This is a genomic window from Oceaniferula marina (genome assembly GCF_013391475.1).
Lineage (GTDB): Bacteria > Verrucomicrobiota > Verrucomicrobiia > Verrucomicrobiales > Akkermansiaceae > Oceaniferula > Oceaniferula marina.
The window spans coordinates 229,055-690,427 of sequence record NZ_JACBAZ010000004.1 but is presented as its reverse complement, the minus strand read 5'-3'; the positions used below and the strand labels follow the sequence as shown (position 1 = coordinate 690,427).

The 461,373-nt window shown below is 52.9% G+C and carries 344 protein-coding genes and 6 tRNA genes (2 of these 350 only partly in view); 170 read left to right on the top strand and 180 right to left on the bottom strand.

Annotation, left to right across the window (positions count from 1 at the left end):
• Positions 1 to 205 carry the 5' end (the start) of a porin gene (locus HW115_RS12960; protein ID WP_178933293.1) on the bottom strand. Its footprint begins 1,049 nt before the window's first position, so the window shows 205 of its 1,254 coding nt (coding positions 1-205); its start codon is at positions 203 to 205; its stop codon lies off the left edge, out of view.
• Between the two features lie 282 nt (positions 206 to 487).
• On the bottom strand, positions 488 to 1,243 hold the full coding sequence (locus HW115_RS12955; protein WP_178933292.1) for an HAD family hydrolase: 756 nt from the start codon (positions 1,241 to 1,243) through the stop codon (positions 488 to 490).
• A gap of 104 nt (positions 1,244 to 1,347) precedes the next feature.
• Here HW115_RS12955 and HW115_RS12950 point away from each other — a divergent pair, with 104 nt between their 5' ends.
• Together HW115_RS12950 and HW115_RS12945 are read left to right on the top strand one after the other, a co-directional pair.
• Positions 1,348 to 2,727: a peptidylprolyl isomerase gene (locus HW115_RS12950; protein WP_227021481.1), complete on the top strand. Its 1,380-nt coding sequence runs from the start codon at positions 1,348 to 1,350 to the stop codon at positions 2,725 to 2,727.
• A gap of 17 nt (positions 2,728 to 2,744) precedes the next feature.
• Positions 2,745 to 4,025, top strand: coding sequence for a peptidylprolyl isomerase (locus tag HW115_RS12945; RefSeq protein ID WP_178933291.1), 1,281 nt, complete (start codon positions 2,745 to 2,747; stop codon positions 4,023 to 4,025).
• 27 nt (positions 4,026 to 4,052) lie between these two features.
• On the opposite strand, the gene ilvY is transcribed toward HW115_RS12945, so the two are convergent.
• Entirely contained in the window at positions 4,053 to 4,949 is an 897-nt protein-coding gene (gene ilvY, locus HW115_RS12940) for an HTH-type transcriptional activator IlvY (RefSeq protein ID WP_178933290.1), read from the bottom strand.
• A gap of 220 nt (positions 4,950 to 5,169) precedes the next feature.
• Between ilvY and ilvC the strand changes: the two genes are divergently transcribed.
• The 8 genes from ilvC to HW115_RS12900 all read left to right on the top strand — a co-directional run bounded on the left by ilvC (position 5,170) and on the right by HW115_RS12900 (position 37,359).
• Complete coding sequence (gene ilvC / locus HW115_RS12935; protein WP_178933289.1) at positions 5,170 to 6,639, top strand: ketol-acid reductoisomerase; 1,470 nt, start codon at positions 5,170 to 5,172, stop codon at positions 6,637 to 6,639.
• Between the two features lie 226 nt (positions 6,640 to 6,865).
• On the top strand, positions 6,866 to 11,398 hold the full coding sequence (locus tag HW115_RS12930; protein WP_178933288.1) for a beta strand repeat-containing protein: 4,533 nt from the start codon (positions 6,866 to 6,868) through the stop codon (positions 11,396 to 11,398).
• A gap of 75 nt (positions 11,399 to 11,473) precedes the next feature.
• The gene (locus HW115_RS12925) at positions 11,474 to 14,398 is read left to right on the top strand and encodes a PEP-CTERM sorting domain-containing protein (protein ID WP_178933287.1); all 2,925 of its coding nucleotides are present in this window, start codon (positions 11,474 to 11,476) and stop codon (positions 14,396 to 14,398) included.
• Between the two features lie 70 nt (positions 14,399 to 14,468).
• The gene (locus HW115_RS12920; protein ID WP_178933286.1) at positions 14,469 to 19,268 is read left to right on the top strand and encodes an autotransporter-associated beta strand repeat-containing protein; all 4,800 of its coding nucleotides are present in this window, start codon (positions 14,469 to 14,471) and stop codon (positions 19,266 to 19,268) included.
• Between the two features lie 206 nt (positions 19,269 to 19,474).
• Positions 19,475 to 23,509: an autotransporter-associated beta strand repeat-containing protein gene (locus HW115_RS12915; RefSeq protein WP_178933285.1), complete on the top strand. Its 4,035-nt coding sequence runs from the start codon at positions 19,475 to 19,477 to the stop codon at positions 23,507 to 23,509.
• A gap of 209 nt (positions 23,510 to 23,718) precedes the next feature.
• Positions 23,719 to 28,866, top strand: coding sequence for a beta strand repeat-containing protein (locus HW115_RS12910; protein ID WP_178933284.1), 5,148 nt, complete (start codon positions 23,719 to 23,721; stop codon positions 28,864 to 28,866).
• A gap of 224 nt (positions 28,867 to 29,090) precedes the next feature.
• Complete coding sequence (locus HW115_RS12905) at positions 29,091 to 34,097, top strand: autotransporter-associated beta strand repeat-containing protein (RefSeq protein WP_178933283.1); 5,007 nt, start codon at positions 29,091 to 29,093, stop codon at positions 34,095 to 34,097.
• Positions 34,098 to 34,320: 223 nt separating this feature from the next.
• A complete protein-coding gene (locus tag HW115_RS12900; protein WP_178933282.1) occupies positions 34,321 to 37,359 on the top strand; it encodes an autotransporter-associated beta strand repeat-containing protein in 3,039 nt (1,012 codons plus the stop codon).
• 387 nt (positions 37,360 to 37,746) lie between these two features.
• Here HW115_RS12900 and HW115_RS12895 read toward each other — a convergent pair whose 3' ends face one another.
• The 5 genes from HW115_RS12895 to HW115_RS12875 all read right to left on the bottom strand — a co-directional run bounded on the left by HW115_RS12895 (position 37,747) and on the right by HW115_RS12875 (position 43,527).
• A complete protein-coding gene (locus HW115_RS12895; RefSeq protein WP_178933281.1) occupies positions 37,747 to 38,592 on the bottom strand; it encodes a hypothetical protein in 846 nt (281 codons plus the stop codon).
• 118 nt (positions 38,593 to 38,710) lie between these two features.
• The gene (gene hisH, locus HW115_RS12890) at positions 38,711 to 39,328 is read right to left on the bottom strand and encodes an imidazole glycerol phosphate synthase subunit HisH (protein ID WP_178933280.1); all 618 of its coding nucleotides are present in this window, start codon (positions 39,326 to 39,328) and stop codon (positions 38,711 to 38,713) included.
• A 56-nt stretch (positions 39,329 to 39,384) separates the two neighbouring features.
• A complete protein-coding gene (gene hisB, locus HW115_RS12885; RefSeq protein WP_178933279.1) occupies positions 39,385 to 39,975 on the bottom strand; it encodes an imidazoleglycerol-phosphate dehydratase HisB in 591 nt (196 codons plus the stop codon).
• Positions 39,976 to 40,078: 103 nt separating this feature from the next.
• Positions 40,079 to 41,299 (bottom strand): PTPDL family protein, encoded by a 1,221-nt coding sequence (locus tag HW115_RS12880; RefSeq protein ID WP_178933278.1) that lies wholly within the window; start codon positions 41,297 to 41,299, stop codon positions 40,079 to 40,081.
• A gap of 17 nt (positions 41,300 to 41,316) precedes the next feature.
• The gene (locus HW115_RS12875) at positions 41,317 to 43,527 is read right to left on the bottom strand and encodes a DUF255 domain-containing protein (RefSeq protein ID WP_178933277.1); all 2,211 of its coding nucleotides are present in this window, start codon (positions 43,525 to 43,527) and stop codon (positions 41,317 to 41,319) included.
• Positions 43,528 to 43,713: 186 nt separating this feature from the next.
• On the opposite strand from HW115_RS12875, the gene HW115_RS12870 reads away from it, so the two are divergent.
• The 4 genes from HW115_RS12870 to HW115_RS12855 all read left to right on the top strand — a co-directional run bounded on the left by HW115_RS12870 (position 43,714) and on the right by HW115_RS12855 (position 47,309).
• On the top strand, positions 43,714 to 44,478 hold the full coding sequence (locus tag HW115_RS12870; RefSeq protein ID WP_178933276.1) for a ParA family protein: 765 nt from the start codon (positions 43,714 to 43,716) through the stop codon (positions 44,476 to 44,478).
• Between the two features lie 10 nt (positions 44,479 to 44,488).
• On the top strand, positions 44,489 to 45,175 hold the full coding sequence (locus tag HW115_RS12865; protein WP_178933275.1) for a hypothetical protein: 687 nt from the start codon (positions 44,489 to 44,491) through the stop codon (positions 45,173 to 45,175).
• Between the two features lie 233 nt (positions 45,176 to 45,408).
• The gene (locus HW115_RS12860) at positions 45,409 to 46,602 is read left to right on the top strand and encodes a glycine C-acetyltransferase (protein ID WP_178933274.1); all 1,194 of its coding nucleotides are present in this window, start codon (positions 45,409 to 45,411) and stop codon (positions 46,600 to 46,602) included.
• Between the two features lie 86 nt (positions 46,603 to 46,688).
• The gene (locus HW115_RS12855) at positions 46,689 to 47,309 is read left to right on the top strand and encodes a lipoate--protein ligase family protein (protein WP_178933273.1); all 621 of its coding nucleotides are present in this window, start codon (positions 46,689 to 46,691) and stop codon (positions 47,307 to 47,309) included.
• A gap of 183 nt (positions 47,310 to 47,492) precedes the next feature.
• Here the strand turns inward: HW115_RS12855 and HW115_RS12850 are convergent, their stop codons facing one another.
• A complete protein-coding gene (locus HW115_RS12850) occupies positions 47,493 to 47,759 on the bottom strand; it encodes a GIY-YIG nuclease family protein (RefSeq protein WP_178933272.1) in 267 nt (88 codons plus the stop codon).
• On the bottom strand, positions 47,756 to 50,080 hold the full coding sequence (locus HW115_RS12845) for an FdhF/YdeP family oxidoreductase (RefSeq protein ID WP_178933271.1): 2,325 nt from the start codon (positions 50,078 to 50,080) through the stop codon (positions 47,756 to 47,758). The genes HW115_RS12850 and HW115_RS12845 overlap by 4 nt, the downstream gene beginning before the upstream one ends.
• 165 nt (positions 50,081 to 50,245) lie before the next feature.
• Here HW115_RS12845 and HW115_RS12840 point away from each other — a divergent pair, with 165 nt between their 5' ends.
• Positions 50,246 to 51,919, top strand: coding sequence for a formate--tetrahydrofolate ligase (locus tag HW115_RS12840; protein ID WP_178933270.1), 1,674 nt, complete (start codon positions 50,246 to 50,248; stop codon positions 51,917 to 51,919).
• Position 51,920: 1 nt separating this feature from the next.
• Here the strand turns inward: HW115_RS12840 and HW115_RS12835 are convergent, their stop codons facing one another.
• Positions 51,921 to 53,621 (bottom strand): Na/Pi cotransporter family protein, encoded by a 1,701-nt coding sequence (locus HW115_RS12835; protein WP_178933269.1) that lies wholly within the window; start codon positions 53,619 to 53,621, stop codon positions 51,921 to 51,923.
• 518 nt (positions 53,622 to 54,139) lie between these two features.
• On the opposite strand from HW115_RS12835, the gene HW115_RS12830 reads away from it, so the two are divergent.
• The 12 genes from HW115_RS12830 (at position 54,140) to HW115_RS12775 (ending at position 69,458) form a co-directional block, all read left to right on the top strand.
• Positions 54,140 to 54,214 (top strand) — tRNA-Thr (locus tag HW115_RS12830).
• A 101-nt stretch (positions 54,215 to 54,315) separates the two neighbouring features.
• Positions 54,316 to 55,500 (top strand): elongation factor Tu, encoded by a 1,185-nt coding sequence (tuf, locus tag HW115_RS12825; protein ID WP_178933268.1) that lies wholly within the window; start codon positions 54,316 to 54,318, stop codon positions 55,498 to 55,500.
• Between the two features lie 182 nt (positions 55,501 to 55,682).
• Positions 55,683 to 55,758 (top strand) — tRNA-Trp (locus tag HW115_RS12820).
• A 90-nt stretch (positions 55,759 to 55,848) separates the two neighbouring features.
• Positions 55,849 to 56,076, top strand: coding sequence for a preprotein translocase subunit SecE (gene secE / locus HW115_RS12815; RefSeq protein ID WP_178933267.1), 228 nt, complete (start codon positions 55,849 to 55,851; stop codon positions 56,074 to 56,076).
• Positions 56,077 to 56,178: 102 nt separating this feature from the next.
• Positions 56,179 to 56,748 (top strand): transcription termination/antitermination protein NusG, encoded by a 570-nt coding sequence (gene nusG / locus HW115_RS12810; RefSeq protein ID WP_178933266.1) that lies wholly within the window; start codon positions 56,179 to 56,181, stop codon positions 56,746 to 56,748.
• Positions 56,749 to 56,824: 76 nt separating this feature from the next.
• Positions 56,825 to 57,253, top strand: a complete 429-nt coding sequence (gene rplK, locus HW115_RS12805; protein WP_178933265.1) for a 50S ribosomal protein L11 — start codon at positions 56,825 to 56,827, stop codon at positions 57,251 to 57,253.
• A 92-nt stretch (positions 57,254 to 57,345) separates the two neighbouring features.
• Entirely contained in the window at positions 57,346 to 58,044 is a 699-nt protein-coding gene (gene rplA / locus HW115_RS12800) for a 50S ribosomal protein L1 (RefSeq protein WP_178933385.1), read from the top strand.
• 21 nt (positions 58,045 to 58,065) lie between these two features.
• A complete protein-coding gene (gene rplJ, locus HW115_RS12795) occupies positions 58,066 to 58,578 on the top strand; it encodes a 50S ribosomal protein L10 (protein ID WP_178933264.1) in 513 nt (170 codons plus the stop codon).
• 184 nt (positions 58,579 to 58,762) lie between these two features.
• The gene (rplL, locus tag HW115_RS12790) at positions 58,763 to 59,143 is read left to right on the top strand and encodes a 50S ribosomal protein L7/L12 (RefSeq protein WP_178933263.1); all 381 of its coding nucleotides are present in this window, start codon (positions 58,763 to 58,765) and stop codon (positions 59,141 to 59,143) included.
• Between the two features lie 429 nt (positions 59,144 to 59,572).
• Positions 59,573 to 63,502: a DNA-directed RNA polymerase subunit beta gene (gene rpoB / locus HW115_RS12785; RefSeq protein WP_178933262.1), complete on the top strand. Its 3,930-nt coding sequence runs from the start codon at positions 59,573 to 59,575 to the stop codon at positions 63,500 to 63,502.
• An 82-nt stretch (positions 63,503 to 63,584) separates the two neighbouring features.
• Positions 63,585 to 67,823: a DNA-directed RNA polymerase subunit beta' gene (gene rpoC / locus HW115_RS12780; protein ID WP_178933261.1), complete on the top strand. Its 4,239-nt coding sequence runs from the start codon at positions 63,585 to 63,587 to the stop codon at positions 67,821 to 67,823.
• Positions 67,824 to 68,096: 273 nt separating this feature from the next.
• On the top strand, positions 68,097 to 69,458 hold the full coding sequence (locus HW115_RS12775; RefSeq protein WP_343219703.1) for a sulfatase family protein: 1,362 nt from the start codon (positions 68,097 to 68,099) through the stop codon (positions 69,456 to 69,458).
• 1,297 nt (positions 69,459 to 70,755) lie between these two features.
• Here HW115_RS12775 and HW115_RS12770 read toward each other — a convergent pair.
• The 7 genes from HW115_RS12770 to HW115_RS12740 all read right to left on the bottom strand — a co-directional run bounded on the left by HW115_RS12770 (position 70,756) and on the right by HW115_RS12740 (position 79,785).
• Positions 70,756 to 72,951 carry an NADP-dependent isocitrate dehydrogenase gene (locus tag HW115_RS12770; RefSeq protein ID WP_178933260.1) on the bottom strand — a complete coding sequence of 732 codons (2,196 nt, stop codon included), beginning with the start codon at positions 72,949 to 72,951 and terminating at the stop codon, positions 70,756 to 70,758.
• Between the two features lie 117 nt (positions 72,952 to 73,068).
• Complete coding sequence (locus tag HW115_RS12765; RefSeq protein WP_178933259.1) at positions 73,069 to 73,668, bottom strand: DUF4405 domain-containing protein; 600 nt, start codon at positions 73,666 to 73,668, stop codon at positions 73,069 to 73,071.
• A gap of 356 nt (positions 73,669 to 74,024) precedes the next feature.
• Positions 74,025 to 74,921, bottom strand: a complete 897-nt coding sequence (locus HW115_RS12760) for a transporter (protein ID WP_178933258.1) — start codon at positions 74,919 to 74,921, stop codon at positions 74,025 to 74,027.
• A gap of 70 nt (positions 74,922 to 74,991) precedes the next feature.
• Positions 74,992 to 75,897 carry a tyrosine-protein phosphatase gene (locus HW115_RS12755; protein ID WP_178933257.1) on the bottom strand — a complete coding sequence of 302 codons (906 nt, stop codon included), beginning with the start codon at positions 75,895 to 75,897 and terminating at the stop codon, positions 74,992 to 74,994.
• Positions 75,898 to 75,908: 11 nt separating this feature from the next.
• On the bottom strand, positions 75,909 to 77,018 hold the full coding sequence (locus HW115_RS12750; protein WP_178933256.1) for an ABC transporter substrate-binding protein: 1,110 nt from the start codon (positions 77,016 to 77,018) through the stop codon (positions 75,909 to 75,911).
• Positions 77,019 to 77,097: 79 nt separating this feature from the next.
• On the bottom strand, positions 77,098 to 78,762 hold the full coding sequence (locus HW115_RS12745; protein ID WP_178933255.1) for a sulfatase-like hydrolase/transferase: 1,665 nt from the start codon (positions 78,760 to 78,762) through the stop codon (positions 77,098 to 77,100).
• 156 nt (positions 78,763 to 78,918) lie between these two features.
• Positions 78,919 to 79,785 (bottom strand): transporter, encoded by an 867-nt coding sequence (locus HW115_RS12740; RefSeq protein ID WP_227021478.1) that lies wholly within the window; start codon positions 79,783 to 79,785, stop codon positions 78,919 to 78,921.
• Between the two features lie 161 nt (positions 79,786 to 79,946).
• Between HW115_RS12740 and HW115_RS12735 the strand changes: the two genes are divergently transcribed.
• Positions 79,947 to 80,948: a helix-turn-helix domain-containing protein gene (locus tag HW115_RS12735; protein ID WP_178933254.1), complete on the top strand. Its 1,002-nt coding sequence runs from the start codon at positions 79,947 to 79,949 to the stop codon at positions 80,946 to 80,948.
• A 6-nt stretch (positions 80,949 to 80,954) separates the two neighbouring features.
• Here the strand turns inward: HW115_RS12735 and HW115_RS12730 are convergent, their stop codons facing one another.
• The 9 genes from HW115_RS12730 to serA form a co-directional block, all read right to left on the bottom strand.
• Positions 80,955 to 82,820: a SulP family inorganic anion transporter gene (locus HW115_RS12730; RefSeq protein WP_178933253.1), complete on the bottom strand. Its 1,866-nt coding sequence runs from the start codon at positions 82,818 to 82,820 to the stop codon at positions 80,955 to 80,957.
• Positions 82,821 to 82,834: 14 nt separating this feature from the next.
• On the bottom strand, positions 82,835 to 84,688 hold the full coding sequence (locus HW115_RS12725) for a SulP family inorganic anion transporter (RefSeq protein ID WP_178933252.1): 1,854 nt from the start codon (positions 84,686 to 84,688) through the stop codon (positions 82,835 to 82,837).
• Positions 84,689 to 84,720: 32 nt separating this feature from the next.
• Positions 84,721 to 85,812: an LptF/LptG family permease gene (locus tag HW115_RS12720; protein ID WP_178933251.1), complete on the bottom strand. Its 1,092-nt coding sequence runs from the start codon at positions 85,810 to 85,812 to the stop codon at positions 84,721 to 84,723.
• Between the two features lie 152 nt (positions 85,813 to 85,964).
• Positions 85,965 to 86,438, bottom strand: a complete 474-nt coding sequence (locus HW115_RS12715; RefSeq protein ID WP_178933250.1) for a hypothetical protein — start codon at positions 86,436 to 86,438, stop codon at positions 85,965 to 85,967.
• 155 nt (positions 86,439 to 86,593) lie between these two features.
• Complete coding sequence (locus HW115_RS12710; RefSeq protein WP_178933249.1) at positions 86,594 to 87,211, bottom strand: NUDIX hydrolase; 618 nt, start codon at positions 87,209 to 87,211, stop codon at positions 86,594 to 86,596.
• The gene (locus tag HW115_RS12705; RefSeq protein ID WP_178933248.1) at positions 87,208 to 87,576 is read right to left on the bottom strand and encodes a hypothetical protein; all 369 of its coding nucleotides are present in this window, start codon (positions 87,574 to 87,576) and stop codon (positions 87,208 to 87,210) included. The genes HW115_RS12710 and HW115_RS12705 overlap by 4 nt, the downstream gene beginning before the upstream one ends.
• A gap of 7 nt (positions 87,577 to 87,583) precedes the next feature.
• Positions 87,584 to 87,898: a hypothetical protein gene (locus tag HW115_RS12700; RefSeq protein WP_178933247.1), complete on the bottom strand. Its 315-nt coding sequence runs from the start codon at positions 87,896 to 87,898 to the stop codon at positions 87,584 to 87,586.
• A gap of 613 nt (positions 87,899 to 88,511) precedes the next feature.
• A complete protein-coding gene (ykgO, locus tag HW115_RS12695) occupies positions 88,512 to 88,676 on the bottom strand; it encodes a type B 50S ribosomal protein L36 (RefSeq protein WP_178933246.1) in 165 nt (54 codons plus the stop codon).
• A gap of 115 nt (positions 88,677 to 88,791) precedes the next feature.
• Positions 88,792 to 90,399 (bottom strand): phosphoglycerate dehydrogenase, encoded by a 1,608-nt coding sequence (gene serA / locus HW115_RS12690; RefSeq protein WP_178933245.1) that lies wholly within the window; start codon positions 90,397 to 90,399, stop codon positions 88,792 to 88,794.
• Positions 90,400 to 90,568: 169 nt separating this feature from the next.
• Between serA and HW115_RS12685 the strand changes: the two genes are divergently transcribed.
• Together HW115_RS12685 and HW115_RS12680 are read left to right on the top strand one after the other, a co-directional pair.
• Positions 90,569 to 93,328, top strand: a complete 2,760-nt coding sequence (locus HW115_RS12685) for a purple acid phosphatase family protein (RefSeq protein WP_227021477.1) — start codon at positions 90,569 to 90,571, stop codon at positions 93,326 to 93,328.
• A 35-nt stretch (positions 93,329 to 93,363) separates the two neighbouring features.
• On the top strand, positions 93,364 to 96,210 hold the full coding sequence (locus HW115_RS12680; protein WP_178933243.1) for an outer membrane protein assembly factor BamB family protein: 2,847 nt from the start codon (positions 93,364 to 93,366) through the stop codon (positions 96,208 to 96,210).
• Positions 96,211 to 96,234: 24 nt separating this feature from the next.
• On the opposite strand, the gene HW115_RS12675 is transcribed toward HW115_RS12680, so the two are convergent.
• The 3 genes from HW115_RS12675 to HW115_RS12665 form a co-directional block, all read right to left on the bottom strand.
• Positions 96,235 to 96,657, bottom strand: a complete 423-nt coding sequence (locus HW115_RS12675; RefSeq protein ID WP_178933242.1) for an EamA family transporter — start codon at positions 96,655 to 96,657, stop codon at positions 96,235 to 96,237.
• 78 nt (positions 96,658 to 96,735) lie between these two features.
• Positions 96,736 to 98,250, bottom strand: a complete 1,515-nt coding sequence (locus HW115_RS12670) for a tetratricopeptide repeat-containing sulfotransferase family protein (RefSeq protein ID WP_178933241.1) — start codon at positions 98,248 to 98,250, stop codon at positions 96,736 to 96,738.
• Between the two features lie 110 nt (positions 98,251 to 98,360).
• A complete protein-coding gene (locus tag HW115_RS12665; protein ID WP_178933240.1) occupies positions 98,361 to 99,005 on the bottom strand; it encodes a PEP-CTERM sorting domain-containing protein in 645 nt (214 codons plus the stop codon).
• Positions 99,006 to 99,289: 284 nt separating this feature from the next.
• Between HW115_RS12665 and HW115_RS12660 the strand changes: the two genes are divergently transcribed.
• Positions 99,290 to 100,525 (top strand): substrate-binding domain-containing protein, encoded by a 1,236-nt coding sequence (locus tag HW115_RS12660; RefSeq protein WP_178933239.1) that lies wholly within the window; start codon positions 99,290 to 99,292, stop codon positions 100,523 to 100,525.
• A gap of 40 nt (positions 100,526 to 100,565) precedes the next feature.
• Here HW115_RS12660 and HW115_RS12655 read toward each other — a convergent pair whose 3' ends face one another.
• Positions 100,566 to 101,693, bottom strand: coding sequence for a class I SAM-dependent methyltransferase (locus HW115_RS12655; protein ID WP_178933238.1), 1,128 nt, complete (start codon positions 101,691 to 101,693; stop codon positions 100,566 to 100,568).
• A gap of 64 nt (positions 101,694 to 101,757) precedes the next feature.
• Here HW115_RS12655 and HW115_RS12650 point away from each other — a divergent pair, with 64 nt between their 5' ends.
• From HW115_RS12650 to HW115_RS12620, 6 genes are all read left to right on the top strand, one after another.
• Entirely contained in the window at positions 101,758 to 104,193 is a 2,436-nt protein-coding gene (locus HW115_RS12650; protein WP_178933237.1) for a transglycosylase domain-containing protein, read from the top strand.
• Positions 104,194 to 104,577: 384 nt separating this feature from the next.
• A complete protein-coding gene (locus tag HW115_RS12640) occupies positions 104,578 to 106,143 on the top strand; it encodes an RtcB family protein (RefSeq protein WP_178933235.1) in 1,566 nt (521 codons plus the stop codon).
• Positions 106,144 to 106,233: 90 nt separating this feature from the next.
• Positions 106,234 to 106,542: a hypothetical protein gene (locus tag HW115_RS12635; RefSeq protein ID WP_178933234.1), complete on the top strand. Its 309-nt coding sequence runs from the start codon at positions 106,234 to 106,236 to the stop codon at positions 106,540 to 106,542.
• A 29-nt stretch (positions 106,543 to 106,571) separates the two neighbouring features.
• Positions 106,572 to 107,465, top strand: a complete 894-nt coding sequence (locus HW115_RS12630; RefSeq protein ID WP_178933233.1) for an SDR family oxidoreductase — start codon at positions 106,572 to 106,574, stop codon at positions 107,463 to 107,465.
• Positions 107,466 to 107,498: 33 nt separating this feature from the next.
• Positions 107,499 to 107,990 carry a hypothetical protein gene (locus HW115_RS12625; RefSeq protein WP_178933232.1) on the top strand — a complete coding sequence of 164 codons (492 nt, stop codon included), beginning with the start codon at positions 107,499 to 107,501 and terminating at the stop codon, positions 107,988 to 107,990.
• 126 nt (positions 107,991 to 108,116) lie between these two features.
• Complete coding sequence (locus tag HW115_RS12620) at positions 108,117 to 109,391, top strand: valine--pyruvate transaminase (protein ID WP_178933231.1); 1,275 nt, start codon at positions 108,117 to 108,119, stop codon at positions 109,389 to 109,391.
• 151 nt (positions 109,392 to 109,542) lie between these two features.
• Here the strand turns inward: HW115_RS12620 and HW115_RS12615 are convergent, their stop codons facing one another.
• The gene (locus tag HW115_RS12615) at positions 109,543 to 110,409 is read right to left on the bottom strand and encodes a sigma-70 family RNA polymerase sigma factor (RefSeq protein ID WP_178933230.1); all 867 of its coding nucleotides are present in this window, start codon (positions 110,407 to 110,409) and stop codon (positions 109,543 to 109,545) included.
• A gap of 566 nt (positions 110,410 to 110,975) precedes the next feature.
• Here HW115_RS12615 and HW115_RS12610 point away from each other — a divergent pair.
• The gene (locus tag HW115_RS12610) at positions 110,976 to 112,514 is read left to right on the top strand and encodes a YifB family Mg chelatase-like AAA ATPase (RefSeq protein ID WP_178933229.1); all 1,539 of its coding nucleotides are present in this window, start codon (positions 110,976 to 110,978) and stop codon (positions 112,512 to 112,514) included.
• 66 nt (positions 112,515 to 112,580) lie between these two features.
• Here HW115_RS12610 and HW115_RS12605 read toward each other — a convergent pair whose 3' ends face one another.
• Positions 112,581 to 113,450: a DUF302 domain-containing protein gene (locus tag HW115_RS12605; protein ID WP_227021511.1), complete on the bottom strand. Its 870-nt coding sequence runs from the start codon at positions 113,448 to 113,450 to the stop codon at positions 112,581 to 112,583.
• Between the two features lie 185 nt (positions 113,451 to 113,635).
• Here HW115_RS12605 and HW115_RS12600 point away from each other — a divergent pair, with 185 nt between their 5' ends.
• Complete coding sequence (locus tag HW115_RS12600; RefSeq protein WP_425498140.1) at positions 113,636 to 115,159, top strand: arylsulfatase; 1,524 nt, start codon at positions 113,636 to 113,638, stop codon at positions 115,157 to 115,159.
• A 27-nt stretch (positions 115,160 to 115,186) separates the two neighbouring features.
• Positions 115,187 to 115,855 carry a Rossmann-fold NAD(P)-binding domain-containing protein gene (locus HW115_RS12595; RefSeq protein WP_178933227.1) on the top strand — a complete coding sequence of 223 codons (669 nt, stop codon included), beginning with the start codon at positions 115,187 to 115,189 and terminating at the stop codon, positions 115,853 to 115,855.
• A gap of 89 nt (positions 115,856 to 115,944) precedes the next feature.
• On the opposite strand, the gene HW115_RS12590 is transcribed toward HW115_RS12595, so the two are convergent.
• Complete coding sequence (locus tag HW115_RS12590; RefSeq protein WP_178933226.1) at positions 115,945 to 116,388, bottom strand: DUF4345 domain-containing protein; 444 nt, start codon at positions 116,386 to 116,388, stop codon at positions 115,945 to 115,947.
• Positions 116,389 to 116,593: 205 nt separating this feature from the next.
• Here HW115_RS12590 and HW115_RS12585 point away from each other — a divergent pair, with 205 nt between their 5' ends.
• Positions 116,594 to 117,622: a helix-turn-helix domain-containing protein gene (locus tag HW115_RS12585; protein WP_178933225.1), complete on the top strand. Its 1,029-nt coding sequence runs from the start codon at positions 116,594 to 116,596 to the stop codon at positions 117,620 to 117,622.
• A gap of 77 nt (positions 117,623 to 117,699) precedes the next feature.
• On the top strand, positions 117,700 to 118,038 hold the full coding sequence (locus HW115_RS12580) for a magnesium chelatase subunit ChlI family protein (RefSeq protein WP_227021475.1): 339 nt from the start codon (positions 117,700 to 117,702) through the stop codon (positions 118,036 to 118,038).
• Between the two features lie 75 nt (positions 118,039 to 118,113).
• On the opposite strand, the gene HW115_RS12575 is transcribed toward HW115_RS12580, so the two are convergent.
• From HW115_RS12575 to HW115_RS12550, 6 genes are all read right to left on the bottom strand, one after another.
• A complete protein-coding gene (locus HW115_RS12575; protein ID WP_178933224.1) occupies positions 118,114 to 118,755 on the bottom strand; it encodes a PEP-CTERM sorting domain-containing protein in 642 nt (213 codons plus the stop codon).
• Positions 118,756 to 119,023: 268 nt separating this feature from the next.
• Positions 119,024 to 120,253 carry an Nramp family divalent metal transporter gene (locus HW115_RS12570; protein ID WP_178933223.1) on the bottom strand — a complete coding sequence of 410 codons (1,230 nt, stop codon included), beginning with the start codon at positions 120,251 to 120,253 and terminating at the stop codon, positions 119,024 to 119,026.
• Positions 120,254 to 120,273: 20 nt separating this feature from the next.
• Positions 120,274 to 120,957: an RraA family protein gene (locus HW115_RS12565; protein WP_178933222.1), complete on the bottom strand. Its 684-nt coding sequence runs from the start codon at positions 120,955 to 120,957 to the stop codon at positions 120,274 to 120,276.
• Between the two features lie 3 nt (positions 120,958 to 120,960).
• A complete protein-coding gene (uxaC, locus tag HW115_RS12560) occupies positions 120,961 to 122,367 on the bottom strand; it encodes a glucuronate isomerase (protein ID WP_178933221.1) in 1,407 nt (468 codons plus the stop codon).
• Between the two features lies 1 nt (position 122,368).
• The gene (locus tag HW115_RS12555) at positions 122,369 to 123,466 is read right to left on the bottom strand and encodes a mannonate dehydratase (RefSeq protein ID WP_227021474.1); all 1,098 of its coding nucleotides are present in this window, start codon (positions 123,464 to 123,466) and stop codon (positions 122,369 to 122,371) included.
• 2 nt (positions 123,467 to 123,468) lie between these two features.
• Positions 123,469 to 124,227, bottom strand: a complete 759-nt coding sequence (locus tag HW115_RS12550; protein WP_178933220.1) for an SDR family NAD(P)-dependent oxidoreductase — start codon at positions 124,225 to 124,227, stop codon at positions 123,469 to 123,471.
• A gap of 69 nt (positions 124,228 to 124,296) precedes the next feature.
• On the opposite strand from HW115_RS12550, the gene HW115_RS12545 reads away from it, so the two are divergent.
• Positions 124,297 to 125,502 (top strand): AraC family transcriptional regulator, encoded by a 1,206-nt coding sequence (locus HW115_RS12545; protein ID WP_178933219.1) that lies wholly within the window; start codon positions 124,297 to 124,299, stop codon positions 125,500 to 125,502.
• Here the strand turns inward: HW115_RS12545 and asnS are convergent.
• Positions 125,499 to 126,866, bottom strand: coding sequence for an asparagine--tRNA ligase (gene asnS / locus HW115_RS12540; protein WP_178933218.1), 1,368 nt, complete (start codon positions 126,864 to 126,866; stop codon positions 125,499 to 125,501). The two genes, HW115_RS12545 and asnS, sit on opposite strands and share 4 nt — an antisense overlap.
• Before the next feature lie 292 nt (positions 126,867 to 127,158).
• On the bottom strand, positions 127,159 to 127,395 hold the full coding sequence (locus tag HW115_RS12535; protein WP_178933217.1) for a hypothetical protein: 237 nt from the start codon (positions 127,393 to 127,395) through the stop codon (positions 127,159 to 127,161).
• 267 nt (positions 127,396 to 127,662) lie between these two features.
• Between HW115_RS12535 and rpmI the strand changes: the two genes are divergently transcribed.
• The 5 genes from rpmI to pheS all read left to right on the top strand — a co-directional run bounded on the left by rpmI (position 127,663) and on the right by pheS (position 131,265).
• Entirely contained in the window at positions 127,663 to 127,872 is a 210-nt protein-coding gene (rpmI, locus tag HW115_RS12530; protein ID WP_178933216.1) for a 50S ribosomal protein L35, read from the top strand.
• A gap of 150 nt (positions 127,873 to 128,022) precedes the next feature.
• The gene (gene rplT, locus HW115_RS12525) at positions 128,023 to 128,391 is read left to right on the top strand and encodes a 50S ribosomal protein L20 (protein ID WP_178933215.1); all 369 of its coding nucleotides are present in this window, start codon (positions 128,023 to 128,025) and stop codon (positions 128,389 to 128,391) included.
• A gap of 273 nt (positions 128,392 to 128,664) precedes the next feature.
• Positions 128,665 to 129,072 (top strand): Hsp20/alpha crystallin family protein, encoded by a 408-nt coding sequence (locus HW115_RS12520; RefSeq protein ID WP_178933214.1) that lies wholly within the window; start codon positions 128,665 to 128,667, stop codon positions 129,070 to 129,072.
• A 272-nt stretch (positions 129,073 to 129,344) separates the two neighbouring features.
• Positions 129,345 to 130,142, top strand: coding sequence for an Hsp33 family molecular chaperone HslO (locus HW115_RS12515; RefSeq protein ID WP_227021473.1), 798 nt, complete (start codon positions 129,345 to 129,347; stop codon positions 130,140 to 130,142).
• A gap of 106 nt (positions 130,143 to 130,248) precedes the next feature.
• Entirely contained in the window at positions 130,249 to 131,265 is a 1,017-nt protein-coding gene (pheS, locus tag HW115_RS12510) for a phenylalanine--tRNA ligase subunit alpha (RefSeq protein ID WP_178933213.1), read from the top strand.
• A gap of 62 nt (positions 131,266 to 131,327) precedes the next feature.
• Here the strand turns inward: pheS and HW115_RS12505 are convergent, their stop codons facing one another.
• Positions 131,328 to 133,049, bottom strand: coding sequence for an ABC transporter ATP-binding protein (locus HW115_RS12505; RefSeq protein ID WP_178933212.1), 1,722 nt, complete (start codon positions 133,047 to 133,049; stop codon positions 131,328 to 131,330).
• Positions 133,050 to 133,211: 162 nt separating this feature from the next.
• Here HW115_RS12505 and HW115_RS12500 point away from each other — a divergent pair, with 162 nt between their 5' ends.
• Both HW115_RS12500 and HW115_RS12495 read left to right on the top strand, forming a co-directional pair.
• A complete protein-coding gene (locus tag HW115_RS12500; RefSeq protein WP_178933211.1) occupies positions 133,212 to 134,015 on the top strand; it encodes a hypothetical protein in 804 nt (267 codons plus the stop codon).
• Between the two features lie 73 nt (positions 134,016 to 134,088).
• Positions 134,089 to 134,898 carry a hypothetical protein gene (locus HW115_RS12495; RefSeq protein ID WP_178933210.1) on the top strand — a complete coding sequence of 270 codons (810 nt, stop codon included), beginning with the start codon at positions 134,089 to 134,091 and terminating at the stop codon, positions 134,896 to 134,898.
• Between the two features lie 506 nt (positions 134,899 to 135,404).
• Here the strand turns inward: HW115_RS12495 and fusA are convergent.
• Entirely contained in the window at positions 135,405 to 137,522 is a 2,118-nt protein-coding gene (fusA, locus tag HW115_RS12490; RefSeq protein WP_178933209.1) for an elongation factor G, read from the bottom strand.
• Positions 137,523 to 137,713: 191 nt separating this feature from the next.
• Between fusA and HW115_RS12485 the strand changes: the two genes are divergently transcribed.
• Positions 137,714 to 137,788: transfer RNA gene (locus HW115_RS12485), tRNA-Met, on the top strand.
• Between the two features lie 90 nt (positions 137,789 to 137,878).
• Here the strand turns inward: HW115_RS12485 and HW115_RS12480 are convergent.
• From HW115_RS12480 to trmD, 3 genes are all read right to left on the bottom strand, one after another.
• Complete coding sequence (locus tag HW115_RS12480; protein ID WP_178933208.1) at positions 137,879 to 140,023, bottom strand: BamA/OMP85 family outer membrane protein; 2,145 nt, start codon at positions 140,021 to 140,023, stop codon at positions 137,879 to 137,881.
• Complete coding sequence (locus tag HW115_RS12475) at positions 140,023 to 143,646, bottom strand: translocation/assembly module TamB domain-containing protein (RefSeq protein ID WP_178933207.1); 3,624 nt, start codon at positions 143,644 to 143,646, stop codon at positions 140,023 to 140,025. Before HW115_RS12475 ends, HW115_RS12480 begins: the two co-directional genes overlap by 1 nt.
• A 107-nt stretch (positions 143,647 to 143,753) precedes the next feature.
• Positions 143,754 to 144,461: a tRNA (guanosine(37)-N1)-methyltransferase TrmD gene (trmD, locus tag HW115_RS12470; RefSeq protein ID WP_227021472.1), complete on the bottom strand. Its 708-nt coding sequence runs from the start codon at positions 144,459 to 144,461 to the stop codon at positions 143,754 to 143,756.
• A 60-nt stretch (positions 144,462 to 144,521) separates the two neighbouring features.
• Here trmD and lpxB point away from each other — a divergent pair, with 60 nt between their 5' ends.
• From lpxB to HW115_RS12445, 5 genes are all read left to right on the top strand, one after another.
• On the top strand, positions 144,522 to 145,664 hold the full coding sequence (lpxB, locus tag HW115_RS12465) for a lipid-A-disaccharide synthase (RefSeq protein ID WP_319609290.1): 1,143 nt from the start codon (positions 144,522 to 144,524) through the stop codon (positions 145,662 to 145,664).
• 7 nt (positions 145,665 to 145,671) lie between these two features.
• Positions 145,672 to 146,538: a zinc-binding metallopeptidase family protein gene (locus HW115_RS12460; protein WP_227021471.1), complete on the top strand. Its 867-nt coding sequence runs from the start codon at positions 145,672 to 145,674 to the stop codon at positions 146,536 to 146,538.
• A gap of 122 nt (positions 146,539 to 146,660) precedes the next feature.
• Positions 146,661 to 146,733, top strand: a tRNA-Ala gene (locus HW115_RS12455).
• A gap of 160 nt (positions 146,734 to 146,893) precedes the next feature.
• Positions 146,894 to 147,268 carry a ribosome silencing factor gene (gene rsfS / locus HW115_RS12450; protein WP_178933203.1) on the top strand — a complete coding sequence of 125 codons (375 nt, stop codon included), beginning with the start codon at positions 146,894 to 146,896 and terminating at the stop codon, positions 147,266 to 147,268.
• Positions 147,269 to 147,502: 234 nt separating this feature from the next.
• Entirely contained in the window at positions 147,503 to 148,627 is a 1,125-nt protein-coding gene (locus HW115_RS12445; protein WP_178933202.1) for a M24 family metallopeptidase, read from the top strand.
• A gap of 180 nt (positions 148,628 to 148,807) precedes the next feature.
• Here the strand turns inward: HW115_RS12445 and HW115_RS12440 are convergent, their stop codons facing one another.
• From HW115_RS12440 to HW115_RS12430, 3 genes are all read right to left on the bottom strand, one after another.
• Entirely contained in the window at positions 148,808 to 149,473 is a 666-nt protein-coding gene (locus HW115_RS12440) for an HAD family hydrolase (RefSeq protein WP_178933201.1), read from the bottom strand.
• Positions 149,473 to 150,369, bottom strand: coding sequence for a D-hexose-6-phosphate mutarotase (locus tag HW115_RS12435; protein WP_178933200.1), 897 nt, complete (start codon positions 150,367 to 150,369; stop codon positions 149,473 to 149,475). Before HW115_RS12435 ends, HW115_RS12440 begins: the two co-directional genes overlap by 1 nt.
• A 71-nt stretch (positions 150,370 to 150,440) precedes the next feature.
• Positions 150,441 to 151,253: a hypothetical protein gene (locus HW115_RS12430; protein WP_178933199.1), complete on the bottom strand. Its 813-nt coding sequence runs from the start codon at positions 151,251 to 151,253 to the stop codon at positions 150,441 to 150,443.
• 146 nt (positions 151,254 to 151,399) lie between these two features.
• Here HW115_RS12430 and HW115_RS12425 point away from each other — a divergent pair, with 146 nt between their 5' ends.
• The 4 genes from HW115_RS12425 (at position 151,400) to queG (ending at position 158,233) form a co-directional block, all read left to right on the top strand.
• Positions 151,400 to 152,722 (top strand): 4Fe-4S dicluster domain-containing protein, encoded by a 1,323-nt coding sequence (locus HW115_RS12425; protein ID WP_178933198.1) that lies wholly within the window; start codon positions 151,400 to 151,402, stop codon positions 152,720 to 152,722.
• Positions 152,723 to 152,777: 55 nt separating this feature from the next.
• Complete coding sequence (locus tag HW115_RS12420) at positions 152,778 to 153,332, top strand: BMC domain-containing protein (RefSeq protein ID WP_178933197.1); 555 nt, start codon at positions 152,778 to 152,780, stop codon at positions 153,330 to 153,332.
• A 140-nt stretch (positions 153,333 to 153,472) separates the two neighbouring features.
• Positions 153,473 to 157,183 (top strand): ATP-dependent RNA helicase HrpA, encoded by a 3,711-nt coding sequence (gene hrpA / locus HW115_RS12415; protein ID WP_178933196.1) that lies wholly within the window; start codon positions 153,473 to 153,475, stop codon positions 157,181 to 157,183.
• A 30-nt stretch (positions 157,184 to 157,213) separates the two neighbouring features.
• Positions 157,214 to 158,233 carry a tRNA epoxyqueuosine(34) reductase QueG gene (queG, locus tag HW115_RS12410; RefSeq protein WP_178933195.1) on the top strand — a complete coding sequence of 340 codons (1,020 nt, stop codon included), beginning with the start codon at positions 157,214 to 157,216 and terminating at the stop codon, positions 158,231 to 158,233.
• 89 nt (positions 158,234 to 158,322) lie between these two features.
• Here the strand turns inward: queG and HW115_RS12405 are convergent, their stop codons facing one another.
• From HW115_RS12405 to HW115_RS12375, 7 genes are all read right to left on the bottom strand, one after another.
• Positions 158,323 to 159,480, bottom strand: coding sequence for a porin (locus HW115_RS12405; RefSeq protein ID WP_178933194.1), 1,158 nt, complete (start codon positions 159,478 to 159,480; stop codon positions 158,323 to 158,325).
• Between the two features lie 34 nt (positions 159,481 to 159,514).
• Entirely contained in the window at positions 159,515 to 160,786 is a 1,272-nt protein-coding gene (locus HW115_RS12400; protein ID WP_178933193.1) for a porin, read from the bottom strand.
• 143 nt (positions 160,787 to 160,929) lie between these two features.
• Positions 160,930 to 162,267 carry a porin gene (locus HW115_RS12395; RefSeq protein WP_178933192.1) on the bottom strand — a complete coding sequence of 446 codons (1,338 nt, stop codon included), beginning with the start codon at positions 162,265 to 162,267 and terminating at the stop codon, positions 160,930 to 160,932.
• 32 nt (positions 162,268 to 162,299) lie between these two features.
• Positions 162,300 to 163,625, bottom strand: a complete 1,326-nt coding sequence (locus HW115_RS12390) for a porin (RefSeq protein WP_178933191.1) — start codon at positions 163,623 to 163,625, stop codon at positions 162,300 to 162,302.
• Positions 163,626 to 163,732: 107 nt separating this feature from the next.
• On the bottom strand, positions 163,733 to 164,122 hold the full coding sequence (locus HW115_RS12385; RefSeq protein ID WP_178933190.1) for a hypothetical protein: 390 nt from the start codon (positions 164,120 to 164,122) through the stop codon (positions 163,733 to 163,735).
• A 197-nt stretch (positions 164,123 to 164,319) separates the two neighbouring features.
• The gene (gene thiD / locus HW115_RS12380) at positions 164,320 to 165,108 is read right to left on the bottom strand and encodes a bifunctional hydroxymethylpyrimidine kinase/phosphomethylpyrimidine kinase (protein ID WP_178933189.1); all 789 of its coding nucleotides are present in this window, start codon (positions 165,106 to 165,108) and stop codon (positions 164,320 to 164,322) included.
• Between the two features lie 74 nt (positions 165,109 to 165,182).
• On the bottom strand, positions 165,183 to 167,888 hold the full coding sequence (locus HW115_RS12375) for a vWA domain-containing protein (protein ID WP_178933188.1): 2,706 nt from the start codon (positions 167,886 to 167,888) through the stop codon (positions 165,183 to 165,185).
• A 290-nt stretch (positions 167,889 to 168,178) separates the two neighbouring features.
• On the opposite strand from HW115_RS12375, the gene HW115_RS12370 reads away from it, so the two are divergent.
• From HW115_RS12370 to HW115_RS12355, 4 genes are all read left to right on the top strand, one after another.
• Positions 168,179 to 169,909, top strand: coding sequence for a serine/threonine protein kinase (locus HW115_RS12370; RefSeq protein WP_178933187.1), 1,731 nt, complete (start codon positions 168,179 to 168,181; stop codon positions 169,907 to 169,909).
• A gap of 419 nt (positions 169,910 to 170,328) precedes the next feature.
• The gene (locus tag HW115_RS12365) at positions 170,329 to 172,029 is read left to right on the top strand and encodes a serine/threonine protein kinase (protein ID WP_178933186.1); all 1,701 of its coding nucleotides are present in this window, start codon (positions 170,329 to 170,331) and stop codon (positions 172,027 to 172,029) included.
• Positions 172,030 to 172,211: 182 nt separating this feature from the next.
• Positions 172,212 to 174,698, top strand: coding sequence for a DUF7133 domain-containing protein (locus HW115_RS12360; protein WP_227021470.1), 2,487 nt, complete (start codon positions 172,212 to 172,214; stop codon positions 174,696 to 174,698).
• 401 nt (positions 174,699 to 175,099) lie between these two features.
• Positions 175,100 to 175,669 carry a tetratricopeptide repeat protein gene (locus tag HW115_RS12355; protein ID WP_178933184.1) on the top strand — a complete coding sequence of 190 codons (570 nt, stop codon included), beginning with the start codon at positions 175,100 to 175,102 and terminating at the stop codon, positions 175,667 to 175,669.
• 4 nt (positions 175,670 to 175,673) lie between these two features.
• Here the strand turns inward: HW115_RS12355 and HW115_RS12350 are convergent, their stop codons facing one another.
• Together HW115_RS12350 and rdgB are read right to left on the bottom strand one after the other, a co-directional pair.
• Positions 175,674 to 176,951, bottom strand: coding sequence for a permease (locus HW115_RS12350; protein WP_178933183.1), 1,278 nt, complete (start codon positions 176,949 to 176,951; stop codon positions 175,674 to 175,676).
• 121 nt (positions 176,952 to 177,072) lie between these two features.
• Complete coding sequence (gene rdgB, locus HW115_RS12345) at positions 177,073 to 177,660, bottom strand: RdgB/HAM1 family non-canonical purine NTP pyrophosphatase (RefSeq protein WP_178933182.1); 588 nt, start codon at positions 177,658 to 177,660, stop codon at positions 177,073 to 177,075.
• A gap of 78 nt (positions 177,661 to 177,738) precedes the next feature.
• On the opposite strand from rdgB, the gene HW115_RS12340 reads away from it, so the two are divergent.
• The 3 genes from HW115_RS12340 (at position 177,739) to HW115_RS12330 (ending at position 181,285) form a co-directional block, all read left to right on the top strand.
• On the top strand, positions 177,739 to 178,194 hold the full coding sequence (locus HW115_RS12340; protein ID WP_227021469.1) for a thioredoxin family protein: 456 nt from the start codon (positions 177,739 to 177,741) through the stop codon (positions 178,192 to 178,194).
• Positions 178,195 to 178,358: 164 nt separating this feature from the next.
• Positions 178,359 to 179,480, top strand: a complete 1,122-nt coding sequence (locus tag HW115_RS12335) for a DUF58 domain-containing protein (protein ID WP_227021468.1) — start codon at positions 178,359 to 178,361, stop codon at positions 179,478 to 179,480.
• 11 nt (positions 179,481 to 179,491) lie between these two features.
• Entirely contained in the window at positions 179,492 to 181,285 is a 1,794-nt protein-coding gene (locus HW115_RS12330) for a transglutaminase-like domain-containing protein (protein WP_178933179.1), read from the top strand.
• Here the strand turns inward: HW115_RS12330 and HW115_RS12325 are convergent.
• The 8 genes from HW115_RS12325 to sppA form a co-directional block, all read right to left on the bottom strand.
• The gene (locus HW115_RS12325; RefSeq protein WP_227021467.1) at positions 181,242 to 182,306 is read right to left on the bottom strand and encodes a peptidylprolyl isomerase; all 1,065 of its coding nucleotides are present in this window, start codon (positions 182,304 to 182,306) and stop codon (positions 181,242 to 181,244) included. The genes HW115_RS12330 and HW115_RS12325 overlap by 44 nt on opposite strands.
• A gap of 36 nt (positions 182,307 to 182,342) precedes the next feature.
• Positions 182,343 to 184,958 (bottom strand): leucine--tRNA ligase, encoded by a 2,616-nt coding sequence (leuS, locus tag HW115_RS12320; RefSeq protein ID WP_178933378.1) that lies wholly within the window; start codon positions 184,956 to 184,958, stop codon positions 182,343 to 182,345.
• Positions 184,959 to 185,128: 170 nt separating this feature from the next.
• Complete coding sequence (locus HW115_RS12315; RefSeq protein ID WP_178933177.1) at positions 185,129 to 185,989, bottom strand: GYF domain-containing protein; 861 nt, start codon at positions 185,987 to 185,989, stop codon at positions 185,129 to 185,131.
• A 104-nt stretch (positions 185,990 to 186,093) separates the two neighbouring features.
• Positions 186,094 to 186,933, bottom strand: coding sequence for a DUF4339 domain-containing protein (locus HW115_RS12310; RefSeq protein ID WP_178933176.1), 840 nt, complete (start codon positions 186,931 to 186,933; stop codon positions 186,094 to 186,096).
• 99 nt (positions 186,934 to 187,032) lie between these two features.
• A complete protein-coding gene (locus tag HW115_RS12305) occupies positions 187,033 to 188,052 on the bottom strand; it encodes a DUF4339 domain-containing protein (RefSeq protein WP_178933175.1) in 1,020 nt (339 codons plus the stop codon).
• A 143-nt stretch (positions 188,053 to 188,195) separates the two neighbouring features.
• On the bottom strand, positions 188,196 to 189,575 hold the full coding sequence (gene lpdA, locus HW115_RS12300; protein WP_178933174.1) for a dihydrolipoyl dehydrogenase: 1,380 nt from the start codon (positions 189,573 to 189,575) through the stop codon (positions 188,196 to 188,198).
• Between the two features lie 129 nt (positions 189,576 to 189,704).
• A complete protein-coding gene (locus tag HW115_RS12295; protein WP_178933173.1) occupies positions 189,705 to 190,286 on the bottom strand; it encodes a hypothetical protein in 582 nt (193 codons plus the stop codon).
• Between the two features lie 30 nt (positions 190,287 to 190,316).
• Entirely contained in the window at positions 190,317 to 192,110 is a 1,794-nt protein-coding gene (gene sppA, locus HW115_RS12290) for a signal peptide peptidase SppA (RefSeq protein WP_178933172.1), read from the bottom strand.
• Positions 192,111 to 192,336: 226 nt separating this feature from the next.
• Here sppA and HW115_RS12285 point away from each other — a divergent pair, with 226 nt between their 5' ends.
• The 4 genes from HW115_RS12285 to HW115_RS12270 are packed head-to-tail and all read left to right on the top strand — an operon-like array spanning position 192,337 to position 195,913.
• Complete coding sequence (locus tag HW115_RS12285) at positions 192,337 to 193,080, top strand: MotA/TolQ/ExbB proton channel family protein (RefSeq protein ID WP_178933171.1); 744 nt, start codon at positions 192,337 to 192,339, stop codon at positions 193,078 to 193,080.
• Between the two features lie 41 nt (positions 193,081 to 193,121).
• Entirely contained in the window at positions 193,122 to 193,604 is a 483-nt protein-coding gene (locus HW115_RS12280) for an ExbD/TolR family protein (protein ID WP_178933170.1), read from the top strand.
• On the top strand, positions 193,594 to 194,016 hold the full coding sequence (locus HW115_RS12275) for an ExbD/TolR family protein (RefSeq protein WP_178933169.1): 423 nt from the start codon (positions 193,594 to 193,596) through the stop codon (positions 194,014 to 194,016). The genes HW115_RS12280 and HW115_RS12275 overlap by 11 nt, the downstream gene beginning before the upstream one ends.
• Complete coding sequence (locus tag HW115_RS12270) at positions 193,997 to 195,913, top strand: hypothetical protein (RefSeq protein WP_178933168.1); 1,917 nt, start codon at positions 193,997 to 193,999, stop codon at positions 195,911 to 195,913. The genes HW115_RS12275 and HW115_RS12270 overlap by 20 nt, the downstream gene beginning before the upstream one ends.
• Before the next feature lie 7 nt (positions 195,914 to 195,920).
• On the opposite strand, the gene HW115_RS12265 is transcribed toward HW115_RS12270, so the two are convergent.
• Entirely contained in the window at positions 195,921 to 197,159 is a 1,239-nt protein-coding gene (locus tag HW115_RS12265; RefSeq protein ID WP_178933167.1) for an OmpP1/FadL family transporter, read from the bottom strand.
• 372 nt (positions 197,160 to 197,531) lie between these two features.
• Between HW115_RS12265 and HW115_RS12260 the strand changes: the two genes are divergently transcribed.
• Positions 197,532 to 198,254, top strand: a complete 723-nt coding sequence (locus HW115_RS12260; RefSeq protein ID WP_227021465.1) for a 3-keto-disaccharide hydrolase — start codon at positions 197,532 to 197,534, stop codon at positions 198,252 to 198,254.
• 91 nt (positions 198,255 to 198,345) lie between these two features.
• Here HW115_RS12260 and HW115_RS12255 read toward each other — a convergent pair whose 3' ends face one another.
• From HW115_RS12255 to HW115_RS12225, 7 genes are all read right to left on the bottom strand, one after another.
• Complete coding sequence (locus tag HW115_RS12255) at positions 198,346 to 200,154, bottom strand: alpha-amylase family glycosyl hydrolase (protein WP_178933165.1); 1,809 nt, start codon at positions 200,152 to 200,154, stop codon at positions 198,346 to 198,348.
• Between the two features lie 172 nt (positions 200,155 to 200,326).
• Complete coding sequence (locus HW115_RS12250; protein WP_178933164.1) at positions 200,327 to 201,454, bottom strand: ABC transporter ATP-binding protein; 1,128 nt, start codon at positions 201,452 to 201,454, stop codon at positions 200,327 to 200,329.
• A gap of 39 nt (positions 201,455 to 201,493) precedes the next feature.
• On the bottom strand, positions 201,494 to 202,396 hold the full coding sequence (gene malG, locus HW115_RS12245) for a maltose ABC transporter permease MalG (protein WP_178933163.1): 903 nt from the start codon (positions 202,394 to 202,396) through the stop codon (positions 201,494 to 201,496).
• Between the two features lie 36 nt (positions 202,397 to 202,432).
• A complete protein-coding gene (gene malF, locus HW115_RS12240; protein ID WP_178933162.1) occupies positions 202,433 to 204,022 on the bottom strand; it encodes a maltose ABC transporter permease MalF in 1,590 nt (529 codons plus the stop codon).
• 36 nt (positions 204,023 to 204,058) lie between these two features.
• The gene (gene malE, locus HW115_RS12235; protein WP_178933161.1) at positions 204,059 to 205,282 is read right to left on the bottom strand and encodes a maltose/maltodextrin ABC transporter substrate-binding protein MalE; all 1,224 of its coding nucleotides are present in this window, start codon (positions 205,280 to 205,282) and stop codon (positions 204,059 to 204,061) included.
• A 146-nt stretch (positions 205,283 to 205,428) separates the two neighbouring features.
• Positions 205,429 to 205,854 carry a Holliday junction resolvase RuvX gene (gene ruvX, locus HW115_RS12230; protein ID WP_178933160.1) on the bottom strand — a complete coding sequence of 142 codons (426 nt, stop codon included), beginning with the start codon at positions 205,852 to 205,854 and terminating at the stop codon, positions 205,429 to 205,431.
• A gap of 23 nt (positions 205,855 to 205,877) precedes the next feature.
• Positions 205,878 to 206,954, bottom strand: a complete 1,077-nt coding sequence (locus HW115_RS12225) for a mannose-1-phosphate guanylyltransferase (RefSeq protein ID WP_178933159.1) — start codon at positions 206,952 to 206,954, stop codon at positions 205,878 to 205,880.
• 135 nt (positions 206,955 to 207,089) lie between these two features.
• Between HW115_RS12225 and HW115_RS12220 the strand changes: the two genes are divergently transcribed.
• From HW115_RS12220 to HW115_RS12210, 3 genes are read left to right on the top strand one after another with little or no spacing between them, the layout of a single operon-like run.
• The gene (locus HW115_RS12220) at positions 207,090 to 208,388 is read left to right on the top strand and encodes a hypothetical protein (RefSeq protein WP_178933158.1); all 1,299 of its coding nucleotides are present in this window, start codon (positions 207,090 to 207,092) and stop codon (positions 208,386 to 208,388) included.
• Complete coding sequence (locus HW115_RS12215) at positions 208,381 to 209,781, top strand: TonB-dependent receptor (protein ID WP_178933157.1); 1,401 nt, start codon at positions 208,381 to 208,383, stop codon at positions 209,779 to 209,781. Before HW115_RS12220 ends, HW115_RS12215 begins: the two co-directional genes overlap by 8 nt.
• A gap of 21 nt (positions 209,782 to 209,802) precedes the next feature.
• On the top strand, positions 209,803 to 210,849 hold the full coding sequence (locus HW115_RS12210; protein WP_178933156.1) for a GNAT family N-acetyltransferase: 1,047 nt from the start codon (positions 209,803 to 209,805) through the stop codon (positions 210,847 to 210,849).
• A gap of 519 nt (positions 210,850 to 211,368) precedes the next feature.
• Here the strand turns inward: HW115_RS12210 and ftsA are convergent.
• From ftsA to murG, 5 genes are read right to left on the bottom strand one after another with little or no spacing between them, the layout of a single operon-like run.
• The gene (gene ftsA / locus HW115_RS12205; protein WP_178933155.1) at positions 211,369 to 212,586 is read right to left on the bottom strand and encodes a cell division protein FtsA; all 1,218 of its coding nucleotides are present in this window, start codon (positions 212,584 to 212,586) and stop codon (positions 211,369 to 211,371) included.
• 49 nt (positions 212,587 to 212,635) lie between these two features.
• Positions 212,636 to 213,577, bottom strand: coding sequence for a cell division protein FtsQ/DivIB (locus tag HW115_RS12200; RefSeq protein ID WP_178933154.1), 942 nt, complete (start codon positions 213,575 to 213,577; stop codon positions 212,636 to 212,638).
• A gap of 15 nt (positions 213,578 to 213,592) precedes the next feature.
• Positions 213,593 to 214,519, bottom strand: a complete 927-nt coding sequence (locus HW115_RS12195; protein ID WP_178933153.1) for a D-alanine--D-alanine ligase — start codon at positions 214,517 to 214,519, stop codon at positions 213,593 to 213,595.
• Between the two features lie 25 nt (positions 214,520 to 214,544).
• On the bottom strand, positions 214,545 to 216,857 hold the full coding sequence (gene murC / locus HW115_RS12190) for a UDP-N-acetylmuramate--L-alanine ligase (protein WP_178933152.1): 2,313 nt from the start codon (positions 216,855 to 216,857) through the stop codon (positions 214,545 to 214,547).
• 35 nt (positions 216,858 to 216,892) lie between these two features.
• Entirely contained in the window at positions 216,893 to 218,128 is a 1,236-nt protein-coding gene (gene murG / locus HW115_RS12185) for an undecaprenyldiphospho-muramoylpentapeptide beta-N-acetylglucosaminyltransferase (RefSeq protein ID WP_178933151.1), read from the bottom strand.
• A 691-nt stretch (positions 218,129 to 218,819) separates the two neighbouring features.
• Here murG and HW115_RS12180 point away from each other — a divergent pair.
• Positions 218,820 to 219,626 (top strand): glycosyl hydrolase 2 galactose-binding domain-containing protein, encoded by an 807-nt coding sequence (locus HW115_RS12180; protein ID WP_227021508.1) that lies wholly within the window; start codon positions 218,820 to 218,822, stop codon positions 219,624 to 219,626.
• On the opposite strand, the gene HW115_RS12175 is transcribed toward HW115_RS12180, so the two are convergent.
• Positions 219,600 to 220,100 (bottom strand): hypothetical protein, encoded by a 501-nt coding sequence (locus HW115_RS12175; protein ID WP_178933149.1) that lies wholly within the window; start codon positions 220,098 to 220,100, stop codon positions 219,600 to 219,602. The genes HW115_RS12180 and HW115_RS12175 overlap by 27 nt on opposite strands.
• 349 nt (positions 220,101 to 220,449) lie before the next feature.
• Here HW115_RS12175 and HW115_RS12170 point away from each other — a divergent pair, with 349 nt between their 5' ends.
• The 4 genes from HW115_RS12170 (at position 220,450) to HW115_RS12155 (ending at position 224,183) form a co-directional block, all read left to right on the top strand.
• On the top strand, positions 220,450 to 221,061 hold the full coding sequence (locus tag HW115_RS12170) for a peptidylprolyl isomerase (RefSeq protein WP_178933148.1): 612 nt from the start codon (positions 220,450 to 220,452) through the stop codon (positions 221,059 to 221,061).
• Between the two features lie 132 nt (positions 221,062 to 221,193).
• The gene (locus HW115_RS12165; RefSeq protein ID WP_178933147.1) at positions 221,194 to 222,075 is read left to right on the top strand and encodes an HAD family hydrolase; all 882 of its coding nucleotides are present in this window, start codon (positions 221,194 to 221,196) and stop codon (positions 222,073 to 222,075) included.
• A gap of 33 nt (positions 222,076 to 222,108) precedes the next feature.
• Positions 222,109 to 223,491 carry a UDP-N-acetylmuramate:L-alanyl-gamma-D-glutamyl-meso-diaminopimelate ligase gene (mpl, locus tag HW115_RS12160; protein WP_178933146.1) on the top strand — a complete coding sequence of 461 codons (1,383 nt, stop codon included), beginning with the start codon at positions 222,109 to 222,111 and terminating at the stop codon, positions 223,489 to 223,491.
• Between the two features lie 38 nt (positions 223,492 to 223,529).
• Positions 223,530 to 224,183: a SprT family zinc-dependent metalloprotease gene (locus tag HW115_RS12155; RefSeq protein ID WP_178933145.1), complete on the top strand. Its 654-nt coding sequence runs from the start codon at positions 223,530 to 223,532 to the stop codon at positions 224,181 to 224,183.
• 61 nt (positions 224,184 to 224,244) lie between these two features.
• Here HW115_RS12155 and HW115_RS12150 read toward each other — a convergent pair whose 3' ends face one another.
• From HW115_RS12150 to HW115_RS12140, 3 genes are read right to left on the bottom strand one after another with little or no spacing between them, the layout of a single operon-like run.
• Positions 224,245 to 224,610 (bottom strand): DUF3817 domain-containing protein, encoded by a 366-nt coding sequence (locus HW115_RS12150; protein ID WP_178933144.1) that lies wholly within the window; start codon positions 224,608 to 224,610, stop codon positions 224,245 to 224,247.
• A 48-nt stretch (positions 224,611 to 224,658) separates the two neighbouring features.
• Positions 224,659 to 227,343, bottom strand: coding sequence for a DEAD/DEAH box helicase (locus HW115_RS12145; RefSeq protein WP_178933143.1), 2,685 nt, complete (start codon positions 227,341 to 227,343; stop codon positions 224,659 to 224,661).
• A 14-nt stretch (positions 227,344 to 227,357) separates the two neighbouring features.
• Positions 227,358 to 229,097, bottom strand: coding sequence for a protein kinase domain-containing protein (locus HW115_RS12140; RefSeq protein ID WP_178933142.1), 1,740 nt, complete (start codon positions 229,095 to 229,097; stop codon positions 227,358 to 227,360).
• A 292-nt stretch (positions 229,098 to 229,389) separates the two neighbouring features.
• Here HW115_RS12140 and HW115_RS12135 point away from each other — a divergent pair, with 292 nt between their 5' ends.
• From HW115_RS12135 to HW115_RS12120, 4 genes are all read left to right on the top strand, one after another.
• On the top strand, positions 229,390 to 230,835 hold the full coding sequence (locus tag HW115_RS12135; protein ID WP_227021464.1) for an arylsulfatase: 1,446 nt from the start codon (positions 229,390 to 229,392) through the stop codon (positions 230,833 to 230,835).
• 100 nt (positions 230,836 to 230,935) lie between these two features.
• Positions 230,936 to 231,898 (top strand): metal ABC transporter solute-binding protein, Zn/Mn family, encoded by a 963-nt coding sequence (locus tag HW115_RS12130; RefSeq protein ID WP_227021463.1) that lies wholly within the window; start codon positions 230,936 to 230,938, stop codon positions 231,896 to 231,898.
• Between the two features lie 89 nt (positions 231,899 to 231,987).
• The gene (locus HW115_RS12125; RefSeq protein ID WP_178933141.1) at positions 231,988 to 233,124 is read left to right on the top strand and encodes a phospholipase D-like domain-containing protein; all 1,137 of its coding nucleotides are present in this window, start codon (positions 231,988 to 231,990) and stop codon (positions 233,122 to 233,124) included.
• 150 nt (positions 233,125 to 233,274) lie between these two features.
• Complete coding sequence (locus HW115_RS12120) at positions 233,275 to 234,393, top strand: lysophospholipid acyltransferase family protein (RefSeq protein ID WP_178933140.1); 1,119 nt, start codon at positions 233,275 to 233,277, stop codon at positions 234,391 to 234,393.
• Positions 234,394 to 234,489: 96 nt separating this feature from the next.
• Here HW115_RS12120 and HW115_RS12115 read toward each other — a convergent pair whose 3' ends face one another.
• Entirely contained in the window at positions 234,490 to 235,155 is a 666-nt protein-coding gene (locus HW115_RS12115) for a PEP-CTERM sorting domain-containing protein (protein WP_178933139.1), read from the bottom strand.
• Between the two features lie 247 nt (positions 235,156 to 235,402).
• On the opposite strand from HW115_RS12115, the gene HW115_RS12110 reads away from it, so the two are divergent.
• From HW115_RS12110 to HW115_RS12095, 4 genes are all read left to right on the top strand, one after another.
• Complete coding sequence (locus HW115_RS12110) at positions 235,403 to 236,227, top strand: PPK2 family polyphosphate kinase (RefSeq protein WP_178933138.1); 825 nt, start codon at positions 235,403 to 235,405, stop codon at positions 236,225 to 236,227.
• 49 nt (positions 236,228 to 236,276) lie between these two features.
• Entirely contained in the window at positions 236,277 to 236,696 is a 420-nt protein-coding gene (locus tag HW115_RS12105) for a secondary thiamine-phosphate synthase enzyme YjbQ (protein WP_178933137.1), read from the top strand.
• Positions 236,697 to 236,838: 142 nt separating this feature from the next.
• Positions 236,839 to 237,333 carry a hypothetical protein gene (locus HW115_RS12100; protein WP_178933136.1) on the top strand — a complete coding sequence of 165 codons (495 nt, stop codon included), beginning with the start codon at positions 236,839 to 236,841 and terminating at the stop codon, positions 237,331 to 237,333.
• A 53-nt stretch (positions 237,334 to 237,386) separates the two neighbouring features.
• Complete coding sequence (locus tag HW115_RS12095; protein WP_227021461.1) at positions 237,387 to 237,728, top strand: hypothetical protein; 342 nt, start codon at positions 237,387 to 237,389, stop codon at positions 237,726 to 237,728.
• A gap of 43 nt (positions 237,729 to 237,771) precedes the next feature.
• On the opposite strand, the gene dnaG is transcribed toward HW115_RS12095, so the two are convergent.
• Positions 237,772 to 239,604, bottom strand: a complete 1,833-nt coding sequence (gene dnaG / locus HW115_RS12090; protein ID WP_178933135.1) for a DNA primase — start codon at positions 239,602 to 239,604, stop codon at positions 237,772 to 237,774.
• Positions 239,605 to 239,703: 99 nt separating this feature from the next.
• Here dnaG and HW115_RS12085 point away from each other — a divergent pair, with 99 nt between their 5' ends.
• The 7 genes from HW115_RS12085 (at position 239,704) to HW115_RS12055 (ending at position 248,761) form a co-directional block, all read left to right on the top strand.
• On the top strand, positions 239,704 to 240,729 hold the full coding sequence (locus HW115_RS12085) for a chorismate-binding protein (RefSeq protein ID WP_319609289.1): 1,026 nt from the start codon (positions 239,704 to 239,706) through the stop codon (positions 240,727 to 240,729).
• Positions 240,730 to 240,758: 29 nt separating this feature from the next.
• Positions 240,759 to 241,523: a M14 family metallopeptidase gene (locus HW115_RS12080; RefSeq protein WP_178933133.1), complete on the top strand. Its 765-nt coding sequence runs from the start codon at positions 240,759 to 240,761 to the stop codon at positions 241,521 to 241,523.
• An 87-nt stretch (positions 241,524 to 241,610) separates the two neighbouring features.
• Entirely contained in the window at positions 241,611 to 242,207 is a 597-nt protein-coding gene (gene ruvA / locus HW115_RS12075) for a Holliday junction branch migration protein RuvA (RefSeq protein WP_178933132.1), read from the top strand.
• Between the two features lie 226 nt (positions 242,208 to 242,433).
• Entirely contained in the window at positions 242,434 to 245,496 is a 3,063-nt protein-coding gene (locus HW115_RS19810) for a PEP-CTERM sorting domain-containing protein (RefSeq protein ID WP_227021460.1), read from the top strand.
• 15 nt (positions 245,497 to 245,511) lie between these two features.
• The gene (locus tag HW115_RS12065) at positions 245,512 to 246,513 is read left to right on the top strand and encodes a hypothetical protein (protein WP_178933131.1); all 1,002 of its coding nucleotides are present in this window, start codon (positions 245,512 to 245,514) and stop codon (positions 246,511 to 246,513) included.
• Positions 246,514 to 246,658: 145 nt separating this feature from the next.
• Positions 246,659 to 247,732, top strand: coding sequence for a pyruvate dehydrogenase (acetyl-transferring) E1 component subunit alpha (gene pdhA / locus HW115_RS12060; RefSeq protein WP_178933130.1), 1,074 nt, complete (start codon positions 246,659 to 246,661; stop codon positions 247,730 to 247,732).
• Between the two features lie 45 nt (positions 247,733 to 247,777).
• Entirely contained in the window at positions 247,778 to 248,761 is a 984-nt protein-coding gene (locus tag HW115_RS12055) for an alpha-ketoacid dehydrogenase subunit beta (RefSeq protein ID WP_178933129.1), read from the top strand.
• 194 nt (positions 248,762 to 248,955) lie between these two features.
• Here HW115_RS12055 and HW115_RS12050 read toward each other — a convergent pair whose 3' ends face one another.
• Positions 248,956 to 250,125, bottom strand: a complete 1,170-nt coding sequence (locus HW115_RS12050; RefSeq protein ID WP_178933128.1) for a hypothetical protein — start codon at positions 250,123 to 250,125, stop codon at positions 248,956 to 248,958.
• A 202-nt stretch (positions 250,126 to 250,327) separates the two neighbouring features.
• Here HW115_RS12050 and HW115_RS12045 point away from each other — a divergent pair, with 202 nt between their 5' ends.
• On the top strand, positions 250,328 to 251,092 hold the full coding sequence (locus HW115_RS12045; protein WP_178933127.1) for a PEP-CTERM sorting domain-containing protein: 765 nt from the start codon (positions 250,328 to 250,330) through the stop codon (positions 251,090 to 251,092).
• A gap of 716 nt (positions 251,093 to 251,808) precedes the next feature.
• On the opposite strand, the gene HW115_RS12040 is transcribed toward HW115_RS12045, so the two are convergent.
• The 4 genes from HW115_RS12040 to HW115_RS12025 form a co-directional block, all read right to left on the bottom strand.
• Positions 251,809 to 251,896, bottom strand: a tRNA-Leu gene (locus HW115_RS12040).
• 138 nt (positions 251,897 to 252,034) lie between these two features.
• Positions 252,035 to 252,895, bottom strand: coding sequence for a hypothetical protein (locus tag HW115_RS12035; RefSeq protein ID WP_227021459.1), 861 nt, complete (start codon positions 252,893 to 252,895; stop codon positions 252,035 to 252,037).
• Positions 252,896 to 252,943: 48 nt separating this feature from the next.
• Positions 252,944 to 254,557 (bottom strand): L-aspartate oxidase, encoded by a 1,614-nt coding sequence (gene nadB / locus HW115_RS12030; RefSeq protein WP_178933126.1) that lies wholly within the window; start codon positions 254,555 to 254,557, stop codon positions 252,944 to 252,946.
• Positions 254,558 to 254,662: 105 nt separating this feature from the next.
• Positions 254,663 to 255,349 carry a DUF4349 domain-containing protein gene (locus tag HW115_RS12025; protein ID WP_178933125.1) on the bottom strand — a complete coding sequence of 229 codons (687 nt, stop codon included), beginning with the start codon at positions 255,347 to 255,349 and terminating at the stop codon, positions 254,663 to 254,665.
• 225 nt (positions 255,350 to 255,574) lie between these two features.
• On the opposite strand from HW115_RS12025, the gene HW115_RS12020 reads away from it, so the two are divergent.
• From HW115_RS12020 to HW115_RS12010, 3 genes are read left to right on the top strand one after another with little or no spacing between them, the layout of a single operon-like run.
• Positions 255,575 to 257,881: a glycosyltransferase family 4 protein gene (locus HW115_RS12020; RefSeq protein ID WP_178933124.1), complete on the top strand. Its 2,307-nt coding sequence runs from the start codon at positions 255,575 to 255,577 to the stop codon at positions 257,879 to 257,881.
• Positions 257,835 to 259,292 (top strand): glycoside hydrolase family 130 protein, encoded by a 1,458-nt coding sequence (locus tag HW115_RS12015; protein WP_178933123.1) that lies wholly within the window; start codon positions 257,835 to 257,837, stop codon positions 259,290 to 259,292. Before HW115_RS12020 ends, HW115_RS12015 begins: the two co-directional genes overlap by 47 nt.
• Before the next feature lie 43 nt (positions 259,293 to 259,335).
• A complete protein-coding gene (locus HW115_RS12010; RefSeq protein WP_178933122.1) occupies positions 259,336 to 260,121 on the top strand; it encodes an N-acetylmuramoyl-L-alanine amidase family protein in 786 nt (261 codons plus the stop codon).
• A 147-nt stretch (positions 260,122 to 260,268) separates the two neighbouring features.
• Here the strand turns inward: HW115_RS12010 and HW115_RS12005 are convergent, their stop codons facing one another.
• The 3 genes from HW115_RS12005 to tsaD form a co-directional block, all read right to left on the bottom strand.
• Positions 260,269 to 260,640 carry a DUF3127 domain-containing protein gene (locus tag HW115_RS12005; RefSeq protein ID WP_178933121.1) on the bottom strand — a complete coding sequence of 124 codons (372 nt, stop codon included), beginning with the start codon at positions 260,638 to 260,640 and terminating at the stop codon, positions 260,269 to 260,271.
• Positions 260,641 to 260,721: 81 nt separating this feature from the next.
• Positions 260,722 to 261,702 (bottom strand): endonuclease/exonuclease/phosphatase family protein, encoded by a 981-nt coding sequence (locus HW115_RS12000; protein WP_178933120.1) that lies wholly within the window; start codon positions 261,700 to 261,702, stop codon positions 260,722 to 260,724.
• The gene (gene tsaD, locus HW115_RS11995; RefSeq protein ID WP_178933119.1) at positions 261,699 to 262,733 is read right to left on the bottom strand and encodes a tRNA (adenosine(37)-N6)-threonylcarbamoyltransferase complex transferase subunit TsaD; all 1,035 of its coding nucleotides are present in this window, start codon (positions 262,731 to 262,733) and stop codon (positions 261,699 to 261,701) included. The genes HW115_RS12000 and tsaD overlap by 4 nt, the downstream gene beginning before the upstream one ends.
• Before the next feature lie 198 nt (positions 262,734 to 262,931).
• Between tsaD and HW115_RS11990 the strand changes: the two genes are divergently transcribed.
• The gene (locus HW115_RS11990) at positions 262,932 to 265,613 is read left to right on the top strand and encodes a valine--tRNA ligase (protein WP_178933118.1); all 2,682 of its coding nucleotides are present in this window, start codon (positions 262,932 to 262,934) and stop codon (positions 265,611 to 265,613) included.
• A 77-nt stretch (positions 265,614 to 265,690) separates the two neighbouring features.
• Positions 265,691 to 266,809: a hypothetical protein gene (locus HW115_RS11985; RefSeq protein ID WP_178933117.1), complete on the top strand. Its 1,119-nt coding sequence runs from the start codon at positions 265,691 to 265,693 to the stop codon at positions 266,807 to 266,809.
• Between the two features lie 23 nt (positions 266,810 to 266,832).
• Here the strand turns inward: HW115_RS11985 and dtd are convergent, their stop codons facing one another.
• Both dtd and tilS read right to left on the bottom strand, forming a co-directional pair.
• On the bottom strand, positions 266,833 to 267,285 hold the full coding sequence (gene dtd, locus HW115_RS11980) for a D-aminoacyl-tRNA deacylase (RefSeq protein WP_178933116.1): 453 nt from the start codon (positions 267,283 to 267,285) through the stop codon (positions 266,833 to 266,835).
• 20 nt (positions 267,286 to 267,305) lie between these two features.
• Positions 267,306 to 268,256, bottom strand: coding sequence for a tRNA lysidine(34) synthetase TilS (gene tilS / locus HW115_RS11975; protein ID WP_178933115.1), 951 nt, complete (start codon positions 268,254 to 268,256; stop codon positions 267,306 to 267,308).
• Positions 268,257 to 268,436: 180 nt separating this feature from the next.
• Here tilS and purM point away from each other — a divergent pair, with 180 nt between their 5' ends.
• The 7 genes from purM to HW115_RS11940 all read left to right on the top strand — a co-directional run bounded on the left by purM (position 268,437) and on the right by HW115_RS11940 (position 277,038).
• The gene (purM, locus tag HW115_RS11970; RefSeq protein ID WP_178933114.1) at positions 268,437 to 269,429 is read left to right on the top strand and encodes a phosphoribosylformylglycinamidine cyclo-ligase; all 993 of its coding nucleotides are present in this window, start codon (positions 268,437 to 268,439) and stop codon (positions 269,427 to 269,429) included.
• Between the two features lie 46 nt (positions 269,430 to 269,475).
• A complete protein-coding gene (locus tag HW115_RS11965; RefSeq protein ID WP_178933113.1) occupies positions 269,476 to 271,401 on the top strand; it encodes an amidophosphoribosyltransferase in 1,926 nt (641 codons plus the stop codon).
• Between the two features lie 199 nt (positions 271,402 to 271,600).
• Entirely contained in the window at positions 271,601 to 272,413 is an 813-nt protein-coding gene (locus HW115_RS11960) for a MotA/TolQ/ExbB proton channel family protein (RefSeq protein WP_227021458.1), read from the top strand.
• 45 nt (positions 272,414 to 272,458) lie between these two features.
• Complete coding sequence (locus HW115_RS11955) at positions 272,459 to 272,878, top strand: ExbD/TolR family protein (RefSeq protein WP_178933112.1); 420 nt, start codon at positions 272,459 to 272,461, stop codon at positions 272,876 to 272,878.
• Between the two features lie 176 nt (positions 272,879 to 273,054).
• Positions 273,055 to 273,222: a hypothetical protein gene (locus HW115_RS11950; protein WP_178933111.1), complete on the top strand. Its 168-nt coding sequence runs from the start codon at positions 273,055 to 273,057 to the stop codon at positions 273,220 to 273,222.
• A 32-nt stretch (positions 273,223 to 273,254) separates the two neighbouring features.
• A complete protein-coding gene (locus HW115_RS11945; RefSeq protein WP_178933110.1) occupies positions 273,255 to 275,606 on the top strand; it encodes a tetratricopeptide repeat protein in 2,352 nt (783 codons plus the stop codon).
• A 241-nt stretch (positions 275,607 to 275,847) separates the two neighbouring features.
• The gene (locus HW115_RS11940; protein ID WP_227021457.1) at positions 275,848 to 277,038 is read left to right on the top strand and encodes a hypothetical protein; all 1,191 of its coding nucleotides are present in this window, start codon (positions 275,848 to 275,850) and stop codon (positions 277,036 to 277,038) included.
• Positions 277,039 to 277,158: 120 nt separating this feature from the next.
• On the opposite strand, the gene HW115_RS11935 is transcribed toward HW115_RS11940, so the two are convergent.
• Positions 277,159 to 277,770 carry a hypothetical protein gene (locus HW115_RS11935; protein ID WP_178933108.1) on the bottom strand — a complete coding sequence of 204 codons (612 nt, stop codon included), beginning with the start codon at positions 277,768 to 277,770 and terminating at the stop codon, positions 277,159 to 277,161.
• 51 nt (positions 277,771 to 277,821) lie between these two features.
• Between HW115_RS11935 and folP the strand changes: the two genes are divergently transcribed.
• Positions 277,822 to 278,679, top strand: coding sequence for a dihydropteroate synthase (gene folP / locus HW115_RS11930; protein ID WP_178933107.1), 858 nt, complete (start codon positions 277,822 to 277,824; stop codon positions 278,677 to 278,679).
• Between the two features lie 68 nt (positions 278,680 to 278,747).
• Here the strand turns inward: folP and HW115_RS11925 are convergent, their stop codons facing one another.
• The 9 genes from HW115_RS11925 to HW115_RS11885 form a co-directional block, all read right to left on the bottom strand.
• A complete protein-coding gene (locus tag HW115_RS11925) occupies positions 278,748 to 279,437 on the bottom strand; it encodes a L,D-transpeptidase (protein WP_227021456.1) in 690 nt (229 codons plus the stop codon).
• A gap of 78 nt (positions 279,438 to 279,515) precedes the next feature.
• Positions 279,516 to 280,148 carry an N-acetylmuramoyl-L-alanine amidase family protein gene (locus tag HW115_RS11920; RefSeq protein WP_178933106.1) on the bottom strand — a complete coding sequence of 211 codons (633 nt, stop codon included), beginning with the start codon at positions 280,146 to 280,148 and terminating at the stop codon, positions 279,516 to 279,518.
• Between the two features lie 97 nt (positions 280,149 to 280,245).
• Positions 280,246 to 281,064 carry a CDP-diacylglycerol--serine O-phosphatidyltransferase gene (gene pssA, locus HW115_RS11915; protein WP_178933105.1) on the bottom strand — a complete coding sequence of 273 codons (819 nt, stop codon included), beginning with the start codon at positions 281,062 to 281,064 and terminating at the stop codon, positions 280,246 to 280,248.
• A 33-nt stretch (positions 281,065 to 281,097) separates the two neighbouring features.
• Entirely contained in the window at positions 281,098 to 282,132 is a 1,035-nt protein-coding gene (locus HW115_RS11910) for an MlaD family protein (protein WP_178933104.1), read from the bottom strand.
• A gap of 110 nt (positions 282,133 to 282,242) precedes the next feature.
• A complete protein-coding gene (locus tag HW115_RS11905) occupies positions 282,243 to 283,043 on the bottom strand; it encodes an ABC transporter ATP-binding protein (RefSeq protein ID WP_178933103.1) in 801 nt (266 codons plus the stop codon).
• A 15-nt stretch (positions 283,044 to 283,058) separates the two neighbouring features.
• A complete protein-coding gene (locus HW115_RS11900) occupies positions 283,059 to 284,036 on the bottom strand; it encodes a tRNA dihydrouridine synthase (RefSeq protein WP_178933102.1) in 978 nt (325 codons plus the stop codon).
• A gap of 36 nt (positions 284,037 to 284,072) precedes the next feature.
• Positions 284,073 to 284,918 carry a DNA-methyltransferase gene (locus HW115_RS11895; RefSeq protein ID WP_178933101.1) on the bottom strand — a complete coding sequence of 282 codons (846 nt, stop codon included), beginning with the start codon at positions 284,916 to 284,918 and terminating at the stop codon, positions 284,073 to 284,075.
• A gap of 84 nt (positions 284,919 to 285,002) precedes the next feature.
• Positions 285,003 to 285,440, bottom strand: coding sequence for a hypothetical protein (locus HW115_RS11890; RefSeq protein WP_178933100.1), 438 nt, complete (start codon positions 285,438 to 285,440; stop codon positions 285,003 to 285,005).
• A gap of 133 nt (positions 285,441 to 285,573) precedes the next feature.
• Positions 285,574 to 285,942: a helix-turn-helix domain-containing protein gene (locus HW115_RS11885; RefSeq protein WP_178933099.1), complete on the bottom strand. Its 369-nt coding sequence runs from the start codon at positions 285,940 to 285,942 to the stop codon at positions 285,574 to 285,576.
• A gap of 228 nt (positions 285,943 to 286,170) precedes the next feature.
• On the opposite strand from HW115_RS11885, the gene HW115_RS11880 reads away from it, so the two are divergent.
• The 3 genes from HW115_RS11880 to HW115_RS11870 all read left to right on the top strand — a co-directional run bounded on the left by HW115_RS11880 (position 286,171) and on the right by HW115_RS11870 (position 291,931).
• Positions 286,171 to 288,813, top strand: coding sequence for an ATP-binding protein (locus HW115_RS11880; RefSeq protein WP_178933098.1), 2,643 nt, complete (start codon positions 286,171 to 286,173; stop codon positions 288,811 to 288,813).
• A gap of 93 nt (positions 288,814 to 288,906) precedes the next feature.
• Positions 288,907 to 290,094 (top strand): response regulator, encoded by a 1,188-nt coding sequence (locus HW115_RS11875; protein ID WP_178933097.1) that lies wholly within the window; start codon positions 288,907 to 288,909, stop codon positions 290,092 to 290,094.
• Between the two features lie 154 nt (positions 290,095 to 290,248).
• Complete coding sequence (locus tag HW115_RS11870) at positions 290,249 to 291,931, top strand: 4-alpha-glucanotransferase (protein WP_178933096.1); 1,683 nt, start codon at positions 290,249 to 290,251, stop codon at positions 291,929 to 291,931.
• Between the two features lie 50 nt (positions 291,932 to 291,981).
• Here the strand turns inward: HW115_RS11870 and coaBC are convergent, their stop codons facing one another.
• The 4 genes from coaBC to prfB all read right to left on the bottom strand — a co-directional run bounded on the left by coaBC (position 291,982) and on the right by prfB (position 295,107).
• A complete protein-coding gene (gene coaBC / locus HW115_RS11865) occupies positions 291,982 to 292,620 on the bottom strand; it encodes a bifunctional phosphopantothenoylcysteine decarboxylase/phosphopantothenate--cysteine ligase CoaBC (RefSeq protein ID WP_178933095.1) in 639 nt (212 codons plus the stop codon).
• Positions 292,621 to 292,774: 154 nt separating this feature from the next.
• Complete coding sequence (locus tag HW115_RS11860) at positions 292,775 to 293,323, bottom strand: flavoprotein (protein WP_178933094.1); 549 nt, start codon at positions 293,321 to 293,323, stop codon at positions 292,775 to 292,777.
• A 20-nt stretch (positions 293,324 to 293,343) separates the two neighbouring features.
• Positions 293,344 to 293,952 carry a guanylate kinase gene (gene gmk / locus HW115_RS11855; RefSeq protein ID WP_178933093.1) on the bottom strand — a complete coding sequence of 203 codons (609 nt, stop codon included), beginning with the start codon at positions 293,950 to 293,952 and terminating at the stop codon, positions 293,344 to 293,346.
• Between the two features lie 35 nt (positions 293,953 to 293,987).
• A protein-coding gene (gene prfB / locus HW115_RS11850; RefSeq protein WP_178933092.1) for a peptide chain release factor 2 occupies positions 293,988 to 295,107 on the bottom strand; the annotation gives its coding sequence in 2 pieces (ribosomal slippage) (positions 293,988 to 295,022 and positions 295,024 to 295,107; 1,119 coding nt in all).
• Positions 295,108 to 295,253: 146 nt separating this feature from the next.
• Here prfB and recO point away from each other — a divergent pair.
• Positions 295,254 to 295,793, top strand: coding sequence for a DNA repair protein RecO (recO, locus tag HW115_RS11845; protein WP_178933091.1), 540 nt, complete (start codon positions 295,254 to 295,256; stop codon positions 295,791 to 295,793).
• 262 nt (positions 295,794 to 296,055) lie between these two features.
• Here the strand turns inward: recO and HW115_RS11840 are convergent, their stop codons facing one another.
• Both HW115_RS11840 and HW115_RS11835 read right to left on the bottom strand, forming a co-directional pair.
• Positions 296,056 to 297,348, bottom strand: coding sequence for an aminopeptidase P family protein (locus tag HW115_RS11840; protein WP_178933090.1), 1,293 nt, complete (start codon positions 297,346 to 297,348; stop codon positions 296,056 to 296,058).
• Positions 297,349 to 297,477: 129 nt separating this feature from the next.
• Complete coding sequence (locus HW115_RS11835) at positions 297,478 to 298,326, bottom strand: NAD(+)/NADH kinase (protein ID WP_178933089.1); 849 nt, start codon at positions 298,324 to 298,326, stop codon at positions 297,478 to 297,480.
• Positions 298,327 to 298,419: 93 nt separating this feature from the next.
• On the opposite strand from HW115_RS11835, the gene HW115_RS11830 reads away from it, so the two are divergent.
• The 4 genes from HW115_RS11830 (at position 298,420) to HW115_RS11815 (ending at position 302,469) form a co-directional block, all read left to right on the top strand.
• A complete protein-coding gene (locus HW115_RS11830; protein WP_178933088.1) occupies positions 298,420 to 298,680 on the top strand; it encodes a hypothetical protein in 261 nt (86 codons plus the stop codon).
• A gap of 15 nt (positions 298,681 to 298,695) precedes the next feature.
• Positions 298,696 to 299,037 (top strand): thioredoxin family protein, encoded by a 342-nt coding sequence (locus HW115_RS11825; RefSeq protein ID WP_319609303.1) that lies wholly within the window; start codon positions 298,696 to 298,698, stop codon positions 299,035 to 299,037.
• A gap of 89 nt (positions 299,038 to 299,126) precedes the next feature.
• Positions 299,127 to 301,841 carry an isoleucine--tRNA ligase gene (gene ileS / locus HW115_RS11820; RefSeq protein WP_178933086.1) on the top strand — a complete coding sequence of 905 codons (2,715 nt, stop codon included), beginning with the start codon at positions 299,127 to 299,129 and terminating at the stop codon, positions 301,839 to 301,841.
• A 13-nt stretch (positions 301,842 to 301,854) separates the two neighbouring features.
• The gene (locus HW115_RS11815) at positions 301,855 to 302,469 is read left to right on the top strand and encodes a signal peptidase II (protein ID WP_178933085.1); all 615 of its coding nucleotides are present in this window, start codon (positions 301,855 to 301,857) and stop codon (positions 302,467 to 302,469) included.
• Positions 302,470 to 302,861: 392 nt separating this feature from the next.
• Here HW115_RS11815 and HW115_RS11810 read toward each other — a convergent pair whose 3' ends face one another.
• Positions 302,862 to 303,803 (bottom strand): alpha/beta hydrolase, encoded by a 942-nt coding sequence (locus tag HW115_RS11810; protein WP_178933084.1) that lies wholly within the window; start codon positions 303,801 to 303,803, stop codon positions 302,862 to 302,864.
• A gap of 232 nt (positions 303,804 to 304,035) precedes the next feature.
• Between HW115_RS11810 and HW115_RS11805 the strand changes: the two genes are divergently transcribed.
• The 11 genes from HW115_RS11805 to HW115_RS11755 all read left to right on the top strand — a co-directional run bounded on the left by HW115_RS11805 (position 304,036) and on the right by HW115_RS11755 (position 317,578).
• Positions 304,036 to 304,455, top strand: coding sequence for a division/cell wall cluster transcriptional repressor MraZ (locus HW115_RS11805; RefSeq protein ID WP_178933083.1), 420 nt, complete (start codon positions 304,036 to 304,038; stop codon positions 304,453 to 304,455).
• Positions 304,456 to 304,653: 198 nt separating this feature from the next.
• Positions 304,654 to 305,730: a 16S rRNA (cytosine(1402)-N(4))-methyltransferase RsmH gene (gene rsmH / locus HW115_RS11800; protein WP_227021452.1), complete on the top strand. Its 1,077-nt coding sequence runs from the start codon at positions 304,654 to 304,656 to the stop codon at positions 305,728 to 305,730.
• On the top strand, positions 305,727 to 306,107 hold the full coding sequence (locus HW115_RS11795; protein ID WP_178933082.1) for a hypothetical protein: 381 nt from the start codon (positions 305,727 to 305,729) through the stop codon (positions 306,105 to 306,107). The genes rsmH and HW115_RS11795 overlap by 4 nt, the downstream gene beginning before the upstream one ends.
• On the top strand, positions 306,107 to 308,020 hold the full coding sequence (locus tag HW115_RS11790; protein ID WP_178933081.1) for a peptidoglycan D,D-transpeptidase FtsI family protein: 1,914 nt from the start codon (positions 306,107 to 306,109) through the stop codon (positions 308,018 to 308,020). Before HW115_RS11795 ends, HW115_RS11790 begins: the two co-directional genes overlap by 1 nt.
• Positions 308,021 to 308,024: 4 nt before the next feature.
• Positions 308,025 to 309,506 (top strand): UDP-N-acetylmuramoyl-L-alanyl-D-glutamate--2,6-diaminopimelate ligase, encoded by a 1,482-nt coding sequence (locus tag HW115_RS11785; RefSeq protein ID WP_178933080.1) that lies wholly within the window; start codon positions 308,025 to 308,027, stop codon positions 309,504 to 309,506.
• A gap of 39 nt (positions 309,507 to 309,545) precedes the next feature.
• Positions 309,546 to 310,943 (top strand): UDP-N-acetylmuramoyl-tripeptide--D-alanyl-D-alanine ligase, encoded by a 1,398-nt coding sequence (locus HW115_RS11780; RefSeq protein WP_178933079.1) that lies wholly within the window; start codon positions 309,546 to 309,548, stop codon positions 310,941 to 310,943.
• 80 nt (positions 310,944 to 311,023) lie between these two features.
• Positions 311,024 to 312,100 (top strand): phospho-N-acetylmuramoyl-pentapeptide-transferase, encoded by a 1,077-nt coding sequence (mraY, locus tag HW115_RS11775; RefSeq protein WP_227021451.1) that lies wholly within the window; start codon positions 311,024 to 311,026, stop codon positions 312,098 to 312,100.
• A 1-nt stretch (position 312,101) separates the two neighbouring features.
• Positions 312,102 to 313,409 (top strand): UDP-N-acetylmuramoyl-L-alanine--D-glutamate ligase, encoded by a 1,308-nt coding sequence (gene murD / locus HW115_RS11770; protein ID WP_178933077.1) that lies wholly within the window; start codon positions 312,102 to 312,104, stop codon positions 313,407 to 313,409.
• Between the two features lie 73 nt (positions 313,410 to 313,482).
• A complete protein-coding gene (locus HW115_RS11765; RefSeq protein WP_178933076.1) occupies positions 313,483 to 314,400 on the top strand; it encodes a LysM peptidoglycan-binding domain-containing protein in 918 nt (305 codons plus the stop codon).
• A 47-nt stretch (positions 314,401 to 314,447) separates the two neighbouring features.
• Positions 314,448 to 315,593 (top strand): FtsW/RodA/SpoVE family cell cycle protein, encoded by a 1,146-nt coding sequence (locus HW115_RS11760; RefSeq protein ID WP_178933075.1) that lies wholly within the window; start codon positions 314,448 to 314,450, stop codon positions 315,591 to 315,593.
• Positions 315,594 to 315,706: 113 nt separating this feature from the next.
• On the top strand, positions 315,707 to 317,578 hold the full coding sequence (locus HW115_RS11755; RefSeq protein WP_227021450.1) for an alpha-L-fucosidase: 1,872 nt from the start codon (positions 315,707 to 315,709) through the stop codon (positions 317,576 to 317,578).
• A gap of 622 nt (positions 317,579 to 318,200) precedes the next feature.
• Here HW115_RS11755 and HW115_RS11750 read toward each other — a convergent pair.
• The 5 genes from HW115_RS11750 to HW115_RS11730 form a co-directional block, all read right to left on the bottom strand.
• Complete coding sequence (locus HW115_RS11750) at positions 318,201 to 318,917, bottom strand: hypothetical protein (protein WP_178933073.1); 717 nt, start codon at positions 318,915 to 318,917, stop codon at positions 318,201 to 318,203.
• 3 nt (positions 318,918 to 318,920) lie between these two features.
• Entirely contained in the window at positions 318,921 to 322,571 is a 3,651-nt protein-coding gene (locus HW115_RS11745; protein WP_178933072.1) for a hypothetical protein, read from the bottom strand.
• Between the two features lie 235 nt (positions 322,572 to 322,806).
• Entirely contained in the window at positions 322,807 to 323,544 is a 738-nt protein-coding gene (locus HW115_RS11740; RefSeq protein WP_178933071.1) for a hypothetical protein, read from the bottom strand.
• 124 nt (positions 323,545 to 323,668) lie between these two features.
• Positions 323,669 to 324,352 carry a PEP-CTERM sorting domain-containing protein gene (locus tag HW115_RS11735; RefSeq protein ID WP_178933070.1) on the bottom strand — a complete coding sequence of 228 codons (684 nt, stop codon included), beginning with the start codon at positions 324,350 to 324,352 and terminating at the stop codon, positions 323,669 to 323,671.
• A gap of 326 nt (positions 324,353 to 324,678) precedes the next feature.
• Positions 324,679 to 327,135, bottom strand: a complete 2,457-nt coding sequence (locus tag HW115_RS11730) for an alpha-L-fucosidase (protein ID WP_227021449.1) — start codon at positions 327,133 to 327,135, stop codon at positions 324,679 to 324,681.
• A 312-nt stretch (positions 327,136 to 327,447) separates the two neighbouring features.
• Between HW115_RS11730 and HW115_RS11725 the strand changes: the two genes are divergently transcribed.
• Positions 327,448 to 327,849, top strand: coding sequence for a BlaI/MecI/CopY family transcriptional regulator (locus HW115_RS11725; protein WP_178933068.1), 402 nt, complete (start codon positions 327,448 to 327,450; stop codon positions 327,847 to 327,849).
• Positions 327,850 to 327,918: 69 nt separating this feature from the next.
• Entirely contained in the window at positions 327,919 to 329,685 is a 1,767-nt protein-coding gene (locus HW115_RS11720; RefSeq protein ID WP_178933067.1) for a M56 family metallopeptidase, read from the top strand.
• A gap of 99 nt (positions 329,686 to 329,784) precedes the next feature.
• Here the strand turns inward: HW115_RS11720 and HW115_RS11715 are convergent, their stop codons facing one another.
• Complete coding sequence (locus HW115_RS11715; protein WP_178933066.1) at positions 329,785 to 331,071, bottom strand: metallophosphoesterase family protein; 1,287 nt, start codon at positions 331,069 to 331,071, stop codon at positions 329,785 to 329,787.
• Positions 331,072 to 331,278: 207 nt separating this feature from the next.
• Here HW115_RS11715 and HW115_RS11710 point away from each other — a divergent pair, with 207 nt between their 5' ends.
• The 3 genes from HW115_RS11710 to HW115_RS11700 all read left to right on the top strand — a co-directional run bounded on the left by HW115_RS11710 (position 331,279) and on the right by HW115_RS11700 (position 334,405).
• A complete protein-coding gene (locus HW115_RS11710; protein WP_178933065.1) occupies positions 331,279 to 332,568 on the top strand; it encodes an O-acetylhomoserine aminocarboxypropyltransferase/cysteine synthase family protein in 1,290 nt (429 codons plus the stop codon).
• A gap of 94 nt (positions 332,569 to 332,662) precedes the next feature.
• On the top strand, positions 332,663 to 333,079 hold the full coding sequence (locus HW115_RS11705; protein WP_178933064.1) for a hypothetical protein: 417 nt from the start codon (positions 332,663 to 332,665) through the stop codon (positions 333,077 to 333,079).
• A gap of 72 nt (positions 333,080 to 333,151) precedes the next feature.
• A complete protein-coding gene (locus tag HW115_RS11700) occupies positions 333,152 to 334,405 on the top strand; it encodes a C25 family cysteine peptidase (protein ID WP_227021448.1) in 1,254 nt (417 codons plus the stop codon).
• A gap of 102 nt (positions 334,406 to 334,507) precedes the next feature.
• Here the strand turns inward: HW115_RS11700 and HW115_RS11695 are convergent, their stop codons facing one another.
• The 4 genes from HW115_RS11695 to proS form a co-directional block, all read right to left on the bottom strand.
• Positions 334,508 to 335,863: an MBL fold metallo-hydrolase gene (locus HW115_RS11695; RefSeq protein WP_178933062.1), complete on the bottom strand. Its 1,356-nt coding sequence runs from the start codon at positions 335,861 to 335,863 to the stop codon at positions 334,508 to 334,510.
• 441 nt (positions 335,864 to 336,304) lie between these two features.
• Positions 336,305 to 337,546, bottom strand: a complete 1,242-nt coding sequence (locus HW115_RS11690; protein WP_178933061.1) for a bifunctional folylpolyglutamate synthase/dihydrofolate synthase — start codon at positions 337,544 to 337,546, stop codon at positions 336,305 to 336,307.
• Positions 337,547 to 337,630: 84 nt separating this feature from the next.
• On the bottom strand, positions 337,631 to 338,461 hold the full coding sequence (gene accD, locus HW115_RS11685) for an acetyl-CoA carboxylase, carboxyltransferase subunit beta (protein ID WP_178933060.1): 831 nt from the start codon (positions 338,459 to 338,461) through the stop codon (positions 337,631 to 337,633).
• Positions 338,462 to 338,506: 45 nt separating this feature from the next.
• Positions 338,507 to 340,042, bottom strand: a complete 1,536-nt coding sequence (gene proS / locus HW115_RS11680; protein ID WP_178933059.1) for a proline--tRNA ligase — start codon at positions 340,040 to 340,042, stop codon at positions 338,507 to 338,509.
• Positions 340,043 to 340,221: 179 nt separating this feature from the next.
• Between proS and HW115_RS11675 the strand changes: the two genes are divergently transcribed.
• The 7 genes from HW115_RS11675 to rho all read left to right on the top strand — a co-directional run bounded on the left by HW115_RS11675 (position 340,222) and on the right by rho (position 350,092).
• Positions 340,222 to 340,848: an Amuc_1102 family pilus-like protein gene (locus tag HW115_RS11675; RefSeq protein WP_178933058.1), complete on the top strand. Its 627-nt coding sequence runs from the start codon at positions 340,222 to 340,224 to the stop codon at positions 340,846 to 340,848.
• A gap of 87 nt (positions 340,849 to 340,935) precedes the next feature.
• Positions 340,936 to 342,783, top strand: a complete 1,848-nt coding sequence (mul2B, locus tag HW115_RS11670) for an Amuc_1101 family PilM-like pilus complex protein (protein WP_178933057.1) — start codon at positions 340,936 to 340,938, stop codon at positions 342,781 to 342,783.
• A 46-nt stretch (positions 342,784 to 342,829) separates the two neighbouring features.
• Positions 342,830 to 343,957 (top strand): Amuc_1100 family pilus-like protein, encoded by a 1,128-nt coding sequence (locus HW115_RS11665; protein ID WP_178933056.1) that lies wholly within the window; start codon positions 342,830 to 342,832, stop codon positions 343,955 to 343,957.
• 52 nt (positions 343,958 to 344,009) lie between these two features.
• Positions 344,010 to 345,056: an Amuc_1099 family pilus-like system protein gene (locus HW115_RS11660; RefSeq protein ID WP_178933055.1), complete on the top strand. Its 1,047-nt coding sequence runs from the start codon at positions 344,010 to 344,012 to the stop codon at positions 345,054 to 345,056.
• A gap of 127 nt (positions 345,057 to 345,183) precedes the next feature.
• A complete protein-coding gene (locus HW115_RS11655) occupies positions 345,184 to 347,847 on the top strand; it encodes an Amuc_1098 family type IV pilus outer membrane protein (protein WP_178933054.1) in 2,664 nt (887 codons plus the stop codon).
• A gap of 71 nt (positions 347,848 to 347,918) precedes the next feature.
• Positions 347,919 to 348,536 carry a dephospho-CoA kinase gene (coaE, locus tag HW115_RS11650; protein ID WP_178933053.1) on the top strand — a complete coding sequence of 206 codons (618 nt, stop codon included), beginning with the start codon at positions 347,919 to 347,921 and terminating at the stop codon, positions 348,534 to 348,536.
• A 107-nt stretch (positions 348,537 to 348,643) separates the two neighbouring features.
• Entirely contained in the window at positions 348,644 to 350,092 is a 1,449-nt protein-coding gene (gene rho, locus HW115_RS11645; protein WP_178933052.1) for a transcription termination factor Rho, read from the top strand.
• Between the two features lie 215 nt (positions 350,093 to 350,307).
• On the opposite strand, the gene HW115_RS11640 is transcribed toward rho, so the two are convergent.
• Complete coding sequence (locus tag HW115_RS11640; protein WP_178933051.1) at positions 350,308 to 351,144, bottom strand: hypothetical protein; 837 nt, start codon at positions 351,142 to 351,144, stop codon at positions 350,308 to 350,310.
• Between the two features lie 446 nt (positions 351,145 to 351,590).
• Here HW115_RS11640 and HW115_RS11635 point away from each other — a divergent pair, with 446 nt between their 5' ends.
• The 6 genes from HW115_RS11635 (at position 351,591) to HW115_RS20100 (ending at position 364,904) form a co-directional block, all read left to right on the top strand.
• On the top strand, positions 351,591 to 353,126 hold the full coding sequence (locus tag HW115_RS11635) for a hypothetical protein (protein ID WP_178933050.1): 1,536 nt from the start codon (positions 351,591 to 351,593) through the stop codon (positions 353,124 to 353,126).
• Positions 353,127 to 353,232: 106 nt separating this feature from the next.
• Entirely contained in the window at positions 353,233 to 356,745 is a 3,513-nt protein-coding gene (locus HW115_RS11630; RefSeq protein ID WP_178933049.1) for a S8 family serine peptidase, read from the top strand.
• 75 nt (positions 356,746 to 356,820) lie between these two features.
• A complete protein-coding gene (locus HW115_RS11625; protein WP_178933048.1) occupies positions 356,821 to 357,873 on the top strand; it encodes a ribonuclease D in 1,053 nt (350 codons plus the stop codon).
• Positions 357,874 to 358,001: 128 nt separating this feature from the next.
• Entirely contained in the window at positions 358,002 to 360,593 is a 2,592-nt protein-coding gene (gene gyrB, locus HW115_RS11620; protein ID WP_178933047.1) for a DNA topoisomerase (ATP-hydrolyzing) subunit B, read from the top strand.
• Positions 360,594 to 360,642: 49 nt separating this feature from the next.
• Positions 360,643 to 363,306 (top strand): DNA gyrase subunit A, encoded by a 2,664-nt coding sequence (gyrA, locus tag HW115_RS11615; protein WP_178933046.1) that lies wholly within the window; start codon positions 360,643 to 360,645, stop codon positions 363,304 to 363,306.
• Positions 363,307 to 363,311: 5 nt separating this feature from the next.
• A complete protein-coding gene (locus HW115_RS20100; protein WP_178933045.1) occupies positions 363,312 to 364,904 on the top strand; it encodes a glycoside hydrolase family 75 protein in 1,593 nt (530 codons plus the stop codon).
• Positions 364,905 to 364,929: 25 nt separating this feature from the next.
• Here the strand turns inward: HW115_RS20100 and HW115_RS11605 are convergent, their stop codons facing one another.
• Positions 364,930 to 365,838 carry a DMT family transporter gene (locus HW115_RS11605; protein WP_178933044.1) on the bottom strand — a complete coding sequence of 303 codons (909 nt, stop codon included), beginning with the start codon at positions 365,836 to 365,838 and terminating at the stop codon, positions 364,930 to 364,932.
• A 338-nt stretch (positions 365,839 to 366,176) separates the two neighbouring features.
• Between HW115_RS11605 and HW115_RS11600 the strand changes: the two genes are divergently transcribed.
• Positions 366,177 to 366,266 (top strand) — tRNA-Ser (locus tag HW115_RS11600).
• An 80-nt stretch (positions 366,267 to 366,346) separates the two neighbouring features.
• Here the strand turns inward: HW115_RS11600 and HW115_RS11595 are convergent.
• Both HW115_RS11595 and HW115_RS11590 read right to left on the bottom strand, forming a co-directional pair.
• Positions 366,347 to 372,157, bottom strand: coding sequence for a sulfatase-like hydrolase/transferase (locus HW115_RS11595; RefSeq protein WP_178933043.1), 5,811 nt, complete (start codon positions 372,155 to 372,157; stop codon positions 366,347 to 366,349).
• Between the two features lie 281 nt (positions 372,158 to 372,438).
• Positions 372,439 to 374,841: a hypothetical protein gene (locus HW115_RS11590; protein ID WP_178933042.1), complete on the bottom strand. Its 2,403-nt coding sequence runs from the start codon at positions 374,839 to 374,841 to the stop codon at positions 372,439 to 372,441.
• Positions 374,842 to 374,991: 150 nt separating this feature from the next.
• Here HW115_RS11590 and HW115_RS11585 point away from each other — a divergent pair, with 150 nt between their 5' ends.
• The 3 genes from HW115_RS11585 to HW115_RS11575 all read left to right on the top strand — a co-directional run bounded on the left by HW115_RS11585 (position 374,992) and on the right by HW115_RS11575 (position 380,282).
• The gene (locus tag HW115_RS11585; RefSeq protein ID WP_178933041.1) at positions 374,992 to 375,819 is read left to right on the top strand and encodes an AraC family transcriptional regulator; all 828 of its coding nucleotides are present in this window, start codon (positions 374,992 to 374,994) and stop codon (positions 375,817 to 375,819) included.
• A gap of 148 nt (positions 375,820 to 375,967) precedes the next feature.
• A complete protein-coding gene (locus HW115_RS11580; RefSeq protein WP_178933040.1) occupies positions 375,968 to 379,042 on the top strand; it encodes a sulfatase-like hydrolase/transferase in 3,075 nt (1,024 codons plus the stop codon).
• Between the two features lie 211 nt (positions 379,043 to 379,253).
• Positions 379,254 to 380,282 carry a lysylphosphatidylglycerol synthase transmembrane domain-containing protein gene (locus HW115_RS11575; RefSeq protein WP_178933039.1) on the top strand — a complete coding sequence of 343 codons (1,029 nt, stop codon included), beginning with the start codon at positions 379,254 to 379,256 and terminating at the stop codon, positions 380,280 to 380,282.
• On the opposite strand, the gene HW115_RS11570 is transcribed toward HW115_RS11575, so the two are convergent.
• Both HW115_RS11570 and HW115_RS11565 read right to left on the bottom strand, forming a co-directional pair.
• Positions 380,279 to 381,106 (bottom strand): FAD:protein FMN transferase, encoded by an 828-nt coding sequence (locus tag HW115_RS11570; protein WP_178933038.1) that lies wholly within the window; start codon positions 381,104 to 381,106, stop codon positions 380,279 to 380,281. The two genes, HW115_RS11575 and HW115_RS11570, sit on opposite strands and share 4 nt — an antisense overlap.
• Positions 381,107 to 381,213: 107 nt before the next feature.
• Positions 381,214 to 382,773, bottom strand: a complete 1,560-nt coding sequence (locus tag HW115_RS11565; protein ID WP_178933037.1) for a flippase activity-associated protein Agl23 — start codon at positions 382,771 to 382,773, stop codon at positions 381,214 to 381,216.
• A gap of 44 nt (positions 382,774 to 382,817) precedes the next feature.
• Here HW115_RS11565 and HW115_RS11560 point away from each other — a divergent pair, with 44 nt between their 5' ends.
• Entirely contained in the window at positions 382,818 to 383,591 is a 774-nt protein-coding gene (locus tag HW115_RS11560) for a glycosyltransferase (protein WP_227021447.1), read from the top strand.
• 143 nt (positions 383,592 to 383,734) lie between these two features.
• Here HW115_RS11560 and HW115_RS11555 read toward each other — a convergent pair whose 3' ends face one another.
• The 8 genes from HW115_RS11555 to HW115_RS20095 form a co-directional block, all read right to left on the bottom strand.
• Positions 383,735 to 384,451 (bottom strand): discoidin/SUN/FTP domain-containing protein, encoded by a 717-nt coding sequence (locus HW115_RS11555; protein ID WP_178933035.1) that lies wholly within the window; start codon positions 384,449 to 384,451, stop codon positions 383,735 to 383,737.
• Complete coding sequence (locus HW115_RS11550) at positions 384,448 to 385,770, bottom strand: Gfo/Idh/MocA family protein (protein ID WP_178933034.1); 1,323 nt, start codon at positions 385,768 to 385,770, stop codon at positions 384,448 to 384,450. The genes HW115_RS11555 and HW115_RS11550 overlap by 4 nt, the downstream gene beginning before the upstream one ends.
• 38 nt (positions 385,771 to 385,808) lie before the next feature.
• Entirely contained in the window at positions 385,809 to 386,330 is a 522-nt protein-coding gene (locus HW115_RS11545; RefSeq protein ID WP_178933033.1) for a hypothetical protein, read from the bottom strand.
• A 128-nt stretch (positions 386,331 to 386,458) separates the two neighbouring features.
• On the bottom strand, positions 386,459 to 387,802 hold the full coding sequence (locus HW115_RS11540; RefSeq protein WP_178933032.1) for a Gfo/Idh/MocA family protein: 1,344 nt from the start codon (positions 387,800 to 387,802) through the stop codon (positions 386,459 to 386,461).
• 227 nt (positions 387,803 to 388,029) lie between these two features.
• Positions 388,030 to 388,797 (bottom strand): FadR/GntR family transcriptional regulator, encoded by a 768-nt coding sequence (locus HW115_RS11535; RefSeq protein WP_178933031.1) that lies wholly within the window; start codon positions 388,795 to 388,797, stop codon positions 388,030 to 388,032.
• Positions 388,798 to 388,989: 192 nt separating this feature from the next.
• Complete coding sequence (locus tag HW115_RS11530; RefSeq protein ID WP_178933030.1) at positions 388,990 to 390,936, bottom strand: hypothetical protein; 1,947 nt, start codon at positions 390,934 to 390,936, stop codon at positions 388,990 to 388,992.
• A gap of 87 nt (positions 390,937 to 391,023) precedes the next feature.
• Positions 391,024 to 391,443, bottom strand: coding sequence for a hypothetical protein (locus HW115_RS11525; RefSeq protein ID WP_178933029.1), 420 nt, complete (start codon positions 391,441 to 391,443; stop codon positions 391,024 to 391,026).
• A 55-nt stretch (positions 391,444 to 391,498) separates the two neighbouring features.
• The gene (locus HW115_RS20095; RefSeq protein WP_178933028.1) at positions 391,499 to 393,313 is read right to left on the bottom strand and encodes an ATP-binding cassette domain-containing protein; all 1,815 of its coding nucleotides are present in this window, start codon (positions 393,311 to 393,313) and stop codon (positions 391,499 to 391,501) included.
• A gap of 154 nt (positions 393,314 to 393,467) precedes the next feature.
• On the opposite strand from HW115_RS20095, the gene HW115_RS11515 reads away from it, so the two are divergent.
• A complete protein-coding gene (locus HW115_RS11515) occupies positions 393,468 to 395,030 on the top strand; it encodes a hypothetical protein (RefSeq protein WP_178933027.1) in 1,563 nt (520 codons plus the stop codon).
• A gap of 267 nt (positions 395,031 to 395,297) precedes the next feature.
• Here HW115_RS11515 and HW115_RS11510 read toward each other — a convergent pair whose 3' ends face one another.
• The gene (locus HW115_RS11510; RefSeq protein WP_178933026.1) at positions 395,298 to 395,861 is read right to left on the bottom strand and encodes a hypothetical protein; all 564 of its coding nucleotides are present in this window, start codon (positions 395,859 to 395,861) and stop codon (positions 395,298 to 395,300) included.
• 54 nt (positions 395,862 to 395,915) lie between these two features.
• Between HW115_RS11510 and HW115_RS11505 the strand changes: the two genes are divergently transcribed.
• Complete coding sequence (locus HW115_RS11505; RefSeq protein WP_227021446.1) at positions 395,916 to 396,404, top strand: RNA pyrophosphohydrolase; 489 nt, start codon at positions 395,916 to 395,918, stop codon at positions 396,402 to 396,404.
• Here HW115_RS11505 and HW115_RS11500 read toward each other — a convergent pair.
• Positions 396,375 to 397,232 (bottom strand): alpha/beta hydrolase, encoded by an 858-nt coding sequence (locus HW115_RS11500; RefSeq protein ID WP_178933025.1) that lies wholly within the window; start codon positions 397,230 to 397,232, stop codon positions 396,375 to 396,377. The genes HW115_RS11505 and HW115_RS11500 overlap by 30 nt on opposite strands.
• A gap of 156 nt (positions 397,233 to 397,388) precedes the next feature.
• Between HW115_RS11500 and glgP the strand changes: the two genes are divergently transcribed.
• Positions 397,389 to 399,044, top strand: coding sequence for an alpha-glucan family phosphorylase (gene glgP, locus HW115_RS11495; RefSeq protein ID WP_178933024.1), 1,656 nt, complete (start codon positions 397,389 to 397,391; stop codon positions 399,042 to 399,044).
• A 370-nt stretch (positions 399,045 to 399,414) separates the two neighbouring features.
• Here the strand turns inward: glgP and HW115_RS11490 are convergent, their stop codons facing one another.
• On the bottom strand, positions 399,415 to 400,314 hold the full coding sequence (locus tag HW115_RS11490; RefSeq protein ID WP_178933023.1) for a helix-turn-helix domain-containing protein: 900 nt from the start codon (positions 400,312 to 400,314) through the stop codon (positions 399,415 to 399,417).
• 339 nt (positions 400,315 to 400,653) lie between these two features.
• Here HW115_RS11490 and HW115_RS11485 point away from each other — a divergent pair, with 339 nt between their 5' ends.
• Positions 400,654 to 402,042 (top strand): sulfatase, encoded by a 1,389-nt coding sequence (locus HW115_RS11485; RefSeq protein ID WP_227021445.1) that lies wholly within the window; start codon positions 400,654 to 400,656, stop codon positions 402,040 to 402,042.
• Here HW115_RS11485 and HW115_RS11480 read toward each other — a convergent pair.
• From HW115_RS11480 to HW115_RS11450, 7 genes are all read right to left on the bottom strand, one after another.
• Complete coding sequence (locus tag HW115_RS11480; protein ID WP_178933019.1) at positions 402,030 to 404,507, bottom strand: DUF4838 domain-containing protein; 2,478 nt, start codon at positions 404,505 to 404,507, stop codon at positions 402,030 to 402,032. The two genes, HW115_RS11485 and HW115_RS11480, sit on opposite strands and share 13 nt — an antisense overlap.
• A gap of 1 nt (position 404,508) precedes the next feature.
• Complete coding sequence (locus tag HW115_RS11475) at positions 404,509 to 406,956, bottom strand: sulfatase-like hydrolase/transferase (protein ID WP_178933017.1); 2,448 nt, start codon at positions 406,954 to 406,956, stop codon at positions 404,509 to 404,511.
• Positions 406,957 to 407,178: 222 nt separating this feature from the next.
• Positions 407,179 to 408,702, bottom strand: a complete 1,524-nt coding sequence (locus tag HW115_RS11470; RefSeq protein WP_178933015.1) for a sulfatase family protein — start codon at positions 408,700 to 408,702, stop codon at positions 407,179 to 407,181.
• Positions 408,703 to 409,057: 355 nt separating this feature from the next.
• Complete coding sequence (locus tag HW115_RS11465) at positions 409,058 to 409,702, bottom strand: DUF642 domain-containing protein (RefSeq protein WP_178933368.1); 645 nt, start codon at positions 409,700 to 409,702, stop codon at positions 409,058 to 409,060.
• A gap of 51 nt (positions 409,703 to 409,753) precedes the next feature.
• Positions 409,754 to 411,328, bottom strand: coding sequence for a LamG-like jellyroll fold domain-containing protein (locus tag HW115_RS11460; protein ID WP_178933013.1), 1,575 nt, complete (start codon positions 411,326 to 411,328; stop codon positions 409,754 to 409,756).
• 3 nt (positions 411,329 to 411,331) lie between these two features.
• Entirely contained in the window at positions 411,332 to 411,895 is a 564-nt protein-coding gene (locus HW115_RS11455) for a sigma-70 family RNA polymerase sigma factor (RefSeq protein ID WP_178933011.1), read from the bottom strand.
• 350 nt (positions 411,896 to 412,245) lie between these two features.
• On the bottom strand, positions 412,246 to 413,172 hold the full coding sequence (locus HW115_RS11450) for a hypothetical protein (protein ID WP_178933009.1): 927 nt from the start codon (positions 413,170 to 413,172) through the stop codon (positions 412,246 to 412,248).
• A gap of 218 nt (positions 413,173 to 413,390) precedes the next feature.
• Between HW115_RS11450 and HW115_RS11445 the strand changes: the two genes are divergently transcribed.
• Together HW115_RS11445 and HW115_RS11440 are read left to right on the top strand one after the other, a co-directional pair.
• On the top strand, positions 413,391 to 413,918 hold the full coding sequence (locus tag HW115_RS11445) for a gamma carbonic anhydrase family protein (RefSeq protein ID WP_178933007.1): 528 nt from the start codon (positions 413,391 to 413,393) through the stop codon (positions 413,916 to 413,918).
• Positions 413,919 to 413,960: 42 nt separating this feature from the next.
• Positions 413,961 to 414,407, top strand: coding sequence for a bifunctional nuclease family protein (locus HW115_RS11440; protein WP_178933005.1), 447 nt, complete (start codon positions 413,961 to 413,963; stop codon positions 414,405 to 414,407).
• Between the two features lie 138 nt (positions 414,408 to 414,545).
• Here the strand turns inward: HW115_RS11440 and HW115_RS11435 are convergent, their stop codons facing one another.
• On the bottom strand, positions 414,546 to 415,874 hold the full coding sequence (locus tag HW115_RS11435; protein ID WP_178933003.1) for a CCA tRNA nucleotidyltransferase: 1,329 nt from the start codon (positions 415,872 to 415,874) through the stop codon (positions 414,546 to 414,548).
• Between the two features lie 359 nt (positions 415,875 to 416,233).
• On the opposite strand from HW115_RS11435, the gene HW115_RS11430 reads away from it, so the two are divergent.
• Entirely contained in the window at positions 416,234 to 417,382 is a 1,149-nt protein-coding gene (locus tag HW115_RS11430; RefSeq protein ID WP_178933001.1) for a prepilin peptidase, read from the top strand.
• Between the two features lie 194 nt (positions 417,383 to 417,576).
• Here the strand turns inward: HW115_RS11430 and HW115_RS11425 are convergent, their stop codons facing one another.
• The 8 genes from HW115_RS11425 to HW115_RS11390 all read right to left on the bottom strand — a co-directional run bounded on the left by HW115_RS11425 (position 417,577) and on the right by HW115_RS11390 (position 426,344).
• The gene (locus HW115_RS11425) at positions 417,577 to 418,239 is read right to left on the bottom strand and encodes a PEP-CTERM sorting domain-containing protein (protein ID WP_178932999.1); all 663 of its coding nucleotides are present in this window, start codon (positions 418,237 to 418,239) and stop codon (positions 417,577 to 417,579) included.
• Positions 418,240 to 418,289: 50 nt separating this feature from the next.
• Entirely contained in the window at positions 418,290 to 419,330 is a 1,041-nt protein-coding gene (locus HW115_RS11420) for a TIGR02597 family protein (RefSeq protein ID WP_178932997.1), read from the bottom strand.
• A gap of 189 nt (positions 419,331 to 419,519) precedes the next feature.
• Positions 419,520 to 420,401 carry an acetylglutamate kinase gene (argB, locus tag HW115_RS11415; RefSeq protein WP_178932995.1) on the bottom strand — a complete coding sequence of 294 codons (882 nt, stop codon included), beginning with the start codon at positions 420,399 to 420,401 and terminating at the stop codon, positions 419,520 to 419,522.
• Positions 420,402 to 420,577: 176 nt separating this feature from the next.
• Positions 420,578 to 421,957, bottom strand: coding sequence for a hypothetical protein (locus HW115_RS11410; protein WP_178932993.1), 1,380 nt, complete (start codon positions 421,955 to 421,957; stop codon positions 420,578 to 420,580).
• Between the two features lie 69 nt (positions 421,958 to 422,026).
• Positions 422,027 to 422,998, bottom strand: coding sequence for a phosphotransferase (locus HW115_RS11405; RefSeq protein ID WP_178932991.1), 972 nt, complete (start codon positions 422,996 to 422,998; stop codon positions 422,027 to 422,029).
• Positions 422,999 to 423,045: 47 nt separating this feature from the next.
• Positions 423,046 to 423,981, bottom strand: a complete 936-nt coding sequence (locus tag HW115_RS11400; protein ID WP_178932989.1) for a sugar phosphate nucleotidyltransferase — start codon at positions 423,979 to 423,981, stop codon at positions 423,046 to 423,048.
• The gene (trpB, locus tag HW115_RS11395; protein ID WP_178932987.1) at positions 423,956 to 425,170 is read right to left on the bottom strand and encodes a tryptophan synthase subunit beta; all 1,215 of its coding nucleotides are present in this window, start codon (positions 425,168 to 425,170) and stop codon (positions 423,956 to 423,958) included. The genes HW115_RS11400 and trpB overlap by 26 nt, the downstream gene beginning before the upstream one ends.
• A gap of 97 nt (positions 425,171 to 425,267) precedes the next feature.
• Positions 425,268 to 426,344 (bottom strand): A/G-specific adenine glycosylase, encoded by a 1,077-nt coding sequence (locus HW115_RS11390; RefSeq protein ID WP_178932985.1) that lies wholly within the window; start codon positions 426,342 to 426,344, stop codon positions 425,268 to 425,270.
• Positions 426,345 to 426,435: 91 nt separating this feature from the next.
• Between HW115_RS11390 and HW115_RS11385 the strand changes: the two genes are divergently transcribed.
• On the top strand, positions 426,436 to 426,735 hold the full coding sequence (locus HW115_RS11385) for a hypothetical protein (protein WP_227021444.1): 300 nt from the start codon (positions 426,436 to 426,438) through the stop codon (positions 426,733 to 426,735).
• 30 nt (positions 426,736 to 426,765) lie between these two features.
• The gene (locus HW115_RS11380) at positions 426,766 to 427,023 is read left to right on the top strand and encodes a GlsB/YeaQ/YmgE family stress response membrane protein (protein ID WP_178932981.1); all 258 of its coding nucleotides are present in this window, start codon (positions 426,766 to 426,768) and stop codon (positions 427,021 to 427,023) included.
• Between the two features lie 30 nt (positions 427,024 to 427,053).
• Here the strand turns inward: HW115_RS11380 and serS are convergent, their stop codons facing one another.
• On the bottom strand, positions 427,054 to 428,328 hold the full coding sequence (gene serS, locus HW115_RS11375; protein ID WP_178932979.1) for a serine--tRNA ligase: 1,275 nt from the start codon (positions 428,326 to 428,328) through the stop codon (positions 427,054 to 427,056).
• A gap of 92 nt (positions 428,329 to 428,420) precedes the next feature.
• On the opposite strand from serS, the gene HW115_RS11370 reads away from it, so the two are divergent.
• The gene (locus HW115_RS11370; protein WP_178932976.1) at positions 428,421 to 428,819 is read left to right on the top strand and encodes a hypothetical protein; all 399 of its coding nucleotides are present in this window, start codon (positions 428,421 to 428,423) and stop codon (positions 428,817 to 428,819) included.
• Between the two features lie 2 nt (positions 428,820 to 428,821).
• Here the strand turns inward: HW115_RS11370 and HW115_RS11365 are convergent, their stop codons facing one another.
• The 6 genes from HW115_RS11365 to HW115_RS11340 form a co-directional block, all read right to left on the bottom strand.
• Positions 428,822 to 429,469 (bottom strand): ankyrin repeat domain-containing protein, encoded by a 648-nt coding sequence (locus HW115_RS11365; RefSeq protein ID WP_178932974.1) that lies wholly within the window; start codon positions 429,467 to 429,469, stop codon positions 428,822 to 428,824.
• Positions 429,462 to 430,976: an MFS transporter gene (locus tag HW115_RS11360; RefSeq protein ID WP_178932972.1), complete on the bottom strand. Its 1,515-nt coding sequence runs from the start codon at positions 430,974 to 430,976 to the stop codon at positions 429,462 to 429,464. The genes HW115_RS11365 and HW115_RS11360 overlap by 8 nt, the downstream gene beginning before the upstream one ends.
• Before the next feature lie 211 nt (positions 430,977 to 431,187).
• A complete protein-coding gene (gene fucP, locus HW115_RS11355; protein ID WP_178932970.1) occupies positions 431,188 to 432,558 on the bottom strand; it encodes an L-fucose:H+ symporter permease in 1,371 nt (456 codons plus the stop codon).
• Between the two features lie 45 nt (positions 432,559 to 432,603).
• Complete coding sequence (gene fucU, locus HW115_RS11350) at positions 432,604 to 433,041, bottom strand: L-fucose mutarotase (protein ID WP_178932968.1); 438 nt, start codon at positions 433,039 to 433,041, stop codon at positions 432,604 to 432,606.
• A 77-nt stretch (positions 433,042 to 433,118) separates the two neighbouring features.
• Entirely contained in the window at positions 433,119 to 434,087 is a 969-nt protein-coding gene (locus tag HW115_RS11345; RefSeq protein ID WP_178932966.1) for a glycyl-radical enzyme activating protein, read from the bottom strand.
• A 14-nt stretch (positions 434,088 to 434,101) separates the two neighbouring features.
• On the bottom strand, positions 434,102 to 436,393 hold the full coding sequence (locus HW115_RS11340; RefSeq protein ID WP_178932964.1) for a pyruvate formate lyase family protein: 2,292 nt from the start codon (positions 436,391 to 436,393) through the stop codon (positions 434,102 to 434,104).
• Between the two features lie 74 nt (positions 436,394 to 436,467).
• Between HW115_RS11340 and HW115_RS11335 the strand changes: the two genes are divergently transcribed.
• Complete coding sequence (locus tag HW115_RS11335; protein ID WP_178932962.1) at positions 436,468 to 437,316, top strand: AraC family transcriptional regulator; 849 nt, start codon at positions 436,468 to 436,470, stop codon at positions 437,314 to 437,316.
• 4 nt (positions 437,317 to 437,320) lie between these two features.
• Here the strand turns inward: HW115_RS11335 and fucP (HW115_RS11330) are convergent, their stop codons facing one another.
• The 12 genes from fucP (HW115_RS11330) to pduL all read right to left on the bottom strand — a co-directional run bounded on the left by fucP (HW115_RS11330) (position 437,321) and on the right by pduL (position 446,612).
• Positions 437,321 to 438,703: an L-fucose:H+ symporter permease gene (fucP, locus tag HW115_RS11330; RefSeq protein WP_178932960.1), complete on the bottom strand. Its 1,383-nt coding sequence runs from the start codon at positions 438,701 to 438,703 to the stop codon at positions 437,321 to 437,323.
• A 142-nt stretch (positions 438,704 to 438,845) separates the two neighbouring features.
• Positions 438,846 to 439,769 carry a lactate/malate dehydrogenase family protein gene (locus HW115_RS11325; RefSeq protein WP_178932958.1) on the bottom strand — a complete coding sequence of 308 codons (924 nt, stop codon included), beginning with the start codon at positions 439,767 to 439,769 and terminating at the stop codon, positions 438,846 to 438,848.
• Positions 439,770 to 439,891: 122 nt separating this feature from the next.
• Positions 439,892 to 441,028, bottom strand: a complete 1,137-nt coding sequence (locus HW115_RS11320) for a class II aldolase/adducin family protein (RefSeq protein WP_178932956.1) — start codon at positions 441,026 to 441,028, stop codon at positions 439,892 to 439,894.
• 26 nt (positions 441,029 to 441,054) lie between these two features.
• Positions 441,055 to 441,360 carry a EutN/CcmL family microcompartment protein gene (locus tag HW115_RS11315; protein ID WP_178932953.1) on the bottom strand — a complete coding sequence of 102 codons (306 nt, stop codon included), beginning with the start codon at positions 441,358 to 441,360 and terminating at the stop codon, positions 441,055 to 441,057.
• A gap of 65 nt (positions 441,361 to 441,425) precedes the next feature.
• A complete protein-coding gene (locus tag HW115_RS11310; RefSeq protein WP_178932951.1) occupies positions 441,426 to 441,683 on the bottom strand; it encodes a EutN/CcmL family microcompartment protein in 258 nt (85 codons plus the stop codon).
• Positions 441,684 to 441,755: 72 nt separating this feature from the next.
• A complete protein-coding gene (locus HW115_RS11305; protein WP_178932949.1) occupies positions 441,756 to 443,273 on the bottom strand; it encodes an aldehyde dehydrogenase family protein in 1,518 nt (505 codons plus the stop codon).
• An 18-nt stretch (positions 443,274 to 443,291) separates the two neighbouring features.
• On the bottom strand, positions 443,292 to 443,600 hold the full coding sequence (locus HW115_RS11300; RefSeq protein ID WP_178932947.1) for a EutN/CcmL family microcompartment protein: 309 nt from the start codon (positions 443,598 to 443,600) through the stop codon (positions 443,292 to 443,294).
• 86 nt (positions 443,601 to 443,686) lie between these two features.
• A complete protein-coding gene (locus tag HW115_RS11295) occupies positions 443,687 to 443,992 on the bottom strand; it encodes a BMC domain-containing protein (RefSeq protein WP_178932945.1) in 306 nt (101 codons plus the stop codon).
• Between the two features lie 25 nt (positions 443,993 to 444,017).
• Positions 444,018 to 445,193, bottom strand: coding sequence for an acetate/propionate family kinase (locus HW115_RS11290; RefSeq protein ID WP_178932943.1), 1,176 nt, complete (start codon positions 445,191 to 445,193; stop codon positions 444,018 to 444,020).
• Positions 445,194 to 445,291: 98 nt separating this feature from the next.
• The gene (locus tag HW115_RS11285; RefSeq protein ID WP_178932941.1) at positions 445,292 to 445,570 is read right to left on the bottom strand and encodes a BMC domain-containing protein; all 279 of its coding nucleotides are present in this window, start codon (positions 445,568 to 445,570) and stop codon (positions 445,292 to 445,294) included.
• A gap of 36 nt (positions 445,571 to 445,606) precedes the next feature.
• Positions 445,607 to 445,876, bottom strand: coding sequence for a BMC domain-containing protein (locus tag HW115_RS11280; RefSeq protein ID WP_178932939.1), 270 nt, complete (start codon positions 445,874 to 445,876; stop codon positions 445,607 to 445,609).
• Between the two features lie 55 nt (positions 445,877 to 445,931).
• A complete protein-coding gene (gene pduL, locus HW115_RS11275; protein ID WP_178932937.1) occupies positions 445,932 to 446,612 on the bottom strand; it encodes a phosphate propanoyltransferase in 681 nt (226 codons plus the stop codon).
• 98 nt (positions 446,613 to 446,710) lie between these two features.
• Between pduL and HW115_RS11270 the strand changes: the two genes are divergently transcribed.
• The 4 genes from HW115_RS11270 (at position 446,711) to HW115_RS11255 (ending at position 453,190) form a co-directional block, all read left to right on the top strand.
• Positions 446,711 to 447,469, top strand: a complete 759-nt coding sequence (locus HW115_RS11270; protein WP_178932935.1) for a DeoR/GlpR family DNA-binding transcription regulator — start codon at positions 446,711 to 446,713, stop codon at positions 447,467 to 447,469.
• 45 nt (positions 447,470 to 447,514) lie between these two features.
• Positions 447,515 to 448,990: a rhamnulokinase gene (locus tag HW115_RS11265; RefSeq protein ID WP_178932933.1), complete on the top strand. Its 1,476-nt coding sequence runs from the start codon at positions 447,515 to 447,517 to the stop codon at positions 448,988 to 448,990.
• Positions 448,991 to 449,046: 56 nt separating this feature from the next.
• Positions 449,047 to 450,831, top strand: coding sequence for an L-fucose isomerase (locus HW115_RS11260; protein ID WP_178932931.1), 1,785 nt, complete (start codon positions 449,047 to 449,049; stop codon positions 450,829 to 450,831).
• 169 nt (positions 450,832 to 451,000) lie between these two features.
• Positions 451,001 to 453,190: an alpha-L-fucosidase gene (locus HW115_RS11255; protein ID WP_178932929.1), complete on the top strand. Its 2,190-nt coding sequence runs from the start codon at positions 451,001 to 451,003 to the stop codon at positions 453,188 to 453,190.
• Between the two features lie 62 nt (positions 453,191 to 453,252).
• On the opposite strand, the gene HW115_RS11250 is transcribed toward HW115_RS11255, so the two are convergent.
• Positions 453,253 to 454,095 (bottom strand): SHD1 domain-containing protein, encoded by an 843-nt coding sequence (locus HW115_RS11250; RefSeq protein ID WP_178932927.1) that lies wholly within the window; start codon positions 454,093 to 454,095, stop codon positions 453,253 to 453,255.
• A 168-nt stretch (positions 454,096 to 454,263) separates the two neighbouring features.
• Between HW115_RS11250 and HW115_RS11245 the strand changes: the two genes are divergently transcribed.
• Positions 454,264 to 455,310: a 3'-5' exoribonuclease YhaM family protein gene (locus tag HW115_RS11245; protein ID WP_178932925.1), complete on the top strand. Its 1,047-nt coding sequence runs from the start codon at positions 454,264 to 454,266 to the stop codon at positions 455,308 to 455,310.
• 50 nt (positions 455,311 to 455,360) lie between these two features.
• Here HW115_RS11245 and HW115_RS11240 read toward each other — a convergent pair whose 3' ends face one another.
• On the bottom strand, positions 455,361 to 456,188 hold the full coding sequence (locus HW115_RS11240; protein ID WP_178932923.1) for an ExbD/TolR family protein: 828 nt from the start codon (positions 456,186 to 456,188) through the stop codon (positions 455,361 to 455,363).
• Between the two features lie 159 nt (positions 456,189 to 456,347).
• On the opposite strand from HW115_RS11240, the gene leuC reads away from it, so the two are divergent.
• From leuC to leuD, 3 genes are read left to right on the top strand one after another with little or no spacing between them, the layout of a single operon-like run.
• The gene (gene leuC / locus HW115_RS11235; RefSeq protein ID WP_178932921.1) at positions 456,348 to 457,766 is read left to right on the top strand and encodes a 3-isopropylmalate dehydratase large subunit; all 1,419 of its coding nucleotides are present in this window, start codon (positions 456,348 to 456,350) and stop codon (positions 457,764 to 457,766) included.
• A 16-nt stretch (positions 457,767 to 457,782) separates the two neighbouring features.
• The gene (locus HW115_RS11230; protein ID WP_178932919.1) at positions 457,783 to 458,736 is read left to right on the top strand and encodes a TraB/GumN family protein; all 954 of its coding nucleotides are present in this window, start codon (positions 457,783 to 457,785) and stop codon (positions 458,734 to 458,736) included.
• 21 nt (positions 458,737 to 458,757) lie between these two features.
• On the top strand, positions 458,758 to 459,354 hold the full coding sequence (gene leuD / locus HW115_RS11225; protein WP_178932917.1) for a 3-isopropylmalate dehydratase small subunit: 597 nt from the start codon (positions 458,758 to 458,760) through the stop codon (positions 459,352 to 459,354).
• 17 nt (positions 459,355 to 459,371) lie between these two features.
• Here the strand turns inward: leuD and HW115_RS20090 are convergent, their stop codons facing one another.
• The 3 genes in view from HW115_RS20090 to HW115_RS19800 are tightly spaced (at most 32 nt apart) and all read right to left on the bottom strand, a layout consistent with a single transcriptional unit that may run on beyond the window.
• Positions 459,372 to 460,019: a BMC-T shell protein gene (locus tag HW115_RS20090; RefSeq protein WP_178932915.1), complete on the bottom strand. Its 648-nt coding sequence runs from the start codon at positions 460,017 to 460,019 to the stop codon at positions 459,372 to 459,374.
• Positions 460,020 to 460,031: 12 nt separating this feature from the next.
• A complete protein-coding gene (locus HW115_RS11215; protein ID WP_178932913.1) occupies positions 460,032 to 461,090 on the bottom strand; it encodes a dihydrodipicolinate synthase family protein in 1,059 nt (352 codons plus the stop codon).
• Positions 461,091 to 461,122: 32 nt separating this feature from the next.
• Positions 461,123 to 461,373, bottom strand: partial view of an L-rhamnose mutarotase gene (locus HW115_RS19800; RefSeq protein WP_227021443.1) — the final stretch only. The gene runs 535 nt beyond the window's last position; 251 of the gene's 786 nt are visible here — the last part of the coding sequence; its start codon lies beyond the right edge, outside the window; the stop codon is at positions 461,123 to 461,125.

The window sequence follows — 461,373 nt, the reverse complement described above, 5'->3', positions numbered from 1 at the left end:
AGCGGCCGAAGAATTTCAGCTCCTGGACGTATGGGTTGTCGCCGTTTTTATAGACAGTGCCGATGCCTTTGAGGGTATCACACCAGTCACCGCATGGGTTGCTTTCCGGGGCTTCAACAGGTGTCGTGGAACCAGCGAGTGCCGGCAGGGCGGAACCGAGAACAGCCACGGTGGCGGCTGTTGCAAGTTTATTGGTTTGAGTCATGAATTGATTTGGTTGTAGTTGAACGTGCCAGTCATCGTGTAGGGGGGCACGAATCCTGACGGCGCAGAATACAACACATCCGGGTCGCTGTGACGGAATGGAATGGTGTAACAAAGTTGTCACATAGGATCCTGATTTCAAAATACAGGCTGTAGGGGATGGGGGAGTGCTTGCCCACGGTTGCGCGAGGGCAAAACCGGGGCCCGGTTCACGCGGCAAGATGATCCGGGGTAACAAAAAATGCCGGAGTGTGGTATCCCGGAGGATTGAGGCCAATCCTCCCTACCGTTGGTGGTAGATCCCAAGCGCCTGGCGGATACAGGCAAAGGCAAATTCGCGTTTGCCGGTGGTGGGTCGTTCCGGGGTGTAGGTTTTCCATCCGCGTGGTTCGCCTGCGGCGCGCAGTTTGTCCGTCGGATGAACCATGCTGGCGGATTCGCAGATGTTGAGCATCGGGAGATCGACGTGGCTGTCGGAAAACCCATGGCTGTCGGGGAGGGGGGTGCCGGCTTCGGGGGCGAACCCTTCAGGAAGGATCGAGCGCATTTTGACAATTTTATTTTCGCTCTTGTTGTTGCCTCCGATGATGTCGGGGAACAATCGGACCCGGGGGGCTGTTTCCAGAGTGGTGCCGAAGTAGAAATCGAAACCAAGTCGTTTGGCGATGGGTTTGACCCAGATCTCGGGGCTGGCAGAGCTGAGTACGGTGATCCGGCCTTGTTGTTTTTGCTGCTCCAGAACTTCGAGCATTTCAGGGTAGAAGCTGTCGGGGTAGTGTTGGTCGACAAATTCCTCGGCGAGTTGATCCAGTTCCGCTGGTGTCATTCCCCAGAGGTAATTGAGAAAAACGCGCTTCATGCCTTCACTGCCCAGGATTTTATGCAGGGAGAGGAAGGGGAGGAAGATGAGCAGGTAAAAGCGTCTCCACGGCATGCGTTTCAGGATGAAATCGCAGAACAGCAACTGGGTGTCCCATGGGATCAGGGTTTGATCGAGGTCAAAGAGCGCGTAGCCCCGGTCCGGCGTCTCCATTGTCATCTCTTGAATTGCTTGATGTTGAACGGCTTCCTGCACGGGCGGGAGGTTGATCTGTGAATTTCCGGATTGCAAGTCTGCATATGATGGTGCATCAGTCTCGCGACATGAAAGCCCTTATTTGTGCCCTTACATGGATGGTGCTCGCCTTGGCGAGCAATGTACATGCCCAGATCTATGCGGATTTCACCGTATCCCACGGTGGCTCCTCGCTGGGGACCTTCCGAGTCCAGTTGCATTATGACAAGGCTCCGAGGACTTGTGCAAATTTCATCGGTTTGGCGACCGGTCAAAGGGCATGGTTGGATACCACGACCGGTAAGGTGGTGACCGGCAAAAAGTACTATGACGGGCTGACGTTCCACCGCTTGATCCACAATTTTATGATCCAGGGAGGAGATCCCCGGGGGACGGGCTCGGGTGGTCCGGGATATGCTTTCCAGGACGAGTTTCACCCTGATTTGAGGCATGACGGGCGTTATATGTTATCGATGGCGAACTCGGGTCCTCATTCGAATGGTTCCCAGTTTTTTATTACTTTCGGGGAAACTTCACACTTGGATGATAAGCACTCGGTGTTTGGTGAGGTCATCAATGATGCGACATACCCAGATGGCCGTGCAATTATCGATGATTTTACCAACAGCAATGTTTTTTCGACAGGGGTGAATGATCTTCCGAATGCTCCGATTGTGATTGAATCCGTTGTGATATCAGGTGCTGGCTTGGCTGGATTTAATATCCATGACCCAGCCTTAGCTCTACCCGTGGTGACGGCGGTTCAACCTGAAGTGAAATACGATTTGGCTTCGCAGGAATACACGATGACTTTTGATCGTCAGGCTTTGGGCGAATATTACCTGACTGAGTCCAAGGATTTTTCCACTTGGACGTCTCTGAAGGAGACCGTTGATGAGCAGGAATCATCGATACCTTACTTATTCAGTGCGGATCACGCTGATGATACGAGTGAAGTGTTTCGAGGTATTCAGGGTGAGCGCTACTTCACTAGAATGGTGCAAACCCAGTATAGTTCCCTCCTGCGAGCCCCTCAAGATATGACCACGGCAGGAAGTGTGTTTTCATTGCCCATGGGTGACTCAGAAACGGTTGATGTAACATTCGACGGGAGCGGTGGAGGGACGTGGGCCCATTCCGGAGGAGGCTCCGGAGCGTTAACACTGCTGTATTATGAACAGCCATTACATCAGGCGTCCGGAATAGAACGGAAAACCTATAGTTTGGCTCGGTGGATGCCGATAGCCCGACTGGCGGTTGTTTTTGATGTCCCTGTAGGGTCTGAAAAATGGACGACGTTGAATTTTTGGAATTTAAATAATGGACAGCTGCAATGGTATATCAATTTCCATTCCCCGACATCTGGATGGTGTGACGGGGCCATTGTTTATCAAATCCCCGGACCCGGGGGGGTAGGTACTGCGGAAGACGTTAAGTTTGTACGTTTACCCTTCACCTACACACCTTGATTGATCAAATGATGTTCATGTTGAAACGCAGCCTATGCTTGGTCGGGGGGCTGGCCATGGCGACGGGTTCGGTATCCGCACAGATCTATGCGGATGTCAAAACCACGAAGGGGACGTTTACGATGCAGCTGTATTACCAGACAGCGCCGCGTGCCGTTGCCAATTTTATTCGATTGGCTGAGGGGTCGAGTTACTGGTTGGATCCTTCGAACGGCCTGTTGAAAAAGGAGCCATACTACAACGGTCTAAAATTTCACCGTGTGTTGCAAGGTGTGGTCAGCCAGGCGGGAGCCCGGGTCGATGAACCCACGGATGACGGTCCAGGCTACACCTTCCGTGATGAGATGGGTATCCCGGGGGCGGTGGATCGCTTCTGGTTGGTTTATATGGATAATATCGGCCCCAATACCAACAGGGCCCGTTTTTTTATGACGGCTTCCTCAGCGCCAGTCACCTACAGTGCGCATACCTTGTTTGCCCAAGTGAACAATGACCCGCAGGCGTCGGACCCTTATGCGTCGAGAAAAGTCTGTTATGACATCAATCAGGTAGCGGTTGATGACGAATGGAAACCTGTGGACGATGTGATCATCGAAGAAGTTTCGATCAGGCGTGTTGGAGCTTCAGCCCAGGCTTTTGATGAGCACGGTCAGGATCTGCCGCAGATGGCGCCATTAGCTTTCAGTTTGCTCGATCCCAAGGGGGATGCGAGCTTGGAAATGGAGATGCCGCCGGGGAGTCTGACTCGCCTGAGTTACAGCGGTGATCTGAATGATTGGCAGCAAGAACCTTCCCGATTGTTAAGTGGTGCCTCGGAGGCTGAATCAGCCTGGGATGTATCTTCCCTGATCGGAGATGCATCGAACATGTTTTTCCATGTTTCGCAGGTGAAATTTCCGGCAAACTCAGTCTATTGGCCCGATCAGTTGAAGGGAAGGGATATGCAAATTGCCACCAACGTTGTCCCCGAGGTTTCAGGTCAGATTGGAACCAGCACGGTTTACCGTTTTAGTTCTGAAAGCGGGGGGACGGCATACAATGCCGTGGGTGCGGGTGCTTTCAATGTGAAGGTGCAGTCCAGGCACTGGCTGGGATCTGCGATGGAATTTGAGACACCCTATAGCTGCATATACAATGGGAAGGTGCATACGATGAAATACCGCCTGCATTTGGGAGTTGATAGCATGAGTTTATCGAATTATTCGGGCCGAATCCGGGGATCGTTGGTTTTGTTTCGTGGTGGCGAGGAACGGGCATCCTTCGGGGTGACTGGAACCTTGTCGATTACTTCGACTTGAGAAGGCGTCCGCCCATGCTGCCGGCCTCTACTTGGCTCCTGTCCGACGGGAACGAGAGGGCTCTTGCAGCTGGTGCTGTTCCGCCAGGTGCCACAAGGCATGGATGTTGTTTCGCTTTAAGTTGGCCGGTGTGGTGCAGAGTCCGACGACGTAGGGTTTGAGTTTTGGCGTTTGGCGGATGATTTTAACTTCATATCGGAACGGGCTCCGTTCGAGCACCAGCTCGGGGACGATACCGATGCCGCAGCCTAGCCGGACCATGGCCAGCAGTCCTTCGTTGCCTGAGACCTCGGTGCTGATGCGGGGGCGGATGTTTTGTTGCTTCATCCATCGGTCGAGTCGATTTCTGGACAAGCCGGTGCGGGGAATGACGAGGGGGGTGCGCGCGGGATCGAAGTCCTGGTCAAAATCTTTGGGTCCGATAAAAACGAGCTTGGTTTTGGTGAGCGGCATAAACGCCAAATCTTTGAGTGGGTGATCCGGCAGCGCGGCTACGGACAAGTCAATGTCTCCAGAGATGACTTGCTGCAGGGATTGTTCCGCAGATCCGGTTCGAAGTTCGAGGTGCACATCCGGGTATTGAGTGCGGTAGGCCTCCAGTAATTCAGGCAGAAGACTGTAAACGGCCGTTACCGATGCATAGATGGAAACGAGGCCTCCGACGGTGTCAGGCAGCTGCAGCTCCCCTTGCAGGCGTTGCCAGTCACGGATGGTTTTTTTTGCATACTGCTGGAAAGTGATACCTGCTGAAGTCAGGGTGACACTGCGGTTGTTTCGCTCGAACAGTTCTTGTCCTACAGAGTTTTCCAGACGCTGGATGCTGCGAGTCAGTGCGGAGGCGCTGAGGTTGCAGAGTTGACTGGCTTTCCCAAAATGGAGCTGTTCGGCGAGAACCAGAAAATGTTGTAGTTCGTGAAGGTTCATCGATCAGGGGAGGTTTTGCTTATCAACTGGTGAGGAGAATTGTGCGAAAGGTGCAATGTGGAGATGTCTATTGTTGCGAAAAATGAAATGTAATGTGGCTGATAAATCAATTTACGCAAGGCTGAATCTAGGGTTCAATGCGCGCACCTTTTGCTGACATCGAGTCAGACGTCGACAGGCGGGAGGTATCCAAACCCCGAACACTCAAACCATCATTATTATGAGCAAGAATTATTTTAACACTCTGCCGCTGCGTCGTCAGCTACAGGAACTCGGAACCTGCCGCTTCATGGATGCTGCAGAATTTGCCAATGGCACGGAAGCAGCCAAAGGAAAGAAAATCGTTATCGTTGGCTGTGGAGCCCAGGGACTGAACCAGGGACTGAACATGCGCGACAGCGGATTGGACGTGGCATACACCTTGCGTGATGCTGCAATCGCTGAAAAGCGCCAGTCGTATTTGAACGCCACGGAGAACGATTTCGCGGTGGGAACTTATGAAGAAATGTTGCCGACGGCTGACATTGTGATGAACCTCGCTCCAGACAAACAGCACACGTCCGTTGTGGAGAGTGTGGTTCCTCACATGAAAGAGGGTGCATGTTTCACCTATGCGCACGGATTTAACATCGTTGAAGAAGGAACAGAAATCCGCAAGGACCTGACCGTGATCATGGTGGCCCCCAAGTCTCCGGGATCCGAGGTTCGTGAAGAATACAAACGAGGATTCGGCGTTCCTACGCTGATTGCCTGCCACGGGGAAAACGACCCGAACGGTAATGGTCTGGAAATTGCCAAGGCACTTTGTGTTGCCCAGGGTGGACACCATGCAGGAGTCCTTGAGTCCTCTTTTGTGGCCGAAGTGAAGTCTGACCTCATGGGTGAGCAAACGATCCTTTGTGGTATGCTGCAGGCTGGATCATTGCTTTGTTTCGACAAGATGAAAGCCGAGGGTGTTGAGCCCGGTTTTGCTGTGAAGCTGCTTCAGGAAGGTTGGGAAATCATCACGGAGGCTCTCAAGCAAGGTGGTATCACCAACATGATGGATCGTCTTTCCAACCCCGCCAAGATCAAGGCCTTCCAATTGTCTGAGGAGCTGAAAGTGATCATGCGTCCGTTGTTTGAGAAACACATGGATGATATTATTTCCGGTGAGTTTTCAAGTACCATGATGGCTGATTGGGCCAATGGCGATGCCAACCTCCTGGGATGGCGTGAGGCAACCGGTCAGTCAGAATTCGAGAAGACCGAAGCAAGCGGTGAGATTTCCGAGCAGGAGTTCTTTGACAAGGGCATTCTGATGATTGCCATGGTGCGCGCCGGCGTTGAGCTGGCCTTCGAAGCCATGGTGGAAGCCGGGATTGAAGATGAGTCCGCATATTATGAGTCGCTGCACGAAGTGCCGCTGATCGCCAACACGATCGCCCGTAAGAAACTTTATGAAATGAACCGGATCATTTCCGACACCGCAGAGTATGGATGTTACCTCTTCGCTCACGCTGCCGTGCCGCTGCTGGAAGACTTCATGAAGACCGTCGGAACGGACGTGATTGGTGAAGGATTCGGCTGCTGCTCCACCGCTGTGGACAACCGCACCTTGGTGGATGTGAATTTCACGATTCGCAACCATCCTGTGGAAGAGATTGGTGAATACCTTCGTGATGCCATGGGCAACATGAAAGCCCTTTAATCCATTTTTTTCATTTTTTATCACACAGCCCGACGCCTTTGGTGTCGGGCTGTTTTGCTATCGAGGACTATGTATTCGGCAAAATTGACGATAGGGGGATAAATCTGTGGTTGACTTGAGTGGGCTTATTCTCCTATATCTTAGGCTAGTCTATCGTAGTGGTTTTTCCATGGGGCTATATGGAAAAATAACTTGATGCGATGGTTCACCCCACAACATGAATCCGATGAAAAAGAATATAGATATCAAGAAGGACCGTAATGCAGCCTTTGTGACAGAGTCAGGTATGGCAAATGAGAGACACTCGATGGTGACTCGATTGATGAAATCTTGCATGCTGATGGGTATGGCGGGAATCGTGATGACGAGTCAGACATCAGCTCAAAGCATCAGTGTAAACTTTGGAGCAGACCGAGGTGGTCCCATTAATGAAGCCGGGAAGACATCCGGAGCGGTTCTTGTTCAAGGTGATTATTGGAACAATACTACGGTGAACGGCGGGGGGACCTTAGGTAGTTTGGTCGATAGTACGGGGGTGGTGACTGGAGCCAGTGTGACCTGGACCGCGAATAACAGTTATTTGTCAGGTTCCACGGGGGCGACCGCAACATCGGAGAATGGAGATTTGACCACTGGTTATTTGGATGATGGTGGTGCAGGTTGGTCCGTGACGTTGGATTCACCGTATTTGTTGAATGATATTTATATGATTCAGGCAACGGACCAAGGTGGAGGGACATCGCAGGCTGCCAATTATGCTGCGGTTTCTGTGAATGGAACTTATTACAAAGGAGATGGCGCAGGGTCTACGGTTTTGGCCTCAGGTAGTGCGGATACGTGGTCTGGAGTGAACTGGACCAATGCGGATGCCTTGCTGGAAAGTGATCATTATTTAAAAGTGGAGGATCAGGTGTCCGTGGTGTTGGCTGCCGATCGGAACTCGGCGCGCGCTGCCATTGCGGGGGTTCAAGTAGTAAATGCCTACACGGGAACGTTGAGTTATTGGGATACCAATGGCGCGACAGCCGGTGCAGGTGGAGCGACTCCGAGTGGCAATTGGTCGGATGCTAATTGGTCGGCCAGTGAGACGGGCGAGGCTGCGACGTCGAACTGGACAGGTGGGCATGCCGCTGTCTTTGCTGCTGGGGGTGATGCTACCGGAGCATACACCGTGACCCTTGGTGGGTCTGAGAGCGTGGATGCGGTTTGGGTGCAAGAGGGTGATGTGACTCTGACAGGGGGTACGGTCGCGCTGGGAGGGACGGGTCTGCTGCGGGCCGACGGGGCCAGTACATTGACCATTGATTCGGGTTTGACTGCCACAGATTTAAATACACTGGGAGCCATTACCTTGAACAGTGCCAACACCGTGAGTGGACGGGCAACGATCACCGGAACCACAACCTTGGGTGCTGACCATAGTCTCGGGAGTTTGGCCGGCACAGGGGCCTTGGCCATCGGAGCCAACGCATTGACCGTGGGGAGCGATAATACGGACAGCTCGTATTTGGGTGCCTTGACCGGTAGTGGAAATCTCATCAAGAACGGGACAGGCACTTTGACTGTTCGCAATAACGTTGGCTACACCGGTGCAGCAACCGTGAATGCTGGAACGCTGAATGTAGATGGGGGAGGTAACCTGAACTGGAATGTCTCAGGCTCGGGTAACTTCTCTAAAACGGGAGGTGGCCAGTTGACCGTTCTCAGTGACATTTCAGTCACAGGGACGTTGACTGTGGAAGATGATATCCTCCAGGTCGGCGATGTGGGAACTGCGGGCTCGATCGGAAGCCCTTCAAGTATTGCTCTGAACCGGAACGGTCTGGCTTTGCGTTATCGCCTCAGCGGGAAGGATGTGGTTTTGGATTCTTCGAGTGTAACTTTCGGAGATGTGAATAGTCATTTGCGCCAACATGGAGGAACAGCCGTTGATAAGCTGACCATCACCAATACCACCCTTGCTGGAACGACGACGGATGCCAACGGCAGTGGCGTCCAAGGCCTTATGAGTTCCTATGGAGGTGAGCTGATTTATGGTACAGGAACGACAGCTACATTCAGAGAATTGCAGTTAGCTAACGGTAATGTGATTATCGAAGATGGTGCCGATGTGACAGCCCGTTATCTCAATATTGGTAATGGTGGCGGAACCTCGGGAACCATTACCCAGACTGGTGGCTCCGTCACGATGGAGGCAGGAAGTGCCGGGATTCGTATCGGGCACTGGTCCGGAACAGGAAGAGCTTACAATATCAGCGGTGGAACCCTTGATGCAACTGCCCTCTCTTCAAACGGTGGCGCCGCTCGTTATATTATGATGGGTTGGGATGGTGAAGGTGACATGACCGTAGGTGGTGGATCCGGAATCGCGACCGTCAAAGCCGCGGGTCTCCAGTTTGACCGCAATCGCGCAGGGAATGGATCATCGGCATCCACTCTGACTCTGCTGAGCCAGGGAGTCGTTGAAGTTGGAAGCTTGGGGATTGTCGGGCAGGGGGATAATGATGGAGTTGCTCTCAGTGGCGGTGTGTTAAAAGGTGTTGCCAATTCTAATTGGGGATCCAGAGTTGAGGCTGTTACATCGACGACGAGCACGATTGACGTGGATAATGGAGTTGCGGTCAATCAGACCGGTGTCTTGTTTGGCGATGGTACGATCAATAAAGCCGGTGATGGTTCCTTGGTTCTGAGCAATGCTGCAAATACTCACACGGGAACGATTAACGTGAATGCTGGCACATTGAATGTATCTGGCAATGTAAGCTCGAGTGTTGTTGTTAATAATGGAGGAGCCATTCAAGGAGGGACCGACACTGTTCCTGGAGCGGCCACCTTGACAACCTTGACCACAAATGGCGGCTCTGTTGCCAATTTCCGTGTTGGAGGTGGAACTGCTGATCAAATCAACGTCACAGGAGATGGCGAATTTACGATCAATGGCTCACATACTGTGAATATTATTCCTGCCGGGCAACTTGCGATCAACGATTCATTTATTTTGTATGATTATGAAGGCTTCATCAATGGTGATGGAGGTGATGGAATCAGTGCCGTCTTACCTAACCCTCACTACGGAGTGAGTGTAGTGAATGATTTCTTCAATACCTGGGTTACCCTCACCGTGGATTCGATCGATTCGGTCATTTGGACTGGAGCCGGTGGAAACGTATGGGACGTGGATACCACCGAAAGTTGGAAAACTGAGACCGGAGACACGGCCACGAATTTTTACGATTACGATATTGTGAAGTTCGACGATGCCAATAGCAGTGGTGGAACCATTAACCTGACGGGTGATATTCTCACTGCCAGCACATCGTTTGACCATAGCACCAATGATTTCACCCTGACCGGATCCGGAATTGGTGGCGCTGGCGGACTGACAAAGGCCGGCACCGGAACCTTGACCCTGCTGAATGACAATACTTATAGCGGAGCCACTGATATTCAGGCAGGATCCGTGGTTGTGGGTAATGGTGGGACAAGCGGAGCCATCGGAGGATCCGGTGATATCACGTTGGCGACAGGGGCTAGCCTAAGTTATAACCGCAGCGATGCTGTCAATCTGGGACGCCGTGTGGTCGGTGGTGGTGAGTTGATTTACAACGGTAGCTCGACATTCCGCACCGGACAGGCTGGGAATAACATGGACATCACCATCAACTCCGGAACCTATGAAGCGCTTGAAGGGGGGTGGGCTACTGGATATTTTTCCACTGCTAACAAAGTGATCACCATCAATGACGGTGGAACCCTGCTTACTGGAACGCACAGTTTGGGTGGCCTCGGTGGAGGATACCAGAGACCTGACCTTGTGATCAATCAAGGTGGAACGTGGACAGTGAATGGTGGTCACTATATGAGCGCCGGTGATATCACCTTGAACGGCGGAACGATCAACGTCACGAACACGGACCTACGTCTGCAAGGTGGAACCATGGCTGTGAATGAGTCGACCGGAGGATCCACAATCAGTGGCCTGAAAATGACGCTGCATGCCACTCCGACATTTAATGTTGCGGATGGTGCTGCCGACAATGATCTGACAGTTTCCGCTGTCATAGGAGAAAGCGGAACCCGTGGCTTCAATAAATCTGGCGCAGGTAAAATGCTTCTCGAAGCAGTGAATACATTCACTGGAAAAATAACAGTGAATGAGGGAACACTGGAACTGGGAACCAACGCGTCTGTTGCCAATAGCTCGGAGATCTCAGTGCAAAGCGGGGCCTCGTTTAACGTTTCTGCGGTGGACGGAGGTTTTGTCCTTCAGGATGCCCAGAAGCTCAGTGGTAGCGGAGCTTTCCTCGGGCCTATCCAATTGGCATCCGGATCGGTGATTGCCCCGGGTAACAGTGCCGGCACGATGACCTTCGATTCTGCCATGATTCTTGGCGTCGGATCGACCTTGGACTTTGAGCTCAGTGGATCAGATCAAACCACTGGCTCGGGTATCAACGATTTGATGACCGGTATCACGGATCTCACACTGGACGGCACCTTAAACGTGGCCGAACTGGTGGCGGATGATTTCCTCAATGCCGAGGCTGGCGACCGTTGGGTGCTGCTGGAATACTCAGGCACGCTGACCGATAACGGATTGGATCTGGGAACACTGCCTACTTTGACCGCAGGTCTTGACTTCGAATTGGACCTCTCTGGAGGAGGTGAGGTTGGCCTGGTCGTTATCCCTGAGCCCTCAACCTTCACCTTGTTTGGGCTGGGTGCCTTGGCTCTGATCATGCGCCGCCGTAAAAGCTAAGAGCGCTTCATATTTGAGCATTTGCATATTTCTACTTCGTGAATAATACCCCCGTGTTTTCACCCTAAAATATAAATGAAAAAAATAACCATTCCCTTGAGCATGGGGGTATCCATGGCTCTTACCGTCGCGCAAGCGAATGCACAAACTGATGTTGTTAAAGATGATAATGGAACCAGCCTGGTGACCGGTAGTTCTTGGGTCGGAGGCTCTGTTCCTGCGGATACCGACACCGCCGTATTCAATGATACTTATACGCAGACTGGAAATTTGGGCACCGGAGCAGGTCTGACCTATTACGGGATTCGTCTCGATGGTGTAAGCGTGACGACGGATGTCGTGGTGAATAACACGACGTATAATAACTTTGTGTCTACGAAAGAGGGCGGGATTGATATGTCAGCTGCAGTTCGCGACCTCAAGATTGTCGGTTATGTGGCAGCGGGCGACCAAGAGTGGAGCTTGGCCTCTGGCCGGACTTTGACCTTGGGAGGGACTCGCTTCACCGGAACAGGTGATGTCAACATTACAGGTGACGGAACCACAGTGATCAATACGAACGGAAGTGGTGCGTATTCAGGAACCATGACGCTGTCCGGAGGCTTGCTGACCTTGAATGACCTCGATGGCGGAAATGTGGTGGTCAATGACGCAGGAACGCTGAGTGGTGAGGCGCAGTTGGCTGGAGATTTAACTTTAGGTTCATCTGCGGGAGCCACTTTGTTTGCGGACGTTTCGACTAGTGCTGCGATGGGAGTTGGGAACCTCAATCTTGTGGGGACGAACACCGTTAGTTTTTCATCAGGTAGTACGGGGAGTGTCGATGTTCTCACTTATGCTAACCTTGCGACCGGAAGTGTGGCTAATTTACAAGTCGATGCCGCCAGTGCTTCGATGTACCGTAACGCCCCGGTGCTGGCTGATACGGGTAGTGCCATCACATTGACTTTTGCGGCAGGTGATCATGTCACATGGACGGGGGCTAATGATGCCAATTGGGATGTGAATACAACCAGCAACTGGGATAATGGAGCAGCAACTAACTTTTATAATCTTGATTCAGTGATTTTTGATGACTCCGCCAGTGTATTTGAGATTGATTTGGTTTCAGAGGTGTCTGTTGGATCAATGACTTTTAATAATACGACAGCCTATACGATTGGAGGAGGAAGTATTGCTATTGGCTCTGGAATCACAGCGAGTGGAGATGTTGTGATTGTTAGTAATTTAACTCTGAGTGGTGACCGCACCTTTAGCGCCGCCTCGGGAACGACGCTCAGATTGGGTGGCGTTATTAGTGGCGCGGGAGGTATGGAATACAATGGGGAGGGGACGATGAATCTTTCCGGAAGAAATACCTTTGCAGGAGGGGTAACCGTGAACAGTGGCGAAGTAATTTTGTCTGGTGGCGGATGGTATCAAAACCCAGCACAAGGGTCAGGCATGCTGACGGTGAATGAAGGGGCCGTGGTGGTAAACTGGAATGCACATTCATTTGGTGGAAGAGACAGCACTTCGGCGGATATGACTTTGAATGGAGGATCTTTCCAACTCCGCTCTTCAACCTACGTTGATGATGTTTGGATGACGGGAGGTAAGGTTGAGGATTATTTATCCAATAATGCTGATTTCCGGACAAGAGGAGGAGGGGGCACGGTGATTACGGTTGAGGATTCAGCGGTCCAGTCGGTAATTTCAACGAAATATAATACGGTTGGAAACTCAACCATTACGGTGAATGACCCTGATACTGACTTTTTATTGAGTGGTCAAATTACAGGAAATAAAAAGATCACTAAAAATGGGGTGGGAACCTTGTTGCTGACAGGGAATAACTCAGCTTATTCGGGGGCTGTCGAGATTGGTTCAGGAACTTTAAAATCGGGTGATGGTGGCACTTCCGGAGGTTTGGGCTCAGGTGCCGTTACTAACAATGGCACACTCATCTACAATAGATCAGATGATGTCACTTTAAATGGTATTACCGGTGGCGGTGTGATCACCAAACTGGGTGCTGGGCTTTTAGAAGTGACGGGCGATGTGAAGTCGAACGGAGACGCTGATTATATCACATGGAATTTTAATGAGGGAACTGTTGCTGTGAGTAAGCGGGATCAATTGCATGATGATGGCATTGGCGACTTTGGAACCGTATTCTCCTTTGATGGTGGAACACTCTTGTACCGCAATGGCTGGAATGATGTTGGCAATCAGGACAATATTGGTTCCTACAAGGAGTTTCAACTCAATGACGGAGGTGGCACCATGTCCACCGAGTCTGCGGTCAATGTGAATATTGATAGTGTGGTTAAGGGAACGGGAGCTCTCACTAAAACGGGAACCGGAACCTTAACCTTATCCAAAGTTAATACTTACACTGGGAATACGACGGTTGCAGAGGGAATACTCAGTTTGGCGGGAAGTGGTTCGATTGCGGCCTCTTCTGAGATCGAAGTGAAAGCTGGAGCCTCCTTCGATGTCTCGGCCATGAGTTCGACCTTCGAGCTTCAGAATGGACAAACGCTTGGTGGCGCTGGTGCAGTGATTGGGCCTATCCAATTGGCATCCGGATCGGTGATTGCCCCGGGTAACAGTGCCGGCACGATGACCTTCGATTCTGCCATGATTCTTGGCGTCGGATCGACCTTGGACTTTGAGCTCAGTGGCTCCGATCAAACCACGGGCTCCGGTATCAATGATTTGATGACCGGTGTCACGGATCTCACACTGGACGGCACCTTGAACGTGGCCGAACTGGTGGCGGATGACTTCCTCAATGCCGAGGCTGGCGATCGCTGGGTGCTGCTGGAATACTCAGGCACGCTGACCGATAACGGATTGGATCTGGGCACACTGCCTACCTTGACCGCAGGTCTGGACTTTGAGTTGGATCTTTCTGGTGGAGGAGAGGTTGGTCTAGTCGTCATCCCTGAGCCCTCAACCTTCACCTTGTTTGGCCTGGGTGCCTTCGCCCTGATCATGCGCCGCAGCAAAAATTAGGGAGGCATATTTGCGAACTTAGGGTTTTCTAACCATAAATATTTTTTTACCCTTACTGTAATTAATCATAATGATGAATAAATTGACCTTTCCCTTGAGCATGGGTGTTTCCATGGCCCTCTCCGTTGCACATGCCGATGTTGTAGTAAAAGCTGATAACGGAACAAGTCTCGTGACTGGAAGTTCCTGGGTAGACGGATCTGCTCCTACCGATGCTGATATTGCCGTATTTAATGACACGTATAAGCAAACAGGAAGCCTGGGAACGGGGGCTGGTTTGACCTACTACGGAATTCGACTGGACGGTGTAAGCGTGGCGACGGATGTGGTCGTGAATAACACGACGTATAATAATTTTGTTTCCTCCAAAGAGGGTGGGATTGATATGTCAGCTGCAGTTCGTGACCTCAAGATTGTCGGTTATGTGGCAGCGGGCGACCAAGAGTGGAGTCTGGCCTCTGGCCGGACCTTGACCTTGGGAGGGACTCGCTTCACCGGAACAGGTGATGTCAACATTACAGGTGACGGAACCACAGTGATCAATACGAACGGTAGTGGTGCGTATTCAGGAACCATGACGCTGTCCGGAGGCTTGCTGACCTTGAATGACCTCGACGGCGGGGATGTGATGGTTAATGATGCGGGCACTTTGAGCGGAGAGGCCCAGATGGGCGGTGATCTGACCCTGGGTTCTAGCGCGGGAGCTTCCTTTATGATGAATGCGTCAACGAGTGGCGCCTTGGGGGTGGCTAATTTAAACCTTGTTGGGACAAATAATGTTGTGATTTCCGGAGCTGTAACGGCGCCTGGGACACACGATGTGCTAACCTATTCCAATCTTGCAAGTGGTAGCTTGGCAAATTTACAGGTGGATACAGCGAGTTCCGCCAAGTTTCGAAATACACCGACTCTTGCTGACACGGGATCAGCCATCACGATGACCTTTGCTGCAGGTGATAACGTCACCTGGACGGGGGCAAATAGTAACGCTTGGGACGTGGCCACGACACAGAACTGGAACAATGGAGCTGCGACAGAGTTTTATCAGCTGGATTCAGTGACCTTCAATGATTCCGCGAGTGAGTTTACAGTGGATGTGACCGAAGATGTGTCAGTTGGGTCGATCACCTTTGATAATATGACGGCTTATACGCTCAATGGGGCAGGGGGAATCACTCTGAGTTCCGGGATTACAGCCAATGGTGATGCTACGGTCAACAATACCTTGGCGATTGAAGGAACCCAAAATTTCAGTGCCGGTGCGGGAGCAAGGCTCACTCTTGAAGGGAATATCAGCGGAACGGGAGGTATTGTATTCAGTGGTCCAGGAACAATGGACCTTTCCGGGCGCAGCACCTTCAGCGGAGGTGTGACCGTGAATAGTGGTGAAGTGATTCTTTCCGGAGGTGGATGGTATCAAAATACGGCACAGGGCAGTGGTATGCTCACAGTCAATGCTGGGGCAACGGCAGTGAACTGGGGATCACATTCTTTTGGTGGCGGTTCTAATCCCAACAGACATATGACCTTGAACGGAGGAACGTTCCAATTCAGGTCGACAAGCTATGTCGGTGATATTTGGATGACTGGGGGGACGATTGAGAATTACACCGGCAGCTCTGGGGAATTGCGCACCCGCAATGGAGGAGGTGGAACAACTGTGACTGTGGAGGACTCTGCGATTCAGTCGGTTATTTCTGTCAAATATAACACCTATGCAAATTCGATAATCACCGTCAATGATCCGGATACCGATTTTTTGATGAGCGGGCAGATTCTCGGCTCGAAAAAAATCACCAAGAACGGGGTTGGCTCTCTGTTGTTGACGGCCAACAGCACGGGATATACGGGTGTGGTTGAGGTTCAATCAGGAACGCTCAAAATTGGTGATGGTGGTAACACCGGCTCCTTGGGCTCGGGTGGAATAACGAACAATGCAGCATTGATCATCAATCGCAGTGATGCCTTGACGATGGTCAATGACATCAGTGGGACAGGAACGCTCGAAAAAACAGGGGCAGGAACGCTGACCTTGACTGGTGCTAACACCTACACCGGGGTGACAACTATTAGTCAGGGAGTGCTGAGTGTTGGTGATGGTGGAACAACTGGAACCTTGGGAAGTGGTGCGGTAACGAACAATGCAGCCTTGGTGGTGAACCGAAGTGATGCCTTAAGCATGGGGAATCTGATCAGTGGTTCGGGAACCCTTGAGAAAAAGGGTGCGGGCACCTTAACCCTGACGGCAGCCAACGATTACACCGGAGCCACTACCGTGACCGAGGGGGTGCTTGCTTTGACCGGCGCTGGAGCCATTGGTAGTTCTTCCTCTGTGACGATCCAATCCGGAGCAACGTTGGATGTTTCGGCATTAGCTGGAGGTTTGGTGGTGAACAGTGGTCAGACGCTTGCTGGTGAAGGATCCATTACAGGCAATGTTGTTTTGGCAACAGGTAGTGGTTTGAATGTCGATACAGCTTCAGCTGAAATGCTCGGAATTTCAGGTAACTTGGATAGCAGTGCTGGTGGGGTGGTTGTCACCCTTAGCGAGCTGTCGAATGGCACGATTTCCGTGATGTCTTATGGTGGAACATACACTGGTACCGCTGCCTCGGATTTCAGCCTGACCAACACAACACGTGCTGCCAATTTTTCCAGCACGGCAGCATCCAATGGTGAAATCCAGGTGGATATCGGTAGCGAGAGCAAAATTTGGAGCAATGCCACGGCGAATGGACAGTGGGATGTCAACGCCTCGACCAACTGGACGGGCGGGTCAGACTTGTTGTTCTTTGAACTGGACTCGGTAACCTTCGGTGATACCGGAGCTGGCACGGTGACTCTTCAGTCTGATCTTGCTGCTAACGACGTGACCTTTGCCAATACGGCGGGAAATGATTACGTTCTGGAAGATCTGACGGATGGAGCGGAGTCGCTCGAAGTTACTGGAACTCTTTCCGTTACCGGGTCGGGAAATGTAACCTTGAATGCCAGTTTGTCGAATTTAGGAGGGCTGAGTCATACAGGAACAGGCACCCTGACCTTTGCCAGCTCAACGGATCAAAGTTATTCGACGGCTTTTTCCGGGTCAGGAGCGATGGTGAAAAGCGGGCCCTCTACAATGACGCTTACAGGAAACGGCGACACGACGGGCTCGTTTACGATCGACGGTGGAACCTTGAGTCTCGGAGATGGAGGAAACTCTGGATCTCTGGGAAGTGGTTCGATAGTGAATAATGCTGCCTTGGTGATCAACCGGGGCAATGGGTTCACACTGGAAAATGCGATCAGCGGATCGGGAACTTTGGATTTCATCGGTAATGGGACCAACAGTTCGAATTTTGTGATCGGTGGGGACAGTTCGGGTTTCACGGGTGCGGTTTCGATTGAAGGTGCAAGAGTGAATGTGGATGGCGGTGAACTTGGCACGGGAGCCATGACGGTGAAAGATACAGGTCAATTATGGCTGCGCACCGGAACTCTCAGCAATGCCCTGAACTTGAATGGCAATGGTGTGACCGAGGCTGCAGGTCAGTTAGGAGCCGTTCGCTTCGATGATGGCACAGAGCTTGCCGGCTCTGTCACTCTGCAATCGGATGCCCGCTTGACAACCTGGATAGGGGCAAGCGCCACAGTCAGCGGATCGATTGGAGGCGTTGGGAACTTGGAAAAAACGGGGACCGGATCATTGACTCTGACGGCAGACAATAGCTACACCGGAAGTACCACGATCAGCCAAGGCACCTTGAAGGTGGGTAACGGAGGAACGACAGGAAGTCTTGGAACAGGGGCTGTAATCAATAACGGAACGCTTGTGTTTGATCGTTCTGATACCGTGACACTGAATGGCATCACGGGAGGTGGCACGATTACCAAACAGGGAACCGGGCTCCTAGAGGTGACCGGTGATGTGAAAGCGAACACAACCTCCGATTATATCACGTGGAACTTCAATGAGGGAACAGTAGCGGTGAGTAAACGTGATCAGTTACATGATGATGGGATTAGTGGTCCAGCAGCAACGGTGTTTACCTTCGACGGTGGCACGCTTCTGTATCGCGACGGATGGAATGACGGTGGCAATCAGGACAATATCGGATCCTATAAGCAGTTTCAGATCAATGCGGGCGGTGCCACCATGTCCACTGAGTCCAACGTGAATGTCAATATCGACAGTGTGATCAAAGGTAGCGGGACACTCACGAAAACGGGAACCGGAACATTAACCTTGTCGACTGCAAATACCTACACCGGTAAAACAACGATCGATGAAGGCTTGCTCTCGCTTGGCGTGAGCGGATCGATAGCGGCCTCTTCGGAGATCGAAGTGAAAGCAGGAGCTTCGTTTGATGTTTTAGATGTGGGCTCGACCTTCGAGCTTCAGGATGGCCAGAAGCTGGGAGGTGCTGGGCAAGTGCTCGGACCGATCGAGCTAGCTCAAGGGTCCGTATTGGCACCCGGAAGCAGCGCTGGAACCTTAACTATGAATTCCAGTCTGATGCTGGGCACAGGGTCCTTCCTCGATTTCGAACTCAGTGGCAGTGACCAGACGACCGGAAGCAATATCAACGACCTGGTTGCCGGCATTACCGATCTGACACTCGACGGCACGCTCAATGTGACCGAGCTGGTGACAAATGATTTTCTCAATGCACAATCCGGCGATCGCTGGGTGCTGATGGAATACAGCGGAACGCTGACCGACAACGGATTGGATCTGGGAACGCTGCCGACCTTGACCGCAGGTTTGGATTTCGAACTGGATATCACTACTGGTGGTCAGGTTGCCTTGACGGTGATTCCCGAGCCCTCAACCTTTACCTTGTTTGGTCTGGGTGCTTTTGCTCTGATCTTGCGCAGAAAGCGTTAATTGTTCTTTAGCCTCGCTGAGTCATGCTTCCCCTTGTCCGTCTCGGGGAAGAATGACTAATAATAGATCAATCACTACCGATTGAGTAAAATTTTGTGCATTATATCATTGATGCGAGAGGGTGCTGTGATTTAATTGATTAGTGCTATCTGAACGGTTAAGGGGTTTGATCGTTTTTGGCATTTGTTTTTTCACCCTTTATTTTTATGAAAAAAAATCAATTTTCGACACAGCTGAGCCTGTGTTTTTCTCTCGCGGTAACACCGGTTTTTGCGGCAGATCTCACATGGGACAATGGCAGTGCCGATGGTCTCTGGAATACCACTTCGGAGAACTGGAGCGGGGCTGGCATTGTGTGGAACAACACAACGCCGGACAATGCCATTTTTGGAGGGGTTGGTGCAGGAACGGTGACGTTGAGTGAACCAATTACAGTTGGCAATATCACGATTACATCGGCCTATACGATTACGGGGGATACCTTAACGATCAACGGGGGCACGATTGACACTTCAGGGACCTCCGATGGTTCGGTGGTCAATATTGATTCGATCATTGATGGGACCGGTGAGTTAACCATTGCTTCAAATGGAAGTACGGCCGATTCGGGTGGCGGTGTTGGAGGTAGCACCCGACTTGGGGGGGCGAATACCTTTGTCGGCGCTGTACGTATTACCTCGGGTGTGGTTGATATGAATTCCAATTTTGGGGACGCTGGTAATGTTGTGATCCTCGATGGTGGTGGTTTGGTGGATAAAAATTTGAATGTGAACTTTACGAGGGATATTCAGGTAGGTGCGGGCGGAGGAGTTCTTCGTAACTATGGCGGGGTGAGTAATAATATCATTGCGGGTTCCATTTCCAATGAGTCTGGAGTGGCATCGACTTCGTTGAAGCACACCGATGGCGGCACGATTAAGTTGGCTGGTGATGGCTCAGGTTTCACCGGAGATTTTAACAATGTGCGTGGTAATGTGCATGTCACAGGACTTGATGCCGATTGGTCTGGTACACATTTTAACATTACCAGTGGATCGATGCGTGTGAATGGTGGAGGCGTGACCACCATCAACGAACTGACCACTGGGCGTGATGTTCATGTCGAGGCGAACAACACGCTTGATGTTGCGGGAGGCACGGTGAATTTCATGACCGGGCGGAACTTCTGGGTGCAGAACAGCGGTGAAATCACCTCGTCGTCGGGCACGCTGACGATCAATAGCGGCGGAGCGGCAAGCGGAAATTTAACCACGAATGATCAGCAATTGAAGTTGGACATCGTTGATTTCGATGGATCGACACCACTGGCGGTAGTGAAAAACAATGTCAATCAGCTGGTGTTGGATCAGCCGAACACCTATTCGGGCGGTACCACAATCAATGCAGGACGGATTAATGCCAATCATGTTTCAGCGTTCGGAACTGGGGAGGTGACGGTCAATGATGGCGGCCAAGCATTTTTGACTCAAGGCGGGACGTACAATAATGATTTTTCGATCAATGGACTGGGCGCAACGGAAGGAGCCGGAACCTTGGGTGCAATTCGGTTTGGGAACAACACGATTGCCAATCTTGAAGTGGCGAGCGCTTCACGAGTTGTCGGTTACACCGGTGCCAGTGGCACGATTTCAGGTGATTTGACCGGATCCGGTGATCTTGAAATTAACTTTGCTGGAAATGCCAATGCCAATGGAACCATCACCCTTCAGGGGACTGGTGCGACCTACACCGGGACGGTTACCGTTTCCGGTGGACGCTTTAATATGGGCACCGCTTTGGGCGGCTCTCTTGTTGTGGCGGACGGAGCGACTCTGGGCGACGAAGGCAGTGTTGCTGGCAGTCTGACCTTGGGCGCTACGACCGGAGCTAATCTTATCGTCGATCCCGGAACCGCTTCCGTGTTGGCTGTCGGAGGCGATGTCACACTGAACGGAGTGACCAACCTGAGTTTTGCGACCGTTCCTCAGTCTGGAACCGTCGATCTGCTCAGTTATGTGGGAACCTTGACCGATGGTAATGGGGGGGATCTTACGGATAGCTTTTCGGTTACTAACAGCAGTGATTACCGCAGTGTTGCTGTTACGGATAATTCAAAGACCTTGGTCCTTGATCTTGGTGCTGAGAGTTCAACATGGACAGGAGCAACCAGTGATGTTTGGGAGCAGGCGGGGACGACAGCAACGAACTGGACGAGTTCGGATAATTTATTTTACCGCGGTGACGCAGTGACCTTCGATGATACCGCGACAGGTACTACAGCGATCAATGTTGCCAGTGATGTTGCCCCAGCCTCGATGACATTCAATAACTCGAGCAAAAACTACAGCCTGAGTGGCACGGGGATTAGTGGCGACGGGGTGTTGACCAAAGGGGGCACGGGTGAGTTAACGATTTCCAACGACAATACTTTCTCTGGAGGCGTCGTGCTGAACGCAGGAACGCTGAATCTGAATAGCGCTGGAGCCTTGGGTTCGGGAACGTTCACCGTGAATGGCGGTTCGATTGATAATACCTCAGGATCTGTTCTTACCCTGAACACAGGGAATGCTCACGCCTGGGATGCCGATGTTACTTTTGTCGGTAGTAACGATCTGAATACGGGTTCTGGCACGATTACTCTGAACGGGGACCGTCAAATCAATGTCATGTCAGGAACGCTTACTGTGGGTGGTAATTTGACCGGGGGCTCAAGTCTGACAAAGACCGGTGACGGCACGCTTGTTCTCGCAGGTGGAGGTTCATGGTCTGGCGCGACGACTGTAGCGGCCGGAACGATGGAAATTACAGCCAACCCTGGGGCTCACAAATACACCCTCGATCCAGGGGCCGCACTTAAATTGGGTTATTCTCGGACCAACGCATGGGGTGGCGATTATGGTGTTGCTGTCCATGGTAATGGTGTAGCGGATGCTTCTGGGCTGTATTTAAAAGGAGGAACGTCACACCGTCTGGCCGGTAGCGGGGGATTGAATTTTCAAACGGCCGCAAGCACGGTGCGGACCTATGATGCGGGGACCGCTACACTGATGGGGGGTGATATTAATGGTGTGCACTTGACTCTGGCTTCTGCCGCTTCGGGCTCAGTCATCGACTCTAATGTTACCTTGAATGCTGCAAATTATGGTTACCGCATGGAGGTTGCATCCGGAGCGAACAATGCGACGGGGGATTTGGTCATTAATGGTGATATGAATGGGAGTGGCAGCGTAGCCAGAGCTGGCATTGATGTGAATTTTCATAAGCGGGGGGCTGGTTCTATCCTGATTAATGGTGCCACTAGTTATGCGGAAGGCATGTGGATCCGACAAGGTGCCGTGATCCTTGGTGGTCATGATAGATTGCCGATCACGACGGGTCTAGCATTTGGCGATGGAGGGACATCTGGAAAATTGGTGATGAATGGTTACAACCAGACGTTGTCCGATATCGGAAACCACAACAACAACACTGGAAGTAGTATTGTTAATGGTTCGGCGACGGCATCGACCCTTACGGTAAACTACACGGGGGACGGTCGCACTTTTGCTGGCATTCTTGGAGGGGCTGGGAGTAATGAAAACAATCTGTCATTGGTTAAGTCAGGTTCGGGAGACCTGACACTCAGTGGAACCAATACTTACACAGGGAAAACGAGTATCGATGAAGGCTTGCTCTCGCTTGGCGTGAGCGGATCGATAGCGGCCTCCTCCGAGATTGAGGTAAGCGCCGGGGCTACATTCGATGTGTCGGCAATGGGCACAACCTTCGAACTTCAGAATGGACAGACGCTGGGAGGTGCGGGTCAAGTGCTCGGGCCGATCCAGTTGGCCAGCGGTTCGGTGCTGGCACCCGGAAGCAGTGCTGGAACCTTAACTATGAATTCCAGTCTGATGCTTGGAACTGGCTCCTTCCTCGATTTCGAACTCAGTGGTAGTGACCAGACGAACGGAAGCAATATCAACGACCTGGTTGCCGGCATTACCGATCTGACACTCGACGGCACGCTCAATGTGACCGAGCTGGTGACAAATGATTTTCTCAATGCACAATCCGGTGATCGCTGGGTGCTGATGGAATACAGCGGAACGCTGACCGACAACGGATTGGATCTGGGAACGCTGCCGACCTTGACCGCAGGTTTGGATTTCGAACTGGATATCACTACTGGTGGTCAGGTTGCCTTGACGGTGATTCCCGAGCCCTCAACCTTTACCTTGTTTGGTCTGGGTGCCTTCGCTCTGATTTTGCGTAGAAAACGCTAATTGTTCTTTAGCCTCGCTGAGTCATGCTTCCCCTTGTCCGTCTCGGGGGAGAATTGCAAATAATTAACTAATCCTTATGTTTGGGATGTTTTTTATGTTTTTTTTGATTGATGGCTAGGCATACCATGATTTGATGATGCGCAGCGCATATTGGGTTATGATTAGGGGCTGATCATCAATGGTGCGCCTTTGCTTTACCCATGAAACACATGAATACACGAAAATCGGTAATTCGTTGGTCTGTTTTTTCTTTGTTAGGATCTGCGGTGGCTTATGCTGCTCCCTTGTATTGGGATGGCACGGATACCTCTGCTGATGCAGATGGAGGTGATGGAACTTGGGACAATGTGACTTTGAACTGGGATGATGCCGCAGCCGGAGGAAACTCAGTGGTCTGGACGGATGGCGAGGATGCTGTCTTCGGGGGTGCCGCAGGCACAGTAACAGTGTCGGGAGTCCATCAAGTGAACCAGATTACAATTAGTGCCGGGTATTCCTTCACCGGTGGTGTGACAGATAGTTTGAATGTGGGTGGTGCGACCATTGATTCGTCAGCTCTCGGGACGGGAGGATCGACGGATGTGTCGATGAATACGGTGCTCTCAGGAACAGGCGGTTTGATTATAAATGCGCACGGTAACTTGACTGCTGGTGGTGGTGGAAGTGGGGCAGAGTTTATTTTAGGCAATGGGAATGGAAACGGGAATACCTTCAGCGGGGGCCTGCAGATTACTAGCGGCATCGTCTCATGGATCGATGATTCTTCTTTTGGCAATGCTGCCAATACCATCACCTTGAAAAACGATGGAGGTTTGTTGGCTACTACATCCAGTAAGTCACTTGACCGGGATGTGATCGTAGATAGCACAGGAGGAACGATTCGGACCTACGGCAGCACAACTCTGACCTTGAACGGCAAGTTGTCCGGGATTGGGGATTTGAACCGGACCGACGGAGGTTTATTGGTCTTGACCAATTCGAGCAATGATATTTCAGGAGACATCAACTTGCAGGGCGGTAACTTGCGGGTCACCGGTGCGGGTTCGATGGGGACGGCAACGATTAATAACGGAACCGCGCTTGAGTTTTTTAATGATGGAACTGCGGGAACGTATTCCAATACGATTACGGGAAGTGGAACGGTGCGGTTTGAGTCAGCAACTGGTACAACCTATGATGGTAGTTTAACAACGACAGGTACTGTCCAGGTCGGCGATGTTACCGATGGAGCGAAAGTGACCTTTGCGGATGGCGCTGTTTTGAATGTGGCAAATCTTTGGTTGGGTGAATCCTATTACAAAGATGCTACGGTAACCCAGCAGGACGGAAGTGATGTCACGGTGACCAATGAACTGCGTGTGGCTCATTGGCCAGGTGAGACATCCACTTATAATATGGAAGGTGGGACGCTGACCTTAACCGGAACGCCTCACGCTACGAACACAATTACTGCAGGAGTGGTGATGCTAGGTAAGGATGGTACCGGAATTTTTAACCAGACAGGAGGAACCGTCTCAGCTTCGGGTGTCGGACTCGATACCAGTGGAAACACAACGGGAACCGATCAGTATAACTTGAATGGCGGCACCTTGATTTTGAAAGGTAGGGGGATTTACGGTCAAAGTTCTTCGGAGTTCAACATGGGCGGTGGCACTCTTCAAGCATCCGGAGATTTTGGCTCAACCAAAGACTGGAATATCACCGCCAATTCCAGTTTTAACAGTGATGGTCATACTGTAACTCAAAAAGAGAATATTATCGGAAGCTCTAACCTCGACCTTACGGGAACCCTGACCTTGGATACGACAGGAGCAAAAACGGTAAGCGCCAATTTGACAGGAACCGGAGGTGTGACGAAATCCAATACGGGAACATATGAGTTTTCAGGTGCCAATACCTATACTGGAGCAACGGCGGTGAGTGCCGGGACCTTGGTTGTTTCTGGTTCCTTGGGGAACACGGCGGTCAGTGTCGCTGACGGTGCTGGAATTGGCGGTGATGGCAGCATTGGCGGAAGCTTGACTTTAGGTGTGACCACCGGATCCCAACTACTGGTGGACCCCACAGCATCCAGTCAATTGGACGTTGCCGGAGACGTCACGTTGAATGGTGTGACCACTTTGGTGCTGTCAGAAGCTCCAAGTGCTGGCTCAACCACGAATGTGTTGAGTTATGGTGGCACACTGAATGATAGCAACGGAGGGACATTGACAGATAGTTTTACCATTGCGAATCAGGCAAATTACCGAACCTTTGATGTCACTGACTCAGCCCAAACGTTGATTTTAGATCTTGGGATCGAAGATCACAAGTGGGTCGGAGGCTCTTCCGCGAACTGGTCTCCTGCGGGAGACACCAACTGGAGCAGCTCGGATAACCAGTTTTTTGATGGTGACTACGTGACGTTTGACGATACGGCGTCCGGTAATTTTAACGTGCAGATCACCGGAGACGTGGCACCGGCTGCGGTGACTTTCAATAACTCGGCGAATGATTACACCTTGACCAGTAATGGCGGGGTGATCACGGGTGAGACCGGACTAGTGAAAGACGGCAGCGGAATGCTGACGATTAATTCTCAGAATACTTTTACCGGGGATACAGTCATCAATCAGGGGACGGTTAAATTCGCTTCAGGAAGGGCATTTGGTTCTTACCGTGCAGGTCGTCCGGTTGACCAAGTCACGATCAATGCGGGAGGTGCGGTTGATTTGAATGGCGTCGGAGACGCAACCTATGGATATACGATTGCGGGAACAGGAGTGGGAGGAACGGGAGCGATTACTAATACCGGTGGAAACATCGGCAACGGCTTGGCGCAAACATCGAACATCACCTTGGCTGCTGACGCCAGCATCGGTGGCACCGGCAACTGGGCATTGCTGACGAACGGATATGGAGCCACAACTTTGGACTTGGATGGGCACACCTTGACCAAAACTGGGAGTAATGAGTTCACTATAGCGAATACTACGGTGACCGCAGGTAACATTCAGGTAGACTCAGGATCGATGCGAGTTTTTCGGACATCCAATGCCTCTGCCGCTTCATTAAATTTGGCGGATACTTCAGGTGTTGCTTTGAATTTATCAAATAATTTCTCGGTGGGTTCTTTATCTGGAGGCGGAGCCAATGGTGGGAACGTGAACCTTGGTAGTCAAACATTGACAGTAGGAGCGTTAAATACCTCGACAACATTTTCGGGACTATTAACTGGAACGGGTAAATTGACTAAAACCGGTACAGGAACTCTTACCTTGGCTGGAAACAATACTCATACAGGGACACTGACGATTAATGAGGGAACATTAAGCCTATCAGGCGTTAATAACTACGGTAGGGTAAGCTCGGCAGGGACATCCATGCCAACAAGGCTACTTGATGGTTCTGGAACCTTACGTGCTGATAACGGCTCGGATGTCACACTGCGCCGATCCAGTGCTGACTTTACCGGAGCTGTAGAAGTTGCATCGGGTGGAACATTGACTTTGGGACACACTGATGCAACGGGAACCGCAGCGGTAAGCTTGCAAGGAGGAACGCTCGCATTTGATAACTCGGGCTCCTATTTTACCGCACTCAGTGGTGAAACTTTAACTGGTGGCAGTTTGACAACAGATGTTACGACGAATGATTATTCCACGATGCATAATACTTCGGGGGACGTTGTTCCCGGTAGCACGACGCATGCCTATCATGGTCAGATCTATCTTACTGCAGGTGATTGGTCATTTTCAAAGAACTTTGATGATGGTGGTTCCGTCACGATTGATGGCACAGAAGTTATTAATAACAATACTTGGAACGCCGTCGCTACAGGAACCTTCACTGCAGCAACGGACGGTTGGTATACTATCGATGCCCGCGTTGCTCAGGGTGGTGGTGGTGTTGGTCCAGTTTCGTGGACGAAGGGAATCGGCATCAAGCAAGGATCCGCCACTACCAATAATGCAGATTACGAAGCTTTCGGTGATGGCGTGTTGGGAACTCGGTTGGTTACCAATAATGATGTAACTTTTACCCAAACGATCAACCTCACGGGAACGTCAACGATTGATACCTCTGGGATGGTAGGGGACACCACTACATCCGGTGCGGATGGGAATGGTGATGGTGGTGACGTGATTCTTTCGGGAGGTCTTTCAGGAACCGGTGGGTTTGCAAAAGCTGGGGCTGGAACTTTATCGCTTACCTCGAATAGCTCCTATGAAGGTCACACAACCGTTAACGGCGGCATGCTTAAAGTGAGTGCGACCCTGCGTAACACGTCGGGTATTACGGTCAATGCCGGAGTAACTTTGGAAACCGGAGCGACTAACATGTTCGTAGGTGGGCATGGGGTAGCCGTTGCTGATTCTCGGGTGATTACTGTGAATAATGGGACTTGGCTCATGAATAGCTCGATGAATTCCCGGATTGGTAATGTTACCCTAAACGATGGGGCAACTTGGACATCGAATCGCGCTGTGAGCGGGTATGATGTTTTGCTGGCCAACACATCTGCTGGTGCAGCGACGGTGACCGTTTCTGGTTCCGGAGCTTCGACCATGAATGGTTCAGGGGGGATTCACCTACAAGGGGTGCAGAACTTTTCCGTTGCTGACACAACGGGTGATGCTGGAGCTGACTTGAACGTATCAATGGTTCTGGCTAATCCTGGAATCTCCGGAGGTGCAGCCGGAGGTATTAATAAAACAGGAGCTGGAACCATGGAGCTCAATTCTATTAATAGCTACACAGGTAAAACGACAGTGGCAGAAGGGATGTTGAGTTTGGGTGTCAGTGGCTCGATTGCCCATTCGGTTGAAATCGAAGTGGCCTCCGGTGCGCAATTTGATGTTTCCGGCTTATCGACCACCTTCGAACTTCAGGATGGCCAGACGCTGGGCGGTGCGGGGCAAGTGCTCGGACCGATCGAGCTAGCTCAAGGGTCCGTGCTGGCACCGGGAAGCAGTGCCGGAACCTTAACTATGAATTCCAGTCTGATGCTTGGAACTGGCTCCTTCCTCGATTTCGAACTCAGTGGTAGTGACCAGACGACCGGAAGCAATATCAACGATCTGGTTGTCGGCATTACCGATCTGACACTCGACGGTACCTTGAACGTGACCGAACTGGTGACAAATGATTTTCTCAATGCGCAATCCGGTGACCGCTGGGTGCTGATGGAATACAGTGGGGGGCTTACCGACAACGGACTGGATCTGGGAACGCTGCCGACCTTGACTGCGGGTCTGGATTTCGAACTGGATATCACTACTGGTGGTCAGGTTGCCTTGACGGTGATTCCCGAGCCCTCAACCTTTACCTTGTTTGGTCTGGGTGCCTTCGCTCTGATTTTGCGTAGAAAACGCTAATTGTTCTTTAGCTTCGCTGAGTCATTCTTCCCCTTGTCCGTCTCGGGGAAGAATTACAAATAATCAACTGATCTTTAATAATTGGGTGTAGTTTTGTGCACTTTTGAATTGGCGACGCATCTTCGACGTGTTTAGCTTCAGTCGGTATCAGATGTTTGACTAGGGGCTAGTCGGATTTGACATGCTGATACAGCGCCCATGAAATGAATAACCTGAGTCCTCACATGAATCATCAACTATTGAAAAAAAATCAGTCGGCCAAATGGCCAGCAGTTACCGCATTACTCATTTCAAGTATTTCTCTCGTGACGAGCCTTGGCGTAGCGGCGCAGGACAGCATCAGTGTTAATTTTGGTTCGGACCGGCGGGCTGTGAATAACAGTTCGTTGTATGCGGGTGCAGTGGATGTGCTGGGCAGCAACTGGAATAACGCATCGGGTGGCTCCGGAACCTTAACAGGTTTGGTGGACGCCAATGGCAATGCGACTACGGCCAGCGTCATTTGGTCGTCGAATAATACGTATTTGTCGGGTTCATCGGGTGAGACGGCGACTTCTGAGAACGGGGACTTGACCAAAGGTTATCTGGATGACGGTGGTGCTGGCTGGGCAGTGACCCTGAACAGCCCGTTTTTGCTGAATGACATTTATATTATTCACGGCACAGATCAAGGTGGCTCGACGTCCCAGAGTGTCAATTTGGCGGCGGTGTCGGTGAACGGCACGTATTACGAGGGGGATGGAATCGGCGGCACGGTGCTGGCTAGCGGAGCCTCGGACACATGGTCGGCGATCAACTGGACGAATGCGGATACTTTGGTCGAGAGTGACAATTATTTGAAAATCGAGGGGCAGGGGCCGGTGGTGTTGGCGGCGGACCGTAATGGGGCGCGTGCGGCGATTTCCGGTGTGCAGGTGGTCAATGCTTATTCCGGCACGCTGAGCTACTGGGATACCAATGGGGCGACCGCGGGCTCAGGCGATGCGGGCGGCACTTGGGGCACGGACAATTTTTGGACGGCATCGGAAACCGGGGAAACGGCCACGGGTTCGTGGACATCCGGCAATGCGGCGGTTTTTTCAGCCGGTGATGACGGCACGGGCATGCACACGATCACCCTGAGCGCGGATCAGACGGCCGACGCGGTGTGGGCGAAAGACGGCAACATTACTCTGACTGGTTCGGTTTTAAATCTGACGGGCAATGCTATTTTGCGCGGCGACCAGTCGCTGACGGTGGACTCGCAGTTGAGCTCGACGGATCTGCAGACGCACGGCAACGTGACTTTGAACAACTCGAGCAACAGCATCACTGGCACGGCCTCGGTTTACGGCGTCACCACCCTCGGCAGCGACCAGAGTTTCGGAGGATTGGCGGGAGCCGGCGAACTCGCGCTCGGTGTAAACCAACTGACGCTTGGTGGCTCAGATGCTGACACTACCTTTGGCGGCCGATTTTCCGGAACAGGTACCTTGGTGAAATCCGGTACCGGCAAGCTGAGCCTGACAGGTGACAGTTCTGGATATGCCGGTACGACGACGATTTCTTCAGGCACTCTGAATATCGGAGGCGGCGGTAAAACAGGAAATCTGGCAGGTAATATAACTAACAACTCTGTGTTGGAGGTCCACCGGACGAATACGATCGGCTTTGGGAGCAATGTTAGCGGCACAGGTGATTTTAAGTTGCTTGGCGATGGAACGTCTAATTCCCAGATCAACCTGACTGGGGACAATAGTGGGTTTTCGGGGGCTGTTAGTGTTGATGGTGCACGTGTCAATGTAAACATGTCCGGTGGTAACCGGCTCGGCACCGGCGCGGTCACCGTCAAGGACGGTGGCCAACTGTGGATCACGGGAGGAACAGTGGCTAACAATCTTTTCCTCAATGGCAACGGCACGACGGAAGGGTCCGGGCAGCTTGGTGCGGTGCGTTTGGAAAATGGCACAACGGTCAGCGGTACGGTGACCTTACAGAGTGACAGCCGGATGACGACCTGGAGTGGATCAACCGCCAAGGTGACGGGTGCGATCACCGGTGCTTATGACTTTGAGAAAACCGGAGCCGGTACTTTAATTATTGAAAGCACGGGCAACACGGGCTTGAGCGGTAAAACTCTTGTGAGTGGAGGCATATTGCGCATTGCGGATCAGACGAGCCTGGGCGCAACGCCCGGCACTGCCCAGGCGGATGACATCGTGCTCAGCGGCGGTGGCAAGCTGATGGGCGGGACTTCGTCCGGATCGAATATAACCTTGGATGCCAACCGGGGTGTTACCATTTCCGGCGGAGAAAGCGGGTTTCATGTTTGGACGGGTTTTGACATGACTGTGCAAGGTGATATCACGGGAGCTGGCAGCTTAGCAAAAAGTGATGGTGGTGCATTGATTGTGAATGGTGATGTGGATGTGGACGGTCGTTTTACGATTTCAGGGGGCACGGCCACGTTCAATGGTGATGCGGATTTTGGAAACGATCTCTACGTTCAAAATGGCAGTACGGTGCGCTACAACGGTTCAGTTTTAAATGCTGCTGGTGGTATCAACGGTCGCCGCGGAACGACATATATCAACTTGGGCAATGGTGCCGGTGGCTCGGGTGTGTTGGAGGATATTGAGTTAGGTAATGCGAGCGGGCAAGGCCACACGGTGCATCACTCGGCGGGGGACCTGACGGTGACCAATGACATTCGGATCGGTCACTATGGAAGTGAAACTTCCGTTTATAATCAGAGCGGCGGCACGGTGACGCAAGCGGACACGGTGACCAGCCCTACCAATGAAGGCCAGGCGAACCTCTTTCTTGGTATTGATGGCACGGGCGAATACCACCTATCCGGTGGCACGCTTAATACGACATCACTGGTGATGGATGGTCGTGGCAACACCAGCGGAACCGACACGTTTACTCTCACGGGTGGCAACCTCAATATCGGCAAGTGGGGCATTCGTTCAGGTAACACCGGTGGAACTTATTTAATCCAGCTGGGTGGTGGAACGGTAGGAACAACCTCTTCGGATGCGACACATGACTGGTCGGCGGGTTGGTCGTCCAATCTCAACATGGAGCTGACGGGAACCAATGGGGATGTGACGTTTGACACTGGAGGCAACGATGTCGCTCTCACGGGTGTGTTGAGCGGTTCGGGCGGTTTGATCAAAACCGGGGCCGGTTCTCTGGTGCTGGGTGGCACGAATACCTACACCGGAACGACGGATGTCAATGCTGGCAAGCTGCATGTGGCAGGCAATGCCTCGAAGGTGACGGTTAACAGCGGGGCGGTGCTGCAGGGCGGCACGGTGGCCGCAGGCGGAGTCGGCACCATGGACACGCTGACTTTGACGGACGGCTCGTTGTCCACTTTCCGTGTAGGCGGCAGCAGTGTGGACCGGATCGATATCACAGGAACGGACGGGTTTACGGTGGCTGCTGGCGGCACGCATACAGCGACGATTGCTCCGGCTGGTCAGCTTTCTATCAACGATGAGTTCGTCTTGTTTGATTATGAAGGTAGCATTCAAGGTGCCGGGGTCGCTGGTATTTCGGCGCAACTCCCGAATCCGCATTATGGATTCACGGTGAGCGATGATGCGGTCAACACCCAGGTGAAGCTGACGGTTAACTCGGTTGACGCCGTGATTTGGACCGGTGCAGGTGGCCAGACCTGGGATGAAAACAACACCACCAGCTGGAAAACTGAATCCGACGGACTGGCATCGAATTTCTACGAATACGACGTAGTGAAATTCAACAACGACAGCCCCTCGGGCACGGTGTCATTGACTGGCACGATCACCCCTGCCTCGGTTGAAGTGGCCTCGGCTAACAATCACACCTTTGCTGGCAGCGGCATCGAGGGGGCTGGCTCGCTGACCAAGTCGGGCACGGGCACGCTGACTTTGCTCAATGACAACAGCTTCACGGGATCGGTGGATATCCAGGAGGGCTCGGTCGTCGTCGGCGACGGCGGCACGACGGGGACGCTGGGTGGTAGTGGTGCGATTGCACTTGAGGGAAGCCTGACCTTTAATCGCTCTGATCAAACTGATATGGGACGCGCTATTACCGGCAACGGCACCTTGGTTGTGGACGGAGGCGGTACGCTGCGTACTACTGCAGGCGGCACCTCGATGCCTAATCAAGTGACGGTGCAAGGTGGAAGTGTTCTTCAATTCGCGAGTGGTGCGTTTGGTGGCAACCGGATGACGGGCGCCGGCGTGGTGACTGTAGAAAACGGCTCGACGATGCGTATTACCGCTGCGCATGGTTTTGGCGGTTACCCGGGTAACAGCGATTCGATTGTCTTGAATGGCGGCGTGCTCGAGTTTGCCAGTGAGAACTATATTGGCAAGTTGACGATGAACGGCGGCCAGGTCACGGGAACGAATGAGCTGAGGGCAGGCAACAACAATGACATTCAAGTGACCGGCAGCACGGCGAGTAGCATTGCTTCCGCCCGTATGAATTTAGTTTATAACGCCAATGTTACGGTGGAGGATGTGACGAGTGACGCAGGGGTTGATTTGACGGTTTCCGCAGTAGTTAACGGTAGCGGTGCCCTGGTTAAATCCGGTGCTGGAACAATGCTGCTTGAGGCAACGAACGGGTATAGCGGCACGACCAACATCAACGCGGGCATGCTAGCTCTCGGGGTGAGCGGCTCGATCCATCAGTCGAGCTCGATCAACGTCGCGGCCGGAGCGCAGTTTGATGTTTCCGCTGTCAGCGGTGGCTTTGAGCTTCAGGACGGCCAGAAGCTGGGAGGTGCAGGCCAAGTGCTCGGGCCGATCGAGCTTGCGCAAGGGTCCGTGTTGGCACCTGGAAGCAGTGCCGGCACCCTGACCCTGAATTCCAGTCTGATGCTTGGAACTGGTTCTTTCCTCGATTTCGAACTCAGTGGCAGTGACCAGACGACCGGAAGCAATATCAACGACCTGGTTGCCGGCATTACCGATCTGACACTCGATGGCACGCTCAATGTGACCGAACTGGTGACAAATGATTTCCTCAATGCGCAATCCGGTGATCGCTGGGTGCTGATGGAATACACTGGGGTGCTTACCGACAACGGATTGGATCTGGGAACGCTGCCGACCTTGACCGCGGGTCTGGATTTCGAACTGGATATCACCACCGGTGGCCAGGTTGCCTTGACCGTGATTCCCGAGCCCTCAACCTTCACCTTGTTTGGTCTGGGTGCCTTTGCTCTGATCCTACGCAGAAAACGATAAGGTAGAACTCAGGTCTTGCCTTGTCGGGTAAAGTAGAGCGTGGTTTTTGAATTACAAATAATCAATAGAACCGAATGATTTCGGGTTCTTTTTTCTTTTTTTTGATTGATGGTCCGGCTGAATCTGGTTTGTTGAGCAGAGGTGTAATTGGATGCTGGTCAGGGGGCTGACCGTCAATTCCAAGTCGAAGTTTACCCATGAAGTGAATAGATATCGTCCTCAAATGAATCATCAATACGTGAAAAAAAATGGCTCTGCCTTGCTGATTTTCGGAGCTTCCCTGGTGGCAAGTCTAGGGGTTTCCGCTCAGGACAGCATCAGTGTAAATTTTGGGGCGGATCGCAATTCTAGCGTTGTTGAAGAAGCCTCTAAAAAGACGGGGGCAGTCTTAATTGACGGTGATAAGTGGAATAATACGGCGGTCAACGGCAGTGGTTCTTTGGCTGGTTTAATTGATAGCAACGGAGCGGCCACTTTTGCCACTGTTAATTGGACTGCCAGAAATACTTACAGATCGGGATCTACTGGAGCGACGGACACTTCCGAAAATGGAGATCTTACCACGGGCTACTTGGATGATGGCGATGGCGGCTGGAACGTTGATTTTTCTTCGCCGTATTTGTTGAACGATATCTATGTGATTCACGCGACGGACCAAGGAAATCCGGCGAACATGTCGGTTGTTTCGGTGAATGGAACCTATTATAAGGGAGATGGTTCCGGGGGGACCATTCTGGCGTCAGGGAGCAATGATTCCTGGTCGGCTGTGAACTGGACCAATGCGGACACATTGACCGAGAGTGATCATTATTTGAAGATCGAAGATCAAGTGACTGTGAGTTTGTCTGCGTTGAACTCGAGTCCAGGTCGGGCTGCGATTGCGGGTCTTCAGGTGGTGGACGCTTACTCAGGCACACTTAGTTATTGGGATACCAATGGGACGACTACTGGTTCTGGTGATACTGGCGGCACCTGGGGCACGGACAACTTTTGGTCGGCATCTGAAACCGGGGAAGCGGCCACGGGTTCGTGGGCATCCGGCAATGCGGCTGTGTTTTCAGCAGGAACCGATGGAACAGGAACTCACACCATTACCCTGAGTGGTGCTCAGACGGCCGATGCGGTGTGGGCGAAGGATGGTGACATCACTCTGGCCGGCGATGCGCTTAACCTGACGGGTTCGGGCATTGTGCGGGCTGATGCAGCAAGTTCTTTAACGGTGAATTCTGCGATTACAGGTTCTGACGGGTTGCGCAAAATTGGTGAGGGCACCGTGTCGATAGGAACACGCGCTACTTATACTGGCGGCACCGTGATCGATGGGGGTACGCTTAATTTGACAGGCGGAGGTGGCAGTGTTGGAACGCTTCGCGGAGCGGTGACGATCAATGACGGAGCAACCTTGCAGTTGAGCACAGGTGACGCAACCGGATACGGTACCGGCAACCGGATTGATTCGATCACGATCAATGGTGGAACCTTGCATATTGATGATGGTGGCGGAAACCAAACCTTTTCTAATATGGCACTGACGATGAAAGGCGGGACCATATCATCGGCCGGCGATAGTTTTGATTATTTCAACGGCAGTACCTCTTTGACCACTCTGGCATCTGATGAAACATCGACGGTGAGCACAGCCAGCCGGCTGAGACAGACCAACACCACATTCACAGTGGCGGACGGCGCTGCGGAGGTGGATCTGCTGGTCAGCGGCGCGTTGAGGCAGGACGGAGGAACGAGAAACATGATCAAAGAAGGCGACGGTCTCATGCAGATGACCGGGTCGGGAACCTATGCGGGAACCACCACGGTTAACGGCGGCACGCTTAAGATCAGTTCGGAAATGCGCAGCAGTTCCAGCTTCACGGTGAATTCCGGAGCAACGCTTGAGTTGGGTGCGACCAACGTCTTTACCGCAGGTCATGGCTCAGCTATGGGTGACGGGCGGGTGATTACCGTCAATGGAGGGACTTTGCAGATGAACAGCTCGTTTGACAGCCGTTTTGGTAATGTGACACTCAACGACGGAGCGACTTGGACGTCGGATCGCGGAGTGGGCAGCTACGATGCCTTGCTTGCCAATACCGATGCCGGCGCGGCGACAGTGACGGTGGGCGGCAGCGGAGCTTCCACGATGAACGGCACTGGCGGCATTCATTTGCAAGGGGTGCAGAACTTTGACGTTGCAGACACTACCGGCGACAGCGCCGCGGATCTGACGGTAAGCATGACGCTTGCCAATAAAGGTTCGGCAGGGGGCGCTGACGGGGGTATTTTCAAGTCGGGTGCGGGCACGATGAGGGTGGAGAAAGCGGCAACCTTTGCAGGAGCTTTGACGGTGGATGAGGGTGTTTACGAAGCGGCCGCAGGCACGAGCGGCTCGGCCTCGGCCTTGGGAGCCGGCTCTGCCACCAACACGGTGACGGTGAATAGCGGGGCGCAGCTCCTGTTCAGCCAAAACCGGGGGGCCGGTTACCATGCGGCGGATGTTACGATCAATGGCGGCACGATCACCTTTAACAGTGGGGATAATAGCCTCGCTTCCGGTAAAACCCTGAGGTTTGACACTGAGGCCGGTCTGATTGACGGCACTGGCCAATGGAGGCTTCGCGATACTGGAAACAAGGTGGTGGTTACGGCTGCCGCATCCGGATCACAGATCAATGTCAGCAACTTGACTATGACAACTAGTGGGGGTGGCTTGCATACTTTTGATGTCGAAGATGGATTAGGCACCTTGGACCTCGTGGTGAACTCCGCCATTGGTGCTCACTTTGGAGGGGAGCAGTTGGTGAAAGATGGTGCCGGCACCATGCGCTTGAACGGAGTGAATACGTACAGTGGCGATACGACGATCAACGATGGCCGGTTCGAATTGGGTAATTTGGCAGAGCTTCGGTTCGATATTGGGAACAGCGGTGTGAACAACCAGCTCTTAGGTGCTGTGGGTGGAACGGAGAGCTTGTTTCTTGATGGGGTGCTGACATTTGATTTGGCGGCAGCCGGAACCAACTTGGGTGATAGCTGGCAGATTGTGGATGTTGCCAATCTCGATGAAAGTTATGGATCCAATTTTGGAGTAAAGAGTCTAACCGGTGGGACATTTGCCGATAATAGTGGACTGTGGCAACTGGATGAAAACGGAGTGACTTACCAGTATTCCGAATTAACCGGTAGCCTGAGCGTTGTTCCCGAACCTGGTTCTCTCGCACTGCTTGGATTGGGGGCTGTCAGCCTGCTGTTCCGGCGGAGGCTGTGATTTGGAAGGCCTCGATCTTATGCCATTCTTCCGATTATTGTATTGGAATGGACAAATAGTGAAGAGCTTGAGATGGAAGCTAGTCAGCGTAGCCGATGGGAATGAAAAGCGGTATTTCTTTGGCTTGATTTCGGTGCTTTTCCTCAGTTATGTAGCTCGCTACATTTCTTTATTACGCCTTGAACTCAAGGCCAAACGAACACCGCCATTCCGACAAACGAACCACTCAAATGGTATTAGAGCCCGCTGAGTAGGACCTGTAAAAGAGCACCTGCGAAGCGAAGGTAAGCGACTCAAAATTTCCCTCCTTATCGCCAAAAGAAAAACCCGGGTGAGTGCCCGGGTTTGATGAGAGTGGTTTCCTTGGAAAAAGTAGTTGCTGTGAGCTTAGCGGGCGGGTCTTGCGTAGATGGCCGTCTTTTTAAAGTGAACCTGGTAATTTTGATCCGGATCACAGTTGAAATCCTTCATCAGCTTTTCCTTTAGCTCTACCATTTCAGGGCTGGGTGTGATCGTGGGGCTTGCTGGGGATTCAGAGGCTTCGGTATTCCCGTTGGTCGCTTGCTCTTGCTTGAGTTTTTCCTGTTTGAGCTTGAGGTATTGTTCGCGCAGTTTTTGGCAGGACTCGTAAGTAGCTGCATCTTTGAATTCGTAGGCGACGTCGGCTTGTGCCTTGCCGTCTTCCCCCTGGCGAACTCTCATCATGGTCGCAAGATGAGGGACAAGCACATAGTTGTAGCTCAAGCTGTAGGCAAAGTTTTGAGACATGAACCTGAGGTTGGTTTCCAGTGTCTTTCGGATTTGGTTGATTTGCCCGGCTAGAAGTTCTTTTTGTTGGGCTGAATCCGCTGGCGTTTGTTCGTATTGCTTGCTGAGTTGTGTTAGGCGCTGCCGTTGGGCTCCGACGACTTTCAGGCTTTGGCTTAGTTTTTGATTTGCTTCTGCACCTTCGACTACGGCGACCAGTGTGAAGTCTCCTTGCGGGTTCTCCAGTTTGGCCGGCACATTTTTTGCTTTAGCGAGGTCGTCCGGACTGATGCTTTGCTGAGGTGTTTGTGGCTGGCCTTGGTTATTCGGGGCTTGAGATGGGGGTGTTGTTGCATTTTTGGAATCATCTACAATGGAGCTTTGAGACTTGTCCGCCTCCTTGCTTTGGGAGCCGAGCTTGTAGCCGATGACAGTGCAGAGGCAGCAGGAAATAACAATCGTTGGAATGAATACAATAGGTTTCATGGAAGGGATAAATGATAATCAGACGTATGCTACACAAGTTCCTTCAGCCCTCCAGCATAATTATAACTGGATTCTAAGAATGGCGGGAGCTCGCCAAGGGGGCTGTTCAGGGGGCTGTTTATGCCACTGACAACGCCAGGAAGTTTTTCAGCAACTGGAGTCCGTTGTGTTGGCTTTTCTCAGGGTGGAATTGAGTGGCTACTAGATTGCCACGGGTGACTGCTGCTGCAAATGGCAGCACGTAATCACAGACTGCGGCCACGTTGCCGGGGTTGTCCGGCTCGGGGTAGTAAGAGTGGACAAAATAGAAAAAGGGCTCTTCTGGCATATCGGCCCAAATCGGATGGTCGGGGTCATTGGGGATGACCGAGTTCCACCCCATGTGTGGTATTTTGAGGCCTTTGTCAGGGAAGCGTTTGACGGATCCCTTCATGATGGCAAGCCCTTCGGCGTCGGGAGACTCTTCCCCTTGCTCAAAGATCAGCTGGTATCCAACACAGATGCCGAGATACGGTTTGTCGTCGGCCGCCCATTGTTGGATGGGTGCGAACATCCCCTGCTTTTTGAGGTTGGCAGCACAGTCACCAAATTCACCCTGACCGGGGACCACCAAGTGGGTGATGTCATCCAGTTCATCCGGGCGGGTGATGAGCACGGCGTCAGCGCCAATGGCAAGAAATGCATTTTCCACGCTGCGCAGGTTACCGCGGCCGTAATCGACGATGCCAACTTTCATAGGGGACGTTTGTGAGTGTTCGGATTTCAGAGTGTGAACGGGTGCTGCGCTTGAAATTAGAGCGCTTCTTTTGTGCTGGGGATTCCGGTTTCACGCGGATCCAATTCTATCGCTTGGCGAAGGGCTCGGGCGAGAGCCTTGAACAGAGACTCGGAGATGTGGTGGCCGTCACGCCCGTATAGGAGCTCAGCGTGGATATTGGCGCGCAGGTTGTTGGTGATCGCACGGAAAAACTCCTCGGTTAGGGTGAATGGGAAGTTTGGAGCATCCGGGGTGGAGACGGGTGCCCGAAATTCGAGGTGTGGGCGGTTGCTTAGGTCGATAACACAGCGGCTCAAGGTTTCGTCCATTGGAAGGTAAGCCATTCCATAGCGACGTATCCCCCGCTTGTCGCCGAGCGCTTTGCGAATGCAGTCACCAAGGACAATACCAGTGTCTTCAACGGTGTGGTGTGCATCGACTTCAATGTCACCGACGGCTTTGACGGTGAGGTCCATGAGGCTGTGTTTGCAAAGCAGAGTCAGCATGTGATCGAAAAAGGGGACGCCCGTTGATATGTCTGAGGTTCCTGAACCATCCAGATTGAGGGAAATACTGATGGATGTTTCCGCAGTTTTGCGGTCCTGGCTTGCTGTTCGGGTGTTCATGGCGATTAAGTATTGAGGTGAAAGGCAATCGGTCCGCCAGTGTTTAAGGCACAGGCGGACCGATTGGGCAATGATTTTCGATGAGGAATGGAGGGCTCGGTGTTTATGCTTCTTCGTTGGGAGGAGTCTTTTTGGTTTTCTTTTTCTTCCCTTTTTTTCCCTTGTTCTTTTCTTCGGCTTCTTGGGCTGCTTTTTCCTTGGCTGCTAGCTCTTCTGCTTCGCGTTGAGCTTGTTCCTCGGCAGCTTTCGCTTCTGCTTGTTCAGCTTTTTTTTGTTCCAACTCGGCTTTGATCGGGTCCGTGTATTGCTTATCGATTTTCAGGCTTAGCGCGGCTTGAAGGTGGCGTTCGGCATCACTGAGTTTTCCTCCGGCGAGTGCGGTCCATGCACTGCGTAGGTCGGGGCCAGCCAAGCGGATGGATGACGCAGGTTTGCTTTCCAAGCTGCGTAGTTCGCTTTCAACGCTGCGCAGGTTGTATTGCAGCGCCTGTTCATGAAATGGATTGATCGTCAACCACTGGCTTTTGAGTTCGTTTTGCTCCCGGTCGATGGTGGCCTCATATCGGTTTTTTTTCTCCGTGATGAGTTTCTCTGCCCGGTCGCGGTCGCTATCCGCCAGGCTTTCCAGCACCTTTTGTTGTTTTTTAAGACGGGCGTCTAGGGTGTCGAGGTGTTGTTGCAGCTCTGATTGATGAGCCCTGAGAACGCGAGGGATCCAGCTGATACCATCTTGGTAGGCCGCTGAGTGGGCGTATTGGTTTTGTAGTTTTTCCCATAGGCGGAGCGCCTGCGGGTACTGGCCGGATTTTGCCCGTTTTTTAATTTTTTCGGAGAGGATACGAGCTTGGATGTCGTAGGCGTTGGTTTTGATGTCCTCAGCGGAAATCAGGTGCCCACTGAGTTTGATCCCTCCGGAAGAGATAAGCTGCTGCTCTTTTTTGAGGGTTTCCAAAATAGTTTGAACCTCTTTTTTGTGGCTGGATTTTGGGTGTTTCTTTAAGAATGTCTCGGCTCGCTCAATGCGCTTGGCGTATGCTGGGCCCTCTAAGAGATCCGGGACCGGGATCATGGACTTGATGGATTGAAAATCCTTGTTGTCTTTGCTGTCTTTCGTGATTTCAAGGATTTGGTCCTTGGGGATTCGTCGTTCATCTTTGATGGATGCGGAATGCTTTATTTCAATCAGGTAGCTGGTATCATCCTCAGAGAGGATTTTCCCTTTGTACTCGGTTCCCGATTTGAGTTTGATGGTGTCGGCGGCAAGCGGTAAAGACAGCATGCCGAATACGCACCACATCGTGTAGCGTAGCTTGTGTGTAGTCATGTGTGTAGGTAGATGAATTACTGTAGAAGTTGAATGAGTTCCTCGTTTTCTGTCGTCATTCCCCGGGATTGGCCGCGCTGGATGACAAGAGCCCCTTGCGGTGGGATGGGTTGGTTTAGGTTTTCGAGTCCGGGGAATTGCCCTGAACTGTCTGGCTTTTTTGGGAGAGCGATGATTTGGCACGGTTTGGAGCTTGCAGTTTTCAGGAGCTCGGGAGAGATCGGTTGGCTCAGAAAGACGCTGGGGTGCTCCAATTTCGCATTTTCAGTTAGGAAGTCAATGCTGACGATGGATGACATCTGGGCGGTGGCAAGTAGGATGCTTTTGAGTTCTGTTGCTTGGGCTTCGATTGATGGGTCGGGGAGGTGCGTGGCGAGTCGTGTGGTATTGGCATAAGCAAGTGCCCATGTGTTGGTGTTATTGAGTGTTCTGAAGCTGAGGAACTGATAGGGGGTGAACGGGTAGGGGTATTGCTTGCCATCGCTCTCCGTGAGGTGGTGGTTAAGTGAGTTCCCCAGAGCTTCGTTCATTTCCTCGTGTACTTGTTTTGCCAACGCTAGCAATGATGCGTCGAGGGTGACTTCGTAGAGGTCGAGGGCGGCCTTGGTGATGAGTGTGTAGTCGGTTCCTACCGCCGTGCGTGGAATGAGGTTTCCGTTGAATCGAGCATGGCACAGTGCCCCCTTTTCGTTGCGGAATTGTTTTTGGATACGGGTGAGGTATTGGCGTGCATCCTCGAGGGTGCTTGTATTTCCTGTGGCCCGGTAGGCTGTCGTCAGGCAGCTGGCAAGCTGAGCCATGGTGCCGGCGGTGGAGAGTTTTTCTTGAATCAGGTTGGTGGTTTTTTCCGTCCGGAGTTTTGCCAGTTTTTTGGTGATTGATTGGAGGTGTTCTTTGAGTTCTTTCTCAGGGATGTTGTTGCGCTTACTGAGTTCTGCCGGGCTGGTTTTCCATGTCAGAGTGTTTTGTCTGAAGTGGGTTCGGTTGCGGTCATCTACCAGTGGGATGTTGCCGAGTCCTTTGATGTCAAATGCTTGTTTGCAGATCGGAAGTTCTTCCGGACTAAGGGCGGCTTCGATTTCCTCGAGTGTCCACATGCATGGGTTTTCGTGTTGGTGGACCCCAGCCTGAATGATACCCAGAGAGAAGGTTCCATCTGGTAGGGCGAGCGTTTTGTTGGTGAAAGCCCGGATGGATTCAGCGGCTTCCAGATAACGAGGTTTTCCGCTTGCCCGATAAAGGTTATAGAGTGCCTCCATAGAGTAGATTTGAGAAGGCAGATCCTTGGCGAAGACCGGGAGAGCACTGGTCGTGCTTTGGATGCCAAGGTAAATCCCTCCGTCGAGAGGGTCGAGCAGTCCGTTGAGCATCACCGTATCTGCCGTTTGACAGGCAATTTGAGCGTAGTGCTCACGTTGGGTGGCAGAGACATCCGGGTGCTGCAGAGCATTGACGAGGAGGTTGATATGGCGGGCCACACTCATGCCAATCAAGCCGTCGACGGTCGAAGAGGTAGGGTCATAAAGCGATGCCGCCTGACGGATGGCCCGGACTGGAATGAGATTGTCGTTGTCTTCGATCGGGTCGGGAAGGGAAGAAGACATGCGGCGAGTGAAGTCTTCCCGGCTGTTTTGCAGGACGTACTCAGGGGAGTCTTGCCATAGCTTTGAAACCGTGTGGCTGGTGCGCGCGATAAATTCAGCTATATTGTTTTTGCTGTTATGGCTGATGGGGATCCAGGAGATAGGAATGCCTTCGTAGGAAAACCATACCAGTAGAGGAGTGGAGACCGGAGTCCCTGATTTCAGACAGAGCGACGCGGTAAAGTATTCGAGATCGGGATCCTGATGGCCGTCGACCAAGATGTTGATGTGGTGAGTGTTGAGGATTTGGCAGGTTTGTTCGGAGGTATTAAGCTGCTTGAGCATTTCCACCGAGTAGGTGTCCGTTCCTTTTGCGATAAAGGCAAAGACCGTTTTTTTCTCTTTGGCGGCATCTTTAAAAACTTGCTTCGACCATGTTTGCCAGTGGATCGGGGAGTTTGCTTGGCTTCTGAGCAATGAACTGTGGGCGTCAGCCAGATTGTTTTGGTGCAAATAGGGGACGACTTGCGCTTGTTCTTTTCCGTTGACTGAGTCGTCTGGAGAAGTTCGACAGGCATTGATCAGCAAGGTGGCGAGGATGGCTGCAGTGATACTTGCAAATCTGGCTGGTCGGAAAATGCGCATGGCGAGGTTGGTCTGATTGAGGAACTGAAATCCGTGCTAGTCGTGATGATAGGGTGATCGGATTAGGATGCACCAAAAAAATCGAATAGTTATTGCGGGCATTTGCACGGTGATGTACCACTCTTTCCGAGATCGTTGATCTTGGTGGCTGTGGCTACCATGTTTCTCGTTGAGCCCTATACTATCGTGATTACTATCGTCGTATCCAGCCAAAAAGGAGGAGTGGGGAAAACCACTGTTTCGATTAATTTAGCCTATGCTTTTGCTCGTAGTGGAAAGCGCACCTTACTTGTCGATGCTGACCCCCAGGGGTCGGTGGGTCTGTCGTTAACCAGGCAATCGAGAATGCTGAAGGGGTTTTACGATGCGATTGACAATCCTGATCTTGGTTTGGACCAGATGGTTGTGCCGACCCGGTTGCGGACGATGAGTATGGTCCCTGCCGGGCAGCGTAGTGAGTATGACTTGGCCGAAGAGGTCTTGTCGGGCTCGTCCTCCGGTGTGCGTCGCTTTCTGAAGTTGGTTGAGGAGGCAGGCTATGACATGTGTATTATCGACTCGGCTGCCGGGTTATTTGGGGTGACCGCGGATGTGCTGTCTGCCAGTGATGCCGTGTGTATTCCCCAGCAGGCGGAACCGCTCGGAGTTCGCTCGGTGCCCAAGATGCTTGAGGCCTTGACCAAGCGGCGTGAAGTGAACCCGGATTTGAAAGTGCTTGGCGTCATTATGACGATGGTTCAGGAGCAATTGCCTGAGAGTGTTGATTCGGTGAAGGCATTACGAAACTTGCTGCCTTCCACCTTGGTGATGGAGGATGTGGTGCCGCGGGACGATTTGTTTATCCGGGCAAGTGCCAAAGGATTGCCGGTGGGTGTGATGCAGGACGGAGCGGGAGTGCTGGCTGTATTCGACGGCCTCCGTAGGGAAATTGAACAAAAGCTTGGAATCTAGCCCTGAAACAATGAAAACGAAAAAGACAATCGATACTGTCCAGTCTTGGGTGGATGCGGATGAAGTTCGCCGTTTAGCCGAGGGTTTTATGAACTCACCGGGGGGGGATGGAAAGAAACCTTCAGAGGTGGAGCTGGCTGAGACTCAGAAGGAAGAGAAACCTGCTGCCGTGCCCGAAAAATCGCCACATCCTGTCGTGAGCAAGGCATTGGCTACGGCTCGTAAACTGGCAGAAGGCAGTGGTATGTTGAAGTCCGGGACTGCACCTTCGGAAACGGCAAACAAAGAAAAGGCACCTTCGCCGGTCAGTGTGAGTGTTTCTGAGCCATCCACGCCAGAGAAGGGTGGGGCTCCAGCTCACAATGCAGAATCGCTTGATGCATCCGCATTATTACCTCTCTCTCAGAAATGGTCTGAGTCATTCGCAATTCGAGCAATGATCGTATTGGCTGACAACGATGAGGTTCTTTTGGATGTGCTCGATCAGGGGATGTTGACCCGGATGGCCATGCGCATGGCCAAGTCGGTTCCAGTTGATGGGCATCTGGTGGTTAAAGTAGGTGCCGGTGCCAATATGCAGATGTTGTCGCTGGACGGGGGACGTATTTCCTTAGGCTTATTATTGGCGTCTCCGTTATCCACGACGCAGATCAAGTCCTTGTCCCGTATGGTGCTCGCTGATTTGGCCGCTGGCTAGGTTCTGGGTTCGACCTGCATTAGGCGTGCGCATGAGTAGAGCGACCTGAGAACATGCTGTCTGGATTGGATGGTCCGATGACCGATGCATGATTTTATGGTGAAAAATGCGTCATATTGACGAAATTAAGCCCCATCTTCTCGCTCGCCAAGCTGGGTCGACTGTGGTTTGTATGGCTGCGACTGACGGCTTGAGCCTGTCGTTTTTTTGAACACTCACCCATCACACAGATTATGTATCCAAAATCATTCCAGCAGCAACTTCAGGGGGTATTGACCGATATCGAGGAAGCAGGCCTGTATAAGCACGAGCGCAAATTGGCATCGACCCAGAACTCAGCGGTAACGCTCGATGACGGCCGAGAGGTGGTTATCATGTGCGCCAATAATTATCTGGGCTTGGCAGATCACCCCGAAGTCATGGCGGCTGCGGAAGAGGCGATCAAAACCTGGGGGTTTGGAATGGCCTCGGTGCGCTTTATTTGTGGCACCCAGACGCTGCATCGCGAGCTCGAACAGCGTATTGCCGGGTTCCTTGGCACCGAGGATACCATTTTGTATACATCTTGTTTTGATGCCAATGGCGGTCTGTTTGAAGTGCTGTTGGGGCCGGATGATGCCATTATTTCAGATCAGCTGAACCATGCTTCGATCATTGACGGGGTTCGTCTGTGCAAGGCTCGGCGTTACCGATATGCCAACAACGACATGGAGGCTCTCGAGGAGCAGTTGAAGCTGGCGGATGCCGAAGGAAAAGGTCAGAAGTTGATTGCCACCGATGGTGTGTTTTCAATGGATGGTGTGATTGCCAACCTGAAGGGGGTGTGTGACCTCGCCGAAAAATACAATGCCATGGTGATGGTGGACGACTCCCATGCTTCCGGTTTCATGGGTAAAACCGGGCGGGGAACTCCGGAATACCACCAGGTGATGGACCGGGTGGACATCGTGACTTCTACCTTTGGGAAGGCCCTGGGCGGTGCGTCCGGAGGTTTTACTTCGGGGAAAAGGGAGATTATCGATTTGCTTCGTCAGCGGAGCCGCCCGTATCTCTTTTCCAATAGTGTGGCTCCGGCGATTGTCGCGGCAACGATCAAAGTGCTCGATATGCTGGAAGCTTCTACTGAATTGCGCGACCGTTTGGAGGGCAATGCTTCTTATTTCCGCAGTGGTATGGAGCAGCTTGGATTTGATTTGGCAGGAAAGGACCACCCGATTGTGCCCGTGATGCTGGGTGACGCTGCTTTGTCCCAGGTCTTTGCCAATAAGTTGTTGGAGCGAGGCGTCTACGCGGTTGGTTTCTTCTTCCCGGTGGTTCCTCGTGATGCTGCCAGGATTCGGACCCAGATATCCGCTGCGCATACCCGTGAGCAACTCGACATGGCGATTGAAGCCTTTGGTGCGGTCAAGCAGGAGCTTGGCTTGTAGGTGCTAACGACCAGTAGGACTTCGTGTCTGTCTTCGAGTCACTTGATGTTTGGTGCGATCCGACCCCCAGGACGGGTGCGGAGAACATGGCCGTGGATCAGTTGATGATGGAGCAGGTCAATGACCGGCCGATCCTCCGGGTCTATCATTGGGTGGAGCCGACGGTGACCTTTGGTTATTTTTTACCCTTGAGTGAAGCTACAGACGCGTTTCCTGATGATGAACTGACCTATGTCAGGCGATGGACTGGCGGTGGGGTGGTGGATCATCGGATTGACCTGACCTACACGCTGGCTGTTCCGAGGTCGCATGAACTGGCCTCGGCGAGGGGGGCGGAAAGTTACCGGGTGATTCATCAGGCGGTAGCCAATGTGATGAATGCCCTGGGGGAATCCGTTCGTCTAACGGTGGTGGATGAAGGTGACGGCGGCGCAGCTTGTTTTACTAATCCGGTGGCTTATGATCTGACCAATATGTCCGGTGAAAAAGTCGCTGGCGCGGGGCAGCGCCGCAGTCGGTATGGTTTGCTGCACCAAGGGAGCGTGATCACGAAGATTACGGCTGAGGCATTCACCCAACAATTGGTCTCCGAGCTTTGTCCGGGCACCCCCCATGACTGGGATCCGGGGGCCGACATGTTGGAGGCTTCGCTCGAGCTTGCTCAGGCAAGATATGCCACCGAATCCTGGCTGAAGAAGCTAGGTTGAGGTGTTTAGCTGGCTGGCCAAGTTGCAGGTTGAAATGTTCAGAGTTGGTAGGGCTGATTGGCCTCAATCAGCTGCAGATACATCTATCTAACATTATTCTTTATATTCAGAAGGATAGGGGGCTGCTAAAGGATGATCTGACGGAGGATTGGGCCCATCCTCCCTACCGGCTATGGTTGTTTATTAAAACTTGGGTTTTGGGAATTCGTGTTCATTCATAATCTGCTGGAGCATCGGCGCATTGGTTTTGTGATGCCTCAGTTTGGTTTCCAGGCGGGCCGCTTCATTGACGCTGATGGGGTTGCTTTCCCATTCGAGCCGCCAGGGTTTGAATGCCTTGGTACCTTTGAACTCTCCCTTGTTGTGGGAACGGACTTCGGCTTCGACATCTTCGGTGGTGCCGATGAACCGGCGATTCATCCTGTTGACGAGGATATAGACAATTTTCATGGTGTGGGTGTGATACTGATTTCGATCGATTTGCTGGTGGGGGTGTTGCTTTCCCTGGCGGTTGCGTGGACTGGAACCAGTTCGTTGGCTTCAGGAAAATACGCTGCCGCGGTGCCTCGCGGCATGTCATAGGGGATGGCGTAAAATCCGCTGAGTTGTCTGGTTTCAGCCGTAGCTTGATTCGGAGCGCTAGCACCGTCCTGATTATCATACCAATAGCTGGTGATGTCAACGCGGCTAATGGGTTTGATGCCTTTGGATTGCATATCATCGGGGTTGAGGAAAATGATCTCCCTGCCCATACCGATACCACGGTATCGGTCGTTGAGCCCGTAGATGGTGGTGTTGTATTGATCGTGGCTTCGCAGGGTTTGAAGAATCAGATTTCCCGGTGCAACTTCAAATTGTTCCAGTGGGCTGCTGCTGAATTCCGCTTTACCTGACGCGGTTTTCCACACCCGCTGTTTGACTGGATTGGGGAGGTAGAAGCCTCCTGGTTTGCGGACCCGGCGGTTGTAAGGGGCAAAGCCAGGAATGCATTGCTCGATGAGGAGTCGGATCCGATCGTAGTCCTGGGTCAACCATCGCCAGCGGATACGCTCCGTGTCACCGAGGGTGGCCTCCGCGAGGCGGGCGATGATTTCAGGTTCACTCAGGAGGTCTCGTGACGCCGGATTGAGCGTTCCTTTGGATTGGTGGACGATACCCATCGAGTTTTCACAGCTAACGAATTGCTCTTCACCGTGCTGGATATCTCGCTCGCTGCGACCCAAACATGGGAGGATCAGGGCGGTGGTGCCCCCAACCAAATGGGAGCGGTTGAGTTTGGTGGAAACGTGGCAGGTTAGGCTGCAATTCCTGAGTGCTTGTGCTGTGAAAGAGGTATCGGGCGATGCTTGAAGAAAATTGCCTCCCAAGGCAAAAAAGACTTTTCCTGCATCCCTGTGCATGGCGTGGATCGCATCCACGGTGTCGAGTCCGTGTTTGCGTGGGGCATTGATGCCGAAGGTTGCGTCCAGTCGCTTGAGAAAGGACTCAGGCATTTTTTCATAAATACCAACGGTCCGGTCGCCTTGGACGTTGCTGTGGCCCCGAACCGGGCAGAGCCCGGCTCCGGTGCGGCCAAGCGCTCCCAATAGAAAGTGAAGATTTGCGATTTCCCGGATCGTGGCAACCGCGTTGCGATGCTGGGTGAGACCCATTGCCCAGCAGGTGATGAGTTTGCGCTCTCCTCGCAGTAGGGTGTCTGCTAGGGTGTTGATGCTGTCTTTGTCGATTCCGGATAATGTGCAAAGCTCATCCCAGTTGGCTTCTTCGCAGCGTTGTTGGTAGGCTTCAATGCCTTGGGTGTGTTGTTGGATGAAGTCGTGATCGATGACGCTTCCGGGAGTTGCTGCTTCCCGCTCGAACAAGGCCTTGCCCAAGGCTCGTAAGAGGGCCAGGTCGCCGTTGACCTTCACTTGGAGGTATTGGGATGCCAGCGGGGTGGACTGGCCAAGCATTCCGGAGATTTTTTGCGGGTGGGCAAAGCCGATGAGTCCCGCCTCTTTCAGAGGGTTGATGGCAATGATGCGGGCGCCATTTTGAACGGCTGTCTCTAAGGTGGATAACATCCTCGGGTGGTTGGTGCCCGGGTTTTGGCCGATGCAGAGGATGGTGTCCGCCTGATGGATGTCATCCAGGCTAACGGTGCCCTTTCCAACGCCAACCGATTGTTTCATTGCCGTGCCGCTGGACTCATGGCACATGTTGGAGCAGTCAGGCAGGTTGTTGGTGCCAAAATGCCGGGCAAACAATTGATAGAGGAATGCCGCTTCGTTACTGGTGCGACCCGAGGTGTAGAAAATGGCATCGTCCGGTGTCGGTAAATTATGCAGTTCGGAAGAGATTAAAGCAAAGGCCTCGTCCCAGGAGATCGGGTGGTAATGGGTATCTCCCTGACGAAGGATCATGGGTTCGGTGAGCCGCCCTTGTTGGTCGTGCCAGTAATCGCTTTGGCTCGCGAGCTCTTCAATGCTGTGTTTGCGGAAAAAGCTTCTTTCGATCCGGCGGGTTGTGGCTTCGGAGGCGATGGCCTTGGCTCCATTTTCACAGAACTCGGCATGGCTGCGTTCATCGTCCGGGTCCGGCCAGGCACAGCTCGGGCAGTCGAACCCATCGATTTGGTTGAGTTCGAGTAATGCCTTGGTGCCACGGACGGGGCCGGCGGATTTGAGCACATGCCGCATAGCGGAGGCAACGGCCGGGTTGCCTCCAGCGTAGTTTTTGGGTTTGCCGATTTTAGGGGCAGGCTTTTGCAGGTTCTTGTCGGGGTTTGGCATAAGCACCCAACATAGCGTTTTTGCCGGTGCGTGGAAAGCGATCAACGTGGCAGTCGAAGATTTTTTCCGAGGGGTATGACGGATTGGGTGATATTCGCATAGGAATTGGCAAAAATGACGAGAGATTTCCCTTTTTTTCTGAGAGCAAATCCGTAGCTTCGCAGCATGACTGATATTGAGATTGCGCAAAAGGCGGAGATGCAACGCATCGCTACATTGGCCGAAGAAAAACTGGGGATAGCAGATGAGCACCTCGACCCTTATGGCCATTATAAGGCGAAGCTTTCGCTTGAGTATCTCGACAGTTTGAAAGACCGGCCTGATGGTAAGTTGATTCTCGTGGCGGCTGTCAGCCCGACCCCGGCGGGAGAGGGGAAGACCACGACCAGCGTGGGTCTGACGGATGCTTTGAACCGCTTGGGTAAAAAGGCGGTCGTTTGTTTGCGGGAGCCGTCACTTGGGCCTTGTTTCGGAATGAAAGGTGGTGCTGCCGGTGGCGGATATTCCCAGGTGCTGCCAATGGAAGACATCAACTTGCATTTTACCGGTGATTTTCACGCCATTGGCTTGGCGAACAACTTGCTGGCTGCGATGGTGGATAACCATATCCATCACGGCAACCTGTTGCAGATCGACCAGCGCCGCGTGACTTGGAAGCGGGTGGTGGATATGAATGACCGATCCTTGCGCGAAATCACGGTTGCCTTGGGTGGATTGAACAATGGTTACCCCCGGACCGACGGATTTGACATCGTCGTGGCCAGCGAAGTCATGGCGATTTTCTGTTTGGCGACATCCATCAAGGAGCTCAAGGAAAAACTTGGGAATATCATTGTGGGTTATACGCGTGAGCGGAAGCCGATTCGTGCCCGTGATCTGGATGCACATGGCGCGATGACCGTTCTTTTGAAGGATGCGTTTAAGCCGAACCTGGTGCAAACGCTGGAGGGGAATATGGCGATTATTCACGGTGGTCCGTTTGCGAATATTGCACACGGTTGTAACTCGGTGATCGCTACGAAATCGGCTCTGAAATTGGCTGACTATGTGGTGACAGAGGCTGGCTTCGGGGCGGACCTTGGAGCGGAGAAATTCATCGATATCAAATGCCGAAAGTCCGGGATCCGTCCGGATGCTTCGGTTTTGGTCGCGACCATTAAGGCCTTGAAATACCACGGGGGAGTTGCCGTCAAAGATTTGGCGGAAGAAAACCTGGTGGCTCTTGAGAAGGGGATTAAAAACCTGGAGAGGCACGTTCGCAACCTGCGTGAGAACTTCGGACTTCCCTGCGTGGTGGCGATCAACCGCTTCACCGCAGATACCGAGGCCGAGATCGACTTGCTTCGTAAAAAGTTGGCACACCTTCAGGTCGATGTGGTGTTATCCGAGCACTGGGCCAAGGGTGGTGAGGGGGCTGAGGATATGGCGAAGGCCGTGCTTAACGTTCTCGAACATTGCCCCGCAGATTTTAAGTTTGTTTACGAAGACGATACACCTTTGTGGGGGAAAATGGAGGCTGTGGCGAAAAAAATCTACGGTGCAAGCGAGGTGGTGGCAGATACCAAGGTGCGCAACCAGATTAAGCGTCTTCAGGATGAGGGTTTCGGCCACTATCCGATCTGTGTGGCCAAAACTCAGTTTTCATTTTCCACCGATCCCAAATTGCTCGGAGCTCCCGAGGGACATGTGGTCAAAATCCGGGAAGTTCGCCTCGCAGCAGGTGCTGAATTCGTCATTATTCTCTGTGGTGATGTGATGACGATGCCGGGGCTGCCCAAAGTGCCGGCCGCAAACCGGATTGACCTCGATGACGATGGTAAGGTGATAGGTTTGTTTTAACCTATTCCGTATCTACAAGCTTGGCGATGCGTTTGGCGAAATAATACATCCGCTTTAGATGCTCGATAATCTCGGACTCGAGATGGAAGGCGACGACGCGTTGGGGTTCCTTTGCTGTAAGCCGGCGGGAGAGGTGTTTTTCCGCCTCGTTGGCCAAGTGTGATATATGGGGTTTGGCGTGAATCACTTCGCTCGCGATGTGGTGGTCGTTATCGACCAGGGCATCAATGGCCTGTTTGACGGATTCGCTGACTTCGGTATGGAAATGGGCCAGCACGTCCTGAGTCGCCTGGCTGATTTGTAGTCCGGTTTCGAGTCGGTCGTAGCCGGCCTCGACCAGATTGGTTTCGACCATGTCGCCGATGTTTTCGAGGTAATTGGCTGCCGAGAGGTAGCGATGCATCGCGGCAGCTTGTTTTTCATCGAGTGCTTGGGATGAGAGTTTGCCGAGGTAGCTCAGAATGGCGGCATGGAGGCTATCGACGATATTGTCCATATCCCGCAGGTTCTTCATTGCCTGTTCATCTCCCCGGATCACGGTGTCGATTGCCTTGTGGGTGATATTCAGGGTGGAACTCCCCATGCGGATGAGCTCGAGTCGGATGGATTCCAGAGCAAGGGCGGGGGTTTGTAGCTGGCTTTCATCGAGATACTTGGGTTCATAGGTTTTATCTTGCTTATCGGGCGAGGCCGGGGCGTCAGGGATCAGGCGCAGGATGAAGCGGGCGAGGGGGTGGACGAGCCAAATGAAGACGAAGGTGTTGGTTACATTGAAAATCGTGTGGGCGTTGGCAATTTGACGTGGTGTCTCTGCGGCGAGGCGAGCGGTTTTTTCCAGTGCTGCGGCCTGGGGTGAGATGTTTCGCACGACTTCGGCCAGTTGGGGGATGAAGAAGAACCAGAGGACGACGCCTGCGATGTTGAAGATGATGTGGACGGCGACTGCCCGTTTGGCTTCTATGGACTTACCGAGAGAGGCAAGCCAGGCGGTGAAGCAGGTCCCGATATTGGCACCGAAAATCAGAGCTATGCCGGCATCCAGGGATAAGAACCCTTGTGTCGCGAGAACGATGACAATACCGGTCGTTGCTGAAGAGCTTTGGACCAAGGCTGTGAACAGGGCTCCAAATGCGATACCCATCAAGGGCGAGTCCATGTTCTTCATAAAATCAATGAAGGGGGCGAAGGTTTGCAGGGGGGCTGTGCTGTCACCCATGAGCTGCATACCATAAAAGATCAGGCCCAGCCCCATGATCATATTCCCGTAATGTTTGAGGCGTTCATTTTTGAAGAAAAAGGAAAGGGAGAATCCGGTGCCAATCAGAAGAAGTGCATACTTGGTTACTTTAAAGGCGATGATTTGAGCCGTCATCGTTGTGCCCACATTGGCTCCCATGATGATGCCGATGGATTGGCTGAAGTTCATCAACCCGGCTGAAATAAAGCCGACGACCAGCACCGTGGTAACTGAAGATGACTGGATGATTGAAGTGACAATCGCTCCTGCCGCGGCTCCCGTGAATCGGTTCGTGGTGAGCTTGGCCAGGATTTTACGCAGCCCGTCTCCGGCGATGGCTTTCAAAGCCGTCGACATTTGCTCCATTCCAAAGAGGAAGAGTGCGAGCCCTCCGAGCATGCCGATTAGGATGGGTAAAAGGTCGAGTTCTGTATTGGTTGTGATATCAGCAAGAATCAAGGCCATGAGCTCACTCAAGCAGAAAGCCCGGGAGATGGCAAAAATAGAACGGTTGTTTTTGAAATCTTAGTCTGCTGGCTCGATCCTCGCGCGGATGGGTAAACCTCTCGACGCCCCGGGGCAATTGGGCTCTGAATTTAGGGCTCTGAATTCGATTGTACGGTAATGATGTCACAGAAAACGGCGGGGGTGGGCGGGTGAGGCCAGCGGTGGTGCGGATCTGCTAGGTGTTGGAATCAACGGCTCGATCTAACTTGGTATAAACAAGGTCTCCCGGCCCTTTGTTAATTAATACTAATTATTAGCATCTCTTTACTGATAGGTTGGGCTTCACGATATTTCGAATATTTGGCAAAAAAAAATGAAATAGGGAGAGTTTTTTTTTGACAGACGTGCGTTCTCTGCTAGTTTGCCGCCCGCTTTCCCACGGTAAGTCGTGCGAGCTCCTTGATTTTCCATGCGTTTCGGCGTGTGGGTCGCGAGGGGATCGAATGGGTTTCGAGGGGAAGAGAGTCGAGCGTAAAGCTCTTGTAGCTCAGGGGTAGAGCGCGTCCTTGGTAAGGACGAGGTCGGCGGTTCAAATCCGCTCAAGAGCTCCAGCCCGGAGAATAAACAACCTCAGGTTTCAGCTTTCATAAAGCCGGGGCCGCCCAACAAGAAAAACCAGCAACCCGTAAGGGAATCAACCAAACACAAAATCATGGCTAAAGAAGCATTTGAAAGGAATAAGCCGCACGTAAACGTCGGCACCATTGGTCACGTTGACCACGGTAAAACTACTCTGACTGCAGTTATCACCAATGTTCTTGCTGAGCAGCAAGGAGGTGAAGCAAAAGCATACGACGAAATCGACGCTGCACCTGAAGAGCGTGAGCGTGGTATTACAATTTCTACAGCACACGTTGAGTATGAGACGGCAAACCGTCACTACGCACACGTGGACTGCCCTGGTCACGCCGACTATGTGAAGAACATGATCACCGGTGCTGCTCAGATGGACGGAGCCATTCTTGTGTGTTCCGCTGCTGACGGCCCGATGCCTCAGACTCGTGAGCACATCCTGCTTGCTCGTCAGGTGGGTGTTCCTGCGCTGGTTGTTTTCATGAACAAAACCGACCAGGTTGACGACGAAGAGCTTCTTGAGCTCGTTGAGATGGAGATTCGTGAGCTTCTTAGCGACTACGAATTCCCTGGTGATGAAATTCCAATCATCGCTGGTTCCGCTCTTAAGGCTGCTGAAGGTGACGAAGACCAGAAAGCAAACATCCTTAAGCTCATGGAAGCTGTTGACAGCTACATTCCTGAGCCAGAGCGCCCAGTCGACCAAGACTTCCTCATGCCTATCGAGGACGTGTTCTCGATCGAAGGTCGTGGAACCGTTGCTACCGGACGTGTTGAGCGTGGTATCGTTAAGAAGATGGAAGAGGTTGAGATCGTGGGTATCCGCCCAACTCAAACCACCACCGTTACCGACATCGAAATGTTCCGTAAGCTTCTCGACGAAGGTCGTGCAGGTGACAACGTTGGTCTCCTCATGCGTGGTCTTAAGAAAGACGACCTTGAGCGTGGTCAGGTGATCGCCAAGAAGGGTTCTGTGACCCCACACACCAAGTTCACTGGTGAAATCTACGTCCTGAGCAAGGATGAAGGTGGCCGCCACACACCATTCTTCAGCAACTACCGTCCTCAGTTCTATTTCCGTACGACAGACGTGACTGGTAGCATCAAGCTTCCTGAAGGCGTTGAGATGGTGATGCCTGGTGACAACATTTCTCTTGAAGTCGAGCTCATCACTCCGATCGCTATGGAAAAAGCCATGCGCTTCGCTATCCGCGAAGGTGGCCGCACCGTTGGTGCTGGTCGTGTGGCCGACATCCTCGACTAATTCAATTTAGTCCAAACGGCGAACTCTTCATCGAGATTGCCGTGAGGCTGGTTTTCAGGGGCACTCGGTCTGAGACCGGGTGCCCTTCAATCGCCTCAAAAAGAAAGTGTCGATACGTTTAAGATAGAGTTTCTACAGAGGCGAAATCGAAAACGGCAGACACAGCAAAAGCAAAGCACCACAGGGAAGTAGTTCAATTGGTAGAGCGTCGGTTTCCAAAACCGAAAGTTGCAGGTTCGAGTCCTGTCTTCCCTGCCAGCTTTTTACATCACATCAGAATCCCCAAAAATTCAGCAGCCGAACCGGCAAAGGATCAAACTTGCCGGCAAAAGCATCCATCAGAGTAGCATGTTCAGGAAAATCGCCACCTTTATTCACGAAGTGAAAGCCGAACTCCGCAAGGCATCCTGGCCTTGGGATAATGACCCGAAGGCAAAAGGGTTCCAAAAGTACAAGGAGTTGGTTGACTCAACCATCGTGGTGCTCGTAGCCATGATCTTGCTCGCCGGATACGTTTCCTTGTTTGACGTTATCTCGACCAAGCTTCTCGGCCTCCTGACCAGCATCGGCCAGTAACACGGATTCGTCCCCAAGCCCTTACCTGTTTGTGCATCGAGAATGCACCTGACAGGCACGGTTTTAAAATCCTTAGATTCACTTTTACCACCCATTTAATTCATGCCAGCCTTTCCCGAAGCCCGCAAACAATGGTTTGTCGTTCACGTTCTCTCCGGACAGGAGCAGAAAGTGCGAGATCGTATTCAACGCCAAGTCGAGGCGGAAGAGATGGGCGACTTGATCTTCGAAGTGCTTGTTCCCCAGGAGCGAGTTGAAGAAAACCGTAAAGGTAAAAAAATCGAAACCAAACGCAAGTTCTTCCCCGGATACATCATCGTCAACATGAAGCTCTTCCAAGAAGACGGAAGTCTGGTGGATCGTTCATGGTATTTTATCAAGGAGATGGACGGCGTGATTGGTTTTGCCGGCACCAAGGACAAGCCACTCCCCATGCGTCAACGTGAGGTGGACGGCATGCTCAACCAGATCAAAGAGCGCGAAGAAAGCATCCGCCCAGCCATCAGCTTTGAAATCGGCGATACCGTCAGTGTCAACGACGGACCATTTGAGGGTCAGACAGGTGTCATCGAAGAAATCGACCACGATACCGGTAAGTTGCTCGTCTCGGTGACCATTTTCGGTCGGGCCACTCCCGTGGAACTCGAAGCCTGGCAAGTTGAAAAAGGCTAAGCCAACAATCTCTAATGTTGCCGCGAAATAGCGGAATCATTTAACCATACCAACTAATTAACCAAGTAACACCACCATGGCCAAGGAAGTTAAATCCGTCCTCAAACTGCAAATTCAGGCAGGACAAGCAAACCCATCACCACCCGTTGGACCGGCACTCGGTCAGGCAGGAGTGAACATCATGCAGTTCTGTAAGGACTTTAATGCCGCGACTCAAAAACAAGCTGGTGACCTCCTTCCCACGGTCATCACGGTCTACAAAGACGCTTCGTTCACCTTTATCACCAAGCAGCCACCGGCAGCCGTTCTTTTGAAGAAAGCAGCCAAGATCGCTTCGGGATCCGGAGAGCCAAACAAAACCAAGTGCGGCACCATCTCCAAAGAACAACTGATGGAAGTTGTGAACATCAAAATTTCCGACCTCAACACCAACGACCCCGAGCAAGCAGCTAAGATTTTGGCTGGCACCGCTCGCCAGATGGGACTTGAAGTCACCGGAATGTAATTTGTAGTAACGGTTTCTACCGGAACTACCAAAACCAAACCCGCAGGAGGAGCCGGATCATGATCCGCTCCGCCCGCACTGCAACCAAAACCATGAGCAAGAAAAGCAAACGCTACCAAAAGGCGGCCGAGCTTGTCGATTCCGACAAGCAATACGGCCTCGAAGACGCGGTGGGAGTCATCAAGAGCTTCCCCGCACCTAAGTTTGACGCCACTGTCACGCTTTCATTCAAACTCGGGGTCGACCCCCGCAAGAGCGACCAGATGGTCCGTGGCTCTGTGGCCCTGCCACACGGCACCGGTAAGCAAGTCAAGGTCGTTGTGTTCGCCCAGGGCGACGCCGCCAAAGCAGCCCAGGATGCTGGAGCTGACGAAGTCGGACTTGAGGACTTGATTAAGAAAGTGCAAGGTGGATTCACCGATTTCGATGCTGCCGTCGCCACTCCTGATGCGATGCTCGAAGTTCGTAAGATCGCCCGTGTGCTCGGACCACGCGGTCTGATGCCTAACCCGAAGACCGGGACTGTCACCGAAGACACTGCCGCGGCTGTGCAAGCTGTGAAAGCTGGTCGGATCGACTACAAACTCGACAAAAATGGCAACGTTTCTGCTGCTATTGGCAAGGCATCCTTCGACAATGACAAGATCATCGAGAATGCCAACGCCCTGATCGAAAGTTTGGTCAAAGCCAAGCCTGCATCCGCCAAAGGGAACTATATTCAGAACGTCACCATCGCGGCATGTATGTCCCCTGGAGTTGCTCTTGAGTCATCCCTTTACGCTATCAACTAACCAACCAAGGAGAAAGAGACCATGAATCCTGATAAGAAGTACATCATCGACGAGCTTTTTGAGCGCGTTAACTCATCGCCTTTCGTTCTGGTGGTTGATTACACCGGTATGACCGTGCCCGAGTTCAATGAACTCCGCGGTAACCTGAGCGAAAACGGAGCCGAGTGCCACGTTGCCAAGAACACTTACATGCGCAAAGCGCTTGAAAATGCAGAATTACCCGACATCAGCGATCAGCTGCTCGGACAAACCGCATTCGTCACCGGCGAATCCGATGTTTGCGCCGCAGCCAAGGCTGTGAAGGAGTTCGCTAAGAAATCCAAGAAGCTGGACGTCAAAGTCGGTATCCTCGACGGCGATGTGATCGACTCTGACCAAGTCAAGGCTCTGGCCGACCTTCCGTCTCGCGAAGTTCTGCTCGCCCAGTTGCTCGGTGTCATCAACGCTCCTGCCTCCAAGCTGGTGCGCACGATCAACGAGCCAGCTGCATCTCTTGCTCGCGTCATCAAGGCGAAGCACGGAGACGAAGCTTAATCATTTCCATGCTCAGTTGGCTCAAGCCGGCTGAGCATGTTTACAACAACAATCTGAACGGATGGTGTTACTCCCTCCAGAGTAGCACCTGATACAAATAAGGTTCCATCGTCGGATCTTAGGCATAAGAGCTGAAATGTCCGGAAGCTCCGGGCGCGACGAAACCAACTAGGAGAATAAAACAATGGCTGATATTACTAAAATCGCTGAAGAACTGGGCAAACTCACCGTGCTTGAAGCCGCTGAGCTTGTAAAATCCCTCGAAGAAGAGTGGGGCGTTTCCGCCGCCGCTCCTGCTGCTGCTGTTGCAGTTGCTGCACCTGGTGCCGCTGCTGAAGCTGCCGAGGAAAAAACCGAATTCGACGTCGTCCTTACTGACGCCGGAGCCGGTAAGATCGCTGTCATTAAGGCCGTCCGTGGCATCGCTACCGGACTTGGACTTGCTGACGCTAAGAAGCTGGTCGAGAGTGCACCTGCACCCGTCCTTGAAGGCGCTTCCAAGGAAGACGCTGAAAAAGCCAAGGCTGCGCTTGAAGAAGCTGGTGCCAAGGTTGAGCTTAAGTAGATCCCAATTCTACACATCAAAGGCTTTCTTTGTGTGTGGTGGCCCTGGATTACCATCCACCACACACAGGTCAGCCATCGATCCAGCTCATTACCATTCAAACAAGTCTGCAAGCCATCACAAAAAACCGAAAGGTCAAACGTAGGCACTGACGACTTTTTCAAAACAAGCAAAGCACACCGTTCTATGAGCGGCCTTCAGACATAACCACCCAGTCGACAGGATGGATATGTTTGAAATCCGCTCAAGAACCCGGGAAAGACGTTTCCTGGAAACCACCCAATAAAATATTACTGAAAGACATCGCGTCATGAGAATCGCCCGGACTGGTAACAGTGCGGGCAAATCTGCCTCTCGGCAGTTCTCTAAAAAACACGCGTGTTTTTCCGTGTATACACAGCCCAACCAAGCTCATACCCACTATTTATTATGGCCGAACGACGCTACTACGGAACGATTGAGGAAGTTATCGAACCCCCGAATTTGATCGAGGTTCAAAGCAAGTCCTACGAGGACTTTTTGCAAAAATCCATCCCCGCTTCGCAGCGTGAGGACTATGGACTTCAGGCAGTATTCCGTGAAATTTTCCCCATCAAAAGCTATGATGAGGCAATTACTTTGGAATTCATTTCTTATGAGATTCAAGAGCCCAAATCCACAGCTCTGGAATCCTTGCAAACGGGGGAGACCTTCAGTGCCGCCCTCTATGTGACGTTCAAGCTCAAGGATGAGTCTGGAAATAAAAAAGAAAAAGTCTACATGGGCGAAATGCCGATGATGACCCGCCGTGGAACCTTTGTGATTAACGGCGCTGAGCGCGTGATCGTTTCCCAGCTTCACCGTTCGCCTGGTATTTGCTTCGAAACATCGCAGCACTTGAATGGCAAGACACTGCATTCGTTCCGGATCATTCCTGACCGCGGATCCTGGCTTGAGACCCAGTTTGACACCAACGACCTGCTCTACGTCTACCTTGACCGCCGCCGCCGCCGCCGGAAGTTCCTCGCTACGACCTTCTTGCGTGCCATGGGATGGCCAACGGACCGCGACCTTTGCGAGCAGTTCTACAACATTGAAAAGCTCAAGCTCAGCGAGAAACTCGACGAAGAGGAACTCGCCAACAAGCTTCCATTCGAAGACATTCTCGACGATGAGATTGTCATTGCCAAGGCCTATGAGCCACTGACCATTGGTGTGGTTCGCACCCTGATGGAACTCGGGCACAAGCACATCGAGGTGATTGACGGACGCGAAGACGAAGTGCTGCTGAAATCCCTCAAAAAAGACCCCGCGCATGATGAAGAGTCCGCCCTGAAGGACATTTATCGTAAGTTACGCCCTGGTGATCCTCCAACCAGCACCAACTCGAAGGCCCTGCTTCACCGCCTGTTCTTCGACGAGAAACGTTACGACCTCACACGCGTCGGTCGTTATAAAATTAACCAGAAGCTCAAACTCAACATCGATTCGAACGCTCGGATCATGGTGCCTGAAGACTTCCTCGGTGCTGTCAAATACTTGCTTGGCCTGAAGAAAGGCGACGGCATGCTCGACGATATCGACCACCTTGGATCACGCCGTGTGCGTGCCGTGGGTGAATTGCTCGGTAACCAGTGCCGCGTGGGTCTTGCCCGCACCGAGCGCTTGGTCAAAGAGCGTATGACTCTGTTTGATGTCAACCTTGAGGGCATGACACCTCAGAAGCTGATCAACCCGAAAGCCCTGAGTGCTGTGATTCGCGATTTCTTTGGTCGCAGTCAGTTGTCTCAGTTCATGGACCAGACGAACCCACTGGCTGAGCTGACTCACAAACGTCGTCTTTCCGCTCTCGGACCTGGTGGTCTGAACCGAGACCGCGCCGGATTCGAGGTGCGTGACGTTCACACCTCGCACTACGGTCGTATTTGCCCGATTGAGACTCCTGAGGGCCCCAACATTGGTCTGATCAACTCACTCTGCACCTACGCACGCATCAACGAGTTTGGATTTATCGAGACTCCCTACCGCCGGGTGAAGGATGGTAAGGTGACCAACCAGATCGAGTATGTAACTGCTGACCAGGAGGAAGACTTCCTGATTGCCCAGGCAAACAACCCGATCGACAAGGATGGGAACTTCCTGACCGAAAAAATCACCGCCCGTGAGCGTGGTGAGTTTATCGAAGTGGATCCCAACACGGTGGAATACATGGATGTGTCACCGAAACAGCTCGTTTCCGTGGCCGCCGGTATTATTCCTTTCCTTGAGCACGATGACGCCAACCGCGCATTGATGGGTGCAAACATGCAACGCCAGGGGGTGCCATTGTTGATCTCTGATGCCCCACTGGTCGGAACCGGACTCGAAGCCAAGGCTGCGGAAGACTCCCGCGCTGTGGTTGTGGCCGAAGCCGACGGCATCGTGGCAGCTGCCACCGCCGAGGTGATCATCACCACCAAAGATGGTGAATTACCGCTTTCCGATGAGAAATTCCTCAGCGACATGACCGCGGTGAAGAGCAATCCTGCCAAAGGGATCTTCGCTTATCCGATGCGTAAGTTCATGCGTTCCAACTCCGGAACCTGCATGAACCAGAAGCCGATCATCAACCGAGGAGACAAGGTGAAGACTGGTGATGTGCTCGCCGACGGACCAAACACCGAAGGTGGTGAGTTGGCCCTCGGACGCAACGTGCTGGTGGCCTTCATGCCATGGAATGGATACAACTTTGAGGATGCCATCGTGATTTCCGAAAAAGTGGTGAAGGAAGATGTCTTTACCTCCATCCACATTTCTGAGTTCGAGTGTGTCGCCCGTGACACCAAGCTCGGACCTGAAGAAATTACCCGTGATATCCCGAACGTCGGTGATGAAGCTTTGAGAAACCTCGACCACGACGGCATCATCCGCATCGGTGCGGAGGTGAAGCCTGGCGACATTCTCGTTGGTAAAATCACTCCGAAGTCCGAAACCGAGCTTGCCCCTGAAGAGCGCCTGTTGCGTGCCATCTTCGGTGAAAAAGCCGCAGATGTGAAGGACACCTCACTGCGTGTTCCTTCCGGATGTGTCGGTATCGTTCAGGATATTCGGATCGTGACCCACGGACTTGCGCGTAAGCGTGAGAATGAGCTCGACCCCACCAAGCTCAAGAAGCAGGTCAAGAAAATCAACGATGACTACAAGAAGAAGAAAGACCGCCTGACCGAACAGTTGACGGAGAAGCTTTCCGACATCCTGCTGGGTGAGAAGATTCCTCTGGATGTGGTGAACGCCCAAAGTGGTGAGATCATCATTCCTGCCAACCGTAAGATCACCAAGACGCTTCTGCGCAAGCTTGCCGCGATCTTTGATCACATCGAAATCGATCCTTCCCCAATCCGGAACAAGATCCTTGAGATCATTTCCTCCTTTGAGGGACGTTTCTCCGAGTTGGACACCGACCGTGAGCGTCGTCTTGACCAGCTTGAGAGCGGTGAGGAAGTCGATCCCGGCGCTGTCAAGGAAGTCAAAGTCTTCATCGCTGCCAAGCGTAAGCTCAGCGTTGGTGACAAGATGGCCGGACGTCACGGAAACAAAGGGGTGGTTGCGACCATCGTTCCCGAAGCCGATATGCCATTCCTCGAGGATGGAACGCCGGTCGAGATCTGTTTGAACCCACTTGGTGTGCCGTCCCGGATGAACGTTGGACAGCTGCTGGAAACCCACCTCGGTGTTGCAGCCAAGGCGCTTGGATTTACCGTAGCGACTCCGATTTTCGACGGTATCCCCGAGGATGAAATCTGGAAGTTCATGGGCGAAGCCAAAAAAGTCGACGGATTTGAAATGGTCGGCGAAAACGGTAAAGCCCGTAAGCGTAAGAAGGATGAGAAACCAACCGATGGCTTCACCTGGATTGGTGACGGCAAGGATGGTTCCACCGCTGGTAAGTCGACTCTCTATGATGGTCGCACAGGGGAAGCCTTCCAGAACCCGGTTGTGGTTGGCATGATTTACATGCTCAAACTCGGTCACCTGGTTGCCGACAAGATTCACGCCCGTGCCGTTGGTCCCTACAGTCTGGTCACCCAGCAGCCGCTTGGTGGTAAGGCCCAGTATGGTGGTCAGCGATTCGGTGAGATGGAGGTCTGGGCACTCGAAGCTTACGGTGCCGCTTACACCCTCCAGGAGATTCTTACGGTTAAGTCCGATGACGTCCAAGGGCGCACGCGGATTTACGAAGCCATCGTCAAAGGGGACAACACCTTGGAGGCCGGCACGCCGGAATCCTTCAACGTCCTGATGAAGGAAATGCAGTCACTCTGTCTGGATGTCCGCCCTGGAACGGGTGGCGCTCCAAAGCAGGGCGGTTCCGAATTCAGCCTCGACGACCTTACACTCTAATCGCAGTAACCAACAACACTCGCCGCTCCCCAAAGCGGCGCGACCAATTAACTAATAACAATTAACTGATAACTTATTTCTCATGAGCGTTGAAACTAACCTGCGTGAACTCTTCGGGGTCAATGATAAGCCCGAACAGTTTGATCATGTCGCCATTACTGTAGCAGCACCGGAAACCATCCGGAGCTGGTCCAGCGGTGAGGTGCTCAACCCTGAAACCATCAACTACCGGACCTTTAAACCTGAAAAAGGAGGTCTGTTCTGTGAGCGAATTTTCGGACCCACCCGGGACTGGGAGTGTGCTTGCGGAAAATACAAGCGCATCAAACATAAAGGCGTCGTCTGTGACCGCTGCGGTGTGGAGGTGACTCTTTCCCGTGTTCGTCGCGAGCGTATGGGCCACATCGAACTGGCCGTGCCGGTTTCCCACATCTGGTTCTACAAGTGTATGCCCAGCCGGATCGGCCTGATCCTTGATCTCGCCGCCCGTCAACTCGAGCGTATCATTTACTACGAAGACTACGTTGTTACCGATATCGGATCGTCCGAGCTCCAACTCGGTCAGCTGCTGAGCGAAAACGACCTCTATGACGCGGAAGATGCCTACGGTGAAGGAAACTTCAAAGCCGAGATGGGCGCCGAAGCCCTCCAGTCATTGCTTTCCCAAGTGAAGCTGGATGAACTGACCGTGCAATTGGAGGAGGAAATCCTCAACACCCGCTCGAAGCAAACCAAGAAGAAGCTCGCCAAGCGGATTAAGCTGGCCCGCGGATTCTCGCAGTCGCATTCCCGTCCCGAGTGGATGATCATGAATGTGCTACCTGTGATCCCACCGGACCTGCGTCCGCTGGTGCCGCTCGAAGGTGGTCGCTTTGCCACATCCGACCTCAACGACCTCTACCGTCGTGTGATCAACCGGAACAACCGACTCAAGAACCTGCTCAAGCTCAAGACCCCGGACGTGATTATCCGGAACGAGAAGCGGATGTTGCAGGAAGCTGTGGACGCCTTGTTTGACAATGGTCGTCACGGTCGTGCCGTAACTGGTGCTGGTAACCGCGCGCTGAAGTCTCTGTCCGACATGCTCAAGGGTAAGGGTGGACGTTTCCGTCAGAACCTGCTCGGTAAGCGCGTCGATTATTCCGGCCGTTCTGTGATTGTGGTTGGACCTGACCTGAAGCTCGGCCAGTGTGGTCTTCCCAAGAAGATGGCGCTTACCTTGTTTGAGCCCTTCATCATCCGTCGCCTTAAGGACCTTGGCTACTGCCACACTGTCCGGAGCGCCAAGAAGATGATTGACCGCAAAACCACCGAAGTCTGGGATATCCTTGAAGAAGTGATTAAGGGACATCCGGTTCTTCTGAACCGTGCCCCCACCTTGCACCGTCTTTCGATCCAGGCATTCGAGCCTGTTCTTATCGAAGGTTCTGCGATCCGTGTTCACCCGCTCGTTTGTACCGCCTTCAACGCCGACTTTGACGGTGACCAGATGGCTGTGCACGTTCCACTTTCCGTGGAAGCTCAGATGGAAGCTCGTCAGCTGATGTTGGCCCCGAACAACTTGTTCTCTCCAGCCAGTGGTAAGCCCATTACGGTGCCATCCCAGGATATCATTCTGGGAACCTACTACCTCACCTACGCACGTCAGTTGACTGCCAAGGAACTTGAGGACCGTAAGGACGTGCACCTTCCCTTGTTCGAGAGCACAACCGAGGTTGAGTTTGCCATTGCATCCCGCAAGGTGAATTACCACGACTGGATCCGTCTCCGCAACCCGGACTACGGCAGCGAAGGTAAGTTCTTCGGTGACAATGAGAAGAAGATCATCGAGACCACTCCTGGTCGTGTCCGATTCAATGAAATCTGGCCATCAGGTCTTGGTTTTGTGAACTTCAACGTCGGTAAAGGCCAGATTGGTGAGATTATCCGTCGCTGTCACCAGGTGGCAGGGCAGACCACAACCGTTCAGGTGCTTGACGATCTCAAGACACTCGGATTCAAGGAGGCATCCCGCTCCGGTATCTCGATTGGTATCATTGACATGGATATCCCCGAGGAGAAGAAGCAGGAACTCAAAAATGCCTACGCCGAGGTGGAAAAAGTCACCAAGCAGTACCGTAACGGTGTGATCACCGATAACGAGCGCTACCAGCAGGTGATCGACATTTGGACCCACGCATCCGATAACATCGCCGATGCGCTCTACCGTAAGTTGGAGCACAATGCAGGTGATGTCCGCGCTAACCCGCTCTTCCTGATGGTTGACTCCGGCGCCCGGGGTAACAAGCAGCAGATTAAGCAGCTTTCGGGAATGCGAGGTCTGATGGCCAAGCCGTCCGGTGACATTATCGAACGTCCGATTACTTCAAACTTCCGTGAAGGTCTGTCGGTGCTGGAATACTTCATTTCCACCCACGGTGCCCGTAAGGGATTGGCCGATACCGCTCTGAAGACGGCTGACTCCGGGTACATGACCCGTAAGCTGGTCGATGTCTCCCAGGACGTGATCGTCTTTGAAGAAGACTGCGGAACGGTCAACACGATCACCGCCACTCCGATCATTGAGAACGACGAGGAAGCAGCTTCGCTGTCTTCCCGTATCCTCGGCCGTGTTTCCGGTGAGAAAGTCACCGACCCAGTAAGTGGGGAAGTGATCGTTGCCGTCGGTCAAATCATTGGTGAGAAGGAAGCGAACAAGATTGAAGACCTCGGTGTTGAGCGTTTGAAGATCCGTTCGGCCCTGACTTGTGAAGCTGACCGCGGATGCTGTCAAAAGTGTTACGGCTTGAACCTTGCCACAGGTAAGGTTGCCAAGATCGGTGAGGCTGTCGGTATTATTGCCGCTCAGTCGATCGGTGAGCCAGGAACCCAGCTGACCATGCGGACATTCCACGTTGGTGGTGTGGCTTCATCCTCCTTCAAGCAGCCGATTATCAAGGCTAAGCACAGCGGAACCGTTGTTTACAAGGACGTGCGTGCAGTGAAGGACGCTGATGGTAACTTTGTTGCTCTGAACAAGAAGGGCTCCATCCTGATCCGCGATAAGAACGGTCTCGAGCTTGAGTCCTACAACCTTGTGATCGGATCCGTTATCACCATCCCTGATGGTGAGCAGGTGAAGAAAGGCACTGCCTTTGTGACCTGGGATCCATACAACGTGCCGATTCTTACCGAGAAAGCCGGTAAGATCGAATTCCGCGATATGATCAAGGGCATTACCATTCAGTCGGAGACCGACAAACAAACCGGTAAAAAAGGTATGTTGGTTACCGAGCACAAGGAAGATCTGCACCCGCAGATTGTGATCGTTGATCCGAAGACCTCCGATGTGTTGGCCAGTTACTCCATTCCAGTTGGGGCCCACCTTTCCGTTAAGGAGGGATCCAAGGTCAAGGGAGGTGCCCAACTTGCCCGGACACCGCGTAAGATTGCCAAGACCGGTGACATCACCGGTGGTCTTCCACGGATTGCCGAGCTCTTTGAAGCCCGTCGTCCGAAGGATGCCTGCACCATTGCCAAGATCACGGGTGAAGTCTCTTATGGACCGAACGTGCGTGGTAAGAAGAAGGTGATTGTCACGGATATGGAAACCGGCGAACACGCCGATCACCTCGTCCCGATGGGTAAACACATCATTGTGGGTGAAGGCGACATCCTCCAGCGCGGTGATCAAATTACCGAAGGTCCGGTTTCCCCGGATGACTTGCTCGAGGCATGTGGTGCCCAGGCTCTTCAGGAACACCTCACGGATGAAGTGCAGCGGGTTTACCGTCTGCAGGGTGTGGAAATTAACGATAAACACATCGAGATCGTGATTCGTCAGATGCTGCGCAAGGTGAAGATCACCGAACCCGGCGATACTGAATTCCTCTGGGGTGACCAGGTGGACCGAGTCACCTTCAAGAAGGCCAACGAGGATGTGCTCGCCCAGGGTGGCGCGCCAGCCGAGTCAGAGCCTGTGTTGCTTGGTATCACCAAGGCATCACTTGAGACTGAGTCGTTTATCTCCGCCGCATCGTTCCAGGACACCACCCGTGTGCTGACCGACGCCTCTACCGTGGGTCGTGTGGACCACCTCCGTGGCTTCAAGGAAAACGTGATCATGGGTCACCTCATTCCTGCCGGAACTGGCTTCCACCAGCACCGCGACACCCAGATCGAGTTTACGGTCGAAGAACCCGAGCCCATCCAACCGGAGCCAGAGGAAAAAGACCTCGTTGATGGCGAAGGCACGGAAACGCCAGAGGATCTTCCGATCACCCCGACGGTCGATCAGGCAGGTGAAGACGACACACCTCCTTCCGAGGAAGTGAGTGCTTAACGGCTTTGCTTCATTACTTTTCAACCCGGCACGCCCTCATAGGCGCTGCCGGGTTTTTTTTGGAGTGCGCTGGCTCGACAGCGCTTGATGGATTGCGTGGCCTGACACGTGTGGGCGAAGTGATGCTGAGTCTGAAATGAGGACGGCTTCGCTCATCGCAGTTTCAGATTCTGGGTTCTGCTGAAGAAAGTCTCAGATGAGGTGAAACTCAGCATGAAACGCCAACGTATCGGCTATACTATGAAACGACTGCTGAGCTGTTTGATATTCGGGATGTTGGTGTGCTCATCGAATGCACGGGACCCCAATGTGATTATTATTTTTACGGATGATCAAGGTTATGGTGATCTCGGCTGTTATGGTTCAACCAGTATCAAGACACCTCATCTTGACCAGTTGGCAATCGAGGGCATGAAACTAACCGACTTCCATGTTCCTTCGCCGGTCTGTTCTCCATCTCGTGCCGGCTTGTTGACGGGCTGCTACCCAAAACGTGTAGGTATGCATCGGCATGTTGTCTTTCCCTTCCACCGTTATGGGCTTCATCCGGATGAACTGACCTTGGCAGATCATTTGAAAGCGAACGGATACGCAACCGCTTGTGTCGGGAAATGGCACCTAGGTCATATGCCGGAGACGCTACCGACAGCTCAAGGGTTTGATTCCTATTTTGGTATTCCTTATTCCAATGACATGAGTCATCCGGATAATAAGAAAAAACCACGCATGAATCAGGATGAGAGTTGGCGCCGTCAGGATCATTTTTCGAAGCTCTGGAATACCCCGCTGATGAAGGATGAGAAAATCATCGAGCTTCCGGTTAATCAGCGAACGATAACCCGACGTTATACCGATGAGGCGATCCGCTTTATTACAACAAACAAGGACCGGCCGTTTTTCCTCTATCTTCCACATAGCATGCCTCATATCCCACTCTATGTTCCGGATGATGTACTCGACCCGGACCCGAAACACGCCTACCGATGCGTGATCGAACATATTGATGCTGAGTGTGGGCGTTTGATTCAAACCGTGAAGGATCTCGGTTTGGAAAAAGAGACATACATTATTTTTACCAGTGATAACGGACCGTGGTTATCGTACAAACATCACGGTGGCAGTGCCGGACCACTGCGTAGTGGTAAAGGGACAACCTTTGAAGGCGGACAGCGTGTGCCGTGTATCATCTGGGGGCCGGGGCGTGTTCCTGCAGGCTCTCGTTCAGATGCCTTGACCAGTAGTATCGATTTGTTGCCAACCCTGGCAAACTTGTCTGGGTATCCATTGAAAGCCAAAGCCCCCATTGATGGGCTCGACCTCTCAGGCGTCTTTCTTGAGCAGAAACCATCCCCCCGCAGTGAGTTTCTGCATTACAGTTCAAATGGAAAGCTGGAGGGGATTCGGCAAGGGGCTTGGAAATTGTTAGTGAAAGAAGTGCGGGCGAAGAAAGTCAAGGGGAAGGCCCAACCACCAAGAAAACAAGTGATGCTGTATAATCTGTCCAAGGATCTTGGAGAGCAGGTGAATGTGGCAGAGACATTCCCTGAAAAGGTGGCAACGATGCAAAAGCGGATGATCGAGTTGGATACAGAGATCGAGAAAAATGCGCGCCCTGTGTTTGGCCAGAAACGATAAGATGGCATTCAATGGAATTGTGGTATCCGGTGTGGCTGTCTCCGAAAACGAAAAAAAAGCGGCGTCAAGCCGCCGCAGTCCAAAAGCATCTTGCCATTGCTCAAGCAATACAACCGACAATAGATACTTGTGCAATACGCATATGGGGCTTCGTGCAACCTTCGGGTAAGGTGGTTGTCTGGTTCTCGTGCCATCGCCGGCGTGGCTAGCTTATGGAGTGCGCTGGCTTGACAGCGCTTTGTGGATTGCCTGATCCGTGTCTGAATGAAAAGAAGTAATGTTCTTTGTTTGTTAGTTTGTTTCTGCTAGATGTGGTTTTGTTATGTCTAGTAAGGCTATACCATTCTCCCAGTTAAATTGGCAGAATGGTTTGAGTTTAAGATGATGAATCAGTCAGCAAGCTGAATGGCAAGGGGGCACTGAATCTTTTAGATTTTACCGTTGTTGCGCGTCAGTTGCATAGCCCGCTATGCGCCTTCCTTGCGCCTAGTTAAAATCAAAAAACCTTCAGTGCCATTCAGCCAATTTAACTGATCAAATGGTATTAGTTGGCCACATGCCCCTCCTCATTTTACACGTGAGTCGGGAGTATATATGGTGACGGCAGGAACATATCATAAATCGCACTTCTTTAGAGGGCCTGATCGATTGCGAATGCTTCATTCTTCTTTACTTGATCTGGCTTGTGATTACGGCTGGGGCCTTCAGGCGTGGGCGGTGTTTTCCAACCACTATCATTTTATAGCAGCATCCCCGGGTGGTGGGGGCGCTAATCTGGCCCGTATGCTGAGTCATTTACACACACATACAGCAAGAGAGGTGAATTGTTTGGATCAAGAGCCAGGCAGGAAGGTTTGGCACAATTTTCGAGAGACTCACTTGACCTATCAAAAATCGTATTATGCACGCTTACACTATGTCATAGAAAACCCTGTCAAGCATGGGCTTGTGCAGGTCGCTGATCAATACCCTTGGTGTTCGGCTCGTTGGTTTTCTCAAATGGCGGGGCCAGCATTTCAGAGCACTGTAAAATCGTTTCCTTGTGATCGAGTCAAGGTAGAGGATGACTATGATGTTTATGGAGCGAGTAGGTAGTGTGGAGTGCGCTGGCTCGACAGCGCTTTGTGGATAGCGTGGCTTGAAGCGCGTGGTCGGGGTTGGGCTCGTTTGAGGGGATATTTTGATACCCTTGCCCGAACAAAAAAGCGGCGTCAAGCCGCCGCACTCCAAAGAAAATGCCCTCCGGGTGTTGGTGACACACCAGAGGGCATGGAGAGAAGGAATTTGTCGCTCGTGCTTACAAACTTGCCAGGATGTTGTTGAATGTTTCACTCGGACGCATGGCGGCGCTGCTGAGAGAATCATCAGGGCTGTAGTAACCACCCATGTCGACCGTGCAGCCTTGGGCGTCGTTGAGTTCCTTGACGATGGCTTCTTCGTTGTCGCTGAGTGTTTGTGCCACCGGAGCAAAGCTAGCTGCAAGTTCGGCATCATCTGATTGTCCCGCCAGTTCCTGGGCCCAGTAAAGTGCCAGGTAGAAGTGGGATCCACGGTTGTCGAGTTCGCCGACTTTACGTGATGGTGCTTTGTTGTTGAGCAGCAGCTTGGACGTAGCATCATCCAAGGTGGTGCCGAGCACTTGGGCCTTGCTGTTGCCGGTTGTATTCGAGAGATGCTCGAAAGAAACGGCGAGGGCAAGAAACTCACCGAGAGAGTCCCAGCGGAGGTGGTTTTCTGCGGTGAACTGCTGGACGTGTTTGGGGGCGGATCCTCCAGCCCCGGTTTCAAACAAACCGCCACCATTCATCAGGGGAACGATGGAGAGCATCTTGGCAGAAGTTCCGACTTCGAGAATTGGGAACAAATCGGTGAGGTAATCGCGCAGGACGTTGCCGGTGACGGAGATGGTGTCTTCTCCCTTTTTCAGTCGCTCGAGGGTGTAGGCGGTGGCTTCCACCGGGGACATGATAAGGATTTCCAAACCGTCGGTGTCGTGGTCCCCGAGGTACTGGCCAACCTTGGCAATCAGCTCGGCATCGTGGCCGCGGGATTCGTCGAGCCAGAATACGGCAGGGGTGTTGGTGGCGCGGGCACGGGTGACGGCGAGTTTGACCCAGTCTTGGATCGGAGCGTCTTTGGTTTGGCAGGCGCGCCAGATGTCACCCGTCTCGACCTGATGTTCGATCAAGGTCTCGCCACTGGCATTGAGGACGCGGACCGTTCCATCTGCAGGAATTTGGAAGGTTTTGTCGTGCGACCCGTATTCTTCGGCTTTTTGAGCCATCAGGCCGACGTTGGGGACCGTACCCATTGTGGTGGGGTCGAAGGCTCCGTTTTTCTTGCAGAAGTCGATGGTCGCCTGATAGACGCCGGCGTAGGATGAGTCAGGGATGACTGCCAGAGCGTCCTGGGTTTTACCTTCGGCATCCCACATTTGTCCAGAGGTTCGGATCATGGCAGGCATGGAGGCGTCAATGATGACATCGGACGGCACATGCAGGTTGGTGATGCCTTTGTCGGAATCGACCATGGCTAGATCGGGCTGGGATGCATAGACCGCTTGGAGGTCGGCTTCGATAGCCGCTTGTTGCTCAGCGGGAAGGGATGCGAGTTTGTTGACCAGGTCGCCGAAACCATTGGTGAAATCGACGCCAAGAGAGTCGAGCACCTCGCTGTGTTTTTCGATCAGCTCTTTGAAAAACACTTCAACGGCGTGACCGAAAATGATGGGGTCGGAAACCTTCATCATGGTGGCCTTCATGTGCAGTGAAAACAGGATGCCTTTTTCTTTGGCCACAGCGACTTGTTGTTCAAGGAAGGCAAGCAGCGCTTTTTTACTCATCACCGTGGCATCCAAAATTTCGTCGGCCAGCAAGGGAGTGCTTTCCTTGAGGACGGTTTCGGTTCCGTCTGCAGCGGTGTGTACAATCTTGACTTCCGTGGTTTGCTCTACCGTGACGGACTTTTCGTTGGAACGAAAATCTCCGGATTCCATGGTCGCGACATCGGTCTGGGAGTCCGCGGACCATGCACCCATGCGGTGAGGGTTGGCTTTGGCATATTCCTTGACGGCTTTCGGGGCGCGCCGATCGGAGTTTCCTTCGCGCAGCACGGGGTTGACCGCTGAGCCTTTGACTTTGGCGTAGCGCTCTTCGGCGTCGGCGTAGTCGGGGATGTTGTAGCCTTTGGCCTGAAGTTCCGCAATGGCGGCTTCCATCTGTGGCACTGAGGCTGAGATGTTTGGCAGTTTGATGATGTTGGCCTCGGGAGTTTTGGCCAGTTCGCCGAGTTCCGCCAACGCATCGGGAATTCGTTGGTCGTCGCTCAGGTTTTCAGGGAAATTGGCGAGGATACGTCCTGCGAGTGAGATGTCCTTGGTGACGACATCGATACCAGATGACTGGGTGAATGCCTGGACGATGGGCAAAAAGGAATAGGTGGCGAGGGCAGGGGCCTCGTCCGTTTTGGTGTAAATGATGGTGTTCTGGCTCATAGGATTGACCTTTTGGAAGGCGCATGGTGTAGAGTATCCAGCGCAGAGGTCAATGCAATTCGTGGTCGTATGACAGGGGAGGAGACGTGAAAGAAACGGGCCGAATGTAGTCAGGGCTTAGCTTTGAGGGCTGCTTTTGCCGGTGATCGGGCAAGTGTCGATCGTTTCCTGAAGCTCTTTGGCCTCGGTATCGCCGGTTTTGTGTTCGGAACCACATTTGCCGGAGGAACAAGCTCCGCCTTCTTTTTTGTCGGAGCATTTGCCGTTCCCTTTTTTGTCCTTGCATGAACCTGAGGAACAAGCACCGGATGAACAGGAGGATTTGCTGTCCGAGCACGAGTCTTTACTTGAGCATGAGCCACAACCACCGCTTTGGCAGCCACCGTGACCGCTGGGGAGTTTGCCTATGGGGCTGGCAGCGATGGCCACGACAACGGCGAGAGGGATGAGTAGCCCGGCAAGCATTTTCCCCGAGCTTTTTTTACAAGCGACATTCATCAGCCACTTGCGGTGGTCGTAGAGATGCCAGAGGGTCAGCGCCGTGAAGGCGATTCCGGTCCAAAGGTGGATGTCTTTCCACGTGCCTTTAGCCATCGCCCAGAGGCTGGCTTCCCGGCCTGCCGAGCCGTGAGGCATTTTCCATTCAAGGATGAACCCTGTGCCGGCAATGAAGATTCCCAAGGCGTAGAGGACGTAGTTGATGATTCGAGCTTTCATGATCGTGCAGTGTGTTAAACCCATGGTTAGACCTTTGGGTTGCATGAGTGAATCAGAATCGATAAACAAGTGTATGAATGGCAGGAAATGGTATCCGTTGGATGAGCTTGTAGATGTAAGATGCCAAGCTTACCCGTTCTTAAACGGGAGCAGGGCGCTCGGGACTAACAGCCTGCGGCGTTGACAGGATTGTCAGGATTTTTAATTTTCAAAGATCAAGGTTTGCCCAAAATCTAGCGCTTACTTCTAAAAAAATCCTGTAAATCCTCTTTAATCATGTGAATCCTGTCAGCGCCGCAGGCATCACCTCAAATCTCCCTAATGTAGGAGCCCTGTAAACGGGAGCCGATTTTACCTTAGCGCTTGAAAGGTGAGGGGATGACCGGGGTAATTTGCAGGCGAAAATTCCAGTGGGAGCCGACATCATCCGGCTTGATCAGGGAATACTGGGGCTCGAACCTGAGTTTGACCGGGAGTTTGCCAATGCGGACGGTTTTGGTGATGCCGAGGCCGATGGGTAAGGTGATTTGGTTGCCGCTATCCGCATTCCAGTCGATGGATACGGTAGGTCCCATACCGATGGACATCGCTCCCGGGAGCTTGCGCCGCATGATGTACTGGAAATCGGTATGGTTTTGGGAGGGGCGGTCGTTGTCGCCGGCAAAGGACCACCAGTGCTGCAGGACGAAGCCGGTGGTCCATTTTTCGCCGAGATTGAGAACCATGGCTGCGGGGCCCGCCTGCCATTTTCCCGAACCAAGCAAATCGTTGTTAGCAGTGGGGAAAATGAAGGTGCCTCCGAGCCCCCAGGTGAGCCCCTCTGATTTGTCTGGTCCGATGAGGGCGAACATTTGAATGTCGCCCAAACCGCTGGTGTGGCTTTTGGTGCTGCCGTCACTCCGGAGGATGGGACTGGTGACAAGCGGAAAGACCGGTCGGGCGATGAAGGTCATATCTTCTCCGAGAGGGAGAGGAAACGCAGGTTGAAAAAAGAGGTTGTTGGATTGTGTGGTGCCGTCGATGTTATCGCCTTTGAGAATGGTGTAGTTTTCCTGCAGGGTGAGAGACCAGAGGCTGGTAAGCGGGTTGTTGAGCTTCTGGTCGACATCGGCGAGCGACATCTCAGCCAGAGTTTCGGTGGATTCCTGAAGTGCAACTTCAGGACGGGTGATGTCCGGGATGAGCTCACTTTCGGATGCATGGGTGAGAGGGTAGAGCAGGACGATGGTTGTTGCTGGAAGTAGAGCTTTCATGGGTGAAAGGTGGAGAGGGCGAAATGTGGCGGCGTCATGAGGCCATGCCGCCCTACCGATGGGGGAAAGGTTATGGTGAGCTTTCCAGTAGGTTGCGGCGAAGCTTGGCTACTTCTTCGTCACTGATCCCCAACCCTTCGCGGATGTAGTTTTCCATGGAGCCGAACTCCTTGACCGCTTCTTTGAGAGAGGCATCGATATATGACCCTTCCAGGATGTAGAAGGCATTGATGTTGGCCATATCCACTTCCTCCGGGCTGACGCCGGTGTTTTTTGCATGGAGTTGTTTGAGTTGTTCCGTGCGTTTGTTGATCTCTTCTTTTCGGTAGGTATTTGAGAGTAGGTAGTCTTTACGCACGGTTTCCCAGGGAACTCCGAGTGCGGAGAGGATGATAGCGGTTGCGGTGCCAGTGCGGTGAACGCCATGTGAGCAGTGGTAGACCGTTGCTTGCTCTGAGTTGATCAGGTGGCGTAATAGTTTGCTGTAGGGCGCTCTGGCACTGTTGATGAGAATACGGTGGATGTCAGGGTTGATTTCTGCCGGAATCTGGGAGAAGTCTCCAGTTTTCCGCGCTGTGATTAATCCGTCGATGGAGGTGCCTTCTCCCATATCCACATCGATAGGGAAGTAGAGACGTTCAACGCCATCGGGTAGTTTGTCTTCGCCTCTGGATTTGATTTCATTGGTGGTGAGAAAACTGACAACGGAATTGATGTTGAGGTCGGCCAGTTTTTGAACATCGCTATCACTGAGTTTGGGGAGTTCGCCGGATCGGTAAATCAGGCCGGATTTAACGACCTGACCATCCGATGTTTGGTAGCCGCCGATATCGCGAAAGTTGGACTGGCCGTCGAGTGGGATATGGCGGGGGGGTGATTCTTTTTGAACGGAAGCTGTGTCGCCTGTTTCTTGTTTTTTGTTGCATCCGGTTAGGGGGAGCAGGACGGCGGCCAAAATGAGAGCTGTTTTATACATCGTAAGTAGAGTTAGGATTCTAAAAACTCGAGCGTCGACGGGTGGAAAAGCTCCTCAATGGTGAGTTGTTTTTTAGCAAGCCCTTGCTCGTGAGAATATTGGAACAGGGCGTTGAGCGTTTTTCGGTTCGGCTCGATGCCGTAGGGCCAGAAATTGTCTCCCATCAGTTTTCTGGTTTCTTCGACATCCTTGGCTACCCACGGGAGTGAGATGTCGGCCCAGGCCATTTTGACGATGTGTGCCAGTGCCTTGTTTTTTGCCTCGGAATAGGCGTGGCACAGAGCCATGGGCAGTTCAGGGAACTGTTTGGCAACATCGTTGTGGATGGCGACGGCGTGCATGATCGGGAAGATACCGGTCTTTTTATAGTAGGCCTGTTCCGTGCTACGGAAATCCGGGAAGAGTCGGCCAACGATGGGGTTTCCTTCGATGAAGGCCTTCGGCTCTGCGGCGTGGAAGAGGGCGTCGACCTCGCCGTCGACGAGTAACTGGGATTCATCCTTGCCTGCCGTTCCGGTGCTGACGGACAGGCCCGTGGGCACGACACTCTCTTGTTTTGATAGTTTGCCTGCAGAATCTGCCGAGGAATCTTTTGCGGAGACGACCCACTCGACATCTGTGGGTTTGACACCGTATTCATGCTGAAGAATACCGCGGATCCAGGTCAGGGACGTGGATGAGAATCCCGGGGTGCCGATACGTCGACCTTTGAGGTCTTCCGGCTTGGTGATGCCTCGATCAGTGCGGATGAAAATACTCTTATGACGGAAAACCCGGATGGGAAAAATGGGCAGTAGGCTATACTTACGAAAATTTTCATTGGCATAGGCCAACATAAATGGGTGCAGCCCAATTTCTGTCACCTCGCGGGTTGCGGGGCCGCTGAAAACATGGGTGTTGGCGTCTCCGATGGCCGCTTCTTCGAAGATATGCTCGAACCCTTTGACCGCAACGCTTCCATCCGTGAGTCTGAGCGTGCGATCTAATTTGTAGCCGGCAATGGTGATCGGTTTCTTGGCTGGGTTTGGCTTGTCTGCTGCCAGAGACTGTTGGGTCAAGCCTATTGAAGAGGCTGCGGCCGAGGACTGGGCGATAATGGAAAGGGCTTTGCGTCGGTTCATGGTGATGGGTTGGTTAGTGGGTGAGAAAAAAACGGGGCCACGGTAAGTCCGTGACCCCGTGAGAGGGAAGTGTTTTGGCTTATTTGCCAGTGTTCATCGTTTTACGAACAGTCTCTTGGTAAACTTTGCTTTCAGGACGAAGGTTCTCGATTCCTGTGAAAGGAACTCCGTGACGGGTTGGAGTGAACGGGTATTTTTTGTTCATGGCGTCATGACGTTTCTTGACCATATCAAATGGTCCCCATGCCCAAAGCATTTGAGCCATCATTCCGCGCATTTCGCGTGGATCTTGATAGAGGTTGTAGAAATCATTCTTAACCAATCCAGGACGTCCACCAATCCAGACGCGCTTATACTGCTGTTTGATGGAGGCGGCGTGAACGGGACCCGTGTAAACATGGTAGTAGTCACGGCGGCTCTGTCCGTCTCCTTCGAGGAAGACCGCTGTCTGGTCGATTCCGTCGATGATACGGTCAGTAGGAATGTGCTCCATGGCATTGCCAAGACGGGCAAAGGTGGTGTAGAGATCGTGCACAGCGAATATGTCACCAACGACAGTTCCTGGCTCGATAACACCTTTCCACTGGGCAAACGCAGCAACGCGGATACCACCTTCACGGTAATCGCCTTTACCGCCATTGAAGACGTTTTGATACATGGCACCCACGACTTCGGTCATAGGTCCATTGTCCGCCATGGCAATCACAAGTGTATTTTCGGCGATTCCTTGTTTTTCAAGTTCTGCAAGGATCTCACCGATGTGGCGGTCCAGTCGCTCTATGTTTTGAGCAAATGGGGAGCTGTTGCTGGTTGTTATTTCCTGTCCCCTTCTGTTGAGGTCATAGACGTTAGGCCAGTAGGCAAGGTAAAATGGATTCTTGTCTTTGGCTTTGCGCTTGATGAAATCCACCGCTTTCTCTTGATGCATATCTATCAGTTTACGGTAGTTCTCAAGTGTTGCATCGAGTGTTGGCGGGAGAGTTTCGCGAGCTTTTCCACCTTTTTTACCTTCAATATCCATGATGTAGCCGTAAGGGCGCCATGTGCTGTCAACGAGGTAGTTTTTTTCAGTCATTTCCGGAGTGTAACCATTGGTCATCATTCCCGCTTCTCCATCTGCGTGCCAAAAAATGGGTGGGAACTGGTTGTAGAGGGAGAATTGAGCTTCGTCGAATCCTTGGTTGTGCATGTAGCTTTCCTCGATGTCTCCCTGGTGAGCTTTGGCGAAAAACGCGGTGTTATAACCAGCGGCTGAGAGGACTTCCGCAATGGTGACTTCTTCACCAGGGAGTCCGGAACCTTCAGGTGGGAAGGCGACGGTGTACATGCCGCTGCGAACAGCGAGACGACCTGTAAGCGCGGCAGCACGGGTTGGGGTGCAGGATGGCTCTGTGTACATTCGGGTGAAGGTGATGCCTTCGTCTCCCATCTTGTTGAGAACAGGGGTGTCAAAACCACGGATTTTATTGAAGGCTTTGATTCCGACTTCACCAAAACTGTTATCATCCCACATGATGTGGACGATGTTCGGGCGTTTCCCGTGTTTTTTATAGAGTGCGTCGAGTCTTTTCTGTAGCTCGCCGTCTTGTTTTGCCCATTTTTCTCCGAATTGCTCTTGGAGGAGGTTTTGTTCGGCATCATGAATCAGCTTGGCGGATGTGGCTGCTGATGCTGACCCTGTCAGTGCCACTGCCAGCGCGGGGGCCGCCAGTTTGGCTAGTGTGTTGTGTTTGTAGTGTCTCATTGTTTTATGTTTAGGATTAGAACGTGGGATTAGTACATGATAGATGTTGATGGAAAAATCGCTCAATATTGATTGCGGTTTGCGTGAATAAGAGCGATCGCTATAGCTGGACGTGGATACGTTGTTTGTCAAATGGCAGTGTGAGGTATGTCAGAATTATCCTTTGGGGAAGAGTAGGGTGACGGCGAGGCGCAGTCCCCATTCTCCCTCCTGATCATCGTGAGGAGACGCGGCCCAGTAACGGGCGCCGGCTTGGACTTGGAATGGTTGGTCACCGATTTTGAGCATCTGGGCGACCATGAAATTGATCGGAATATTCCACTGGCTGTCGGTCCAATCGAAGGTGGATTCGGAGTTGATGGTGAAGGTGGTTTTGGTTGGGGTGATATAGGCACAAAAGGGTTGGATAAAGGTGGCGTTGACTTCACCCCGGTCATCATCTCCTGCGTAGGACCAGATGTGGTTGGACAGGGCTCCAAAGGTCCATGGGCCGGTTTGTTTGAGTGCGACAAAGGTTGGGCCTGCACCCCATTTTTCGGCACCGAGGAACTCGTCGCTGGCGGTGGGAAAGAGAAAGGCTCCACCGAGGCCCCAGATCCACCCACGGGAGTTGGGGTCTGCGGGTGAAAACCAGACGGATTGGAGCACGTCTCCCAGCCCGGATTCGTTGAATCGGGAATCGGTGTAATTGCTTTGGTCGATGATCGGTACGATGGTTCGTGAGATGATGTTCCATTCGTCGTTCAGCTTGAATGGGATGACGGGTTGGACGTTGATCAGCCAGCGCTCACCTTCGCCGTCGAATCCGAAGCCGTCATCATAGTTGGCCTGGATCGGCATGCTGATCAGGGCGGCCAGTGGGTTGGCCAGTTGTTTCGAAAGGTCGGGTGCAGCTCCGGTGTCTGTCTGGACGCTATCTCCTGTGCCGTTGCCCAGCAGGGCATTGTCTTTGGCGAGGGCTGAGGGAGTTAGGGTGGCCAGGGTTAAGGTGGCGAGGCTTGTAGATAGGAGACAGTTTTTCATAGTTGGTAATGATTATCGCATTAATGCAGTGGTGGAAAGTGAAAAATGGTGTCGATTTTTTGAGTTGATTGATTAGGGTTCCTGATCATCAGATCAGGTTACCCTCGATCCCTATTCTTTATTTTCGATAGGTTTGATTTTGAATTATAATGCCTCATAAAATGAAAAAACATCAAAAATCCGCAAAAAACGAAGCAGAGATGAATTTGGATGTCGGACGTTTTTTTCAGCAGTCTGCCTATGATGATTTTGACGCTTTTGCAGAATCTGCGATTGCCTGGAATCTGGATTTTATGCAGTTGGATCGAGGTGGTTTTACTGGTGCCTTGCAGCAGTGTGGTCATTCGGAAGTTCTGCTCGGACGTGCGGTTTTTAATCGTAAGCTGGAGCAACAAGGGGAGTCTCCGCCAGGAATGAAGACCTTTGTGATTCCGGTGAATCGTCAACTTCACATGAACTGGAGACGTCAGGATGTAGGAGGAAACGATTTACTGGTGTTTCCTGATGGGCGTGACTTGAAATCGGTATCAAACGAATCCTTTGATATCATGACGTATTCCTTGAATTCAGATAGATGGCAGGAGCTGGTTGAATTCCACGGTGCCGAGCGTTTGATGCGTCGGCTGCATGATCATGAAGTGATAAGTCTGCGGCCTGACTGCTGCCTGAGGTTGCGTCAGATGGCGTTTGGAGTTTTGCAACATGTGGGCGAGTGTTCAGATGCCTTTGATCAAGGCGGATATGACAACGTGCTTGAAGAGGGAATTGCTGGAGAGCTGATTCGTGCTATTCTTACGTCGGAAGGTCATGATGCTCCAAAACCTGAACCTCGCGTGAGGACCAGGGCTTTGAAGAAAGCCCGGGAGGTCATTGAGGAATATGCGCATATGCCGATTTCAATCCGGCAATTGTCTCAGATGGCCGCTGTCAGCGAGCGAACTCTTCAGTATGCGTTTCAAGATAAGTTCGGAGTGACCCCTAAGTCCTACTTGCAGTCATACAGAATGAACCAGGTTCGGAAGGCACTTCGTATGGCCGACCCTGACGCTGCCAGAGTGGTGGATGTCGCCAATGTCTGGGGTTTCTGGCATATGGGGCAATTTGCCAAAGACTACAGGCTAACATTTTCAGAGCTACCCAGAGAGACTTTGAAAAGCCGATGATGTCTGTTAGTTTTGTGGCTCCTTGTTGGGGTCGTAGAAGATCTTGATGTCGGCTTGTTTGGTGCCGAGTAATTCCTGGGCGCGGATCAGGGCGTCACGGGTGGAGATGTTGGGGTTGGGTTGGAAGTACATGAAGAGGTTGGTTTCTCCAGCCTTGCGGTTGCATCCTTTTTGTAGGGTTTTGAGAACCCCGGATTGTTTGAGGATGGTGTAGACTTCCCGGGTGGCTCCGGAGATGAGAATATGCACACCTTTCTTGCGGGTGTCTTTGATCAGGTCCTCGAGGGCGAGCACGCTGGTCGCATCGAGGTGACGTGCATTTTTGAGTCGGAGGATAATGACCTTGAGGTTGGGGTCGGCCGTGGTTCGTTGGACCTGGGTGCGGAATAGGTCGGCGGCTCCAAAGAAGAGATCGCCCTCGACGTGGACGATGGAGATCGCCGGAATCGGACGTTTGCGTTTTTCTCCGAGTTCGAGGAGGTGCCCGGCATCGGTTAGCTCATACTCGATCAGGTGGGGGACAGAGGCTTTACGCAGGAAGAGGCAAAGTGAGACGCCGACGCCGATGAAGATGGCGTAGTCGAGACGTGGGAGTAGCAGGGTGGCGCAAAGGGTGGTGATGATGACGATGGCGTCGTCCCGCGTGGAACGCAGACAGATCCGGATGCTTTTCTTATTGATCAAGGAGATGGCGATGGCGATGACCAGGGCGGCGAGGGAGGATTTGGGGATGTTTTCGACAAGCGGGACTTGTAATAGGATGAAGAAGCCTGCGAGGCCGAGTAGGCCCGTGAAGATGGAGGCGAAGCGGGTCATGGCTCCGGATTCGTAGTTCAGGGCGGAGCGGGTGAGTGAGCCTGAGGCAGCCATGGGGGCAACCAGAGAGGTGGCAATATTGGTCATACCGAGGGAGAGCATGTCCTGATTGGTATTGGGGCGGTCGCCGGACTTGCTGGCGATGGATTTGCTCATCACGGTGTTTTCGAGGGAGGCGAGGAAGGCGATGGCAAAGGCGATGCCGAGTAGGGCTGAGACGTCGCCGGAGTTGACGTTGGGGATCGTGATTTTGAGGTGATTGACGTGTAGCGGGTCGAAGGTCCGGAGGTCGGCGAAAGCTTCGGTGTTGTGTCGCAGGGCGTAAGCGATGATGGACGAGAGGGTCAGGCTGATAGCGAAATTGGGAAGCTTGGGAGCTTTTTTTTGCAGGATGAAGTAGAGCAAAAGGGTGGCGGCCCCGATGCTTACCGGTTGCCAATTGATACTGTCGGCGCATTGAATGGTTTTTTCAATGATGGCAAAAAAGGTTTTGGGGACGGTGCCTTCCGCCATGGGGGTGGCGATGCCGAGCAGGTGGCGTGTTTGGTTGGTCAGGATTAATAGGGCGGCCCCCGTGATGTAGCCGACGAGCACACTGCGACTGACGTATTGCAGGAGGTCGGCCACTTTAAGGAGGGCTCCGATCACCGAAAGCACGCCCACCATGCAAATCAGCAAGGGCATGTAGCTTACCGGGTCCTTGTCCAGGGTGCCGTGGGATGCGGCAAAAAAGCTGAAAACCATAAACGCCGTGGCATTGGTCGGGCCGAGGATGGTGTGGCGTGAGTGAGAGAAAAAGGGCGCGACGATGGGTGCAAAGGAGGCGCAGAGGATGCCGTAATAGATTGGCAGGTCCGCAATGGCGGCAAAGGCAATACCTTGTGAGAGGCAGAGGATGGCGACATTGATGGATGCCCGGGAATCGTGCTGGAGCTTGTCGCGTGAGTAGCTGCGGAGTTCATGCCGAATCGGAAACCAGTCGAGTCCATTACCGGAGAGGATCCTCAGGACTGTGCTGAAGAATGCTCTGAATACGGCTTTGGCGTGGCGGTGCATGGAAAAGAAGGAATCTACTCCTTGTTGGGGTCGAAGAAAATCTTAATATCTGCCTTTTGGTCGCCGATGAGCTCTTGGGCGCGGATCAGGGCATCGCGGGTCGAGAGGTTTGGGTTGGAGGGAGATTGGAGGAAGAGGTTGGTTTGGCCTTCGGCCCGGATGCACCCCTGCTGAAGCACTTTGAGGGCTCCGGATTTTTTAAGAATCTGGTAAACCTCGCGGCTGGCGCCGGAGACGAGAATGTGGATTCCACGTTTGCGGGTGTGTTTGATCAGGTCTTCGAGGGCAAGCACGCTGGTGGCATCGAGGTGGCGAGCATTTTTTAGGCGCAGGACAATGACTTTGAGATTGGGGTCGGCGGTGGTGCGTTGGACCTGGGTGCGAAACAGATCGGCAGCTCCGAAAAAGAGATCACCTTCGACGTGGACGATGGAGATTGCCGGGTTGGGTCGTTTGCGCTTTTCTCCGAGTTCGGCGAGGTTGCCTGCATCGTTCATTTCGTATTCGACCAAATGGGGGGTGGAGGCTTTACGTAGGAAGAGGCTGATCGAGAAGGCCACGCCGATGAAGATGGCGTAATCGAGGCGGGTCAGCAGCGTGGCTGCAAAGGTGACAATAATGACCAGGGCATCATCGCGAGTGGTTCGCAGGCAGATGCGGATGCTGTTCAGGTTGATCAGGGAGCAAGCGATACCGATGACCAGTGCAGAGAGGGAGGTTTTGGGGATGTTTTCGACGATGGGGAGTTTGATGAGGGCTGCAAATCCGAGTAGGCAGAGCAGGCCGGCAAAGATGGAGGCAAAGCGGGTCTTGGCTTTCGACCCGTAGTTAAGTGCGGAACGGGTTAATGAGCCGGATGCGGGCATGGCGGCCAGCAGGGAGGTTCCGAGGTTGGCCATACCGACGGAGAGCATGTCCTGGTTGACGTCACTGCGTTCGCCGGTGCGACTGGCGAGGGATTTGGCCATGACTGAGTTTTCCAGGGATGCGAGGAAGGCGATGGCGAATGCCACGCCGGTCAGGGCGGAAAAATCGTCCAGGTTGAAATCGGGAAGGCTCGGGGTGAGTCGATCGATCTCAAAGGCGGAAAAGGTGTCGAGATGGGCAAAGGCCGGGACGTAGTGGCGCAGCAGGGTGCCGGCAAGGGTGGAGAGGGTCAGGCTGATGGCGAAATTAGGCAGCGTGGGCAGTTTTTTCTGGAGCCAGAAGTAGAGCCCCAAGGTGGCGGCGCCCAGAGTGACCGGTTGCCATTGGTATGCGTGCCAGAGGCCACTCATTTTTTCGACGATGGTAAAGAAGGTTTTTGCGGACTCTCCATTGGCCATCGGTTCGGCAATACCGAGTAAATGTTTGAACTGGTTGGTGAGAATCAGTAGAGCGGCTCCGGTGATGTAGCCGACGAGCACACTGCGGCTGACATACTGGAGCAGGTCGGCGACTTTAAAGATGGCTCCCAGAACCGAGAGAATACCCACCATAAAAACAAGCAGGGGCATGTATTCGACCGGTGATTTGCTCAGGGTGGCTCCAGCCGCGGCAAAAAAGCTGAACACCATGAAGGAGGTGGCATTGGTTGGGCCAAGGATGGTGTGGCGGGAGCTGGAAAAAATGGGTGCGATGATTGCGGCGATGGCCGAGCAGACGATCCCGTAATAGATCGGTAGCTCGGCAATGGCGGCATATGCCATTCCCTGGGGCAGCGCGAGGAGGGCAACGTTGAGTGCCGCTTTGGAATCGTAGCGGAATTTTTCGCGATTGTAGCGGCTCAGCGGGCCGCGGATGGGAAACCAGTCGAGACCGTTACCTGAAAGAATCCTGCGGGTTTCCCTCAGGATTTTCCGGGAGACGGACTTGGTTTGACGTTTCATGGGCGTTTCATCAGCGAATCATTTCCCGGAGGTTATTTTCTACGAGCTCTATAAAACAGCCAGATGCCGAGCATCAGGCAGAGAACATTGGGGATCCAGTAGAGAATCAAGGCGGTGTTACCACTGCTTTTTTCATGTTGTTGGGCAATGGCAAAAAAGAGGAAGTAGCCGAGGGCAACCAGAATACTCAAGGCGAGCCCTGTGGAAGTCTCCCTGCGCCGGGCATTGATGCCAAGGGGGATGCCCACCAGGCAGAGGGCGACGCAGGCGAGAGAGAAGGAGTAGCGGCGGTGGATTTCGTTGCCCAAGCGATAGCGGAGTTTTTTATTGATAGGCTCTCCGCTGGCGAGAAGCGATTGAATTTCTGCGTTGGTCATGGTGCTGGCCTTACGCTTTTTTTTGCGTTCCACAGAGAAGTCAAACAGGAGAGGCTCTTGTTCGCCGATGAAGGCAAGTTCGTGGGTGCCGTTTTTATTTTCAGCCTCTAGAAAGGCATCGGTGAGGTGTAGACGCAGTTGTTTCTTTTCCTGGATGACTTTCAGTTTGGCTTCCCGGGCGTAGACGCTCACGGTTGGGAATCCGGTGTCCTTGTTATCTTTGAGCTGATAGAGGTGAAGGCCGTAGAGGTTGTCGTCCTCACGGCTCTCGATAAAGACCTTTTGCCCTTTGAATCGAGTCTGAACGACTCCCGGGTCGAGCAGGGCATTGGGGTTTTCTTTTACCGCTTCGTAGAGCACGAATTTAATCGTATCTTTGGCTTTTGGAGCCAAGTTGGTATTGAGCCAAAGGCAAAAGCCGGAGAGCGCCAGGGCGATCACAATGACGGGTGCGGCGATACGTGACAAGCCGATGCCCGACATGCGCATGCTGACCAGTTCGTTTTCTGCCGAGAGCCGACCGAAGACTAACAGGACGGCGACAAGAAACCCCCATGGAACGGTGTAGATGAGAGAGAAAGGAAGGACACTGAGGATAAATTGTCCAATCAAGGCCGGGGATGCCCGCTCCTCGACCATCAGCGGACGGAGTTCTTTGAAGAGGTTGCCCAGAACGAGCAAGACGCTGAGTACGACGACCCCAAAAATCGTGGCAGCAATGATTTGCTTGCCAATATAGCGATCCATGAGGCGTAACATAGACGCAATTCTGTGCGAGGATTCCTCTGCTGTCGAGTATGGATGGCGTCAGATGTGTTTTTTGTCAGGCTCTCAGCAGGGGGGATTCCACTCACCTGTTGCCATGTGCTGAGCCTTGCCCCGAATGCACGAGGGTGCGTTTACTTGTTTTTGTTGTTTTTGATCTTACGCTTCTTATTTTCCTCTGCGGCTTTTTTAGCCAGTTCGTTATCGGAGCGAGCCACGACACGGGTGGCGGTGAAGGTATTGCTTTCTCCTCGTCTGCCGTAGGTTTTGACCCGGGCGGCTATGGAGACTTGCATGCCTTTTTTAATTTGGCCCAGTGTGGCTTCGTCGCCATTGACCACGATATCGGTGGTCCCCTGAATGAAATAAATGGATCCTCCCACGACGATGTGGTCGTTACCCACGGAATCGATGGTTTTGAGTTCAGAGGCTTTACCTTTTTTTGATAGAGGCTTTTTTTTGTTTTTCTTGTTGTTGGCCGCATCGGCATAGGGGCAGGCGACGAGTGCGATGATGAGAGCAAGGCCGAGACTGATTATCTTGAGTAGTCGTTTGGTCAAACGGGAGTGCATGGCTGTAGAAATGGGAGACGTGGTGGGGTCCATCATCGTTGATTGGTTGCTGGGGCGTGTGTGCTGAACCTCTGTGGTCCAGATGCTGCAGACACTGCAGACTGTGCTTGTAAACCTGATACGTTACCGATCGAGGGAATATATCGCCGGAGTGTGTCCATTTAAATCTATCAACTGGAGCGGTCGGGGAGTTAGTCGAACCAGGTCTGGAGAGTGTCCAAAAGGGACATCTGGTAGAGACGTTGAATTTGTTCGGGAAGCACTCGGCTGATGGATAGCTCCGGCAGGTCGTTTGGGTCAAAATAACCGGACTCGGAGGATTCCATGGTGGGTTTTGCCTCGCCGCCGATCAGTTGGCACTCAAAGAAGAGTTTATAAATATGATAGGGGTATGGTGGCTGGTGCCCATGTTTCTCGCGGTCGAGCACTGCAAGTAAGCGTTTGGTTCGGACTTGGTATCCGGACTCTTCCTCGACTTCTCTGGTGATGGCTTCAGAGGGGGTGTCATTGACGTCCGCCCATCCCCCGGGAAGGGTCCAGCGACCCATGTCGGCATTTTCCCGGACCAGCAGCACCTGATGGTTGTGGATGATCAGGGCCCGGACATCCACTTTGGGTGTGGCATAGCCAAAATCATTTTTTTGCCACTCGAAGATGTCAGCAACCGCCTGATTGGATTGATCGGCAAGCATCTCGCAGGCAATCGTTTGCAGGCGCTCATAGCGCTCCCGGTCATAGACATCCTCGGTGAAGTGGAGGCCGGATTGGGCAAGAGCCTGAAGTTCTCGAGCAATTTCAAGGGTATTCATTCGGGAGTGGGGAGAGCTTCCGGCAATCTGGATGGGTTGGGCAGCTTCGTGAGCATCATGTAGCCAGCGCCAATGGGTGCGATGGAGAAGACATAGTAGTCGAGTTTGGCAATATACATGGCAACGGGAGCGAGAATGCCTGCGGTGATGAGAAGCCATGCGAGGCAGCGTTCCAAGCGTTGAGACTTGAGGAGTTTTATTTTTGCCTGATCGAAGATGTCAAAGGAAGTTCGTTTTGCCATGTCGGTGCTCATGCCGGAGGCGCGAAGCATGTTGATAACGCCGAGGTGTCCTTTGCCCATGCCGAGCAGGACTTCGGCTTCGCGGATCCATTGATCCCGCAGTATTTGGGTGTCCGGGTGCATGCTTTGATCAGGGTGACGGGAGGTGGCGGGCTTTCCATTCTCGCAGCTCGGGGTAGCGTTGCATGCGCATGGTGCTCATTTTGGCGGCATCTTTGAAGTATTGCCTGAGAATCAAGTGGCCGACCACTCCGGCGGCAATGCCAAGCAAGATGGTATCCACTAGGTAGGGGCCGACCAGAAGTAGGATTCCCAGTGCCGGGGCGGTGCAGAGGAAGAAGGTGATTCCCCAGAGTAGATAGTTCTGGCTCTTGGCCCGGCGGTATTCTTCTTCGGTGACATCCTTGGCAACGGCAAGGCTAAGGGGAAGGGCTGGTTCGCTCATGCTGCCGCATCTGATATCAAATAGCATACGGGCTGACAATCATACAATTCCCGAGGCTTTCCAGGGCGAATACACCAGGGGGGAAGAGCCTGCGGCGCTGACAGGATTCACATGATTGAAGAGGATTGACAGGTTTTTTTAGAAGTAATACCACTCCGCAAAACAGACGAGACGATTGATCGTTGTTGAGGTATGTGGAAAAGTACTGCGTGATCCATGAGAGTTCCGGATGAATGACTCCTTTGGTTGTGTTTCTCCTTAGTCATGGTGCCCGCACCATTCCTTCGTCGCGCCTTACCAAAGAACTCATTCATCTCGGCTATCGTCCCGTCTGTTTACTACTTGGTATTAGCGATAGATTTTGGGTAAACCTTGATCTTTGAGATTACAAATCCTGTAAACACTTGAAAAAATCCTGACAATCCTGTCAGCGCCGCAGGCATCACCCAGATCATCTCCCTCATATAGGAGCCCTGGGAGGCTTTCCCAGAGTTGGTCGTTGCTGCAAGGCGGGGGGCAAAAAGAAAAAACCCTCCACCGTCGCAGACGGAGAAGGGTTGGAAATGTGATTTGAGTAAAAGGTTCAAACGGAATTGAAGCCGTTTGAACGGGATTACTTGACGCCTTTTTTGCTCAAGCGGGTTCCCTTGGTTGCTCCCTGGCGGGCTTTGAACTTCGGGTTGCTTTTGCAGATGACGTAGAGGGTGCCCTTGCGTTTGACGACCTGGCAGTCTTCGTGACGCTTCTTCATGGACATGAGTGAGGAAAGAACTTTCATGGTTACTCTTGGTTGAAAATTGGTTACAGTTGGTCTGTCGGCGGTGCCGGGCGACTTGTCGGGGCGGGGAAAATACCCGGATCCGGCACCGTGTAAAGTCTATTTCTGGGAAATTTTACTCTATTTCAATAGCGGTTACCGAAAGGATTCCGGCGGCTTTGCTCAAATCATCGATGATTTCGGCTCCGGGAGCCGTGTCGAGCTCGATGACATTCAGGGCGTTGCCCTCCGATTTGTTGCGGGCCAGCGAAAGGTTCGCGATGTTCAGTCCAGCGGTGCCGAGGGCGGATCCGACGAGGCCGACAATGCCAGGGCGGTCATCGTTGTTTACGATGAGGAAATGCCCCTTGATGTTGGTATCAACAAACAGGCGGTCAATTTCCACGATGCGTGGTGATTGGCCGATGATGGTGCCGGCGATCCGGTAGCGGACGTCGCCCTTGCGAAGTTCGGCAATGATGAGTTCCGAGTATTCGGTTTGGGCATTGACGGTGGATTCGATGATTTCGAGCCCCATGTCCCTGGCCACGGCGGGTGAGTTGACAATATTGACCTGTCCGTCCGGGCGGGCGGCTTCGAGGTAGCCAGTGAGCACGGTGCGAGAGACCAGCGAGGTATCTTTTTCTGCGATGTCACCATGGAATGAGACCCGCAGGGCATCCGGGTTGACGGGGCCAAGTTTGGCGAGGAATTTGCCCAACGAGCTTGCCAGATCGAGGTAGCCGCCGATTTCGGCCAATGCGGAGGCGTCGAGCGATGGCATGTTGATGGCATTGCGTATTTCGCCGGTGGTCAGGAAATCCCGAAGTTGTTCCGCCACTTGAATGCCGACATTTTCCTGGGCTTCATTGGTTGAGGCTCCGAGGTGTGGCGTGAAAGAGGTGTGTTTTGGCTGGTCGAAGAGAATGTGGTCGGATGCCGGAGGCTCGTCTTCATAGACGTCCAATCCGCAACCGGCGATATGGCCGGAGTCGATGGCCGCTTTGAGCGCACTTTCATCAATCAGGCCACCACGGGCGCAGTTTACGACCAAGGCTCCAGAGTTCATCAGCGCAAGGCGCTCGGCGTTGATGATGTGGCGGGTGTCGTCGGTCAGCGGGACGTGCAGGGTGACCACATCCGCACCTGTCAGGGCGGCATCGGGGCTGTCGGCAAGTTCCACTTTGAGTTGGTCGGCGCGTGCCTGGGTGAGGAAGGGGTCGTAGGCAACGACGGTCATGCCGAATGCCTGGGCCCGCTTCGCGAATTCCGCTCCAATGCGGCCCATACCGATGACGGCGAGGCGTTTGTCGTTGAGCTCGATGCCGGCGTAGGCTTTACGGGCAGCTTTGAAGTCGCCTTCGAGCACGGCCTTGTGGGCTGGTCCGATGTTACGGGCGGCCGAGAGCATCAGGGTGAATGCGAGCTCTGCGGTGGAAATGGTGTTGCCCGTAGGAGTGTTCATCACGATCACCCCGTGGTTGGTGGCAGCGTCGCGGTCGACGTTGTCGACGCCGACACCGGCGCGACCGACGGCTTTCAGGTTGGTTGCGGCTGCGAGGACTTCAGCGGTGACCTTGGTCTGGGATCGGATAATCAGACCGTTGTAATTTGGAATGATTTTGATGAGTTCCTCTGGAGACAGTCCGGTGTTGACGTCCACGTCAAGAGCCGGATGGCTGCTGAGAAGCTCTACCCCTTTGTCTGAAATAGGGTCCGATACAAGGATGCGCTGTGTGTCCATGCGCGTGCTGTAGTGGAGGCTTGATTAATTGTCAAAGCCCGGATGCGTCATTTGTGTTTGCGAGGAGCTGATTTTCGCTGAGGATGCGGGTGAGTTTGACGGTTCTGCACAGCTATTGACGATATTGTATCTACCGGGGTGTGTCACTTCACAGTATGGTGAAAGCGATATGCACCGTTCGACCTTTCTTCGACTGTTATCGGCTACCGCTGTGAGCGCTTTTACCATGCGCGGGCAATGGATCTTTGCTGCTCCTCTTCCTTTTATCGGGGCCCCATCAGGATTGCGTCCCTATTTACATTTGCCGCGGCCCGATTCGATCTGGGTGTCGTGGTGGAGTGATGCGGACTCCCAGACCTACGTGGATTTTGGAACCAGCGAATCAGATCTGGCAACGACCGTGACAGGCAGCAGGGATGTGTTTGCGAGCCATTATGTTTACCATTCTGCCAAGTTAAGCGACTTGCAGCCGAACACCTATTACTATTACCGGGTCCGGACGGAGTCGACAAGTTCGGCGGTCTTTCGTTTTCGCACCGCCAAGGCATTGGGGAGCAAGGATCATGATTTCAAGGCGCTGATCATCGGGGATAATCAGATTGTGGAGAAAGAGTCGGCTGGTGACACCTTGCACCGCTATGAAAAACTGATGGAGCGCGCGGTGACAAAGATTCGGGCTCTACATGGAAACAAGCCAATCGAGGAAATCATCGATGTGATTGTGATGCCCGGGGACCAGGTGGATTACGGCAACAATCAGCAGTGGAGGCATTTGCATTTTTATTGTGCGCGTATTGTTAGTGCGCATGTGGCGATCATGACCACGGTGGGAAACCATGAGACCTACGGGGATTCGGGCTTGGACCGTTACCGGCGCTTGTTCCGCTATGAAGAGGTTGATTATGGTGGGATTGCAGGGCCGGATGGCGACACGTATTACTCGCATCAGATGTCGAATGTGGTGTTTGTTCACACCAACAGCGAAATAGGGAGCAATGCAACCCAGACCCAGTGGGTAAGGGATATCACCAACCAGGTAAAAACGGATAGTAAGGTCGATTGGGTCGTCAGTATCTGCCACCGACCCTATCAGGCGGAACAGTACCTCGGTGATATTTCTTCCTGGTTACGTAATACGGCGGTGCCGATCCTGAACGAATCCGAAAAACATTTTCTTAACATCGGGGCGCACCACCATATCTACCATCGTGGACAGGTTCGGGATCATCCGAACTACCATATCATTTCGGGAGGCTCCGCATGGGATCAGTACTGGGGGCAATCGGGAAGAGAGGCCGATTACGATGATGTCCAGAAAAGCATCAACCAGTGGGCGTGGCAGTTGCTGGAAATTGACCAGGCGGCAGAAAAAGCAGAGGTGGTTTGTTATGGAGAGGCGAATTGCCGGCTGCCCGCCGATCAACGGTGGATTTACAACAGCCGGGAGATTGACCGCTTCCACCGGATTAAAGGAAAAGAGGGGCCGTTGCAACCGACCGTCATCAATAACTTTGATACACCCCAAACTCAGCCGGTGACGATCCGTTCCTCGGCTTATCGAAGCGACACCGATGAGTTGCTCAATAGCGTTCATTACCAAATATCGAGTACCAATGCCTTCACGGACTTTGAGATCGATGAAATCGTGGATTACGAAAATTACTACGGAGACACCGGAGCTCCGGATTACACACCGGTGGATATCCATGCTGGTCGCAATATTCTGGAATACCATCTGACTGAAAACCGGCTCAGTAATGGGGAGTATTATCTCAGAATCCGGCATCGGGATCGGAATGCGACCTGGTCGGCCTGGTCGCCGGTGGAGAGTGTTGAGATCACAGGCAGTGCCAGTTCGTCACCTCGGATTTCCATGGCTAGTCAGGTGGTCAGTGCGGGCGCGGATGTCAGTGTGCAATACACACATGGACCGGGGAATGCCAAAGACTGGATTGGGATCTACAAACCGGGTGACACCCCGGGTGGACCCGCATCCACAATCTGGGTGTATGTCAATGGCCCTGCGGGAACGGCCGTATTGGCCAACAGCGGTAAGCTTGAAGCGGGCAGGGAGTACTTCGCGGCATTTTTTGAAAACGATGGCTACACTGAGATGGCCCCCCGCATTTCTTTTTATCATGGAAACCGTCCGGTGCTTGCTCTTGCTCAGAATACCTACGACGAGGGCGACTCTGTGGAGGTGGATTACTCGAATGTCGATCAAAGCGGAAATAGGATTCAGCTTTTCCGTGCGGGGTCGGTTCCCGGTAGGGATCAGCCTGTGCAAAACCAGGTGTTAAGCGACGCCAGTGGAACCTGGAATTTGATTGGCCTGGAAAAAGGGTATTATTTTGCCGTGGTGATGAGCTCCTCTGGTTCGATCGAGATCAGTGAGCGGGTGTCGTTTCAGCTGGGTGAGCGTATCGCCAGTCTGAGTTTGGCAAAAAGCCATTTTCCTCATGGTGATGACATCACAGCCACTTTTGCCAATGGGCCGGCCCATCCGAAGGATTGGCTGGGCATTTACCGCAAAGGGGATGACCCGGGAACCGGCGAGCTGATCCTCTACCATTATGTCGACGGAAGGGCCGGCGGCAATGCCACCATTGTTGAAGATGTTCCGGTGGGCGATTATTTTATGGCGCTCTTTACGAATGATTCCTACACCGAGGTGTCCAATCGGGTGGAGTTCAGTGTCAGTCCGAAAAACTTCAAACTCGATGCCTTCAACTATGACGGCCAAAGCGGAGAGGCTAGGATGGTTTGGAAAACGCAAAGCCATGTTAACTATACTCTCCAAAAAAGCTATGATTTGAAAACATGGAAGGATGTGGATACGTATCCTGGTAACGGCGGGAATGTGGATATCACGACGATGGTCAGCGAGCAGGATACTCGATCCTTTTTCCGGATCGTGATGAGCGACTGAACCGAAGTCTTCATATTGTTTGCCCGGCTTCAACGATGATGAATAAACCTAAGCTATCTTGTGTTTCTGTCCGACGTGGGGCCGGGTTTTACTTCGTTGCGGTCCTCCTCGGTTTAGTATTGCCGTATTTTCCTTCTTCATTGGAAGGGGCGCTCGATGAGCGTGACTGGCCGACATACCGCCACGACAACCATCGGTCGGGGCGTTCATTGAGCCTGCTTCCGGCCAAGCTGCAGCTGAAGTGGTCTTATCAAGTAGCACATCCACCGAAAGAGGCATGGCCGGGCCGGGCGCAATCCGATTGGTGGCGGAAGCGGGGAACTCCGGAGCGAAAACGGGTGACCTATGATCAAGCGTTCGAAGTGGTGTCCGGACACGGACGGGTCTATTTTGGTTCATCTGCGGATGACCAGATGCGTTGCCTGGATTTGCATAGCGGAACCTTGCTGTGGCGTTTTTTTGCTGACGCCCCGATTCGCTTGGCCCCGTCGCTGACGGAGGAACGTTTGCTTTTTGGTGCGGATGACGGTCAGGTTTACTGCCTGAATGCCATTTCAGGGAAACAGCTCTGGAAGTCTGGAATTGAGGAGTCCGGTCAAAGGTGGCTTCCCGGAAATGGGAGGTTGATGTCTCGCTTTCCCGTTCGAACGGGCGTGATGGTCGTTGGTGATACCGCCTACTTCGGGTCGGGTTTGTTTCCTAAAAATATGGGGATGTGGTACTGCTCGTTAGATCAAAAGACGGGAAAGATTCTGGACCAACGGCAGTTGAAGAATTCCTTGCAGGGATATTTGGAATTTCGTCAGGGGAAAATGTTTGCCCCCACCGGGAGGGATCCAAGGGGGGAAACCTTGGAATCGAAGGTCGATGGGGGACAGGCTGCGGTGAAAGGCTTACCCAAAGGTGTGTCCACACCCGGGCCGGTGGTGACTACCGTTTCGACATCGCGCCACTGGGTTGCAGGGGGAGATGGCTGGGTGGCTCTCGTTGATAAAGAAACTCAACAAGTGGTTTGGAAATACACGATCGATGGCGTTGCTCGTTCTCTGGCGGTGGCTCGCGGCTGTTTGTTGGTATCAACGGATACAGGACACGTGTATAGCTTTGCCGAGAGTGGTGAAGCTACGAGGCATGTGGAAAAAAGTGATCGAAGCCCTCTTCCTTCGACACGTTACGATGTTGCTAAAATGCTCGGCAGCTTGCCGACCGATCAAGGGTATGCGGTGGTGCTGGATGCCGGGGCTGACGACGGTGAGCTGCTAGAAGCGATTGCCAGACAGTCCCGGATGCAGGTCCATGGTCTGATGGCTGACCGTGCAAAGATGGATGGCTTGCGAAGGCGTCTCGCAGATAAAGGCCTCTATGGTTCTCGGATCACCTTACGGATGAGCGATCCAGAGGCATTGTATACATCCCGTATTTTTAATTTGCTGGTATCAGCAGATGGCGAGCTTTCCTCTTATGATCGTTCTTTGTTATGTCCTCAGTCGGGAGTGGCTTGGAATGCCAAACTGAAGAAAATGATTGCTCGTGCTCCGGCGTTGCCAGGGGTGGGGGAGTGGACGCACATGTATGCTGATGCCGGGAATACGGCATGCTCGGAGGACACTCGGGTAGCTTCGACATTGGGGATGCAGTGGTTTGGTCGACCAGGCCCCCAGCATATTGTGGACAGGCATTTGAGAGCCGCTCCTCCCTTGGTGAAAAACGGCTTGTTGCTGATTCCCGGTAATAACTACTTGTTTTGTCTGGATGCGTGGAACGGAACGATTCTGTGGGAGAAAGCATTACCTGATTTTCGCCGAATCGGTGTGTTGAGAGATTCCGGCAATATGGTGTTGGCTGATGATCTGGTTTACTGCGCAACGGCATCTCGCTGCCAGGCATTGGACGTTTACAGCGGAGAACTTCGATTGTCTTTGGAGCTGCCCGCGCCTTACCGAGAATCCGGTTACCATTGGGGGTGCAGTGCGTTGAGTGATGGTGTTTTGTTAGGTTCGGCGGTGAAACAAGGTGGCGTATACCGCAAGATGAATTATCAAGCGATCTATGAGAGTAATTATGGGGACAAGGTGAAGGTGGCCACGTCGGATGTTGTGTTTGCAATGGACCGTAAGAGTGGGCAATTGCGCTGGCAGTATCAACCCGGAGGCAGCGTGATCAACCCATCGATCTCGGTGGCGGATGGACGGGTGTATTTAATCGAATCCGGGGATCCGCTGAGTCTGAAGCGCAAGCAGTCGCGGATGTCTTACCCCGAGCTTGTCGGGCAGGCTGGCGTTCGCCTGGTTTGTTTGGATCTTCAAACCGGGGCTAAAATTTGGACTCAGGAACATCGCCCTGCCGACGGCATGCACACGCCATTTACTTTGGCAAAAGATGGTCGTCTCGTCTTGGTGTATTCTTGTAACCGATTAGCTGAAGGGGCGAAAAAGCCGACGATGCATTATGAGGTGTATGTATTTTCCGGAGAAAATGGAGCGTTGGTTTGGAAGGATCGTAAAAACTATCACCAACGCCCGAACTTGGACCATGGGGAGCAGGACAGGCACCCTGCAATGGTCGGTGAGCAATTGGTAATGGAACCCTACATTTATGACCTGGCGACGGGTAAGGTGTCGGGGCAATTCAAGCGCGTGGGTGGTGGAGGTTGTGGAACCATTTCAGCTTCCGGCAATGCTCTGTATTTTAGAGCAAAAAATCTAGCCAGTTATGATTTGAATAAGTCCAAGGGTGACCGCATCACAAGTGTCAGTCGGTCGGGTTGCTGGATCAATATGATCCCTGCGGGTGGCTTATTGTTGGTTCCAGAAGGTTCGTCTGGATGTATCTGTAACTTCGCCGTTCAGGGGTCGATGGCTTTTGCTCCACTGGACGAATGATCTTCCCCTGGCCGCAGACAAGGGTTACTTGCCCATCGTAACCAAGTACACCCCCAGAATGCAGAGCAGCATGCCAGCACCTTGGGTGAGGGTGATTTTTTCTTTGAGGAAAAAAACAGCCAGTAGCACCGTGACCACCGGGAAAATGGATGTGGCCGGGATAACAATCGATGCCGGTTGCTTGTTTAGGGCGTAGTTGAAGATCAGTTTGGCCGAGACTCCAACGATGCCGGTAAGCAGAATCCAAGAGAGCGCTGAAAAACTCCAATTGATTGGTTCTCCCTCATTTTTTAGCTTGAATAGTAATGGCAGGGAAAGCAAAGCGTAGAGGACGTTGGATGCCAAGGTGACAAAGACCGGGGCGTTATGCACATTGCTTAATTTGCTGGAAATTCCCCAGATGCCCCAGAGGACAATGCAGAGGGCGATAAGCAGGTTGGGGTGCATGACTTGAGTCAATCACGCAGGCCCTCTTGTCGTCAATGATGATTGCATGGGCCGTGAGTGATCGTGGTGAAACCGCCCTTAATGAGTTGTATCGTAGCCGAACGCTTCGATGTAGGGTTGCAGATGGTGGAGGTGTGGTGCTAGATATTGTTCGTAATGTTTCCAGCGACCTTTGGCGCGAGTGTAAAGTGGTTTCGAGACATCATCGTAGGTGGGGGTGGAGATCGAGCGATTGGTTTTGTTTTGGTGATGTTGGAGCATGGTCGGTGACCATTCGATGGCTAGGAACTCAGCCAGTTGTTTGGTTTGGGTTTCCGGATCGGCCAACAGATCCTCATAGCGGGACTCGAACCACTGCTCGCGCGGAAGGTGTTGTTTGAGATGGAGCCAGTGGCGCATGACATCAGCGTAGTAGCGGCAGGTGTCTCCGAGATCAATGGCGGGGGCGGAGTTGGCAGCCAGCGGAACGATGGTAAAAAAATAACTGACGACCACATCACGGGGGTCACGCAGGGGGATTAAAATTTTGGCATCCGGGAACAGACGCAGGGGAATGACCAGCGAACTCGTCAGCAGAGGTTCTTTTTCGATCAGCCATTGCTCCTTGGTATCGGTGTCAATGTAGCTCCGGGTGCAGCGCAGGTACTCGGCCCTGCCTGCGGAAAGATCATCCGCGCTGAATGATTGCAGTTCATTCATGGTGTCTGTGGCTGTGGTGGCGTCATGCAGCAGAGCTTGCTCGAAAAGGGAAAATAAAATCCCGGTTTCATCGGTGCCAATGCAGTCTTGGTGGCTTGTTAGTATTTGTTCCAGTAGGGTGGTTCCGGAGCGGGGGAAGCCACCCATCAGGCAGATGTTTTGCTGGGGGGTGAGTTGTTTGGAGTTTTTGAACCAATGGTTCAGATGCTCGGCGGTGAACATATTCGTTAACTGCCATTGGCGTTGACTGAGTGATTGATAGGCATCAAGGGGTGTGTTTGTTTCTAGCGAAGCTTTGGCTGAGAGCAGGCATTGCATTGCTTGCGGATATTGGCCAAGTCGGTCGAGCACGCTGGCAAGCTCATACTGTAGTCGCCAGTCGTCATGTGACGGATATTGGTGCAAGTGGGTGGCGAGCCGTCGTTTCGCTTGTTCGAATTTTTTTTCTCGGCGTTCGATATGTGCCAGTAAGCGGCTTGCCCGGGCGTGGGAGGGGTTAGACACGAGCGCTTTGCTTGCAAGTTGAGTGGCCTCGCTGATCAGGTTCTGGCGCTCGAGGCAGGATGCGAGTAAGACCAAGGTGTCGGTGTCCTCTGGCGATATGGCATGAGCTCTCTCTGTAAGCCTGGCAGCAGTGTCGAACCGTCCTGTCTGAAAGAATAGCTTGGCGGCGGCGAGGAGCTGTTCGCTTGTTGCGTCCGGGTGGCGGATCAGTGGAGTACTAAGTTCCGTGGCTTCCTTGAAATAGTAAAGTTGGTGCAGGAGGTGGAGCCACTCGAGCAAGCTGCCGGGCTGAATCGGGCCTAGGCTCGCTTTTTGAATCGACGTGATGGCGGACTCGATGTCTCCCGCCTGCAGGGCCTGTGTCGCGTGGGTGAGATCCGGGTGGTTCATGGTGTGAAGCGTTCTTATTAAATCACGATGGCTAAAAAAATCCCCCGGGGCAAGCCTCCGAGGGATTAGGGTGAATGGTTTGTTGTAATCTTCCGGTATGACCCGTCAGCTTACTTGCGGCGGCGCATGGCGGCGGCACCGAGGCCCAGACCAAGAAGGGCGGCACTGGATGGTTCCGGGACAGTCCCTGCAGCTACCTGATCAAAGGCGAGGTTGTCCATGGCGAGGTAAGAGCCATTGGGGGCACCCGGGTTGCTCAAGGTCAGCGTCACCACTTCATTGTTTGCCCCCGTAAGACCTAGGTTGAGAGTTGTTTTTTGTCCCTCGACGCCATTGAAGCCTGTACCTGATCCCAAAACCCCCGAAGATGAGCCCGTGACGGTCCAATCAATGGCTCGACTTCCCGTGCCCGACCAGACATCGATATCCAAGGCTGTGAGCGATACATTCCAGCCGGTATCAGGAGTGAAGGCGATGGTGAATGTTCCATCATTGGATTTGTCCAGTTGGTAGACCTCCCCTCTGCCGTTCCAGTTGGCGTAGCCATCCCATTTGGGAGTATCTGTACCGGCCGCTGACCAGTTCAGGTTGATGTTCGGGGTGCCAGTTGCGGCAGATCCGTGGTTTGTGGGGATGATATTATTCGTATTCGGGTCCCCTGTGAGGATGGTTGCTGCATGCACCGCTTGGGCCATGGCAAGCCCTGTGGCGCCGGTCATAGCAAGTCGGTAAAGTTTGTTGTGTTGTATTTTCATAATCAATAATGGTTTTTGCTATGCAGGCTGGTGAACAAGATAAGTGTATTATTTGATGTCAGCTTGCATTCCATCGCATCATCAGGGGGAAGAGGCTGGTTTGTCTATGGGCATTGCGGGTAATGCATGGGCAAAATCGACAAAGAGGTGTAGGTAATATTCCTTTGTTCGAGTCCGAAGACATGCTGGGATTGGGCTTGCAAGCTGGTGCAAGCGATGGATTATGTTGGTTGAAATGGATAGGGAAATCATTCATGGTGATGAAGGAACTTAGAAGTTAGAGTATGTCGACAAAGGATGGAAGTAAGGGAAGCCCAGTAGTGGGCGTGAGGCTGCCGGTTTGGGCCGGCTCTACTTTTCCGGTGCTCGGGGGTGTGGTTGATTACATGCGCTTGAATGGTCCTTGGCGCCTGGTGACGGAGAATGATTCCTATGGCGAGATGGAATCGGTTCAGATTGGTGAAGGGTGGCAGGGAGATGGTTTGTTGCTGTATCGTGCCACGGAGGCAGAGCTCAAAGATTTCCGTGAACGAGGGGTGGCTGTGGTCTTGTTGAGTACCGAGGGACCGGATATGGGGTTTCCGCGGGTGGTTCCAGATAATGAGCTGGTGGGACGTCATGCTGCCGAGCATCTCATGGGGGTCGGGTTGCAGTCCTTTGCCTATGTGGGACGTGGAGAAACGATGTACTTGGAAGAAGAGTTTGCACCGGGGCAGCGAGTGTATCCAAGGGAACGCTTGGCGGGTTTTTCTGCCACCTTGGCAACGGCTGGGCATGAAGCGATGACCCATTATTTGCCGGGGGTTCCGTTATGGAAAAAGGGCTCATGGAGGAAGGTTGAGGATCAGGTTGCTGGTTTTTTATCAGAACTTCCATTACCGTTTGGTTTGTTTGCTGTGGATGATGCTTTGGGGGCGGTGAGTATTCGTGCCGCAAGGCGTCTGGGTCTGAGAGTTCCGGAGGATATTGCGGTCTTGGGCTTCGGGGATGATTTGAATTATTGCCATATCACGGAGCCTGCGATGACGAGTATCCCGTATCCGGCGAGAAAAGCGGGCTTGTTGGCTGCAGAGTATTTGGCCCGACAGATGCGGGGTGAGGTTTTGGATGGGGAGGTGCGCCGTGTGGCGGTAGACCACGCGATTGCCCGTGAATCAACCGGCTTTCTAGCAATTGAAGATGAAGAAACCGCCAAGCTGGTCCGTTGGATCCGCCTCCGTGCAAAGTACGAAAATATTCAGGTGACCGATCTCGAGCAGCAAACAAACTACTCGTTGAGTTCAATCAAGTCCCGCTTCAAAAAATACTTGGGCCATAGTCCGAAAGAGGAAATCACCCGAGTGAGGTTGGGGCATTTGAAACACCTGTTGAGCGATGAATCGTTAAGCTTGAATGAAATCGCCTACGCCATGCGCTTTTCATCACCGCATGAGATGAGCAGGTTTTTTGTCAGGGGGACAGGAGTCCGCCCATCGGCGTTCCGGGATCAATTGGTCGGCCCGTCCAGGGGGCGAAAGTAATGGTCGGCTGGATGCCCCGAGCGTGTGTGGGTTTATTCTGTCAGCGGGACATTTCCAGGACCGAGAACTTGGTTCCCAGCATGGCCGGGTGAATCAAGGTTTGGAATTGGCGCAGAAGTTTCGGGGTGTCCGGGTGGTTCGTGCTGTCCGGGTTTTCGATATCCAGCAACCATTCACGAGCCTGTTCGGTCAGATAACTTGCCTGGGTTCGGAGGCTTGCGGAATGGAACCCCCGGGCCTCGGCACCGTGCTGCAAGCGGGTGAAATCGACGTGAGTGGTGATGTCAATTTCGCCGGGGTGGAGCAGTGGGTTGTCCGACTTTTGGTGTCGGTAATAGGTTTGCAGGGTTCCGCTGGTGCGGTCCGGGTGATAATAATCGTCCTGGGCGTGACCGTAATCGATGGTAATCATCAGTCCGGATTTGAGGAGCTCAGCGGCATCGTTGACAAAGCGATCGATCCCTGAATTATACTCACTGGTGTATCCGTCAGGGTAGTGGCGCCCCAGCGATTGGCAGAATGCGATGAGTTCGGCTGAGGATAATGGGTGGGCCGCCAGGGTCAGAGTTTCCCCATCCACGGATTCGACCATGAGTTCCTGCCATTCCCCATTGTTGGATTGAATCAGGTGGACTGGGAAGGCATCGATCAGTTCGTTGGAAAGTATCGTGCCTATCACCGGACCGATGCTTTGTTTGATTTCGCCTAGGCTGGTATGCGTGTGATACTTGTCCGGATGCCGAGAGGCGAGGCGTTTTTCCTGAGCTGCACGCAGTGCGGGAGTGGTTTCAACCAAGTGGTATCTGACGGAGTGGTAGCAATCCGGTGAGAGCTTGGCGAGGGTGTCGAGGATGTCGCAGCAGAGTTCGCCGTGATGGGCGCCCGGTTCGATGATATGATAGCTTTCAGGGTTTTGAGATTCTTGCCAGTGAGTCAGAATCCGTCGTGCCAGCAACATGCCAAAACAGGGGCCAACGCTCACCGATGTGATAAAGTCGGCGTCGGTTCCCACGCGTTGGCGATGGCCGGAATAATACCCCCATTGAGGGTGGTAGAGGGCCATCGCCATGTAGGCTTTAAAGTTGAGAGGGCCCGCTTGCTGGATGCTGTGGAGAATTTCCTCCATCAGTGGTGAGGGGGTGCGGTCAAAAGCCGGGGTTGCGTTCATGGTGGTCTGAGGGTATGGATAGCTCTGTGCAGGGCCGTGTGGTCCGGCTGATTTTCTGAAACCCATGGCAAAAAAACGTTCCAGCACAGGCAACAAGCGGCGAAAAAAGCGGTTTTTCAAGCTCAAATGGTTGCTCTATCTCATGATTCTTGGTTTAGGGGCGGCCGGGGCCGGTTGGGTGGTATTCGATGTGAAAACCAAGCCATACCGCGAAAGAGCGGAAACCTACGATCTGAGTAAGATTGATGATGTGGAGGTGGTGAGCCTGATCTTGGACCGCAAAGGGCGCGAGTTGGGTCGTATTTTTGTCGAAAACCGAGATAAGATCAGCATCAAGGATGTTCCCGAGATTATGATCCAGGCCTTGATTTCCGGTGAGGATCAGCGGTTTTTTGAGCACGATGGTGTTGACCGGGCCGGGGTGATTCGGGCGGCATACTTGAACTACAAGGCCGGGCGTCAGACCCAGGGGGCCAGTACCATTACCCAGCAGTTGGCCCGAAATGCCTTCCACCTCAAAGAGGAATCAGACAAGCGTGGAGAAAGCGGCTTGGAGCGTAAGGCCGTGGAGGCGTTTCTTGCCCTGCGCATCGAAGAACGTTATGGGAAATACGAAATTCTCGAGTTTTACCTCAACCGGATTCCTTTCGGCAGTGGCTATTACGGGATTCGCTCAGCGGCACTTGGCTATTTTGGCAAAGAGCCTCGCGACCTGACGGCGTCCGAGTGCGCTTCCTTGGTTGCCTGTATTCGGAACCCGACCAGAATTTCACCGCTCAATGATCTGGAGGAGAATAAGAAGAACCGGGATCAGGTTCTGGGTCGAATGGCGGATGATGGTTACATTTCCAGCTCGAAAAGTAAGGAGCTGCAGGCTTTGCCCGTGGAGGTGAATCCCCAGCCGATTCGCCGGGGAGCATCTCATTTGTATGATCGGATTGCGGGTTTTGTGCGTGGGCACTTGGGTGAAGATGCCATGACCGAAGGTGGGTTTAAAATTTACACGACCATTGATTTGGATGCGCAGCGAGCCATGGAGCGAGGTCTCAAGCGCCAGTTGGATTCGGTTGAACTCAAAGAAGGCTACAAGCACCCGCTGTATAAAGATTACAAAATGGGCAGCGGGAAACCCAAGTACGTGCAAGGGGCAGGTTTGATGATTGAAAGTCGGACCGGGGCTTTGATCGCCTACGTCGGGGGGCGTGATTTTGCCCATTCCCAGTATGATTTCATTCAATCCGGAAAAAAGCCTCTGGGCACCGCCTTTTTGCCCTTCATCTATACTGCGGCGTTGGAAAACAAGATGTCTCTGTCCAATCTCGTTTTGGATAAGCCGATGGATAACCGCAATGTGATGCTCGATGGCAGGGAAGGAGTCCTCGGTGAGTGGGGCGAAGAGTCGTTTACTCCTAGTTATGAAGGTGACATCACCTTGAGGCATGCGATGGAGGTTTCCAAAATTGCCGCTTCGATTCGACTGGGGAAAAAGTTGGGGCTTGATAAGGTGGCCAATACCGCCCGTCGTTTCGGCCTGATGATTCCCAACTCGGATTTGTTGGCCCGGATGTTGGTTGGCACGGATGACGTATCATTACCCGAGTTAGTGCGTGCTTATGCCGTATTTCCCAATGGTGGAGTGACGCCCCAACAGGTGTATGCCATCGATAAAATCGAGGATGCTTCCGGGGTGGTTCGTTACACCGCCGAAAAGCCGACCGCGCCGAAACGGGTGATCACTGCCCAGAATGCGTTTTTGATGCATAGTATGTTGCAGAGTTCGCTTCGCAAGGGGACTGGAGCAGATGGGATCAAGACGCTGAAGCCGGACCCCTCCACAGCGGGAAAAACCGGGACAACCTATGATTTTGCCGACAACTGGTTTGTTGGATACAACAGCCGCGTGACCTGCGCTGTGTGGTCAGGTTTTCTCGACGGGGGGCGGGATGAAATCTACCCTGCGGCATTCAGTCGGGAAACGGTATTGCCTGTCTGGATCGATGCAATGAATGCGGCGGACTCCGAGTTCCCCGGCACGCTGATTCCGGCGCCTGAGGGTATTGTGAAACTGGAGATTTGTAAGGACTCCGGTAGGCGAAAGACGCGATACTGCCAGAATTACATTCGCAATGTTCGCACTGGTGAGGAATCCTATACAAGCACAGCGTATACGGAATATTTTGTCAAAGGTCGCGCACCTTCTGGGTTTTGTGAAGTGCATGGGGTGTCTGACCCGTCACTTGCCAAAACAACCGACTTCGGAGGTGGAAACCAACAGAATATGACCACCCATGCCATCCCTGTACAACCTCAGGCTCCTGTTTTGTTAGGTGTGGATCCCTATGGAACGGAACAACCCGATTTTGCTCCGAGGGATGAGTTGGCGATGCGGCAAGCTCGGCAGACAGGTGCGAGCGTGAACTTTGACCAACTTGAAGATCTGGACCGGGCTGCTGCGATTCTTCTCGATAAACCCGGACGTGTGGAGATCAGGGAGGACTGATTGTATTTTCTTCGGTGGCAAACATCCGTAGAGCAATGATGCGATCGTAAAAATCCATGGCTGAGATGGATGCTTGACAAGCCTGCCAGGGGGGGCTTAGTTCTTTGGTCATGCTTCTCCAGCGCTAATCATATTCGATTGGACTGCGCCCGACCGCTTGTTGCGGTGATTGATGGGCGTTGTGTGGATTTTTGTTTGTAGCTTCTGCTTGATTGATTACAACAGCCGACTCCTCGGCTTGATTGATCCGAGGGGCAAGTAACCCGTCGTCAATCAGCATGGTTGTTCGATAGCGGAACGTGAAAAACAGAATTCGATCGATGGTGGGATGATGTCTGTCAGGTGATCCCTCTGAATTTTTTACTGATAGAGGAAGAAAAGAAAATGAAACTGAATCGATTGGATTTTATCGAGGCCGGCTGGGCGAATGACCACAGGCTCGATTTGATTATGAACCGAGCCTCCCTGATCATGCAGGAAAAAGGAATTTCGGATGTTAAGTATGTAATGAAACTGTTACGCAGGGAGTTTCCCGATGCGTATGCATCACTCTCGATGCGTGGGGCGGGGGATGCTCCTGTTGTTTTGTCTGAGGCCATTGTGGCCGATACGGAGAGTGAACATAAGAATTTACAAAAGGTAAGAAGCCAAATGCAGGAGCTGATGAGATGTCCGGTGGTTGTCAGAGGGTCGTTGATGCCAGACGCCTGTCCGGTGGGTGGTGGTGCTGCAAGTATGCCCGTAGGAGGCGTGGTTGTTGCTGAAAATGCTATTATCCCCGCTGCACACAGTTCCGATATTTGTTGTTCCATGTTTGTTAGTTTTTATCGTCAGGGCCAGGATATTGATAGTGAATTAAATGTTTTGGAGCAGGCGACGCGTTTTGGTCCCGGTGTTAGGAGTGAACCTGTGTTCCACGAGGTGTTGGATGAGCCTGTGTGGTCGAATCCTTTTTTGCGTGGCCTGGAGGCCAAAGCACTCGGGCATATGGCGGATCAGGGAGACGGAAATCATTTTGCTTATTTGGGGTGTATGGAGGTAACCCAAACCTTGCTGAGCAGGTTGAATGAGGCTGGGTATGCAGAGATGGCGACTGCTTTGCTTGAGGATGTCGGTAGTTCGTTGAACGTTTTGGTTACGCATCATGGTTCACGGGGATTAGGTTCGGTCGTGTATGGTCGCGGGTTGGAAGCAGCTGTAAAAATGACGGCTCGTTACGCTCGGGGGATTCCTGAGGAGGCGGCATGGATTTATGCTGATAGCTCGCAGGGACAGGATTATTGGCAGGCGTTACAGTATCTATCTCGCTGGACACGGGCCAATCACGCGAGCATTCACCAGCGGTTTTTAGACGGGCTGGGGCAAGCGTCTTTGTGGCAGTTGGGCAATCAGCATAACTTTGTCTGGCAACGTGGCCGTGAGTATGTGCATGGCAAAGGGGCTACCCCCGCATGGAAGGATGATTCCGGACGTCCAAGGTTAGGACTGATTCCGTTGAATATGGCTGAGCCTGTGTTGCTTGTTTTGGGTGGTGATCAACAGGAGTTCAACTCGTTTGCCCCTCATGGAGCTGGGCGGAATCTTTCCCGCAGGGGAATCTTGAAGCAATACAAACGAAGAGGTCAGCTCGATTTGAAGGCAATGGACGACGAGATGAAACGCACAACACAGGGTATCAAAGTTCGCTGGTACCAGGGGCAGGCAGATATCACGGAGACTCCGGTGGGATACAAACCCGCGGCAAAAGTGATGGAACAGATTGAAACATTTGCTTTGGCCTCTGTGTTGGCCAAAATAGAGCCCCGCGGATGTATGATGGCGGGACGTAAACCAGCCCCAGGGGAGAAACCTCTGAGCCCGAAACAGATTCGTCAAAGGCAGCACCGGGCAGAGAGGCGGAGAAACAACCAGCGCAATTGGATGGATGATCATCAGGAAGACCAATGGTGAGTGGTGTGATGAAATCAGAATCTTGTTTTGGTGTCGCGGATAGTGAACTTTGCGCTTTTCTCATCCGTAGTCTGGCAGTAGGGTAAGGGCATGTCGCAAGATCAGTCAGATAAAAATTGGGTTGATACCAGTGCTTCCTTTGCCCCAGCCGTGATTGGGGCCGCAGCGGGTGTTGTTGTCGGGGATTTAATGCATCGTGATGCCAGACGGCCGGTGGCATTTGCTTTGGCTGCGATTGGCCTTTGTGCCTTGGTTCCCTCTGTTGTTGAAATTGTGGTGGACAAGGTGAACGGTCCGCAGTCCCGCCGGGGGTCCCAGCGGACACTGAGGAGTATTCGTGATGCTGGGGTTTCCGGTAATGAATTTCCGGATCTCGAGGATGAGATGTTCATTGGATAATCACTGTATTCACCGGACTCTCTGAGTTGATGCATGTTTTGCTTACAGGCTCCACCGGAAGACTCGGTGGAGCTTTTCGTTTGTTGTGGGGGCAGGACCCGGAGTGCCGCCACAGCCTTCGCTATTTGACCCGACAGGATGTGGACCTTTCGGATACACTGGCCCTGCGTTCCTGCCTGGAACGGCTTTGGTCAGAGCAGGCGTATGATGTGATCATTAACCCCGCTGCCATTTCTGGCTTGGAAGCTTGTTTGGATGATGACTCATTGGCTTGGAAAGTGAATGTGGATGCTCCCCGGGTGATGGCAGAATTCGCAGCAGAAAAGGGGATACGGATGGTGCACTTTAGCACGGATTATGTTTTTGGTGGAGAAGAACCCGGGCGCAGAAGGGAAGAGGATGCTGCTGTTCCAGTCAATGTGTATGGTCAAACAAAACTAGCAGGAGAGCGTGCGGTGTTAGGTGCTTGCGCCTCATCCTTGGTTGGCCGCGTTTCCTGGCTGTTTGGCCCGGTCGGATCAAATCGGGGCTCGCATTTTGATTCGGTGTTAGAGCGGGCTCGATCCGGGCAGGTGCAGCACCTGATTGGTGATAAGTATTCTGTTCCCACCTATACCCATGATATTGTAGAATGGGTGGATCACTTGCTTCAGGCTAATGCCAGTGGCTTATATCATTTGTGTAATTCGGGCCCTCCTGAAAGTTGGTTTTCTTATGCGAAGGAGGTGTGCCGTTTGGCTCAACAGCATGATGACATTTCTTTGACAGGAGAGTTCGTAGAGTCCTCCATCCACAAGGTGGATTTTTTCAGAGAGCGTCGACCGGTACACACGGCGATGCTACCTGCTAGGCTGATAGAAGAGCATGATGTCATCCCGCGTCATTGGCTCGAGGCTGCCGAGGAATATTTGAAATTACGTTGACCTTTTTCGTATTCAGGTGCATCATAAGTGCCTATGAAACAAACGGTTCTTTTTTCTCTATCTTCACTGGCTCTGGTGCTGGCGAGCTGTGATTTTAACCAGCCCTTACCTGGAGGGGACGCCTACAATCCATTGTATCCTCCTGGCGGTGCTGCCATGCCGGGGGATCAAAGCCCTGCAGGTCCATCCTACGCGACCGGATCGTTTTTACAGACCCTTTCTGACAATACAGCATTTTTTTCCCGTTACCCTACCGGGGACGATCAGCCGAACAAGATGCTGAAAAATTTTACAGATGTGAAGGTGATTTCGACCAAGGGCGCCTATGTGAAAGTTGAAGTGGTCAACAATGGGGATGTGGGTTTTGTCCCATCAGTCATGTTGGGTGAGAAGCGTTCTCCCAATGAAGTTCAGGTAACGGGTGGTCCGGGTGCGGCTCCGCTGACACCTGATGTGCCACCCCCAGCCGAGGTTCCTGATATTCAACCGCCGGAGGTAGGTGACCCAAGTCGTCCGGCTGAGTAAGGTAGCTTGGATTTGTGTATTTTTTAAAAGGCGGTATCCGAAAGGGACCGCTTTTTTGCGCTTATTAGGGTGGTCATAAGACAGCTTTATTGCTAGCTCTGCAGCGTAACGCATGCCAGATAAACGATGAGCGAGCAATTTTCAAACTTTGGGCAGCGCCTTTGTGGCGGTAGTGGAATCGAGGAATTGATGGATGACTTGGGGACCGCCATGGCCTTGGGTGGCCCTGATACAAAGATGCTGGGCGGCGGGCAGCCTGCTCACATTCCCGAAGTGAATGCTTTGTGGCGCAGAAGAATGCAGGAAATCATGGGCTCTGACGGAGCTTTTGAAAAAATGCTGTCCAACTATGATCCTCCCCGCGGGAACCCTCATTTTTTGGAAGCTCTGGCTAACTTATTCCGGGAGAGTTTTGGCTGGGATATCAGCGCTAAAAATATTGCGGTGACCTCCGGTGGGCAGACTGCTTTTTTCTTTTTGTTTAACGCTCTGGCCGGAGCCTTCCAGGATGGGCGCCGTAAAAAGATTTTGCTGCCACTCGTTCCTGAATACATTGGTTATGCCAACCAGTCGGTTGGAGAGGATATTTTTCGAGCCGTCAAACCCTGCATCGAAAAGCTCGGTGAGCACGACTTTAAGTACCGGGTGGATTTCGATCATCTGAAAGTAGATGATGACGTCGCCGCAATTTGTGTATCCCGTCCAACCAACCCGACCGGGAATGTGTTGACGGACAACGAAATTGCCAAGTTGGCGGAGCTGGCTAAAACAAACGGGATTCCTCTTATCATTGATAACGCTTATGGCGCACCCTTCCCGAATATTATTTTTACCGAGGCTGAACCTGTGTGGGATGAGAACATTGTGTTGACCCTGAGCTTATCCAAGATCGGACTGCCAGGAACCCGTACCGGGATCGTTGTTGCCAACGAGGAGGTGGCCGCAGCCGTGGCGTCGATGAGTGCCATTGTGGGCCTCGCCAATGGGAATGTCGGTCAGGCACTGATGGAACCCTTGGTGCGAAGCGGGGAGATCCTGTCTTTGAGCAACGAGGTGGTTCGCCCATACTACATTGATAAGTCCAAAGCCGCCAGACAGTGGGTCGCGGAAGCTTTTGATGATGCCTTGCCCTACCGGGTGCATTTGAGTGAAGGGGCTCTCTTCCTCTGGCTCTGGTTTGAAGGGCTCCCGATCAGTTCCCGTGAGCTGTATGAGCGCTTAAAAGCCCGGGGCGTGCTGATTGTTTCCGGCCACTATTTCTTTTTTGGTTTGGATGACTCTGATTGGCAGCACCGAAACGAGTGCATTCGTATGACCTACACGATGGACGAAGCCACCGTTAAAGGTGGGATTGAAATCATCGCCGAAGAGGTTGCCAGGGCTTATTCCGAAGCCTCTTGATTCAGAGCGGCTCCCGCATCTTCGGCGCAGTTCCTGCTGAAAAGGTGGTGGAATCAAGTACAGAAAAAGAGCGGCAGGTTTGACCCTACCGCTCTTCACACCTACGATCCCAATCCTAGTGCCAAACGAGGCACCGGATTGATTTTTTATTTTAAGAAGCCTCAGCCAAAGACCCGTGAACGGGCTCGGGCATCGGTTCCTCTTTTCTATGCAATGCTTTTCGCATTTTTGCAAGAGCAATATTCTGTAATTGTCGAATTCTTTCTCGAGTGACACCAAATTCGACTCCTACTTCCTCCAAAGTCATGGGTTTTTTACCATCCAGGCCGAAGCGAGCTCCGATGATCCGGCTCTCACGTTCGTCAAGAATCTCGAGTAACTCATCGAGTTCTCCGTGCATGGTTTTGGTATCCAGGGCTTCGAATGGGTCCACGGCGCGTTCATCACCGATCAGGTCACTGTATTCTCCGCTGTCATCTTCATAGACAGGGGCATTCAGTGAGGTCGGGCGTTTGGAAGCCCGCTTCAGCAAAGCCAGCTTGCGGCGTGGGATGCCAAGCTCTTCAGCCAGTTCGCTGTCGGTCGGTTCGCGGCCCATGGATTCGGCCATCATACTGGAAATCCGGCGCATCCGGGCGATTTTGTCCACCATGTGGACTGGTAGCCGAATCGTTTTGCTTTGATTGGCGAGGGCCCGTTTGATGGACTGTTTGATCCACCAGGATCCGTATGTGCTGAGTTTTCCCCCTTTGTTGGGGTCGAAGCGTTCTACGGCTTTCATCAGTCCGATGTTGCCTTCGGAGATAAGGTCTGCGAGCGGCAGTCCGTAGCCACTGTAGTCCTGGGCGATTTTCACGACCAGACGCAGGTTGGCCCGGATCATGTGGGTCCGTGCTTTTTTGTCGCCTTTTTTAATGCGCTCCGCGAGTTCGACTTCTTGCTCAGGTGTGAGTAAGTCGGTCTTGGCGATCTCTCTTAAGTAGAGGCGCAGGCTGGTATCTGATTCAAATCTAGACATTGGTTTATTTGGTTTGATGTTAATTCGAACAATGGGGGGGAGAAAGGGAGAGTGAGGTTTTGTTTCATTAATGAGTGTGTTTAGGCGGGGCTTTTTGGGGTTTTGCAGGAGCTCTTTGATGGATCTTCATGCATTTGTTTCATCGGCCTTGGTAAAACACTCGTTTCGTCATCTTTCTGCTATGTTATCATTTCCATAGGGTTAAACGCCGTAACATGAGTTATTTTTGTGTAAAAATGTCATCACTATGTAATTTTCGTTTCCCACAAGTATTGGATGCCTGAGCAGGGAATTTATTCATTATTTTTTTAGAATGATTCTAAATTGTTGGTTTTAAGTGACTTGAGAGGATGCAAAAATGGAGTAGTTTATTGCTTTTGGGATTGAAATTGGGTCCTTGTCGGTGAATCGGGCCGAAAAAGAGGGGGGGAGGACGGAAGGGACTGCTGATGGGGTGGCCCATTTTTGGGGTGCGGACGTGCTCATTTTTTTGGATGCTTATTTTTGACCTGGAGGACGGAATTGGCGCTTTACCTTGTTAGTCTGGTTTTGTTAGTTTGCCGGGTATGGTTATCCGCTTGTATTCATCTGCCATTTTAGGGGTCGACGGCATTGAGGTGGAAGTTGAAGTCGGTGCGTTTCGGGCAGAAAAACCTCAAATCAATGTGGTGGGATTACCGGATGCGGCGGTGCGCGAGAGTTCGCAGCGGGTGACTGCAGCTTTGGCAAATTCCGCCTTATCCTGGGCGGATGGGGTGAAAACCGTTAATTTAGCCCCGGCGGATCTAAAAAAAGAAGGCCCTCGTTTTGATTTGCCGATTGCCTTGGCTCTGGCCTTGACCTCAGAGAACGAGAGGGTGCTTCACCCGGAGCTGTACAGTATTGCTGGCGAGTTGGCATTGGATGGTATGGTCAGGCCGATTCGAGGTGTGTTGCCGATGGTGATCGAGGCCAAGCGGCGGGGCCGCACTCGCGTGATTGTCCCATTGGCGAATGCGCGTGAGGCTGCCATCGTTGAAGGTGTGGAGGTGTATGGCGTGGAGAACTTGCGCGAAGCATGGGATTTGTTAACCGGGCAGCGGCTGATGAAGCCCTTTTTCCTTGATCAGCGCGAGTTATTTGCTGCGAGTCGGCATGCTGAAATCGGTTTGGAGGACGTCAAGGGGCAGTATCAGGTGAAACGGGCGCTGGAAGTAGCGGCGGCGGGCTTTCATAATTTGCTTATGATCGGACCTCCGGGAACCGGTAAATCGATGATCGCCAAACGCTTGCCGACGATTTTGCCGGATCCTACCGAGGAGGAAGCGATTGAGGCGACAAAGATTCATTCCATCGCTGGAATGTTAAGCAAGGAGGACGCCTTGCTGGTGACCAGGCCGTTCAGGGCCCCTCACCATACGATATCGGATGTTGGATTGTTAGGGGGTGGAACGATGCCTGGTCCTGGGGAAGTGTCTTTGGCTCACCATGGGGTTCTTTTTCTGGATGAGTTGCCTGAATTCAGGCGCCAGACGCTGGAGGTGATGAGGCAGCCAATCGAAGATGGGAAAGTGACCATTTCAAGAGCCGCCGGGAGTTTGACTTTCCCTTGCCAGTGCATGGTGGTGGCCGCGATGAATCCATGTCCTTGTGGTTATTATGGAGATCCGAAAAGGGAGTGTCGATGTTCTCCTCCCCAGGTTGAACGTTACCGGCAGCGAATCAGTGGCCCGCTGTTGGACCGCCTGGACATCCACGTTGAAGTCCCCATCGTTGAATACAAAGATCTTTCATCTCAACAAACAGGGGAATCATCCGCAACGGTCCGCAAGCGCGTGCAAGCTGCGCGCACGATTCAAGAAACGCGATTTGTGGCTCACCCTAACATCAGGACTAATGCCGATATGCCCAGTAAACTCATGCACCGGCATTGCCAGATTGATGCCACTGCATCGGGCTATCTAGAACACGCCATGACCAACCTCAATTTCTCAGCACGTGCATACGACCGCATTCTCAAAGTTGCCAGAACACTGGCCGATCTGGAAGCGTCTGAAAATATTCAGCCTCAGCATATCTTGGAAGCGATCCAATACCGGACCTTGGACCGAAAGCTCATGATGTGAGTTAGCCGATTCATGCATTTAATGCGTTAGTCGATTGTGAGGTTCCGCTTATCGATCAACTATAACTTACTTGGAGGGTTTTGAGAGTGCTTTTTTAAACGTTGCTTCGAGGCGCGTGTTGATCACCTCTTGTGGCTTGCTGCTTACATCATAATGAAGTTTTGCGAACTCGGTAATGCTGTTGTAGTGGATGCTCACCTTGCCGTCTCCGTCCTCTAGGACCAAGAGTTTTTGGCAGAAGGCATCGAGTCCTAGCTTGGGAGCTTTGGCCATGGCCATAGCGCCAGGGCGCGGACCACCGAAGAGCAGAAGGGTTGCGGGCCTGATAGTGATTCCGAGTTGTGCTGCATCGGCTTGGTAATTGAGATCAGCAAACCAAACAGTGTCACCTTGGGAAAGCACGACTTTTTTAATGCGCTGAATAGATTCCGCAAAATTAAAATTGGAGTTAATGGTAATGATTCCAAAACCTTGCTTCACCGTTTCAAGCTGAATGGGAGCAAAAGAGGAAGGCGGAACACCATCGAGAATCTTTTTAAGATTCGTATCGTATTGTAGAAGTGGTTTAACAGCTTTTTGATCTGCAAGGTGATGCCTTTTTTTGAGAAAAGCGGCCCGCGGAGTTGCTATTTTGGCTTTGGATGTGTCTCCTTCTGAAAACACAAGTATTTTATGGGGCAAATCGATGCCGACCATGGGGTTAATTTGCATGAGAATCGAGTTAACCTTGGTGTCTGAAAAAATGGCAACTTTCGCAGGAGGCATCGTAGCTCCTGCTTTTTCAGCTAGTCGGGAATGGTCGATTTCCGTGATAAGCTTGAATGCTTTCCAATGTGGCGAGATCGATTCATAGAGTTGATCAACTTTCGCGTATTTGTGACTCGGTTGGTTTTCTTGAGCGGCTAAATGTGAGCATAGTATGAGTGACGATGCCATTAGCATGGTGAGGGGCTGTGATGTTAGTTTCATTATTTGAGGGAGAAATTGTTAAAATACTGAATGAGGGTCTGAAACTATAGATTCAAAAACATCTGAGTCAAGATGACAAATTTACAAGTTGATGTATTCACATCGTTAGTGTAATCTTCCGACCAGTAACCATTTTATAAACCATGAAAACAATAAACACGATGTTCAGTCTTTGCGCTGGCTTGTTCTTAGCTGGGGAAACGGTGATAGCAGAATCTGCACCACCCAACATCCTGATCATACTAACTGATGATGTAGGTATGTTGAATGTTGGAGCCTATCATCGAGGATTAATGAGCAGTCGCACACCCAATATTGACCGTTTAGCCAAGGAGGGCGCACTTTTTACGGATTATTATGCCCAGCCAACTTGCACCGCTGGAAGATCAGCCATGATTACCGGCCAATTCCCCGTTAGAACTGGACTACATACTGTCGGTCTACCCGGTGATCCTATCGGCCTTAATCCTGACACCCCCACGTTGCCTGAACTACTCAAGATACAGGGATACCGGACAGGTCAATTTGGCAAAAACCATTTAGGTGATCGTGATGAATTTCTCCCTACAATGCATGGGTTCGATGAATTTTGGGGGTGGTTATATCATCTCAATGCAATGGAGTATACGTCTGATCCTGAATTTCCGAAAGGAGAGGAAGCCAAGCAGTTTGCACCTCGCAATGTGATTCATGCATGGTCGACTGGACCGGGCAAACAGCGTATTGAAGACGACGGCCCGCTACCTCCCGAACGCATGAAGACTTTAGATGATGAGGTGAATAAACATACGTTAAAATTCATCAGGGACTCGGTGGCTAAAAAAGAGCCGTTTTTCGTCTGGCATTGTCCATCCCGCGCGCATGTATGGACTCACCTTTCACCCAAGTATAAAGCGCAGCTCGGTGTTGATGGGCAAGGGCTTCAAGAGGTGGTGATGAAAGACTTGGATGATCATGTTGGCGAAGTATTGGATGAACTGGATAAACTTGGTGTGGCAAACAATACGATTGTTATTTTTTCAGCTGATAACGGCCCTGAAATCCTAACTTGGCCTGACGGAGGAATGACCCCGTTTCATGGCGAGAAAGGGACGACGTGGGAAGGAGGAGTGAGGGTTCCTTTGTTAGTTCGTTGGCCAGGAAAAATTGAGTCTGGATCTGTTAATAATGGTATTATTGATGCTATGGATCTTCTTCCTACCTTGGTTGCAGCTGCAGGAGGACCTGCAGATCTTCAAGAAAAGTTGTTAACTGGCTATAAGGGGCACAAGGCTCATCTAGACGGATACAATCAAATGGAAATGATAGCTGGTAAAGGCCAGTCAAAGCGTAAGGAGATTCTCTACTATGAGAGAACAACGTTACAGGCAGTGCGCTATGGTGATTGGAAGGCTCATTTCATTGTGCAGAACCACGGTTGGTCAGGAGCAAAAGAAGCTCTCACCGCTCCGTTGTTGTTCAATTTACGACAAGACCCTCTCGAAAGGGCTGCTGAAGAATCAGGAATGTATGTCGAATGGATGGGTAAAAAAATGTGGGCGTTTGGGCCAGCTCAACGCGTGGTTCAAAGACATCTATTGACTTTCAAGAAGTGGCCTGCGGCGTCTAAAAGAGCAGAGAAAAATGCGGGTACACTTGAGGAAGCTCTAGAAGGAGGAGCTGGTGTTGGCCAATGATCCACACGCACCAATCTAATTATATCTATGTTTGCTCATAATACACGTGTCGTGCTGTTTGGAGCAGGAGGTGTAATCGGAGGTTTAGTCGCGGATCAATTGTGTGAGCTTAAGGCTGATTTGCATTTAGTGCTAAGACGACGCATTGATAGTTTTCAGAGCAGAGCAACTATGTTTGTTACTGATGATATTAGTGGTCTTGGCACTGAGGTTGATCATTGCCACATAGGTATCATTTGTTTGGGAACGACCTTAAAGCAGGCGGGATCAAAAGATGCTTTTTATCAAGTCGATGTGGAACTCGTTGACCGAGTAGCCAAGAGTTTGAAGGTTGCTGGAACAAAAGAGTTACATGTCGTCAGCTCATTGGGGGCTGATGCGAAAGCTGGGAGCTATTATCTGCGGTCCAAGGCTGAAATGGAAAGCAGGTTAACAGACCATGGGTTTGAGACATTGGTTATTTACCGACCTTCTCTTTTTTACGGAGCTAAACGGCAGGACTTCCGCCTTGCCGAAATGATCGCGGTGCCATTATTAAAAGGTGCGGCACTGTTGATTCCTGCATTGAGAAAGTGGAAGCCCATGCATGTAGAAAATGTCGCCGCATTTATTGTCAGTCAACTTGGTAGTAGTGGCCCAGGGGTGCGAATTATTGAGTCCCTCGAAATTGGGGCTATGCAACTTAATCGAGATTGATGGCTTATAATCGAGGAGATAAAGAAAAAGCCCTGCGAGTATTTCTCGACAGGGCTTCTGAGCTTCAACTTGAAATTTGTCAGGTATAGTTAGCTGTTTGGTTGCGTTGTTTTTAAACCGCATTTGCCATTTTGTTGAAGGAGCTTGATACCGATAAAGCCGAAAGCCAGCTCAGTTAGCATATAGCCAGTAAGTAACCAATGCCCTGGTCCATCCAGAGCTAGACTGAGAACCCTTCCTCCAGCCAGACCCAGCATGAATACAATCAAACTTAATAATGCGGGACGAGTAAAATGATCATTTTTAGCTCCCATGAGCCAGAATGTAACCATGGCAAGGTAAAGCCCCATGACAGCACGGAAGATATGTGTTCCGTTGGTCGACTCTATTGTAAGATCAAACATAGCGGATAGAGAAGTGCTCGGATTAACTCCATAGGATAAAGCAATTGGAGTAAGACCGACTGCAGCAGCGATAAGGAAAACCTTTTGGCATTTCGTAACTTTGTTATGGGGTGTTTGGTTGAGTTGCATTGTTCGTTATGTTGGTTGTTATATGATGTCACTGGGGGCCTTGTGCTTCCGTTGACGAGTTCAAGCTATCTCATAAAAGAAGTCGTAAGCGATGCCATCGTCTCAATTTTCATTCATATCGTCTCATTGGAGCTGGCCTGATCAGGTGAATTGAGCTAGTTTTCATGTGACCCCATCAAGGATGAACACAGACTTATAATATCCCATGTCTAACGTATTGCAAGCAGAGCATATTGACCGCCAAGTGCTTCATATGATTCGCACTTTATTGCGATCGGCACCCGTGAATTGGGATGATTGCTACCAATGGGCTGGGATCGGACTTCGAGATAAAGGCCCGAGCGAGTTTATCCCCCAGGTGAAAATACTGGATATTTTCCTACGAGTGGCCGATTTACTAGATGATCCTTTTTTTGTGATGCGGTATTTTGATGCTGAAGCCTTCTATTTTTACCCCAATTTATATGGCAGTGTGATGGCTCTGTCTGAGAACATGAGAGAATTTGAGCAGCATTATGAGAAGTATAACCAGCTTTATAAAATGGGCGGCTTTACGCTGACTCAAGGTGAACAGCGGGGCTTCTTTGAAGTGGGCGTTCAAGTACACAGCCAGCATCAAGGAAAGGTCCATTTTGCCGATTTTGTATTGTTATTTTATAATGCCAGCTTGATTCGGCTTAGTGGAAAGCCGCTACAGGTCATCAAACATGATACCATGCGTAAGCAGGTGGATAAAGACCTCTATTGGCATCATTATGGAACGAAAAAGTTGACCCTAGGCATGCCGAGCTCCGTGCTCTATAATGATTTAGAAATTTATCAGCGACCATTTCGCCAACGTGATCCTCAAGTGTTGGAACTGATCCGTAAAAGTGCTGACCAACAAATTCAACAGCGACCTAGTACCGAGGATTTGGAGCAAACCGTAAAAGGAATTCTGGTCAATCGAATTGGATCCAAGGAAATATCGGCGGAATCGGTCGCCTCTGCGCTTAGTATGAGCAGGGCAACACTATTCAGAAAATTGAAAAAGAAAGGGCTTACATTTCAAAAAATTTACGATGACCTGAGGCGTGATCATGCTTTGCGGTTGTTACTGGAGACTCGGCTTGAGACATGGAAAGTCGCCGAGGTGCTTGGCTTTTCTAGTGACAATAATTTCCGCCGCTTTTTTAAAAGTTACGAAAATATAACACCATATCAATATCGCAAAAAGCATCAACCTTCGAGCTGACTAGCGACTTACAAAATCGACTTTTATTAGATCGGATCGATCTGCATGTCGAGGTCCCCGCGGTGGATTATAAGGATTTGAGCTCAAGAGATGAGGGTGAGAGCTCTGGACTTGTGCGTGAGCGTGTGGTGGCAGCGCGGCAGAGGCAGATTGAGCGATTTGCAAAATATGATGGGGTGACTTGCAATGCGGCGATGCCGAGTAACGTAATGCGTGAGGTGTGCCAGATTGATGCGACCGCATCCGGGTATCTCGAACATGCGATGAACGAGTTGAATTTTTCAGCCCGGGCACATGATCGGATTCTTAAAGTGGCACGCACACTGGCGGATTTGGCAGGGCGCGAAGCCATTGATGCTGCCGATGTGCTGGAAGCGATCCAATATCGGACGTTGGATCGAAAGTTGATGATGTAAATGAAAGGGGGAAATCAACAAGCCCGCCCCTGGCATTGGGGGGGCTTGCGAGAAGAGGCAGGGCTGACGGATGATTTAGCCACGACGGCGGATTAGCAGCGCCAAACTGCCGAGGCCGAAAAGGGCTGTTGATGAGGGTTCTGGCACGGGAACCCATTCGGCAAAGGCGGCGCCATTGGCGGTCACTCCTGAGGGGGCTGCGGTGCTGGCGTCGTCGAAGACAAGGCGCGTGATTGTTATTTTGTAATTTCCAGAGCTTGCTGATGCATGCGTTTCCATCCAGGCTGTGGTAGGGGTTCCACCATTGATTCGGGCGTCTGTAATAGGAATCGACATAAGGTAATATTGTTGTGCCAGACTTCTACTGGATGCTTCAGAGTTAGATCCTGCCGCTTGTGCTCCGTAGAAATAGCCAACACCAGAGATGAAGGTCTGGTCAGCTACAGCTTGTCTGCCCGCGATCGAGCGTTGAATGCCATTTGTGCTGAAAGGAGGTTTGGAAACCGCCCCCAGAACAATGTCATCGATGTTGTCTCCTGTTAAGTCTGCAAACATGAGATCCCCTACATTATTGTTAATCACATGGTTGTTGGTGAATGTGATTTGGACAGTGGCAGCATGTGTTGCTGCTGTGACGGTGATTACCGCCGCTCCGATGGCAGACAGAGTCTTGGTTAAGCCATGGGAGTTATGTTTCGCCTTGTTTGAAGTAGCCATGAGGGCTCCATTTCTAATTTTGATGAATGAATAATGTTAGCTCTATCATTAGAGCACAGAAGTGGCAGAATTAGAATAGCCATCAATGTTCGTAAATTGCTCGATAGTGTGCATATTTTGCTTTCCCCCGTTGGGGGGAATCAGGTGGGCATCGCCACGAACGAGCAGGTGGGGTGGGCTCAGGTTTGCCGGTGAACTCGATCTTCGAGCGCCTGTTCATCAAGGCTCGGTTGCTGTTCCTCGGTTGCGGTGATGGTCGGGCCGAGGATCAGAAGAGATCTGAGATGAGCCCTTGAATTCCCTGAAGTCCCATAAACAATGAGAATAAGGCGATCAGCGTCAGGCTTACCCACTCGGCTTTTGACGGACGGTGGGATGTGAGAATGTCTTTTCTCGCTGAGAGGTAAATCAGCCCCAGCAGAGCCATGGGCATGACGATGGAAATGCCAGCTTGGGACAGGAGAAGTAAAAAGACGGGACGGGCCATCAGGACACCAAGGATGCTGATGATGGTTAACCCCACAAAAAGAACTCGTTTTTGAGTGGTTTGCGTATTCCGAGCTTTGCCATGGATGTCGTCACAGAGCCACGGGATGACCATCATGTTAGGAAGATGGGAGGAGATTCCGGCTGCCATAATACCAATCACAAAGACAAACAGGGCTGCCGAACCGAAAATAGGTTTGAGCATGGGGATCATTTCTTTGATGTGATTCATTTTATGTCCTCCGGCGTGTAGGGTGCTGGTTGCTGTCATCATGACGGCTGCACTTAGGATAAACATCATTGAAGCACTGACCGCGGCATCTCGTTTTTGGGTTTTCCAGTCGTCCATGGTCCAGCCGTGGTCTTTGACTTGTCCGCTGCGAATCAACAGGGCGAAAACTGAAACGGTGGTGCCCACCATGCCGGCGAGAATCACCATAGCGCTGTTATCGCTGCCTTCGGCTACGTCAGGCAATTTGGGAATTAATCCTGCCAGCACGGTTTCGGCTCCCGGGAAAAACCAAATGGCGGAGCCGATGAAGGCGATGCCCATGAGCGCGACGAGGATACTGAGGATGATTTCAAACCGTTTGCTGTTTCCTATCAGAATCAGGCTTAAGACCAAGAGGGCGATGAGGCTGCCGACCAGTGCCCGGCTCGGGTTGCCGACGCCAACTTCGTTGCTCCAGACGGTGATGACATCCGTTAAGAGTCCGATCATAGCCATCAGGGCGGATAGGATGATGACGGACAGGGCGGCCCAAAGTGTCCATGCGTAGGCGGGGTGGATATGGCGCCGAAAGGCCTCCATGGCGGTCAGGCCAGTCACCATGGTGAAGCGGCTGAAAAAGCTGATCAGATACCAGGTGATCAGGCAGCTGAGTAGAACGGCCCAGAGAAGGTCACAGCCAAAGTTGGCTCCGGCTTTGCTCATGGCGGTCAGGCTGCCGGTTCCAATGTTGTAGCCGATGAGGAAGATCCCCGGCATGACCGATAGAAGAAACTTTTTCATACTTCTCGCTGGTTGTAGGATTACATGATCCCGTATTCATCCCAGACCTGACGTGTGGGCATACCTTCTTCGATGAGTTTACGCACCATGTTTTCACCCCGGACCTTTTCCAAAGCGGCATCAATGACCTCTGTTTCAATTTCGCGTGGAATGATGACGACGCCATCAATATCACCGAAGACAATATCGCCTGGGTTCACGAGGACCTTGTTGCTGAACTCGATCGGGCAGTCGTAATCGATGACCCGGCCACGCATGCCCTGATCTTGCCCGTAAAACCCCATCGAAAAAGAAGGGAAGTCGAGGGATCGGATTCCGCTGGTGTCGCGTGAGTAACCTTCCACCACCGCTCCAGCGGCACCCCGGTGCATGGCGGCTGTGCTCATCAGTTCTCCCCAGCAGGCATAGTTGGGTGAGGAACCGGTGCAAATGTAGACTTCGTTTTCCTTCAGGCTGTCGAGGGCGTCAAACATCACACCAAAGGCGTGGTCGCGGTCCTCGTGGTGGACGCGGCGCCCGGAGCAGTCGGCTTCCAGAACAGTTTTGGCCCGGCCGACAATGCGCATGTGTTCGGATACCGGCCGGATCTGTGGTGGCAGGTATTGGTGCAGGTGGCCCATCGCATCCATGACATCGCCCACCACGCAGGTGAACAATTCTTCCCGGATGGTGTCTAGCAAGGTTTGGTCGTTTGTTGTGCTCATGGTTTATTGTTCATGATGGTTGAAGCCGAAGTATGCATTGGCATTGTTGTAACAGATATCTTGGATCATCGCGCCGATGAAATCGAAATCCGGTGGAAGCAGGCCCTTTTGTATGTCCTTTCCGAGGAGGTTGCAGAGCACCCTACGGAAATATTCGTGGCGGGTGTAGGACAGAAACGAGCGGCTGTCGGTCACCATGCCGACGAAGCGTCTGAGCAGCCCCATCTGGGAGAGGGCTTCCATTTGGCGCTCCATGCCATCCTTTTGATCCATGAACCACCACCCGCTGCCGAGTTGGATTTTTCCGGCTGTGGATCCGTCTTGGAAATTGCCGATCATGGTGGCCATCATTTCGTTGTCTCGCGGGTTGAGGTTATAGAGAATGGTTTTGGGTAGTTTTTGTTCCCGGTCCAAGGTGTCGAGGTAGCGGGAAAGCGGGGCTGCGTAGCCTCGGTCATCGATGGAGTCGAATCCCAGAGTCTTGCCCATCCGCGAGTTATTAAACCGTAGGGCTCCGATGTGGAGTTGTTTGGTCCATCCTTTTTCCGCATCCATACGAGCGAACTCCAACAACATGGCACTGCGGAAGCGGCAGCGGTCCGGAGCTTCAATAGGTTCCCCATTTCTGATACGGGAAAAAATCGATCTAGCTTGTGATTCTGAGGTGTCGGTGAAGGTGAAAACATCAAGCCCGTGGTCGGATAGGCGGCAGCCCATTTGGTGGAAAACCTTGTGTCGACATCGCAGTGCCGAGATCAAGTCATCATAATCCGAAATCGTGCAGCCTGCAGACGAAGCAAGCGGGTTGATGTAGGCGTTGAATGTTTCAGCTGACTCGAGATCAAAACACTGGTCGGGTCTCCAGGTTGGTAGCACGCTTGTTGTGATGGTTGGATCTTCGGCCATGCGGTGGTGATGCTCCAGTGGATCTGCCGGATCGTCTGTGGTGCAGACAACCTCTACGCGGCTTTGTTGCATCAGTTGGCGAACCGAGAGCCCTTGTTGGAGGACTTCAGAAGTTCGATCCCAAACTTCATCTGCGGTTTCTGGCGATAGTAAGAGGTCATCGATTCCAAAATATCGAGCCAACTCCAAATGTGACCAATGATAGAGAGGGTTACGCAGCAGGTAGGGCATGGTCGCTGCGAAGGCATTGAATTTTTCACGGTCACTGGCAGCTCCCGTAATGAAGTGTTCATCGATGCCATTGCTGCGCATCGCCCGCCATTTGTAGTGATCTCCATCGAGCCAAACTTGGGAGAGGTTGCTCCACTGTTTGTTTTCTGCGATTTCTTCCGGAGGAAGGTGGCAATGGAAGTCGATGATGGGTAAGGATGCCGCGAACTCATGATAGAGTTTGGACGCTGCATCATTTTCCAAGAGGAAGTCCTTATGGATGAAGGCTGCCATTCTAACGCTTATTGTTGAGCATGGATTTCATGTATCCCATGGCGAACGCCATACCGGCATGCCAAGGGGCATCACAACTCATTTTCGGGGTGTGATCCGGAATGAGGACACCGTTGAATTCATTTTTCTTGAGGATATCAATGATGCGGTGCATGTCGATCTGACCCTCGTCGATGAAGGTCTCTTTGTAGTAAGGGACTTTTCCCTGGACGTTACGGAAATGAATGTAAGCGACGTTTCCTTGGCGAGTGTAGCGATCACAGATTTCGTAGATGTCGCCATCGGTCATTTCGGATAGGGTGCCCAGGCAGAATTCGAGGGCGTTGTGGTGGCTGGGTGCGATGTCGAGCAGCCGTTGATACATGTCTGGTTGATACACCAGGCGAGGTTGTCCACGGACATGGGAGAGGGGTGGGTCGTCAGGGTGGGCTGCCAGCCGGACTCCGGCTTCTTCGGCAACGGGGACCAGCTCTTTGAGGAACAGGTCCAGGCGTCGCCAGAGCTCTTCATGTTCAATGGGGGGGAGAACTCCATCCGGGGCATTCCGATCATAGATCATATTCCAGACCATGCCATTGGGGACCGGAGTGGTATTGATTTCATCAATGCCTCGCATGCCCAGTGTTTCAGCATTGCCACGTGAGTCGTTGAAACTGTGCCGGCCTGACACGCCAGCCAGGCTGAAATTGTAACCAAAGATGGGGATGCCAGCGGCTCCGACATTGCGGATGATTTGTTTCAGGTGCTCGAGTTGGGCCTCGCGTTTGGGGCCATCGAGCAGAACGTCATGCCAGTGGGCGGGGTCAAAGTTTTCGATCGCTTCGAATTCGAGCCCATGTTCGTTGAGTTCTTTTTTTAGGACGATCAATGACTCCACCGACCAGTCTTGTTCTGGTGTTCCGCCGGCAAATCCCCAACCTCCGTGAAGGTCCCCGACCGGTTGATGGTTGTCTCCGGCTTGCACACCGGTGTTGAAATAATCGACGAGATGAACGACCGCATGGGTCGCTCCACATTGAACGGCAAAGTCATAATGCTCCTTGTTGAGCATGTGACGATACAATCCAAATCCGAGTTTGATCTGACTATGTTCACTCATGATTAAAATCCAATAGAGGCTCCGCCGTCGACAGGAAGGCAGGTGCCGGTGATAAACCGGGAGGCGTCCGACGCGAGAAAGGCGGCTGCGTGGCCGATTTCATCTGCGGTCCCTACGCGGGCCATCGGAGTGCGTCCAAGAATTTTTTGCTCCCGGGCGGGATCCGCATCCATGATGGCGCGGAACATTTGTGATTCGATAAACCCCGGGGCGATACAATTAAAACGGACTCCGCTGTGGGAATACTCGGCGGCCAACGTGCGGGTCAGTCCGAGTAGCGCCGTTTTGGAGCTGCTGTAGGCCGCAACTTCCGGCAGCCCAAAGAGGGCAGACATCGAGCTGATGTTGATGACGGAGCCTTCACCGCGTGCAATCATGCCGGGCAGTGCCGCCTTGGTTAGTGAAAAAATGCTGTGCAGGTTGGTGTCCAAAATGGCTGCAAACTCCTCATTGCTGCAATCAAAACTCGGCTTCTTTCCATGGCGTCCGGCATTGTTGACCAAAACGCTGACTGGCCCTACTTCCTCTTCCACCTGCTGGATAAAGGCTTCGTGACGGTCTTTATCTGTCACGTCGTTGACGTAGGTGTGGCATTGATCCCCCAATTCGGTTTTGGCTTCCATCAAAGCTTCTTCGGTCAAGTCGGTGATGACGACCTGGGCACCGGCATCGACGAATGACTTTGCGATCCCGAAGCCGATCCCTCTTGCCGCCCCGGTGACAATGGCGACTCTGTTTTTAAGTGAATGGATATCTTGCATGATGTTGATGAGTTCCTTGTTTCTAGAGGCAGTATGGCATGATTTGTAATGTGAATATCATGTATTTAATTGATTAATTTTATATACAATTGCGTCATTATTGGTGAGGGTGAGCGCATGCAGCAGGCTGGGTTTCAGAAGCAGGTGTTGTTGGTCATGGGGAAGCGTTATATTGACCGTGTGCACCGAGGGGTGGCGGAATACGCCCGCGAGAAGGGCTGGCATTTGACGAATCTATTTGGTTATGACGCCGGTTTGATCCGATCACGCCAGTGTGATGGAGTGATTGCATCCTTGGAACCAAATGATCCGTTGACCGAGGATGTGCTCAGTATGCGGAGGCCCACGGTGGACTTGTCGATTGCCCGGGAAGATTCGGATTTGGTTCATCTGACTGGCGACAATCGGGCGATGGGGCGGGCGGCCGCCCGACATTTTATGGATCGGGGGTTTCGGAACTATGTCTGGTTTTCAGAGGGAAATCATACTGCTGCGCAACTGCGGCGAGAGGGTTATGAGAACGAGTTGGGGAAACATGGATTTGCCTGCCAGTCTTTGGTGGTCACAGACCGCTTTTCGGCGGAAAAGCCTACTTGGGCTTCTCTCAACCAGTGGCTTGTGGAAAACTTGCGAGAGATGCCAGAACCTTGTGCTGTCTATGCCTACAATGATGTTCAGGCCGCGGATTTGTTGTCGGTTTGTGCCGCTGGCGGGATTCGGGTTCCAGATGAAGTGGCTGTGCTAGGGACGGATAACCACCCTTTGATTTGCCCTACGGCAGCCATCCCTTTGTCGAGCATCAACCACGACCTTGAGGCTTTGGGGAGAAGGGCGGCTGAAGAGTTGGACCGGATGATGACAGGCGTGTTGGTTGAGGCCAGAGTGATCGAGGTGCCTCACAGGGGGATCACGATCCGTCAAAGCTCGGATGTGTATGCAATCAATGACCCCCATTTGGTGCGGGCCTTGCGCTTTATTCAAACCCATTACTCATTGAACATTGGCGTTCGGGATGTGGTGGCCGCCGTGGAGATCTCCCGGCGGCCATTGGAGCGTCGATTTCAACAACACCTGCAACGATCCATTCATGGGCAATTGAATCACCTTCGGTTAGGTAGCGTTTGCCGTTTGTTGCGGGAGACAAGCTCTTCCATAGCCGTTATTGCCGCAGCCTCCGGGTTTTCCACGCCCGAGTATCTTCACCGTGTGTTTTTGAAGCATATGCAGACAACGCCCCGGCGCTATCGCCTGGAGCATGCCGAGTATCACGATTAGAAATCGCAGCTCCCCGGAGTGCGGGCGAAAGGAATGACGTCGCGGATGTTTTTCATGCCGGTGACAAACATCAAGAGGCGTTCGAACCCAGCTCCGAACCCTGCATGTGGACAGGTTCCGTATTTCCGAAGGTCGAGGTACCACCAGTAGTCTTCCTCGCTGAGCTGGTGATGGGCCATGTTGGCTTTGAGCACGTCGAGGCGCTCTTCACGCTGGGCACCCCCGACGATTTCGCCGATCCCCGGAACCAATACATCCATGGCCGTGACGGTTTTTTCGTCGTCGTTGAGACGCATGTAGAAGGGTTTGACCTCCTTCGGGTAGTTGTAAACGGTGGTCGGGCATTGGAAGTGTTCCTCGGTGAGGAAGCGTTCGTGCTCGGATTGCAGGTTGACTCCATACTCAACCGGGTAGTCGAATTTCTTGCCGCTCTTGACCAGGATCTCGACGGCCTCGGTGTAGGAAACCCGTTGGAAGGGTTTTTCGGAGACAAACTGAAGCCGTTCAATCAAGCCTTTGTCGACGAAGCGGTTAAAGATGTCGAGGTCTCCTTCGTTGTTCTGGAGGGCGTCGTCGACCAGATACTTGGTGAATTCTTCGGCGAGATCCATGTCGCCTTCCAGATCGCAGAAGGCCATTTCGGGTTCGATCATCCAGAACTCGGAGGCGTGCCGGGTGGTGTTCGAGTTTTCAGCACGGAAGGTTGGGCCGAAGGTGTAGATGTTGGAGAGGGCGGTAGCGAAGGTTTCTCCTTCGAGTTGGCCACTGACGGTGAGGTAGGCGGATTTCCCGAAAAAATCATTTTCGTAGGACTGAGCCTCGGGTTTTGAGGCGTCCAGTGTGCTGACGCGGAACATTTCACCCGCGCCTTCGCAGTCGGAGGCGGTGATGATGGGGGTGTGAACGTAGGTGAAGTCGCGTTCGTCAAAAAAGCGGTGTACGGCTTGGGCCATACGGGAGCGCATGCGGAAGGTGGCACCGTAGAGATTGGCGCGGGGGCGCAGATGGGCGATGGAACGTAGGAATTCAGGTGTGTGGCCTTTTTTCTGAAGTGGGTAGTCGGCGGGAGCTTCTCCAATGAGTTCAACGGATGTGGCGTGAATTTCCCATTTCTGTCCTTTGCCAGGAGACTCGACCAATTGGCCTGTGATGCCGATTGCGGCTCCGGTGGTCATTTTGGTGATATCATCGTAGCCAGGAATCCCGGCATCGGCGATACACTGGATGTTTGCCAGACAAGAGCCATCGTTGATTTCGAGGAAGGAAAAATCTTTGGAGTCACGCCGGGTGCGGACCCAACCTTTCACGGTGATGGGGGCTTGGGCTTGTTCGCTGCACAAGGCTTTTTTGATGAGTGTTCGCATGCCTCGGATAACAGGCAATTGAAGCGCAGACGTCAAGAATTAGAGTCGAGATTAGCGGGAATTTGAGTGTTGTCTGAAGATGCCGGGGATGAACGGGTGCCGAGAGCGCGCTTGGAGGACCCGGACTTGGTCCCCGGGGCCGCGTTGCAAAAAAGGAATGGCCCCCTTAAGTACGGCTTCGCACTTGAGGGGGCCAATCATGCAAGGAGCATGTAAGGGCTTTTTCTGTTGTTATGAAGTAAGGGTGTCCTCCTGGAGGATCGGGTGAAAGTGATGGTTTTTTTGTCCGTCGCTATTTCTTGACGGTTCCTCTGCCGCTGCAGGTGGTGCATGAGGAACTACCTGTGCCGCTACAGTGGGCGCATTTCATACGTGCATTGTTGAGGCCTGATCCTTTGCAGAACCAGCAGGTTTTCCCTTTGCCTGATCCCTTGCAGTCGGGGCAGGTGGCGGCATAGATGAGACCTGCCGTGGCAATGGCCATGAGGGTGATGATGAAATAAGTGATGTTGTTGCTTTTTTTATTCATGGGAGGAGTGGGTTAATGGTGGATGGAATGCCCTATTGTCGACGGTAGGATTGCCTCAATAAAGCTTAGTTCACATCATACCAAGGAAGAGAGGAGGGGGTCAAAACCATTCAGGACGCATATTCTGGCAAAAAATGTGCAGCATTTGCCCTCAGGCCCTTTGAGCCCTTTGATTCTTGCTTGCTTGCGGGTAAGATGGGTCTGATTTATTCAAAAGTGCAAAAAACCCCTTGCAATCCTGATATTCGCCGCTAGCTTCGCCGCCCCATGGCCAAATCAAAAGGTACAGCAAAGACCCGGAAGGCCGTCGCTAAACGATTCAAAGTGACGGGCACAGGGAAGATTCTGCGCCGGAAGCAGGGAAAACGCCACATTCTTACCAAGAAAAACCAGAAGCGTAAGCGCAATCTGGGTAAGGCGACCCTCGTTTCCGAAGCAGATTTGAAAGCCGTTCGCGCTTCTCTTCCATTTGCCTAAACAACGAGAATCGGCGTCGACCGCGCCAACCACCCGCATCACGGGTGGCCCTTACGCAGCCTTCCCGGCAATCTGATTCAGAAAACCGGGACCGAATGGACGAGACTGCGGAGGGAATGAAAATAACCGTCCGTTCTAGAAAACAAAGACATGCCAAGAGCAACCAATAGCCCAGCCAGTCGCAAGCGCCGGAAACGCGTCCTTAGACGTGCCAAAGGCTTCCGCGGCTTCCGCTCGAAACTCTACAAGTATGCCAAGGACGCCGTCCGTAAGGCACGCCAGTATGAGTATCGTGACCGTAAAAAGCGTAAGGGACAGTTCCGTCGTCTGTGGATCCAGCGTATCAGCGCTGCCACTCGCGCCCAGGACATCACCTATTCTCGCTTTATCGAAGGCCTTAAGGCCGCAAACATCGAGGTAGACCGCAAGATTCTTGCAGACCTCGCTGTTCACGACATCGATGCATTTAACGGTATCGTTGACCAGTCCAAGGCCGCGCTTGCTGCCAAGGCTGCTTAAGTCAGAGCGAAATAACCAATATTCAACGGCCATGAGGGTGATCCTCATGGCCGTTTTCTTTGCTCCGGTGTGACATCTTGACGTGACATTCTGGCCGAGTGAGTCAAAAATTGTACCTTTTAATCGATATGATTTTTACTTTAGATTGGTTTAAGTTGTTTGTTGTGAATGGGTTGTGTGTATTTTCTATTTTGGTATTCAAGTTGCATATATGAAGATCAACATAGCAAAGGTCATGAGGACCTTGCTGATTCAAATAGAAATAGAAAAACGATGAATATGATAAATCATTACCCGCTGAACAATGGATTACTCTCTGATTTTGATCGGATGATTAACCGCGCTTTTGGTGCTGAATCGAACCCCTGTTGTGATTCGGATACCTCTTGCTCGAAGTCGATTGAATCCCAGAGTCAGGATGAGGATGGTTGGAAACTACGACTTGAGTTGCCAGGTTTTCGTAAGGGAGAGGTGAAAGTGAGTGCCGACGAGGAATACTTGACGGTCAGAGCCGAAACCGAGGATGAAGCCCGCTCATTTCTTACGACGCAAGAGCGACGGATTCGGATCTCGGAGGAGGTGAATACCTCGGGTATTCAGGCCAAGCTTGAGGATGGCATTCTTTTTTTAGAAATTCCGCGTCGGGTGAAAGAAAAACCGGTCGATATCGTAATTAGCTAGGCAAGAGCGATTCGACCATGTCGTCGCAATTGTTTTTTCATTGTGTAGGTGTTTCAGGCTCGTCGTCTTTTTGTGTATGGGGCGGCGAGCCTGATCATTTTTTACCGGTAAAACCTACCGAATTCATTGATTGGGTGTTGTTCGTTTTTACCTGTCGCCTGCATTCACCTGCATTACTGTGCTTGGCAATTTTGATTGAGCGGTTTATGGCTCATGTCCGAGAAGATCCCAGTCGTGTGAACTCGGAAAACTGAATACTGAAAAACTGACCTATGAGTGAGGAAAATACGCAATCTGACAATATGCAACCTGTGGAAGACTTTACCAAGGTGGAGTCGATCTTTGTCCGCGAGCGCAACTGCCTCATGGTGAGGGCTCAGTTCACGCCTATTTACACAGGTTATTATCTTCATTTGATGGAGCATCAGTTGCGATATGCCAATGAGTTGGATGCGGCTTTGAAGGATTTGATGGCGGTGTTGACGCTGCATTTGACGGCGCGTCCGTGGGCTGAAACCATTGCCTGGACTGCCAATTTACGGGCGCCGCGAGTGAATTATTTTGTAACGGGCAGCAGCACTGGTGAAAACATCACCGGTCGGCTCTTTACTGAGGATGTCCGTGAGCCCGATCGCAATTTGCTGTATAGTCAGACATTGGTTGCCGGCCATGAGCCGCGAACAACGACCGTGCACGTTGAGAGTAATGATCCGATCGATTGGATTGAGCATTATTACCAGCAGAGCGAACAGCGGCCGGCCAAGTGTTTCCGGCTCGATGACGAAAATTATGTGTTGGTGGCCGCTCAGCCTGACTACGATGAAGAGTGGTTTGCCGCTTTGGATGCTGAGTCCGTAGCGAAGATAAGCGAGCAGGAGCAAACCAAATTGCTCGAAACGCGCAAATTCCAATTCAATTGCGGTTGTAGTCTGGAGCGAATTTTGCCGAGTCTGAGTTCCTGGAAGGGGAAGTTGGATGAGCTCTTTCAAGGGGAGGATGTCATCAGGGTGAATTGTCCGCGCTGTGGTGCCCGCTACGAGGTGTCTCGTGAGATGCTCGAAGATGCCTAGTTAGGGAATGGGTGCTGTTCCAAGCTCTCCTGTCAGGGTGCCCGTGCCAGCGTGTCGGGCATGACGGCTTGACTTCCCTGATTCTTCACCTAAGAAGTGCGCGCCCATGAAGCAGGAAATTGAAACCATCCAATCCGATGCCCTGGCTGCCATTGCTGCAGCGAGTGATGAAAAAACGCTCGATGATGCCCGAGTGGCCTTTCTCGGTAAGAAGGGGCGCCTGACCGCTGCGGCGGCAGGTATGCGTCATCTTTCCAGTGAGGAAAAGCCGGTGATGGGACAGCTGTTGAATGTCGCGCGGCAGGCGATTACTTCCGCTATCGAAGAAAAACAAACCGCACTCAGCGAGTTGGCGGATCAAAAATCGGTTGAAGGCATTGATTTGACTCTTCCCGGTCGCGCACTTTCCGGTGGCGGGCTGCATCCGCTGACCCAGGTTAAGGACGACGCGATCCAGACCTTGCGACGTATGGGGTTTGCTTTGGCTGATGGCCCGGAAATTGAGACTGAGTTTCATTGTTTTGATGCCTTGAACACGCCGGCAGATCACCCGGCCCGGAATGAAAAAGACACCTTTTACTTTGATAGTGGCAAGTTATTGCGCACCCACACTTCAAGTGTGCAGATCCGGACGATGGAAAAGGCGGCTCCTCCGGTGCGTATCATTGCTCCGGGCTCGGCTTACCGGCGCGACGAGATCGATGCAACCCACCTCTCTGTGTTCAACCAGTTAGAGGGTTTGTATGTTGATACGGATGTAAAATTGAGCGACCTCAAGGGAACCTTGGAGTTTTTCCTGCGTTCCATGTTTGGTGATGATACCGAGGTGCGCTTCCGCCCTCACTTCTTCCCCTTCACCGAGCCCAGTTTTGAGATTGATATCAAGCTGCATGCAAAAGGGCAGGAACCGAAATGGATTGAGATTGCCGGTTGCGGCATGGTTGATCCTGCGGTCTTTGCCTCTCTTTGTGAAACGCGGGGCGATGATGTGTTTGATCCCGACAAGGTGACAGGTTTTGCCTTTGGCATGGGGATTGACCGACTGGCAATGATCAAGTGGGGGATCAAGGACATCCGCTTGTTGATTGAAAACGACGTTCGCTTCTTACAGCAGTTCGCGTAGCCTGGCTTTTGCGCCGGGACACGTGTGTTTCAGAGGTTTTCCGTGTGCTTCTTGAACGCGGGCTATTCTTCCAGGAATGCTTGCTTTGAGAGGCTCGCATACTTGCCGTTGCTGGCGAGGAGAGCCTCGTGGGTGCCGCTTTCAATCACCCGACCATGATCCAGCACGTAGATGCGGTCAGCATTCCGGATGGTCGATAAACGGTGGGCGATCACAAAAGCCGTGCGGTTTTCCATCAGTCGATCCAGAGCCTGTTGGATTAAAAGTTCGGTTTCGCTATCGACGGATGCTGTTGCTTCGTCGAGTAAAAGAATGGGTGGGTTCTTGAGTAGGGCTCTGGCGATGGACAGGCGTTGTTTTTCTCCACCGGATAGTTTGATGCCTCGTTCTCCGACAACGCTGTCGAGTCCTTCGGGCAGGGCTTCAACAAACCCATTGGCGTTGGCGGCCTGGAGAGCGATCCACATTTCTTCATCCGTGGCATCACGTTTGGCGAGCTGGAGGTTTTCCCGGACGGGGCCATTGAACAAAAAGGCCTCCTGGGTGACGTAGCCGATCGCCGATCGCAAGGAGGGTTTGGCGATGGTGTTGAGTTCGGTGCCATCAATGGTGATCGACCCTTGGTCATATTCGTAAAAGCGGCAAAGCAGATTGACGATGGTGGATTTTCCCGCACCGGTGGACCCTACCAGCGCGATGGTTTGCCCAGGTTGGGCCTCCAGGGAAATCTGGTGCAGTGTCGGTTGTTCACTGTAGGAAAAATCGAGTTGCTTGAGCTGGACGTGGCCGCGGACCGGTGTCGGCAGTTCGGCTCCTTCGGTGGCATGGATCTCATTTTCCTCATCGAGGATCGTGAAGACGCGCTCAGCAGCCGCTTTGGACGACTGGCTCATCTGGTTGAGTTGGTGAAGGCGGCCGAGTGGTTCATAGAGTGCCCAGATAATGGTGAAGAACTGGAGTAGAACGGCGCGGTCAAGATGGCCGTTGTGGATTTGCCAGGCTCCGACACCGAGAACCAAGGCGTAGCCAATGGAGTTGAAAAAACTCATACTCGGTGAATAAACCGCCCAGGCTTTCATTACCTGCATGTTCGCATCACTGACCTTGGCTGACGCCTGGTTGAAACTGGTGTGTTCTTCGTCTTCCGCTGCGTAGGATTTGATTTGGCGGATGCCGGCGATGTTATCGTGGAGCATGGCGTTCATGGCGCCCGTTGCCTTGCGGGCCATACGGTAGCGATTAGCGGCATGGCGGGTGTAGAGCCAGGCCCCTAACATTAGTAAGGGAAGTGGGGAAAGGGCGGCGAGGGCCAATAGGGGGGAGCAGGTGAAGAGAAACGCACTGACAATCAGGATCTGGAGGAAGGCGACGAGCCCCTGTTCAATGCCGTCGATGAGGATGCGTTCCATCTGCGGGACATCTTCAGCGACCCGGGTCATGACGTCACCAGTGCGCCGCTCATCGAACCATTTAAGCCGTAGGCGCTGTAATTTATCGTAAAGCTCGGAGCGGAGGTCGAAAACCGCTTTTTGTTCGAAGGTGTTATTGATGAGGATGCGGAGAAAATTGAAAAAATCGCGGGTGAAAAAGGCGGCGATGACGATCAGGATGTATTGCGGTAGCTTTTCGATATTGCCACGGTCGATGACTTCGTTGGAAACCACACCGGTCATAATCGGAAATGCGAGTAGCATCAAAGTCATGATCACAGCACAGAATAACTGGGCTGTGGCTAATTTGGGGTATTTTCCAAGATAGGAAAAGATACGTAAAACGGTCTTCATGGTAAATCTCCCAGAATGTTGCCAGTAGGCATGCCATTGTAAAGACAAGGATAAAGAAACCTAAAATATATGAATTTTGGAGTTGCCGACCCCCCACAATATTCATTAGGTTGCGCGTAACACACCGATACCCCTACGATCCTAACACAATAAAAAACGACTATGTCAAAAATATTTGGAACTCTGGCAGCTGTCTTTCTGGCCGTTGCTGCATTTGTCGCCTTTAAAAATAAAGAAGCCAAAGAGGTTGAAATTGGCGACTTCAAAAAGGCCTTACAGGTTGAAAAGACAACCACCAATGACCTTAACGCTCAGATCAAACGTCGTAAAGATGCAGAAGATTTGAGGGATCAGCACAAAGATGCTGCCGTCGCGCTCAACAAAGAGCTTGAAAAAGAGCAGGCTGACTATGATACCGCTAAAAAGGACATTGTGAAGCTTGAGGCTGAGTTTAATGCCAAAAAGCAAGAGCTTGCCCAAGCTGCTGATGCGCTCAAGGATCTTCCCGACCCCGAGGAGTTGATTCCTAAGATCAAGCGCATGCGTGCCCAGCTTACCGAGGCTACCGACGCGATTGCGTCTGCGGAAGCTCGCAAGGCCAATCTGATTGACTTGGACACCAATGGCAAAGCCCGCATCAAAACGACGCGTGAGCTGATTGAGCTGCAGAGCAGTGGGAAGTCCTTCCCTACGCTGAAGACTCGCATCAGTTCGGTTTACCGCAACTGGGGTTTTGTGATTCTGGCTGCCGGAGATCGCCAGGGTGTGGTTTCGGGCTCTACGCTGGATGTTCTCCGCGGTGGAGATGTGATTGCCAAGCTGAAGGTCACCGCTGTGGAAGCCGGCCGGGCATCAGCTGACGTTGTTCTCGATTCCGTCGCCGAGGGAGTCACCCTGCGCGCCGGTGATACCGTGATGGCCGAGCGCGAAGAAGCTAAGCCAAACCCAGCCACAGCCGCCAATTAAGTATCCGATTGGCTGAATTGACTGTGATCGAAATTTTCAGGATATACGACCCACACACCTACACCTACTTATCATGAAATCCATATTATACATTGTTGCTATTATCGCCATTTTGGCGGGTGGCTGGTTCTCCTACCAAAGTAAGGACGATTTCCAACAGCTTCGTGACAAGCGGACAACCTTGGACGGTGAAAATGAAAACCGCAAGGCGAGCATCAAAACCACGAAAGAAGAAGCCAAAGAGCGTGAAGATGAACGCGACGCGGCTTTAAGTGATAAAATCAAAGCTGAGTCTGAGCTGGACAACGTGAAGAGCAACTTGAAGCTTGCGCGTCGTCGAGTCAACGAGGAGAAGAACAAGATTGCGGCACAAGACGAAGAGCTTGGCCGGGTCAAGGATCTCATCGAGCAGATCAAGAAGCAGTTCAAGGACCTTGGTGACAATGTGGAGCTTGAGCAAGTTCCCGCATTGGTCAAGCAGCTGGAAGATGAGTTGAAGAAAGCCAACCGTGATCTTGAAGAGCTTGAGCTCTTGAATGAAAAAATGGACGGAATGGTGAATGCAAACACCAAGACGATCCAAGAGCTGGATACGCGTATCTCCAAGCGTGCTGCTCGTATCAAGGGTAACTCTGCCGAAGGTCGTGTGACCGCAGTCAACCACGATTGGGGTTTTGTGACTCTCGAGATTCCAAGCAATATGCCAGTGACGGCAGAAGCCAAGCTGATGATCAAGCGAGGCATGAGCTACATCGGCAACTTGAATGTCAATGCCATCGAAGGCCGCCGTATCGTGGCTGATATTGATTACCGTAGCATGACCCCCGGAATGGTGGTTCAGCCTGGCGATCATGTGATTTTGGCCAAGCCTGTGACCAACTGATCTCTCGATCAATTACACCTTTTGCCAATGCGAAACCTTTACAGGTTTCGCATTGTTGCGTACGGGGGAGTCATTTGGTCTGACTGGATCCATCAATAGGTGGGAAGGGGGAGAGTTCAGGATTGGACGCGTTCTGGACGGTGTGAGTGATGCGTGGGCGCGGGATGCTCAAGCGACGCTCTGGAGTTCTGGGTTTGCCCTTCTTGGTTTGTTGTGCGGGGGGGGATGATAATAAGCTGGAGCGATTGGGTGGCTCATACCATTTAGCAAAACAGACGAGACGATTGAACATGGTTACGCTTTGAGGGAAAATACTTCGTGCTCAACGAGTATTCCGGATGAGTTTCTGTTCTGGGTATGTTCCACCGCAGTCATGCTGCCCGTCAACCGAGGTCAGCTGTGTATCGTTGTCGTGCGGTTTTGAGGCATATACCTTGCTGCCACAAAAAAGCGCCGGCTCATATGAGCCGGCGCTTGGTTGATTGGGTAAATGCTTGGAGTCGAACTTACTTGTTCTTCTCAGCTTCGCGCTTTTTCACGTCCGCGATCACCTCCTCGGAGACGTTCTTTGGACATGGGGCGTAGTGGGAGAACTCCATGGAGAACTGGCCACGACCGGAGGTCATGGTGCGCAGGTCACCGATGTAGCCGAACATGTCGCTCAGAGGAGCATCGGCTTTGACGCGGATACCTGTTGGGGTGCGCTCCTGCTCTTTGATCATGCCGCGGCGGCGGTTGAGGTCGCCGATCACGTCACCAACGTTGTCTTCAGGTGTGAAGACGTCCAGTTTCATGATGGGCTCAAGCAGCTGAGGTCCGGCTTTCGGAATCGACTGACGGTAGGCTGCCTTGGCGGCAATTTCGAATGCGATGGCGGAGGAGTCCACGGCGTGGAATCCACCGTCAACCAAGGTGACTTTGAAGTTCAAGCATGGGAAACCAGCGAGAACACCCTTGTCCTTGGACCTTTTGAAGCCTTTTTCAATGGCTGGCCAGTATTCCTTAGGCACGTTACCACCAACGACTTTGGACTCGAATTCGAACTCTTCACCTTCCTCGGCGTCGGTCGGCTCGATGATGTAGTCGATCTTACCATACTGACCGGATCCACCGGACTGCTTCTTGTGGGTGTAGCTGTCTTCGATGCGCTTGCTGATGGTTTCGCGGTAGGCCACCTGAGGCTTGCCAACTTCCACTTCAACGTTGTGCGTCCGTTTGAGGATATCCACTTTGATGTCGAGGTGAAGCTCGCCCATTCCCTTGAGGATGGTTTCACCGGAGTCCTGGTCGGTTTCAACGATGAATGTCGGGTCTTCTTTGACCATCTTACCGATGGCGACACCGAGTTTTTCGGCATTCGCTTTGTCCTTGGGGGCGACGGCAATCGAGATCACAGGATCGGGGAAGACCATGGGCTCGAGAGTTGCAGGGTCGTTTTGGTCACAAAGTGTGTGGCCGGTCTGGACGTTCTTGAGTCCAACGAGGGCTACAATGTCACCAGCTTGTGCGCTGTCGAGTTCGATGCGTTCGTCAGCCTGCATTTCGACGATCCGGCCGACACGCTCGGTTTTACCTGTGAAGGTGTTGAGGATGGTCATACCCTTTTCAAGCTTACCTGAGTAAATACGGGTGAAGGTCAGGGCTCCATACTGGTCGTCCATGATCTTGAATGCGAGTGCGCGGAGTGGGCTGTCAGGAGTGACTTCAGCGAAACGTCCGGTCTCGTTACCTTCTGGATCAACTTCTGGCTGGGCTGGCACTTCGGTAGGTGATGGGAGGAAGTCCACAACAGCATCGAGGAGAAGCTGCACACCCTTGTTCTTGAAGGCGGTTCCGCAGTAGGTTGGGAAGAAGTCGAGAGCGATGGTTCCTTTACGGATGCACTTTTTGATGTCCTCGATGCTAGGCTCTTCGCCTTCGAGATACTGTTCCATCAGGTCGTCATCCTGCTCAACGGCAGTTTCGATGAGTGCCTCGCGGTATTCCTCGACTTTGTCCACCATGTCGGCTGGAACGTCTTCGAGGGTGTAGTCTTCGGCTTCCGCACCATCTTTCCAGACCCAGGCTTTGCGGGTGAGAAGATCCACGACTCCGGTCATTTGGTCTTCGATGCCGATCGGCAGCACCATGACGAGTGGCTTGGCTCCGAGCACGTTTTTCACTTGGTCAACGACGCGGTAGAAGTCGGCTCCGATACGGTCGAGCTTGTTGACGAAAATGATACGGGAAACGGCTGACTCGTTGGCGTAGCGCCAGTTGGTCTCGGATTGTGGCTCAACACCACCGGATCCACAGAACACGCCGATACCGCCGTCGAGCACTTTGAGGGAACGATAAACTTCCACGGTGAAGTCAACGTGACCGGGTGTGTCAATGACGTTGAAGCGGTGGGGCTTGTACTGGTTGTTGGTACCTGGCCAGAAGCAGCTGACAGCCGCTGACTGGATGGTAATGCCGCGCTCAGCTTCCTGATCCATGAAATCGGTCGTGGATTCGCCGTCGTGCACCTCACCGGTTTTGTGAATTTTGCCGGTAAGTTTTAGGATGCGCTCAGTGGTAGTGGTCTTGCCCGCATCCACGTGGGCGAAGATTCCGATGTTTCTGTAAAGAGAAAGGTCACTCATAACTTTGGTTGCTTGGATTACTGATGCCGAATCAAATAAGTCGGAGGCGTGTAACTAGCGTATTATGAGCATTTGGCAACCTTAGAGTGATCTTTCTTTAATTTTTATTCGACAAAAGTCGGTTTTCGCATTACCTCACGCCTGCCGGAGCGAAATTCCCCACAATTTGCAGCCGGCACCGATCAATGAAAGGCAGGGTAGCTCAGGGGTAGAGCAGAGGACTCATAAGCCTTTTGTCGGGAGTTCAAATCTCCCCCCTGCTACCATTGATACTTTCCACGAAAACCCTTGAAAACTACGAGTTTTCAAGGGTTTTTCGCGTTTTGAGGTTTTGTCGGTTTTCGCGGTTTCCTGGTTTAGAAATTCACACCGATGGTGAAGTGGAAGGTTCCTGCCGGTTCGCCGTCGCGGCGGTTCATATTGTAGCCATATTCAGCACGGACGGGGCCGATCGGGAGGTCCAGCCAGAAGCCAAGCCCGGCTGCCAGATGGACGTCCGCGGTGTCCAGACCACTTGTGTCACGGGCTAAAGCCCCAGCATCAGCAAAGACATTCATGTAGACCGGGCCTTTGATTTTGCGGTTGTATTCGGCGCTGGCGATCCAATAAGCCTCACCCCCGACCGCGTCACCGCGGACGCTGGGTCCCATCTCCCGTTCCGGGAAACTGCGAACGCTGTCGCTGCCACCGAGAAAAAAGCGTAAATCAATCGGGTAATTGGTTTGGTCATCGTTGAAGTTGAATCCGGCCCGTCCAGTGAGAGTGAGAAAATCACTCTCGAAAAAGGGTTGGCGATAGCTACTCCGGAGTTCGAATTTGTAATAGGGGATGGGTGACCCCCCTGTGACAACTCCGGCTTCGGTCAGCAGTTCCGCGTAAAACCCTTTGTGTGGATTGAGGGCATTGTCCCTGAAGTCCAACCTCTGGGTGATGCCAAGACGCCACACTTCGTATTCGGTGTAGCCAAGCTCCTCGTCAGGTAAACCCGCACTGTCGGTCCGGGCCGTGATGCTTTCACCGTAAAAACGCATCCCGTAGTTGTCATTGATAATCCATACCAGCTCGGCTCCCAGGCCCGCTTCGAATTTTTTATAGCCATCGAACTCATGTGACAGCAGGAACACGCGCAAGGTACCGTTGAGGTCGGATCCGAAGAGCATTGGGTCGTTGATGCTGGCCTGTCCGAGGAGGCCCAACCCTGAAAATTCTCCAGACACCGAGAGTGTTTGTAGTTTTCCCCGGAAATTGCGGTCGAGGTAGGAGAGTCCGAAAATGCCACCTTCGTAGCTGCCCGCTCCCAGGTGGGTTCCCACGGCCCGAGCTCGACCTTCCTGAACTCGGAGTGTGATGTCAATGTAGCCGTCATTGCGCGGGGAGGTATCGATGAGCATCGATGAAAAAGCTCCGGTGGAGATGAATTTTCGGCGGTTTTCTTCAACTTTTTCCGGGTTGTAAAGTGTTCCGACGCTGCGATTCAAGCGGCGTTGCAGGATGCTGGGGTCGGTCCGCTCCAAGCCGGTAATGTTGATCTTGCCAATCTTGTAGCGGTTTCCGGTTTGGACGGTGAAAATCAGGCGCAGGCGATGGCCGACGGTTTCTTTATCCATTTGCACTTCGGTAAATGCATACCCCAGTTTGAGGAAATAACTGAGTGTGGTTTTGCGTGAGGCATTGATGTTTTGTGTATTGGCAGGTAATCCGAGATAGGCGCTCAACTGTTGCCGCAGCGGGATGAGGTCGACCGGGATAGGGCCTCTGAGTTCGGGGGGAGCCAAGAGAAAGAGGGGGCCTGGTTTGACCGCTACATGCAGGTTGACGAGCCCCTGTTCGACTTGAATCGAGGTTTTGACGAGTGAGGTTTCGGCATTCCAGTAGCCTTCGGATTGCATGTGGACTGTCACATTCGCCACGGCCTCTTCCACCGAGGACGGAATGTATGGAATTTGGCCTTTTCCGAGGAGGTTGAAGCCGATGGTTTCTTGTTTGAAGTAAGTAACCAGCTCTTCTTGCATGGCAGGCTCGACACCGCTGATGATTACTTCGCCCAGATGACGTGAGGGGCCTTGAACGACGTTCAGGATGATGTTGCGGTTTCTTTTTCCGATTCTCCAATCAACCTGGGCTTCAGGAAGCCCTTGTTGCCGCAGCGTGTGTTCCAGCAGGAAGGCCGCATCATCGGCTCGGGAGGGGCTGGGTGCGTGGCCAACAATATGGTCGATCATGTTTCCCAACAATCCGAGTGCCTGCTCTTCGGACATAAAGGTAAGCCCGTGGATTTTGATCTTTGTTTGTCGTTTGGGGGTAGCGGTCGGCTGTAGTTGTTTGGGAGACAGTTTTTTTTGCACCCCTTGCGCGAGTTCTTTTGCCGGAGCCCCGGGGATGACTTCATTGGCTGCATGTAATGCAGAAAACAAAAAGAGGAAGACCGACAGCATGCGTGCACCCGTGCCGACAAGGCATCGGCTGGTGATGAACTTGATGCTGTGATGTGCAGGCTTCATTATTTAAATTGAATGGCGTAAACCACCATTCCGCGGGTGTTGTTATCGAGATCGATCGAGGCAACGACATGCCAGCGGTCGGTGATGTCGACACGCGCGGAATTGTATTTTCTTCCCGTGAATGGATCGGATGCGCCGATGTTGATGTCGACCTTCTCATTGAGTTCGGCGAGGGTGTTCATGATTTTTTTAAACCGGCCCGGGGATGAGCGGATGACGCTATCGACTAACAATTGATAGGCTTTGCCTGTTGCGGATGCCCCGTCACTGAGTTGTTCTGATGTGCTACCGGTGGCGAGGAGGAGGATGATCTCACTTTCAGGGAGTGGCGGGCGAGAGGTCATCAGGGTTTTGGGGTTGGATGCCAGACCGTAGAGGTTGATCTCGACATCGTAGGATCCAATTCTGGAGGTTGCTTTTAAACTGAGCTGGGGGTCGAATCCATGTTTGGGGGTAAGGAACACCTTACCTTCTTTGACGTGGAGTCGGCTGAAGGGAAGGCTGGCTTGTGCGTCCTTGAGAACAAGCTCTCCTTTGGGTTGAGGATTGCCAAGGGTGCCCGTGACGACGAGGTTTCCTTTGATGTTCCCCTTTGCGATGTTTCCCCTGATCAGGAAGTCTTCCTTGGTTTTTGCTGTTAGGTTGAGGGTCCACGCGTTGAATGGTTCTGGGATATTCAAGCGGTCTCCTTTCTTTTTATCGGGCTGGACGAAGGCCGGGAGTTCAGCCTTGGATCTCTGGCTGGCGCCCCGGTTGGCTCCGGAGCCAATCGGGATGATTTGCACATCTTTATAGAACAGGCTTTGAACGATGCCGATATCGCCCGATAGGTTGGCCTTTTCCAGAGGGCCGTTGAGTTTGAGTGAGGCATCGGAGCGGGCGATGATGGCATCATCCCGCCAGAGTAGTGCTTTATCCGCCTGTAGTGTGATATCGAATACCGGGTTGCTGAACTCTTGAAAATCGACATTGCCGCTCAGGTTGTATTTGCCCCCGGCGACGAGACATGAGGATGGGGCGATGATCAGTTTATTCTGGTCATAGTTCAGGCGAATGTCGATGTCGCGCAGGTTCGGAATGGATTCGCGAGTTGAGTTGACCCGGGAAATTTGTAGGCGGGCGTCACCTTGGACTTCTGGTGCTGCGATGGTGCCGGTGAGTTTGACGATGGAGCTGAAGGTGCCGTTGATCTCGGAAATGTGCGGGAGCATGGACGTGAAGGCGGAAAGATCGATGGAACGGGTGTCGAGCGACAGGTTGATCGCTTCATTGCCAAGTGACTCGGGGTCGTCGATCCATTGTTTTGGGTGGAATGGCATGTTTCCCGCCAGTTCGAGTGCCTTATGTCCGTCCGGGACGGCGGAGCCATCCAGATGAATGGCATCCTCCTTGGTTGAGATCTCCAGGTTGATGTCGGTGACCGGGATTTTATCATTGCCAATCAATTGGAGTCGCTTGGCCTTGGTTGATAGTTGGATCGAAGGTGTTAGTAATGTCCCTCCAAGGGTGAAATCCACAGAGAGTTTGCCTTTGACGAGTGGTTCTGAGTTTTGCGGGAGTTGTTCGTATATTTCCGCGAGTGGCATCTCATCAATTTTGAGCTGGAGCTCGAGCTTGCCCGGCTGACGGAGAAACGCTTCGATGCCTGACCATTCGCGGGCCAGAGGAAGTTGGGCGGAGCCTTGAACCAGAAGAGCATCCTGGTCGTGGAGTTCCAGAGTGGTGAGTTGGAGAGTTTCGTTTTTCCAGTTCGCTGCAGTCTTGATCTTGAGTTTGTCACGTGTGACGAGGAGCTTGCTGAGTTCAATCTGCATCCCGGGAGCGTATTGACCATTGAGTTGTATGTCGGTAGCCGGTTGTCCCTCGGCTTCAATTTCAAGGCCCTCGATGTCGGCTGTGATGGTTCCCTGATAGGAGTCGAGATCGCTCACCTTGCCTTCTCCTGACCAGTTGATCTGAATGAGTCCGGCCCGGGGGACGGATTGATTGAAGCGTTCCAGAGTCGATCGGAATTTGGAGAGGTCGAGCGACTGGATCGAAAGCTTGCCATCGTAGTGCTCGTCATCCAGCGAATAATTTGCGGATGCCTGAATATGGCTCCCCATGAGGTTCGGGATGTTGAGCGAGCCCTCTGCTCGTTGTGTTTCCGGATTCCATGAGGCGTGCATGAGGATCTGATCGGCCTGGATGTCACTCCATGCCGGAGCGTGGTAGAGGAGTGATGCTTTGGCTTGTTCGAGCTCTTGATCCTTGACTGTGGCATTGCCTTGCAGGGTGATGGCTCCGGTGGGCCATCCTCCGGGTGGAGCTTGGAGCGACGATTGATCTTCGAACCACCCTGTGATACTGGCTGCAATGTGCTCGGGCTCAGGGATCTGCAATTCCACCTTGGCTGAGCTGTTGTGCCAGCAGTTGAGCCATGCCGCGGCGGGCTCATTGGTTTCCTCCATTGGGGGTGAGATATTCACTGTGGCGGTGAGTTGGCTTGCCTGTTCACGATCGATTCGAGTGCTGGCGTTGATCGTGGCCGAGCCCTCTTTTGTAGAGATGTCGCTTGCGAAATTGCGGATCATTTTTTTCTGCCATTGTAGGTGTTCGGCTTCGATCCGGAGTCGGCTCTCGAACTGGTTCGGGGGAGCCATGATGTCTTTGATGGATAGATCGAGGCTGGTGATATCACCTGCTACATCATCGGAGGTTTCAATCCATTGGGCCAGCTTGTCCAGATGAATAGCTCCCTTATTCAGGGAAATGCGGACCGCTTCAAGTTTGTCCAGATTGACTCTGAATAGGCCACCTTCCCATGTGATGTCGGCTTGGAGAAATTGGGGGATGTAAGGGTGCCATTCGTCATTCCAGCTGCTAATCACTTGGTCTAACATGGTGTCTTGCCGGATGGGGAAATTCTGGAGTTCCAGTTTTCGTTTTGACCAGGTGAGTGAGACTTCCTTGTGGCTGAGGATGCGGTAATCCATGTCGGTGAACTCGCCGAGGTTCAGGTGGAATATCTCGTCCCCAGTCCGATGGGTTAATGCCACGTCTTGTGCCTGCCAGATGAGATCCGGGCCTCGACTGATTCGGACGGCAGAACGATTGATGAAGCATTCGACTGGAAGGACGTAGCTTCGAATGGTTTCGAGGTTGATGGGGGTGGCTGGGTCCGAAGAAGAGGCCGTTGTGGTTTCGTCCGTAGAGGGAGTTGTTGTGCTTGAGTCCGCTGTGGCGGCGAGGTCGATCCAGATTTCAATACGGTCCCCACGAATGCCTGTTAGCACCTTGTCATAATTTCCACGGATGGCCTCGGTGAGTCGGTAGTCGACGGTGAGGGATGCGACGTTGAGTTCCCGGATGATCCCCTTGCTGGTTAGTCTGACATCTCTTAACTCAATGCCGGAAAAGAGGCTGCCCTCGACGCGGAAACTTCCTTCAATACCTGCTGTTCGAAGCTGTTGTTGGATTTCTTTTTCCAGATAGGATCTCAATAATGGTCCCTGGGCAACACCAATAAACAGAGTGAGGAGAAGGAGTAGGAAAAGCAACACCTTCGGCCACCGGCGAGGTCTGCGCTGAGCCTTTTTTGCTTTGTGCTTGGCTTTGTTTTTCTTGGAGGGGGAGTCGGGCATGGAGGCAAGGGCGGGAGTATTCTACATATCGTAATGACATGTTATGCTCCCCCTTGAAAAAACACAATCAGTCAGTGTGATCTTTTTTTGGGAATTGTTGGGTGAGGCTAGGGGAGTAGATCCGGACGATTTTTACGGGTGCGGATCATGGCTTGCTCTTTTTTCCAAGTGTTGATTGCTGCGTGATTTCCGCTCAGCAGGACCGATGGGACATCCATACCTCGGAAGCTGTTGGGTTTTGTGTAGGCGGGAGCTTCGAGCATGTTGGGGTCGGTAAAGGATTCTTCTTCTGACGAGCGCGCATCACCGAGCGCTCCAGGCAGAAGGCGGATGATGGCATCGCTGACAACGGCAGCGGCAATCGCCCCGTTGGTGAGGACGTAATCGCCGATGGAAATTTCCTCGTCGACCAGTGTGTCGATCACGCGGTGGTCAACCCCTTCATAGTGGCCGCAGAGAATGATCAGGTGCTCGTGCTTACTGAGTCGTCGGGCGTCGGCTTGCTTGAAGGGGGATCCTTGAGGGGTCATGAGCAGGACGCGTGAGTGTTCTTGGCGAAGTTCTTCGACGGCCGCAAAGAGCGGTTCGGGTTTGAGCAGCATGCCTTGGCCTCCTCCGCAGAGATACTCGTCAGTTTTCCGGTGTTTTCCTTCAGCCCAATCACGCAGTTGATGGGCTCGGATATCGATGAGTTGTTGACCTCTGGCCCGTCCGATGATGCTCTCGCTGAGTGGGGCCAGGGCCGTTTCGGGGAAGAGGGTGACGATATCGATGCGCATGTAAAAGAGTTTCAAGTTTTCGGATTCAAGTTTCAAGCTAATGATTGCAGGAAGTTCGGGTTTGCAGTTTTTGGGGGCTGGGGTAGAAAGGCTCGAGTGAGTCATTCAATTTACATCATTGCCGGAGAGGTCAGTGGGGATACCCATGGGGCGCATCTGATGGACGCGATGAGTCGGCAGCTTCCGGAGCTTGAGTTCCGCGGTGCTGGAGGTCCTGCGATGAGGGATGCGGGAGGGGATGGTGTGACGGATTGGGTCGAGGATGCCGCTGTGATGGGGTTTTGGGAGGTGTTGAAGCATTACCGGTGGTTCAAGTGTCGCTTTTATGAGATGTTGGATGAAGTGGTGGCTTGGAAGCCAGAGGCCTTGGTGTTGATCGATTATCCGGGTTTCAATCTAAGGTTTGCTGCAGCGGTGCGGGAGCGTTTGCCGGAAACCAAGATTATTTATTATATCAGTCCTCAGGTCTGGGCCTGGAACAAAGGCCGTATCCCCAAAATGGCCGAAGTGCTCGATCTGATGTTGTGTATTTTCCCATTCGAAAAACCGATTTTTGAATCGGCTGGCCTGGAAACGCAATTTGTCGGTCACCCTTTGGTGGATGAATTGGAAGATCAACGTGAGCAGGTGACCCGAGCGGAGGATTTGGTCGGGCTCTTTCCCGGGAGCCGTGAGCGCGAGGTGAATCGTCTCTTTCCGATGATGGTGGAGGCGGCCCGCAGGATGCATTCGCATTACCCGGATTGGCGGTATGAGGCTGCGGCGGCGTCGAAGAAACTTGAGGGCCAGATGCAGGTGATGATTGAGGAGGCGAAACTCCCTGAGAGTTGTGAAATTCGGTTGAAAACGGGCAATAGCCATTCATTGATGCAACGGGCGACGTGTGGAGTGGTCGCCAGCGGAACCGCGACGCTGGAGGCGGCGGCTCTCGGTCTGCCCTATTGCCTAGTCTATAAGCTCGCTTGGCCGACCTATGCTTTGGGGAAACTGTTGGTGAAAGTTGAGTATATTGGGCTGGTCAATATTCTGGCTGGTGAGGGGGTGGTTGAGGAATTGGTGCAATCGGATGCAGATCCCGGCCACGTGGAGCGTATTTTGAGTCGTCTGATGACTGACCGGGAGGAGCGTGAGGCCTTGTGTCAACGATTAGAACGAACGGCCAGCCGGCTGGGTGACCCCGGGGCCCACGAACGGGCGGCCCAGGCGATTGTCGATGTGTTGGAACTCACAAACAAATAACGAAGTGATGTCGGAGCATTCTCCTCGCAAATATAAAATCATGCTGATGATCCTTCCCGTGGGGGTGGTGATCGGGACGATTGTGTTTATGGTGGCCTATTTCAAGATGGAACGGGACGAGGAGCGGCAGCGTGCCGTGATCGCGTCTTATGGCCTGCGTGTTGAAGACCTTTCAGATATGGTGGGCAAGCTCACGGATCGGATTGGCCCGCGCGACCACGGAAGTGAGTCGGGACGCAGGGGCATGAAGCAGGCGTCTGCGATGATCGAAGGGCGGCTCGGGCCTCAGAATGTCGGCTATAAAGTGGAAAAGGGGGGCGGGGAAGCCATCGGAGAATGGCAGTGGAAGAGCCTGTGGGTGGACATCGAGGGGCGGAGTGCCCCCGAAGAAGTGATTATTGTCGCAGCTTCTTACGCTGGCGAGGGGCAGGATGCGGATGCTACCTGTCTTTCGACGGTGGTGATGCTGGCCTCCGCCATGGCGAGGAAGGAGCCGGCTAGAACCTTACGGTTTGTCTTTTTGCCGATTGCACAATCGCCGAACCTGCAGAATCAATGGATTCTAAAACATTGCCTGGGGGCTGATGAGCAATGTGTCGGGATTCTCGGCTTGCAGACGATGGATGAGGCTCCCACTGCCGGTGGAGATGAGTGGCAATTGTGGGCTCCGGATGATCGGGACCGTGTGTGGTGGGATGTCCTGCGAGGTCGATCTTCGGGCGCACCCGAAATTTCCGGGGCGAGTGTTTGGCTTGGGGCGTCGGTTTTTTCCCCTCAAGCATGGCAAGACCGCCGCCATGATCGTTTGCAGCGGACCGTATCGTTGGCATCCGAGCTTCAGTCTTGGTTGCTTTCGGTGGCATCGGCCGAATGAAGATTCTCGGAGGTTTCCTTAAAAAAAATCGAGGTTTTTAGTAAAAAGATCTTGCCAGCGGTCGATTGCTGGGATAACTCCGCCCCGCACCACGAATGATTTTGTGGTGTTCAAAGGATTAAGGGGCATTAGCTCAGTTGGTAGAGCACCTGCATGGCATGCAGGGGGTCAGCGGTTCAAATCCGCTATGCTCCATTTCCTTCCTCCTTTGTTGATGGGTCGCATATCAGATAAAATCAGATAAGCTCTCAACAAGCTGGAGCTAAGACCAGCCAACAAAGACCGTAAATTCAAGACTCCCGGAATTCCTGCTGGTTACTGACACCGCAGGATTTTTTATATAGACTCTCCAGCCATGGCCATTGAAGGAAAAGAACTCGCTATCGCATGTGCGCGGGCCGCCGAGGAAATTCAAGCCGAAGATATTCGGGTCATGGATTTGACCGGTGTGTCGTCGCTGACAGATTTTATGGTGGTTTGCTCGGGAACATCTCTGCCCCACCTCAAGGCGGTGATGCGCGATGTGGATAAACACGTTGCCGAAGCCTATGACGCGCACCCGGTAAACGCCGAGGGAGATGCTCATTCTCGTTGGGTGGTGCTCGATTACATTGATGTGATGGTTCATGTCATGCACGCTGATCTACGCGATCTTTATGGCCTGGAAGACCTCTGGGCCGATGGCAAGGAGGTCGAGTGGCAGGAGCCGGCAGCAGAAGATTCCGAGTAGTTCGGAACTCGGGGTGATACGGAATCGAGAGCGGCCCTACGCTCTGCTGTGAGCTGATTGCTTAGGCCACCCTTTTTGACGATGAGGTGCCTTCGTTTTTATGAGGCGAAAGCACATCTGCCGAATGTGCATATTGCCAAGGACATACTGGCCAATGCGCAGAGTGCTGGTGGTGGGCATTGACAGCATAGGGCGAGGTTCGCTAGGCAGTCCGCACGCATCATATTACGTATCATGGCAACTTATCTCATTGAATCCGTCACCGAAACCGAGTCCGACGGCTATTATTTTGGAAGATTTAAATCGATGGACCCCATTTGTATGTTGGGGCCGATGGACGCTCCGGTGTGTTTGATCCATCGGATGGAGATCGAACGAGCCAAGTCGGAAGGTCGTTTTGCCGAGGTCTATGATCTGGTGGAGTTCCTGGACCGGGGCGAGCAACTTTTTGGGGTGAGAAGCAAACCCGCCGCCATTGCGGCACTGGTTCGTGAGCTTGGCTATGAGGAACTGACCGTGCCCCATCATTACCCATCAGGTTATTATGCGGCCCTTTGTGAGATGGGGGTGAAGGTTAAGATTGAGCATGGCACGTTGTTTCCGCAGCGAGAGATCAAAACTCCGGAGGAAATTGAAGGATTGCGCGAGGGAGCTAGGATTTCCGAGGCTGGATTTTCCCGGGTGCGTGAAATTTTAAAGCAAAGTGAAATCGGTGAGGATGATGTCCTGATGTTTGAGGGCAAGGTGCTCACTTGTGAGCAGCTACGGCGCGAAATCCGGACTGCCACCTCTGCTGTTGGCGGGGGTAGTAACAATCCGATCGCGGCGTCTGGCCTCCAGGCCGCCGATTGCCATTGTATTGGTTTTGGGCCGGTAAAGGCCCACGAAATGATTGTGGTGGATATTTTCCCCCGGGATGACGATAGCTACTATTACGGCGATCTGAGTCGCACCTACGTCAAGGGTGAGCCAACAGCAAAGCAGCGCGATATTTACGAGACCGTTTACGAATCGTTCCAGGCAGCTTTGGCCGAGTTTGGCCCCGGCAAAAAAATGGCGGACGTGGATCGTGCTGCTCGTGAGGTGTTAGATCGACGAGGGTACCCGACCCGGCAGCGTGAAGATGGCAAGTGGGAAGGATGTTATTGCGGGATTGGCCATGGCCTAGGATTGGACATTCACGAGCCTCCGTCCTTGGGAGACAAGGAGGGGATTCTTCAGGTTGGGCATGTGATCACGGTAGAGCCCGGTCTGTATATTCCGGAGGTCGGGGGGTGCCGTATCGAGGACACGGTTCTCGTTACCGAAGACGGCTATGAATTTATCAACACGCCGGACTACGAGTGGATTATTGAGTAAAAGTAAATAAATATTAAATTCGGGGCGCGGTGCCTACGTGGCTTGAATCTAATATTTCGATGTGCCGGGGTGTTCCTGTATAGTGGTTGGAAATATAGGTAGGGAGGATTGGCCTCAATCCTCCGTGAATATTGATTGGCCTCAATCCTCCGTGAATATTAGCTCCTGATAGGAGTTGGTTCAAGCAAGCCCCTTGAGCGATTTGGCCCGCCAGTCGGCTGCGCTGAAGTCGAGGATGTGGGTGAGCCGGTTTGGGACGGCAAGGACTTTCATTGTTGCTTGGTGCGCTGCGAGCAGGCCGTTGATGGAGTCTTCGATGACAAGGCATTCACTCGGGGCGGTGTCGAGTTGTCGGGCACCTTCGAGAAACAGGTCGGGGGCAGGCTTGATTTTGGGTGCGTCACCACGGCACACGGTGGTGTTGAAGTGGGGCATGAGATCTAGCTTTTCCAACCAGCCATCGACCCAGCGATGGGAGGAGCTGGAGACGACGGCAGTGGGTTTTTCGCTGAGAGCGATTACCAAGTCGCGGACGCCGGGCATGGGTTCCGCGGATTCGAGGTCCCGCATGATTTCGACCTGACGGGCTGCATTTTCCTTTTCCCAGTCGAAGTGTTTACCGGTGAGTTCTTCGAGGTAGTTTGGGGGAGACCAGGTTTCAAAATCGCTGCCGATACAATTGACATACATCTTTTGTTCCAGCGTGTGACCTTCGCGTTTGAACAGGCGTTTCCATGACTGATAGATCGGCCATTCGCTGTCGAGGATGATGCCGTCGAAGTCGAACAGGACAGCCTTGGCATTGTGGATGACCTCTTGAATTTCTTGCTGTTGGTGATGGAACATTAGGCTTGGGTAGAGATGTTAAAGGTGAGTGTGTGTGACGCTCCCGCAGCAAGTTCGATGCTCTGTTCGCGAACATTAGCGGATTCGGCACAGATGAAGCGGGTGATTTCGTCATTGGCCAGATCGCCCATGGCGCTTCCTTTTTCTTCGCCCGGATTCCAGATGATGGAACTCTGGCTGTTGTCTTTGTTGATGGTGATGGCCCTCGGTTTGGTTTGCTCGCGGACCGTGAGCGTGCTGGAGCTGTGGTAGATACGATCGATCTCTCCGGGAAAGCCGACCGGACCAGATTGGGTTTTCCTAGTTTCCTTGTCTCCGGTGGTGTCGATGTAATGATCGCCATCGAGGCCTGAAACCTCGGTGTGGCGGCTATCGTCAACGGCAAAGTAGGTATGCAGGGCTTCGCTGAATCGTTGGGTGTTTTGGCTGATATTGTTACTGGTGAGTTTGAGCGTCAGGGTTTGGCCGATGGAAAACTCGAGCGTGGCGCTTAATTTCGTCCCTTGTTCTTTGTCTGCTTGTGGTGGAAGTGAGAAAAGGAGGTGGGTGCCGGAGGCATCGTTTTTTACCGATACCAGATGCCAGAACGTGGTGCGGGCGTAGCCGTGGGCGGGAAGATTTTTTTTGCCGTCGGGGTGGGCTCCAAACCACGGCCAACAAACCGGGATGCCACCACGAATGGCTTTACCTTCACGGTAGACCGCGTCCTGACTGGTGAAGATAACCGGTTCTTCACCTTGTGGGGCAAAGTGGGTGAGATGGGCGCCGTGAAGAGCGATACAAGCGTCGGCGAACGGGTTGCTGATCCGGATGACCGGGTAGCCGGGACTCGGTTCTTCCAGACTCAGAATGTCCGGGAGGCCAAAGGAAGAGAGGTCAAGATGAGGAACTGGCATAAGTCGCGCGTATTGACGTGCAGGATGCCGGATTTGTCAACAGGAGATGGGTATCAGCAAGCGGAGTGGAATTACACACTCACGCCGTAGAGTTTGCTGATTTTTTTGACGAAAGATTTATGTTTGTGAGGAACGGAGTCGTGCCATTTTTTGAGATAGCGTGCGAAGCTCATGCCCTTGGTGGCCGGCTTGGTATTGAGCCAGCGAATCGCTTCCCAGTGTTCTGGTTTTTCTTCGAAGAGTGGTAGTAAAGCCGCAGCCATGGCCCCATTGAGGTGGCGCTGGGTTGAGTCTTTCCGGAGTGAGGTGGCGTGTTTCCGGTAGAAATTATCCAGTTGGAATGGGGTGATTTTTTCGCGTTTGGCGATGACATTATCTGCGTATGTTTGCAGCGAGTGACGGTAGTTTTTCCAGTTCGGGTATGGTGGCTTGGATTCCCAGGTTTTGGCCATGCTTCGCATCACGTAGAGGGAGGCAAGTTCGCAGAGGGTTTCTTCAAACCATTTGTTTTCACGTCCGTCCGGTCGGAACCCGCAGAGGATATGACAGAATTCATGTGCCCATTGATAGCTGTACTGGGACCAGTAGGAGCCTGAGGTGTCGAGCCGGACCACGATTTCATCTTTACTGTTGCGCTTGTAAAGAACGATGGGACCGTCGTTGCCACGCGTGATGACGATGGGGTCGAGTGGGTAGTTTGGGAAATGTTTCCAGAGTTCGAGTGTGGCGCTGTCGAGCAAGTTTTTGATATCGGCTTCGGATGCCTTGAAGCCTTTGGTTTCGACGCGGAACCTTGGTAGCGGGGCGGCGGCTTCCGCCGAATGGGGAAGCTCCGCTAGGATGAGAAAGCAGGAAAGGAGGATGAGTGACAGACTCTGTATCATAGCTATACATGTGGTTTGGCCTTTGGTTTAGGTCAAGGAAAGATGAGCAGGATGACAGATGATCAGAGGTCGGAGCTTTGCAAATTCTTTGTTTTTCTTTGATTTTTTTTGCTTGTCATGTGTGGTGGTCTTTTTACGGTCTGTGTGTGACCAATCAATTTGCAGATCAAGTTCGTGATGCCGGCGTCGTAGGTGCTGGTGGGGGAGGCTTTCCGGCTCATGTGAAACTTGCGGCGTCTGCCGACACGGTGATTGTGAATGGTGCGGAGTGTGAACCTTTACTGCACAAGGATGCGGCGATGATGGAACAGCGTGCGGACGAGTTGGTGCGTGGCTTGTTGCTCGTGGTGGAAGCGGTGGGTGCGAAAGAAGCGGTCATCGGCATTAAGGAAAAAAATGCGGAGGCGGTGAAGGCTTGTGAAGCTGCCTGTGAGGGAACGATGGCCCGGGTGCATTTACTCGGAGACTTTTACCCGGCCGGAGATGAGTTTGATTTGGTATATGAAGTGACTGGGAAGTTGATTCCTGCAGCGGGGCTGCCGAAAGATGTCGGTTGTCTGGTGAGCAATGTGGAATCATTGATCAACATGGCGCTCGCCGTGGACGGCAAGCCTGTGATTCGCAAGACCTTGACGATTGCCGGCGCGGTGGCTGAGCCGTTTACCGCAGAAGTCCCTGTTGGGGTGAGTTACCGTGATCTGATTGCGATGGCTGGAGGCGTGACCGTTCCCGATCCTGTGCTGATGCACGGAGGGATGATGATGGGTCGCCTGGGGGAAGATTTGGATGAACCCGTTACCAAAACCTCAAGCGGGATCATTGTGCTGGATCGGACGCATCCGATTATGGTGCGTAAGATGCAACCGTTGAAATACATGGATGCCATTGGGAAGTCGGCCTGTGACCAGTGCCGGTATTGCACCGAGTTGTGTCCACGCTACCTGCTTGGTTATGATATCGAGCCGCACCAAGTGATGCGCAGCCTGTCCTTTACAAGTTCTGGTGACGAGCGGTACAGCGAATGGGCGGCATTGTGTTGTGCCTGTGGCCTTTGTACCTTGTTTGCCTGTCCTGAAGCCTTGTTCCCGAAAGAAGCGTGTGATTCGGCCAAGGATCGACTCAGGGAGAAGGGCTTCCAATGGACCGGAGCGAGCCCGACCGAGCCGCACCCGATGCGCGAAGGCCGGAAAACGCCGACCAAGCGCTTGATGGCCAAGTTGGATATCCTTGAATACGATCGTCCGGCTCCGGTGCGGACGGTGGACTTTGTGCCGAAGCAGTTGGTGTTGCCTCTTAAACAGCATGCCGGGGCACCCGCCGAGGCGAAGGTATCTGTCGGGCAGAAGGTTTCCGAGGGAGAGCTTATTGCCGCTCCCGCGCCTAAAAATCTTGGCGCTATTATCCACGCGCCACTAGCCGGGGTGATCGAAGCCGTATCCGATAGCTCATTGGTTCTTTCTGTCGGTTAACCGGCCTCTCCGTATTTATTTTCACCCTATTGATTCACTTTTATTTTTAACGATTATGTCCAACCATCAAGCCATTGGTCTTATTGAAGTCAGCAGTATTGTCGCCGGGTTTACGGTGACCGATACCATGTTGAAAGCGGCGAACGTCAAACTCATTTTGGCGCGGTCGATCTGTTCTGGAAAGTACATGGTTTTGGTCAGTGGCGATGTGTCATCGGTCAAGTCCGCGGTGCATGTCGGTTGTTTGACTGCGCGTGGTTTTCTGATTGATCACACGGTATTGCCCCGGATTCATCCGGATGTGTTTGCTGCGATCGGGCGCAGTCAGCCTGTTGAACCCAGTGGTGCTCTCGGGATTTTTGAGGCCTTTAATGTGGTGACCATGATTGAAGCGGCGGATGCCGCGGTGAAGGCCGCGGATGTCAAGATCATGGAAGTGAGATTGGCGATGGCTCTCGGAGGGAAGGCGTTTGCGACCTTTACCGGGGATGTTTCATCGGTGCAGGCCGCCGTGGATGCAGGCAAGAAGGTGATCAGTGAGGCCGGGGTCCTGGTGAATGCCGTGGTCATACCGCGACCGCACAAGGATGTGTATCGTGAGGTCCTGTAGCCTGGGCTTCTCGTGGGATGGGGTTATCGTGGGGGAGCTGCTGACTGGCTTGATTGCAGCTTGGAGCTTAGCTCTACTTTTCTTGGCTTGTCGGGTTCAACACCCTTGACTCTTGTGTCGGGACTTATGAGGCTTTGCGAATGCCGAAGGCTCCTGAGATTCCTACGATCAATTACCCGGATCTTCCCGTGGCAAAACGCCGCGATGAGATCATGGAGGCGATGCGCTCGCACCAGGTGGTGATTGTTGTCGGAGAAACGGGCAGCGGAAAAACCACGCAGCTACCGAAGATGGCCTACCAGTTGGCCTGTGAGGAAGGTAAGAATGGACGGGTCGGGTGTACTCAGCCACGTCGCTTGGCCGCGGCCACGGTGGCCCGGAGGGTGGCAGAAGAAATGGGAACCGGGCTTGGCGATCGGGTCGGCTATCAGGTTCGTTTTGTTGAAAAGGTGCAGGAGGAGACGTCGATCAAATTTATGACCGATGGGATCTTGCTTGCTGAAACCCAACGGGATCGAAATCTCCGGCAGTACGATACCCTGATCATTGATGAGGCCCATGAGCGTAGCCTGAATATTGATTTTGTTCTCGGGTATCTAAAAAATCTTTTACGCAGAAGGAAGGATTTGCGGGTGGTGGTCAGTTCAGCCACATTGGATGCGGGGAAGTTTTCCGAATACTTTGATGGGGCTCCTGTGGTGAATGTCGAAGGAAGGACGTTTCCGGTGGAAGACCACTATTTGCCGGCCTTGACCGATGGCGAGGATTTGTCACGGCATGTGGCGCGGGCTGTGGAATGGGTGACGGATCTGGATGCCGGTGGCGATGTGCTGATCTTTCTCCCCGGTGAGCGTGAAATCAGGGAATGCACCGAGGCCTTGGATGGTCGCCAATTTCCCCAGACCGATATTTTACCTTTGTTTGCCCGACTGGGGCTCGATGAACAGGAGCGTGTCTTCAAGACCGGAGGTCCGAGACGAAGGGTGGTGCTGGCGACCAATGTGGCGGAAACCTCGGTAACCATCCCTGGGATTGTCTATGTCATTGACAGCGGCTTAGCCCGGGTGAGCCGCTGGAACCCGGTGCGCCAAATCCAACGATTACAGGTGGAGCAAATCAGTCAGGCAAGTGCGCGTCAGCGGCGCGGTCGCTGTGGCCGGGTTCGCGAGGGTGTCTGCATTCGTCTGTATAGTGAAGAGATTCATGATGCTGCGGATGAGTATACCGATCCTGAGATTAGGCGGAGTGCTTTATCAGGCGTCATTCTCAGGATGAAATCATTGAAGCTTCCCGATGTCAGGGAGTTTCCCTTCCTCAGCCCTCCTTCGACACGTGCCATCAGCGAAGGACACCGAACCTTGGAGGAAATCGGGGCGATGGAAAAAGAAGGGCCCTTGTCGGTGATCGGGCGAAAGTTAGCGAACCTTCCTCTCGACCCCAGATTGGGGCGCATGCTGATCGAGGCTGAACAGCGCAAGGTGCTGGAGGGGGTGTTGGTGATGGTCGGGGGGATGTCCGTGATGGATGTGCGTGAACGGCCACAGGAAAAGCAGTCCGAAGCGGATACGGCACATAAAAAGTTCAATGATGAGGACTCGGATTTTCTAACACTTTTGCATATTTGGTCAGCGGTGGGTGCGTTTCGAGATCCATCGAGCAAGCGGAGGCGTTTCAAGCGTAATCAGCTTCGGAAGTATTGTAAGCAGCACTTTTTGAGTTTTCGCCGGGTGATGGAGTGGGATCAGGTGGTGGCTGAGTTGAAGCGTTTGGTTGGCCAGACATTGAAAGTTCGGGTAGGGGAGTTGGCTGCAGAGCGAAGTCAGTGGGGGGACGAAGATGAAATGCACAAGTCTTTGTTAGTAGGTATTCCGAAGCAATTTGGCTTTTGGGACAAGGAGAAGCGGGTCTACCGGAGTACCGGGGGTCGGGAGTTTGCCATCTTCCCTGGTTCTGGATTGTTTGGGAAAAAGAAACCGGAGTGGTTACTGGCATATGAGTTGGTGGAAACCGCCCGGGTCTGGGCGCGTAAGGTGGCCAAGCTGGATGCCCGCTGGCTGGAAGAGGTGGTTCCCCATTTGTGCAAAAGCCGATATCATTCACCGAAGTGGGATGAACGCCAGGGGGCGGTGTATGGGAAAGAGACGGTGATCTGTGGCGGCTTGAAACTGGTGGATGGGCGGTCTGTTTTTTATGGTCGGGTGCACCCGCAAGAAGCGCATGAAGTCTTTGTTCGTGAAGCTGTGTTAGGTGGAGGCTTGCGAACCAAGGGGCGGTTCCTGAAGCGCTTGCAGCAAGTGCGCCAAGAGGTGGAAGCTGCGGAGCATAAATTGCGCCGATCCGGAGGTCTGTGGTCGGAGGAGGCGGTGTATGATTTTTTCCTGGAGCGTATTCCTGAGCGGATTTGCACCGCCAAGGCGTTTCAGAAGTGGAGAACGACCGGGGCGAATGAAGAGGGTTTGATGGTATCGATCCAAGATTGCATTTGGGGGGATCTCGAGGATCTGGAAGATTTTCCCGATGTGGTGTGGCATGCTGAACACAGCTATGATGTTAGCTACATGCAAGCTCCAGGTGAGCGTGCGGATGGGGTTGTGTTTGAGTTGGGGATGGATGAGATTGTTCACTTCCCGGATTTTCTTCCGAGCTGGGGGGTTCCCGGACTGTTGGAAGAGCGGGTCTATCTGTTGATTCGGTCTTTACCCAAAAGCCAGAGGCAGGCGTGTTCGCCAGGTAGGGAGGCGGCGCGTCAATTTGTGGATGATTGGCGGGGGTGGGAGCCATCGAGGGGGCTTCTGGAAGAGTTGGCTGCATTTTTGGCAGAACGAACCGGGCATCGAATCGATTCCGGGATGTTTGATCCTGGGAGGTTGCCTGGCGAGTTACGACCGAAGCTCCGGGTCTGGAGTGAAGATGAAAAAGAACTCGCACTGGGGGAAGATGTGGAGGAACTGCGGCAGAGCCTCACGGGTTTGATGCGGGAGCGGCGGGAGTTGCAGGTCAATCAGGAATGGGAAATGACCGGAGGTTATGCCTGGGATTTTGAAACCATCCCGGTAGAGGCTGAAGCAGGTGTGTATCCCGCTCTTGTGGATGAAGGGGAGTCGGTGGGGATGCGGGCGTTTTTGAACCGGGAGGAGGCGGCCGAAAGCCACCGAGCCGGCTGCGTGCGCTTGTTCCAAATTGTGGAAGCGGGACAGGTGGATTATGTGCGGCGCAAGTTTCCCTTCGGAATGATGGGGAAAATGATGCTGCCGGTGATGGATTCAGGGAGGGGCGAATTGTTAGTCGATATGTTGCGGCTGGCATGCGAAGGAGCGATGGGCAGTGATCTCCCTCGTGACGCGGAGAGCTTTTCTCTGGCGGCATCCCGGGGCAAGGGAGAGTTATTTGCCTGCGCTGACCGGCTGGCGGTTGAATTCGAAGCCATGCTTGAGAGTTACCGCTGGGTGAGTGATTGGATCGAAGACCATCGCGGAGACCGGCATTTGCATGTGGTTGCCGAGGATTTGGCTGAAGAATTGGATTGGTTGTTAGGGGGTGGTTTTGCCTGGCGTGCCGGCTATGTCCGCATGGCGAACTATGCACGCTATTTCCTAGCTATGGAGGAGCGTATTAAACGTTTGAAGAGTTTGCCTTTGTTTAAGGATGATGAAAAGAGGGAGAGGGTTCAGCGCCTTTGGGATATGTGGTTCCCGAGATGGAAGGATGATCCGGAGGATCGGTCTTTATGGGCCTGTGGTTGGTTGATGATGGAGTGGCGTGTGGCGGAGTTTGCCCCCAGTCAACCTCGGCGGGTCAAGGTTTCGGAAAAACGGGTAGAGGAGCAGCTGGAGCAACTGTCGTTTTACTGAAGGGCGAATTCATGCTAAGAATCTGGAAAGGTGAATGGGAAGATCATAAAAGGCAACATCCAGCAGGTTGCCAAGCAGCTTGGATTTGACGATTGTCGGGTGTCACGTGCCCGTGTGGCGGGGCATGCAGATCAATACCTTCAGTGGGTTCAGGACGGTTGTGCCGGGGATATGAAGTGGCTGGAGCGCAATGTCGAGCGCCGTTGTGACCCTCGCTTGGTGGTTGATGGTGCCTGTTCGGTGGTGAGTCTGGCATTGAATTATTATCCAGGAGAGCAGGATCCGGACGTTGGCTATAGGATTGCTAAATATGCCTGGAATGAAGATTACCACGATATCATGGAGGGGAAGCTTCGGGATTTGAACGAAGCCATGGTGGAGATGGGTGGGGTGCAGCGGTTTTACTCGGATACCGGTCCTGTCTTGGAGAGGGATTTTGCCACGGCCTCCGGGCTCGGTTGGAATGGTAAATCCTGTGTGCAGATTCACCGAGGCATCGGAACCTGGTTTTTTCTGGCTGAGATGATTACGACCTTGGATTTGCCCGCGGATGATCCATTCGGGGACCATTGCGGGAAGTGCACCCGGTGTATGGTGGCGTGTCCAACCGAGGCTATTACCGAGGCCCACCGAGTGGATGCACGGAGATGTATTTCCTATCTCACGATTGAGCACATGGGGTCGATTCCGGTGGAGTTTAGAAAGCTGATAGGGGATCGGATTTACGGCTGTGATACTTGCCTGGATGTCTGTCCCTGGAATCGCTTTGCGAGTATGAGTCGGGAGAGTAAGTTTCATGCTCGTCAGGCGGTGTTTCAACATCGCTTGCGTGATTTTTTAGATCTGGATGACGAGGGGTTCAGGGGATTGTTTGCCAAGTCTCCGATCAAGCGGATCAAGCGAAACCGTTTTCTTCGGAACGTGTGTGTTGCCCTCGGGAATGTGGGAACGAAAGAGGATTTGGCAGCTTTACGAAAGGCAGCTGAAGATGAGGATTCCTTGATCTCGGAGCATGCCCAGTGGGCAGTGAAAGAGCTTGAGGCAAAGTAGGACCGATTGTTATGCAGGGTGCATGCCAAGATTCTTTGCTCGATAGGCAGATGACCGATTAAAAATCGGTCCTACTTTAGAGATGCCGTTTAAAAATACATCCGGAAGGCGGAGGTGAGGCCCCACCCCGAATACTCGCCACCATCGTCGGCCCGATCATTGGTGTGGATGTATTCGATCCCGTTTTGCCATTTGAGTTTGTGTCCGTAGAAATAGGTGTTGATCCCGAGAAACCATTCATGGGCGGCGTTACAGCGACCGGTAACCACTTGGCTTTCGTAGCGGTTGAGGCGCACGCCGTTGTCATCCGGGCTGTAAACATAAGTGTAGCGGAAGACCAACTGCCATGTGTCATTGATGGTATAGTAGGGCATGATTTCCAAGCCATACAGGTCGCTTTGTCCTTCGATACCATCACCGAAGGATAAACCTGTGGCGATGCCAGCGCGTTGGTTTTCCCACCACGCGCTCAGGCTGACGACCTGTCTGAGGTCCCGGGTTCCCACATTGCCATCGTAGTCGGGGTCGTTGTAAACATAATCGATCCTGGCTTCGCTTCGGTCACAGCCGGTGAGGTGCTTGAAATCGTATCCGAGCGAAATGAGTCCGAAATAGCCGCTGTCAAAGGTGCCGAATTCCTCGTCGTCGCTGGATGAAAAGGCGCCGGTTTGATAGCTCCAGTGGTCGATTCTTCCCTTGGTGGAGATGCCGGTGAAATACTCGGTGGGAAACCAGAGGTTGGTCGCCACAGTGCTACGTTCCGGGGTGAGCAGTTTTTTGGATGAGGTGGCACCATCCAGGGTGAAGCCGGCGGATTGTTTGCCGAGTTTGATTGCCAACGCTTTGCTGCGTGACCAGCCGATGTATGCATCGGTGAGCCGGTTGTAGCTGTCGTCGAGCTCGTCGGAATCCATGTCGTTGAGATCGATATCCGCCTCAAGTTGTAGGGTGAAGTGATCGAACCAGGAGGATTTGAATCCGAACCGGAATCGTCGCCAGAGCATGTCTTCGAAATTTCCCGGGTCTTCATCGAACCGGATGGCATCCGCATGCAATCTTCCACTCAGGACGAATTTTTGGATCACCGGATTGTTCTCGTTTTGATAGAGCGTGGCATAGCCCCAGAGGCGATCCAAAGACGATGGGGTGTCTGCCGGAGGCTTAGACAAAATCACCTGCTCTCCGGCACTGAGCGGAAAGCAGGTGATGAAGGTAAAAAAAAGGGAGTAGAGGGTTGGGTATTTCATCGTTACGGGTGATGTGAGAATCACCTATGAAATACTAAAAATACATACGGTAGGCAAGGAAGTAGGTGAATCCATGGTAGATATCGTCGCCGTCGGATTCCAGATCGTCGTATTCTACGCCAGCCATCACTTTCGAATGGTTACCGCAGAAGTAGTAGTTGAGTCCGAGATAGGCACTGTGGTGTTGGTCTCCCCGGCCACCTCTCAAGAGGGAGATGTCCTCTTGCTCAACGGCCCCTGCTGTACGGGCATAGCGGCTGTTGATGCGAATGCCTTTGTCTTCGCTTGCAGCTTGGTATTGGTAGCGGAAGACCGCCTCAAGGTCGTTGTCGATGAGCCAGTAGCTGGGCATGAAAACAACCCCCCAAAAGCTTCCGCCGCGATCATCGAGGGCATCGTCACGGTTCTCTCCGAAGATCAGGTTGGCCATGTAGTTGGCCCGGCCTTGTTCGGCTGTAAATGCAAGCGCTCCCGCCCATTCGTAATTCAAGCTGATGCCGTCGAAATCATCGTTGTCAGCATAGGCAAAAGCGGCGCTGAGTTCGGATTGTTCCAGTGAAAGGCAATCGCTGGTGTCGTAGGCGAGTCGGGCGTGATAGAGTTCGCCAGCATTCCAAGATGCGATTTCTTCGTCCCAGGCCGTGCTAAAAACGCCACCGTAGTAGGACCAGTTGCCAGCACAAGCATCAAGCCACGCTCCGGTTAGGGTCGTTTGGAATATCTTGTTGGAGATGGCGGAACGCTCAACCGTTTTGATTTTCTTGGATGAGGTTTGGGATTCGTAGGCGGTTTTGACCTCGGACTTTCCGTAGCCAAGGGTGAAGCGGCTGTGGTTGTCGATGTCGAAGGCTTTTTGGGCATCGAAGAGGAACTTGGCTTCGTAGAGGTTGTGGTAATCCCAATCGGCGTCGCCCCCGGCTGGGCGGGTATCGCGGACCATGTCGGCATTGGCCCAGATGTGGAAGTAGTTCAGGAATTTGGCACGGGCTCCGAGGCGGGCTCGACGGAAGTCACCTTCGTTGTCATACCAGAAGTCTTTGCCGTCGGAGGATCCGTCTATCCACGCATGTTGGTAGTGGAAGCGGCCAAAAATACCGAGTTCCTGGATGTAGGGGTTCTCTTTGTTTTTGTAGAGGGTTCCGGGTTTATTGCTGAGCCAGTCACAGAACCCCTTTTCAGGTTCCGGTGATTCGACGATGGTCGATTTTGCAGAGGTTCCTGCAAGAGCAGAAGCGGATGTGATCGCAAGGGCCAGAGCGACACCACGGAGTGGGCGGATACTGGCAACGTTGGTTTCGTTGTTCATAATCATAGGTTACTTGTTGGAGCGGGGAAAAAATGCCCGCGTGGAGGCTGAAGTAGCAGAATTGAGTGCGATGAAAAGAAGAAACCCCGAACCTGCGTTGGCAGATTCAGGGTTCGGGTGGTTTGAAACGGGTCGGATGGACGTTAGAAATACATGCGGAAGGCCGTCCAGATGGTGGTGCCCTCGTAGACGTCCTGGGAGCCAGAGTCCAAATCATCGTATTCGACCCCAGCCATGATCTTTGCGTTGTCGCCGCAGAGGTAGTAGTTTAATCCGAGATAAGCGCTGTGGTGGCTGTCACCGCGACCGTTGGACATGTCGTTGGGTCCGGTGAAGTCGTAAGCATTGCCAGCGGTGCGTGAGTAGCGGCTGGAAATACGGAAGCCTTCTTCTTCACTGGCAGAGGCATACTGGTAACGGAAGACGGCTTCCAGTTGGTCGTCGAGGATCCAGTAAGTCGGTAGAAGGACAAAGCCCCAGAAGGTGCCTTCCCGTTCCGGGTTGTTTTCAGGGCGGCCTTTGTTGTCGATATCGTAGTTGGTTCCGTTGTCACCGTAAACCAGGTCGGTGAGCAGACGCAATTTGCCCCATTTGGATTTGGAACTCAGGGAGGCGACCCATTTTTGGTTGAACGAGCCGATGCTCTCCAGGTTTTTGACGGCATTTTCCTCTTCGTCACCATTGAGGATGAAGCGGAAATCAATTCGGGATTTATCCGCGAAACGAGGGTCCTCAAATTTGTAGCCGGTGTGCAGGGTGTAAAAGTAGTCGTTATCGAATTTGGAGAACTCCTGTTCCAGATCACCGGAATACATACCCAGGCTGATGTTCCAGGCGTCGAAGGCTGTGGAAAGTGAGACGCCTGTGGATGTCGGGACGGTGACGTAGTTACTCAGGGATGATCGTTCGACGGTTTTGATGTAGCGTGATGAAATATACTTTTCGGCGCTGTTGGAAACCTTCTGTTTGCCGATTGAGATTTCCAATTCTTCGAGAGTGTCTAAATCGAAGGCTTTCTGGAGGTCAATATCGAGGGTCGAAGTGTAGAGGTTGAAGTATTCGATGTCTCGTGAGCCGCCGATGGGAGAAAGGTCGTTTTCAAAGTTGGCCCGGGCGTGGACACTGAAGTAATCGAGAAATTTCATTTTTGCCCCGACACGGAAACGGCGGATTTCTTCGGTGTCGTAGTTAAAATCGCGGGTTCCACCCTCGAAGGAACCTTCACCGTCGACGTAAGCATATTGCCATTGGAATCGGCCGTAGATTTTAAGTTCCTGGACGTAGGGGTTGCTCTTATTTTTGTAGAGTGTGCCAGGGTCGTCTTGGAGCCAGGTGCACCAGTTCCAGGGAGCGGGTTCTTCGAGAACGGACTTGGCTTCGGTTCCTGCAAAACTGGACGAAGGAGATAGTCCGAGGGTTGCTAGGGTTGTTAGGGTGATGAGGGTGGGGGCTGAATGTTTACGGATCGGTCTAGGTATCATGGATTCATGTATGGGTTCGGATTTGAGCGGGGTTAAAAATAGAGCCGGACGGCGAACCAGGTGCTCAGGCCTTCGAATACCTGTTTGTTTCTGGACGTTAGGTCGTCCCATTGCACGCCGGCCATGATTTTTGTGTTATCACCACAGATGTAGTAATTGAGTCCTGCGTAGAGGCTTTGGTGCTTGTCGCCATAGCCATCGTTGATGAACGCTCCCTCCTGATCCGCGATGCGCCGGATCGAGTGAGAGGAAACTCGAAAGCCGTTCCGTCGATCGGCCTCGACGTATTGGTAGCGGAAGATGGCCTCAAGCCGGTCCTCGAGCAGCCAGACACTGGGCATGATATTGATTCCCCAGTAGGTGCCATTTTGCGAGGGGGTGTTGTGGTCCCCGTTCTCGCCGATAATGAAGTCGCTCATCATCCGCCAGTGCTGGCGACGCATGACGGTGCTCCATGAGACAACCCAGTCTTGCTGGAAGGTTTCTCCTTTTTCGGGGGCGTTACTCACCAGCACCCGGAGGTCGGTTCGCAGACTGTCGAGGCGTTCCCGTTTTCCAAACATATAGCCGATGTGGCCGAGCCAGAAGCTACCTCGTTCAGAATCGAATCCATTATCAATTTCATCTCCTGAAAAGATTCCGAGATCGAAGTCCCAGCGTCCTCGTCGTGCCGAAATCATCGCTCCCAGAGAGTCGGACGGGCTTGAGTAGTTGGATAGGGACGCTCGTTCGATGGCTCGCATGGAGTTGGACGATGTGGCCCACCCTGCATTGGAGGGGACTTTAAAATAGCCGAGTCGAAGTTGGAATTGATCGTAACATTCCCAGTTGAAGGCATCTTGGGCATCAAAGATGATATCGGATGAGTAAAGAGCGTAGTCAAGGGAGTCGTAGCTGTTGTCGTCCTTAGCTTTGCCGTCGTCTTCCACATCTGTTGAGATCGATGCGGTGAAATAGTTTAAGAAGTGGAGGCGAACACCGAGCTCGAAGCGGCGCAGGATGGATTCATGACCGTTGAAGTCGTTTCCCAGTGCGTCGGTTCCGCTGACATGGGCGTATTGCCAGTGTGGGTTACCATAGATGACAGCACCTTGGAAGATGGGGTTTTCTGAGCTGTCGAAGAGGGTTCCAGGGTCGTTGGAAATCCATGCGCACCCTCTGCCTTCTCCAAAGCGTGGCAGCACCTCAATGGGGGAAAAGTCCTTGAGGTTTTTTTGATGTTTTGCCTCGATTTCCGTGATTTGTCCCTGCAGCGTCGAGGATGTGATCAGGAGGACTCCAATCAGGGCAAGCCATTGCCACAAAAAACGTTGGCAGTGGGGCGTTTTTGGAAGGGTATGTCCATCCTTGGTTTGCATATGGCTCGAGGCACACTAGCAGAGAGGGTAGGATGGATACAGGACAAAAATGCCAAGCTAGGAATTCCTTCTCGTGCTAGGATGGCGAGCCGTTTCGATGGGGTGGATTATTCTGCCGGCAGTTGCCCTTGGCCGTCGAGTGTGCTCTCGAGCCCCGGTTGCAGTGGCGGAAGCAATCCGGCATCGATGGGCATGGTCGGGTCATCAGGCAGGGTGGGCGGTTTGTAATCGACCGGGACATAGACCCATTGGTTTAGGCTTCGGTCCCATGCAAGTGCCAAGTCTTTGCCGCTGGGCATTTTTTTTAATTCCTTGTGGCGGACGTCGACGACGTCGACGCGTCTGGGCCAGAGGCCCGTGACTTTGTCGATGGACTTACTGGCCAGGTTGGAGCTGGATGAGTTTCCACAAGCTGAGATTAAGGCGCAGGCAAGAACCAGTGGTATGCTACGACCCAAAGCCAGAGATGCGGTCAGGGGGATGGGGGAGGTTCTCATGGTGATGGTCTATATAACGCGAATGAAGAGAGGATGCACGCCAGAAGTGTTGTTTGGATTGCAAAAGCGTTTGAAGCATTGGCTTTGCAGGGATCTTGTTCACAGATTGAAATTGTCACGAAACCTTCACAAAGGTGTTGGAGATCTTGTGTTTTACAGCGAATACAGACCTCGCTTGGAGAGTTAACTTCCGTAAGTTACCATCCCAGACAAAGGATGGTGTCTTCTCCGGAGGGCCAGCTATGGGCGGATTGGATGAGTGTTTGGACTTGGTCAATTCCGCCACGAACGGCCTCTTCTATGCTCAGATTCAATGCGAGTCCTGCAGTGATGGCCGCGGAAAGGGTGCAGCCTGTCCCGTGGATGCCTCCTTCCGGCAGGTCGGCTGCGGGATGGCTGTAGTGGTGGGCTTGCCCCTGATGCCAAAGGACGTCGAGTCGGTCACCGGTGCCGGGAAGGTGTCCACCTTTTACCAGACAGGATGTTTGGTGCTTTTCTGCGATGTCCTTGGCTGCAGGTTCCAAATCGTTTTCATGTTCAACCGGGCGACCGAGAATGGCTGAAGCTTCGGCCATATTCGGGGTCACCAATGTGGTGATGGGGAGGATCCGACTGGTGAGGACCGCTAGGGTGGTGCTGTCGACGAGCTGAGCTCCGGTGGATGCGACCATGACCGGATCAACGACGAGAGGGATTTGGGTCTCTTTGAGAATTTCGTAGACTCCGATGGTGGTTGCTCTGGTAGGGAGTAGGCCGGTTTTGATGGCCGATATGGGGTAGGAATCGAGCAGCAGATTGATTTGGTCTTGGAGCAAGGGCATGGAAACAGGTTCGACGTGCCTTACTGTCAGAGGGGTTTCGGAAACAATACTGGTAATCGCAGTGAGTCCGTGGACGCCCCGCTGTTGGAACGTTTTTAAATCAGCTTGAATGCCTGCGCCTCCGGAGCAATCGGAGCCGGCAATGGAAAGTGCGATAGGGTGCATGGGTGATGAGAGGATGATGAATGTTTAAACTAACACTAATTGGCGGGAATGCATGGATAAAATCGAGAGCTGTGTCATTTCCGTTGTTTGGCACGGGTGAAGCGAGAGCTTCGCGAGCTTTCTGAAGGCGAAACCGGGGGTGGGCTTGACGGAGGGGAGCTTGACGGAGGGGAGGGTGCCTGATTTGTCGGCTGCTTTTGAACGGTTTGGGGTGTTGGCGTACGTTTGGTCACTGGAATTTGGCGAGGTTGGCGCGAGGGCAGGGGGAGTTGCCAACCGGTCCGGGTGACCAAGGCGTCGAGTATGAGCAGGATCAGAGCGGTGATGCCCAGGGGGAGTCGGAAGTCGGCGCTGTGGGTGGAGGGTGGACGTTGCCACGCTTCAGAAAGGTCAAGTAATTCGCGGCCGCCGCTTTGTGCTGAGAGTGAGCGAAGTTCGGCGAGCCGGTTAGGGTCGAACGCCCATTCCGTGCTGGAGCCAACCACCATCGGGCCGAAAGGGATCGCGTGTTTGCCAACCTGAATGGCACCGCGGATCATGCTGCCCTCTTCCAGCTCACGGCTGAGCGAGAAACGTCCGGGGGAAATCCGCTTCCAAGCCACTTCGTAGGGGGTGTCCGGTTGGCTGCTTTCGAGCAGGCGGATGCGGGGGGCTTGTAGTGAGAAGGATTTGGCCCACGCTTCGGTATCGTAGAGGAGGTCGATGGTGAGTCGGTTTCCTTCGAGCCTGTGGCGGATGCCTATGCCTGGCGGGAGTTGGTCGCCCATCAGCCATTGGCTCAGCGTTTGGATGAAGTCTCCGTATTGGGGCCATGCCCGGACGAGCTCCGACGATGAACCTCCCAGGGGGAACGATACGGCGGCCGTGCGGCCGATTCCACGGTGTGCGTGGGCGACGAGGGGTGCCAGATATTCGTCGGTGGTGGCCAGCGAGGTGGTGGCATCAGGACGGGCGTAGGATAGGTTGTAGCCGTCTGCCTGAGGCAGCCATTGGAATGGTTTGGCTGAAATTTCAGACCACTTGCCGGTGGCCCGGGTGCCCACGGGGTCGGTAACGAAGGAGGACCGGGCGACGGTAACGGTTTCCTGGGCGAAGAGTCGGGGGATATCTGCAGGCCGGTTGGTAAAAAAACAACGGCCTTTCCCTCGTTTGGCAATATCCTCGAGAAAGGCCGCGTCGCTATCTTTGCGAGAGCCCAAGCCAATGACCGAAACGCTGGCGCCCTCGCGGACCATTTCGTCCAGCAACGATTGGTAATTGCCCGGTTCTTCAGAGTCCGCGGCGTCTGAGAACAGAATGATGTGGCGCGTGCCGGCCGATGATTTTTTGAGTTCCTGCCATGCGGCTTTCAGCCCGGTGTAGACGTAGATGCCACCACCTTGGGATCGAATTTTTCGAACCTGGCCGATGACTTTTTGTTTTTGTTGGTGGAGATCAACGAGTGGGACGATCCGGTGAGCTGAGCTGTCGACGGCAAAAACGCAAACTTGGTCGAGTTCGCCGAGAAGTTCAACCGCGCGGGCGGCCCCGGTGTTGGCGAGACTCATCTTTGTTTTTCCTCCACCTGCGGTGACGGCCATGGAGCCTGATCGATCCATGACGATGGCCATGGCGCAGGAGAGTTTGCGGTGCTCATTTTTGAGCTCCATGGAGACCGGCAGCAACGGATCAATGGCGGATTGGAAATAGCCGCCCGAGCCGAAAGATTGTTTGCCTCCGACCATCAGAAATCCGCCTCCTTGTTCTCTGACAAAGAAATTCAGGGCGTCTTGAAATGCGGGGGGAACTTCAAATGCGGGGATGTTGTTGAAAATAACCGAACGGGCTCCTGCGAGTTGTCCCACTCGCAGAGATTCCGGGTGGTTGACGATTTGGACGTCGTAATCCTGGCTCCGCAGGGCGGCCGCCAGAGGATCGTTGGTGTATTTGCTGATCAATAGCACCCGGGGGCCGCCAATAACCTCGATCCATCGCTCTTGTCGGTTGTTTCCGGGGTGCGCATCATGTTCCGGTAAGATTTCGGCGGAGTAGGCATAGGATCCTGACTGCGGGATTCGGTCGGTGAACTCGACCCGACCGCTTCCTTGAATTAATTCGACGGAGGTTTCGCTCAGTAGCTGTCCATTGCGTTTGATGTGAAGCGGAATCTTGCCGTCGGTGTGACCGCGGACAGTGACCTCGATCGCGAATGGTTCTCCGATTTGAGTCCGGACCGGCATATGGAGGCGGGAGACCCGAAAATCGTTGCTGGATTCTTCACGGACCAGTCGGAAGTCGACCGGGATGCCGAGGTTGGCAAGTTTGCTTACGGAGTCGGTGAGTGGCTCGGTGGAGTAGCCGTCGGTGAAGATCAGGATGCGAGAAGGTCTGTCTTCCGGGGAGAGAGCCAGAGCATTTTGGATGGCGAGGTTGGTTCGCGTGAGTTTACGGTTGCCTGTAAAAACGGAGGTTTCCGTGCCTGGTTTTTGCTCGGAAACTTCGGCTGCGTAATCGAGTATGTGGAGCTGGTCCCGGCTGGTGGTTTTGGATGAGAGGAGGAGTTTTTTCCACTCCGGCAATCCTTTATCAACGAGATCTTCGGTGGATTCTGAGCGGTCGAGCAGCACCCAGAGGTCTAGGGCGTCCTGCTGCCTGTCGATCCGCGGATCGGTGAGTAGAACGGAGAGGGTGGCGAGCAGTAAAAGTCGCAGTGGCCGCTTGATGTTGAGTGCAGGAAAGAGAAGCCCGAGGACAAGGCACGCCGGGATGAGAAAGAACCATTCTGGCTGGGTGAAGGTCATATGTAATGGAGGGCGGGACGTCGGTAGAAGAGCTTGGCCGTTAGATCTACCATGGCGATTTTGCAGAAAAATGCAATCGCTGGCTTGAGAAAGTTTGCCGGTGTGGGGGCTTTGCTTCAACGGTCGGCATTGGGATTGGTTCGACGTGCTTGGTCGTGTTACGCGCTTTATTTTATGGAAAAATGACATCGCATTATGAAAATCATTAATTCGGGCGTGCTATTTCCTTTGCAGTTTGTTAATCGGGAGGTGCCTGCAGGGAGTGATCACTGCAGATTCCCACCTAGATCATGTCCAATCGTTACGAAATCACCAGTCTTCTCGAGAAAGATCGTCTCGGAGATGTTTATATGGCCCTTGATGTGACCTTGCAGCGCAAGGTGGTTTTTAGGAAATTTGAGAGCCAGTCCGCTGAGAGCTTGCCTGAACATTTTGCTTCTTTTACCGGCAAGTTGTGTGCCCTGCAGCACCCGAATCTATTGACGATTTATGATATCGATCACAATGATGAAGGGTATTACATGGTGACTCAATATGTGGATTCTGAGGCTTTGGTGGATCGCCTGAAGCGGGGGAGTTTGAGTGTGACGGGCGTTTTTAATATGGCATCGGATTTATTGGATGCCTTGCATGCGATTCATTCTGTAGGTCTCATTCACGGAGCCTTGCGTTCGGACTCTGTGAGCAGAATTGACCGGGTTCGTGGTGGGCATCGCTATTTGGTTGGGGACTTGGGGTTGGATACCCTATCGGCGATGTTGGGTGGCCGGGATGATGTATCGTCCGATTTGGAATTGAGCGCGCCGGAACTTTTGGAAGGCGCCAAGCCGAACGAGCAAGGTGATTTATTTGCTCTTGGGCAGTTGTGTTATATCGCGGTTGCCGGGGGGCACCCCATGTCTGGGAATACAGTGGATGAATACATCCAGGCGTATCAGCAAGGAGGTATGCCCGACGTGAAACAGTATGCTCCCGAACTCCAACAGGATTTTGCCGATTGGATTATGCGGATGGTAGCCGCAGATCCTGCCGACCGACCAGAATCGGCAGAGGCCGCCATGATCGGCTTGCATGAGATCACCGTCAACGCTCCTGCATCGACGATTCCGGGAATGACTCAGGCGGTTGCCGAGGTTGCGCCTCCCGCAGTCGTTCCCCAGTCCGGAATTCAGGCTCAAGCGGTGGCTGCAAACCAGACTCAGGCCATGGCTTCAGAAGTTCCACCTGAGCCATCACCCGGGCAGGCCATTTCACCCAAGAGTGGAGGGATAAAAGAGAAATTGATGGCGATGCCTAAGCAGACCCGTGTGATGATGGGAGCAGGGGCGGCATTGCTTTGTCTGATTCTCGTGATTGGGGTGAGTATGCTGACCCGGGGAAATGGGGATGCGTCGGACGGAGGCGACGGTCGTGAGCGGGTGATGGGTGATGGCCCGGTCTTTTTGTTGGACGCGTCTCGTTTATGTGGTTTGAAGCCGGATGATACTTTACCGAAAGTGGTGCTGGATGGTGGCGAGGTATTGGATTGGACGCTGGTGACCGGCGCGCCTGTTTCGTCTGAGCGTCTGGATCATCAGGATGGAACGTTCCTGGCTAGTTTGTTTACCAGTGGAGATTATGATCAATTTCAGATGCCGTCGGCGTTGGTTCGGTATGAAGGGAATGGCATGGAGCATCAGCCGCAGGGCGCGATGACGGACTCGGTGCGGGGCTTGGCTAACTACGGGCATGGGTGGCAGACGATGTTGAGGGTGCCCAAAAAGCATCAGGGGCCAGTGCTCGTCACTTTTTATTTAATCCAAGACCGTTGTGATTATGAGTTTGAGGTAAAATTACCGGGGCAGGATGCACCTGAAAAACTGAGAATGACCGCTGGGACGCCCGGGGTGTTTAAGGTTCCGATGGTGATTCGTTCGCCTCAGGCCGGAGGTTTTTATGCCATTAAGGTGTCGGCCAAATCCGAGGATTCCAGTCGGGACTTCAGTATGGGCTTACAGGCGATTCAAATACAGAAGTACTAGTCGTTTTTTGCGACTTGGGGGGGAGGCAGTGTGCATACACCACGGGCTAACAGCCTGCGGCGCTGACAGGATTCACATGATTGAAGAGGATTTACAGAATTTTTTAGAAGGTAGCGATAGATTTTGAGCAAACTTTGATCATTTGAAAATGAAAATCCTGGCAATCCTGTCAGCGCCGCAGGCGTCACCGAGATAATCTCTCTAATGTAGGAACCCTGGGGAGGGAGGACATTTTCTTTCTCGCTGGTCTGGAAATTGCTTGGTTTGCTTGGTGGTGAGGGATTGCGAGATGCCTGGTCGTCAAGGCTGGATGGATGTGAGAATTCTTTATTTTCGAGCGTGCTATCCTATAGGATGTTTGCTAGCGTTCGCAGGTATTCGCTGAAAAAATCATCCTCACGGGTACACACCATTGAATTATGACTGAGCGCTATCAGACCATCGATTTACTTGAAAAAGACCAACTTGGCTCAGTGTATTTGGCGCAGGATACGACCTTGCAGCGTAGGGTTGTGTATCGTGATTTTGAGCAGGTTGAAGGGAAAGAGCGCCCGGAGGAGTTTTCGCAATACACGGGAAAACTATGTGCCTTGCAGCATCCGAATCTACTGACGATTTACGATATCGCCAAAAATGAGGATGGATACTACATGGTGACCCAGTTTATTGAGGGGGAGTCATTGGCTGACCGCCTTGCGCAGGGGGCGCTGAATCAGGTCGGGGTGCATAACATGGCGGTTGATTTGCTGGATGCCTTGCATGCGGCGCATTCATCCGGGCTGTTTCACGGGGCGTTACGCACGGATTCGGTAAAGCGTCTGGCCCGGGTTCGCGGCGGGCACCGGTACTTGATTGTCGATTTTGGTTTGGATCGCATATCGGCGATGATTTGTGGAACGCATGTCATCATGGCTGATCCGGTATTGATGGCTCCCGAATTGGGGGATGGAAAAAGTCAGCCGGACGGGCAGTCGGATCTCTTCACCCTTGGGCAGCTTTGTTACATTGCACTCGTGGGTGGCCACCCATACGCGGGTAAGACCCACGAGGAGTGTGCCCAGGCATACCAAGATGGTGGATTGCCGCATCTGAGCACTTATGTGCAAGGTGTTCAGCAGGATTTTGCCGATTGGGTGATGTGGCTGGTAGCAGGCCCCAAGGATCAGCGGCCGGCATCCAGTAAGGAGGCGATGGAGGCCTTGCATGCGATTACTCTGAAGGCCCCGGCACCGAATGTGCCTGGTGTCACTCAGGCGGTCGATGTGCCCGAGCAGCCGGATCCGATGCAGCCAAAGATATCCGAGCCGGTGACCGTGTCGGCTGAGTCATCAAAAAAATCGAAAAAGAAAGCCAAGAAACCAAAGAAGGCTCTGGGCGCTTCAAAGCCGATGAACAAAGAGGGCAAGATGTTGCTGGCTGCGGTGGGAGTGGTGATTGTTCTTTTATTGGTCTTGATCTTGATTTTGATTTTCCGCCCGGATGAACCTGAAGAGGCAGATTTAGGTCGTGGAAAAGCGGACCCCACATTAGTGCAACTTCAACCAACGCATTTGATTGGCGAACTACTGACAAAGAGCAAGCCGGTAAAGATTCAGTTTGATGGTTCGAATACCCTGGACTGGACAGTTGTCACAGGAATACCGGCGTCGTCTGCCCGTATGTTGAAAGATGGAGGATCCTATATTCGAAACATTCTCGCCATAGGCGAATTCTCTGAGTTCATCCGTTCGGAAACATCGGTGATTTATCAGGCCGGTGGAACCACCATTACTCCTCAGCGGGCGGTTATGGGTTCGAAGGTGGGTGGAGCTAAAGAGGGTGAGGGATGGAGAGTGGATTTGCGCATCCCTGAAGGCCACAGCGGGAGCTTGTTGGTGACCTTGTACATGATCCAAAACCATTGTGACCTGGCCCTTGAAATTCGTGCGACGCACAAGGATCTGGAGGATCAGGTTGATCGTTATCAAGTGGATAAACGGTCATTGGGGGTGGTGAAAATTCCGTTGAAAATTGATGAGCCCAAACCCGGCTATTATTCGATCCAAATTTTGGCCAAAGGCGTGGAGGTGAGCCAGGATTTTGAAATGGGATTGAGCGCTGTTCTCTTGGAGCGGGTTTGATCATGGGCGTGTCAGTATCGAGGATGATTGAAAGATTGAGGGAGGTGGCGATGTAGAATCGAAATCATTTGGCGCAATGTATTGTATTGTGCCTCAACCCTCAGTGTTTTATGTCTTCTTTGCGTTTTTCCCTTCTATGTTCAGTCGTTTTTGGATCGGTTCTTCCCGGAATACTTTCGGCCATGCCGGAAGGGTTTCAATCGACTCGTTTTGCTGACCACCGTTTGACTCCCAGCCCGTCCTGTTTAAGTGCGGCCCCGAATGGAGACGTTTACGTTGGGGTGGATATGAATGGGTCATTGGGGAAAGGTGCAGGCAAAGGCAGGGTGGTGAAGCTGGTGGATACCAATGGTGATGGTCAGGCAGACACATCGTCGGTTTTTGTTGAGCTTGGGAATCCAAGGGGTTTGATGGCCGTTGGGCGCCGGCTTTTTGTGCTGCACACCGAGATTCCTGAGTCGACCGGGGTGGTCAGTGGAATGCATTTAAGTGTGTTTGAGGACCTTGATCAGGATGGTGTCGCTGATGGCCCGGGTAAGCGATTGATTAAAAATGTATCTACTTTGAAGCATAACCAATCACGCGGTGCGGACCATACCACCAATGGGATTCGGATGGGGATCGATGGTTGGATTTACATTGCGGTGGGCGATTATGGTTTTGTTGATGCTGAGGGGGCGGATGGTAAAAAGCTGACCCAACTGGGAGGCGGAGTGTTACGTGTCCGGCCCGATGGTACGGAGATGGAGATGTATACGCATGGCCTGCGGAATATTTATGATGTGGCGATTGATCCGTTTATGAATATCTACACCCGTGGTAATACCAATGATGGTGGTGGCTGGAATGTCCGCTTTATTCATCATATCCAGTCGGGGCAGTATGGTTATCCGGTCCTATACAAGCATTTCACCGACGAAATCATCCCGGCTCTCGCCGACCTCGGAGGTGGATCGGGAACCGGGAGTTTGTTTTTGCAGGAGCCGGGGTGGCCAAAGGCATACAATAATGTGCCGATGATGGGGGACTGGGGCCGCAACCAACTGTTTATCCACCGTCTCCAAAAAGATGGAGCTTCCTTTACCCAGCAGCAGGAAAAGTTCATTTCCTGTTCCCAGCTGACCGATGTGGATGTGGATGGTTCCGGTCGGCTATACCTCGCGGCCTGGGAAGGTGCGGGATACAAGGGTAATGCCCGTAAGGGATACATCCAACGTGTGGTGCCGAAAGCTTGGAAGTATGTTGCTTTTCCCCACTTGGAAAAATTGTCCGACACGGCCTTGATGAAAGGTCTGAAGTCTGAAAGTGCGACGGTCAGATTGCATGTTCAACAGGAGTTGTTAGCACGCTCAAAAAGTCTGGCTCCCCAGATTTTGAAAATAGCGGGCGACGCATCCTGCTCATTGGAATCCCGCGTGGCGGCACTCTTTACTTACGCGCAAATGTTAGGAGATGATGCGCAAGCTGGTCTGCTTGGTTTGGCCGAGACGCCTGAGCTTCGTGAGTGGGCTCTGAGAGCCGCTGCAGATCGATTGCCTTATGTGTCCGGCTTGCCTCTTGATCCCTTTTTCGCGGGGCTGAAGGATCAGAACCCACGGGTTCAGCTGGCGTCTGCAGTTGCCTTGGGTCGCATCGGTCAACCGTCGGTAGCGCATCAGCTTTTGGCAGTGGCCGTCCCTCCAGCACCTGCTCCACCATCGAAACAAAAAGGTCACCAAGGAGGCCCTCACGCAACGCCTCATGCGGCAGTTCTTGTTCCCCACGTTGCTGTGCAGGCTTTGATTCGACTTCAAGCCGTGGATGCTTGTTTGCAAGCCTTGGATGGAACAAGCCGAGGTGGTGCTTTGTGGGCATTGCGCTGGATGCACGAACCCGAGGTCGTCAGCGGGCTTTTGAAAAAATTAGATCAAACAAAAGACGCTGGTCTGCGGCGTGATTTATTGACGTCTCTCGGGCGCCTTTATCACAAGGAGGCGGATTACGACGGCTCCTGGTGGTGGGGAACCCGACCCGATACACGAGGGCCGTATTATGTGCCGGTTCAATGGAGTGAATCGGAAAAAATCGAGCAGGTGTTCCGTAAGGAATGGGCTGCCGCGGATGCTGGTCAGAATTCGTTTTTAACTGCTGTGGCGAACCGACACCGTATGAATTTGGAAGGAATTGGAAAAGTAGAGGTGGCCAAGAAGTCCGGAAAAGGATCGAAAGGGGAGGTCGGAAGAACATCGATCGAGGACGTGATGCTCGCTCTGGGTAAGCACAAGGGAAACAAGAAGCGGGGGCAGAAAGTATTGTCGTCTCTGAGTTGTGTGGCTTGCCATAACATCAAAGCGGGAGATGTAATCAAGGGGCCTGATTTGTTGAGCCTTGGAAAGGTCATGAACCGGGAGCAGATAGCCGAGTCGATTCTCAAACCCGATGCTACGATTGCGGAATCCTGGGTGAGCGTGACGATGAACAATGGAGCGCAACATCTGGGGACGCTCGTTGAGAAAACCTCGGAGAAGGTGGTGGTTCACAACATCGCTGGGATTGCCACGACCCTCAAGGCCTCGGAGGTGAAAAGCATTCAAAAGCAAACCTCTACGTTGATGGGGCCAGGCTTGGTCAATGATCTGACGCTTAAACAATTCAGTGATTTGGTCGAATACCTTGCTTCGATGAAATAGTAAACGCCCGGCTCAGGCTTGATGTGTTTGTTTAGGTTAGGGATGGGCTGAAAAGTTTTTAACTGGAATTTCTTCCTTGCAGGATAATACCAAGTAGTAAAACAGACGGGACGATAGCCGAGATGAATGAGTTCTTTGGTAAGGCACGACGAAGGAATGGTGCGGGCACCATGACTAAGGAGAAACAAAGCCAAAGGAGTCATTCATCCGGAACTCTCATGGATCACGCAGTGCTTTTCCAAATACCTCAACAACGATCAATCGTCTCGTCTGTTTTGCGGAGTGGTATAAGATGCTCTTCTTTCTTGACTCTCTTTATCTGATGGATATTTTGTAGGTAGTCTTATCGGTTTATCTTTTTTAGATGCCTGATAAGTTCACACCTAACCACGATCCAAAAAATGAAAAAGAGAACCACAAGTATAGTTGTGGCATTGACGCTTGGCGTCTGTGCCTCGGTTGTTTCCACTTCACATGCTGCTGATGAGCGGGCCGACAAGGCCAGGGCATATTACCAGCAAGGAGTGGTCGCTATGAATGAAGGGAAATACAATTTGGCAAAAACGAGTTTTCGCGAAGTGCTCAAGCTGTACCCCAGTCACCCACAAGCCAGAAGGCAGTTGGTGTATATTCAATCCAACATGAGCACTCTGGAGACCAATCAACGCAAGAAGCTGTTGAAGCAGGTGATTATTCCTGAAGTGAATTTGGAAAAAGCCACCGTGCAGGAGTCCGTGGAGGTTTTGTCTTCCCATATTAAGACGAACTCCAAGGATAAAAAGAGCCCCAATATTATCGTTCAGGACAGTAAAAGTCTCTTCAAAGGCAAGACGGTGACCCTGCGATTGAGTAAAGTTCCAGCTGAAACATTACTGAAATACATTACCGATCAAGTGGATGGGCAAACGCGATACGATACCCACGCCATCGTGATTCGTCCCCGGCCAAGGGATGTCCAACCCGAGCAATAACCCATCACGCGAAGGCGTTCAAAATCCATGCTACCACCACCACTTGTGGCAGGGTGAGGATGGGTAAAATGAATGTGGCCTTCCAGGAGCGCGTGGTTTCACGCAGCGCCATGATCTCAGTGTAGTCAGTAGCGGCACCGGCCATCAGAAAAGCGAAACCGTTACCCGGTGCATTAGCCCGGGTGACGAGGTCGGCTGCGATCGGGCTGGACCCTTCCGAGCAGACTTCGATGATGGTCGCTGCTAGCAGCGTGAGTAGCACACCGACCCAGGTCGGGCCAAACCAGTCTGCGAAGAGGTCATGGGGGACAAAGGCACGGATCGCTGCGGCGAGGACCGTTCCGAAGAAAATCCAGCGTAGGATCATGGTGGAACCACTGAGCCCGGCTGATAGCATTTTGGCGGCCAGAGTGTGGTTCATTTTTGAAATACGGACCGTTTTTCGGATTTCCTTCCATAGCTGGAAGTTATCCGGCAGATCGACATGATTCGGGTTTTTGGGGAGTTTTCCAAGCCTGACCAGCGCCTCGACAATGAGTCCGGTGATGACCGCGATGATGCCGGAGAGCAGAATGAAAAGGAGCGTCCACTTGAGCCCGATGAGGGCGACGAGGATCAATGTCAGAGACAGGGAGTTCCATGGGCTGGCAATCAGGAAGGCGAGTGTCTGCCCGAGTGAGGCGCCTCGTTCGTAGAGTTTCATCGCCACGAGTAGGATGCCGTGGTTGCAGAGGTCCAGGAGCAAACCGGCAGCCATGGCTCGGATAATGCCTTGTGGAGTTCCAGGTTTGCCGAGCACGGCGGCAACCCATTCACGAGGCACCCAGCCCAGAACACCGACGGCGACAATGCCGAGTGCCAGTCCCCACCACATGCTATTCATCAGTTCGAAAACTCCGGCAGAAAAATGAGCGGCTTGGTGGGGGAGGCTATCCGAAAAGAAGAGGTGACAAAGGTAGGCGAAAAAGACCACGGTCAAGGATCCCCAGAGCAGCCAATCAAAGGTTTGCTTACCACTTGCACCACAGCAGGAAGCACTTGCTGGCTTGGACTTGGCCTCACTTGTTGGAGCACAGCAGCAGCTTTTGCCCTTAGCGGGCAGATCTTGTTTCTCACTGCCGCTCGAGGTGTTTAATCCCGCATTGAGGTCAAACGAAGGCTTGCCGGCTGGCTTGGCTCCGAGCTCAATACCGGGAATGCGCCTGCTTGTTTTTGGCGTGTCGGTTGCTGCAGCGCTTGGTTTTTCGGGATCGTTGGGACCGGATGAGCAGCAAGATGACATGATGAGGGGGTAGAGAGAGTAAGGGGGATGAGGGGGGATGAGGGGGGATGAGGGGGGAATGGTTGGAGGACTAAGCCATCCTCCCTACTGGTTTGCAGGGGATAGATCGGCTGGCGGCTGATCAAAGTTTGGCATGTGCCAACCATTGGATGACCTGTTCCAAGGCCCTGGCGCGGTGGCTCATGCCATTTTTCACCTCGTTCCCCAGTTCTGCAAATGATTTTTTATGGCCGTCGGGCACAAAGAGAGGATCGTAACCAAAGCCCCCATCACCTTGACGCTCCCGCAGGATGCTTCCTTCCACCTTGCCATCAAAATGGGCGAGGGTGCGGCCGGCTTCGGCCAGGACCATCACACAGCGGAAGCGGGCAGTGCGTTGGTCGCTCGTCGATAGTTCGCGCAGCAACTTTTCATTGTTGGCTGTATCGTTTCCGTCTTCGCCGGCGTAGCGGGCGGAATAGACGCCAGGTGCTCCATTGAGTGCATCCACTTCAAGACCGGAATCGTCCGAAAGCACCAAACCGGGGACGGCTTCGCTGATTTCTTCGGCTTTGAGGGTCGCATTTTCGAGAAAGGTGCTGCCGGTTTCCTCTACGGTCGGGAGCTCTGGATGACTGGACAGGTCGCGAACCTCCCATTCTTCGCCCAGCATCGATCTGATTTCCTCGGTTTTATGGCTGTTGCCCGTAGCAATAAGCAGTTGTCTCATGCGCTTGAATTAGCAGACCCCGAATCTTTTTTCGAGAAATTTGGAATAATTCTCCCGGTTTCATCGCTTATGATCACGATGAAAGAATTCAAACAATGGATGACAGCAGCCGTGGCGATGATCGCAATTTCAGCTTCCGCCGTTGCGGGAGGAAAAGATTGGATGACCAACGTCGATGACGCCCTGGCCAAGGCCAAGACGGATAAAAAGCCAGTGATGGTGGAATTCACCGGATCCGATTGGTGCCCACCTTGCATCATGATGGATAAAAAGGTGTTTTCGAAGAAATCCTTCGTGTCAAAGGCCTCGGAAAAGTTCATCTTGGTCAAAATCGACATTCCTCGCGCTGACAAGGAGCTGAGTAAGAAAAATCAGAAGGTCTTGAAGAAATACAAGGTCCAGGGTGTGCCCACCGTTGTGTTGTTTGATGAAGAAGGGAAGGAGTTCAATCGCTTTACCGCTTCGCAGTATCCGGACGTTTCCAAGTTCCTGGCTCATTTGGACCAGGCGCTGGAGAAAAAGGATATGGATTAATGATTTATTTGGGTTGTATTGTTCAATACAGAATGCGGGTCGCATGGGAAACCATGCGGCCCGTTTTTCCTTATTGTGGGGGAATTCATGGGAGTGCGTAAAAAACGGGATTCCCATTTGTATCGATTGTTGGCAGAGTGTGGCGGAGCATGAGCTGCAAGGGAATGAGGATTCAACAACGAGGAGCCGCCGCTCTGGGGGTCGTCGTTGTGATGGTGATTGCCGGAGCGGTGTTGGGTGACGGTTGGGTGATGCTGTTGGGCGCCTGTGGCCTATTGTTTTTTTTGTTAGCCGGGGTGATGGCCTGGTTCAATCTGAGCAAGCTGGATTGCCGGATTCGCACTCCGAAACGCGTGTCGGCCGGCGAGAGCTTTGATATGGAATTGTGGTTACAGAACGGACGGAGGGTGATGGATGCTTTTCAAGTCGAGGTCCGATTGCGATTGCCCGGGGAAACGAAACTAGCAGTGGTGGCCCCGTGGACGGCCGCTGGATCATGCTCCTACCGTCAGCAGGGGCATGTGCTGCCACGTCGTGCATTTGCGGAGCAGCATTCGGTTGATTTCCTATCCTCGTTTCCTTTGGGCTTATTCCGTGTCCGGCGTGAGACGGTGGTGCGATTCGAGGTGACGGTCACGCCGAGAGCGATTACACCGGTGGAGCTCAACCGCGATGGGTCGATGTTTGATGCCCAACCCCGTGGAGGGGTGACCGCTGGGCAGACATTTGGCGAACCCCGTGGGATACGACCATGGCAGCCGGGCGATTCGGCCAGGCGCATCCACTGGCCGGCCTCCGCCCGGGCGATGGCCCGTGGGCATGACCTTCGCGTGCGCGAGTTTGACCCGCCCGGTTTTCACCCTGACCACTGCCACCTGGTCTACCATTCCTATGCCAGTGGTGGTGAAATGTTGAGGGAGGATCGTTTTGAGCGCTCGATCTCTCTCTTATGTGGAGCCCTGCAGTTGATGCAAGCGAATGGGATTCCGGTGGTGTTAACCGCGGACTTCAACGATTGGCAACCTGTGATGGTAGATTCCAGAGCGAAGATGGTCGAGGAATTGATGTCATTGGCGAAAGTCGAACGAAGTCGGGGGACCGAAGCGCATGATTTGGAGCGGGCACTCCAGGCGGTTGCCCAAGACCATGGACTGGTTATGATTTCAGATATGGCTCCCGATTCATGGGCTCATTTGTTAGTTCCTCATCCCCACTCCTTGGTGATTGATATTCGTCAAATCCGCTACCGTCATAAGACGCTGCATGCGGAGGCCGCAAGCGCGTGAGACCAAAGACCATGGCTATTTCTTTTTTTATACGCAATGTGCCAATGATGCTGGCTGTGATCGGGGCCTATCTCTTGCTCAGAGGTTGGCCCGGTGGGCCCGGCTTGCTGATGCGCTCGTGCCTGGCTGTGGCGACCTTGGTAGCGGGGCTGGCTTGGTGGGGAGCCCGACGGGAAGCGAAGGTGCCCATCATGCAAAGCCTGAAGCGGGCAACATGGTATGATTACCTTTCGTTAGGTGTTGCCGTTGTGTTAGCTGAGGCCTTGTTTGTTTTGTTTACCATTACCGTTGCCGGTCCCAGCTTGAGGTTTGCGGGTGAAATGGAAGAGGTGGTTGAGGGGATCGCCAGTGTCGATGAGGAGACGGCTGGATCAGGCGCGGATGAGGGTGAATTATCTGACGCCATCTCGGGTAGGACCTTGTTTAGAAATAAGCTTCAGCGGCAACTGCCGAAGCGAAGTAATCTCAAACCAAGTAATAAACCCGAAGTGTTTTTGCAGTTGGAGAACGAAGAGGATGCTCTCGAGTTGCTCAATTCACGGATTTACCTGCATTCATTTTCGTTTTCTCGTTTCAACGGTGTCTCCTGGTCGGCTGCGAGGTCGGCTCCCCGGGAGCTTCGGTCTCCGATCCGGTTTCCTCTTGTCCGGGGTCTACCTGGAACCAAGGATCTGCCCTCATTTCGTTACCGGGTGTTTCATGCGGCAAACCCATCGAGTCAGAATGTATTTATATCCTTACATGGAGCCCAAGGAACGGATTTATCACGCCTGACCCGCTTGGCGGATTCCATTTACCGTTTGCCTGAACTCGAGAGCGCACTGGATGGATACAACTATGAAGTGCGCTCGACTCCGATCGATTTTACCGATTTGATTGGTCTGCCACTGCAAGCAGCGAAGGCTGCGCCAGGTGAGTTGGATTTGCCTACTGAATTGTCGACCCAGCTCAACAACACAGCGGATATTTTCAATGATCACGACCAGCTGTTTGATAAGCTGATTGAAATGCGGCGCTTTCTCCAGGATCGATATGATTATTCGTTAGAAGTTTCCAATATGCAGGAGTTAAACCCCCTGGAAAATTTTCTTTATGAAGAGCGGCGGGGTTATTGTGAACACTTTGCCACGGCGGCAGCCATGTTGTGTCGTGCTCTCGGAGTTCCGAGCCGGGTGGCCTATGGTTGGTCGGGAGGGCGCTTGTATCGCTCTCAAAATATGTTTGTTTTCCGCGCCAAGGACGCACACGCATGGACCGAGATCAAACTTGATGGTTACGGCTGGGTGATCTTCGACACCACGCCACCTGATGATGAAGCCACCCCGGAAAGTCATGCGGCACCGGAAAGCGAACCGGCCCCCGACCCCGAAAAAGTGATTGCCGAGCAATCGAATCAAACGAAAGCGGTGGACGATCCGTCGGTTCAATTGGCTCTCGGCGCTGATCTCTGGAAGCTATTGGTTGTGGTTTTCCTGGTTGTGGCTTCCTGGGTTGTCGTGTTGTTTGTCCGCAGATGGAGACTTCCATTAACGGATGTGGACGGTCGACCTCTGCATCGCCCTCCGTCAGCTTATTTACAGGCCTTTAAGTTGGCCTGTGGGATGGCCGGGTGCCCGATGCCATCCGGCAGGACATTGCGGCAGCAAGTGTCATGGATGGAGTCGCAGGGGATTGCTCCTGACTTTTTAAACGAGCTGCTGGCTTACCATTATGGGCGACTGTATGCGGACCGCTCAGAGGATAAGGAGCTCGAGAAACAACTCATTCATTCGATTCGCCTGTGGCGTCAGGAACTGGTTGATTGACGACTTGGCCAAAGATCTGAAAATGGTCCTGACTGAGTTGGCGAAGGTTGTGCCGGTACTGGCGGATGGCTTCAGAGCGGCGGGTGTCAGCGATGGCAGAGTTGATTTCACTCTTCACGGTGTCGAAGGGCACAGTGGCGGGAGCTTTGATGTCGGTGACCTCGACGATGTGCCAGCCGAGCTTGGTTCGGATAAGCGTGGGCTGGTTTTTAGCGAGGGTGAAGGTCGCGCTGGCAAAATCCCCGGGTAGCCTGTTTTTGCTCATCCAGCCCAACTGGCCGCCCTTGTTTTTGCTGCGTTCATCTTCGCTGATCTCAGCGGCAGCGCTGGCGAAGTCGGCTTCTTTGGCCTGGATCTTTGCGAGCTGGGTTTTGAGGGTGGCCTCGGCGTCTTCGGACGGCCGATCGAGTGTTGCAAGAAAGATGTGCCGGAGCTGACGCCGTTCGGGCATCTCGAAGGTTTGTTTATGCTGATCGTACCATTGTTTGCTTTCTTCGTCGCTGATGGTGAGCGATTTTTTGATTCGGTTGTGGAGGTAGGCTTCTTGTTCGAGTCGAGCGGCAAGCCGGAACCGGAGCTCCTTTTCGCTTTCGATCCCCTGAGCAGCCATGGCTTCATGCATGGCCTTTTTATCAGGGAAGAGTTTTTCAAAGCGTTGGACCTCGGCATCGATAGCCTGCTCGCTGATGGATACCTGTTCGTTGTTTACCTTCGTTTTAGTGCGCAGCAATTGTTCATCGATCAGGTCATTGAGTGCGGCCCAGCGAAGCAGCGTCCACTCCTTGGCCCTGACCTTTTCAGGTGAGCGCCCGGTGCGAAACAGGTTTTCCTGAACTCGGCGGTCGACTTGGCTGAGATAAATGTAGTGTTCGTAGACCTTGGCGCAGATGCCTTTGTCGATGGCCATTTGAATGCGTTCCTCATCGGTGACATTCAGTTCATCGATTTTTTTCCGAACCGGCCCGTTAAAGAGAAACATATCGCATAGCAGATAGAGAATGAGCAGCGACCAAACGCTCATTCTAACTGCAAACGATTTGTTCATTTTTAACATAGGCTAATTGGCGACGATGTTGACCAGGCGCCCTGGGACGACGATGATTTTCCGAATGGTTTTACCCTCGGTGTGTGCCTGGACGTTTTCGTCCTCTTGGGCGAGGGTTTCGATGTCCTCTTTGGCTGCATCTTTGGCCACGGTGATACGACCCCGCAGCTTGCCGTTGACCTGGACCACGATTTCGACCTCATCTTCGACGAGATACTTTTCGTTATAGCTTGGCCAGGCGCGGTCGGCGAGGATACGTGCACGTGAGCACTTCGCACTTGGGAAGGCCTCACCGACTTGGGCATGGATTTCCTCGGTGAGGTGCGGGGCAAAGGGGTTGAGGCACTTCAGAAGATCGCGTAGCAGAACAGCAGGCAATTGTTTGGCCTTACCAAAGGCATTGGTGCAGATCATCATTTGGGAGATGGCCGTGTTGAAGGACATTTTTTCGATGTCCTCGCTGACCTTCTTGATGGTTTCGTGCAGCACCTTGAGCAGTGCTTTGTCGGTGTCGGCCGATGGTTTGTCGTCGCTGAGTTTTTGGCTCAGCACCCAGTTGCCTTCCTGGTTTTGTTCGAAGGCGAGGCGCCAGACTTTGCCGAGGAAGCGGTAGACGCCTTCGACGCCGCTCATCTGCCAAGGTTTGACTTGTTCGAGTGGCCCCATAAACATCTCGTAGAGGCGCAGGGCGTCGGCACCATACTCGTGGACGACATCGTCCGGGTTGACGACGTTGCCGAGAGATTTTGACATCTTTTGTCCGTCTTCACCGAGGATCAACCCTTGGTTGACCAGCTTCTGGAACGGCTCGATGGTGGAGACGTGGCCGAGGTCGTGCAGCACCTTGTGCCAGAATCGGGCGTAGAGCAGGTGGAGCACGGCGTGTTCGGTGCCGCCGACATACAAATCCACCATTCCATGGGGATTTGATTCGTGATTGGTAATTGGTGATTCGTGATCAGTTCCACTCCAGTAGGCTTCGGCTTCTTTGGAAATGAAGCGCTCGTTGTTGTTTGGATCGCAGTAGCGCATGTAGTACCAGCATGACCCGGCCCACTGCGGCATGGTGTTGGTTTCGCGTTTGGCGCTTTCCGAGTAGTTGATCCAGTCGGTCGCTTTTGCCAGTGGTCCTTCAGGGGAGCCGGTCGGTTTGAAGTCGTCCATTTCCGGCTGCAGCACGGGGAGTTCAGACTCAGGCACAGGCATGTGCTGACCGCTTTCTTTGTCCCAGAGAATGGGGAAGGGTTCACCCCAGTAGCGTTGGCGGGAGAAGAGCCAGTCGCGCAACTTGAAGTTTACCTTGAAGGTTCCCTTGTTGTTGTCGCGCAGCCATTGGATGATCGCTTTTTTGGCATCCTTGGTTTTCATGCCGTCGAGGAAGCCGGAGTTGATGGACTTGCCGTTGCCAGTGAACCCTTGCCAGTCTGAATGATCGTTAGGCTCAACGACCTGAAGGATGGGCAGTTCAAACTTGGTGGCAAACTCGAAGTCGCGGGTGTCGTGGGCGGGCACGGCCATGATGGCGCCGGTGCCGTATCCCATCATCACGTAGTCGGCGATCCAGACCGGGATTTGTTCATTGTTCACCGGGTTGATGGCGTAGGCCCCGGTGAAGATTCCGGATTTATCTTTATTTAAATCTCCGCGTTCGAGGTCTGACTTCGAGGCGCATGCTGAGATGTAGGCATCTACAGCTTCCTGTTGGTCGGCGGTGGTGATTTTCTGGACCAGCGGGTGCTCGGGAGCGAGCACCATATAGGTCGCTCCAAACAAGGTGTCGGGGCGGGTGGTGAACACCTCAACCTCGTTACCTTCGATCTCAAAAGTGACTTCCGCACCGGTGGATTTGCCGATCCAGTTTTTCTGGAGGAGTTTGATGGATTCCGGCCAGTCGAGCGGTTCGAGTTCGTCGATCAGCCGCTGGGAGTACTTGGTAATCCGCAGCATCCACTGTCGCAGTGGGCGTCGTTCGACGGTGTGGCCTTTGGATTTCCATTCCTCGACTTCTTCGTTGGCGAGCACGGTGCCGAGGTCTGGGGACCAGTTGACAGGTGCTTCGTGGATGAAGGCGAGTCGGACGTCATCGATTTGTTCACGGGTCCATCCTTTGGCTTCCAGTTCGGTGATGGGTGCTGCCTTCTGGGTTTCTTCGTTGAAATAGGAATTGTAGAGCTGGAGGAAAATCCACTGGGTCCAGCGCACGTAGTTTGGGTCGGTGGTGTTGACTTCGCGTGACCAATCGTAGCCGAACCCGAGTGACTGAAGCTGCCGGCGGAAGTTGTCGACATTTTGTTCGGTGGTGATCCGTGGGTGTTGACCGGTTTTGATCGCATACTGCTCGGCGGGCAGGCCGAAGGCGTCCCAGCCCATCGGGTGCAGCACGTTGTGGTCGTTCATTTTTTTATACCGACCGAGAATGTCGGTGGCGGTGTAGCCCTCCGGGTGGCCGACGTGCAGACCGGCGCCGGACGGGTAGGGGAACATATCGAGGATGAAGTATTTTGGCTTGGAGCCATCGAAGTCTTCATCACCCGGGTTCGGGGTACGGAATGTCTTTTGTTCGGCCCAGTGTTGTTGCCACTTGGGTTCGAAGGTGTCGAATGGAAATGCTTTGCGTTGATCGGACATGGTGGTGGTGAGTCGGGAAGTCGGGAAGTCGGGGAAGTCGGGGAAGTCGGGGAAGTCGGGGAAGTCGGGAAGTCGGGAAGTCGGGGAAGTCGGGAAGTCGGGAAGTCGGGAAGTCGGGGAAGTCGGGGAGTCGGGGAGTCGGGAAAATGCCTTTGTGATATGGTGTTTGCTCAGTTGGCAGGAGTCGGTGGGCCCGCAATGGCCCCCATGGCGAGAGCTACGACAAAGAGGAGAATGGGTGCGAGGACAAAGAGGCAAAATAGGATGATGCCGGCGGTATCCAGTTTTTTGGTGTCGGAATACCCGGGAGGGGCACAAATGCAGCGGATGCTAACCCAGATATTGGCGAGAGGGATGAAGCTCAGGAGGGCGAGCCATGCACTGCAGCCGGTATTTTTAAGCCGCTTTCCAGCCAGAATGAGGGTGATGAGGATATAGGCTCCATAGAGTCCGAAGATTCCGAGGTAGGACATGGCCGCGGCTCCTTCGGTTCCGGCAACGGCACCGAACAGACCGAGAGACATAAACGCAAATACAAAGCCTGCACCAAAGAGGAAGTTGAGTAGAAAATAGGCAAGCCTTCCAATGCCACCGTAATCCGGGGTGTAGCCATGGATTTCGTCGTAGCTGAGTGGTCGGTCAGGGACGTCGTGAAAGGGGTTGTGTGGGGTGTTGGGCGTTTCGTAGGGGTCGACGGCCGCCGGCTCGGGGGACGTTTGGGGAGACGCCTGTGTTGGTGAGACGCTTGAGGCGGTTGTGCCCAGTGTGCTTGCAGCCTGTGGGGCCTGGGGAGTCGGGGCCGCGGCTCCGCTTGTCGGAGGCTGTGGGGTGTTCGCTACCTGGGGGGCGACCTGAGTGTGTAGCTCCTCGATCTGACTGACGGGTTTCCACTGGGGCATGCCATCTTTCCAGGCCATCGCGCTCATGGGCACCTCCTTGGCTGCAATCAGCGCAAGCAGTTCACGGGTAGGGATGGGACCGGATTGTTTGCCGGTCTTATCGGTGTAGTGCCATTGGTCGGAATCGGACATGAAAGGTGGGGAATGTGGTGCGCTGTATGTAGACCACTCAGCGGGAATGAAAAGAAAAACCCCAGTGGAAATCCATCCACTGGGGGCTAGTGGAGAAGTGGGGATTAGTAAAAGCTGAGGCCTCCACCTCCGGCGGCAGGCTGGGTGTTCTGCACGGGCATCATGCGAGCGTTCACCATAAAGTTGATGGCTTTGGATATTTCCGCGACCCAAAGGATGGATCCGATGACGGGGATGAAAATCAGGCAAAAGACGGTGCCGATCCCGAGTTTGGGGGCGGATTGCGTGTTGCTGTAACGGGAAGTGATTTCGTTCCATTCACCTGGCAGCTTGAAGAGGACGATAAAGGCCCAGATAGCACCAAAGATGGGAATGAAGAGAAAGCCTACGGCTTTACCCGGTGAGATGCTGGCCCCTCCGGGTTGGATCAAGGCCCAGATGCGGTAGAGGAAAACATAGTTCAAAATGGCTGGCCAGATCATCATCAGGCCGCCGATGAAAAACAGGGCAACCCCGAGACCTGCTGTGGACTCTGAGCCTGCGAGAGCAGCCCCGCCAATAAAGAGAGCGATGCCTCCAAGCAGGAGACTCACGTAGAGTTTGAAGTTGGCTTTTCCGACAACGGGGATGGGGTAGTCACCTCCAGCCTGGGGAGCTGCTTGCGCTCCGTAGCCTGGGCTGGCATAGGGGTTGCTTGCAAGCGCTTGAGCCGGGGCTGCTGCTTGCATGGGAGCTTGGGCCGGTACGGCTGCTGCCATTGGGGCAGCGGGGATCAAGCCTTCGACCTGGGTGGCTGGGAGCCACTCGGCGAGGCCTTCGGTCCAGACGTTGGTTTCGGCGGTGATCTGGCCGCTGGCGGCCAGTTGTTGCAGTTGTTCCGGGGTGATTGGCCCGGTTTGTTGACCGGCAGCATCGGTAAAATACCATTCTTGAGGATTGCTCATAAATAAGGGTGGGTTGACTTGGCCTTATTGAAGGAAAGTGAGGGCTTCAGGAAAAGCAAAAAACGATGGTTTTGGTGAATCGTTTCAGGGAGAGCCGGTCTATTGTTTTTCAATAAAAAATGGAGGAAGCTTTAGCTCGGCATCCTTGCCTTTCCAGGTTTTGGCAAGGCCCTCACGGGGTTGTTTTTCCGGCGCTTGGGTCATGGCCGGGACTCCGCTCATCAGGCAGTCGTAGCTGGTCAGGCCACGCAGCGCAACCAGCAGTTTGGTTTGATCGTTGCCATAGGGGGTATTGGCGAGGGAAAGCCTGGCGCTTGCCCAGAGCCTGTCCAGCAGGGCCTGCTTTGCTGCCGGGTCGAGATTGTGGAGGTTTGGAATCTTGATGAGTAGGGCGACCGCCTTCTCACCGTCGACTTCGGATGTCTGGCAATGGAGCGCCAATTCGATTTTCTCTGGTGCAGATGGTTTTTTCTCGGCGTCGTCGGAAGCATTGGCTTCTGAGCTCTTTTTGTCGTTGTTGCTGGCTTCCTTCATGGTGGCCGCGGCGGCGTCGCTTTCAGCTTTTGCTTTGGGTGGGTTGATGGTCGCGAGGAATTGTTTGCCGATGGTTCCGGCATGACTGCTGTTGCCGAAGGCGGATCCGGTTTTACAAGCGCTGAGACGTTCGTTGGCTTTGGTGTAGGTTTCGAGACCGAGGGTGGTTTTGGGTTCGTCATCACCTCCGGAATTGGCGAGGTAGATGCCACCTGCGATGGCGAGAGCAAGGATGACGGCTGAGACAATCCATTTGGCCGGGCTTTTTTTCGGTTGGCTGTATTGGGTGGTGAGTGATTGTCCCATGGGTTTTGCCTGAATACTCGGCCCGAGATTGATGCCTGATGCTTGGGGGCTGAGGTTGATTTGGGGTTCGTGGGCGTGGGTGTCGGGAGCGGGGGCTTGCTCGGAAATCAGGCCTTCGACTTGGCTGGCTGGTGCCCATTCATCCATGCCTTCGGTCCAGACCTGGGTTTCGGTGGTGATGCTGCCGTTGATCGCCAGCTGTTGGAGCGCGTCTGCGCTGATTGGACCTTGTTGTTGTCCGGACGAATCGGTGTAATGCCATTCTTGGGTGTTACTCATGGGTAGGATCGGTTAAGTGTGTAGGCTAACATCCAACAAATCGGGGTCTCTGTGAAGCAAAAAAGCGGAACCCCAGCCCGGGGTCCCGCTTGAAAATGTTGGACGATGAGTCCGTGAGCTTAACGCATTGAGAGCTTGTCCGATTAGAAGTGAATCGCGTGTCCGTCAGCGTCGAGCGTGGCCTCATGGATGGCTTCGGCCAGCGTTGGGTGCGCGTGGATGGTGGAGTGGATTTCCTCGGAGGTGAGTTCCATCTCCAGGGCCAGTCCCATTTCAGCGATCAGTTCGGTGGCATTTTCTCCGATGATGTGAGCACCGAGCAGTTCGCCGTGTTCCTTACCGAAGAGTAGTTTGACAAAGCCTTCTGCATTGGCAGATGCCTGCGCTTTACCGATGGCGGCGTAGGGGAACTTGCCGACTTTGTAGTCAATGCCTTCTTCCTTGAGTGCGCGCTCGGTTTTACCCACGGAGGCAACCTGAGGGTTGCAGTAGGTGCAGCCTGGGAAGTTGCCCACATGACGGGGTGTGTGCCCCTCGACAAACATACCTTCAACCGCCTGAATGGCTTCGAAGCTGGCGGTGTGAGCAAGCCATGGTGGGCCGGAGATGTCGCCGCAGGCGTAAACGTTTGGCAGTGAGGTTTCGTAACGGTCGCCCACTTTGATGAAGCCTCGCTCGCAGAGCTCTGGCTGCTGTCCTCCGGGAAGAACCGGCTGGACGCCGATCGCGACGAGGCAGGTATCGGCGGTGATGGTTTCGTTGCCCTTGGGGCCTTCGACATCGATAGAGACGGAGGTTCCGTTGTCCTTGAAGTTGACACACTTGGTGTCGGTCAGGCAGCGGACGCCTTGTTTGGTAAAGGATTTCTGCAGCTCTTTGCCTACTTCGTCGTCTTCAACCGGGAGCAGGGTTGGCAGCATTTCGATGATGGTGACCTTGGTGCCAAAAGCATTGTAAATATAGGCGAACTCAACTCCGATGGCGCCGGCTCCGATGATGATCATTTCCTTCGGCTGCTCAGCAAGCACCATGGCTTCTTTGGAGCTGATGACCGATTTTCCATTGTGTGGAAGTGGTGGCAGCTCACGGCTTTTACAGCCTGTGGCAACCAGAATGTTCTTCCCTTCGATGACTTGTTTGCTGCCATCGGCTGCAGTGACTTCAACTTTGTTACTGCCGAGAAGTGATCCGTAACCGGGAACGTAGTCGACCTTGTTCTTTTTGAACAGGAAGCCAATACCACCCGCAAGCCGTTCGGAGACTTTGCGTGAACGACCGACCACTTTCGACCAGTCGTAGCTCAGGTTATCAAACGAGAGACCGAAAGCTGATGCTTTTTTGGTCATCGTCTGGTAAACCTCGGCATTTTTGAGGAGTGCTTTGGTGGGAATACAGCCCCAGTTCAGGCAGGTTCCACCTGGTTTGTCGGCTTCGACGACGGCTACTTTTTTTCCGAGTTGGGCTCCGCGAATGGCTCCGACGTATCCGGCAGGGCCGCCTCCGATGACAATAAGATCATACATGGTGAGTTGACTGGTGGGTTGGTGGTTTGAGAATTTGAAGAAATGGTAGCTGACTGCTGATGGTGCCAGCCGCGGGGAAGTTGTCAGAGCTGGGCGAAATGTCAATCGTCAGCGACGAAAAAGCCCGTCTTACACCAGCGGTGGTATGGGCTGGGTCTGCTCGTCGGCAGGTTTGCTGCTAAAGTAGAGAATCGCTCCGATGATTCCCAGAACCAGACCGAGAAAGGCAATGGCTCCTCCGCCGAAGACCGCCCCCAAAATTCTGCCCACCAGGCCCAGGACCCCGTTGGGGTCGACGTTTGCAAGGATCAAGGTGTGGCCATCGGGAAGCTTGTTTTCTGCTACCTGATAGAAGTGGCCTTTTTCGACCGGGAAGGTGGCGATCAGATGGTGGTTGAATGCTGTGGTTGACCCTTTGGACGGGTGTACTTCGACGCTTTGACCACTGGCGGTGTCCCTGACCAGGAGCTGCGTCGGCAGGGGGGACTCACTGTTTCCGCCTTCGATCCATACGCTGATGCTGGTATGTTCCTCCGCCTTGTATTGCAGGTGCTCGGGGGTAGTGAACCGGGTGCCTTCCGAGAGTTGGGCGTTGAACTTTTTCCCCGAGTTATAGGCACCGTAACCGAGGTAGGCGGCGAGCCCTCCGGAGAGGAGGAAGAGAACGAGTGCGCTGATGAGCAATCCGCACCCTTTGCGTTGTTTGGCCATGGGGTGGTCTGGTGGTTGTGAGGAGTGGGATTAGAGCGTGGGGATGGTGAAATCTTGCCCGATGAGGAGGATGTGATGCTCTGAGTAGGCTTGAATCCGCTTGATGAATTGCTCAAGCGACTGCCGTTGGTCCACCGTCAGCATTTGCAGGCTGGGAGAGTTCATGATTTGTTGCTGGAGAAGGTTGGCCGGACGCTGTGCATGGCCTGCCTGAATGAACTCTCCATCTTTGTCCGGTTTTTCCGGTCCGGCAAACATGCCCTCAATCCCGCTTTTCGGAGCCGGGGTGAGGTGGACGTCGTAGCTGTCTGGTTCGAGTTCAGCCAAGGTTGCCACATGGGCGATGGCTTCATTGAGCCCTCCGATCTTATCGATCAGACCGATTTTCAGTGCGTCCTGGCCTGAATAAACTCTCCCGCCGGCGAGTTGTTCCAGGTCTCCGACGATGCGGTCACCCCGGCCGTCGGTGATCCGTTTTTTAAAGGTGGCGTAGACGTCGAGCATGGATTTGCGGATGATGGTGGTTTCTTCGGGTGTGTAGGGGCGGTGCATGTTCATCAGCCCCGCATTCTTTCCGCGTTGGCTGGTATGCACGGTGATACCCAGTTTTTCCATCGCGCCTCCGAGCACGAATTTCATGCCGACCACGCCGATGGATCCGGTGATGGTTCCCGTTTCGGCGAATATGTGGTCGGCTCCGGCACTGACGTAGTAGCCTCCGGATGCGGCCACGGCTCCCATGGAAACGACGAAGGGTTTGTTGCTGGCTTTAAACTCATCGGTGGCCTCCCAGAGCACGTCGCTGGCGAGGGCGGACCCTCCGGGGGAATTGACCCGGAGAACCAGTCCGAGGCATTTGTCATCTTTGGCGAGTTTGAGAACCTCCTTGCGGACGGGAGCGACCGAAGCGTCGGTGATGTTGCCTTCCAGGGCAACGACGGCGAGGTAGTCTTTGCGGCGCTTTTTGGACTTGCCGGATTGGAAGGCGAGTTTCATGACATCCATAAAGCTGTTGATGTCCGGTCCATCGAGATCGGGGAGGGCGTATGTGCGGTCGAAGCTGGTGCCTTCACCATAGTGGGCACGGATGCCACTAACAAAATCGGTCCGGTACTTCAACGCATCGACGAGGCCCACTTCTTTCGCTTGTTGCGGGCTAATGAGCCCTTGGTCGATGAGTTGTTGAAGCTCCTTCGCTTTGATTTTTCGGCCTTGGCTCAGGGTGCCGAGGATTTGACCGTAGATGGAATCGAAGAGAAGGTCGGATTGTTTTTGGGCATACTCGCTGGGGCCGGTCCGGTAGAAAGTTTCGCCAGCACTTTTAAAGTCACCGATGTGGATGACCTCGGCTTTGACTCCCACTTTGTCGAGTAGGCCTTTGAAATACATCGATTCGGAATACATACCGGTGAGCATGACGTTGCCTTCCGGTAGCAGGGTGAAGTGGTTGGCTGCCGCGCCGATGAGGGCGGTGCCGTTGTTTAAGCTTTCGGTGTAGAACCAGACGTCTTTACCAGCTTTTCGGATGCTCTGCAGGCAGCGGTGTATTTCCTGAAGCTGTGCCAGGCTGAGTCCGGCACCTCCGAGGTCGAGCACAACGCCTTTGACGCGTTCGTCTTCTGCGGCTTGTTTCATGCTGCGGACAAGGTCGAAATGGGTCAGTGGTCGGCGGCCGTCGCCTCCCAGCCCGAACAGTCCGCCACTTCCCTGGCCGCTTTCGGTGATGTTTCCTTCCAGATCATAGACGGCGACGATTGCTTTTTTCTCATCCGCATGGGCAAGCAGCAAGCTGAGAGAAAAAATAAAAGTAATGAACGACTTCATGCAGGCAAGATGCGTTATATTCGGGTGGGAGTCGAAGAGAAAAAATGATTTTCCATGTGGGGCACTCGGCCGTCCAGGGGTTAAATCTTGTGGAATTAATTAAACAAATGCCAGGACGGGTGTCGGTCATTCCGGTAAATCCGGATGAAGGGTCGTCTCCGAGTTTCGAGGAGAGCTTTCTAAATGGTCAGTAGCTTATCCTCTTGTCCGGTTGTTTACCAATGTTATGAAAAATTCACGTTCGATTCTGATGGGGGTGCTCACGTTTGCAGGGTTACTTGTTCTTCGCCAACAATGTTATGCCGGAAATGATGATCTTGCCTCTGATCAGATGCAGGCATCCATCGACTGGATGGCTGAGTTACAAAAGGGTGGCGGGACCGGGATTGCTTTGCTGGTGTTGGCTCTGGCTGCAGTGCTTTTTGTCATTGAGCGTTTGATCAATATGCGTTCATCCAATGTGCTTGCTTCTCCCGAGGTGGTCAATGTGGCGATGGCGGTTGACCCCATCGAGGGGGAGGATGCCGCTAAAACACTCTATCAGGAAAAACCATCATCTTTCACCAAGGTGGTGAATCACATGGCGGAACATAACGAATATGAGTCATCGGAAATAGTGGAGATGGCCGGCGATCTTGCCGGTCGCGATATCGAAAGCCACCGCCGAAGAGTTTACAGCCTCGGGGTGGTTGCAACCTTGGCTCCATTGTTAGGTCTACTCGGGACCATGATCGGAATGATTGAAGCTTTTGCCAAGTTTTCCAAACTCACCGACAGCAGTGAGGCTGCCCTGGTATTGGGTGACTCGATTGGCAAGGCCCTGATCACCACGGCAGTGGGTTTGATTATCGCGATTCCTTCCTTGGCGGCGTTTCATTATTTCAAAGTGCGTTTGGGGAGTCTGTCTGACAAGTTGGAGGCTGATTTGGATCGGGTCCAGCGTGCATGGTTTGGGAAGAAAGTGCGTTAGCTTGCACTTGGGAAGATGATGAGCTGAACCAGGATTGCGTTGTGCAGATTAAACGGTCCAAAGAACTCGATGACGATGTGGACGTCTCAATGTCCCCATTGATCGACTGTGTATTTTTGCTGCTGATCTTTTTTCTGGTGACCACGATGTTGAAGAAGACCGAGCGGCGTATCCCGATCCGCCAGCCGGATGCTGTGCTGAGCGTGGCGGATACGGTGAAGTCCGATACCATGTACATCGGCCTGACCAAGCAGGGGACCATCAAACGTCCTTTGAAACAACGTGATGCCTTTGGCAGGATCACTTATGTGGATGTTCCGGATTTACCAGCTTATCTGAAAATCTTGGTGGCGGAAGGAAAAAAGAATCGTCCCTTGGTAATCCAGGTGCAGAAAGATGTGGAGTTTCAGGATGTCTTGCGGGTCTTTGACGTTTGTACGATCCAAGGGTTTTCCAACGTGAAGACCTATTCGGACTCCGATAATTTTCAATCGATTTACCGAAAGGAGAAAGATGAAAATTAAGAACAAGCATCGGGATGAAGATAACGTCGAGGTGTCGATGTCGCCATTGATCGACTGTGTGTTTTTGCTGCTGATCTTTTTTTTGGTGACCACGATGCTGAAAAAAAAGAATGCAGACATCGATATCTCATTGCCGGTATCCAATGCGGCGATCGAGATCGAACCCAACGATGACACCGTCATCGGCATCGACCGCAAAGGCCGGTTTTATTTTGACGGTGTGATGAGTTCACGGATGCAACTGCGAAAGAGCCTGGAGCAGATCGCGATGGTGAATAAGGATCAGGGGATCCGTCTCGATTGCGACAAACGGACAAAGTTCATTCACGTAGCCGAAGTGCTCGATCTTTGTAATTTCTATCAAATCAATAACGTGGGTGTGCGCACATACGATGAAGCTTACAACCAGTAAAGAACTCGACCCGATCGAACGGCGGATGCAGCGCGGGCGCCGGGTCGCCCGGGTGGTGACCTGCATCGTTTTACTTGCTGTTGGCGTGACCGCATTGCTGAAGCCGGATTTGTTCAGTGCTCAGTTGTCGATGCCGAGCGAGCAGGAACGAGCAGAGGCAAAAAAGCAGAGGCAAAAAAAACAGAGCCAGAAACCGAGGCGTCGATTGTCTAAGTTAGATGTTGAGCGGCTAGCCAAGTTGCGAGAAGAACGCGCACGGAAGCAAATGATGGAGATGCTTCGACGTTTGGAGCAACGGATTGTTCTTGCGGAAAAAGAAGAGGCTGCGGTTACCGCGAGGTTTAGAAAAGATCCGGCATTGTTTGACTCCCTGCTTCCTTTACTGGTCGAGCACTCGGATAAGGTGTATGGCGCGATCCGTAAATCAAGGATGCAGGCGTATGGGGAAAAGACATCGGTTCTTCATCAGAAATTAAAGCAATTGGAGCCTGTTGCGCGGGAAGTCCAGATCGTTTGGCAATTCGCTCGCCGGTATCAGAGCCATGCGACGGAAGATGCGTTCAAGCCGCTTGCTGCGGCGGTGGATCGGCTGACCAGAGTGTTGGCTGAGTCAGATTATACTGAGCTGTTGGGGCAGCAGGCGCTTCGTTATGGCTTGAGTATCCAATCCAATGTGGATGCGATCCGGAATCAGGATCGGGATATGGCCGTGCGTGGCTTTGCCCAACCGGAGGACCATCCGTTGTCGGCCTCGCAGCGCGCTCAGTTTGACCGGACGATTCGTCCGATGACCATGGCAGAGCTTCATCAGTTATCGCAGCTGATGGCAGAGCACTACAAGAACCTGATGGGGGATGTGGCCGCTGGTGAGCTGGCTGACGCAGCCGAGATTCCCTTTCCTGTGGCTTTGGATAAATTGGCTCACGAACCCTACGCCAAGGATGATATGCAGGAGGAGCTGCAGCAAGAAATGCCCGAGAATGTGGATCAGCTGGATCAATTTACCGAGGCATTGACGGAGGCTCAGATGAGTGCGGCCCGAGCTTTGATGGAGTCTGGGGGTGAAATGCCTGGGCAAGGTGAGGGTGAGCAAGCCGATGGTGGTGAAGGGCAGGGCGGTGATAAAAGTGGGGACGCCAAATTTGGGGATGGCCCGTTCGGCAGCGGCGGAGGTAATGGGACGGAAAATTCCAACCAGCAAGGAGACCCCTCGGGGCCGGGACAGCGCAGCCGTGAGGCCGTTTGGCGCTCGTTGGCCCTGCGATCGGATCTTGCGGCAAGTCAGGATAGAAGCCGGCAGATCACGGTGAACAAAAAGAAAGTGCTGGCTAATGTGCTTCCGGGACGTCGTTTTAGTTCGCAAAGCGAACGGAAAGGGTACCTGTTTATTGATACATGGCATATCATCGGCCCCTGGGACGCGCAGGCTACGCGTGGGCGACAGATCGATTTTTCCAAAATCTACCCACTGGAAAAAAAGGTTGATTTGGACGCCATCTACACCACGGGAAAAAGACATTTCCTCTATGATGATGAACGTGGCTATGCCGGAAAAGATGAACGATCGGGGCGTTTAAGGTGGCAGTTCTATCAGAGTCCGACGGTGGAAGTGCGGATTCCCCGCGAACAGCTGTCCAATGACGCCCTGTATTTTGCCTACACCGAAGTGTATTTCGAACAGGAGACCACGATGAACCTTGCGATTGCTTCCGATGACGCTGCTCGCATTCGGGTGAACGGGAAGATCGTTTTCGAAGATGCCGGATTGTCACCCTACGAAATCAGTGAGCAAGTCAGGGTGGTGAAGTTTAAACGAGGGGTGAACAAAATCCTTGTGAGGCTTGTCAACGGTCCGGGGCCGTGCCGATTCTCGCTATTGTTGATCCCGAAGACATAAACTGTTTTTACAGTTTCCAGTTTACGCTAAAGCTAAGGAAATGAAGTGCATGGTCTTCGAAGGTGCCTGAAACATTTCCTGCCAGACCTCGGTTCGCACTGATGTCGATATCGCCATACCAAACGATTTCATAGCCCGCACTGAATTCCAAATTTTCTGAGCAGGTGTAAGTAGCTCCGATACCGTATCGCCACGATTCAGCTGTCGGCAGGTCGAAGGTGACATTCTTTTCGTCAACCATCTCGGAGTCGTAAGCGATGCCGGTGTTGATCCGCCATTGGTCGTTGACTTGATATTGCGCGCCAAGCGAAACATTCCATGTATCTTTGTAGCGGCGATTGGCAGTGATCGATCTGCTTGTGTTGGCGGCTGATGCGTCGATGTCAACCTTGCCAAATTTGGACCATTCTTGCCAGCCAACGTTGCCCATGACGGCCCAGCAGTCGTTGATTTGATGGTAAGCACTGAAGATCACGGACTGCGGCATGGTCATGCCGAGATCCAATTTGTCGATTCGGCGAAGAGCATCGGAAACCAGACCGTTGCCTTTGACATCTGGCCGAGTCTTCAGGTCGATATTGGATTCTGACAAATATTGGAGGCCGAAGCGGGTGTGGTCGTTTGGCTCATAAAGAAATCCAACGTTGGCTTGTAGTGAGGTAACTTCGTCGTCTAGATCCAATCTGCCATCGCTCGCTGGTCCCGGGTTGTTAACTGACATCTTCTGTTCAAAGACAGTGTAGATGAGGGTGATGCCGGCTCCGACCGAGAATTGGTCGTTTACTTTGTAGGACACGGTGGGCTGGAATCCGATACTCTGTAAGGTGATTTCGTCGAGGTAGTAGCGTCCCTCCCATCCTGAATCATAATCGAGCCCGAGTCCAAAAAATCCGGCCATTGAAAAACCAATGGTCCATTCCTGGTTGAGCTGGTGGGTTGCAAAAAAACTTCCCCCGGGGAGCACTGAGTCGAGGCTGGATCCTCCACCGAGGTCCGAGCTGAAGTCGGAGTCAATCGCAAGTGGTTGAAGGGTAAATTGGAGTTGCGTACCCTCGAGGCGGGACATGCCAGCCGGGTTCGTGACGACAGTGGTGGGGTCCTGTGCGCGGGCAGCCCATCCGGCGCCGGCTAGAGATGTCTCCGTAGTACTAAGCTCGTAGAGGTAGAGTCCTCCTGCGTGCAACGAAGGGGTGAATAAGGTGGCGGCGCATAGAAGGGGCAGGGTGGTTCGTTTTTTGCCAGTCATGTTTTTTCAAGGGCGAGGTTGCTTGATCCTATCACGGTATGATGGATAGAGAGTGATAATACACAAATTGAGATCAATGCAAACTCAAGAATGAGGGGGAGTTTCGAACAGGTCAGAGGGTCCGCAGCCCTGAAACATCTGAGACGTATGGCGATCATCAACGATTCGTGCTTGTGCCGGTGGTGGGACTCAGTTGATTGGCAGAAGAGCCAATCAGACATAGGGTTGCCCTAGCTGTATGAAAGCGGATGGGTGAAAGGCGTGGGATGATCGACAAATCAGAGCAGGGTGAAAGATGGGGGCTTGCTGGGCTGTATATCGTGTGTTACTGATTTCACCTGATTTATTATGATATTACGTCGAATTTCACTCATGTCCGCCCTCTTTTTCACCGCATGTTCCGGTTTTGCCGCAGCTGAAGTGAAGGCTCCCGAGGGTTTCACCGCTTTGTTTAATGGCAAGGACCTCACCGGATGGTGGGGGCTGAAGACCGAAAACCCTGCCAAATGGATGGCCCTGTCCAAGGAGGACTTTGCCAAAAAGAAAAAGAATAGCATCGCCAATATCAACAAACATTGGTCGGTCGAAGGTGACGAGTTGGTCAACGACGGCCACGGGATGTATCTGACAACCGACAAGAATTACGCTGATTTCGAACTTTTGCTCGAATATAAAACCGTGGCCAAGGCCGACAGCGGCGTTTATTTACGTGGTCTGCCTCAGGTTCAGATCTGGGACTACACCAAAGAAGGTGGGAAGTGGAAAATCGGAGCCGACAAGGGGTCCGGTGGCCTGTGGAACAACAGCAAGGGCGCTCCCGGTAAGGATCCTCTGGTTCTCGCTGACAAACCCTTTGGCGAGTGGAACAGCATGCGCATCATCATGGTGGGCGACAAGGTGACCGTCTACCTCAACGATAAGCTGGTGGTGGATCATGCAACGATGGAGAACTATTTCGACCGTAAGGGAGGAGCTCCAGAAAAAGGCCCTATCCAGCTGCAGACCCACGGTGGAGAGATCCGCTGGCGCAACGTCTTCGTTCGTGAAATCGGAGCCGAGGAGGCGAAAAAGATCAAGGCCAAGAAACAAGGGTAGTTTTCTAGCGAGGTTGAGGACTTCAATCTGCAAACTTGAAACTTTTTTCCCTTCTCCCCTTTCCGGGAGAGGGGATTTTTATGTTAGCCGTTCATGCGTCTGCCCCGATCTCGAGATACAGCGGGGTGTGTGGTGGCAGCGGTGGTAGTTGCAGGCCGTTGTTCGGGAGCTCGGATCGATTGGCTGTGACGTGGATGCCGGAGCCGAGCCGGTCGTTAAAGGTGATCGTTTCCGGAAGGTCCCCCAGCCAATTCAAGGCGTCGTCCGGGATATGGACCGCGACGTTATTTAACGTTTGGCTCGTGTGGTTGTTGACGACGACGAGGAAGGCCTGATTGCTGTCTGCGTCGTAGCGCAGGAAGGCGTAAAGCCAGTGACCGGAGACGGGATCGTTGTCGAGACGGCCGAACAGAGGGTTGGATTTGTTGGCGTGGTTGAGTCCGTAAAATTCACCGTTGGTGAAAGCGGGCTCGGCACAGAGTTTGAGTAGCCGGCCGTAGAAGGAGCGTAAATCTTTTTGTTTGTCGGTGAGCTTGCCGCCGTCGTATTGGTGGTCATTACACCAAGCAACGAGGGTAGGCATCGACCAGTAATCAAAAATGGAAGTGCGGGCGTCATCACCGCCGAATCCTTCGGTCCCCTCCGCGGCCTCTCCGACGGTTTGACCGTTGTAGATCATGTTCGGGCCGCGACCGAGTCCGAAGAGGATGGCCGAGGCCGAGCGACCGACGTTCATGTCGGCACCTCCCCAGGTTTTGGGAGAGGCGATGCGGACCTCGTCGTGGTTAGCGGCATAGCGGACAACGCGGTGAAAGTGTGGGCTGAACGGGTTGGCGGCCTCATCGATATCATTCGACCATTTCCCCTGGTCGTGGATGTGCATGATGGTCTCGTAGGTCGGGCCGTCGTAGACGGCGTCGAAGCCGGAGTTGAGTAAGGCGTCGAGCACATTGCCTTCGCTCATCTTGGCGGGATCGCCGTCGTAGGCTTCGGCCATGAAGTAGGTTTCCGGGTCGCGTTGGTGGCAGCGGCGGAGTTGCCATCTCCAGTATTCCATTGGGATGAGATGGGCCATATCGACCCGGAATCCGTCGACCCCCAGGTGTTGCCAGTAGCCGAGGATGGCATCCATTTTTTGCCAGGTATCCGGGGTGTTCTCGAGAATGGTATCGGCGCCTGGAAGTTTCGATGTTTGTTCATTAGGGGGACCGACCGTGAAATCGTGACCGTAGTTGAGTTTGATGGTTTCATACCAATCGTGGATCGAGGGTGCCCAAGTGATGGCATTGTTGCCGGTCACCCGGCCGAAGTCGCTTTCCGCTTGGTAGGGGGTGTGTCCGCCGTCTGGTGTGGGAAGTTTGAGTGGCGGGCCTCCCCCGGGGTGTAGGTGTCCGAGGTAGTAGAAATTGTTATTCGGGTTGAAAAAATGGGAGGTGTCATCGTTGTTGCCGAAGCTGAGCTCGGGGCGGACGTCACTTGCGTAGGAGCGGGCGACGTGGTTGGGGACAAAGTCGATGATGATTTTTAGTCCGTAGGAATGGGTGCGTTTGAGTAGGGCCTGAAATTCTTCGAGTCGATTGTCCGGGTTCTCGGCGTAATCCGGGCTGACGTCGAAGTAGTCCCGGATGGCGTAGGGACTGCCGGCCAGGCCTTTGAGGATCGCCGGGTCGTCCGCCGGTCGGTTTGGGTAGGCGGTTCCCGATGCTTGTTCGAGCACACCGGTAAACCAGATGTGGGTGATGCCGAGGTCTTTGATGGAGCGCAGGGCGGCATCATTGATGTCGTTGAACTTACCGCAACCATTTTCCTCGATGGTGCCATGAGTCTTGCGGGTTTCATTGGTGTTACCAAAGTGGCGCACCATGAGCTGGTAGATGAGTGGGCGTTGTTGACTGGCCATGCGTCGGTTGAATGGATCTGGGGGGGCTGAGACGCTTTATAAACCGATCGGGCAGGGAACGCACTCCCTTTCTTGTCATCACCTGCCGAGATTTCCTTGACGTGGGGTTGACCACGGAAAACACGGAAGGCACGGAAAGGATGCTGGGCCGGCAAGCTTCGGTGGCTAAGGGTCAGAGGACTTGCTCGGTGGCAGGGTCGAAGAGTTTGGCTTTGTCGAGGTTGAGGTGGATGTTGAGCTGCTGAGTGGTTTCGCGGTAACTTTCGGTGTTGACCCGGGCGATGAGCAGGTGCTTGGAGAGCTGCAGGTGGACGTAGGTTTCCTCACCCATGATCTCGGCGATTTCGACCGGGGCTGAGATTTGAGTGCTGTGTGTTGCGGAGGGGTGCTCACTGCAGTGTTCCGGTCGGATGCCGAAGACCGTGGCTTGACCGATGCGCTGTTCGGCTTTTTGGGCAACGTCTCCATGGAGTGTGATCCGGGCCGCCTCACCCTCTCCGCTTTCTTCGACAAAGGTGATGCCAGATTCGGATGACTCGATGGTTCCGTGAAGCAGGTTCATGGGCGGGCTGCCGATGAAGCCGGCGACAAACATATTGGCTGGGTTTTGGTAGAGGTTGAGTGGGTCATCCACCTGCATGATGTCGCCGTCTTTCATCACGGTGATCCGGTCGCCCATCGTCATGGCTTCGACCTGATCGTGGGTGACGTAGACCATGGTGCTGCCGAGTTTTTTGTGCAGCTTGGAGATCTCGGCTCGGGTGGAGACCCGCATTTTGGCATCCAGGTTCGACAAGGGTTCGTCGAAGAGGAAGACCTTGGGATGGCGGACGATGGCCCGGCCAACCGCGACCCGTTGGCGCTGTCCTCCGGAGAGGGCTTTGGGTTTTCTTTGCAGCATGGGAGTGAGACCAAGAATCTCAGAGGCTTCCTGGATGCGTTCATCGATCTCAGCTTTACTGAATTTTTTGAGTTTCAGTCCAAAGGCCATGTTGTCGTAGAGCGTCATGTGCGGGTAGAGCGCGTAGTTCTGAAAAACCATGGCGATGTCGCGGTCTTTCGGGCTGAGGTCGTTGACCACGGCATTGCCAATCGAGATGGTTCCGCCGGAGATGGACTCCAACCCGGCAATCATGCGCAGAGTGGTGCTTTTCCCACATCCGGACGGCCCGACCAGGACCATGAACTCGCCGTCATGGATTTCAAGATCGATGGCTTTGACGGCATGGAACGAGGGTTTTCCTTTGTCGTCGAGATAGACTTTGTCTAGGGATTTGATAGATACGCTGGCGTCTTCCATGGCTTTCGAAGTTTGATGGGTTGTTTCGGTGGTGAGTTGTTAGTCTTTGACTCCTCCGGAGGTCATGCCGCTGATCAGGAAGCGTTGGCAGACCATGAAGATGAGGGTGATGGGGATGCCGCTGAGCACGGCAAGTGCGGAGAAGCGGCCCCAGAGTTTTTCTTGTTCATAGAGAAAGGAATTGGCCCCGACGGCGAGTGTCCACTGATCGCTTGTCTGCAGGATCACGGATGCGACCGGATACTCCGACATGAAGGCGATGAAGGAGAGGATAAAGACGACGGCGAAGATCGGAGCACTCATGGGCAGTAGGATGTGGATGAATGTCTGAAAGGGGGAAGCTCCGTCAATCTTTCCCGATTCCTCCATGCTGGCAGGTACGGTGTCAAAGTAGCCTTTGATCATCCAGATATACATTGAGATGCCGCCGAGGTAGATCAGGATGAGCCCGGCGTGGGTGTTGAGTCCTGAGGCGGGGACGTAGTCGCCGAGGAACTCGAGGATGACCCGGTAGGCGATCAGGGCGAGCACCATGGGGAACATCTGGAGGATGAGGAGGTTGTTGAGCAGTTGGTGTTTGAAGCGGAAATGCATCCGGGCAAAAGCGTAGGCGCATGAGGCTGAGAGCAAGAGGATGCCTGCGGAGGCCAGGAGGGATACTTTGAGGGAGTTCCAGAACCAGACCAAGGGAGGAGTGGCAGCCTTGATGGTTCGGGTTTCCCCGGTTTCGGCATTGATGACTTCTTCATATTCGATACCGAGAACAAACTTCCAGTGTTCCATGGACACCTCTTCCGGCCACAGTTGGTTCGGGGCCAGATTGCCTTTGGTAAAAGATGCGGAGATGACCATGAGGAAGGGGATGATCACGATCAGGATGAAGCCGATCAGAAAGGCGTGAGCCATTCCGTGTTGCCATTTTCTGCGGGTGTGAACATTCATGATATTTGGATGTGAGGTTGGGTTGCGGTGCCTGAATTAACGTAGGGCGGCATTTTTGTTGGTCATTTTCAGGTTGATCCATGCCAAGGTTCCCACGATGGCGAAAAGGATCGTGGCAATCGCGCAGGCGAGGCCGTAGTTGTTTCCGCTGTCCATGAAGGCGAGATTGAACGTGTAGGTGACGAGGATGTCGGTTTCTCCTGCGACTCCTGTGCTGTTGACCATTTTGGGGCCTCCCTGGGTGAGCAGGAAGATGAGGTTGAAATTGTTAAAATTGAAGGCAAAGCTGGCGATTAAAAGTGGAGCTAAGGGGGTGATGATGAGGGGGAGCGTGAGTTTGAAGAAGTCGTGGATGGTGTTGGATCCGTCGATCGAGCTGGCTTCGTAGATTTGTTTGGGGATCGACTGAAGGACTCCTGTACTGATCAGCATCATGTAGGGGTAGCCGAGCCAGACGTTGACGATCAGGACCATGGCCTTGGCAAATTTGGGGTCGGTGACCCATTCAGGTTTGATGTTGAAGAGTGAGGAAAGCACCTCGTTGATGGCGCCGGCTTCCTGATTGAACATGCCTTTGAAGACGAGGATGGAGAGGAAGGCGGGAACCGCGTAGGGGAGAATGAGCAGGGTGCGGTAGATCTTTCTTCCCTTCAGGGATTCCCATTCAAGGAGCACCGCGAGAACCATACCCAGGGCAAAGGTCAGGAGGACGGAGGCCGCCGAAAAAACAATGGTCCAGATGAAGATTTTGATGAACGGGCCTTTGACCCGCTCGTCTTTGACAATCCGTTTGTAGTTGTCCATGCCGGTCCAGGTGCGGAACCCGAACCCGACTTGCTCCCCGTCCTCGTTCTCGTATCGGCCGGCTTCGTTGTTCGCAGTGATGATTTCACCCGACTGCAGGTTTTTGAGTTGTTCGTTTTGGCCTTCATCGAGTTCTGTCCAGAGTGGAAGCAGAGTGGTGAAACTACGAAGGCTTTCGAGTTTGAGTCCGGGGCCATCCGGGGTGGTGAAGGTGTGGGTTTTAAGTGGAATGTAGAGCTTGGGTCTGGTGATGTCAGCGAGCTGGAGTGGGGTTCCCGTCGGGTGCTCAGGTGCTGCTACCAGTGGGATGGGATCGCTTGAATCATTCGATCCAAGTTTGATTTCGCCGGGTGGGTAAAGCGGGAAGGGCTCGGAGATGAAGCGGGTTTTGGTGGTGCCTTCGGGTAGATCCTCGGATTCCAACCACAGCCGGTAGCTGTCCGGTTTGCCATCCTGGCGGTAGAGAACATAGCGGTAACTGACGGCGTCTTCCGGGATGTAGTTTTGGGTGAGGAAATCGGATTTGACCCGCTGGTGAGAGAGCAGGTGATTGGCGTCATACTTGGTGAAGCCGATGACAAAGGTGTAGATCAGGGGGAAGATGACAAAAAGACCGAAGCCAATCAATCCGGGGAAGAGGTAGCGGTAAGTGTAGGCTTTCGAATTGAGGTAAACGTAATTGAACAGGAGTGTCAGGCAGAGAAGGATGAGAGCAATGGTGAACTGTCCGCTCTGGTAGATGAGGAACGACAGATAGAGTGCCGGCAGGGTGATAGCGGCGGTAAGCACATACTGAAGTTTGGTGCGGTGATGGTCAGCCATGGATGAGAGATGGTTCGGGTTGTTGGGGCCGGGGTGTTATTTCATGTTTTCCGCTGCGTCCTTGAGCGCCTTGTCGGGTGTCGCCTGGCCATTGGTGGCAATTTGCAAGGCTGTGGTTGATGCCGACCAGAATTTACCCATCTCGGGAACATTGGGCATGAGCACGCCATTGGTCACGTTTTGCATGGTAGCGGCAATGAGTGGATTTTCGGCTGCAAGGTCCTGGTAGGTTGTGGTTCTGGCCGGAACACCCAAGGGCACATCGCGGTCGATGGTTTTCAGCCCTTCGTCGGTGAGTACGTAGTGTTCGATAAATTCCCGGGCTAGTTCCTTGTTGGGGGATGAGCGGTTGATCATCGCTCCGAGCACTCCGACAAAGGGTCTGCCGGGTTTACCGTTGATGCCTGGCACAGGCGCGACCCCGAAGTTGATACCGCTTTTGCGTAGGTTGGCCCAGGCCCAGGGACCGCTGATCATCATCGCGACCTCACTGGAGTTCATTCTGGCTTCCATCACAGAGTAGGATGCGCCCTTGGGCATCACGCCGTCATCGATGAGTTGGACGATGGCATTCAAGCCGTCGATCGATCCGCGGTTGGCGATACCAATATCGGCCACGTCATACTCACCGTTTTTTGAGTTGCCGAAGACATAGCCGCCGTCGCTGGCCATGATACCCCAACTGAAAAAGGTGTTTTGGTAGTCCCATAGAATGGCAGACGCCTGGTGCTCGCGTTGCAGTCGGGCGTTGAGCGCTTTTATTTCCGAAAGTTGAGCCGGGGGGGACTTTACGAGATCTTTGTTATAGATCAAGCCGACCGCTTCGAGTGCGACCGGGTATCCCCAGATTTTGCCTCCGTGTTTGAATCCATCCCAGCCTTTGGCTTCAAACTTGGCTTTGAATGTCTCCTTGGGACGGACCGGACTGAGTAGGCCGGCGCTGGCCCATTCGCCTGCCCGGTCATGAGCCCAGAAAATGATGTCGGGACCTTTGCCTGACTGGGCCGCCTGTTGGAATTTGTCGGTGACGCCTTCGGGTGCTTCGACTTTCACCGGGCGACCGAGTTCACGTTCGAAGCGTTTGCCAATTTCCGCCAGGCCGCGGTATCCTTTGTCTCCGCCAATCCAGACGAGCAGTTCACCTTCTTTGCCTGCAAAACTGTAGCCAGTGGTGGCGATTAGCGCCAAGCATGCCAATGTGCAGATGGGCTTGGTGCAGGGGGATGATGTTAGAGATGGAGATTTGGAGTTTGAGAACATGGCATGCAGAGTGGAACCGTCGCAAATACGATGGTAGCCAATCTAGCATGATCGGGGGAGGCTGTCTAATCAGATCTGAAATACTATGTTTTTTGATTTCAGTGGGCTGAAATCAAATGAGGCAAGGGGGGGATGGGCTTGTCCGCTTATGCTTGTTCCATCCAGTTGTTGAGTATTTCAACGGCGGCAGCTTGGTCGATGATGGCCCGCTGCTGTTTGGCTTTGCGTTTTTTACTGAAGCCAGCTTCGTGCAGTTTGTCGTAAGCGGTCACGGTGGTGAAGGTCTCATCCATGTAATGCAGCGGCAGGTCCGGAAGCCGTTCGCGGATTTGCTTGCCAAATTTGCGAACTTTGATTGCCGCCGGGCCTTCATGGCCGTCGAGTTTGATCGGCAGGCCAAGAACGAGTTGTTGGATTTGCCGTTCGGCGACAATTTCAACAATTCGGCCGATGGGGTCCGGAGAGTCCATTTGGATGGTTTCCACGGGGTGCGCGAGGATGCCTGCCGGGTCGGTGGCGGCGATGCCGATGCGGGCGTCTCCGTGATCAATACCTAAAATGGGGTGCTCCATGGGAAATAACGAAGTAAGAATGGTTAGTGGAGTTCTTCGGGCAACTGAGGTGTCAGGTTTTTGATGGCATCCGCTTGATGGCGGTTGGCGATAAGCAGGGCGTCGTCAGTTTGGACGACAATCAGGTCATCGACTCCCAATAGCGCCACTTTGGAGTCTTTGCGGGCGTTGAAAACGATGTTGTTTTCGCTGTCGATTTCAGCAAGTTCACAGTTGGTTTGGTTGTTGTCCCCCTGGGTTCCGAGGTACTTTGCGATGGAGATCCAGGACCCGACATCATCCCAGTCGAAGGACGCTTCGATGTTGAGGACACGGGTGGCTTTTTCCATCAGGGCGTAGTCGATGGAGATGGGTGTAAGTTTGGGGAAGCGTTGTTTGACGGTTTCCGCGAGGTCGGTTGACTGGCTGATTTCTTGAATGAAGTCGGCGAGCTCCGGTGTGTGTTGGGCAAGTTCGTTGGTCACCGTGGGCACGGACCAGATGAACATACCGGCATTCCAAGCGAAATTCCCCTGACGGAGGAAGGTTTCGGCAAGTTCCGGGTTGGGTTTTTCGCGGAAGCGGCTGACTTCGTTTGGGGTGTGTGTGAGAGGTGGGCCATCGAGTTGTGCGGGTTCTCCCCGTTCGATGTAGCCGAATGACGGGCACGGCCAGGTGGGCTTGATGCCGATGGTGACGAGGGCTGTGTTGTTTTCGGCGGTGCTGAGGGCGTCAGCCATGACCGATTGATAGGCCTCGACGTCGGTGATTAATTGGTCGGATGGCAGGACCATCATGGTGGCCCCAGGGTTTCTGGCGGCGATCAGGGCGGTGCCGAGGGCGACTGCGGGCGCGGTGTCCCGTTTGGCGGGTTCGGCAAAGATGTTCTCGGGTGGGAGTTCGGATGCGACTTCTCTGACGGCTTGTTCTTGCAGGGTGTTGGTCAGGATCAGGATGTTTTCGCGAGGGATCAATCCTTCGAGGCGTGCGATGGTTTGGTTGAGCAGCGTGGTGTCATCGAACAGATTGAGGAGCTGTTTTGGACGGGCGTTACGGGAGAGGGGCCAGAAGCGGGTGCCGCTGCCACCGGCGAGAATGAGGGCAAAATGGTTGGTGTTCATTGTGTGTGGATGAAAGGTGGGTGTGATGAGTGTTCGGGCTCAGCATGCGAAAGGAAGGTGTGCAGGTCAATGGTGAATGACGAATTCGCGAACTGCTGACTTGCACTTTTTGTGCCGCTGGAACATCGTCATTTCGTGACGCATTCTACTCAACAAAAACGGACATGGGCTGGGTATGCTTGTCCGGTCTGTCGTTTTGTATTCCGGGTCCCGAAGGGGCATGCCGGGAAGGGAGTGATTTGCCCGGCTTGCCGTCATTTGCTGAATTTGCCCCGTGGGGGTGAGCTGAGTCAGCCTGCGGATCCGATATCGCCGGAAATGGCAGCGCCAGTGGCGGCGGAGCCGAGAAACAAAAAGGAGAATTTGCCGATTGCCGCCCGATCCTTTGCGGATGTGGATGCGGCTCCGGCGGTAAAACCGGAGAAGAGACGGCACAGCTCTTCGGCACACCGGAAAGTCCGGAGGAAAAAGGCAACATCAGAGCGGGAGCCCTCCTGGGATCAGGCGCGTTCATCCTCTTCTTCAGCAGGAGCGAGTTCGCTGCTCTGGGTGGTCGGGGGCTCGGTGCTTGGTCTGGGGGTTGTCGCAATCGGAGCTTGGTTGGTGATGGCTAATCTGTCTGTCAGAAAGGAAAAGAGTGGGGGGGGCATTACGCAAGTGGATCAGGGGAACATGGAGACTCCGGATAATGAGATCAATGTGACCATGACCCCGGATGAGTTGAAGGCTCAAAGAGAAATCGAAGAGTCCGTCAATACCGGGATGGATGTGATGGAGGCTGCCGAGAAGGTCGTACGGGATTTTCTGACCGCTGAGTCATCTGCCGAACTGGAAAAACTGGTAAGAACTCCCGGTGTGACCGTACCAAGAATGCGCGCATGGTATGCCCAGCATGCTTGGCAAAGTCCGGGAGTGAAGGATGTTGGTTATGGTGGTGGCGTTACCGTCAAGGGGGTGATGGCCTCAATGTCCGTTCGACTTGGCGATTATTCGATCCGGCACATCGCGGTAGAGCGGACCCCGGATGGCTATTTGGTCGACTGGGAAAGTTGGGTAGCCTGGACGGAAGTCCGCTGGCCGGACGTCTTCAAGCAAAAACCGGTCAGCCCGATTGAGTTACGGGTCACTTGTTACCCTGATAGTTATTACAACCGGATGTTTCGCGATGACCAAAAATGGTTGGTTGTTCGGATGGAATACCCGGACGCAGACCGGGCATTGTATGGCTACATTGATCGGCAGACATCGACGCTTACGAGTTTACTCGGGGACCTGAAGAGTGGTCGGGCGCTTCCGGCCACCCTCAAGGTGAAGTTCCCCGAAGGCAGCGTCGCTGATAATCAGGTGGAAATTGTGGATTACATACAAAATGGGTGGGTTCGTCCACCTAAGGAGCTGACCATTCCAAGCGAAGAGACAAACCCCCATGAGTAAACAAACCAAGTTGTCGACTTACGACAAAGCACTTCAGTTCAACCTCGACCGCTCCACTTACGGAACCTTTGCTGAAATTGGAGCCGGCCAGGAGGTGGCAAATTGGTTTTTCCGTGTGTCTGCTACCGCCGGGACGGTGGCCAAGGCGATTTCGGCCTACGACATGACGGTGAGTGACGCCATTTACGGGAAGTCACAACGCTACGTGTCACGGCAGCGCTTGAGTGCCATGCTTGCTTACGAGTATGACTTGTTGGAACAGCGCCTGGCGGGAGGTCGTGGTGACGATACCACCTTCTTTAGTTTTTGTAATACGGTTCGGGCCAGGGGGTATCAGGATACAGCCGAGTGCCATGGGTGGTTAGGGATTCGATTGCAGCTCAGGCCCAGGGAAGAACCTTGCGAAATATTAATCCATGTCCGCTTGTTGGATCAGGAAAATGTGGATCAGATGGAAGCTCTGGGAATCATCGGGGTGAACCTTATTTTTGCCGCTTTTTATCATCGCGATGATTTACCTGTATTTGTGGAATCCTTGATGGACGGCCTGACCAATGACCAGGTTGAGGTCGATATGCTGAAGTTCAGCGGCAAGGGGTTTGAGATGGTGGATAACCGGCTGTGCCATTTGCAGTTGGTGAAAAGCGGCTTGACGGATGCTGCTATGTTTTTACCGAACGGTGAAGTTGTGCAGCCGGCGGAAGTTCTTTATAAAAAGCCGATCATTCTGTTGCGGGGAAGTTTTGATCCGGTGATGAACTTGCATTTGGATATGTTGCGTCAGACCCGTGAGGTGTTTCAGCAGTTGGAACCGGGCGAGCAGGCGATTGAACTATGCGAAATTTCGATGAATAACCTGCTGCGCGGCGGGGAGGTGGATCATTTGGCCTTTTTGGAGCGGGCGGATGCGCTACAGGCACTGGGTAAGACGGTGCTGGTGTCACGTTGTCCCGAGTTTCACCGGATTGCGAGCTATCTGAGTTTGTATACGACACGTCCGATCGGGATCGTATTGAGTATTGGGCTTCTCAATGAGTTGTTTAAAGAGAAATGGTCGGAGAATCTGGCTGGAGGCATTTTGGAGTCGTTCGGGCGTTTGTTCAAAAATGAATTGTCGCTTTATGTCTATCCGTGGGAGAACCGCAAATCGAATGAATTGGTGACGGCGGAAAATTTCAAGGTGGCGAGTCATCTGGAGCACTTGTACCGCTATTTTTGTGACAACGACAGAATTCATGCCATTCCCTGCGGTGATTCCACATTACTGAAATTTACCGGTCGGGATGTTCAGGGGATGATTTCCCGGAGGGATGACGCTTGGCGGCAGTTGGTTCCCGAGCAGGCGCATCAGGCGGCCGTTTCCAGAGGGATGGAGGTGCCCGAATCTGAATAAGCAACCACCGATACGATTGATATGTCCCAGATAGATGTCAGAGGCCTGCTGCAATATGTCCCTCAATTTAAGGGGAAGACCTTTGTGATTGTGATCGATGTTCCGCATGCCAATTTGGCGGAAACGATGCTGGACTTGTTAGCACTACAAAATATCGGGGTGAAACTGGTCCTGGGGAGTTCCCTGCACGGGATTGATGAAATTTTCGACCGGGCAGCCGAAGTGGAACTGAAGTATGCTCAAGAACCGTTTGTCCTTAAGCCTGACGCCAGCATGAGTGATGATCTGGCCTTAGTTCTCGGGCGGGGCCAAGCAGCGCTTGTTGACTTTTCCGGTCAAGAGCCGTTGTCCACATCTCAGGCAGCGTTGGCTGTTGAATTGGGGGCGTCCAAGTTCATTCTGTTGCAAGCGGGGAGCGGGGCGGCAGAACAAGGAGCAATCCGTGCGGCGGATTTAGGGAAACGGGAGTCATTGGACCCTTTATTGTCCAGAGCCGAAGCCGCCTGTCAGTTAGGTGTGGATCGTGTTCATTTGTTGAACGGTTCGTTCCCCGCGGTGCTCTTGAATGAGCTGTTTTCAAACGAAGGTGTGGGAACCATGGTGTACGCTGATAGCTACCGTGGTATTCGTCCGATCCGTGAGGAGGATATTGTCGAATTGTTAGGGATGATCGGTCGGTCGGTCCGCAACTCTCGATTGGTTCCAAGAACCTATGCTGATATTGAGCAGCATCTGGAGGATTACTCGGTCATGGATATCGACGGCAATGTTGTTGGGTGTGTGGCCTTGTTGCGTTATGCAGGAGCGGATACGGCGGAAGTTGCCTGTCTGTATGTGAAGCAAGCGCACGAGGGGTTGGGATACGGTGCGGAACTGGTGACCTATGCTGAGCAGCAGGCCCGGGAGCTTGGTTTGGCTTCTGTCTTTTCGCTGACCAACCGAGCAGCTCATTTCTTCCAGGACAGGATGGGTTACGAGGAATGGGATGCTGCTGCGATCCCGCAAGTGAGGAGTCAGCAGTTGTTAGCGAGTGGGCGTGATTCTCGCGTGTTTGGGAAGTTGCTTTGAGATGTGAGGTGGAAGGCTGTTGGCGCGAACAAGCTCAACGGTCATCTATCGAAGGTAGGACAGGATTCCATCCTGTCGGCATGCTTGGGAACGCGGAGCTTTTGCTTTGGGCTGACTGGCCTCAATCAACCGCTGTGAATTCGTTTGAGCGGGTGCCATTCTCCTTGGGCTGATCATACCTCGGGTTGTCGACAGGATGGAATCCTGTCCTCATCATCCGTGAACGCTGGAAAGTGTTTCCTGCCTTATCCCAGTGGGTGCTTGGGGGTAGGGTTTTCTCGTGTATCCACGCGTTATACCATTTGATCAGTTAAATTGGCTGAATGGCACTGAAGGTTTTCGATTTTAACTAGGCGCAAGGAAGGCGCATAGCGGGCTATGCAACCGACGCGCAACAACGGTAAAATCTAAAAGATTCAGTGTCCTCTTACCATTCAGCTTGCTGACTGACTCATCATCTTAAACTCAAACCATTCTGCCAATTTAACTGGGAGAATGGTATTAGTGCCTCACGGTGCTTTAACCAAAGGGCCAGAGGGATTTAAAGAACTTGCCAATTTTTCCGCGCCCTGTGGCGGCGTCCCGTTCGGCGTCGAGTATTTGGGCGTAGCGAATGAGTCCGACGGCGGTGGTGTATTGCGGGTCGCGGAAGTTGGCGTGTACGCCGCTGATGTTGGATTGCTCAGCCTGATAGATAGGTAATCCAGGGAAGACTTTTTCAGCAAGGTCGGTGAAGCCTCGCATGCGGCTGGTGCCTCCGGTGATGTAAACACCAGCTCCTATATTGCGTAGAGCGTTGTTTGGAAGTCGTTCAAGGATCAGGTGCAGGGTTTCCTCGAGGCGTCCGTGGATGATGTCATTGAGCAGAGAACGTTTGATCTCTCCTTCTTCGTATCCTTGGTCATCGAGCACCTTGACGTTCCCGACTCCCCGGGCCGGATCGCCGGAGGCATCCCCTTCGTTTTTCTTGAGCTCTTCGGCACGCGAAAATGGGATGTGGGTCACGAGGTGGATGTCGTTGGTGATGTGGTCTCCGCCCACGGGGATGCAGCCGGATGCCGCAATGGCTCCATTTAGGTAGAGCACGTAGTCGGTCGTGCCTCCTCCGATATCAATAACGAGGGCTCCACTGTCTTTATCCTCCCGATCCAAGGCAACCTGAGCTGTGGCGATGGGGGCGAATACGACGTCATCGACTTCGAGTGGGATTTCACGAACGCACTTGATGCAGTTTTGAATCCGGGTACGGATGCCGTGAACGATATGAAAATCGACATCCAGGGTTCGTCCTAACAGTCCAATCGGGCTGACGCTATGTTCCTGTCCATCGAGTCGGTAGTGGCTGATAAAGTTATGCAGGTAGACGTGATCGCCTGGAATGGCGAGGTCGCGCCCGAGTTCGGTGGCTTCTTCTATGTGGCCGAGGTGGATTTCTTCTTCATCGTCTCGGAGTCGGAAGGTTCCTCGGTTATTGGCACCTTTGATATGGGATCCGGTGACGGCGAGCAGGACGCTGCTGATATCGACATCGCAGATATCTTCGGCTTTGAGTAAGGCGTCCTTGAGGCCGGTTTTGGCCTGTGCCATATCGGTGATTTCTCCTTTGCGCACACCGGCGCTGCGTGTTTCTCCGACGCCGAGGATTTTGACGGATCCGTCTGTCTTGACTTCGCCGACCACCATGCAGGTCTTTGAGGTGCCTACTTCAAGTCCGACGTAAATTTTAGATTTGGCCATGGTTTGGGGAGAGAGGAAAGGGTGTGAGCTGGTGGTATGGTGGAGCAGGTCAGGGTGTGTTGGGCTGAACGAGCTGGGGGGTGGCGGCAAAGCGCACGGGGATGTTTTTCTTGGGAATCAGGTTGATGTGTTGAATGTTACGCTGGGTTTTGCGTGTATGTTCACTGATTTTAATAAAGTCCCGCATTTGGCGTTCGTGCTCATACATACCGAAGGTTGCTCTGGTTCCATCGTTGCACACGGCATCCATCGAGTAGTTGTTGACGAGGATCACGCGCTCGGGAAGCCAATCGTTTCTGATCCCGGTATTGCTGAAGCGTTGGATCAGCCGCAGGGCTCTCATGGCATCGCGGTGTTGCATGGGTTTTCCCAGTTCAAAATCGTCGACCGTGGACTCTTTGAGCACGATCACTGGAAGGTCGCGTGCGGTTTGCCAGAGAGCACCTTCGCAGGGGAAGGTGATGCCATCCTTGTCGGCCAGGATGCCTCCATCCTTGCGCCCGGGGTAACCGAGCTGGTCGCACTCGAGCCAAACGACGGGGACACGTTCGGTGATTTTAATTTTGAGCGTGCCGGGTAAGCGTCGGTTGACGGAACTATCAATCACTTCGGGGAGGGCGTTGAGACGTTTGCGGGCATCTTCTGCGTTGACCGCAAAGATGCTGTCATTGAGGTTGATCCCGGCAACTTCCACGACCCGTTGATGGTCGAGGTGGCCATTGGTTTGAAGTTTGATCTCTTGAAGTTTGTATTTTTCGTTATCGATGAAGGCGTGTCGCATTCCTTTGTAGCCACCCCATGCGGCGAGCCCAATCAGGGCGAACACGATGGAGAGCTTCAGCCCCTTGCCAATCCCATTCATGATCTGGATCATGACGATCCTCGGGGAGCTGACCTTGATGTGCAGCTTTTGAATATCACCACCGCGTCTGACGGTCCGGTGGGAGCGCAGGCTGCGGGATGTTTTTTTTCGGAATTTGATCAGGGGCATGGCGGGGTGGGGCTGTTAGTGAGACGGTGCACGTAAGGCTAACGAGAGATCGGCAATTTTTTCGCACAGAGGGCCGAAGCCATAACCAACAGCTTGGGCTGCTTTGGGCAGCAGGCTGCTGGCGGTCATGCCAGGGATGGTGTTGGCCTCGAGAACGTAGGGGCGATTATCGGCATCCAGCAGGACATCGACTCGTGAGTAGATTTCAATACCCAGTGATTGGTGGGCTGCGGCTGCGGCTTCTTGCACGCGGCGGGTGGTTGTTTCATCAAGATCGGCGGGGCAGTAGTAGTCGGTTCCGCCCTCCTCACTCATCCACGGATACTTGTTTTTCATGTCGTAGAAGCCGCTTCGTGGTGCGATGTGCACGACTGGTAAGGCTTCTCCGTCGAGGATGCCAACGGTGAGTTCCTTGCCCTCGATAAAGGCTTCGACCAGAACTTCGTTCCCGTAGCTGGCTGCGTCTTCGATGGCGGCCAGCGCCTCGGATTCACTGCGGACGATGTGCACCCCGACGCTGGATCCTTCGCGGGGAGGTTTGACCACGTATGGCAGTGGCATCTCGGGGAGTTTGACGCCCGCTGAACAATCAACAATTTCCGAGCCTGGGGTGGGCACGTCGTGGGCGATGAATGCTTCTTTACTTGCCACCTTGTCAAAGGCGAGTTGGCTGCTTTGTTGGCCCGCGCCGGTGTAGGGGATGTTGAGTTCCTCGAGTTGGCTCTGCATGGTGCCATCTTCTCCGAAGGTTCCATGGATGACGTTGAAGCAGAGTTTGGTTCCCTCGGGGAGCTCAAGGTTCGTGCTGGTGACATCCACGCCCACAGCGTTCAAGCCTTGTGCGAGCAGCGCTTCCAGCACTGCATTACCGGAGGCTAGTGATACCTGGCGTTCGGAGCCTGGGCCGCCCATGAGAACGGCGATGAGTGAGTCTTTGTCCATGAGTGGGTGTTAGATTAGTCTTAAGTTAGAATGTGATTTCATCTTCGCCAATGATTTGGACTTCGGTTTCGAGGTCGATGTTGTATTCTGATTTGGCTTTGTGGCGGATGGTATCGATCAGGGAGAGTACATCGCCGGCGCTGGCTTTGCCGTCGTTGACGATGAAGTTTCCGTGGATTGATGAGACCCGGGCTTTGCCGTGGCTCGCATTTTTCATGCCGAGTTGTTCCACCAATTGGCCGGCGGGTATTTCCTCCGGGTTTTTGAAGACGCATCCGGCGCTTGCGGCGATCGGTTGTGAATTTTTGCGTTTGGCTTTGGATGTTTCCATGCGCTCAGCGATTTTTACCGGGGAGGATGGCTTGGCCTGGAACTTGGCTGAGAGGGCGAAGTTTCTGCGGAGCTCGGGGACGTTGCGGTAGTAAGCGATGATTTCCTCACGTGTGCGTTCGCGGATTTCCCCGTCTTCATCGAGGAAGCGTACGCTGATGACTTGGTCGAAGGTTTCGATACCCATGGCACCCGCATTCATTCGCAGGCCTCCGCCGACGTTGCCAGGGATGCCTTCCATCCATTCCATCCCTGTCAGGTTCTGGCTGGCCGCCACGCTGGCTACTTTTTTGAAACGGGCACCGGCTCCGGCTGTGATGATATCGCCATCGATATGCACATCTGAAAATTCTCCGCCGGTGGGGTGGATCACCGCACCGCGGATGCCGCCGTCCCGGACCAGGAGGTTGGATCCTCTGCCGATGACTCGCTGGGGGATTCCCCGTTCGCGGCAATAGGCAACGATGAAGGCGAAGGCTTCGGAGGTGTTGGGTTCGATCCAGAATTGTGCCGGGCCGCCGCAGAGGATGGTGGTGTGGCGGTTCATCGGTTCGTAGAGTTTCGCCTGAACCTGGCGGGCGCTGTCGTTACGGCAGTAGCGGAGCATTTCTTCGAGCACGGCCATGTCACGTGCGATACGGGTGCCGATGGTGTGGACGTTGCCTGCTCCCAGAGTGATCAGCATGTCGCCTTCTTTTAAAGCGTTCCCCACTTGGTAGTGGGCGGTTGGGATGTCTCCCACGACGGACGCCTTGGTGTCGCCATGGGCTTGGATGGCGTCGACGATGGTTTGGGCGGTGACACCTTCGATCGGTAGTTCGCTGGCCGGATAGATGTCAGTGACAAAGACTTGGTCGGCAGCTTGCAGGGCTTGGCCGAATTCGGCGGCCAGTTTTTGGGTTCGGCTGTAGCGGTGTGGCTGGAAGACCACGACCAGACGGTTGGGGTTGAGCGAACGGGCGGTTTGCAGGGTGGCGGCCACTTCGGTCGGGTGGTGGCCGTAGTCGTCAATGATCCTGAGCTTTGGAGAAAAATACTTGTTTTCGAATCGGCGTTTTGCCCCGGCAAAGGTGGAGAGCGCTCGGGAAACCAGTTGGAAATCGACACCGGCGGCATCGGCAACAGCGATGGCGGCAAGGGCGTTGAGCACGTTGTGTCTGCCGGGGATACCGAGTTCGACACGCCCGAGCAGATCGCCATGTTTGTTGACATCGAAGGTGACGGTTCCCCCGGACTCTCCAATATCGGTTGCGATGTAGTCGGCGTTTTCCCAGCCGTAGGAAATGGCGCCTGGGCGGTTTTTGCAGAGTTCACTGGCTACCGGGCAGCCTGAGAAGTAAATCTTATGCTCTTTAGTTTGGTCGAGCACCTGGGTGAAAACTTCTTTGATGTGGTTGATATCCCGATAGAAGTCGAGGTGCTCTTCCTCGATGTTGAGGACGACCGTGTGTCTCGGTTGGTAGAGTGCGAGGGTGCCATCACTTTCATCACCTTCGGCGATCATAAGTTCGGCCTCTTCTTGCCAGTGGGCGTTGGTTCCAAGCACCGGGATTTCGGCTCCGACATAGTGGCAGGGGACGATACCACCGCGACGGAGGACGTGAGCGCACATCGCGGAGGTGGTGGTTTTCCCATGGGTGCCGGCAATGATCACGCCTTCGCGGGTGTGCAGGATGGCGGCAAGGCACTCGGCGCGTCGGATGCAGGGGATGCCGAGCTTGCGGGCTTCGGCCCGGGCGACATTGTCTTCACGGATTGCTGATGAGTAAACGACGACGTCCGCATCGTGGACTTCGTCGGCGTGGTGCGGGCTTGAAAAGCGCAGCCCGAGCCCTTGCATGCGATCGGTCTCGGAGGTGGTTACCCGGTCTGAACCGCTGACACGGTGCCCCATGCCGAGCAGAAGCAAGGCCAAACCACTCATTCCTGAACCCGCAACACCAATCAGGTGGACGGAAATGGGGTTTTCGTTGTTGGTGAGGCGTCGGCTGAGTTCGTTGATGCTCATGGGGATGGAAGATGAGGGGATGGGAGGATGGACGTTTAGTTTGTTGAAGTAACGACCTTGCAAATTTGCTCGGCGGCATCGCTGACGTCGAGGCTTTTGGATTGTTCGGACATGTGTGCAAGCGCGTTGTCATCGCTGATCAGCTTGGTGATGTCCCGGATCAGTGTCTGGCTATCGAGATCGGCTTCCTGGCGTAAAATACAAGCTCCGGCATCCTCGACGACTTTGGCATTGAATGTCTGGTGGTCGTCGGCCGCGTAGGGATAGGGGACAAGGATGGAGGGTAAGCCAACGTGGCAGAGCTCAGTAATGCTGGATGCTCCGGCGCGGCAGAGCGCGAAGTCGCATGCGGCGTAGGCGGCAGCCATGTTGTCGCAGAAGGATAAGACGTGGTATCCTTCTATATCCTTGGACAGTTCCTTGACCCGTTGGTAGTCGGCTTCGCCAGTGATGTGTAAAAAGCGGACTTTGGGCGGGCCGGATTTTTTTTTCGCGGTGGTGGCCCGTTGTTGGGCGCTGGTGCTTGAAGCCTCGGTTGGCGCCGTCATGGATTGGGCGGCCTCCACGGCTTTGGTTTTGCGCTCGGCAACATCATCGGCCAGACTCTTGGGTTTCGTGGGTGGATCGATTTGACCCAAGGCTTTGGCGGCTTCGACGACGAGCGTGTTGAGTTTTTGGGCTCCCTGACTACCGCCCATGATCAAGACAGCCTTGCCGTCGGAGGGGAGTTTGAATAGAGCCCGTGACCGGTCTTGGCGGAGGGGGGCGCGTAGTTCCTGTCTGACCGGAGTGCCTGTGATGACGACTTTTTTAGCCTTGAAGTAGGGGCTGGCGGCTTGCAGTCCGAGCAGGACGTTCCGGCACCAGCGTGAGGTGAGGCGGTTGGCTTTGCCTGGCAGGGCATTCGAGTCGTGGATGTAGGTGGCCAGTTTCATGCGTTTTCCGGCGTAGACCGGAGGCAGGGAGGTGAAGCCTCCCATGCCGAGCACCACATCGATTTGGTGTTCGGTGAGGATGGTTTTGCACTGGCGGATTGACTGGCGCAGCCGGAGAAGAAAGGGAATCATCTTCGGCGAGAGGGTGGCCGGTTTGGCAATGGCGGGGACAGTTTTAAATTTGAGGATTCCGTATTTTTGTGATGCCTGGGCATCGACTTTTTTCTCGGAAATGAGGAGTAAAACCTGATGGCCTTGTTTTTCCAAAACCTCGGCGACAGCAATCCCCGGGAACAGGTGTCCACCTGTGCCCCCACATGCAATTAACACATTCATTTTCTTTGACATACCCGGATACGGTTCATTTCAAAAATTGAGTCAGAAACGCGCCCGCTCATCTTAGGGAAAAGGCTCGCAGGCATCAATCATTAATCTTAGTTAAATAAGTGATCTACAAGCACCGTATTTCCTTTGAAATTGGCGCGTTTGATGACAATCAGTCATGCCAGTTGCTGGCAATGTTGGCTGGAGGGGATGTCCGGGGGGAGTTCGCCAGTGGTCATAGGTATTTTTCGAAGCTTAGGGAACTCTTTTTTTTGAGGGATTCGGGACAGGGGTCCTAGATCAAGGAGATTATCTCGGTGATGCCTGCGGCGCTGACAGGATTGTCAGGATTTTTCCAGGTTTTTACATGATTTGTAATTTTCAAAGATCGAGGTTTGCCCAAAACGCTTATCGTTTACTTCTAAAAAAATCCTGTAAATCCTCTTCAATTATGTGAATCCTGTCAGCGCCGCAGGCTATTGGCCCCTGGTGTATTCGCTCTGGGATGCGGGATTTGTTTTTTATTCGGTGAAGCGGGGAAGGTGGACCTGTCCGATAGCTGTGCATGGCATTGGGGTTGCATCGCATTGCGTATCGAGCTATGAGTGGGTTTGATTCTTGGATTCTGACCTATTTTTGACCAATGATTTGTAAGCAACGAGCGAATTTCTTCAGAGCGATTTTATGCGCTTGCTTGTGGGTGATGATTCAGAGTGCGGATGCCTCAACACGCCGGACCGCCTTTGATGACGGGTGGTCGTATGCACCAGCGCAGGCGAGTGCCAAGGCGATCGCTGATGGCGGCGTGGCATGGCATGGTCGGCTGACAAAGGAATTCCGGATGCCTGAATCTGCGAGTGAACGGAAAATTTACCTCGAGTTTGAGGATGTGCGGGATGCGGCCAGGGTGAGCTTGAATGGGCAAGTTGTCGGGGAATGGACACATGGGTACCGTGCATTCCGGATGGATGTGACGCCTTATTTGCGTTTTGGGGCTGCCAATGTGTTGCAGATGGACCTTGGTCAAGGAGCGGTATCCGATGAGGACCGATTGCAGGGGCGGGTGTGGTTGATCAATTCACCGATGATTCACATTGCGCATTGGGGGACGTATATTACCACTCCTGAGGTTGACGATCAGCAAGCGACTGTGGAAGTGGAAACGACGATTGATAATGGTTCGGGAAAAGAGTCGCAATTGGTGGTGAGGACTGAGATTTTGGATCAGGGACAGGTGGTGGCTTCTCGTGATTCCAGGGTGCGAGCCAAGCAAACAGGCATGGCGAGGGCACAGCTTACCGTGCTGAACCCCAAACGCTGGGATGGTGACAATCAACATCTTTACACCTTGAGAACGACCCTTTTCCTGGCCGGTAAGATGCTCGATCGTAAGGAAACGGCCTTTGGGATCCGGCGGACGGAATGGAACGTTCACCACCGGGTGGAGCCGAATGGCATGCGGGGGTTGATCTTAGCCGACGACTTACTTGGCGGGCAGAGCCAATGGTGAGGTCTCCAGTTTGGTGATCACTCTTCTGGGAAATTTGGCAGAGGTGCCATCCGAGTAGGTTCGGGAGATGTAGCGGTGCTCCCAGTTTAATGTCAGCGCGGTGCCAGGAGCCAGTTTGCCGATCCGTTCGATGGTTTTTTGATCCATGTCCGGCTTTTTGAGCATGGTGGTGAAAAGTTTGGTTTTTGGGTCTCCGTATTTCCCCGGTTTGTCGTAGCGCAGGTAGCGGGTGATGGTAAATTCCGCTACGGTGCCGCCATGGTTGCAGCGGTCCGGGCAGAGGGCGGTCATGTGACGGCACTTGCGTTCGCTCGTTCCTTTGAAAACGGCCTGGGTTTCGTGGGTGGACAGAACCTGGTAGCTTTCTTTGCTTTCCTTGTCCGAGTCGAAAGCCTCTGCAGGCTGCACGATGAACAGAAGGCAGGAGAGGATTGTGAATGTTTGCAGGATGTTGAGTGGACTGAAATGAGGCATGGTGGACAAGTTGCTCCGATCTGACGAATCTGCAAGTCGCAATCCATCATCCAGATTCCGATTCAAGGGGGGGACAGGGCTCTGACATTAGGGAGATTATCTTGGTGATGCCTGCGGCGCTGACAGGATGGTCAGGATTTCTAAATTTCAAAGATCAAGGTTTGTCCAAAATCTAGCGCTTACTTCTTAAAAAATCCTGTAAATCCTCTTCCATCATGTAAATCCTGTCTGCGCCGCAGGCTGTTAGCCCCTCGTGTATTCGCCCTGAGGGGGGGATATCTGTAAGGTGGCTTGAATTCCGGTTTTCCTCGCTTGCAGTCGGGGCCAACAGAGGCTAATGAATTCCCCGATGAAAAATTATGCGATTACATTGATGACGATGTTGGCGGCCAGTGTGCTGGCCACCGCGGACGAAGCCAAAAAAGAAGCGGCTCCGGTTGCCAAGCCAGCGGCTATTGAGGATGTTAAGATTGTCTTGAGCACCAGCAAGGGGGACATTTCGGCCACCTTGTATGCGTCCAAGGCTCCGATGACCGTGGCGAACTTCCTCAACCTGGCCAAGCGCGGGTATTATAACGGACTGACCTTTCACCGGGTGATTCCCAACTTTATGATTCAGGGTGGTGATCCACGCGGCACGGGAACCGGAGGTCCGGGGTACCGTTTTGCGGATGAGATTCACCCCCAGTTGGTTCACGATGGCCCAGGTGTCTTTTCCATGGCCAATGCTGGTCCTGGAACCAACGGCTCCCAGTTTTTTGTTACCCACAAGGATACTCCTTGGTTGAATGGCAAGCACACCGTGTTTGGCAAGGTGAGCAAAGGTCAGGATGTGGTGAATAAGATTGCCAAAGGTGACACGATCAAAGGGATCAAAATTCTGGGGTCGACGGATGCCTTGTTTGCTGCGCAGAAGCAGAACATTGACAAGTGGAATGCGGTGCTTGATGCCAAGAAGTAAGATTCCCGCCGATTGAATTGTTTTCCAAGCATCCTTTCCGTTCAGGGAAGGGTGCTTTTTTTCGCGCTTGCGGATCTTGCAGAGGCTTGGTTGTATGGCGCGGGTGAGTTTTTCCCTCGCTCAGAATAACCCATGGCCATTGCTCAAAATACCATTGCCCTTGTTTTTGATTACGATCAAACCTTGAGTCCCAGCTACATGCAGGATGATGTGGTGTTCCCTGAGTTTGGAATCAACCCGGAATCGTTTTGGAAAAAGTGCAATGCTCTCGTAACCGAGCAGGAGTGGGATGGTGAGTTGGCCTACATGCAGTGTTTGTTGGATTACCTGGAAATGGACCAGGTGAACAATGAACAACTTCAGAAGCTCGGGGCCAACCTGACGTTTTTTCCCGGTGTCGAAACCGTCTTTGACGAGTTGCGTGAGTCCTGCCTGACCTCGGCTCATTTGGCTCAGGATATCAGCATTGAGTATTACATCGTTTCGTCCGGGTTGAAGGCGTTGTTGGAAGGCAGCAGTATCCGGGATAAGTTTGAAGCTATTTATGGATGTGAGTTCGGTGAGGATACGCAAGGACGGATCCGGTATTCCAAAAGGACGATCTCCCATACGACCAAGACGCAGTTTTTGTTCCGGATCAACAAAGGCTTGTTGGATCTGTCCGAAGATGTGAATGATCATTTGTCGCCGGAGTTGAGGCCGGTGCCCTTCGAGAATATGATCTATGTCGGGGACGGACCTACGGATGTCCCTTGTTTTACCGTGATGCGCAAAGCCGGGGGGAATGCCATTGCGGTGTATAACCCGGACGACCCCAGCCGCCGCAGCTTTCGTAAGTGTTACCAACTTTGTGCCAAGGCCAATCGGGTGAAACACATCGCGCCAGCGGATTACCGTGCGGGGAGTCATCTCAGACTCTTGATGGAGGAGATGGTGAGTGAGGTGGCGGACCGCATTTTACGTCAGCGGACAGATGAAATCCAGGGAGGGACAGTGGCTGCACCGCAGTTCTAACCGGTTTTCATCCTCTATTTTTTGTTAATTGTTATGCAGCATATTCATTTTATTGGTATTTGTGGGACGGCCATGGGCTCGGTAGCGGCGGCGATGCACGCCAAAGGCTTTACGGTGACGGGTTCGGACCAGAACGTGTATCCTCCGATGTCGACTTTTCTCGAGCAACAGGGGATTCAAATTTTTTCAGGATACAAAGCGGAGAATATTCCCGAGGCCGCGGAAGTCATCGTGATTGGGAATGCCGTCAGCCGGGGCAACCCGGAGGCAGAAGCCGCACTTGATCGGAAGTTGCTTTATGTTTCTTTGCCCGAGGTCCTGAAAGAGCACTTTCTGCGTGGGCACCGGAATCTGGTGGTGAGTGGCACCCATGGGAAAACAACAACGAGCTCCATGCTTGCCTGGTTGTTGAAGTCGGCCGGCGAGGACCCTAGCCATATGATCGGAGGGATTCCACGGAACCTTGGCAAGGGAGCCTCTTTTACCGATTCCGATTTTGTTGTGTTAGAAGGGGACGAGTATGATACGGCCTTCTTTGACAAGCGGTCGAAATTTTTGCACTACCTCCCCGAGGTTGTGATCATCAATAACATCGAATTTGATCATGCGGATATTTACGATTCCTTGGACGAGATTAAGCTGACGTTCAAGCGCTTGCTCAATATTGTTCCTCGTAATGGGGTGGCTTTTGTCAATGGCGACTGCGCAAACAGCATGGAGGTGGCTGCAGGAGCTCCTGCACCCATCCAAACGGTTGGCATGGGTGAGCATTGTGATCTCAGGATCTCAGCGGTGGATTACCGATCTGATGGGACGGCTTTTTCTTTGGACGGTGAGGTGTATACCATTCCGATGGCGGGTGAGTTCAATGTTCGCAATGCGGCTATGGCGGTGTGTGCCGCGCGCTTTTCCGGCTTCACGCCTGATCAGATTCGGAGTGGCCTATTAAGTTTTGAAGGTATTGCCCGGCGGCAGGAAGTCCGTGGGGAGGTCGGAGGTGTCAAGGTGATCGATGATTTTGCCCACCACCCGACGGCGATCGGCCTGGCAGTTGACAGTTTGCGGCAGCAATACCCCGGTTCTCGCTTGTGGGTATTATTCGAGCCTCGATCGAATACGACCCGCCGCAATGTGTTTCAAACGGAGTTGGCGGAGGCCCTTGCCAAAGCTGATCTTGCGGTGGTGCCGATGGTGCCTGATGCGGACAAGGTGGCGGAGTCAGACCGTCTGGATCCGGAGCGCTTGATCTCGGATGTGACGAGTCGGGGAACCTCAGCCTGGCACTGTGAGGACGTGGAGCAGATCGTCGATCTTGTTGGGGAAAAATCCAAACCCGGCGATACCGTGGCGGTGCTTAGCAATGGTGGCTTTGGTGGGATTCACCAGAAGTTGCTCGATAGGCTTGCACTGAAATAGGCGGGGCTTGAGAGTTGTCTGGCTCGCGGCGATGTGTCATGCTTCCGCTTGTGCAGCAATTGGAGTTTGGTTTTACGGATGGCCAGAAACGGGAAGCCGATGAGGCCTCCGGTGAAGGGTTCACATCCGGGGCCGATGTGTGCGAGACCTTTTCTTCGATCGAGCCACAGGTTTTGAAGTCCGGATTTGACCGGGGCTTGACCGCGCAGTGTGCGGAATCACTGCTGTGTTTGGGCTTGGATGGCGTGGCTGCCGTGGTTGAAGTTCAATGGAACTCTCGTATGCGGACGACGGCGGGGCGTGCATTTTGGCCGGATGCCCGGATTGAACTCAACCCGAAGCTTGAGCAGCTTGCTCCGGATGAGGTGCAGCGAACCTTGTTGCATGAATTGGCACACCTCGTGGCTTATGCCCGTGCCGGTCGCAAGCGGATCAGCGCTCACGGAGTGGAGTGGCAGCTTGCTTGTGCGCAGTTAGGGATTCCGGGGGAGCGGGCGACGCACAGTCTGCCTTTGCCGGGAAGGACGATGGCACGAAAATGGCGCTACGAGTGCCCGGCCTGTGGTGAGGGTTTCGACCGGGTTCGGAGGTTGAAACGCTGGGCCGGTTGCTATGCTTGTTGCAAGCAGCACAATGGTGGCTATTACCACCGAAAGTTCCGGTTGCTTGAGAGCCAGCTTGATGTGGATTAGGCTGGAAGCCTCCTACTGAGGGTGGCGCTGGCTGATTGATGCGAATCAACCCTGCCAAGGATCAGCTTTCCTTTCCTTGTGTTTCTTGTGGTGGTTTGACCTTGTGCCACAGGGTTTCCAGCCATGATGGCTGTTCGGCTTGCTGGGTTTTCAGCCAGCGTTCAACCCATAATGGCGCGAAGGGGATCAAGGAGGCGAGAAAGATCAGAGCGGGAGGTTTGATGTTCCATTTCTGGGTGAGCATGGCATCGAGCAGGGCGACGCAAAAGACGCAGAAAAGAAAGCCGTGGAGCGAGCCGACGATGCGGACCGCCAGTGGTTCCTCCCACAAGTATTTCATGGGCATCGCAATAAAAAGAAGGATGAGGTAGGAGAGCGCCTCAACCAGGCTGATGATGCGGAGTCTTCCGGTGGCCGTGTTGAACATGACAGGGGAAATAGGAAGATTGGGTTCCCTTGCCTAGGGCAATCTTTGTCATGCATCGATCGGGGAGAGCAGGCTGGCCAGGATGTCGTCGTCGAGTTTGAGCTGATTGAGCGAGGATGTCAGGATGGAGTCGGCGACCGTATTTTTTTTGTCCTGCATTGTCTGGATCCGCTCCTCGACGGTGCCTTTGCAGATCAGTTTGTGCACAAAAACGGGCTTGTCTTGACCGATGCGGTAGGCTCGGTCGGTCGCCTGGTTTTCGGCAGCCGGGTTCCACCACGGGTCGTAGTGGATGACGGTGTCGGCAGCGGTGAGGGTCAGGCCGGTTCCTCCGGCTTTGAGTGAGATCAGGAAGACATCGGTATTTCCCTGCTGGAAGATATCGACCAGTTCGTGACGGTTTTTACTCGCACCGGTGAGCTTGAGATAGCTTGACCCTTGTTCGATCAAGTGGGCTTCGATGAGATCGAGCATGGAAGTAAACTGGGAGAAGAGCAGGACACTTCGCTTTTCCTGCTTCAAGGTGCTGAGAAGATCGATGAGGTACTGGAATTTTGAGGAAGTTGATGGCGTCTCGTTTTTTTGGGTGAGTGAGGAATCGACGAGGCCGGGGTGACAACAGATCTGGCGCAATTTGAGCAGGGCGTCGAGAAAGACCATCTGGGCCTCCTGGCCCCGCATGGCAAGGGCCTTGCGGACGTGTTTATCCATGGTGGAGCGGACGGTTTCGTAGAGGTCTTTTTCGTCGGTGCCGAGCTTGATGGTGTGGGGGATGATGGTCTTTGGTGGCAGTTCTTTGGCGACCTGGTTTTTGGTCCGGCGGAGAATGAGAGGGCCGACTTTTTGTGCCAGGGCATCTGCGCGGGCCTGGTTCTGATTTTTTTCGATCGGGGTGCGGAAGGTTTCGCGGAAGCTTTCTGCGGTTCCCAATAGCCCGGGCATGAGGAAGTCGAATTGGCTCCAGAGTTCGCCGAGGTGGTTTTCGATGGGGGTTCCTGAAAGGCAAATTCTGTGGTGCGACTGGATTTGGCGCACGGCTCGTGATACCTGGGCGTCCGGGTTTTTGATGTGTTGGGCTTCGTCTAGAATCAGAAGGTGGAAATCCTGATGGCTGAAGTGTTCCAGATCCCGGTGCAGCAGTGCGTAGGACGTCATGGCGATGTCGCAGTGTGGCAATGACTTAAACCGGCGGTGGCGGTTGTGCCCTTGGAGGATGAGCACCTTGAGATCCGGGGTGAATTTGGCGGCTTCACGTTGCCAGTTTTCTACCACACTGGTGGGTGCGATAATCAGATTGGGGAGTGGCTGTCCCTTTTCTTTTTCGGCGAGGATGTGGGTGAGTGATTGCATGGTTTTCCCCAGTCCCATGTCGTCGGCGAGGATGCCGTGTAGGTTGTTTTTAGCGAGGAACTGCATCCACTGGTACCCTTCGAGCTGGTAGGGGCGCAAGGTGGCTTTCAATCCTGACGGGACATCCACCGCTTCGTGAGGCACTCCCGACGATCTGGGCATGAGCTGCTCAATCGCCTGCGGAATCTGTAATGATGTGTCCTCTTGAGTCAACATCTCGCAGACAACGGCGGCTTCCACTTTGTGCAGTTGGATTTTTTTGCCCGTGAACTGAAAATGAACCAGCTCCCCGAGTTGGGTCAGGATGCGTCGAAAGCGGCCGACTGGCAGGCTCAGTCCGCGCCCGGCATGTTCGCCATCGGGAAGAAAGATCAGGAAATGTTCTTTTTCCGGGGTGTTTTTTGTGAGTTCAAGGAAGTCGTATTCCACCAAGGTCGCCAGAATAGGCTGGAGGTCGAAGTGTTGGCCGTCGATTTCAAAACCGGCGGAGAGGTTGAACCAGCCGCGGCCTTCTTCGACGATTTCGGTTTTCCAGGTGGAGGCGTTGAAAATCAACGGTTGGTGGCCGGCTCGTTCGGCGATGCTGATGGTCCAGCCACGTTTTTCCAATGCTGGGATCGCTTCGTGTCTGAACCGTTGCCAATAGATGCCCGGATTCCATTCGCTGGTGTTGGGAGCCCAGAGGATTTCCTTGATTTTGGGGAGTTTGCGCAGTGACGGCGGGGCTTGCTCGGCTCCGGGTAAGAGTCCGAGGGCGTACAGTGTGTTGAGAGCTTCCATTTCCGCTGCCCGGCTCCGTGACGGGTCGATGTTGCCGTTTGGTTGGAGGCTGAAACTTTGCTGGCCGTAGATGGCGTGGGCCGTGGCGTAGAGTTCCGGAAGCCAACTGACGCGTGGATCGTCCGGTCGCTTTCGGATGTCCAGATGGAAACGGACACGTGCTTTGGCGGGCTGGGTGTTCTCGGTCGGGCTAGGAAGAGGTGCGGAGTCGAGCGGGTTTTGAGCGTTTTTCCCTTGGCTTGCACCTGGCTGGTCACGGCCAAAGGCCTTATCCAATCGGCCGGGACGGGTGAGATGCTCAAAGAGGGCCGCAGCATGTTCGCAACAGTTGGCTACCGGGCAGGAGCAGGATGTTTCGAAGTGGAACTTTTGGCTCTCTTGCCAGATGATGATTTCCGGGGTCTGGATTTCCCCGTGGGCATCGACGACTTGGCTGGTGATTTCGATATCTCCGGTTTCAAGCGGTGTGCCATGAACGTGGATGACGCGTTTGGCTCGTGCCGTTTTGTGGCCTGATTTGAGAACGGCGTCAGAGAACAAGGGCTCCCAAGTTCTTTCGCTCAAAAACGGGCGCAGATCGTCCATGTCAGGGGGCTGGCTCATGGATGGGTGCTCTTCTACTTCAGGTTTTCAACTTGGATGCCATTGAGTCCGAGGCAGAGTCCTTCTTTCGGGTGCTTGGAGGCCGCGGTGATTTTGATGCTGTAAAACTCGTTGGCTTTGGCTCCGGTGATTTTGATGGGAATACGGAACACCCCCGGGGTGGTTGCCGGGACTTTCAGTGTGGTGGTTTGATCCGCATTTTTGATTTCGATGTTCAAGTCACAATGCCACTGGGTGATGAAGTAATGGACAAGCAAATTTCCTTCATGATTTGGTGGAGTACGCAACATGGTGACCCACCCTTGGCCGATATCGGCGTGGTGTTGCTTATCGGTGGCGGCACGGGGAATGATTTTTTTACCTCCAACGAGAAAGCGGATGGGATTGTAGGGAAAATCAAATTCCTGGATGCCACCTGTTTCCATGATGTTTTGCAGGTAGTGTCCTCCGGTTTTTTGGCGCCGTTTTTGAGAGGCCGGGGAGCCGGTGGTGATGACCCAGTCGACGGTTCGAGGGGTTTCGATCGGGACCGCCACGGGCTTTCTGCGCTTGGCAATGGAGTTGACCATGGAGCGCTTCATCAAGGTGATGCTTTTGGGCTCGGGATGGGTGTTGGCGTTTGCCTCCTTCTCGCTTTCTTGAGCCATCACAGGCTCTTCGGGGGCTTCTTTGTTGTTTTTCTCCGTTCCTGAACGCCATTGGAATGGGTCCTGCCAGAAGATCAGTCCCCCGGCAATGATCAGCATCGCGATGGTGGCAACAGACCAGCGGAGCCTGTTGTTGCGCACAGGTTTTGGGGTGCTGATTTTGATGGTGTGGGTAATGGCCGCTTCTGCCGTGTCCGGTGCGGCGACATGGGTGTTGGGCTCATGCGGAAGGATGAGAGGCGTGTCGTCCAAATCGATTTCCGGGGCGATTTCCGTATCCTTTTTAGGTTGGGCGATCTCAATGGCATTCAGTGCGTTGAGTGCTTCTTCGGCTGATTGGAATCGCTTTTCAACGTTGCCGTGGATCATTTGCATGAGCCAGGTGGTGAGATCGGCCGGAACTTTGGAATTAAATTTTTTCAGGGGCGGAATCTTATTTGACCGGTAGGCTTTGGCGCATTGCTCGGCAGAATATTCGGCAAAGGGGTGACCACCGGCAAGGACCGTATAGCACAGCTGGCCGATCATAAAGATATCGGATGGAGCGTCGGGCTCGAATCCACGTTTTGCTAATTCCGGAGCGACCAACAGCGGGTCCTCAAGGTGAGTTTCCTCGGCTTTGACAAGGGAGGACAAGTACTTGAGTCCGAAATCGGCGACCAGGTAGTGGTGGCCACCGTGGGAAATGGGGATGCGCTTGATGGACCCGGTGTGCATCGCTCCATGGTAGAGGCCAATCTCATGAGCGGCTTGCATGGCGCTGAGTAGGTCGATGGCCATGTTGACGGTTTCGACTACGCTGAACCTACCATGTTCAATGATGGCTTCGGCCAGCGTTTCAGTTTCGAGGACTCGGTTGATGATGATCGCATCACCATCGTCGACTGCGGCATCAAAGGTGGGGACCACATTCGGGTGTTGCAGGGCTTTCAGGCGTTCGGTGTAGAGGGTGAATGCCTGCTCCCAGTCCTTGATTTCAAACTCGCCACTTCCCGGGCTGAAGTTTCGGAATGCAACTTCCCGCTCCAGTTCTGTGTCTTTTGCCAGATACACTCCACCCAGTTGATCTTTGGTGATTAGGCGAATGATTTGATAGCGATTCGTCATGGGTGGCAGTGTGGAAGAAAATGCGTTGGTCCGGTGGAGGGGCGCAGAGGCAGGCTAACGAAGAACAGCTCATTTGGCACGCATGAAAGTGGAGAAATCTTGAACCCGATTTTTTGTGTGAGGAACCTGGGTCCAGTCGATGACAGAGTCAGTGGCGGTCGGAGCCGTGAGCTTCTACATGACCGATAGAAATGTTTTCGGGTGACGTATTCTGATTGTTCTGGAGTGTGATGGCGGGATTGCAGCTGTGGTCTCTGCCGTAATGGCGTAACTCGTGTGTAAAAAAAGGAAGATGAAAAAGTCTAAGTGTTTGATGTCCAGAGGTTTAAAGTGTTTGTTGGTTTTTGCTTATGTGTTTGCAGGCATGTCGGTCGTGTTTGCTAAGCAGCCAAATGTGATTTATATCAACACGGACGATTGGGGTATTGGTAAAGTGCCGTTCATGAAGATGGATCCAGCCAGTGAAAAGATCATCCGGACGCCGGAGCTTGACCGTTTACGGGCGGATGGCGTCTTGTTTACCGATGCCTATGCTGGGAATGCGGTTTGTGGGCCGTCCCGTTGTTCATTGATTTCGGGGCGTCATCCGGGGAATGCGGTATGGAGGGCCAATCGTAAATCCATGCCAGCGGATATTTGGCCACCTAAGCACCCCTTATTGGGGGATGTGGCCCGCTCCGCAGGCTACGCAACGGCGGCTTTTGGAAAAATCAGTGCCGGGGGCACGATGACTCCGGAGCAAATTACTGCCTGTGGTTGGGACTATTGGCTTGGCTTTCTAGGGCATATCGATTGCCGGGATTTTTATGCCGACTCCATATGGGAGAATGGGAAACAAATCCCTCTGGCTGCCAATACTCCCGAAGTGCTTCAGGGGACTTCGTTGTTAAAAAATAAAGGATCGGGAGTGGTCGGCGAAGGCAAAGGGGTGTTTATTGAAGACCTGTACACCGACAAGATTATCGAGTTCATCGGCAAAAATAAAGATCGCCCGTTTTTTATCTATTTTGCCAGCACGGTTCCTCATGGAGGTCCTCCTGGCGGGATGCGTGTTCCATCACTCGGACCTTACGCTGATATGGAGAAATTGAGTCAGCGCGAAAAGGTGTATTGCGCCCTCCTGACGGCTCATGACCGGAATGTCGGGCGAATACGCAGGGCGCTCGAAGAGCTGGGTCTGGCTGAGCATACGATCCTCATCTGGACATCCGATAATGGTGATGAAGACAGCTACTATCATCGGACCAAAACATTCGATGGCAACGGCCCGTTCAGAAAGAAAAAGCGTTCTCTCTACGAGGGGGGGATTCGGGTGCCGATGATTGCATATTGGCCCGGAACGATTGAAGCGGGTTCGGAGTCGAACCTGCCGACGACACAGTGGGACCTGATGCCTACACTTGCGGATGCCGGAGGGAAGCCTCTTGCTGAACATATGGATGGGATTTCGATTCTTCCCACCTTGAGTGGTCAGCCGGAGCAACAAACACAGCGGGAATACCTTTATTTTGAATTTTATGAAGGAGGTAAGCAGCAATCGGTTCGCAAGGGGCACTGGAAAGCATACCGCAAAGGCGGGTGGGAGGCTCCAATTGAGCTTTATGACCTGCGCAAGGATATTGGTGAGGAGGATAATCTCGCTGCCAAGCACCCCGAGATCGTAGAATCCATGCGCAAAATCATGCGCAAGGAGCATTCGCCGCACCCGATCTGGAACCTTGACAAAGGAAAAAAATAGGCCGCATGTGCCTGGTACTGTATTCGTATGACATAATAAAATTAGCTTAGGCTAATTTAGAGGGTTGACCACATCCTTTGGCTTGGTTATGCGAGTGGGCATGTTGAAAAAACTCTGCGTGATTGTGTTGGTGTTGGCCGGGATGCTGGCTGGCTTGTTTATTTTGTTGCCCGAAGGGGGGGCGGAAGAGGAGATGCCGGAGGGCGCGGTGCTCAGAGTCGTCTGCACCTCAACGATGGTAACCGATATGGTGAAGGTGATTGGTGCTGAACGGGTGTATGTGTATGGCATGATGGGACCGGGGGTGGATCCTCACAGTTATCAGGTGGTATCGCGTGATACCCTTGCTCTGAAAAAGGCGGATTTGGTGTTTTACAGTGGTCTTCATTTGGAGGGAAAAATGCAGAGTTCCCTGGAGCGGCGGGCTGAACGTGAGGGCGATACCTTTGCGGTGACGGATGCTATTGATAAGGGAAAATTATTGCAGCCGCAGGATGATTTTGCCGGTTATCATGATCCACATGTTTGGGGTGATCCTACGGTTTGGGCGGATACGGTGGATGTGGTTGTGCAAGCGCTGACTCGTGCTGACCCCGAGGGCAAGGATGGCTATCAGACGCGGGGTGAGGCCTACCGCAAGGAGTTGGAATCATTGGATCGTTGGGTCAAGCGTCGGGTTGCTGAGTTACCCTTATCCCAGCGGGTGGTGGTGACCAGTCACGATGCGTTCTATTATTTTGGGAAGGCTTACGGTTTGGAAGTGCGCGGATTGCAAGGGGTATCGACCAATGCCGAATCAGGTATTAAAGACCGTGAGGAGTTGGTCGCCTTTATCAAACAGCGTGGACTGAAGATGATTTTCCCGGAATCCAGTGTGAATGCCAAGGGCATCAAGGCGGTGGCCAGTGAGGCCAAGGTGAAGGTGAGTGAACATGAACTTTTTTCCGACGCCATGGGAACGCCCGGAGATGTGGTGGATTTACACGGTGAACGCTACGACAAAGGCACGTATCTCGGTATGATCAAACATAACGTGAATACGATTGTGGACGGTTTGAAGTAGTTTGCTCAAATTGAACCATCAATTGAATAGATGATGCTTCATGTATAATCGATTATGAGGATGTCTCGTGGCCGTTGTATCCTGCGGCCATGGATGACGAATCAACAGAGCAAGGTATTCGGCTGCTTTCCCAATCGGGGTACCAGTCCGGGGATGCCGCCGATTTCGCTTATCGTCGGATTGAAAGATGTTTGGACGCTGCCCGGCATTCCATAGAGATCCACATGTATGTGTGGCGGGCTGACGATGTCGGGCATCAGATTGGCAGAGCTGTGTTGAGGGCTGCTGACCGTGGTGTCCGGGTGAAGATCATGAAGGATCGCGGGGCTGTGCTTTACGAGAGTCAGGAGTCAAACCGGAAGCCTTTTTTTCCGACTCCGAGGTCGTGGGGCAAGCGCTTGTACCAGCGTGGTCTGGGGATGACGTTTCCCCGAACTTGGGTGCAGGATGATTGGGATCAGTCACTGGGCTTGCGCCTGATGCAGCACCCGAAGGTTGATTTTGTTTGGGTTTCTCCAACCCATACCAAGTATTATTGTATCGATGAGCGTTGTTTGATCACCGGTAGTTTGAATTTGGAGGACAGGCATCGCAACTATCATGATGTGATGATGGAGATCAGGGGCGAGAGACGGGTGGAGCAATTTCGCCATGCGCAACAATGTTCCGGTCAGGATCAGGCAAGTGTTGGATTCACTGTGTTGATGAATGATCCTGACCGGGGCAGGTTTGAAATCAAAGCCAAGCTTCTGGAATTGGTCAGGCTGGCTAAGCGTTCCTTGCATATTGAGATGGCCTATCTGGGAGACCCTGACGTGACCGAGGTTTTGGTGGCTGCTGCGCAACGCGGGGTTCACGTCACAATCTTATTTTCAGAAAAAGCCAATATTGGAAATGACGGCAACTACCATGTGTTGAACCAGTTGATGAAGTCTGCTCTTGTGGAGGTCAGGATGTCATCGAAGATGATTCATTCAAAGGTGATGGTCATTGACGGTAAGAGGGCCTTGTTTGGCTCTGCTAATTTCTCTGTGTTTTCGTTGCAGCGTGCCGGGGAGCTGTCCTTTTTGCTGGATGGGAGCGATGCGGTTGATTCGCTCAATGAAGTGTTGATGGAGCGGTGGAGTCTTGGGCGCCCAGTGGTTCGTCGGAGTGAGGTCTCAGGTTACTGGAAGGGAATGGCTTGTTTGCAGCACTGGTATCAGCAGTTAGGTCGGCACCGTTGATGAGAATTGAGGAAGCATTAAACAGAAGAAGACATGTTGAGATATTCCACAGAACCCTACGTGTTCAGGCCCTCTTTACCTAGAGTTTGGGTTCACCGTTTGGCCTCCTTGTTGAACCGGGTTTGGATCCTGCCGGGAAAAACACACCGCGTGCGGTCAGTTTCTGTCACCGGCGGTGAGCGCTTGCGGGCTTTGGCCCAGGACCCGAATGTAAGGCTGGTGATGGTTGCTAACCACTCAACCCATAGTGATGTGGAGGTTCTGGCCGAGTCTCAAAGGCTGTGTGGTGTCTGGGGAGCCTACATGGCAGCTCACGAGGTGTTTGCCCGTAGCCGTTTTCAGGCTTGGGTGATGCAGCGCACGGGTGCCTTTTCGGTGAACCGGGAGAATGTCGACCGGCAATCGATTCAAGAAGCTGTTCGTGTGATTGAGGGGGGGCGATGCTGCCTGACATTGTTTCCGGAGGGGAATGTGGCTTTTTCTAACGAGAAGGTAATGCCTTTTCTGGATGGGGCTTCCTTTATTGCGGTCAAGGCTCAGAAAAAGTTAGGTAGGTCAGTGCGTGTGTTAGTGGTGCCGACATCGATTCGTATGACCCACACCCGTGATGTTAGGATGTTGTTGCAGCAGCAAATCCAGGATTTGCTGGATGTTTTGGCTGGAGAAGGCGTGCAGGTTCATTGGCGTGAAGACGACCCTTTTTACGTTCAGATAGAGATGTTGGGCTATGCCATTCTTCGTCGTGGGCTACAACGCAGGGGGTATGATTTTTCATGTGGAGTGGATGCCTGGAGGACGGACCCGGCAGGGGCCATGGAGAAGGTAGTGGCGCACTTGCTCGATCAATTGGAGAGCTCTTTGGAAATTCAGGCTGCTGGAGGGGCGCTGGAGAGAGCCAGAATGGTCCGTTCGCAGTTGGCTAAAAAGAGGCTGGGGGGAGAAGGCTCGCAGGTCGAGCGTCTGGACGATCTGAGTATCCTTTTGATGCGGGTATTGAGCTATGACGCCTCCTACCTTAGGGAGTGTCCGAGCGTCGACCGCTGCAGCGAGACTTTGGAGAAACTGCGTGAGGATTATGCTGAGGTTCTCGTGCGCCCCGTGTCAGCCCGTCATGCCGAAGTCCGCTTCGGCGAGCCGGTTGAGGTGTCGGGAAAATCGATCAAGGCTTTGACTGATGAATTGGAAATGGCAGTGGGTGAGGGCTTGGGTTATTACCAGAGTTCGTATCCAGGCGGGGAGATGATGGCCTCGGATTGCTTTGAAGCATAGAGTATGGGTGGGCTTTGATCGCTGATTGCAGAGACAAAAAAATCCCCAACCTCTCATGAGAGGTTGGGGAGGTGTATTCTGTATGAGGGATTCGGCTTACTTCCGGCGACGGAATATCAAGGCGAAGGCTCCAAGTCCGAGCAGTGCCGAGGATGAGGGTTCAGGTACGGGATCTGTTATCGTTGTTAAGACGAATTCATTATCCCAGTCGGCGTTTGATCCATTAGCACGTAATGTTTGACCTCCTGAGTAGGGGTCGCCGGTGGTTAATCTAAACCCTTGGGTTGTTAGGTTTGACGAGTTTCCAACCGTAGCCGCATTTTGATCTGTGGCGAGCACGTAATAGTATTCGGTTCCTTTGAGGATCGCGTCAGCAGCGTCACCGGTAAAACTCCAGGTTAATAAGTCGCCTGCACCCGTCGTCGTAAAATTGACCGTTGTCGAGGAAACTGTGATTAAATTGCCAATGGCTGTCGGGGAGGATGTTCCATCGACTGTGAAAGCGTCATAGACGTGAATCCATGCTGTATCCGTGGTGTTGATGCCAGTGGTTGAATTGGTCTGCCTGAAACTCAATTCTTGTAAATAGACGGTTCCGGGAATCGAACCATCCGGGGTGTCAGCACCGATATTGACTGTGATGCTTTGCCCAAAATTAGGTCCAGCCTGGTTATTGGCGGGGCCTTCGGAGGTCACGATCGTTGCCGCATGGGCGGTCAGCGACGTAGTGGCGATCGCCATTAGTGTGAGTTTTACGTTCATCTGTGTTCTGGATTGAGGTTATATTCGCAATCTATAGGTATTGATTCGCGGTCAATTTCTATAGAGTAAAGTTCATTAAAGGGTAAAACTGCGGATGCCGTCAACCATAAATGATTAGATGATGGATTTTTGCCGTGGGATGAGCTGCGCCTTCAATGCAAGAATTCAGCAAACTGATGTGATCGTAGGAAAAATTAGTCTGTATTCTATCTTGCCATGACCTTGGGCAGTCTGCGAGAATGGTTCCATGCCAGTTCAAGGATCGATTGAAAAATACCGCGTGAATAAGAAGGGGAAAATTAACCTTTCTGATTACTCAACCAATGATAAGTCGCTGTTTGGTCATGGAGGTAAGGAGGACTCTTATCCTTTTCTCGACCAATTGCGGGATGAGTTACAAGCTTTGCAGACTTTGTTATATGCGGAGAGCAAGCGGCGGGTGCTGGTGGTGATTCAGGCGATGGACACCGGAGGAAAGGACGGGACGGTCAAGAGTGTGTTTTCCCGGGTCGACCCTCAGGGGATTCATGTGGAGTCATTTAAAAAGCCGTCCGAGGAGGAATTGGCGCATGATTTTTTATGGAGAATGCATCAAAAGGTTCCACGCAATGGTCAGATCGTGGTGTTCAACCGGAGTTACTATGAAGACATTGTGGCGGTCCGGGTAAAGAAGTTGTTTCCTGAATCGGTTTGGCGCCCTCGTTACCGGCACATTGTCGAGTTTGAGCGGATGTTGGTTGAAGAAGGGACGACGATTATCAAGTTGTTCCTGCATATTTCCAAGGATGAGCAGAAGATGCGTTTGCAGTCGCGGCTCGATAACCCGGCAAAGCATTGGAAATTCAACCCGGACGACCTCAAGGATCGGGCGAAGTGGGAGGAATTTGAAAAAGTCTACGAAGATGTGATTGAAAAAACCGGAAGCAAGTATGCGCCGTGGCATATCATTCCCGCTGACCGGAAGTGGTATCGCAATTTGGTGGTTGCCCGGATCATGGTCGACACCCTGAAGGGGCTGGATATGAAATTCCCGATTTCCGATTGGCTGGCCGAAGATATTGTCATCGACTAGCCTTGGACCCTCCCCGAACTTGGTGGACCACCCTCGATCTTGATATACAATGGCAGCCTATTCCGAATCATTTACCTTGGCAACCCGTGGCAAGGGAACCTATGAAATTACCGAACAGGTGGCGCGGGCCGTCGGAGAATCGGGTATTCAGACCGGGACCGTGACGGTCTTTGTCCGGCATACCAGTGCCAGTCTGGTGATGATGGAAAATGCGGATCCCAGCGCCCGCACCGACATGGAGGCGTATTTTGACCGATTGGTTCCGGAGGATGAGCCATACTTTACCCATACCTATGAAGGGGCGGATGACATGCCGTCCCACATCCGGATGGTCTTGACCCGGAGTAGTGAGGTGATTCCGGTGGTCGCTGGCAGCATGACCTTGGGAACCTGGCAGGGGATCTTTCTCTTCGAACACCGGAAGGCTCCGCACCAGAGGTCAATCAGTGTGGTGCTTGTTGGTGAGTAATGGAGCATGATGCTGGATTGACAGAAATGGCGTCGTGAGGTAATCCTTTGGCGCATTCCTTACCTCTGTCATGGTGTCCTCGATCCGAAAGTTTTTTGCGTATATACTGGGCTTATTCTGCTGTCTGGTTGTGGCGGGGTGTGTGAATTCATCCAAGCCGAATCCATGGATCCCGACATTGCGTCAAGAACTCGGGTATCTTGGAGCGAGAAACTGGGTGGTGATTGCCGAGGCTGCTTTCCCGGTTCAGAGCCGCCGAGGCTTGCGGGTGATCCAACTGGATGCAGATATCCCGGAGGTGCTTGAGGGGGTGGAGGACGTCATCGAGGAAAAACATCATGTCAAGCCGAGGGTGTTTGTGACCGCTGAGTTGGAAAATGTGCCCTATGACTATGCTCCCGGGGTCAATGCATACCGCAAGAATCTGGAGGCAGCGTTGCATGGTCGGGAAACTGTCCAGTTAGATAATGATATGCTGATGCGTTTGCTTGGTGATACGAGCAAGTCTTACCGGGTGCTGGTGATCAAAACCCGTACAGCCGTGCCTTACTCGTCTGTGTTTGTTGAACTGGGGAGTGGTTACTGGGATGCGGAGTCCGAGGCAGCGATGAGAACGAGTATGGAGAAAAAACGTTAGGTTTTCTCCTCTGAGGAAGTTTTAAATTTTTTGATAGAAAAGAGAGTATACAAATGGCGGCACCAAAAAAAGTCGATGAGGTAGTGATGCGCGAGCGGGAGGAGGCCTGGGTAGGAGATGCGGTGTTGGCACTTTACATGCGGGAGTTGATTCTCAAAGAACAGGGGTGCATGGACGGTGAAATGTTTGTTCGCTGTACCTCGAATGATTTTCTGCGCAATAAAGGGAACCCCACATCCGTCGAAGCGGAGATCGGTCGCATCTATCAAGATGAGGGCTTGCAGTCAGCCTTCGACTGGATGGAGCGGGAGCTTTTGCCTGTTTTGCGGATGCAGGAAAAAAACCATCAGAACCGGATGGCTCAGCGTCCGGGGAAGCGCCGGAAGAAAAAGTGAGTTCAGCCCGTCGATCGGAGGGGGCGTGTGATCTAACTAAATGTTAGCGAATGAACCGTTGCTGAAGGTTTTGCAGGATGCTTTGCAGATCCTTGATTTCGTTCATCAATGCGATCATGTCATCCGGTGGTAGATTCGGTTGTCGGAGCTGCGCGCGCAAGGCCGCTTCCTTTTGCTGGAAGTGGGTGTTGACCAGCATGGCGGTGGCTTCTTCCGCAGCTCGGACGGGGTCCCCGGGGGCGGAGTGGGTGAGAACCTTTCGAAGTGCCAGTTGATCCTGCTGGGCGAGGGAGGTGATGTAGGCCTGGATGGCAGCAGGTTTGGATGGGTCGGGTCGACGGCTGAGGATGTTGCGTAGGATGGAGCCTCCGGCTGTGGATGCGAGAGGTTCGATGAGGGACTCGAGCTGTTCCCCTAGCCAATTTTGGGCCTCTTGTGAGCAGAGGGCGTAGTGGCAGAGGTGGGCGACCGGGGTGCTGATTTCAGCAGCCAGATTGGGTGGGGGTGGCTCTTCATCTTTGGCTTCCCGGCGTTGCTGGAAGAAGGCTTCTTTCGATTGTTGGCGTTCGGCCTGGACGACGCCGCCGCGTAATTCTTCAGCACCAAGGCCGAGTTGGGTGGCGATTTGATTGATCAAGGCGTCCTTGGTGAGTTTGTCGCTGACGCAGGCAACGAGGTCGGCGAGATCGTTGGCGAGGCTGGCTCTTTCCCGGACGGACGTGAGATCGCGGGAGGCCATTTCATGTTTTAATTTAACTTCAAAATAGTCGCGTGCTCCTTGGACACGTTCTCGGAAGGCGTCGGCTCCAAACTGCTTGATTAAGGAGTCGGGGTCCTCGCCTTCAGGCATGCTGACCATACGGACGTTGAGGTCTTCGGCGGCTAAAATGCGGAAGGCCTTGTCGGCAGCTTTGATGCCAGCGGCATCGGCATCGAAACAGAGCACGGCATCTTTGGTGTAGCGTTTGAGGATGCGGGCGTGTTCGGGGGTGAATGCGGTGCCGAGGCCTGCGATGGTATTGGTGATACCGCTTTCGTGGCAGGCAATGACATCGATTTGTCCTTCGCAGATCAGGGCGAATTTCTCTTTGGGCATGCTGCGGCGTGCTTTATCGAGGGCGAAGAAGGTTTTGGATTTTTTAAACAGCTGGGTTTCCCGGGAGTTGATGTACTTTCCGCCGGGTGCGTCTTCCCGGAGATTTCTTCCGCTGAAGGCGATGATGTCCCCGTAGTCGTTGTGGATGGGGAACATGAGTCTTCCTCGGAAGCGGACGTAGATCCCAGCCCGGGGGTTGTTTTCATCTTTGCGGCCGGCGAGGTCGGAGTTGATGAGTTCGGCTCCGGTGAATTGTTGTTCTCTGGCCCAATCGAGGAAGGTATTGGTATTTTCCGGCATCCAGCCGACTTTCCAGCGTTCGGCCATGCCGCGTCCGTAGCCGCGAGATTTGAGGTAGTCCCGTGCATGTTGGGCGTCCGGTGAGGTCATCAGTTGTTGATGAAGGAATTCGGCGGTGCGGTTGTGGACTTCTTTGAGGCGGGAGAGTTTTTTCCGGCGTTGGTCGGCTTCCGGGTCGTAGGCTTCTTCAAGGATGGGTATGCCGGCTCGGGTGGCGAGTTTTTTGACTGCATCGGGAAAGGGGAGGTTTTCGTACTGCATGACGAATCCGATGGCGCTGCCTCCTTCGCCGCAGCCGAAGCAGTGGTATGACTGGCGGACCGGGTTGACTACAAACGAGGGGGTTTTTTCGTTGTGGAACGGGCAATTGCACTTGAATGCAGAGCCCGCCCGTTTCAAGGGAAGGTAGGAACCCACCAGATCCACGATATCTGTGGCGGCAAGAACTTGTTCGATGGTTTCCTCCGGGATGCGACCCATGCCCGTTTCTAATTTCCCGCTGGGGAAAAACCAAATACCAAATTGAGTTGAGGAGAAAATAATCTTGGATGGGACGCTGGGAGCTTGTTGATTGGGGGCGTGCAAAGCAAGGGATCGAAACAGTTGGCCTTCATGAAGGACGGAGACGGACGTTACCTCGTCGGTTTGGGACCCTTTCGTTCATGTGCCGAGGCGCCTGAGTCCGGGACGGCCTTCTATTGCAATGACTTTACGCTTAGCGACCCCGAACCCTGGAAAATCCCGGCAGAGGTGCTCGAAGTGGATAGCCTGAAGGAGCTTGGTTTTGAAGGTGGTGCCGCGGAAGTTGACTGGAGTGAGCTTCAGCCGGATGGCTTTGCGAAAGTCTTTGCCGAGATCAACGAGGCGATTGGGCGAGGGGTGATTGAGAAGTCCGTGCCAGTGGCTGCCGAGTGTGGAATGTTGACGGGGGCGGCTGATGTTGGGGTTGAAATTATCGGGCGGATGGCCTGTCTCGGGGCCCCATTTTATAGCTATGGTTGGTGTGATGGTGCGCGCGGGTTTTGTGGTGGCACGCCGGAGTTGTTGTTTGCCTTGGATGCTTGCCGGCTCAAGACGATGGCCTTGGCTGGAACGGCCAAGGCGGATGAGCGGGATGTGTTTGCCGTTGATGGCAAGGAGATCAGGGAGCATGAATTTGTAGCCCAGACACTGGTGGCGAAGCTGTCTGATATCGGGGATGTGACCCGTGGTGGGCGAGAGATGATGGACCTCGGCCAACTGGTGCACTTTCACACTGCGATTGACGTCGAGTTATTCGCACCCCGTGGAATGGATGATTTGATTCGGCGCCTGCATCCGACGCCTGCGCTGGGGCCTTTGCCGCGCACGGTGGACACCTTGCGGAGTTTGGCGGAGTGGCGTGATCGATTGCATTGTCCGTCTCATTTCGGAGCACCCTTTGGTTTGTTACATGATGGTGTGTTTTGTTCTGTGGTGGCGATTCGCGGGGTTCATTGGGATGGGCTAAATATTTCGGTTCCTGCCGGTTGTGGAGTGATTGAGGCGTCGCGCTTGGTGAATGAATGGCGGGAGCTTCGGCTGAAGAGGGAAGCGGTAAAGTCTGTGTTCGGATGGATGGGATAAGGTGAGAAAATAAAGCAGTGAGAAAAACGATGACATTCAATATCGAGGCCTTTTCGGAGAGGTTTGATCATTCGGCGATGCTTGCCGGGTTCCGGCGCGAGTTGATTACGAGTGTTCAGGGGATGGCGGTTGCCGGGTTTACCAAGTGTGTCGAGTCTGGCGATGAGGGGGGCGGACGTCCCTGGGTGTATATCTCGGCCGGTGTTCATGGTGATGAGCCCGCAGGTCCGATGGCAATGCTGGCTTTGCTGAAAGAGGGGGTGTTTGATGAGCGGGCGAACTGGTTGATGTGTCCATTTGTCAATCCGCTTGGCTTGGCTGCAGGCACGAGGGAAAATGCCAGCGGGATCGATCTGAACCGTGACTACCTGGAGCGGTCGTCCGAGGAGGTTCAGGCACATGCCGCTTGGTTGGAGTCCAAACCAGTGCCGGATTTGTTTGTTTCTTTACACGAAGACTGGGAGAGCTCTGGGTTTTACCTGTATGAGATTAATGTCGCAGGGGTCACCAGCGGTGCCCATGCCATTTTGGATGCAGCCTCCTCTGAAATTCCGCCCGAGCCCGAACCGGTGATCGACGATCACGAGGTGAGGGAGCCAGGGTGGATTGACCATTCCCCCAAGGCGGATTTGCCGAAACACTGGCCTGAGGCTATTTTTCTTGCCGAGCGTGGAGCGGGAGTGTCCTACACCTTGGAAACTCCGAGCTCACTGGACCTGATCCGCAGAATTCGTTGTCATCAACTGGCGGCGGGGCAGGCACTGGACGGTTTTCTTGCTTCGGTTACGGCCTGAGAGCTCTCACTGCTGACAGAATCCTGACGGGCTGCGGAGTGATTGCGATTGACCTCACCGTGGATGCTGACCTGTAATGCGCTTGTCATGATTGCTCGGATAAGAGGAAAGGTATGGGAGGCGTTGCCAGGTCGACTGGTTGTGGATGTTCAGGGGGTTGGGTATCAGGTGATCGTGGCCATGAGCACCTATGATGCGCTTAATCCGGTTCTTGGAGCTGAGATTGAGCTGCGCACGTATCTACATATTCGGGAAAATGCACATACTCTCTATGGTTTTGCCACGGATGCGGAAAAGGATTTGTTTCTTCTCTTGATTGAGCGGGTGACTGGGATTGGACCCGCCATTGGTATGGCGGTTTTGAGCGGGATGCCCGTTGACCATTTCAAGGCCTGTGTGGTTGGTGGTGATGCCGCGGCCTTGACCCGGATCAAGGGGCTTGGAAAGAAAACGGCAGAGCGGATCATTCTCGAATTGAAAGATAAGGTCGGAGTGGCTGAGTCCTGGCAAGCTGCCGCTGAATCCTCGGTGTCGCACGCGGCAGTTGATGCCGAATCGGCACTGATCGGATTGGGCTATAAGCAGGCAGAGGCACGCAAGGCCGTTGCTGCCGTGGCCAAGTTAAATACTTCCGCCGCTACCGAAGACCTCTTGCGTGATGCCTTGAGGATGTTGAATTCATAAGCCGAGTGCCCGAAACGTGTGCCGAAACGTGTGCCGGAAGGTTTGTTGTTGAGGCCTTGCGACGAATGAGGATGGTCATGAATTAGACGTTCGTTTAAAAAAATCAAAAACAAGCTGGACGGATGATGTAAAATAGCTAGCGTTCTGGCTTCGCCCGCTTCTTCGGAATTGGGTGGAGATGTTAAACCTCCATAAAACAACCCCAGCTACGCCCCTTATTCAGTTCATGAATTCATCCACCCCTTTTTCCGGGTCTTTGAAGAGACCATTGATTTCTGTTGCCTTTTCTTCGACTTTGGTGAGTTTACTTGCCGCTGTTGAGCCTCCTGTTGCACCTGCGGCCTCGCTTTCCGAGCCTGCGGATTTTCGGATTGTCGAGGGGACGTCACCTGATGTTTTAACTTACAATGTCGCGGATATTGGTGCGATGGATCAGGACCTTGACTTTGCGGTTTTGCCATACGTTTTTGGAGCTCATCCTGCAAAGGAATATGGTTCCCTGGTTTCCTTGTCGCAGCCGTCCCTGGTGCCTGAGGATCCCGATGTGCTGACTTCTTTGTCGGGAGTGTCCACCGTTGGTTATACTCTGAACTCCGGTAGTTCGGCCAGCTTGTCAGTGCTGCCTGATATCACAGGTTTGGTAGCCGGAGATGTCGTGAATCTGGGGGTGCAAATGGATGGGGCTAATTGGACGGCTCCGGTGGTTTCCAATACTAGCATCAATGTGGTGCAGAACCGTCTGTTGACCGGATCCACTACGATTAATGCAGGACGACATATGCTCGGCCAGATCCCTGGAGGCACCTTGACGCTTGATGGCGGGTCTTTGAGTGGGATCGAGGGAACCAACATTCAGGTTCACTCCGGTGGGTTTGCCCAGTATGGCAATGGTGTGCGTCTGACAAGTGCTTCCGATTTTACTTTTAATGCTGCGGGGCAGACCCATGACTTACAGATTGGTTACTACGGGAATGCCGGAAACTATAACCAGAGTATCACCCTTTCCGGTGTGAATGGCGCGGACAATTACACCGATGCTTCTGGAGTGAAACACAACGAGTTCGGTGGCTACTGGCGGACAGAAGTGGAAGTCGGCAGCCTCTTGGGCAATACGGAAACCCGAGTGACCGGACAGCAACTTAGCCCGTATCAAGTGACCGGACTTTCCGGGATCTCAGGGTCTGCCATCCCCGAGGGCTCGACAGCTGCGATTGAGCGCAACTCGAACAAGGTGGAATTTTCACAGCCAAGCCCACAACTTGAATTCGATAACGGCCTGCTGCGGGCGTCACGCGCGGGAGGTGTCCAGGTGAACCAGCGGATGAATAGCCTGCTTTCCGGTGAAGTCATTCAAGGAAGTTCATTGGACCTTTCCGGTGTCAACCTCACGGTGAGTGGCACGGCATTGTATAATCGGCAACTTTCCGCAAGCAGTACAAGCGGGAATTTACAAACCTATCTTGGTCGGCAGATGGTCTCTGCCACTACCCAGTCGGTGAGTCAGGCTGGTAATATCACCTACAAATCACTGGGAGCGGATGATCAATACACCCGTGTGCGCCTATCGGACTTCTCATCCAACAGTGGCGATGGCATCACGGCTGTCTACTCTGGTGGTGATCAGGACTTTACCGGCGTGGCCGGACAAGAGGCTGTGGTCGGGGTGACTGCGAACTTTACGGTGGACCGCAGTGCTACCGGAACTTTTAACAAAACCTTGAATGCCGGAGCCGGAAGTATCACGACCTTGGAAAACGGAGGTGCCGGCCTGGCCAATGAGTCGGTTCAAGGAGGACTCAACCTGACCTATACTTGGGCGAATGTTGAAAACAACCAGATCGATATCAAGGATCAGCATGTGTATCTCTTTGACGATGTTAATCTTAGCTCGGTTGCGCTTTCTGCGGATGAGGCATATAACCATGGTTACGGTGGTTTGAATAATGGTCCGACCCACCGTGTGAACAGCACGAACACACACACGGCCATTGGTGTAAATGATGCCTTTCAGCTTCATGGGTCTCGAGCAGTGGGAGACGTTTTTGAGGGCACGATTGCAGTCAACCTCGGTAATGGCCGAGTGTCCGGTGAGGGCTTAAGCGGTGAAAGTGTCATTGCGAGCGACACCTTCGGTGTGTATACGCACACGATTGGACGGGCTGATCTCGACGTTACTGCACCCGCGGGCAATCTGCTGGATGATGGTGATGCCATTACGGTCAGCAACGTGGACCGGGCCTTGGCTGGCGAACAGGCCTCCGTTCGGGTTACCCCGCAATCGTTCGAGGGCAGTGACCGTTGGACGGTTAGCCGTGTGGGTAATGAGGTGCTTGCCCCAGGCGAAGCTTCGACCATGACGGCCGTGTTTGACGGTTCGGGTGTCGGTGGAGCAGGTGAACTTGGTGGAACCTTTGAGTCGGTTTTCACTTTTGAAACCGAAGATCAGTTTGATATCGGCAGCCATTTTGCCAATCTTGGAGTAAGTGATGACCGGATTGCGGATGGCGGCGGATTGAATACGTATGCAACCCGGCAACAGCACGTTTACACCTTCGAGAGGGTGGTCGAGCAGGTCAGTGCATCCGGAAGCCAGAGCTATGGTGCCGGGACTGAATTTGGGTCGGTCTCACCAAGCCTGACCAACACAGGTGACAACTCCAGCACCGGCTTTGCTGCAACTTCTGCTGCTATTTTGGGTTCGGAGACCTTGGAGTCAGGAACGACGGTCTCGATGTCCTTTACCAAAATCGAGGACGCAGCTAGCACCGATTTGTATGGGGACAAGGGTGGAGTGAGTGATTTTGCCACCGATATCCTCGATCTGACCGGCCTGGATGGCGTCATGCATGTGGTTGAACTCACTTATGACGACACGGTTCTCACGGAAGGTGAAGGCGCGATGCAGGTAGTCTGGTTGACTGAATACGACACCGACCCCGGTGCGGGTGAATCTTTACAGGACATCTGGGTGAATGCCGTGCTCGGTAACTCGGATGTGGTGGCTCTGGATATCCTTGGAGGCACCGTGACAACTGCAGAAGGAACCACCGGCATTCAGGCCTACCTCCAGGATAAACGATTCTCCGGTAGTTATGAAAGTTATCTCGCCTCGCTTGGCGGTTCTGATTCAGATCCTGAGCTGGGTGCCTGGGGTGTTCACACCGGAAGCAACAAAGTCTGGGCGGTGATCGACCACAATTCGAGTTTTGCCGGGGCGGTTCCCGAGCCTTCCTCGATTGCTTTGCTCGGTCTCGGTGGTATCTCCTTATTGCTTCGCCGCCGCCGCTAAGCTACACTTGTTGCCATGGCAGAGAACGGTGACGGCGGACGCATCGATCGTCACTACGATGATTTGGTTTTAGAGCGTCCACGTCGCTCCAACTTCGTCGAGTGCACCAAGTGCGGGCATTTGTTTGAGGTGTCACGCAAAAGCAAGGTTGCCAAGGAAGCGGCGCAGCGGGCAGAGGGAGCTCTTCCCTTGTCTTGGAAGGTCTTGTTGGCTTCCGGATCGTTGTTGGTCTTATCGATTGCGCTCTTGTTGTGGAATTTTCTATTGTCTGGAAATGAGAAACAGCTCGTGGCTTCGGCTGGGCCGGGGGTGGAGGTTCCGGGTGGTGAGGGTTCGACGGAGGGAGAGGATGCTTCATCCGCGGTGCCTGGTGCAGGCCCCAATCTCGAACTGGCCTTAAGCACTGCGGATGTGACGGTTTTTTTACGCGAGTTCTTTAAAGCAGGCAATTGGCGGGAGAGATATCCCATGGTGCGTCAGACGCCCCAGATTGAAGAGAAAATGCAGAGATGGTATCGCTGGAACAGAGACGGCCCAATGGTTCAAGTGGCTGCCGATCCCAGAGCCACGGACCTTGGGGATTTTATGGTGGTCAAACTTCACGGTGTGGGACTGGCTTCTGAACATATCGTGCTCGAAAAAACGTTGGCGGGGTTCCGGGTGGACTGGGAAAGCTTTGTGATCTACCAAGATCAGGCGTGGCTCGGCATCCAGAAGGAGCAGCCGCGCGGCGCCCGATTGATCCGTTGTGTCTTGGAGCCCACTCAAAATACGCACCCGGAGTGGTCTGCGGAGAAGGGATACCGCTGTTACCGTTTGACTCACCCGGTGAGTGGCGAGGTCTTTTTTGCCTACAGCCGCACGTTAAATGAGAACGAGCAGGATCCGGCGGCACGGGCTTTGTTGTCACAGCCCAAGGGGCGTTTTACCCTCGAAGTTTACTATCCAGAGAAAAGTAAGCGCGCTCAGGATGTCATGATTTCCCGCGTGGTGGAAAAGGGCTGGGTGATCAAATAAGCTGTAAATTCGTGGGTTTGAGGGCGATTTTGGCGCAAAAATCGTCATGAGCCTTGCGGATTTTGCTTGTCAGTCATTCGGATTCAGCTTGATCGTCGCCGCGTCAGCCATTAAGTGAATGACGCCAATCCCGATCATTTGAACGATGCCACCAACTCCAGCACTTAAAGATTACGCCCAGGCCGATGTGAACCGGTCTTTGACTCCCGAAGATAAAATTCATTTTTTCCGGGAGATGGCGAGAATTCGCCGATTCGAACAAACCGCATTGAAGCATTACAACGGAGGTAAAATGGGGGGCTTCCTTCACCTCTACATCGGTCAGGAATCGGTGGCCGTGGGAACCGTGTCGCTGTGTGGTGAGCACGACCACGTGATTACCGCCTACCGCTGCCACGGCCACGCTCTCGCCGTTGGCATGGAAATGAACCCCTGCATGGCCGAGCTGTTTGGTAAGGCGACGGGTGCTTCCAAAGGTAAAGGTGGCTCAATGCACCTCTTTGATCCCGAAAACAATTTTTGGGGTGGACACGGCATCGTCGGGGGGCAGACCCCGCTCGGCCTTGGTCTTGCCTATGGGGTGAAATATAAAAATCAGGAAGGGTGCTGCCTTTGCTATCTCGGTGATGGAGCTGTCAACCAGGGAGCATTTCACGAATCGCTCAACATCGCCGCATTGTTTGAATTGCCGGTGGTCTATGTGATTGAGAATAACGGATATTCGATGGGAACCAGCCAGACTCGTTCGAGCGCCTATAAACATTGCCTCGCCCAACGAGCCGAGGCCTATGATATGGAGTGGGATGTGGTGAATGGCGAGGACCTCTACGAGGTGCGGGCCAAAACCCAGATCGCCATGGAACGGGCGAAAAAAGAGTCTAAGCCAACCGTGCTCGAGATCGATACCTATCGCTATTACGGGCACTCGGTGGCGGATGCCAATGCCAAGAAATACCGGACACCGGAGGAGATTAACCAATATCGCGCCCACCATGACCCGCTTCGCCTCTGGCGCCGCCGACTGGTCGAAGAGGGCGTGCTCACCGAGGAACAAGCGGATGCCATCGATAAAGAGGCTAAGCAAGAAGCGAATGCATCGGCCACTTTTGCCATTGAATCTCCCGCTCCTGAGGTGGCTGAGATTTTCGACGATGTGTATTGGGAGACCGACAATAATACGGAGGCCGCAAACACCGGACGCCATTTCTTTAACGACTAATGGGCGTGGATCCGAAATTTGAAACCATCTAACTGAATAAAGATTATGAGAGAACTCCTCTACCGCCACGCGATCCGCGAAGCTCTGGACGAAGAACTGGCCCGTGATGAAAATGTTGTTGTCATGGGTGAAGAAGTGGCTGAATACAACGGTGCCTACAAGGTGACTGAAGGGCTTTGGGATAAATGGGGTGACAAGCGTATTGTTGACACTCCGATTTCCGAGGCCGGTTTCATCGGCATGGGCATCGGCGCCTCAATGCTGGGTGTTCGCCCGGTGATGGAGCTGATGTTTTGGTCCTTCCACTCCGTCGCTTTTGACCAGTTGGTCAACAACGCCGCCAATGTGCGTTATATGTCCGGTGGCTTGTGCCATTGCCCGATTGTCATGCGAGGGCCTGCCAATGGTGGAACGGCCGTTGGTGCGACTCACTCGCACTGTCCGGAAGGATTGTTTGCAGCCTTTCCCGGATTGAAAGTTTGCTCACCAGCCACTCCGGCCGATGTCAAGGGACTGATGAAAACCGCGATTCGTGACAACGATCCGGTCTATGTCATGGAGAACACCTTGCTTTACGGAACCAAAGGTCCGGTGCCCGATCCTGAAGATGGTGACCATCTGGTGCCGCTTGGTAAGGCCGACATCAAACGTGAAGGTTCTGACATTTCGCTGATTGCCCACGGACGTTCCGTCCTGCGCGCGCTGGAAGCAGCCGAGACCTTGCAGTCTGAACATGGGATCAATGCCGAGGTGCTCGATCTACGTTCGATCCGTCCGCTCGACCAGCAGGCGATTATCGACACCGTGATGAAAACCAACCGGGTGGTGCTTGTCGATGAGAGTAAGCCGTTCTGCGGTGTTTCTGCTCAGATTACCACCTTGATCCAAGAGCATGCCTTTGATCATTTGGATGCACCCGTGAAGCGCGTCTGCGCTTTGGATGCTCCGGCGATTTATTCGCCTCACATCGAGGATGAGCAGTTGCCGAACCCCAAACGGATCATCGAAAAGGTCCTGACATTGGCTTAATCATCTGACGCTTTACGGATAGTATATTTCAAAGCAATCAAAAAGCGGAAGGGTGAACTCCTTCCGCTTTTTTATGGTGCTAATACCACTCCGCAAAACAGACGAGACGATTGATCGTTGTTAAGGTATGTGGAAAAGCACAGCGTGATCCATGAGAGTTCCGGATGTTTTACTACTTGGTATTATTCGTGTGCCTAATCCCTGGCTTTAAAGACCGGGACATCGACAAATTCCCACTCCCAGCCTGGAAATTTCTCCAAATTGTCCAGATCCTCCGGTGAAAGAGGCCCCATGGTGAAGGGGGGGAGGATTTTTCTGCCCTCGGCAGTTTCCCGGTAATGGGCTCCCTTTTCTTCAAGCATGAGCATAAACCCGACCTTGCCTCCAGGACGTTCTCCCAGAGTGATGCCGATATCCAGCTCCTGTCCCTTGCGAACGGTGAACCATGAGCCGTAGGTAAGGGGAGCGGCCCCGATGGCACTGCGGTGGACAGGGGCGTCCGAAGCGTTGGCTCCTCGGACAGTCACGGATCCCTGAATATCCGACCAAGCGGCCACCAGTCGAAATTTCCGGTCGACATGCACCGAGAGATAGTCGTCTCCGGCTCCGACAAAGCGGAAGGTTCCGCTTTTGGGGGCGGTGACCCGGCCGTTGTAGTGGGCAATCCATCCGCTGGGTTTGACTTCCTCTTCAGCCTGGAAAAACCGAGGTCCGTCACTGGCATTGGAGAAAGGAATGGCGACGTAGCGTAGATACAGGTTTTGATCGGCTTTGTAGAACTTAGCCAAGGATGGTTGGCTGAACCTTGACCGGTGCAGGCGGTTGATTGGATCGGTAAAATGCGAGCGGGTTTGAATATTGTAACCACTGACAGCTTTGCCATGGCGGTCCTGTTTGAAGTCATACAGGTAGCCGGAAATGCTGCCGTCAATTTTACTGGCGGATCCGAAACCACCACCACTGCCAGAGCCGAAGCCGTCACCCCAGCCTTCGCCAAAGTCGTCACCATCTCCGAAATCCAGAGATGGAATGAAATTGACGTTGTCCGGGATGGGGATGGCTGTGACAGCCTCCACCTTAGCGGCGATGACTTTAGCTATGGATGAGGATGGGCTTGAGGGTTTTCGCTCCACATTACGCGTCATTTCCCGTTTCTGGACGGGGTCAGGTTCTTCGCTGTTTGCATGATAGGAAACAATTTCCGGAGTGAAATTTTCAATCGGTGGCAGCAGAACCCAAAGCAGGATGATGCCGACGAGGAGTAAGCTGAGTATTGATATCAGGATACTGGCAATGGTTGAGTTTCGCTGCTGGCTTTCCAGGCGGCGAAGGACTTCTGGTGATAATCGGGCATGTAGGCTCATCGTGTGTTGATCGGTTAAGGGTGAGTAAGCAAGAAGGTGAGCGGGTTTCACTGTCTACAACGCCTTGGCAGGGTTGTTTCTTAGGCCCGGTTGTGAGAGCCGGAAAGGGAACCTTTATTCCAGCGAGAGCACGAGCCAAGGAGGGGGCAACTCTTAGCTTGGTGCCAGTTGTGGTGTGGTCATAGCGGGGGGCGATTCATTGATGATGGAGAAGACAGTGAAACCTTTTGGCCAGCAGGTGAGTCGATCGTGGCTAATTCATTTGACATCTCATGGCATGATTGAATACAAAGTAAGTATGAAAGTTCTGGTTTTTCTATTTACTTCTGTTGCGATTGTTAGGGCGGCCACGACCTATTCCATCGATATTAATGATGCGGATAATGTGCTTACGGCTCCAGGATGGACAGGTTTGAATGCGGTGCATAGTGGAAATGGTGGCTCTGTTGATGTGGGAGGGGTGGTATTTGGAATTGCCAGTTCTGATGGTGCCAGGTTGCGGGGCAGTACGGCATCCCCCAATCCTGATGCATTGGTAGGTGATTTTGCTTTTGATGATGGTGGTAATGAGGCCATTATTCTGCTTTTTGGCGCTGCGGGTGATCTTGCCGCAGGTACATGGCAGGTCGAGGTTTGGTCATATGATAGCTCATTCATTACCTTAGGTGATCAGATCCTGGGTCTGCGGACCAATGGGAGCGAAAATGCGGATGCCACGATTGACGGTATGTTGCAGGGAAACGGTATTGTGACCAATAACATGGCAAGTTCGTCATCAGGTCCAGCGGCAAGCTTTACCTTTTTATCTGACGGCGCGTCTTCCTATGATATCTTCCTCAGAGAAAATAATGCAAATAACCGCACGCGTTTGAATGCAGTGCGTCTCACTCAGATTCCCGAGCCATCCTCTGCATTGTTGCTTGGTCTGGGGGCTACAGGTTGGATCTTTCGCAGAAGAAGATCTTAGAGCATTTTGATCAATGGTTCGACTCACCTTTCAGGAGGTGAAAAGATCAGCGGGAATGCCATCGCTCCGCTCTGGCTGTACTGATGTGAGGAAATCCTCCTCCGGATTTCCTGCGGGAGGGAGGGCCCGTGATGCACGGGCTTTGTGCGCTCGAACTTCAGTCCTTCGTTCGCTGCGCTCACTTTCGGAGGGTTCTCATACCAAGTAGTAAAACAGACGGGGCGATAGCCGAGATGAATGAGTTCTTTGGTAAGGCGCGACGAAGGAATGGTGCGGGCACCATGACTAAGGAGAAACAAAGCCAAAGGGGTCATTCATCCGGAACTCTCATGGATCACGCAGTGCTTTTCCACATACCTCAACAACGATCAATCGTCTCGTCTGTTTTGCGGAGTGGTATCATCCCACCTCGCTTGGGTGAATGAGATGGAGGCACAAAAAAGCCCTCGATCCGTGATGGAAGGAGAGCTTTTTATAAGTGGTGCGCGAGGCGGGAATGCCATCGCTCCGCTCTGGCTGTGCTGATGTGAGGAAATCCTCCTCCGGATTTCCTGCGGGAGGGAGGGCCCGTGATGCACGGGCTTTGTGCGCTCGAACTTCAGTCCTTCGTTCGCTGCGCTCACTTTCGGAAGGTTCTCATCCCACCTCGCTTGGGTGAATGAGATGGAGGCACAAAAAAGCCCTCGATCCGTGATGGAAGGAGAGCTTTTTATAAGTGGTGCGCGAGGCGGGAATCGAACCCGCACCCGATTAACTCGGACTAGATCCTTAGTCTAGCGCGTCTACCAATTCCGCCACCCGCGCACAGGTGACAACGTCGTAGAACGTGTGCGGGGACGAATTAGGGTGAGCGAGCGAAAAAGGCAAGACAAGTTTTACAAAAAACGACATTTTTTTTACCTGGTCGACTTCGGGTATTGCCAGATCATATCCGCTTGGCACTTATCTCCGGCTATTTTTCTTCCTGTATGACTCGTCGCGGAGGCGTTTAAGATACTCCATGTATTCTTTTTTCGCCTGCCGGTCCGGGTCAAGGTGGGCATGGATAAACGGGTTGTTGCTGCCGTATTGGGACCAGGCACCGCGTGGAACCTGTGAGAAGTCGATAAAACGCCAGTGCACTTTGGCCGACCACCCCATGCCGAGAAAGTCGCGGACCGCTGGGGAGACGTCGATGCCGGCTCCATTGTTGTGCTCGTTTTTTGGTCGTTTGCCACCGAAAACGTATTGCCAGTCGTTGGTGGTGAAGGGACCGCAATCTTCCCATTGTGCGTAGCATACCCGCCGACCATGAACAATCTGGACCCAGCGCCCCTTGCAGGCGGTTTTTCCCGGACGTTTATCAGCCCGTTTGTGCCACCAGGGAATGACCCGGTGGGCGACCGGGTGGTGGGTCCGGTGGTTGAGGCAATCGTTGAATGGCAGGGCGATGTAGAAGGGGTTGAGGCGGGGAGTGAAGGCTTTGGGCCGGTAGCCGATACGGGCGGCCTTGTCCGGGTTGTCATAGCCACCGTAGTTTTGTTGCCACTTGGTGTCCCATGAGCTGGCATGATTGGGGGTTGGGTTTCGAGCGGTGGGTTTTTCCCCGATCCAGAACACCGTGGCAGTGATGTTCTTTCGCCAAGGGTATTGAATGGCTTGAAAAGGATTTTTGGGGGCTCTCGGGGTGTGGATTCGCGGCCCCGTACTGGTGGTGGTGCGATGGCTGGTCTGGCTCTGAGGCTTGGCCGAGCTCACCTGGGCCTCGGCAGAGAGGCAACAAAGGATCAGGCTGAGGGTGTAGATGGTCCGTATCACTGACATAACGCGTTGCTTGGATGCTTGGGTAAATGTGGGTGTTCGGGGGGAGGTTTAGAATCGACGCAGGGTGGTGGGCTGGCACTGCCGAGGGTCTTTATCGGGGAAGTCGAGGGTGTAGTGGATTCCGCGGGACTCCTTCCGGCGCAGGGCGCAATCCACAACCATGGAAGCGGAGGCTACCAAGTTGCGGAGTTCGAGGATATCAGAAGTGACCCGATGTCCCCAGTAAAAACTTCGCACTTCCCGGCGTAAGTTGCTTAGTCTGTTGGCGGCGCGTTCGAGTCGGTTGCTGGTGCGGACGATGGAAACGTAGTCCCACATCAGGCGGCGAATTTCATCCCAGTTGTGGTAAATGATCACTTGTTCATCGTGTGGGGCGGTATCGCCGTGCTCCCAGGCTGGGATGTCAGGGACTTGGCTGGCCTGTTTGTTTAAAGGGTGAACCCTGATGACTTTGTTGAGCGCCCGACGGGCCATAACGTGGGCCTCGAGCAGGGAGTTCGAAGCGAGGCGGTTGGCTCCGTGCAGTCCGGTGCAAGCGACTTCTCCAATGGCAAACAGGCCTCGGATGTCGGTTCTGCCGTCGACGTCGGTCAGCACGCCGCCACATTGGTAGTGGGCTGCGGGAACGACCGGAATCGGTTCTTTTTCACAATCCAGACCGAAGTCGAGTAACGTTTGATGAATATGGGGGAAGCGCTCCCGCATGAAGCCGGTGGGTTTGTGGGTGACGTCGAGATAGACGCATTGGGCACCGGTGCGTTTGATTTCGTGGTCGATGGCTCGGGCGACGATGTCGCGCGGGGCGAGTGATTTGCGGCGGTCATACCGGTGCATGAATTCTTTGCCATCTTCACCTCGCAGGATTCCGCCTTCGCCCCGAACGGCCTCGGAGACAAGGAATGATCGAGCCGCTGCCCCCGTGGCGGCAGGGTTGAAGAAACAGGTCGGATGGAACTGGACAAATTCCATATTCGCGACCGTGGCTCCAGCTCGCCATGCCATGGCCAGCCCATCTCCGGTTGAGCTGTCCGGGTTGGTCGTGTAAAGGTAGACTTTACCGCATCCTCCGGTGGCGAGCACTACGCGGTCCGAGCGGAAGATATGTACGTCACCGCTCTGTTTTTCGAGAACATAGGCACCGAGCACTCGGTCTTCTGAGGCGGCTCCGAGTTTGCTACTGGTGATTAAATCGATGGCGAAGTGGTGTTCCAGGATCGTGATGTTCGGGTGGACGCTGGCGGTTGCCAGCAGCGACTGCATGATCTCCTTACCCGTGGTATCCTTGGCGTGCAGGATACGTCGGTGACTGTGTCCTCCTTCCTTTCCCAGTGAGTAATGATCTCCGTCACGATCAAAATCGACTCCACAGGTAATCAGCTCGTCGATGGTTTCGGCCCCTTCGGTGAGGATGGTTCGGACCGCTTGCTCATCGCAGAGTCCGGCTCCGGCATCGAGCGTGTCCTCGACGTGGCTTTCCACCTGATCCCCTTGCTCGCGAAACCCTTCAGGGAGTACGCTGGCAATACCACCCTGGGCCCGCCAGGTGTTGGTTTCGGTTGCCTGGCCTTTCGAAATGAGGATGACCTGACCGTGCTCTGCTGCCCGAATGGCAAAAGAAAGTCCGGCAATCCCGCTGCCGATGACAAGAAAGTCGCAATTCATGGGCGGACATCCTAGTGGCTTGCGGCACCATGTCCAGCTTGGGTTTAGGCAGTGGAAAGTGTGTGTGAATGTTGAAAATCGAGGTTTGGGCCGTTGAGCTTGTCCTTACTGGATGACAAAGAGTTTTTTCACCCCCCACCAAGTGCCTTTAACGGCGAAGCCGACCGGGCCGGGGATCGATTTTTTTGTGATGCTCACACTCAGCTTGCTGTAGGCCTTGTGATTGGTTATGGCCTTTATTGTGCCTTCGAGGGTGTCGAGTTCGGCTTGCACACGTGCAAGCTCACGTTCCACCTTCAAGGTGTCCTCAACCGAGGTCGAAGCTTGAAGCAGTTCCCTCAGCCGGTTGCGCAATGCCCGGGTGTTGTTGATCTTTGCCTGAAGGTCGATCCACTGATCTGTGACATCTCTCGTGTGGACACGCCGGGAGGTGATTTTTCCGAGTTTACCAATCTGATCCATGGTTTTTTCTAGTTGGTCGCTGGGGATCGTCAGTTCAAGATGGGTGGCTCCACGGTCGTTTTTGTCGCTGTCCATCGTGAGTACTTGCCCGCGACCTTGCTTCACCAGGTTGGTGACTTGCCGGGTGCCTGCGGCTACATCCTCGACCTCCAAACTCATGCTTCCTGATTTTAGTAGCACCCGACGACTGGATGGATTCGATTTGCTGGATGGGCTGGAGCCAGCTTCACGAGCGGAGGCGTATGCAAGGTCAGAGGGTAACAAGTGGCTGCTGCAGGAGCAGAGACCGAGGGTTAAAGGAATCAGATACAAAAGGAAAGATGAATTCATGGTGCTGGAAAAACAGCATTTAAAGCGTGGGTGGTCAAGTTTAAATGCTGTAATTTTAGCACTCGAGTAAATAGTTAGCTTAAGTTAGGGAATGAGAAAGCTCTTGACGGTGGTGTTGGTTTGGGCAGGATGTTAATGGAATAATGCGTTATTTGTTTCCGGCGTGTGGCTTGTTCTGGGTTCTGAGTCCGTGTCGTATCCTGATGAATCCGGGATCGATGAACGATGATTAAGGAGCCGCGAATTCGAAACATAGCATGGATAGGAGGGCATGTGCCCAGGCAGTGTGGGATTGCAACATTTACGACGGATTTGCGCAGGGCGCTAGCGACGGAGTACCCGGAGGCGGCGTGTCAGGTTGTGGCAATGACGGACCCCGGGCAGTCACACGCGTATCCGAATTGTGTGATGTATGAGATCGATCAGGAGGATGAAGCGGCCTATGCACAGGCCGCTGATTTTTTGAATTTGAGAGGGGTTGAAGTGCTGTCGGTGCAGCACGAGTTTGGTATTTTTGGTGGTGATTGCGGGGTGTATTTATTGGAGCTATTGGAGCGGGTGACAATGCCGGTTGTCGCTACCCTGCATACGATTTTGCGGGAGCCTAATGAACAACAACGTCGAGTGATGATGGGGCTTCATCGCTTGTGTGATCGGTTTGTGGTGATGGCGGACCATGGGCGGGAGATGTTGGCTGAAGTATACGGAGTGCCAGAACAAAAAGTGGATGTGGTTCATCATGGAGTGATTGATGTGCCTTTCCTTGACCCGGAATATAACAAGGAACGGTTTGGTGTGTTAGGAAATACCGTATTGTTAACCTTTGGTTTATTATCTCCTAACAAAGGGTTGGAGTGTGCGATTCGGGCATTGCCTGGAATTATAAGAGAGAACCCGGAAGTGGTGTATGTGATTGCCGGCGTGACGCACCCTCATTTGCGGGCGCACGAGGGGGAGGCTTACCGGGGGATGTTACAAAAGCTGGCAGAAGATCTTGGAGTAGCCGAACATGTGAAGTTTGAAAATCGGTTTATGGATTTGGATGAACTGACCGCGATGATTGAAGCTGCAGACATCTATGTGACGCCCTACTTGAATGAGGCCCAGATTACATCGGGTGCTTTATCCTATGCGTTTGGTGCGGGGAAGGCGGTGGTTTCAACTCCTTATTGGCATGCACAGGAGTTGCTCAGTGATGAGCGGGGGATTTTGGTTCCGTTTTCTGATCATGAAGCGATCACGGAAGCTGTGAACCGTTACCTTGGGGATCCATGTTTGATGACCGCAGTAAGGAAGCGCGCCTATGAAATGGGGAGGACGATGACCTGGCCTCACGCCGCCCGGAATTACATGGCGAGTTTTGAGCGGGCACGGGCACAGCGGAGTGGCAGAGTGGTGAATCGGGTGCCTGTGCAGCGGGATCTTCCTCCATTGAACTTTCAGCATATGGTGGAGATGACGAGTCATTTGGGCATGTTTCAGCATGCGGTTCACAATGTGCCGAACAATGCCGAAGGATGCTGTTCGGACGATAATGCACGGGCGTATATTTTGACTGTGTTGGCTGGTCAGTTAGAATGTGACGGTAAGGGAAAGGATGCGTTTTGTTCTTTGGCCGGAACCTATCTTGCTTTTTTGTGGGACGCGTTTGAACCCCGGACCAGAAAGTTCCGCAACTTTATGAGTCGTGGCTTGGAGTGGATGGAGTTGGAGGGGTCAGATGACAGTCATGCCCGGGCGATGTGGGCGGTCGGTGTCGGGGTGGCGTGGACCGGTGATTTGGGACACCGTGAAGTGTGTGCGATGCTTTTTCACAGGGGATTGGCCCAATTGGCTAAAGTGACATCACCACGGGCGTGGGCTTTTGGTTTGTTGGCGATCAATGCGTATTTGGAGAGCTGCCCCGGAGACCGGGAAGTTCTTCGGATGCGGCAGCTTCTGGTGGACCGCCTTCTGGATTTGTATCAACACCATACGGGGGATACTTGGGCTTGGTTTGAATCTGTTGTAGCATATGACAACGCTCGTTTATCCCAGGCCTTGATTCAAAGTGGGCAGCGGATGGGCAGTGAGCGGTGTCTGCAAGTGGGTCTGGATAGTTTGCGCTGGCTAGTGGAGGTTCAGACGGCGGAAGGTGGATGGTTTTCTCCAGTGGGTTGTTATGGATTCTGGCAAAAGGGTGGGGAAAGAGCGCAGTTCGACCAACAACCGCTCGAGGCCAGTGCGATGGTGTCGGCTTGCCTTCAGGCGGAAGCTGCAACCGGGGATCCGTTTTGGCAGGCCCAGGCTGATTTTTGTCTGGCGTGGTTTACCGGCCATAATGATCTCGGTTTGAAACTTTACGATGAAACGACCGGTGGCTGCCATGATGCCTTGCAAGCAGACCGCCTCAATTCAAATCAAGGAGCTGAATCAACGATCGTGTTCCATCTGGCTCTGGTAGAGCTTATGCTGGCGCGGCAACAAAGACAGAAAGGAAATAGGCATGCACCCCCCCCATATACATCCGACGGGCATCGAGTTGTTACCTGATGACACCCGGGTCCTCGTGAGACCCTTTAACCCCGATCCCGCTCGCTGGGAACATATTATCAAACGGACATTGGCGATGTCCGAGCAAGAAGTGTCTGACGATCTGGCCCGAACCCGGGAGGATTTTGGAACACGTCACAAAGGTATCCGAAAGGTGTGGGCCAAGCGTTATGAGCAAATAGTCGATCATATTCCAGATCCCGAATCCTTGTCAGAGAATAGGAAGCTCTACATCGGAGCTTTGTTTTCACATGAATACTCGTTAGAGGCTGCCGCGCTCTTCAATCCTTCGATTGTAGCCCATCCTGATCAGAGTGGCTTGAGCCCGGGAGAAGTTCGCTTCATCATGAGTTTAAGGGCGACCGGGGAAGGACATATTTCCTCGATCGCATTCAGGACTGGAGTGGTAGGTGCGGATTACGAGGTGAAACTTGATGATGCCTCGGAGTTTGTGACCACTCCGGAACGTGTGACGAATCCAGTGTTTCGCAAGGCGATGTTCATGCATAAGCTCCGTGCCTTAAAGATGGACGAATCCTGCTTGCAGCCGGTATTGGATAAATTGGGCCCGTTGATTACCATCGATGACCTTCGAGAGGCAATCAAGTCGACGCTAACCTGTCATGGAGATGTTGCTGACGATGAAGATCATGTGATTAACCGGATTCATTGGTTGGCTGAGGCGAACTATGATATTGAATTTTCCGAAGAGATTCCGATTTCCGAGCGTATTGTCTTTCCTGTTTCGGTGAATGAAAGCAATGGTATCGAAGACGCCCGCTTTGTGCGTTTTGTCGACGATGATGGAACGGTGACCTACTTTGGCACTTATACTGCGTATAATGGGCGAATGATTTTGCCCCAGTTGATGGAAACCCAGGATTTTCTTTATTTCAGAGCCAGAGTGCTTCACGGGCCTGCGGTGAAAAACAAAGGTATGGCACTGTTCCCTCGTAAAATCTGCAATTGTTACGCGATGTTGTCGCGCTTGGACGATGAAAATTTGTTTTTAATGTATGCCGATGATTTACATTACTGGTCGGATCCGATTTTGATCCGTGAGCCAGTATATCCTTGGGAGTTTATTAAAATTGGCAATTGTGGATCCCCCTTGGAAACGCCCGAAGGATGGCTTGTCATTACGCATGGGGTTGGGCCGATGCGGCAGTATTGTCTGGGGGCCTTGTTGCTTGATTTGAACAACCCGACAAAAGTGATCGGTGCCTTGAAGGAGCCATTGCTCAAACCTGAAGGTGATGGAAGGGAGGGCTATGTTCCCAATGTCGTGTATAGTTGCGGAGCGATGATTCATGGCGACCGCTTGATTTTGCCATACGCAAAAAGTGACACCTTGACGACCGTCTGCACGGTTGATTTACGGGAGTTGCTAGATGCCATGGTGGCGGAATGATCTTTTTATGTGCAAATCTGCAATCTTGTGACTAATGTTCGGGATGCCATTATTGATTCACCGGGTGGGCGTTTGTCGCTGCAAGAGATTTGCTGCGGGATCGCTTGTGTGTATCTCGATTTTTTTGGCGGCATGTGCGCACTCCGGAGGTGGGGACACCCCATCTGCTGGCAAACAAAGTTTGAAGCGGGATTATTGGGGGCACCGTCCGGGTCCGAAAGGGTTTCGGACCGTGATCATTGATGCCGGACATGGAGGCAAGGATTCGGGGGCTCGTGGGCATGGGGCGGTGGAGAAGGATTTGGCTCTGGATACGGCCAAGAGACTCAAACGGAAGCTGGCGGGCAAGTTCAAGGTGGTGATGATACGCAGCTCGGATCAATTTGTGGATTTGGATGACCGGGTAGCTAAAGCGAATCGCTATGATTCGGCAATCTTGGTCAGTTTGCACTACAACTCATCGAGGTCACGAAGCACACGTGGACCGGAAACGTATTATTGGCGGGTGGATAGTTATAGTCTTGCGTGGCGTATTCAGCGCGAGTTGGCCAAAGTCAGCCCTTCGGAATATCGAAGCCGGGGTTTGGTTAGGCGTCGATTGCGGCTTACCCGCAATACCCGGATTCCATCGGTTCTTGTCGAGCTTGGGTATTTGACCCATGCGAGTGAGGCCCGCTTGTGCCGGAGTGCGGGATACAGGGATCGTCTTGCCTCAGCCCTTGCGAAGGCCATCTCCGAGCAGCGTGCTCACGGCGATACTGGGACGGGACGTTTACCGCGCCCTATTTATAAGCCGCTATCCAAAGCTTCGGATCCTCCGGGGTCTTGATCTTTTTGTGGATCGGGTTTGTTTCGCGAGGCTTTGATGATGAATGCTCATACCACTCCGCCAAATGCCTCATTGGTATAACAAAAAAACCTCGCGTAGTTGAATACGCGAGGTTTGAGATAATTGAAGGTCTAGAACTGTGTTTGGTTAGAACGGAATGTCGTCGCTCCGTAGGTCGTCTGCCGAGGGTTCCCCCGAGCTGGCCACATTGCCTGCCGGTGTTTGTTGGGGGGGGGCTTGGGTGCCGCCTCCTGCATTGGCCCCGACGATTTTCCAGCAGTTGAGGTTGACGTAGTACTTGCCTTTGTATTCGTTGCCCCGGATATCGAAGCTGATGGTGACTTCCTGGTCTTGTTGAAAATTATCCAACCATGAGCACTTGTCTTTAATGAGTTCGAATTTGACATCCTGCGGGTAGTTTTGGTCACCGATGGTGACGACAAATTCACGTTTGGTGAATCCGCTTGGGAAGGTTTGGGTGTCGAAAATGACTTTGAGTTTTCCTGTAGCTTCGTACATGTTAGTAAGTAATGATGATGATGAGGGGGATATTACGTGGATTGGTCCGTTTGTCAAAACGTGTGTTCGCAAATTCAGGTCTTATTTTTTTGTGGTGGCGGGTTGCCATTCAAATTCGATGAGCACGGCAGCGTGGTCGCTCGGGAAGAGTCGTTTTTTGATCGGGGTGGCATTGTCTTCGAGTTGTTCAGGGAAGACAGTGGCGCGAATCGGTTTGAGTAAGGGCCGGGTGGCGTTGGATTTGTAGTAGAGTCGATCGATGCGGTTCATGGGCAGCGGGTTGCCTTCTTTGTCCTGTCGAAACAATGGGGACCAGGTATTTCCCGGGTGGCTGACGGGGTTGGGGTGAACGCTACGGTAAGTGTCAGAAAAACCGGCCTCATGCATGGCGATGCTAACGGGGAGTTGCAATGGACGTCTGGTCTTGAATGCGGCGGTTGTCTGTGTTGTCCAGTCGAGGTGGGACGGGCAATTCCAGTCACCACCGACGAGCAGCGGGGTGTTGAGCTTGGTCAAGGATGAGGACTCCAGGAATTTGATGATCTCCTGACATTGCTTGAGCCGTTTCGACCGTGAGGACTCCGAGAGAAGGAGGTCTTTGTCGGAGGCGTCGGGGTGGTCTTTGAGGTAGGTTGCGATATTGCTGCGGTAATCGAGCCAGATACTTAAGGCATGGAGTGTTCGGCCGTGATCGTCTTCGAGTTCCGTGCCGACGGCGTGCCACGGGTGGTGGAAGAAAGTTTTTTTGATGGTAAACCGGGTGAGCACACAGAGGTGGGGGCTTTTGCTTTGCCAGTGGTTCCATTTGAGCTGGGAGGCCGCCCAAGGCCCGAAGCGTGGGCGCTCGCCGTTGATGTCATAGCTTTCCTGAAGTAGGCAGATATCGGCTTTGCTTTGTTTGATCAGTGCCAGGGCTTTTTCAGGGCCTTGTTCGACATCGTTGGTTCCGTGCCAGACGTTCCAGACCAGAACCCGGAGAGGATCGTTGTTTTCTGCAAGGGCCCGGTGGAAGCTACAGACAAGAAAAAGGCCGAGGGCGAGGATGCAGGAACGGGTGATCACGTGAGTTTGAGGTTCGGGTTGATATCGAGGTGTAGGCTTGACGATTGCCCCTGAAGATGATGGTGCAGGGCGACAAAGGCGATCATGGCGGCATTGTCTGTGGATAGCGCGGGCGGGGCGATCAGAAGGGTGATGCCATGCTGATCGCAGGCTCGTTGCATCGCTTCACGTAAGGCAAGATTGCAGGAGACGCCTCCGGAGAGAGAAATGGTGGTTTCTCCGCATGCCCGGGCGGCTCGGATGGTTTTGCTGACCAGAACATCGATGACGGCAGCTTGGAAAGAGGCACAGAGGTCGGGGATGGAGTCGGCGGGTGCCCGTCCGCTTTCGGGGTCGAGTTTTTCCAGCTGGTAAAGCACGGCGGTTTTGAGCCCGGAGAAAGAAAAATCGAGACCATCTTTCATCATGGATCGAGGAAATTGAAAGGCTTCGGCTGACCCTGATCGGGCCTGTTTTTCGATTTCGGGGCCGCCGGGGTAGGGGAGGCCGAGCATTTTACCGACCTTGTCGTAGGCTTCGCCCGCGGCATCATCCCGTGTGCTTCCGAGCCGTTGGTAGTTGCCGAATGCCTTCATCTGGATGAGCAGGGTGTGGCCTCCTGAGACGATCAGGGCGAGGTTGGAGCGTAGTGCGGGTTCGTGAAGAAAGGGGGACAGCAGGTGGCCCTCCATGTGGTTGACTGAGATGAAGGGTTTGCCGGTGGCCAGAGCCAGCGATTTGGCGGTGGTGTTGCCGACCAGCAATGAGGATGCCAGACCTGGTCCGGCGGTGGCTCCAAAGGCGTCGATCTCTTCGATGTTCACCCCGGCATCTTCCATGGCGCATTCGATCAGTGGCCGTAGATGGAGTGAGTGGTTACGGCTGGCGAGCTCCGGGACAACTCCTCCGAACTCGCGGTGGATATCGATCTGGGAGGAAATCTCGGATGCCAGAACCTCGACCTGCGAGCCTTCCTTGGTGTCGGTGTGTCGGAGGACCGCTACGGCAGTTTCATCGCAGCTTGACTCGATGGCGAGGATGGTTGTTGGCATGGACTGACGTTAAGATTCAAGATTAAAGATTCAAGTTTCAAGTGGGATAAGAAGATGGAAGATGGGAGATGGGAGATGGGAGATGGGAGATGGGAGATGGGAGATGGGAGATGGTGGTGAATTGCCCTTGGGGGGGATCTCGGATGGTGTGCGGGTTCATCCTTTACAAATCCGGGGGACTTTGGCAGAAACCGCGCCATGTCCGAGCTGCCCAAAGCCTATGAACCTCAAGCCGTGGAAAAAAATTGGTATTCCGCGTGGCTTGAGCACGGTTGTTTCCATGCTGATGAATCTTCCGAGAAAGAGGGATATTCGATCGTGATTCCTCCTCCGAATGTGACAGGTATTCTGCACCTTGGGCACGTTCTTAATAATACCATGCAGGATATCCTGGCTCGCCGAGCTCGGCAACAGGGGAAGGAGGTGCTATGGTTGCCAGGTACGGACCACGCGGGTATCGCCACCCAGACCAAGGTGGAGAGGCAGTTGCGAGATGAGGAAGGAAAAAGCCGACGAGACCTTGGTCGCGAGGCCTTTTTGGATCGAGTGTGGGATTGGAAGGAAAAGCATGGCGGCATTATCATTCAGCAGTTGAAGCGGCTTGGCTGCTCTTGTGATTGGGAGCGGGAGCGCTTTACCATGGATGATGACTACTCGGCTTGGGTTGCGAAGGTTTTTACCGAGCTTTTCAACGATGGTTTGATTTACCGCGGGAAACGGATGGTGAACTGGTGCCCGGTTTCCCTGACGGCACTTTCGGATGAAGAGGTGATCATGAAGCCTCAGAAGTCGAAACTTTACTACATGAAATACGAGCTGGTGGATTCCCCGGGCGAATATCTCGAGATTTCGACCACCCGACCAGAAACGTTGATGGGGGACACCGCGGTGGCTGTGAACCCGAAGGATGAGCGATATGGCCAATACATCGGCCGCAAGGTGCGCCGACCATTCCCCGAGGCTGAGATCGAAATCATCGCTGACGAGCACGTGGACATTGAGTTTGGAACCGGAGCATTAAAAATCACTCCTGCCCACGACAAGGCTGACTTCGAAATCGGAGAGCGCCACGATTTGGAAATCATCGATGTGCTGCATCCGGATGGTACCGTCAATTGCCCGGGGTGCCCGGATCTGGACGGATTGGATCGCTTTGTCGCCCGTAAGAAGGCAGCGGCCAAGCTTGAGGAACTGGGACTGCTGATCCGGGTTGAAGAATACGACAATAACGTCGGTTTTTCCGAACGTGCCGATGTGCCGATCGAACCGCGGATTTCGATGCAGTGGTTTTTGAAATACCCCTGCGTGCAGGAGGCTGCGGATGCGGTTGCTCAGGGAGATATCAGTTTCCGTCCGGCACGCTGGAGTAAAACCTACGCCCACTGGCTCGAAAACATTCAGGACTGGTGCATCAGCCGACAACTCTGGTGGGGGCACCAGATTCCGGTGTGGTATAAAAAGGAAAAGGTTCAGGATTTGCAGTCTGCGGAGTCGCTCGACGTGAGTGACATGCAGGCCGGTGATATCTATGTGGGTGCCGAGCCTCCATCCGACCCGGACAACTGGGTGCGTGATGAGGATGTGATGGACACTTGGTTCAGTTCCTGGCTCTGGCCTTTTGCCACGATGCAGGATGATGAACGTGCTAAATTCTACCCGACCTCTGATTTGGTGACCGGGCCGGATATTCTCTTTTTCTGGGTCGCTCGCATGATCATGGCGGGCTACCGCTTTGCAGATGGTCTGCCGTTTAAGAATGTCTTTTTCACCTCCATCATTCGCGATATCAAGGGACGGAAGATGAGCAAGTCGCTCGGCAACTCTCCTGATCCAATCGATTTGATGGACGAATATGGTGCAGATGGCTTGCGCTTCGGTCTGTTGCGTACCGCTCCGGTTGGATCGGATGTACGATTTGATGTCGCGCTGGTGGCCGAAGGTCGGAACTTTGCCAACAAGTTATATAACGCCTGCCGGTTCCGCCAGATGAGCGGAGGGCGATCCGAGCTGTCCACGAATGGCTTTGAGGTTTCTGCCGATTTGCCAGCGTATCATTTGGATATTTTGGCGAAGCTCGACACCTTGGCTGTTAACTTGGAAAAAGCATACGCTGATTACCGCTTCAATGAGGTTGGGCAATTGCTTTATGATTTTTTCTGGAGTGAATACTGTGACAAGTTCCTGGAAGCCGTAAAAGGAGATATGCGCTCCGATGATGAACAGGTGAAATCCCGCACCTTGGCGGTGATGGATACGGTGATGCAGCGCTATTTGGCCTATTTGCACCCGTACATGCCTCATATCACCGAGGAACTGTCGCATCGTCTCGGATTTGTTCCCGAGGGTGAGTTTTTGATGAACCAGGAGGTTCCATCCGAGCCGGTATTGGCTTCGCTCAGCGAAGATGAATCGACCCGCGCAGCGGCCATTGCGGCAGCTGTTTATGAGTCGGCTGGACGCTTGCGCAATCTCAAGGCGGAATACAACGTCGCCAACCGTAAGGATGTGCGTTTTGTGATCAAGCCAGCTGCTGACTGGGTTGCAGGGGAAACGGAAACCTTGGCCTTGCTTGCCGGGGCCGGAGTGATTGATCTCCAGTCCGATTATGAGGCACCGAAGGGGACGCCGGCAGCGGTGTCTGATCTGGGTGAAGTTTACATGCCACTTGAAGGCTTGATCGATGTTGAGGCTGAGAAATCACGTCTCGACAAGGAGATTGCCAAAGTGGGTAAGGAAGTGCAGAAATGCGCATCCAAGCTCGGTAATGCGGCTTTTGTTGACAAGGCCCCTCCGGCCTTGGTTGAGCGCGAAAAAGAACGTTTAGCCGAGTGGCAACAAAAGCTTGATCAGCTAGAGGAAATGCGTGCGGCATTGGTCTAGGTTATTGCCTTACTTGAAGCTTGCCACCATCGACTTGTTGGTTAGTTTAGCCAACGTCTTTTTCTATTCTGATCCTTATGCCTCGATTACAATCTATTGCATCCCTGCCCGCTGATGAGCTCGATTTACTGGAGGCGGTGGGCTATCTGGATGCTCAGGAGTTGTGTGAGGCCAACCCGGTTGAGCTGCTTGATGAGTTGATCAAGGCGAACCGAACGCTTGAGTTGATCCCACATGAACCGACGGCTGAATTGTTGGATCACTGGAAGGGAGAAGCGAAAAAGGCGCTTGGTGATGCTTATGTCGCAGGAGCGCAAGCGGGTGCAGCGAGGGTCGCTCCCTCTGTTGATTCGGGAGAACAACCTGATGAACGAGAGGCCTTTTTGGCTGCCGTGGCCGAGGTGCCAGTTGACCTGAATCGCCGAAAATCCGAATCGCCGGTGAACTTTGAAGATGATCTTGAGGTGCAATCGATGCTGGACGTTTCTCCCGAGGCCGAGCCGGTTCCGGCGGAATTAATCAAACGACACAATTTGGCAGTGAGTGATATTGCAGAAGGGGTGTTGTTGACGGATTGTCAAGGGGATGTGGAGATGAAGGTGGTGACGCCTAAAGTGCGAAAACAGCAACAACGGCGCATTAACGAGGTCAAACGAACGGGCTTGATGACCTCGAGGATACGGGATTTTAACCAGGCGGAAAGTGATGATCACCATGTGAAGCCCTTGGACAAAGGGGCTCAGCGGGATGTGGTGTCCGTCAGTGCCGGGTTGAATGCCGGGATTAGTCCGGAATCGAGACGGTTTGTTCGCGGCGTCTTGCACCCTGAACCCTGGCGGGTTCGAACAGCGGCTTTTTTCTCGGTCTTGGTCCAGTTGCTTCTCGTGCTCACCGTGTTTGGTGTCCCGGTGATGATTTTTGTGGATCAGATGTATGACTGGCCTCAGGCGGTGTGGTGGACCATCGGTCTGGTTTCAGCTCTTGCCCTGTCAGCTCTTTGTTACCTGTTCTGGGGGATTGTCGCTCGTTGCCGTGTGTGTGGACAGCGTCAGTTTGCTCCGAAAAAGTGCCTTAAAAACCGTAAGGCTCATCACATTCCTTTGATTGGGTATATTTTCCCGACTGCCTTGCATGCTATGTTCTACAAGTGGTTTTATTGCACGTATTGTGGTACGGCGGTGCGTTTGAAGCGATAGGCCAGAGGTCGTCTTTGCAGAGCTTACTCCCGGTTTTTGGAGTCAATGATGATGGTTACCGGGCCATCGTTGGTGAGGGAGACCTGCATATCAGCTCCAAATTCACCACTGGCACAAGGTTTGTGGTTGTATTGGGTGCAGGTATCCAGGAAGGCTTCGTAGAGAGGGATGGCGGTTTCCGGTCGGGCGGCTTGAATAAACGAGGGTCGATTGCCTTTTTTGGTGCTGGCGTGCAGGGTGAACTGACTTACCACGAGGAGTTCACCATCGATGTCCAGCAAGCTGCGGTTCATTTTACCATGCTCGTCTGGAAAAATACGCATTTTGCAGATTTTGCCAACCAGCCAATCGATGTCTTCCTTACTGTCGCCTTCGACGATTCCGAGCAGGATGAGCAGCCCTTGCCCAATGGTTCCGGAGGTCGCATGATTGATGCTGACACTTGCTTGGGAAACTCGCTGAATGATGACGCGCATGAGTGGGGTGGGTTGGTTGATCAGTGGCTTGGCTGGGAGGGGGTGACAAAGAGCCGTTTTTCTTTGCGTTGGAAGTGGTAGCCTCCTGGCAGGTTGACCTTGGCTGTGTTTGGATCGTTGATGAGACTGTGGCAGCGGGCGATGACGTCTTGGCTGAGGTCCGGGACTTTTTTATTTTTAAGATACTGATGAATGGCGCTCAGTTGGAGGGCCTCTGGGAGTTGTCTCAGTTTGGGTAAAAAGATCCGTCCTTGGGGGTCGAATAGGTTTTGTTCGTTGAGGATGGCGTGGATGGCCTGTTGCTGCGCGTTCGAAATTTCGTGGGCTCTGAGGATGGAAACCGCAATGTCGCGGTCCATGATATCGTTGAGCATGGGGATGGCCTTGAGTCGCAGGCGGTTTCGAGTTGTGATGGCTTCGCGATTGCTGGAATCTTCACGGTAGTTCAGCTTGTGGTGGTCGAGGTAGAGGTTGATTTCGCTGCGTCTGATGTGGAGCAGGGGTCTGAGTAATTGCAGCGGCTGTTCTGGTGCGCCGGGGGCGGGTGGGATTTGGAGTTGGTTTGAAAATGGCATGCCGCTGAGCCCGGCGGATCCTCTTAGTAGATTGTGGAGGATGGTTTCGGCCTGATCGTCGGCATGATGTGCGAGTAGGACCCTGGAGCAGTTGTGGATGTTGGAGCACTTGGCAAAAAAGGTGTGCCGTGACCTTCGAGCGGCCAGCTCCATCGATTCTTTTTTCTCTTTCATCCGCGCAGGAACATCGGTATGCCCGAGCTCGAATGGGAGATCAAAGGCCTCGGCGAGTTGGCGAACAAGGTGTGCATCATCATCTGATTCGTCACCCCTCAGGCCGTGATTGAGGTGGCAGAGCACCAGCTTGTGGTAGCCTGCATGCCATATGGCGTGAAGCATGGCTACGGAGTCCCGACCTCCGGAAATCGCCAGCAGGTAGCGTTGGTCTCGTGGCATGCTGAGAAATTCGGGGTGGAGGGTGAGAGGCACGGAGAGAGATTAGAAGGGCTGGCGTGGTTTGTCGAGGGAGTAGGGGATGGAGAATAAAGAATGAAAAAAAGTGTCGATAAGTGTTGATCGAATCAGAAAACCATTGCCTCTTGGCGGCGGGCTGCTAAAAAGCCTCTCTCACCAGCTATGTCCGGAAAACTTACCTACAAGGAATCAGGTGTGGATACTCGGGAAGCCGCTGCCCTCGTTGGCGATATCGGCACCCATGTCCGCAGAACGCAGGCTCAACGTCAACTATTCGGTGCTTTTGGCTTATTTGCCGCAGCCTATGATTTGAGCGATTACAAGGAACCGGTAATGGTGACAGGCTGTGACGGTGTCGGCACCAAGCTGGAGCTTTTGCTCGAGCACGATTTGCTTGAGGCTGCGGGAAAGGACTTGGTCGCCATGAGCGTCAACGACATCCTGACCACGGGGGGCGACCCATTGCTTTTCCTGGATTACATCGGGATTGCAGCCTTGGATAAGCCTTTGATCACTCGTCTGATTGCAGGCATGTGCGATTATTTGGAATCTTGCGGCTGTATTTTGGCCGGAGGTGAAACCGCCGAAATGCCAGGGATCGTGCCTGAGGATGTGGTGGAGCTTTCCGGGTTTTGCATCGGCTGCTGTGAAAAACCAGACTTGATCGATCCCACCCAGATTCAGACCGGTGATGTATTGATTGGTTATGAATCGGACGGTCCTCATGCCAACGGTTGGAGTTTGATTCGCAGGGTGCTTGCCGAGCATGGTGACGCCTTTAGCCGTGAAGAGATTGTGGAACTGCTTGCACCTACCCGTCTATATGATGACGTGGTCAGGGACATCAAGCTTGCCGGGGTTAAGCCCAAGGCGATGGCTCATATCACCGGTGGTGGCCTTCCTGAGAATTTGGAGCGCTTGCTGCCAAACCATGGTGCGGACATTCAGATCCCCAACTGGGAGAATGCAGCGATGCAGAAAGTTTTTGAATTCGTAGACGCTGACGATAAATTCCATACCTTCAATATGGGCTTTGGCTGGGTTGTGATTGTTTCCCCTGATCAGGTGGACGCTGTTCTGGGTTCCGGACCTGGCGGGGTGAAGATCGGAACGATCACGGATGCCTCAGGTGTGCGTGTTGCCATGGACGCCTGATTTGACAAGATCCTAATCTGTATTATTAACTGGAGAACCATCATCCATGAGTGACTTTCTCAAGCATGAGTGTGGCATTGCCGTGGTCCGTCTGCGCAAGCCCCTTTCTTATTATCAGGATAAGTATGGCACTCCTTTGTGGGGCCTGAACAAGCTATTCCTATTGATGGAAAAGCAGCACAACCGGGGCCAGGACGGAATCGGAATTGGGTGCTGTAAGTTGGATATGCCCCTGGGGCAGCCGTATATTTTCCGCAAACGTGATGCGACCCGTGATTCCATGGGTTCTGTGTTTCGCGGTGAAATGAAGAAATTCAATAAGTTGGTGCGTAAGGGTATCATCGACCCGGAAGTCCCGAGCGAAGTGAAAAACCGCTTCGATTTCGGTGGCGAGGTGTTGATGGGGCACCTGAGGTACGGAACGTCCGGACAGTTTGATTCCGGTTCCTGCCACCCGTATCTGCGGCGGAGCAACTGGCCGACCCGCACCTTGATGGTGATGGGCAATTTTAACATGACCAATGCCGGGGCGCTCAACCAGAAGTTGATCGAGCGTGGTCAGCATCCGGTTTTTGGAACAGACACCCAGACGGTTCTGGAGGAGATGGGATTTCATCTCGATGAACACCACACCAACCTGTATCATGAAATGCGTGACCAGGGGATCGATGGTCGTGAAATTCCCAAGTTGATTTCAGAACAGATCGATCTGCACTCCATCATCAGTGAGTCTGCAGAACCATGGGACGGAGGCTACGCCATTAGTGGTGTGGTGGGTAACGGTGATATGTTTGTCATGCGTGATCCGAGGGGCATTCGCCCCTGCCATGTATACCAGGATGATGAGGTGATTGCCTTTGCCTCTGAGAGAGTCCCATTGATGACCGTCTTTGAAGTGGAAAAAGACCAGGTGGAGGAAATGGAGCCGGGTTCGGTCACTATCGTTCGCCGGGATGGCAGCCAAAGCACATCCAGTTTCCACGATCCACGCGAGCACAAGCCGTGCTCGTTTGAGCGTATTTATTTCTCGCGCGGAAATGATCCTGTTATTTACCGCGAGCGGAAGGCAATGGGCGCGGCACTGGCCGACCAGGTGTATCGTTCGATCGGAGAAACCTTTGATAAAACCGTCTTTTCTTTCATCCCCAACACGGCGGAAACGGCGTATTATGGCTTGATGGACGGGTTGCGGTTGTTGCGGCGCCAGCAAGTCAGGGCGAGCATCATGAGTGCTTGTGAAGAAGGCTTGCTGACCGAAGAGGTGCTGGATAATCTGATCATGCGCAATTGGCCGCGAGGTGAAAAGGCCGTGCACAAAGACATCAAGATGCGGACCTTCATTGCCCAGGAAAAAGGTCGCGCCCAGTTGGTGTCCCACGTCTACGATATTACCTATGACCTGGTCAATCCGGGGGATGCTCTGGTCGCATTGGACGACTCGATTGTCCGAGGGACCACCTTGAAGGAATCGATCCTTAAGATTCTGGCTAGAACCAACCCGCGCAAGATTGTCGTTTGTTCTACAGCTCCCCAGATTCGATACCCTGATTGTTATGGTATTGATATGTCTGAGCTAGGAAAGTTCATCGCTTTCCAAGCTGCGGTGAATTTGTTGAAACGCAGTGGCCGTAGATCCGTGCTGGATGAAGTGTATGACGCCTGTAAGGCCGAACTGAAAAAACCGGGTGAAGAACGGGTGAATCAGGTGAAGCGTATCTATGAAGGTTTTACCGATGATGAAATTTCAGCTGAGATCAGCCGCATGGTCTACCCCGAGGATCTGGAGTGGTCCGGGGAGGTGGATGTGATGTTTCAGACTATTGAGAACCTGCACGCCTGTATCAAAGGTCCCTGCGGGGATTGGTATTTTACCGGTGACTATCCGACCCCTGGTGGCTTTGCCACGGTGAACCTTGCCTACGTCAAGTGGTTTGAGGGTGCCGACGGCCGGAGCTACGATCTTCCTTTGTAGGTCGGAATTTCCGTGATGACAGAGTGGGTAGGAAAGATTTCCCCGGCTGTTGTCGTAGATAAAAGGGTACAGAAGCAGAACTTGTTTGAAGGAAGGCGTCACCGCCTTGTTTTGGGAAGGGGTGACTCATTCCGATCCTTTGTTTCCTGCACTTGCACCTCTGGAAAATCAGGCTATGCTGCCCGCGCCCTTATCATTTATGAAATCAAAGATTCTCACACTTGGCCTGTTGATGGCCATGGCTTCTGGTCTGATTGCAGCGCCTGCTGACACGGCGACCGAGTCGAAGGATGTGTTGGAAATCCTCTCGATGGGAGGGTTTATGATGTATCCTCTGGCTGTTTTATCAGTGATCGCAGTGGTGTTGATTTTATTCTACACTTTTACGATTCGCCGGAATTCTGTGGTCAGCGATAAATTTATGAATGCTGCCGAGGCGTTGATTCGCAAGCGGGATTATCTGGGTCTTATTGCTCATTGTAACCGGCAGAACCAGAGTGTTGCCAGAATTACGGAAAAAACCTTGGATTTTATGACCAAAAATACCGGGGTCACCTTTAAGGAGGTGCGCGAGGTTGCCGAAGCTGAAGGCTCGCGTCAGGCTGGAATTTTGACTCAGCGGATCAGCTACCTTTCGGATGTTGGAACGATTGCTCCGATGGGAGGGCTGCTGGGAACTGTGATTGGTATGATTCGGGCGTTTATGGAGATTTCCAGCGGTAACTACGAGGGGGTGCATGCCAATAAATTGGCAGAGGGCGTGTACCAAGCCTTGGTGACGACGGCTGCCGGGCTTGTGATTGGCATTACGGCCGTGATTTTTTATTCCCTGTTCCGTGGAAGGGTGCAGAAATACATTGCCGAGTTGGAGGCCGCCAGCACCCATTTGATGGCACTCTTGGCCGCCCAGTATAACCGCCGCGGAGGGGCAGCACCCAAGCCGGTCTATGCCGAGACGGAGGAGGAGTTTTCCCATGCCGCCAACGATCAGCCGGATACCTACGGAATTTAGCAGTAACGTGCGCTCCATTTGTGGGGCCCCAGCTCATCAAGACCTATGAAATTTCAAACCCGACAACCTGAAAAAGCCGATTTTCCGTTGGCTCCGATGGTCGATGTTGTGTTTTTGTTGCTGATCTTTTTTATTGCGACAATGCAATACAGCCAGAGTGAGCGGGAGCTGAACGTTTCGGTTCCTGTCGCTGAAGAAGGGGCTGATGCGCGCCAGACGGTGGGGGAGATTATTGTGAATGTCCGCGAAAATGGTGAAGTGGTCATTGATAAAATGGTGATGAATAAAGCGCAGCTCTTTGATAAATTGCAGAGAATTGCCGCCGTTCATAAGAATCAGGCGATTCGCATCCGGGGTGATGGCAAGGTGGAATACCAGAAAATTGTCGAGGTGATCGATGTTTGTCAAAAGGCTGGCATTCCCAATATCTCCTTCGCCACGCAAGTGCAGCGTAAGAAACCGTAAGATCCGGAACCCTCCTTGGCTGCTCTCCATCGCTTTATTGAAGTGGCTGGATTTCGGGATAGCTTGTTGATGGTTTCCGTTGTAGTATCCTGACCCAGCCGGCATGCCGGAATCCATTTTTCATCAACCCAAGCTGTATACGAATGATGCTCTCGACTTCTTTTTTTCTGCCTATTATGCTGATGTTGCCCGCGCCAGTAAAAGTGGGATTCCTTTTGATCGGAGGATTGTTTTTTACCGCAAAAGTGGAGGTTCATGAACAGCCGGTTGCCATTGAGGTCCAGGGGGAGCTACTCGAGGTCGCCCCCGAAGATGAAGCCGAAGAGCCTGGTAATGAGGAGTAATCCACCTTTTTCAGTTATCCTTTTTTGATTTTATGCGATTTTTATCACTGTTGTTGGCACTGATTGCCACAGTTACTTTGGCTTCAGCCCAGGATGCCCCCTTGGTTGCAGATCCCGGTCACGACCAGTTTGAGTTTTGTAAACAGCTCTATCGGCAGGCGAATGCCATGCAGGTCGAGCAGGAGCGGGTCCGGGCATATCAGCAACTGGCACCACGACTCGAGCAATACATCAACCGTTTCCCCAGGCATGCCAATGCCCCGGCCGCGAGCTACTATCTGGGGGAGTGTTACTATCAGAGCGGTTACCTGGATTCTGCGCGGCAGGTGCTGCACGGTGTGATTAATCGATACAAAACCGGGCGCTATGTCGCTTTGTCGGCGAATCGTCTGGGATACGATGCCTTTGTCAATAAACGTTACAATCAGGCCGCCATTTACTTCGAAAAGGTGGCGACGATGTCGGATACTGCAAAGGAACGTTATCGCGGTCGTTATCAGGAAGCGTCTTGTTACCGGTATTCCGGACAAACCGATCAAGCGATCAAATCGTACTCCTTGATCGAGGCTGCTCAGGACGCGCCCGTGGTTTATCGTGAGAATGCGACCTTGCGGCTTGGTTATTTGTATTTTTCAAAGAAGGAGCTTCAGAGGGCTTTGGATAAGTTTGCCTCATTGGTGAAGCCTGGGATTGCGGCCAATATCCGGGTGGATGCGGCTTTGAATGCCGGCTTGATCTCCCAGCAGATGAAAAAGGGGGATGATGCGGTTAGCTATTTTAAGATGGTGATGCTGTCGAAAGAAGAGAAATTCAAGTCGAGAGCGCAAGCAGCCATGATGAACAGCCTTTATGCCAGCAAGGATTATCAGGCTGTCTTTGATACGATGAAACGGGGGAACTACCCTGGCAAGCCGGCGACCGAGGCGATCAAGTTTACACTAGCCGGTCGCAGCGCCTACCAACTGAAACGTTACGATTTGGCGATCAAGTACTTTGCCGAGGCCGAACGTCAGATCCCACTGTCAAAGGAGGCATTTGAAGCCGGCTACTACCGTTTACTCTGTTTTTTCAATATTAAGGGATCGAACATTCCGAAGCAGGTGGATGCCTTTTTGGAGGTTTACCAACCCCGATTCCCTCGACAGCCGAAAATCCACAAGGCGCTGTTGATGAAGGCGGAAACCTTATTCGACGAAAACAAATTTCGCGAAGCCGCCTCGGCTTATAACCAGATCACTCCGGAATTGGTCGGCGAGGACAATCTTGCGAATCTTTTGTTTAAACGCGGTTGGTGCTTGTCAGAATCGGGTGACCACAATGGGGCCATCCGTAGTTTTACGGACTTTTTGAAGCTTTATCCTGATGATGAACGCTCGCCGAGCGTGATTGCCAGACGGGGTAAGTCCTATTTGTCATTGGGTGATCGAGCATCAGCGCTGAGAGATTTTGACGAGTTGATCAAGCGTTTTCCGCAGAACAAGTTGGCAGCACTGGCCTGGCAGAACAGTGCCCGCATTAAAAAAGAGGCTCAGGATTACCCGGAAATGATTCGTCGCTATGAATCGATGCTGATTAGTTTTCCGAAATTGGGTAAGGCGACCGAGGCAAATGCCCAGTACTGGATTGGCTGGGGAAATTATCAGATCAAGGACTACGAAAAGGCGATTCCTGCATTGGAGCAGGCGAGTGAAATGATGCCTGAAGAATACGGGTTCAACTCCCAGATGCTATTGATTTACTGCAGCTATGCCCAGAAGGATAAGGCCCGACTTCAATCGGCGGTGAATGCTGTGCGCAAAAAAGATCAAGGTCACCAGATCCAGCCACAGATTTACCGTTGGCTTGGCGTGCAATGTTTTAATGGTGGTGAGCTCAAGGATGCCGAACGCTTTCTCGGCTTGGGATCCACGCCGGAAGATCCCCGCCAGACGCCCAAGGCATTTTGGAAGATGCTGGGACACGCCCGGGTGGAAATTGGCAAAAACGAGGAGGCTTTGGTTGCCCTCGGCCATTTCCTCGATGTCGTCGAGGAGCCGTTTTGGAAAGCTGAGGCATTGCTCGACCAAGCAAAAGCTTATCTCGGAGTCGGTAAACTCGATGAGGCCAAAACCTCGGCCGAAGACGGATTGGCTTTACGGCCGAAGGGTGATGTGAATACCGCGCTGCGCTTGGTGCTCGGCGATATTGCCTTTAGCTCACAGGATTATGAAACGGCCGCCAAATCCTACGTCGTAGTGGTGGAAGTGCACGAGGCGGATAAAAAAGTCCGCGCCGATGCCTTGTATAAGCTTTACCAAGCTTTGAATAAAAGTGGCAAAGCCACCGAAGCCAAGGTGTATCTCAACACGCTGAACAAGGAGTTTCCCGACTACTTGAAGAAGTAGCATTTGTAGAAGCGGGGGGCGTTTTCGGGCTCGTTTTCGCCCCAGATTGACGCGATCATTGAGTGCCTTTTCTAGTAGAAATTATCTCTACTGTTGTTTCGACTTGGCATAGTGTGGGAAGGTGTTGTGATATAGCAATATGAAAGCGGGCCTCCTCTTTTTAGCCTTCTGTTTCCCGATCTTGGATCTGATAGCTCAGGAGGTTGACGGGGACTTCTGGCTTTTGCGCACGAATCACAAAATGTCGGACGCGTTGTTCAAGGTTGTTGATGAAAAGAAGATCGCCTCCGATGCCTTTGACGATCGCGTCTCCCAACTTGTCAAACAGCGTAAATTGACCGAGCTTGCCAGATTTAAATGTAAGCTTGGATTCAAAACGAAAAATATGGAAAAGCCTGCGGGGGGGATCAGGATCCGGGAGATCAACGAAACTATCCCCATGGGCATCTTTCTCGAAGCTGAAGCCACAGCCATGGAGAACGGTCATGCCGTTCACCTTCGTTACAGTCTCGATTTTCGTGAAGAGTTGAATAAGCGCAGGTATTATTCGAAAAATATCATGTCGGCTACCACGATCACCGACCGAGGCTGGAGTGTGTTGCACCATTGGAAAAACTCATCAGAAAGCACCATTCTGCTAGTTCGGATGCAATCCTCGATAAAACCGACAGCACTAGAAACACCCGAACACGACAGGGCCGTCCACACCGACGTCGAACTCAGGGAGGTCTCTCCGTTTGATCTCGCAAAATTCAGCAAATCCACGCCCGCTACCCGGGCCAAAGCTCTGACCTGGTTGAGGGGTCGGTCCAGGTTGTTGTCAGGGACCACAGTGACAACACACTCAGGTGAGAAATCGGTTCATCAAGATCAACTACAATGTCTCCACAATAAAAATGGATGGGATACGGCATACCTTGGCTTTCTCATCGAATGCGAACCTCTCATTTGGCCTAATAAGGATAAAGTCGATTTTAAAATCAACGCCGAGTGGCAGGACCCAAAGGTTTTTAAGGAGGCCCCTGATTATAAATTTACTTTAGCTGAGACCATACCAGCCAACCAGAGCCTGCTTCTTGAGCCTTCAACATCTCCGAAAAAAAGCAAATCCGCACTGTTTCTTATCCTGACACCAAGAGTGCAGGAAGGTTCAACCAAGATCCCTTCTCCGCCTGATGTATCCACATTGCCTTCTGGCAAATCCTCCGTCACATATGCCATCAGCCCATCATTCATGCGCATACTTGGTAAAAAATCACCAACCAAGAGCTACCTTTCCTGCCAGGAACTTCTGACGCTCCACGGCATGAGTTTTCCCGAGGAAACCTTTGCGAACTACATCGCGGCCGACGGGACAGTGATCCTACACCACAATCAAGATGGCCACAGGACATTCCGGAAAATCCTCAAGGATAACAAGCTCCTTCCTTAGGTCTTGATTTTTTATCACCTGGTAATCAGGCCTCTGGCCCATACTTCAGGATGCAACCAGTATGGGAATGCTGAGCTAGGGGCTTGGCCGTTTAGCTGTGAGCGAGTCGGACTTACGCGTTTACCGGGTTGGTCGGGCGTTTGGGTTGGCCGTTTTTTTCCAGGGGTCTTCGATGTGGCTGGATCCATCCGGGCCGAAGAGTTCCTCGGCTCGTTTTCCGGCGGGAAGGCAAAACACGATGGGTTTGGCCCGGCGGCCTTGGGCATCGTAGCGATGGTAGAGTTTTCTGACTGGGACTTCCACTTCTTTGGCTTCCCCGGATTGAGGGTCGGTCACCACTTCCGTTCGTTTCACCCGGGCATCGTACATGTTTTCGGCCACCAACTGGCCGGTGGTTTTGTGGTAGCCATAGACGACGCGATAGAGAATTTTACCGGTGCCATCGTGGATCCGGCCGCTGCGCAGTTTACCGTGCACGTCCTTGCGGTAGATGATGCTCATCCGGAGCACCCGGTCGCCGTTGCCACCTTGCCGGTCGTGGTAGTTGCGGCGTTCGATGACTCTTTCATCCGAGCTTTTTCGAAATTCGGTAAATGAGCCATCGTCGTTGCGCATGATGCGCACGTTGTGTCTTTTATTATGTAAGACGCTCTTGTTTGATGCTTGGGCGAACCCGGGAAGGGCAATCGCAAGGGATCCAAACAAAAGGGTGACTTTTTGGATTGTGTTCATAGGTGTGGCGGAAACAATAGCGAGCCTTCTCAATAATACAACCTATCAATTATGCTCTGGAAGACCCGACGGCTTACCCTGGACCTTGCGCAGTCTCCTGTCGTGATGGGGATATTGAATGCCACACCGGATTCCTTTTCTGATGGCGGTGCCCATGGTTCGACAGAGCTTGCGGTCCGGCATGCCTGTCAGATGGAGTCTCAGGGGGCGGGGATCATTGATATCGGGGGAGAATCTACTCGACCCGGGGCTCCGGCCGTGAGTGCGGAAGAAGAACGGCAGAGGGTCGTTCCGGTTGTCGAGCGCCTGAGACAAGTTTCGGATGTGTTGATCTCGGTGGATACTTCAAAAGCCGAGGTTGCCGACGCGGCATTGCGTGCCGGGGCTGACATCGTGAATGACGTAACCGGCCTGACGGGGCCGTTCAGTGGAGAGCCAATGGTTGAGGTCTGCCGCCGCCATGCCGCAGGCGTGGTGGTTATGCACATGCAGGGGAGCCCGCGCACGATGCAGCAGAACCCAAGTTACGAAAATGGTGTCCTGAGTGTGATGAGTGCGTATTTTGATGAACGGATGCAGACGCTCACCGCGCTGGGTTTGGACCCTGCGAGTTTGTGTTTTGACCCAGGTATTGGATTTGGCAAAACACTGGAACACAATCTTGAGTTAATGCGGAACTTGGGTGGGCTGCAGGCCAGAGTCGGGCGGCCTTTGTTGCTTGGGGTTTCACGGAAATCGATGATTGGTATGATCACCGGAGTGGAAGACCCGGGGAAGAGGGATTTGGGCACGGCTGTGTTGACCGCGATGGCGGGACAGCAGGGAATCCGATTGCACCGTGTTCATGATGTTGAAGGAAACCGACAGGCGTTGGCATTGGCTGAGGCTGTCATGCCCCGGAGTGAATAGCCGCCCGATGCAAAAAAAACCGTCGACCCCGGAGGGACGACGGTAGAGAAGATGGCAGTCTGCCGGGCCTATTGGTAGGTCGGCTTTTTGTGCATGGTGAAGATTTTGCTGTCGAGCATCAGCGATCCCGGGTAATCGGGAAGCGGGCCGGCATCAGGTGGGCGAGGGACGTTGCGTCCGATGGTGGCATCTTCCGGCTGTGAATGGGCGATGTATACCGGAGTGCCGACTTTCACGAGACGATAGAATTTGGGGGCTACGTTGACATGGAGGCGGACACATCCGTGGGTGCACGGGTGGTCTTTAATCCAGCCGGCATGAATGCCGTAGTGTGTTTTGAATTCACACCAGTAGGGCATAGGCGTGCCTTTGAACTTCCATCCGGCAGGTTTGCTGCTCAGGTAGCATTTTTTGATTTGGCTGCCATTGTAAGCAAAGCCATGGCTGTTGGCGCGGTGGTAGTGGTCTTTTTTGAAGATGCGGAAACTTCCTTTGGGGGTGGGGGTGCTGGAGGTTCCCACGGAACATGGGGTAACGAGCAATGGTTTCGAGCCTTCCATGACATAGACCATCTGGTTGCTGGTTGAAATTTTAACTCGGACGGCTGACGGATTGCTGGGGAGGGTTGCCGGTCGGTCATAGGCGTTATATGCCGCCATACCTCGTCCTCGAGGAGCTGAGCTGTTGGAGCATGAATTCAAACCGAGGCAGGCGATGGCAGCCACTGACGCAATGGGGATCAATTTGCTAAATGTCATACCGCCAACATGAAGAGATGGAAGATCGAGCGCAAGAACGAAAGTGTTACGATGACCTACCTTTTTTCGCCTGGGTGCTTAGCGGTAGGTTTTGTAGGCGAAAATACCATCGACGATGGCTTGGGCGCAGGCATCTTGGTAAGAGCCTTTTTGGGCGCGCTTGCGTTCGTATGGGTTGCTGAGGTAAGCGCATTCCACCAGAACGGCTGGACAGCGGGTCAGTCGAAGCACGGCAAGGTCCTTGCGCTGGCGGGTGTCCCGGTTCTTGATTTTCAATCGGCTGAGTAATCGGAGGTGGATGTGGGCTGCAAGTTTTTGCCCCTGAGCACCATAATAGTAGGTTTCCACACCGTGGTAGCGGTAGTTGCTGTGGCCGTTGAAATGAATGCTCACAAAGACGGCATCCTTGTACCGGTTGGCGATGGCTGCCCGTTTTTCGAGAGAAAGAAAGGTGTCGGTTCGGCGGGTCATGGTGACGGGCATGCCCTTGGCCTTGAGTAAGGCCTCGACTTTGAGCCCTACCTGTAGGGCGAGGTTCTTTTCATAGACGCTGCCGCGGTGGGTTCCCTTGTCTTTCCCTCCGTGGCCTGGATCGATGACCACACGTGAGACCGGGCGGGCGTCAGCGTGTATGGGGACGAGACATGCAGATAGCAGAACCAGAAAGCCAGCTCGAAGGGTCTGGGCTACAATTGACGGGCGTTGATGCAAAACGAGTGTAAGGGGATTTCTCGTTAAAATAGGCAGTTTTTCCGACGAGTCAACGTGATTACTTTACCTTAGTTAAGGACTTACCTTTGAGCCCGGATCACACATCATCTTCACCATCCAGGGCTTTTTCGATATTGCGGCGCCAGCTTTTCGAGAGCAGGGGGCGGATCAGGCCATAGATGAGGTAGAGTGAAAAGATGACGGTGGGGGTATACCAGCGGGTATTTTCGTTGAGAAGCAGCACAAAAATGATGGCTCCTGACAAGAGTCCCCAGACGGTTCCCTTGGTTTGGAAGTCAATTTTTTTGAAGCTGGGGTATTCGATATTGCTGATCATCAGGAATGAGAGGCCGAGCATGGCGGCGGCAAGGACGTAGTTCCACCAGCCGAGGTCGTGGCCCCAGTCGTTTTGCTTGCCGAAATTGATCAGGAGGAAGGTGACGGAGGCGATAAAGCCGGCGGCCATCGGGATCGGGATACCTCGGAAGTTGCTTGATTCTCCCTCTTGCTTGGGCATGTTGGCCAAGCAGTTGAAGCGGGCCAGGCGAATAGCGCCACAAAGAAGGTAGATAAAGGCAATCGCCCACCCGGCACGACCTTCGATATTGAAGAGCACGGCCTTGGAGACGAGCAGGGCCGGGGCCATACCGAAGGAAACGACATCGGCGAGGGAGTCGAATTCTTGGCCAAAGGGGGATTCCTTCCCCCCCATCCGAGCCAGTCGACCGTCGAGGAGGTCAAAGATGCATGAGCCGAAGATGAGCAGGATGGCCTGTTGATAGTAGGGGTAGGCCGAGGAAAAGTCCTTGAGCTCCATGCCTTTGAAGATGGTTAGCACCGCAAAAAATCCGCAACAAAGGTTGCCGGCGGTCATCAGGTTGGGCAGGAGGTAAATGCGTGGTTCGTTTTGAGACATGGATGAAAAATGGTGGAAGACACAGGATCTTGTTTATCGACGGGATCCCCGGAAATGCTTGCGAGGATCGTTTTCGTCGGGTGAGTCGTCATCGCGGTAGCGAAGGATGCCATAGCGCTTCAGATTGCGCATGAAGTCCTTGGCATTGCTGCCGGTTTCCTGATCGTATGCGAGGGTGCCAGCCAGCGTTTTTTCGTCTTGCAAGGCGGTCATGGTGGCTTCTGCTTTTTCCGCAGCCTTGGTGATACTGCGCACGGCTTTGGGGACATCGCGCAGTGCCGGTTCGATGTGCTGGATTTCTTTTTCGGCTGCTGCGATCAAGCGGTCCGCCGAGTCGGCGGCTTTGCGGATGCTTGCCAGCGTTCGTTTGGCATCCTGGATAGTGGGTTGGAGCTCCTTGGTTGCGGCGTGGATGTCTTTACTTGAAGCTTCCAGGTTACTCAGGGCTTGGTCCACTTTTTCGAGGTTAGGTTCCGACAGCAGGTGGGTGTTCACCTTGTGGATCGTGATGTTCAAGTTTTTGCCGACGCCGCGAAGTTCGACGAGGGCCTCGTCCATTTTTTTCAAGGTCGCTTCCGTATCCTTGAGGCGTTTGCTGGCTTCCCGGGCGATGGTTTCCGCATCTGATCGAATGGAATCGAATCCTCCGGCTCCCACACCCATGATGGTGTCGCCAGCCTTATAATAGGCTCCGGTTTCCTTTTCGGGGGGGACGATTTGGACAAAGGTATCGCCCATGATACCGGAGGTGCCGATCTTCACGGTGGAATCGTGCGGAATTTTGATGTCGTCCCGGATCCGCAGCTCCATGCGGACAATGCTGCCGGCGAGGGTGTCGGTGACCAGTTCAGGGTGGGTGGCGACGCGACCGACGCGGGCGCCCCGGAGGCGGACCTCGCTACCTTTGATAATGCCGGAAGTGTCAGAGAATTCGACAAAGAGCGGGTAGTGGTTGCTGAAGCGATCACCGAAGCGCCCGAATTCAACAATCAGCACACCAAGCAGAAGCAGACCGATCAGGACAAAAAATCCTGCGGTGGTCTCTCGGCGTTTTTCACGAGCTGGCACAGCGGTAGTTTTCCTTGGTTTTTGATAGCATGCAAGTGGTAATCTCGGATCGCTCCGGTCAGTTGACCCAGCCATTGGCCATGGTGGGTGCCGGAATCCGGGGGCGGAACTCAATCCGTGTCCTGAATAAACGCCTGAATGGTGGGGTCGTCACAGGCCCGGAAGGCGTCAGGCTTCCCTTGCCAGTGGATTTGTCCATCTTTCATGAAGATGATACGGTCAGCGATCCGGAAGACGCTGCGCATTTCGTGGGTAATGACGATGTTGGTGATCCCGTAGTCGGTTTGCAGGCACTTGATCAGGCTGTCAATCGAGGCTGCGGTGATGGGGTCGAGCCCAGCATGTGGCTCGTCGTAACACACGCAGGCGGGGTGGTCGACGATGGCCCGGGCGAGGGCCACCCGCTTTTTCATGCCACCGGAGAGGGAGGACGGCATTTTTTCCTCCTGTCCCGAAAGGTGGACGATCTCGAGCACCTCGGCGATTCGTCGGTCCAGTTCCTGACTGTCTTTGACTCCGGATTCGATCAAGGGAAAGGCAATGTTCTGGGCCACGCTCATGGAGTCGAACAAGGCACCATTTTGAAACATGACTCCTAGCTTTTTTCGCACCGGGCCAAGGTGGCGCTCGCGCATATGGGCGATTTCGATGCCGTCGATTTCAATGCTCCCTTCGGCTGGTTGCATCAGGCCGAGCATGTGTTTGGTCAGGACGGTTTTGCCACCACCAGAGGTTCCGAGCAGGCAGAGGGTTTCGCCCCGGTAGACATCGAGGTCGATACCGCGGAGGACGTGGTTTTCCCCGAAATACTGATGGAGCCCCCGAACCCGGATGAGCGGAAGGTCGCGATCGGTTGAGGATTGTTCGACGCTTTCTTTAGATGTTGAGGGCTGGGGCACGGATGAAGTCATAACATGAAGCCGTGGTTACCGCAATGTATCGAATCCGCAGAAAAGTTTGGAATGGTTGGGGGGGAAGACGGGTACGGGTTCCCGGCTATCCAAAAACGTCAGGCACGTTTGTTTGAAGTTTTTCCCGGTGGTGGCCCGACGGATTTGATGCTCAAACTCGGTATCAAGCCCCTGAACGATATAGACGAGATACTTCTTCATGTGGTTGACGTGTTTTTGCTCGTCAAAAACAGGTAAATCATCAGCGATGGTATCATAGAGCAGGTTGATGTATTCAAGGAGGTCGGCCCGGGTGATGGTTTGAACCGGTTCGCCGGCATAGGCATTGCGTAGTTGCTTGAATATCCAGGGGGAACGAATGGCTCCCCGGCCGATCATAAGGCCGTCGGCCATGGTTTGTGCGATGAGGTTTTGACCTGTACTGACGTCAACCACGTTACCGTTGGCGATGACCGGACATGGCATGGTTTGGACGGCGAAGCGAATCTGCTCCGGATGGATGGGGGTTTGATATCGCTCCCGAACCGTGCGGGCGTGAATCGTCAGGGCGTCCAGCCCGTGCTGGCTGAAGATTTCTATCAAGCGGGTAAACTCTTCCGGCGATTCGTATCCCAGCCGGGTTTTGACGGTGAAGCGGCCGGGGATGCTTTTGCGCAGGGCTTCAAGAATGCGGTTGAGGTGGTCCGGTTTGCGTAGAAGCCCTCCTCCGGCATCTTTACGGCAGACAACCGGGGCGGGGCATCCGAGGTTGAGGTCGATTCCAGAGGTTGGGAATTCCAGCAGTTCTTTGCTGATGCGGACCAGAGAAGGGATGTGTTGGCCTATCAGTTGGGCATCCACCGGCCGACCGGTAGCGTTCTCTGTGATGCTACGCAGGATGTTTTTATCCAGGACGTAGCCTTCATAGACGCGAAAATACTCGGTGACAAAGTAATCCGGCCCACCAAAAGCGTGCATAACACGCATAAAAGGCAGGTGGGTGATTGCTTGCATCGGGGCAAGCACGAGTGTCGGGCACGGAGGCACGGTTTAGAGGAGTTCGGGGGTCTGTTGTTGTTCGGCTTCAATCCGTTGACGGGTGACGGCCAGATAGCCTTCATCGATATCGTAGCCGGTGTAGCTGGCGATGTTTTGCCGCATCGCTGCGATGGCCGAGCTGCCGATGCCATTGAATGGGTCGAGCATGCGTGTGCTTTCTGCAAGGCCATGAATCTTGATGCATTGTTCGACCAGAGCGACAGGGAAGGTTGCGGGGTGAGGGCGGTCTTTATCTCGCTGCTGAATGGTGTCGTAGGGGATGAACCAGGTGTTACCGCGGCAGCGTTTGTCTTCTCCTTGGGTGTGGCCCCAGCGTGCGATATTGGATTTATAGACGTAGGGGACGCCTGCCGCCCGTCGATCCAAGGGAACTTCACCGGATTTGGTCAGGTGAAACACATATTCGTGGCAGTCGTTGACGTAGCGTTTGCTGTTGATCGGTTTGAAATGCCCAGCGCTCACCATTCCCTTATCCTTGGTTTCCACGGAGATCGACTTGATCCAGTGAAAGGTATTTTGCAGGACAAACATCGGGGACTCTCCCTCACGGGCTTCGGTTAACGCCAGAAGCAATTGGTGTGGCAAGAGAGGGTTTTTCGGAGAGGCTCCCAAGTTAAGGAAAAACGAAGCCTCCTCACTCATTACGCGGTTGATTTCCGCAGCCCATTCGAGACACCAGGTAATGAAATCGCTGCGCTCACTCCGGTCCTCATAGGTATCGTATTTGATACCTAGATTGTATGGTGGGGAGGTAACAACCAGATCGAAACTTTCAGCAGGCTGGCTGGCCATGCCCTCTTTGCAGTCGCGATGATTGAGCTGAATATCTGGAAGCATGCGGTTGGAAATCGCATATCACCTCCTGCTTGCAAAGAAAATTCCGTGCTGGAAGCCCACTGAAGAAAGGTGATGGGGCTGCGTTTATTTGTAGCCGACGATCAGAGCGTAGTGGGCCCCGTTGGATGTGCTGTTGGCCATGGTCACTTTAACATGGAAGGTGCCGGACCATTTGGGGGTGACTTTGACGACGGGGTTGGCATCGACTTTGGAATCTTTGCCGACCTGCTTCCAGTTCTCGTCGTAAACGGTGATGTCGACGTCATAGGCGTCATTGCACCCTCCACCTACAAGAATGTACTGGGTGTCTTTTTTGAGGGTGGTTTTAATGGTTGTGCTACCCTTTCGTTTGAGTAGTCCGTGCCAGTAGTCGTTGCGAAAGCTGATGCCGTTGTCCTTGAGAACTTTGGCAATTTTGTAGGCCCGGGCTTTGGCTTCCGAAGTGGTTGCCTGCACTGGAGCAAGCATTGCGGCCATGGTGATGGCGCAGACAGCGAGTCGAGGGGGGAGCAAGAATTTCATAGCAGGCCGTTTAGTAGCAACCCGCACATGCCGATGTCAATTTGATTTCCAGTCAGTATCCGAGGGAAGGGAGGTGAAGGCAGCCTCCTGAATACGAAGCGCCCGCAGTCCTGACCAAGCGGTGAGGCGACGCTTATTTTTGTGGGCGCAGTTTTTTCTCGAGCTGCTTTGGCGGGATGCCATAGAATTTTTTGATGTCGGTGCAAAAGTGGCTGTAATAGAGATAGTCGAGCTTTTTACTGACCTCGTGGAGGTTCATGCCGTCGGAGATCATGCGTTTTGCAAGCAGAGCGCGGTGATTGCAAAACAGGTCTTTGGGTTTGAGGCCGATGGCCGCTTCGACGTGTCGTTGAAACTGAATGGACGTGTATCCCAATGCAGAGGCAACCTTTTTGACGTTGAAAGCGTTTTGCTCGGCAAGGGTTAGGAGGTCGGTGCCGGATTTATCATACACGCGATCGCCTTTGCGATAGAACGGAGTGGGTGTAACAGGTCTGCTCATAATGGATCAATTAGCTACTTGCTGCCGAAGTTTAGCCTAGGATGATCCGAATGACATGCTCTTTTTTTGTCCTCTTGTGATTTGCTGGGGGGAGCTGCCTGAAAAACTTCGGTGAAACGAAGGAAATCGGTCGATTTTGAGAGATACAAATCTATTGGCTTCGGGTAGAGTAGCCTCGCTTCGGGATGATGAATCGAAAATTCGGCGAGGGGTTCGACCTTGCTTTTGATGCGTGATTCCAGAGAAACGATACGAGGTATGGAAAAGAACAACACATCACAGGATAAGTCGATGCGGGTCTTGTTCGAGGAGGCTGAATTTGCCCCTCGTAAGAAAAGTATTAAGGGGTTTTTATTATTGGCTGCAGGATTTATGCTGATTGGTGCTGGTATTGATTTGATGGTGTACCCGTACCTTGCCGAGCGTTTTTTTGTGTATCGGATGTATTCCACCGGGGTTTTGTTAGTTGGCTGGCTGGTGATGACGCGGGTGCGGCACCAGTGGGTCATGACGGTTCTGAGCCATGTTTTGGTATTGGTTCCGGTGGCGGCGATTGAGTTGATGATTTATGATGCCCGGGATCCGGCCTCTTCGTATTACGGGGGAGTCAATATCGTGCTTGTTGGGGTGGCCTTGTTGTTGCGTTGGGACCTGAAAGACAGCATTTTTAATGCACTGGTTTGTGTGTGCAGTTTTTTTGGGGTGATGTATTCGATGGGGCTTACCTACCGGGGAGGTTTGATTCCGAGCTATTTTGTTTTGGTGACGGCGGTTATTGCGGTGCTGGCCACGTATTTCTACTCGGCGAGCCGCTTTCGTGAATTTTCCCTGGTGAAGGAAATTCGGGAAACGAACCGTCAGTTAAGGGCGATGGATGAAACAAAGGCCCGCTTTTTTGCCAATATCAGTCATGAATTAAGAACGCCGCTTACCTTGATTCTGGGCCCCTTGGAAAACCTGAGGCTTCACAAAAAGTATCGCAAGGACACGCTGGTCATTGAGCATTTGGACATGATCGAGGATAATGCCATGCGCTTGCTCCGGTTGATCAATGACATTCTCGACCTGGTCAAACTGGATAGCGATGAAGCGGCCCCCCGACCGGAAATCGTCGACGTGGATGACTTTGTCAATAGCCTGACTCGCGACCTGAAACCCATCGCCCAGCTGAAAAACATTCAGCTCTATGGGCGAAGTCAAACCCAAGGGCAGCCCCACGTGTGGTTGGACCGGGACCGGCTTGAAAAAATCATTTTAAATTTGGCCGTTAATGCTGTGAAGTTTACCTCTCCCGGAGGCGAGATTACGATTTCAGTGAGTATCGAAGGGGGGCAGATGACGATCGTGGTGCGGGACAATGGAGAGGGGATGGATTCGGATACCTTGTCCAATGTGTTTGTGCGGTTTTGGCAGGCTGACATGTCAGCGAAGCGTAAACATCGAGGAGCCGGAATCGGCTTGGCCTTGGTTAAGAGTTTGACGGATAGCATGGAAGGTGAGATTTCAGTGGAATCTGAATTGCATATAGGAACCACCTTTACCATTGTGATCCCAGCACCTGAGCCTGATGCGGATGTTTCGATGGATGATGAAATTCATACCCATGACGTTCTGGAGCAGTTTAATGAGAAGGCTCGACTTCGTGGTGTGATCCGTGCCAGTGGTGCCAATGTCGGGCTCAGTCCTCAAGAGGGTGAAACCTCCGAGGTGGGGGTTCCGGCTGAAGAAAGAAAACGCATACTGATCGCCGAGGATGAGGATGCGATGCGGGCATTTATTGTCAGGCAGTTGGAGGGGTATGATGTTATTGAGGCCAGAGACGGGGCTGAGGCCATACGTCTTGCACAGAAGGAAAATCCGGATTTGTGTATCCTGGACTTCATGATGCCTGAATATGATGGAGTGGAGGTGACGACTAGGCTGAGAGATGGGGCTGGAACGGCGCGGATTCCAATCATCCTGGTCACAGCTCAAGCTGGCGAGTCTGCCAGATTGGATGCGTTGGAAGCTGGGGTAAATGATTTTTTAACCAAGCCGTTTTCATCGGTTGAATTGTTAGCCCGGACGAGGAATTTGCTTTCCAGTAGTGAGTTTGAAACCCGCTTGGCAGAGAATAACGTCTATCTACAAGCAGCTTATGGTCAGCTAAAAGAACAGGAAACAATTTTGGTCCAAACAGAGAAGCTTTCATCCTTGGGTCGTATGAGTGCGGGTATTGTTCATGAAATCAACAACCCATTGAACTACACTCAAACCGCACTGTATGCGTTGAAGAGTTTTGAACGACAGTTGGAGGAAGATGAACGGGAAGACTTTCTTGAGGTTTTGGCTGATGCTCGTGAGGGGGTGGATCGCGTGGTTGGTATTGTGCACGGTCTGAGGTCTTTCACCCGTGGAGACGTAGCCACCATGGCTGAAGTAGGGGTTGCTGATGTGGTGGAGAGCGCACGTAAACTCTGTAGCCATGCGATGAGTGGGATTGAGTTTCAGTCGGACATTGATCCCGAATTGGAGATGGAAGGAAACGAGATCCAGTTGTGTCAATTGTTTGTCAACATGTTCCAAAATGCTTCGCGTGCGATTCAAGTAAAAGAGGACTCGGAAAGTTGTCCGCGAATTCTGGTGAGCGCAGATCTCACCGATAGTGATGAGCTTCTGATCAAGATACGAGACAATGGTTGCGGGATTAGTAAGGAGGATATCAAACGGATCTTTGATCCCTTTTTCACCAAAAATGATGTAGGTGAAGGGATGGGGCTGGGGCTGAGTATCACCTATCGGATTATCGACCAACATGGTGCTCGAATTGAAGTTGATTCCGAGTTGGGTGAGTTTACAGAATTTAGTCTCTATTTCCCTAAAAAAATATAATAAGCCCCGGGCTTTCGTATTGTCCGGCTACAGAAGCAATCCGTTCTTGATTTATTTAGCTGAGGCGTCATTTTATCGCAAGGAGCAGCGATTATGAGCGAAGAAACATACAAAGACCATGTGATCCTTTTTGTCGATGACGAAGAGAAAACAAGAAAATATTTTGCCCGCTTGTTTGGGCACGCATTTCAGATTTTATTAGCCAAGGATGGTGCAGAGGCGCTTGAATTGTTTCAGGAGCATCTTGATGAAATTGGCTTGGTTGTTACGGATCAGAAGATGCCTAACATGACGGGGTCCGAGTTGTTGGAAAAGGTGGCGGAGTTGAAACCTCTTTGTGTTAGGATTCTATCCACCGCTTATGCTGACATTGATGCTGCAGTGGACTCGGTCAACCGAGGGGGGATTTACCGTTATGTAACCAAGCCTTGGGAGGTAAGCGATTTGGAGGTTACCCTGAGACGTGCCATGGAACATTACTTGTTGCAGAAGGAACGCGATTCAATGTTGCGGCAGAAGTTTTCTTCGGTTGAGATGTTGGCATCTTCCGACAGGGTTTTGTCGATAGCTTCCATTGCTGTTTTCAGGAATGAGGAATTACGTCGTGTCGGTGAAGCCTTGCAAGTTCTGGTGCAACTCGCCGAAATTGGAGCAGACGAAGGAGATGGACGTGAGTTGATTGATGACTCCTTGAACTGGCGGGAGCTTTATCGCAGGCATTTGGTCTTTCTTCGTTCTTTGCGTGGTGGCCTGACCGAGCAGGCGCTTAGCCCAGGTTCCTTGGACTACAGTAGCTTGGTGTCGGTTCGAGAGGTGATGAATGATTTGGTAGGAGGTGAGAGTTATTTTGAGTGGTCTGGTGGAGAGACGTCGACGACCGGTTGGCCGGGCAGCAAGGAAGCGATGCAAGCTGAGATTAAGCTGCTGATGGATGCGGTGGAGTCGATTATGAAGGATGCTGGCGTTCTTCTGGTTTCCGAGGTGCAGGGTGGAATTGAGCTGCGTTTGTCTTCGCGTTTGTTGGCGAAAAATCTGGAATCCTTCCGTTCGGCAACCAAGGAGCCACCATCAAGCGATTGTTTGGCTTTGGCTGCGGCACTATTCCGTTTGTCCCACGCAGGTGCTTATTTCCAAGTCGTGCCTGAGGAAAAACGGGGGATGGTTCGCCTGAGTGTGACCTTTGACCCAACCAAGACCGTTGATTCAGCCCAATCTGGATGGGACTCTCTCGATGCGGCCTTATCTGGCAATGACGTCTTTTGGTCGCAGTTCGGGGCTTGATTCGGGCGTGTCAGCGTGATTGGGCAGGGTGCGGGGGAGACGATCCCCGCAGGGCCGGTGCTCTGCACCGGTAGCAGGTATCGCTTGTTGAGAAACGTGTCAGGGGACACGCTTTGAGGTTGCGTGGCTTGGGCCTTGCCTCCAGAGTTTCGGCATGGCATTACCCGACATGAAGAGGTTGAGGCGTTTGGGCGTATTGGTCCCGGTATTTTCGTTGCGCCGTGATGATGATCTTGGCATCGGAGATACCAGGGCGTTGCGTGAGATGGTGGATTGGGCTTCCCAGCACCGGGTTGGGTTTCTGCAGTTGCTGCCGATCAATGAAACGGGTGTGGACAACAGTCCGTACAACGCGATTAGCTCTGTAGCCTTGGATCCGGTGCTGTTGAACATGGAAGAGCTCCCCGGAATGACTAAACGGCAGATTCGGGCAGCTGAGAAAAAGCACCAAACGAAGAGTGATGAGTTGGTCGATTACGATTCATCCAATGCCGCCAAATGGGATGTATTGGAGCAAGGGTTCCGTCACTTTCTTCTCCATGGTAATGGTCGGGATGCTTTGGAATTGTTTCAGCGTGATGAGAAGGACTGGCTGCTTCCCTATTGCAAGTTCCGTTATTTGATGGAATTAGCTGGCACCGAACGATGGAACGAGTGGCCTGAGAATTACAATACAGCAGAAAAGGCAGAAGTGTATCTGGCCAGCGTGGACCAAGATGAGTTGGAGGAGCGGTTGGAATTTTATGCCTGGGTGCAGTGGCATGCCTTCAACCAGTGGCGTGAACTTCGAGCTTATGCTGAAAGTCAGGATGTCAAATTAATGGGGGACATTCCGATCGGAGTGTCTTACGCCAGTGCCGATGTGTTTTTTGAGCCTCAGTGGTTTGATCTCAGCCTGTCAGGAGGTTCTCCACCCGAGACGGTCTTTAAAGATGACGCCTTTGCTTGTCAATGGGGGCAAAACTGGGGGATCCCGCTTTACGATTGGGAGCGTTTGGCCCAGGACGACTACCGCTGGTGGCGGCGTAGAATTGAAAAATTGACCGACGTGTTTCATATTTTCAGGATTGATCACATCCTTGGGTTTTATCGAATTTACAGCTTTCCTTGGCGCCCGGATGACAATGCTACCTATCTTGGGCTCAGTGAAGAGGAAGCAAAAGCGTTGACTGGAGGTTCGTTGCCAGGTTTTTCACCGAGGCCGGATGACACCCAGAAAAACCGGGATGCTAATCTTTCGGATGGTGATCGCTACCTGAAAATGGTGCTCGACGCCGCAGGTGATGGCGAAGTCGTTGGTGAGGATTTGGGCTGTGTTCCCGATTATGTAAGGCCCCATCTGGAGCGTCTTGGTATTGCCGGATTCAAAGTTTGCCATTGGGAATCCATGGGGGATGGTCGAGCCGTGAAGGGCTCGGATTACCCGCAGTGCTCCTTTGCCACGTATGCTACCCATGATCACGACCCGATCCCCGCGTTGTGGAATACATTGGTTGGTATGTTAGGCGGGCTTGAGCATGAAGGCGCGATGCGGGGGCTGGCCTTGCTGAGCGATTTTGCCGGACTGCCCAAGGGTAAAACCATGCATGATTATGCACGTTATGGATCGGTGGTTAAATGGTCGCTGTTAGGGTCTTTGCTTAAGTCCAATGCCGACTATGCCGCAGTCATGATTACGGATGTGATCGATAGTGAAAAAAGAATCAACATCCCCGGCACGGTGGGTGGTGAAAACTGGCGCTATCGACTCCCGTGGAAGTTGGAGGAAATGCCCGGGCCTATTCAGTCGGAGTGCCAGAGGCTCACGGAGTTGATTCACATCGCCGGGCGCGGATAGAGAGTCGGCATCCTGTGATGTGATGATTGCTGGTGATCTCAAAGCAGTAGCTACCTGTTCTCTGCGAGCTCAAATGCCTGTTCGATGATCAGGTGGGCGAGGTGTTGCTTGGAGTCTTTGGGCGGAGCCTCTGTTCGGTCCTTGAATACGAACAAGACTTCATTCTCGTTGCTGTCAAATCCGATGTCCTTACGTGAGACATCATTGGCGACGACAAGGTCGCAGCCTTTGCGTTCCAGTTTTCCTCGGGCATTGGTTTCGAGGTTTTCAGTTTCCGCAGCAAAGCCGATCAAGACGCCCTCGTAGTTGAATTGACTGCGGGCAGACCCGAGAATGTCCGGATTTTTGACGAGTTCGAGCGTCATGTGCTCGTTGTTTTTTTTGATTTTTTGCTCGGGCACCTTTGCCGGTCGATAGTCGGCGACGGCGGCTGCAAAGATGGCGATATCAGCTTTGCCTATCCAGTGTTCGACCGTGCTAAACATCTCGGCTGCACTTTCTACCGGGATGTAATCCACCCGGTCAGGGAGGTCGAGTTGGGTCGGTCCGGAAATGAGGATCACGCGGTGGCCAGCCTTCACTGCGGTTTCCGCCAGTGCGTATCCCATCTTTCCTGATGACCGATTGCTTAGGTAGCGAACGGGGTCGATAGCTTCACGTGTCGGGCCGGCGGTGATGAGGATGGTCATGATCTGAGGATTAGCCACACAAGGTACAGAAGGGCACAAGTGGTTTTTGCTAGAGAATGAGTTTCTTGATTTCCAGTTTTGGAACACCGAAATTGACAAGGGTTCCGTGCTTTATATGGCTGGCACATAAAAAGACCGGGAGCCTCTTTGTGTCTTATGTGTCTTTTGTGGCCAGGATTTCCTCCGCCTTGGCAATAATCGTTTCTTCTTCGATCAGTCGGCCAGGGCCGGAGTATCCGCAGGCGAGCATGCCTTCCTCGGCGGGGCCGATGAATTGGCAGCCGTCTTTTTCAAGTTGGTCGACGTTGCGCTGGGTAGCGGGGTGGAGCCACATTTTACCATTCATGGCAGGAGCGAAGAGTGCAGGTGCCCGGGTGGCGAGGTAGATGCTGCTGAGTGGATCAGGGGCGAGGCCATTGGCGAAATTGGCGAGGGTGTTGGCTGTGGCTGGGGCAACGAGAAAGAGGTCGGCCCGATCTGCCAGATCGATGTGGCCGGGTTTCCATGATTGTTTTTCATCTTCCAGCGAGACGAGCACCGGGTTGCGTGAGATCACTTGCAGGGTAAGCGGAGTGATAAACTCGGTTGCGGCGTGGGTCATGACGCAATGAACATCGTGACCGTTTTTGACAAGTTGTGAGGCGATGCCTGCGGCTTTGTATGCTGCAATCGATCCAGTGATGCCGAGGATGATGGTTTTCATGGCAATTGGGGTGGTATGATTCAGGAAAGGCGAGATGCCCTGAGTCTCTCTCCGATCAGGAGTGCTTTGAAGCGGGGGTAGTCTTCTTCGTGGGTTCCGGAGAGCAGGAGGTAAGTATATTTCGGTGCGGCAGCGATTTCGTCCAGTGCATTTTTCATTCGTAGGGCGATGATCTCTTCGCTGTCGGTTCCCCGGCCGGTCAGTCGACTGTGCAATTCTTCTTCGCTGGGCGGCATGACAAAGAGATCGAGCAGAGATGTCTGAATGATGGGGTCCTCACAGCTGCGGACGAGGTCGGCTCCCTGAACATCGATATCCATGACGACGTCGGTTCCTTGGTTGATGCGTTCGATGACTTCGGATTTAAGCGTTCCATAGAAGTTGCCGTGGACTTCGGCATATTCCAGAAAGTCACCGGATTGGATTCGGCTTTCAAAGGCTTCCCGGCTGAGGAAATGGTAGTCGATGCCGTCTTGCTCTGCCCCGCGTGGTGGGCGGGTGGTGCAGGAGATCGAGTAGGCGACTTCACCTTCACCGGCGAGGCGGCGGCAAAGGGTGGATTTGCCGGAGCCGGACGGGCCGGAGACCAGATAGATGATGCCTTGTCGTTGTTGCTGCTTTACATACATGAAGCTTGATGTGTGTGTGGTGGTCTTGCTTGAGATTATTTTTCTCTGGATTTACCCTTGAGTTTGGCCTCGATAAACGGGTCGAGGCGTCCGTCCATGACGGCGGAGATGTTGCCGGTTTCTTCGCCTGTTCGTAGGTCCTTAACCATTTGGTATGGTTGGAAGACATAGGAGCGGATCTGGGATCCCCAGCCGATTTCTCCCTTGGCTGAATATTCGCGATCCGCTTCGGCTTTCTGTTTATCCTCCTCAATTTGATAGAGCTTGGCTCGCAGGATGGCCCATGCGTTTTCACGGTTGCGGAGCTGTGACCGTTCTTGGGTGGAGCGGATCAGAATACCGGTGGGTTTGTGTTTGATGATCACGGCGGTTTCCACCTTGTTGACGTTTTGTCCACCTGCGCCGCCTGAACGAGCGGTGGTGATTTCGACGTCGGATTCCGGAATTTCGATGTTGATATCGGTGGAAATTTCAGGAGTGACGTCGATTGCAGAAAACGAGGTGTGTCGTTTGCCTGCGGCGTCGAAGGGGGAAATACGGACCAGGCGGTGGACGCCTCGCTCGTTTTTGAGATAGCCGTATGCGTAGGGGCCGTCGATTTTCAGGGAAGCCGTACGGCATCCTGCGCCGTCTCCATCCTGGTAGTCGAGTTTGGTGACCGTGAAGCCCTTGTCCTCAGCCCATCGGATGTACATGCGCAGCAGCATTTCCGCCCAATCGCAGGCCTCGGTGCCTCCAGCTCCGGCCTGAATCGTGAGGTAGGCATTGGTGACGTCGGTGGGTTTGTCGAGCAGGGTGATCAGCTCGAACTTATCGAGTTCAGAGATGATGTCCTTGTAGTCGTCATTGGCTTCTTTGGCGAAATCCAGATCGTCGGCTTCTTTGGCGAGTTCGATGACTTCGTCGAGGTTCGCTGCCCGCTGTTCCAGTTCGAGAAAGGGGTTGAGTTTGCCTTTGATCAGATTGGATTGACTGACCGTGCGCTGGGCGTTTTCCTGATCGTTCCAGAATTCCGGGTCAGCCATGGCGTGGTCGAGCTCGGTGAGCTGTTGTTCCAGGTTTGGGACGTCAAAGGTACCTCCTGAGTTCGGACAGGCGGCTCTTCAGAGCCCCGGTGTCCAGCGCCAGGAGGTCAGCGATATTGTGTTCACTCATACGCGCCGAGTGATAGCGGGAATTGATGAAAAGGGAAGTCGTTATTCCCGAATAGTGAGGAAGCTTCGAGCTGAGGGTTTATACTTTCTGTGGATTCGAGAGAAGACTTCACACGGCTTGTGGATTGTGACTAGTTTTGCTTCGCCATGGAAAAGTCCCAGGGGATTATCATACGTCTGACCAAACTGACGGAGACCAGTCTGATCGTGCACTGGTGTACCCAGGAAGAGGGCTTACTCAAAACCGTGGCCAAGGGCGGACGCCGTGCCAAAAGCCCCTTTGCGGGAAAACTAGATTTGTTTTTTCAGGCTGAAATGAGTTGGGTCAAGAGCCGGAAGAGTGAACTGCACACCTTGCGCGAGCTTGTGGTTTCAGATTTTCGTGAGCCCTTGAGGCACCGCTACCGGGACATGGTCACGGCCTCTTATTTTGTCGATGTGTTGGCAACGGTCGTGGAACCCGGGCTTCCGGTTCCAGAGCTTTATGATTTGTTGCAGCGGGCGTTGGATTACCTTAGGGACGAGGGCGCAGACATGCGGGGACTCCTGCATTATGAGCGTGAACTGGCCAGGATGCTGGGGGTGCAGCATCAAAAGATGAGCCCGCTGATGTCATTGGAGCGGGCTTTTGGGGCTATGCCGCGTGGGCGTAAGCAGTGTCTGGATGTGTTGGATAATACCATTTGATCAGTTAAATTGGCTGAATGGCACTGAAGGTTTTCGATTTTAACTAGGCGCAAGGAAGGCGCATAGCGGGCTATGCAACCGACGCGCAACAACGGTAAAATCTAAAAGATTCAGTGCCCCCTTGCCATTCAGCTTGCTGACTGACTCATCATCTTAAACTCAAACCATTCTGCTAATTTAACTGGGAGGATGGTATAACGCCGGGCCGTGAGCCACGGCCCGAAGGGTGGGATGGGACGGCCCGAAGGGTGGTGATGGAGATTTAGCTCTTTGCCATCAGGGCTTCGATATCATCGGCTTCGAGTGGGATGTTGGCCATCAGGTCGAAATTGTCATCTTTGCCGATGACCACATCGTTTTCGAGTCGGATGCCGAGGTTTTCATCTGGAATGTAGATGCCCGGTTCGATGGTGAAGACCATGCCTTCGGCGACGGGTTCGTTGGGTGGGCAGACATCGTGCACATCCAAGCCGAGGTGGTGGGAGGTTCCGTGCATGAAGTATTTGCGCACCAGCGGTTTGTCCGCGGGTTGTTTGGCGGCTTCGTCAGCCGTAATGAGGCCGAGGTTGATGAGTTCTTCTTCGACAAATTCCATCACCCGTTTTTGGTATTCGGATGGCAGGATGCCGGGGCGGAGAATGCCATTGGCGCGGCGCATGACTCTGAGGACGGCATCGTAGACTTCGCGTTGGCGGGGAGTGAATTTTCCGTTCACCGGGATGGTTCGGGTCATGTCGGCATTCCAGTTTGCGTATTCTGCGCCGACATCCATCAGCAGGAGGTCGCCGTCCTGGCAAAGTTGGTTATTGTCGAGATAGTGGAGGACGCAGGCATTTTTGCCGCTGGCGATGATTGGGAGATAAGAGAAGCCCATCGACTTGCTGCGTAGGAATTCATGGGCGTATTCGGCTTCGATTTCCCATTCCCCGACACCGGGTTTGACGAAAGAAAGGATGCGCCGGAACCCTGCCTCAGTGATATTGCAAGCCTCCTGGAGTTTTTTGATTTCTTCTGCGTCTTTGATGATTCGGAGTCGGTGCATCAGAGGGGCGAGGCGCTCGTAGTTGTGCAGCGGGTATTCGTTTTGGCACTTTTTGATGAAGCGGGCGTCCCGGGTTTCGACCGAGCTGGCAGCACGGAGGTGCTCATTGGTGTTGAGATAGACATGCTCGGCCTGTTGAATCAGGCGGTGCAATGTGTTCTCGAATTGGTTGGTCCACTGGACGTTTTGGATGCCTGAGAGATGGCTTGCCTTTTCCTTGGTGAGTTTGGCTCCCTCCCAAATGGCGATGTGTTCATTGGTCTCTCGCACAAAGAGGATTTCGCGATCTTTTTCTTCGCGGGCATCCGGGTAGATTAAGAGGATGCTCTCCTCCTGGTCAATGCCACTGAGGTAATAGATGTCGGTATTTTGTTTCAATGCCATGGTTCCATCGGCATTGGTTGGCATGACATCGTTTGAGTGAAGGATGGCGATGCTGTTGGACTTCAGAAGCTTGTTGAGTCGGCTGCGGTTGCGGACGAAAAGTTGGGAATCGGCAGGTTCGTATCTCATATGTTGCGATAGGAGCGAAGGATGGCCTCCGCTGCAATCACAAAGAGAAAAATATGCAGCGAATGGCTTGTCCGCTGCGCAAGAAATCAATGTTGGGGTGCCGTAGGCTTGGGTATTCAAACCCTGTGTTTACCCCCAGCCTAGTTTTTGGCGTAGGGTGCTGAAAAAGGTGCGGTCGGCAATCCTCAGCAGAGGTAGAGCGTGGCCAGCTTGTTCGACGGTGATTCGACTGCCTTGTTTGATGTCAACCACATCCCTTCCGTCGACAGTAAAGAGCATCGGGCAACTGGAGTCGGATGCCGGGGCAAGCTCGACCACCGAGCTGTCGGAGACAACCAGAGAGCGGTTACTCAGGCTGTGCGGGCAAATCGGGGTGATGACATAGACGTCTGCTTTGGGCGCAATCAGTGGGCCCCCGGCCGAGAGCGAGTAGGCGGTGGATCCTGTGGCTGTCGATACAATCAGGCCGTCTGCCCGGTAGTGGTTCAGGAGTTCTCCATCCACCCAGGCGTCGAGGGAGACCAGACGTCCGGTATGCCCCCGGGTGAGGGTGATCTCGTTGAGAGCTCTGAAGTATTGGCGTGAACCATCGTTCGAGGTAATGGTGGCCCGGAGTTGGAGCCGTTTGATCAGTTGGTAGTTGCCGCTGGCCACAGCATCGGCAAAGAGGTCAAGCTCGGTGTCGGTGCAGGTTGTCAGGAACCCCAAGGTGCCGATATTGATACCGGCGACCGGGATATCGACGGATCCTATTTTACTTGAGGCGTTGAGCATGGTGCCGTCACCTCCGAGCACGGCAACGACATCACAGCTGTCTCCGAAGGTGCGGGCGTCTACCCCATCCGGCGAACCGATGATATCGGCGGTTTCGGTTTCGAGTGACCAGGTGATCTTTTTTTTCTCGAGTGCTTCACACAGGTTGATGAGGGTGGTGCGGGCTCCCTTTTTGTGGGGGTTGGCAATGATTCCGACGTTCACGGCACGGATGCTAATGCTTTTTTTGAAAAGATACAGGCGAAATGTTGGAGTTATCGTCTTGATGCGTTGCTGATTCCAGACATAGTCGTTCTCATGTCTTGGGCCTTGGCGAGAAAGTCGATTGGGAGTTTGGTGGTGGTGTTCCTTGCAGGAGGAGGAATGGTTTCCTGTCAGAAGGCCAAGGAGATGCTCGAATCGGCATCCAACAAGCTTAAAGAGATGCAGGATGATTCATCAGAAGGTGCTGGTGATGCTTTGGTCAAGGAGGTGGTGGCCGTTGATGAGAAGGAGGGGAAACGCATCATTATGAGTGAGCGGCGTCTGGTGATTGTTGAGTTTTATACCGATACATGACCACCTTGTCGTAAGATCGCTCCCGTGTTGGAGCGTTTGGCTGATAAGAATGTCGAGAAGGTTCGGATCGTGAAGGTCGATGCCAACAAGCACAGGACCTGGGCGGCGAAAGAAAATGTCAGAGGGGTGCCTGCGTTCAGACTCTATAGTGGCGGGATGTTGGTGGATCAGTTTGCTGGTGCCTACCCCGAGAAAATCATGCAGCAAAAAATTGATAAGTATGCGGGCTCGTTGACGGCGAGTGCTGCATCCACCTCGTCCAAGGATAAGGAGGGGAAAGAGGGGGATGCCCCGAAAGAGCCGACGGTCCAGCCCATGCCCAAAGATTGGCTGCCTCCTGGAGTGACTGCCGAGTAGCGGGTTTGAGGTGAATCAGCGATGGCAAGATTGCTCAAGTCCGCTGTTGACCCTTTGGGCACCAGTGGCTAGCGTCCGCGCCCTTAGCCATGAGTGCGGATCAAACCAAGCCGAATTACAAAGACACCCTGAGCCTGCCGGAAACCAGTTTTCCGATGCGGGGGAATCTGGTAGAAAATGAACCCAAGCGTCTCCAGTCCTGGGCTGACCAGGACTTGTACCAGCGCATTCAAAAGCGCCGGAAAGATCAGGGCGCTCCGCGGTTTATTTTGCATGACGGCCCGCCTTTTGCGAATGGTGACGTTCACATGGGAACCGCCTTGAATAAGGTGCTCAAGGACTTGGTTTTAAAATCCAAGACCATGGCCGGGTATGAAACACCCTATGTTCCCGGTTGGGATTGTCACGGATTGCCGATTGAATACAAGGTGATGCAGGATGCCCGGGATGAGGAGCCTGCCGAGGTCCGCCGTCGGTGTACCGAATTTGCCAAAGGGTTTATTGATATTCAGCGCGAAAGTTTTCGTCGTCTCGGTGTGTTTGGTGATTGGGAGAACCCATATCTGACGCTTGACCCCGGATACGAATCCGACATTATCCGGACTTTTGGTAAGCTTGTTGAAATGGACGCCGTTTACCAAAGTCGCAAGCCGGTGCTCTGGAGTTACGGTGCCGGTACGGCTCTGGCCGAGGCCGAAGTGGAATACATGGATAAAAAGAGCATGGCCGCTTATGTTCGTTTTCCTCTGGCCGATGCCGAGGGCGATTTGAGCGATGCCTCGATGGTGATCTGGACCACAACGCCATGGACCTTGCCTGCCAACCTCGGTATTGCTGTGCACGAACGCTTTGATTATGTCTGTGGAGAGTTTGGCCACGAGGATGGCCGGACCGTTAAGTTGGTTTTAGCCAAGGACTTGCTGAGTGATTTTGCTGAGAAGACGGGTTTTGTTTTGAAGGCTGCCAGCAGCGAATTCAAAGGAGGTGTGCTCGAGGGCTTGCATGCCCAGCATCCATTTCTGCCAAGAACGTCCAAGTTGATTTTGGCCAATTTTGTCACTACGGACACCGGAACCGGGGCGGTGCATATTGCCCCCGGACATGGTGCGGATGACTACGTCGCCGGCCAGCAGAATGACCTCGGTCTGTTGTCGCCTGTGGATGATGACGGAAAGTTTACCGACGAATGCGGGCTCGAGGAGCTCGTTGGTCAGCATGTGTTTAAGACCAACAAGCGGATCACCGAGATGTTGGCCGAAGGGGGGAACCTGCTTGGACAAGAACTCTACGCCCACCAGTATCCACATTGCTGGCGTTCCAAAACGCCGATCATTTTCCGGGCTGTTGAGCAGTTCTTTATTTCGCTCAAAGACATTCGAGGCAAGGCGCTTGAAGAGATCGATCAAGTGAACTGGCTTCCCAAGTGGGGCCGCAATCGAATTTACGGAACCGTCGAGGCTCGCCCGGATTGGTGCATCAGCCGTCAGCGCACCTGGGGGGTTCCTCTTCCTGTGTTTTTCTCTGCCGATGGAGAGGCGATCATCGACCCCGCATTGATTGGCAAGGTGGCCGACTTGGTGGAAACCGAGGGCACCAATATCTGGTTCGAGCTCGACGATGCCGAACTGGCCAAGCGACTCGGTCTGCCGGAAGGATGTCGCAAGTGCCGTGATACCCTCGATGTCTGGATCGATTCCGGCTCGAGCCATGTTGCGGTGCTCGACCGCCATCCGGAACTGTCGGCTCCCGCGGATTTGATCATTGAGGCAACCGACCAGCACCGTGGCTGGTTCCAGAGCTCTCTGATGCTGAGCGTGGCAGCACGAGGTAAGGCACCATATAAAGCAGTGATGACTCACGGGTTCGTCGTCGATACTTCGGGTAAGAAAATTTCAAAATCCGGCAGTAAGCCGATCAATGCCAAGCATTACTACGATCAGTTTGGATCGGATATCGTACGTCTGTGGGCCGCGTCTGTCGACTGGCAAACAGAGGTTCCGTTTTCTGACAAGCTGTTCAAACAGGTCACGGACCCATACCGCCGACTCCGGAACACGCTCCGGATTTTACTCGGTAATATCCATGGTTTTGACCCCGCTAGTCAGTCGGTGGCGAAGCAGGATATGACGCTGCTTGACCGCTGGGTGCTCGAGCGCTTGAACGAGGTGATTGCCGAGTGCCGCGACGCCTATGAGCATTATCAATTCCGTAAGGTATTTAACCAAATCAACCATTTCTGCACCCACGAGTTGAGTGCGCTCTACATTGATATCACCAAGGACCGGATGTACTGTGATGCCCCGGATTCGGTGCGCCGCTTGGCCGCACAGACAGTGATGTTCCGCGTGTTTGACGCCATTTGCCGTTTGGTTGCTCCGATTCTGGTCTTTACTGCGGATGAAGCCTGGGAGCATGCGGGTCATGAGGGCTCTGTGCATGAGCAGGATTTCCCGATTGTGGATGAGGCCTTTACTCCTGGTGAGGCCATTGCCCAAGTGGGAAGTCTGCTTGAGATCCGTGCTGTGATTCAGACCGCCATTGAAAAAGAGGTGCAGGCCAAGCTCTTTAATAAGAACAATGAGGCCGAGGTTACTTTGACTCTGCCTGCGGGCCATCCATGTTCCGACCTGTTGGCTGATCGCGAATTTGTCACTGAATTCTTTATTCTTGCCGACCTCAATGTGGTTGAGGGTGAAGAGGTTTCAGCTACGGCGAAGGCGACCGGACATGCCATGTGCCCGCGTTGCCGTCGATACGAACCTCTGGTGACAGAGGTTTGTCAGCGGTGCAGCGAGGTTGTTTAATCCCATTGGCTCCATGACCACGGCTCTCGGCAACGCGACAATGATCCGGCTACTTTTAGTCGTGACCTTGCCGCTTTATATTCTGGATCAAATCACCAAATGGTGGATTGTCCTCAATTTTAAAGAGCCAAGCGTGGTTCAAATCGATGGAAAACTCTACGGGTATGAGGATACTCGGCCGGTCATTGAAGGCTTTTTCAATCTGGTTCGTCGCCATAACCAAGGGGTTGCCTTTGGGATTGGTAATGGCACGACCTGGGCTCCTGTCGTCTTTTTACTCGTTTTGATCGTCGCGATTTTCGTGATTCTTTATTTCTGGAAAAAAGGCGCCTTCACCGGGCCGTCCAAGTGGTCGGCTCCCTTGTTGATGGCCGGAATTGTCGGCAATCTTACAGATCGTTTGCTGCAGGGGTTCTGGCTCGAGGGATACAAGGATGCGGGATTCTGGGAACGGCTAGGGCAGGGGTACGTCGTTGATTTCCTGGATTTTTTCCTGCCGGTCGTGAACTACCGCTGGCCAGCCTTCAATGTCGCTGACAGCTGTATCAGCATTGCTGCCGTTTTGCTCTTTTTGACCGCCCTGACCGAGGGGGTCAAAGAGTGGAAGGAAAAGAAAAAGGATTCTTGAATTGTCCAATGTGAATAACTTGGGGAGAAGTTGTAGAAACTTTATGGTTCTTTCTTCTTGATGTGGCGGAGTCGTCACCGTAATGCCCGAATGATGCGGTGTATGGAGTTTTTCTATCAGAAATGGCAGGTGGGTTGAAGGCCGAAGCTGGCGGGTTGTGCACCGCGCTTTTATTTGCTTGGTTTTCGTGGAAGCCCTTTAATTACAAGGAGATTCGAGCTTTCTTCCCAATTCTTGGTTATTTATTCCCAAGTTATTCACATTCAAGATTTGAAGAATGGAGGGAAAAGAGGTGACCTGTTTTACCTATAAGACAGGTTGAGGAAAACAAACGTTTTTCTAGGCATTCGGCCAATGTGAATAACTTGGGAGCAAGCGTGAAAAGCCTCCAATTACGGGGTATTCAGGATGAACGTGGTGATGGTTTGTACGAGTTTTTCCGGGATTTGGAGTTTGGGGTCCGAGTAGCTTGGCAGCTGCTGCTGCAGCGTTCCTTTGACTGGCTTCAGCACGTGGTTCATCCCCTCGATGACCCGGAGTTCTGACTTTGGAGCGTGTTGGTGCAGGCGGGTGGCATCCTCAACCGGGATCTGAATGTCAGTGTTGCCGTGAACAATGAGGCAAGGGATTTTGAGTTTGGCGATTTCCTGACAGGGGTCGTATTTCATCCATGAAACAAGGTAGGGTTGCACGCTTGCGCGGAAAATGGGAGCCAGCGCTGGCGAGGTCGTCGTCGTGGTTTTTCCTGATTTCAGGGTTTTGACGATGCTTTCTGTTTCGGCTAGGAGCGCAGGGTGTTGCTTGAGTTTGGGGCGAAGCTGTTCGAGCAGGATTTGATCGGCTGACTTGGCGGTGCCACAGAGTGAGATATAGCCGTCGACCTGGCTTTCCTGGGCGGCGATCAAGGTGATCAGGGCACCCTCGCTGTGGCCAAGCAGAATGATTTTCTGATAGCCTTGTTGTTTGAGGAAGCTGACCCAGGCCTTGGTATCGGAGATGTATTGTTCGAATCGTAACTTTTCCTCCTGGGGGCCTGCGGAGGCGCTGGCTCCGATGCCTCGTTTATCGATACGCAACGAAGGGATACCTTTGGCTTTCAAACCCTCGGCCAATTGCTTCAGGCTGTTGTTTTTGCCGGGAAGGCTGGCGGAGTTGCCATTGCGATCGGTGGGGCCCGAGCCGGGGTGAATAAAAACCGCGACCTGCATGTCTTTGCTGCTTTCCAGGCTTCCTTTTAAGGTTCCCGTCTTGGTTTTTAGCTCTACTTCTTCGGCTGAGAGGGGGAGGATGAAAAGCGCTAGGGTGGTTGCGAGGTGTTGAAATAGGGGACGCATAGCAGGGCATGCCATCATGTGGTTTCACAATAGTAAATCAAGCAGATTGATCTCAGGCTTGCGTGGGGAAATGCTGCTGAGAGGGATAAATTACTGGGAAAACTTTTTAAAAAAGCAGCGATTCCTTATTGACTCAAAGTGTACCGTTGTGTATTAGAGTGTCCGTAACAGCTTTCTATGTGTATTGATGAGCACTCAAAGTCATGGTCTAGGAGGGTATTATGCCCACAAAATGGACGCGAAATGTCGCGTATCCATTCCTAGTGATTGGCGCATGGAAATCGGTGGAGGTGTTTTACGTTTGCTGGTTTCCCATAATGAGAAGCTTCCTTGTTTGAAGGTGTTGACGGTCGCTGAGTTCGAGAAGATGCAGCATGACATCAACACGGACGAGGACATGAGTGCCGCTGAGCGACGTCTGATGATCGGCATGTTGTTTGAGCGTTGCACCAAGACGCAGATCAATGAACAAGGAAAGCTGTCGATTCCCAAGGCTCTGCTGGAGCATCCGGAAGTAAACACAGGTGAAGAGATTGCCCTGTGTGGACGTGGGAATTATTTCGAAATTTTAAGTTTGGAAAATCACAAGCAACTCACGGCTGTCTCTACCGAGCGTATGGCAGCCTTGAATGAGAAGCTTGGTATTTTCTAAGAAGCCAATGATTTTTCCTGTGAAACACGCTGATACAGAACTGACAACACCGCTGCCCAGGCAGTGGATGGACGCCTGTGCAGGGGATGAAGCGACTTGGAGGGAGCTTCATTCCCGCACGGCATTCATGTCGGTGCACGGGAGTACACACTTTTGCCAACACGCTGATACGAACAAGTAGTTCACCCTTATGAGTTCATGTTGTTTAATGACCAAAGACCAGTAGCCGCCGGAGTCGGGATGACTTGGAGGGAGTCCCGTCCCGGCGCTGCTGCTTGTTTTTTTTCAGAGAACTCGGAGACTAGGGAAGGTGTTGCTGTGACTGCAGATGGATCCGAAGGTGCAGCGGGCTATCATGTTCCGGTGCTCTTGTCCGAAGTGATGCACTTTATGGCCCCGGGCAAAGGGAAGTTATTGGTCGACGGTACCCTTGGTGGTGGAGGACACACCGAAGCCATGTTGCAGGCCGGAGCTCAGGTGATCGGGGTTGATCAGGATGATCAGGCTCTGACCTATGCAGGAGAGCGGTTGCAGGGGTTTGGTGAGCGCTTCCTCGCCTTGCGTGGAAATTTTTCCGAGATGCCGGAGTTGCTCGAGCAGCACGGAGAGTCGAAAGTTGACGGCATTCTGGTTGATATTGGTGTTTCTTCCTGGCAGTTGGACGAAGCCGAGCGTGGGTTTTCCTTTGCCAAGGAAGGGCCACTCGACATGCGCATGGACCGGAGTCAGAGCCAGACAGCCGCTGATTTGGTTAACGAATCTTCCGAGCAGGAGCTGAAACAGATTTTCCGTAATTATGGCGAGGAACGGGCTGCAGGCAGAATCGCCCGGCGCATCGTCGAACGGCGGGCCAAGCAAGCATTCGTAAGCACAACGGACTTGGCGGAGTTTATTTCGTCGTTCATTCCCCGCGGTGGTAAGAGCCACCCGGCTACGCGTGTGTTTCAAGCATTGCGCATTGCGGTCAACGATGAGTTGGGCGTTCTCGAACGTTTTCTCGAAAATGCAGTGAAACTACTGCGCCCCGGTGGTCGCTTGGTCGTTATTACCTTTCACAGTTTGGAAGACCGGATTGTGAAGCGGTTTATGAAACACGTTTCCACGCCGGAGATCGATCGCAAGGAGTGGCCGGCCCCCCGGCCGAACCCGGATTACCAATTTCAATTGCTCACCCGCAAGCCGGTCATTGCGACCGGTCAGGAGCTAGAGCTCAACCCCAGGGCTCGGAGTGCCAAACTTCGGGCTGCAGAAAAAAACGAAAGGATTGCAGTATGAACAAACATAAGAATACGACCAAAGGATTTAACTTTTTGGAAATGACCATTCTTTGCTTTTCCGTTGCCATTGTGCTATCGGCCGGATTTCTGCATGCCTGGTTGAAAAATAGCCAGGTGGAAGTGGGCCGTGAAATGGACCGGACCCAGCGGCGAATCCAGGATCACGAAGATGTGATCAATAGTCTGCAGGTGAAGATTGATAAAAAGCTGAACATTTATCAGTTGCGTGACGATTTGGAAAAATCCAATTCGCAGCTGGTGCTGTTGCCTGCCCAGGTCATTGAAAATGTGCCCAATGAAACCACTGATGTGAGGTCCGGAGCGATTGCAGCCTCAGCGAATGCCGATTCCCCCTTTGTTCAAAATAGCCCCTGATGAACCTCAAGTCTTTCCGCCGCCGTTGCCTGTTTCTCTGCCTGACCTTCGTGGTCGGGCTGAGTGCGTTATCGGCACGTTTGATTTACTTACAGGTTATCAAGGCGGACGACTATGCCAAAATGTCGGATCGGGTGTCGATTCGGAAGGAGATTTTGCGGGCGAACCGCGGCTGTATTGTCGATACCAACAACCAGTTGATTGCGCGTAATATCCCTCGGGCCTTGATGGCCTTGGATAAAAAATTGTTGATGGATACCGGTCCGGCCTCGCTGTCGTTGGCGAACCTCGAATTGCGTGGATCCGATGAGTGGAATGAGTGGGATGCTCGAGCCCGTGACCGCAATATTCGTAGCCGCGCATCCCGATTGAAGGACGAGATGCCTGCCGAGGACATAGTGCAGCAGCATATCGAACATGTGATTAGCACCTTTGCCCGTCCCTTGGGGATGACGCGAGAGGAGTTACGTTTGTGTATGCAGCTCGATCAGGAAAAGAAGAAATATGTTGTGATCAAAAAAGATCTCTCCGAAGACGAGGCATACAAGTTGAAGCAGTTGGGTCGCGAACACAGCATTGTGCATGCCTTTCACTATGAGGAGTCCCAAAAACGTTGGTATGTGATGCCGGAGATGGCGTCTCACATTATTGGATACACGGACCACCAATCGGAGGGTAAAGCGGGGATCGAGAGCCGGATGAACCGTTACATGGCCGGGCACGATGGCTACGTCAAAAACCACCGGGATAAATTTGATCTTCTGGCCGTGGCCAAACCGCAGGAAATCAGTCCGCCTAGGCACGGTCTGAACATTCAGCTGACCTTGGATATGGGGCTGCAGGCGATCCTCGAAGAGGAGCTTGAGGCCGGGCTGCGTGAGTTTTATGCCGAAAAAGGGAGCATCGTCCTGATGAATCCCCACACCGGAGAGGTATTGGCGATGGCCAGTTATCCGAGCTACAACCTGAACACCCGTGAAGACGTGGTAAAAAATGGTTTCGATTTTGCCACTCAGGCGATTTACGAGCCGGGGTCGACCTTCAAGGTGATTGCTGCTGCCGGGGCTCTCGATAAAGGATTGGTGTCTCCGCAAACTGAGATTTTTTGCCACTACGGGCTTTACCGCAATGGCTCGGTCAGAGTTCCGGACCATCACCCGTATGGCAATTTGACGGTTGAACAGGTTCTGGCAAAATCTAGTAACCCTGGGGCTTACAAGCTGGCTTTATTGCTGGGTCGCAAAAATTATTACGACTACGTCAGTGCCTTTGGTTTTGGGAAAAAGACCAACATTGCGATGGCCGGAGAGAGTGCCGGAGTAGTTAGGAATACTGGCAATCCGACCGATTTTTCTAGGGTTTCCTATGGTTACGCCGTGAGTGTGACACCTCTTCAGGTGGCATGTGCGTATTCGGCCATTGCCAACGGGGGAAGGTTGATGCGGCCTCTCTTGGTGAAGTCGATCATGGCCAATGACGGTACGGTTGTCATGAACTATAAGCCGGAGCCCGTCCGTCGAGTGCTCAAGGAACGGACCGCGATGCAGATGCTCAAGGCATTGGCCACGGTGGTGGATATCAAAGGAACCGCAAAGCGGGCCAAAGTGGAAGGATATCAAGTGGCAGGTAAGACGGGAACCTCCAAGAAACTGGATTTTAAAAATGGAGGGTATTTGGACGGTCGCTACACGGTTTCTTTTGCCGGCATGATGCCCGCTGAAAAACCTGCCTTTGTCTGTGTGGTTGTAGTTGACGATCCTCAGACGACCGAAGTAAAGCGCTACGGGGGAACCATTGCCGCACCCATCTTCGCGAAGGTGGCCAAGCGGGTGGCCAATCGTATGGGGCTGAAGCCCACCGAGCCGATTGAACCCAAGGAAACCACCGAGCCTCTGGCTCAAACCCATCACTAAGAACATGCAATTACGTCAACTTATTCAATCTTTGCCCAAGGCGACCATCGACGGTCCTCAGGATCAGGAAATCACCGGAGTCTTCGCCGATTCACGTCAGATCGAGCCCGGAGGCGTCTTTGTGGCTGTGCGCGGGAGTGAGCTGGATGGCCAGAAGTTTGTCGCCGACGCCATCGAACGTGGCGCTGCTGCAATCGTTTCGGAGGTGGCTCCCGAGCCCGGCGTGACGGATCGCGTTTGCTGGGCACATGTGCCGGATGCTCGAGCTGCGGTTGCCGCCATGGCCTGCGCCTATTATGAGGACCCCTCGGCCAAGATGAATATTGTCGGGATCACCGGAACGAATGGTAAAACCACCACCGCGTTTTTGGTGCATTCCATCATGCAAAAAGTGTGGACTCGTGCTGGTTTGTTAGGAACCGTGCAAGTGGATGATGGTGAGGCCGTTCGCCCAGCCACACACACGACTCCCGGGGCTCTCGAACTTCAGGCCGAATTCCAGACGATGCATGACAATGCCTGTCGGGGAGTGGCGATGGAAGTTTCTTCCCATGCCCTTGAGCAGAAGCGGGTGGATGGTACCCAGTTTGATGTTGCCGTTTTTTCTAACTTCACCCAAGACCACCTTGATTACCATGGCACCATGGAGGCTTATTACGAAGCCAAACGTCGCTTGTTTGATTTGATGGAATCTCAAGTCGGTGAAAAGAAAACCACCGCCGTGATTAACATCGATGACCCTTATGGTCAGCGCTTGATCGAAGAGTTTAAAGGACGTCTGCATATCCTGAGTTACGGTCACGGTGTGCATGCGGATTTAAGGTTGGGGAGAGAAGTTCAGACGGTGCGCGGAACCGAATTTCAAGTAACATACAAAGACAGGGAGTATTTGGTTCGCACCCCTTACATCGGTCGCTTCAATGTTTATAATTGTGGTGCGGCTTTGGCGGCATCCATTGCTTGCGGGATTAAAGCTCGAAGCGCGGTGCGGGCGTTGGCCGACGCACCACAGGTGCCGGGACGAATGGAAAATGTTGGATCACGCGATGGCGCGACGGTTTTTGTGGATTATGCACACACACCGGACGCACTTGAGCATGCCTGTGCAGCGTTGAGAGAACTTCAGCCGAAGCGTCTGATCACTGTATTCGGATGTGGCGGTGACCGTGATCAGAGCAAACGTAAGTTGATGGGTAAAGCTGCGGCTGAAGCCAGTGACCTCTGTGTGGTGACCTCGGACAACCCACGCTCGGAAGACCCCCGTGAGATCATCCGTCATATTGAGGTTGGCATGGAAGGGAAACGTTACCAGGTCATTCCCGACCGCAGTTTGGCGATCCGTGTTGCTGTGAATGTCTCTGAGGAAGGCGACATTATTCTCATCGCTGGCAAAGGACACGAAACCTATCAGGAAATTGACGGTAAACGGATTGATTTTGATGATCGCCGAGCAGCCTATCAGGCGTTGAAAACCAAATCGGTTTAAACCATGAATTAAGTATAACCCCGAAGCAGGAGAGACCCCATGAAACCATTGACTATTGAAGAAATCAGATCAGCCACAGGCGGAGAGCTTGTGGGTGAAGATACCGGTGTCATGGTTCATGAAGTTTCGACCGATTCAAGGCACCTCACCCAAGGGGCGTTATTCATTGCCTTGCGGGGTGATAATTTTGACGGGCATGCTTTTTTACAGGCGGCGGTAGATGCCGGGGCGGCATGCCTGCTGGTGGATCATCTACCGGAGGGGTGGGACAGCGCTGCGTTACCATGCATCGTGGTTGGGGACACCTTGAATGGGCTGCAACGCTTGGCCTATTGGTATCGTCGCCAGTTGGATATTCGGGTTGTCGGGATCACGGGGTCGAATGGAAAAACCAGCGTGAAAGACTTTACGGCCTCGGTTCTCTCCCAGCAGTTTCGGGTGAATGCCACGAAGGGAAACCTGAACAACCATATTGGATTACCTCTCAGCGTTTTATCGGCGGATGAAGCTGATCAAGTTTGTGTGTGGGAGATGGGCATGAATCATTCCGGGGAAATTGCTCCCCTTTGTGAGATTTGTGCACCCGAGTTTGGAATTATTACCAATATCGGGACGGCGCATATTGAATTTCTTGGATCACGACAGGGAATCGCCGAAGAGAAAAGTGCTTTGGCCAGGGCCTTGCCAGATCAAGGAACCTTGATTGTCACGGCAAGCTGCGATTATGTGGATTACCTGATCGAACGCACCCACTCCAAGGTGATCGTGGCTGGAAACTGCCGGGGCGCGGTGAGGGCTGAAAAGTTAAGGTTAACAGATAGTGGATCGGCCTTTGATCTGAGCATTGATGGGGAAGACAGTGTCCCCGTAGAAATCGGAGTGTGTGGAAAGCATATGGTGAACAATGCGCTGCTCGCTGCTGCGGCAGGTCACGCTCTCGGGATGTCCGCTGAAACGATTGCCCGAGGATTGAATGCCTGTGTATTGACCAGTGGCCGTTTGCGTCGCTATGAAAGTGCCGGGGTCAGTGTGATCGACGATACGTATAATGCGAATCCAGACTCGGTGATCGCTGCGATTGAAACGTTGTCCGAGCTTCCTGTGGATGAAAAATCACGTCGGATCGTCGTTCTGGGAATGATGGCAGAGTTGGGTGTGCACGCGGATCGCGAACATCGTCGGGTGGGAGAACTCGCAGCAGAAAAAGGACTGCAAGTTGTGAGTGTCGGTAAGGCCGCGATGCAAATCAATCTGGGAGCCAAGGAAGTCAGCCAAACAAGCCAACATTTTGATGAGCGGGATGATGCCGCACAGTGGTTAAAGGAATACACTCAGTCTGGTGACTGCGTCCTGTTCAAGGGAAGTAGGATGGCCGGTATGGAGCAGGTGATGCATCAGGCGTTTCCTCAGGAACAATCAATACCTCAAGCAAGCTAATGTTATATTGGATCTATGAATTTTGGCGTGATGCCAAATTGAGCGGGGCCGAATGGGCCCATCATTTGCGTGTCTTGAACTTGCTTCAGTACATTACGGTGCGTGCGGGACTGGCGAGCTTGATTACCTTTAACCTATCGGTCTTTTTCGGTCCCTGGGTGATTCGTAAATTGATTTCCCTGAAAGTTGGCCAACCTATCCGTTCAGCGGATGAGGTTCATAAACTGAACGAACTGCACGGAGGAAAGGCGGGGACTCCGACCATGGGCGGGGTCATGATTCTCGGTTCGGTCCTCATTGCCGTTTTGATTTGTGGTCGTTTGCTCAACCCCTTTGTGGTTGTAACAACCTGTGTGATGCTGGCTCTGGGGCTGCTTGGTTTTGTCGATGACTACACCAAGGTGAAGCTGAAAAGTTCCGACGGGGTCAGTGGTAAAACCAAGCTGTTCTGGCAATTTCTTGTTGGTGGTATTGCGGCTTCGTTTTTGTATTTTAAAACCCAATCCGTTGGCTACACCTTCATGGGCGAAGAGATGTCGGTGAGCACCCTGACGTTTCCATTGTTCAAGTGGCCGTTGATTGACATCGGTTGGTTGTGTATCCCCTTCTTTGCCATCATCATCGTCGGCTGTTCGAATGCGGTGAATCTGACCGACGGTTTGGACGGTCTGGCCACGGGTTGTACGATCACGGTGGCTTTGGCCTATGCGGCGATTGCTTACCTCGCAGGGCATGCCTACATGGCCCAGGAGTATTTGTTTATTCCTTTCAACCGTCATGTTGCCGAGCTGTCAGTGTTCTTGTTTGCCCTGGTGGGGGCAGGTTTTGGTTTTTTATGGTATAATTGCCATCCAGCGAAAGTCTTCATGGGAGACACGGGATCGCTGGCCATTGGTGGCGGACTTGCAACGGCGGCAATATGCGCGAAGCAGGAGTTGTTGTTAGTTATTATTGGATGGGTGTTTGTGATGGAGGCCTTGTCTGTGATTTTGCAGGTAGCCAGCTTTAAAACGACAGGGAAACGGATTTTTGCAATGTCTCCCATTCACCATCATTTTGAATTGCGAGGCTGGCATGAAACCCAGGTGATTGTTCGGTTTTGGACGATCTCGATCTTCTGTGGTCTGGTCGGAATCGCCTTATTAAAAATTGTCTAGTATGAAACTGTTGAATCAACGTGTGATTGTGCTTGGTGCCGGCCGAAGTGGTCGGGCAGCGGCGGCGTTGGCCTTGCGCGAAGGGGCCTCGGTAGAAGTGCACGATACATCGGAACGAATCGACGGCTTGCCGGAGGGCGTGCAGGCGGTGCCGAATGCGAGTGAAACTACGGCTGCAACGGCAGCTTGTGATTTGCTTGTGATTTCCCCGGGCATTGACGGTGAGAGTGCCTTTGCCCAAGCCTATGCACGGCAGGCGGGTGAAATGATCGGCGAGATTGAGTTGGCGTATCGATTTTACGATGGGCGAATCGTGGCAATCACGGGAACAAATGGAAAAACGACCACCACGGAACTCGTCCAGAGAATCTTGGACCAGGCCGGATTGTCCTGTGTCGCTTGCGGGAATTACGGCGTTCCCTTTGCCGAAGTCGTATTGCAGGAGCATGTGCCGGCCGCGGTAGCTCTGGAGGTTAGCTCATTTCAGCTTGAGACGATTGACCGCTTTCATCCTGATGTCGTGATCTGGCTTAACTTCTCAGCTGACCATATGGATCGCTACCCCGATCTGGCATCCTACAAAAAGGCCAAACTGAGGGTCTTCGAAAATCTGGATGCTCAAAACCACATTGTGGTCCGGGCCGGTGAAGAGATCGGTGAACAAACCGCTACTCAGCATAGCTTTTCGACAGAAAACGCTGCCGACTATCGTCTGGAAGATGGATGGATTTGTCACCATGGTCATCCGGTTTTGGATTTGTCGGTGACGAGGTTGCGAGGATTGCACAATGCGGAAAATGCCATGGCTGCCTTTGCCGCTTGCTCATGTCTCGGAGTGAATGTGGGCGATGCCACTGAGTCCTTGCGTGGGTTTGCTCCTCCCTTGCACCGCTGTGAGTTGATCCGCACCTTGGACGGGGTGGAATACATCAATGATTCGAAGGCCACGAACTTACACGCACTCGATAGTGCTCTGCGTTCTCAGTTACGGCCGATTGTATTAATTGCCGGGGGGAAGCAGAAGGGGTTGGATTACAGTTCCTTGATTCCGAGGCTGAAAGAAACCACCAAAGCGATTGTCGTTTTTGGCGAAATTGCGGAATGCCTGGCCGAGACCTTTGCACCTGTCAACGAGCAGGTTCCCGTGTGTATCGCTTCGTCGTTAGAAGATGCTGTGGAGCGATCTGCCGCTTTATCCGGTTACGGAGATACCGTTCTTTTTTCTCCGGGAACCTCATCCTTTGATATGTTCAACGGATATGAAGAGCGAGGAGATGCATTCCGAAGCATTGTCGCCTCCATGAAATAATTTCAAACCATCTGAACCAACAGAACCAAGCCAAACAAATAACCCCAACCCTAAGCACCAACCCTGATACGTTATGAAAAAAACCATCCAAACCAAACGCCGAGCCAACAATGGCTTCCGGAAGCTTCATGCCCGGACCACCACCCGTAAGCGGAAACTCCGCGCAACGACTGCCGTTGCCGATCCTCACCTTGACCTTGAATCCGACATCCCGAACGGAGGTGTCGGCCGCGCATTGATTGTTATCCTTGTGATCCATGTCGTCGCCATTGCCCTGATCTATTTGCATAGCACGTTTATCGGGACGGATGCAGAAGAGACCGTTGTCGAGCAGCCACCTGCGGCTGGTGAAGTGAGTGCCAAGCTAACGGTTGCTGGAGGCCCTGTCGTGGGATCCGCAGCGGTGACGGCGCAGGCAGATACATCCGGAGTCCAGGTAGCTCATACCGGTTTGCCTGCTACGCAGATGGTAGCTCCTCCTGCTGAGCCCGCCATTGATTATGCTACCGGCCGCTACATCGTGGTTTCCGGTGATAATTATGCACGCATTGCCCAGAATAAGAATGTGGATGAAACCGCTTTGAGAGCTTTGAATGATAATCGGCCTTTGCGAGCCGGAGTGGTGCTGGATCTTCCAGCTCAGTTGTCTCCGCGCCCTGTGAGTGTTGCCCAGGCTCCCCCTGCACGCATGCCTCAAACGCCGGAAGTAGCCGCAGCTCCTGTCCATGTGGAACCCCAGCACGCACGTGCCGTCGTGGTGGATGAAGATCCGGCCCCTCGCGCGATTGTTGTCGGTCCCGCCGGTTCCTCTGCAGGTGCCGGAACTACCGTGGTCGATAGTGGCAAGCGTTACACGGTCAAGAGTGGTGACACGGTTTGGAGAATTGCAAGCCGCTACAAAGTTTCGCGAGAAAATCTACTCGCAATCAATGGGATCACCGACCCACGCAAACTTTTTGCAGGTCGCGAGATTAAGATTCCGGTGCAATAGACCGCAATAGAGCGCAAACCAGTTACGATTTCGAACACCTTATTCCGATGGGTAGAAAAAATGCCGTTTTCCTTTGTTTGGCTGTCATCGCTCTGGTGACACTGGGCCTGGTCATGTTGACCAGTACCAGTGTTTGGGATGATCAGGTGGACGGCTATGCCTTGGTGAAAAAACAGGCGATTTGGATTATCCTCGGGGTTGGTGGGGCCGTCTGGTTGGCGGCCACGGACTACCGCAAGTTTGCCCCGGGTTGGGCCTACTTGTTTGGCGGTGTATGTGTTCTCCTCGTGCTTTGTTATGTTCCGGGAATCGGTCAGGAAATCAAAGGGGAATCGCGTTGGATTAAGGTGCCCGGCTTACCTCAGTTCCAACCGTCAGAAATGGCGAAAATTATTGTTATTCTTGGGCTGGCAGCTTGGTATGCTCATTTTCAAACAGAGGGTAAAACCTTTTTTAAAGGCTTTGTTTACCCCTGCTTGTTACTGGGGGTTCCAGTGTTGTTGATCTTTTTTGAAAAGGACATGGGCACCGCTGTTGCTTTGGCTGCATCCGGGGTGTTAGTGATGTTTGTTGCGGGAGCCCGCATCCCGTATCTTGCGGTCTCCGGGATTACCGCCTTGGCGGGCATGGCCTTTGTGGTGTGGAAGAACCCGGAACGGATGGGGCGGGTAAATGCCTTGTTTGAGTTGGAATCAGACAAATACAGACTGGGCGATGGATATCAGCAGTTGCATGGCATCTACGCTTTTGCCAACGGCGGGGTCGATGGTGTTGGGCTGGGCAACGGCGTGGAGAAACTTGGCTACCTGCCGGAAGCTCACACGGATTTTATTTTTCCGGCAATCGGCGAAGAGTTGGGCTTGTGGTTCACTCTCGGAAGTGTGTTTTGTTTTGTGGTGATCGTAGTTTACGGTATCGCGATCGCGATGAATGCCAAAGATATCTTCGGCCGCTTGATGGCTGTCGGCTTGACCAGCATCATTGTGGTCCCCGCAATGATGAACATCGGAGTATGCACCGCGGTGCTACCCAATACCGGATTGCCATTGCCATTTATCAGTTACGGAGGAACCAATATGATTTTCACGCTGCTTGCGGTGGGCTTGCTTATTTCGATTCATCGCCAGACCAGTTTTGTGACCCGGCAAGAAATGCCGGTGATCAATGAGAAAAAGCATTGTGTGAGGCTGTGACCCATACGTGGGATGATGCGCTCGCGTTGGTCTGATGTCCGAAGGGGACAATCACTTGGGCGTTGACCTTCGGGGGGGATGTGTGCATATTTTTTTGCATTATGTCCGTTCTCATGAAATTCCCCCATGTCAGCTGCCTCGTCATATCCTGCTTATCCGTATCGATGGCTGCACCTGATCCAGAGGTGTCGGCCTATGCTGGAGCGTCCGGCTGGCAGGAATCCAAGGCTGAACGAACCAAGTGGTTCAAGGATGCCAAGTTTGGGATGTTTATTCATTGGGGTTTGTATGCCCCGGCTGGCGGATACTGGCCTCCGAACCCTGAAACCGGAAAAAAATATCCCCAGCATTACTCGGAGTGGATTCGTTATTGGGCAAGTGTCCCCGAGCCTGAGTATGGCAAGTTAACCAAGCCTCTCTTTCAACCGGCAGCTGGATGCACAGAGCAGTGGGCAGAGCTCGCCAAAGATGCAGGCATGCAATATACGGTGCTGACGACCAAGCATCACGACGGGTACACCTTGTTCAATGCCAAGGCGCCGTATTCACAAAAAAATGACATCACCGGATCCACCAATATCTCGCCCAAAGGCCGCGACATGGTGGCTGAGTATGCGGATTCGGTTAGGGGGCAGGGGCTGAAGGTAGGATATTATTATTCCATCATTGATTGGCAACATCCCCATGCCTATATGAACAGCCGCAAGTGGCCAATCGTCAAGGATTCAGATCACTCGATTTATGTGAAATACATGCATTCCCACATGAAGCAGCTTTATACCGACTATGGAAAAAGCGACATCATTTGGGTGGATTACTCCACCGCCCGTCATCAGGGCAGTACCTGGAAGACAAAAACGTTGCTCAGTGAACTACGTGAGTTACAGCCACAACTCATTACCAACAATCGTTTTTGGAACGATTTGCAAAACCCCTATGGGGACTTCTTTACCCCTGAAAAATATGTTCCGGCAACAGGTTTTCCGGGCCGCCTTTTTGAGGTTTGCCATACCATGAATGAATCATTTGGTTACTCCCATCACGACACCAAATGGAAGAGCTGTGAGGATGTGGTGCATTTGTTGACGGATATTGTTTCCAAAGGGGGGAATCTGTTACTGAATGTGGGGCCGGACGCCGAGGGGCGTATTCCGGAAGAGTCGGCAAACGTCTTGCGCGAGACCGGAGAATGGCTCAAGGCCCACGGTGATTCGATTTACGGAACGGATGCCAGCCCCTTTGCAACACTCCCATTTACGGGGCGTTGTACAGCCAAGCAAAAAGACGGAAAGTCATATCTTTACTTTCACCTGTTCGAATGGCCCAAGAACAAGAAAATCATGCTTGGCGGACTAAAAAACAAGGTGCTGCATGTGGGTTTGTTAGGTGGGGTGGGCGATCTGGCTCACAAGTTGGATAAGGGAAGTCTCACCATCGATTTGCCTGACTCAGCGCCGAGTGCGATTTCGTCGGTAGTGGTTCTGGAAATCGAAGGGGCTCCTGAAGTGGATGCTTCCCTGAACATCCCACAGCAGGCAGGGGACCGGAGTATCACTCTGCTCCCTGAGCAAGCCACCTTGCATGGGCCGGAAATCAAAGTCGAGGGAGCGGCGTTCCACAAGGACTTTTCGAATATTGGATATTGGTTGAAACCGGAGGCCAGCGTTGCCTTTGCCTTCAATGTCCACACCCCTGGAAAGATTCAAGCAGGAGGCAAGGTGACACATCAGTCTGGCAAGTATGCACTCTACATTGATCAAGCCGTAGCTCCCGGAGGGGGAGGTGATATATCAATCGCTATGGGAGATCAGAAACTTGATCTAAGGGTTCAGTCGACAGGCGGCTGGAAGTCATACAAACGGATCAAGGTGGGGGAGATTGACATTGCCAAAGCTGGAAAAAAAACGCTTGCGATCAAGGCTCGGAAAATCAATCCGGCCGGCTTGATGAATATCAAGTCCGTCGAGCTTATTCCTGAGGACTAGCCTAGGTGGATGCAAGGCAGGGTAGGATGTTGTTCCCCCCCGGCGCTATGGCTAATACCATTTGATCTGTTAAATTGGCTGAATGGCACTGAAGGTTTTCGATTTTAACTAGGCGCAAGGAAGGCGCATAGCGGGCTATGCAACCGACGCGCAACAACGGTAAAATCTAAAAGATGCAGTGCCCCTTGCCATTCAGCTTGCTGACTGACTCATCATCTTAAACTCAAACCATTCTGACAATTTAACTGGGAGAATGGTATAATACCTCTTTCCCCCCTTCGGTGGGAGAGGGGGAGGTGCGTATGGTATCTTGTCGATATTCCAAGTTGAAACCGGAGAAGAGGGAGCATTTGAAATCAGAGTAGGGCAGGTTTTCGAACCTGCCGACTGTCCGCTTGTAGGACAGTGCAGCGTAACCTCAAAGTTAGATGACAGGTTGGAAAACCTGTCCTACTCTTGAAAGGACAGCTATATGTTATTGACCACTTATGGTTCCCCCTTTCACTTGGTCAAGCTGGGAGATCCCTTTCCTTTTAATTCTCTCGTTTCCGAGCTGTTTGGAGAACAATAAGGATTGGAATGACTCTACAGGCGAAAAAATTGAGGCGCGGGCTGAGACGGGTCACCCGTTCTCACTGAAAGTGATGCCATGGTAATCAATTCGTTTTGATTGAGGGTTCCAACTGAACACACAGATTTCACGACGGGTGGGGCGGATGACGCAGGTGGACGCGCTGAGGAGTTTCCATTTCTGGTGTTGAGGGTGAAAGTAGGAATACCGAATAGGCATGTTTGTAGGTTTTGCGATAGCGCGTGCGTCGTAGACACTACTTGCTTTCGGTTTTATCCTGAGTTTCTTCGAGCCTATTTGTACACCAATCTTACGCGGAGTTTGGTTGATAAACATCCAGTCCCCTTTTTTGAATTTTGAAAGATCAATTATGTTGGTCGAAAATAACAAATCTCCTTTGGCCTTCTTTAGAGGAGTCAATACGACCAGAACTTTGCGCATATGTTCAGGTACGATGGCTTTGGCGTAGACTGTATAGGATGTTTCTTCGTCGTCTGGGTTTGCCTTCACCAAGGATATCTTACCATCTGCACGGAACTTGACTGGAGGGCTGGCGGTGCGTTTGTATAACTGCACTTTTTTGATTTTGTTGCCAGAGCGGATGAGGACGGGGTCGTTGAAAAACTTTCCACCTCCAGTGTAGATGACATAGGCAATACGAGCGTGAGCAGCTTTTTTCTCTTTCTCTGGCTGTTGGGCGAAGGCTGGATTCATCGAGCAGGCGATGCAGAGGTATGCGAGATTTCCCCAGAGTAATTTGATATTCATTGACTAAATTTCGTTTTTGTTAAGCCAACGTAAGTTGACGATTTTGAACTGGCGTCCCCACATTTTGTTGGTGTTCGTGAAGGTCGGGTTATCAGAGATTTCACCTTGGCTATTCATTTGACGACCCGGAATGTGAGGGGCGTTGGATGTATCCACATATTCGGGGATGCGTTGCACAATTGCCTCGCACCAGGCTCTGGCAAGCACCTTGCCGTTAGGACTCCTGGCTTCTCCATAAGCCCGGATTCGGAACGTATCGTCGCGTGTGGAAAGTGAGTTGCTGATCGGTTTCAGAAGGTCTGACTGAATGACGTATCCAGGGATGCCTGTGAAACGTGAGCCTACAGCGGCCTCCGGTGTGGCGTATTCAATGCCGTTGAAGTCAGAAGGTTCGACCATATCCTCTTCTGTTTGTTTATACATGTAGTTGATAGATCCGTTTTGCGGGGATTTGTCATCGTAGTCGATCGCACTCTGCAGTGCTCCCATGGTGCCGAGGTCATCGTCAGAGAGACGGCGGTTAATAAACTCGGACATGTTGAGAAACGGGCCGCGAAGTTTTACCTGTCTAACACATTCTTCTGCGAGTTTTTCCAGCTGCTTATCATCAAGAAAACGGACGCCGGACCACGCGAGGGCAGCATCTGCCCGCGTGACTCCGGTATCGATATCATCGTTTTCCATGTCTGTGGTGGCTGTGTTGAAGCGGGATATCCCGATGAGCTTGTCGCTCGGGATGTTTATTTTAGAGAGCTCCCCTGTTGCAGATCGATATACGAGCTGCCGCTCCCGGATGCCGGCGAAGAGGGAGAACCAGGCCTTCACAGAAGTGCTGTTTACGTTGAACATGCCATTCACCATGAAATATTGTGCAGCCTTCAAGTAACCATCCTTTGCGAGAAGCTCATTCCTGATTTCATCGCTTGTCTTGTTTCCCTTGTGGAGTTGGTAGCGTGGGTAGGAGAGGGCACTCCCCTCATCAAGAAGATGATCGACAGTGAAACTGAGGTCTTGGTCTGATCCAGAAGTGGGGCGGCTTGCATCGGACAGAGTGGAGACAAAATAGTCATCCCACAGGGCGTCATTGAGCAAGAAAGTATGATCCCAGTAGTCGTTATACACCTGATTGTCCCGTTCTGTCGTGTTGCTTGCCCAGCCGTGGACATCGTAGCTTTTTGAGTTGTCATAGAAGCGGTAGACATCCTCTCTGGGCAGCATGGGATGAATAAATGAATTTCCGATGCCTGGGCCAGTGACTCCGCTTTGGTAAGTCAGTGACTTTGCAACGAAGTTATTGAGGGAGTTCCAGGCTCCCAGATAGTTTTGACTTGATTTGGGATATTGGTTTGTGTTCGTCCAGCCGGGACTGATTCTCATATTGGCAAATGCGGCCAGACTTGAAAGAGGGGCTGAAGGTAGTTCCAGTAATGGGACGGCTGTCACTTTTTCCCGAGGCGCGGAGCCTGATCCGATGAAGGCGTTCTCTCCGATATGGGGAACGACCTTGGGCATGTCGGCGGCGCTCATTGGGCCGAAGTGAAATACATAAGGGTTGTCGGTGCGCTGGGTGTTGGCAATGGTTTCATCCCTCGAAATGAACTGTGCGCTGCCGAAATACTGTCCCGGTGCCTGCATCCAGTTCTTGCAACGCCAATCGCGCGCCCAGTTGATACTTTCATAGTCAAACTCAGAGGATGACTTGAGAGTGAATTGGTTGAAGGCAACAGGTACCGGCTCACTGTCACTAAATTGCCACTGGGCGATGTTGGATGTTCCCTGAGGGATAATCTGGGTATTTGATTCGCTCGGTCTGAACCAGTCGTGTTGGTAAGAGGTAATCAGCCAGTTTCCATTGCTGCCCTGCCGCCATGAAAAGGCATTGTTCAGTCCTCCCGGAGTGTTGCCGAACCAGACATTCCCTCCCGCACCAGCCGGGTTGCCGAAGGTAAGTGCTATGCCGGGATGTTGTGATCGCTCGATATTGCTAAAGAGTAACAGTTTGTCACCGCCAATCGCCTGGGGGTCGAAACCTGGGTAGAATTCGGTTTGTTTTCTGTTTGATGTTCCGCTGTTTCGGTAAGAGAACAGCTTCAACTCCCCAGGTTTGAAAACGACGTCAGAGCTTCCTCCGGAGTTGAAGAATGAGCCATAATCCTGTTTGAGATGTTGCCATACGGGTTGGATTCCTCCTTGTTGGACGTTGCCACGGTAACCATACCAGTTCAGTGGTAGTATTTTGTATGGCATCGACAAGGTGGAGAGTCCGCGGTTTGAAATACGCAGTTCCACGTTGTAGGGATTCCAGAATGTGTAAATCGGCGTATATACGAGATAACAATTATACCGTGTTGGTGGGCCACTTGAGATTTCAACACTCTGGAGACTGTAAATGAAAGTGAGCTTGGCCAATATGGGGGTGCGTTGGTAGTTGTTCGACCCGTTCCACGTTGCAGAGTCTACATCCGCCGCCATGTAGGTGAAGGGCTTATCGCCACTCCAGTTCAGGTTGCCGTTGCCGCCTGTAGTTGTTGATACGCCGTCACTCGCGGATTTGTACATCCTGTAGTAGTGGCGCATGTTTGTCCACGAGGCAAAATGCCGTCCCGGGACCTTGGGGGTCTTCCCCGTGAGTTCTTTGCTCATCGGGCGAATTGAGGGCTCTCTGTTAGCACTGTTGATGAAACGGTATCGCTCTGGAAGGTCGTTGTTGTTGAGTTCAAAAAGGAGGCTGAGGTCTTTCTTGAGCCCTCCAGTGCGTGGGTTGGAGATCAGCCCCTGGCTATGGGTGGTGAGATCAAAAAAATGTTCCTGGGCGATGTCTTCGTCAACATCGGCCAAGGCGATCGTTTGTTGGGAGATTAGCTTGGAGGATTGTTTGCCATGGGTGCGTAATCCTTCCAGGCCGTCTAGCTCAGCGACTCCGGTTTCCGACGTCCCATCTTGAGCCGTCTCCCACTCGGAAGTGGATAGAGACCTCTGGTTGTCTGCGAGCTTAGCCATAGCTTTGTGGTTTTCCGGGCTTATCCACCACGCCATGCTGCCAGTATGACTCACCTTATTGAGGTAAGCGCGAGTGATCTGGTCATTGGGTACCCGGCTGCCAGTCCCCAGAGTACCTTGTCCGAGCATGATCACTGAGTTGGAATCAGTCATTCCAGCACCACTGACCGGAGCATCGATGTCGGTTTCTTTTCCCTCGGGAAGAGAGACTAGCCAACGCCGGAACATAGGGGAGCGCTTGGCCTTGTAGGTGTCTTGGATGGAGTAGCTGGTTCCATTCGTGCCATCCGCTTGGGGGACGGTATATTTTTCGCTGAGCCAATTGCCCCAGGAGTTGTAGCTGGCTAACCAGCGGGACTGCGTCATCCCGTCTATTTCTTCCGTGCTTCTGTCTTGATCAAAAATCGCGGACTCTACGGAGATTCGATTGTCTGGGCCCATTTCCTTTTGCAGTTCGCCGAGAGCAATCATCAATGCCATGCGGGCATTCGCTTTGGCTTCGTTCTCGGCATCGGCATGCTGGCTAGCCCGGAGCTCGATGCTGCTGAGTCCGAGCATGGCTAGAGCAATCATCACCAGAAGGATCATGACGCTGATCGTGGCAACCAGCGCAAATCCCCGATGACCTTGCGGTCTGGGGTTGTTGCTTTTCATTGTGTCGGTCTGTGTATCTGCCAGGGCGATGCTCGGGGCACCTGCTGGCAATGTGTGTGTTTGGGGGTGGGGGGGGATTTTTATGTGTATACTATGTAGTCTAATCCAAGGAAATGTGGAAGAAAAGGTGGAATTGCGACTGTTTTTGAGCTGATGATTCACTGCTAACCATTTACTATACAGCGATTTATGGGTGAGAGGTAAACCTCAATTTTGGGAGGTCCCGCTGAACGTATTAGTGCAGTGTATTGAGAATCAGTGAGAGCCCTCCGATTCCCAGAAGGGTGGTGTGATGGTCGGGGCCACCGGTGTAAGGGCCTGGGGAGGGGCTGGCTGTGTGTGGGGGATTGAGTTGGTGTAAGAGAAGGGCGTTGAATTGCCCGCTTTGGGATTGTTTGGTATCCGGTGAAAACGTTTCGATGGTAAAGCTCTGTGTTGAGCTGTCAGCGGTGAATATTCCAGTGATAAGAAGCCCCTTCCCCCAGGTGATGTCTCTTTCACTATGCGCATACGTTCCTTGCGGGAGCCCGTCCACCCGGACTGTTTTTCCGACGATGCTGATGTCGTGACGCCCGTCGTAAATGAGAATTTGGATGCGATAGGTTTTGCCTGTGCGAAGGTCGGGAATGGTGACTCTGCTAGGCTCTTTGCTGTCACTCCAAGTGCCAGTTCCGGACAGTGGGGCGGCATCTGTATGATATTGATCATAGGTGTCCCCGAGGTGTATGGTTCCCGCTTGAAAGGAAATACCGTCGAACGTGACGGTTGGGCCTCCTGAGTTTTCTGCAAGTGCCAGGGTGCCGTCTTTGGCAAAGATTCCAGTAGCCAAGGTTTCGCCGTACTTGCCATTCACAGGGTAGGGGCGTGAGCTCCAGCTGATTTCCGCGGCTTCTGCTTTAGGCGCAGGGAAAACAAGCCAGATAGCCGTCAAGGAGGAAGCAACCCATGATCTCATTGTGTGTGTGTTGTTCATGAGGATGAAAGGTCGTGAGATAAAAACCCCGCTCTTCAAGCTTTGAAGAGCGGGGTCGTGAATGAAAACAAGCGTGAAAAACGAATCAAACACGCGGATGTTCCCAAAATGAAAAAGCCCCGCTTTATTTACGGCGGCGCAAAATCAAGGCAAGACCACCGAGACCGAGAAGGGCTGTGGTAGTTGGCTCGGGAACGACTGCGGTCTCGTGGACCAACAGAGCGTTAAGTTGTCCTCCCTTGGAAGTGGCACCAGTGAAGGCCTCGACGGTAAAGTCCTGCGTTGTAGCATCGGCCACAAAGGTACCGGTGACAAGGAGTCCGTCTCCCCAGGTAGATCCGCTTACGCCGTTAGCGTATTGATTCTGGTTCAGGCCGTCGAATTCAATCGTTCGGCCAGTGATTCCAGCGTCACCACGGCCGTCATAGACGAGGGCCTGAATGCGGTAGGTATTACCGATAGTGAGTCCGGAGAGGGATACTGTATCAGCAGCTCCATCAACACCATAGGTGCCTTCTCTGGCAAGCAAGGTGTTTGCTGTTGGAATGTTTTCGTGAAATACTGCGGCAGTGCCTCCTGCAAACACAACTGTGCCTGCAGCGAAATTGATGCCGTCGAATGTGAGGGCTCCTCCTCCGATGTTCTCTGCGAGAATTTCAGTTCCGTCGGTTGCAAATTGTCCAGCGTCAAGGGTTGCTCCAATGCCTCCGCTTGTAGTGAAGGCTCCTGACGACCACGCGACGGTGGCTCCGTTGACAGCAGCCATGCCCAGAAGGGAAGCTGCGAGGATAGAATATTTCAGTTTCATTGTTTTTGTCTATTGGGTTGTTCTCTTTTGTGCGTTTGGCGAGTGGTCATGGTGTATTTATGGAATCCATGTTCCAAACTCGATATCTGCGTTATATGTGCAAAAAAGTGTGCGTCAATGGTGAAAGTGCAAATTTTTGTTCTTTTCTTTGTGTTGATTTTTCCTTCGGGGTGTCTCCATGCAGGACAGCGTTGTTTCTTTAGTTGATCAATTTTCAATGTAAAAATATGTGCTTTATGATGGGGATAGTAGTGAGTTTGTGCTGTGTGGTGTGAGAGCAAACAAATCCCGCTCTTCAGTTGGGAGGTGAAAAGAAAGAGCTTTGGTTATGGGGTGGGTGAAATCAGGCGAATGCGGAAGAAGGTGCGCGAGCCTGAGGTCGGAACATTCATGATGGCCCAGTCCTTACGAGCATCGATGGGTGCTGTGGGCGGAGTGCCTACGGAAGCTCCTGATACTTTGCTCCAGCTGTCATTTTCCAGAGAGGTTGAGAATTCGATCTGGTAGATGATGCCGAGGCTTGTATGGTTCTTCGGGCGTTGATAGCGGAGTTCGATGGTATTGTTGCGAGGATTGGTGAGGGTGGATTGCCCTAGAAGGCTTTCACTGACATTCGGGTCGCCGCCAAAGGCCATTTCCCAGAGGTTGTTGTAGCGGTCTCCATCCGGGTTGCCGGATGAATCCTGCGTTGAGATACTGCCAAAATGGATCAGCTCCCAATGATCGTCGAGTTGATCGGCGTCAGCATCGAGGAATGCTGCTGGAATCTGAGCGAGGTTAGCCTTTTCGCTGCCGGTCCAACTGGTGAGAGCTAGTGTGAGGTCGGCCTGATCTACGCTACCGTCACCGTTCATGTCACCTGTTTCCCATGTTGATCCCGATCCCCAGTTTGCTGCTAGTAAATCGATGTCGTCTTGGTCTACGGAACCGTCAAGCGTGGCATCGGCGAGAACTGAGCCTTTGATTTCAACTTCGCTCAGGGTAAGCACGGTGTTGTCGTCTCCGCCTCCGGAGTCGGAGGCTCTGCTGATACGTATTTTTTGACCGGAGACAACTTGTTCGTTCTGAAGGAAGACCTTCAGCTTGGTTGGGCCATTCAGAGCATTGCCGTCGTTGAGCTCGGCGTAGCTCGCGACCACTTGGTCTGAACTGTCGAGGACTTCGATGGTGATATCACGCAGGCGCGATGTGAAGCCGGCACGGTTGAACAGGGTGATTTCGCGGATCCTGTAGGTGCCCCCCAGTTCGATCTGAAGCCAAGGGTTGGTATCATCCGAGGCGGAGTGAAAGAGATTGAGACTGCTAGAAGAGGTGTTGGCAGAATAGTCACCATCAACGGCTAAGCCGCCATGGAGATTGAGTCCGTTAGGGTCGTAGACTGAACTGCTGCTGGTAGCTTTGCCTGTTGCTAGATTAGGCAGGGTGGGCAGGGGGGCGGCATCCAAGTCGATACGGAAGGTGGCGCTTTGGTGGATATCGAGATTGGCGGAGTCGAGGTTGACGGAGTAATAGCCATCGGAGATGTTGACGGGCACATTGACCGGGCCTGATGATGTGAGGCGTGAGACAGAGATCGAGTGAACGATTTTTCCTTCGGTGGCCGAGGTGATGTCAATTACTCCGTCAGCAGGTCGGTCGAAGACGATGGCGTAGTAGCGATTGCCAGATTTGTGCATGGTCATCCGCCCCCAAAGAGAGCTGGCGTCGATGCCACTGGCCCGGGTGGATTTGAGAGCTTCGCCATTCACTGTCATCCAGTCTCCCAGTTCGCTCATGCGGTCGGCTTGTTCTGTCGGGGTGGCCCCAAATCGATCCGGGCCGATATTCAACAGCATGTTGCCTCCTTTACTTGATGCTTCGGCATAGAGTTGCAGTGCCTGCCGGGTGGATTTATAACGTGCTCCGTTGGAGATGGATTTGTATCCCCAGGAAGTATCGTCCCAGGAGGTGACAGTTTCCCAGTCGTAGGGCAGGCCGTTGGCGGGAATGGTACGTTCCGGGGTGGCAAAGTCGCCGTTGCCGTTTTCCAGTCCTTCGTAGAGTCGGTTATTGACCATCAGATTCGGCTGGTGGCTACGAATCATTGCCATCAGGGCGTCGGCTCCCCAGTCACTGTCTTGGACTGCGTGAGAGCTATAATCAAACCAGAGTTCGCAGATTTCACCGTATTGGGTCATCAACTGTTCGACATGATTGTAGATATACGTCTTATAGGAGCCTGCTGCAGGATCAGGGTCGGCCGAGTTTTCATCGTATTTGCTGTTGGCCATCACCGAGGGTTTGGGCAGACCGTTATTTCCCCGGTAGGCATTCGGATGTTGCCAGTCGATGATGGAATAGTAGAGGCCGACCTTGAGGCCTTCCGCCCGGACTGCGTTGCAGAGTTCCAGCATCAGATCCCGGTCGGGAGGTGAAATATTCGAGCCTCCGTAGGGGTTGCTTGTCTTGGTGGAGTCATCGCTTGCCCCGGTGGACCAATACTCGGTGCTGTTGAACAAGGTGAAGCCGTCGTGGTGTTTCGCGGTGATCACGACGTATTCCATCCCGGCGGCCTTGGCTTCCCGGGCGATGTTGGTGGCCCAATCCGCACTTGGAGTAAACTGGGGTTTCAATACGGATGCGTAACTGGATGTGGGGATGTTTGCTCCCTGTTGAATCCATTCCGAGGCTCCACCGACTCTGGACCCTTGCCAGGCCCCTTCGCTGGCGCTGTAAAGCCCCCAGTGGATAAAGAGCCCAACGCGCATGTCGTTCCAGTTTTCGGAATCTTGCGCAGAGGCCATATGACTTGATGCAAGTGTATATAAGATAAGGTAAAATCGGAGGCAGTGTGGGACGATCGTTCTCATGGTGTGTGTCCGTGGTATTTCAAAATTACAGATTTCGGTCAAGTGCAAAAAAATATGCACTTTAGGTGGTGTGCGTTTTTTCTTGGGTGGGAGTTGTATTTTGATGCCTCTGGATTTCAGGTGCTGGTATTTAGGCTAAATATGTGCCTGACTATGCCAAAATTAACGAGAGAATAGCCTAGACCTCGGATGAAATGCATATTATGGTGCACACGAAGTTGCAATCAACGGAGAGATCGTAGTATTATGGCAAGTCCCAAAAAAAAGCCTGATTTTGAAAACCTGAGCCGGCGCGAGCGGGAGGTGATGTACCTCGTGCACGAGCATGGTGAGGTTTCAGCCGAAAAGGTAGAGAAGGAAATTGAAACGCCGATATCCTACTCAGGGGCGCGTCGGTATTTGTCGATTCTGGAAGAGAAGGGTTTTTTGCAAATGGAGAAGCGGGGGAACCGCTACTATTATTCGGCAGTGGCAAACACCACGGAGGTGGGTTTGAGTTTGCTAAAAAAAGCCTTTGGATCTTTTTTCAATGGCTCACCTACTTTGGGAATTGCGACTTTTGTCCAGCGCGAGGGAAAGAGTTTGGACAAACGGGAGTTAGCTTATCTTGAAAAGCTGGTGCAGGATGCTACAAACGATCAAGACTGATTGTTTGCATCACCCTGACGTATCCCGATTGTGCCGACTGATTTTTACCACTGGCTAGTACTGGCGAGCTTGAAAGCAAGCTTGGCCTTGCCTGCGGTCTTGCTCGCTGTTTTTGTATCCCGCCGAACCTCATCATCGGTGGTTGGCTTGCTGCTTTTATGTGTTTTGGTTTCGCTTCCTCTGACGCCGTTTCTGGATGGGTTACCCTTGCACGTGAAAATTACGATGCCATGGCTGGAGGCTAGTGGGGCCTTTCCGGATGAGATCGAAGCCTTGGCGGAATACGATAAAAACAATCCCTTGCCGGTTCCAGCATCGGAGATTGTCTTGGGCAAAGAGAGTGGCTGGACCCGTAAGCAGGTTTTTCTAGGATTGTGGGGGCTCGGAGCGGTCGCTTTTTTGGTGGTGCGCTTGTGGAGTTCGATGAATTCCCGTTTACGTTTTTCGAGTTCGACCCCAGCTTCATCGGATGACGTGGTGGTTCATGATTTTAGAGAACTGTGTGAGAGTCTTTCGCTTAAGAGAGTACCATGGTTGTTGTACAACCAGTTGATCAAAGGTCCTCAGACGACGGGGATCTTGCGCCCAGCGATTTTGTTGCCGTCTCATTTTCCGGATTTGCCCAGGGAGCATCGCGACATGATTCTCTTGCATGAACTCGAGCATATCCGTCGCCGTGATATCCCCTGGCGAATGGTTCTGGAGTTGTTGGCGATTGTGTTCTGGTTCAATCCTCTGGTATGGCTTGCATTGCGGGCCTATGACTTGCAGGTGGAAAAATCCTGTGATGACACCGTGCTTAGGGCTGGCTATCCGGCATCCAAGTATGGGGAGGTTTTACTCGCAAGTGTGCGTGGTGGTGTGCCGGGAGGGGCGGCTGGGGTGGTGTCGAAAGTGGCGTCACCGGCGCAGTTGCGGGCGAGGATGTTTTCGATCGTACAAAAGGAGAAAAGCCGCTTGCCGTTGACGCAGGCCTCGACCAGAAAGTTTGCCGGCTTGTTTCTTTTGCTGATCGTGCCATTGGGTTTGGTGTCCTTTTCGCCGTATTCAGGAGCCTTGAGCTACGAGCTTGTGGAAAAAACCGAAGGTTTGGACGCCTTGTGGCGAATGCGGCTTGGTAGGGGAACAATTCTGGCCGACTCGAGCGGGGGGGAGCATCATGGCAAACTTTATGGCGCTCAGTGGACCCGGGATCCTGAGCGTGGTGAGTGTCTGTATTTCGACGGCGTGGAGGACCATTTGATGCTGCGGGCTCCCCAGACCAGCTGGACCAGAAAGCCATTCACCATGGCGGTATGGCTGAAGCCTGACAAAGGCAGTGATGGGGGCGGGTTGTTGCTCCGCGGTGATTTGAATCAAACGTGGTGTTCAGCGCTTGGAACAAGCCATGAGAGCTCGCTGCCATACGGTGAGCGGGAGATCATGCTTGCCGGTGATCGTTTTGGTGAAGGTTCGTTTAATCAGGCAGACCCTGGAATGCATTTGGCCTTCAACTACTTCGGGGTTGGTAGTGCTCGTGCGGAGCGCCCGGTGAAAGAATTGGAGTGGACGCACCTGGCAATGGTCTGGCGACCGGCTGGTGGCAGTGCTTTGGTGCAGTTTTACCTGAACGGGGAGTCAGTGAAAACCGTCTATGTTGTGAGAGCTATCGATCTGGGCCAAAACCAAGACTGGCCAACCAAAATCTGGTACTTTGGCCTCGGTGAGAGCCCCTTGGTGGTGGGTAACAACTATGAAGGTCTGGTATCGGATTTGGCGATCTATCAAAAAGCCCTGCTGCCCAAAGACATCAAGCGAGTGATGCGTGGGGACTTTACGGTCAAGGGGTCATTTTGATTGCAGGGGGAGGTTGCTCTCCATTGCGAACGGCACAGGTGTTGAGTGAGAAAGTATTTTCTTAATGCTCAGTTGAAAGGAGGTATGGATGGTGATCCATTAGCTCCTTGGTTTCAGCGTGACGGCATTGACGGTGGTCTGGTTGAGATCCTCAACCTTGACGTTCAGTTGTTTGTTGTCTGCCTGAATGTGAATGAGGCGTGCATCCTTGGTTTTCGGGCCTCCCCCGACAACTTGATAGATCGGGAACGCTTGGCTGGGTTTGTCAATTCTGTGACGGTGGGTGTGACCGCTGAAAAGCATTTGGCAGCCGGCATCGACCAGTGGTTTGAGCCAGAGCTGCTGCCCAAAGCCTGAGTAGGAAGCGTAGCCTGTGTCCCCGGTGCCGTCGTTTTCTCCCTCAAGACCAATCAGAGGGATGTGGCAGAACGCGAGCAGATAGGGAGCGTTTTTGATTTCGTTTTGTTGGAGAACCTTGAGGAGCCAATCACGTTGAGCCTCCCGGTAAGGTTCATAGGCTGCCATGCCGCCGAAGACATCGCGGTTGTCCGGTTTGTCTTCTCCTGTATCCAGACCGATAATGGCCACTGGCCCAATGCGTTTGGCAAAGCAGTAACGGCCCATGGCCAAGGGGGTGGGGGCCAAGCGATGAGGGTCGTCATCGTTCAGTGGCCAGGGAGTTAAGGCCTCGGGCATGGTGCGAGCATCTCTACCGCGGACGTCGTGGTTTCCAGGAACAAAAAGGAGTGGGCGGGTGGATGCCCAGCCTCCGTGTTCGGGCTGGTCTTTGTGCTGCCCCGGTGTCAGGCAGATTCTGGCCATGAGCTGTGGGTTGTGAAAGTCGTTACACGCGTCTCCATTCCAGAGATGGGCGTCCGGGTTGATTGCTTCGATGCGTTTGGCCAGAGCGTTGAGGGTGTCTGCGTGATCGTGGGTATCGTTGACCATGGTCAGGCTGCAGCTGGAGGCCTCGGCCGTGGGCAATTTGAGTTTGCGGGTCTTCCCCACGAGTGGTGTACCTCGCTCGATGGCGTAGGCGTTTTTGTAGTGAATGGGGATGGTGACCGTCCGGTAGTAAATCGGCGTGTCGGTTGGAAGGTTTTCGATTCGTGCGGAGAGCGCGTATTCGCTCATGCTCATCAGCCCGTGATGGGCGGGGATACTCTGCTTTCCTAATTCTGGTGTGGTTCCCCATTCGACCCATCCGGTGGCCATGCCGCTGACGGCCCAAGCAACAGTAAAGGCATCTTCACCCGGGTTTTGAATAACGGGTGGGCTTAGGAGTTTGACGTTGTCGACTCCCGGCGCTTTGGGTTCATCAGCGGCGGCGATACCTGAGATACTACTGGCGGCGGCGAGGGATCCGAGAAAGGTTCTGCGTTTCATGTGTGCGTTTTGGATGGTGGATGATGCAAGCTTACGTTGTCGGATCGCCCTGTCTTTCTGTTTCGAGGCCCGTTTGGTACAGTTTTGGAATCTTGTCAGAGCCGCAGGTATCACCGAGATCATCACCCTAATGTAGGAGCTCTGCTTGCACAGGTCACAATACGGTCTTTGCAGTTTACGTTTCCTGTGCTATCGATTCGCACTCATATGAAACTTGAAACCTTATGCCTTCATGGCGGGCAGCAGCCCGACCCGACGACAAATGCCTGTGCGGTTCCTGTCTATCGCACATCGTCATTTACCTTTAATTCTACTGAGCATGCGGCGAATTTGTTTGCGCTCAAGGAGTTGGGGAACATTTATTCTCGACTGATGAACCCAACCACTGACGTGTTGGAAAAGCGCGTTTGTTTGTTGGAGGGGGCTCCTGAAATGGGAGGCTTGGCTTTTGCTTCCGGCACGGCAGCGATTCACAATACGATCATCAACCTGGCTGAAGCTGGAGATAATATTGTTTCCGCAAGGAATCTCTATGGTGGCAGCTATACGATGTTTAACGATATCCTTCCGAAGATGGGGATTGATGTCACCTTGGTCGATTCCACGGACCCTGCCAACTTCGAAGCTGCCATCGATGAAAACACTCGGGCTTTGTTCTGTGAGACGGTTTCCAACCCGGCCTTGGAGGTCGCCGACTTGGAGGCGATTGCTGCCGTTGCCAAAGCGCATGGGATTCCTCTCATTGTGGATGCCACGTTTTCCACACCGTATTTGACCAATCCGCTTGAGCACGGTGCGGATATCGTTGTGCATTCTTTGACCAAGTGGTTTGGCGGTCACGGAATCGGCATCGGAGGGATTGTAGTGGATTCTGGAAGGTTTAACTGGGGGGCGGGTAAACATCCGTTGTATGATGAGCCGGATAACTCGTATCACGGTTTACGTTGGGGGCATGATTTGCCGGAGCCGCTGGCTCCGCTGGCCTTTATTTTGCGGATGCGGACGGTTCCATTGCGCAACCTCGGCGCCTGCATCAGCCCGGATAATGCCTGGCAGTTCTTGCAAGGTATCGAAACTCTGCCGCTTCGCGTCGAACGCCATTCGGAGAATGCGCTCAAGGTTGCTGAATACTTGCAGGGCCACGAGGCCGTCGAGTGGGTTCGGTTCCCCGGTTTGACAAGCGATCCCGAATACGGACGGTGTCAGAAATATCTCAAGGGCAAGGGCGGCGGAATGGTCGTCTTCGAATTGAAAGATGGCAGCGAAGCCGGGCAGAAGTTTATCGAAGGTCTGAAGTTGTTCCTTCACCTGGCCAATGTCGGGGACGCCAAGAGTTTGGCGATTCATCCGGCTACCACGACCCATAGTCAGCTGAATGTTGAGCAGCAACTTGCGGGTGGTATTTCTCCCGGATTGATTCGTCTCAGTGTGGGGATTGAACACATTGACGATATCCTCGCCGACCTTGATCAGGCTCTGAAGCTCGCTTCGAGTTAGTGGGCGTATATTTGAATGCCGCTGGATCCATGATGGATGCAGCGGCCATTTTTTTCTTTGCCCGTTTCGGGTGTTAGGTTTAGTTGTATCCCTTATGAAAACGTTGTGTGTGTTTTGTCTTGGTTTGTTGGTGTGGATGCCTTCGAAACTGCTGGCAGGAGGTTCGGTCTCCTATCAGGATCAAGTGGCTCCTTTGCTGGTGCAGCAACCAACGCTGAAAAAGCTGATAGAGAAATCGTTTAAACTCCCTGACTCAGGCTTTGCAACTCGACTGGGAAATCATTTCAAAAATCTGGGAGGTTTGCGGATCGCTCCCTATTCTTTTGTTGTGGAATCGAAGGATGGGAAGGCCAAATACAATCTGACCATTCATTGTGAGACCAAGTTCAAACTGTCTAACGGAGAGTTGGTGTCTAGGGACAGTGGTAAGATTTTTGAAGCCGTGAAGGTGGTTGAAAAAGTAACCCATTTCACTGTGGCTCCTTTGGATGAAGAGAAAAATGAGCAGTGATTTGAGAGAGAATAGAGAAAAAGACAGGTAGCGCGACACGGGGCGCTGATGTGATGAACTTCTTTTATTTTTATGATCCCCAGGGTTTTAATCTATTTAACTGCGATTTTATCGTTGCCTCTTATTGCTGACGAGAAACCGGCAAAGGTATTATTGGTCACCTCTCCAGAGCTTGCTGATGCTTGGAAACCCTATGCGATCTGGAAGCAGAAACAGGGTAAGCCGGTCAAGGTCGTCACCACAGAGGAGATCGAAAAAATCTATCCAGGGCCGGATATTCAGGAAAAAATCCGTCAGTGCGTGCGCAAGCACATCGATGCCGGTGGACTGCGATGGGTGGTGCTTGGTGGTGATAGTTTGCCGGGTGGCAAGGGTGTCGTTCCGGACCGGGACACGGTCCACATCAACATGTGGGGGGAGAAACGTGATATTCCGACGGATATTTACTACCTCTCACCTACGAATTGGGATGCGGACGGAGACGGTATTTATGGTGAGTTCGAGGAGGATAAAGTGGCGATTTCTTATCCTGATGGAAGTGTGGGCTTGGGGCGGATTCCGGTTCGGACGGCAGAAGACGTCAAGGCTTACACCGACAAGGTGGTGGCTTACGAGTCCCGCTACCCGAAGGGTGCTTTTGGCAAAAACTTCATCTACACCTGTGAGGTCAAGGGGGCCTATCCCAAGGTGCGACGCAGTTGGGATGACCACGTGTCGAAGGTGCTGAAGGGAGGCGAAATGTCTCGATATTTTTCACACGAGACGCCGTGGGACGATGCGAAACCCGGAGATTACGACCTTAATCCTGACAATTGGGTCAAGATGCTCAATAGTAAGCAGACTGGAAAGTATCACTTTCACGGTCACGGATTGTTGGACTGCTGGGTGTTGGAGAAACATCAGAAATTCACTAGGAAACATGTGGCCAAATTGACCAACAAGGATGCCTACCCGATCATCACTACCGTCTCCTGTTTTACCGGGCACTACGATGCGGTTAAAGACCCTTGCATTGCCGAGTCGATGTTGCGCGTTCCTGACGCTGGTGCGATTGCCATTGTGGCACCGTGTCGTGAGGGGAAACCTCACTTTGTCAATCCCCGTGAGAGCTTCCCTTTGATGATGTGGGAGGGTAAAATGGACGGAACCACTCGCACGATGACCTATTTCTGGGAAATGGGAATTGGCCAGAAGCTCAGCACTGGCGAGGCCCTGATGAAAACCAAAGCCAAGTTGGCCGAAAAGGCGAAGGCCTCGGCCAATTACCACATGTGTCTGGTCGAGCTCAACTTGTTGGGGGATCCGACCATTGAGGTTCACCCTTGATAGGTGGATCTTTATGCTTGGTTGGCAAGCTTCCCTTGAAGTTCATGCATCGACGGCTGATTGAGGCCAATCAGCCCTACCGATTGCTTGCCTTGCGGGAGTTTAGTATTTTTTGCCGGGAAACGGGATGATGGTTTCGCAGTCCGGAAGTTTCTCGGCAAGTTGTTGGGCAAACCATTCGCTGGCGTCCATGTCACCGTGAACCAGGAAAGTGCGCTTCGGGTTGACCCGCAAAATGTAGTCGAGCAGGTCATCACGAGTGGCGTGACCTGAGAAGTCGAAGACTTCCATTGGGCAGTTGAATTGTACGGGGTCTTGCTCGGGGTCCAGGTCGATCAAGTCTCCGAGGCTACCGGATCTGATATGGCCGGCTGGCGAATCGGGGTCGGCGTATCCGACGAAGAGGAGATGGTTTTTCGGGTTGTTGATGAAGCCTCTGGCGAAGTTGTTGGAGACGGTTTTTTCGGTCATCATCCCGCTGGACAGGGCATAGATGGCCCCCCGTTGGTAGGTGATCGGAGCACGGCGCTTGCGGCGGCCTCCGGTTTTGACTTCCATGTCGCGCAGGATTTGGAACCCGGGCTGGTTTCGTGGGGTGGAATCAGCAAATTCGTCAAAGATCAGGGTCATTTTGGTGCTGAGTCCTCCGATATAGACCGGGGCATCGGGGATCAGCCCCTCGGCCTTGAAGCGGTTGATCATGGTGAGCACTTCCTGGGTTTTGCCCATGGCAAAGACGGGGACCAGGACCGAGCCTCCACCTTTTAGGCAGTCGTTGATGGATTCGGCAAAGCGGAGCTCTTCCTCGTCCCGGCTGTAGCTTTCGGGGCGGGGGGAGGCTCCGCGCGTGGTTTCGATGATCAGGGTGTCGATGTCCTCCTCGGGGAGTGTGGCTCCCGGGATGAGCGTTTGATTTTCAAACTGGACGTCGCCGGTGTAGAAAATTCGTTGATCCAGAGTTTCGAGCAGGACACCTGCGGATCCGAGGATGTGGCCGGCGTCGTAGAAGGTGGCTCGCACATTGCTGTCGGGGCCGCCGATATCAAAGGGGCGCTCGTAGTTGAAGGTTCGCCAACGTTTTTCGAGCTGATCGAGTTCGCGGTGGGTGTAAAAAGGATACTCGGTGATTCCCAGTTCGGTGCGTTTGCTTTCCATGACATTGACCGAGTTGTGAAGCAAGGCATCGACCAGTTTGGAGGTCGCCGGAGTCATGTAGACATCGGCATTTTCCTGATCACGCATCAGGACGGGGAGAGAACCCGAGTGGTCGAGGTGGGAGTGGGAAACAAAGATGGAGTCGATGCTGTTGGCCGGGATTTCGTGATGGGCCGGGAGCGAGTCCGAGCCTTCTTCTTTCGGATGCATACCGGAGTCGAGGATGATCCGAGTGTCGTCGAGTTCAAGAAGGTAGGAGTTGGCGCCGATCTCAGCGCGCCGGAGAAGTGATTGGAAAGTCATGATTTAATTGAAAATGGAGAATGGAAGATGGAAGATGGAAGATGGAAGATGGTCTGGCAGGGACGGCTTTGCCTAGGGCTATCTCCGCTTCGCTCCGGTTCCGAGCCGTCCGGTTGGGAGTTGGCGTTTGGGCAAGAGACGATGAATGAGTTTGAGGGCGTTTTGTATTCGGCGAGGCAGGGGCGGAGATGGAAGAGCTGAGGATGTTTGTAGGGGGGCTAACCTGTCGACTGCTATGAGATGAGGTGGGGAGCTTGTTTGTTCCTTAGGTTGTCGACAGATTAAAAATCTGTCCTACTTTCGCATAGCGTGGGTGAGCATTTTTTGGGAGTGCGGAGAGGTATCTCCGCTTTTGGAGAGGCTGGAGTGCTTGTTCGGCCCGGGGACCTCATGATTGGTGATGGCAGGGCTGATGCCCTTGATTTTATTATCCACTTTCTCTTACTGACTGCTTGAGCGGGTTGATTCACCCGCAAGGATGGCTTTAGCCTGGCCGATCAGGAAAAGTGAGCCGGTGATGAGTATGGGATCGTTTACCCCGCGTTCTTCTCCAGTGTGAGGGGCTGGTGAGAGCTTTTTGATGGCTTCGTCCAGGCTCTCATGCAGGGTGTGAGGCGGGGCTCCAGCTGGTAGAGCTTGCACAAGATCTTCAGGGCTCAGTGATCTCGGAGAGTTCACTGGTGTGAGATGGATATGCTTGGCGATGGGGGCAATGATGTCGAGCACCTCCTCAGTGTTTTTTCCCTCCACCGCACCAAAGACGAGAGAGGCCTTTTGATTGGGGTAGACTTCATTCCATGTGCTGACCAGAGCTTTGGCGGCGTGGGGGTTATGGGTGGCGTCGAGAATGATAGGGTGATCTTCAAGTCGTTCGAATCGTCCGGGCCAGGTGACAGTGCTGAGTGCATGTCGGACGGTGTCGGCATTGAGCGGTAGTCCAATGCTGTGGGCTGCGGCAAGGGCAAGGGCGGCATTGTCCTTTTGGTGTGGGCCGGGAATGTTGACGTGGTAACCGCTCAGGGGTTCGGTGATAAACTCGAGCGGGGCCCTGCATTCGTTGGCTTCTTGTTCGATGACGTGTCGGGCTGCAGGGTCCTGTCGGCTGCTGAGCACGGGCTTTTTGGGCACGATGATACCCGCTTTTTCAGCGGCAATTTCCTCCAGCGTTTCCCCGAGCCACTGGGAGTGGTCCATGGCGATCGGGGTGATCACCGCGAGATCGGCGGGCACTGCTGTGGTGGCGTCGAGTCTGCCACCCATACCGGTTTCGAGGAGGATCAGCTCACATTCCTGCTGTCGGAAGTGGCGCATCGCCACGGCCAGCGTTAGTTCAAAAAATGTTGGGTGATGTTCCCAGTCGGCACAGAGCCGCTTGAGGTCGTCGAGGTATTTGGCGGTAGTGGCTTCCGGGATGTGCTGTCCGCTGACTTGAATCCGTTCTCTGAAGTCGACCAGATGGGGGGATGTGAACAAGCCGGTGCGGACGCCGCAGGACCGGGCCAGGGCATTGAGGATGGCACAGGTGGACCCTTTGCCGTTGGTGCCGGCTACGTGAATGACCTTGGTTTTGGCGGAGGGAAACCCGAGGGTTTCGCGGAGCAGTCGGCGTGGTTGTTCGAGGCCTAGTTTGATGCCGAACTGTTGCGTGGCATAGAGCCAGTCGAGTGCTTCGCTGTAGGTCATTCTGAGGAACCTGCCTTCCGCTTTGACGGATGCAGGAGTTGAAAAGTTCCAGTGTTTCAGTCTGAAGACACGCGGCACTCCCTCTTAGGGGAGGAGATACTTGAGGAGTTGGCCGAGTTTGTTGCGTAGTTTACGGCGGTGCACGATGTCATCGATCAGTCCGTGTTCGAGCATGAATTCGGCGGTTTGGAAGCCGGGGGGGAGGTCCTGATGGGTGGTTTCCTTGACGACACGCGGCCCTGCAAAACCGATCATGCATTTGGGCTCGGCGAGGTTGATGTCGCCGATGGTTGCATAGGATGCGGTGACGCCTCCGGTGGTCGGGTGGGTCATGACGGAGATGTATGGGAGGCCGGCATCAGCATGTTTAGCCAGGGCGGCGCAGGTTTTGGCCATTTGCATGAGTGAGAGCAGGCCTTCTTGCATGCGGGCCCCGGATGAGGATGAGACGATGATGATCGCGCATTTTTGTTCGGTGGCTTCTTCGATCGCACGGGTGATTTTTTCCCCGACGACGGAGCCCATGGATCCGGCAAAAAACTTGAAGTCCATGACTGCGATCATGGTTGGTTTTCCCTCGATGGTGAGTGAGCCAGTTACAACGGCGTCATTGAGGTCGGTTTTTTCACGAAGCATCGAGATTTTTTCCTCATACTTGTCAAAATTCAGTGGGTTTTTGGAGAATAGGCCGGCGTGGGTTTCCTCGAAGCTTCCAGGGTCAGCAATGAGTTGGATGCGCTCCCGGGAAGGCATCAGAAAGTGGTGGTTGCACTCCGGGCAGACCTGGTGGTTTTGTTGTAGATCAAGGGTGTGGATCAACTCACCGCAGTCGGTGCATTTGGTCCAGAGGTGGTCCGGCATGCTGTCGCGAGTCGGTCCTTTGCCCTTGAGTTTTGGTTTGCTGAAAATACCCATGACGAAAAAGTCTAATTTCTAATCGATAAATGCCAAATGAAAAATTTAGTAACTGCGGCCCCAGATGGCTCGTTGGGGGGTGGGCTCTCCGGTGAGGATGCAGGGTGAGGGGTCTTCATCCTGTAAGTCAAGCGGGAGGCAGCGGATCGTAATTTTGTGTTTTTTCGACAGTTCCTCTTCCTGTTCGCGGCTGCCATTCCATGGTGTTAGCAGCCATCCGGGCTGCTCTTGGTCCCAGTAATTGGTGAACTCCCCGAGGTCGGTGCAGGTGGTGATATTGTTGTCTCGTAGTTCGGTGGCACGTTGCAGGAGTTGGTTGTGGATGTCGGCCAAGGTTTCTTCGACGTGGCGGATGAAGTCTTCCTTGGGGATGAACTCCTTGGCATTGGGTGCCTGATCCCGTCGCTGGAGGCAGACTTTTCCCGACTCCAGGTCGCGCGGTCCAATCTCGATTCGGATCGGGGCTCCTTTTTTTACCCACTCCCATTTTTTGACGCCTCCGCCGATGTCGCGTGAGTCGACGTGGATGCGTAGTGGCTGGCCTCCGTAGGATTTTTCGCGGCGGAGAACTTCGGCGAGCGCCTGGCAGGCGTCGATGATGGCTTCCCGGGTTTCTTCTTTGGGGGTGACCGGGATGATGATGATTTGTTGGGGGGCGACGCGTGGAGGGAGGACGAGCCCGTCGTCATCGGAGTGGGCCATGATCAGGGTTCCGATCAAGCGGGTGGAAACACCCCAGGAGGTGGTGTAGGCATGCTGCGTGGCTCCATCACGGCCGGTGAAACTGATGTCCTGGGCTTTGGAAAAGTTCTGCCCTAGGTAGTGGGATGTTCCAGCTTGGATGGCTTTTTTATCCTGCACCATGGCCTCGACGGTTAGGGTCATGTCGGCTCCCGGGAAGCGTTCGGCTTCGGTTTTTTCGCCTGGAATGACCGGGATGGCGAGGTGATCACGAAGGAATTCCTCGTAGAGTCGGTGGATGGTCCGGGTTTCCTCAATCGCTTCGTTTTCGGTTTCATGGGCGGTGTGTCCTTCCTGCCAGAGGAACTCAGCCGTGCGGAGGAAGAGACGTGGGCGCATTTCCCAGCGCATGACATTGGCCCACTGGTTGACCAGGAGTGGGAGGTCGCGGTAGGACTCGATCCAGCGGGAAAAGGCCGAGCCAATGATGGTTTCGGAGGTCGGGCGAATGACATACGGTTCGGTGAGTTTTCCGGTGGGAACCATTTTCACGGATCCGTCGTCCTGCTTTTCGGTTTCCAGGCGATGGTGAGTGACAACGGCGCATTCAGTGGCGAAACCTTCGGCATGGCCGGCCTCTTTTTCGAGATAGGAGAGGGGGATAAGCAGGGGGAAGTAGGCATTCTGGTGGCCGGTTTCCTTGAAGCGCACGTCGAGCTGTTGTTGGATCAGCTCCCAGATCCCGTATCCCCAGGGTTTAATCACCATGCAGCCGCGGGTTTCCGAGTTTTCCGCCATGTCAGCGGCGCGGATGACTTGTTGATACCATTCCGGGAAGTCATCGCTACGTGTCGGTTGGATTGCGGTTTGCTGCTTTTTCTTCTGTTGCTGCTTGGCCATGTCGGCCTTTAGAAATCACAAGCTGGCGAGAATCACAAGTGCGATATGTGTCTTCTGAGGCGGTGATTGGCGGGGGCTTGAATTCACAATGGATACACGCAAAAAAAGTGATGGTCTTTCATTCTTTCTGCTGGTCAAGCCATGATCGGCTTTGTAGTGTGCATGAAAGCTCAATCATCATGAAACTTTTAATTCACAAAGAAATACTTGCTGTCGTCGTGTTAGGAGCCTCAGCATTGTTCTCGCCTTTGATGGCGCAGCAGATGGCAAAGGTCAGCATGGGAGATCCTAAATTTGAGAACCTTCCGTCGCCTCAATTTAGTGTTGGTAAAAACAAAAGCTTCAAGCCCAAGGACTGGTTGGAGTGTGAAGTGAAGTTTAATGTGGAGATGAGTCGGGATTACAAACAGAAGTTTATCGATCGCGTGACCGTGAAGTGGTACGTTGCGATTGAAGATCCTCAGGGAGGTAAGCGTAGCGTGTTTCTCGAGAAGGAAGTGAACCATGTGAACGTTCCTGTTGGAGAGGATATTTACAGTTCGGTTTATCTTTCCCCGGCCGCGATCAAGCGGATCAGCGGTAGCGACCGTGCCAGCAAGCGGGTGGTGAAGTCTGTGGGCGGGGAAATTCTCGTCAATGGACAGGCTGCCTATAAAGGTTCTGGTATTTTTTCCTCTACAGGGAAGGCCGGTTGGTGGCGCCAGATTTCCCGATACGACAAGATTCCATTACGAAATAAAAATGAAACCCCGTTCAAATTTCTCTGGTGGGATCGCTACGCAGAGATTGAGGAGTCCCGCCGATAGGGACTTCTTTTCATTGGCGAGGCTGGCAGGGAATCTTGCTGGTTGTCGCCTGCACACCCTTACAATTCATTTTTCTACACACACATTATGGCAGATGCACAGGCTACGGTAGCGTTGAACATTGGCTCTCAACGCATTTCCATGGGGGTATTCAAGCCTTCGAAAAACGGAGGACTCATTCTCGAAAAATATGACTCTTCGTCGATTTTGGCAGACCCTGCGGCTGAAATGGCCCGCTTACCCCAGATTCGGGTGGCGGTTTCCGAGTTGGCTGAGAAGTTGAAAATCGGCAAAACGAAGGTTAGGTATGCGATTTCCGGCCAGTCGGTTTTCACCCGCTTTATCAAGCTGCCTCCTATTGAGGACGATAATATTGAGCAGTTGGTTGCCTTTGAGGCTCAGCAGCACGTTCCGTTTCCGATCAATGAGGTGATTTGGGATTGGCAGTTGTTGGAAAGTGGTTCAGGGGACAAGGAGGTTGCACTGGTTGCGATCAAAGGTGACGCGCTGAATGATATCAATGACGTGATTCTCGAAGCCGGGCAGAGTACCGAAGAAGTGGATGCTTCGCCGATGGCTTTATATAACGCCCTGCGCTATAACTACCCTGACTTGGAGGAAACCACTCTGCTGATTGATATTGGAGCCAAGACATGTAACCTCGTCTATCTTGAAGGTAGCCGGATGTTTACGCGGAGTGTGGCTGTCGGTGGAGCGTCGATCACCACGGCCATCTCCAAAGAGTATGGAGTGAGCTTTTCCGAGGCGGAAACACAGAAGTGTTCCAACGGGATGGTGGCATTGAATACCGCACATACCTCTCAGTTGGATGAAGCCACAGCAGCCTTGGCCACGGTGATTCGTAATGCTCTCGGTAAGTTGCCGGCAGAAATTGCACGGACAACCAACTATTTCCGCAGTCAGCACGGCGGTAAGGCACCAAAGCAGATTTTGCTAGCTGGCGGGGGGGCAAACCTTCCCTTCATTGCTGACTTCTTCCAGGAGAAGCTCCGTCTGCCGATTGACTTCTTTAATCCGCTGAAGCGTGTATCTGTCGGGAAAGGGGTGGATGTTGATCAGGTTGCAGCCGAAGCTCATCAGTTAGGTGAATTGGTTGGTCTGGCCCTGCGTGGACTTGGAAAAGCCTCATTGGAAATCGATTTGGTTCCCGACGTGGTATCGCATGAACGCGATGTGGCACGTAGAAAGCCCATGCTGGTAGCTGCTTCGGCAGTTCTGATTGGCGGTTTGGCCATCTGGTCTGGGGCAAACTACATGAAGAAGAATGCTGCAGGTCAGGAAATCCGAGACTTGGAGGATAAAATTGCAGACTTGAGGCAGTATTCCGGAGATTTGGAAAAATTGGCTAAAGATGAAGCCTCTCTGGATGTTTACAAAAATCAGCTGGTCTCGTCTCAGCGCGCACGAACCCTCTGGGTGAATATTATTGCGGATCTGGGTAAAAACTTTGTCAGTGATTCTGTTTGGTCGGTTGACTTTGACCCGGTAATTAACTTTAAGCCTGGCGATGAGGCTGCGGGCGGATCGCCTGGCCAATCGGTTATTATAGAAGGCTTTGCTTCGTCGGAGTATGGAGGTAGTGCCTTGACTCGTATCAAAGCTGAGCGGCCGCAGACTCCGCAAAAGGGTAAAAAAGGAAAAAAGGGAGCGGCTCCAGCCCCTGTTCAGCCAATGATTAATGCCGTGCGAATCAAGGGTTTGTGGCGCGGAGACAAAAATGGTTACCGCAATGTTTACAAGCTGATTAACCAATTGCGCGCCAAGTCGGACTATTTTGTGGTTCCTTCACAAGAGGAGTTGGACATCGTTTTAAGCGATAAACTTGCCGAGGGTGCTTATGCCGCCCCGTTCGAGATGACGCTTGCGCTTAAAAAGCCGATTCCGGCGCCCGATTTAATTCGCTTCAAGCGATAGGAGGACCAGTGAAAGTAACGGACATTTTTTACAATTTTATACGACCATGAGTTGGATTCAGGAAAATACATTTGTGGCCGGCCTGGTAGGGGTTACGGCAGTTGTGGGTGGTGCTTTTCTCTTTTTTGGGTTTTCCCAAGGTGGAGCATACAATGAAAAATTAGAGCAATTTGAGGAACTCAAATCGCAATACGCCCAATTAGAAAAGCAGAAGCCATACCCGACGAGCGGTCACCTTGCGGCCCGCGAAGAGGGGGTTGAAGCCTATGATGAGATGATCGATGAGGTGCGTTCGAAGGTGCTTAAATTTGCTCCGGCGAAGCTTGAGAAAATGACGCCGGACCAGTTTAGGGATGTGCGTGTTCAGATGGGGGAGGAGCTGCGTGCAGCATTCACCAAAGCTGGAACCGAGTTGCCCGATGGTTGTTTGTTTGGTTTTGAGAATTACGAAGTTGATTCGGCTCGGATGAATGCCACAGCCAAGCTGAATTACGAGCTGGAGGCCATCAAGTGGCTGCTGAACCAATTGGCTGAAGTGAAGCCCGTCTCGTTGAACAATATTCGGCGTGTTGAGTTGCCAGAGGAGAGCGGTGTGGTTGTTCAGCCTGAGCCAGTGAAAGGGAAGGGTAAGAAGGCCCGGCGTCCGAAGCCTGGTCAGAGCTCGGGTGAGGCATTTGGTCGCGTCTATGAGATGATGCCCGTCGAGTTGTCGTTTACCGCTAACGAAGATGCCGTTCGCAGTTTTATTAGTGAGATGGTGAACTCTGAGAAGTATTACTTTGCGATTCGCGGTGCTCGTTTTCGCAACGAGCGTCAAACCCCACCTACGCACCAGGATGCCAATTTCCCAGCGGATATTATCCCTGCCGCTGGTGGGGCGGATGGCGGTTTTGCTGGATTTGAAGGCTTTATCGATGATGGAGAATCCGCGCTTGGTGAAGAGGATAGCACTGAAGTGGCCGAGGATGGTGCCGAAGATCCTGTCGTTCAACCCGCCAAGCCGGTGGTTCCGGCCGGGGAGTTGATTTTAAAGCAGGTTCTGGGTTCTGAAAATATTCAGGTCCACCTTTGTTTTGATGTCATCCTGCTTACGAAAAAAGAAGAAGCTGAGTCTTCAAAAGGCAAGGGAAAGAAGGCAACTGAAGATTCGAGCGACGATTCGTCCGACAGTTAATTTACGATCTGAATGATTGTTCACTATTTGATTTAATTAGAAATTATTACTTATGTCCTGGTTATCAGAGAACTATGAAAAAGCATCCCTGGGAGGTGCCGTTGTTGTTGCCCTTGCATGTGGTGCCGTTGTTTTCAGCAACAAGGATGCTGTTGATGAGGCCTTTGCCATTCCGACGGTTAAACGCAATACGGATGTGTCCGTTCCCGGGTTGGAGGAAATTGAAGATGTCAGGGATTCCTTGGATGATACACACGTGGCGGAGCCGCCAACGACGCCTTCAGGGCGTAGTGTCAACCTGATGACCGGGGTGTCCCTTTTTGCACGCAGGAACGATTTGGATAATCCGGTCGACTTGCTTCAAAGTGGCCCTGTTCACCCTCCGATCCCCAACAAATGGTGGTTGGATAACAATTTGAATCCTGGCTATTCCGATTCTACGGATCGCGATCCGGATGAAGACGGTTTTTCCAATATGGAGGAGTTTGTGGCCAAAACAGACCCCAACGATTTTAAGTCCTATCCGGATCCTGTGGTGAAATTGAAAGCACTTTCTGTGAAATCGACTCAGGTTCAAATCAAACCGTCTGGTTTTGGTGACGGCAAATTCAAGTTCAAATTGCAGACCTTGGGTGAGCGGGAGTTGAATAAAATGGGTCAAGATCCCATCGCCAAGGGGGATAATATTGTCTTCCGTGATGAGTTGATGAAAACCCGCTTTAAGTTCAAGGATGTGTTGGATGTCGAGGTGGATAACCATGGCATTGCTCAGACCGTCAGAATTTGGGTGATCGAGGATCTGAAACCCAACAAAGCGGGGACACTCTACCGTTTTGACCGTCGAGGGCACCGAACTGAAGAAGGGGAACCCAAAGGGGTTGTTGATAGCACGGTGGAATTGACTCTGGATGCGCTGAAGCAGGGGGGAAGCCCATTCACGCTCGAAGAGAATGTTCGTTTTGCTCTACCATATGATTCCAAGGCGACCGGAAAACCTTACCTTTTGAAGAAGGTGGATCGCGCTAACAAGCAAGTCGAAGTCGAATACACCGACAAAGACGGAAACAAGAAAATTCATGTGATGCCTTACGGGAAGTAAGGGGCTGTAATCACTAAGTAAATGAAGAGGGTTGTTCGGAGGCGTTAACAACCAGCTTATTCAAAAAAAATTGAAAAAAACGCTTCACAAAGCCCTTTGAAAACGTCACTAAATACTCACGCTTATTATGGAAACCACACCTACGCAAATATCCATGCACGATTCCGGTCGTGATCGCACCCACAACTTCGGTCGTCCTGTTAGCAGAAAAGCAGCTGTTCTTATGGCTGTGGCAGCATCCATGCCAATGGCCAGTAATCTGGCTATCGCCGGAGACGGCGGCTACGGATCCTACGGAGGAGGGAGCACATCAAGCATCGCGCAGAAAGAAATTGCGCGCCGTGCCCGCCTCGTTCAGCAAGCTGACCAAGCGCTCGCGCTGGGTCGCGCTGCTTACGCTGAGCAAGATTACGAAGAAGCTGTTAAGCAATACAAGATTGCGGCAAGTCTTCTGCCTCCTGGGCCAGCTCTTGAAGATCGCCGCCGCTCCTATTACGGTCACCTTGGTGATGCCTCGATTGCTTTGGCTCAACAATATCGCCGGGTAGGTAAGTATGACGAAGGTCGTGCCCTGCTTGAGGATGTGCTTCGCCGTGACCCTGCAAACTTGAATGCCAAGAAGCAGCTTGCTTATTTTGATGATCCTATCCGGACCAGCCCTGCTCTGACTTATGAGCACACCCAGAACGTCGACAAAGTTCGCCGTCATCTCTACATGGGTGAAGGGTTCTACAACCTCGGAAAATATGATGATGCCGACGCAGAATTCCGTAAGGTGCTCCGCATTGACCCATACAACAAGGCTGCTCGCCGTTGGATGGAAAAAGTGGCGAATATCAAGTCGGATTACTATCGTTCCGCATACGACCACACCCGTGCGCACCTTCTTCAGGAAGTGGACGCAGCGTGGGAGATGGCGGTTCCAGCCGAAGTGCCTGTCTTTGTTCCCAAGGAGCAAGGTGGGCCTACCAGTGGGGTGGCTTATCTGCAGCAGCAGCTGAACACCATCACCATTCCGATGGTGGACTTTGATAATACCACTGTGGAAGAAGCACTCGATTTCCTACGTTTGCGTTCCCGCGAATTGGCACCAGATAGCAAAATCAACTTCATTGTGCGCAAGCCATCCGTTAGCGGTGGTGGGGATTCCGGAATTGGTGCTGATGACCTCGATCCAGATGCAGATGCAGGATTGAATCCTAACCAACTTCGCATCAAGGAGCTCAAGCTTCGCGATGTGCCACTTGGAACCGTTCTTCAGTATATCTGTGATGCAACCCGCCTTCGTTACAAGTTGGATGAGCACTCGGTGGTGCTACTCCCCTTGGACTCGCTTGAGGTGAATGATCTTTACACCCGCTCTTTTGTTGTGCCGCCGGACTTTATTGCCCAGCTGATGCAAGGATCTGATAGCTCGTCTGATATTGATGATGACCCATTCGGTGGAGGAGGCTCATCAGGTGGAACGACACTTAGCCAACGCCCGGGAGCCAAGGAGCTCTTGATGAAAAATGGTGTGAACTTCCCTGATAAGGCATTTGCGAACCATATCGCAGCCACCAGTACGCTGGTTGTGCGTAACACCTTGGCGAATCTGGATATCATTGAACAGGTGATCGAAGGAATGAGAATTGGCGGTCCTCGCCAGGTTCGGATTCTCACCAAGTTCATTGAAATCTCTCAGGAGAACACGGATGAGTTGAGTTTTGACTGGATTGTCACACCGTTCAACGTTGCAGGTAACAGCACCTTCCTCGGTGGTGGAACCGTTGGTAATGGATCTCCACGAACCGGTGGTGATTTTATCAGCCCAGTTTCGGGTGTGACCATTCCTGGTATTCCATCTGGTACAACCCAGCAGGTTTCCAATACGTCAACAGCCGGTCTTCGGAGTGGTGACTACGCCACGACACGGAACAGTATCGATGCCATTTTGAACAATCCGACACGGACGGCTCAAACTGGCAATGTTGCTCCTGGTATTCTGTCTCTGACAGGTCTTTATACTGACGGTCAGGTGCAAATGATCATGCGTGGACTCGCTCAGAAGAAGGGGTCTGATATCATGACGGCTCCCAGTGTGCTCGCTCGCTCCGGTGAGAAAGCGACGATCGAGGTGATCCGCGAATTTATTTATCCAACTGAATACGAACCACCAGAATTGCCCAACAGTGTTGGAACCAACAATAGCACCGGTGGTATTGGTGGTATTGGTGGAGGCGGAGCCTCATCCTTCCCTGTGACTCCAGCGACGCCGACAGCCTTTGAAACGCGGAACACAGGTGTGACGCTTGAGATCGAGCCAACCATTGGTGAAAGTAACTACACCATCGATCTGCGCTTCGCTCCTGAGATTGTTGAATTTGAAGGCTTCATCAACTATGGTAGCCCAATTCAAAGCCCTGCAAGTGATGCTCTGGGTAACCCGATTCAGGTGACCATTACCGAAAACCGGATTGAGATGCCCGTCTTCTCCACTCGCCGTGTGAATACAGCCCTCACTATTTATGATGGCTACACCGTCTCTGTTGGTGGATTGATGAGTGAAAACGTCCAGAACGTGGAAGATAAGGTTCCTGTTCTCGGTGATTTGCCTCTGATTGGACGCCTATTCCAGAGTAAAGCGGAAAACCATATCAAGAGTAACCTGATTATCTTTGTGACAGCTGAGATCATCGATGCGGCAGGTCAACGGATTAATAATCCGACCGAAAGCGTGGACACTGCACCGGGTATGATGGATCCTCCAATCATGGGTGTTGACGGCTCTGACCCGCTCCCAAACAAGTAGGTTTTCAATCTGACTTGTAAGATTTACAACCCCGACCGTGGCAACGCGGTCGGGGTTTTTTCCTCAAGGATATGAATGAGAAACTTCAGCTTGTTGCCCTGACTGGGGGTATTGCCACAGGTAAATCCACGGTGGCTCGTCTGTTTGAAGACTTGTATCCTTCAATGGTGCTGTTTGATGCGGACTCTGTTGTGCGGTCCTTGTATGCGAATGAAGAAGTGATTCGGGAGATTGTCGACTATTTTGGCCATCGATCGATACTGCAGGGCGGAGAGCTTGATCGTGCTTATTTACGGCACCGAGCCTTTGCTTTTCCTGCAGATCGGCAGTTTCTCGAAGGGGTGTTTCATCCCAGAGTGCGCGAAGAATGTCTTGCATTGCTCGAGATAAGCGCTAAAAGAGCGGTGTCGCGCCTGTTCGTTGCGGATATCCCTCTCCTGTTTGAGAGTGGATTTGATTTTGGCCAGTCGGCCAATCTGATGGTGGCTACCAGTCAAGCCACTCAAGTTGCCCGACTAAAAAAACGCAACGCCTGGGATGACGAAACGGTGAATGGAGTAATCTGTTCCCAGATGCCCATCTCTGCCAAAATGGCACGAGCGGATGTGGTGTTTTGGAATGAAGGCCCATTGGATGTGTTGCGTCGGCAATGCCGGAGGTTCATCCATTCACTTGGAATTGGACAATAAAGAGATCGTAAACCATCGCTGTCGAGCTTGAGCTTTTGTAGTGATTGATGTTGTATGGTTCTTGATGCTCCAACATTTAAAAACTGATAAGATACCCCAATAAATTGATGAGTGAAGAATTGGAACCTGTTGCAGAGGATAATGAGCCTTTGACCTCTGAAAGTGTACCCGAACCAGCGGCGGAGACGGCTGCCGAAGAGGCGGCTACGGAAGAGACGGCTACGGATGAGCAAAAGCAATCGGAGAAAGCACCGATGCCAGCGGAGGAGGTGAAGCCTGTCTTGGATTTGCCGGAGTCATTGGTGATCAATGAGCTTCGCTTGAGGCCTCTGTCTGATATCTACGCCATGCTTGAGGTCTTGCCCGTTAAGATTCCGGCAAAGGCTTCGAAGAGTCAGCTGATATTTGAGTTGGTTTCCTTTTATGCGCGGGAGGGAGTATCGCTTGTGGGGGAGGGGATTCTCGAACAGGCGAAAGATAATTACGCGATGCTTCGCGACCCGGTAAAGAGTTTTAAAACGTCTCCTGATGATCTTTACATTAGCGGGAACATGATCCGTGAGCATGGCCTGACGGTAGGTCAGAAGGTGAAAGTTGAACTCAGGGGACCGAAGGGCAGGGATAAGTATATTTCGGCCAATGAAGTGCTTGAGGTTGAAGGCGTCCCGGTTGATCAATACGAAAAGCCGAAGTCATTTGATCATCTTACGGCCATGTTTCCAGATCAGCGGGTGATTCTTGAGAATAAGGAAACCGGGATGACCCCTCGCGTGTTGGATTTGATCGCTCCGCTCGGTAAGGGGCAGCGCGGTTTGATTGTGGCTCCACCACGTGGTGGGAAAACCATCATGCTCAAGCAGATTGCCAAATCGATTCAGCTGAATCACCCTGAAGTTGAGTTGATTATTCTCCTGCTGGATGAACGTCCTGAGGAGGTGACAGATTTCGAAGAAACCGTTGAAGCCGAAGTCTTTAGCTCGACCTTTGATGAGCCTGCGAAACGCCACGCCCAGGTGTCGGATCTGGTGATGGAGCGAGCTAAGCGCTTGGTGGAGTTGGGTAAGGATGTGGTCTTGCTCTTGGATAGTTTGACACGGCTCGCGCGAGGGCATAACAACTCTCAGCGTGGTGGACCGATTGGTTCCGGAGGTCTGAGCCCCGTGGCATTGCAGCAAAGTCGGAAGTTTTTCGGAGCTGCGAGGAATTGTGAGGAAGGGGGGAGCTTGACCATTCTAGCCACCGCCCTGATTGAGACCGAGAGTAAGATGGATGATGTGATTTTTGAGGAGTTCAAAGGAACTGGTAACATGGAGGTTCGTCTCGACCGTGAATTGGCTGAACAGCGGATCTATCCAGCTATCCATATCCCACAGAGCGGAACTCGTAATGACGACCGCCTCTATCACCCGGCAGAGATGGACAAGGTTCTTGAAATTCGCCGACAATTGGCCTCCTTGCCTATCGGTGAGGCAATTCAGACTTTATTAAAGAATTTGTCCAAGACGGGGACCAATGCCGAGCTCTTGTTGTCCGGTTTGACCATCGGCGGCAGGTAATGCCATTTGAGTGGTTCGTTTGCCGGAATGGCGTGTCCCTTTGGCCTTGAGTTCAAGGCGCGACAAAGGAATGTAGCGAGCTAAATGACTGAGGAAAAACACCGAAATCAAGCCAAAGAAATACCGCTTTTCATTCCCATCAGCTACGCTGACTAGCTTCCATCTCAAGCTCTTAACTATTTATCCCTTCCGATCAAATAACCGGGAGAATGGTATTAGCCATGGGGGGTAGGCTCGGTTTGGTCGTTTCCTTGTTTCTTTTCTCCAGCCTCCTTTTCCCCGGTCTCCTTTTCCCCGGTCTCCTTTTCCCCGGTCTCCTTTTGTTTGGGTTTTTTGGTGTCGGGAACGGCTTCAAAACCGTATTGATACTGGATGTAGATATCCGTTTTATCCATGGTTTTGGATAGGCTCAAGTTGACGCGGCGGGTTTCCTCCTCTGTGTCTTCTGGGTCAACAGAGTTTTCGAAGATCATGCTGAGTTTGCCATTGACGCTATGTTGTCTGGTGAGTTGGAGACCTGATTGCTTGAAAGATTCGATATAGAAGTCTCGAATCGAATCCTCGGTGTCTTTGTGGTTGGCCGAGATCTGCCCCCAAATGCTTCCATCTTGGAGTGGTCTGTGCAGCTTGGTGGGCATAATGCTCATGTCCTTGTAGGAAGGGATCCAGTCTGGGCACCTGCCTCGCCCGGGAGTGGATTCGAGCCAGTTTTGCTTTTTCTTTTGGTTGGCAAGGTAGCGTTTGGCCATTTCTTCGTCTTCTCGAACGACTTCGTAATGCCCGTCAATGATACTTTGAAATGGTAGGTTCACTGATCTTCCTGAGTAGACATTGCGAATATGAAGTTCTCCGTCGACGACTTTCATTATTTCGACGCGGGGGTCGTTATTGATGACTTCTTCTGCTTTTGCTTGTAAGTCTGGAACGCTGGACTCTTTTTTGGGGGTTGGAGGGGGAGGGGTGCTGGTTTTTGATTTGCATGCTTGCAAATTGAACATGAGAGGACAAGCGAGTGCGAGGATGAGTGTGTGGCGGTGAAAGATGGTGTTCATGAAAGATGTGGTGTTGGTCGTAAGCTTGGGTGCGTGGAATCCGTGCGATCCGTTGATTGATGTCGATTATGTTGTGCAGGTCTTGGCCTGGCAACCCCAACCTCGGTGAAATTTCAGCGAGTGTTGTCGATTCTGGGCTGTCTATACTGTCTGTGTTGCACGCGTGGTCGTTTCATAGGGAGAAAGGAGTGGCGAGGCTGATAAAAACGAAGTATACTGGTAGCATTACAAAAATAATATCTTAAATAAATGAGCCTCGCCAACCACATCAAGCCATAGAGTCCATCACGGCGTGTCTGAAACACTGACGCTGAATGTTTTGCCGCTGAATGACCAGTGGTGTTATGGCTTCGCCATAATCCTAAACTCCCTCGCTATTTCAGTCTTTTATGCTTGATCTCGGGTGTTGAGCTTGTAGAAACAGCTATTCAAACACTACACCTACGATGATTAGACCTTTATTAGTGGCCATTGGCCTCTCTATGCCCATGCTGGCGCATGCCCAGATTTCGTTTGAGTTTCAAAATTCCAAGGCCGGTTTTCAAACGGGTAAAAAGAATTTGTATTACGAGGGGGGGGTGTATCGCATCCTATTGGAAGACGGTAGTTGGTCGGCGTCGGTGTGTGCCGGCGCGAACCCGGGCCCAGGGCCGGTTCCCGCCAACCCTCTTATCCCATGTCCTCTGGGGACCAATGCTTTTTTCTTTGGAACGGGTGCGACGGCTGGTTTGACGGGTCACTGGTCGCTGGCTGCAGCTCCCATTCCAGCTCTCGTATTTGAATACAGTCGTCCTGATCTGGTGCAGCTTGTTGGAGCTCCACCATCGTTGCTTGAGCGCCCAGAGGTGTTACCCTTGGTGGATAGCAGCATTAACATTGGTTACAGCTATTTGACTGCCAGTTATACCCAATACCGTATTTCATCGTATGCTCACGAGCAGACTTTCTTGCCGAATGAGAGTGAACGGTCCCGGCATGATCGCACGATCGTCTATGGGAAATATGACTATGTCTATCCGCGCTTGCTGACGGACATTGAGCGTGAATACGGCTATGAGCCACGCCCGCAGCCCGTTAGTATCACTACCTTTCCCGTTCCCGAGTCCTATCCAGGGCTGACGACTGCGCCGATCAAGTCCGGGTTCCGTTACTTGAATGGTGACGAAAAACTCAACGGGGATCCATATGATGGAGTATGGGCCAACGGTATGCTTGAGCTCGACCCTAACTTTTCAATGAGAATATCCTGGGAAGGGATTATTCCCGGTGAAAACTGTATTGTGAATGTCGACCGGATGTTCCTTTGGATTCAAGATGACAAATTGGATGACCCACTCGCTGGTCCGGTTGCTCAAGATGTAGTCTATCCGGTTCCCGGATTGGGCACGGAATACAAAATCCCTGTCGAGAGAATGATCTACGGTTTTGAAGATCTGCCTCCTTTCTACTTGGGATGGTCTGTTGGTGACGAAGTTTATCTTTATACTCGTTATGAGCGGAACTCAGAGGTGACCAGTGCCATTGTCAAGGATAGCTCCACTCGTGTGTGGGGAATGCCGATCAGATTTGTGGAAACCTATGCTGGTTTTGCCTTGGGTAATTTTCCAGTCGATACCCCGGATTCTCTCAAGAAGCCTAATGCAGACTACGACCTTGATGGGGTAAGTAACTTTCTTGAGTATGCGGCTGGGACCGATCCAACAGACATCACGTCGACACCTCCTCCAGGATTCCCTAATCTGACGCCGGTTTTTGTAAACGGTGACTGTGTGGTGACGATGGAAAAGCGAGCAAATGTCGGTAGCTCAGTTCGCTATGAGCTTCAAACGAGTTATGATGGCGTGAAGTGGACCACGATTAAGAAAACGGGAGACCCTTACTGGACTGTCATTGAGACAGAAACGCAACTCACGGCTACAGCAGTGGCCGCTGACCTGCCGGGGCCTTGCCTGGTTCGAGCCAAGATTTCATTGCTTCGATAGCTCCATGTCTGACCATTTGTCGTTATGAGACATGCATTCCCTCTTTTTTCGGGAAGAGGGACTTTTTTTGCACTATTTTTGAGTTAACTACACCTATACAAATTTTATGAAATACCGATCCACTATGCTCACGGGGCTGGCCGCATTGCTAGGCTCTGGGGCCTTTATTTGCGCAGAAGAGTTAGATGAGGGGGTTTACCGCATCCAGGACAAGGGGAGTCTGCAGCTGTATGAAATTGATTGGTCGTCGGTTAAAGCGGCCCCGGGAAAAGGGAAGCTTGGGGTGAAAGCGCTGCAGGAGAAGCCCGAGGATTTCAAAAGTTTCAAAAAGCAATATCGTGAAACGGCTGCAGGAGCAGCAGTGAAGCCGGGGATTGTGTTTTATCCCAAAGGTTATGACCGCAAGTCTGCCAATGGACGGGTCCTGTATAATAAACTCATACTTCAATTACCACTGGGTGCCGATGCTCAGCAAATCAGTGATGCTCTGGGGGCTCGATCATTCCGTGAATATCCAGCAAAAAAATGCTTGTATCTCGTGGTTCAATTCGAAGATGCGATCGAAGCTCTGGAAAAATTGGAACTGACGAAAGATTTTCCACAGATTACCAGTGCGAAACCCTTGCTGTCGAAGAATGTAAAAACGATGGCCACTCCGACGGATCCTCGTTTTGCATATAGCGCTTTTAATACAAAATACCAGTGGCATCTCTGGAACACGGGGCAGAATGACGGAGTCCTCGGTGAGGATATCAATGTTCGCGATGCCTGGGACAAATACACTGGTGCCGGTGTGACAATCGCTGTTGCTGATGATGGATTGGATATCAAGCACCCGGATTTGATTGCCAATACTACAGACCAAGTCCACTACAACTGGGCCTCGCAAACCAATGACCCCACACCTGTTGATGGTTTTGATGAATCCCACGGAACTTCTGTTGGAGGGGTTGCCGCTGCACGTTGGAATAATGGTGAAGGAGGAACCGGGTCTGCCCCGGAAGCTTCGCTGGTTGGTCTGCGTTGGTTGGTGACTAGTGTGCCTGGTTATTTTCCGGGGGGGGATATCACTGCTGAAGTATTGGGCTGGGGGCAAACCTTTGGCGATCGCCTAGGGGCTACGAACATTGATGTGCATAACAATAGCTGGGGCCCAGTCGATCCGGTTCAGCTCTCGGCTATGGATGGGCTTGAAGAGGCTGCTATTCTTGCTGGTATTGAGCAGGGACGAGGCGGGCTTGGAACCATTTATATGTTTGCCGCAGGTAACGATCGCCTTGACAATGGAAATGCCAACCACACCGGTTATTGTGCCTCTCGTTATACGATTGCGATCGGGGGGACGCGGGACCAGGGGGTGAATGCAAGTTATTCCAACCCAGGTTGTGCATTGATCGTTTCGACTCCAACCGGAGACTTTGGTTTTCAAGACATTACGACGACTCAGTTTCGTGGTGTTCCCGGAGGAAGTGATGGATACACGGATAGCTTCAATGGAACGTCCTCTGCAACACCTTTGGCTACCGGCGTAGTTGCGTTGATGTTAGAGGCTAATCCGGGCCTGGGCTGGCGGGATGTGCAGGAAATTTTGATTCAATCGGCAAGGAAGAACGATGCTTTTGATTTGGATTGGCAAGAGAATACTGCAGGGTTTCATTTCAACCACAGGTATGGAGCCGGCGTAATCGATGCCACGGCAGCTGTGAACCTGGCTGAGACATGGGTCAATCTTGAGCCTGAAACCTCCGTTTCTTTGCAACAGGCGGATTTGGGTTTGGATATACCAGATCAAGGGGTGCTCGAGCTTGAGTTCGATTTCGCTGAGGTCGCGAATAAGCGAGTTGAGAATATTGAGGTTCAACTCAAAGTTGAACATGTTCGTCGCGCAGACCTCGAGTGTGTGTTGGTCTCGCCGAGTGGTATGAGAAGCCGCCTTAAAGAGTCGTTTGCCGGCGGATTTTATGCAGATATCGATTACACGTTCTTGAGCACCTTTTGCTGGGGAGAGGATTCGCACGGAACTTGGAGGGTCGAGTTTAACGACCGCCAGGCGGGAGTAGGAGGCACCGTCGAGGATGTGAAGATTACGATTTACGGTGTTGATCGTATTCCCCAAATTCCACCGATTGCCGGCCCTAACCGGGTTGGAAATGTAGTGAACACCCCCATGGATTATACCTTGGATGTTCGCTATGCAGATACAGTGGATCTCATGACGCCTCTGCCTCCCGGGCTTTTCTACGATGCGGAAAACCAACGAATTTATGGAACGCCGACTGAGATTGGCATGACCCAGGTTCATTTTCTTCTTAAAAACGAGTATGGTGAAACCGATTACCTTTTGGCAATCTACATCGGGGATATCCCGGATCAGGATCTTGCCGGTGCGATTGAGCAGCATGAAAAAAGTGTAAAAAGTACCGGTTTTTACGGCATGTGGGATCTGGAGTTGGACGATACCTCTGATGGCTCTGATGCCATTAAGACGGTCATTGATATTCCCTTTTCACCTACCGGAAATCCGGTTTCACCTTACGGTGAAGCTCATTTGACGGTGCCTCACAGCGGTGGAGGAATCGTAATGTTCAACTGGAAAGTGGATTCCCCCGAGGCGCTTGATCGCTTGTGGTTCTATCCATCATCTAAAAAATTAGGGCTCAGGAACTGGAGAGGTTTCTTGTCCGGTGATCGTGACTGGGGAGCGTTTGCTTCCAAGGTTCCAGATGGCAATATTGATCTAAAGTGGAGTTACATGGAGGATAAAACTGTCGATGGACTCGGTGGTGGTGGTAAGGCCTTGCTTGATCAGGTGCAACTATTCACGGAGCAGGAATACTCCACGATGCTGGCTGACTACGCGGGCACAGATCTTGAGTTCGAAACGGATGCTCGAGCTTTGTGGGTTCCAGCCCCCTATCTCTTCAGCCCGGATGGGAAAGTGTTGCAGCCATCTGCCATTGGTAATGCGCAGTATGCGGATTTGACCACGCGATTTGAGGGGCCTGTTCGGATTACTTTCGACTGGGCACTTTCAGCGCAGAATGGAGATAAGTTACAATTCCTTGTGGATGGAGTGAGGCACGCCGAACTGAATGGTGATCAGGATTGGTCCGAGTATTCATTTGTTGCTGATACAGGTTCTCACGTCGTCACTTGGCGCTACGTCAAAGATAGTCGCGGTTCCCGTCTTCAGGATACAGCCTTCCTGGATTCGATCAGTTACGAAGCGGTTTACACTTATACTTTCTGGGCGGACAACATCTTTACGGATGCTCAGTTACTTGATCCAGCTATCTCAGGTGAGGAAGCTGACCCGAATAACAATGGTATCAGCAATCTGCTGGAGTATGCCTTCGGAGGAAATCCTCTCGAGATCGGTGATACTCTGAGCCTTCCCGCTCTTGTCATGGATGGTTTAGGTCATGGTTTCACTTATCGTAAGGACACCAAGCTCGCCGATATCACCTATATCATGGAAGAAACGACGGATCTTGAAAATTGGACCCCGGTGACGGGAGATCTTATTAGTACGGATGGCGACTATGAAACTTACCGTTATGAATTAACACCATCCGATACAGATACGGAGAGGTTCGTTCGAGTAAGGGTTGTCAAGTGATTCTATACCGTGTAGGTTTACTGGTGAGTGCGTGTGATTTATTTACGCGCGCACGTAACCTTGACCACTGAAAAAATGATTGATACTCCGGACCAACTGAAGGCGTTTTTTGAAAAACGCAACCAGGGTGGAGTTTTGTGCGCTGTCGATACGGAAGCTGATAGTTTGCACAGGTTCAAGGAGAGCTTGTGTTTGGTTCAGTTCAGTGATGGTGACGAACACGTGCTCATTGACCCGCTGGCCATCGAGGATTTATCTCCTCTTCGGGCGTATCTCGAAGATGCGACATGCTGGATGCATGGGGCTGATTACGATATGCATATGCTCAGGACCCATTTGGGTGTAGTGCCTCCGGTTGTTTATGACACCCAGATTGGAGCTCGCCTGCTGGGGGTGCGTCAGTTTGGTTATGGTAACCTTGTAGAGCATTACATGGGGGTGGAGATTGAAAAAACATCCCAGAAGGCGGATTGGGCGAAACGCCCATTGACTCCCGTGATGGAAAAATATGCTCTGAACGATGTGATTTACCTCCTGCCGATGGCTGAGTTGATCGTGGATCAACTGAAAATGGCCGGCCGTTATGAGTGGTTTACGGAAAGCTGTGAAGCGGCTCGTGAAAAATCCATGGAGCGTAAGCCTGAACGGGAAGACCGCTGGCGAATTAAAGGGAGCGGAACGCTGCCACCCCGTGGGTTGAACTTTTTGAAAGCGCTCTGGGATTGGCGTAATGTCGAAGCCGAGGCTTGGGATCGTCCTCCTTTTATGGTGGCCGGTAATAAGCAGTTGCTCGAATGGACCCAGGAGCTTTTGGAGGATAAGTTGCCCAAATTGCCCCGGCACTATCGTCCGCGCAGGATAAAGTCTTTTGATCAGGCTGTGGCTAAAGCCAAGATGACCCCTGAAGAGGATATGCCCCAGAAAATCAGGGGGCAGAGACGCCGCAAGGATCGCCAGTTTGATGCCCGTTTGAATAAGCTGATTGCCAAGCGCAACAAGGTGGCGGAAGGTCTCGATATTGATGGCTCATTGATTGCGCCAAGAGCTCCCCTTGAGGCGCTTGCCGCAGGTAACGAAGGGGCCGAATCCTTGCTGATGAATTGGCAGCGGGAATTGCTCGGAATCTGATTTTTTTCGCCGGCCTCGGGCATTTTTTTTGTCTCGTTGGGGGGGGCGGTAGCTGACGTAAAAAAAATGCTCAAATCGAGGAAAGATTCTTGTCTCTTGACCTGAAATTTCAGAGAGTTGGTGCGTCTATGTCTGATCCGTCAAACGAGCCCGAAAACCAAGTTGATCTCGAGTCTGCCCATGAGGCAGATACCACTGAAACCAACGTCTCCGATGCCCAGGAATATGGGGCATCCCAGATCGACAAGCTTGAGGGGTTGGAGGCCGTGCGCAAGCGCCCCGGGATGTATATTGGCGATCCGGATGTGCGTGGTCTGCACCACTGTGTATTTGAGGTGCTGGACAACTCGATTGATGAGCACCTGGCTGGCTACTGTAAGAAAATCAAGATTGCGCTGCATGTTGATGGATCGGTATCGATTGTTGACGACGGACGGGGGATCCCTGTCGAGGTGCATCCGAAGTTTGGAGTTCCGGCCGTGGAATTGGTTCTGACCAGTTTACATGCCGGTGGTAAATTTGGCCAAGGGGCCTATAAATATTCGGGAGGTCTTCATGGAGTGGGGGCAAAGTGTGTGAACGCCCTGTCGGATTGGTTCAAGGCTGAGGTTAGTCGGGAAGGCAAAGTTCACTCGATTACGTTTGAGCGCGGGACCACAACCAAACCGCTGGAGGTTGTCGGAGAGGTGGATGAAAGCCACACCGGAACCACGATTACTTTTTTCCCTGATGCCACGATTTTTACCGATACCATCGAGTTTGAATTTGCCCGATTGTCGACCCGACTGCGTGAGTTGGCATTCCTCAACCCTGGTTTGATTATCGAACTTGAGGATGAACGTCCGGAGAGTGCCCAGAAGGAAAGTTTTTATTATGCCCGCGGGATTGAAGAATTTGTCGAGCAGCTTGGCGAGAACAAGACGCTGGTCCACGAGGATCCGGTGGTTTTGCGAGGTAAGCGGAAGATTGAGATCGAATATGACGGCAAGGTGACCACAGATGACGTTTTTGCCGATGTGGTGTTCCAATACAACGACAGCTACCAGAGCAACATCCTTTGTTTTGCCAACTCGATTCCCAATGCAGACGGAGGAACGCATTTGACCGGATTCCGGGGGGCTTTGACCCGTTCCATCAACCAGTATGCCAAGGCGAACAAGATATTGAAGGATAAGGACCCGGCTTTATCGGGTGATGATGTGCGGGAGGGGATTGTTTGTGTTTTGAGCATCAAGATGCCGAACCCTCGGTTCAGTTCTCAGACCAAGGATAAATTGGTGAATGCTGAAATCGAAGGCGTGGTCAGTTCCATCGTTTACGAGGGACTGCAGTCGTATTTTGAGGAAAACCCGAACCTGGCAAAAACCATCATCGATAAGGCGGTGAATGCGGCTCGTGCCCGTGAGGCCGCTCGGAAAGCCCGTGAGACCGTCCGTAAGTCGGTTCTTTCCGGCGGTGGTCTGCCGGGGAAATTGGCGGATTGTTCGGAACGAGACCCCAAAAAATCAGAGATATACATTGTGGAGGGTGACTCCGCCGGAGGATCTGCCAAGTCCGGACGGAACCGGATTAATCAAGCCATCCTTCCATTGCGTGGTAAGGTGATCAACGTTGAAAAGGCCCGTTTGCACCGGGCCCTGCAAAACAAGGAAATCCAGGCGATGATTACAGCGATTGGAGCGGGCATCGGAGAAGGCGATCAGGACGGTGCGTTTAATCTGGAAAAGGTCCGCTACCACAAAGTGGTGATTATGACGGATGCCGATATTGATGGTGCCCACATTCGCACCCTGTTGTTGACGTTCTTCTGTCGCCACATGCCGGAGTTGGTCAAAGCGGGTTATTTATACATCGCCCAGCCACCGCTCTACAAGGTGACGCGCAAGAAGCGTGAGGAGTATCTGGCCGATGACGATGCACTGAACGAAATCTTGATCAGTCTGGGATCCGAAGATGTGCGCTTGCGTCAGTTTGGAACCGAGAATTACGTTGATCGGGATTTGCTGAAAAGTGTGCTCGACACGCTGGCTCAGCTGACACGCTTCACTTCAACGCTTGAAGGGCACGGCGGTAATTTCCGTAAGCTTCTCGAGTTTTCCAATAGTGGCCATCTTCCTGAATACATGGTGCGTGTCCGAGTCGGCAATGATGAGGAAATTTATTATTTTGATACAGAGAAGGAGTTGTTGAGCTATGCACACGATAACCGAGACCTGCGCCTTTTTGATGAGGAGCTGACGGAAGAAGAAATGATCGCTTATAAGGAGCGCTTCCAAGGGGCTCAGCGCCGTGCAGTGAAACATGAACTACACGAGTCAGCAGCCATTTCCAAAGTGCTCTCCCGGCTCAACGAGTTCGGGGTTCAGACCGATCCGTTTTTCTCGGATGACAAGCCCGTGTATGAGCTCGTCGAAGGTGATGGTGAAAATGAAGAGATTTCTCCTGTTTTCAACTTGTTTGAAATTCTTGACCGGGTTCTGGAAATCGGCCGTAAGGGGATGCGGATTCAGCGATTCAAGGGATTGGGTGAAATGAACGCCAAAGAACTCTACACCACGACCATGGATCCGGAGAGGCGGCAGTTTCTTCAAGTCCGGCTGGATGAAGAAAACATGCTGGAAGCTGACAAGATGTTCGATGTCCTCATGGGCGACATCGTTGAACCACGCAAACGTTACATCGAAGATAACGCCCTCAAGGTGCAAAACCTGGATGTCTAGAGACATCCTTCATTCGTCCATTTACCATTAATCGATACGAACCATTTCCATGTCTCAAGATTCATTCAAAACCATCAATGTCGCGGATGAGATGTCGAAGTCCTTTTTGGACTATTCGATGTCTGTGATTATTTCCCGGGCATTGCCCGATATCCGTGACGGACTCAAACCATCCCAGCGACGCATTCTTTATGCGATGCATAATGATCTGTCTCTAACCCCGACCAAACCACATTTGAAAAGTGCCCGTATCGTCGGTGATACGATGGGTAAATATCACCCGCATGGTGATAGCGCCATTTACACCACTCTGGTGAACATGGCCCAGCCATGGACGATGCGCGAAATTCTTATCGATGGTCAGGGGAACTTTGGTTCGGTGGAAGGTGACGCTGCGGCTGCCATGCGATACACCGAGGCCCGCATGACTCATTTGGGCTCCGCCATGATGACGGACTTGGATAAGGAAACGGTCGATATGACGCCGACCTATGATGAGACCCGGAACGAGCCCGTTGTTCTGCCAGCATCGATTCCTAACTTGTTAGTGAATGGTGGCACCGGTATTGCCGTGGGGATGGCGACAAACATCCCCGCACATAACCTGGGGGAGGTGATCGACGGCGTCTGTGCCCGGATTGATAACCCGCAAATGACCATTGATGAATTGAAGCAATACATCAAAGGGCCTGATTTTGCCGGAGAGTGTGAAATTCGCGGCTTCAAGGGCATTGATAGCTATTTCCACACCGGGCGCGGTAGCGTGAAGATGCGTGGAACGATGGAGATCGAGGAAAAGGCCTCAGGGACATCCGTCATCACGATTACCCAAGTGCCTCATGGAGTGAACCGTGCCACACTTCAGCAGCGGATTGCCGAGTTGGTTCGGGAAAAAGTGCTGACCGATATTTCTGGCATGCGCGACCTGTCTGATGAACAGACACGGATTGAAATCACGCTGAAGCGTGAAGCCAGACCTCAAGTGGTGGTGAATCAGCTTTACAAACTGACGTCGATGGAGACCTCCTTCGGGGTGAACATGTTGGCGATTCATGAGCGCCGGCCGAAGCAGTTGTCGATCATGGACGCGCTTGATGCCTTTATCGAGCATCGACGTGAAGTGATCATGCGTAGAACCCGCTACCTTCTCGGTAAAGCCGAAGACCGCGCAGAAAACCTTGAAGCCTTCTTGTTGGCCCTGGGGCATTTGGATGATTTTATCCGAATTATCCGCGATTCAAAAAACCGTGATGAGGCCCGGGTGAAACTGAAAGCCTATACCTTCCCAGTCGCCACCGCAGAAAGTCTCGGTATTATGATCCGATCCCAGCCGTCGGTCCAAGACGACCGCTATATCTTTACGGATCGTCAGGTGAATGCCATTCTAGAACTGAGACTCTATCAGTTGACTGGGATGGAACAGGATAAGGTCAAAGTCGAGTATGATAGCATTCTTGAACAGATCAAAGACTTCCTCGATATCCTTGCCAGAGAGGTCCGAGTATTGACGATTATCAAGGACGAGTTGTTGGAGATCAAAGAAAAGCATGCGACTCCGCGCCGTTGCCCGATTCTTCCGGATGAAGGGGAAATTGCCATCGAGGATCTGATTGCCAATGATGGTATGATTGTCACCATCTCCAACCGCGGTTACATCAAGCGAACCGCCTCTGCCGAGTACCGCTTGCAGGCACGTGGTGGAAAAGGAGTCCGGGGAATGGAAACCCGCGATGCAAACAAAGCGGAAGATGAGGAGGATGATTTTGTTGAACATTTGTTCTCTGCCCAGGCCCATGATTATCTGATGTTCTTTACCAACACCGGTCGGGTTTATGTCGAGCGGGTTTATGGTGTGCCGGAAGGCTCCCGCGCATCCAAAGGCCGCAGCATCAAGAACATGCTGAACCTGCAACCGGAGGAAACCATTGCCGCTACTCTCAGACTTGAGCGTGTCCTCAATGATGACGAAGAGGACGTCACCTTCGGTGAGGAAAATGGTTATGTTCTGTTTGCTACCCGGAGTGGAAAGGTGAAGAAGACCAGTCTGAGTAATTTCCGTAACTTCCGTAAGGATGGGATCATTGCAATCAAGCTTGATGAAGGTAATACTTTGGTGGATGTTAGGCTGACTTCCGGAAAGGATGATATCTGTCTCGTGACAAACGCAGGCTACTGTGTGCGCACAAGTGAGACCAACATACGCCCGATGGGACGTCCTTCGGCAGGTGTCGCAGGTGTGAAACCACGTGAAGGAGACTTCCTTGTTTCTTTGACCATCGTCAGTGATGAAACCAAGTTGTTAGTGGCCAGTGAAAACGGTCTCGGTAAACGGACGGCTTACGATGAATACATGGCCAAAGGTCGCGGCGGTAAGGGAATGAAAACCATGAATGTGACAGAGAAGACCGGTAAAGTGGTCGGAGCCCTTTCGGTGTCGGAAGAGGATGAACTCATGCTGATGACATCGGACGGCCAAAGCATTCGAATTCGTTGTTCCGACATCCGCGAAACCGGACGTGCCGCCCAAGGGGTGAAACTTGTAACGCTCAAGGGTGGAGAGAAACTTCAGGATATTGCCCGTTTGGTTCCGGACGAGGATGCCGACGAGGAGGATGAGCTTGGAGAAGATCAGGAGTCACCCGAAGCATCCGGTGAAACAGGAGCAGAGAATACATCAGATGAGGCTGCGGCTGGCTCTGACGAAGAGGAATAAATCCCGTGAACCAACGCCACACCATTGATGGATTAAAGTCCGGGAGATCCAAAGCTGCCGGGTTTCCCTGGATGAGGGTCTCGTTTTTCATCTTTGCCTGTGGCTTTGTGATCATTGGCTCGGGCCCCTTGCCTGAAAAAATATGGCGCAAGCTGCAAGGCGCAAAAAAACCACCCTTGCATCAGCCGGCCAAGCCAAGCCCGACAGCTGATCCGGTTTCTCCTTCTCCGGTAGCGGCCCCTGTCGAACCAGACGCTGCACCACCTGCAGATTCAACGGTCGCACCCTCGGGGGAGCAGGCTTCAGTTGATGGTGCTCAGGCGCCCAAGGCTCCCTCGGATCACACGGTGAGCTCAGGCGGCGATATTCGGCGTATGTCGAAAGGTTTTAAGTTGCATGCCAAGGTGACGGTTGAAAAAGGAGGGCTGGCCTCGAAAGAGCGCACCTTGGATGAAAGTTATGCAGCCTACTATGAGTTAAAAATCAAATTGCCCAAGCCCTCGACCACCCTGAAAGAGCTCGAGAAGGTGAGCCCGAAACTGGCTTCGATATTGCCTGGATTAAAGGAGATGCTGCCGAAGTCCGAGGTGTCCCGTTTTTTTTATCAAGCGTATGAAAACAAGACCAATCGTCTTAAGCTGAAATCCACACAGCTCAGTGAGTTAATGACCCGGCATAATTTCTACGATTGTGAAACGATCCTGAACTTGAAACACCCCGGAACAGGAAAGCGGGTGATGTTGATGCAGTCTGAAATGGATGTGGTTTCCGATGGTTCCGATGGAGACCGCTTGCCGAAAATGCCGGATAAAATTGTCAACTCTAGTTACTATCAACCGATGACGAGTTACGGTTGGAGAAAAACCGGTAAAACTCCGAACCCGCTGATTGAGGGGTGGAAGGGGAGAATCAAAAAGGCCAAGGAGGAAATCGCAAAGAAAGGCACCAAGAAGGAGCGCAGCGATTGGCTGAAGATGCGGATTAAAAAAATCGAGAGGGAAATTGAGGATATGACTTACCGGTCCTATTTGGTTGCCGAGTATGACCCGTTCATTGTCATGCCGATCAACATGGTCACTTACAAAGGGGACAAATACGGGGCGAAGGTCGGGGACTATGCCGTGGTCATCTATAAAGGCAAGGTCTACCCATGTATCGTCGGTGATGCAGGACCTAGTTTCAAGACTGGTGAAGCGTCACTGCGGATGGCGAAACAACTCAATGCCAAAGCTGGTATTTATTCCCGCCCTGTCAGTGACCTGACCGTCACCTACCTCGTTTTTCCTGGCTCCGCAGACAAATTCCAGGAGCCGGATTATGCGCATTGGCATAAGCGATGCTCCGAACTGCTGAAGGGGGTTGGTGGGCTCGGAGCCTCTTATCCGCTCCACACATGGAAAAATACGTTTCCTCCATTACCAAAGAAACCGGACGAGGAAAAGACGGAGAAGCAATCAAAGGATGAGAAAGCATCCTCTGAAAAGGGCGCCAATCAGGGCCAGGGGGATGAAAATGAGAACGGTGGTCCGAGTGACAAAAAAAAGGATGATCAGCCCGGTTCTGGGAATAGCGCGAAGAGCGGAGATACGGAAGCTTAGGCCACCGATGATCAGAGCCTAGGGATCAGGCTTTGGATCTGGCGGCCATCAGGCTACCGCAAACAGACATTCCGATACCGGCCAACTGCCATGCACCAGGAGTTTGCCCCAGCATCAACAGCGAGAGGGCGATCGTCGCTACCGGCCCCACCGATGAAATAACGGCGTATGAGCTTGATGAAATTTTGGACAACCCGTAGGACAATAGATAGGTGGGAAAGACCGTGCCGAGAATGCCAATCGTCAGCCCCAAGCCAATCAGCTTGGGCGTCATGACTTCATGAAGGACGACAGGGCTGTTCAAACTATGATTGAGTAGCACAAACAGGCAGGAAAAAGACATGGAGATACTGGTGTAAGAACGAACGCCGATACGTTCGATCACGGGTTTGGCGAGTAGGATGTAACCAGCATAAATCATCGCACTGAGTAAAATGAGTCCGCTTCCCAGTAACACCGCGTCAAGCTTCTGGCTGAGCACCATTTCTTCCTGAATGACCAAATACAAACCGGTCCAAGAGACCGTGGCCGCCAGGTAGAGTCGGTAGGACGCTTTGCGCTTTTGAAATATGCTGGCACCAAGCAACACAAGCGTGGGATAGCTAAATAGGATCACCCGCTCCAGTCCCACACTGATGTACTGTAATCCAGTGAAATTGACCAAGGAGCTGAGAAAATAGCCGACAAAGGCCAAGCCCGCCATCATTAGCCAGTCCCGGGATGGGATGCTGCGAAGAGTGCGCAGCGAAAGCAGAACCGGCAGCAGGTAAAATGGAAAGGCAGAAGCCATACGTAAGGCAAGGGCAGCGGATGGAGGCAGCCCTTCCTCATACATCATTTTGACAAAGATCCCTTTGGATGAAAACAGAAAGGCCCCAAGCATCACCAGAATAGGAACGCTGAATGGGTAAGAGGGCTGATGGGCTTGATTCATGGACATAAAAAAACCCGCATCGATGGGATCGAGGCAGGCTGCTTGTGTTTAGTGAATGAATAGAGACTGTCATTATCCGGACACACGCTTCGCTCCCGCCATCTGGTCGAGCCAGAGCAGGAGTTCTTTGCGGTGAGATGGCGGAAAGGATGTCATCAGAAAGCTCAAAATGTCCGAAATGCCCCTCAGGTCAAGGCCGAAGATTCTGGGAATCGAGCTGAATGGCAGGAATGTGAGTTTGGGAAAAAGAGCATTTCGATGAAGGATGTGAAAAAAAAGAATTGCCAAGCGTTCAATTGCTGATTAGCTTCCGCCGCCTTCAACCAAGAAGCACTTAAGGACAGGTGGCAGAGTGGTCGAATGCGCACGCTTGGAAAGCGTGTGAGGCAGCAATGTCTCCGCGGGTTCGAATCCCGCCCTGTCCGCCATTCAAAATAGGCCCAGCATCATCGCTGGGCCTTTTGTGTGTATAGGGGGGCTGAGGGGCACACCTGCCCGTTTTTAGGGTCTATTTGACCAGAATCACGCGGTAGAAGCGTCGGGGTGCGGTGGCTGCTGCCGGATCATTGACGGTGAACTCGGTGCTGTCGCCGGAAGCGGTGACTGTGCTGCCGATATTGACCCAGGAATCGGATTCGAGGGAGTTGCTCGCTTGGACCTGATAGGCAAAACCGTCGTGTGAATCGAAGGTGAACTGCAGGTTGTTGTTGCCGAGGTTTGTCGGGGTTTCAGTTGTAAAGCTGAAGTCGGCCGGTGCGGGCACGCTGTCCTTTGCTGGGGTGCTGACTGGAGCAGGTGGCGTGGTGTTTCCAACATCAGCATCTCCAATGATCGGGCTATTGTCGGCGAATTCTTGTTTATAGGTCGCAAAAATCGGCTGCCAGGTTGGATCGGTCTGGTTGAGCCAGGTATTGAGGTCACTGGCGAGCTGATCAGCGGTACCTTTGTGTAGAAGATAGTCCCAGTATTCACGACTATCCAGTGGGTCGTTGAGGTCCCCCGCATTTTCACGATCGATGTAATCCATCAGGTTGACACTTTCGTAGGGGTCGATACTGAGGTTGTAGAGTTGGAATTCATCGGGGCTACCACTGACATCCTGGACGCTGGCGTAGTAGGGGTCGTAGTTGTAGATGTATTTGTAACGATCTCCCTCGACCTCTTTGATGACGACGGATACCGGGTAGGCTCGGGTGTCCATGTAGCCAGGGAAGTGATAGAAGATCGGGCCTCGATCACGGGCCACATGCTCTGGATCGAGCATGTGTGCGTAGAGCGACTCGCCGTCGAGTGGGTGGGTGGCAGCGTTCGGGTTCGGGGAGTTCGGGCTTTCTGCTGCAACGTCGATGAAGGTTGGGTAGAGATCCACGGTATGAATCAGGGTGTCGCTGATCTTTCCAGCGGGAACAGTTCCAGGCTGACGAATGATCATGGGTACGCGAATTCCTCCTTCGAAGTGCTGACCTTTGGCCCCACGCAGGGGGGCGTTCTCACTGTAACTCTCAGAGCCCCCGTTGTCGGTGGTCCAGACAATCAGGGTGTTTTCGGCGATGGAGTCCGAAGTGTCGCCATCACCATTGGGATCGCTGAGGTAGCGCATGACCCGGGCAACGCTTTGGTCCATGTTCTCAGCCAGTGCGGCAAAACTTTCTTTGGTGTCGTTTACCGGGGTGGCTCCGGCAGCCTTTTTCGCAGTATATTTCGCCACCAAGTCGGGGCGACCATTGAGCGGGCTGTGGGTGGCGTAGAAATGGAACTGGACGTAGACGGGTGAACTGGCCGTTGAGCCAGCCTGATGGCTGTTCATGAAATCTTCAAAGGCATCGACGACGGCGTCGGTGAGGTGCTTAGGCGTGCCTAGCAAGCTATCGGAGTCGTTGCCATTTTCGAAGGGTTTGATGTTGGCGTCGATGTATGCCTGGGTGTAGTCGGAGGCAAAGGCGTCGAGTTCGGGGCCGACATTACTACCCCATTGGCGTGGGGTTCCGGAGGCAAAGTAATTGCCGGGGTTCCCTTTGTGACCTCCTCCGTAATTGAAATCGAGTCCCTGATTGAGGGGGTAGGTGCTATCGGTTGAATTGCTGGATCCGACGTGGTACTTGCCGATGTGGCAGGTGACGTAGCCTGCATTTTTCATGGCCTGGGCCAGTGGGACAGAGCCGGTGGCTTCACTGTTGAGTGTTTGAGGTCGGATGAAATCGTCGTTGTTGCCTGCTTCATCGCCGTCGTTTTCACCTTGATTAGGTGCGGATAGATAGGTGGTTCTGTTGCCAGAGCGCTTCAAGCTGTCGACGTTGTAAACGCCATTGCCAACGCGGCAGGAATACTGGCCTGTCATGTAGGCTGCTCGGGACGGGGCGCAGTTGGGTTGGGTGTAGGACCATGTAAAGCTAACACCTTCGGATGCAAGTTTTTCAAGGTTGGGCGTTTCAATAAAATCCGAGAGTTCGGTCGGGCTGTTGAGCACGAGAGAGTCGACCGAGTGGTCAGTGTAGCCCAGATCATCGACCAGGATATGGACGATGTGCACGCCTTTCGTGTTGAATCTCCCAAGCAGTGCAAAATCGAGGTCGTTGTTGCTGTTGGGAGACTCCCAGCCACTTCCCTGGTTGCGCACCAATGTGCCACCGCTGTAGTTGTTTCCTTGTGTGATCTCGAGCGAAAAATCGGCATCGGATGTGGAAATGGTAAAGACGTAATTGCCTGGTGTGAGTCGAGCGGCTGATGAGAAGATAAATTGAAGGTAGTCACCTGCACTCAGGCCGGCGGGTAATAAGCCCGTTTCAGAATGAACGGGAGCTCCGCTTGGTAGTCCCGAACCATCGGCGTGATAGATATTGATGGTGATGTCACCTCCGGTGGAGATAGTATTGATATGGAGCAACAGTCCGGTGAGTGGCCCGCCACGTGTGACATTGAATGCCTGCCCCTTGGTGTTCCCATTGGCGACGGCTGCGGATCCAGCGCCGGTGTTGTCGTCCGGATTGGAAATCATGGCATTGGGAGGAACGCCAGTTTCTCTCGTTACGCTGGGGATCACGGCGCGGAGGGTGATGGATGTTGCCGTATATCCGATCTGGAAACGAGTGCCGTCGCTTGCGACAACGATATCTCCTGGGTTGGCAAACGTTCCGCTTACGCTTGCTGCTGTGAGGATGGTGAACGTGTCACCATTGCTTGGTGTGTATGCGGGGTCGATGGTTAGGTTGAGTGTTCCAGCTAGAGTGGCATTGCCCGTGACCTGGATTTGGGAGTAGTCAATGCCAGCGGTGCTTGTTCCTGCCAGTTCCAGGCCGACCGAGGCTGAGTCTTCGAGGCGGTACTCACCATCGATGGAGATGACACGTTTGCCAGGGACTTCGATGGTTCCGCCGGCGAGGCTCAGAGAGATGTTGTCAATGGCGGCAAACTCGCTGTTGCCTGCATTGGTGGACTCGAAACGGAGCCGGAGCGCGTGGCCTATTGAGTCAGCGGTAGCGGCGATATTGATTTCCCCTGAGAAATCATATCCGGTGTCGAATTTCTGGCTGGGGTTGACCGTCGTGCGGCTGAGCTCAACCTCACTCCCGTTGTCGTAGAAGACGACGGCATCAAGCGTGTCGGATCCGATGTCCCATGACAGAGCTGCAGCGTGATGGAAGCTCAGTGTGAAGTTGTTGCCACTTTGGATGACGTGTCCTGTGTCGGTTTGCGGTGAGCGGTTTCCGGTAACAATCCCTCGGTAGGATCCATTTTGAGGGCTGGAGGTGTTGCGAACGTTATCGCTGTCGTTGCCTTCGGTGCTGGTCCACGAGTCGGTGGCGGTAAAGCTTTCGCCCGTTCCATTTTCAAAGTCGCCATTGGTGAGCAACTCGATGTTGCCGCGTTCGACCGTTACCAGGGAAATGCTGTCGATGGCTGCAAACTCGCTGTTGCCGGCAGTGGCGGAGTCAAAACGAATTTGAAGGTTTTGACCAACCGATCCGGGGTTTGCCGCAAAGTCGATGGCCCCAGAGAAATCATAGCCTGTGCCGAAGTCCTGGCTGGGGGTGAAGACATCAGTGAATAGGATCTGTTCGCTGCCGTCGTTGTAGAAGATGGTGACGGTGATGGTGTCGTTGCCAATGTCCCATGCACTGGCAGCTGCATAGTAGAATGAGAAGCGGAACTGGTCGCCATCCTGAATGATATAAGTGGTATTCTGAGTGGGGCTAACAAGGCCGGAGACGATACCGCGATTGGCATCTGCTTGAGGGTTGGTTGTATTGCGGGCGTTTTTGGTGTCGTCCCCCGTGGCGTTGCTCCACTGGTCGGTGGCACTAAAGGAGGTGCCACTTCCTGTTTCAAAACCGCCGTTGACGATTCTATCGGTTAGGGTTTCACCTCCGACGCCTATGCTGGTTGGGCTGCTTTGGCTGATGACCAGTGAACCGGATTGGTAAAGTGTTCCGGTGATGTCACCGCTGCCTGTGATTGCCGCCTCTTCGTGGACCTCAACCCAACGTAGGGTGTCGAGTGTTCCGTTATCAATATCCACCGAGCTGTGGGCTTTGAGGCGCAGTTCGTTGCGGGCTGTCAGCGTCTTGTCGGACACATCAATCATTTGTTTTGCTGTGGCGGATGCTCCCTCGACTTCGAGTGAAAGGAATGAGGTATCGCGATCCACGGTAGAGGTGTTGTGGCTGCCTCCGCTGTTTTTCATGCTTGCAGTCCATGGGATTGTGGGGGCTCCATTCTCGGTGTTATAGGTGGTGCCTCCTTCGGCATAAATGTAGTCAGACCAGTTGGCTGCATCCGAGATGTTGGTGTTATCGGCCCCGGTCCAGTTGTGGTAGGTGTTCGCTGTCCACTGAGCGGCTCGAACGTTTTCACCGAGCAGCAGGGTGGAAAGTTCGGAGACGAGGCCCGTATGGGATGAGGCGATGTTAGTGTTTTCGTTGACGTCGAGATCGTAGAGTTCGAAGGAACCGTTTTTATCGACCAGTTTCATGTTCCCTCGAATAATGGATCGGTTTGGTTGGGATTCGTGGGTGATATACGGGCGTGCGCGCTGGTGGCCGTCGCCAGTGAGTGTGGGTGCGATGGAGACTCCGTCGACTCCGGTTGGGATTTCGACTCCGGCAAGCTCACAGAAGGTTGGTAGTAGGTCGGTGACATCGACAACGCGTTGGCTGTTGGTTCCGATCTGGATGGGTGAGTGCGCATCGATTTCGTCAGGCCAGCGCATCACGAGTGGAACGCGGAGTCCGCCTTCCCAGATGCTGTTTTTGGCTCCTCGCAGGTCGGCATTGGATGCATACTGGCTGACGCCATCGTTGCTGGCCCCGCCATTGTCGGACTGGAAGATGACCAGGGTGTTGGCCGCAACGGAGTCGGAGGTATCACCGTCGTTGTTCGGATCTTCCAGTGCAGCGAGGATATTGCCGATGTGGGCATCGATCCGGGTGACCATGGCCGCCCAGTTCTGGGCTTGTGCAGAGCGGTCTGCAAAATGTGGGTCGCTGGCATAGGCATCGGCATAACCGGGTAGTGAGCTCACTTCACCGTAGGGGCTGTGCGGGATTTGTGGGGCAAAGAGGGCAAAGAACGGTTGCCCCGTGCTGTTGTAGTTTTGTGCCTGGGTCCGGACAAAGTCCAGGCAGTGCATGGCATACAAGTCATCGCAGTAGGCGGTGGACGGGTAAGCTGGGTCGCTTTGCTTCGCCGGTGACTGGGGGTAACTTGCCGGATCCGTGTAGGCTGCCATGGAGTTGGGGATCAAGGCGATTTGGGTATCTCCCGGTTTGAAGTGCCACAGGGTTGGCTGGAAAAAAGTGTGGGCCCGGGTGTGATGCAGTTCGGTGAGAATGTAGTCGTAACCGTGGTTATTTGGGAGGGTTTGCAAATTGAGTAATGCCGGATCGTTTTGTTTGGATTCAGCTCCATATCCCCATTTCCCCCAGTAGCCGGTGACGTAGCCTGCAGCTTTCAGCGCATCTCCCATGGTGATGTCCTCGGCCCGCATGGCCTTGCGGGCGTTGTTGGTGTCATTGCGGTCGGCATAGGTATGCCCCTGATGGTATCCGGTTTGCTGGGACGATCGTGCCGGAGAGCAGACGGGCGCACCATACGCTCGTTGGAAGTTCACTCCGGTCACTGCCATGGCGTCGATGTTCGGCGTTTGAACAGCGGGCAGATTGTTGGCTCGCCGATCGTTCTGGCCATTGGGACCAATCGAGCCGTAACCCATGTCATCCACATAAAAATAGAGGATGTTCGGGCGTGGCGCGGCAATGCTGTCCGGCGCTGAAAAAACAAGGGTGAACAGGGTTGTGGCGCAAGCAAGGGTAGTGGACTTCATGATGGTGAGCATTCGGATCGGGGCCAGAACGGCCAAGGAGGTGTTGTTTTTAACTCAACACCCGTAACATACAGCGGTTTGGTCTATGGCCGTCCACTGGATGAATTTGTAGGATTGAGCTTGATAATCAGGGCTTCTTGATTGGTTCCCTGGAATCCAAATACGGGTGAGGTAGATGATTCGCGAGAGATCGATGGCAGCCTTGCTTATCTATTCCGAGAGACTCATGTTTGGTCACAGAAAAGTGAGCATTTTATTACTTGGTTCTGAGGATGGTATGTTCAGGGCCGTGAAGGTTGCTCTGGTGGATGCGGGGTGCTTGATGCATAGTTGAATTGGGCACTGGCCGTGGTGTTGGCCTTGGAGGTAATACGTGCCCAGTGGGCGGCAAAACCCGAAGGGAAGAGGTGGCTTATGTTCTTGCCTGACGGAACGACCAAGGTGGCGTAGTGGGCGAACTCACCTGTGCCGAGGAAATCCACTTCGATGTCGAAGCTCACGGGTTTGTGGCTGTTGTGGCTCAGGTTGAGTTTTTTGTGTTCGTATCCGAGCATGAGATACGGGTCCGAGGCTTGTCCGGCTTCGACGCTGGTGTTCAGCCACGGACCGCCTTGGCCGGTAGGTTTTCCGAGTTTCCAGAGGTCGTCTATCTCGCCGAGCCACAGGCTGCTTGAGGCGTTCAGGGCAATGTGTCTGGGGGAGGTGCTGCCGGTCTTGGCCCCGGATAGGACGAGCATACCTCGCCAACTGCAGAAGTCGTGGATGTGTTTGCTGTGGCTGGCGATGGGTTTCATCTGCCAGAAGTTGAGAAATTTGCCGGGTTTGGGGCGTGGGAGCTCGTAGAAGGTACCGTGGAGATTCATGGTGGTTCGCTCGGTGACGATCTCCCGGATGTGGCGGGTTTTTCCAAGTGTTGCGTCAAAGGAATCGTGGCCGCGGGGGAGGCGTAGCGTCATGTCCCGCCCATCGGCGTCTTTGAATTGGACAAAAGCGGAGGCCTTATCGGCTCCTACGCGGGTGTCGTTTTTGATCGCAATGGCCCTAGCTGTTTTTGCGTCGCTTGTGGTGTTTTTTTTCGGCGCTGCTTTGAGTTGGCCATCCACTTGGATAAGACCGGATTTTGTGAAGGCGTTGAGTTTCATCTCCCGTCCTTTCGGGAGCTGCAGTAGGGCTCCTTCCGGGGCCGGTGTTGTGATTGCTGCGAGTGCAGAAAAGAGTTTTTGGTCTTTGATCTCAGGATAGGGGCTGCTGAGTTGGAAGTAGGCTGTGATATGATGGGCTGCACCTTTGGCAACGAGCCGGACCCACTGTGCGTCCAGGTCAGATAGGATGTGGTATGTGTAGCCGTTGGTTTTGTCGGTGGTGACGGTCCGGTAGCTTTCCCATTTTCCATTGCCTTTGCGGTCAACTTGGATTTCCACCGGGAACTCAAAGCCTCCCTGGTGTTGGAGGTGAAGGGTGGCGTGTTTAAATCCTCCGATGAAAAAGGGTTCAGATGTTTCTCCGAGATCAAAGTTCTCACGCAGCCACACACCGCCAAAGCCGCTTTTTGGTCCCCAGCTTTCCAGATCTTTCAGGTCTCCGACCCATAGGTTGGACTGGGACTGTTTCACAAAGGCATTGTCGAACATCGAGGCATCGTCTTTTCCCATGACGAGCTTGCCGTTGAACCATGCGTAATCCACAGGCATTTTGACATAGGTGCAGATGGGGTGAATACCTCCGTAATTTGATGCAGAAAACGTCTGAGGGAAATCGAAGAATAGCCCGTGCATGTGCATCAGGGTGAGATCCTCCTTAACCTTCCGGATGCGTGGCCACTCGGTGTTCCAGCCGTGGTTGGAATCGTGGGTGTAGGAACCCTTGGGGAGGCGGAATGTGTGCCAGGTTCCGTCCTCGAGCAGGAAGAGCCGAAGGGACTTGGCATCCCAGCCTACCGACCACACCCGGTCATCGTCTGGGTTGTTTCCTGAAATTCCTCCGGGGCCGGTCACCTCGGTGAATTGGTTGCGGGCAACGACTGTCCAGTCCTTCCCGTCCCAGGATGCCAGACAACCCGACGGTGCGGTGTTGTTTGGTTCGCCGTTGTTCGACATGACCATGCGACCGGAGCCAGTGTAAGCGCCCTTGCTGTGATAGCCGGGCAAGTGGGTTTTGGAAATATTGATGGGATCCCGGACGATGTCATTGACCTCGAGACTGTGCAAGTCTACTTCATAGACGCCATCTTCCATGGTGATGTAGTAGATTTTGTTTTTGGGGTCGCTCAAGTGGCGGGCGTTGGCGGTGATGCGGCCCGGCATGGTATGTTTCGGGTCAATAGTGCGCACCCTGCCATGTTGATCGATCACATGGTGGCCGATACAAAGTTGCTTGGTTTCTGGGTGGATCATGCGGTTGGCCGGGGTGCCTCCGACGGATTCCGGTCGTTCGATGACATTCCAGTTCATATCAATCTGGCGCAGCTTGTCTGTTGAGCCATGAGGAAGGTGTGGACCATAGGTGTTGGTCCAGAGTGAGCCTGCCCATGGAACCACGGCTCCAATTCCTACCTCGCGTTCCTCGTTGGTGTGTGCCAAGTGGGGAAAGACCCCGGAAATCTGTGGATGATCTTCGGCATGCAGGGACAGTGGCAGGGCCGCAGCGCTGGCAAGGGTGAGCAGTCGAGTGGATGATAATCGCATATTCCCTTATACGTAAAAAGAACCTGCTGGTTAACGACAATGAGTGGTCGATTTACGACATTGCTTTACTCGAATCATTGATTTGTCTAGTTTTAGTTCATGGCTGATTTTGACATGGCTTCTCGGGTTTCATACCAAAGATGGCTAGGCTTGACTCCTCGCCTACTCTGGGCTTCCGAGCGTAAACTATCCGTGGAGAGTGCTCAAAGTATGAGTATCACCTTGGACTCTGATGAGAACAGCGCGTGGTTGATTTTGGGTGGTTCCGCCATGGTTGATGACGGCAATGGACCAGTGACGGCGGGTCCGGGGGAGTGGTTGATCCCACCACCCAAGCTCCGCCAGCAGAGTTTTCAAGGTCCTCTGCATTTTATTTCTGTTACGTTTTCAGCGAAGTGGGACTCGGGGCAGCATCTTTTTCCGATGAATAAGACCATGTTGCTGGAAGCCGGAGACTGCCCTCGGTTGGAGATTGAAGCTCGCAGAGTGGTGGACGCTGTGGCTAGTCGGGTGACAATGAAGAGTTGGTATTTGGGTGCTCATGAGGTTTCCTTCCGCGATTGGCTGGCTTTTCAAGAGGTTCTGCTGGGGTGGATGGATTGTTTTGCCCAAGTGATGGAAGAACAGGGTGTGTCAACGACGATACCCGACGCTGCCGATGCGCGCTTTCTCGAGGCCCAGCGCATCTTGAATGATCACAACCTGGATGAGAAAATTTCGGTGGATGATCTGGCCGCAGCCGTTGGTTTAAGCAGACGTCAGTTGGAGCGCCTCTATCAGATGGAAATCAATTGCAGCCCTCGTGTGGTTTTTGAAAAGCGACGGATTCAGTTTGCCCGCTGGGCTTTGAGCCGTCCAGACGCCCGGATTAAAGAGGTCGCTGCCGAGCTTGGGTTTGCCGACATCTCCAACTTCAGGCGTTGGTTCACACGCATCCAAGGGGTAGCACCGAAAGCGTTTGCCAAGTGGGTGCGGTAATCTTTTCATTTTTATCAACATGGCCGTGAGTAGGCTGGACACGAAATAGAGAGAACTCGCATCTCTTTGCTTTTGATTCTGTTTCATTGCGTGTATAAGCCACTGCGAAATCATGCTCGGTGAGGCATATCCATTTTAATCTAAACCTATGACTTCCCATGTTGTCATTTCATTGCTTGTGGTTCATGTCTTGGCATTCGCTGAACCCGTGCGCGTTAGCTTGATTGATAACCGTCAGGGGAATGCCAGTTTTGAAGAAGGTTCGGGCAATATTTCGATTGCCGGGTGGCTGACGGGTTTTGGTGGTGAAACCCAGCGGAAACAGGATAACGCGTTTGTTGGGGAATGGTCTTTGGTTATTGGCCAATCGAGTGGGCAACCCAATCTGGCTGCATCTGTGATGACATCGCATACTGTGCTTCCTGGGGATCAATTTGATTTGTCCTTCAAGTGGTTGCCAAAAAGTGGTTGGGATGCGGGGGATCAGGTGAAATGGCGCTTGTTTACCAGTAGTGATGATACGGTATCAGGGACCTTGAATCAAATCGCCAGTGGTACGGTGAGCGGCTTTGCCAATGGTGCGGGATATCAATCGGCCGCTATCTCAGACATTGAGGGGGGGGACGCCGTGCATGAGGGGAAAAAAGTGTGGCTGCAATTTTTGCGTGGGGCGTCGTCAATGGGTGAGTTCGCTCGCGTCGATGAAGTGGAACTCACCGTGACCACGGATGATGCCCCCGAGTATATTTCTTTGCTTGCAGATGATTTGGTGGCCTATTATCCGATGGAGGGGGATGTGCTCGATTATTCATTGTTAGCCCCGGTGCATGACGGGCTGTGGCAAAATGCCGAAACATACCTGGACGGTGGGATTGATGAGAAGTGTGCTTTTTTCAATGGTATCGACGCCAGCGTAAGCATTCCAAATATTTTTCAGAAGGACTTTACCTTGAGCTTTTGGATGCTAACCACCGGGACGGCAAGTTCAGGGTCGCAGTGGGGCCAGGGCGTGGGGCTTGTGGATGCCAGCGAGGATGGTGCTGGGGCATCCGGCTGGGGGGTGGTCCAGTTGGGCCACCGGGTCGCTTTTGGCGTAGCCGATACGACATTGCAGAGTCAATCCGTAGTCAACGATGGCCGGTGGCATCAAGTCTGTGTGCAGCGACATTCGATCAGCGGTGTCATTCGCTTGTTTGTTGACGGTGTGTTGGAATCCGAGACCCAGGCCGAGTCTGGCCCGAGAAGTTCAGGTATCGATGTGTGTTTGGGGGCTCTTCGTGCCGGGGGCGGGTTCTTCAACGGGCATCTTGATGATGTTCGCGTGTTTTCTTCCTTGTTGGATGAAGCCGGGGTGGCTGCCATTTATCAGTCGCGCGGTGATTACGATGGTGATGGCTCGACTGATTTTGAAGAACATGTCGCTGCCTCACCTTGGACGAATGCCCAGCGTGGCATTGCTCCTGTTGCTTATCGATATGATGATGCGAACAATACTTTTATTCTGACCGTTGATGCGATGGCGGGGCGGCGCTACCAGTTGCAGCGTAGCTCGTCCCTTGATCCTGGGTCGTGGCAAGCCGTTGGAGAACCGGTGACTCCCAAGTACCACGGACTGCTTGACCTGATAGATGCTGACTCGAACGGAATCCGCTATTTTTATCGGACGGTGATCCTCGGTCGTGGCCCAGCCAGGGAAAAGCAACCGAATGTGGTTTTTATTTATGGTGATGATGTGGGATACGGTGATGTGAAGGCCTATAACCCTGATAGTAAAATTGAAACCCCGCATATTGACACGTTGGCATCGCAAGGAATCCGTTTTACCGATGGTCATTGTTCGGCTTCGACTTGTTCGCCGTCACGATTTTCGATGCTGACAGGTGTGTTTGCTTTCAGATACGGAGTGGGGATCATCAAACCAACGGGAAAGCTTTCGATTCCTCAAGACATGTATACTCTGCCGGATATGTTCAAAGACGCGGGCTATCGAACGGCCGTGGTGGGGAAGTGGCATCTCGGCATGGGTGAAGGGGGAGATGAAATTCAGTGGAATGGAGACATCAGCCCTAGCCCGCTCGACATCGGTTTTGATTATTCTTTTATCCTGCCCACGACCAATGATCGCGTTCCCTGCATTTATATGGAGGGGCGTAATTTGGTGAATGCCGACTACATGGAGGCTGTCGATGAAGTGGCTAATCCGGGAACGGGGATTCTAACGGTAGCGCCACTTTCCCGGGATGGTGACGGCAAGGTTCTCGACCCAGTTTATGTGCACAATAGCAGCTATGCGGCGGTCAATGTGGCAGGCAGCACATCGTATCCGCAATACAGTGAAACCGACGCCGCTGACCGTCTCTATAACAGCAACTCCGGCCATAACCACAGCTTCATTAATGGCATGGGTCGCATTGGTTATATGTCGGGTGGTGCCGAGGCCCTTTGGGAAGACCAAACTCAGGCCTTTGTTTTTTTGGAAAAGGCGAAGCAATACATTGCGGCTCAGGATGAACAAACGCCCTTCTTTCTCTACTTTGCGTCTCAGGATATTCACGTGCCGCGCGCGCCTCATGAGGCATTTCAAGGTTCTTCCAGCCTCGGGTGGCGCGGGGATGCGATGGTGCAATTTGATTGGACCGTCGGGCAAATCATTCAGGCGCTTGAAGAGGCGGGATTGAGTGAAGATACGATTGTGATTCTTTCGAGTGACAATGGTCCGGTTTATGGCGATGGTTATGCCGATGGTTCGGGCGATGATGCCACGCAGGGACACGATAGTTCCGGTCCGTGGCGCGGTGGAAAATACAGTATTCTTGAGGGCGGCACCCGGGTTCCGTTCATTGTGAAGTGGCCGGCAAAGATTGAGCCCGGTGTCTCCCCGGCCTTGATGAATCAGGTGGATTTTATGGCGTCGTTTGCAGAACTGTTGGGGATGGACCTGCCCTCGGGGAGTGCCGTTGATTCTCAAAGTGCCCTGCCTGCCCTATTGGGACATGACCAGGTGGGTGTGGGCTTTACGGTGGAACAGAATAATACCGGATCATCCAAGGCCTTGCGGGTCGGGGATATGAAGTACGTCTCAGGAGGAAAGCTCTACGATTTATCAACGGACCCGACAGAAAATAATGATCGAAGTGGTGACCCCGATTATGCGAAAATTTTAAATGACATGTCGGCTCAGCTTCAGAGCATTGTCAATGGGAGCGGGGTGCGACAGCAATGATTGAGTATGTTGCAAACCCACCGAGATGTTCTTTTGCTTTTCAAGAAGCATGGAACATCGCGACGTTTTCTTCCAAGGAAACTCCCGATTCGGATTGGGGTGTGATTGACATTTTACACGATCCCCCTCAGCGTATCACTAGCTTGATTTCAGCGTGCGATGAACGATGTGTTAGGTTGAAAGCTGGGGATTTGATGGTCGCCAAGGGATAATGAAAAAAGATCGTTACAACAATCAGTGGACGGGGGCGAGGCTGGCCGTGTGGGGGAGCACCGTTGTGGGGGTGCTGATCCTGGTGGTATTGGTTTGGCGCTTGGATTGGTCTTTGTTGGTGAACGAACTGGGGAGAATCCGTTGGGCATTTGTGCCCGGATTGATCGGGATGACCTTGTTAACCTTCTGGTTTCGGGCCATACGGTGGAGGCATCTCCTGCCGAAGGGGGAGCGCTTTAGCCGAACGTGTCTGCTTGAAGCCAGTCTGGTTGGGTTTGCTGCCAATTTTGTGATGCCCTTGCGGGTGGGGGAGTTGGTCCGGCCATGGGTAATGAGCCGTTGGCAAGCCATTCGTTTTTCATCGGCGCTCGCAAGCATTGTGGTTGAGCGGGTGTTTGATGTGATTGCCTTGATGGTTTTGTTTGGTTTCTGTGTCGGTCGCCTGCCAAGTGTTCCGGACTGGGTGGTTTTTGGTGTTCGGGTTATGGGGTTGGGTGGTGTGGGCTTATTGCTATTTGTGTTAGTTGTTTATGTGCAAGGGGCGAGGATGATTCGTGTTGGCGAGCGTTGCTTGGAGCGCTTTTTGGGGCATCGTTTTCCTCGGTTTGTGGCGAAGCTGGTTGATCTGATGGAAGAGTTTGTGACAGGGCTGAAAGGCATTTCGAGTTTAAAGGATTTGGCCTGGGCTGTGTTATGGTCGACAGCGTTATGGGGGAGTCTGGTAATGCTCTATCAGTTCGGGTTATGGAGTTTTGGGGTTGATGATTCCTGGTGGGTGGGGGCCAGTGTGTGTGTGATGATTGCTCTTGCTGTGGCGGCACCCGGGGCCCCAGGGTTTATTGGGACTTTTCAGCTTGGCACCGTGGTGGCTTTGGCCCTGTTTGGATACTCCGAGGAGTTTGGTATGGCCTACTCACTGGTCCTGCATGCCTTGCAGGTGATCACGGTGGTTTTGGCCGGGGTGTTCGTGTTGCATCGTAGGACGATGTCCTGGTCTGATATCCGGCAACGATCAGGTGGTGCTTAGGCTTGGGCTGAGATCAGGTGTAAGCCGTCGGCTTGTTCGAGGTGCACGGCGGTGAGTTGGTTTTCTGTCGTCGGAGTCTGCGCGATTTCAGCTGTGGGCATGAGCATCAGAGCCGTGGACCATGCGTCGGCGAATGCAGCTGCTTGACTGTATGCCCAGATGCGCTTGTGAGGATTTTTTTCAGGCGAGACCTCGGTGATGGCCATACCTGCTGATCCAGGATGTACAATATGGCAGCCTTGGATGTCGAAGCTTGAAGCGCTTAACGCCTGTTGATGCAGCATCGTGTGGGATTGATACTGGTCTCCGACGAGTTCGATGGGCCAGCTCACATCACCGACGGCCAGATGGGTGCTGGCTCCTGATGAAAAAAGAGCCCCATCGATGTCCCATCCGTCGATGAAACGGGCCAGTTGGTCGAGGGCGAAACCTTTGCCTATCCCTCCTAAGTCGATGATCCGGCCTGGCTCGACACAGGTAACCGCAGGTGTGTCCGGATGGATGATGAGTTGACCAAGTGGCCGAGGAACTTCGCCTGCTTGTTGTTGTTTTTGGTGGTCGATCAACGAACCAAGAGTGGGGTCGAAGAGTCCTCCGGTATGGATGTATGCCTCCAAGGCTGTCAGCAGGCAGGCGTGGCTTTCTTCGCTGATGTGATGTGTCTCGCCGGCTTGCAGGGCATTGATTCGGTGGATATCGCCACCTTCGGCATATCGGCTGAGTTTTTGTTCCAGCTCTCCAATCAAGTGAAAGGCCTCACTGGCAATACCCTTCAAGAGGCTTTCGTCCTCTCCGCATAGACGCAAGAAGAAGGTGGTTTTCATTGCCTCGTGGTGAAACAGTTTGTGCTCGGGTGGAGTCATGAGAGATGAGAGATGGGGTAGGGCTGATTGGCCTCAATCAGCCGTCGGTGAGCCAGATGCTCTGGTGATCATGGAGTTTCGGGCTCCATCCAGCGTTGCCAGTGGTCCTTGCGCAGATACATCATTACGGGAACCTGAGAGCGCAGAGTTCTGGGGAGAATCATATGGGAGTGTTCCAATTGCTCACTCACAGCATCGGCGGCTTCAGGCATGGCAAAAACCACGGCACATTGATTGATTACCGGCTCAGGCTGTGGCCAATAGCCAATCTGTTGGAAATCGCGCAAGTACCATGGCAGGGGCCAGTATTCCCTGCCGACCACGGCGATAGGCTCCATACTTCCGGGGGAGGTTCCTTTTGATAGTTCAGCCAGCCAGTCCCTGACAGATTCGATGTCGCGGTTGGTCGGAGAGTAGGCGTAGGGGTTGCGGGCGTCCGATGCAAAGCGACCAGTGGCAAAGCGGGATAGTTTTGATTGTTGGGCTGTAACCGCAATTAGTACGAGCAGGGCTGCTCCTTGCAGTGGAAGCCTCCACTTGTGGATACCCGAGAAGGAAAGACCTGCCAGCAGGCAGAAATGAGCCCATGGTAGGCACATCAACCAGGGGGTTTTGTAGGCGATGAGGCTATAGATCAGGAGGTGGCCAATGGATGCGTAGCTGAGAAAGCGAATGAGTTGAACGTGAGGGATGGTCGATCCAGGTAAGTGGGCCCGGATCATGGAGATGGCGGCAAGGATCAGAACCGGGGTTTCGAACCACCAAATCGCTGCCTTTTTCGGGATGGCCAGCATCTCGAAGTAGTAGGAAAAGGCCTTGTCGTGGCCTGCTCCGGTTTGATAGATAAAAAAGGTGCGGACGGCATCCCATGCTCCTCCGGGGTTGGTGAATCCATTGGTATAGAACCAAGCCGAGCTGAGTCCGGCGGATCCCAGACCGATGAGGATCGGTGTTTGGTGCCGTTTCCAGTAGAGCCTTGGCGAACATGTTCTTTTGTTCGGCCATTGGGATAAAAAAACCAGGGTGGCGGATCCTGACCATGCAATGACACTGATGGCAAAAGATTCCTTGGTAGCGAACATCAAACCCAAGGTGATACCGGCCAGGGCGGCGCTCACATTGCGGGAGGTGTTGCTGGTTGAGGTGGAATAGCGGCCGATCAGTGTGAGGCAGAGCAGTCCGCAGAGCGCGAGGATCATCTCATGAATAAACATCCGGCTGTAGTAGACCAGAAGCGGGGAACTTGCTAGAAAGGCGGCCGCGGCAAGCATCGGTACATGGCCGAACCGCTTTCTCCAGATCAGGGGGACGAGGACCAGTAAACTGCCGGCGATGGCAGGGACGAGGCGCAGGCTGAGCTTGGTCATGGATGGCCAGGTGGACTCTCCATTTAGGTGGCAGATGGGGCTGGCTACGGCACTGAGTAGCGGGCCGTGGTTGTGCACCGGGTTGAATTCATATCCGGATGCCGGATCCATACGCTGAGCCGTGATGCGGGCGCCGGTTGCTTCATCGAAGTGGAACGGACGCTTGGATAAGTGCTCGAATCGCATTCCGACGGCCAAAGCCAGAACTCCGATCCAGCAAAGGATGGGCAGAGCGGTTTGAATGGGCGTTGGAATTTTCATGGATTGATTGAAAGAACAGAGCGTGTAGATGTGTTTACATGCCAATGCCTCAAAAGGAAGTTCAAAGGAATGAGAGTATTGTGCTGGTTACTCCGGTATGGAAGGATGCCGAGCGTCTTAGAGGTTTTGGCCGGGGCTTGGCAGCCACCTTGGTGAACGTTCCTTACTCTATTCATTGGGTTATTGCGGATGACGGTTCGGGCGATGAAGAGCGTCAGAGGCTCAAGCAGCTTCGCGCTGAATTTCTTGCCGTATTCCCGGAGGTGTCCTTGTATTTTGCCGATGATCATCGAGGGAAAGGAGCGGTGGTTCGTGAGGCTTGGGCTGAGTATCCGGAAGTGGACTGGTTGGCCTTTGTGGATGCCGACGGAAGTCTGTCTCCTGACGAATTGGTTCGGATGTTGGACACGGGAATGGAATCCGGTTGTTCGGTTTTAGCGATTCGAAAGCGGACAGAGGAAACCCGGGTGGCTCTGAGCTTTCCTCGTATGGTCGCTCATCGCCTGTTTCGTCTGGCTGTTCAGGTTCTGGTCGGGTTGCGCTGCGAGGATCCACAGTGTGGGGCCAAATTGCTTCGGGCGGATGATTACCGCGCGGTTGCCGGTCGCTTGGAGGAAGACGGCTTGGCCTTCGATGCTGAGATGCTAGCGGCCATGGCCGGGAGCGGGAGCGATTGGAAAGAATTACCTGTGACCTGGATTGAAAAAGACGGGGGGAAGGTTCGTCCATTGAGGGATGCGTGGGGGATGCTGGCCGCTCTTTGGAGAATTCGTTCCAGACAGGCTCATACCACTCCGCAAAACAGACGAGACGATTGATCGTTGTTGAGGTATTTGGAAAAGCACTGCGTGATCCATGAGAGTTCCGGATGAGGTATTCGAAATGCGCTCAGGCCTCGGCGCATCCGGGCACAAAAAAACGGAGAAACCTCAACGAGGCTCCTCCGTTATGTTGAATGGTTTTATTCAGGAGTGCCATAGACCTCCACTTCAATGTAATGGTTTTCACCATTGGAAGTGTTGCCGTTGCTGTGGCAGCGGACGTAACGGGCTTTGGTTCCCTTGCCGTTGATCAAATGACCAAAGTGCGACTCAATGTATGGTCGGTCAGTTCCCTTGCCGAGCTTGGATGAGTTGTCGTAGTCATTGTTGAACAGGGTGGTGACACCGGTTTTGAACTCAGGGTCGTCAGAGACCTGAACAATCACGTCATGATACACGCGTGGCTGGCCGTGGAAGTGCCAGAGGAGAAGGGCGTGGATGGGTTGACTTTTTTCGAGGTCGATCTGAACCCACTGGAGGCCGTCAAGGATTTCAAAAAAGTAGCCTTCGCCTGCTTCCTTTTCCCCGTCGGTGACCAGTTCGGGTGATCCCATGATCGGGTAGTCGTCACTGCAGGTCACTTTTTTACCCTTGGAGAGTAAAACGGTGCCTTCCGGGACGAGGAAGGTAGGGAATTTTTTTGGTTTGGGGGCGAGGTTCGGGATGTTTTTAGGAGCTGGTGAGCCTTCGATGACTTCCTTGGGAAGTTCGGTGACGAGCTCAACTCCGCCAGGGGTTCCGATGCCAGGGCCTCCGGAGCCGGAAGTTGTGGTTTCGGAGGAGGATTCTTTATTGCAGGAGCTCAGTGCAAACAGGGATGCTGCACCGAGGACGAGGAATGGAATGGTTGGTTTCATACTTGTAGTTGTTCTGGTGTGAAGATGATGGGTTCTTTCTGGAGGGCCGACGGATTGACCCAGAAAATGGGAGCCTCACTTTCGAAGGCGTGTCGGGCGTCGCAATTGAGTTTAGCCTCGCCACGGACCGCTGCAAAGAAATTCTCCAAGTGGTTTTGGTGAGGTTGTTTGTTGAGCACGCCGGGAATGGCGAACTCTTCGGGGGCTGCGGATGCGTAGGAGGCGATACCGTCGGATTTTTTGGCTGGCGCGGGAGCCGCTTTTTTCCGGAGGTAGCCACGTTTGACGAGATCGTCCCACAGTGGAGCGCTGCTCTCGCGGTAAATAGCGCTGCCGGATGCCATTTCCGAGGTTTTGATGGTGCCCTCAGTGCCCATGAAGCTTTCGTAGAATCCTCCACCGGAGCTGGTGGTGGTGAGCACCTGGTAGAAGGCACGCACAGGTCCCTGGGCGGAATCGTATTCAAAGATCGCCATGACATTGTCAAAGTGCTCGCGTGTTTTGAAGAAATCGTTTCCTCCCGAGGCGAATACAGACTTTGGCTGGCAGCCGAGGAACCAGTTGAAGACGTCGATCTGGTGGGCTCCAAGGTCGGAAATCGGACCTCCGGAAAGATCGCGGTAGAATCGCCAGTTCATAAACTGGTGCATGTCCTTGAATCCATATTGTTTGAGGCGGGCTGGATCGATGGCCAGACTCTTTTTGTATTGGATGTCTTGGGATGAGGACACGGCGCGGTTCCATTGGCCGTTGATGTTGACGATGGTGCCACAGATCTTGTTGTTGTTGATCAGGTGATCCAGCGTGTAGCGGTAGCGTGGGTTGCTACGGCGTTGGTGTCCAATCTGGCAGAGCTTTTTATTGCGCTCCATGGCATGGACCATGGCGCGTGCGCCATCGATGGTGTTGGACATCATTTTTTCACAATACACGTGCAAGCCTGCATCGAGGCATTTGACGGTATGCGGGGAGTGCCAGAAGTCGGGGGTGGCGACGATAGCGACGTCGAGTCCCTTTTCTTTTTCCAGGAGTTCGTCGATATCGGTGTAGCGGTTGGGCATGTGTTTTTGCAGTGCCCGAACTTTGCCGGCTCCGGAATTCAGGTTGTAGTCCCAGATGTCGCAGACCGCCTGGAAGTGAATGCCAGGGATGTTGGACATGGCTTCAAACAGGACCCGGCCTTGTTTGCCCATGCCGATCAAGGCTACGTTGATTTTGTCATTGGCGCTGCCGGCGGCCCCAAGGACAGACGGAGCTCCGAGCACGAGGCCGGCTCCGGCGATGGTGCTGCTTTTGGATAAAAATTCGCGTCGGTTCATAATGAATGAATGGATCGTGGTTGGCTTCGGTTAGCGGATTACCACTTTTTGAGAATACGCAGAGGATTGTAATTCGCCCAGTTGAGAGCCATGGCGATGAGGGCCATATGCACTCCGAGCCAGGCGATGCCACCGTCTTGGTTGATCAGGATGAGTCCCCAGGTCAGGCTGATGTAGACGAGGCCCAGGATGAGCAAACTGACGCGCGAGGCGATGCCGAGCAGGATGGTCAGACCGAGAAGAATCAGCGCAGGTCCAAGCACCTTGTCGTAGATGTTGAGCGCCCAGCCCATCATCAGGGGCTCCGCTTCGAATTTTCCTTTGAGCGCCTCGGGCACCCCGTGGTAGTTGGCCATCGAGTAAGCTTTGGATGATGCTTCTACTGTGAGGTCCGGGTCATAGACCTGGCCATCGATTTTGGCACCTTCTTCGCTCATTTTGATGCCGGCGAATTTTTCGATGCCGGTTTGTAGGGCTCGGACACCGAGCCAGAGTCGGAGAAGGACGGATGCGAAGATGAGACCGAGCTTATTGCTTGATTCGTTGGATTCTGTAGACATGATTTAAGGTTTGAAGTTGGGTGTTGGTAAAAGGTAGGGATTGTTTTGAGCTATGATACGTGTGCAGTAAATGGAGACTTTCGATAAAGTCTCCATTTATTAGGGACGGAGGAGGGAGCGTCCGATGACTAGACGGGCTTGTAGAAGGTTTCCCATCCCTTTCTCGGAGCGGGCCCCGCGAGGATCTTGTTGGCTTTGTCGTTGCCTTTGAATTGCTTGGTTTTTGGGTCAAACTCAAGGTCTTCGTTGAGAAATTGGCAGATGACTCCGAGCAGGAGCACCTGGGTGAGTTCTCCGCCAACGCTGAAGGGTGAGCTTGTTTCCCCTTTGCCCATGCAGGCTTGGATGAAACTTTGCTCATGCCCGAGTTTTGGACCTTTAGCTTTCATCTCTTCACCGAAATCTCGCATCTTGATCCGCGGGTAGAGCTGTGAAGGACTGCCGTGGGAGCCACGTTTAACGAGGTAGTCGCCGTCTTTGTTATGGAGCAGACTTCCGGCACCTCCCGGGTTAGGTTTCTTTTTGCTGCCATCTTTGTTGACGTCCCAGTATTTTTCATCAATTTCCGGCTCCCAGCCGATGCCATCGTGCCAGTTGAGGTCGCAGGCCGGAAGCTTGTCTCCCCGTTTCGGGAAGTGCATGGAAAGCTTGCTGGCCAGAGGGAAGATCACTTTGTTGTGATCCTGCATTTGATGGCACTTGATGTGGGTCGGCAGCCCGAGTTTGAGCCAGTGGTGGGCGAAATCGATGATATGGGCACCCCAGTCGCCGAGCATCCCGTTGCCGTAGAGGTAGAAGGCGCGCCAATCGAATGGATGGTATTTCCGGTTGTAGGGCATCATTTTTGCCGGGCCGCACCATAGGTCCCAGTTGAGGGAGTCCGGGGCTTTCATTTCGCCAGGATACTGGTTGATGCGTTTTTTTGCATCCATGAACCAGAGGCTGGGGGATTTCCAGGCATCGATTTTTACGATGTCGTGGATGATGCCTTTACTGACGAGATGTTGGAATTGCAAGGCCCCGGCGGAGGTGTGCCCCTGGTTGCCCATCTGGGTGATGACCTTGAATTTTTTTTCGGCCTGCATGAGCAGATCGGACTCGCGGAAGCTATGGGTGAGGGGTTTTTCGACATAGACGTGTTTGCCGCGGCACATGGCGTCCATGGCGGCGGTAAAGTGGGTGTGGTCGGGAGTAACGACACTTACGGCGTCGATGTCATCGCCCATTTCATCCAACATCGTGCGGAAGTCGGCGAATTTTTTGGCTTTGGGGAAGCGCTTAAGGTTGCGTTCGGCTCCGGCTTTGAAATCGACGTCGCAGAAAGCGGTGACCTGGGCGTGGCCGTTTGATGTGAGTGCTGGAATGACCGCTCCGGCTCTGCCTCCGACACCGACGCATCCGAGGTTGACTCTTTGGCTGGGTGGGACATTGCCTTCGGCATCGGTTCGGCCCAAGGCAAGGTAAGAGGGCATAACGGAAAATCCGAATGTGGCCGCTCCGGTTTTTTTAAGGAAATCCCTTCTTGAAGGGAGTGTGTGATTAGAACGCCTAGTGTGTTTTTTTCGATCCATCGTCATAGATGCATCTAGTCTAGGCATTCGAGTGTCTTCTTGTCGAGGGTGTGGGGATTTTTGACAAGAAGTTGGAGATTTGGCACATTTTTGTAGTTGGGTGAGCCTATTTGAGCCTGTTCGAGCCTTTATGAGGGAAGGCTATCATCCTCTTTTGCCGCGTTTTGGGCATTGATCCGCGTTTGTTCGATCCAGAGGAGGAGGTTGTCGCGCGAATGATTGAGGTGGTTTTGCAGGCAGATGGCGGCGTCATCGGGGCGGCAGCTCGCGATTGCTTGATAAATTTTCCGGTGCTGATCGAGCGTGGTTTCGATTTGGCTGGGGGACTGATACGTGACATTGGCAAAGCGGAGATTCATGTCCTTGATCGAGTTCCAGACGGCTTTAAACAGATGGTTGTCCGAGGTTGCCACGATGGCTTGATGGAATTCGATATCGAGATTGGCAAATTGGCGGAGGTCGTGCCGGGCCTGGATCATGGCTTCCATGGCTGCCTGAATACTGGCAACCGCTTTGGGCTTGGTTTGACTTGCCAATTTTTTAACACATTCGGTTTCGATGAGGAAACGAAGGTCGATCAGGTCCAGCCAGGTTTTGGGTTCATCGGTCCGTGAGGAGTAGAGCTGGAGGGAATTCTGGAAATGGTTGATCCGGCTTTGAGCGATGAAGCTTCCCTTACCATTGATGATATCGATGGCTCCCAGTGCTTTGAGTTGTTGCATGGCTTCGCGAACCACAGTTCGACTGGCGGAAAAATGCTCACAGAGGTGCCCTTCAGACGGGAGTTTGTCCCCCGGACTCATTTCACCTGAGAGGATACGTGAGGTGAAGTGGTCCACAATACGGTCACTGCCTCTTTTTTGTGGTGTTTCTTTGTGAGGTGCTTTTTTGATCATAGGACGTGTTAGTTAGCACAGAAGGTAGAATAATCCACGCGTAATTGCTGTGTATGAGTATCTTACTGCATGAGCTATAGCACAGCTTTAGCTCAAAGGGGCGTGCGTTCCAATATCTCCGATCTGGCCCGGGTTCCTCACGGGCCATCTCAGTGGGGCTGAGTTGGGATATTGCAGGGGGGGGAGGATTTCCTAGTTGGAGGAAAGCTCTTCGTCGATACTGCTATCGTTACCATCCTCTTCAAAGACACGATTGACGAGGCGATCAATGCCCTCCTGGGCAAATTTACTGTCCGGGTAGATGCTTTTGGCTTCCAAATACCATGAGAGAGCAGAACCGGTTTGGGGTGTGAGGTCATTGCTCTCGAATTTCTCAGCTCGGGCGAGAGCTCGAGTGAAATCGGCAACTTCTGCGGTGATGCTGGTGATTTGTTGTTGCAGCAGTGGATCATCGTAATATTTGACCCTCGCTTCTTCGAGGATTTCCCATGCTGCGTAGGTTTGGCCTTTTTGGGCGAGGAACTCGGCTTTGCTTCGGGCTTCTTGCACCTCTTTGAGGCTATTCATGATTTCGGCCAGGCTTTCTGTGCGAGTGGCGTCATTGGTTTGACCGATGGTTGCGGCAAACTCAACGTAGCGGTCCTTGATGGCGCGGTAGTTTTTGTCGCCGAGCAGGCGGTCATAGTCGTTGAGGGTGTTGTTGGCTGCATCTCCCTTGGTGATGAACGTGTCGAGTAAGGTGTCGATTTCCTTCAGTTTCGGGTTGGTTGGCCAGACCTGGGTGGCTTTTTCGAGTTCGGACTCAAATTTTGCCTGATCTTTTTGTCCGAGGGCGATTTTAGCTGCCCGGATATGGCCGTCCGAGACCCGGGTGTAGGCGGCGATGGCACCTTCAGCCTTGGTGGAGTCGAAATCGGTGGAGCGTTTTTTCAAGGCCTCGAGATAAATTTTGGCAGCGGCGTAGTCATGAACATCCATGGCCTTGACCAGAGCGTTGCCGTCGCGCACGTATTCGAGGATTTGGCGTCGCTGATCTGAGGGGACGGTTTGAACCGATGGGATAAATTCGCCGAGAGCGAAGGCTTCGGTCAGGCGTTTGGACGCACTGTGTAGTTCTTTGTGGCTCAGGTGGTTGTTGAAGCCGGTAACCAGTGAATTCACCTTGCGGATTGCTTCGTTGGCGGCTGAGTCCAGGCCCGTGACCGTGGGGTCCACACCGAGCCCTTCTCCAAAGAACTTGGAGACGTCCGAGCCTTTTTTGAGGCGCATTTTACTGTCTCCGTCGCGGAAGATCAGGTTGTAGAAGCGGGTGCCGATGACGACGTGTTCGAACCGGCGCTGGACGAAGAGTTGGGCGAGCAGTGCTTGATACTGGATTTTGGCTTGGACGATGTTGACCTCATCTTTGGCGTGGTGCAGTTTTTTGAGAGCTTCGATTTCGAGGATGCGTTTTTGGATTTCCTGCAATTGAGCGGATGTAGCAGCCTTGGCGAGGGTTGACTGTTTACCTGTTTTTTTCTGGCCTGGCTTGCCTTTGCTCTGTTGGTCGTCGGTGAGATCGATTTTAGCTGCGCTGATATCAAAGTTTCGGGCGATACGGCGTTTTTCTTTTTCGAGGGTGGCGATGTATTCTTTGGAGCTTTGCACGGAGCCCTTTGAAAGCATGGCGGCGTAGATGGCATTGGAGAGCGAATCGCAGATTCTGCCGTCACCAGGATAAGAGGCGGCTCTTGGCAGCATGTGGAATCCGTTGCGGAGCTTGCTGCGGATATCGCCCTTGGTATGTGGGGAGACGGCGTCGAGAATGGCATCGATGGTTTCCCGGTATTCGATGGCGGCCTTCGAGGTATTGGGGGAGTCGGCGAGGTAGGATTCGAATTGTCCACCGAGTGCGCGGTTGTCACCAATATTGAAGGTATGGCCCATCAGAGTGATGGTTTCCTGGGTGGGGTCGATGAAGGGAACCTCATTGCCGTAGGGCGATTTGCTTTCCTTTTTCTTATGGACGATGGTGGTGTCACCGTTGTTGTTATTGGCAGCTGGGCGAGCAGTATTGCCCCCACCGTTGCCAGGGTTGTAGACCTGCCCGTAGAGTGGCAGCGTCAGGCTGGAGATAAGAAGGATCGTGCGGCGTTTCATGGTGGTGTGGTGTGTTGAAAAGGGACTTGGCTCCGGTGGAGTTTTGCAGAAGGTTCTTTTGCAGAAGGCTATTTTCGGGCGGAAAAGCTACTTTGCTTTTACCTCGAGTGCAACAGGCAATCCCTCTCGGTTGATTTCAACCCGGAAGGTGTAGGTGTGACCTCGTTCCAGATTGATCTTTTTAATGTTGGCTGGGATTTTTACGGGGATGGCACTGTTACCATTGTCTTCCTGGCTTGAAGAAACCCAGATCAGTTGGCCTTGGTCGGGAGTCCATTTGAGGGTTTCGGTGATTTTACCGGTCAAGCGGTACTCGTTGCCGCTCAGACTGTTGGCATTTTGTTGAAAATCGGCAACCGAAAGTTCACTGAGACCAGCAAAGTGTTGAGCTCGTTTGTCGAGCATCATTTTACCGGCGGCCAAGGCTCCGATGACAGCTGCTGCAATGATGAGGTAAACAGCCAGATGGCTTTTGTTTTTTTGTTTGGATTTGGATCGACGGGCCATGGATGAGTGAAGCGTTAAGAGTGAATACGGAGAGTGAAAAATGGATTCCCGGGAGTTAATCCCAGTGGTGGCGTTTGAGGCCGATGTAGGATGCCAATAATCCGACGACAATGTGGATGATCAGCACATATTGGCAGGCTGTCGCAGGCTCGAAGGAGGTTTCGGTTACGGCATTGATGGCATTCCGGTAGCTCGGGTTCATGGATTCAATGCTGCCGGACCAAGCCCAGTAGGCTGAGATAAATGGCTGGGTGATGGACTCGATGGATTCCGGTAGTGCGAGCACGGCACCGGACAGGGGAAGCTGGAACCCGACCAGATAGATGGAAAGCAGGGAGGATTGTTCGGCGGTTTTCATCAATGAGGAAATGCCGAGGCAGATCGCCGTCATCGCGGCGTTGACCAGGACGAGAAAAACCGTGTGATCCAAAAAACCGGTATCGACACCATCAGGGAATTTCCAGAATTGCTGGACAAAGATGGCCATCCAGAGCGATTGGATCAGAACGAGACTTCCGAGAAAGGCAATTTTACTTGCTAGGTATGCGGACGGGCGGATGCCTCCGAATTTTTCTTTTTCAAAGATAAGGCGTTCACCTGCGACTTCCCGAGCTGCGTTATTGGACCCCATCAGCGAGAGTAACACGACTTGGAACATCACAATGCCGGAGACGGCCGACCCCACCGTGAGGTAGCTTTTTTCAACGGTAGTCCGTTCCTGGACTTCCTGGGCAAACCCCTGGTACCGTTCGGAGAAGCGTTTGATATTTTCGTTCCCCCGTTCATGGAAGAGGGCAACCAGAATGGGGAAGCAGATAAGTATCGCAAGTTGGAGCAATACTTGTCCCCGGTTGCGGAAGAAAATTTTCCATCGTCGACCGAGCAGGGTTGAAAATTGGCTGAGCATGCCCGGCATTCGGACCAGTTCGGTAGCTTCTCGGATGATTTTGTCCGATTCATTCGGGTCGTCGAGAGGTGCGGTATCACTGCTGAGTTTCTTTTTTTCGTCCGCACTGGGGACGAGTTCGTCAGGAATCGAAAGTTCACCTTCTTTGATGAGCGTCGCCCGTTTTTTCTCCAGCTTTTTGTAGTAGGCTTCACGGTGTTTCAGCCAGGACTCTTGCCATTTGGAAGATCGTTGTTTGGCAAGCTGTGGGTAGACCTCCTCGGTGTCATCCACGGAAAAGTAATGGTTCATCCCATTCGGTGGACCATGGTAGGCGACTTTGCCTTCGTGCAGAACCAGAATGGAGTCGTAGAGTTCAAGGTGGGCCAGTGAGTGGGTGACCGAAATGACCGTCCTTCCATCGCGTCGGGAGAGTTCGTGAAGTAAGCGAACGATGTCTCGTTCGGAGCGGGGGTCGAGGCCTGAGGTGACTTCGTCACAAAGCAGCAGGTGCGGGCCGGTGACCAGTTCCATGGCAAGTCCGAGTCGGCGTTTTTGGCCGCCGGAGAGCACCTTGACCGGGCGATCGGCAATGGCGGATAAGCCGGTTTCTTCGAGAATGCGGTCGATTCGGTTGTCGAGTTCGGCGAGGTTCCGAGTTTTGACCCGCAGCCGGGTAGCGGACTCGATCGACTCATCGACGGTCAGTTGGTCGTAGGCAATGGAGAATTGGGGGACGTAGCCAATTTCTGCCGGGTCAAAATCCTGTTCTTCAGCGAGGTTGCGACCGTTCCAAAGCAGCTCACCATCGGATTCCTCATTGAGGCCCGCGATGGTTTTGAGCAGGGTGGTTTTTCCGCATCCGGAAGGTCCGACGATTGCCATGAAGTGTCCGCGCGGGATATCAAGGGTGGCTTTGTCGATGATGGGGAAGTCTTCCCCGTCTTTTTGAATGGTGAAGCTGACGTCTTTGAGTTGGAGCACGATGAGTGGTGTGGTTGGAATCGGAAACCAGAAGGGGGATCAAAAATCAGGACCTCTGGTGGTGCGGGGGATATAACCGAGTTAATTAAGGAAAGTTGCGGGATCTGGCGAGAAGAAAACTTGTGGAAATGAGATGGCACGTTAGTTTGCACCCATGTCGAGAAGATCACAAAGGCGGCAAGCTGCAAGCCGGGGAGAGGGGAGTCGGGGGCCAAAGCGAGGCGGTAAAACGGCCGGGGCCGGATGGGTGAAATGGTCGTTGCGCATTGGATCCATACTTGCTGTGACTGCGATTCTTTCAGGCTTTGGCTTATATTCTTGGATGAAGAAGTATTTGCACAGTGATGATTTCAGGCGTTTTATCGGAGAATCCGTGGGTGCAGTGATTGATGCCGACACCGAATTTGCCTTGTTTGAATGGCAGGGGATGGATGTGCGGACTGCCGGTCTGGAAGCCAAGAGCGGTGGTTTGTTGCAGAAAATGGAAGCGGAGGGGATGCAAGCCCGGTTGAGCCTTGCCGGTGTCCGGCGCGGGGTGTGGGAAATTTCTGATTTGCGGGTGAACCGCTTGGATTTGGATTTGGCGACCGAGCGCGGTCGGGGCGAGGTGAGTAATCTAGCAAACCATGAGGAAGTCGATGAGGTTTCTTCAGAAAAGGCGACGAAAGGTTCTGGCTTTCTCAGTGGCTTGCTTCCCGACAAGGCTGAACTCATGTCGGCAGAAATCTTGAATCTTGGTTTGAGGTTAAAAACTTCTAGTGGTGGCTTGAATGCCCAAAACATGGCAATGCGTGTCGATGGTGGCCACTCCCCGGGAAGCTATGATTGGAATTTGAGTGGCGGCAGGATTGAAAGCCCTTGGTTTGGTTCGCCTTTGGCATTGGATTCGGCTCGTGGAAAATACAAGCGAGGCCGGTGGTATCTGACCGAGTCCAAGTCGGAAGTTTACCGAAGAGGGACGCTCACCTTGGAAGGTGAGCTGGAAGGTCGGCAGTTTGGGTTTTATGGAACCTTGGCTGGTGTGGAGGCCGAAGAGTTGGTTCCCGATTCCTGGAGGCGTAAGATCAGTGGTCAGGTGGAGTCCCGGTTCAAGGTTCGATCAGGCAAGGATGGGCCGGTGAGCCTTGGAGAACTTGAGCTTAAGAATGGGATTTTGACCGGATTGCCTGTCTTGGACCGGATCGCAGCTTATGCCAACACCCCGCGGTTTCGCAGGTTGAACCTTTCCGAGGCCAGGCTGAAGTTTTGGCGGGAGGGTAATCGTTTGGAACTTAGCGATATTGTGTTGGCCAGTGAGGGCTTGGTTCGTCTGGAAGGTAGTCTGAAAATGGTTGACGGTCGATTGGATGGAACGTTTCAGGTTGGCATTGCACCGGGAACTCTGGCTCACATTCCAGGTGCTGAAACCAAGGTGTTTTTACGTGGTCGTGATGGATTATTATGGTCGCCGCTACGTATTACGGGCACGACTGATGCCCCGAAGGAGGATTTGAGTGACCGGATGATCGCGGCGGCAGGCGAGCGTATGTTCGAGTTGATACCGGAAACGGGAAAGATGGCTTTGAAATTTGCTCATGATACGGCTACCGAGCTGCCTAGCAAGGCGGTGGAAACCGGCACGGATGTCATTCGTGAAGGAACGGATGTGATTGGCGAAGGGGTCAAGGGGGTCTTCGACCTGCTTCCTGGAGGCCGCAGGGTCGATGATCGTGAATAATACCATTCCGCAAAACACATGAGATAATAGAAAAGGGTCACGCTTTGAGGAAAATGACTGCGTGGTCAACGAGTATCCCGGATGATTTTCTGTTCTGCTATTGGGGATAGGACCTCGCGTGCCAGTTCGCAGAATGAAGTATCGGCAGCCCGCATGAGCAGCCCGATACTCAAAGAGCCTGCAAAAAGCAGGCTCCTCGTGGCTGTTCCATGCTCCACTCAATCGGCGTGATGGGGCGATGGGGTGTAGGCTTTATTCCGGGCTGGGCTAATTCCGAATGGTGAATTTGACCCCTCGGCCATTGATCCAGGCTTTGCGCACACTGCTGTAGAGTTTGTCGAGGTCACCCTCATCGGATACCCGGAACTCAACGGTTTTGGCGTGGGTGGTTGTTGGATATTCTTTTTGAACCGCCGTGTTGGCATTGGCTCCGGTGCGGTCCCCCGCGTGATCGAGCAACTCCTTGGTTCGGTTGGTCAGGTTGCCCGCGATATTGGACCCCGAGCTTTCGGTGACAGGTATGATGTAATAAAAGCGGGCGAGCGCATTGCCATTGGTGTCGATGGTGACTTCAGTGACGCTGAGCGTGGCGCTGATCAGGTAGGTGTGTTTACTGACGGAGGAGATATTGCGTAGCGCCACGGTGTAGCTGCCACCCGGGAGGTTGGCTTGCCAGAAATTGCGCGGGCCAACGCTTTCCTCGGTATTCTCCTTGCTGGTTCCGTTGGTGTCTCCGCTGCCGTTGGTATTGCTTTGGGCTGCGACGGGGAGTGCGGCCATCGCGATAGCGGCTGCGAGGCTTGTGATGAGGTAAGAGTTTGGTGTTTTCATGATCTTTTCGAGTAAACTATGCTGTTGGAATAAAGTTTCGTCAAAACCTTGATTATGAAAAGGCAAAAAGCTAGGTTCCGCCGCGACATGGCAAGTTATCGACCGAATGTAGCTGCGTTGATCGTAAATCAAAAAGGAAAGCTTTTGATTTGCGAACGGATTAATAGCAAGGGCGCATGGCAGTTTCCCCAAGGTGGTGTGAATCATGGAGAAACCCACCGTAAGGCTCTGTCGCGTGAAATTCTTGAAGAGGTTGGTTTGCCAAAGGACTGTTACAAGGTGAAGGAAAAACGGGGAGGATACACTTATTTGTATCCCAAGCAGGTGAAAAAGCAAAAGTTGTATTTTGATGGGCAGGTCCAGACCTACTACCTCTGCTTTTTGAAGAAAAAGGCCCCCTGTATCGATCTCGACCAAAAGTCGCCTGAATTCAGGGATTACAAATGGATCAAGCCTGAGGATTTCAAGTTGAAGTGGTTGCCTGAGTTCAAGCGTCAGGTGTATCGGGCTGTTTTATTGGACTTTTTCAATGTGCGTCTCTGAACGTTCCGCAGGTGAATTGAGTAGTTCGTTGCGGAAGGTGGCTAAAGCCTGGAAGATTTCGAGGTCGGCGACTTGGTAGAGGTTGTTGTGTCCGGCGCCCGGGACATCGAGGAATTGTTTTGGGCCGGGGTGTTTTTCGTAGAGTTTTTTTCCGTGCCATTGGGCGACGATCTGGTCCTTGTCTCCGTGAATGACGAGCAGCGGGGTCTTGATTTCAGGGATGCGTTTGATGTTTGGATACTGGTCGCCGGGGAAAACCGGGATACGGGTAACGGTGCGGAACGCGGAGGTGAAAGGCGTGACCAGAACCAGTCCGGCCGCATCGTGGCGGCTGGCGAGCCAGCAGGCGGGACCGCTGCCAACGGATTGGCCGTAGATAATGGTCTCGCTGGCTGGAACTTTGAGTTTTTGAGTCAGGTAGCTCCATGCTTTTTCGCAGGCTGCATAACAGCCGTCCTCATCGGGGGAGCCTTCACTGATGCCATAGCCGGGGTAATCATATGCGAGAATGCCATACCCATGGGCCTGGAAATCAAGGAAGCGGTAGTGGAGGTAGCCGATATCTTCGGCATTGCCGTGTGACCAGAGCAGCGTAGGCATACCAGGGGCGGCGGGGTAGTAGCAGAGGCCGATCTTTTTCCCCTTCTCCGATTGGATGCTGTGGATATTCGGGCCTTCTTCGGTATATCCCGGGGCCGGAGGCTGGTAAATCAGACGGTTTGAGCAGCCGAAGGCGAAAAGCATGAGTGCCAGATAAATAAAGAGGATGGATTTGAAAGGACGTTTCCAATTCCACTCGCCAATCAGGTGTTTTTTCCAGTTTGCCATTTTTTAAATAGGGTGGAGATTTTTGCGCCGGCTGACAAGTCCGATAAAGACACAAATGTGCCTTGGCATATTGAGTGTCAGTGTCTAGGACTGGGGCCGTAACCCTGTATATATCATCTCCATAGTATCTCTATTTCCCACTTACATTCTGAAACGATGAGTTTTTTACCTGAACCCTACCAACATCCGTATAAGATCGATCCTAAATACAAGAAGAGCGTTGTTTATTTTAGCTCTGAGTTTGCGATTGATCAGGCATTGAAGATTTATTCCGGAGGACTCGGCTTTCTTGCCGGATCCCATATGCGCAGCGCCTATGACCTGAAGCAGAACCTGATCGGGATCGGCATTTTGTGGTCCTATGGATATTACGCTCAGGCACGTGGTGAAGACCGCGGCATGGCCGTGCAAAAGCGCCGCAAGATTTATCATTTCCTGCAAGACACCGGAATCAAATATTCCATCAAGATCCACGGTGCGGATGTCTGGGTGAAGGTTATGTATTTGCCCGCTGATACCTTCGGATCGGCCCCGATGTTCTTGTTGACCACGGACATCGAGGAAAATGATTACATGTCCCGCACGATTTCCCACAAACTCTACGATTCGGATTTTCTCACCCGGATCGCCCAGTATATTCTGCTCGGTGTGGGTGGCGCTACCTTACTTGAACATTTGGGCGTCGACCCTGATGTGTGGCATTTGAATGAGGCTCACGCCTTGTCCGCAGCATTCCATGTCTATGATAAGACGCGTTCACTGGAAGAGGTGAAAAAGCGTTTTGTCTTTACCACGCACACTCCGGTGGAAGCTGGTAATGAGAAGTCGAGTTTTGATTTGCTCTACAAGTTTACCTTCTTTGGCAATATCCCTCGCGACGAAGCCTATCAATTGAGTGGTGTGCACGGTGACGAGTTCAGCCATTCGCTGGCAGCTCTGCGGATGAGTCACAAGTCCAATGCGGTCTCCAAGCTTCATGGTGAGGTTGCCCGGGGGATGTGGCAACACGCCGAGGGGATTTGTGAAATTGATCACGTGACCAATGCCCAGAATAAAAAATACTGGGTGGATGAAAAGCTGGAAGCTGCCCGACTCGCCGGAGATCTGAAAGCTTTGGCTGCACGTAAGCGCGAGCTCAAAGTCAGACTGTTCAAAGAGGTGGCCGACCAGACGGGACGATTGATGGATCCGGATGTATTAACCATCGTCTGGGCACGTCGCTTTGCCGGATACAAACGTGCTGATTTGATTACTCGTGACATCGAGCAGTTCGAAGCCCTTCTTCGTAATGCCGACCGACCCGTCCAGGTTATCTGGGCTGGCAAGCCGTTCCCGAAAGATTTTGGAGCCATCGATGTCTTCAATAAGATTTTCCACATTACCCAGAAGTATGCTTCTGCAACGATTCTTGTTGGTTATGAGTTGGCCTTGTCCAAGCTTCTCAAGGATGGCTCCGATATTTGGCTGAACAACCCAATCGTGACACGTGAGGCATCCGGAACCTCCGGTATGACTGCCGCCATGAATGGTAGCGTGAATGTTTCCACCTATGATGGTTGGGTTTGTGAGTTTGCCAAGGATGGTGAGAACTCCTTTATTATCCCAGAAGCATCCCCCACGCTTTCGGACGATGCTCGTGATGAACATGACCGACTGGGCTTCTATCAATTGATGGAAACCAAGGTTCTGCCAGCTTATTACAGCGGCGGAGATGATTGGTGGAAAATTGTGCACAACAGCATGAATGATGTGGTGCCATTCTTTGATTCCGGTCGGATGGCAGACGAATACTACACCAAGGTGTACAAGTAAGGTTTACGCTTAGGGAAACAATCTAAGAAATCAAGCCGGGCACCATCAGGGTGTCCGGCTTTTTTCGCATTTACGGGGGCGTGGCCAGGGGGCGAAAAAGTAGAACAAGCGCGAGGCGTTGTTTGAAGAAAGTACAACATCGCCCTGGCCTTCTAGCAGAAATAATTCGACTGCTTCTGGTGAAGCCCCCCTCATCAGAAGCAACGACTATCGAAGCGGTCGCTTCTGAGTGATTGGCTATCATTGATCCGAAGGGGGAGGGGGCGGAGCAATTTTGCTTTTTGTAATACCATTTGAGTTGGTGTTACACCTCAAGCTCTTAACTATTTGTCCATTCCGATAAAATAAGCGGGAGAATGGTATATGTTGGTTAAGCCGAAGGCTTGGGTTCTGATGGAGGTGTGGATTCGGTAGCGGACTGACGGTATGCCGAGGGGCTGATTTGATGGTGCTTATTGAACCTTTTCGAAAAGTAATATGACGAGGAGAATCCGCAATTTTCGGCGATAACGGCGATCGGGAGTTGGGTTTGCGCCAGTAGATTTCTCGCTTTGCTGAGGCGCTGGCGTTCAACAAATTCCATTACACCACAATGCATATTGCGGGTGAAAATATCGGAAAATCGTGATGCTGAAAGCCCCACGGCGCCAGCTATGGATTTGGCATTGATCGGGGATTGGATGTTGGTGGCGATATACTGTAAGGCGGTGGCGACACGATCATCGAGGCCATCCAAGCTTGAGGTCGGATTCACTTGATAGATGAGACGGAGTATTTCTTCGAGTGTTAGTAATGCCAGTGAGCGCCGACGGGAGAAATCGGAATCAAAGTAATCTGAACACCGGTAGCATGCAGATCGAATGTAAGGGATCAGCAGATTGTTCTTTTTCCAGCTCAGGAAACCCGGACCAATACTTGTTTTTGGCCACTCAAGGAAGGGCATCATCGATACTTCCGGGTGGAAGTGAGCCCAGAAATAAGACCCCTCTGAGAATTGGTCGTCCAAAGCGGTGTCCTGCTTCATATGTGGAGGGATGAGCACCGCTTCGTTGGGTTCAAGGCTAAAGGATTCTTCAGCATCAGGATAGACGGTAAAGCAACCTTCGAGAACCACCATGATGTGCCAGTCCGGCGTGCCGCTAGGGCGATAAGTTCTTCTGCGATGTGGAGACTCACCGGTTTCACCACTGATGGGTTTGACCTTTCCCTGTCCGACGCTGAGTCTCAAGGCGGATTCAAAGGGGTAGGGTGTGGGGATATGTTGATTCATAGGTGAGACTGGGCGTTTGTGCGTATTTGGGTACCGATAGTGAGGACCTCTCCTGATGTCTGATACAAAGTTGCATAAGCAGTAGAATATGTCCATTATTCAGTTGATTCGGACAAGTGCTGGTTGAAAGCTGCTGTTGGTTGCGCCGTAAAGTAAGAGACTCATGAGGAGATTCTTTCAGAGGGCTGATGTTTTGCTGGACTCTTGGATAATGAAACGCCTTAGATGTGCACCTTGGAAAAGGCTTTTTCATGTGAAGTAAACATGCCTTTTTGTGAAATGACGGAGACGGGAAGATTAGCAATAATGAATGTGTTGAGACATCGTTCTCGTATAAGAATGTGGAAGCTTGTTTTTTTTAGCTTCTTGGTTGTCATGCTTGGTTTGCCTGTGGTGGGAATGGAGCGACCCAATATCATTTTTTTGCTGGCTGATGATTTTGGTTATGCCGATATGTCGGGACCGGATAACAGCTTCCATGAGACACCTCATTTGAATAGGCTGGCGCGTGAGGGGATGAGTTTTTCACATGCGTATGCCTCACATCCCACATGTGCGCCGAGTCGTCTGGCATTGATGACTGGCAAGTATCCCGCGCGCCATGCTTGTGTGAACAATGGGACGGCGTCCATGGATTTGGGAGAGGTGACGGTCGCGGAGGCTTTGAAGCGGGTTGGTTATGTGACCTGTCATGCCGGTAAATGGCACCTGGGGGGGTATGGCAAGCGGCCCGAGGATCAAGGCTTTGATTTTACCATCGCTAGCAATGGTGCCGGCATGCCCGGTAGCTTCCACTACCCGTTCAAAGATCAGGACCCGAATAGCATTTTACATGATGAAAAATTCAACGTGCCCGACCTTGATGACTCCAAACCGGGGGACCATTTGACCGATCGACTAACGGATAAAGTGCTTGGGTTTATGCGGGATCACAAGGACAAGCCTTTCTATCTTAACCTATGTTACTATGCGGTGCATACTCCGATTGAGGCGAGCAAGGTAAAGCAGCGTTATTTTGAAAATAAGCTCACAGGAAAAAGCACTCACCGAAATGCCAGTTACGCGGGTTTGGTGTCTCATTTGGATGATAGTGTCGGTCGCATTTTGCAGGCTGTGAAAGACCTTGGGATCGAGCAGAATACGATTGTGGTCTTCTTTAGCGATAACGGGGGACTGATGCAGGCTACGCACAACGGCCCCTTGCGGCAGGGGAAAGCCACACCCTATGAAGGCGGTGACCGGGTTCCGTGTTATGTCCGCTGGCCCGGCGTGACTCCTGCCGGTCGTGTTTGCCCGACACCGGTGATTGGACATGACTTTTATCCGACGATTCTGCGTATGGCCGGAGCGAAGGGGGACACGGTCCATAACAAGGAAGTGGACGGATTGGATTTGACGAATTTGTTGCGCAACCCCGATGCCGGATTAGCCCGCGATGCACTGCATTGGCTATGTTATCCTCTTCCTGTCCATTATCAGAACAACAGACTTCGGGTTCCTTCACAGGTCGTGCGCAAAGGGGACTGGAAGCTGATCAAGTTCCTTGAGGCCCCGGGGAAGCAAGCTCAGCGCTATGAACTCTACAATCTGAAATCGGATCTCGGTGAAACCAAGGATGTGTCCCGTAGTATGCCGGAGAAAACCGAGGAACTTCAGCGTCTGATGGATGTTTGGCGCAAGCAGATCCACGCTCCGGACTATGACGCCTCGATGTATCAGGGGTCTTGACGTGAGCTGTCTATCCGGTTGATGAGCTGTTTGAAACCGGAGGGGGTGCAACCATAACATGCGATTTTTGCACCGATAAAGCTTGGTCCCTTGGGGCTGCTACGAGGTTTTGAGTAGGCGGAGAGATAGCGGTGCTTGCCACTAAGTGTGAAACCATGATCCCATGTTGCATTGCGCTTGATCCCGGACCTGGGCATGCGCCCCGTTGTTGTGGAAGGATCCAGCGGTAGAATGCCAAGCATGAATTTTCCATCAGAAGCCGCATGTTTGTTATTCGGAATCCTCTGCATGTTCGATGTTAAATTAAACCCACCCCACTGGATGAATTCGACCTCACAACCTTTGGCGTTCAGAGAGATGACTTCGAACTCGATATGGCTCGGTTTTTCCATGACCGCCAGTTTGAGCTCGGCGTTGTTGGCCCCAGGGTAAGTGAGGCGTATGATCTTGCGTTTTTGATCGAAATGCATGCCCAGTGGTTTGCACAGTCCCGTTTGTCCCTTGATTCCTAATATCACGAGCGGAGATATATCATAGGCCGTACTTTGGAATGCATAGCTTTTATCGCTTGTTTTGTCGATGATTCCGGTTACGACTCCTTCATCAATGGTCAGGGTTAAAGTGTCTGAATCAAAGGCATAGCCGCCTTTTTTGAAACATTCAAAACCACGGCGGACAAATTCGACGCGGGCCTGGCAGTCGCTCTCTTTTGCGAGCTGGGATGCTTTTTCCAAGTGTGCGCTGAGTTGATTCATTACTTCCTTGTCCCATATCTGCTCGAAGTCTGATCTGGTGAAGTGCATTTCCTGGAAGTGATGCCCCAAAGCTTTGGCGGCCTCGATTTGCTCGTTGCCGGTTGCTGGTGCCGGATTGTTAGCTAGTTGCCGGGGGAAGCCGGTGGTCCATGTCTTTTCACAGAGCTCATAGAATGCCTGCATTTGGTCTTTGGCTGGTCCGAAGGCCTTTGCATAGAAGTCATAGGTGAGTTTGTCTACGGGTTGGGTTGGATCCCAGAATAGGCGCGCGGTGATGTAAGCGTTGGGGAAGAACCACCATTTATTCATTCCGTCCCTACGCCATTCCAGAAACAGCCACTCGCCATTGAAATTCGGATGTTTTTTTCGGGTTTCCGCCAGCCACTTGACATCATTGGCAATGGTGTTTGGAAGGAAACGGGGAATCAAGGTGTAGCGGTTTCCCCGGTTGACTCTCACCATATTATAACAATAGTATTCCCATAGATAGAGTTCGGCTGGGTTGAGGGCGAGCCATTCATTCAGTAGCATTTTATTGTCTCGCTCACAATAGTCGATCACATTGGCCAGTCGGTGTCGGTTGACCATGATGGCGGTATTGCGCGGCAGGGAGTGCAGGTCACGGGGTGGTCGGGAGTAGTTATGATAGGCTCCAAGGGTCACCTTTTTATCCGGGTGTTGTATTTCAATGGCATGCGCAACGTCGACTAGCGGGTTGATAACCAGAGGGCTTGCGTATCCGAAATATCCAAGGCTCGGGTCGATGTTTTCCCGGGCGTAACTGCCAGTATCCCTGATATTGCCATCGTTCTGGATGAGTGTGTAGTAGTCCTGACCGAGTGCATACCAAGCGGAGGCATCCTTGATGATTTGTTCTTTGACTCCCGGTGCATTAAAACGGATGAACGGGCGGCGCTTGCCGCTTCGATCGGTGATGAACCATTCGGGGTGCGTTTTCATGTAGCGCTTGTCCCAGTTCATGGGGACATGCTTGCCGTCGACCACAATAGGATAGGCATCGCTGAACCATTGGGGTCTGCCAAACGAGTGTCTCGAGGGCCAGGGGTCATGGGTGCCTCCAAAGCCAACCTTATATCCCCATGACTTGTGCCCCTTTCCGGCCCAGCGGAATGGAAAATAGGGGGCGTTTTTCTGGTCGCCACTGGGCACCGAGATGGTCGTTAATCTCGGGATGACATCCAGCTCTTCTTTGTCGAAAAAAGTGCGCACTCCAAGCTCTCTTAACAGCGCAAAGACCCCGTGCCAGGTTCCGGATTCGACGGGACAGGAAGTCTGGCTCCAGTCGACCTTGTTGTTGTCTCGTCCGATGATGGCGAGTACCTTTGGGGTCACCCGGATTCTATATCCGTCAGTACCGATGTCGTGGCTATCGATGCCGAGTTTGCGTGTCAGGGCGGAATTCCCCAGAAGAACCAGCTTTTGTGTAAGTAGTTTTTTGATGGTTTCTTTGTCTTTTGAAGAAACCCGCTTGATGGGAAGTGACACTCCACTCATTCTGCGAATGTAAGCAGCCAATTGTTTAGCCGCATCGTGAGGACATCCTTGCTGGTCGGCATCGACCACGATGACAGCATCCGTTGACCCCTGTTCAACCAGAATAAAGTCGTGATCTTTCGAGGCTGGTTCTGCGGATATGGGCAGGATGCCGAGGAACAGAAGCAGGTAGGTTACTTTGAATGGATTGTTCATCTTATTTTTTTTTGTCTTCGCTGGTAGAGATGAAGTGAGCTTTTTTATTTTTTTCGGGGTTTGCTCGGTTGATCGCTCTTTCTAGCACTGCATCGGATCCTTTGAATATGACAATGTCATCATGGTTTTTCTGTACTTTTCCAGGTGTGCTTCGTCCGTCCAGGATGTAGTCGGCGAGCTGTATTCTCATGCTTTCAAATAATTCCTTTTGGATTGGGTAAAGATTACGGGTTTCAGCGATGTCCTCATCAAGGTTGTAAAGTTGGAATTTGGGTAAATTCATGTCTTTGGCCAATCGGTCACCCCAGCCACCTGACCCCCTGGCAAATATGGCCTTGTAGCCGTCTGCGTTTGTGAACGAGAATTTTCCGACCACAGAATGGCTGACCAGGTCGTGCCTTAATCTTTTGGTCTCACCGTGTAAGTATGGTAACATGCTGATGCTGTCTTCTCCGGCGCTGTCGGGGAAGTCGTAATCTGCCAAGTCAGCAATGGTAGCAAACAAATCAGTTATGCATGCCAGCTTGTCATTGACTTGTGGTTGCACTGTGCCTTCCCAGTTGATGATGGATGGTACCCGGTGACCACCTTCGAAAATGTCTCCCTTTGTTCCTCTGAGTGGACCAGCGGGGTTGTGTCCTACCTTTGCTAGACGTCCCGGGTTCGCTGCCTTCCATGCGTAGCCGTTATCGGCTAGAAAGATGATCAAGGTGTCTTCCTGGACCCCTTGGTTTTTCAAGGTGCTCATAAGTTGCCCCACTGAGTCGTCAATTTGGTAGATGAAATCGGCGTATTTGGACTTGGCCACTCCTCCATAGCCCGTGAACCTTTCTGCCGGAACCACCGGTGTGTGTGGTGCTGTTAGTGAGAAGAGAAGAAAAAACGGATTCGTTTTTTTGCTGGCTGTTTTGATGTAGCGCGTTGCTTCATTGGTCAATTCATCCATTACGCTTTGGAATTCGAAATTTTTGTTGGCGTATCCTGTTGTTCCCCAACATTGCATGGTGGTGTCAAGCTCTCCTACAACATGCTTGTTCCGGATGTAGCAGTAGGGGGGCATGTTCAACGAGCTGGCCAGGCCAAAAAAGTAATCGAAGCCATGTTCGAGCGGTCCATTAATTTCCTTGCTTGGATCGATTGCCAGCTTGTCGATGGCATCACCCAGTTCATTTTTGGCGTAGACCAGCAGGTTTTGTTGGTTGCGCCATCCCATACCCAGGTGCCATTTGCCCACTAGGGCGGTTTGGTAGTTTTGATTTTTCAAGAAGCTTGCGATCGTGATGCGATCGTGTTCGATGATCGGGTGACTGAAAGATCCGGTCACGTATTGTTTCAGACGGCTTCTCCAGTTGTATCTTCCAGTCAAGAGGGAGTACCTGCTGGGACTACATACGGATGAACTGGTATGGGCGTTTGTGAATCTGATACCGGTGTCAGCGAGCTTGTTGAGGTTGGGGGAGTTGATCTTAGCTTCTTTGTTGTAGCTTTTTAAATCTCCGTAACCGAGGTCATCGGCAAGAATAATGATGATGTTCGGCTTTTTTTTGCTGGGTGCGGCGGTGGATTTGTGTGTTTTTACTTGTTTGTTATTGATGGATTCCCAGGCCGTTACGTAACGAGCCGCCATTTGTGCGCATCCGCGTGAGGAGAAGTGGACGTTGCTAGGTGTTTGACCTTCTGCATCACGGGAGGAAATAATGTCAACAAAGGGAGAAGCTGCTGCGATTTTGCGCATTTGGGCGTTCAAGGCTGCGTGATTGGGTTTGTTTGTAAACTCTCGGATTTCCCCAAGAATAAACGGAACATTATTATAACGGGTGTGGAATTTGTGGATGATGATAGGTAGTAACTTGCCGTGATCATTGACTGTTTTCAACGAGTGGGAGTTGGATTCTCCCTGATGCCAGAAGACAGCTTTGATCTCAGCTTTACGTCCGCTTTGTTTTTCCAATGCCTTCATGCCTTGGGCGATAAACGGTTCGAAATATTGTTGGTAGTACCCGTTCTTTTCATCGGGTTTCCAATCGTTGTGCAGGCTGGATCCGCAGATGGCGTAACGAATAACACCAAAGCCGTCCGGATACCTGGTGGCGAGTTCCCTCGCCATGCCTTCTCCGGCACCGCGAACCGATGATTTTGCAGGAATGGTCACCACCTGTTGGTGTCGTTTTTCTGCGACGTTGGACTTGAGAATGCAGGTGTTGAGATACGTGTGGATATCACAACCAATCGGATTTTTCTTGTTTGGGTCGGGTATTATCGACCCCAGGCGAACAGCATTGGACTGTCCGGCTATAATGAAGACTGGTAACGGACGCTTGGTGTTGTTGTCGATCTTTTCCGAAGCCAAGGTCGGTTCGGTTGAGCATGACAGGATAAAAATGATCGATAGAAGCAAACTCAGGTTGCCTCTGGATGTCTGACGGTGATATGATTTTTCTTGTTTCATCTGTTGGCGATATTTTATGTGGCTCTATCAGCTCCCGTGATTCGTTATTGCTGAGTAGGAAAGCCCACGGCTTTGGCTGGATCAGTCCAAGTGTGTTACTTATACAGAATTCTTCCATTGGCTAGGAATGGTTGGTGCCGCTCAAAGCATCAATCAACTAGAACATGGAAAACAACCAGAAGGTGAGCTACACGATGTGGCAATACAACCACCATGCCATATTTATCCTGAAATGTCGGAGGAAGACGTCATATAGCGGGTTTCTTTTGATTTTTTGATGTTGCTGAGCAGGTTCAGCATTTCCTTGACCACTTCGGGATGTTGGTCCGCTACGTTGCTCGTCTCGCTGATGTCACGGCCGAGGTGGTAGAGTTCGTGTTTGCCGTTGTTTCTGGGGTTCAGCTTCCAGTCCCCCTTACGGATAACCAAATTTCCGTGCCCTCGGTTGTGTTGTAGGACCAGGTGGCTGCGGCCTTTGCCTTGGCCGAGAAATGCCGGCAGCATATTGAACGAGTCCGGACCGGCATGTTTCGGTAGGGCGGTACCGGTGATCGCCGCCAGTGTCGCTTGCATGTCGACCAGGCAGACGACTTCCTTGGATTCGCTACCAGCCTTGATGGCTTTGGGCCAGCGGGCAATGAACGGGACACGCGTCGCTCCTTCATAAGGGTCACCTTTACCAGCTCTGAGGGGGGCATTTGCTTTATGTTCGCTCATGATCGCTTCATCCTCGTAGAGGTAGGCGAAGCGCTTTACGGGCCAATCCGAGCCATTGTCACTGGAGAAAATGACCAGGGTGTTGTCGCTGAGATCGAGGCGGTCGAGGGCTGTCATAATCTGACCAACCTGCCAGTCGAGTTCTTGAATGGTGTCGCCGCGGGCTCCTGCTTGGCTACTACCTTTGAATCGTTTGTTGGGGACGCAGGGTTCGTGGGCGGTGTGGCTGGCGACGTAGAGGAAAAACGGCTTGTCCTTATTTTCTTCAATAAACGAAATAGCTTTTCTGGTGAATGTTTCGGTGAGGTCGGCGTCTTTCCAGCGTGCTTTTTGATTGCCGGACATGTAGCCGATCCGGCTGACGCCGTGGACAATGGTTCCCTCGTGGTGGTCGGGGTGACGGCGGACTTTCAGGTCGAGCTGTTCGGGATTCTTCCGGCCGGTGGGTTCATTGCCAACTTGTTTACGGTAATTGACCAGAATAGGATCGTCGGGGTCTTCACCAACGATGTGGTGGTCTTCGATGTAAATGGTAGGAACCCGGTCATTGGTGGCGGGGAAAATAAAACAATGGTCGAATCCGATTTCCAACGGGCCGGGTTTGATTTCACCTTGGTATTTTGTTTTGCCTGTGCCTAGGCCGAGGTGCCACTTGCCGACAACTGCGGTGGTGTAGCCGGCATTTCTCATCAGCCCTGGCAGCGTGACGGTTCCGGGTTTGATGCTGAGGCCCGCGTCTCCCGGGAGGATTCCGGTCCCTCGTTGTCTCCAGGCATACTTGCCGGTGAGCATGGCGAATCGGGTTGGGGTGCAGACGGCAGCCGAGGCATAACCATCGATCATGCGGACTCCCTGCTTGGCTAGTTGGTCGAGGTTGGGGGTTTTGATCTTGCTGGCTCCGTAACATCCGAGGTCTCCGTAGCCGACGTCATCAGCGAGGATGAGGATGATGTTGGGTTTTTCCGTTGTGGATGTTTGAGCATGGATCAATGCGGGGAGCAGAAGGAGAGTGATGAGGATGGTTTTCATGGAAATGCGGGTTGAGAAATCCAATAAGCAGGTGCTTTTTTCAACGGCGAATTGAGGGTTGGCTGAATGTGGTAAGATTACAGACTATTAAGCGATCTAACACATTGAGTGTCCCGCTATTGAGGCAGTGGGGCGATGTGCTCTCATGGAATCTGGGAGAGCCAGATTTTGCTCCAATCATGATATGATCACGGGCTGCCGAGTGGTTGCTGGGAACATGCTTGAGTTATAAGTGGGTAAGCTATGTTCCTTACAAACATAGTAGCGTACTAGGGCTGTGGACAATAAAAGGCCACTCCGACTTTGGCTGAAACCTGGGTCAGAGTGGACTGTAATAATTAGTTTGGCTGTGGAGTTATTTTTTACGGCGTAAAATCAAAGCAAGTCCACCAAGACCAAGCAGCGTGGTCGCACTCGGTTCAGGCACGGACGTTACGCTTAATACGATGGTATCGACAAAGACGTCGGCGGAGCTGGTCTGTGAAGATGCATTCTCAATGAAACTCAGTGAGGTGGAAGCTGAGTCCGCTGTGAATGAAACCGTCTGTTGCTGCCATGTGTCTTGCCCCCAGTTGATGATCTGGATCGAGTCGTCAACTAGTGGGGTGTTGCCGGTTACGTTGACGTCCACTGTCGGCGAAGAACTTGTAGCTTGTTTTGCTAGGTAGAAGGATAGCTCGTAGGTGTAGCCCGCGACGGTGTCGAAAGTTTGGCTAACGCCATTGTTTCGGTTAAAAATGCCAAGGTAGTAACTGCCGTTTTGTGGCGTTAACCCCCCTCCGCTTTTCTTGAGTAGCACCTGACTCGAAGTGCCGACCGTTGTCCAGTCTGAGGGCGTAAGGGTGCTGAGCTGTATGCCGTCTGCAGGTGTTCCGCTATAGTCATCAAAGCCTCCGTTGGCAAAAACGGAGGATTGTGCCTCGGGGGTGATGGATGCGAAGACGGCGATGCTTGCGCTTAGTAATAAGGTCTGTTTTTTATGGTTAGTTGTTTTATTCATATGTTTTGTGTCTCCTGTTGGGTGAAGGTCTCGTTGTTTTTTGACGGCGTATTAGAATTTGTTATACAGCATGAGCGATTGGATTTCCTGTTGGTTGAGTGCCCCTTTGATCAGATAGACCTCATCCAGGCAGCCGAAAAAGCTGTCCGGATTGGTGGCATCCAAGTGGAGCCGGGAGCCAATGACGACGGGAGAACTTTGACCTCCGATGTCGGTATCAGGAGGGCCTTGGGTTGCTGGGATATTGGTCTGTTCCAGTTCACCGTTGATGTAAAGTTGCGGATGGTTCTCCGTGGTGTTGCCGGCTTTGGACTCCCACACACATGCGACGTGATACCATTGGTCGGTATCGAGTGGGGTGTTGCCACGGTAGAAGCCCGCACCGGTCAGCGCGAGGTGGTTCGTTCCCCCTTGGTTATTGTCGGTGATGCAAAGCTGCCATCGTTTTTTTGAGTTTTTGTCCAGAGTTCGGTTGCCCCAGCCTAGGATAGTCCGGCGGCCACGCGAGGGTGTGTGTTTCGCTTCGATTTTGATCCATGCGGCGATGGTTCGTGATTCACTACCGCTGATGCCGGGGTGGGAGGTGATGAGTTCGTTTTTGTAATGGTTCAGGCGCACGGCTTGGCCAAAGCTCCCCTCGGTGGTTGGTTGTTTGGTCGATGGATTTCGCGTTCTGGCGGTTGCCAGATCGAGGTCCATCATGATGCCCTCTGCGGGGAAGCCTCCTGCTACTTGGTGATCAAATGACCAATGCAGATGGGGTAATGTCCTTGGAAGCTCGCGTTCAAATGTCGAAAACCGAGGGGTGATTTGTTTGAGTCTTCCGACAGGGTCCGTTCGTCTTGCTTGGTTAGCGGATAAGTGTTCCGTGATTTTTCTGAGTCCCTTACTGTGGACCCGCACCTGGCCTTTGATAACATGCACCTCATCGTGGCGGTTTTTTCCTGATGAGATGCCAAATTCAGTGCCAAGGTCGACCACTTGGAACTCCTTGGTGTGGACTGTGAACCCCTTGGCTGCTTTCGGAACGTGAAACCATGCAATGCCTTCTGGCATCGAGACGGTGTTTTCGTTTTGTAAGACAATCTCGGCCGGGGCGAGAATGACGGCCCGGACACCCGAGCCCATGGATAGCTCAACTGACCCTTGGCTGAGTGAGAGCTGTGAGCCATGAACCAAATGCCCGGCTTGGTGATCCGAGCCGTCAGGGTGGCTGAGTTGATATCTGGTTCCGGAGCTTGTCCGGAATGCGTGCTGCGGTGCCGTTGTTTCCTCTACTAAAAAGGCCCGCATCAGGCTGAGTCCGCCAACAACGATGACCAGTGAAGCTACCATAGCTAAAAGGACGTGTTGTTTTTTCTGTTTTTGTAGCCAATCCTCAACATGCGTGATGGCATTGCTGGATTCGTTGCCGTGCGGAAGGGGAATGGTTCTATGGGTTTGGCGCATGGCCCAGCGGTGCAGGGCACTGTGGAGCTGCATCTCTTCAAGGTACCAAGTTCTGGCTGCTTTGTCGTTTCTCAGGATGTCTTCGAGTTGAGCCATCCCGGCGGCATCCAGCGAACCGTGGATCCTTTTTTGGATCAGTCGCTTGAGCATTGGGTTGTTCTTTCGACGGGATGGCATGACTTACTTTAAGGCTCGTGCGACGGCGATTTTTGATTGGATGCACCTTTTGAGAATTTGGCGTATCAGATACAGGTGTTGGGCTAAGGACCTTTGGGAGCGCCTGAACTTTCGAGCCATTTCCTCGAGGCCTAATTCTTCCTGATAGTGGTTCTCGAGCAGATCTTGTTGTTTCTGAGTGAGTGATAAAATACACTGCTCAAGGAAAATCTCCTTGTGTGAGGGGGCGTAGGCGTGGGTGTTGTTACTTTCCTCGGTTAGTTGCAGCATGATATCCTCACTGAAGAGGAGACGGTCTCTTGACTGGTCGCGAGTCGCCGCTCTGACCTGGTTCCAGGCGATGGTCCGTGCCCAAGGTAAAAAAGGTTTACGGGGGTCGTATTCGCAGGCTTTACGCCACAAGACGAGATTGGTTTCCTGAAGAATATCATCGGTCAGGAAAAGGTCTCCGCTCAAAGCAAAGATATAGTCGTGCAGGAGGGGCTGATTTTTGGAAATCAATCCAATGATCAGCTCCTCATTCGAGGTGCCCGGTGTTCTCTCGGAAATTTCTGAGTCTGTTTTCAAGCCTGCAATGAAGATCTTTTCTATAGTAATTACCGAGCTTGCTCATATGGTCACATCACTTTTTATCAAAAAACGATATTTTTATAGAACCCTGAGCCCACCAGAGTGTTGCCCCCCTCGGGGCAGCTGAGCCGGTTGGATTGAACAAGCCGAGAATCATCTTTGGGAACAGGGACAACGGATTTAGATTCCAGCTTTTCTTAAAACCTCGATGCCGGCATGGCCTCCATCCCCGAGAGGCTCCATGCAAAGGTATGTCATCGATCTGACGGTCCAATAGCTATGAGGCCGGATCTGACGTTTATGAACCGATTGAGTCGTCGGTTTTTGTGCCTTGCTGCCCGTCTGGCTCAGCATAAACGGATCATGTCTTTAATGAACTGGCGCCAGAGGAAAAAGAGACCTTTCAGGCTGTAGCGAAAATGGCCGTCACCAGTAAGGGTGATGATGCCGCTTTTCAGGTTGTGATCGATTTGATTGCGAAGTTCGTTTTCGATTTCCTGTTCTAACATGTCAGGGTCGGGGATGCTGATGTCGTCATCGATGAACCCTTGGCGATGAATGAAGGTGTGGTGGTCACGGAGCAGCTTGATGGCGCATTCGTTCGAGCAACTGACTTGGTTCCAATGCACTCTGGGCGCGGATTTGAGTGTGGGGGAAAAGGGGAAATTGGTGGTGCGCCATACGCCGTCGGTGATATCGCGCGAGGTGATGGTCAAGTAGGTGAACGTGACATTGGATTGTTCACAGAGGCAGAGTGTGGCAACGGATTTGGTCTCGGCGTTCCAGAACAGCTGATAAAGCTGTTCCATGCCTCCCAGATTCCACCCGCAGTCTTTGATGTGTTCGTAGCCGGCTTTTTCGAGTGTCCGGATATGGGTTGAGGCATTGGGGAAGATGTCCAGGTTGGTGAAAAAAGATTCTTCCAGATGGTTGTCCAGAGGCATGCGCATGGTGCGGATCCGCGTCAGCAGTTCGACCCATGGGAGTAGAAACCAGGCAGCGGCAGCTGTGACCCCGGCCCAGATGTTGTCGGTTAAAAAATAAAAGCAGAGGCCCGAGGCGATGAGCATGACGACAGCTCCGAGTTTGCGCAGGATCTTGGTCCTGCATGAACGCAGGGCAAAGCCGAAGACGACAATGGCGACGATGATGAGAAATTGCTGCATAGTAGGGTGGTTGGGCAGCACCGGGTGCCGGAAGCAGGAGTCGTGTTGATCTGAGGATCTGGCCTGAAACAGGCCGGTGTATTGGGAGATCCTTGATTTGTTTGACATGGAGATGCCCGGAGGGGCACGGCATATGCCACGGTGGCGATGCGGTGGGAAAATCCTGAGATTGGGGGAGATGGATTCAGAGATGTTCCCAAACGCTCACCTTATGGGATACGCTTGTCCTGCTACATGTGGTTCCTTGGAGCTGGCGTGGCGAAATATGGCACTTAGTTTGCCAGATTGCAACTTGTGAATCGGGTGGCTGCCGCTATATTTTGGCCATGGCAATTGAGACCTTTGACGGCATTTCGCCGGAAATTCATGACAGCGCATTTATTGCGGGCAGTGCCGATGTGATTGGCCGTGTGACGATAGGAGAGGAAGCGAGCATTTGGTATCAGGCAACCTTGCGTGGGGATATCAATGACATCGTGATTGGACCGAGGTCGAATGTGCAGGATAATGCCTGCGTGCACCTGGCGGATGACTATGGAGCGTATGTGGGAGAGTTGGTGACGATTGGTCACTCAGCGATTGTGCATGCTTGTACGATCAAGGATGAGGTGTTGGTCGGCATGGGTGCCTGTATCCTGGACGGTGCTGTGATTGGCGAGAGGTCCATCATTGGAGCCAATGCACTGGTGACGGGAGGGACTGTGATTCCTCCTGGGTCCTTGGTTCTGGGAAGTCCCGCCAAAGTGGTAAAAACCTTGGATAAAAAGGATCAGGCACAGGTGAAATACTGGGCCGAAAAATACGTCAAAAATGCCCGCAAGTTTATGGCCCGACCGAATGGTGGCAGGGCTTAGGGAAAGGTGGCCGAAGTCAAAAGATTGTGCTAGACTCCGGGCATGAAAAATCATGTCCGAGTTGAGCCTGTTGCCTTGATGCCCACCCCGGCCGGATGTGCGGTCTTTCTCGGGGACGGTGAAAAGGTGATTGTTTTTTACATCGAGCCTGCGATCGGCGCTTCGATTAATGCGGTGATGTCCGGGGTAAAACCGCCGCGGCCGCTGACCCACGATTTATTTTCCCAGGTGCTGGAGGCTTTTGGCAGCCGGGTGGACCATGCAACCATTGTCAAAGTTGACGGTGAGGTGTTTTATGCTCGCTTGTTTCTGGTCGCAGAAAATGAAGTGATGGAGCGGAAGGTGGTTGAGATCGATGCCCGGCCGAGCGATTGTCTGGCATTGGCCGTAAGGCAGGATGCCCCGATCTACGTGGTTCAGCACGTATGGGACGAGCTGCGTGATATGACGGATGTATTGCGCGACCTTCGGGAAAAAGGAGATGCGTAGCGGAGGTAGAGCAATGATTTCATTCTCCCGGTTATTTTATCGGAATGGATAAAATGGTTGAGAGTTTGATGTGGATGCGAGTCAGCGTGGCTGACGGGAATGAAATACCATCACACCGACAAACTAGCCCCTCAAATGCTATGAGTAATGAGGCATGAGGGATTTGCGGGTCCATTCGAGTGCTTGTTCTCGGTCATGCAGTCGGCCTTCGAGTTGCTCGGTTTGAATGCTTGCGAGAATTTCTTTGAAATGGGGACCCGGCGTGAGCCCTAGATCGATGAGGTCCTTGCCCGTGACTAGAGGCGTTGGAATCAGGGGTTCGGCGGCGAATTCCTCTTCCTTGAGTCTGAGAAAATCATAATTATCGGTCAGGCCGTTGCTGCTGGCACAATCCACCCGGTGCAGTTCCATTTCATCTTCAAAGGTTGTGCGTGCCATGAAGCGCTTGACCTTGGCGGTGCGCATTTTTTGCACATTCATGAAGTTCATATGGTTTGCGACCATCGCTTGCACGGCTTCAATCGTTTGGTTTGAGCATTTCAGCCTGCGAAGGATGGATTCACTCATTTCGGCTCCCACTCGGTCGTGGCCGTTGAAGCGAATCCGGTCTTCTGCTGGATCGTAGCTGTAAGTCGCCGGCTTGCCGATGTCATGCAGCACCACGGCAAGTGCCAGCGCTTCGGATGGTTCTTGCTTGAGCATGTCGAGCATGATCCGGGTGTGTTGGTAGACATCGCCTTCGGGGTGCCATTGGGGTGGTTGCTCGCAGCCGATGAGATCGTAGACTTCAGGGATGATGTGGTGCATCAGTCCACTCTGGGTCAGTAGCTCAAAGCCTCTCGCCCGGGAGGGGGCCAGGAGGATGCGAACGAACTCTTCACGGATGCGTTCTTTGCTGATTTGGCCGAGGAGCTCGGCGTGATCATGGATCGCTTGCCAGGTGGAGGGCTCGATTTCGAAGTTCAGGACGGTGGCAAAGCGGATGGCTCGCATCAGGCGCAGAGCATCTTCTTGGAAGCGTTGGCTTGGCTCACCGATGGCTCGCAGGGTTTTGGTTTTTAAGTCGTTCTGGCCGCCTACGTAGTCGATGATGCGACCGCTCAGGGGGTCCTGAAACAGCCCGTTTACGGTGAAATCCCGGCGTTGGGCGTCTTCTTCCGGCGTGGAAAAAGTGACGGAATCAGGGTGCCGTCCGTCGGTGTAGGATCCGTCGTGCCTGAAGCTCGCAATTTCAAAGAAATACTCAGCTTCTTTAACCAGAATGACGCCAAAGTGGGCACCAATCGCATTGGACTTGGGGAAGAGTGCCTGCACTTCATCGGGCGTGGCCGAGGTTGCCAAGTCATAGTCTTTGGGTGTTTTTTCAAGGAGGGCGTCACGGACACATCCCCCGGCGAAGTAGGTGGTATGGCCGTCGTCGATCAGGCGACGGGCGATGCGGTGGGCGGCAGTTTGGAGTTCGGACACGGTAAGGAGGTTATTAAGTTGGAAGATGGAAGTTTCAAGATGGAAGTTTTAAGGAGGGAGGGATGAAGACTAGAAGATAGAAGACTTGAAGACTAGAAGACTAGAAGACTAGAAGACTAGAAGACTAGAAGACTAGAAGACTAGAAGACTTGAAGACTTGAAGACTTGAAGACTTGAAGACTTGAAGACTTGAAGACTTGAAGACAGAGGACAGAGGACAGAGGACAGAGGACAGAGGACAGAGGACAGAGGACAGAGGACAGAGGACAGAGGACAGAGGACAGAGGACAGAGGACAGAGGACAGAAAAAATTCGTTCGATTCGCTCGATTCGTGCTTCATCTTGAAGTAGCCTGCGGCATGCCGAGATTTTTTGATGCGATGCATGCTGTGAACTGGCAGCATCCTCTGTTTGTGGTATCTGCTTTTCTGGTGGGTTCTTGTGTGGGGTCATTTTTGAATGTTGCGATTTACCGACTCCCGCGCGGGTTATCCGTCAATCAGCCGAAGCGCTCGTTTTGCCCTCAATGTGAAAAGGAGATCCCTTGGTATCGGAACATTCCGCTACTGACCTGGTTATTGCAAGGCGGCAAGTGTGCCGAGTGTGCTTGTCGGATTCCCTTTCGCTATTTTCTCGTGGAGCTGCTGACCGCTTGTTTGTTTTTATTGATGTGGGTGGCCTTTCCCGCATCTCCAGCGCTTGCCTTGTTCTACATGGCGTTGATGGCCTTGCTGGTGGTGGTTGTTTTTGTTGATGCTGAGTTGATGGTGATTCCACTTTCCGTGACCTGGTTGGGGACTGGTCTGGGGTTGTTGGCCGGCGTTTTGATTCAAGAGCATCTGCGGGCTACGTCCTGGAGTGAAGGCTTGTGGATGTCTGTGCTGGGGTTTTTAGCAGGTTTCGGGGGCTTGTATGCGGTGGTGATTCTTGGAAAGCTCGCCTTTGGTAAGAAGAACATGCGCTTTGATGAACCGGTCGAGTGGATGCTGCGTGAGCCCGATGAGGAGGTTGAAGGTGATGACACCTATCAGGAGCTATGTTTTGTGATCGATGGCGAGGCTCACGGCTGGTCGTATTTATTTTTCCGAGACAGTGACCGCCTGATCATTGAGGGAAGTGGGTTCCGGGTGGATGGGAAAAAGATCAAGGCCAAGGAGTTGGTCATCAAGGGGGACCGGATTGAGGTCAAAGGGAAAACCTTGATGATTGAGGAATTAAAGTCGCTGTCCGGCAAAGCTCGCCAAGTGACGATTCCTCGTGAAGCGATGGGCATGGGGGATGTGTATCTGATGGGGATGCTCGGTGCTTGCCTCGGATGGCAGTCGGTCCTGTTTACCGTATTTGCCGCCTGCCTGTTCAGCATTGTCCTCGCCATTTTGGGGCGGATGGGATTTGGCAGTCGTCTGCCGTTTGGCCCCAGCCTTGCCTTTGGTGCTGTGTGCTGGATGTTCTGGGGGTGGCAGACATGGGATTGGTACTTTGGGCTGCTGGCTTTGCCACCCGCATAATGGCTGGCTTTAAAGGCTCCATGGCAACAATGGCAGTGGTCCCCTTGGGCAAACCGCTGATGGTGTGGTGCCGACTGCGGATTGAGGCCAATCCGCCCTACCGCTTGTGCTGTATCTGGCTATTGCATGAAACAAAAAAAACGGACGCCGCAGATGCGCCGTCCGTTTGGTGAAAATGGATTGTCAATAGATGCTTACCGACGGCGCCTGAATACCAGGCCAAGGGCTCCCAGTCCGAGCAAGGTGAAGCTTGCCGGTTCAGGCACGGCCACGATGGTGGTTTTGAATGCGTTGGCTCCACCGTCCTGCCACATCAAGGTTCCTTGCGAAGCTCCAGATATATCAAGGGCAGTCGTTGACCCTTGATCAGAGAGGGGTGTAAATGTCCACCCTGATCGGGTTACTGTATTGTAGTGATTTGAGCTTGGGTCATTTCCGTTATAGAAGCGGATTGCAAGTTGAGTATCAGCCGATGGGAGGCCTACATCTTTGCCTGTTTCACTGTCAAACGTGACCGTTGTTGAATAGAGTCCGTCAGGAATCGGAGTGCTGCCTGTTTGGGCATCAAAATCGCCGATGTTGAGAGTGAGGGATGCATTGGCCGAATCTAAGCCGGCGATGGGCATCCAATCGCCGGTAAAGGCACTTGTGCTGATCGAAAAATAGCCCAATTGAAAAACTGTGCCGTTTCCATTTTCAGTGTTCGGAGTTCCAGAATCCAAGGCTACTCCAAATTGATCTTTAAATTCATTACCGGTTTGGTTGTTGATTAACCAGTAAGACGCTGATGCTGCGTGCAGATGAGTATATGTACTTAGCAGGGTGATTGCAAAAAGAGATGTCGTCGGGATCTTCATCAGATTGTAATGGAGTGACTATTGCTTTGTTAAATATCAATCAGCATACACTAGTTCGGAGTGTATGGCATGGGGTGTGTATGGCCTGCGTTTTCCGCGGAGGCCTCTGTTTTTCTGTAGATGAACATCGCTGAGTCAGCCGCAATAGCTTCATCGTTAGCATTTCCTCCAAAGGAGGTAGCGGGGGATTGCCAAGAAGATCCGTTATGCCAGTAGGTAGTCCATGAATTTGAGGTGTTGTTCCAAATGTATATGATATCAGCATCAGTTGGGGAGCTGGCCGAGGTCCAACCTTCATGATTGTGTATATTTGTTTGAACGAGAGTGGTTCCTACAGGATACCGAGTACTGATAAAAGTGAGACCGTTTCCAGGAATTGTGCTGATTTGGGGTTTGATTGGCACGCTTCCATTGATTGTGATCGTAACATCAGTAGTCGTTTTTCTCATTACCAGTAAGCCTTCATCCGGAAAAATTACTGTATCGTTAGCATCTCCTCCGAAGGAAGTGGCAGGTGATTGCCATGAAGAACCATTGTGAAAGTAGGTGATCCATGCAGAACCATCCCAAGCATACACATTATCAGCATCCGTGGGTGAGCTTGCAGTTGCAAATGGAACTGCATCTGTTCCGAAGAGTGAGCCGAGAGTCCACGCTTTCACAATCCGGAACGTTGGGGTGGCGGTGTAGCGGGCAGTGAGGTCGAAGGTGGTGGAGAGGGTGAGTTGGCCGGTGCTTTCATCCATGGAGGTGATGAGGTAGGCTTCCTCGGCACCGGCTGCATTTTCGATGTAGCAGAGATGGGCTTCTGTGGTCCATTGGTCGGCGGTCCAGGTGGTGACGCCGGTTTCGAGTGTTTGCACATTGGCTCCAAAGCTGCCGATGGCCGTTGCCGATCCCTGGTGGGAGATGCTGTTGCGCAGGGTGGCGGAGATGGCTGTCAGTTTGGAAGCTCCTTCTGACGGTGCCGCATCAATGGTGATTTTGACGACTCCGACCGGGTCGGTCGTGGTTTGTGCCTGTAGGGAAGTTCCCAAGGACAAGGGAAGGATAAGAGAAGTGAGAACCCTGAGTTTGAGCGCGCGTTTCATGGTCTGAAGGGTGAAGAAAAAGTGGCTAAGAACGTCGAGATAAACGACTTTCGTCTGTCTTCAAAGCGGCGGCATCATAAGCATGTGCGGGACTCTGACAATCCGAAAATGAGACAATTTAAACGTATGTTTTTTATAAAAATACACACGTGGCTGCGTCGCTATGATGCGGCAATGGTTTTGCTCGGATCAAGTTCCGGTGATCTCGGTGCCGATTCCCGATTGGGTGAAGATTTCGAGTAAAAGGGAGTGGGGCATACGGCCGTCGATGAAGTGCACTTTGCCGACTCCGGCGTGGATGGCATCGAGGGCGGATTGGATTTTTGGCAGCATTCCTCCGGAGATAGTGCCGTCGGCCATGAGGTGTTTGGCGCCCTCCGGGTTGATGGATGGGATGAGGGAACTTTCATCGCTGGGGTCGCTGAGAATGCCGGGGACATCGGAAAGGTAGACGAGCTTGGTAGCCCGAAGTTGTTTGGCGAGGGCGGCTGCGGCGAGGTCGGCGTTGACGTTGAGGGGTTTGCCGGTGCCTAGCTCGGATGCCAGCGGGGAGATGACCGGGACGATTTCGGCGTCCAGAGCTTCCTGCATTTTTTCCAATTGGCAGCCGACGGCCTGGCCGACGCGACCGATATCGACGGATTGTCCGCTGTCGTTTTTCGCTTGGATGCGCTCACCGAGAAAGACGTCGGTTCCCGGGACTCCGGCGGCTTTGCCACCGAAATGTCTGATCATTTCGACCAATCCTGGGTTGATGGTGTGGGAGAGTGTTTGTTCGACGATTTCGATGGCTTCGGGGGTTGTGACCCGGAAGCCTCCGATGAATTCGGCCTTCAGTCCGGATTTGGCCATGGCTGCGGAGATCGCCTTGCCTCCTCCGTGAACGACCACCGGGTTGATGCCGGCAACTTCAAGAAACACGATGTCGCGCATGACTTTTTTGACCAATTCCGGGTCATCCATGGCGGATCCTCCCATTTTGATCAGAAAGGTATGTCCACGAAAGGATTGCAGGTAGGGAAGGGCCTCAATGAGGGTGGACGCTTTGTGGATGGTGGTATCGAGAGACATGGGAAGATGGAGGATGGAAGTCAGGAAGTCAGGAAGTCAGGAAGTCGGTGAGTCGGTGAGTCGGTGAGTCGGTGAGTCGGTGAGTCGGTGAGTCGGTGAGTCGGTGAGTCGGCTATGAGCGATGGGGGGCTTTCCGGGTTTTTGTGTTCGGCGTTGTTGTGCGTAAAGTGGTCGCCTTACTCTGTGGTTTCTGTTTTTTTAATCTGGCTTGAGGTCAGCCAGGCGGTCAGGAGGGCGGTCAGGGGTGCCGAGAGGCCGAACCATTGGTGGCGGGTTTCTACCAGAATGAGGACAGCGATCATAAGCAGAGCGATGGTCAGTGTAAATGCCAAGTGCCGGTAATATGGGGACAGCGTGAGATATCGACAGAGGATGAGGCTAAGACCGACGATCAGGGCGAGTTCAAGGCTGAAGGGGAGTCGTTGGTAGCAGGTGTCCTCACCGGGGGTCGGTAGGGTTTCACAGAGAATGGGGAGTTGGGCCAGATGTTCCTCATCGTAGAGGTTGATCTGGGAAGCAATCGCTCCTTTGGCCATGATCAGGACCATTGCGGAGGCGGTGCTTTGTTCTAACTTATTTGAACCTTGGTCTTTTTCCCGGGTGGTGATGAGCTCGTGGGCAATGGTGGCGGGGGCAGGTTTTCTTCCGAGTGCGCTGCTGCCTGGATCCGGTGCCGGGGTTTGTCCGTATTCGTCGATGGGAATATGGGGGCCGTCATGGCCTAGAATAATACGCTTGCCGCAATCGATGTGGAGCTCTTCCGGGGGGACGTTGTGTGCTTGCATGATGGCGAGCAGGGCGAGCGAGGGAATTAAGCCGTCTTGGCTCCAATGGGCCAGGAGCGGGGTGGTGTCGGATGAGGAGGGAGAGCTTTCAATCCGGTTGAATCCGCCCAGCGTGTGAGGGCCTCCCTGCACTTGGCTTGGTAGGGGCACTTGATTGACCATGGGGATCAACTGATGGTTGCCAGAGACTTGGGCGTAGGGGATTAATGAGCGTTTGAGCGGTTCCGGGATGGTTTGGTCCTGAGCACCTCGGGTGACCGGGAAACCAATGGCTGATTGCTCAAAGAGTGCGAGCTTGGTGTTCAGGGCATGGATCGACAGCAGGTTTTCGTCAAAGCCCTCGAGCCCATCATCCTTAGCATCCTCATAGTCTTGTTCTCGATCCCAGCTCATGTGGGTGGCCAGTAACACATGGCGATACCCACGATCATGCAAGTGTTCGAGCATAACAGCGTAATCGAGCGGAGATGGTGGAGACGATTCGAAAATGCGTTCCGGGTCGTCCGTGATCAGCAGCCGCTGGATAGGTTTGCTTTGTTCCGGGTGGATTCCGAGTGCACGCACGCTAATGCTTCGCTCGTCCGGATGGTAATCCGTCACCCGGGTGCTGGCGGAAAAAATAGCCTTGATGCAACGGGCGTCCAGTGAGTTGAGGGCGTTGCTCGGGCCGGATGAAAAAGGAGCAAAATAGGCAATCAGGAGCATCGCCGTGCCCATGCCCATAGTAATCAGGGCAATAATGAATCGGGCTGTGACGGTGCTCAGTTTCATGGTGTAGGCGAGTATCCACCGGGCGCAGGATACTCAGTGACCTGGAGATCTGCGAAGTTTACCCGAAAATCAGGCGAAGTGCTCGGCGACGGCCTCAATGACGGGGCTGAGCGCTTCCTCGACATCCGAACCTGCGACCACATCGGCGAGAATCTTGGCGGCAACAGGGATCTGCTGGAGATACCATTCCTGATGCGGTTGACGTCCGATTTTGGCAAAAGCCCCCATGGCTTGCATCAGCCGTTGGGTGGCGCATTTTTGCAAGATTGGGGCGATGGGTTCTTCTTCGGAGACTTCCTCCCAGAGATCGAGGAGTTTTTGTTGATCCTCTTTGCTGTGGTTCATGTAGGGATCGTAGATCAATGATGCGAGATCGTATTCCTGACGGCCGCGGCGCATCCCCTGGAAATCGATGAGCCAGGCTTTTCCGTCTTTGGCGATGATGTTTTGGGATTGGAAGTCCCGGTGGACGAGGTTGCGCGAGGACGCTCCGAGATCTTTGGCCATTTGGGCAAGAGCCGGGTGTTCGGAAAGCTCGTCGACGATGGCCGGGTTCATGTCGAGCAATTCGTCGGCAAGTTGGTCAAAGAAGTATTCTTGTTCCCAGCGGTAGAGATCGGTGTCGAACTCCGGTTGGAATTCAAGGTCCTTGGGGGGACGAGTGTAGAAAAGTTTGTCAAGCTGCTCGAGGGCAGAGCGGTAGATGGGTTCGCGAACCTCCCATGGTTCCTCTTTCATGCTGAGCAGATCATGGTCTCCGAGGTCTTCGATCAGGGCGACCCTGCGTCCTGGGTTGTCATAAATCACTTCCGGCACATTGAACTTGGCTCCGCGTAGAAATTCAGACACCGGCAGGTAGTTGGCATTGTCTTTGCGCTCCATGGTGTAGTGGATACCGATGTAGGTCGGGAACCCCTCGGGGTGCAGGCGGACGATGGTGCGCCCTGATGCTCCTTTGGTGATGGGTTCGATCACGCAGGTGTGGGTGGGGCTCAGATCGAGGTGGGTTCGGATCGCAGTGAGTAGGGTGTCTGTGGGCATGGGGAGCGCAGTGTTAATGGCTTGGTTTTATGTGTCAAGCAGTTGATTTAGTGGCAAAGAATGGAGTCGCTTGCCGAGCGTTCAGAGGGGACGTGCACCCCGGGCCAGACGATGCAGTTTTGGAGTCGGGCATGGGCCCCGATTTTGGCTCCGGGGCCGATAATGCAGCTGTCGATTGTTGCGTCGGGGTGGATGATGGCTTCCGGATGGATCGGGTCGGGATGGGTATTCCGGAGTTTTTGATGGACGGCCCGGTATGCCTCCGGGGTTCCGATATCACACCAGTCGCCCTCATCGAGCACGACGGCTCCGAGTTGCTGTCGCTGGATGAGTTCGATAAAGGCAGGCACAATCGAGACGACTTCACCTTCTGGAATGAGATCGAGAATCCCGGGGTTGATGCAGTAGATGCCGGTGAACTGGTGAGTTCCTGGGGTGGTCGCGAGCAGGTTGCGCATATCGGTCACCTGTTCACCGGAGATGTTGACGTTGCAGTTGTCCCCTGACGATCGGAGGGCGAGTGTGGCCAGGTTGTTGGATTGCTCATGCTGCCGGATCAATCTGCGGATATCGATATCGGTGAGGATGTCGCCATTGTAAACGAGGATGGGGTCGGAGCCGATGAAGTGGGTAATGTTGCGTAGTCCGCCTCCGGTATCCAAGAGCGTGGGTTCGTGGAAAAATTGGAGCGATGAGCCGTTGAAGGAATCCTCCGGGTAGGTCTCGTGCCATTTTTCCGGAAGGTGGTGGGTATTAATGGCAAAGTGATCGATGCCGGCGTTCTGGCAATGCCGAAGGGCGTGGTTTGCCATCGGTTCGTGCCAGATAGGAACCAAAGGTTTAGGGCAAACCTCGGTGAGGGGGCGGAGCCGGGTTCCTAGTCCGGCTCCCAGAATAAAGGCTTTGTTGATCACGGGGTGAGAGTCCCGAAGCCGGGGCTCCGAGTCAAGAGTTGAGCTACCCAATCCCGTAGTCTTTGCCATATTGATCAACGACAAAGTCGATGTCCTTGTCTCCGCGGCCTGAGAGGTTGACCAGAATGATGCTGCCCGGGTTGTTTTGAGCCACCACGGTGGCATGGGCGACGGCATGGGAGGACTCAATGGCCGGGATCAGGCCTTCGGTGCGAGAGAGTTCAAAGAAGGCGTCGATCGCTTGCTGGTCGCTTGCCGTTGCGTATTGCACGCGTCCGATGTCTTTGAGATAGCTGTGTTGGGGGCCGACCGACGGGTAGTCGAGACCACTGGCAACCGAGTAAACCGCAGAAGGCTCACCACCTTCGTCTTGGAGCATGTAGGATTTAAACCCATGCATCACTCCGGGAGTTCCCTTGCTGATGGTGGCTGCATGTTTTCCGGTAACTTCTATGTCGGTTCCTGCGGGCTCCACGCCGTGCATGGCAACCGATTCATCATCGAGGAAAGCGGAAAAGAGGCCCATGGCATTAGACCCTCCGCCGACGCAAGCCACCAGATGGTCGGGAAGCTTTCCGGTCATGGTCTGGATTTGTTGGCGTGCTTCGTTGCCGACGACGGATTGGAAATCGCGGACCATTTTGGGGAACGGGTGGGGGCCGACAACCGAGCCGATGGCGTAGAATTGGTTGACGGGGTCGGTGAGGTAAGCCTCAAACGCTGCATCCACGGCTTCCTTCAAGGTTTTGAGGCCGTGGGTTACCGGGACAACCTTGGCTCCGAGGATATGCATGCGCACGACATTCGGGTGCTCTTTGGCAATGTCGACTTCACCCATGTAGATATCGCATTCCATGCCGACGAGGGCAGCCGCCGTGGCCAGGGCAACACCGTGTTGTCCAGCTCCGGTTTCTGCGATCAGTTTGGTTTTACCCATCTTTTTTGCCAGCAGGGCTTCGCCGAGGCAGTGGTTGATTTTGTGGGCTCCGGTGTGGTTGAGGTCTTCCCGCTTGAGGTAAATTTGCGCACCGTGTTTGGCGGAGAGGTTTTTGGCATGAAAAATCGGGCTTGGCCGGCCGACGTAGTGTTGATAGAGGTCGTTGAGTTCCTCGAGGAATGATTCCTCTTGCACGATGGCATCGTAGGCGTCCGAGATCTCAGCCATGATTGATTCCAGCTGGGGGGGGATGAAACTGCCGCCATATTCTCCAAAGTATCCTTTGTTGTCCGGGAGATTGTGAGTGAATGAGTTTTTCATGATTCACCGGAAGTAAAGACAAGGAATCCGAATTTGAAAACCTAGAAGTAAATTAGTCTTTAAAAAAAGCAAAAAAGGCAAGCTTGGGCCTTGCGTTTTATGCTTGGGCTTCTTGGATCAGGTGTTCCAATGCTCGTCGGTCCGGGCTGGGCATCGGGAGGTTCTCGAGTGTTTCGATTGTGTGCCATTGATCGTGGCTTTCAAGCGTCACAGCGTCCGGGTGGCAGCGGTGGATGTGCAGGGTCACTTGATAGCGCGTGATAGTATACTTGGTGCTCAGTGTGACGGGGAGATCCTGAGTGTCGCTTTGCTGGCGCCGGGGGAGGTGCCACATTCCTTCCCTTCGTTTGCCTTCGGGTTCCTTACTGAGGAGAATGCGGCTATGGGCGTCTTGGCAGAACAGGGCGTGTTCGGTGGTGCGGGTTGCCTTGGTGGCTGCCTTTTTGACTGGGAGGGATTCGGGTTTGCTGCTTTGGCAGAAATGACGGACCGGGCAGAGCATGCAGTCCGGAGACCGGTTTGAGCAATGGGTCTGGCCGAGCTCCATCAGCGCGGAGTTGTAGGCTCTGGGGTTGGAGTTGGAAACCAGTTCCCGTGCCCATTGCCAAAGTTGTTTTTGGCCGCGTCCTGTATCGATGCGTTCTTGGAAATCAAACAGCCGGGAGAAAACCCGGGCGACATTGGCATCAACGATGGCTTGGGCATCATTGTAGGCAAACGAGCTGACGGCACCTGCGGTGTAGGGGCCAATGCCGGGGAGTGCGAGGATGAGATCGTGGCTGAGTGGGAACACCCCATTGTACTCATGGGTGATGGCTCGGGCTGCGGCGTGGAGGTTTCGGGCCCGCCGATAATAGCCCAGCCCTTCCCAGGCTTTCAGAATTTCCTGTTCCGAGGCTTCGGCCATGGCGCGAGGGCATGGGTAGAGGGCGATAAAACGGGCAAAGTGCCCACCGCGGGCATGGTTCTCCTGATTTCCGAGCACCGTGCTGACCTGGGTTTGCTGGAGCATGATCTCGGAAACGAGGATGGCCCAGGGGTCCGTGGTTTGGCGCCAGGGGTAGTCTTTACCATGCGTCTCAAACCAGCGGATCAGGGCGTTTTGAAATGCCCGCTTGTTACGCAAGGGGTGTTTGCTTGGCTCTGGTTTGGTGCCGTGTTTTGGTGTGGGCATGGTCTTAAGTGGTTGAATCGAAGTGGTTTATGCTTGGAGTCTTGCTTGGGGTGGTGTATAGTCCATGGTACGAATCCCCAGAAAGGAGAAAATGATGGAACCTATTCACTTGAGAAAGCAGGACCGCGATTTGTTTGCGGCCATTTTGAGTGTGATCCCGGGAGTGGGACACCTCTACAAGCATCATTATTTGGCAGGCATTGGCATATTGATCGGAGGGAACCTTCTGATGATTTTTGTCACCGGTCTGTTATCCCTCGCAACCTTTGGTGTGGCGTTGATTGTTGTTCCGGTGGCCTATATCGCAGCCGTTGCCTGGGCGGCCCATGAATTGCCGGATTGGCATGGGCATCATGCTTATTTGCACCCGTGGAAGAAAACCGAGCATTAAAAACCAAACGACGATAAAGGAGCAACAGCGATGATTGGATGGATATTATTGGGCTTGATTGCCGGAGCCTTGGCGAAGTGGATTATGCCGGGGAATGATCCGGGTGGTTTTTTTGTTACCGTGTTGATCGGTATCGCCGGGGCTTTTGTCGGTGGCTGGATTGGAAAGATTCTGGACTTTTTGCCTGCAAGCAACCCCGGTGGTATGATTCCCGGCGTGGGTAGTATTCTGACCGCTACCCTCGGTGCCGTGGTTCTTCTCTTCCTCTATCGCAAGATGAAGAGTTGAAACCCGCTGGCCCCGGCCCAAGGCCGATGATCAAGCAATGCTCTCAGCCCCGAAGTAAGGGACCAGAGCCTCGGGGATGAGGATACTGCCGTCCGGCTGTTGGTATTGTTCAATTAAGGCAACAAAGAGCCGGGGTAAGGCGGTTCCAGAACCGTTCAGGGTGTGGCAAATCTGGTTTTTGCCATCGGCATCTTTGAAACGCAGGCGCATTCTTCTTGCTTGGTAGTCACCGAAATTCGAGCAGGACGAGACTTCGAGGAACTTGTTTTGTCCTGGGGACCAGACCTCGATATCGTAGGTTTTGGTCGAAGAAAATCCGATGTCTCCGGTGCAGAGTTCGATCACGCGGTAGTGGAGTCCGAGTTTTTGCAGGATGGCCTCGGCGTGTCCGGTGAGGGCTTCGAGTCCGTCGGCGGATTGTTCCGGGTGGATGATTTGCACGAGTTCTACCTTGTCGAATTGATGCATGCGGATGATCCCGCGGTTTTCACGTCCAGCACTTCCGGCTTCGCGGCGGAAGCAGGGAGTGTAGGCGGTCAGCTTGACCGGGAGTTCCTCTTCTTTGAGCAGGGTTTCGCGGTAGAGATTGGTGACTGGAACTTCGGCGGTCGGGGCGAGGAACAGGGAGTTTTCTTCGATCCCATACATGTCGTCTTCGAACTTGGGAAGCTGACCGGTGCCTTCCATACACTCACGTTTGATGATGTGTGGCACGTTGACTTCTTCGTAGCCGTGTTCCTCACTCTGGGTATTAAGTAGGAACTGAATCAGGGCGCGTTCGAGCCGTGCGCCTTTGCCTCGGTAGACGACGAAGCCGGATCCGGTGATCCGGGTGCCATCGTCAAAGCTGATCAGGCCGTGTTTTTCAGCCAGCGCAACGTGGTCGAGAGGTTCGGCAATGTCCGGCTTTTCACCCCAGGTGCGCAGTTCCGGATTCGCGGTTTCATCGGCACCGATCGGGCACTCAGCGTGGGGAAGATTCGGGATGCTCATCAGGAGCTCACTTTGGCGGCTGCCTGCTTTTTCGGAGGTCTTGTCGAGTTCGGCGATTTGTTCACCAATGTTCCGCACCTCTTCTTTGATGGCTTCGGCTTCGTCTGCCTTGCCCTGACCCATGAGGGCACCGATTTGTTTGGATCTTTGCTTCCGCTGGGATTGCAGGGATTGTTTGTCCGTCTCGGCCTTGCGTCGGGTTTCGTCGCAGGCGAGGACTTCGTCGATCAGGAGGTGGGCATCGCCGCCGCGGGTTGCGAGGCGGGATTTGATGCTGTCGGCGTTTTCGCGGATGGCTTTGATATCAAGCATGGCGCGGGATTCATAACGGATCCGGACAATTTTTAAACCACGAATCGCACCAATCTGACGAATTTTTCTACGGGTCGATGATGGCGGAAACCATGGAAGACACTGAAAACAGGCAAAAGGGGGTATGCCGGGCTCAGACCTACGATTACTTTTTGGTATTTGGAGTTTGGTATTTGGCCCTTATCCTCTGTAGGGTTCTGCCGATGGCAAACAAGAGAGCAAGTTGGGTGATGGTGTGTATGGGGCTGGCCCGGATGATTCTCCACTCGCGTGAGATGCGCCGTAAGATCCTGATGCAGCTTGTGCTGGTGCTCTTGGTCGTGGTAGCTCTGGGCGCCTGGCCCTTGTCTGGCTGGCTCGGCAGCCATATCTGGCTGTTTCTGATTTGGTGGGGGATCTCGATGATCTACGGCCTGATGATCATCTTGCTTGCCATTTACGACATGCTGGCCGTGGTCACTGAGGAGCGGGGGAAAAGTAAAGACGAGTGATCTTATGGCTTGGAGAGCAGGGTGATAATTTTTTTATATCCCGCTTCTTTATCGGGGTATTTCTTCATTCCCAGAGTGGCGAGGTCGATCGCCATTTGTTCTGACTTGGTTTGCACTTGGGTATTGGCTCCGTGTTGAGTGAGCATTTCGATGACTTTGGCATTACCGCGCATCGCCGCCAGAGTGAGGGCAGTGTGCCCTTGCAGTCCGACCAGTTCATGAGAGGCTTTGGCCTCGAGCAATTGTTCCACAACAAGAGGCATGCCACTCCATGACGCCCACATCAAAGCGCTCCACCCATGGCTGTCTTGTTGGTCAATTGCCGCACCGTTGGTGATTAGGACCGGGATCATTGGAGCTCGTTTTTTATCGGCTTCCGCAGTGCGGTCGAGAGAGTCGTAATTGACATAGGCTGCTCGCATCAGAGCGGTTCGCTTATGGCTATCGAGCTGGTTGATATCGAGCGATCCTGACTCGGCCAGGGAGGTGAGTTTCTCAATTTTTTCCTGGTTGATAGCAGTGACTAGTGGAGCGTCTTTCACACCTTTGTCCTTGAGGAATGAAAAGCCGTAGTCGGCAATCAATACAAAAATAGTAGATGCTAAAAAGAGAATGAATCCGTCAAAAAGAATGGTTTTCAGTTTATTCATGGTCAGCTCCTTTCTGATCAGGTTTCGATGTTTCATCCTCTGTGGCCTCTGTGGCGGCTGCAGGTTCGCTGGTAATAAAGTTTCGCAGAGCTATGACCGCGATTGGGCTCAACACCGCAAGGAGAAGGTAAATCATCCACATGAATTCAGGGGAATCGGTGTAGGAAATGTTGCCCGTTTCGATTTTAGGACGGACCCCATCATAGCAGTAGCGTGAGATGAGAATGCCGCTGACAAATCCATTGATGGGCTTGGAAATAAATGTGGGAAGTGCGGATAGCGCCATGTAGGATGAGACTCGATCCTGAGGGGCGACCGATGCGATGTATTCCATGAACCGAGGGTTGAAGATAAGTTCTCCGATCGCAAAAACCAGGATTTGAGTGACGATGATAAAGAGATAGGCTTGGGTCAGGTTGTTAATGCCGGGGAGGCTCATCACCCAATCGATGGGGATGGCCAGTAGGATCAGAGATGCTGCGGATATGGTCATGCCGACGATGATCAACTTGATGGTTGAGTAGCGGTTAATGATCGGGATCAGGATAATCAAACCAATGACGATGATGGTCGGGTTGATCGAGTTGGCGAGCCCCAGCTCAAAGTCGCTGTAGAGGAGGCGGGTGTAATATTTGGGCATCACCAGAAACTGATGGGTGAAGACCAGTCGGACGCCGATCGTGAGGGTGAGGAAAAGCAGTAGTTTTTGAAATGCTTTTTCTCTCCAGACTTCCATAAAAATGGCAAGTGGGCGACGGTTTTCGTCTTGATTGGTAACACGCTCACTTTCTTCCGCGTAATTGTCTTCATCGATTCTGGAAGCACAGACGACAGCGCAAATAGACATCACAAAACCAAAGTCAAGAATGGCAAGGTTTCCTTGGACGGGTCCAAAGGTGCGGCGGAAGCCATCGATTACGATTGCTGAGGCAATGATGGCTGCGATATTCATCAGCAGGTAATAGACATTGAACCCAGTCGCCCGTGTATCTTTACTGGTGAAACGCCGTAGGGAAGTCATGATGACCGGCCCCATAAAGGCGGTTCCAAGCGCCATGATGATAATGGCGGCTTTGACACTCCAGGCGAGATCACTTGCGAGAAAAAACTCAGGAGGGTTGGTGACTCCAAAACGTGTAAATATCGATTCTGCGGTGTGTTTGATACCGTAGGAGCTGATGTAGGCTGGAGCAAAGCCCAAAATCCCCCGGGAGACGGCGAGTAGTCCCAGCCCGATATAGAGAGATTTTTTAATGCCGATGGTATCGCAGATGGAGCCGACGGCAAAGACAAAGGCGGTAATGTAGAGGGTGAAAATACCCACCCAGACGCCAGAATTGACATCATTAAACCCACAGTTGTCTGTGAGGTAGAGGGCTAAAACCGTGATCATCGAGAAATACGCCAGCCCATCAAAAAACTGAATCGCATTGGTTAGCCAGAAGTCTTTGGAGGCGCTTTTCAGAACCTTGAACTCGGAAAAGTAGTTCGTAACAGAATTAAGCATAAGGGAAGAGTTGGATCATTAAGGAGATCGCATCATTGTGGGATGTTGACGCTTGTCCAGCGTGAAAATCAAGATCGGAAGATAAACGCAGGAATGAGTAACTTGTGCTCTGCTTTTGATCAAGAACGCTCGATGTGTCGAAGTTCTAGACATCAAAAAGCCCGGAGAAGCGATCTCCGGGCTTGATTGTCCTTTTGAAAGGTTCGGTCAATTATGCGGACTCAGATTGGGCTTCATCGGTGGATTTCATCGAGTAGATGGCATACACTGCGATTACGATGAAGCAAACAAGTGGAACGACGTAGGATTTGGCTGCTGCTGCTCCCATCATCCCTTCTTCGCTGCCACCAAAAATGTCGATGAGCTTACCTTGTAGCAGTGTGAGTAGCGCTCCACCGAGAATGGCCATGATCAGTCCCGAGGCCCCTAGTTTGGTAGCTTCACCCAGGCCTCGTGATCCCAGACCGAAGATGGTCGGGAACATCAGAGACATAAAGACAGATGTGGAGATCAAACAAATGACACCCAAGGTAAATGGGGCTTCACCGACGAAGGGAATATACCCTTGGAAGGCCATCTTATCTCCGCCGAAGATTACTCCGAGTGAGCATAAGGTTCCCATCCCTGCGGCAAATGCGAGGAGTGTGCTGGGTTTGAAATACGCCATTAATGCGGTAAAGACCCAGCGGGAAAGTGAGAAGGAAATGATGGCAATCATATGATAGTTCATCGCCTCACTGTCAGCGACTCCCAGTTGTCCCGTGATGTAGTGGAAGGTGTAGGTCCAAACAGCGATTTGTGCTCCCACATAGAAAAACTGGGCGACGACGGCAAAGATGTAGTTTGGCTTGGACAAGAGGAAAGAAATGGTTTCGCCAACGTGGGCTTTTTTATCGTGCTCCTTGATTACGGGCATTTTTTTGTTGGTCGCGATCATGACCCATAAAACAATCAGCACGAGCGCCGCGATGAAGTAAGGCGTCATGACGATGTTGAGCTGTTCTACCTGGATTGCTTGAACCTCGTCTGCGGGCATACCTTCTTCAATGCGGGCATTAACCACTTCAAGTTTTGTCAGGATGGCAAACTTGCAAAGGAAGAGACCGATCAGGGATCCTACTGGGTTAAATGATTGGGCGAGGTTGAGGCGGCGGGTTGCCGTTTCCTCTGGTCCCATGGCAATGATGTAGGGGTTGGCATTTGTCTCAAGGATGGAAAGTCCGCCGGCGAGCACGAAAAAGGCAAACAAAAACGGAGTGAACGAGAGCATCAAGCTGGCTGGATAGAAAAGCAATCCGCCAAGGATGTAGATACCCAAACCTGCCAGTACACCACATTTATAGCCAAATTTTCTCGCAATGACGGCACCCGGAATGGCCAAGACGAAGTAAGCACCATAAAAGGCATTTTGAATTAAGGCTGTTTGGGCTGTGCTGAGTTCCGGGAAAATTTTCAGGAAAGCTTTGACCAGCGGGTCCGTCATATTGTTAGCTAGCCCCCACATCGCGAAGCAGGTAGAGAGCAAAATAAAGGGGAAAAGGATGCTTTTCGGGACGATGGCACTTGGTTTTTGTTCAGACATGGTGTTGTTTTGTTTGATTGGACTGATAGATCGGGCACGAGTTTTCTATGAACTGATCGGGGTGACTCCTTTTTTCAGGATGATGTTGGCGTATTTATTGACATCGCCGGTGGCGACAACGGCGTGGGCGTTGCGAACGCGCTCGTAATAGGCATAGCGTTCGAGCCGTGAAATCTTCGGGTTGAGCTCGCTGTGGCGTGCGATGACTTCGGCGTAGGAACCTTCGACTGTTGGGGCCAGGCTGTCGCCTTCAACGGCTTCCATCGTAATGACAGGCGCAGGGTCATAGGCATCGAGTTCAAAGAGAGGGAGGATGGCATCGAGTAAGTCCGGGATGCTAAGTCCGTCGGCCCGGATCACGGTGTCGCTGAATTCGTGGGCTGGAAAATGCCCGTCGGCGAGCAGGATTTCTTCGCCGTGGCCCATGCGGCAGAGTGTGGCTAGCAGTTCGGGTGATAGAATCGGTGATATTCCTTTGAGCATGGCGAAGGAATCTATAGGTGGGGGCTTGGTGGTGTCAAGGTGTAAGCTCGGTAATTAAAGGGCTCGAGCCCGTTGGATTATCCTTTTCGAGTCCTGCCGCTGAGTATGATTTGGGCCTTGTTCAGTCGGCATTGAGTTGTGGCTGTCTGATGGAGCGCCTGGGCTTCCGAGTGGCTCATCAAGGGCGCATGCTCAAAGGGCCATACTCGATGAAGTTGATGGTATTTGTTAGCACATAACGGGTTGAATGTGCAGAGTTCCCAGCGGGAGATCGTGTCATTGAATTCGGCATCAATAATGTGGGCAAGGCCGGTGATGTTTTCTTCGGTAGCGGTCACAGAGGGAATGAGCGGGGTGCGAATCCAAAGTTGAAGGTCGTCACGTTGGCGGACGTGGCGAGCTGTGATGTGCAAGTTATCGAGGATGCGGGCGTTGTCGTCCCCGGTCCATTGTGTGTGCATTTTCGGATCGGCAATTTTGAGGTCGAAGAGGATGAGCTTGCAGTGTGGCAGCAGGGCTTCGATTGCTTCGGCTGATCCATGGCCACAGGTGTCGATGGCTGTGTGGATTCCCTTTTGCTGGCAGCGTTGAAGGAGGTCGCGGGTAAATCGCCACTGGGAGAGAGGTTCGCCGCCGCTCACCGTGATGCCACCACCACCGGTGATGTAGAACATTGAGTCTTTTTCAATTTCACGCATGAGCTCGTCGATCGACCAGTCCTCGCGCAAGGCTTCCATTGCCTTCGCCGGGCAGGCGTTGACGCAGCGGTAGCAGCCGTTGCAGAGCTCTCGATCAATGCGCATGCCCTCGGCTGCCAGCTCTAGCGCATTTTTCGGACACGCCGTGATGCAGTCCTGGCAGGCGATGCATTTGTCGGCGTGCCACCAGACTTCCCTCACGCTGCTGATTGCCTCCGGGTTATGGCACCAGGCACAGCGTAAGGAGCACCCTTTTAGGAAGATGGTGGTGCGCATTCCCGGACCGTCGTGTGTCTGCATGCGGCGCACACTGAAGGTGTGGCCTTTTCGCTCGATCCGTGGAAGCATACGCATTGGGTGATTTAGTCTTCAAGCGAGCCGTAGTTGACGCGTTCAACAAATTCTTTTTGGAACTGGCGGTCCATTTTGGTGAAGTGGGCGGAGTAACCGGTGACCTTGACGACGATGTCGTCGTATTCGGTTTTTTCCGGATGTTCGTAGGCGTCGCGCAGTTCTTCGAGGTCGAAAACGTTGAGGTTGATCTGGACGCCTCCTTTCAGCATGAAGGCCGTGGCAAAGTTGTCGACGAGAGCTCCTCGTGCGACGTGTTCCGGGAAGTAGCTTGGATGGAGTTCGATTTGCATCGAGCCCCCTTGATACTTGGCGAAGTCGAGTTTGCAGAACGAGTTGGCAGTCGCGGTCATACCGTTTTTATTTCGCCCGTGCATTGGGTTCATACCATGGGCGAGAGGTTCGGATTTTTTGCGGCCATCCGGGGTGGCTCCGAGGTAGGGGCCGGCAACCGTGTGACCCATATATTGGAACAGAGACGGACGGAAGTTGCCTCCTTTGATATTACGTTTGGATTCGAGGACTTCGCGCAGTTGCTCGGAAACTTGAACCGCCATCGCATCCACGCCATCTTCATCGTTGCCGAATTTTGGTAGATTCAGCAGGCTAAGGCGCATGGCTTCTTCTCCGTCGCCGGTCCAGTCACGGGCACAGGCGTCACGCACTTGTTCCAGAGTGAACTTTTTGTTTTCAAAGACTGCGGATTTGATCGCGTAGAGTGAGTCAACGACGTTGGGGACGCCGAGGGCGTTGACCGAGACAAAGTTGTAATCAACGGCTCCGAAGTCGGTCATGTCGCGGCCTTTTTCGATCGGGCCATGCATCATCAGCGAGCAGACCATTTCCGGCCAGAGCTGCGCATGGTGTTTGTAGGCTTCATTTTTAAAATCGACGAGAGCGTCACAGGTGCGATCAACCTCATGGCAGTAGATGTCCCAGAATGGGGTCCAATGGCTGACGTTTTTCTCGATTGCAAGATTGATGGCCCGCTGCATCGGGCTGATCAGGACGACGCAGTTGACATCCTGATCCTGGTATTCCCGCCCGACGCCGCAGTACCACTGACAGCCGCTGTAGGAGACATTCCAGGCGTCTTCGGGCTTATAGCCGCTGCGTAGTTCGGAGGCGTGGATGACATCGTAGTTCACCAGAGCGGGAACACCGCAGCCGTGGCGTCCAACGACGTCGCAGGAGTAGCGCCAGAAATCTGGGTCGATGTCGGTGTGCCACATGACTCCGAATTGATTATATCCACCGACCATGTCGTAGGCTTCGAGACCGATCCAGCTCATCTCGTTGGTGGCGTCCGATCCATCCTGAAGTCGGCCTCCGTAGCTCAGGTGCGGGCCGTATTTTAGATACCATTCGGCCATGAGTTCACGGGCGCGGTCGCGGTCGATGAGGCCCTCGGCTTTGTCGTGCTGGTAAAAACGGTTCAGGAGAAGGTCGAAACGCCCGTAGCCATTTCCGTGTCCGTTGATGCGCTCACAGATCATGTACAGGTAGATGAATTGGAGCGCCTCGTGATAGGTGGAGGGGCGGGATTCGGCGATGTGCGCACAGACTTCGGCGGTGGTCTGGTAGGATTTCTTCAGCTCCGGATCGTCAGTTTGTTCTGCAAGTTGGGCCGCTTTGTCGCTGTGTCGTTGGATAAAGTCGATGATGGCGAGGATGATTTGCTCGCTGGCATCGAGGTAGGAGACACCTTGTTCGTCACCATGTTGGCACAGTCGTTTGCGGTTGCTGCGGACTTTTTCAAGCAGGCCGCACCAGCCGAGTTCGAGGCCAATCGAGAGGTCCGGGCAGGTGTGGGCGAGGCTGAACCCGCCGGCGCCGAGTTCTCTGGCCTTCAGGCCGAGCCGGGCGTGGGAGTCTGGGAATTTGTAGTGACGGGCTTCATCAAGCTGCCAGTGGTATTCGCCGACGATTTGTTCATGCGGGTGGACTTCAGCCTCACTGTGGCGGAGGAAATACGCATAATCTTTGGCCCAGTTGGTGACGGTTGCTTCGTAGCCTTCGACTTTCGACGGCATTTGATCGGCGTAGGGGAAGGGGCCTCCGACATCGATGCGGCAGGTGTGGTCGCCAACATTGATGCGTTCATCTTCGCTGGCAGCATTTTCACCTGTTGCGGCGGCGAAGGTTTCGGCCTTGCCCGACCAGTGGTAAATGAGAAACTCGGCATTGTCGCAGTAGAGGTCGCGTTTGTGACTGCGTGCGAGCTCGTTTCGGCGTTCGCGTAAGTAGGCAAGTCGTTCGTTGATTTGAAACGCGGATGGAACGGTATGGTCGGTCGTTTTCATAGCCGACAACATCTTATGAAAGAGAAGGGCATTCATCAATGTAAGGTTTTGTGTTGTTTTTGTATCTCATTGATATGGACTTTATCTCTCAAGAAGAAGCTGGAGGTGGTTACCGATGGAGGAATATCCCGTATGATCCTTTGTTTTCTGGTGCATCGTTTCATGTATTATGCGGATATCGGATGCAGTTGGGGCGAGAATGGAAAAATCAGTCGGTTCGAACGCACTATGCCCGTTTGTATTATGTTGAGGAGGGGGAGGCCGTTCTGGAGTTTGACGATGAGGTGCTGCGTTTGCGGCCAGGGTATCTGTATTTGATTCCTTCGAATGTATTTCACCGGCACCGCTGTGAGGAGTCGATCACATTGATGTGGTGCCATTTTCGTGCGGAGATGCACGATGGCATTGGGTTATTTGAGATGCTGCGGGTGCCTCGTGAACTGAAAGTGGAATCGAGGCAAGAAGTGGAGTCCAATTTCCGAGAGTTGTTGGCGGCGATGGAGGTGCACAGTGGTTGGGGCGAATTGAAGCGTACGCAGCAGCTGTTGGGCTTGTTGATGCCTTTTTTAGCGGCAGACAGTGATTCGTTGCTGCGGCACGACCGTGCGAGTTACCTTCCGGTTTTCCGCTATCTTGACAGCCACTTGCATGAGGGCTTGGGGCTTGATGTTTTGGCCGAACAAATGGGGTTGAGTCCGGAGCATTTTTGCCGGGTGTTCAAGCGTGATTTTCAGGTGACACCGATGCGTTACGTGATGCGTCGTCGAGTGCATTTGGCGCAGCAGTTACTTTGTCAGACGAACCTCAAGCATTACGACATCAGCGATCGTTGCGGCTTTTCAGACACCTATCATTTCTCCAAGGTCTTTAAGCAGATGGTGGGGGTGACGCCCTCGGCATACCGGGGTCAGCACGTTTCCTAGTCGTTTAGAGCGCGGCAGGCTCGTCGGTGTGAGCTTTGCGTTCGGTGCTGAGATCGAAGAACCCGTAGAAGGCAACAATGATGAAGCAGGCCAGCGGCACAATGTAGGACACGGGCACGCTGCTGATCTTGAGGATGTATCCTTGGAGTAAGGGAAACAAGGCCCCGCCAAGGATTGCCATGACCAGACCGGCAGCACCGATTTTAGTGTCGTTTCCCAGTCCGTGGAGGGCGATGCCGTAAATGGTCGGGAACATCAGCGACATGCAGGCGGAGATGCCGATGAGGCATAGAACGCTGCTGAGGTTGGCCGAGGCCATCACCGCGACACAAAGCGCAATGGCGATCAAGGCAAGCGTGGTGAGCATGATGCTCGGGCGGATGAGCTTCATCAGCAAGGTGCAGATGAAACGAAACGTCAAAAAGATGAATAGTGCAAAAAAATGATAGATGCCGGCCATGTTTTCACCGGCGAAGTTCTGGGTATCGAAACCGAAATGATCGACGACACCCAGTAGTCCTGAGGTTTCGAGGAAGCGGGTCAGGGGCGCTCCATTGCCATGTTCATAAATGGCGGAGATGTAGTGGATGGTGAAGGTCCAGACGCAGATCTGGGCGGCAACGTAAAAAAATTGGGCTATGACTCCGAAGGTGTAATGCTTGTTGTGGAGCAGGCGGTCGAAGGTTCCCTTGAGGTCGAAGGATGATGTTTCTTTGGATGCTTTGGGCATCTTCATAAAAGCAAAAATCAACCAGAGCAGCAGGAGGGTGAAGGCCATGCCGATGTATGGTGTCATTACGGCGGCAAGTTCACTTTGCTGGATTGCCGTGAGTTCTTCAGCGGGCATGGCTGCGCGTTCTTTGTCAGTGGCGGGGTTGATATTTGGCAGGATGAACGCGGCGGCAAGTCCGGTTCCGATGAGCGACCCGACCGGGTTGAACGACTGGGCCAGATTGAGTCGTTGGGTGGCGGTGTCTTCGTCACCTAGCGCGAGGATGTAGGGGTCGCAGCTGGTTTCCAGAATGGAGAGTCCTCCAGCGAGAATGAAAATCGAAATCAGAAACAGATTGAAGGCCATCAATTGGCTGGCCGGGTAAAATAAAAAGGCTCCGATGACAAACATGCCCAGCCCGACCAGGACTCCGGTTTTATAGGACCACTTTTTGATGATGAAGGCGGCGGGGAGAGCGAGGCAGAAATAGGCGCCGTAGAATGAGAACTGCACAAAGGCAGACTGCACAGGTCCCATACTGAAGATGCGGCTGAAGGTTTTTACCAACGGGTCCGTCATGTTGTTCGCCAGCCCCCACGCGGCAAAACATGAGGTGAGCAGGATGAATGTAAGGAGGTGCTTCTTTGGGACGACAGGTGTTTTCTGATGTGTCATGGCTGTGCGTGGATCGCTGGATGGGAAGTGCCGTGTCACAGGGGGTGCCTATAGTGGGTGCCGGGCAGGGAGAGTGGATAGCAGGAAGGTGAGAAAAAAAAGAGCCTTGCTCCGATTGGGGAAGGCTCTTGATTAAGGTTGGTTAGGAAATGTTGGAGAGCATTTGTTGCAGGGCTCTGGCTGATGCTTGGAGGCCTTGTTTTTCTTTTGGCCAAAGATCGATTTCGACATGTTGCTCGGCTCCCGCCCGGCCGACGACCGTGGGCACGCTGAGGCAGACGTCTTTCAGTCCGTAGCAGCCGGTTTGCAGACTGGAGACGGGAAGCATTTGTTTTTTATCCAAAGCGATGGAGTGAACGGTTTCTGCGATAGTGGCGCCAACGGCCCAACCAGCGCCACCCTTGCGGGAAATGACTTCGGCTCCGGATTTTTTCGTGCGTTCGAAGATCTGACGTTGGTAGTTGGCGTCACAGCCATCGACTCCTGAGAGTGGCAGTCCCCCGACGGTGGCGGATGACCAGATGGGCAGCATGCTGTCGCCGTGTTCTCCGAGGATCAGGGCCTTCACCTGAGTCGGGGCCAGATTGAGGTCGTTGGCGATGAGTGAACGGAAGCGGGCGGTGTCGAGCATCGTTCCCAAGCCAATGACCTGATTGCTGGGAAGTCCGAGGTAGCTAACCGCGAGGTGGGTCAGGATGTCGACTGGGTTGGAGACGACAAAGACGATGGCATCGTCTTTCATACCGGCAGACTTGATGCTGTTGAGAATTTGAGAGAACAGACCGACGTTGCGGTTGATCAGGTCGAGGCGGCTTTCGTCCGGTTTGCGGCGCAGTCCCGCAGTGATGACAAAGAGGTCGGAGTCGGACGCCCGTTCGTAGTCGCCCGCGTAGATACGCTGGTCGGCCAGGCAGGAGGCTCCGTGCAGGAGGTCGAGAGCTTCACCTTCGGCAAGTTCGGTGTTGGCGTCCAGGATTTGAATTTCAGAGACGATGCCGGCGCACTGCAGGCAGATCGCCGCATTGGAGCCGACGCGGCCACCGCCGCCGATGATGGTTGTTTTCATGGTTTTGAGTTATCGGTTATCGGTTGCCAGTTATCGGTTATCAGTGAATCGTTACCAGGTTGCGTAACCTGAAATGATTGGGTAATCATCCCATTAACGCATCACGGCTAAGGGATGAGTCTCTAGCTCATTTTATTCATGATCTCGTTGGTGAGTTGTTTGACGAGAACTTCGGCTTCGGAGTTGAGTTGGGATGGATCATCGGCGGCGGGCACCTGGCAGACGGCGCCGGGCCGGAATTCATCGTTTTGGCAGAGTTCGCACTCTTTCATGCCTTCGCGTGGGTCTTCCATGCCGATGGATCGACGAATCTCGAAGATGTCCTGCATTTTTTCATATGGAATTTTCTGGAGTTTGCCGCCGTTGAGTTGGCTGGCTACCCAGACGGTTTGGCAGGCGGTTTCCATGTTTTCCATCTTCCAGTAAGTGTCTTCGGGATCGGTTCCCCAGGTCATCACCCCGTGGTTTGCCAGAAGGATGGCCGGGTTGTCTTTGGCTATATCGGCGACGGCGTCGCAGATTTCCTTGCTGCCCGGAGTGTGGTAACCCACCAGCTTGATAGCTCCGGTGAAGATCTCGGCTTCCGAGCAGAGGCAGGTCGGGGGCTCGATGCCGGCGACGGCAAAGGCCGTGGAATAGGGTGGGTGACCGTGGATCACACTTTTTGCCTTGGGCTGCACCTTCATGATGGCAAGGTGGGTGTTGGCCTCGGACGTCCGCTTGCGCCAGCCGGCTTTTTGGTTGCCGTCTAAATCGATTAAAGCGATTTCGTCCGCCTTGAGTTCACCTTTGGATCGCAGGGTGGGGGTGCAGAGCACCAGGTTGTCTCCGACGCGCACGGTGATGTTTCCGCCATTGCCGTCGACCATGTTGCGGGCCCACATTTTGTGAGCGGTGCGGACCATGTCGTCCTTGAGTTTCAAGATTTCGGGGGAGTGGAAAAAACGTTGGATTTCCTCCGGGGTGTTAGGGTCACCTCCGGGAACCCAGTGGTATTCCATGCTGGGCACGATGGGCTCGGGTGGCACAGCTGGAATGCCTGCTGGCAGTGGCGGAAAGCGGTCGTTGTTGACTGATCCGGCAGCAGAACGAACAGCGGGGCTTGAAGGCCCGCTGCGGAGGTTCGGCATGGTTTTTCCTGCATCGCGGATGGCATCCTTGGCCGAGGGCGTGAGAATGGATCCTGCAGGGATGGTCTTCAGGCATGTGCCTTGCTTAAGCATGGCTTCGATGTCTTTGGCTGTGTAGACTTTCTTCATGGTTGAAAAGGTAGCTTGGGTAAAAATTAGTGAGTGGGGGCCTCGTAGTGAAGGGTGTCGAAAATGGCGAGGCTGATGGCATCGATCGGTGTTGGCTGCTCGAAGGGGGCGGTGGCTTCGGCTCCTTCGACGAAGCCGATGATATCACCTTCTCCGGCTCCCAGGTTGTCGTAGACGACGAGTGATGGCTGGCTTGTTAGCCCGGGTTGACGGCTGATGCAGGAATTGAGTTGAGCGGTGTCCACCGGGTTCACCAGTAGCCAGCGGGCACCCGTGAGGGAATCCTCCTGGGTGTGCATGGTGACTTTTCCGATGACTTGGCCGATACGCATTGGATAGTTATTGGGAAATAGTTATTAGGAAATAGGGGATGATTGCGCCGCCGGGGCGGCGGATTTTAGGAGTCGATGACGCCTTGGATGAACATTCGGGCGGGTGAGTGGTCGTCGTGCACAATGCCACGGGCCTCGATGCCGTCGGTGCTGACAAAGACTTTTTGGTGCATGCCCGCGCCGAAGAGGTCGATGGCTACAAACGGTGTGCCGGATGCCTTTTCTTCCGCATCCAGTTGTTGGCAAAGCAGCATTTTGAAGCCATTCAGCGAAGGGTGTTTCGCTGTGGCAACGGCCTTTCCAACTACTTGGGCGTGGATCATAGGGTGGACAGTTAATAGTTAATTTATCAGGTAGTAAGTTTTTTGCTGCCGCTGGGGCGGCAGGTATGCCTGTTAAACAATCCGCAGGTTTTCGACCATGACGCAGCGGCGGATCCGGGTGAAGGTTTTGGGGGTGGTAATGCCTTCTCCCGTAGTGGTCGCGATGGAGTAGCTGAGGTAGCCCTCGCCACCAAGTCCGAGCCCTGCAACGCAGGATCCGTTTTTGATGAAGATGGTGGTGTCCATGGCTTTGGCCATATAGGTCATGTGGTCGACATTGGTCGAGTGGATGATGGCGGAGTGACGGTAGCCGTGTTCGGCCTCCTTGGCCAAGGCCACTGCTGTTTTGAAGTCGGGGACCCGGACGATGGGGACCATGGGCATCATCTGTTCTTTTTGCACGTAGGGGTGGTCGGCCTCCGTTTCAGCAAAGAGGAGCTGGGTGCTGTCCGGGGCGCTTACGCCGGCATGGCTGGCGAGGACGGAAGCGTCTGCTCCAATCAGGTCGCGGTTGAGCACGGCTTGGGAGCACCCTCCTGCACCTTGCTCGATATTGAATGCGACGGCTGTGAGTTTTTCCAGTTGTGGTTTGCTGAGCTGGACGGCTCCGGCGTCTTTCATCGCTTGGACGAATTTGGCAAAAACGGAGGCGACAACGAAGACCGCTTTTTCTCCAATGCAAAGCAGGTTGTTGTCGTAGGCGGCTCCAGCAATGATGTTGGTAGCGGCCTTGTTGAGGTCCGCTGATTCATCGACCACAACGACCGGGTTGCCGGGGCCAGCACAAATGGAGCGCTTGCCTGATTTCATGGCGGCTTCGACCACTGCCGGGCCACCGGTGATGGCAAGCAGTGAGATTTTGTCATTTTTACAGATACTTTCGAAGGTTTCGATCGATGGTTTTTCGATGGTGCAAATCAGGTTGTCGATGCCGAGTTCGCGTTCGATGGCTTCATTGTAGGCGCGGACTGCCAGCGCGGCGCTTTTCGCTCCCCCGGGGTGAGGGTTGAAAACAACGGCATTGCCGGCGGCCACCATGTTGATGATGTTGCCGGTGAGGGTGGGCACGGAATGGGTGACGGGGAGGATGGCTCCCACCACACCGAAAGGGGCGTATTCTTCCAGAGTGATGCCATAGTCTCCACTCATGGCATCGGGCCGCAGCCACTCTACGCCAGGAACGTGTTCGACGATTTGAAGTTTCTCAATTTTGTGGTCGAGTCGTCCGATCTTGGTTTCTTCCAGTTCAAATTTCCCCCAGGCTTCAGCATTGGAGACGCAGAGTTCTTTGACGATTTCGATCACGCGGGAGCGGCCTTCGACTCCGAGTTCCTTGAGTTCGAGGAAGGCTCCATGAGCGGCTTCGGCTGCGTAGCAAACCCGGGAAAACACACCGTGTTTGCCGCCGGTTTCAGGTGCCTTGTTGCATCCGCAGGACTCATCTTTGGTCGCTGCCGGTTGGGGGACTTGCGTGGGCACGCTTGCTGAACTTGCGGGGGGAGCCGCTTGGGCTGTCGTTGGTTGGGTGTGCAATCGCTGGATTACATTTTCCACGACGTTGCGAAGGGCTTCTTGATCGATGGTTTTCATCTGGGAAAAAAAGGCTGATTAGTGGCAGTTGTAGATTTTTTTGCCGAGCACGTTGACGGTATCGACAATGGCGATCACGGCGGCATCAACGGGGAGGGGTTTGAGTCCTTCGGCCTGGCGGGCTGAGCTGCCCTGGCAAAACATCACAAGTTCACCTTCTCCCGCACCCACATTATCCACGGCAACGATGGTGTTGGCTCCGTTGCGGAACTGGGTCGGGTTGTTTTCATCGACCAGTTGCGGGCGCAGAAGCAAGAGCTTCTTACCCTGCATGCTGTCGTCTTTTTTTGTCGCCACAATGTGGCCGATGACTTCTGCGAGGAACATGGATGTGAGCTTGGCTGTTGTTCGGTCATTCCGGACGCGGAGAGCCCATTGGGAATCCGCGTCCGTTGACCAAAAGGAATGAATGTTTACTTCTTGGCGCGTCCGGCAGCTTTGGCAACCTTGGGAAGGATGTCTTCGATGGCTGCGTCAGGGCGTGCAATCACATGGGCGCTGAGGACGGTTCCGGTTTGACTGGCTGCTGCGGCTCCAGCATCAATGGCGGCCTTGACGGCTGCGACATCACCTTGGATGACGATGTTGCACATGGCGCTGCCAATTTGGCGCATGGGTCCGGCCAGCGTGACGTTGGCGGATTTGAGCATGGCATCTGTGCCGTTGACGAGGCAGGTGAGGCCTTTGGTTTCGAGGATTCCGATTGCTTGTTTGGTCATAATGTTGTTTGGTTAGAATGGTTTGTTATGAAATTTTTCGAGTCACTTCCCGGGCAAGGACGAGTTCTTCGTTAGCCGGGATGACGATGATTTTTACTTTGGATTGGTCGCTGCTGATGATGGCTTCCTGAGCTTGGCAGGCGTTGTTTTTATCGACATCGATTTCAACGCCGAAGTCTTCCAGATCCGCACAGATGGCTTCACGTAACCAGGCGTTGTTTTCTCCGATTCCCGCAGTGAAGACCAGGGCATCAAGCCCGCCAAGGTCGAACAGGTAGCTGGCCGCCCATTGTCTGGCTGAGTGGATCAGTTGGTCCAGTGCCAGTTGCGCATCCGGGTTGCCCCCTGCGGCGGCTTGACGGATATCTCGCAGGTCATTGCTGACTCCTGAGACGCCGAGTAGTCCTGATTTTTTGGTCAATGTCTGCTCGGCTTCCTCCATGCTGATGCCCAAGGTTTTGATGGCAAAAGGGATGGCTCCTGAATCGAGATCACCCACCCGGTTGTTTTGGGGGAGGCCACTTTGAGGTGAGAACCCCATGCTGGTTCCAACGGCGACGCCATTGCGGATCCCTGTGACGGAGCTGCTGCCTCCCAGATGGAAGGAGATCACACGGAGCGGTTTACCGCTCAGGGTGCGAGGTCCGTCCTGATACAGATTGCGAACGACCTCGGCAACGTCCTCACGGCCCATGAGCTCTGCCGAGCGCTCCGCCACAAACTTATGGCTGGCCCCATGGAAACCATAGCGTCGGATGCCAGCGTCATACCACGATTGAGGTACGGCGTATCGCGATGCCGATTCGGGAATCCATTGATAGAATGCCGTTTCGAACAGTGCGACCAAGCGGGACTGTGGGAGCAGCTCTTGGAAGAGTTTGATTCCTGCTGCATAGGGTGGGTTGTGCGCCGGAGCGACCTCACGGAAGCCGTCAAGCGCTGCAATCACCTTCTCATCGGCATCCACGCATCCACTCAGGTTTTTTCCAAGCACCGTTTTGAATCCCACGGCATCAATGTCTTCGATGCTTTTGAGATGGCCTTGGTCAACCAGTTCGGCGAGCGCCTGCTGGATAACCTCAGCGTAGTCGGTCACCCGTTCAAAGCCACCCGAGGCAAGGACGCACTCATCCTGACCGTTCATCTGATAGAGCCGGTACTTGAATGAGGTGGAGCCGAGGTTGGCGATGAGGATGTGCATGGTGGTTGCCGTTGCGGGTGGATAGGAGTGTGGCTGTTGAGTTCCTTGGGACTCCTGGGGACCCTTGGGATGGCGACAGGTTGAAAACCTGTCCTACCCTAGGAAATCCAGGGGCCCATTTGTCCGAGTTCTTCGTGAGGGCGGGGGATGACGAGGGTGGAGTTGACTTCGCCGACTTGTGAGGCGGCTTCGGCGGCGGCTTCGATGCCCGCTTTCACGGCGGCAACGTCACCGACGAAAAATCCACAGACGAGTCCGGAACCGATTTTGTCCCAGCCGGTCATGGTGACATCGGCGGCTTTAATGGCAGCATCAGCTGCTTCGACGAGTGAGGTCAGACCGACGGTTTCGATCATTCCGAGTGCTTGTTTGGCCATAATATGAATTGGTTGGTGGTTACAGTTGGGGTGGGCTTAGATATCGAACTGTTTGAGGAGTTCGGGTGCTGGGCGAGCGATGACGTGGGCGCTGACGAGTTCGCCGACGCGTCCGGCGGCTTCTGCTCCGGAATCGACGGCTGCTTTCACGCTGCCGACGTCTCCTTGGATGAGAATGGTGAGGTATCCTGCACCGATTTGGACTTGCTTGACGATGTCGACATCAGCGGCTTTGGACATGGCGTCAGCTGCTTCGACGCTGCCGACGTAGCCTTTTGTTTCGATCATTCCTAGGGCTTTGTTCATGGTATGTTAGTTGGTTTGTAGTTGATTGTTTGTTTGTTGATGCGTGTTTGCGGACTTATTTGATGAGTTCGCAGAAGGTGTCGGGTTTGAGTCCACAGGCGTTTCCTTCGTCGGTATCGATATGGGCTTCGAGGTTAAAGCTTTTGTCGACGCGGACCACAATGTTGTCGAAGGTTGTGGCGCAGGGGCCGTGAACCTTGAGCTTCATGTTGTCGAGGTGTTGGACTCCGTAGAAAGTGGCGTCGTCGGGGTGCATGTGAACGTGGGGTTGAGCCCGAATGACGCCTTCATCCATTTTAAAATAGCCGTTTGGTCCCATCAGCATGCAGCCCGGGGTGTTGGCAACGTCTCCGGACATTCGGATGGGGACGTCGAATCCGAGTGCAATGGCGTCGGTGAAGGCCAGTTCTACCTGGTTGAGGTCGCGGCAGGGGCCGAGGATGCGTAGATTGGAGATGACGCGGCTACGGGGGCCGATCAGGGTGACTGATTCTTTGGCGGCATAGGCACCCTCCTGATAGAGCCACTTCATCGGGGTGAGTTGGTGGCCCGGGCCAAAGAGGGCTTCGACGGCCTCTTGGGTGAGGTGGCAATGGCGGGCACTGATGTTGACGACCAACCCGTTTGGCGCTTTGGCCTGGGGAGGGAGAGGAAGGCCCATTTCCTTGTAGACCTGCTCGCGGACCATATGCTCGATTACGCCGCGTGGTGTGTTATTTTGTTGTGGAGCTGACATGAAAATTGTTGGCTGACAACGCACATTTCCCAGCTTTTTATTGACAAGTCAACGAAAAACAAAGAATTTCCCTAAAAAGTCCAACTATTCAAAGAATTATGCTAGCTGCAGAACGTCACCATCAAATACTGAAAACCTTGTCTGAACAAGGTTCAGTTCGAACCAAAGAGATTGCTTCGTTGCTCAGCGTGACGGACGAGACCATTCGGAAGGATTTTGAAGTCTTGGAGAATCAGGGGTTTTTAGTGCGGACTCATGGTGGCGCGATTCCGCCGAAGCGGGCGCTTCGCGAGTTGTCGCTGACTGAGCGCCAACTGATGAACCGGGAGGCGAAAAACGAGATTGCCAAGGCGGCAGCCCAGAGGATTCAGCCGAAGGAGACGATTTTTATCGATGCCAGTTCCACCGCGTTGTCGATCACGCAGTATCTGCCGGATTTTCCGATCACGGTGGTGACCAATGCCCATGATGTGGTGTCTGCTGTCGGGGGGATGGAGCAGGTGGATCTGGTGAGCACCGGCGGGCTGTATGAGGCACGGTCGCGTTCGTTTATCGGGGCTGCTGCAGAAAAAACGCTACTCCGGTACAATATTCACCGGATGTTTTTTTCTGGAAACGGTCTGGACTTACAGCGCGGTGTCAGTGAGGGGAATTCGCGGCAGGCTGCATTTAAAGAGCATGTCATCGAATGTGCGGAAGATGTTTGTTTTCTCGCAGATGCAACAAAAATTGGACAGTGTTCAGCTTTCTTTTTCGCCGATTGTTCCCAGCTTTCCACTCTGATCACGAGCAAGGGCGCTGACCCGCTTGTGTTGGAGGCTGTAAAAAATGTGGGAGTCGATGTGATCTCTGCTTGACTTGGAAAACCAAATAAACCCAAATAAATCCAACATAGTAAAGGTATGCAAGTGTATCTCGCAATAGATCTGGGAGCTGGTTCTGGTCGGCTGGTGGCTGGAAAGTATGATGGCTCCAAGCTGGAGCTGGAAGAAGTGCATCGTTTTTCCAACGATGGTGTGGAGTTGAATGGCGCCTGTCATTGGAATACCTTGCAGCTTTTTAGCTCGATTCAGGAGGGGATACGAAAAGCTGTGGATCTGTTTGGTGATGCGATCGTTTCCATCGCTGCGGACAGCTGGGGCTGCGATCATGCGATGCTCGATCGAAATGGCAACATGCTGGGTGGGCATCGACAGTACCGGGACCCTCGAACTGAGGGGATGCAGGCAGAATTGGAGAAGCGGATGCCGCTGCGGGAGGTGTATGCCAAGACCGGGGTGCAAGCTGCCTTTTACAATTCCAGTTTACATTTATTGGCGGAGCGGATGCGAGGCAATCCGGGGCTGGATATTGCGGATCGCCTTTTGTTTACTCCGGATTTATTGGCCTACTGGCTCAGTGGTGAGCAAGCGAATGAGCGTACAATCACCAGCACGAGCCAGTTGTATAACCCTAGTGAGGAGGATTGGGCCTGGGATGTGATTGATGCTTTGGAATTGCCTCGCCAGATGTTTGGTAGGATTGTTCCTTCGGGGACGGTGCTGGGGCCGGTTCATCCGAGTGTGGTTGAACGGACCGGGGTTCACTCCGGCATGCAGGTGGTCGCTTCGGCCGGGCACGATACGGCCTGTGCTGTTGCCGGATTACCGATGACGCAAAGTGGCTTGTGGCTTTCTTCTGGAACGTGGTCGATTATCGGGGTGGAGTCAGAGTGTCCGGTGACGAGCGCCGAGGCCTTCGAAGCTGGCTTGTCCAATGAGGGAGGTGTTGAGGGGACAACGCGTTTGCTGCACAACGTCGCTGGGATGTGGATGGCTCAGGAGAGTATCCGTCACTGGAAGGAACAGGGTGAGGATACACGCTTCGAGGTATTGGATCGTTTGGCTGATGAAGCCGAGGCCTTTTCGGCATTTATTGATCCGAATGCCCCTGAATTTGCTTCTCCCGGGGATATGCCTGAGAGAATCCGTGAGTATTGCCGGAAGACCGGTCAAGAGGTGCCAGAGGACAAGGGAACCATTTTACGCGTGATCAATGAAAGTCTGGCGTTGAAATACCGTCAGGTTGCGGAGTCCTTGCAACAAGTGACAGGCAAGCAATTTGACTGTCTGAACGCCGGTGGGGGAGGAACGAAGAACCTCATGTTGATGCAGTCCGCCGCGGATGCCTTGGGGGTTCCCGTGGTTGCCGGACCTGTGGAAGCGACATCCTGCGGGAATATTATGATGCAGATGGTGGCCACCGGTGCCTTGCCCAATGTGGCGGCTGGGCGTCAGTTGGTCGCCGATTCCATGGACACAAAAACCTTCACCCCGCAACCATCAGATGAGTGGGCGCATGCTTATCTGCGGTTTTGCCAACTAACATCAAAAACCTAAACAATCTCAACGGCATGAAAAAGTCGTTTTCAATCTAACCAATAAACTATCAACCTATGAAAACTGTATTCAATAAAGAGAACATGCCAAAGATTGGCATTCGCCCAACCATCGATGGTCGCCGCCGTGGTGTGCGTGAGTCCCTGGAAGATCAAACGATGAACCAGGCCAAAGCAGCTGCCGCTTTTATTTCGGCAAACCTGTGCTACCCGGACGGTTCACCGGTTGAGTGTGTGATTGCCGATACCTGCATCGGGGGAGTGGCTGAAGCCTCAGCCTGTGCGGATAAATTTAAGCGTGAAAATGTTGGGGTTTCCCTGACGGTGACACCTTGCTGGTGTTATGGATCCGAAACCATGGATATGGACCCGCACACGCCGAAGGCCGTGTGGGGATTTAATGGGACCGAGCGCCCGGGGGCCGTTTATCTCGCTGCCGTGCTTGCAGGACACACTCAGAAAGGCTTGCCGGCCTTCGGTATCTATGGACGTGATGTTCAAGATGCCGGCGATACCAGTATTCCCGACGATGTGGCTCACAAGATTCTGTCGTTTTGCCGTGCTGGTATCTCCGTGGCTTTGATGCGCGGCAAATCCTATCTTTCCCTTGGTGGAACTTCCATGGGGATTGCCGGATCGGTTGTCGATCCCGAGTTCTTCCAAGATTACCTGGGTATCCGTGTTGAAGCTGTCGATATGACTGAGTTGGCCCGGCGTTTTGAGCGGGGGATTTATGATCAGGAGGAATATGACAAGGCCTTTGCCTGGGTGAAGGAAAACTGCCCTGAAGGCAAGGATTACAATACTCCCGAAACCACCCGTTCCCGTGAGCAGCTTGATTCCGAGTGGGAAACCTCGATCAAGATGGCCATCATTGCCCGCGATATGATGGTGGGTAATGAAAAGCTTGCTGAGTTGGGCTACGGCGAGGAGGCTATGGGCCGCAATGCTATTTGCGGAGGATTCCAAGGACAGCGGCAGTGGACCGACCACTACCCGAATGGTGATTTTATGGAAGCCATTCTTACGACCTCCTTCGATTGGAACGGTAAACGTCCTCCTTATCAGTTTGCTACAGAGAATGATGCCCTGAATGCCGTGACCATGTTGTTTGGTCATTTGCTGACCAATACAGCGCAGATCTTTGCCGACTTGCGCACTTACTGGTCTCCTGATGCGGTAAAGCGCGTCTCCGGTTACGATCTTTCCGGTGCGGCAGCCAACGGCTTGCTTCACTTGATCAACTCCGGCCCGGCCGCTCTGGATGGGACTGGCCAGATGAGTAAGGACGGAAAACCTGCGATGAAGCCATTCTGGGAAATCACAGATGACGAAGTGCAGGCCTGTTTGGATGCAACGACCTGGCACCCGTCAGTGACCGAATACTTCCCCGGCGGTGGTTGGAGCACCCGTTATGCCACAAAGGGCGGCATGCCGGCGACGATCGCTCGCTTGAACCTGGTCAAGGGACTCGGCCCAGCGCTTCAAATTGCCGAGGGCGTCACCGTTGAACTTCCCGAGGAAGTTCACGATACCTTGGATGAACGTACAAATCCGACCTGGCCAACCACATGGTTCTGCCCAAATCTGACTGGTAAGGGCGCATTCCGTGACACCTATTCGGTGATGAACAATTGGGGCGCGAACCACTGTGTGATGAGTTACGGCCTGATTGGCGCCGATCTCATTACCATGGCATCGATGCTCCGTATTCCGGTTTATATGCACAACGTCAGCGAAGATCGTGTCTTCCGACCCTCATCGTGGGCTGCCCACGGCACCGATGATTTGGAGAGCTCGGATTTCCGTGCCTGCTCGAATTACGGGCCGCTCTATGATTAAAACCAACACGATGTTAATTCGTTAGGTTTTGTATAATCCTATTTCAGCAAAGGGTGTGTCTTGAGGTGACATGCCCTTTGTTGTATTTTTCGACCAGATGAACGCGTATAGCGTGATCATCGGATGGTAAAAACAACACACACAAGAACACACACAACAAAACATGTATATGAAGCGTCTATTAACCCCGCTGACCTTGCTGCTGGCATTCCCGGCATTTGCTCAGCAACTGACACCAGAAGAAATTAAAAAACTGGAAGCGACCAAGCCAGGTCAAACGATATTGTTTGATGCTGGTGATAGTTTGAATCTACGCGTGGCCAAGGCTACGAAATGTTTGCCGACCAAGAGGCAAAGCCTCTACACGGAATTGGAGTATACTTGTTTTATTCACTTTGGGCCGAACACTTTTACCGGAGTTGAATGGGGGAATGGCGAGGAAGATCCCAAGGTGTTTAACCCAAAGCAAGTGGATGCCGACCAGTGGTGTCGGGTGGCCAAGGAGGCCGGGATGAAGATGATGATGATCACGGTGAAGCATCACGATGGCTATTGCACCTGGCAGACGCGCTACAATGATACGTTTTCCGTTAAGGCTTCTCCTTGGGAAGATGGTAAGGGCGATGTGCTTCGCCTCCTCTCGGATGCCTGTAAAAAGTATGGCTTGAAGTTAGGGGTGTATCTTTCGCCGGCTGATCTCTATCAGATCGAAAGCAAAGAAGGGTTATATGGAAACCTGAGTAAGTATCAGGACACTATAATTCCTACGGATCCGGCCAGTTTTCAGAGCAATCCGATGAAAGGTCGTAAAATTCCAGCAGGAAAACCTACGTTTCAATATAAAGTGGATGATTACAACCGTTACGTATTGAACCAGCTCTATGAACTACTCACCGAATACGGTGAGATTCATGAGGTTTGGTTTGATGGTGCGCATCCGAAGCGAAAAGGGGGGCAGAAGTATGTTAGGGAAGCCTGGGTGGAGTTGATTCGCACTTTGGCTCCCGATGCTTGTATTGCCATCAAAGGACCCGATGTCCGTTGGTGTGGCAACGAACACGGTGGGACTCGTCAGAGTGAGTGGTCACCCGTGGCCATCAAGGGGAAGTATGAAGATTGGGCGTGGACGGATGCGCGTGGCGGAGACCTGGGTTCTCGCCAACACTTGAAGGGTGCCGGCTTTGTGCACTGGTGGGTGAATGAGGTGGATACCTCTATTCGTCACGGATGGTTCTGGCGGGATGAAAAACAGCACGTGCGATCGGCGGAGGATGTCTACGATATCTATGAGCGGACGGTCGGGGGGAATGGTGTGTTTCTTTTGAATGTGCCACCGAACCGTGAGGGGCGATTTGCGGAGCGTGATGTGAAGGCTCTGCTCGGAGCTGGGAAAAGAATCCGGGCAACCTATGGAAAAACAGCCGCAGGCTTGAAGCCCGGGGGAGAAGGCGTCTATCAGCTTGATCAATCAACCGTAATCAACCGTGTGATGTTGATGGAGCCCGTGAAAACGCAAGGGCAGCGGGTGGAAGAGCATGCGGTGGATGCTTGGGTTGACGGCGCCTGGAAGGAAGTCGCGAAAGGGACCACCATTGGTTATAAAAAAATCCTGCGTTTTTCAGATGTGAAGACGGACAAGATTCGGGTTCGCATTTTGCAGAAACGCTTGGAGGCAAAGCTCAGCCATGTGTCAGTTCACCATGATTTGGCTCCGCTGAAGTCTCCATCGCTGAGCCGTAGTCAGGATGGGATGGTCACGATCAAGGGGAGCGGATCCTTGCATTACACCTTGGATGGATCCCAACCAACAGCTTCATCCACGGTATACAAAAAGCCTTTTGCCTTGCCGGAGGGCGGTGTCGTGAACGTGCTCGCTGTCCGGGGTGAGGAGAAGAGTGAGGTCGTGACAGCCCGCTATGACCTTTCCAAGGCCAAATGGAAAATTCATCATGTTTCCAGTCAGAACCCTCAAAGTGGGGAAGGCGCGGATAAGGCGATTGATGGTGATCCCAGTACGCTCTGGCATTCCAAATGGAGTGGTGGAGAAGATCCTCACCCGCACAGCCTGACCATTGATTTTGTTGAAGAGTTGGACCTGAAAGGGTTCACCTATTTACCTCGGAAAAACTCACGTGGTGGGGTGCTTGACCAATACAAGGTGGAGCTGAGCCGGGATGGGAAGAAGTGGTTGATCGCTTCGGATGGTCGCTTCGATAATATCGAGAATGATCCGACGCAGCGGGAGATTCGCTTCAAGAGAGTCTTTCCCCGGGTGCGTTATTTGAGATTTACCGGGGTGCATTCCATCGAGAACAAGCCGCACAGCTCGGCTGCCGAAATCGGGGTGATTACCCGTTAGGAAAGACGCTTGACTACATGTTTCAAACGTCGTCCGGATTGGTTTCCGGTCGGCGTTTTTTCTTATTTCTTGGGGTCGTCTTTTTTCTCGTCTTTATTGTTTTCTTCTTTCTCCTTATTGTTTCCCTTGGCCTTCTTTTTTTTCTTGGGAGCTTTGGTTTCCTTTTTTGCTTTGGGCTTGAGTTCCGGGTGTTCTTCCTCTAACTCTTTAAGCTCTTTTTCAAAGTTGGGTGGTTCGTATTGTCTGAAGAGTTCCTTATCTCCGACAGAAACAACGGCGAGCATGCCGAGCACCGTTTCTTTTTTACTTTTGCTGCTGGTTTTACTTTTGGTGGATGAGTCTTCGCAGAGGACTTCCTTGCTTTGCCATTCTGCCGGCGTTTTGGAATCGAGTGTGTCGATATGTTCCTCTCCGGTAATGGCTTTGAACTCAGGCTCTCCGGCATCGTCACCGCGGTAGGTGCTGCGTTTGATGATTCGGTAACTGACGCTGACGTCTTCGACCGGAGGGGTCTTGCTGTAGGAAAGTTCAAAGGAATAGCTGATGTTGCGTTTGGAGGTGCGGGTGTTGCTATTTTTGCTTTTATCTTTGTCTTCCCTTACTCGGGAGCTTTTTCTGTCGATCTCCAGTCGAAAGTGGCTGGGTTTTGGCATGCCCTTGTTTTTTTCGTGCCATTCCTTGATGTAAGTTTGGTCGGCTTCGGAAAGTTTGGCGAATGGGACGGTGTAGTTTTTGCCATTACTCAATTTGAGTTTGACCTTCCCTGACGAGACTTCGGTGATTTCGGCTTGGATGGTTTTGCCTTCGGTGTTGGTGAAGGTGTGAAGCTCAGCCAGTGCGCTTGGGGCGTGGATTCCAAGAATCCCAGCGAGGATAAGTGTCCGGATGGATGTGTGCCTTTTCATTTGTTGTCAGTTTTAGCGCAAAAAATCGTCGAAAACAATGGAAAAGCAGGGCATGTTCTGCGTGTGCCATTTCTTGGTTCGCCGCGCTGTTGCGGCCATCATGTTTGTGAGATGCAAACAGGAGGAATCGATGCTTGTTTCGTTTCGTGAATAAATTAGGCTGCTGCTATGGTTCACCTGACGATTTTCCAATTGCAAAAGCAGACATCTGCCGAGCCTTTGTCTGCTAGTTTTGATGTCCAGTTAGAACGGAAGTCCGAGCGGGAAACCCGGTCTGGGAAGCCATACTATGAAATGGTGCTTGTCGATGCAACCGGGCAGATGAAACTCAAGGTGTGGGAAAATTTGCCGCAATTCAAGGCCTTGCAGGAATTGGACGATGGTGTGTTGTTACGGCTCAGCGGTGAGTGGACTCAGAGCCAGTATGGGATCGATTCAGGTAAATGGGACATGCGCTTGCTCAATGAGGAGGAGGGGCAGGCCTTTTTGGCTGGGGATGCCGAAACCAAAGTGAGGCAGGACGCGGATTGGCAATCGATTTTGGATATGTGTGGGGGGATTGGCGACCCCCGGTTGAAGCGGGTATGTGCCGATTTTATTGATCGGTATGGTGACCGGTTTCGGCGCACCGCAGCGGCGCGGAAAAACCATCACGCGAGGAGAGGGGGGCTGGTTGAGCACGTGGCTCAGATGATGCGTTCTGCTCAGGCTCTCTGTGCTGTGTACCCTGATTTGAATAGGGACTTGTTAACGGCGGGGGTCTTGTTTCACGATTGTGGAAAAATGTGGGAAAACTCTTACCCTGAGGTGGGCTTTACCCAGCCATATCATCTTCACGGTGAAATGTTAGGGCATATTCCGCTTGGGATTGAAACAGCGAATGCGATTTGGCGTGAAATGATGCAGGAAGACGAAGCCGAGTTGTGGGACGAACTGAATCCGAAGAGTGAGGATGTGCACCTGCATTTGTTGCATTTGATCGCCAGTCATCACGGGACCCATGAGTGGGGCTCTCCCACCTTGCCCAGAACGCCGGAGGCGATGGTATTACACTATGTCGATAACCTGGATGCCAAGTTTGAAATGATGCGTATGGGATATGAGAGCCAACCTGAGCTGGCGCCGGGGATTCAGGAACGGCAGTTTCCTCTGCCCTCCAATCTGGTGAAACCGCTCGGGCATTTTGAAACCGCAGATCATACGAGTCTGGAGTAAGAGGTCGGAGGACCACGGAAGACTCGGAAATCACGGAAGGATAGGATAGCCTATTGAGGAGGCCTTGGTAGAGGTGGGGGGAGGCGTCTTTTTGGTTGCGCGTTTTGAATGGGCTCGGGAGTCTCGTCAAAGTAATCGACGAAATCAATATGTTGGATATCCAGGTGGTGGAGTAGATCGAGGACGTCGATCACACGCTGGTATGGCGTATGTTTTGTTGCCAGGATTTGGGTGTTGGCTTGGTTTCCCTTTTGATGATTCTCTTTGATGTATTGTTTCATAATGAGGCGGAGTTCAGGGAGATCTCTGCTGTGGGTTTCTTGGTGAATGGACTGCTCTCTGGATGTGGTTTTTATTTGAATAAGCTCACTATTGTCGATTTTGATGAGGGTTGGTGCGCTGGTGTTGCTATTGGAAAAATGGCACGCGCAAGGCAAGTCCAGACGGAGTGAGGAACGGATTTGATTGGGTGCGTGTTTTGTTGCTTTGCAGCAAAAAAGGACAGTGGATACGCCTGCTCTAGCTGCAGAGCGAATGATGTTCCTTATTTGACCAAATGGGGAGTCGCTTGGAGCTTCGATCAGCAGGTGGGCATGATATCCATGGGTGTGGATGAGGTCTTTTTGTTTCTTTATTTGATCTTCGAGGAGCATTTCATCTGTCGAGGCTGGATTGCCATGAATACTCCAGCCTTTTGTGGTCAGTTGGGCTTCAATGAACTCAGATTGCTGTTTTGTGATGTCTGGAGCATGGGCTGCCACAGGGAACTCCGGGAGTGTGAGATAGACGGATGCTAGCGCGGGTGAGGGGATAGGTGCAGGAGCCTTGCGGCAGCTGTAGATGGCGGTGAATGCCACGAGGATCAGCAGAATTTTCACAGTGGTAGGAACGTTCCTGATGGGAGATTTCTTGGGATGATCCTCAAATCAGGCTTGAAGTATGAGGATTAAGGGAATCCAGCTTTGCCATTTTTAAAAATTGCGCTATGAGTCTCCGCGCAGGCGGCGATGCCGCAGAACGATCATTTTCAATTCATTATGGGTAAGAATTTATATCAAAAAGTATGGGATGAACACGCTGTGGGAACCTTGGCGGACGGAAGAACCCAGCTTTTTATCGGCACGCATTTGATTCATGAGGTGACCAGCCCGCAGGCATTCGGTATGCTCCGGGACCTCGGTCTGTCCGTCAAATACCCTCATCGGACCTTTGCCACGGTGGATCACATCGTGCCTACGGACAACCAGCAGCAGCCATTTGCCGATCCTTTGGCGGATGCCATGATCACGGAACTGCGCAAGAATGTGCAGGAATTTGGGATCAAGTACTTTGACCTTTCTTCCGGGATGCAGGGGATCGTGCATATTGTCGGCCCCGAGCAGGGGATCACCCAGCCAGGCTCGACCATTGTATGCGGGGATTCGCACACGGCGACCCACGGTGCCTTTGGTGCGATTGCGTTTGGTATTGGAACCTCGCAGGTTCGTGATGTTCTTGCCACCCAGACGGTGGCCATGGAGAAGCTCAATGTTCGGCGGATCAACGTCGAAGGGAAGCTTCGCCCGGGAGTGTATGCCAAGGATGTGGCCTTGCACATTATCCGCTTGCTGGGTGCGAATGGAGGGATTGGTTACGCCTACGAATACGGAGGATCGGTGTTTGACTCCTTTACGATGGAGGAACGTATGACGGTATGTAACATGTCGATTGAAGGTGGTGCCCGCTGTGGATACGTCAACCCGGATCAAACGACCTACGATTATCTTGAAGGGCGCCCTTACACGCCGAAGGGTGAGGGTTGGGATGCGGCCAAGGAACGATGGGCTTCCTATGCCTCTGATTCAGATGCCGAATACGAGGACGTGGTGAATATTGATGCCGCGGATATCGCACCAACCGTGACTTGGGGGATTTCTCCTGACCACGGGGTTTCCATTTCAGAGTCCATCCCGGATCCTGATCAGGCGAAAGATGAAGTTGAAAAATCAGTGATTGAGGAAGCTTTGGAATATATGAAGCTGCCTGCAGGGACGCCCATCAAGGGGGTGGACGTTGATGTCGCCTTTATCGGGTCCTGTACCAATGGCCGAATCTCCGATTTTCGAGAGGTCGCAGCTTATTTAAAAGGTCACAAGGTGGCTGATGGCGTGAAGGCGATTGCGGTGCCCGGCTCCCAGATCACGGCGACACTTTGTGAAAAAGAGGGCATTGACCAGATCTTTACCGATGCCGGGTTTGAGTGGCGAGCTGCCGGTTGTTCGATGTGCCTGGCAATGAACCCGGACAAATTGATCGGAGACCAGTTATGTGCGTCATCGTCGAACCGGAACTTCAAAGGTCGCCAAGGGAGCCCGATTGGCCGAACCGTTCTGATGAGCCCCTTGATGGTGGCTGCCGCTGCCGTCACGGGTAAGATAGCAGATGCCCGTGAGGTGTTTACCGTCTCCGAATCATAAATCAAAAAAGCACCCCATGATGAAACATAGAAAGAAACTGTCGTTGATTCTCACCGTTGGGGTGATGTGGCTAGGAGGCGTGATGGCTTCGCTTGCCGAACAACCGGACCTCGAGAAGATCAAGCATCCGGTGAAGCCGATGCTGTGGAAGATCGAAGGCAAGGGGTTGAAGACGCCGAGCTATTTATTTGGCACGATTCATTTGTCCGATTCCCGCGTGACAAGTTTGCATCCTCTGGCGGAAAAGGCGTTCCAGAAGTCCGACCGTTTTTATGCCGAGGTGGATATGTCGCCTGCCAACATGGTAGGCATGGTGAAAATGTTGATGCGGGGTGATGGGCGCTCACTCAAGGACATCCTCGGGGAGGACCTGTACCGGCGGTTAGAAGTCGAAATCAAAGCCATCAGCCCGCTTCTCGATGTGAAGCCGTTTGATGCCTTTAAAGTGTGGGCCGTGGCTGTGATGTTACCCCAGCTTGGCGACCAGCTGAAAGGAGGCAAGGCGCTTGATGTGCAGCTTTGGGAGCGGGCAAAAGCCAAGGGTAAAGGGTGCTTTGCCCTGGAAACTCCTCAGCAGCAGATCGGAGGGATGGACGGATTGACGGTTCAGGAACAAAAAACGATCCTCAAGGTGACGATTGATGAGGTGGCCAAGGCCCGGAAGGAAAACCGTCGATCCTACGAGGAATTATTCAATGCTTATCTGGTGGGAGACATCGAGCAGCTCGCGGCAAAGCTGAAAGAGGGCATGTTGATGGGGGATGAAATCGATGACGACTTACGGGCGCGCGTGAACGAAGCCTTTTTGTTCAAGCGTAACCGCGGGATGGCCAAGGTGATTGCGGCATCTCTCGAAAAGCATCCAGAGAAGGTCCAATTTTTTGCCGCTGGCTCGGCTCATTATTTAGGAGAAAAAAACGTCAGACACTATTTGAAACAAGCGGGTTATCGTATTGAACCTGTGCAATAAAACCATCAACGATTATTCATTATGTCACTTCCATCCATTTCCCAAGTTTCCGGCACGGCGGTATTCGTTCCAGGTGCCGACATCGATACCGACCGTATCATTCCGGCTCGATTTTTGAAGTGTGTTACCTTTGACGACCTGGCAGAAGGCATGTTTTATGACATTCGCTTTGACGCTGAGGGGAACTCATTGAATCACCCGATCGACGACCCTCGTTTTGCCGGGGCAACGATCATGCTTGCCGGGCCAAACTTTGGTTGTGGCTCATCTCGTGAGCACGCACCGCAGTCGATTTACCGTTGTGGATTTCGCGCCGTGATTGCCGAGAGTTTTGCTGAGATTTTCTTCGGTAACTCCACTGGAATCGGGATGCCCTGTGTGTGCGCCACAAAAGAAAATATCGAATCCTTGAGTGCTGCGATTGAATTGGAGCCCAAGACGGAAGTGAATATCGACCTTGAGGCCATGCAGGTTCAATATGGCGAGCAGTCCTTTGATATTACGATGCCTGATTCCGCTAGAGAGGCATTGCTTTCTGCCCGCTGGGACCCCATTCAGGAGCTGCTCGACCACCGTGAGGGAATCGAAGCCAAGGCGGATGCCCTGCCCTATGTCTAGGGCATTCAGGGAATGATTTAGCCTGGTAGTAGGGCAATGAGGTCATCGTGTGGCCTTGCAATGACGTGGGCGGCGATCAGAGTGCCCAGTTGCCCGATAGCTTCAGCTCCCGTCTCTATTGCTGCATTGACCGCGGCGACGTCACCTTCGATCACAATCGTGACGTAAGCGGCTCCGATTTTTTCTTTGCCGACAAGGCTGACATCAGCCGCTTTGAACATTGCGTCACTGGCTGCGAGGCTGGCGGTAAGCCCCTGGGTTTCAAGGATGCCTATGGCTTTTTGTTTTTTTGACATGGTGGTGTTGGATTCGAATTTATTCGGTTGGTAGTCGTTGGGTTTAAGTTCTTCACGACCTCCATAGAGGCCGTTGATGATCATTTTTCCTTCGTTGAGTTTGGGGATATTGCTGTCGGGTTTGGGCAGCATGGTGGTGGTGGCTTCACTGCCAAGTCGGGCCGCTTCGTTTTCTGCGGCCTCAAGCGCGGCTTTGATTTCCGCCGGGCTTTTCGCGCTAATGCGGATCAGTGTGAGTTCTGTGCCTGCAGGCTCGAGCCCTAACAGGTTGACGCTGGCGGACTTGGTGACGGTGTCGGCAACGATGGCGGCGATCGACAGGTGCCTGACCTCGATGAAGCCTAGAGACGGGTTAGATTTGGTGGGCATGAACGTAAAATCTTAAATGTTGAGGTTCCTCATCACTTTGCGAACGATGTCTTCCACGTCATTTCTGCTCACTCCACTGGTTTGCGTCGATTGGGCCATAGAGACCGGGTTGTACGTAGCCTGGGCTTCGAAGTTGGGGATACTACAGGAATGAGGTAAATCGCCGAGTCCACAGTCCCCAAGTAAACAGGAGATCTTATCTTTGATGGCCGTGAGATCATTGACCTCACTGGGGGCGTTTGGAAATCTTACGCCGCCCGGAGTAAACCCGCGGGCTTCGTATCCAAGCCGGAACCCCGTGGGGAAGTTTTTGGCAGTTAACATCGTCTGGAAAAGTTCCAGAAGTTTGTATTGGTAGTCTTTGGCTTGTTCCCAGTTACCAGCAACACAGTCATGGTAGATCTTCATCATCACCTCAGGAGCTACACCTGCGGTGGAGACCGTGCCTCCGTCGCCTCCCATCATCATGGTGGGAACAAGCAGTTCTTCCCAGCCAACCATGACGCTGAAATCGGGGCGTGTCGGTTTGATGGCGTTCATGACATGGAGGAAGCGGCACATGTCAGCACTGCTGTCTTTGGTGCCGACAATGCGTGGGTAATTGAGGGCCAGGCGGGTGAGCACTGGGACACTGATCTCAGATGCCAGTGTGGGGATGTTGTAAACGACGATATCGATGGGGGAGCGTTCGGCGAGATCTTGAAAATAGGCTTCGATACTTTCCTGACTGGGTTTGAAATAATAAGGGCCCGTGATCGAGACGGCGCGGCAGCCGAGGTCGGCACAGTGGTGGCACATCTCCAGGACTAAGTCAGTGTTGGGCTCGGCGGCTCCGGCAAGAATCGGAACGCGGCCATCCACTTCATCCGCAATAATGCTGATGACCTTTTTCCGCTCCTCAAAGCTAAGGCGGATGAACTCGCCGAGACTTCCATTCGGGAAAATGCCGGATACTCCCTTGTCAATGAGCCAGGAGACAATGTTCCGAAGCTCTCCCTCGTTGAGTGTGCCATCGGGGTGGTAAGGGGTGATGTTGGGAACGTAGATTCCTTTGATCGGTGTGTTTGACATGGTGATAAGGTTCGGTATGTAAAAAACGTGACTTACATGGGATTGCAATCGCGCCAGTTATTTCCCTCAGGTGCTCCCGGCAGTGGTGATTGACATGGATCAGTCAGCTTCCACCATCGGCGGGTGATCGGGTCGGCCGCCATCTTTTTGAATGAAGCATCGAGATCACTGCCTACGTAGTCAAAATAATAGATCTCGATGAGCTGACCATCAATTTCTGTGAGAAAAAGATCAAAGACCGGAATTTTACAAGCTCCTATGGTCTCTGAAACCCCCTGCCACA

Excerpts from the sequence above, each read along its gene's own strand:
- HW115_RS12955 (WP_178933292.1), bottom strand. The coding sequence starts at position 1,243 with ATGACAATGGAGACGCCGGACCGGGGCTACGCGCTCTTTGACCTCGAT.
- HW115_RS12950 (WP_227021481.1), top strand. The coding sequence starts at position 1,348 with ATGAAAGCCCTTATTTGTGCCCTTACATGGATGGTGCTCGCCTTGGCG.
- HW115_RS12945 (WP_178933291.1), top strand. The coding sequence starts at position 2,745 with ATGTTGAAACGCAGCCTATGCTTGGTCGGGGGGCTGGCCATGGCGACG.
- ilvY (WP_178933290.1), bottom strand. The coding sequence starts at position 4,949 with ATGAACCTTCACGAACTACAACATTTTCTGGTTCTCGCCGAACAGCTC.
- ilvC (WP_178933289.1), top strand. The coding sequence starts at position 5,170 with ATGAGCAAGAATTATTTTAACACTCTGCCGCTGCGTCGTCAGCTACAG.
- HW115_RS12930 (WP_178933288.1), top strand. The coding sequence starts at position 6,866 with ATGAAAAAGAATATAGATATCAAGAAGGACCGTAATGCAGCCTTTGTG.
- HW115_RS12925 (WP_178933287.1), top strand. The coding sequence starts at position 11,474 with ATGAAAAAAATAACCATTCCCTTGAGCATGGGGGTATCCATGGCTCTT.
- HW115_RS12920 (WP_178933286.1), top strand. The coding sequence starts at position 14,469 with ATGATGAATAAATTGACCTTTCCCTTGAGCATGGGTGTTTCCATGGCC.
- HW115_RS12915 (WP_178933285.1), top strand. The coding sequence starts at position 19,475 with ATGAAAAAAAATCAATTTTCGACACAGCTGAGCCTGTGTTTTTCTCTC.
- HW115_RS12910 (WP_178933284.1), top strand. The coding sequence starts at position 23,719 with ATGAATACACGAAAATCGGTAATTCGTTGGTCTGTTTTTTCTTTGTTA.
- HW115_RS12905 (WP_178933283.1), top strand. The coding sequence starts at position 29,091 with ATGAATCATCAACTATTGAAAAAAAATCAGTCGGCCAAATGGCCAGCA.
- HW115_RS12900 (WP_178933282.1), top strand. The coding sequence starts at position 34,321 with ATGAATCATCAATACGTGAAAAAAAATGGCTCTGCCTTGCTGATTTTC.
- HW115_RS12895 (WP_178933281.1), bottom strand. The coding sequence starts at position 38,592 with ATGAAACCTATTGTATTCATTCCAACGATTGTTATTTCCTGCTGCCTC.
- hisH (WP_178933280.1), bottom strand. The coding sequence starts at position 39,328 with ATGAAAGTTGGCATCGTCGATTACGGCCGCGGTAACCTGCGCAGCGTG.
- hisB (WP_178933279.1), bottom strand. The coding sequence starts at position 39,975 with ATGAACACCCGAACAGCAAGCCAGGACCGCAAAACTGCGGAAACATCC.
- HW115_RS12880 (WP_178933278.1), bottom strand. The coding sequence starts at position 41,299 with ATGACTACACACAAGCTACGCTACACGATGTGGTGCGTATTCGGCATG.
- HW115_RS12875 (WP_178933277.1), bottom strand. The coding sequence starts at position 43,527 with ATGCGCATTTTCCGACCAGCCAGATTTGCAAGTATCACTGCAGCCATC.
- HW115_RS12865 (WP_178933275.1), top strand. The coding sequence starts at position 44,489 with ATGAAAACGAAAAAGACAATCGATACTGTCCAGTCTTGGGTGGATGCG.
- HW115_RS12860 (WP_178933274.1), top strand. The coding sequence starts at position 45,409 with ATGTATCCAAAATCATTCCAGCAGCAACTTCAGGGGGTATTGACCGAT.
- HW115_RS12855 (WP_178933273.1), top strand. The coding sequence starts at position 46,689 with ATGGCCGTGGATCAGTTGATGATGGAGCAGGTCAATGACCGGCCGATC.
- HW115_RS12850 (WP_178933272.1), bottom strand. The coding sequence starts at position 47,759 with ATGAAAATTGTCTATATCCTCGTCAACAGGATGAATCGCCGGTTCATC.
- HW115_RS12845 (WP_178933271.1), bottom strand. The coding sequence starts at position 50,080 with ATGCCAAACCCCGACAAGAACCTGCAAAAGCCTGCCCCTAAAATCGGC.
- HW115_RS12840 (WP_178933270.1), top strand. The coding sequence starts at position 50,246 with ATGACTGATATTGAGATTGCGCAAAAGGCGGAGATGCAACGCATCGCT.
- HW115_RS12835 (WP_178933269.1), bottom strand. The coding sequence starts at position 53,621 with ATGGCCTTGATTCTTGCTGATATCACAACCAATACAGAACTCGACCTT.
- tuf (WP_178933268.1), top strand. The coding sequence starts at position 54,316 with ATGGCTAAAGAAGCATTTGAAAGGAATAAGCCGCACGTAAACGTCGGC.
- secE (WP_178933267.1), top strand. The coding sequence starts at position 55,849 with ATGTTCAGGAAAATCGCCACCTTTATTCACGAAGTGAAAGCCGAACTC.
- nusG (WP_178933266.1), top strand. The coding sequence starts at position 56,179 with ATGCCAGCCTTTCCCGAAGCCCGCAAACAATGGTTTGTCGTTCACGTT.
- rplK (WP_178933265.1), top strand. The coding sequence starts at position 56,825 with ATGGCCAAGGAAGTTAAATCCGTCCTCAAACTGCAAATTCAGGCAGGA.
- rplA (WP_178933385.1), top strand. The coding sequence starts at position 57,346 with ATGAGCAAGAAAAGCAAACGCTACCAAAAGGCGGCCGAGCTTGTCGAT.
- rplJ (WP_178933264.1), top strand. The coding sequence starts at position 58,066 with ATGAATCCTGATAAGAAGTACATCATCGACGAGCTTTTTGAGCGCGTT.
- rplL (WP_178933263.1), top strand. The coding sequence starts at position 58,763 with ATGGCTGATATTACTAAAATCGCTGAAGAACTGGGCAAACTCACCGTG.
- rpoB (WP_178933262.1), top strand. The coding sequence starts at position 59,573 with ATGGCCGAACGACGCTACTACGGAACGATTGAGGAAGTTATCGAACCC.
- rpoC (WP_178933261.1), top strand. The coding sequence starts at position 63,585 with ATGAGCGTTGAAACTAACCTGCGTGAACTCTTCGGGGTCAATGATAAG.
- HW115_RS12775 (WP_343219703.1), top strand. The coding sequence starts at position 68,097 with ATGTTGGTGTGCTCATCGAATGCACGGGACCCCAATGTGATTATTATT.
- HW115_RS12770 (WP_178933260.1), bottom strand. The coding sequence starts at position 72,951 with ATGAGCCAGAACACCATCATTTACACCAAAACGGACGAGGCCCCTGCC.
- HW115_RS12765 (WP_178933259.1), bottom strand. The coding sequence starts at position 73,668 with ATGAAAGCTCGAATCATCAACTACGTCCTCTACGCCTTGGGAATCTTC.
- HW115_RS12760 (WP_178933258.1), bottom strand. The coding sequence starts at position 74,921 with ATGAAAGCTCTACTTCCAGCAACAACCATCGTCCTGCTCTACCCTCTC.
- HW115_RS12755 (WP_178933257.1), bottom strand. The coding sequence starts at position 75,897 with ATGTATAAAACAGCTCTCATTTTGGCCGCCGTCCTGCTCCCCCTAACC.
- HW115_RS12750 (WP_178933256.1), bottom strand. The coding sequence starts at position 77,018 with ATGAACCGACGCAAAGCCCTTTCCATTATCGCCCAGTCCTCGGCCGCA.
- HW115_RS12745 (WP_178933255.1), bottom strand. The coding sequence starts at position 78,762 with ATGAGACACTACAAACACAACACACTAGCCAAACTGGCGGCCCCCGCG.
- HW115_RS12740 (WP_227021478.1), bottom strand. The coding sequence starts at position 79,785 with ATGAAAAACTGTCTCCTATCTACAAGCCTCGCCACCTTAACCCTGGCC.
- HW115_RS12735 (WP_178933254.1), top strand. The coding sequence starts at position 79,947 with ATGAAAAAACATCAAAAATCCGCAAAAAACGAAGCAGAGATGAATTTG.
- HW115_RS12730 (WP_178933253.1), bottom strand. The coding sequence starts at position 82,820 with ATGCACCGCCACGCCAAAGCCGTATTCAGAGCATTCTTCAGCACAGTC.
- HW115_RS12725 (WP_178933252.1), bottom strand. The coding sequence starts at position 84,688 with ATGAAACGTCAAACCAAGTCCGTCTCCCGGAAAATCCTGAGGGAAACC.
- HW115_RS12720 (WP_178933251.1), bottom strand. The coding sequence starts at position 85,812 with ATGGATCGCTATATTGGCAAGCAAATCATTGCTGCCACGATTTTTGGG.
- HW115_RS12715 (WP_178933250.1), bottom strand. The coding sequence starts at position 86,438 with ATGATGGACCCCACCACGTCTCCCATTTCTACAGCCATGCACTCCCGT.
- HW115_RS12710 (WP_178933249.1), bottom strand. The coding sequence starts at position 87,211 with ATGAATACCCTTGAAATTGCTCGAGAACTTCAGGCTCTTGCCCAATCC.
- HW115_RS12705 (WP_178933248.1), bottom strand. The coding sequence starts at position 87,576 with ATGCACCCGGACACCCAAATACTGCGGGATCAATGGATCCGCGAAGCC.
- HW115_RS12700 (WP_178933247.1), bottom strand. The coding sequence starts at position 87,898 with ATGAGCGAACCAGCCCTTCCCCTTAGCCTTGCCGTTGCCAAGGATGTC.
- ykgO (WP_178933246.1), bottom strand. The coding sequence starts at position 88,676 with ATGAAAGTTCTTTCCTCACTCATGTCCATGAAGAAGCGTCACGAAGAC.
- serA (WP_178933245.1), bottom strand. The coding sequence starts at position 90,399 with ATGGACACACAGCGCATCCTTGTATCGGACCCTATTTCAGACAAAGGG.
- HW115_RS12685 (WP_227021477.1), top strand. The coding sequence starts at position 90,569 with ATGCACCGTTCGACCTTTCTTCGACTGTTATCGGCTACCGCTGTGAGC.
- HW115_RS12680 (WP_178933243.1), top strand. The coding sequence starts at position 93,364 with ATGATGAATAAACCTAAGCTATCTTGTGTTTCTGTCCGACGTGGGGCC.
- HW115_RS12675 (WP_178933242.1), bottom strand. The coding sequence starts at position 96,657 with ATGCACCCCAACCTGCTTATCGCCCTCTGCATTGTCCTCTGGGGCATC.
- HW115_RS12670 (WP_178933241.1), bottom strand. The coding sequence starts at position 98,250 with ATGAACCACCCGGATCTCACCCACGCGACACAGGCCCTGCAGGCGGGA.
- HW115_RS12665 (WP_178933240.1), bottom strand. The coding sequence starts at position 99,005 with ATGAAAATACAACACAACAAACTTTACCGACTTGCTATGACCGGCGCC.
- HW115_RS12660 (WP_178933239.1), top strand. The coding sequence starts at position 99,290 with ATGTCGACAAAGGATGGAAGTAAGGGAAGCCCAGTAGTGGGCGTGAGG.
- HW115_RS12655 (WP_178933238.1), bottom strand. The coding sequence starts at position 101,693 with ATGAACGCAACCCCGGCTTTTGACCGCACCCCCTCACCACTGATGGAG.
- HW115_RS12650 (WP_178933237.1), top strand. The coding sequence starts at position 101,758 with ATGGCAAAAAAACGTTCCAGCACAGGCAACAAGCGGCGAAAAAAGCGG.
- HW115_RS12640 (WP_178933235.1), top strand. The coding sequence starts at position 104,578 with ATGAAACTGAATCGATTGGATTTTATCGAGGCCGGCTGGGCGAATGAC.
- HW115_RS12635 (WP_178933234.1), top strand. The coding sequence starts at position 106,234 with ATGTCGCAAGATCAGTCAGATAAAAATTGGGTTGATACCAGTGCTTCC.
- HW115_RS12630 (WP_178933233.1), top strand. The coding sequence starts at position 106,572 with ATGCATGTTTTGCTTACAGGCTCCACCGGAAGACTCGGTGGAGCTTTT.
- HW115_RS12625 (WP_178933232.1), top strand. The coding sequence starts at position 107,499 with ATGAAACAAACGGTTCTTTTTTCTCTATCTTCACTGGCTCTGGTGCTG.
- HW115_RS12620 (WP_178933231.1), top strand. The coding sequence starts at position 108,117 with ATGAGCGAGCAATTTTCAAACTTTGGGCAGCGCCTTTGTGGCGGTAGT.
- HW115_RS12615 (WP_178933230.1), bottom strand. The coding sequence starts at position 110,409 with ATGTCTAGATTTGAATCAGATACCAGCCTGCGCCTCTACTTAAGAGAG.
- HW115_RS12610 (WP_178933229.1), top strand. The coding sequence starts at position 110,976 with ATGGTTATCCGCTTGTATTCATCTGCCATTTTAGGGGTCGACGGCATT.
- HW115_RS12605 (WP_227021511.1), bottom strand. The coding sequence starts at position 113,450 with ATGGCATCGTCACTCATACTATGCTCACATTTAGCCGCTCAAGAAAAC.
- HW115_RS12595 (WP_178933227.1), top strand. The coding sequence starts at position 115,187 with ATGTTTGCTCATAATACACGTGTCGTGCTGTTTGGAGCAGGAGGTGTA.
- HW115_RS12590 (WP_178933226.1), bottom strand. The coding sequence starts at position 116,388 with ATGCAACTCAACCAAACACCCCATAACAAAGTTACGAAATGCCAAAAG.
- HW115_RS12585 (WP_178933225.1), top strand. The coding sequence starts at position 116,594 with ATGTCTAACGTATTGCAAGCAGAGCATATTGACCGCCAAGTGCTTCAT.
- HW115_RS12575 (WP_178933224.1), bottom strand. The coding sequence starts at position 118,755 with ATGGCTACTTCAAACAAGGCGAAACATAACTCCCATGGCTTAACCAAG.
- HW115_RS12570 (WP_178933223.1), bottom strand. The coding sequence starts at position 120,253 with ATGAAAAAGTTTCTTCTATCGGTCATGCCGGGGATCTTCCTCATCGGC.
- HW115_RS12565 (WP_178933222.1), bottom strand. The coding sequence starts at position 120,957 with ATGAGCACAACAAACGACCAAACCTTGCTAGACACCATCCGGGAAGAA.
- uxaC (WP_178933221.1), bottom strand. The coding sequence starts at position 122,367 with ATGGCAGCCTTCATCCATAAGGACTTCCTCTTGGAAAATGATGCAGCG.
- HW115_RS12555 (WP_227021474.1), bottom strand. The coding sequence starts at position 123,466 with ATGAGTGAACATAGTCAGATCAAACTCGGATTTGGATTGTATCGTCAC.
- HW115_RS12550 (WP_178933220.1), bottom strand. The coding sequence starts at position 124,227 with ATGCAAGATATCCATTCACTTAAAAACAGAGTCGCCATTGTCACCGGG.
- asnS (WP_178933218.1), bottom strand. The coding sequence starts at position 126,866 with ATGCGAACACTCATCAAAAAAGCCTTGTGCAGCGAACAAGCCCAAGCC.
- HW115_RS12535 (WP_178933217.1), bottom strand. The coding sequence starts at position 127,395 with ATGAATAAAAAAAGCAACAACATCACTTATTTCATCATCACCCTCATG.
- rpmI (WP_178933216.1), top strand. The coding sequence starts at position 127,663 with ATGGCCAAATCAAAAGGTACAGCAAAGACCCGGAAGGCCGTCGCTAAA.
- rplT (WP_178933215.1), top strand. The coding sequence starts at position 128,023 with ATGCCAAGAGCAACCAATAGCCCAGCCAGTCGCAAGCGCCGGAAACGC.
- HW115_RS12520 (WP_178933214.1), top strand. The coding sequence starts at position 128,665 with ATGAATATGATAAATCATTACCCGCTGAACAATGGATTACTCTCTGAT.
- HW115_RS12515 (WP_227021473.1), top strand. The coding sequence starts at position 129,345 with ATGAGTGAGGAAAATACGCAATCTGACAATATGCAACCTGTGGAAGAC.
- pheS (WP_178933213.1), top strand. The coding sequence starts at position 130,249 with ATGAAGCAGGAAATTGAAACCATCCAATCCGATGCCCTGGCTGCCATT.
- HW115_RS12505 (WP_178933212.1), bottom strand. The coding sequence starts at position 133,049 with ATGAAGACCGTTTTACGTATCTTTTCCTATCTTGGAAAATACCCCAAA.
- HW115_RS12500 (WP_178933211.1), top strand. The coding sequence starts at position 133,212 with ATGTCAAAAATATTTGGAACTCTGGCAGCTGTCTTTCTGGCCGTTGCT.
- HW115_RS12495 (WP_178933210.1), top strand. The coding sequence starts at position 134,089 with ATGAAATCCATATTATACATTGTTGCTATTATCGCCATTTTGGCGGGT.
- fusA (WP_178933209.1), bottom strand. The coding sequence starts at position 137,522 with ATGAGTGACCTTTCTCTTTACAGAAACATCGGAATCTTCGCCCACGTG.
- HW115_RS12480 (WP_178933208.1), bottom strand. The coding sequence starts at position 140,023 with ATGAAGCCTGCACATCACAGCATCAAGTTCATCACCAGCCGATGCCTT.
- HW115_RS12475 (WP_178933207.1), bottom strand. The coding sequence starts at position 143,646 with ATGCCCGACTCCCCCTCCAAGAAAAACAAAGCCAAGCACAAAGCAAAA.
- HW115_RS12460 (WP_227021471.1), top strand. The coding sequence starts at position 145,672 with ATGTCGGAGCATTCTCCTCGCAAATATAAAATCATGCTGATGATCCTT.
- rsfS (WP_178933203.1), top strand. The coding sequence starts at position 146,894 with ATGGCCATTGAAGGAAAAGAACTCGCTATCGCATGTGCGCGGGCCGCC.
- HW115_RS12445 (WP_178933202.1), top strand. The coding sequence starts at position 147,503 with ATGGCAACTTATCTCATTGAATCCGTCACCGAAACCGAGTCCGACGGC.
- HW115_RS12440 (WP_178933201.1), bottom strand. The coding sequence starts at position 149,473 with ATGTTCCATCACCAACAGCAAGAAATTCAAGAGGTCATCCACAATGCC.
- HW115_RS12435 (WP_178933200.1), bottom strand. The coding sequence starts at position 150,369 with ATGCCAGTTCCTCATCTTGACCTCTCTTCCTTTGGCCTCCCGGACATT.
- HW115_RS12430 (WP_178933199.1), bottom strand. The coding sequence starts at position 151,253 with ATGATACAGAGTCTGTCACTCATCCTCCTTTCCTGCTTTCTCATCCTA.
- HW115_RS12420 (WP_178933197.1), top strand. The coding sequence starts at position 152,778 with ATGTCCAACCATCAAGCCATTGGTCTTATTGAAGTCAGCAGTATTGTC.
- hrpA (WP_178933196.1), top strand. The coding sequence starts at position 153,473 with ATGCCGAAGGCTCCTGAGATTCCTACGATCAATTACCCGGATCTTCCC.
- HW115_RS12405 (WP_178933194.1), bottom strand. The coding sequence starts at position 159,480 with ATGAAATACCCAACCCTCTACTCCCTTTTTTTTACCTTCATCACCTGC.
- HW115_RS12400 (WP_178933193.1), bottom strand. The coding sequence starts at position 160,786 with ATGAACAACGAAACCAACGTTGCCAGTATCCGCCCACTCCGTGGTGTC.
- HW115_RS12395 (WP_178933192.1), bottom strand. The coding sequence starts at position 162,267 with ATGATACCTAGACCGATCCGTAAACATTCAGCCCCCACCCTCATCACC.
- HW115_RS12390 (WP_178933191.1), bottom strand. The coding sequence starts at position 163,625 with ATGCAAACCAAGGATGGACATACCCTTCCAAAAACGCCCCACTGCCAA.
- HW115_RS12385 (WP_178933190.1), bottom strand. The coding sequence starts at position 164,122 with ATGAGAACCTCCCCCATCCCCCTGACCGCATCTCTGGCTTTGGGTCGT.
- thiD (WP_178933189.1), bottom strand. The coding sequence starts at position 165,108 with ATGCACCCTATCGCACTTTCCATTGCCGGCTCCGATTGCTCCGGAGGC.
- HW115_RS12375 (WP_178933188.1), bottom strand. The coding sequence starts at position 167,888 with ATGACCTTCACCCAGCCAGAATGGTTCTTTCTCATCCCGGCGTGCCTT.
- HW115_RS12370 (WP_178933187.1), top strand. The coding sequence starts at position 168,179 with ATGTCCAATCGTTACGAAATCACCAGTCTTCTCGAGAAAGATCGTCTC.
- HW115_RS12365 (WP_178933186.1), top strand. The coding sequence starts at position 170,329 with ATGACTGAGCGCTATCAGACCATCGATTTACTTGAAAAAGACCAACTT.
- HW115_RS12360 (WP_227021470.1), top strand. The coding sequence starts at position 172,212 with ATGCCGGAAGGGTTTCAATCGACTCGTTTTGCTGACCACCGTTTGACT.
- HW115_RS12355 (WP_178933184.1), top strand. The coding sequence starts at position 175,100 with ATGAAAAAGAGAACCACAAGTATAGTTGTGGCATTGACGCTTGGCGTC.
- HW115_RS12350 (WP_178933183.1), bottom strand. The coding sequence starts at position 176,951 with ATGTCATCTTGCTGCTCATCCGGTCCCAACGATCCCGAAAAACCAAGC.
- rdgB (WP_178933182.1), bottom strand. The coding sequence starts at position 177,660 with ATGAGACAACTGCTTATTGCTACGGGCAACAGCCATAAAACCGAGGAA.
- HW115_RS12340 (WP_227021469.1), top strand. The coding sequence starts at position 177,739 with ATGAAAGAATTCAAACAATGGATGACAGCAGCCGTGGCGATGATCGCA.
- HW115_RS12335 (WP_227021468.1), top strand. The coding sequence starts at position 178,359 with ATGAGGATTCAACAACGAGGAGCCGCCGCTCTGGGGGTCGTCGTTGTG.
- HW115_RS12330 (WP_178933179.1), top strand. The coding sequence starts at position 179,492 with ATGGCTATTTCTTTTTTTATACGCAATGTGCCAATGATGCTGGCTGTG.
- HW115_RS12325 (WP_227021467.1), bottom strand. The coding sequence starts at position 182,306 with ATGAGCGTTTGGTCGCTGCTCATTCTCTATCTGCTATGCGATATGTTT.
- leuS (WP_178933378.1), bottom strand. The coding sequence starts at position 184,958 with ATGTCCGATCAACGCAAAGCATTTCCATTCGACACCTTCGAACCCAAG.
- HW115_RS12315 (WP_178933177.1), bottom strand. The coding sequence starts at position 185,989 with ATGTCCGATTCCGACCAATGGCACTACACCGATAAGACCGGCAAACAA.
- HW115_RS12310 (WP_178933176.1), bottom strand. The coding sequence starts at position 186,933 with ATGAGCAATCCTCAAGAATGGTATTTTACCGATGCTGCCGGTCAACAA.
- HW115_RS12305 (WP_178933175.1), bottom strand. The coding sequence starts at position 188,052 with ATGAGTAACACCCAAGAATGGCATTACACCGATTCGTCCGGACAACAA.
- lpdA (WP_178933174.1), bottom strand. The coding sequence starts at position 189,575 with ATGTATGATCTTATTGTCATCGGAGGCGGCCCTGCCGGATACGTCGGA.
- HW115_RS12295 (WP_178933173.1), bottom strand. The coding sequence starts at position 190,286 with ATGGCCAAACAACGCAAAGGGTGCGGATTGCTCATCAGCGCACTCGTT.
- sppA (WP_178933172.1), bottom strand. The coding sequence starts at position 192,110 with ATGAAGTCGTTCATTACTTTTATTTTTTCTCTCAGCTTGCTGCTTGCC.
- HW115_RS12285 (WP_178933171.1), top strand. The coding sequence starts at position 192,337 with ATGAAAAATTCACGTTCGATTCTGATGGGGGTGCTCACGTTTGCAGGG.
- HW115_RS12275 (WP_178933169.1), top strand. The coding sequence starts at position 193,594 with ATGAAAATTAAGAACAAGCATCGGGATGAAGATAACGTCGAGGTGTCG.
- HW115_RS12270 (WP_178933168.1), top strand. The coding sequence starts at position 193,997 with ATGAAGCTTACAACCAGTAAAGAACTCGACCCGATCGAACGGCGGATG.
- HW115_RS12265 (WP_178933167.1), bottom strand. The coding sequence starts at position 197,159 with ATGACTGGCAAAAAACGAACCACCCTGCCCCTTCTATGCGCCGCCACC.
- HW115_RS12260 (WP_227021465.1), top strand. The coding sequence starts at position 197,532 with ATGTCCGCCCTCTTTTTCACCGCATGTTCCGGTTTTGCCGCAGCTGAA.
- HW115_RS12255 (WP_178933165.1), bottom strand. The coding sequence starts at position 200,154 with ATGGCCAGTCAACAACGCCCACTCATCTACCAGCTCATGGTGCGCCAC.
- HW115_RS12250 (WP_178933164.1), bottom strand. The coding sequence starts at position 201,454 with ATGGAAGACGCCAGCGTATCTATCAAATCCCTAGACAAAGTCTATCTC.
- malG (WP_178933163.1), bottom strand. The coding sequence starts at position 202,396 with ATGAATGTTCACACCCGCAGAAAATGGCAACACGGAATGGCTCACGCC.
- malF (WP_178933162.1), bottom strand. The coding sequence starts at position 204,022 with ATGGCTGACCATCACCGCACCAAACTTCAGTATGTGCTTACCGCCGCT.
- malE (WP_178933161.1), bottom strand. The coding sequence starts at position 205,282 with ATGTTCTCAAACTCCAAATCTCCATCTCTAACATCATCCCCCTGCACC.
- ruvX (WP_178933160.1), bottom strand. The coding sequence starts at position 205,854 with ATGGAGCACCCCATTTTAGGTATTGATCACGGAGACGCCCGCATCGGC.
- HW115_RS12225 (WP_178933159.1), bottom strand. The coding sequence starts at position 206,954 with ATGAACACCAACCATTTTGCCCTCATTCTCGCCGGTGGCAGCGGCACC.
- HW115_RS12215 (WP_178933157.1), top strand. The coding sequence starts at position 208,381 with ATGAGTAAACAAACCAAGTTGTCGACTTACGACAAAGCACTTCAGTTC.
- HW115_RS12210 (WP_178933156.1), top strand. The coding sequence starts at position 209,803 with ATGTCCCAGATAGATGTCAGAGGCCTGCTGCAATATGTCCCTCAATTT.
- ftsA (WP_178933155.1), bottom strand. The coding sequence starts at position 212,586 with ATGGCCAAATCTAAAATTTACGTCGGACTTGAAGTAGGCACCTCAAAG.
- HW115_RS12200 (WP_178933154.1), bottom strand. The coding sequence starts at position 213,577 with ATGCCCCTGATCAAATTCCGAAAAAAAACATCCCGCAGCCTGCGCTCC.
- HW115_RS12195 (WP_178933153.1), bottom strand. The coding sequence starts at position 214,519 with ATGGACAAAGACTCACTCATCGCCGTTCTCATGGGCGGCCCAGGCTCC.
- murC (WP_178933152.1), bottom strand. The coding sequence starts at position 216,857 with ATGAGCATCAACGAACTCAGCCGACGCCTCACCAACAACGAAAACCCC.
- murG (WP_178933151.1), bottom strand. The coding sequence starts at position 218,128 with ATGAATGTGTTAATTGCATGTGGGGGCACAGGTGGACACCTGTTCCCG.
- HW115_RS12180 (WP_227021508.1), top strand. The coding sequence starts at position 218,820 with ATGATTCAGAGTGCGGATGCCTCAACACGCCGGACCGCCTTTGATGAC.
- HW115_RS12175 (WP_178933149.1), bottom strand. The coding sequence starts at position 220,100 with ATGCCTCATTTCAGTCCACTCAACATCCTGCAAACATTCACAATCCTC.
- HW115_RS12170 (WP_178933148.1), top strand. The coding sequence starts at position 220,450 with ATGAAAAATTATGCGATTACATTGATGACGATGTTGGCGGCCAGTGTG.
- HW115_RS12165 (WP_178933147.1), top strand. The coding sequence starts at position 221,194 with ATGGCCATTGCTCAAAATACCATTGCCCTTGTTTTTGATTACGATCAA.
- mpl (WP_178933146.1), top strand. The coding sequence starts at position 222,109 with ATGCAGCATATTCATTTTATTGGTATTTGTGGGACGGCCATGGGCTCG.
- HW115_RS12155 (WP_178933145.1), top strand. The coding sequence starts at position 223,530 with ATGCTTCCGCTTGTGCAGCAATTGGAGTTTGGTTTTACGGATGGCCAG.
- HW115_RS12150 (WP_178933144.1), bottom strand. The coding sequence starts at position 224,610 with ATGTTCAACACGGCCACCGGAAGACTCCGCATCATCAGCCTGGTTGAG.
- HW115_RS12145 (WP_178933143.1), bottom strand. The coding sequence starts at position 227,343 with ATGAGCCAGCCCCCTGACATGGACGATCTGCGCCCGTTTTTGAGCGAA.
- HW115_RS12140 (WP_178933142.1), bottom strand. The coding sequence starts at position 229,097 with ATGACGAATCGCTATCAAATCATTCGCCTAATCACCAAAGATCAACTG.
- HW115_RS12135 (WP_227021464.1), top strand. The coding sequence starts at position 229,390 with ATGAAAAAGTCTAAGTGTTTGATGTCCAGAGGTTTAAAGTGTTTGTTG.
- HW115_RS12130 (WP_227021463.1), top strand. The coding sequence starts at position 230,936 with ATGTTGAAAAAACTCTGCGTGATTGTGTTGGTGTTGGCCGGGATGCTG.
- HW115_RS12125 (WP_178933141.1), top strand. The coding sequence starts at position 231,988 with ATGGATGACGAATCAACAGAGCAAGGTATTCGGCTGCTTTCCCAATCG.
- HW115_RS12115 (WP_178933139.1), bottom strand. The coding sequence starts at position 235,155 with ATGAACGTAAAACTCACACTAATGGCGATCGCCACTACGTCGCTGACC.
- HW115_RS12110 (WP_178933138.1), top strand. The coding sequence starts at position 235,403 with ATGCCAGTTCAAGGATCGATTGAAAAATACCGCGTGAATAAGAAGGGG.
- HW115_RS12105 (WP_178933137.1), top strand. The coding sequence starts at position 236,277 with ATGGCAGCCTATTCCGAATCATTTACCTTGGCAACCCGTGGCAAGGGA.
- HW115_RS12095 (WP_227021461.1), top strand. The coding sequence starts at position 237,387 with ATGGCGGCACCAAAAAAAGTCGATGAGGTAGTGATGCGCGAGCGGGAG.
- dnaG (WP_178933135.1), bottom strand. The coding sequence starts at position 239,604 with ATGGGTCGCATCCCGGAGGAAACCATCGAACAAGTTCTTGCCGCCACA.
- HW115_RS12080 (WP_178933133.1), top strand. The coding sequence starts at position 240,759 with ATGACATTCAATATCGAGGCCTTTTCGGAGAGGTTTGATCATTCGGCG.
- ruvA (WP_178933132.1), top strand. The coding sequence starts at position 241,611 with ATGATTGCTCGGATAAGAGGAAAGGTATGGGAGGCGTTGCCAGGTCGA.
- HW115_RS19810 (WP_227021460.1), top strand. The coding sequence starts at position 242,434 with ATGAATTCATCCACCCCTTTTTCCGGGTCTTTGAAGAGACCATTGATT.
- HW115_RS12065 (WP_178933131.1), top strand. The coding sequence starts at position 245,512 with ATGGCAGAGAACGGTGACGGCGGACGCATCGATCGTCACTACGATGAT.
- pdhA (WP_178933130.1), top strand. The coding sequence starts at position 246,659 with ATGCCACCAACTCCAGCACTTAAAGATTACGCCCAGGCCGATGTGAAC.
- HW115_RS12055 (WP_178933129.1), top strand. The coding sequence starts at position 247,778 with ATGAGAGAACTCCTCTACCGCCACGCGATCCGCGAAGCTCTGGACGAA.
- HW115_RS12050 (WP_178933128.1), bottom strand. The coding sequence starts at position 250,125 with ATGAGCCTACATGCCCGATTATCACCAGAAGTCCTTCGCCGCCTGGAA.
- HW115_RS12045 (WP_178933127.1), top strand. The coding sequence starts at position 250,328 with ATGATGGAGAAGACAGTGAAACCTTTTGGCCAGCAGGTGAGTCGATCG.
- HW115_RS12035 (WP_227021459.1), bottom strand. The coding sequence starts at position 252,895 with ATGTCAGTGATACGGACCATCTACACCCTCAGCCTGATCCTTTGTTGC.
- nadB (WP_178933126.1), bottom strand. The coding sequence starts at position 254,557 with ATGAATTGCGACTTTCTTGTCATCGGCAGCGGGATTGCCGGACTTTCT.
- HW115_RS12025 (WP_178933125.1), bottom strand. The coding sequence starts at position 255,349 with ATGAATTCATCTTTCCTTTTGTATCTGATTCCTTTAACCCTCGGTCTC.
- HW115_RS12020 (WP_178933124.1), top strand. The coding sequence starts at position 255,575 with ATGATTAAGGAGCCGCGAATTCGAAACATAGCATGGATAGGAGGGCAT.
- HW115_RS12015 (WP_178933123.1), top strand. The coding sequence starts at position 257,835 with ATGCACCCCCCCCATATACATCCGACGGGCATCGAGTTGTTACCTGAT.
- HW115_RS12010 (WP_178933122.1), top strand. The coding sequence starts at position 259,336 with ATGCCATTATTGATTCACCGGGTGGGCGTTTGTCGCTGCAAGAGATTT.
- HW115_RS12005 (WP_178933121.1), bottom strand. The coding sequence starts at position 260,640 with ATGTACGAAGCTACAGGAAAACTCAAAGTCATTTTCGACACCCAAACC.
- tsaD (WP_178933119.1), bottom strand. The coding sequence starts at position 262,733 with ATGCCAACAACCATCCTCGCCATCGAGTCAAGCTGCGATGAAACTGCC.
- HW115_RS11990 (WP_178933118.1), top strand. The coding sequence starts at position 262,932 with ATGTCCGAGCTGCCCAAAGCCTATGAACCTCAAGCCGTGGAAAAAAAT.
- HW115_RS11985 (WP_178933117.1), top strand. The coding sequence starts at position 265,691 with ATGCCTCGATTACAATCTATTGCATCCCTGCCCGCTGATGAGCTCGAT.
- dtd (WP_178933116.1), bottom strand. The coding sequence starts at position 267,285 with ATGCGCGTCATCATTCAGCGAGTTTCCCAAGCAAGTGTCAGCATCAAT.
- tilS (WP_178933115.1), bottom strand. The coding sequence starts at position 268,256 with ATGCCACGAGACCAACGCTACCTGCTGGCGATTTCCGGAGGTCGGGAC.
- purM (WP_178933114.1), top strand. The coding sequence starts at position 268,437 with ATGTCCGGAAAACTTACCTACAAGGAATCAGGTGTGGATACTCGGGAA.
- HW115_RS11965 (WP_178933113.1), top strand. The coding sequence starts at position 269,476 with ATGAGTGACTTTCTCAAGCATGAGTGTGGCATTGCCGTGGTCCGTCTG.
- HW115_RS11960 (WP_227021458.1), top strand. The coding sequence starts at position 271,601 with ATGAAATCAAAGATTCTCACACTTGGCCTGTTGATGGCCATGGCTTCT.
- HW115_RS11955 (WP_178933112.1), top strand. The coding sequence starts at position 272,459 with ATGAAATTTCAAACCCGACAACCTGAAAAAGCCGATTTTCCGTTGGCT.
- HW115_RS11950 (WP_178933111.1), top strand. The coding sequence starts at position 273,055 with ATGCTGATGTTGCCCGCGCCAGTAAAAGTGGGATTCCTTTTGATCGGA.
- HW115_RS11945 (WP_178933110.1), top strand. The coding sequence starts at position 273,255 with ATGCGATTTTTATCACTGTTGTTGGCACTGATTGCCACAGTTACTTTG.
- HW115_RS11940 (WP_227021457.1), top strand. The coding sequence starts at position 275,848 with ATGTCGGACGCGTTGTTCAAGGTTGTTGATGAAAAGAAGATCGCCTCC.
- HW115_RS11935 (WP_178933108.1), bottom strand. The coding sequence starts at position 277,770 with ATGAACACAATCCAAAAAGTCACCCTTTTGTTTGGATCCCTTGCGATT.
- folP (WP_178933107.1), top strand. The coding sequence starts at position 277,822 with ATGCTCTGGAAGACCCGACGGCTTACCCTGGACCTTGCGCAGTCTCCT.
- HW115_RS11925 (WP_227021456.1), bottom strand. The coding sequence starts at position 279,437 with ATGACATTTAGCAAATTGATCCCCATTGCGTCAGTGGCTGCCATCGCC.
- pssA (WP_178933105.1), bottom strand. The coding sequence starts at position 281,064 with ATGTCTCAAAACGAACCACGCATTTACCTCCTGCCCAACCTGATGACC.
- HW115_RS11905 (WP_178933103.1), bottom strand. The coding sequence starts at position 283,043 with ATGACTTCATCCGTGCCCCAGCCCTCAACATCTAAAGAAAGCGTCGAA.
- HW115_RS11900 (WP_178933102.1), bottom strand. The coding sequence starts at position 284,036 with ATGCAAGCAATCACCCACCTGCCTTTTATGCGTGTTATGCACGCTTTT.
- HW115_RS11895 (WP_178933101.1), bottom strand. The coding sequence starts at position 284,918 with ATGCTTCCAGATATTCAGCTCAATCATCGCGACTGCAAAGAGGGCATG.
- HW115_RS11890 (WP_178933100.1), bottom strand. The coding sequence starts at position 285,440 with ATGAAATTCTTGCTCCCCCCTCGACTCGCTGTCTGCGCCATCACCATG.
- HW115_RS11885 (WP_178933099.1), bottom strand. The coding sequence starts at position 285,942 with ATGAGCAGACCTGTTACACCCACTCCGTTCTATCGCAAAGGCGATCGC.
- HW115_RS11880 (WP_178933098.1), top strand. The coding sequence starts at position 286,171 with ATGCGTGATTCCAGAGAAACGATACGAGGTATGGAAAAGAACAACACA.
- HW115_RS11875 (WP_178933097.1), top strand. The coding sequence starts at position 288,907 with ATGAGCGAAGAAACATACAAAGACCATGTGATCCTTTTTGTCGATGAC.
- HW115_RS11870 (WP_178933096.1), top strand. The coding sequence starts at position 290,249 with ATGGCATTACCCGACATGAAGAGGTTGAGGCGTTTGGGCGTATTGGTC.
- coaBC (WP_178933095.1), bottom strand. The coding sequence starts at position 292,620 with ATGACCATCCTCATCACCGCCGGCCCGACACGTGAAGCTATCGACCCC.
- HW115_RS11860 (WP_178933094.1), bottom strand. The coding sequence starts at position 293,323 with ATGAAAACCATCATCCTCGGCATCACTGGATCGATTGCAGCATACAAA.
- gmk (WP_178933093.1), bottom strand. The coding sequence starts at position 293,952 with ATGTATGTAAAGCAGCAACAACGACAAGGCATCATCTATCTGGTCTCC.
- recO (WP_178933091.1), top strand. The coding sequence starts at position 295,254 with ATGGAAAAGTCCCAGGGGATTATCATACGTCTGACCAAACTGACGGAG.
- HW115_RS11840 (WP_178933090.1), bottom strand. The coding sequence starts at position 297,348 with ATGAGATACGAACCTGCCGATTCCCAACTTTTCGTCCGCAACCGCAGC.
- HW115_RS11830 (WP_178933088.1), top strand. The coding sequence starts at position 298,420 with ATGTCTTGGGCCTTGGCGAGAAAGTCGATTGGGAGTTTGGTGGTGGTG.
- ileS (WP_178933086.1), top strand. The coding sequence starts at position 299,127 with ATGAGTGCGGATCAAACCAAGCCGAATTACAAAGACACCCTGAGCCTG.
- HW115_RS11815 (WP_178933085.1), top strand. The coding sequence starts at position 301,855 with ATGACCACGGCTCTCGGCAACGCGACAATGATCCGGCTACTTTTAGTC.
- HW115_RS11810 (WP_178933084.1), bottom strand. The coding sequence starts at position 303,803 with ATGCGTCCCCTATTTCAACACCTCGCAACCACCCTAGCGCTTTTCATC.
- HW115_RS11805 (WP_178933083.1), top strand. The coding sequence starts at position 304,036 with ATGGACGCGAAATGTCGCGTATCCATTCCTAGTGATTGGCGCATGGAA.
- rsmH (WP_227021452.1), top strand. The coding sequence starts at position 304,654 with ATGTTGTTTAATGACCAAAGACCAGTAGCCGCCGGAGTCGGGATGACT.
- HW115_RS11795 (WP_178933082.1), top strand. The coding sequence starts at position 305,727 with ATGAACAAACATAAGAATACGACCAAAGGATTTAACTTTTTGGAAATG.
- HW115_RS11790 (WP_178933081.1), top strand. The coding sequence starts at position 306,107 with ATGAACCTCAAGTCTTTCCGCCGCCGTTGCCTGTTTCTCTGCCTGACC.
- HW115_RS11785 (WP_178933080.1), top strand. The coding sequence starts at position 308,025 with ATGCAATTACGTCAACTTATTCAATCTTTGCCCAAGGCGACCATCGAC.
- HW115_RS11780 (WP_178933079.1), top strand. The coding sequence starts at position 309,546 with ATGAAACCATTGACTATTGAAGAAATCAGATCAGCCACAGGCGGAGAG.
- murD (WP_178933077.1), top strand. The coding sequence starts at position 312,102 with ATGAAACTGTTGAATCAACGTGTGATTGTGCTTGGTGCCGGCCGAAGT.
- HW115_RS11765 (WP_178933076.1), top strand. The coding sequence starts at position 313,483 with ATGAAAAAAACCATCCAAACCAAACGCCGAGCCAACAATGGCTTCCGG.
- HW115_RS11760 (WP_178933075.1), top strand. The coding sequence starts at position 314,448 with ATGGGTAGAAAAAATGCCGTTTTCCTTTGTTTGGCTGTCATCGCTCTG.
- HW115_RS11755 (WP_227021450.1), top strand. The coding sequence starts at position 315,707 with ATGAAATTCCCCCATGTCAGCTGCCTCGTCATATCCTGCTTATCCGTA.
- HW115_RS11750 (WP_178933073.1), bottom strand. The coding sequence starts at position 318,917 with ATGAATATCAAATTACTCTGGGGAAATCTCGCATACCTCTGCATCGCC.
- HW115_RS11745 (WP_178933072.1), bottom strand. The coding sequence starts at position 322,571 with ATGAAAAGCAACAACCCCAGACCGCAAGGTCATCGGGGATTTGCGCTG.
- HW115_RS11740 (WP_178933071.1), bottom strand. The coding sequence starts at position 323,544 with ATGAACAACACACACACAATGAGATCATGGGTTGCTTCCTCCTTGACG.
- HW115_RS11735 (WP_178933070.1), bottom strand. The coding sequence starts at position 324,352 with ATGAAACTGAAATATTCTATCCTCGCAGCTTCCCTTCTGGGCATGGCT.
- HW115_RS11730 (WP_227021449.1), bottom strand. The coding sequence starts at position 327,135 with ATGGCCTCTGCGCAAGATTCCGAAAACTGGAACGACATGCGCGTTGGG.
- HW115_RS11725 (WP_178933068.1), top strand. The coding sequence starts at position 327,448 with ATGGCAAGTCCCAAAAAAAAGCCTGATTTTGAAAACCTGAGCCGGCGC.
- HW115_RS11715 (WP_178933066.1), bottom strand. The coding sequence starts at position 331,071 with ATGAAACGCAGAACCTTTCTCGGATCCCTCGCCGCCGCCAGTAGTATC.
- HW115_RS11710 (WP_178933065.1), top strand. The coding sequence starts at position 331,279 with ATGAAACTTGAAACCTTATGCCTTCATGGCGGGCAGCAGCCCGACCCG.
- HW115_RS11705 (WP_178933064.1), top strand. The coding sequence starts at position 332,663 with ATGAAAACGTTGTGTGTGTTTTGTCTTGGTTTGTTGGTGTGGATGCCT.
- HW115_RS11700 (WP_227021448.1), top strand. The coding sequence starts at position 333,152 with ATGATCCCCAGGGTTTTAATCTATTTAACTGCGATTTTATCGTTGCCT.
- HW115_RS11695 (WP_178933062.1), bottom strand. The coding sequence starts at position 335,863 with ATGACTTTCCAATCACTTCTCCGGCGCGCTGAGATCGGCGCCAACTCC.
- HW115_RS11690 (WP_178933061.1), bottom strand. The coding sequence starts at position 337,546 with ATGACCTACAGCGAAGCACTCGACTGGCTCTATGCCACGCAACAGTTC.
- accD (WP_178933060.1), bottom strand. The coding sequence starts at position 338,461 with ATGGGTATTTTCAGCAAACCAAAACTCAAGGGCAAAGGACCGACTCGC.
- proS (WP_178933059.1), bottom strand. The coding sequence starts at position 340,042 with ATGGCCAAGCAGCAACAGAAGAAAAAGCAGCAAACCGCAATCCAACCG.
- HW115_RS11675 (WP_178933058.1), top strand. The coding sequence starts at position 340,222 with ATGAAACTTTTAATTCACAAAGAAATACTTGCTGTCGTCGTGTTAGGA.
- mul2B (WP_178933057.1), top strand. The coding sequence starts at position 340,936 with ATGGCAGATGCACAGGCTACGGTAGCGTTGAACATTGGCTCTCAACGC.
- HW115_RS11665 (WP_178933056.1), top strand. The coding sequence starts at position 342,830 with ATGAGTTGGATTCAGGAAAATACATTTGTGGCCGGCCTGGTAGGGGTT.
- HW115_RS11660 (WP_178933055.1), top strand. The coding sequence starts at position 344,010 with ATGTCCTGGTTATCAGAGAACTATGAAAAAGCATCCCTGGGAGGTGCC.
- HW115_RS11655 (WP_178933054.1), top strand. The coding sequence starts at position 345,184 with ATGGAAACCACACCTACGCAAATATCCATGCACGATTCCGGTCGTGAT.
- coaE (WP_178933053.1), top strand. The coding sequence starts at position 347,919 with ATGAATGAGAAACTTCAGCTTGTTGCCCTGACTGGGGGTATTGCCACA.
- rho (WP_178933052.1), top strand. The coding sequence starts at position 348,644 with ATGAGTGAAGAATTGGAACCTGTTGCAGAGGATAATGAGCCTTTGACC.
- HW115_RS11640 (WP_178933051.1), bottom strand. The coding sequence starts at position 351,144 with ATGAACACCATCTTTCACCGCCACACACTCATCCTCGCACTCGCTTGT.
- HW115_RS11635 (WP_178933050.1), top strand. The coding sequence starts at position 351,591 with ATGATTAGACCTTTATTAGTGGCCATTGGCCTCTCTATGCCCATGCTG.
- HW115_RS11630 (WP_178933049.1), top strand. The coding sequence starts at position 353,233 with ATGAAATACCGATCCACTATGCTCACGGGGCTGGCCGCATTGCTAGGC.
- HW115_RS11625 (WP_178933048.1), top strand. The coding sequence starts at position 356,821 with ATGATTGATACTCCGGACCAACTGAAGGCGTTTTTTGAAAAACGCAAC.
- gyrB (WP_178933047.1), top strand. The coding sequence starts at position 358,002 with ATGTCTGATCCGTCAAACGAGCCCGAAAACCAAGTTGATCTCGAGTCT.
- gyrA (WP_178933046.1), top strand. The coding sequence starts at position 360,643 with ATGTCTCAAGATTCATTCAAAACCATCAATGTCGCGGATGAGATGTCG.
- HW115_RS11605 (WP_178933044.1), bottom strand. The coding sequence starts at position 365,838 with ATGAATCAAGCCCATCAGCCCTCTTACCCATTCAGCGTTCCTATTCTG.
- HW115_RS11595 (WP_178933043.1), bottom strand. The coding sequence starts at position 372,157 with ATGAAGTCCACTACCCTTGCTTGCGCCACAACCCTGTTCACCCTTGTT.
- HW115_RS11590 (WP_178933042.1), bottom strand. The coding sequence starts at position 374,841 with ATGCGATTATCATCCACTCGACTGCTCACCCTTGCCAGCGCTGCGGCC.
- HW115_RS11580 (WP_178933040.1), top strand. The coding sequence starts at position 375,968 with ATGACTTCCCATGTTGTCATTTCATTGCTTGTGGTTCATGTCTTGGCA.
- HW115_RS11575 (WP_178933039.1), top strand. The coding sequence starts at position 379,254 with ATGAAAAAAGATCGTTACAACAATCAGTGGACGGGGGCGAGGCTGGCC.
- HW115_RS11570 (WP_178933038.1), bottom strand. The coding sequence starts at position 381,106 with ATGAAAACCACCTTCTTCTTGCGTCTATGCGGAGAGGACGAAAGCCTC.
- HW115_RS11565 (WP_178933037.1), bottom strand. The coding sequence starts at position 382,773 with ATGAAAATTCCAACGCCCATTCAAACCGCTCTGCCCATCCTTTGCTGG.
- HW115_RS11560 (WP_227021447.1), top strand. The coding sequence starts at position 382,818 with ATGCCTCAAAAGGAAGTTCAAAGGAATGAGAGTATTGTGCTGGTTACT.
- HW115_RS11555 (WP_178933035.1), bottom strand. The coding sequence starts at position 384,451 with ATGAAACCAACCATTCCATTCCTCGTCCTCGGTGCAGCATCCCTGTTT.
- HW115_RS11550 (WP_178933034.1), bottom strand. The coding sequence starts at position 385,770 with ATGAACCGACGCGAATTTTTATCCAAAAGCAGCACCATCGCCGGAGCC.
- HW115_RS11545 (WP_178933033.1), bottom strand. The coding sequence starts at position 386,330 with ATGTCTACAGAATCCAACGAATCAAGCAATAAGCTCGGTCTCATCTTC.
- HW115_RS11540 (WP_178933032.1), bottom strand. The coding sequence starts at position 387,802 with ATGCCCTCTTACCTTGCCTTGGGCCGAACCGATGCCGAAGGCAATGTC.
- HW115_RS11535 (WP_178933031.1), bottom strand. The coding sequence starts at position 388,797 with ATGATCAAAAAAGCACCTCACAAAGAAACACCACAAAAAAGAGGCAGT.
- HW115_RS11530 (WP_178933030.1), bottom strand. The coding sequence starts at position 390,936 with ATGAAACGCCGCACGATCCTTCTTATCTCCAGCCTGACGCTGCCACTC.
- HW115_RS11525 (WP_178933029.1), bottom strand. The coding sequence starts at position 391,443 with ATGGCCCGTCGATCCAAATCCAAACAAAAAAACAAAAGCCATCTGGCT.
- HW115_RS11515 (WP_178933027.1), top strand. The coding sequence starts at position 393,468 with ATGTCGAGAAGATCACAAAGGCGGCAAGCTGCAAGCCGGGGAGAGGGG.
- HW115_RS11510 (WP_178933026.1), bottom strand. The coding sequence starts at position 395,861 with ATGAAAACACCAAACTCTTACCTCATCACAAGCCTCGCAGCCGCTATC.
- HW115_RS11505 (WP_227021446.1), top strand. The coding sequence starts at position 395,916 with ATGAAAAGGCAAAAAGCTAGGTTCCGCCGCGACATGGCAAGTTATCGA.
- HW115_RS11500 (WP_178933025.1), bottom strand. The coding sequence starts at position 397,232 with ATGGCAAACTGGAAAAAACACCTGATTGGCGAGTGGAATTGGAAACGT.
- glgP (WP_178933024.1), top strand. The coding sequence starts at position 397,389 with ATGAGTTTTTTACCTGAACCCTACCAACATCCGTATAAGATCGATCCT.
- HW115_RS11490 (WP_178933023.1), bottom strand. The coding sequence starts at position 400,314 with ATGAATCAACATATCCCCACACCCTACCCCTTTGAATCCGCCTTGAGA.
- HW115_RS11485 (WP_227021445.1), top strand. The coding sequence starts at position 400,654 with ATGTGGAAGCTTGTTTTTTTTAGCTTCTTGGTTGTCATGCTTGGTTTG.
- HW115_RS11480 (WP_178933019.1), bottom strand. The coding sequence starts at position 404,507 with ATGAACAATCCATTCAAAGTAACCTACCTGCTTCTGTTCCTCGGCATC.
- HW115_RS11475 (WP_178933017.1), bottom strand. The coding sequence starts at position 406,956 with ATGAAACAAGAAAAATCATATCACCGTCAGACATCCAGAGGCAACCTG.
- HW115_RS11470 (WP_178933015.1), bottom strand. The coding sequence starts at position 408,702 with ATGAAAACCATCCTCATCACTCTCCTTCTGCTCCCCGCATTGATCCAT.
- HW115_RS11465 (WP_178933368.1), bottom strand. The coding sequence starts at position 409,702 with ATGAATAAAACAACTAACCATAAAAAACAGACCTTATTACTAAGCGCA.
- HW115_RS11460 (WP_178933013.1), bottom strand. The coding sequence starts at position 411,328 with ATGCCATCCCGTCGAAAGAACAACCCAATGCTCAAGCGACTGATCCAA.
- HW115_RS11450 (WP_178933009.1), bottom strand. The coding sequence starts at position 413,172 with ATGTCAAACAAATCAAGGATCTCCCAATACACCGGCCTGTTTCAGGCC.
- HW115_RS11445 (WP_178933007.1), top strand. The coding sequence starts at position 413,391 with ATGGCAATTGAGACCTTTGACGGCATTTCGCCGGAAATTCATGACAGC.
- HW115_RS11440 (WP_178933005.1), top strand. The coding sequence starts at position 413,961 with ATGAAAAATCATGTCCGAGTTGAGCCTGTTGCCTTGATGCCCACCCCG.
- HW115_RS11430 (WP_178933001.1), top strand. The coding sequence starts at position 416,234 with ATGCCGAGATTTTTTGATGCGATGCATGCTGTGAACTGGCAGCATCCT.
- HW115_RS11425 (WP_178932999.1), bottom strand. The coding sequence starts at position 418,239 with ATGAAGATCCCGACGACATCTCTTTTTGCAATCACCCTGCTAAGTACA.
- HW115_RS11420 (WP_178932997.1), bottom strand. The coding sequence starts at position 419,330 with ATGAAACGCGCGCTCAAACTCAGGGTTCTCACTTCTCTTATCCTTCCC.
- argB (WP_178932995.1), bottom strand. The coding sequence starts at position 420,401 with ATGTCTCTCGATACCACCATCCACAAAGCGTCCACCCTCATTGAGGCC.
- HW115_RS11410 (WP_178932993.1), bottom strand. The coding sequence starts at position 421,957 with ATGAAACTGAGCACCGTCACAGCCCGATTCATTATTGCCCTGATTACT.
- HW115_RS11405 (WP_178932991.1), bottom strand. The coding sequence starts at position 422,998 with ATGCCCACAGACACCCTACTCACTGCGATCCGAACCCACCTCGATCTG.
- HW115_RS11400 (WP_178932989.1), bottom strand. The coding sequence starts at position 423,981 with ATGGCAAAGACTACGGGATTGGGTAGCTCAACTCTTGACTCGGAGCCC.
- trpB (WP_178932987.1), bottom strand. The coding sequence starts at position 425,170 with ATGAAAAACTCATTCACTCACAATCTCCCGGACAACAAAGGATACTTT.
- HW115_RS11390 (WP_178932985.1), bottom strand. The coding sequence starts at position 426,344 with ATGCCCACACCAAAACACGGCACCAAACCAGAGCCAAGCAAACACCCC.
- HW115_RS11385 (WP_227021444.1), top strand. The coding sequence starts at position 426,436 with ATGATGGAACCTATTCACTTGAGAAAGCAGGACCGCGATTTGTTTGCG.
- HW115_RS11380 (WP_178932981.1), top strand. The coding sequence starts at position 426,766 with ATGATTGGATGGATATTATTGGGCTTGATTGCCGGAGCCTTGGCGAAG.
- serS (WP_178932979.1), bottom strand. The coding sequence starts at position 428,328 with ATGCTTGATATCAAAGCCATCCGCGAAAACGCCGACAGCATCAAATCC.
- HW115_RS11370 (WP_178932976.1), top strand. The coding sequence starts at position 428,421 with ATGGAAGACACTGAAAACAGGCAAAAGGGGGTATGCCGGGCTCAGACC.
- HW115_RS11365 (WP_178932974.1), bottom strand. The coding sequence starts at position 429,469 with ATGAATAAACTGAAAACCATTCTTTTTGACGGATTCATTCTCTTTTTA.
- HW115_RS11360 (WP_178932972.1), bottom strand. The coding sequence starts at position 430,976 with ATGCTTAATTCTGTTACGAACTACTTTTCCGAGTTCAAGGTTCTGAAA.
- fucP (WP_178932970.1), bottom strand. The coding sequence starts at position 432,558 with ATGTCTGAACAAAAACCAAGTGCCATCGTCCCGAAAAGCATCCTTTTC.
- fucU (WP_178932968.1), bottom strand. The coding sequence starts at position 433,041 with ATGCTCAAAGGAATATCACCGATTCTATCACCCGAACTGCTAGCCACA.
- HW115_RS11345 (WP_178932966.1), bottom strand. The coding sequence starts at position 434,087 with ATGCTTCCACGGATCGAGCGAAAAGGCCACACCTTCAGTGTGCGCCGC.
- HW115_RS11340 (WP_178932964.1), bottom strand. The coding sequence starts at position 436,393 with ATGAAAACGACCGACCATACCGTTCCATCCGCGTTTCAAATCAACGAA.
- HW115_RS11335 (WP_178932962.1), top strand. The coding sequence starts at position 436,468 with ATGGACTTTATCTCTCAAGAAGAAGCTGGAGGTGGTTACCGATGGAGG.
- fucP (WP_178932960.1), bottom strand. The coding sequence starts at position 438,703 with ATGACACATCAGAAAACACCTGTCGTCCCAAAGAAGCACCTCCTTACA.
- HW115_RS11325 (WP_178932958.1), bottom strand. The coding sequence starts at position 439,769 with ATGAAAACAACCATCATCGGCGGCGGTGGCCGCGTCGGCTCCAATGCG.
- HW115_RS11320 (WP_178932956.1), bottom strand. The coding sequence starts at position 441,028 with ATGAAGAAAGTCTACACAGCCAAAGACATCGAAGCCATGCTTAAGCAA.
- HW115_RS11315 (WP_178932953.1), bottom strand. The coding sequence starts at position 441,360 with ATGCGTATCGGCCAAGTCATCGGAAAAGTCACCATGCACACCCAGGAG.
- HW115_RS11310 (WP_178932951.1), bottom strand. The coding sequence starts at position 441,683 with ATGATCCACGCCCAAGTAGTTGGAAAGGCCGTTGCCACAGCGAAACAC.
- HW115_RS11305 (WP_178932949.1), bottom strand. The coding sequence starts at position 443,273 with ATGAAAACCATCGATCAAGAAGCCCTTCGCAACGTCGTGGAAAATGTA.
- HW115_RS11300 (WP_178932947.1), bottom strand. The coding sequence starts at position 443,600 with ATGTTCCTCGCAGAAGTCATCGGCCACATTGTGGCGACAAAAAAAGAC.
- HW115_RS11295 (WP_178932945.1), bottom strand. The coding sequence starts at position 443,992 with ATGACCAAACAAGCAATCGGAATCCTCGAAACCAAAGGCCTCACCTGC.
- HW115_RS11290 (WP_178932943.1), bottom strand. The coding sequence starts at position 445,193 with ATGCACATCCTCATCGCCAACCTCGGCTCCACCTCATTCAAGTACCGG.
- HW115_RS11285 (WP_178932941.1), bottom strand. The coding sequence starts at position 445,570 with ATGGCCAAACAAGCACTCGGAATGATCGAAACCGTCGGTCTGACCTCA.
- HW115_RS11280 (WP_178932939.1), bottom strand. The coding sequence starts at position 445,876 with ATGAACAAAGCCCTAGGAATGATCGAAACAAAAGGCTACGTCGGCAGC.
- pduL (WP_178932937.1), bottom strand. The coding sequence starts at position 446,612 with ATGTCAGCTCCACAACAAAATAACACACCACGCGGCGTAATCGAGCAT.
- HW115_RS11270 (WP_178932935.1), top strand. The coding sequence starts at position 446,711 with ATGCTAGCTGCAGAACGTCACCATCAAATACTGAAAACCTTGTCTGAA.
- HW115_RS11265 (WP_178932933.1), top strand. The coding sequence starts at position 447,515 with ATGCAAGTGTATCTCGCAATAGATCTGGGAGCTGGTTCTGGTCGGCTG.
- HW115_RS11260 (WP_178932931.1), top strand. The coding sequence starts at position 449,047 with ATGAAAACTGTATTCAATAAAGAGAACATGCCAAAGATTGGCATTCGC.
- HW115_RS11255 (WP_178932929.1), top strand. The coding sequence starts at position 451,001 with ATGAAGCGTCTATTAACCCCGCTGACCTTGCTGCTGGCATTCCCGGCA.
- HW115_RS11250 (WP_178932927.1), bottom strand. The coding sequence starts at position 454,095 with ATGAAAAGGCACACATCCATCCGGACACTTATCCTCGCTGGGATTCTT.
- HW115_RS11245 (WP_178932925.1), top strand. The coding sequence starts at position 454,264 with ATGGTTCACCTGACGATTTTCCAATTGCAAAAGCAGACATCTGCCGAG.
- leuC (WP_178932921.1), top strand. The coding sequence starts at position 456,348 with ATGGGTAAGAATTTATATCAAAAAGTATGGGATGAACACGCTGTGGGA.
- HW115_RS11230 (WP_178932919.1), top strand. The coding sequence starts at position 457,783 with ATGATGAAACATAGAAAGAAACTGTCGTTGATTCTCACCGTTGGGGTG.
- leuD (WP_178932917.1), top strand. The coding sequence starts at position 458,758 with ATGTCACTTCCATCCATTTCCCAAGTTTCCGGCACGGCGGTATTCGTT.
- HW115_RS20090 (WP_178932915.1), bottom strand. The coding sequence starts at position 460,019 with ATGCCCACCAAATCTAACCCGTCTCTAGGCTTCATCGAGGTCAGGCAC.
- HW115_RS11215 (WP_178932913.1), bottom strand. The coding sequence starts at position 461,090 with ATGTCAAACACACCGATCAAAGGAATCTACGTTCCCAACATCACCCCT.